At 71.6% G+C, this 448,231-nt stretch carries 426 protein-coding genes, 4 tRNA genes, 8 pseudogenes and 2 riboswitches (2 of these 440 cut by a window edge); of the genes and pseudogenes, 159 read left to right on the top strand and 279 right to left on the bottom strand.

Annotated features, from left to right (window positions below):
• Positions 1-497 (top strand): annotated as a pseudogene (locus ACGH52_RS24765) (hydroxylacyl-CoA dehydrogenase); its annotated part reaches 397 nt to the left of the window's first position; the annotation flags it as partial.
• A 35-nt stretch (positions 498-532) separates the two neighbouring features.
• On the opposite strand, the gene ACGH52_RS24760 reads toward ACGH52_RS24765, so the two are convergent.
• Positions 533-1,489 (bottom strand): NAD(P)-dependent alcohol dehydrogenase, encoded by a 957-nt coding sequence (locus ACGH52_RS24760; protein ID WP_121701886.1) that lies wholly within the window; start codon positions 1,487-1,489, stop codon positions 533-535.
• A gap of 154 nt (positions 1,490-1,643) precedes the next feature.
• Between ACGH52_RS24760 and ACGH52_RS24755 the strand changes: the two genes are divergently transcribed.
• On the top strand, positions 1,644-2,243 hold the full coding sequence (locus ACGH52_RS24755) for a TetR/AcrR family transcriptional regulator (RefSeq protein WP_076976085.1): 600 nt from the start codon (positions 1,644-1,646) through the stop codon (positions 2,241-2,243).
• Positions 2,244-2,326: 83 nt separating this feature from the next.
• Here the strand turns inward: ACGH52_RS24755 and ACGH52_RS24750 are convergent, their stop codons facing one another.
• Both ACGH52_RS24750 and ACGH52_RS24745 read right to left on the bottom strand, forming a co-directional pair.
• On the bottom strand, positions 2,327-3,820 hold the full coding sequence (locus ACGH52_RS24750; protein WP_399942421.1) for a carboxylesterase/lipase family protein: 1,494 nt from the start codon (positions 3,818-3,820) through the stop codon (positions 2,327-2,329).
• A gap of 22 nt (positions 3,821-3,842) precedes the next feature.
• On the bottom strand, positions 3,843-4,757 hold the full coding sequence (locus tag ACGH52_RS24745; protein ID WP_076976083.1) for an MBL fold metallo-hydrolase: 915 nt from the start codon (positions 4,755-4,757) through the stop codon (positions 3,843-3,845).
• 356 nt (positions 4,758-5,113) lie between these two features.
• Here ACGH52_RS24745 and ACGH52_RS24740 point away from each other — a divergent pair, with 356 nt between their 5' ends.
• The 4 genes from ACGH52_RS24740 (at position 5,114) to ACGH52_RS24725 (ending at position 10,476) form a co-directional block, all read left to right on the top strand.
• A complete protein-coding gene (locus ACGH52_RS24740) occupies positions 5,114-7,909 on the top strand; it encodes an AAA family ATPase (RefSeq protein ID WP_399942418.1) in 2,796 nt (931 codons plus the stop codon).
• Positions 7,910-7,918: 9 nt separating this feature from the next.
• Positions 7,919-9,106 carry a phosphatidylserine/phosphatidylglycerophosphate/cardiolipin synthase family protein gene (locus tag ACGH52_RS24735; RefSeq protein ID WP_121701883.1) on the top strand — a complete coding sequence of 396 codons (1,188 nt, stop codon included), beginning with the start codon at positions 7,919-7,921 and terminating at the stop codon, positions 9,104-9,106.
• 132 nt (positions 9,107-9,238) lie between these two features.
• Positions 9,239-9,481, top strand: a complete 243-nt coding sequence (locus ACGH52_RS24730) for a DUF6411 family protein (protein ID WP_076976080.1) — start codon at positions 9,239-9,241, stop codon at positions 9,479-9,481.
• 116 nt (positions 9,482-9,597) lie between these two features.
• The gene (locus ACGH52_RS24725; protein ID WP_399942413.1) at positions 9,598-10,476 is read left to right on the top strand and encodes a hypothetical protein; all 879 of its coding nucleotides are present in this window, start codon (positions 9,598-9,600) and stop codon (positions 10,474-10,476) included.
• A gap of 92 nt (positions 10,477-10,568) precedes the next feature.
• On the opposite strand, the gene ychF is transcribed toward ACGH52_RS24725, so the two are convergent.
• Positions 10,569-11,657, bottom strand: a complete 1,089-nt coding sequence (gene ychF, locus ACGH52_RS24720; protein WP_076976078.1) for a redox-regulated ATPase YchF — start codon at positions 11,655-11,657, stop codon at positions 10,569-10,571.
• A gap of 184 nt (positions 11,658-11,841) precedes the next feature.
• On the opposite strand from ychF, the gene ACGH52_RS24715 reads away from it, so the two are divergent.
• Positions 11,842-12,441: a DUF6542 domain-containing protein gene (locus ACGH52_RS24715; RefSeq protein WP_121701882.1), complete on the top strand. Its 600-nt coding sequence runs from the start codon at positions 11,842-11,844 to the stop codon at positions 12,439-12,441.
• 43 nt (positions 12,442-12,484) lie between these two features.
• Here ACGH52_RS24715 and ppgK read toward each other — a convergent pair whose 3' ends face one another.
• Together ppgK and ACGH52_RS24705 are read right to left on the bottom strand one after the other, a co-directional pair.
• Complete coding sequence (gene ppgK, locus ACGH52_RS24710) at positions 12,485-13,225, bottom strand: polyphosphate--glucose phosphotransferase (RefSeq protein ID WP_399942408.1); 741 nt, start codon at positions 13,223-13,225, stop codon at positions 12,485-12,487.
• A gap of 29 nt (positions 13,226-13,254) precedes the next feature.
• Positions 13,255-14,316 (bottom strand): 4-hydroxy-3-methylbut-2-enyl diphosphate reductase, encoded by a 1,062-nt coding sequence (locus ACGH52_RS24705; protein ID WP_210977843.1) that lies wholly within the window; start codon positions 14,314-14,316, stop codon positions 13,255-13,257.
• Positions 14,317-14,442: 126 nt separating this feature from the next.
• On the opposite strand from ACGH52_RS24705, the gene ACGH52_RS24700 reads away from it, so the two are divergent.
• The 3 genes from ACGH52_RS24700 to ACGH52_RS24690 are packed head-to-tail and all read left to right on the top strand — an operon-like array spanning position 14,443 to position 17,364.
• Positions 14,443-15,825, top strand: coding sequence for an APC family permease (locus ACGH52_RS24700; RefSeq protein WP_210977842.1), 1,383 nt, complete (start codon positions 14,443-14,445; stop codon positions 15,823-15,825).
• Positions 15,826-15,879: 54 nt separating this feature from the next.
• Positions 15,880-17,088 (top strand): exodeoxyribonuclease VII large subunit, encoded by a 1,209-nt coding sequence (xseA, locus tag ACGH52_RS24695; protein WP_210977841.1) that lies wholly within the window; start codon positions 15,880-15,882, stop codon positions 17,086-17,088.
• Positions 17,089-17,097: 9 nt separating this feature from the next.
• Complete coding sequence (locus ACGH52_RS24690; RefSeq protein ID WP_076976072.1) at positions 17,098-17,364, top strand: exodeoxyribonuclease VII small subunit; 267 nt, start codon at positions 17,098-17,100, stop codon at positions 17,362-17,364.
• A 91-nt stretch (positions 17,365-17,455) separates the two neighbouring features.
• Here the strand turns inward: ACGH52_RS24690 and ACGH52_RS24685 are convergent.
• From ACGH52_RS24685 to ACGH52_RS24670, 4 genes and pseudogenes are all read right to left on the bottom strand, one after another.
• Positions 17,456-17,743, bottom strand: a pseudogene (locus ACGH52_RS24685) (TetR/AcrR family transcriptional regulator); the annotation flags it as partial.
• 302 nt (positions 17,744-18,045) lie between these two features.
• Positions 18,046-18,264, bottom strand: coding sequence for a DUF4287 domain-containing protein (locus ACGH52_RS24680; protein WP_076976071.1), 219 nt, complete (start codon positions 18,262-18,264; stop codon positions 18,046-18,048).
• Positions 18,265-18,359: 95 nt separating this feature from the next.
• A complete protein-coding gene (locus ACGH52_RS24675) occupies positions 18,360-18,647 on the bottom strand; it encodes a hypothetical protein (RefSeq protein WP_399947063.1) in 288 nt (95 codons plus the stop codon).
• 214 nt (positions 18,648-18,861) lie between these two features.
• A pseudogene (locus ACGH52_RS24670) lies at positions 18,862-19,317 on the bottom strand (NAD(P)-binding domain-containing protein); the annotation flags it as partial.
• A gap of 291 nt (positions 19,318-19,608) precedes the next feature.
• On the opposite strand from ACGH52_RS24670, the gene ACGH52_RS24665 reads away from it, so the two are divergent.
• Positions 19,609-20,199, top strand: coding sequence for a malonic semialdehyde reductase (locus ACGH52_RS24665; protein ID WP_399942402.1), 591 nt, complete (start codon positions 19,609-19,611; stop codon positions 20,197-20,199).
• 116 nt (positions 20,200-20,315) lie between these two features.
• On the opposite strand, the gene ACGH52_RS24660 is transcribed toward ACGH52_RS24665, so the two are convergent.
• Positions 20,316-20,840 (bottom strand): DUF4245 domain-containing protein, encoded by a 525-nt coding sequence (locus ACGH52_RS24660; RefSeq protein WP_076976065.1) that lies wholly within the window; start codon positions 20,838-20,840, stop codon positions 20,316-20,318.
• Positions 20,841-20,975: 135 nt separating this feature from the next.
• On the opposite strand from ACGH52_RS24660, the gene glpX reads away from it, so the two are divergent.
• Positions 20,976-22,007, top strand: a complete 1,032-nt coding sequence (gene glpX, locus ACGH52_RS24655) for a class II fructose-bisphosphatase (protein WP_076976064.1) — start codon at positions 20,976-20,978, stop codon at positions 22,005-22,007.
• Positions 22,008-22,177: 170 nt separating this feature from the next.
• Here the strand turns inward: glpX and ACGH52_RS24650 are convergent, their stop codons facing one another.
• Together ACGH52_RS24650 and ACGH52_RS24645 are read right to left on the bottom strand one after the other, a co-directional pair.
• The gene (locus tag ACGH52_RS24650; protein WP_052840899.1) at positions 22,178-22,555 is read right to left on the bottom strand and encodes a WhiB family transcriptional regulator; all 378 of its coding nucleotides are present in this window, start codon (positions 22,553-22,555) and stop codon (positions 22,178-22,180) included.
• Between the two features lie 106 nt (positions 22,556-22,661).
• Positions 22,662-23,342: a DUF1707 domain-containing protein gene (locus tag ACGH52_RS24645; RefSeq protein ID WP_076976063.1), complete on the bottom strand. Its 681-nt coding sequence runs from the start codon at positions 23,340-23,342 to the stop codon at positions 22,662-22,664.
• A 189-nt stretch (positions 23,343-23,531) separates the two neighbouring features.
• Here ACGH52_RS24645 and ACGH52_RS24640 point away from each other — a divergent pair, with 189 nt between their 5' ends.
• From ACGH52_RS24640 to ACGH52_RS24625, 4 genes are all read left to right on the top strand, one after another.
• The gene (locus tag ACGH52_RS24640; protein ID WP_171987371.1) at positions 23,532-25,199 is read left to right on the top strand and encodes a fumarate hydratase; all 1,668 of its coding nucleotides are present in this window, start codon (positions 23,532-23,534) and stop codon (positions 25,197-25,199) included.
• Between the two features lie 91 nt (positions 25,200-25,290).
• Complete coding sequence (locus ACGH52_RS24635) at positions 25,291-26,676, top strand: aspartate ammonia-lyase (protein ID WP_076976061.1); 1,386 nt, start codon at positions 25,291-25,293, stop codon at positions 26,674-26,676.
• Positions 26,677-26,779: 103 nt separating this feature from the next.
• Positions 26,780-27,490, top strand: a complete 711-nt coding sequence (locus ACGH52_RS24630; RefSeq protein ID WP_076976060.1) for a DUF402 domain-containing protein — start codon at positions 26,780-26,782, stop codon at positions 27,488-27,490.
• Between the two features lie 297 nt (positions 27,491-27,787).
• Positions 27,788-29,998 (top strand): SpoIIE family protein phosphatase, encoded by a 2,211-nt coding sequence (locus ACGH52_RS24625; protein ID WP_399942396.1) that lies wholly within the window; start codon positions 27,788-27,790, stop codon positions 29,996-29,998.
• A 74-nt stretch (positions 29,999-30,072) separates the two neighbouring features.
• On the opposite strand, the gene ACGH52_RS24620 is transcribed toward ACGH52_RS24625, so the two are convergent.
• Complete coding sequence (locus ACGH52_RS24620) at positions 30,073-32,397, bottom strand: transglycosylase domain-containing protein (protein WP_399942393.1); 2,325 nt, start codon at positions 32,395-32,397, stop codon at positions 30,073-30,075.
• A 248-nt stretch (positions 32,398-32,645) separates the two neighbouring features.
• On the opposite strand from ACGH52_RS24620, the gene ACGH52_RS24615 reads away from it, so the two are divergent.
• The 5 genes from ACGH52_RS24615 to ACGH52_RS24595 all read left to right on the top strand — a co-directional run bounded on the left by ACGH52_RS24615 (position 32,646) and on the right by ACGH52_RS24595 (position 37,580).
• Positions 32,646-33,584 (top strand): SPFH domain-containing protein, encoded by a 939-nt coding sequence (locus ACGH52_RS24615; protein ID WP_059300889.1) that lies wholly within the window; start codon positions 32,646-32,648, stop codon positions 33,582-33,584.
• Positions 33,581-33,859: a hypothetical protein gene (locus tag ACGH52_RS24610; RefSeq protein WP_121701616.1), complete on the top strand. Its 279-nt coding sequence runs from the start codon at positions 33,581-33,583 to the stop codon at positions 33,857-33,859. Before ACGH52_RS24615 ends, ACGH52_RS24610 begins: the two co-directional genes overlap by 4 nt.
• Positions 33,860-34,030: 171 nt before the next feature.
• A complete protein-coding gene (locus ACGH52_RS24605) occupies positions 34,031-34,555 on the top strand; it encodes a PadR family transcriptional regulator (RefSeq protein ID WP_003973941.1) in 525 nt (174 codons plus the stop codon).
• On the top strand, positions 34,552-35,241 hold the full coding sequence (locus tag ACGH52_RS24600) for an ABC transporter ATP-binding protein (RefSeq protein WP_399942389.1): 690 nt from the start codon (positions 34,552-34,554) through the stop codon (positions 35,239-35,241). Before ACGH52_RS24605 ends, ACGH52_RS24600 begins: the two co-directional genes overlap by 4 nt.
• A complete protein-coding gene (locus tag ACGH52_RS24595; RefSeq protein WP_399942386.1) occupies positions 35,238-37,580 on the top strand; it encodes an ABC transporter permease in 2,343 nt (780 codons plus the stop codon). Before ACGH52_RS24600 ends, ACGH52_RS24595 begins: the two co-directional genes overlap by 4 nt.
• A 62-nt stretch (positions 37,581-37,642) precedes the next feature.
• Here the strand turns inward: ACGH52_RS24595 and ACGH52_RS24590 are convergent, their stop codons facing one another.
• Positions 37,643-38,581: a LysR substrate-binding domain-containing protein gene (locus ACGH52_RS24590; protein ID WP_121701615.1), complete on the bottom strand. Its 939-nt coding sequence runs from the start codon at positions 38,579-38,581 to the stop codon at positions 37,643-37,645.
• A 137-nt stretch (positions 38,582-38,718) separates the two neighbouring features.
• Between ACGH52_RS24590 and ACGH52_RS24585 the strand changes: the two genes are divergently transcribed.
• Both ACGH52_RS24585 and ACGH52_RS24580 read left to right on the top strand, forming a co-directional pair.
• Positions 38,719-39,273 carry a peroxiredoxin gene (locus tag ACGH52_RS24585; RefSeq protein WP_030145756.1) on the top strand — a complete coding sequence of 185 codons (555 nt, stop codon included), beginning with the start codon at positions 38,719-38,721 and terminating at the stop codon, positions 39,271-39,273.
• A 6-nt stretch (positions 39,274-39,279) separates the two neighbouring features.
• Positions 39,280-39,816 carry an alkyl hydroperoxide reductase gene (locus ACGH52_RS24580; protein WP_059300894.1) on the top strand — a complete coding sequence of 179 codons (537 nt, stop codon included), beginning with the start codon at positions 39,280-39,282 and terminating at the stop codon, positions 39,814-39,816.
• Between the two features lie 81 nt (positions 39,817-39,897).
• On the opposite strand, the gene ACGH52_RS24575 is transcribed toward ACGH52_RS24580, so the two are convergent.
• The 3 genes from ACGH52_RS24575 to ACGH52_RS24565 all read right to left on the bottom strand — a co-directional run bounded on the left by ACGH52_RS24575 (position 39,898) and on the right by ACGH52_RS24565 (position 43,963).
• Complete coding sequence (locus ACGH52_RS24575) at positions 39,898-41,331, bottom strand: AI-2E family transporter (RefSeq protein WP_399942382.1); 1,434 nt, start codon at positions 41,329-41,331, stop codon at positions 39,898-39,900.
• A gap of 161 nt (positions 41,332-41,492) precedes the next feature.
• Positions 41,493-42,191 (bottom strand): transglycosylase SLT domain-containing protein, encoded by a 699-nt coding sequence (locus ACGH52_RS24570; protein ID WP_238696693.1) that lies wholly within the window; start codon positions 42,189-42,191, stop codon positions 41,493-41,495.
• Positions 42,192-42,637: 446 nt separating this feature from the next.
• Positions 42,638-43,963, bottom strand: a complete 1,326-nt coding sequence (locus ACGH52_RS24565) for a PhoH family protein (RefSeq protein WP_059300897.1) — start codon at positions 43,961-43,963, stop codon at positions 42,638-42,640.
• Positions 43,964-44,998: 1,035 nt separating this feature from the next.
• On the opposite strand from ACGH52_RS24565, the gene ACGH52_RS24560 reads away from it, so the two are divergent.
• Positions 44,999-46,222, top strand: coding sequence for a winged helix DNA-binding domain-containing protein (locus ACGH52_RS24560; protein ID WP_399942378.1), 1,224 nt, complete (start codon positions 44,999-45,001; stop codon positions 46,220-46,222).
• A 38-nt stretch (positions 46,223-46,260) separates the two neighbouring features.
• Here the strand turns inward: ACGH52_RS24560 and ACGH52_RS24555 are convergent, their stop codons facing one another.
• The 10 genes and pseudogenes from ACGH52_RS24555 to ACGH52_RS24510 form a co-directional block, all read right to left on the bottom strand.
• The gene (locus ACGH52_RS24555) at positions 46,261-47,064 is read right to left on the bottom strand and encodes a class I SAM-dependent methyltransferase (RefSeq protein ID WP_399942375.1); all 804 of its coding nucleotides are present in this window, start codon (positions 47,062-47,064) and stop codon (positions 46,261-46,263) included.
• 2 nt (positions 47,065-47,066) lie between these two features.
• Positions 47,067-47,942: an LLM class flavin-dependent oxidoreductase gene (locus ACGH52_RS24550; RefSeq protein WP_076976050.1), complete on the bottom strand. Its 876-nt coding sequence runs from the start codon at positions 47,940-47,942 to the stop codon at positions 47,067-47,069.
• A 41-nt stretch (positions 47,943-47,983) separates the two neighbouring features.
• Positions 47,984-48,646 (bottom strand): hypothetical protein, encoded by a 663-nt coding sequence (locus ACGH52_RS24545; RefSeq protein WP_399942372.1) that lies wholly within the window; start codon positions 48,644-48,646, stop codon positions 47,984-47,986.
• Between the two features lie 18 nt (positions 48,647-48,664).
• Positions 48,665-49,258 (bottom strand): hypothetical protein, encoded by a 594-nt coding sequence (locus ACGH52_RS24540; RefSeq protein ID WP_399942369.1) that lies wholly within the window; start codon positions 49,256-49,258, stop codon positions 48,665-48,667.
• Between the two features lie 83 nt (positions 49,259-49,341).
• The gene (locus tag ACGH52_RS24535) at positions 49,342-50,706 is read right to left on the bottom strand and encodes a hypothetical protein (protein ID WP_399942366.1); all 1,365 of its coding nucleotides are present in this window, start codon (positions 50,704-50,706) and stop codon (positions 49,342-49,344) included.
• The gene (locus ACGH52_RS24530) at positions 50,703-51,020 is read right to left on the bottom strand and encodes a hypothetical protein (protein WP_121700694.1); all 318 of its coding nucleotides are present in this window, start codon (positions 51,018-51,020) and stop codon (positions 50,703-50,705) included. The genes ACGH52_RS24535 and ACGH52_RS24530 overlap by 4 nt, the downstream gene beginning before the upstream one ends.
• A gap of 107 nt (positions 51,021-51,127) precedes the next feature.
• Positions 51,128-52,150 carry a hypothetical protein gene (locus tag ACGH52_RS24525; RefSeq protein ID WP_399942363.1) on the bottom strand — a complete coding sequence of 341 codons (1,023 nt, stop codon included), beginning with the start codon at positions 52,148-52,150 and terminating at the stop codon, positions 51,128-51,130.
• Positions 52,147-52,809 carry a hypothetical protein gene (locus ACGH52_RS24520; protein ID WP_399942360.1) on the bottom strand — a complete coding sequence of 221 codons (663 nt, stop codon included), beginning with the start codon at positions 52,807-52,809 and terminating at the stop codon, positions 52,147-52,149. The genes ACGH52_RS24525 and ACGH52_RS24520 overlap by 4 nt, the downstream gene beginning before the upstream one ends.
• A 273-nt stretch (positions 52,810-53,082) precedes the next feature.
• Positions 53,083-53,328 (bottom strand): annotated as a pseudogene (locus ACGH52_RS24515) (hypothetical protein); the annotation flags it as partial.
• A 22-nt stretch (positions 53,329-53,350) separates the two neighbouring features.
• Complete coding sequence (locus tag ACGH52_RS24510; protein WP_399942357.1) at positions 53,351-54,013, bottom strand: hypothetical protein; 663 nt, start codon at positions 54,011-54,013, stop codon at positions 53,351-53,353.
• Positions 54,014-54,320: 307 nt separating this feature from the next.
• Between ACGH52_RS24510 and ACGH52_RS24505 the strand changes: the two genes are divergently transcribed.
• Positions 54,321-58,916, top strand: a complete 4,596-nt coding sequence (locus tag ACGH52_RS24505; protein WP_399942354.1) for a DUF6531 domain-containing protein — start codon at positions 54,321-54,323, stop codon at positions 58,914-58,916.
• Positions 58,917-59,843, top strand: coding sequence for an SUKH-3 domain-containing protein (locus tag ACGH52_RS24500; RefSeq protein ID WP_399942351.1), 927 nt, complete (start codon positions 58,917-58,919; stop codon positions 59,841-59,843).
• A gap of 889 nt (positions 59,844-60,732) precedes the next feature.
• Here ACGH52_RS24500 and ACGH52_RS24495 read toward each other — a convergent pair.
• From ACGH52_RS24495 to ACGH52_RS24485, 3 genes are all read right to left on the bottom strand, one after another.
• The gene (locus tag ACGH52_RS24495; RefSeq protein WP_399942348.1) at positions 60,733-61,191 is read right to left on the bottom strand and encodes a hypothetical protein; all 459 of its coding nucleotides are present in this window, start codon (positions 61,189-61,191) and stop codon (positions 60,733-60,735) included.
• A gap of 142 nt (positions 61,192-61,333) precedes the next feature.
• On the bottom strand, positions 61,334-62,359 hold the full coding sequence (locus tag ACGH52_RS24490) for a hypothetical protein (RefSeq protein WP_399942345.1): 1,026 nt from the start codon (positions 62,357-62,359) through the stop codon (positions 61,334-61,336).
• Positions 62,347-63,006, bottom strand: a complete 660-nt coding sequence (locus ACGH52_RS24485; protein ID WP_193777391.1) for a hypothetical protein — start codon at positions 63,004-63,006, stop codon at positions 62,347-62,349. Before ACGH52_RS24485 ends, ACGH52_RS24490 begins: the two co-directional genes overlap by 13 nt.
• A 243-nt stretch (positions 63,007-63,249) precedes the next feature.
• On the opposite strand from ACGH52_RS24485, the gene ACGH52_RS24480 reads away from it, so the two are divergent.
• On the top strand, positions 63,250-63,645 hold the full coding sequence (locus ACGH52_RS24480) for a DUF192 domain-containing protein (protein WP_399942342.1): 396 nt from the start codon (positions 63,250-63,252) through the stop codon (positions 63,643-63,645).
• On the opposite strand, the gene ACGH52_RS24475 is transcribed toward ACGH52_RS24480, so the two are convergent.
• The 15 genes from ACGH52_RS24475 to ACGH52_RS24405 all read right to left on the bottom strand — a co-directional run bounded on the left by ACGH52_RS24475 (position 63,632) and on the right by ACGH52_RS24405 (position 75,030).
• Positions 63,632-63,805, bottom strand: a complete 174-nt coding sequence (locus tag ACGH52_RS24475; RefSeq protein WP_121700477.1) for a hypothetical protein — start codon at positions 63,803-63,805, stop codon at positions 63,632-63,634. The two genes, ACGH52_RS24480 and ACGH52_RS24475, sit on opposite strands and share 14 nt — an antisense overlap.
• Before the next feature lie 210 nt (positions 63,806-64,015).
• The gene (locus ACGH52_RS24470) at positions 64,016-64,996 is read right to left on the bottom strand and encodes a helix-turn-helix domain-containing protein (protein ID WP_399942339.1); all 981 of its coding nucleotides are present in this window, start codon (positions 64,994-64,996) and stop codon (positions 64,016-64,018) included.
• Positions 64,997-65,166: 170 nt separating this feature from the next.
• Positions 65,167-65,697, bottom strand: coding sequence for a hypothetical protein (locus tag ACGH52_RS24465; RefSeq protein WP_399942336.1), 531 nt, complete (start codon positions 65,695-65,697; stop codon positions 65,167-65,169).
• A gap of 6 nt (positions 65,698-65,703) precedes the next feature.
• Positions 65,704-66,324, bottom strand: a complete 621-nt coding sequence (locus tag ACGH52_RS24460) for an OmpA family protein (protein ID WP_210975873.1) — start codon at positions 66,322-66,324, stop codon at positions 65,704-65,706.
• Between the two features lie 7 nt (positions 66,325-66,331).
• Positions 66,332-66,904, bottom strand: a complete 573-nt coding sequence (locus tag ACGH52_RS24455) for a hypothetical protein (protein ID WP_399942333.1) — start codon at positions 66,902-66,904, stop codon at positions 66,332-66,334.
• 16 nt (positions 66,905-66,920) lie between these two features.
• Positions 66,921-67,532 carry a pilus assembly protein TadG-related protein gene (locus ACGH52_RS24450; protein WP_399942330.1) on the bottom strand — a complete coding sequence of 204 codons (612 nt, stop codon included), beginning with the start codon at positions 67,530-67,532 and terminating at the stop codon, positions 66,921-66,923.
• Positions 67,529-67,729 carry a Flp family type IVb pilin gene (locus ACGH52_RS24445; RefSeq protein WP_399942327.1) on the bottom strand — a complete coding sequence of 67 codons (201 nt, stop codon included), beginning with the start codon at positions 67,727-67,729 and terminating at the stop codon, positions 67,529-67,531. The genes ACGH52_RS24450 and ACGH52_RS24445 overlap by 4 nt, the downstream gene beginning before the upstream one ends.
• Before the next feature lie 276 nt (positions 67,730-68,005).
• Positions 68,006-68,908, bottom strand: a complete 903-nt coding sequence (locus ACGH52_RS24440) for a DUF5936 domain-containing protein (protein ID WP_076976035.1) — start codon at positions 68,906-68,908, stop codon at positions 68,006-68,008.
• 19 nt (positions 68,909-68,927) lie between these two features.
• A complete protein-coding gene (locus ACGH52_RS24435; RefSeq protein WP_399942323.1) occupies positions 68,928-69,872 on the bottom strand; it encodes a type II secretion system F family protein in 945 nt (314 codons plus the stop codon).
• 9 nt (positions 69,873-69,881) lie between these two features.
• The gene (locus tag ACGH52_RS24430) at positions 69,882-71,219 is read right to left on the bottom strand and encodes a CpaF family protein (protein WP_059300914.1); all 1,338 of its coding nucleotides are present in this window, start codon (positions 71,217-71,219) and stop codon (positions 69,882-69,884) included.
• A gap of 18 nt (positions 71,220-71,237) precedes the next feature.
• Entirely contained in the window at positions 71,238-71,600 is a 363-nt protein-coding gene (locus ACGH52_RS24425) for a TadE/TadG family type IV pilus assembly protein (RefSeq protein ID WP_399942320.1), read from the bottom strand.
• Between the two features lies 1 nt (position 71,601).
• Complete coding sequence (locus ACGH52_RS24420) at positions 71,602-71,931, bottom strand: pilus assembly protein (RefSeq protein WP_238696987.1); 330 nt, start codon at positions 71,929-71,931, stop codon at positions 71,602-71,604.
• A gap of 86 nt (positions 71,932-72,017) precedes the next feature.
• Positions 72,018-73,274 (bottom strand): AAA family ATPase, encoded by a 1,257-nt coding sequence (locus tag ACGH52_RS24415; RefSeq protein WP_059300917.1) that lies wholly within the window; start codon positions 73,272-73,274, stop codon positions 72,018-72,020.
• A gap of 7 nt (positions 73,275-73,281) precedes the next feature.
• Positions 73,282-73,989, bottom strand: coding sequence for a Flp pilus assembly protein CpaB (gene cpaB / locus ACGH52_RS24410; protein WP_210975876.1), 708 nt, complete (start codon positions 73,987-73,989; stop codon positions 73,282-73,284).
• A gap of 93 nt (positions 73,990-74,082) precedes the next feature.
• The gene (locus ACGH52_RS24405) at positions 74,083-75,030 is read right to left on the bottom strand and encodes a hypothetical protein (protein ID WP_210975877.1); all 948 of its coding nucleotides are present in this window, start codon (positions 75,028-75,030) and stop codon (positions 74,083-74,085) included.
• 305 nt (positions 75,031-75,335) lie between these two features.
• Here ACGH52_RS24405 and ACGH52_RS24400 point away from each other — a divergent pair, with 305 nt between their 5' ends.
• From ACGH52_RS24400 to ACGH52_RS24390, 3 genes are all read left to right on the top strand, one after another.
• On the top strand, positions 75,336-77,045 hold the full coding sequence (locus ACGH52_RS24400; protein ID WP_210975878.1) for a glycoside hydrolase family 18 protein: 1,710 nt from the start codon (positions 75,336-75,338) through the stop codon (positions 77,043-77,045).
• A gap of 174 nt (positions 77,046-77,219) precedes the next feature.
• Positions 77,220-77,738, top strand: a complete 519-nt coding sequence (locus ACGH52_RS24395; protein ID WP_121704376.1) for a SigE family RNA polymerase sigma factor — start codon at positions 77,220-77,222, stop codon at positions 77,736-77,738.
• An 80-nt stretch (positions 77,739-77,818) separates the two neighbouring features.
• Positions 77,819-79,096, top strand: a complete 1,278-nt coding sequence (locus ACGH52_RS24390) for a hypothetical protein (protein ID WP_399942315.1) — start codon at positions 77,819-77,821, stop codon at positions 79,094-79,096.
• A gap of 54 nt (positions 79,097-79,150) precedes the next feature.
• Here ACGH52_RS24390 and ACGH52_RS24385 read toward each other — a convergent pair whose 3' ends face one another.
• From ACGH52_RS24385 to ACGH52_RS24355, 7 genes are all read right to left on the bottom strand, one after another.
• The gene (locus ACGH52_RS24385) at positions 79,151-79,867 is read right to left on the bottom strand and encodes a hypothetical protein (protein ID WP_399942312.1); all 717 of its coding nucleotides are present in this window, start codon (positions 79,865-79,867) and stop codon (positions 79,151-79,153) included.
• Between the two features lie 380 nt (positions 79,868-80,247).
• A complete protein-coding gene (locus tag ACGH52_RS24380; protein ID WP_171987366.1) occupies positions 80,248-81,570 on the bottom strand; it encodes an Nramp family divalent metal transporter in 1,323 nt (440 codons plus the stop codon).
• 67 nt (positions 81,571-81,637) lie between these two features.
• Complete coding sequence (locus tag ACGH52_RS24375) at positions 81,638-82,255, bottom strand: hypothetical protein (protein ID WP_121704373.1); 618 nt, start codon at positions 82,253-82,255, stop codon at positions 81,638-81,640.
• 103 nt (positions 82,256-82,358) lie between these two features.
• A complete protein-coding gene (locus ACGH52_RS24370; RefSeq protein ID WP_076976023.1) occupies positions 82,359-83,846 on the bottom strand; it encodes a GntP family permease in 1,488 nt (495 codons plus the stop codon).
• Positions 83,847-83,972: 126 nt separating this feature from the next.
• Entirely contained in the window at positions 83,973-84,383 is a 411-nt protein-coding gene (locus tag ACGH52_RS24365; protein ID WP_059300927.1) for a RidA family protein, read from the bottom strand.
• The gene (locus tag ACGH52_RS24360) at positions 84,380-85,144 is read right to left on the bottom strand and encodes an IclR family transcriptional regulator (protein WP_076976022.1); all 765 of its coding nucleotides are present in this window, start codon (positions 85,142-85,144) and stop codon (positions 84,380-84,382) included. The genes ACGH52_RS24365 and ACGH52_RS24360 overlap by 4 nt, the downstream gene beginning before the upstream one ends.
• Complete coding sequence (locus tag ACGH52_RS24355; RefSeq protein ID WP_121704372.1) at positions 85,141-86,199, bottom strand: sugar kinase; 1,059 nt, start codon at positions 86,197-86,199, stop codon at positions 85,141-85,143. The genes ACGH52_RS24360 and ACGH52_RS24355 overlap by 4 nt, the downstream gene beginning before the upstream one ends.
• A 169-nt stretch (positions 86,200-86,368) precedes the next feature.
• On the opposite strand from ACGH52_RS24355, the gene ACGH52_RS24350 reads away from it, so the two are divergent.
• The 8 genes from ACGH52_RS24350 (at position 86,369) to ACGH52_RS24315 (ending at position 95,816) form a co-directional block, all read left to right on the top strand.
• Positions 86,369-87,652 carry an amino acid deaminase gene (locus tag ACGH52_RS24350; RefSeq protein ID WP_399942305.1) on the top strand — a complete coding sequence of 428 codons (1,284 nt, stop codon included), beginning with the start codon at positions 86,369-86,371 and terminating at the stop codon, positions 87,650-87,652.
• A gap of 11 nt (positions 87,653-87,663) precedes the next feature.
• Positions 87,664-89,286: an amidohydrolase family protein gene (locus tag ACGH52_RS24345; RefSeq protein ID WP_399942302.1), complete on the top strand. Its 1,623-nt coding sequence runs from the start codon at positions 87,664-87,666 to the stop codon at positions 89,284-89,286.
• Positions 89,287-89,384: 98 nt separating this feature from the next.
• On the top strand, positions 89,385-90,596 hold the full coding sequence (locus ACGH52_RS24340) for a pyridoxal phosphate-dependent aminotransferase (RefSeq protein ID WP_399942299.1): 1,212 nt from the start codon (positions 89,385-89,387) through the stop codon (positions 90,594-90,596).
• A gap of 92 nt (positions 90,597-90,688) precedes the next feature.
• Positions 90,689-91,111 (top strand): hypothetical protein, encoded by a 423-nt coding sequence (locus ACGH52_RS24335; RefSeq protein ID WP_059300933.1) that lies wholly within the window; start codon positions 90,689-90,691, stop codon positions 91,109-91,111.
• A gap of 192 nt (positions 91,112-91,303) precedes the next feature.
• Positions 91,304-92,383, top strand: coding sequence for a hypothetical protein (locus ACGH52_RS24330; protein ID WP_399942296.1), 1,080 nt, complete (start codon positions 91,304-91,306; stop codon positions 92,381-92,383).
• Positions 92,384-92,456: 73 nt separating this feature from the next.
• Positions 92,457-93,650 (top strand): toxic anion resistance protein, encoded by a 1,194-nt coding sequence (locus ACGH52_RS24325; RefSeq protein WP_210975885.1) that lies wholly within the window; start codon positions 92,457-92,459, stop codon positions 93,648-93,650.
• Positions 93,647-95,224 (top strand): substrate-binding domain-containing protein, encoded by a 1,578-nt coding sequence (locus ACGH52_RS24320; RefSeq protein ID WP_399942292.1) that lies wholly within the window; start codon positions 93,647-93,649, stop codon positions 95,222-95,224. Before ACGH52_RS24325 ends, ACGH52_RS24320 begins: the two co-directional genes overlap by 4 nt.
• Positions 95,211-95,816, top strand: coding sequence for a hypothetical protein (locus ACGH52_RS24315; RefSeq protein WP_399942290.1), 606 nt, complete (start codon positions 95,211-95,213; stop codon positions 95,814-95,816). The genes ACGH52_RS24320 and ACGH52_RS24315 overlap by 14 nt, the downstream gene beginning before the upstream one ends.
• A 232-nt stretch (positions 95,817-96,048) precedes the next feature.
• Here ACGH52_RS24315 and ACGH52_RS24310 read toward each other — a convergent pair whose 3' ends face one another.
• Positions 96,049-97,878: a phosphoenolpyruvate carboxykinase (GTP) gene (locus ACGH52_RS24310; protein ID WP_399942287.1), complete on the bottom strand. Its 1,830-nt coding sequence runs from the start codon at positions 97,876-97,878 to the stop codon at positions 96,049-96,051.
• A 286-nt stretch (positions 97,879-98,164) separates the two neighbouring features.
• Here ACGH52_RS24310 and ACGH52_RS24305 point away from each other — a divergent pair, with 286 nt between their 5' ends.
• The 4 genes from ACGH52_RS24305 to ACGH52_RS24290 are packed head-to-tail and all read left to right on the top strand — an operon-like array spanning position 98,165 to position 100,743.
• A complete protein-coding gene (locus ACGH52_RS24305) occupies positions 98,165-98,869 on the top strand; it encodes a hemolysin III family protein (protein WP_121704364.1) in 705 nt (234 codons plus the stop codon).
• A gap of 39 nt (positions 98,870-98,908) precedes the next feature.
• Entirely contained in the window at positions 98,909-99,607 is a 699-nt protein-coding gene (locus tag ACGH52_RS24300) for a TetR/AcrR family transcriptional regulator (RefSeq protein ID WP_059300939.1), read from the top strand.
• Positions 99,608-99,611: 4 nt separating this feature from the next.
• Positions 99,612-100,343, top strand: coding sequence for a Mut7-C RNAse domain-containing protein (locus tag ACGH52_RS24295; RefSeq protein ID WP_059300940.1), 732 nt, complete (start codon positions 99,612-99,614; stop codon positions 100,341-100,343).
• A 49-nt stretch (positions 100,344-100,392) separates the two neighbouring features.
• Positions 100,393-100,743 (top strand): hypothetical protein, encoded by a 351-nt coding sequence (locus ACGH52_RS24290; RefSeq protein ID WP_399942283.1) that lies wholly within the window; start codon positions 100,393-100,395, stop codon positions 100,741-100,743.
• Positions 100,744-100,777: 34 nt separating this feature from the next.
• Here ACGH52_RS24290 and ACGH52_RS24285 read toward each other — a convergent pair whose 3' ends face one another.
• The 5 genes from ACGH52_RS24285 to ACGH52_RS24265 all read right to left on the bottom strand — a co-directional run bounded on the left by ACGH52_RS24285 (position 100,778) and on the right by ACGH52_RS24265 (position 108,358).
• Positions 100,778-102,820, bottom strand: coding sequence for a thioredoxin domain-containing protein (locus ACGH52_RS24285; RefSeq protein ID WP_399942280.1), 2,043 nt, complete (start codon positions 102,818-102,820; stop codon positions 100,778-100,780).
• 95 nt (positions 102,821-102,915) lie between these two features.
• Positions 102,916-103,422 (bottom strand): nucleoside deaminase, encoded by a 507-nt coding sequence (locus tag ACGH52_RS24280; protein WP_399942277.1) that lies wholly within the window; start codon positions 103,420-103,422, stop codon positions 102,916-102,918.
• A 193-nt stretch (positions 103,423-103,615) separates the two neighbouring features.
• Positions 103,616-104,425, bottom strand: a complete 810-nt coding sequence (gene xdhC / locus ACGH52_RS24275) for a xanthine dehydrogenase accessory protein XdhC (RefSeq protein WP_079033087.1) — start codon at positions 104,423-104,425, stop codon at positions 103,616-103,618.
• A 1-nt stretch (position 104,426) separates the two neighbouring features.
• Positions 104,427-106,850, bottom strand: coding sequence for a xanthine dehydrogenase molybdopterin binding subunit (gene xdhB, locus ACGH52_RS24270; RefSeq protein ID WP_399942273.1), 2,424 nt, complete (start codon positions 106,848-106,850; stop codon positions 104,427-104,429).
• Positions 106,847-108,358 carry a xanthine dehydrogenase small subunit gene (locus ACGH52_RS24265; protein ID WP_399942270.1) on the bottom strand — a complete coding sequence of 504 codons (1,512 nt, stop codon included), beginning with the start codon at positions 108,356-108,358 and terminating at the stop codon, positions 106,847-106,849. The genes xdhB and ACGH52_RS24265 overlap by 4 nt, the downstream gene beginning before the upstream one ends.
• A gap of 567 nt (positions 108,359-108,925) precedes the next feature.
• Here ACGH52_RS24265 and ACGH52_RS24260 point away from each other — a divergent pair.
• On the top strand, positions 108,926-112,204 hold the full coding sequence (locus ACGH52_RS24260; protein WP_399942267.1) for a tetratricopeptide repeat protein: 3,279 nt from the start codon (positions 108,926-108,928) through the stop codon (positions 112,202-112,204).
• Between the two features lie 38 nt (positions 112,205-112,242).
• Here the strand turns inward: ACGH52_RS24260 and ACGH52_RS24255 are convergent, their stop codons facing one another.
• Positions 112,243-112,479 (bottom strand): hypothetical protein, encoded by a 237-nt coding sequence (locus tag ACGH52_RS24255; protein ID WP_171987364.1) that lies wholly within the window; start codon positions 112,477-112,479, stop codon positions 112,243-112,245.
• Positions 112,472-113,353 (bottom strand): mycothiol conjugate amidase Mca, encoded by an 882-nt coding sequence (mca, locus tag ACGH52_RS24250; protein WP_076976004.1) that lies wholly within the window; start codon positions 113,351-113,353, stop codon positions 112,472-112,474. The genes ACGH52_RS24255 and mca overlap by 8 nt, the downstream gene beginning before the upstream one ends.
• A 129-nt stretch (positions 113,354-113,482) precedes the next feature.
• Here mca and ACGH52_RS24245 point away from each other — a divergent pair, with 129 nt between their 5' ends.
• Both ACGH52_RS24245 and greA read left to right on the top strand, forming a co-directional pair.
• Positions 113,483-113,881 carry a DUF4307 domain-containing protein gene (locus ACGH52_RS24245; RefSeq protein ID WP_076976003.1) on the top strand — a complete coding sequence of 133 codons (399 nt, stop codon included), beginning with the start codon at positions 113,483-113,485 and terminating at the stop codon, positions 113,879-113,881.
• 180 nt (positions 113,882-114,061) lie between these two features.
• Entirely contained in the window at positions 114,062-114,559 is a 498-nt protein-coding gene (gene greA, locus ACGH52_RS24240; protein ID WP_059301015.1) for a transcription elongation factor GreA, read from the top strand.
• A 227-nt stretch (positions 114,560-114,786) separates the two neighbouring features.
• Here greA and ACGH52_RS24235 read toward each other — a convergent pair whose 3' ends face one another.
• From ACGH52_RS24235 to ilvA, 4 genes are all read right to left on the bottom strand, one after another.
• Complete coding sequence (locus ACGH52_RS24235) at positions 114,787-114,951, bottom strand: hypothetical protein (protein ID WP_160314860.1); 165 nt, start codon at positions 114,949-114,951, stop codon at positions 114,787-114,789.
• 291 nt (positions 114,952-115,242) lie between these two features.
• Positions 115,243-116,100: an ABC transporter permease gene (locus ACGH52_RS24230; RefSeq protein ID WP_076976002.1), complete on the bottom strand. Its 858-nt coding sequence runs from the start codon at positions 116,098-116,100 to the stop codon at positions 115,243-115,245.
• A complete protein-coding gene (locus tag ACGH52_RS24225; protein WP_076976001.1) occupies positions 116,097-117,104 on the bottom strand; it encodes an ATP-binding cassette domain-containing protein in 1,008 nt (335 codons plus the stop codon). Before ACGH52_RS24225 ends, ACGH52_RS24230 begins: the two co-directional genes overlap by 4 nt.
• A 171-nt stretch (positions 117,105-117,275) precedes the next feature.
• Positions 117,276-118,505: a threonine ammonia-lyase gene (ilvA, locus tag ACGH52_RS24220; protein WP_076976281.1), complete on the bottom strand. Its 1,230-nt coding sequence runs from the start codon at positions 118,503-118,505 to the stop codon at positions 117,276-117,278.
• Between the two features lie 163 nt (positions 118,506-118,668).
• On the opposite strand from ilvA, the gene ACGH52_RS24215 reads away from it, so the two are divergent.
• The 3 genes from ACGH52_RS24215 (at position 118,669) to ACGH52_RS24205 (ending at position 120,167) form a co-directional block, all read left to right on the top strand.
• Entirely contained in the window at positions 118,669-119,175 is a 507-nt protein-coding gene (locus ACGH52_RS24215; RefSeq protein WP_171987398.1) for a MarR family winged helix-turn-helix transcriptional regulator, read from the top strand.
• A gap of 133 nt (positions 119,176-119,308) precedes the next feature.
• On the top strand, positions 119,309-119,815 hold the full coding sequence (locus tag ACGH52_RS24210) for a sigma factor-like helix-turn-helix DNA-binding protein (protein WP_121704355.1): 507 nt from the start codon (positions 119,309-119,311) through the stop codon (positions 119,813-119,815).
• A gap of 94 nt (positions 119,816-119,909) precedes the next feature.
• Positions 119,910-120,167: a hypothetical protein gene (locus tag ACGH52_RS24205; RefSeq protein ID WP_121704387.1), complete on the top strand. Its 258-nt coding sequence runs from the start codon at positions 119,910-119,912 to the stop codon at positions 120,165-120,167.
• 20 nt (positions 120,168-120,187) lie between these two features.
• On the opposite strand, the gene ACGH52_RS24200 is transcribed toward ACGH52_RS24205, so the two are convergent.
• Positions 120,188-121,342, bottom strand: coding sequence for a cystathionine gamma-synthase (locus ACGH52_RS24200; RefSeq protein ID WP_121704354.1), 1,155 nt, complete (start codon positions 121,340-121,342; stop codon positions 120,188-120,190).
• A 96-nt stretch (positions 121,343-121,438) separates the two neighbouring features.
• Between ACGH52_RS24200 and ACGH52_RS24195 the strand changes: the two genes are divergently transcribed.
• A complete protein-coding gene (locus tag ACGH52_RS24195) occupies positions 121,439-122,557 on the top strand; it encodes a hypothetical protein (protein ID WP_399942257.1) in 1,119 nt (372 codons plus the stop codon).
• Positions 122,558-122,618: 61 nt separating this feature from the next.
• Here ACGH52_RS24195 and msrA read toward each other — a convergent pair whose 3' ends face one another.
• On the bottom strand, positions 122,619-123,131 hold the full coding sequence (gene msrA, locus ACGH52_RS24190; RefSeq protein WP_059301021.1) for a peptide-methionine (S)-S-oxide reductase MsrA: 513 nt from the start codon (positions 123,129-123,131) through the stop codon (positions 122,619-122,621).
• A 199-nt stretch (positions 123,132-123,330) separates the two neighbouring features.
• On the opposite strand from msrA, the gene ACGH52_RS24185 reads away from it, so the two are divergent.
• Both ACGH52_RS24185 and ACGH52_RS24180 read left to right on the top strand, forming a co-directional pair.
• Positions 123,331-123,924: a DUF4291 domain-containing protein gene (locus ACGH52_RS24185; protein WP_399942254.1), complete on the top strand. Its 594-nt coding sequence runs from the start codon at positions 123,331-123,333 to the stop codon at positions 123,922-123,924.
• Positions 123,924-124,526, top strand: a complete 603-nt coding sequence (locus ACGH52_RS24180) for a hypothetical protein (RefSeq protein ID WP_399946870.1) — start codon at positions 123,924-123,926, stop codon at positions 124,524-124,526. The genes ACGH52_RS24185 and ACGH52_RS24180 overlap by 1 nt, the downstream gene beginning before the upstream one ends.
• 97 nt (positions 124,527-124,623) lie before the next feature.
• Here ACGH52_RS24180 and ACGH52_RS24175 read toward each other — a convergent pair whose 3' ends face one another.
• Positions 124,624-125,220: a TetR/AcrR family transcriptional regulator gene (locus ACGH52_RS24175; protein ID WP_121704353.1), complete on the bottom strand. Its 597-nt coding sequence runs from the start codon at positions 125,218-125,220 to the stop codon at positions 124,624-124,626.
• 182 nt (positions 125,221-125,402) lie between these two features.
• Between ACGH52_RS24175 and ACGH52_RS24170 the strand changes: the two genes are divergently transcribed.
• Entirely contained in the window at positions 125,403-126,440 is a 1,038-nt protein-coding gene (locus tag ACGH52_RS24170; RefSeq protein ID WP_059301023.1) for an aldo/keto reductase, read from the top strand.
• Between the two features lie 55 nt (positions 126,441-126,495).
• On the opposite strand, the gene ACGH52_RS24165 is transcribed toward ACGH52_RS24170, so the two are convergent.
• A complete protein-coding gene (locus tag ACGH52_RS24165) occupies positions 126,496-127,284 on the bottom strand; it encodes an SDR family oxidoreductase (protein WP_399942250.1) in 789 nt (262 codons plus the stop codon).
• Between the two features lie 160 nt (positions 127,285-127,444).
• Entirely contained in the window at positions 127,445-128,485 is a 1,041-nt protein-coding gene (locus tag ACGH52_RS24160; RefSeq protein WP_059301025.1) for an NAD(P)-dependent alcohol dehydrogenase, read from the bottom strand.
• A gap of 168 nt (positions 128,486-128,653) precedes the next feature.
• On the opposite strand from ACGH52_RS24160, the gene ACGH52_RS24155 reads away from it, so the two are divergent.
• Positions 128,654-129,529, top strand: coding sequence for a helix-turn-helix domain-containing protein (locus ACGH52_RS24155; protein ID WP_210975898.1), 876 nt, complete (start codon positions 128,654-128,656; stop codon positions 129,527-129,529).
• Between the two features lie 54 nt (positions 129,530-129,583).
• On the opposite strand, the pseudogene ACGH52_RS24150 reads toward ACGH52_RS24155, so the two are convergent.
• The 5 genes and pseudogenes from ACGH52_RS24150 to ACGH52_RS24130 form a co-directional block, all read right to left on the bottom strand.
• Positions 129,584-129,928, bottom strand: a pseudogene (locus ACGH52_RS24150) (TetR family transcriptional regulator C-terminal domain-containing protein); the annotation flags it as partial.
• 78 nt (positions 129,929-130,006) lie between these two features.
• Positions 130,007-130,690: an ABC transporter ATP-binding protein gene (locus tag ACGH52_RS24145; RefSeq protein WP_399942246.1), complete on the bottom strand. Its 684-nt coding sequence runs from the start codon at positions 130,688-130,690 to the stop codon at positions 130,007-130,009.
• 34 nt (positions 130,691-130,724) lie between these two features.
• Positions 130,725-132,209 (bottom strand): ABC transporter permease, encoded by a 1,485-nt coding sequence (locus ACGH52_RS24140; RefSeq protein ID WP_399942243.1) that lies wholly within the window; start codon positions 132,207-132,209, stop codon positions 130,725-130,727.
• A gap of 150 nt (positions 132,210-132,359) precedes the next feature.
• Positions 132,360-133,604, bottom strand: a complete 1,245-nt coding sequence (locus tag ACGH52_RS24135; protein WP_121700966.1) for an Ig-like domain-containing protein — start codon at positions 133,602-133,604, stop codon at positions 132,360-132,362.
• Positions 133,605-133,834: 230 nt separating this feature from the next.
• Positions 133,835-134,188: a hypothetical protein gene (locus ACGH52_RS24130; RefSeq protein ID WP_059301029.1), complete on the bottom strand. Its 354-nt coding sequence runs from the start codon at positions 134,186-134,188 to the stop codon at positions 133,835-133,837.
• 109 nt (positions 134,189-134,297) lie between these two features.
• Between ACGH52_RS24130 and ACGH52_RS24125 the strand changes: the two genes are divergently transcribed.
• Positions 134,298-134,627, top strand: a complete 330-nt coding sequence (locus tag ACGH52_RS24125) for a hypothetical protein (protein ID WP_171987363.1) — start codon at positions 134,298-134,300, stop codon at positions 134,625-134,627.
• 84 nt (positions 134,628-134,711) lie between these two features.
• On the opposite strand, the gene hutH is transcribed toward ACGH52_RS24125, so the two are convergent.
• The 3 genes from hutH to ACGH52_RS24110 form a co-directional block, all read right to left on the bottom strand.
• Positions 134,712-136,250: a histidine ammonia-lyase gene (gene hutH / locus ACGH52_RS24120; protein WP_076975989.1), complete on the bottom strand. Its 1,539-nt coding sequence runs from the start codon at positions 136,248-136,250 to the stop codon at positions 134,712-134,714.
• A 93-nt stretch (positions 136,251-136,343) separates the two neighbouring features.
• Positions 136,344-137,492, bottom strand: a complete 1,149-nt coding sequence (locus ACGH52_RS24115; protein WP_193777437.1) for a diguanylate cyclase domain-containing protein — start codon at positions 137,490-137,492, stop codon at positions 136,344-136,346.
• Between the two features lie 369 nt (positions 137,493-137,861).
• Positions 137,862-138,662 (bottom strand): enoyl-CoA hydratase/isomerase family protein, encoded by an 801-nt coding sequence (locus ACGH52_RS24110; RefSeq protein WP_399942238.1) that lies wholly within the window; start codon positions 138,660-138,662, stop codon positions 137,862-137,864.
• A gap of 211 nt (positions 138,663-138,873) precedes the next feature.
• Between ACGH52_RS24110 and ACGH52_RS24105 the strand changes: the two genes are divergently transcribed.
• On the top strand, positions 138,874-139,545 hold the full coding sequence (locus tag ACGH52_RS24105) for a hypothetical protein (RefSeq protein WP_399942235.1): 672 nt from the start codon (positions 138,874-138,876) through the stop codon (positions 139,543-139,545).
• A 51-nt stretch (positions 139,546-139,596) separates the two neighbouring features.
• Here ACGH52_RS24105 and ACGH52_RS24100 read toward each other — a convergent pair whose 3' ends face one another.
• Both ACGH52_RS24100 and ACGH52_RS24095 read right to left on the bottom strand, forming a co-directional pair.
• Positions 139,597-140,739 (bottom strand): adenylate/guanylate cyclase domain-containing protein, encoded by a 1,143-nt coding sequence (locus ACGH52_RS24100; protein WP_121701136.1) that lies wholly within the window; start codon positions 140,737-140,739, stop codon positions 139,597-139,599.
• A gap of 115 nt (positions 140,740-140,854) precedes the next feature.
• A complete protein-coding gene (locus tag ACGH52_RS24095) occupies positions 140,855-141,730 on the bottom strand; it encodes a biotin--[acetyl-CoA-carboxylase] ligase (RefSeq protein WP_059301036.1) in 876 nt (291 codons plus the stop codon).
• A gap of 110 nt (positions 141,731-141,840) precedes the next feature.
• Between ACGH52_RS24095 and ACGH52_RS24090 the strand changes: the two genes are divergently transcribed.
• The 4 genes from ACGH52_RS24090 to ACGH52_RS24075 all read left to right on the top strand — a co-directional run bounded on the left by ACGH52_RS24090 (position 141,841) and on the right by ACGH52_RS24075 (position 144,572).
• Positions 141,841-143,433 carry an acyl-CoA carboxylase subunit beta gene (locus tag ACGH52_RS24090; RefSeq protein WP_399942232.1) on the top strand — a complete coding sequence of 531 codons (1,593 nt, stop codon included), beginning with the start codon at positions 141,841-141,843 and terminating at the stop codon, positions 143,431-143,433.
• A 9-nt stretch (positions 143,434-143,442) separates the two neighbouring features.
• Positions 143,443-143,652: an acyl-CoA carboxylase subunit epsilon gene (locus ACGH52_RS24085; RefSeq protein ID WP_399942229.1), complete on the top strand. Its 210-nt coding sequence runs from the start codon at positions 143,443-143,445 to the stop codon at positions 143,650-143,652.
• 135 nt (positions 143,653-143,787) lie between these two features.
• Complete coding sequence (mmpB, locus tag ACGH52_RS24080; RefSeq protein WP_076975983.1) at positions 143,788-143,916, top strand: morphogenic membrane protein MmpB; 129 nt, start codon at positions 143,788-143,790, stop codon at positions 143,914-143,916.
• Positions 143,917-143,948: 32 nt separating this feature from the next.
• The gene (locus tag ACGH52_RS24075; protein ID WP_076975982.1) at positions 143,949-144,572 is read left to right on the top strand and encodes a nucleoside triphosphate pyrophosphatase; all 624 of its coding nucleotides are present in this window, start codon (positions 143,949-143,951) and stop codon (positions 144,570-144,572) included.
• On the opposite strand, the gene ACGH52_RS24070 is transcribed toward ACGH52_RS24075, so the two are convergent.
• Positions 144,541-145,026, bottom strand: coding sequence for a hypothetical protein (locus tag ACGH52_RS24070; protein ID WP_399942224.1), 486 nt, complete (start codon positions 145,024-145,026; stop codon positions 144,541-144,543). The genes ACGH52_RS24075 and ACGH52_RS24070 overlap by 32 nt on opposite strands.
• A 374-nt stretch (positions 145,027-145,400) precedes the next feature.
• Between ACGH52_RS24070 and ACGH52_RS24065 the strand changes: the two genes are divergently transcribed.
• Positions 145,401-147,173 carry a biotin carboxylase N-terminal domain-containing protein gene (locus ACGH52_RS24065; protein ID WP_076975980.1) on the top strand — a complete coding sequence of 591 codons (1,773 nt, stop codon included), beginning with the start codon at positions 145,401-145,403 and terminating at the stop codon, positions 147,171-147,173.
• Between the two features lie 93 nt (positions 147,174-147,266).
• Here the strand turns inward: ACGH52_RS24065 and ACGH52_RS24060 are convergent, their stop codons facing one another.
• Complete coding sequence (locus ACGH52_RS24060) at positions 147,267-148,247, bottom strand: DeoR/GlpR family DNA-binding transcription regulator (protein WP_076975979.1); 981 nt, start codon at positions 148,245-148,247, stop codon at positions 147,267-147,269.
• A 178-nt stretch (positions 148,248-148,425) separates the two neighbouring features.
• Positions 148,426-149,874: an NAD(P)H-quinone dehydrogenase gene (locus tag ACGH52_RS24055; protein ID WP_059301043.1), complete on the bottom strand. Its 1,449-nt coding sequence runs from the start codon at positions 149,872-149,874 to the stop codon at positions 148,426-148,428.
• An 86-nt stretch (positions 149,875-149,960) separates the two neighbouring features.
• Here ACGH52_RS24055 and ACGH52_RS24050 point away from each other — a divergent pair, with 86 nt between their 5' ends.
• The 3 genes from ACGH52_RS24050 (at position 149,961) to ACGH52_RS24040 (ending at position 153,526) form a co-directional block, all read left to right on the top strand.
• On the top strand, positions 149,961-150,398 hold the full coding sequence (locus tag ACGH52_RS24050; RefSeq protein WP_059301044.1) for a gamma-glutamylcyclotransferase: 438 nt from the start codon (positions 149,961-149,963) through the stop codon (positions 150,396-150,398).
• A 94-nt stretch (positions 150,399-150,492) separates the two neighbouring features.
• On the top strand, positions 150,493-151,329 hold the full coding sequence (locus ACGH52_RS24045) for a purine-nucleoside phosphorylase (RefSeq protein ID WP_059301045.1): 837 nt from the start codon (positions 150,493-150,495) through the stop codon (positions 151,327-151,329).
• Positions 151,330-151,870: 541 nt separating this feature from the next.
• On the top strand, positions 151,871-153,526 hold the full coding sequence (locus ACGH52_RS24040; RefSeq protein WP_399946867.1) for a phospho-sugar mutase: 1,656 nt from the start codon (positions 151,871-151,873) through the stop codon (positions 153,524-153,526).
• Positions 153,527-153,593: 67 nt separating this feature from the next.
• Here the strand turns inward: ACGH52_RS24040 and ACGH52_RS24035 are convergent, their stop codons facing one another.
• A complete protein-coding gene (locus ACGH52_RS24035; RefSeq protein ID WP_210975905.1) occupies positions 153,594-154,292 on the bottom strand; it encodes a PH domain-containing protein in 699 nt (232 codons plus the stop codon).
• A gap of 114 nt (positions 154,293-154,406) precedes the next feature.
• On the opposite strand from ACGH52_RS24035, the gene deoC reads away from it, so the two are divergent.
• From deoC to ACGH52_RS24020, 3 genes are read left to right on the top strand one after another with little or no spacing between them, the layout of a single operon-like run.
• Entirely contained in the window at positions 154,407-155,402 is a 996-nt protein-coding gene (gene deoC, locus ACGH52_RS24030) for a deoxyribose-phosphate aldolase (RefSeq protein WP_059302237.1), read from the top strand.
• Positions 155,403-155,407: 5 nt separating this feature from the next.
• The gene (locus ACGH52_RS24025; protein ID WP_123625922.1) at positions 155,408-156,844 is read left to right on the top strand and encodes an aldehyde dehydrogenase family protein; all 1,437 of its coding nucleotides are present in this window, start codon (positions 155,408-155,410) and stop codon (positions 156,842-156,844) included.
• A complete protein-coding gene (locus ACGH52_RS24020; protein WP_399942218.1) occupies positions 156,837-157,754 on the top strand; it encodes an aldehyde dehydrogenase family protein in 918 nt (305 codons plus the stop codon). The genes ACGH52_RS24025 and ACGH52_RS24020 overlap by 8 nt, the downstream gene beginning before the upstream one ends.
• Before the next feature lie 71 nt (positions 157,755-157,825).
• On the opposite strand, the gene ACGH52_RS24015 is transcribed toward ACGH52_RS24020, so the two are convergent.
• Together ACGH52_RS24015 and ACGH52_RS24010 are read right to left on the bottom strand one after the other, a co-directional pair.
• On the bottom strand, positions 157,826-159,871 hold the full coding sequence (locus tag ACGH52_RS24015; RefSeq protein WP_399942215.1) for a bifunctional serine/threonine-protein kinase/glutamate ABC transporter substrate-binding protein: 2,046 nt from the start codon (positions 159,869-159,871) through the stop codon (positions 157,826-157,828).
• Between the two features lie 151 nt (positions 159,872-160,022).
• Positions 160,023-160,427: a hypothetical protein gene (locus ACGH52_RS24010; protein ID WP_059302194.1), complete on the bottom strand. Its 405-nt coding sequence runs from the start codon at positions 160,425-160,427 to the stop codon at positions 160,023-160,025.
• Positions 160,428-160,619: 192 nt separating this feature from the next.
• On the opposite strand from ACGH52_RS24010, the gene ACGH52_RS24005 reads away from it, so the two are divergent.
• On the top strand, positions 160,620-161,222 hold the full coding sequence (locus ACGH52_RS24005; protein ID WP_059302195.1) for a hypothetical protein: 603 nt from the start codon (positions 160,620-160,622) through the stop codon (positions 161,220-161,222).
• A gap of 248 nt (positions 161,223-161,470) precedes the next feature.
• On the opposite strand, the gene ACGH52_RS24000 is transcribed toward ACGH52_RS24005, so the two are convergent.
• Positions 161,471-162,202 (bottom strand): SigE family RNA polymerase sigma factor, encoded by a 732-nt coding sequence (locus tag ACGH52_RS24000; protein WP_059302196.1) that lies wholly within the window; start codon positions 162,200-162,202, stop codon positions 161,471-161,473.
• 208 nt (positions 162,203-162,410) lie between these two features.
• On the opposite strand from ACGH52_RS24000, the gene afsQ1 reads away from it, so the two are divergent.
• From afsQ1 to ACGH52_RS23975, 5 genes are all read left to right on the top strand, one after another.
• Positions 162,411-163,088, top strand: coding sequence for a two-component system response regulator AfsQ1 (gene afsQ1 / locus ACGH52_RS23995; protein ID WP_055418182.1), 678 nt, complete (start codon positions 162,411-162,413; stop codon positions 163,086-163,088).
• Positions 163,085-164,695: an ATP-binding protein gene (locus ACGH52_RS23990; protein WP_399942211.1), complete on the top strand. Its 1,611-nt coding sequence runs from the start codon at positions 163,085-163,087 to the stop codon at positions 164,693-164,695. Before afsQ1 ends, ACGH52_RS23990 begins: the two co-directional genes overlap by 4 nt.
• Positions 164,695-165,306 carry a hypothetical protein gene (locus ACGH52_RS23985; RefSeq protein ID WP_399942208.1) on the top strand — a complete coding sequence of 204 codons (612 nt, stop codon included), beginning with the start codon at positions 164,695-164,697 and terminating at the stop codon, positions 165,304-165,306. Before ACGH52_RS23990 ends, ACGH52_RS23985 begins: the two co-directional genes overlap by 1 nt.
• A gap of 102 nt (positions 165,307-165,408) precedes the next feature.
• Positions 165,409-165,960 carry a VanZ family protein gene (locus ACGH52_RS23980; protein WP_059302199.1) on the top strand — a complete coding sequence of 184 codons (552 nt, stop codon included), beginning with the start codon at positions 165,409-165,411 and terminating at the stop codon, positions 165,958-165,960.
• 95 nt (positions 165,961-166,055) lie between these two features.
• The gene (locus tag ACGH52_RS23975) at positions 166,056-166,259 is read left to right on the top strand and encodes a PspC domain-containing protein (protein WP_059302200.1); all 204 of its coding nucleotides are present in this window, start codon (positions 166,056-166,058) and stop codon (positions 166,257-166,259) included.
• Positions 166,260-166,343: 84 nt separating this feature from the next.
• On the opposite strand, the gene ACGH52_RS23970 is transcribed toward ACGH52_RS23975, so the two are convergent.
• Entirely contained in the window at positions 166,344-166,712 is a 369-nt protein-coding gene (locus tag ACGH52_RS23970) for a hypothetical protein (RefSeq protein ID WP_059302201.1), read from the bottom strand.
• Positions 166,713-166,852: 140 nt separating this feature from the next.
• On the bottom strand, positions 166,853-168,043 hold the full coding sequence (locus ACGH52_RS23965) for an adenosine deaminase (RefSeq protein ID WP_399942204.1): 1,191 nt from the start codon (positions 168,041-168,043) through the stop codon (positions 166,853-166,855).
• A gap of 135 nt (positions 168,044-168,178) precedes the next feature.
• Here ACGH52_RS23965 and ACGH52_RS23960 point away from each other — a divergent pair, with 135 nt between their 5' ends.
• Positions 168,179-168,940 carry an alpha/beta hydrolase gene (locus ACGH52_RS23960; protein WP_076975967.1) on the top strand — a complete coding sequence of 254 codons (762 nt, stop codon included), beginning with the start codon at positions 168,179-168,181 and terminating at the stop codon, positions 168,938-168,940.
• A 22-nt stretch (positions 168,941-168,962) separates the two neighbouring features.
• Here the strand turns inward: ACGH52_RS23960 and ACGH52_RS23955 are convergent, their stop codons facing one another.
• Positions 168,963-169,916: a LysR family transcriptional regulator gene (locus ACGH52_RS23955; RefSeq protein ID WP_059302203.1), complete on the bottom strand. Its 954-nt coding sequence runs from the start codon at positions 169,914-169,916 to the stop codon at positions 168,963-168,965.
• A 63-nt stretch (positions 169,917-169,979) separates the two neighbouring features.
• Here ACGH52_RS23955 and ACGH52_RS23950 point away from each other — a divergent pair, with 63 nt between their 5' ends.
• Both ACGH52_RS23950 and ACGH52_RS23945 read left to right on the top strand, forming a co-directional pair.
• Complete coding sequence (locus tag ACGH52_RS23950; protein ID WP_121703838.1) at positions 169,980-171,281, top strand: MFS transporter; 1,302 nt, start codon at positions 169,980-169,982, stop codon at positions 171,279-171,281.
• Between the two features lie 127 nt (positions 171,282-171,408).
• Positions 171,409-172,413: a sigma-70 family RNA polymerase sigma factor gene (locus ACGH52_RS23945; RefSeq protein WP_059302205.1), complete on the top strand. Its 1,005-nt coding sequence runs from the start codon at positions 171,409-171,411 to the stop codon at positions 172,411-172,413.
• On the opposite strand, the gene ACGH52_RS23940 is transcribed toward ACGH52_RS23945, so the two are convergent.
• On the bottom strand, positions 172,306-172,692 hold the full coding sequence (locus tag ACGH52_RS23940; RefSeq protein ID WP_076975964.1) for an STAS domain-containing protein: 387 nt from the start codon (positions 172,690-172,692) through the stop codon (positions 172,306-172,308). The two genes, ACGH52_RS23945 and ACGH52_RS23940, sit on opposite strands and share 108 nt — an antisense overlap.
• 134 nt (positions 172,693-172,826) lie before the next feature.
• Here ACGH52_RS23940 and ACGH52_RS23935 point away from each other — a divergent pair, with 134 nt between their 5' ends.
• Entirely contained in the window at positions 172,827-173,747 is a 921-nt protein-coding gene (locus ACGH52_RS23935) for an AEC family transporter (protein WP_361460000.1), read from the top strand.
• Between the two features lie 6 nt (positions 173,748-173,753).
• Here the strand turns inward: ACGH52_RS23935 and ACGH52_RS23930 are convergent, their stop codons facing one another.
• From ACGH52_RS23930 to ACGH52_RS23870, 13 genes are all read right to left on the bottom strand, one after another.
• Positions 173,754-174,338 (bottom strand): Uma2 family endonuclease, encoded by a 585-nt coding sequence (locus ACGH52_RS23930; protein ID WP_076975962.1) that lies wholly within the window; start codon positions 174,336-174,338, stop codon positions 173,754-173,756.
• Positions 174,339-174,459: 121 nt separating this feature from the next.
• The gene (locus ACGH52_RS23925) at positions 174,460-175,737 is read right to left on the bottom strand and encodes a thymidine phosphorylase (RefSeq protein WP_399942197.1); all 1,278 of its coding nucleotides are present in this window, start codon (positions 175,735-175,737) and stop codon (positions 174,460-174,462) included.
• Positions 175,738-175,772: 35 nt separating this feature from the next.
• A complete protein-coding gene (locus ACGH52_RS23920) occupies positions 175,773-176,165 on the bottom strand; it encodes a cytidine deaminase (RefSeq protein ID WP_121703835.1) in 393 nt (130 codons plus the stop codon).
• Positions 176,162-177,436 carry an ABC transporter permease gene (locus ACGH52_RS23915; RefSeq protein WP_121703834.1) on the bottom strand — a complete coding sequence of 425 codons (1,275 nt, stop codon included), beginning with the start codon at positions 177,434-177,436 and terminating at the stop codon, positions 176,162-176,164. The genes ACGH52_RS23920 and ACGH52_RS23915 overlap by 4 nt, the downstream gene beginning before the upstream one ends.
• Positions 177,433-178,557 (bottom strand): ABC transporter permease, encoded by a 1,125-nt coding sequence (locus ACGH52_RS23910; RefSeq protein ID WP_059302212.1) that lies wholly within the window; start codon positions 178,555-178,557, stop codon positions 177,433-177,435. The genes ACGH52_RS23915 and ACGH52_RS23910 overlap by 4 nt, the downstream gene beginning before the upstream one ends.
• Positions 178,557-180,176 (bottom strand): ABC transporter ATP-binding protein, encoded by a 1,620-nt coding sequence (locus ACGH52_RS23905; protein WP_210975911.1) that lies wholly within the window; start codon positions 180,174-180,176, stop codon positions 178,557-178,559. The genes ACGH52_RS23910 and ACGH52_RS23905 overlap by 1 nt, the downstream gene beginning before the upstream one ends.
• Positions 180,177-180,415: 239 nt before the next feature.
• On the bottom strand, positions 180,416-181,462 hold the full coding sequence (locus ACGH52_RS23900; protein ID WP_399942191.1) for a BMP family protein: 1,047 nt from the start codon (positions 181,460-181,462) through the stop codon (positions 180,416-180,418).
• Positions 181,463-181,744: 282 nt separating this feature from the next.
• Positions 181,745-182,788, bottom strand: a complete 1,044-nt coding sequence (locus ACGH52_RS23895; RefSeq protein ID WP_399942188.1) for a BMP family protein — start codon at positions 182,786-182,788, stop codon at positions 181,745-181,747.
• A 183-nt stretch (positions 182,789-182,971) separates the two neighbouring features.
• Positions 182,972-184,204: a M20 family metallopeptidase gene (locus ACGH52_RS23890; protein ID WP_059302216.1), complete on the bottom strand. Its 1,233-nt coding sequence runs from the start codon at positions 184,202-184,204 to the stop codon at positions 182,972-182,974.
• A gap of 240 nt (positions 184,205-184,444) precedes the next feature.
• On the bottom strand, positions 184,445-185,512 hold the full coding sequence (locus ACGH52_RS23885; RefSeq protein WP_059302217.1) for a hypothetical protein: 1,068 nt from the start codon (positions 185,510-185,512) through the stop codon (positions 184,445-184,447).
• 43 nt (positions 185,513-185,555) lie between these two features.
• Positions 185,556-186,494, bottom strand: a complete 939-nt coding sequence (locus tag ACGH52_RS23880) for an N-acetylneuraminate synthase family protein (RefSeq protein ID WP_076975956.1) — start codon at positions 186,492-186,494, stop codon at positions 185,556-185,558.
• A gap of 13 nt (positions 186,495-186,507) precedes the next feature.
• The gene (locus ACGH52_RS23875) at positions 186,508-187,776 is read right to left on the bottom strand and encodes a cytidylyltransferase domain-containing protein (RefSeq protein WP_399942183.1); all 1,269 of its coding nucleotides are present in this window, start codon (positions 187,774-187,776) and stop codon (positions 186,508-186,510) included.
• Positions 187,777-187,808: 32 nt separating this feature from the next.
• Entirely contained in the window at positions 187,809-189,143 is a 1,335-nt protein-coding gene (locus ACGH52_RS23870; protein ID WP_076975954.1) for a DUF6716 putative glycosyltransferase, read from the bottom strand.
• A 198-nt stretch (positions 189,144-189,341) separates the two neighbouring features.
• Here ACGH52_RS23870 and ACGH52_RS23865 point away from each other — a divergent pair, with 198 nt between their 5' ends.
• The 6 genes from ACGH52_RS23865 (at position 189,342) to ACGH52_RS23840 (ending at position 197,797) form a co-directional block, all read left to right on the top strand.
• Positions 189,342-190,331: a glycosyltransferase family 2 protein gene (locus tag ACGH52_RS23865; RefSeq protein ID WP_121703830.1), complete on the top strand. Its 990-nt coding sequence runs from the start codon at positions 189,342-189,344 to the stop codon at positions 190,329-190,331.
• On the top strand, positions 190,328-191,662 hold the full coding sequence (locus tag ACGH52_RS23860; protein WP_121703829.1) for a polysialyltransferase family glycosyltransferase: 1,335 nt from the start codon (positions 190,328-190,330) through the stop codon (positions 191,660-191,662). The genes ACGH52_RS23865 and ACGH52_RS23860 overlap by 4 nt, the downstream gene beginning before the upstream one ends.
• 115 nt (positions 191,663-191,777) lie before the next feature.
• Positions 191,778-193,052: a hypothetical protein gene (locus tag ACGH52_RS23855; RefSeq protein ID WP_399942178.1), complete on the top strand. Its 1,275-nt coding sequence runs from the start codon at positions 191,778-191,780 to the stop codon at positions 193,050-193,052.
• Complete coding sequence (locus tag ACGH52_RS23850; protein WP_399942176.1) at positions 193,049-195,337, top strand: polysaccharide pyruvyl transferase family protein; 2,289 nt, start codon at positions 193,049-193,051, stop codon at positions 195,335-195,337. Before ACGH52_RS23855 ends, ACGH52_RS23850 begins: the two co-directional genes overlap by 4 nt.
• 135 nt (positions 195,338-195,472) lie before the next feature.
• Entirely contained in the window at positions 195,473-196,438 is a 966-nt protein-coding gene (locus ACGH52_RS23845) for a glycosyltransferase family 2 protein (protein ID WP_076975951.1), read from the top strand.
• A gap of 3 nt (positions 196,439-196,441) precedes the next feature.
• Positions 196,442-197,797, top strand: a complete 1,356-nt coding sequence (locus ACGH52_RS23840) for a polysialyltransferase family glycosyltransferase (protein WP_121703827.1) — start codon at positions 196,442-196,444, stop codon at positions 197,795-197,797.
• 62 nt (positions 197,798-197,859) lie between these two features.
• On the opposite strand, the gene ACGH52_RS23835 is transcribed toward ACGH52_RS23840, so the two are convergent.
• Complete coding sequence (locus ACGH52_RS23835) at positions 197,860-198,933, bottom strand: acyltransferase (RefSeq protein ID WP_210975919.1); 1,074 nt, start codon at positions 198,931-198,933, stop codon at positions 197,860-197,862.
• 393 nt (positions 198,934-199,326) lie between these two features.
• Between ACGH52_RS23835 and ACGH52_RS23830 the strand changes: the two genes are divergently transcribed.
• From ACGH52_RS23830 to ACGH52_RS23820, 3 genes are all read left to right on the top strand, one after another.
• Positions 199,327-200,235, top strand: a complete 909-nt coding sequence (locus ACGH52_RS23830) for a class I SAM-dependent methyltransferase (RefSeq protein WP_059302227.1) — start codon at positions 199,327-199,329, stop codon at positions 200,233-200,235.
• Positions 200,236-200,275: 40 nt separating this feature from the next.
• On the top strand, positions 200,276-201,436 hold the full coding sequence (locus ACGH52_RS23825) for an acyltransferase (RefSeq protein ID WP_121703825.1): 1,161 nt from the start codon (positions 200,276-200,278) through the stop codon (positions 201,434-201,436).
• Between the two features lie 77 nt (positions 201,437-201,513).
• A complete protein-coding gene (locus ACGH52_RS23820; protein WP_059302228.1) occupies positions 201,514-202,536 on the top strand; it encodes a class I SAM-dependent methyltransferase in 1,023 nt (340 codons plus the stop codon).
• Here the strand turns inward: ACGH52_RS23820 and ACGH52_RS23815 are convergent.
• A complete protein-coding gene (locus ACGH52_RS23815) occupies positions 202,521-203,171 on the bottom strand; it encodes a TetR/AcrR family transcriptional regulator (RefSeq protein ID WP_210975923.1) in 651 nt (216 codons plus the stop codon). The two genes, ACGH52_RS23820 and ACGH52_RS23815, sit on opposite strands and share 16 nt — an antisense overlap.
• Before the next feature lie 72 nt (positions 203,172-203,243).
• Here ACGH52_RS23815 and ACGH52_RS23810 point away from each other — a divergent pair, with 72 nt between their 5' ends.
• Positions 203,244-204,695: an FAD-dependent oxidoreductase gene (locus ACGH52_RS23810; protein ID WP_399942168.1), complete on the top strand. Its 1,452-nt coding sequence runs from the start codon at positions 203,244-203,246 to the stop codon at positions 204,693-204,695.
• 19 nt (positions 204,696-204,714) lie between these two features.
• Here the strand turns inward: ACGH52_RS23810 and ACGH52_RS23805 are convergent, their stop codons facing one another.
• Positions 204,715-206,295 carry a methylmalonyl-CoA mutase gene (locus ACGH52_RS23805; RefSeq protein WP_399942165.1) on the bottom strand — a complete coding sequence of 527 codons (1,581 nt, stop codon included), beginning with the start codon at positions 206,293-206,295 and terminating at the stop codon, positions 204,715-204,717.
• Positions 206,296-206,560: 265 nt separating this feature from the next.
• Here ACGH52_RS23805 and ACGH52_RS23800 point away from each other — a divergent pair, with 265 nt between their 5' ends.
• Entirely contained in the window at positions 206,561-207,391 is an 831-nt protein-coding gene (locus ACGH52_RS23800; protein ID WP_210978003.1) for a L,D-transpeptidase family protein, read from the top strand.
• A gap of 186 nt (positions 207,392-207,577) precedes the next feature.
• On the opposite strand, the gene ACGH52_RS23795 is transcribed toward ACGH52_RS23800, so the two are convergent.
• The 8 genes from ACGH52_RS23795 to ACGH52_RS23760 form a co-directional block, all read right to left on the bottom strand.
• Complete coding sequence (locus tag ACGH52_RS23795; RefSeq protein ID WP_399942162.1) at positions 207,578-208,735, bottom strand: hypothetical protein; 1,158 nt, start codon at positions 208,733-208,735, stop codon at positions 207,578-207,580.
• Positions 208,735-209,397 carry an RNA polymerase sigma factor gene (locus ACGH52_RS23790; protein WP_059302477.1) on the bottom strand — a complete coding sequence of 221 codons (663 nt, stop codon included), beginning with the start codon at positions 209,395-209,397 and terminating at the stop codon, positions 208,735-208,737. Before ACGH52_RS23790 ends, ACGH52_RS23795 begins: the two co-directional genes overlap by 1 nt.
• A gap of 306 nt (positions 209,398-209,703) precedes the next feature.
• Positions 209,704-210,549, bottom strand: coding sequence for a hypothetical protein (locus tag ACGH52_RS23785; protein WP_399942159.1), 846 nt, complete (start codon positions 210,547-210,549; stop codon positions 209,704-209,706).
• Positions 210,546-211,163 (bottom strand): RNA polymerase sigma factor, encoded by a 618-nt coding sequence (locus ACGH52_RS23780; RefSeq protein ID WP_059302475.1) that lies wholly within the window; start codon positions 211,161-211,163, stop codon positions 210,546-210,548. The genes ACGH52_RS23785 and ACGH52_RS23780 overlap by 4 nt, the downstream gene beginning before the upstream one ends.
• Positions 211,164-211,265: 102 nt before the next feature.
• Positions 211,266-211,688, bottom strand: coding sequence for a hypothetical protein (locus ACGH52_RS23775; protein ID WP_076975943.1), 423 nt, complete (start codon positions 211,686-211,688; stop codon positions 211,266-211,268).
• Positions 211,689-211,888: 200 nt separating this feature from the next.
• Positions 211,889-212,446, bottom strand: coding sequence for a hypothetical protein (locus ACGH52_RS23770; protein WP_399942156.1), 558 nt, complete (start codon positions 212,444-212,446; stop codon positions 211,889-211,891).
• An 87-nt stretch (positions 212,447-212,533) separates the two neighbouring features.
• The gene (locus ACGH52_RS23765; protein WP_399942153.1) at positions 212,534-213,103 is read right to left on the bottom strand and encodes a hypothetical protein; all 570 of its coding nucleotides are present in this window, start codon (positions 213,101-213,103) and stop codon (positions 212,534-212,536) included.
• A 132-nt stretch (positions 213,104-213,235) separates the two neighbouring features.
• Positions 213,236-214,846 (bottom strand): glycoside hydrolase family 20 protein, encoded by a 1,611-nt coding sequence (locus ACGH52_RS23760; RefSeq protein ID WP_399942150.1) that lies wholly within the window; start codon positions 214,844-214,846, stop codon positions 213,236-213,238.
• Positions 214,847-215,076: 230 nt separating this feature from the next.
• Here ACGH52_RS23760 and ACGH52_RS23755 point away from each other — a divergent pair, with 230 nt between their 5' ends.
• From ACGH52_RS23755 to ACGH52_RS23735, 5 genes are all read left to right on the top strand, one after another.
• Positions 215,077-215,628, top strand: coding sequence for a 2-oxo-4-hydroxy-4-carboxy-5-ureidoimidazoline decarboxylase (locus ACGH52_RS23755; RefSeq protein ID WP_399942147.1), 552 nt, complete (start codon positions 215,077-215,079; stop codon positions 215,626-215,628).
• A gap of 181 nt (positions 215,629-215,809) precedes the next feature.
• Positions 215,810-216,190 carry a succinate dehydrogenase, cytochrome b556 subunit gene (gene sdhC, locus ACGH52_RS23750; protein ID WP_003974113.1) on the top strand — a complete coding sequence of 127 codons (381 nt, stop codon included), beginning with the start codon at positions 215,810-215,812 and terminating at the stop codon, positions 216,188-216,190.
• Positions 216,191-216,195: 5 nt separating this feature from the next.
• A complete protein-coding gene (locus ACGH52_RS23745; RefSeq protein WP_030145603.1) occupies positions 216,196-216,678 on the top strand; it encodes a succinate dehydrogenase hydrophobic membrane anchor subunit in 483 nt (160 codons plus the stop codon).
• A 19-nt stretch (positions 216,679-216,697) separates the two neighbouring features.
• Positions 216,698-218,452, top strand: coding sequence for a succinate dehydrogenase flavoprotein subunit (gene sdhA / locus ACGH52_RS23740; protein WP_076975938.1), 1,755 nt, complete (start codon positions 216,698-216,700; stop codon positions 218,450-218,452).
• The gene (locus ACGH52_RS23735; RefSeq protein ID WP_059302467.1) at positions 218,452-219,225 is read left to right on the top strand and encodes a succinate dehydrogenase iron-sulfur subunit; all 774 of its coding nucleotides are present in this window, start codon (positions 218,452-218,454) and stop codon (positions 219,223-219,225) included. The genes sdhA and ACGH52_RS23735 overlap by 1 nt, the downstream gene beginning before the upstream one ends.
• 61 nt (positions 219,226-219,286) lie before the next feature.
• Here the strand turns inward: ACGH52_RS23735 and ACGH52_RS23730 are convergent, their stop codons facing one another.
• Positions 219,287-219,559 (bottom strand): hypothetical protein, encoded by a 273-nt coding sequence (locus ACGH52_RS23730; protein ID WP_399947061.1) that lies wholly within the window; start codon positions 219,557-219,559, stop codon positions 219,287-219,289.
• Here ACGH52_RS23730 and ACGH52_RS23725 point away from each other — a divergent pair.
• The 5 genes and pseudogenes from ACGH52_RS23725 (at position 219,440) to ACGH52_RS23705 (ending at position 222,167) form a co-directional block, all read left to right on the top strand.
• Positions 219,440-219,947, top strand: a pseudogene (locus ACGH52_RS23725) (Uma2 family endonuclease). The gene ACGH52_RS23730 and the pseudogene ACGH52_RS23725 overlap by 120 nt on opposite strands.
• A 41-nt stretch (positions 219,948-219,988) precedes the next feature.
• A complete protein-coding gene (locus ACGH52_RS23720; protein WP_003974118.1) occupies positions 219,989-220,399 on the top strand; it encodes a VOC family protein in 411 nt (136 codons plus the stop codon).
• Between the two features lie 85 nt (positions 220,400-220,484).
• Positions 220,485-220,892 (top strand): hypothetical protein, encoded by a 408-nt coding sequence (locus ACGH52_RS23715; protein WP_003974119.1) that lies wholly within the window; start codon positions 220,485-220,487, stop codon positions 220,890-220,892.
• Between the two features lie 4 nt (positions 220,893-220,896).
• Positions 220,897-221,385, top strand: coding sequence for a thiol-disulfide oxidoreductase DCC family protein (locus ACGH52_RS23710; RefSeq protein ID WP_059302465.1), 489 nt, complete (start codon positions 220,897-220,899; stop codon positions 221,383-221,385).
• A gap of 11 nt (positions 221,386-221,396) precedes the next feature.
• The gene (locus ACGH52_RS23705) at positions 221,397-222,167 is read left to right on the top strand and encodes a TetR/AcrR family transcriptional regulator (protein WP_059302464.1); all 771 of its coding nucleotides are present in this window, start codon (positions 221,397-221,399) and stop codon (positions 222,165-222,167) included.
• Here ACGH52_RS23705 and ACGH52_RS23700 read toward each other — a convergent pair.
• Both ACGH52_RS23700 and ACGH52_RS23695 read right to left on the bottom strand, forming a co-directional pair.
• Positions 222,158-223,468 (bottom strand): metallophosphoesterase, encoded by a 1,311-nt coding sequence (locus ACGH52_RS23700; protein WP_210978010.1) that lies wholly within the window; start codon positions 223,466-223,468, stop codon positions 222,158-222,160. The two genes, ACGH52_RS23705 and ACGH52_RS23700, sit on opposite strands and share 10 nt — an antisense overlap.
• Before the next feature lie 54 nt (positions 223,469-223,522).
• Positions 223,523-223,762: an SCO4848 family membrane protein gene (locus tag ACGH52_RS23695; RefSeq protein ID WP_052839750.1), complete on the bottom strand. Its 240-nt coding sequence runs from the start codon at positions 223,760-223,762 to the stop codon at positions 223,523-223,525.
• Between the two features lie 91 nt (positions 223,763-223,853).
• Between ACGH52_RS23695 and ACGH52_RS23690 the strand changes: the two genes are divergently transcribed.
• Complete coding sequence (locus ACGH52_RS23690; protein WP_399942139.1) at positions 223,854-225,128, top strand: D-alanyl-D-alanine carboxypeptidase family protein; 1,275 nt, start codon at positions 223,854-223,856, stop codon at positions 225,126-225,128.
• On the opposite strand, the gene ACGH52_RS23685 is transcribed toward ACGH52_RS23690, so the two are convergent.
• The 4 genes from ACGH52_RS23685 to ACGH52_RS23670 are packed head-to-tail and all read right to left on the bottom strand — an operon-like array spanning position 225,076 to position 227,915.
• A complete protein-coding gene (locus ACGH52_RS23685) occupies positions 225,076-226,008 on the bottom strand; it encodes a YihY/virulence factor BrkB family protein (protein ID WP_399942137.1) in 933 nt (310 codons plus the stop codon). The two genes, ACGH52_RS23690 and ACGH52_RS23685, sit on opposite strands and share 53 nt — an antisense overlap.
• A complete protein-coding gene (locus tag ACGH52_RS23680; RefSeq protein WP_076975934.1) occupies positions 225,996-226,466 on the bottom strand; it encodes a GtrA family protein in 471 nt (156 codons plus the stop codon). Before ACGH52_RS23680 ends, ACGH52_RS23685 begins: the two co-directional genes overlap by 13 nt.
• Positions 226,460-227,413 carry a decaprenyl-phosphate phosphoribosyltransferase gene (locus ACGH52_RS23675; protein ID WP_076975933.1) on the bottom strand — a complete coding sequence of 318 codons (954 nt, stop codon included), beginning with the start codon at positions 227,411-227,413 and terminating at the stop codon, positions 226,460-226,462. The genes ACGH52_RS23680 and ACGH52_RS23675 overlap by 7 nt, the downstream gene beginning before the upstream one ends.
• Positions 227,406-227,915 (bottom strand): phosphatase PAP2 family protein, encoded by a 510-nt coding sequence (locus ACGH52_RS23670; RefSeq protein WP_059302458.1) that lies wholly within the window; start codon positions 227,913-227,915, stop codon positions 227,406-227,408. The genes ACGH52_RS23675 and ACGH52_RS23670 overlap by 8 nt, the downstream gene beginning before the upstream one ends.
• A 133-nt stretch (positions 227,916-228,048) precedes the next feature.
• Here ACGH52_RS23670 and ACGH52_RS23665 point away from each other — a divergent pair, with 133 nt between their 5' ends.
• Both ACGH52_RS23665 and ACGH52_RS23660 read left to right on the top strand, forming a co-directional pair.
• Positions 228,049-229,455 (top strand): FAD-binding oxidoreductase, encoded by a 1,407-nt coding sequence (locus ACGH52_RS23665; RefSeq protein ID WP_076975931.1) that lies wholly within the window; start codon positions 228,049-228,051, stop codon positions 229,453-229,455.
• Positions 229,456-229,489: 34 nt separating this feature from the next.
• Positions 229,490-230,245, top strand: coding sequence for a decaprenylphospho-beta-D-erythro-pentofuranosid-2-ulose 2-reductase (locus ACGH52_RS23660; RefSeq protein ID WP_121701318.1), 756 nt, complete (start codon positions 229,490-229,492; stop codon positions 230,243-230,245).
• 7 nt (positions 230,246-230,252) lie between these two features.
• Here the strand turns inward: ACGH52_RS23660 and ACGH52_RS23655 are convergent, their stop codons facing one another.
• From ACGH52_RS23655 to ACGH52_RS23630, 6 genes are all read right to left on the bottom strand, one after another.
• Positions 230,253-230,831, bottom strand: a complete 579-nt coding sequence (locus tag ACGH52_RS23655) for a 2'-5' RNA ligase family protein (RefSeq protein ID WP_076975929.1) — start codon at positions 230,829-230,831, stop codon at positions 230,253-230,255.
• Between the two features lie 188 nt (positions 230,832-231,019).
• On the bottom strand, positions 231,020-232,042 hold the full coding sequence (gene trpS / locus ACGH52_RS23650; protein WP_193777501.1) for a tryptophan--tRNA ligase: 1,023 nt from the start codon (positions 232,040-232,042) through the stop codon (positions 231,020-231,022).
• 44 nt (positions 232,043-232,086) lie between these two features.
• On the bottom strand, positions 232,087-233,538 hold the full coding sequence (locus ACGH52_RS23645; RefSeq protein WP_399942130.1) for a glycine hydroxymethyltransferase: 1,452 nt from the start codon (positions 233,536-233,538) through the stop codon (positions 232,087-232,089).
• 29 nt (positions 233,539-233,567) lie between these two features.
• A riboswitch (ZMP/ZTP riboswitch) is annotated at positions 233,568-233,654 on the bottom strand.
• Between the two features lie 152 nt (positions 233,655-233,806).
• Positions 233,807-234,991: a glutathionylspermidine synthase family protein gene (locus tag ACGH52_RS23640; protein ID WP_399942127.1), complete on the bottom strand. Its 1,185-nt coding sequence runs from the start codon at positions 234,989-234,991 to the stop codon at positions 233,807-233,809.
• Positions 234,992-235,001: 10 nt separating this feature from the next.
• Positions 235,002-235,379 (bottom strand): hypothetical protein, encoded by a 378-nt coding sequence (locus tag ACGH52_RS23635; protein ID WP_059302451.1) that lies wholly within the window; start codon positions 235,377-235,379, stop codon positions 235,002-235,004.
• A gap of 87 nt (positions 235,380-235,466) precedes the next feature.
• Entirely contained in the window at positions 235,467-236,852 is a 1,386-nt protein-coding gene (locus ACGH52_RS23630) for a PLP-dependent aminotransferase family protein (protein ID WP_399942124.1), read from the bottom strand.
• Between the two features lie 46 nt (positions 236,853-236,898).
• Here ACGH52_RS23630 and ACGH52_RS23625 point away from each other — a divergent pair, with 46 nt between their 5' ends.
• From ACGH52_RS23625 to ACGH52_RS23615, 3 genes are read left to right on the top strand one after another with little or no spacing between them, the layout of a single operon-like run.
• Positions 236,899-237,408 (top strand): carboxymuconolactone decarboxylase family protein, encoded by a 510-nt coding sequence (locus ACGH52_RS23625; protein ID WP_076975925.1) that lies wholly within the window; start codon positions 236,899-236,901, stop codon positions 237,406-237,408.
• Positions 237,405-237,854, top strand: a complete 450-nt coding sequence (locus ACGH52_RS23620; RefSeq protein ID WP_399942121.1) for a carboxymuconolactone decarboxylase family protein — start codon at positions 237,405-237,407, stop codon at positions 237,852-237,854. Before ACGH52_RS23625 ends, ACGH52_RS23620 begins: the two co-directional genes overlap by 4 nt.
• Entirely contained in the window at positions 237,851-238,585 is a 735-nt protein-coding gene (locus ACGH52_RS23615; protein WP_210974082.1) for an isocitrate lyase/phosphoenolpyruvate mutase family protein, read from the top strand. Before ACGH52_RS23620 ends, ACGH52_RS23615 begins: the two co-directional genes overlap by 4 nt.
• A 3-nt stretch (positions 238,586-238,588) precedes the next feature.
• Here the strand turns inward: ACGH52_RS23615 and ACGH52_RS23610 are convergent, their stop codons facing one another.
• The 5 genes from ACGH52_RS23610 to ACGH52_RS23590 are packed head-to-tail and all read right to left on the bottom strand — an operon-like array spanning position 238,589 to position 245,855.
• Complete coding sequence (locus ACGH52_RS23610; protein WP_059302446.1) at positions 238,589-239,539, bottom strand: ABC transporter substrate-binding protein; 951 nt, start codon at positions 239,537-239,539, stop codon at positions 238,589-238,591.
• 1 nt (position 239,540) lies between these two features.
• Positions 239,541-241,487 carry a proline/glycine betaine ABC transporter permease gene (locus ACGH52_RS23605; protein ID WP_121701826.1) on the bottom strand — a complete coding sequence of 649 codons (1,947 nt, stop codon included), beginning with the start codon at positions 241,485-241,487 and terminating at the stop codon, positions 239,541-239,543.
• Positions 241,487-242,740, bottom strand: coding sequence for a glycine betaine/L-proline ABC transporter ATP-binding protein (locus ACGH52_RS23600; RefSeq protein WP_399942116.1), 1,254 nt, complete (start codon positions 242,738-242,740; stop codon positions 241,487-241,489). Before ACGH52_RS23600 ends, ACGH52_RS23605 begins: the two co-directional genes overlap by 1 nt.
• A complete protein-coding gene (locus tag ACGH52_RS23595; RefSeq protein WP_076975921.1) occupies positions 242,737-244,269 on the bottom strand; it encodes a GMC family oxidoreductase in 1,533 nt (510 codons plus the stop codon). The genes ACGH52_RS23600 and ACGH52_RS23595 overlap by 4 nt, the downstream gene beginning before the upstream one ends.
• Before the next feature lie 56 nt (positions 244,270-244,325).
• Positions 244,326-245,855 (bottom strand): aldehyde dehydrogenase family protein, encoded by a 1,530-nt coding sequence (locus ACGH52_RS23590; RefSeq protein ID WP_399942113.1) that lies wholly within the window; start codon positions 245,853-245,855, stop codon positions 244,326-244,328.
• Between the two features lie 183 nt (positions 245,856-246,038).
• Between ACGH52_RS23590 and ACGH52_RS23585 the strand changes: the two genes are divergently transcribed.
• Entirely contained in the window at positions 246,039-246,872 is an 834-nt protein-coding gene (locus ACGH52_RS23585; RefSeq protein ID WP_399946862.1) for a GNAT family N-acetyltransferase, read from the top strand.
• An 88-nt stretch (positions 246,873-246,960) separates the two neighbouring features.
• Here ACGH52_RS23585 and ACGH52_RS23580 read toward each other — a convergent pair whose 3' ends face one another.
• From ACGH52_RS23580 to ACGH52_RS23565, 4 genes are all read right to left on the bottom strand, one after another.
• A complete protein-coding gene (locus ACGH52_RS23580; protein WP_059302441.1) occupies positions 246,961-247,950 on the bottom strand; it encodes a malate dehydrogenase in 990 nt (329 codons plus the stop codon).
• A gap of 387 nt (positions 247,951-248,337) precedes the next feature.
• Positions 248,338-249,651 (bottom strand): DUF2690 domain-containing protein, encoded by a 1,314-nt coding sequence (locus tag ACGH52_RS23575; protein WP_399942110.1) that lies wholly within the window; start codon positions 249,649-249,651, stop codon positions 248,338-248,340.
• Between the two features lie 406 nt (positions 249,652-250,057).
• Positions 250,058-250,708: a DUF3017 domain-containing protein gene (locus ACGH52_RS23570; protein ID WP_399942107.1), complete on the bottom strand. Its 651-nt coding sequence runs from the start codon at positions 250,706-250,708 to the stop codon at positions 250,058-250,060.
• Entirely contained in the window at positions 250,698-251,552 is an 855-nt protein-coding gene (locus tag ACGH52_RS23565) for a bifunctional methylenetetrahydrofolate dehydrogenase/methenyltetrahydrofolate cyclohydrolase (protein ID WP_003974148.1), read from the bottom strand. The genes ACGH52_RS23570 and ACGH52_RS23565 overlap by 11 nt, the downstream gene beginning before the upstream one ends.
• A 296-nt stretch (positions 251,553-251,848) precedes the next feature.
• Between ACGH52_RS23565 and ACGH52_RS23560 the strand changes: the two genes are divergently transcribed.
• The 4 genes from ACGH52_RS23560 (at position 251,849) to ACGH52_RS23545 (ending at position 255,476) form a co-directional block, all read left to right on the top strand.
• A complete protein-coding gene (locus ACGH52_RS23560) occupies positions 251,849-252,406 on the top strand; it encodes a hypothetical protein (RefSeq protein ID WP_076975917.1) in 558 nt (185 codons plus the stop codon).
• Between the two features lie 123 nt (positions 252,407-252,529).
• Positions 252,530-253,276, top strand: a complete 747-nt coding sequence (locus ACGH52_RS23555; protein WP_171987356.1) for an FHA domain-containing protein — start codon at positions 252,530-252,532, stop codon at positions 253,274-253,276.
• Positions 253,273-254,856: a serine/threonine protein kinase gene (locus tag ACGH52_RS23550; RefSeq protein ID WP_399942103.1), complete on the top strand. Its 1,584-nt coding sequence runs from the start codon at positions 253,273-253,275 to the stop codon at positions 254,854-254,856. The genes ACGH52_RS23555 and ACGH52_RS23550 overlap by 4 nt, the downstream gene beginning before the upstream one ends.
• 149 nt (positions 254,857-255,005) lie before the next feature.
• Positions 255,006-255,476 carry a hypothetical protein gene (locus ACGH52_RS23545; protein WP_210974087.1) on the top strand — a complete coding sequence of 157 codons (471 nt, stop codon included), beginning with the start codon at positions 255,006-255,008 and terminating at the stop codon, positions 255,474-255,476.
• 118 nt (positions 255,477-255,594) lie between these two features.
• On the opposite strand, the gene purH is transcribed toward ACGH52_RS23545, so the two are convergent.
• Together purH and purN are read right to left on the bottom strand one after the other, a co-directional pair.
• Positions 255,595-257,172 (bottom strand): bifunctional phosphoribosylaminoimidazolecarboxamide formyltransferase/IMP cyclohydrolase, encoded by a 1,578-nt coding sequence (purH, locus tag ACGH52_RS23540; protein ID WP_059302435.1) that lies wholly within the window; start codon positions 257,170-257,172, stop codon positions 255,595-255,597.
• Positions 257,169-257,816, bottom strand: a complete 648-nt coding sequence (purN, locus tag ACGH52_RS23535) for a phosphoribosylglycinamide formyltransferase (protein WP_121700682.1) — start codon at positions 257,814-257,816, stop codon at positions 257,169-257,171. The genes purH and purN overlap by 4 nt, the downstream gene beginning before the upstream one ends.
• Before the next feature lie 292 nt (positions 257,817-258,108).
• Between purN and ACGH52_RS23530 the strand changes: the two genes are divergently transcribed.
• Positions 258,109-258,906, top strand: coding sequence for a hypothetical protein (locus ACGH52_RS23530; protein ID WP_399942098.1), 798 nt, complete (start codon positions 258,109-258,111; stop codon positions 258,904-258,906).
• Between the two features lie 143 nt (positions 258,907-259,049).
• Here ACGH52_RS23530 and ACGH52_RS23525 read toward each other — a convergent pair whose 3' ends face one another.
• Positions 259,050-260,765 (bottom strand): DUF6350 family protein, encoded by a 1,716-nt coding sequence (locus ACGH52_RS23525; RefSeq protein ID WP_399942096.1) that lies wholly within the window; start codon positions 260,763-260,765, stop codon positions 259,050-259,052.
• A 96-nt stretch (positions 260,766-260,861) separates the two neighbouring features.
• On the opposite strand from ACGH52_RS23525, the gene ACGH52_RS23520 reads away from it, so the two are divergent.
• Positions 260,862-261,998, top strand: coding sequence for a helix-turn-helix domain-containing protein (locus tag ACGH52_RS23520; RefSeq protein WP_399942093.1), 1,137 nt, complete (start codon positions 260,862-260,864; stop codon positions 261,996-261,998).
• Between the two features lie 100 nt (positions 261,999-262,098).
• On the opposite strand, the gene sucD is transcribed toward ACGH52_RS23520, so the two are convergent.
• The 6 genes from sucD to ACGH52_RS23490 form a co-directional block, all read right to left on the bottom strand.
• Complete coding sequence (gene sucD / locus ACGH52_RS23515) at positions 262,099-262,983, bottom strand: succinate--CoA ligase subunit alpha (RefSeq protein ID WP_059302430.1); 885 nt, start codon at positions 262,981-262,983, stop codon at positions 262,099-262,101.
• Positions 262,984-263,011: 28 nt separating this feature from the next.
• Complete coding sequence (sucC, locus tag ACGH52_RS23510) at positions 263,012-264,196, bottom strand: ADP-forming succinate--CoA ligase subunit beta (protein ID WP_059302429.1); 1,185 nt, start codon at positions 264,194-264,196, stop codon at positions 263,012-263,014.
• A gap of 748 nt (positions 264,197-264,944) precedes the next feature.
• Positions 264,945-265,901 (bottom strand): hypothetical protein, encoded by a 957-nt coding sequence (locus ACGH52_RS23505; RefSeq protein WP_399942089.1) that lies wholly within the window; start codon positions 265,899-265,901, stop codon positions 264,945-264,947.
• Positions 265,902-266,071: 170 nt separating this feature from the next.
• The gene (locus ACGH52_RS23500; RefSeq protein ID WP_399946860.1) at positions 266,072-267,292 is read right to left on the bottom strand and encodes a VWA domain-containing protein; all 1,221 of its coding nucleotides are present in this window, start codon (positions 267,290-267,292) and stop codon (positions 266,072-266,074) included.
• Positions 267,293-267,312: 20 nt separating this feature from the next.
• Positions 267,313-269,778, bottom strand: coding sequence for a DUF5682 family protein (locus ACGH52_RS23495; protein WP_399942086.1), 2,466 nt, complete (start codon positions 269,776-269,778; stop codon positions 267,313-267,315).
• Positions 269,779-269,883: 105 nt separating this feature from the next.
• Positions 269,884-270,993, bottom strand: a complete 1,110-nt coding sequence (locus ACGH52_RS23490; protein WP_210974092.1) for an AAA family ATPase — start codon at positions 270,991-270,993, stop codon at positions 269,884-269,886.
• 186 nt (positions 270,994-271,179) lie between these two features.
• Here ACGH52_RS23490 and ACGH52_RS23485 point away from each other — a divergent pair, with 186 nt between their 5' ends.
• Positions 271,180-272,262, top strand: a complete 1,083-nt coding sequence (locus tag ACGH52_RS23485) for a hypothetical protein (protein ID WP_308293435.1) — start codon at positions 271,180-271,182, stop codon at positions 272,260-272,262.
• A 35-nt stretch (positions 272,263-272,297) separates the two neighbouring features.
• Positions 272,298-274,061: a DUF5691 domain-containing protein gene (locus ACGH52_RS23480; protein WP_399942083.1), complete on the top strand. Its 1,764-nt coding sequence runs from the start codon at positions 272,298-272,300 to the stop codon at positions 274,059-274,061.
• 191 nt (positions 274,062-274,252) lie between these two features.
• On the opposite strand, the gene ACGH52_RS23475 is transcribed toward ACGH52_RS23480, so the two are convergent.
• Positions 274,253-274,669, bottom strand: coding sequence for a cobalamin B12-binding domain-containing protein (locus ACGH52_RS23475; protein ID WP_003974171.1), 417 nt, complete (start codon positions 274,667-274,669; stop codon positions 274,253-274,255).
• Positions 274,670-275,109: 440 nt separating this feature from the next.
• Here ACGH52_RS23475 and ACGH52_RS23470 point away from each other — a divergent pair, with 440 nt between their 5' ends.
• Positions 275,110-276,087: a triacylglycerol lipase gene (locus tag ACGH52_RS23470; RefSeq protein WP_210974093.1), complete on the top strand. Its 978-nt coding sequence runs from the start codon at positions 275,110-275,112 to the stop codon at positions 276,085-276,087.
• A gap of 196 nt (positions 276,088-276,283) precedes the next feature.
• Positions 276,284-277,915: a M23 family metallopeptidase gene (locus tag ACGH52_RS23465; protein ID WP_121702727.1), complete on the top strand. Its 1,632-nt coding sequence runs from the start codon at positions 276,284-276,286 to the stop codon at positions 277,913-277,915.
• 89 nt (positions 277,916-278,004) lie between these two features.
• On the opposite strand, the gene pcrA is transcribed toward ACGH52_RS23465, so the two are convergent.
• Complete coding sequence (pcrA, locus tag ACGH52_RS23460; protein ID WP_399942079.1) at positions 278,005-280,494, bottom strand: DNA helicase PcrA; 2,490 nt, start codon at positions 280,492-280,494, stop codon at positions 278,005-278,007.
• 253 nt (positions 280,495-280,747) lie between these two features.
• A riboswitch (cyclic di-AMP (ydaO/yuaA leader) is annotated at positions 280,748-280,930 on the top strand.
• Positions 280,931-280,937: 7 nt separating this feature from the next.
• Here pcrA and ACGH52_RS23455 point away from each other — a divergent pair.
• Together ACGH52_RS23455 and ACGH52_RS23450 are read left to right on the top strand one after the other, a co-directional pair.
• Positions 280,938-282,125 carry an NlpC/P60 family protein gene (locus tag ACGH52_RS23455; RefSeq protein WP_121702725.1) on the top strand — a complete coding sequence of 396 codons (1,188 nt, stop codon included), beginning with the start codon at positions 280,938-280,940 and terminating at the stop codon, positions 282,123-282,125.
• A gap of 27 nt (positions 282,126-282,152) precedes the next feature.
• Positions 282,153-283,169, top strand: a complete 1,017-nt coding sequence (locus tag ACGH52_RS23450) for a tellurite resistance/C4-dicarboxylate transporter family protein (protein WP_399942075.1) — start codon at positions 282,153-282,155, stop codon at positions 283,167-283,169.
• Here ACGH52_RS23450 and ACGH52_RS23445 read toward each other — a convergent pair.
• On the bottom strand, positions 283,147-283,500 hold the full coding sequence (locus ACGH52_RS23445; RefSeq protein WP_076975902.1) for a hypothetical protein: 354 nt from the start codon (positions 283,498-283,500) through the stop codon (positions 283,147-283,149). The genes ACGH52_RS23450 and ACGH52_RS23445 overlap by 23 nt on opposite strands.
• Positions 283,501-283,808: 308 nt before the next feature.
• Here ACGH52_RS23445 and ACGH52_RS23440 point away from each other — a divergent pair, with 308 nt between their 5' ends.
• Complete coding sequence (locus tag ACGH52_RS23440; protein WP_399942072.1) at positions 283,809-284,864, top strand: NlpC/P60 family protein; 1,056 nt, start codon at positions 283,809-283,811, stop codon at positions 284,862-284,864.
• Between the two features lie 22 nt (positions 284,865-284,886).
• Here ACGH52_RS23440 and ACGH52_RS23435 read toward each other — a convergent pair whose 3' ends face one another.
• Entirely contained in the window at positions 284,887-285,633 is a 747-nt protein-coding gene (locus tag ACGH52_RS23435) for a response regulator transcription factor (protein WP_076975900.1), read from the bottom strand.
• Entirely contained in the window at positions 285,630-286,922 is a 1,293-nt protein-coding gene (locus ACGH52_RS23430; RefSeq protein WP_076976262.1) for an ATP-binding protein, read from the bottom strand. The genes ACGH52_RS23435 and ACGH52_RS23430 overlap by 4 nt, the downstream gene beginning before the upstream one ends.
• Before the next feature lie 180 nt (positions 286,923-287,102).
• Between ACGH52_RS23430 and ACGH52_RS23425 the strand changes: the two genes are divergently transcribed.
• On the top strand, positions 287,103-288,515 hold the full coding sequence (locus ACGH52_RS23425) for a PspC domain-containing protein (protein ID WP_121702721.1): 1,413 nt from the start codon (positions 287,103-287,105) through the stop codon (positions 288,513-288,515).
• Positions 288,502-288,732, top strand: coding sequence for a hypothetical protein (locus ACGH52_RS23420; protein ID WP_399942067.1), 231 nt, complete (start codon positions 288,502-288,504; stop codon positions 288,730-288,732). The genes ACGH52_RS23425 and ACGH52_RS23420 overlap by 14 nt, the downstream gene beginning before the upstream one ends.
• 17 nt (positions 288,733-288,749) lie before the next feature.
• Here ACGH52_RS23420 and ACGH52_RS23415 read toward each other — a convergent pair whose 3' ends face one another.
• The 3 genes from ACGH52_RS23415 to ACGH52_RS23405 all read right to left on the bottom strand — a co-directional run bounded on the left by ACGH52_RS23415 (position 288,750) and on the right by ACGH52_RS23405 (position 291,739).
• Entirely contained in the window at positions 288,750-289,265 is a 516-nt protein-coding gene (locus ACGH52_RS23415; protein WP_076975897.1) for a DoxX family membrane protein, read from the bottom strand.
• Positions 289,266-289,437: 172 nt separating this feature from the next.
• The gene (locus ACGH52_RS23410) at positions 289,438-290,733 is read right to left on the bottom strand and encodes a hypothetical protein (protein ID WP_399942064.1); all 1,296 of its coding nucleotides are present in this window, start codon (positions 290,731-290,733) and stop codon (positions 289,438-289,440) included.
• A 202-nt stretch (positions 290,734-290,935) separates the two neighbouring features.
• Positions 290,936-291,739 carry a class II aldolase/adducin family protein gene (locus ACGH52_RS23405; protein WP_121702719.1) on the bottom strand — a complete coding sequence of 268 codons (804 nt, stop codon included), beginning with the start codon at positions 291,737-291,739 and terminating at the stop codon, positions 290,936-290,938.
• Between the two features lie 127 nt (positions 291,740-291,866).
• Between ACGH52_RS23405 and ACGH52_RS23400 the strand changes: the two genes are divergently transcribed.
• On the top strand, positions 291,867-292,352 hold the full coding sequence (locus ACGH52_RS23400) for a pyridoxamine 5'-phosphate oxidase family protein (RefSeq protein WP_193777699.1): 486 nt from the start codon (positions 291,867-291,869) through the stop codon (positions 292,350-292,352).
• A 15-nt stretch (positions 292,353-292,367) separates the two neighbouring features.
• Here ACGH52_RS23400 and guaA read toward each other — a convergent pair whose 3' ends face one another.
• Positions 292,368-293,948, bottom strand: coding sequence for a glutamine-hydrolyzing GMP synthase (guaA, locus tag ACGH52_RS23395; protein WP_399942060.1), 1,581 nt, complete (start codon positions 293,946-293,948; stop codon positions 292,368-292,370).
• A gap of 356 nt (positions 293,949-294,304) precedes the next feature.
• On the opposite strand from guaA, the gene ACGH52_RS23390 reads away from it, so the two are divergent.
• Positions 294,305-294,592 carry a chorismate mutase gene (locus ACGH52_RS23390; protein WP_399942057.1) on the top strand — a complete coding sequence of 96 codons (288 nt, stop codon included), beginning with the start codon at positions 294,305-294,307 and terminating at the stop codon, positions 294,590-294,592.
• Positions 294,593-295,234: 642 nt separating this feature from the next.
• Here the strand turns inward: ACGH52_RS23390 and ACGH52_RS23385 are convergent.
• The 8 genes from ACGH52_RS23385 to ACGH52_RS23350 form a co-directional block, all read right to left on the bottom strand.
• A complete protein-coding gene (locus tag ACGH52_RS23385; RefSeq protein ID WP_399942054.1) occupies positions 295,235-297,079 on the bottom strand; it encodes a GMC oxidoreductase in 1,845 nt (614 codons plus the stop codon).
• 47 nt (positions 297,080-297,126) lie between these two features.
• Complete coding sequence (locus ACGH52_RS23380; RefSeq protein WP_121702715.1) at positions 297,127-298,740, bottom strand: succinic semialdehyde dehydrogenase; 1,614 nt, start codon at positions 298,738-298,740, stop codon at positions 297,127-297,129.
• Between the two features lie 161 nt (positions 298,741-298,901).
• Entirely contained in the window at positions 298,902-300,602 is a 1,701-nt protein-coding gene (locus tag ACGH52_RS23375; RefSeq protein WP_399942050.1) for a serine/threonine-protein kinase, read from the bottom strand.
• Positions 300,603-300,693: 91 nt separating this feature from the next.
• The gene (locus ACGH52_RS23370) at positions 300,694-301,803 is read right to left on the bottom strand and encodes a serine/threonine-protein kinase (RefSeq protein ID WP_247699521.1); all 1,110 of its coding nucleotides are present in this window, start codon (positions 301,801-301,803) and stop codon (positions 300,694-300,696) included.
• A 93-nt stretch (positions 301,804-301,896) separates the two neighbouring features.
• On the bottom strand, positions 301,897-303,645 hold the full coding sequence (locus tag ACGH52_RS23365) for a serine/threonine-protein kinase (RefSeq protein WP_210974239.1): 1,749 nt from the start codon (positions 303,643-303,645) through the stop codon (positions 301,897-301,899).
• Positions 303,646-303,790: 145 nt separating this feature from the next.
• Positions 303,791-306,505 (bottom strand): protein kinase, encoded by a 2,715-nt coding sequence (locus ACGH52_RS23360; protein WP_399942047.1) that lies wholly within the window; start codon positions 306,503-306,505, stop codon positions 303,791-303,793.
• A gap of 210 nt (positions 306,506-306,715) precedes the next feature.
• Positions 306,716-308,806, bottom strand: coding sequence for a protein kinase (locus ACGH52_RS23355; protein ID WP_399946856.1), 2,091 nt, complete (start codon positions 308,804-308,806; stop codon positions 306,716-306,718).
• Positions 308,807-308,906: 100 nt separating this feature from the next.
• Positions 308,907-310,613 carry a glycerol-3-phosphate dehydrogenase/oxidase gene (locus tag ACGH52_RS23350; protein WP_121700826.1) on the bottom strand — a complete coding sequence of 569 codons (1,707 nt, stop codon included), beginning with the start codon at positions 310,611-310,613 and terminating at the stop codon, positions 308,907-308,909.
• Positions 310,614-310,915: 302 nt separating this feature from the next.
• Between ACGH52_RS23350 and ACGH52_RS23345 the strand changes: the two genes are divergently transcribed.
• Positions 310,916-312,124 (top strand): nucleotide sugar dehydrogenase, encoded by a 1,209-nt coding sequence (locus ACGH52_RS23345; RefSeq protein ID WP_399942044.1) that lies wholly within the window; start codon positions 310,916-310,918, stop codon positions 312,122-312,124.
• Positions 312,125-312,669: 545 nt separating this feature from the next.
• On the opposite strand, the gene ACGH52_RS23340 is transcribed toward ACGH52_RS23345, so the two are convergent.
• The 4 genes from ACGH52_RS23340 to ACGH52_RS23325 form a co-directional block, all read right to left on the bottom strand.
• A complete protein-coding gene (locus tag ACGH52_RS23340; RefSeq protein ID WP_052839813.1) occupies positions 312,670-313,794 on the bottom strand; it encodes a GuaB3 family IMP dehydrogenase-related protein in 1,125 nt (374 codons plus the stop codon).
• A gap of 123 nt (positions 313,795-313,917) precedes the next feature.
• Complete coding sequence (guaB, locus tag ACGH52_RS23335) at positions 313,918-315,423, bottom strand: IMP dehydrogenase (RefSeq protein WP_076975886.1); 1,506 nt, start codon at positions 315,421-315,423, stop codon at positions 313,918-313,920.
• Positions 315,424-315,571: 148 nt separating this feature from the next.
• The gene (locus ACGH52_RS23330; RefSeq protein ID WP_019329587.1) at positions 315,572-316,159 is read right to left on the bottom strand and encodes a sigma-70 family RNA polymerase sigma factor; all 588 of its coding nucleotides are present in this window, start codon (positions 316,157-316,159) and stop codon (positions 315,572-315,574) included.
• Between the two features lie 280 nt (positions 316,160-316,439).
• Positions 316,440-317,051: a response regulator transcription factor gene (locus ACGH52_RS23325; RefSeq protein WP_003948568.1), complete on the bottom strand. Its 612-nt coding sequence runs from the start codon at positions 317,049-317,051 to the stop codon at positions 316,440-316,442.
• 381 nt (positions 317,052-317,432) lie between these two features.
• Here ACGH52_RS23325 and ACGH52_RS23320 point away from each other — a divergent pair, with 381 nt between their 5' ends.
• Entirely contained in the window at positions 317,433-317,771 is a 339-nt protein-coding gene (locus ACGH52_RS23320; protein WP_121700967.1) for a WhiB family transcriptional regulator, read from the top strand.
• Positions 317,772-317,838: 67 nt separating this feature from the next.
• Here ACGH52_RS23320 and ACGH52_RS23315 read toward each other — a convergent pair whose 3' ends face one another.
• Complete coding sequence (locus ACGH52_RS23315; protein ID WP_059300060.1) at positions 317,839-318,759, bottom strand: LysR family transcriptional regulator; 921 nt, start codon at positions 318,757-318,759, stop codon at positions 317,839-317,841.
• A 96-nt stretch (positions 318,760-318,855) separates the two neighbouring features.
• On the opposite strand from ACGH52_RS23315, the gene ACGH52_RS23310 reads away from it, so the two are divergent.
• The 3 genes from ACGH52_RS23310 (at position 318,856) to ACGH52_RS23300 (ending at position 321,794) form a co-directional block, all read left to right on the top strand.
• A complete protein-coding gene (locus ACGH52_RS23310) occupies positions 318,856-319,524 on the top strand; it encodes an MOSC domain-containing protein (RefSeq protein WP_399942039.1) in 669 nt (222 codons plus the stop codon).
• Between the two features lie 54 nt (positions 319,525-319,578).
• Positions 319,579-320,352, top strand: a complete 774-nt coding sequence (locus ACGH52_RS23305; RefSeq protein WP_399942036.1) for an SDR family NAD(P)-dependent oxidoreductase — start codon at positions 319,579-319,581, stop codon at positions 320,350-320,352.
• 215 nt (positions 320,353-320,567) lie between these two features.
• Complete coding sequence (locus tag ACGH52_RS23300) at positions 320,568-321,794, top strand: hypothetical protein (protein WP_399942034.1); 1,227 nt, start codon at positions 320,568-320,570, stop codon at positions 321,792-321,794.
• Between the two features lie 194 nt (positions 321,795-321,988).
• Here the strand turns inward: ACGH52_RS23300 and groL are convergent, their stop codons facing one another.
• From groL to ACGH52_RS23280, 4 genes are all read right to left on the bottom strand, one after another.
• The gene (gene groL / locus ACGH52_RS23295) at positions 321,989-323,614 is read right to left on the bottom strand and encodes a chaperonin GroEL (protein ID WP_059300056.1); all 1,626 of its coding nucleotides are present in this window, start codon (positions 323,612-323,614) and stop codon (positions 321,989-321,991) included.
• 133 nt (positions 323,615-323,747) lie between these two features.
• Positions 323,748-324,056, bottom strand: a complete 309-nt coding sequence (groES, locus tag ACGH52_RS23290; RefSeq protein ID WP_003974211.1) for a co-chaperone GroES — start codon at positions 324,054-324,056, stop codon at positions 323,748-323,750.
• Positions 324,057-324,399: 343 nt separating this feature from the next.
• The gene (locus ACGH52_RS23285; protein ID WP_076975882.1) at positions 324,400-325,125 is read right to left on the bottom strand and encodes a polysaccharide deacetylase family protein; all 726 of its coding nucleotides are present in this window, start codon (positions 325,123-325,125) and stop codon (positions 324,400-324,402) included.
• Entirely contained in the window at positions 325,122-326,069 is a 948-nt protein-coding gene (locus ACGH52_RS23280) for a polysaccharide deacetylase family protein (RefSeq protein ID WP_399942030.1), read from the bottom strand. The genes ACGH52_RS23285 and ACGH52_RS23280 overlap by 4 nt, the downstream gene beginning before the upstream one ends.
• A 90-nt stretch (positions 326,070-326,159) precedes the next feature.
• On the opposite strand from ACGH52_RS23280, the gene ACGH52_RS23275 reads away from it, so the two are divergent.
• Positions 326,160-327,350 (top strand): methyltransferase domain-containing protein, encoded by a 1,191-nt coding sequence (locus ACGH52_RS23275; RefSeq protein ID WP_399942028.1) that lies wholly within the window; start codon positions 326,160-326,162, stop codon positions 327,348-327,350.
• A 7-nt stretch (positions 327,351-327,357) separates the two neighbouring features.
• Here ACGH52_RS23275 and ACGH52_RS23270 read toward each other — a convergent pair whose 3' ends face one another.
• The 8 genes from ACGH52_RS23270 to tsaB all read right to left on the bottom strand — a co-directional run bounded on the left by ACGH52_RS23270 (position 327,358) and on the right by tsaB (position 334,076).
• Positions 327,358-328,614, bottom strand: coding sequence for an RNA polymerase sigma factor (locus ACGH52_RS23270; protein WP_399942025.1), 1,257 nt, complete (start codon positions 328,612-328,614; stop codon positions 327,358-327,360).
• Between the two features lie 44 nt (positions 328,615-328,658).
• Positions 328,659-329,015: a YciI family protein gene (locus ACGH52_RS23265; RefSeq protein ID WP_059300051.1), complete on the bottom strand. Its 357-nt coding sequence runs from the start codon at positions 329,013-329,015 to the stop codon at positions 328,659-328,661.
• A gap of 165 nt (positions 329,016-329,180) precedes the next feature.
• Positions 329,181-330,218 (bottom strand): LCP family protein, encoded by a 1,038-nt coding sequence (locus ACGH52_RS23260; protein ID WP_399942022.1) that lies wholly within the window; start codon positions 330,216-330,218, stop codon positions 329,181-329,183.
• Between the two features lie 130 nt (positions 330,219-330,348).
• On the bottom strand, positions 330,349-331,401 hold the full coding sequence (locus tag ACGH52_RS23255) for a LacI family DNA-binding transcriptional regulator (RefSeq protein WP_121701109.1): 1,053 nt from the start codon (positions 331,399-331,401) through the stop codon (positions 330,349-330,351).
• An 84-nt stretch (positions 331,402-331,485) separates the two neighbouring features.
• On the bottom strand, positions 331,486-331,782 hold the full coding sequence (locus tag ACGH52_RS23250) for a hypothetical protein (protein WP_399942019.1): 297 nt from the start codon (positions 331,780-331,782) through the stop codon (positions 331,486-331,488).
• Entirely contained in the window at positions 331,779-332,900 is a 1,122-nt protein-coding gene (gene tsaD, locus ACGH52_RS23245; RefSeq protein ID WP_399942016.1) for a tRNA (adenosine(37)-N6)-threonylcarbamoyltransferase complex transferase subunit TsaD, read from the bottom strand. Before tsaD ends, ACGH52_RS23250 begins: the two co-directional genes overlap by 4 nt.
• A complete protein-coding gene (gene rimI, locus ACGH52_RS23240) occupies positions 332,893-333,426 on the bottom strand; it encodes a ribosomal protein S18-alanine N-acetyltransferase (protein ID WP_121701111.1) in 534 nt (177 codons plus the stop codon). Before rimI ends, tsaD begins: the two co-directional genes overlap by 8 nt.
• A complete protein-coding gene (tsaB, locus tag ACGH52_RS23235; protein ID WP_059300046.1) occupies positions 333,423-334,076 on the bottom strand; it encodes a tRNA (adenosine(37)-N6)-threonylcarbamoyltransferase complex dimerization subunit type 1 TsaB in 654 nt (217 codons plus the stop codon). The genes rimI and tsaB overlap by 4 nt, the downstream gene beginning before the upstream one ends.
• Positions 334,077-334,258: 182 nt before the next feature.
• Between tsaB and ACGH52_RS23230 the strand changes: the two genes are divergently transcribed.
• Positions 334,259-334,813, top strand: coding sequence for a hypothetical protein (locus ACGH52_RS23230; RefSeq protein WP_076975873.1), 555 nt, complete (start codon positions 334,259-334,261; stop codon positions 334,811-334,813).
• A 31-nt stretch (positions 334,814-334,844) separates the two neighbouring features.
• Here the strand turns inward: ACGH52_RS23230 and ACGH52_RS23225 are convergent, their stop codons facing one another.
• From ACGH52_RS23225 to alr, 4 genes are all read right to left on the bottom strand, one after another.
• Positions 334,845-335,063, bottom strand: a complete 219-nt coding sequence (locus ACGH52_RS23225; RefSeq protein WP_059300044.1) for a hypothetical protein — start codon at positions 335,061-335,063, stop codon at positions 334,845-334,847.
• 146 nt (positions 335,064-335,209) lie between these two features.
• Positions 335,210-335,770: a tRNA (adenosine(37)-N6)-threonylcarbamoyltransferase complex ATPase subunit type 1 TsaE gene (gene tsaE, locus ACGH52_RS23220; protein ID WP_399942011.1), complete on the bottom strand. Its 561-nt coding sequence runs from the start codon at positions 335,768-335,770 to the stop codon at positions 335,210-335,212.
• Positions 335,736-336,995 (bottom strand): alpha/beta fold hydrolase, encoded by a 1,260-nt coding sequence (locus ACGH52_RS23215; RefSeq protein WP_171987349.1) that lies wholly within the window; start codon positions 336,993-336,995, stop codon positions 335,736-335,738. The genes tsaE and ACGH52_RS23215 overlap by 35 nt, the downstream gene beginning before the upstream one ends.
• A gap of 103 nt (positions 336,996-337,098) precedes the next feature.
• Complete coding sequence (gene alr / locus ACGH52_RS23210; protein WP_059300043.1) at positions 337,099-338,268, bottom strand: alanine racemase; 1,170 nt, start codon at positions 338,266-338,268, stop codon at positions 337,099-337,101.
• A gap of 62 nt (positions 338,269-338,330) precedes the next feature.
• On the opposite strand from alr, the gene ACGH52_RS23205 reads away from it, so the two are divergent.
• Positions 338,331-338,702, top strand: coding sequence for a holo-ACP synthase (locus ACGH52_RS23205; protein WP_059300042.1), 372 nt, complete (start codon positions 338,331-338,333; stop codon positions 338,700-338,702).
• 44 nt (positions 338,703-338,746) lie between these two features.
• Here ACGH52_RS23205 and ACGH52_RS23200 read toward each other — a convergent pair whose 3' ends face one another.
• Positions 338,747-339,424 (bottom strand): helix-turn-helix domain-containing protein, encoded by a 678-nt coding sequence (locus tag ACGH52_RS23200; protein WP_399942007.1) that lies wholly within the window; start codon positions 339,422-339,424, stop codon positions 338,747-338,749.
• A 79-nt stretch (positions 339,425-339,503) separates the two neighbouring features.
• Here ACGH52_RS23200 and ACGH52_RS23195 point away from each other — a divergent pair, with 79 nt between their 5' ends.
• Together ACGH52_RS23195 and ACGH52_RS23190 are read left to right on the top strand one after the other, a co-directional pair.
• On the top strand, positions 339,504-340,970 hold the full coding sequence (locus ACGH52_RS23195; protein ID WP_399942005.1) for an NAD(P)H-hydrate dehydratase: 1,467 nt from the start codon (positions 339,504-339,506) through the stop codon (positions 340,968-340,970).
• A gap of 40 nt (positions 340,971-341,010) precedes the next feature.
• Positions 341,011-341,478, top strand: coding sequence for an ASCH domain-containing protein (locus ACGH52_RS23190; protein ID WP_399942003.1), 468 nt, complete (start codon positions 341,011-341,013; stop codon positions 341,476-341,478).
• Positions 341,479-341,493: 15 nt separating this feature from the next.
• Here the strand turns inward: ACGH52_RS23190 and glmS are convergent, their stop codons facing one another.
• Positions 341,494-343,344, bottom strand: a complete 1,851-nt coding sequence (gene glmS / locus ACGH52_RS23185) for a glutamine--fructose-6-phosphate transaminase (isomerizing) (protein WP_399942000.1) — start codon at positions 343,342-343,344, stop codon at positions 341,494-341,496.
• 113 nt (positions 343,345-343,457) lie between these two features.
• Complete coding sequence (locus ACGH52_RS23180) at positions 343,458-344,264, bottom strand: hypothetical protein (protein WP_076975868.1); 807 nt, start codon at positions 344,262-344,264, stop codon at positions 343,458-343,460.
• Between the two features lie 237 nt (positions 344,265-344,501).
• On the opposite strand from ACGH52_RS23180, the gene coaA reads away from it, so the two are divergent.
• Both coaA and ACGH52_RS23170 read left to right on the top strand, forming a co-directional pair.
• The gene (gene coaA / locus ACGH52_RS23175; RefSeq protein ID WP_399941996.1) at positions 344,502-345,491 is read left to right on the top strand and encodes a type I pantothenate kinase; all 990 of its coding nucleotides are present in this window, start codon (positions 344,502-344,504) and stop codon (positions 345,489-345,491) included.
• A gap of 44 nt (positions 345,492-345,535) precedes the next feature.
• A complete protein-coding gene (locus tag ACGH52_RS23170) occupies positions 345,536-346,486 on the top strand; it encodes a DUF389 domain-containing protein (protein WP_121701285.1) in 951 nt (316 codons plus the stop codon).
• A gap of 125 nt (positions 346,487-346,611) precedes the next feature.
• Here the strand turns inward: ACGH52_RS23170 and glmM are convergent, their stop codons facing one another.
• The 4 genes from glmM to ACGH52_RS23150 form a co-directional block, all read right to left on the bottom strand.
• Positions 346,612-347,970 (bottom strand): phosphoglucosamine mutase, encoded by a 1,359-nt coding sequence (glmM, locus tag ACGH52_RS23165; protein ID WP_076975866.1) that lies wholly within the window; start codon positions 347,968-347,970, stop codon positions 346,612-346,614.
• 224 nt (positions 347,971-348,194) lie between these two features.
• Positions 348,195-348,707, bottom strand: a complete 513-nt coding sequence (rpsI, locus tag ACGH52_RS23160) for a 30S ribosomal protein S9 (RefSeq protein ID WP_052839842.1) — start codon at positions 348,705-348,707, stop codon at positions 348,195-348,197.
• Between the two features lie 42 nt (positions 348,708-348,749).
• Positions 348,750-349,193 (bottom strand): 50S ribosomal protein L13, encoded by a 444-nt coding sequence (gene rplM, locus ACGH52_RS23155; RefSeq protein ID WP_031041507.1) that lies wholly within the window; start codon positions 349,191-349,193, stop codon positions 348,750-348,752.
• A 208-nt stretch (positions 349,194-349,401) separates the two neighbouring features.
• Positions 349,402-350,607: a glycosyltransferase 87 family protein gene (locus tag ACGH52_RS23150; protein WP_399941991.1), complete on the bottom strand. Its 1,206-nt coding sequence runs from the start codon at positions 350,605-350,607 to the stop codon at positions 349,402-349,404.
• A gap of 74 nt (positions 350,608-350,681) precedes the next feature.
• On the opposite strand from ACGH52_RS23150, the gene ACGH52_RS23145 reads away from it, so the two are divergent.
• On the top strand, positions 350,682-351,602 hold the full coding sequence (locus tag ACGH52_RS23145) for a hypothetical protein (RefSeq protein WP_399941988.1): 921 nt from the start codon (positions 350,682-350,684) through the stop codon (positions 351,600-351,602).
• A gap of 18 nt (positions 351,603-351,620) precedes the next feature.
• Here the strand turns inward: ACGH52_RS23145 and truA are convergent, their stop codons facing one another.
• From truA to ACGH52_RS22965, 36 genes are all read right to left on the bottom strand, one after another.
• Positions 351,621-352,475 carry a tRNA pseudouridine(38-40) synthase TruA gene (truA, locus tag ACGH52_RS23140; RefSeq protein WP_399941985.1) on the bottom strand — a complete coding sequence of 285 codons (855 nt, stop codon included), beginning with the start codon at positions 352,473-352,475 and terminating at the stop codon, positions 351,621-351,623.
• A 140-nt stretch (positions 352,476-352,615) separates the two neighbouring features.
• On the bottom strand, positions 352,616-353,119 hold the full coding sequence (gene rplQ / locus ACGH52_RS23135; protein ID WP_059300031.1) for a 50S ribosomal protein L17: 504 nt from the start codon (positions 353,117-353,119) through the stop codon (positions 352,616-352,618).
• A 169-nt stretch (positions 353,120-353,288) separates the two neighbouring features.
• Positions 353,289-354,311 (bottom strand): DNA-directed RNA polymerase subunit alpha, encoded by a 1,023-nt coding sequence (locus ACGH52_RS23130; RefSeq protein WP_003966937.1) that lies wholly within the window; start codon positions 354,309-354,311, stop codon positions 353,289-353,291.
• A gap of 132 nt (positions 354,312-354,443) precedes the next feature.
• Positions 354,444-354,848: a 30S ribosomal protein S11 gene (rpsK, locus tag ACGH52_RS23125; RefSeq protein WP_003948617.1), complete on the bottom strand. Its 405-nt coding sequence runs from the start codon at positions 354,846-354,848 to the stop codon at positions 354,444-354,446.
• A 64-nt stretch (positions 354,849-354,912) separates the two neighbouring features.
• Positions 354,913-355,293, bottom strand: a complete 381-nt coding sequence (gene rpsM, locus ACGH52_RS23120) for a 30S ribosomal protein S13 (protein WP_003974244.1) — start codon at positions 355,291-355,293, stop codon at positions 354,913-354,915.
• 221 nt (positions 355,294-355,514) lie between these two features.
• Positions 355,515-355,628 carry a 50S ribosomal protein L36 gene (rpmJ, locus tag ACGH52_RS23115; RefSeq protein WP_003974245.1) on the bottom strand — a complete coding sequence of 38 codons (114 nt, stop codon included), beginning with the start codon at positions 355,626-355,628 and terminating at the stop codon, positions 355,515-355,517.
• A gap of 68 nt (positions 355,629-355,696) precedes the next feature.
• Positions 355,697-355,918 carry a translation initiation factor IF-1 gene (gene infA / locus ACGH52_RS23110; protein ID WP_003948620.1) on the bottom strand — a complete coding sequence of 74 codons (222 nt, stop codon included), beginning with the start codon at positions 355,916-355,918 and terminating at the stop codon, positions 355,697-355,699.
• Between the two features lie 160 nt (positions 355,919-356,078).
• Entirely contained in the window at positions 356,079-356,915 is an 837-nt protein-coding gene (map, locus tag ACGH52_RS23105) for a type I methionyl aminopeptidase (protein WP_399941982.1), read from the bottom strand.
• 154 nt (positions 356,916-357,069) lie between these two features.
• Positions 357,070-357,723, bottom strand: coding sequence for an adenylate kinase (locus ACGH52_RS23100; RefSeq protein ID WP_121716335.1), 654 nt, complete (start codon positions 357,721-357,723; stop codon positions 357,070-357,072).
• Complete coding sequence (gene secY / locus ACGH52_RS23095; RefSeq protein WP_052839848.1) at positions 357,723-359,036, bottom strand: preprotein translocase subunit SecY; 1,314 nt, start codon at positions 359,034-359,036, stop codon at positions 357,723-357,725. Before secY ends, ACGH52_RS23100 begins: the two co-directional genes overlap by 1 nt.
• Before the next feature lie 256 nt (positions 359,037-359,292).
• The gene (rplO, locus tag ACGH52_RS23090; protein WP_003974249.1) at positions 359,293-359,748 is read right to left on the bottom strand and encodes a 50S ribosomal protein L15; all 456 of its coding nucleotides are present in this window, start codon (positions 359,746-359,748) and stop codon (positions 359,293-359,295) included.
• A gap of 2 nt (positions 359,749-359,750) precedes the next feature.
• Complete coding sequence (gene rpmD, locus ACGH52_RS23085; protein ID WP_003974250.1) at positions 359,751-359,933, bottom strand: 50S ribosomal protein L30; 183 nt, start codon at positions 359,931-359,933, stop codon at positions 359,751-359,753.
• Positions 359,934-359,935: 2 nt separating this feature from the next.
• Complete coding sequence (gene rpsE / locus ACGH52_RS23080) at positions 359,936-360,541, bottom strand: 30S ribosomal protein S5 (RefSeq protein WP_003974251.1); 606 nt, start codon at positions 360,539-360,541, stop codon at positions 359,936-359,938.
• Positions 360,542-360,584: 43 nt separating this feature from the next.
• Complete coding sequence (rplR, locus tag ACGH52_RS23075; RefSeq protein ID WP_003974252.1) at positions 360,585-360,968, bottom strand: 50S ribosomal protein L18; 384 nt, start codon at positions 360,966-360,968, stop codon at positions 360,585-360,587.
• 3 nt (positions 360,969-360,971) lie between these two features.
• Positions 360,972-361,511, bottom strand: coding sequence for a 50S ribosomal protein L6 (gene rplF / locus ACGH52_RS23070; RefSeq protein ID WP_030145478.1), 540 nt, complete (start codon positions 361,509-361,511; stop codon positions 360,972-360,974).
• A gap of 24 nt (positions 361,512-361,535) precedes the next feature.
• Positions 361,536-361,934, bottom strand: coding sequence for a 30S ribosomal protein S8 (rpsH, locus tag ACGH52_RS23065; RefSeq protein ID WP_026248232.1), 399 nt, complete (start codon positions 361,932-361,934; stop codon positions 361,536-361,538).
• 209 nt (positions 361,935-362,143) lie between these two features.
• A complete protein-coding gene (locus tag ACGH52_RS23060) occupies positions 362,144-362,329 on the bottom strand; it encodes a type Z 30S ribosomal protein S14 (RefSeq protein ID WP_003948630.1) in 186 nt (61 codons plus the stop codon).
• A 5-nt stretch (positions 362,330-362,334) separates the two neighbouring features.
• Positions 362,335-362,892: a 50S ribosomal protein L5 gene (gene rplE / locus ACGH52_RS23055; RefSeq protein ID WP_003974255.1), complete on the bottom strand. Its 558-nt coding sequence runs from the start codon at positions 362,890-362,892 to the stop codon at positions 362,335-362,337.
• Positions 362,892-363,215 (bottom strand): 50S ribosomal protein L24, encoded by a 324-nt coding sequence (gene rplX / locus ACGH52_RS23050; RefSeq protein WP_003992365.1) that lies wholly within the window; start codon positions 363,213-363,215, stop codon positions 362,892-362,894. Before rplX ends, rplE begins: the two co-directional genes overlap by 1 nt.
• A gap of 2 nt (positions 363,216-363,217) precedes the next feature.
• The gene (gene rplN, locus ACGH52_RS23045; RefSeq protein WP_003974257.1) at positions 363,218-363,586 is read right to left on the bottom strand and encodes a 50S ribosomal protein L14; all 369 of its coding nucleotides are present in this window, start codon (positions 363,584-363,586) and stop codon (positions 363,218-363,220) included.
• Between the two features lie 106 nt (positions 363,587-363,692).
• Positions 363,693-363,980, bottom strand: a complete 288-nt coding sequence (gene rpsQ / locus ACGH52_RS23040) for a 30S ribosomal protein S17 (protein WP_210974119.1) — start codon at positions 363,978-363,980, stop codon at positions 363,693-363,695.
• Positions 363,980-364,204 (bottom strand): 50S ribosomal protein L29, encoded by a 225-nt coding sequence (gene rpmC / locus ACGH52_RS23035; RefSeq protein WP_003974259.1) that lies wholly within the window; start codon positions 364,202-364,204, stop codon positions 363,980-363,982. The genes rpsQ and rpmC overlap by 1 nt, the downstream gene beginning before the upstream one ends.
• Positions 364,204-364,623, bottom strand: coding sequence for a 50S ribosomal protein L16 (gene rplP, locus ACGH52_RS23030; protein WP_003974260.1), 420 nt, complete (start codon positions 364,621-364,623; stop codon positions 364,204-364,206). Before rplP ends, rpmC begins: the two co-directional genes overlap by 1 nt.
• A gap of 5 nt (positions 364,624-364,628) precedes the next feature.
• Entirely contained in the window at positions 364,629-365,462 is an 834-nt protein-coding gene (gene rpsC / locus ACGH52_RS23025; protein ID WP_003974261.1) for a 30S ribosomal protein S3, read from the bottom strand.
• Complete coding sequence (rplV, locus tag ACGH52_RS23020) at positions 365,462-365,809, bottom strand: 50S ribosomal protein L22 (RefSeq protein ID WP_003974262.1); 348 nt, start codon at positions 365,807-365,809, stop codon at positions 365,462-365,464. Before rplV ends, rpsC begins: the two co-directional genes overlap by 1 nt.
• A 41-nt stretch (positions 365,810-365,850) precedes the next feature.
• Entirely contained in the window at positions 365,851-366,132 is a 282-nt protein-coding gene (rpsS, locus tag ACGH52_RS23015) for a 30S ribosomal protein S19 (protein WP_003974263.1), read from the bottom strand.
• A 12-nt stretch (positions 366,133-366,144) separates the two neighbouring features.
• Positions 366,145-366,981, bottom strand: a complete 837-nt coding sequence (rplB, locus tag ACGH52_RS23010) for a 50S ribosomal protein L2 (RefSeq protein WP_030400225.1) — start codon at positions 366,979-366,981, stop codon at positions 366,145-366,147.
• Between the two features lie 40 nt (positions 366,982-367,021).
• Positions 367,022-367,441, bottom strand: coding sequence for a 50S ribosomal protein L23 (gene rplW, locus ACGH52_RS23005; protein ID WP_007443985.1), 420 nt, complete (start codon positions 367,439-367,441; stop codon positions 367,022-367,024).
• A complete protein-coding gene (rplD, locus tag ACGH52_RS23000) occupies positions 367,441-368,100 on the bottom strand; it encodes a 50S ribosomal protein L4 (RefSeq protein ID WP_052839853.1) in 660 nt (219 codons plus the stop codon). The genes rplW and rplD overlap by 1 nt, the downstream gene beginning before the upstream one ends.
• Before the next feature lie 8 nt (positions 368,101-368,108).
• The gene (gene rplC, locus ACGH52_RS22995; protein ID WP_059300027.1) at positions 368,109-368,753 is read right to left on the bottom strand and encodes a 50S ribosomal protein L3; all 645 of its coding nucleotides are present in this window, start codon (positions 368,751-368,753) and stop codon (positions 368,109-368,111) included.
• A gap of 16 nt (positions 368,754-368,769) precedes the next feature.
• Positions 368,770-369,078, bottom strand: coding sequence for a 30S ribosomal protein S10 (gene rpsJ / locus ACGH52_RS22990; RefSeq protein WP_003948644.1), 309 nt, complete (start codon positions 369,076-369,078; stop codon positions 368,770-368,772).
• 436 nt (positions 369,079-369,514) lie between these two features.
• Entirely contained in the window at positions 369,515-369,964 is a 450-nt protein-coding gene (locus ACGH52_RS22985; protein ID WP_076975860.1) for a hypothetical protein, read from the bottom strand.
• Positions 369,965-369,984: 20 nt separating this feature from the next.
• Positions 369,985-372,192: an RHS repeat-associated core domain-containing protein gene (locus tag ACGH52_RS22980; protein WP_399941976.1), complete on the bottom strand. Its 2,208-nt coding sequence runs from the start codon at positions 372,190-372,192 to the stop codon at positions 369,985-369,987.
• Positions 372,193-372,343: 151 nt separating this feature from the next.
• Positions 372,344-372,811: a hypothetical protein gene (locus ACGH52_RS22975; protein WP_399941973.1), complete on the bottom strand. Its 468-nt coding sequence runs from the start codon at positions 372,809-372,811 to the stop codon at positions 372,344-372,346.
• Between the two features lie 61 nt (positions 372,812-372,872).
• The gene (locus tag ACGH52_RS22970; protein ID WP_399941970.1) at positions 372,873-373,205 is read right to left on the bottom strand and encodes a hypothetical protein; all 333 of its coding nucleotides are present in this window, start codon (positions 373,203-373,205) and stop codon (positions 372,873-372,875) included.
• Positions 373,206-373,220: 15 nt separating this feature from the next.
• On the bottom strand, positions 373,221-373,868 hold the full coding sequence (locus ACGH52_RS22965; protein WP_121700799.1) for a hypothetical protein: 648 nt from the start codon (positions 373,866-373,868) through the stop codon (positions 373,221-373,223).
• A gap of 405 nt (positions 373,869-374,273) precedes the next feature.
• Between ACGH52_RS22965 and ACGH52_RS22960 the strand changes: the two genes are divergently transcribed.
• Positions 374,274-374,630: a MerR family transcriptional regulator gene (locus ACGH52_RS22960; protein WP_059300023.1), complete on the top strand. Its 357-nt coding sequence runs from the start codon at positions 374,274-374,276 to the stop codon at positions 374,628-374,630.
• Between the two features lie 49 nt (positions 374,631-374,679).
• Positions 374,680-375,039, top strand: a complete 360-nt coding sequence (locus tag ACGH52_RS22955) for a hypothetical protein (RefSeq protein WP_059300022.1) — start codon at positions 374,680-374,682, stop codon at positions 375,037-375,039.
• Here ACGH52_RS22955 and ACGH52_RS22950 read toward each other — a convergent pair.
• The 5 genes from ACGH52_RS22950 to ACGH52_RS22930 form a co-directional block, all read right to left on the bottom strand.
• Entirely contained in the window at positions 375,020-375,349 is a 330-nt protein-coding gene (locus ACGH52_RS22950) for a CBS domain-containing protein (RefSeq protein ID WP_076975856.1), read from the bottom strand. The two genes, ACGH52_RS22955 and ACGH52_RS22950, sit on opposite strands and share 20 nt — an antisense overlap.
• A 149-nt stretch (positions 375,350-375,498) precedes the next feature.
• Positions 375,499-375,702 carry a cold-shock protein gene (locus ACGH52_RS22945; RefSeq protein WP_030039020.1) on the bottom strand — a complete coding sequence of 68 codons (204 nt, stop codon included), beginning with the start codon at positions 375,700-375,702 and terminating at the stop codon, positions 375,499-375,501.
• 260 nt (positions 375,703-375,962) lie between these two features.
• Positions 375,963-377,321 (bottom strand): NADP-specific glutamate dehydrogenase, encoded by a 1,359-nt coding sequence (gene gdhA, locus ACGH52_RS22940; RefSeq protein ID WP_059300020.1) that lies wholly within the window; start codon positions 377,319-377,321, stop codon positions 375,963-375,965.
• 157 nt (positions 377,322-377,478) lie between these two features.
• On the bottom strand, positions 377,479-377,685 hold the full coding sequence (locus tag ACGH52_RS22935) for a 4-oxalocrotonate tautomerase family protein (RefSeq protein WP_059300019.1): 207 nt from the start codon (positions 377,683-377,685) through the stop codon (positions 377,479-377,481).
• Between the two features lies 1 nt (position 377,686).
• Entirely contained in the window at positions 377,687-378,445 is a 759-nt protein-coding gene (locus tag ACGH52_RS22930) for an SDR family oxidoreductase (protein WP_121700797.1), read from the bottom strand.
• A gap of 77 nt (positions 378,446-378,522) precedes the next feature.
• On the opposite strand from ACGH52_RS22930, the gene ACGH52_RS22925 reads away from it, so the two are divergent.
• On the top strand, positions 378,523-379,422 hold the full coding sequence (locus ACGH52_RS22925) for a helix-turn-helix transcriptional regulator (RefSeq protein ID WP_399941962.1): 900 nt from the start codon (positions 378,523-378,525) through the stop codon (positions 379,420-379,422).
• Here ACGH52_RS22925 and ACGH52_RS22920 read toward each other — a convergent pair.
• Positions 379,373-379,564 carry a DUF397 domain-containing protein gene (locus ACGH52_RS22920; RefSeq protein WP_399941960.1) on the bottom strand — a complete coding sequence of 64 codons (192 nt, stop codon included), beginning with the start codon at positions 379,562-379,564 and terminating at the stop codon, positions 379,373-379,375. The two genes, ACGH52_RS22925 and ACGH52_RS22920, sit on opposite strands and share 50 nt — an antisense overlap.
• Positions 379,561-380,409 carry a helix-turn-helix domain-containing protein gene (locus ACGH52_RS22915; RefSeq protein ID WP_399946852.1) on the bottom strand — a complete coding sequence of 283 codons (849 nt, stop codon included), beginning with the start codon at positions 380,407-380,409 and terminating at the stop codon, positions 379,561-379,563. Before ACGH52_RS22915 ends, ACGH52_RS22920 begins: the two co-directional genes overlap by 4 nt.
• Positions 380,410-380,521: 112 nt before the next feature.
• On the opposite strand from ACGH52_RS22915, the gene ACGH52_RS22910 reads away from it, so the two are divergent.
• The 3 genes and pseudogenes from ACGH52_RS22910 (at position 380,522) to ACGH52_RS22900 (ending at position 382,969) form a co-directional block, all read left to right on the top strand.
• Entirely contained in the window at positions 380,522-380,956 is a 435-nt protein-coding gene (locus tag ACGH52_RS22910; protein WP_399941957.1) for an ATP-binding protein, read from the top strand.
• Positions 380,957-381,205: 249 nt separating this feature from the next.
• Positions 381,206-382,081, top strand: a complete 876-nt coding sequence (locus ACGH52_RS22905) for a helix-turn-helix domain-containing protein (protein WP_121700651.1) — start codon at positions 381,206-381,208, stop codon at positions 382,079-382,081.
• A gap of 16 nt (positions 382,082-382,097) precedes the next feature.
• A pseudogene (locus ACGH52_RS22900) lies at positions 382,098-382,969 on the top strand (hypothetical protein).
• 10 nt (positions 382,970-382,979) lie between these two features.
• Here the strand turns inward: ACGH52_RS22900 and ACGH52_RS22895 are convergent.
• Positions 382,980-383,372, bottom strand: coding sequence for a VOC family protein (locus ACGH52_RS22895; protein WP_399941953.1), 393 nt, complete (start codon positions 383,370-383,372; stop codon positions 382,980-382,982).
• Between the two features lie 56 nt (positions 383,373-383,428).
• Here ACGH52_RS22895 and ACGH52_RS22890 point away from each other — a divergent pair, with 56 nt between their 5' ends.
• The 3 genes from ACGH52_RS22890 to ACGH52_RS22880 all read left to right on the top strand — a co-directional run bounded on the left by ACGH52_RS22890 (position 383,429) and on the right by ACGH52_RS22880 (position 386,926).
• Positions 383,429-384,412 (top strand): YafY family protein, encoded by a 984-nt coding sequence (locus ACGH52_RS22890; RefSeq protein WP_121700654.1) that lies wholly within the window; start codon positions 383,429-383,431, stop codon positions 384,410-384,412.
• Between the two features lie 64 nt (positions 384,413-384,476).
• Complete coding sequence (locus tag ACGH52_RS22885) at positions 384,477-385,424, top strand: LysR substrate-binding domain-containing protein (protein ID WP_399941950.1); 948 nt, start codon at positions 384,477-384,479, stop codon at positions 385,422-385,424.
• Positions 385,425-385,558: 134 nt separating this feature from the next.
• Positions 385,559-386,926, top strand: coding sequence for an alpha-lytic protease prodomain-containing protein (locus tag ACGH52_RS22880; RefSeq protein WP_210974131.1), 1,368 nt, complete (start codon positions 385,559-385,561; stop codon positions 386,924-386,926).
• 103 nt (positions 386,927-387,029) lie between these two features.
• Here ACGH52_RS22880 and ACGH52_RS22875 read toward each other — a convergent pair whose 3' ends face one another.
• From ACGH52_RS22875 to ACGH52_RS22865, 3 genes are all read right to left on the bottom strand, one after another.
• Positions 387,030-388,166, bottom strand: coding sequence for a hypothetical protein (locus ACGH52_RS22875; protein ID WP_399941947.1), 1,137 nt, complete (start codon positions 388,164-388,166; stop codon positions 387,030-387,032).
• A gap of 154 nt (positions 388,167-388,320) precedes the next feature.
• Complete coding sequence (locus ACGH52_RS22870) at positions 388,321-388,953, bottom strand: response regulator transcription factor (protein WP_121700615.1); 633 nt, start codon at positions 388,951-388,953, stop codon at positions 388,321-388,323.
• Positions 388,953-390,299, bottom strand: a complete 1,347-nt coding sequence (locus ACGH52_RS22865; RefSeq protein ID WP_399941944.1) for a sensor domain-containing protein — start codon at positions 390,297-390,299, stop codon at positions 388,953-388,955. The genes ACGH52_RS22870 and ACGH52_RS22865 overlap by 1 nt, the downstream gene beginning before the upstream one ends.
• 182 nt (positions 390,300-390,481) lie before the next feature.
• Here ACGH52_RS22865 and ACGH52_RS22860 point away from each other — a divergent pair, with 182 nt between their 5' ends.
• Together ACGH52_RS22860 and ACGH52_RS22855 are read left to right on the top strand one after the other, a co-directional pair.
• On the top strand, positions 390,482-391,279 hold the full coding sequence (locus tag ACGH52_RS22860) for an ABC transporter ATP-binding protein (protein ID WP_210974133.1): 798 nt from the start codon (positions 390,482-390,484) through the stop codon (positions 391,277-391,279).
• Positions 391,273-393,762: an ABC transporter permease gene (locus ACGH52_RS22855; protein ID WP_399941941.1), complete on the top strand. Its 2,490-nt coding sequence runs from the start codon at positions 391,273-391,275 to the stop codon at positions 393,760-393,762. Before ACGH52_RS22860 ends, ACGH52_RS22855 begins: the two co-directional genes overlap by 7 nt.
• A 101-nt stretch (positions 393,763-393,863) precedes the next feature.
• Here ACGH52_RS22855 and tuf read toward each other — a convergent pair whose 3' ends face one another.
• The 5 genes from tuf to ACGH52_RS22830 form a co-directional block, all read right to left on the bottom strand.
• Positions 393,864-395,057, bottom strand: a complete 1,194-nt coding sequence (tuf, locus tag ACGH52_RS22850; RefSeq protein ID WP_011029795.1) for an elongation factor Tu — start codon at positions 395,055-395,057, stop codon at positions 393,864-393,866.
• Positions 395,058-395,230: 173 nt separating this feature from the next.
• Complete coding sequence (gene fusA / locus ACGH52_RS22845; protein ID WP_076975839.1) at positions 395,231-397,357, bottom strand: elongation factor G; 2,127 nt, start codon at positions 397,355-397,357, stop codon at positions 395,231-395,233.
• 39 nt (positions 397,358-397,396) lie between these two features.
• Positions 397,397-397,867 (bottom strand): 30S ribosomal protein S7, encoded by a 471-nt coding sequence (rpsG, locus tag ACGH52_RS22840; RefSeq protein WP_003974303.1) that lies wholly within the window; start codon positions 397,865-397,867, stop codon positions 397,397-397,399.
• A gap of 2 nt (positions 397,868-397,869) precedes the next feature.
• Positions 397,870-398,241 carry a 30S ribosomal protein S12 gene (gene rpsL / locus ACGH52_RS22835; RefSeq protein ID WP_003948652.1) on the bottom strand — a complete coding sequence of 124 codons (372 nt, stop codon included), beginning with the start codon at positions 398,239-398,241 and terminating at the stop codon, positions 397,870-397,872.
• 288 nt (positions 398,242-398,529) lie between these two features.
• On the bottom strand, positions 398,530-399,585 hold the full coding sequence (locus ACGH52_RS22830) for a glycosyltransferase family 2 protein (protein ID WP_399941937.1): 1,056 nt from the start codon (positions 399,583-399,585) through the stop codon (positions 398,530-398,532).
• Between the two features lie 91 nt (positions 399,586-399,676).
• Here ACGH52_RS22830 and ACGH52_RS22825 point away from each other — a divergent pair, with 91 nt between their 5' ends.
• The 7 genes from ACGH52_RS22825 (at position 399,677) to ACGH52_RS22795 (ending at position 407,418) form a co-directional block, all read left to right on the top strand.
• Positions 399,677-400,978, top strand: a complete 1,302-nt coding sequence (locus ACGH52_RS22825; RefSeq protein ID WP_399941934.1) for a hypothetical protein — start codon at positions 399,677-399,679, stop codon at positions 400,976-400,978.
• Positions 400,979-401,100: 122 nt separating this feature from the next.
• Complete coding sequence (locus ACGH52_RS22820) at positions 401,101-401,817, top strand: Crp/Fnr family transcriptional regulator (RefSeq protein WP_030145449.1); 717 nt, start codon at positions 401,101-401,103, stop codon at positions 401,815-401,817.
• A gap of 123 nt (positions 401,818-401,940) precedes the next feature.
• Complete coding sequence (locus ACGH52_RS22815) at positions 401,941-402,684, top strand: hypothetical protein (RefSeq protein WP_399941931.1); 744 nt, start codon at positions 401,941-401,943, stop codon at positions 402,682-402,684.
• Positions 402,681-404,807, top strand: a complete 2,127-nt coding sequence (locus ACGH52_RS22810) for a hypothetical protein (RefSeq protein WP_399941928.1) — start codon at positions 402,681-402,683, stop codon at positions 404,805-404,807. The genes ACGH52_RS22815 and ACGH52_RS22810 overlap by 4 nt, the downstream gene beginning before the upstream one ends.
• Positions 404,808-404,827: 20 nt before the next feature.
• Complete coding sequence (locus ACGH52_RS22805; RefSeq protein ID WP_399941926.1) at positions 404,828-405,856, top strand: hypothetical protein; 1,029 nt, start codon at positions 404,828-404,830, stop codon at positions 405,854-405,856.
• Positions 405,853-406,371: a Pycsar system effector family protein gene (locus ACGH52_RS22800; protein WP_399941923.1), complete on the top strand. Its 519-nt coding sequence runs from the start codon at positions 405,853-405,855 to the stop codon at positions 406,369-406,371. The genes ACGH52_RS22805 and ACGH52_RS22800 overlap by 4 nt, the downstream gene beginning before the upstream one ends.
• 45 nt (positions 406,372-406,416) lie before the next feature.
• On the top strand, positions 406,417-407,418 hold the full coding sequence (locus ACGH52_RS22795) for a M48 family metalloprotease (protein ID WP_399941920.1): 1,002 nt from the start codon (positions 406,417-406,419) through the stop codon (positions 407,416-407,418).
• 61 nt (positions 407,419-407,479) lie between these two features.
• Here ACGH52_RS22795 and ACGH52_RS22790 read toward each other — a convergent pair whose 3' ends face one another.
• From ACGH52_RS22790 to ACGH52_RS22740, 11 genes are all read right to left on the bottom strand, one after another.
• Entirely contained in the window at positions 407,480-411,379 is a 3,900-nt protein-coding gene (locus ACGH52_RS22790) for a DNA-directed RNA polymerase subunit beta' (RefSeq protein WP_052839550.1), read from the bottom strand.
• 97 nt (positions 411,380-411,476) lie between these two features.
• Positions 411,477-414,962: a DNA-directed RNA polymerase subunit beta gene (gene rpoB / locus ACGH52_RS22785; RefSeq protein ID WP_059300004.1), complete on the bottom strand. Its 3,486-nt coding sequence runs from the start codon at positions 414,960-414,962 to the stop codon at positions 411,477-411,479.
• Positions 414,963-415,551: 589 nt separating this feature from the next.
• Positions 415,552-415,941: a 50S ribosomal protein L7/L12 gene (gene rplL, locus ACGH52_RS22780; protein WP_052839548.1), complete on the bottom strand. Its 390-nt coding sequence runs from the start codon at positions 415,939-415,941 to the stop codon at positions 415,552-415,554.
• A 118-nt stretch (positions 415,942-416,059) separates the two neighbouring features.
• Positions 416,060-416,590 carry a 50S ribosomal protein L10 gene (gene rplJ / locus ACGH52_RS22775; protein ID WP_059300003.1) on the bottom strand — a complete coding sequence of 177 codons (531 nt, stop codon included), beginning with the start codon at positions 416,588-416,590 and terminating at the stop codon, positions 416,060-416,062.
• A gap of 314 nt (positions 416,591-416,904) precedes the next feature.
• On the bottom strand, positions 416,905-417,753 hold the full coding sequence (locus ACGH52_RS22770) for a hypothetical protein (RefSeq protein ID WP_059300002.1): 849 nt from the start codon (positions 417,751-417,753) through the stop codon (positions 416,905-416,907).
• A gap of 180 nt (positions 417,754-417,933) precedes the next feature.
• A complete protein-coding gene (locus ACGH52_RS22765; RefSeq protein WP_399941914.1) occupies positions 417,934-418,797 on the bottom strand; it encodes a hypothetical protein in 864 nt (287 codons plus the stop codon).
• Positions 418,798-418,954: 157 nt separating this feature from the next.
• Complete coding sequence (gene rplA, locus ACGH52_RS22760) at positions 418,955-419,680, bottom strand: 50S ribosomal protein L1 (RefSeq protein ID WP_076975834.1); 726 nt, start codon at positions 419,678-419,680, stop codon at positions 418,955-418,957.
• Positions 419,681-419,791: 111 nt separating this feature from the next.
• Complete coding sequence (gene rplK / locus ACGH52_RS22755; RefSeq protein WP_003974315.1) at positions 419,792-420,226, bottom strand: 50S ribosomal protein L11; 435 nt, start codon at positions 420,224-420,226, stop codon at positions 419,792-419,794.
• A gap of 190 nt (positions 420,227-420,416) precedes the next feature.
• A complete protein-coding gene (nusG, locus tag ACGH52_RS22750; RefSeq protein WP_399941910.1) occupies positions 420,417-421,277 on the bottom strand; it encodes a transcription termination/antitermination protein NusG in 861 nt (286 codons plus the stop codon).
• An 80-nt stretch (positions 421,278-421,357) separates the two neighbouring features.
• The gene (gene secE / locus ACGH52_RS22745) at positions 421,358-421,642 is read right to left on the bottom strand and encodes a preprotein translocase subunit SecE (RefSeq protein WP_003974317.1); all 285 of its coding nucleotides are present in this window, start codon (positions 421,640-421,642) and stop codon (positions 421,358-421,360) included.
• A gap of 108 nt (positions 421,643-421,750) precedes the next feature.
• A tRNA-Trp gene (locus tag ACGH52_RS22740) sits at positions 421,751-421,823 on the bottom strand.
• A gap of 251 nt (positions 421,824-422,074) precedes the next feature.
• On the opposite strand from ACGH52_RS22740, the gene ACGH52_RS22735 reads away from it, so the two are divergent.
• Positions 422,075-423,301, top strand: coding sequence for a pyridoxal phosphate-dependent aminotransferase (locus ACGH52_RS22735; protein WP_059299998.1), 1,227 nt, complete (start codon positions 422,075-422,077; stop codon positions 423,299-423,301).
• A gap of 124 nt (positions 423,302-423,425) precedes the next feature.
• A complete protein-coding gene (locus ACGH52_RS22730) occupies positions 423,426-424,457 on the top strand; it encodes an adenosine deaminase (protein WP_059299997.1) in 1,032 nt (343 codons plus the stop codon).
• A 335-nt stretch (positions 424,458-424,792) separates the two neighbouring features.
• Here the strand turns inward: ACGH52_RS22730 and ACGH52_RS22725 are convergent, their stop codons facing one another.
• The 5 genes from ACGH52_RS22725 to ACGH52_RS22705 all read right to left on the bottom strand — a co-directional run bounded on the left by ACGH52_RS22725 (position 424,793) and on the right by ACGH52_RS22705 (position 429,266).
• Positions 424,793-425,848, bottom strand: coding sequence for a UDP-N-acetylmuramate dehydrogenase (locus ACGH52_RS22725; protein ID WP_210974138.1), 1,056 nt, complete (start codon positions 425,846-425,848; stop codon positions 424,793-424,795).
• A gap of 103 nt (positions 425,849-425,951) precedes the next feature.
• Positions 425,952-426,332, bottom strand: a complete 381-nt coding sequence (locus tag ACGH52_RS22720) for a DUF3291 domain-containing protein (RefSeq protein ID WP_076975832.1) — start codon at positions 426,330-426,332, stop codon at positions 425,952-425,954.
• A gap of 57 nt (positions 426,333-426,389) precedes the next feature.
• Positions 426,390-427,880, bottom strand: a complete 1,491-nt coding sequence (locus ACGH52_RS22715; RefSeq protein ID WP_399941905.1) for an MFS transporter — start codon at positions 427,878-427,880, stop codon at positions 426,390-426,392.
• Positions 427,881-428,002: 122 nt separating this feature from the next.
• Positions 428,003-428,575, bottom strand: a complete 573-nt coding sequence (locus tag ACGH52_RS22710; RefSeq protein WP_076975830.1) for a TetR/AcrR family transcriptional regulator — start codon at positions 428,573-428,575, stop codon at positions 428,003-428,005.
• Between the two features lie 88 nt (positions 428,576-428,663).
• Positions 428,664-429,266 (bottom strand): TetR/AcrR family transcriptional regulator, encoded by a 603-nt coding sequence (locus tag ACGH52_RS22705; protein ID WP_399941901.1) that lies wholly within the window; start codon positions 429,264-429,266, stop codon positions 428,664-428,666.
• Between the two features lie 128 nt (positions 429,267-429,394).
• Between ACGH52_RS22705 and ACGH52_RS22700 the strand changes: the two are divergent.
• Positions 429,395-429,667, top strand: a pseudogene (locus tag ACGH52_RS22700) (class I SAM-dependent methyltransferase); the annotation flags it as partial.
• Between the two features lie 49 nt (positions 429,668-429,716).
• Here ACGH52_RS22700 and ACGH52_RS22695 read toward each other — a convergent pair.
• The 5 genes from ACGH52_RS22695 to ACGH52_RS22675 all read right to left on the bottom strand — a co-directional run bounded on the left by ACGH52_RS22695 (position 429,717) and on the right by ACGH52_RS22675 (position 431,176).
• The gene (locus tag ACGH52_RS22695; protein WP_059299990.1) at positions 429,717-430,145 is read right to left on the bottom strand and encodes a MaoC family dehydratase; all 429 of its coding nucleotides are present in this window, start codon (positions 430,143-430,145) and stop codon (positions 429,717-429,719) included.
• Between the two features lie 7 nt (positions 430,146-430,152).
• Positions 430,153-430,605, bottom strand: coding sequence for a MaoC family dehydratase N-terminal domain-containing protein (locus ACGH52_RS22690; RefSeq protein ID WP_059299989.1), 453 nt, complete (start codon positions 430,603-430,605; stop codon positions 430,153-430,155).
• 125 nt (positions 430,606-430,730) lie between these two features.
• Positions 430,731-430,895, bottom strand: coding sequence for a 50S ribosomal protein L33 (gene rpmG, locus ACGH52_RS22685; RefSeq protein WP_003948671.1), 165 nt, complete (start codon positions 430,893-430,895; stop codon positions 430,731-430,733).
• Positions 430,896-430,984: 89 nt separating this feature from the next.
• Positions 430,985-431,057, bottom strand: a tRNA-Met gene (locus ACGH52_RS22680).
• A gap of 46 nt (positions 431,058-431,103) precedes the next feature.
• Positions 431,104-431,176: transfer RNA gene (locus ACGH52_RS22675), tRNA-Thr, on the bottom strand.
• A 234-nt stretch (positions 431,177-431,410) separates the two neighbouring features.
• On the opposite strand from ACGH52_RS22675, the gene ACGH52_RS22670 reads away from it, so the two are divergent.
• Together ACGH52_RS22670 and ACGH52_RS22665 are read left to right on the top strand one after the other, a co-directional pair.
• Positions 431,411-432,745 carry an amidohydrolase family protein gene (locus tag ACGH52_RS22670; RefSeq protein ID WP_399941897.1) on the top strand — a complete coding sequence of 445 codons (1,335 nt, stop codon included), beginning with the start codon at positions 431,411-431,413 and terminating at the stop codon, positions 432,743-432,745.
• Between the two features lie 149 nt (positions 432,746-432,894).
• Positions 432,895-433,551: an SDR family oxidoreductase gene (locus ACGH52_RS22665; RefSeq protein ID WP_399941894.1), complete on the top strand. Its 657-nt coding sequence runs from the start codon at positions 432,895-432,897 to the stop codon at positions 433,549-433,551.
• A gap of 48 nt (positions 433,552-433,599) precedes the next feature.
• Here ACGH52_RS22665 and ACGH52_RS22660 read toward each other — a convergent pair whose 3' ends face one another.
• Positions 433,600-433,818, bottom strand: coding sequence for a hypothetical protein (locus ACGH52_RS22660; protein WP_076975826.1), 219 nt, complete (start codon positions 433,816-433,818; stop codon positions 433,600-433,602).
• A 127-nt stretch (positions 433,819-433,945) separates the two neighbouring features.
• A tRNA-Tyr gene (locus ACGH52_RS22655) sits at positions 433,946-434,027 on the bottom strand.
• 235 nt (positions 434,028-434,262) lie between these two features.
• On the opposite strand from ACGH52_RS22655, the gene ACGH52_RS22650 reads away from it, so the two are divergent.
• Positions 434,263-434,751, top strand: coding sequence for a YajQ family cyclic di-GMP-binding protein (locus ACGH52_RS22650; protein ID WP_059299986.1), 489 nt, complete (start codon positions 434,263-434,265; stop codon positions 434,749-434,751).
• A 72-nt stretch (positions 434,752-434,823) separates the two neighbouring features.
• Here ACGH52_RS22650 and ACGH52_RS22645 read toward each other — a convergent pair whose 3' ends face one another.
• Positions 434,824-435,090 (bottom strand): GlsB/YeaQ/YmgE family stress response membrane protein, encoded by a 267-nt coding sequence (locus tag ACGH52_RS22645; protein WP_059299985.1) that lies wholly within the window; start codon positions 435,088-435,090, stop codon positions 434,824-434,826.
• 140 nt (positions 435,091-435,230) lie between these two features.
• On the opposite strand from ACGH52_RS22645, the gene ACGH52_RS22640 reads away from it, so the two are divergent.
• Positions 435,231-436,475 (top strand): APC family permease, encoded by a 1,245-nt coding sequence (locus tag ACGH52_RS22640; protein WP_399941890.1) that lies wholly within the window; start codon positions 435,231-435,233, stop codon positions 436,473-436,475.
• Positions 436,476-436,504: 29 nt separating this feature from the next.
• On the opposite strand, the gene ACGH52_RS22635 is transcribed toward ACGH52_RS22640, so the two are convergent.
• The 12 genes from ACGH52_RS22635 to ACGH52_RS22580 form a co-directional block, all read right to left on the bottom strand.
• The gene (locus tag ACGH52_RS22635) at positions 436,505-437,098 is read right to left on the bottom strand and encodes an SMI1/KNR4 family protein (protein ID WP_121701790.1); all 594 of its coding nucleotides are present in this window, start codon (positions 437,096-437,098) and stop codon (positions 436,505-436,507) included.
• Between the two features lie 97 nt (positions 437,099-437,195).
• Positions 437,196-437,612: a YccF domain-containing protein gene (locus ACGH52_RS22630; protein ID WP_059299982.1), complete on the bottom strand. Its 417-nt coding sequence runs from the start codon at positions 437,610-437,612 to the stop codon at positions 437,196-437,198.
• On the bottom strand, positions 437,609-438,472 hold the full coding sequence (htpX, locus tag ACGH52_RS22625) for a zinc metalloprotease HtpX (RefSeq protein WP_399941886.1): 864 nt from the start codon (positions 438,470-438,472) through the stop codon (positions 437,609-437,611). Before htpX ends, ACGH52_RS22630 begins: the two co-directional genes overlap by 4 nt.
• A gap of 261 nt (positions 438,473-438,733) precedes the next feature.
• Positions 438,734-440,284, bottom strand: a complete 1,551-nt coding sequence (locus tag ACGH52_RS22620; protein ID WP_399941883.1) for an NADH-quinone oxidoreductase subunit N — start codon at positions 440,282-440,284, stop codon at positions 438,734-438,736.
• A complete protein-coding gene (locus ACGH52_RS22615) occupies positions 440,281-441,861 on the bottom strand; it encodes an NADH-quinone oxidoreductase subunit M (protein WP_399941880.1) in 1,581 nt (526 codons plus the stop codon). The genes ACGH52_RS22620 and ACGH52_RS22615 overlap by 4 nt, the downstream gene beginning before the upstream one ends.
• 6 nt (positions 441,862-441,867) lie before the next feature.
• Positions 441,868-443,862, bottom strand: a complete 1,995-nt coding sequence (locus tag ACGH52_RS22610) for an NADH-quinone oxidoreductase subunit L (protein ID WP_399941877.1) — start codon at positions 443,860-443,862, stop codon at positions 441,868-441,870.
• Positions 443,859-444,245, bottom strand: a complete 387-nt coding sequence (gene nuoK, locus ACGH52_RS22605; RefSeq protein ID WP_059299977.1) for an NADH-quinone oxidoreductase subunit NuoK — start codon at positions 444,243-444,245, stop codon at positions 443,859-443,861. The genes ACGH52_RS22610 and nuoK overlap by 4 nt, the downstream gene beginning before the upstream one ends.
• Positions 444,245-444,868 carry an NADH-quinone oxidoreductase subunit J gene (locus ACGH52_RS22600; RefSeq protein ID WP_308293437.1) on the bottom strand — a complete coding sequence of 208 codons (624 nt, stop codon included), beginning with the start codon at positions 444,866-444,868 and terminating at the stop codon, positions 444,245-444,247. Before ACGH52_RS22600 ends, nuoK begins: the two co-directional genes overlap by 1 nt.
• A complete protein-coding gene (locus tag ACGH52_RS22595; protein ID WP_121701794.1) occupies positions 444,865-445,425 on the bottom strand; it encodes an NADH-quinone oxidoreductase subunit I in 561 nt (186 codons plus the stop codon). Before ACGH52_RS22595 ends, ACGH52_RS22600 begins: the two co-directional genes overlap by 4 nt.
• Complete coding sequence (locus ACGH52_RS22590) at positions 445,425-446,393, bottom strand: complex I subunit 1 family protein (RefSeq protein ID WP_003974345.1); 969 nt, start codon at positions 446,391-446,393, stop codon at positions 445,425-445,427. The genes ACGH52_RS22595 and ACGH52_RS22590 overlap by 1 nt, the downstream gene beginning before the upstream one ends.
• A complete protein-coding gene (locus ACGH52_RS22585) occupies positions 446,390-447,730 on the bottom strand; it encodes an NADH-quinone oxidoreductase subunit C (RefSeq protein WP_399941873.1) in 1,341 nt (446 codons plus the stop codon). The genes ACGH52_RS22590 and ACGH52_RS22585 overlap by 4 nt, the downstream gene beginning before the upstream one ends.
• On the bottom strand, positions 447,727-448,231 hold the 3' portion of the coding sequence (locus ACGH52_RS22580; RefSeq protein ID WP_059299972.1) for an NADH-quinone oxidoreductase subunit B. The gene runs 119 nt beyond the window's last position; only the last 505 of its 624 coding nucleotides appear in the window; its start codon lies beyond the right edge, outside the window — the gene reads right to left on this strand; the stop codon is at positions 447,727-447,729. Before ACGH52_RS22580 ends, ACGH52_RS22585 begins: the two co-directional genes overlap by 4 nt.

Below are 448,231 nucleotides of genomic sequence, written 5' to 3'. Positions count from 1 at the left end.
CGCACCCGGACCCGGCCGGTGCTCTGCGCGAGCTGTCCGGGCTGGTGCGGGAGGGCGGCCGGCAGGTGACCGCCGTCTTCGACAAGGCCCGGGGCTTCCTGCCGCCGGTCGAGGACAGCGCGCCCAGACGCGTGCTGGAGTGGATGGCCGACGACCTGTACGACCTGGTGGCCGACTCCTGGGCACCCCTGCTCCGGCAGGCGGACGACGGGCCCGGCACCGGGACCTCACCCCGGCTGACGACGGCCGGGATCAGCGCCCTGGAGGTCGTCGCACGCCGCCAGCCCCTGCGCGCGGCGGGTCTCCTGCTGCGGCTCCTCCGCGCCGCCGACGACCCGGCGGCTCCCGGGCTCCGCCATGAGCTGGACGAGCTGTTCACCGCCTGGTGCACGGAGTTCGAGTCGTCCCTGCGGCTGCGCTGGGTGCCCGTGCCCGACCAGGTGGAACTCCAGACCCGCACGGTGCTGGCGACGGCGGAGTGCGCGCTGGAGCGCTGACCCGCCGGCCGCGGGGAGCCCCGGTTCGACCCTGTTCAGGGGAGCCGCATGTCGATGACGTACTTGCCGCGGACACCGCCGGATTCAAGCCGCTCGTGGACCGCCGCGATGTCGTGCACGGGGAAGACCGTGTCGATCACCGGCCGGATCGTTCCCGCCTCCACGGTCCGGGTGAGGTCGGCGATCCGGTCGGCCGACGGGTTGTTGCTGAACATCTTGACGCGCCGGGGAGTGGCGGCGGCTCGCAGCGCCATGCCGAGCATGGAGGAGACGACGCGGTCCGAGTCGAAGGCGAGTGCGACCAGGCGCCCCTTGCGGGCCAGCCGCGCCTGGTAGGCCCCCAGGTCGGTGCCGACGAGATCGACGATCACGTCGAAGCGGTCGAGGTCCTCGGGCCGGGTCGTGCGGTAGTCCACGGCCTCGTCCGCCCCGAGCCCGGTGATCCAGTCCAGATTGCGGGCGCCCGCCAGGGCGGTCACGTGCGCGCCGAGCGCCTTGCCCAGTTGCACGGCGACGCTGCCGACACCGCCGGTGGCGCCGCGGACCAGGAGTTTTTCCCCGGGCTGGAGTCGCGCCTTGCCGATCAGGGCCGTCATCGCGGTGGTGCCCGCCGCCGGCAGGGCGGCGGCCTCGACGAGGCTCAGGTTCTCCGGAGCGCGGGCCAGCCTGCGCTCGGGCACGGCGACGTGGTCGGCGAGGGCGCCGAAGGTGAGGTGCGGCATGAGTCCCCACACCGCGTCCCCGACGCCCCAGCCGCGTACGCCGTCGCCGACGGCCGCGACCCGGCCGGCGAAGTCGCTGCCCAGGCGGCGCGGGAAGCGGGCGCGGGTCACCCGGCGCATCTTGCCCGCTCTGAAAGCGGTCTCACCGGCGTCCACGCTCGCGGCGTGCACGTCGACGAGGACTTCTCCGGGCCCCGGCCGGGGCGCGGGGACGTCGTCGACACGCAGAACGTCGGGCGGGCCAAAACGGTCGAACTGTACGGCACGCATGCCTTGGTCTCCTCGTCGTGGAGCAGAAACGGGGTACCCCTCCGCTTTTCCGAATATGGGGGCACCCCCCACTTCTTGTCAAACGGCGCGGCCCGGCGACGGTGCGAGAATTGGGGTGGCACCCCGCTTTGCGGCGAGGAAGGAGATCACGAGCGTGACCAGGGAGAACCCGGGCCCACCCAAACGCGCGGACGCGCGCCGCAACTACGACCGGATCCTCGATGCCGCCGCGGCCGAAGTCGCCCGGCGCGGAGCCGATGCCTCCCTGGAGGAGATCGCACGGCGGGCCGGCGTCGGCTCCGCCACGCTGCACCGCCACTTCCCGTCCCGGTGGGTCCTGCTCCAGGCCGTCTTCCAGGAGCGGGTGGAGCGGCTGTGCGACGAGGCCCGGACCCTGGCGAGCGAGTACCCGTCCGCGACCGCCCTGACGAAATGGCTGATCTCCCTGGCGGTCTTCGGTGCCGCGACGCGCGGCGCCGCCCGCGCCCTGCTGCAGGCAACGGGCACGAACGGGTCGTCCGCACCGGATTCGGGCTGCGAGCGACTGCTGACGGAGGCGGGCGGCGACCTCCTGGCCCGCGCCCAGCAGGACGGCACCGTCCGCGACGACGTGACCGTCGTCGAACTGGTCTCCCTCGCCAACGCGGTGTCCCTCGCGGCCGAGCACACCCCCGACGCCGTGCGGCACGCCACTCGGCTCATGGGGATCGCCGTCGAGGGCCTGGGCGTGTCAGGACACCGTCCCCCGGGCTGATCCGCGTCCGGCTCCGGCGGGCCGGCGGGGCCGGTGGTCGTGGCGGGGACGGTGGTCGTGGCGGGGACGGTGGTCGTGGCGGGTCAGCTCCAGAGCCGCCGTTCCCGGCCGCGGGGGTCGTCGACCTGGGTCCACTCGGTGTCGATGCGCATGGTGGCCCGGCGGTCGGTGTCGTACCGGTCCCAGCCGGGGTCGCCGGTCCGGGCGAACCGGATCCAGGTCTCGTGGACGCGGGCGGCGAGGTCCGCGGGGGCCCGGTCGGGACCGAGCAGGGCGGCGGGGCCGTTGAGTTCGGGCCGGTCGGCGAGGTCGAAGACGAAGGGCAGTTCGACCCCGTGGGTGGCGCCGAGTTCTCCGTCCAGGGCGTGCGAGCGCCAGGCGAACTCGTAGGCGTAGGTGGCGGACCGCGGGTGGTGGGCCGCGTGGGCGTCCGCCAGGGCGCGGCTGCCCGCGCCGAACAGGGCGTCGGTCATGACGGCGGAGCGCAGTTCCGCGGCGGACGCCCCGGGGCGGGACGCGCGGTAGGTCGCGACGAGCCGCGCCGGATCGGGGTGCGAGCGTGCGGCGGCCTCGTCGACGTCGGCGGCGGTCGAGGTGGCGTACCTGCCCACGGGGACCAGATAGAGGTTCCCCTCCTCGGTGTTGGTGCCGACGAGCAGGTCGACGTCGGCGGCGCGGCCGGCGGCGACGGATGCGGCGGGCTGGGTGTCCAGGACCAGGCTGAAGGGGCTCAGACCGATCAGCGGGTCACCGTGGGTCTCGGTCCGCAGGTCGATGCCCGCGAGCCCGGACGCCGCCTCGACGAGCCGCTCGTCGGGGATGCCGGCGAAGGTGTCGGCGGAGGGCTCGACACCCAGGGCCTCGCCCGCGGCCCTGGTGACGCGGGCGGCCTGCTCGGGCGTGAACGCGCCCAGGCCGCTGCCGCTCTGCACGATCGCGCGGCGGAACAGGCCGGCGGCCCCGGGGGTGGCGAGGACGCCGCCGACGGTGGTCGCCCCGGCCGACTGGCCGAAGAGGGTGACGTTGTGCGGGTCGCCGCCGAACGCGGAGACGTTCTCCCGCACCCAGCGCAGCGCGGCGACGACGTCGAGCAGGCCGCGGTTGGCGGGCGCCCCGGGGATGTCGAGGAACCCGGCTATCCCGAGCCGGTAGTTGAGGGTGACCAGGACGACACCGTCACGGGCGAAGGCGGAGCCGTCGTACAGGGCGGCCCGCGTCGACCCGGCGACGAAACCTCCGCCGTGGACGAACACCATGACCGGCAGACCGCCCCCTCCTGCGGCGGGCGCGAAGACGTTGACGGTGAGGTAGTCCTCGCCGCGGCTCCAGCCGGTGCCGAAGTAGGGGGTCATGTCGATGTCGCCGAGCCTGCGTTCGGCCTGCGGGGCGGTGGGCCCCGGCACGGTGGCGTCCCGTACGCCGTCCCACGGCTCGTGCGGCCGCGGCGGGGCGAACCGGCCGGCGCCGCGGGGCGGGGCGGCGTACGGGATGTTCAGGAAGGTGAGGGCGCCGCCCCGGCGCAGGCCGCGAACGGTGCCCTGCGCGGTGGTCACGACGGGGTCGGGGTGGTGGTTCATGTCGCGTGTCCTTCCGCGGTCCTCAGGCCTGCTCGGTGTACTTGGCGAAGGGCGCCCAGCCCTTGACGGCGAACTTGCCGCCCTCCCGGACGACTTCGGCGGCGCCGTGGCCGCCGAGGTGCGCGGGGAAGACGAGGGCGTTGCTGTCGGCCGCCGAGCCCAGGAGCTTGTGGCGGGTGGCGCGGGCTTCGGCGGGGTCCTCGCAGAAGCAGCTGTTGGCGTCGGGCTCGTGGATCTGGACCGGGCTGTGCATGAGGTCGCCGACGAACAGGGCGCGGTCGGAGCCGGACTCCAGCCGCAGCACCGACGAGCCGGGGGTGTGGCCGGGGGCGAGGTCGAGGCGCAGGTTGGCGTCGATGCGGTGGCTGCCCTCCCACAGCCGGGTGAGCCCGGCCGCGTGCACGGGGGCGACGCTGTCCTCGAAGACGTTCTGGTTGCCCCGGCCGAGCAGGGTCGGGATCTCGTTGGCGGGGTTCCAGTAGTCGAAGTCGGCCTTCGCCATGAGGTAGGTGGCGTTGGGGAACGTCGGTACCCAGGTCCGGCCGTCGAGGTAGGTGTTCCAGCCGACGTGGTCGACGTGCAGGTGGGTGTTGATCACGATGTCGACGTCCTCGGGGCGGACCCCGGCGCGGGCGAGATTGCCCAGGAAGTCGGTGTCCAGACGGCTCCACACCGGCGCGTACGGCCGGTCCTTGTGATTGCCGACGCCGGTGTCGACCAGGATGGTCTTGCCCTCGCTGCGCAGGACCCAGGTCTGGATCGCGGTGTTGACGATCCGGGTCTCGGCGTCCAGGAAGTCCGGAACCAGCCAGGAACGGTGCGTGTCCCACGCCTGGGCCGGGGTGTCGGGGACGAACGCCTCGGGCGTCATGCCGACGGGGCCGTAGTACTCCCGGACTCGGGTCACGGTGACATCGCCCAGGGCGATGGTGTCCATGGTCGTCTCCAGTTCGATAGTGCGATGGTTCGATGGTTCGGACGGTGCGATCGATTCCGCGCGCTCGGCGTCCCCCGTGAAGGCGCCTGTTTCGCCTGTTGCGCCTGTTCCGCAAGAGTGCGTCGCGCTGCCGGGGTCGCGGTATGCGTCACGTGACTGCACCTGGCCTGCACGATCAGGAATGCCACCGGTGGAATAGGCGTTGAACCGGACTTCGGGATACGGCTCACGGAGCACGGCACACGACTTACGGCCTATGGCGAGCCGTGCGAGATCTCAGTTCTGGAGCGACGGTGGAGAATGCTGGAAGCCCTCGGGCGGGCCGCCGAGGCCCGGCCGGAGGTCCCGCTCCGACGGTGCTGGGCCGGGAAGCCGAGACCGCGGACATCATGCGGCGCGTCGCCGCCGGCCGGTCCCACAGCGCGGTGCTGGTCGTCGAGGGCGAACCCGGTGTCGGCAAGAGCCTCCTGCTCGACCTCGCCGTACGGCGAACGCGCGACGCCGGTCATCTGGTGCTGCGAGCGGTCGGCAGCGAGTCCGAGGCCCACCTCGCCTTCGCCGGTCTGCACCAGCTGCTCCGCCCGGTACTCGCCGACCTGGACGGTCTTCCGCCCCGGCAGCGTTCCTCGCTCCGGATCGCGCTGGGACTGACCGATCCCGCCGACCACGCCGAGCCCCCCGACGCCCTGCTCGTCGGCCTGGCGGTGCTGACCCTGGTGTCGGACCTGGCGGAACCGGCACCGCTGCTCGTGGTGGTCGACGACGCCCAGTGGATCGACCGCGCCTCGCTGGACGTCCTGTCCTTCGTGGCCCGGCGCATGGACGGCGAGCCCGTGACGCTGCTGATGGGCGCGCGTGCCGCGGCCTCGCTGCCCGGCTTCGACAAGGGCTACGAGCGTCTGGAGATCGGCCCCCTGAGTGGTGCCGCCGCGAACCGGCTGCTGGACGAGCAGCCGCAGCCGCCCACCGGCCGCACCCGGGTCCGGATTCTCCAGGAGGCGGCCGGCAATCCGCTGGCCCTGGTCGAACTCACCCGCGCCTTCGCCGCCGCGGGCGGACAGCCGGAGGGCAGCCGAGTGGAGGGCCCGCTGCCCGTCACCGACCGGCTGGAAGCGATCTTCGCGCGGCACCTGCGGCACCTGCCGGATGCCACCCGCCACGCCCTGCTGCTGCTCGCCGCCGCGGACGCGCCGGACGCGCCGGTGGCCGCGCGGGGCCTGCCCGAGGCGGCCGACACGAGGTGGCTGCCCGCCGAACGGGCCGGTCTCGTACGACGGCACAGCACCGGGATCACCTTCCGCCACCCGCTCGTCCGCTCGGCGGTCTACCACGCCGCGCCCTTCGAGGAGCGCAGGCAGGCCCATCTCACTCTCGCCCGACTGCTGGACGAGGAGCCCGACCGCCGCGCCTGGCACCTCGCCGCCGCGACCGAGCGCCCCGACGAGCAGGTGTCGAAGCTCCTCCTGGAAACAGCCGGCCGGGCCCGGCGCCGGGGCGGCCACGCGGCCGCTGCCGCCGCCCTGGAACGCGCCGCGGAACTCAGCCCGCGCCGCGCGGACCAGGCGCGGCTGCTGGCCGACGCCGCGGACCTGGCCGTCTACACCGGTCAGCTCGGCTGGGTGGAACACCTGGCCGACGAGGTCCGCAGGCGCGGTGACGACCCGGCGCTGACCAGCCGGGCCACGCTGGCGGCGGGCCGGCTCATGACCATGGGCCCGCACCACACGGCCGCCTTCGCGCTGCTCTCGCGCATCGCCGAGGAGGCGGCGGACGCCCGCTCGCCCCGCCTGCTGGACGCGCTCGCCGCGGCAGCGGTGGTCCGCTACTACTCGGGCGAGGAGTCCCAGCGGCAGCGCATCGAGGACCTGTTCTCCCAGGTGCCGGACTCCCCCGCGGGCGGTGCGCTGCGCGCCTGGACCCTGGCCGTCTCCGATCCCACCGGCGCGGGGGCCTCCCTCGCCCCGGCGCTGCCCCGGCTGATCGCCGAGGCCGGGGACGACGCCGGAGCCCTGACCGCGCTCGCCATCGTGGCCTGGCTCCTCGACCAGACGCCGCTCGCCGCCAGGACCTTCGACGAGGCCTTCGACCGCTGGCAGGCCCACGGCCCGCTGCCGGCCGGACTGGCCTGCGCCGCCGGGTGGACCTTTCTGGAACAGGGCCGCTGGGCCGAGGCCCGCTCGGTGGCCGCCGAGATCGCGGAGGTGGCCGCGCGGGCCGGACTGGACCACGCCGAGGCGTGCGCGCGAGCCCTCGACGCGACCGTGCTGGCGCTGCTCGGCGAACCGGCCGAGGCGCGCGCGAACGCCGAGCGGGCACTGGCCCTCGTCGATCCCCTGGAGAGCCGCTCCGTAGCGGTCTGCGCCCGCCGTGCCCTGGGGCTGGCGGCGGTGGCCGAGGGCGACTACGACACCGCGTACGCGCAGTTCCGCGCCGCCTTCACCGAGGACGGCGACCCGGTCCACTACCACGTCTCCCCCACCGTCCTGGCCGACCTCGCTGCCGCGGCCGTCCGCCGGGGACACCACGAACTCGCCGCGGAACCGCTGGAGCGGTCGGTACGGCGCCTGGGCACCGGCACGTCGGCACGCGTCTCCTCCCTGACCGAACGGGCCCGCGCGCTGCTCGCCGCACCGGAGCACGCCGAACGGCACTACCGGGCGGCGCTGGCGGACGAAGCGGGCGAGCACTGGCCCTTCGAGCGGGCACAGACCCGGCTGGACTACGGCGAGTGGCTGCGCCGCCGGCGCCGTATCGCGGAGGCCCGCCCGCTGCTGACCGCCGCACTCGACACGTTCCGGCGGCTCGGCGCCCGACCGTGGATCGAACGCGCCCAGGCAGAACTGCGCGCCGCGGGCATCGAGCCGAACGGCGTCACTCCCCGCGCGCTCACCGAACTCACCCCCCAACAGCAACAGATCGTCCAGCTGGCGGCCCACGGCCTGACGAACCGCGAGATCGGGGAGAAGCTGTACCTCTCCCCCCGCACGGTCGGCTCCCACCTCTATCGCGTCTTCCCCAAACTGGGCATCACCGCCCGCGCCCAACTACGTGACGTGACCGGAGGCGGGCCGGTGCGGTCGGATGCCGGGATAGACTCCCGGCGCCCGACGGTGCCCGAGAGGACGCTTCGGGGCAGCCCGCTCTCCCCGTAAGGACCAGGCATGACCGTCGCTGAACAGCACCCCGGCGCCGACCGGGTCAGCATCCAACGGCTGCGCCGCCGCCTGGAACGGCTGATCGGCGTCGCGGCCACCGAAGGGAACGAACTCGTCGCGCTGCGCAACGGCGACGAGATCTTCCCCGCCATGCTGGGGGCGATCCGGGCGGCCGAGCACACGATCGACATGATGACGTTCGTGTACTGGCGCGGGCAGATAGCCCGCGACTTCGCCGCCGCTCTCGCCGACCGGGCCCGGGCCGGAGTACGGGTCCGGCTGCTGCTGGACGGCTTCGGCGCCAAGGAGATCGAGCAGGACCTGCTGGACGCCATGGAGGCCGCGGGGGTACTGATCGCCTGGTTCCGCAAACCGCTGTGGCTGTCGCCGTTCAAGCAGAACCACCGCTGCCACCGCAAGGCCCTCGTCATCGACGAGCACACCGCCTTCACCGGAGGCGTCGGCATCGCCGAGGAGTGGTGCGGCGACGCCCGCGGCCCCGGTGAGTGGCGCGACACCCACGTCCAGGTGCGCGGCCCGGCCGTGGACGGCGTCGCCGCCGCCTTCGCCCAGAACTGGGCCGAGTGCCACGACGAGCTGTACGACGACCGGGACCGGTTCTCCGAACACACCCAGCCCGGCACATCCATCGTCCAGGTGGTGCGCGGTTCGGCCAGCTTCGGCTGGCAGGACATGCAGACCCTCATCCGCGTCATGCTCACCTCCGCCGAGCACCGCTTCCGCCTGGCGACCGCCTACTTCGCCCCGGACACCTACTTCGTCGACCTGCTCTGCGCCACCGCCCGGCGCGGCGTCACGGTGGAGATCCTGCTCCCCGGCCCGCACACCGACCAGCGGGCCTGCCAACTGGCCGGCCAGTACCACTACGCCCGTCTGCTGGACGCCGGGGTGTCGATTCGCCAGTACCAGCCGACCATGATGCACGCCAAGATCATCACGGTGGACGGGCTGGCCGCCCTGATCGGGTCCACCAACTTCAACCGGCGCTCCATGGACCACGACGAGGAAGTGATGCTCGCCGTCCTGGACCAGGAGTTCACCAGCGGCCTGGACCGGGACTTCGACGCCGACCTGGAACGCAGCACCGCCATCGAGCCGACCCGCTGGAAGCGCCGCGATGCCCTGCAACGCCTCCGGGAGACGGCCGTCCTGCCCCTGCGCCGATTCCTGTGAACTGACGGAGCGGGACCACGCGGAGCCGAACCGCGAGTGAGGCGCGCGGCCTCGGGGGCGGGCGCGGCTTGGCGCATGGCCCCCCGTATCGAGGGCAATCGACAGGCACGTCTCACAGTCTGGAGCCCCGCCATGATGATCGTAGGAATCGTCGCCGTGTGTGTCGTTCTCGCCGTTCTCGCCTTCCTCGTACCGCGCCTCTCCCACCACCCGCAACGCGGAACCCAGCGCACGCTCGGCCTCGGGTCACGAGCCGGAGGAAAGGCTCCCGGCATCCTCGGCCGCGCCTTCAGCAAGCCCTTCCGCAGCAGCTCCAAGGCTGTCGGCCGCAGCGGTTCGGCCGGTCGGCGGGCCCGCGGCCACATGCCGTTCTGAGCCCCAAAGTCCCAAATCCGTAGGTGCGTTGGGGATATTCCGGGGCATTCGGTACGGCGGGTGGGCGTGATCGGACGCCGGCCACTACTCGTCGAAAAGGTGCTGGGGAGATGGGGATGCACATGCGTGTCAACGGGACGAGGACCGGTGCGATCGTGGTCGCCGCGATCGTGGGAAGCGTCGCCCTGTCGGGATGCGGTGGGGGCGACGAGTCCGAGGGGAAGGGGAGCGACGCGTCGCCGAGTGCGAGCGGGAGCAAGGGCGCCCAGGAGCAGGGCACGACGGAAGTGCGAGCGGCCTACGACAAGACGGCCGAAGCCGAGTCGGCGCGCATGACCATCCGGATGAAGCTTACGGCGGAGGGTCAGACGATCACGTCCGACGGCAAGGGTGTCCTCGACCTCGCCGAGGGGGACAGCGTGATGACCGTCACCGCGCAGGACCAGAGCATCGAGCAGCGCGTGGTCGACCAGGTCCTCTACCAGAAGTCCCCCGACCAGAAGGCCCCCGGCGGCAAGCCCTGGATCAAGATCGACCTGAAGAAGGTGGCCGCGCAGCAGAGGATGGGCAACCAGCAGATCGGCGACCCCGCGCAGACCGCCGCCTACGCCAAGGCGATCACCGACAAGGACGTCAAGAAGGTCGGCACCGAGAAGGTCGACGGAGCCGACACCACGCACTACAAGGTCTCCGTGGACGTCTCCAAACTGCCGGGCGGCGACCAGATGAGCAAGCAGCTCGGCCCGACCCTGCCCATGCAGGTCTGGCTCGACGACGAGGGCCGACTCCGGAAGCAACAGATCGACATGACCGTCAAGGCCCCCGCTTCCGCATCCGCGAAGCCGGACGCCGGCGCGTCCCCGCAGCAGCTCAAAATGACCACGGTGATGCACTTCTCCGACTTCGGCACCGAGGTCAACGCCGAGCCCCCGCCGACCGGACAGGTAACCGACATGACCGACCAGGCCCTACAGGGCGGACCCAAGCAGGGCTGACCACCACCGAGTTGCCCTCCGGTGAGGCCCCCGCACCGCACGACGGCGCGGGGGCCTCACCGCATTGAGCACGAAAAGGCGCAAGCCACCCGCTACACGTTGAAGCGGAACTCCACCACATCCCCGTCCTGCATCACATAGTCCTTGCCCTCCATGCGCGCCTTGCCCTTGGCGCGGGCCTCGGTCACCGAGCCGGTGGTGATCAGGTCGTCGAAGGAGATGACCTCCGCCTTGATGAAGCCCTTCTGGAAGTCGGTGTGGATGACACCGGCGGCCTCCGGGGCGGTGGCGCCCTTCTTGATGGTCCAGGCGCGGGATTCCTTGGGGCCGGCCGTCAGGTAGGTCTGCAGGCCGAGGGTGCGGAAGCCGACGTGGGCGAGGGTGGCGAGGCCGGGCTCCTCCTGGCCGACGGACTGGAGGAGTTCGAGGGCCTCGTCCTCGTCCAGCTCGGCGAGGTCCGCCTCCAGCTTGGCGTTGAGGAAGATCGCCTCGGCGGGGGCGACCAGGGCGCGCTGCTCGTTCTTGAAGGCTTCGTCGGTCAGCTCGTCCTCGTCGACGTTGAAGACGTAGAGGAAGGGCTTCGTCGTGAGGAGGTGCAGGTCGTGGAGGAGTTCCGCGCGCTCGGTGCCCTGGAGGATGCCCTGGGAGAACAGCGTGTCGCCCCTCTCCAGGATCTCCTTGGCCTCCTCGACGGCCTTGACCTTGGGCGCGATGTCCTTCTTGATGCGCGACTCCTTCTGGAGGCGCGGGAGGACCTTCTCGATGGTCTGGAGGTCGGCGAGGATCAGCTCGGTGTTGATCGTCTCGATGTCGTCCTTCGGCGAGACCTTGCCGTCGACGTGCACGACGTTCTCGTCCTTGAAGGCGCGGATGACCTGGCAGATCGCGTCGGACTCGCGGATGTTGGCCAGGAACTTGTTGCCCAGGCCCTCGCCCTCGCTCGCGCCGCGCACGATGCCCGCGATGTCGACGAAGTCGACCGTGGCCGGGAGGATCTTCTCGGAGGAGAAGATCTCGGCCAGCTTCGCCAGGCGGGGGTCGGGGACGCCGACCACACCGACGTTGGGCTCGATCGTGGCGAACGGGTAGTTGGCCGCGAGCACGTCGTTCTTGGTCAGGGCGTTGAACAGGGTCGACTTGCCGACATTCGGCAGACCGACGATTCCGATCGTGAGCGACACGTTGCGACTTCCCGTACGTGAGATGCGGAGGGCGGGTGGGATGGGGCAGGCCAGGCAGGGGCCGATCCACCAGTCTACGGGGTGTGCCGTGCCGCACCCGCTCGGAGTCGAACGCTTGGCCAAGGCGCGCCCGACGGCGTGTCTGTCGGGCTATTCGGCACATAAACCGACCTAAGTTGGTCCAGTGGAGCAACACAGGACGCGACCTGCGCAGTACGGACCGCGACGAAGCCGGGCGCCGCTGCCCGCACAGGGCCGGGGCGGCGCCGCTGCCGCGCGGCCCCCGGTGGGGCGGGGCGGGCGACCGGTGGCACGGCGCGTGGACCCGGCACGCCCGGCTCCGGGGGCCGGTTCACCCGTGGCCAGGGCCGTGCGGGCCCTGCGCGGGATGCCCAATCCGCGCCTGACGGGGCTCGGCAGCGGTCTGTTCTGCGCGGCCGTGATGACCCTGCTCGGTTTCCTGGACGAGCTGCTGTTCGGCGCGTCCCTGACCGTGTACGGGGTGCTGTTCGTGCCGGTGAGTCTGCTCACCGCGCTCTGGGTGCGCCGGGGCGACCTGCTGACCGCCCCCGTCGTGGTGCCGATCGCCTTCGCCGTGGGCCTGGTGCCCGTGGCGGAGAGCGGGGACGGTCCCGCCGGACGGCTGATGGGGCTCGTCACCGCCCTGGCCACCGAGGCCGGGTGGCTGTACGGCGGGACGCTGGTCGCCGGGTCGGCCGTGATCGTCCGCCGGATCCGGCTGGTGCGGCGCCGGGCCGCCGCCCGGAACCGGCCCCCGGCCTGACCGCACCCGCGCTCAGCCGGGCCCTGCTCAGCCCGTGCCCCGCTCAGCCCGCCGCCCGCATCGCCGCCCCCACGATCCCCGCGTTGTTCTGGAGCTGGGCGGGGACGATCTCCGTGCGGATGCCCTCGATGTGGGGCAGGAACTTGTGGGACTTGCGGCTGACACCGCCGCCGATGATGAACAGCTCCGGCGAGAACAGCATCTCGACGTGCGCGAGGTACTTCTGGACCCGGTGGGCCCAGTGCTCCCACGACATGTCGTGGTCGTCCTTGACCTTGCTGGAGGCCCGCTTCTCCGCGTCGTGACCGTCCAGCTCCAGATGGCCCAGCTCGGTGTTGGGGACCAGGACCCCGTCGGTGAACACCGCGCTGCCGATGCCGGTGCCGAAGGTGAGCAGGATGACCGTGCCCTTGCGGCCGCGACCGGCGCCGAAGTGCATCTCGGCGACGCCCGCCGCGTCCGCGTCGTTGACCACCGTCACGTCCAGCCCGCCCAGCCGCTCGCTGAACAGGGCGCGCGCGTCGGTGTCGACCCAGCCCTTGTCGACGTTGGCCGCGGTGCGCACCGTGGCGCCGCCGGTCACCACGCCCGGGAAGGTGAGCCCGACCGGGCCGGTCCAGTCGAAGTGCTGGACGACCTGCCTGACCCCGTCGGCCACGCCGTCGGGGGTCGCCGGATGCGGGGTCAGCACCTTGCAGCGCTCCTGGGCCAGGTCGCCCCTGTCGAGGTCCACAGGGGCGCCCTTGATCCCGGATCCGCCGATGTCCACGCCGAAGATCTGCATGGCCCTACGTTACGACGGACGACTGACGGTCACGCCTCGGGCGTACCCGCGGTACCCGCAGTACCCGCAGTACCCGTGGTGCCTGCCGCACCCGAGCCGCCCCGCTCCGCCACCAGGGACGCCGCCTCCTCGCGCAGGTCGCGGCGCAGCTCCTTGGGCAGCGAGAAGGTGATCGACTCCTCGGCGGCCTTGACGATCTCCACGTCCTCGAAACCGCGGCGCGAGAGCCACTCCAGGACCTGCTCGACCAGGACGTCGGGGACGGAGGCGCCGGAGGTGACGCCGACCGTGGTGACGCCGTCCAGCCAGGACTCCTCGATCTCGTCGGCGAAGTCCACCAGGTACGCCTCGCGGGAGCCGGCCTGCTTGGCGACCTCGACCAGGCGCTTGGAGTTGGAGGAGTTGCGGGAGCCGACGACGATCACCAGCTCGGCCTCGGCGCCCATCTGCTTCACCGCGAGCTGGCGGTTCTGCGTGGCGTAGCAGATGTCGTCGCTCGGCGGGGAGATGAGCTGCGGGAACTTGTCCTTGAGCGCGTCGACGGTCTCCATCGTCTCGTCGACGGAGAGAGTCGTCTGGGAGAGCCAGACGACCCTGGAGGGGTCGCGGACCTCGACCTTCGCGACGTCCTCGGGGCCGTCGACGAGCTGGATGTGGTCGGGGGCCTCGCCGGAGGTGCCGATGACCTCCTCGTGGCCCTCGTGGCCGATCAGCAGGATGTCGTAGTCGTCGTCGGCGAAGCGGACGGCTTCCTTGTGGACCTTGGTGACGAGGGGGCAGGTGGCGTCGATGGTGGCGAGGCGACCGCGCTCGGCCTCCTCGTGGACGACGGGGGCCACGCCGTGCGCGGAGAACATCACGATGTTCCCCGGGGGGACCTCCTCCGTCCGCTCGACGAAGATCGCGCCCTTCTTCTCCAGGGTCTGGACGACGTACTTGTTGTGGACGATCTCGTGCCGGACGTACACCGGAGCCCCGTACTGCTCCAGGGCTTTCTCGACGGCGATCACGGCGCGGTCCACACCCGCGCAGTAGCCACGGGGGGCGGCGAGCAGGACACGGCGGCCAGGCGAAGCAGTCATGGCACCCATCGTAAGGCCGCGTTCGGCGGGTCAAAGATCGCGTGGGTGCGGCGTTGCCCGGAAGACTGGCGGGAACGTTCCGAGGCGGAGCCCTGAGCAGAACCGGGGCGGAACCGAAACACAGGCGGAGGCACGATGGCGCAGAGCGGTACGACGGCCCCGGGGGCCGGTGAGGAACACCAGCTGAGGCGCAGTCTGGGCTTCAGGGACCTGGTGGTCTACGGCCTGCTGTTCATCGCGCCGATGGCGCCGGTCGGCGTGTTCGGCACGCTGGACGCCAAGTCGCACGGCGCGGTGGCCCTCGTCTACATCGTCGCCACGATCGCGATGGCGTTCACCGCATTCAGCTACGCGCAGATGGTGCGGGTGGTCCCCCAGGCGGGCTCGGTGTTCGCATACGCGCGCGCGGGGCTCGGCAACGGGGCCGGGTTCATCGCCGGGTGGATGGCGATGCTGGACTACGTCCTCATCCCGGCGGTGGCGTACCTCTTCTCCGGCATCGCGATGGAGGCGCTGGTCCCGGAGGTGTCGCGGTGGGTGTGGACGGCGATCGCGGTCGTCGTCACGACGCTGCTGAACCTGTGGGGGGTGCGGGCGGCGGCCCGGGTGGGCTTCCTGGTGCTCGCCATGGAGATCGTCGTACTGATCGTCTTCGTGGCCACGGCGATCGTGGTCCTGGCGCAGGACGGGGCCGAGCGCGACTGGCTGTCGCCGCTGTCGGGGGACGGCACGCAGGGGGCGTTCGCGCTGTCGGCGGTGGTCGGCGCGGTGTCGGTGGCGGTGCTGTCGTACCTGGGCTTCGACGCGATCGCCACCTTCGCCGAGGAGGTCACCGGGGGTTCGGCGAAGGTCGCGCGGGCGCTGCTCTTCTGTCTGGCGCTGGCGGGCGTGCTGTTCGTGGCGCAGACGTACCTGGTGGCACTCCTGGAGCCGGTGTCGTCGGCTCAGCTGGCGGCGGAGCCGGAGCGGCAGGGGTCGGCGTTCTACGACGCCGTGGACGCGTCGGTGGGCACGTGGCTGCACGATCTGGTGGCGGTGAGCAAGGCGATCGGCGCGGCGTTCGCGGCGCTGGCCGGACAGGCGGCGGCCGGGCGGCTGCTGTTCGCGATGGGCCGCGACCGGCGGCTGCCGCGGGTGCTGTCGCGGACGGACGCCGGGGTGCCGCGCGTGGCCCTGCTGGTGTCGGCGGTGATCACGATGGCGGCCGCGGTGTGGGCGGCGCGCCGGGACGACGGTCTCGACCACCTGGTCTCGGTGGTCGACGTCGGCGCGCTGACCGCGTTCACGCTGCTCCACGCGAGCGTGGTGGGCTGGTTCGTGGTGCGGCGCGGCGGGGAAGCGGTGAGCTGGTGGCGGCATCTGCTGATGCCGGTGCTCGGCGCGGCGATCACGGTCGCGGTGATCGTGGAGGCGTCACGGACCGCGCAGGTGGTCGGGGCGATCTGGCTTGCGGTGGGGCTGGTGGTGCTGGCGGTGCAGTGGAGGGGGCGGAGGGATGCGGACCGGGCGGGCGTGTGAGAGGGGCGGACGCGGAGGGCCGGATTGTCGGACCCGGCCGTTACGCTCGGGCGCATGGCTGCCAACTCGTCCCCCGAAAGTCCGCTGCCCGTGGGCGAGGTCTCACGGCTGATCGGGGGCTGGATCGACCGGCTCGGCGCGGTCTGGGTCGAGGGGCAGATCACCCAGTTGTCGCGGCGGCCGGGCGCCGGCGTGGTGTTCCTGACGCTGCGCGACCCGTCGTACGACATCTCCGTGAGCGTGACCTGTTACCGGCAGGTGTTCGACGCCGTGGCGGACGTGGTGGGCGAGGGCGCCCGGGTGGTCGTGCACGCCAAGCCGGAGTGGTACGCGCCGCGGGGGCAGCTGTCGCTGCGGGCCGCCGAGATCAAGCCGGTGGGCGTCGGTGAGCTGCTCGCGCGGCTGGAGCAGCTGAAGAAGTCCCTCGCGCGCGAGGGCCTGTTCGCGGCCGAGCGCAAGAAGCCGCTGCCGTTCCTGCCGCAGCTGGTGGGCCTGGTGTGCGGGCGGGCCTCGGCGGCCGAGCGGGACGTCCTGGAGAACGCCCGGCACCGCTGGCCCGCCGTCCGCTTCGAGGTGCGCAACGTCCCGGTGCAGGGTGTACACGCGGTGCCGCAGGTGGTGCAGGCGGTGAAGGAGCTGGACGCGCTGGACGACGTGGACGTGATCGTCGTCGCGCGGGGCGGCGGCAGCGTGGAGGACCTGCTGCCGTTCTCCGACGAGCAGCTGGTGCGGGCGGTGGCCGCCTGTCGTACGCCGGTCGTCTCGGCGATCGGCCACGAGCCGGACAGCCCGCTGCTCGACCTGGTCGCCGACCTGCGCGCCTCCACGCCGACCGATGCCGCGAAGAAGGTCGTGCCGGACGTCGGCGAGGAGTACGAGCGGGTACGGCTGCTGCGGGACCGCGCCCGGCGGTGCGTGGCGGCGTTCGTCGACCGCGAGGAGCGGGGGCTGGCCCACGCGCTGGCCCGGCCGTCGATACAGGATCCGCACCGGATGATCGAGGAGCGGGCCGAGCAGGTGGCGGCGCTGCTGGACCGGAGCCGCCGTTCGCTGCGGCACCACCTCGACCGGGCCGACTCCGAGCTGACGCACACGCACGCGCGCGTGGTGGCCCTCTCCCCCGCCGCGACCCTCAAGCGCGGGTACGCGGTGCTCCAGCGGGCCGACGGCCACGCGGTCCGCGACCCCGGCGAGGTGGAGCCCGGCGAGACGCTGCGCGCCCGGGTCTCCGAGGGCGATTTCTCCGTACGAGTCGACGCATAGGGTGGGTGGATGACCAGCGAGGTGGAGCAGCCGACGGCGATGTCCGAGGCGCTCGGGTACGAGCAGGCGCGGGACGAGCTGATCGAGGTCGTCCGGCGGCTGGAGGCCGGCGGTACGACGCTGGAGGAGTCGCTCGCCCTGTGGGAGCGGGGCGAGGAGCTGGCGAAGGTCTGCCGCCGCCGCCTGGACGGCGCCCGGGCCCGCCTGGACGCGGCGCTGGCCGAGGAGGAGACGGGCCCGGAGGACACGGCCGCCGGGAGCGACGACGCCCTCTAGGGGCCCCTAGAGGGGGCGTGGCGTGTGGATCAGACCCGCCCCAGCCCCCTTGGCGCAGGCCGGGCGGGCGGGCGGTGGACCTGAGGCCGCCCATCAGGAGGTTCAGCAGGCTGCCGGCCTTGGCCTCGTGCTCGGGCCGGGGGGCCACGGCGAAGATGCCGATGAGCGAGGCGGCGATGTCTGCGGCGGAGGCGTCGGAGCGGAGGTCGCCCGCCGCGCGGCCGGCGTCGAGGATCGTGGTGATGGCCGTCAGCAGCTCGGTCCGGGTCCGCGCATGGGCGATCTCGCCCGACTCGATCATCGTGAGCAGCGTGTCGAGCATGCCGTTCCTGGTCGCGATCCAGTCCCCGAACAGGTCCATCCAGCGCCGCAGCGCCACCGCCGGGGGCAGCTCGCCGAGCAGCTCACGGGCGCCGGCGGCGTCCCGGACGGCCGCGTCTGCACCATCGCGGGGCAGGTCGACGGCGTGCCCGCCGGTCAACGGCGCGAACGCGGCCCGCGGCGCCCTGGAGGAGATCGCCCGCCTGGTCGCGGCGGGGCCGGCCGCGAGTGCCCGTCGCGGCGAGCTTCCCGGTCGAGCGGATTCGCGGCGCGGGCGAGCTTCAGGCCGGTCGGCACGTGCGGGGCAAGGTCGTCATCGACCTCTGGCCGTCATCGCCCACTGGACGCACCGCAGCGCGTCTACCCCTCCTTACCGGCTCCCTCGGCCAGGGTGTGCGCGACGAGCGCGTTGGCGTGCCCGTGGCCCAGGCCGTGCTCGGTCTTGAGCCAGGCGACCAGCTCCATGTGCTTCGTGAGCGGAGAGGAGCGGATGAGGTCCTTCCACTCCGCGACCGGGCGGCCGTACTTCTTCTCGATGGACGGGAAGTACGAGGCCGGGCCCTTCACGGCGGCGGTCATGTCGATGCGCTCCCTGCGTATGAGGTACGAGTGGTGATGCGCCCTGTAGACCACGGCCGGTGCCGGAAGTGATCGTCGGCCAGCTGTGACGCGTGTCACTCCACCTTCAGTGAGGTGAACCGGGGCCACTGCCGCTCCGGCCCTTCGTCGCGCACGCTGAGCGAGAAGCCGCCGTACCCCTCCGCCGCCCGCCACCGGCCCGCGCGGACCGTCGTACAGGGGTCGCCGTCGACGCTCACCCGCACCTGCCGGGGGGTCACGGAGACGGTGATCCGGTGCGTGGCGGCGGAGTCGAGCCGGCAGGTCCGCCGCTCGTCGGCGCCGTTCGTCCCCGGGCCGCTCGTGGTGAGGCTCGCCGTGTTGCGGCCGACGGAGAGCGCCACCGGGTGCTCGCTGCCCGCCCGTACGGTGATGCCGACGCTGTTCGAGGTACCGCGCAGGCCCTCGACGGTGGCGCGCAGGCGGTAGTCGGCCCAGTCGGCCGTGGCGAGGGGCGGTAGTCGGCCGACACGTAGTTGGTGCCGCCCGCGGGAGGGCTGTCGCGGCGGCGCGGCTGCTGCGCGGTCCGGCGCCGCCGACCAGGCGCGGGGTGCGTTCGGGGGTGTGGCGTTCGTTGCCGGGGTCGATCCGTTCGGGGGCGAAGGCGACGTACACGTCCTCGTCGACGGTGAGCCCGCGGGCCCGCAGCGGTTCGACCAGCAGGTCGCGGGTGGTGCCGACATAGCTGGTGGAGGTGAGCACGATCAGCTGGCCGGACACGGCGTGCTCCACCACCGAGGCGCAGGCGGAGGAGAGCGCGGTGAGGTCGGGCTCGCGCCGGGCGTCGACGGGGGTGGGCACACAGATGACGACGGCGTCGGCGTCGCGCACCGCCGTGGCGTCCGGGGTGAGCCGGAAGCGTTCGCCGGCCGTCGCGCAGGCGAGCTGCGCGTGGTGCAGCGGGAGCAGGTCCACGGCTCCGCGCGCGATGTCCCGCAGCCGGTCCGGGCTGCTGTCGATGCCGACAACGGTGGCGCCCGCGTCGGAGAGGGCGAGTGCGGTGGGGAGTCCCACATAGCCGAGTCCGACGACCGCGACGATCGGTCCGGATGCATCAAGGTGTGAGTGGTCTGGCTTGAATTTCACATCGTCATATAGGAGCACCGCCCGGAAACCTCGTTTTCTCGACACACAGGCCGCCGGAAACGCCAGGGCTCCTTCACCCAGGCGGGCGTGTGAAGCGGATCACCACGGTCCCCTTTTTGTTGAAGCTTGAACTTCTTTGGCGTAGTGTCGCCCGCGTCAAAAGGGCTCCCCGGTCCCCACGCCGCGCGGAGCCGACGCACCCCCGGAGAAAGATCACGCATGCCTCTCGTTCTTGACCCCGCCGCCCAGGACCTGCTGTTCCGCGAGGCCCGCACCGCGAACACCTTCACCGACGAGCCGGTGACCGACGAGCAGGTGCAGGCGATCTACGACCTGGTCAAGTACGGCCCGACCGCCTTCAACCAGTCGCCGCTGCGCGTCACGCTGGTCCGCTCCCCCGAGGCCCGCGAGCGCCTGGTCGCGCACATGGCGGAGGGCAACCGGCCCAAGACGGCCGCCGCCCCGCTGGTCGCGATCCTGTCCGCGGACAACGAGTTCCACGAGGAGCTGCCGGCGCTCTTCCCGCACTTCCCGCAGGCCAAGGACGCCTTCTTCAGCGAGCGTCCGGTCCGCGAGGGCGCGGCCACCCTGAACGCCGCCCTCCAGGCCGCCTACTTCATCGTCGGCGTCCGCGCCGCCGGGCTGGCCGCCGGACCGATGACCGGGTTCGACTTCGAGGGCGTGCGCAAGGAGTTCCTGGACGACGACCACACCCCGCTGATGGTCGTCAACATCGGCCGTCCGGGCCCGGACGCCTGGTTCCCGCGCTCCCCGCGCCTGGCCTACGACCAGGTCGTCACCACGGTCTGAGCCACGCGGCACGGCACGCGCGACGAAGCCCCCGGCACCTCGCCGGGGGCTTCGTCATGTCTCGTGGGCCGAGCCGAGCCGGGCCGCGCTGCCCGGTCAGGTCAGGTCAGGTCAGGTCAGGTCAGCTTCAGTGCCGCCGCCATCTTGCCGAGCTGCTCGAACGACCCGGTGCCGGCCACCACCGTCGTCGCGCCCTTCATGTCGTCGGCGCCGTGCAGGACCAGCGCGTCGTACCGGCCGCCCGTGTACCGCGTCCAGGTCCGGCCGCCGATCTCCTCGGTTCGCTCGGTCGCCTGCGCGCCCTGACTGGCGTCGTGGATGAAGGTGGACGCCTTCTTCGTGGACTGCTCGATCGCCACGTACTCGCCGTCGGGGGCGCTGAAGCCCAGGTGCCAGGCGTCGGAGTCGTCACCGCGGAAGCGGACGGAGGTCGGCTTCCACTCCTCGGACAGTCCCTCGGGCGCGGCCACCGGGTAGGACGCGGCGCGCTGCGCGGTCAGCAGCTCGACCCGGTAGTCGACCCGCTTGACGTCCGGTTCGCTGTCGTCGTGCGGAATGAACATCCAGATCACGCCCGCGGCCAACACGATGACCCCGAGGGAGAGGATCATGTCCCGGGCCGACTTCTGCTTGCCTTTCATACCTGCCACGCCCCCTATCGTCGCAGGTGCCTGATCCGCTCATACGTGGGGTCCCCTGCTCATTTTGTCGGACTGACGATAGAGTCTTGGCCACACCCTCATCCGGCCGTCGTCGTATCAGAAAGGTGCGTTCCGATGACCGAGCATCATCTCCCGTCCGAGCTGGACGTCCCCTCAGAGGCCCCCGACCGCAACCTCGCCATGGAGCTGGTGCGGGTCACCGAAGCCGCGGCGATGGCCGCCGGCCGCTGGGTCGGGCGCGGTGACAAGAACGGCGCCGACGGTGCCGCGGTGCGCGCCATGCGGACCCTCGTCCACACCGTCTCGATGAACGGCGTCGTCGTCATCGGCGAGGGCGAGAAGGACGAGGCCCCGATGCTCTTCAACGGGGAGCGGGTCGGCGACGGGACCGGGGCCGAGGTCGACATCGCCGTCGACCCGATCGACGGCACGACGCTGACCGCCAACGGCATGACCAACGCGATCGCGGTGCTGGCCGCCGCCGAGCGCGGTTCCATGTTCGACCCGTCCGCGGTCTTCTACATGGACAAGCTGGTCACGGGGCCCGAGGCCGCCGACTTCGTCGACATCAACGCGCCCGTCGCCGTGAACATCCGCCGGATCGCCAAGGCCAAGCGGCGCACTCCGGAGGACGTGACCGTCGTCATCCTCGACCGGCCGCGGCACCAGGGCCTCATCAAGGAGGTCCGGGAGACCGGCGCCCGGATCAAGCTGATCTCCGACGGCGATGTGGCCGGCTCCATCCTGGCGCTGCGCGAGGGCACGGGCATCGACCTGCTGCTCGGCATCGGCGGCACGCCGGAGGGCATCATCTCGGCCTGCGCCGTGAAGTGCCTGGGTGGCACCATCCAGGGCAAGCTGTGGCCCAAGGACGACGAGGAGCGGCAGCGGGCCGTCGACGCGGGGCACGACCTGGACCGGGTGCTGACCACGGACGACCTGGTCTCCGGGGACAACGTCTTCTTCGTGGCGACCGGCATCACCGACGGGGAGCTGCTGCGGGGGGTGCGGTACCGGTCGGAGACGGCGACGACCGACTCGATCGTGATGCGGTCGAAGTCGGGGACGGTGCGGCGGATCGACTCCGAGCATCGGCTGAGCAAGCTGCGGGCGTACAGCGCGGTGAATTTCGACCGGGCGAAGTAGACTCCGTCGGTTTCGCGGGGGCCCACTGGGGTGGGGATGCCTGTCGTGTGGCGGCTGCGGCGCCGTCGTGGCTGGTCGCGCAGTTCCCCGCGCCCCTGGGTGGCTGCGGTGCCCGGCGTTGAAAGGGCACCCTCTGTGTGGAGAGGGTGCCCTTTGGGGTTTCTGGGGTTTTAGCCGGCCGCGGCTATGCGGCCCGTGGTGCGGGCGGCCTTCTTGAGTTCTACGTCGCGGCGGCGGCGCCGGGCCAGGACCACGCGGCGTTCGGCGGCGGTGAGGCCGCCCCAGACGCCGTAGGGCTCGGGTTGCAGGAGGGCGTGCTCGCGGCACTCCACCATGACCGGGCAGCGCGCGCAGACGCGCTTGGCGGCCTCTTCGCGGGAGAGGCGGGCGGCGGTCGGTTCCTTGGAGGGGGCGAAGAACAGTCCGGCCTCGTCGCGCCGGCACACCGCCTCGGTGTGCCAGGGAGCGTCTTGGTCCCTGTCCCGCACGGGCACCCGCTGGGCCGGAACGGCAGCTACCTGCAGGGACGAATGCGGCGGTTGCAGCACGGGTCTACTCCTGACGACGGCTTCGCGAGCGAGAGACGATGGGTCAAGGCTTACCCGCTGTACGCGCGCCTATGCACTGGGTACCCCACCGCTGCCGGTGCCGCCGCTACAGGTGCTTGCGCACACCCTTCTCCACCCGCCGGTGCACCCGGTCGAGGATGTCCGCGACGACCTTGCCGCGCTTGGGGCGGGCCTCGACGCTGCCCAGCACGGCCCAGCCGTCCACGTAGATGACGGGGGCCTCGGCCTCGCTGGAGTCGAGGGTGTGGACCTCGAAACTGCCGAGCACGCTGCCGCCCGCGCCCCGCACCGACACGTTCTCCGGGACGCGCACCTCGACGCTGCCGAAGACGGAGAACGCCTTGATGACGACCTGCTGGTACTCGAAGACCGCCTCGCTGAGGTCGATCTCGACGCTGCCGAACACGGCGTAGGCGTGGATGCGGCGGTTCGCCCGCCAGCGGCCCTTGCGGACGGCGCTGCTGAAGACCGCCACCACGTTCTCGTCGGGCTCGGCCGGGATGGCGCCGACGGTGGGGCGGTTGGGGGCCGGGGCGGAGGTGTCCCGGGTGCGGTGGGCGGCGGGCAGGTCCCGGACGAAGACGTCCAGCTCGCCGACGGTCTTGGCGGCCAGCACGCCTTCGACGCGCTCGGCGTGCTCGTCGGCGGTGAGCCGTCCCTCGGCGAGGGCTTCGCGCAGCATGTCGGCGACGCGGTCGCGGTCGGCGTCCGAGGCGCGCAGCTCGGAGGTGCGCGGTGCGGCTGGGGCGTGCTTCTGAAGGTCCACGGCAGTAGCGTACCGAAACGCGATAGATCGCGACTAGCCCTGTGGACAACCTTGTCGCGGCCGACTGAGCCTTACCTCACCCGCTCGCGCCACGGGACAGGTTTTACGCTGGTTGGCGCTGCCAATGGAGGCCAGCCGTCGTTGCTGAGGAATCCAGCCGCGCGTGATGTCGAGTGAGGAATGGGCGAGATGCCTGAGTTCGCGTACACCGATCTGCTCCCCCAGGGCGAGGACACCACTCCGTACCGGCTGGTGACCGCCGAGGGCGTCTCCACCTTCGAGGCCGACGGGCGGACCTTCCTCAAGGTGGAGCCCGAGGCGCTGCGCAAGCTGGCGGAAGAGGCCATCCACGACATCCAGCACTACCTGCGCCCGGCCCACCTCGCGCAGCTGCGCCGCATCATCGACGACCCCGAGGCGTCGGGCAACGACAAGTTCGTGGCGCTGGACCTGCTGAAGAACGCGAACATCGCGGCGGCGGGTGTCCTGCCCATGTGCCAGGACACCGGCACGGCGATCGTCATGGGCAAGCGCGGGCAGAACGTGCTCACGGCGGGCGGCGACGAGGAGGCCCTGAGCCGCGGCATCTACGACGCGTACAAGAACCTCAACCTGCGCTACTCGCAGATGGCTCCGCTCACCATGTGGGAGGAGAAGAACACCGGCTCCAACCTCCCGGCGCAGATCGAGCTGTACGCGACCGACGGCGGCGCCTACAAGTTCCTCTTCATGGCGAAGGGCGGCGGTTCGGCCAACAAGTCGTTCCTCTACCAGGAGACGAAGGCCGTCCTGAACGAGTCCTCCATGATGAAGTTCCTGGAGGAGAAGATCCGCTCGCTCGGCACGGCCGCCTGCCCGCCGTACCACCTGGCGATCGTCGTCGGCGGCACCTCGGCCGAGTACGCGCTGAAGACCGCGAAGTACGCCTCCGCGCACTACCTGGACGAGATCCCGGCCGAGGGCTCGGAGCTGGGGCACGGCTTCCGGGACAAGGAGCTGGAGGAGAAGGTCTTCGAGCTGACCCAGAAGATCGGCATCGGCGCGCAGTTCGGCGGCAAGTACTTCTGCCACGACGTGCGCGTGGTGCGGCTGCCCCGGCACGGGGCGTCCTGCCCGGTCGCCATCGCGGTGTCCTGCTCGGCCGACCGGCAGGCCGTCGCGAAGATCACCGCCGAGGGCGTCTTCCTGGAGCAGCTGGAGACCGACCCGGCGCGGTTCCTGCCGGAGACCACGGACGAGCACCTGGACGAGGCCGGAGACGTCGTCGAGGTCGACCTCAACCGGCCCATGGACGACATCCTCGCCGAGCTGACCAAGCACCCGGTCAAGACCCGGCTGTCGCTGACCGGCCCGCTGGTGGTGGCCCGCGACATCGCGCACGCCAAGATCAAGGAGCGGCTGGACGCGGGCGAGGAGATGCCGCAGTACCTCAAGGACCACCCGGTGTACTACGCCGGTCCGGCGAAGACGCCCGAGGGGTACGCGTCGGGGTCCTTCGGGCCGACGACCGCCGGGCGCATGGACTCCTACGTGGAGCAGTTCCAGGCGGCGGGCGGCTCCAAGGTGATGCTGGCCAAGGGCAACCGGAGCAAGCAGGTCACCGACGCGTGCGACACGCACGGCGGCTTCTACCTGGGCTCCATCGGCGGCCCCGCGGCCCGGCTCGCGCAGGACTGCATCAAGAAGGTGGAGGTCGTCGAGTACGAGGAGCTGGGCATGGAGGCGGTCTGGAAGATCGAGGTCGAGGACTTCCCGGCGTTCATCGTGGTGGACGACAAGGGCAACGACTTCTTCCAGGACCCGGCGCCCGCGCCGACGTTCACGACGATTCCGGTGCGGGGGCCGGGGCTGGCGTAGCCCGTCCCTCCGGCGTTCGGGAGCGGGGTCCGGGGGAGCGAATCCAGCCCTCCTCCGGAACATCCGCACCGCCCCGCACGCTGTACCGGGTATGAGTGACTACCGCATCGAGCACGACTCCATGGGCGAGGTCCGCGTGCCCGCCCACGCCAAGTGGCGGGCCCAGACCCAGCGGGCGGTGGAGAACTTCCCCGTCTCCGGGCAGCGCATCGAGCGCGCGCACATCGAGGCGCTCGCGCGGATCAAGGGCGCGGCGGCCAAGGTCAACGCCGACCTGGGGGTGCTCGACGCGGACGTCGCCGCCGCGATCCGGGAGGCGGCCGGCGAGGTCGCCGAGGGGAAGTGGGACGAGCACTTCCCCGTCGACGTGTTCCAGACCGGGTCCGGGACCTCGTCCAACATGAACACCAACGAGGTCCTCGCGACCCTGGCCACCGAGCGCCTCGGCCGCGACGTGCACCCCAACGACCACGTCAACGCCTCCCAGTCGTCCAACGACGTCTTCCCGTCCTCGATCCACATCGCCGCGACCGCCGCCGTCACCCGCGACCTGATCCCGGCCCTCGACCACCTCGCCGCCGCCCTGGAGCGCAAGGCGGCGGAGTTCGCCGACGTGGTGAAGTCCGGGCGTACGCACCTCATGGACGCCACGCCCGTCACCCTGGGCCAGGAGTTCGGCGGGTACGCGGCGCAGGTGCGGTACGGCATCGAGCGGCTGAACGCGTCCCTCCCCCGCCTCGCCGAGCTGCCGCTGGGCGGCACCGCCGTCGGCACCGGCATCAACACCCCGCCCGGCTTCTCCGCCGCCGTCATCGAGGAGGTGGCCCGCGCGACCGGGCTGCCGCTGACCGAGGCGCGGGACCACTTCGAGGCGCAGGGCGCCCGGGACGGCATCGTCGAGACGAGCGGGCAGCTGCGGACCATCGGCGTCGGGCTGACGAAGATCGCCAACGACCTGCGGTGGATGGCGTCCGGGCCGCGCACCGGGCTCGCGGAGATCTCCCTGCCCGACCTCCAGCCCGGCTCGTCCATCATGCCCGGCAAGGTCAACCCGGTGATCCCGGAGGCGGTCCTGATGGTCGCCGCCCAGGTCACCGGCAACGACGCGACGGTCGCCGCGGCCGGGGCGGCCGGCAACTTCGAGCTGAACGTGATGCTGCCGGTCATCGCCAAGAACGTACTGGAGTCGGTGCGGCTGCTCGCCAACGTCTCCCGGCTGCTCGCCGACCGGACCGTGGACGGGATCGTCGCCCACGCCGAGCGGGCCCGCGAGTACGCCGAGTCGTCGCCGTCCGTGGTCACGCCGCTCAACAAGTACATCGGGTACGAGGAGGCCGCCAAGGTGGCCAAGAAGGCGCTGGCCGAGCGCAAGACGATCCGTCAGGTCGTGCTGGAGGGCGGCTACGTCGAACGCGGCGACCTGACGCACGAACAGCTGGACGAGGCGCTGGACGTGCTGCGGATGACCCGTCCGTGAGGAAGCCCCCGGCGCGGGCCGGCGGCGGTCCGGGGGGCGTGCGCCGGCGCACGCTCGCGCGATCTTCGGGGCGTCGCTTGGCCAGGGCACCTAATATCTCTCCATGGCAGACGGAGAAGCGGTGAGCGCGGCGGCGGGGCCGGGAGCTGACGGTCCGGCGGGCCCGGCGGCCCCCTGGGCTCCCGGCAGTCAGATCCTGTGGCGGTACCGGGAGAACGGCGGACCGCACCCGCACATCGCGCGCCCCGTCACCGTCGTACGGGACGACGCCGAACTGCTCGCCGTGTGGCTGGCGCCCGGCACCGAGTGCGTGAAGCCGGTCCTCGCCGACGGCACGCCCGTGCACCTGGAACCGCTGGCCACGCGCTACACCAAGCCGCGCACCGTACAGCGCGACCGGTGGTTCGGCACGGGGGTGCTGAAGCTGGCGAGACCCGGCGCGGCCTGGTCGGTGTGGCTGTTCTGGGACCCGGGCTGGCGGTTCAAGAACTGGTACGTGAACCTGGAGGAGCCGCTCACCCGCTGGGAGGGCGGGGTCGACTCGGAGGACCACTTCCTGGACATCTCCGTCCACCCGGACCGCACCTGGTACTGGCGGGACGAGGACGAGTTCGCGCAGGCCCAGCGGGACCGGCTGGTGGACCCGGCGCTGGCCGGGCGGGTGCGCCGGGCGGGGCGGGCCGCGGTCGCGGAGATCCGGGCCTGGGGGTCGCCGTTCGCCGACGGCTGGGAGCACTGGCGGCCCGATCCGGCGTGGCCGGTACCGTCCCTGCCGGGCGACTGGGATCGCACGCCCGCGCACGTCTCCTCATGAGACCCTTGATGTGCCCCCCGGCAACAAACGTAGGATCGTCCTCCGCAATGAGCGCGGCAGCGGCAACCGGCGGAGCGTGCGCTGTGCTTGACCGATCGTCACCGAGGGGCGGCAGGACGTGAGCGAGGGGTACGAGGGCAACACGCAGACGGACCGCGGAAGGTCCGCCGGTGACACAGGAACAGCCTCTGACCACGCGGGAACCCCGTTCCTTGGGCACGGATTGCGGGTATCGGGATTTCTGCGGGACGAACTGCACGCGCCGCGCGCAGTCCCGGACGGATGGATTCGACACGCGTGACGGAGCACCCGACCTCCTTCGACCGCCCCTCGACGGGCGCCGACCCCACGGATCCCCGCGGGGCGCTCCTGCCTGACCCCGTGCCGCCGCGCGCCTCCGGGCCCGCGTTACCGGCCCAGGGGCGCGCCGGTCAGACGCCGCCCGCCGCGGGCGAGGACGCCGCGGGGGCCTTCGAACACTCCCAGCCGGGCGCCGAGCAGGCCGCCGAGCCCGACGCACACCGCCCGCGGCCCGCGTCCGAGGGCGTCCCGGCCCAGCCGGACGGCGGGCAGCCGGGCGGTGCGCCGACGGGTGACACGCCCTCCGCGGGCGTCACCCCGGGCGGCGTCTCCACGGACGGGATGCCCGCCGACGGCAGATCCGCGGACGGCGGGGAGACCGGTCTGGTGCAGCCGGGCCCGGGGACGGCGGCCGGCGCCGCGGGCCCGGGCCGCCGTGGCGCACCACCGGAGCCCGACCGGCGTATCGGACAGCCCACCGCGCCCGGCCGGCCCACGCCGATGCGGCGGGACGGGGACCGGCTGCGGTTCGTGGGTGCCGCGACCCGGCGGATCGCCCGGGGCATGGACCTCGACGAGATCGTGATGGGGCTGTGCCGGGCCACCGTGCCCACGTTCGCGGACGCCATCCTGGTCTATCTGCGCGAGCCGCTGCCGGTCGGCGACGAGCGGCCCACCGGCCCCCTGGTCCTGCGGCTGCGGCGCACCGACCGCATACCGGCCGAGCGGGACACCGAGGGCGGCTTCACCCCCGCGGCCCCGCCGGAGCCCTCCGAGCTGGAGACGGTCGGCGCCGAGCTGTGCGAGGTGCGGCCGGGCAGCGCGCTGGCCGAGGTGCTGCGCGGGGTGCGCCCGGTGTTCACGGACACGCCCGCGGCCCGCGCCGCGCTGCCGGAACTGCTGGGCGAGGAGCGCGACTTCGCCCTGCCCGACGGCCGCAGGGCGATCCTCGCGCCGCTGCGCGGCCGACGCCGGGTGATCGGCGCCGCGCTGTTCCTGCGCGGCCCCGAGCGCGTCTCCTTCGAGGCCGACGACCTGCTGGTGGCCGCCCAACTCGCCACGCACAGCGCCCTCGGCATCGACAAGGCGGTGCTGTACGGGCGCGAGGCGTACATCGCCGACGAGTTGCAGCGCACGATGCTCCCGGAGAACCTGCCCCGCTGCACCGGCGTGCGGCTGGCCTCCCGCTACCTCCCGGCCGCCGAGACCGCGCGGGTCGGTGGCGACTGGTACGACGCCATCCCGCTGCCCGGCAGCCGGGTCGCGCTGGTCGTCGGGGACGTCATGGGCCACTCCATGACGTCGGCGGCCATCATGGGCCAGCTGCGGACCACGGCGCAGACCCTGGCCGGGCTCGACCTGCCGCCGCAGGAGGTGCTGCACCACCTGGACGAGCAGGCCCAGCGCCTGGGCACCGACCGCATGGCGACCTGCCTGTACGCGGTGTACGACCCGGTCTCGCACCGCATCACCGTCGCCAACGCCGGCCATCCGCCGCCGGTGCTGCTGCACCTGGGCGGCCACGCCGAGGTGCTGCGGGTGCCGGCCGGCGCCCCGATCGGGGTGGGCGGCGTTGACTTCGAGGCCGTGGAGCTGGACGCCCCGGCCGGTGCGACGCTGCTCCTGTACACGGACGGGCTGGTCGAGTCCCGGCTGCGGGACGTGTGGACCGGCATAGAGCAGCTGCGGGAGCGGCTGGCGGCGACCGCGCAGCTCACCGGTCCCGACCATCCGCCGCCCCTGGAAGCCCTGTGCGACGAGGTGCTCGACATGCTCGGCCCGGGCGACCGTGACGACGACATCGCGCTGCTCGCCGCCCGCTTCGACGGCATCGCGCCCAGCGACGTGGCGTACTGGTTCCTGGAGCCGGAGGACGCGGCGCCCGGAAAGGCCCGCCGACTGGCCCGGCGCGCGCTCGCCCGCTGGGGCATGGAGGACCTCACGGACTCCGTGGAGCTGCTCGTCAGCGAGGTCGTGACCAACGCGGTGCGGTACGCGTCGAAACCGGTCACCCTGCGGCTGCTGCGCACGGACGTGCTGCGCTGCGAGGTCGGCGACGACGTGCCGCAGCTGCCCCGGCTGCGGCAGGCACGCGCCACCGACGAGGGCGGGCGCGGGCTGTACCTGGTGAACCGGCTGGCCCGGCGCTGGGGCGCGACGCGGCTGAGCACGGGCAAGGTGGTGTGGTTCGAGCTGAACCGCGGCTGAGGAGTGTGAACGTGTGAAGGGGCGCCCGGTGAGCACCGGGCGCCCCTTCACACGTTTCCGCGACTCCTGACCGTCTACGGCACCCAGTCCCCGCCGGGGAACTCGGGCTCCCCCGACTCGGTGGAGCCGCCGCCGTCCGGTGGTGGTTCGGTGGACGGGCTGTTCGACGGCGAGTTCGTCGGCGACTCGGGCGGCTGCTCGGTCGTCGGGTCGGTCGACGGGGGTGCCTCGGTCGTCGGGTCCTTGGACGGGGGCGGTGCCTCGGTCGTCTCCTCGTGGGTCGGCGAGTTGCTCGGCGACGGGGAGGTGGACGGCGACTTGCTGGGCTTGACGGCGGCGCCCTGCTTGGTGTCCAGCTGGAACTTGGTGACCTCGTCCATGACGCCGAAGGTGTACGCGGCCCAGATCTCCGCCGGGGGGCCACCACCGTTGACGCGGTAGTCGACACCGGCGGCCTTGTACATCGGGACCTGCGGGTGCGGTGCCTTGTCGTCCTCGCCGAACAGGCCGACCGAGGTGACCAGACCCGGGGTGAAACCGGTGAACCAGGCCGACTTGTTGTTGTCCGACGTACCGGTCTTGCCCGCCACCTGCTGACCGTCGCGCAGCGGGTTCTCCCGCACCGACGTCCTGGCCGTACCGTCGTCGACCACGCCGGTGAGTACGGAGGTCACCGTGTCGGCGGCCTCCCGGCTGATGACCTCCTCACCGATCGGGTCGGGCATCTCGATGGTGCGGTCCTTGTGCTCGACCGACTTCACGATCTGCGGGGTGACCTTCTTGCCGTGGTTGTCGAGGGTGGCGTAGACGCCGGCCATCTCCAGCGGGCTGGCGCCCATACTGCCCAGGGTCTGCGCGGGCACGGCCTGCTCGCCCTCGGTGTCCATGCCGAGGTCGGCCGCGACCTTCATGACCTCGCTCATGCCGACGTCGATGCCCATCTGCGCGAAGACGGAGTTGACGGACTTGTTCATCGCCTCCTGGACGTCGATCTCGCCGTAGTCCCGGTCGTCCTCGTTGGGCGGTGCGAAGCCGACCTTCTGGTCGCCGTCCATCACGGGGCGCTCGCTGTCACCGTCGTAGAGGGTGCTGGCCGTGATCGGCACGCCGTCCTGGGTCTCGGCGTCGTGGTCGACGGCGGCGGCGAGGATCACCGGCTTGAAGGTGGAGGCGGGCTGGTAGTCGTCGCGGGTGGCGTTGTTGGTGTAGTGCTTCAGGTAGTTGACGCCGCCGTACATCGCCACGACGGAGCCCGTCTTGGGGTCGACGGAGACGGCACCGGCCTGGACGTCCGCGTCGACCTTGCGCTTGTCGGGGTCCAGCTTGCTGGTGAGTTTCTCCTTGACCGCCTTCTCCAGCGCGGCCTGCTTCTTCTGGTCGATGTTGAGGGTGACGGTGTAGCCGCCGAGGTCCACCAGGGCCTTGGCCTGCTCCATGTCCTCGGCGGCGCCCTGCGCGACGAGCTGCTTCCTGAGCGCGGCATTGGCCGCGTCCACCAGGTACCCGGTCTGGCCGTCCATCCCCGCGGCGGCCTTGGGCTCCTTCGGTGTCGGGAACGTCATGCCCTGCCGGTCGCCCGCGCTCAGCCACTTCTGCTCGACCATGTTGTCCAGGACGTAGTTCCAGCGCTCCTGGACCAGCTTCTTGCCGGTCTCGCTGGCGATCGCCCAGTCGTACTGGTTGGGCGCCTGGAGCAGCGCGGAGAGGTAGGCGCCCTGTTCGACCGTCAGGTCCTCGGCGTCGACGCGGTAGTAGGCCTGGGCGGCGGCCTGGATGCCGTAGGCGCCGCGGCCGTAGTAGCTGGTGTTGATGTAGCCGGCGAGGATGTAGTCCTTGGACTTCTCCCGGTCCAGCTTCAGCGAGATGACCAGTTCCTTCAGCTTGCGCGAGACCGTCTGTTCCTGGGTCAGGTAGTAGTTCTTGACGTACTGCTGGGTGATCGTCGAACCGCCCTGCGCGCCCTTGCCGGAGAGAGTGTTGAGCACACCGCGCGCGGTGCCCTTCAGATCGACGCCCGCGTCCTTGTAGAACGTCTTGTTCTCGGCGGCGACGAAGGTCCGCTGGACGTCCTTGGGAATCTTCGCGAGGTCGACGATCTCACGGTTGCGCTCGCCGGTGCGGGCCATGATGCTGCCGTCGCTGTACTTGTAGACATTGCTCTGCAGCTCGGCCTCGGGGTTGCCCTCGGGGATGTCGATCATCATGTACAGCACGATGAAGGCGCCCATGCCGAGCAGGCACAGGCCGAAGAACGTGCCGACGATCTTCTTCCACGTGAACAGCCGCCGTATCCGGCCCTTCCCGCCCGCGCCCGCGGCCGCACCCGCAGAACGGCGGCGTTTCGGCGCCGCGCGGCGTCCACCGCGCTGTCGCGCTTTTCTCTCTTCCGCTCGTCCCATGTGTCCGATCCGCTCCGCTTCGGTCTTCTGTGGGCACGTCTCGCTCACGCGTCACACAGGTTCGTCGCTCAGGTCAGCTCAGAAAGCTAACACCGGGAGATGTGACAAACGGCAACCGATCCGGCCTTGTACGGACGTGAGAATCAGCACCCGTTCCACAGGAACCGACGTACGAGAGGGGTTCAGGGTTGTGATCCGAGGGTAAAGTGATATCACTTAGTGAGCAAAGAGAGAACGGGGGACCACCCATGTCCACGCACGATGCCCCGCAGGTCACCGCCGATGTGCCCGAGATGCCGACGCCCCGGGTCCGCGAGAACCAGGCCCACAGCATCGGCGGCGGCTTCGCGCTGCTGCTGGGGCTGGTCGGGCTGCTGGTCGGCGCCGGCCTGATCGTCACCGCGACCGCGGTCGCCTCCACCGGCGGGAAGGCGGTGCTGATCATCGCGGGCGTCGTGATCGGCCTGGCCGCCTTCCTCGCGATGTGCGGGCTGAACATGGTGGCGCCGGGCGAGGCCCGCGTGGTGCAGCTCTTCGGGCGGTACCGGGGGACGATCCGGCAGGACGGCCTGCGGTGGGTCAACCCCCTCACCTCCCGCACCAAGATCTCGACGCGGGTGCGCAACCACGAGACGGCCGTCCTGAAGGTCAACGACGCCTACGGCAACCCCATCGAGCTGGCGGCGGTCGTGGTGTGGCGGGTGGAGGACACCGCGCAGGCCACCTTCGAGGTGGACGACTACGTCGAGTTCGTCTCCACCCAGACCGAGGCGGCCGTGCGGCACATCGCCATCGAGTACCCCTACGACGCCCACGACGAGGACGGCCTCTCGCTGCGCGGCAACGCCGAGGAGATCACCGAGAAGCTCGCCGTCGAGCTGCACGCGCGCGTGGAGGCGGCCGGGGTGCAGATCATCGAGTCCCGCTTCACGCACCTCGCGTACGCGCCGGAGATCGCCTCGGCGATGCTCCAGCGCCAGCAGGCCGGTGCGGTGGTCGCGGCGCGGCGGCAGATCGTGGACGGCGCGGTCGGCATGGTCGAGGCGGCGCTCGCCCGGATCAGCGAGCAGGACATCGTGGAGCTGGACGACGAGCGGAAGGCGGCGATGGTGTCCAACCTGATGGTCGTGCTCTGCGGGGACCGTGCCGCCCAGCCGGTCCTGAACACGGGGACGCTCTACCAGTGACGACCCCGTCCGAGGGCTCCGCGCCGTCCGAGGAGCCGGCACCGAAGCGTCGGCCCCGGCAGCGCAAGCAGGTGCTGCTGCGGCTCGACCCGCAGGTGTACGAGGCACTGGCCCGCTGGGCGGGCGACGAACTGCGGTCGGCCAACGCCCAGATCGAGTTCCTGCTCCGCAGGGCGCTGGCGGAGGCCGGCCGGCTGCCCGGCGACACCGGGCCGCTGCCGCGCCGCGGCCGCCCGCCGGGGGGCGGCGGCCCGGGGGCCGCGCCACCACCCTGACCCCCTTCGTCGGCCGCACCCCCGCAGCGATGCGGAGGTGCGGCCTCCGTCGTAGCGGAACCGTGACAATCGCCTCCGACCTGCGGTTCGGCCACCGACGTGAACCCGGGGCCACGACCTCTGCACCGTGCGTATACATGGGGCGTATACACCGTGTGTAGAGTGCTCGGCATGTCCATCGGTCACACCCTCCTGGGACTCCTGGAGTCCGGGCCGCGCCACGGTTACGACCTCAAGCGCGCCTTCGACGAGAAGTTCGGTCACGACCGGCCGCTGCACTACGGCCAGGTCTACTCGACGATGTCCCGCCTGCTGAAGAACGGCCTCGTCGTGGTCGACGGCATCGAGGCGGGCGGCGGTCCCGAACGCAAGCGGTACGCGATCACCGACGAGGGGATCACCGACGTACAGCGGTGGCTCGCCACGCCGGAGAAGCCCGAGCCGTACCTCCAGTCGACGCTGTACACCAAGGTCGTCCTCGCGCTGCTCACCCACCGCGACGCCGCCGACATCCTCGACACCCAGCGTTCGGAACACCTGCGCAGCATGCGCATCCTCACCGACCGCAAGCGCAAGGGCGACCTCGCGGACCAGCTCATCTGCGACCACGCCCTCTTCCATCTCGAGGCCGACCTGCGCTGGCTGGAACTGACCGCCGCGCGCCTCGACAAGCTCCGTGAGGCGGTAACCCGATGACTCCCCCCGCAGGTTCCCTGCTCTCCGCCGAGGCGCTCCGCAAGGCCTACGGTCCCACCCTCGCCCTCGACGGCGCCGAGTTCTCCATCCACCCCGGCGAGGTCGTCGCCGTGATGGGCCCCTCCGGGTCCGGCAAGTCGACGCTGCTGCACTGCCTCGCCGGCATCGTGCCGCCCGACTCCGGGACGATCACGTACAACGGGCGCGAGCTGTCGGCGATGTCCGACGCCCAGCGCAGCGCGCTGCGCCGCTCGGACTTCGGGTTCGTGTTCCAGTTCGGCCAGTTGGTGCCGGAGCTGACCTGCGTCGAGAACGTCGCCCTCCCGCTGCGTCTGAACGGCACCTCGCGCAAGGAGGCCGAGCGGGCCGCGCTGACCTGGATGGAGCGGCTGGAGGTCGACGACCTCCGGAAGAAGCGGCCCGGCGAGGTCTCCGGCGGCCAGGGCCAGCGGGTCGCGGTGGCCCGCTCGCTGGTCACCAACCCGCGCGTGCTCTTCGCGGACGAACCGACCGGCGCCCTGGACTCCCTCAACGGGGAGCGCGTGATGGAACTCCTCACGGACGCCGCCCGCTCCACCAACGCCGCGGTCGTGCTGGTCACGCACGAGGCACGGGTGGCCGCCTACTCCGACCGCGAGATCGTCGTACGGGACGGCAAGTCCAGGGACATGGAGCGGGTCGTATGAACGTGCGCCAGTGGGCGGCCGACCTGACGCTGGGTGTCCGCTTCGCCTTCACCGGGGGGCGCGAGGGCTGGACCCGGGCCGTGCTGACGGCGATCGGCGTCGGGCTCGGCGTGGCGCTGCTGCTGCTGACGACGGCGATCCCGAACGCGCTGAACGTCCGGCACGAGCGGGAGGCGGCGCGCTCCGACATCACCTTCGCCTCCGACCCGATGCCGAAGGCGAACGACACGCTCGTGATCGCCCGGGTCGACGACTACTTCCGCGAGGACGACCTCCGGGGCCGGGCCCTGGAGCCCGAGGGACCGCGGGCACCGCTGCCGCCGGGCGTGGAGAAGTTCCCGGCGGTGGGCGAGATGGTGGTCTCCCCCGCCCTGAAGGAACTGCTGGACTCGGACTCCGGCGCGCTGCTGCGCGAGCGGCTGCCGGACCGGATCGTCGGCACGATCGCGGAGGACGGGCTGATCGGCTCGGCCGAACTCGCCTACTACCGGGGCGCGGAGGGGCTCGCCGAGCAGATCTCCCAGGGCCGGGTCGAGCGCATCGACCGGTTCGGCGACCCGGAGCCCGGGGAGGAGGACTCCGACCCGGTGCTGCTCCTGCTGGTCCTGGTCGTCTTCGTGGTGCTGCTGATGCCGGTCGCGGTGTTCATCGCCGCCGCCGTGCGGTTCGGCGGCGAGCGGCGGGACCGGCGGCTCGCGGCGCTGCGCCTGGTGGGCTCCGACAGCCGCATGACCCGGCGCATCGCGGCCGGTGAGGCCCTGGCAGGCGCGGTCCTCGGACTGGTGTTCGGCGCCGCGTTCTTCATGGTCGGGCGGCAACTCGCGGGCAGCGCCGAGGTGTTCCGCATCAGCGTGTTCCCCAGCTATCTGAACCCCTCGCCGCTGCTGGCCCTGCTGGTCGCGGTGGCGGTCCCGGCGGCGGCGGTGCTGGTGACGCTGTTCGCGCTGCGCGGGGTGGTCATCGAGCCGCTCGGCGTGGTGCGCGCGGGCCGGCCGGCCCGGCGCCGGTTGTGGTGGCGGCTGGTCCTGCCGCTGGCCGGACTGGCGATGCTCTACCCGATGATCGGCAACGGCCGCGAGAACGGCGACTTCAACCAGTACCTGGTGACCGGTGGTGTCGTCCTGCTCCTGGTGGGCGTGACCGCGCTGCTGCCGTGGATCGTGGAGAGTGTCGTCGCCCGCCTCGGATCCGGCGGCGTGGCCTGGCAGCTGGCCGTGCGCAGGCTCCAGCTGAGCAGCGGTACGGCGGCCCGCATGGTCAACGGCATCGCGGTGGCCGTGGCCGGGGCGATCGCCCTGCAGATGCTGTTCGCCGGTGTGGACGACGACTACACCAAGTCCACCGGGCAGGACGTGTCGCGGGCCCAGATGGAGGTGACCCTGTCGAGCGGGGTCGAGAGGGAGCCGGCGGCCGAGAAGTTCCGCGACACCCAGGGGGTGCGGGCGGTCTACGCCTTCTCCGAGGGCTACCTGGGCGACCGCGCCCACGACCCGGAGCACGGCACGATGATCACCGTGGGCGACTGCGCGTCGCTGCGGGAGATCTCCCGGCTGACCTCGTGCGCGGACGGGGACGTGTTCGCCGTCCACGGTGCCGAGTGGGACACCGGGGAGGACATGACGAAGCTGGCCGCACCCGGCCGGAAGCTGTACGCCGACCCGTCCTACGAGGGCGGCCCGAAGCACCCGGCGGTCCCCTGGACGGTGCCGCAGGGCATCAAGGCGGCGAAGGCGCGTCCGGGGCTGGTGGCCGGGACCGACCGGGGCGGCTTCCTGATCACGCCGGGGGCGCTGCCGGACGCGCTCGCCACGACGCTGGACGGGCACGCCTACCTCAAGCTGGACGAGTCGGTGCCGGACGTGCAGGACCGGGTCCGCAACGCCGCGTCGGGCATCGACCGGCTGGCGGACACCGTGACGTGGGCGGAGACGGAGCGGACCGACCGGTTCGACACCATCCGCACCGGTCTCTTCGTCGGCGCGGCGTGTGTGCTGGCGCTGATCGGCGCCAGTCTGCTGGTCTCGCAGCTGGAGCAGTTGCGCGAGCGGAAGAAGCTGCTGTCGGCCCTGGTCGCCTTCGGCACCCGGCGCCGCACGCTGAGCCTTTCGGTGCTGTGGCAGACGGCGATTCCCATCGTGCTCGGCCTGCTGCTCTCCATGGTCGTGGGCCTGACCCTGGGCACGGTGCTGCTGAAGATGACGAGCACTCCGGTGCGCGTCGACTGGACCGGCGTCCTGTCCATGACCGGCATCGGCGCCGCGGTCGTCCTCGCGGTGACGCTGTGCAGCCTGCCGCCGCTGCTGCGGCTGATGCGGCCGGAGGGGCTGCGCACGGAGTAGCACCGCCGGTGTCCGCGGCCGAGGGACCGAGCGACCGCCCTGCCGGGTGGTGGCCCGGTCCCTCAGTCGTGCACCGTCCGGACCGGCAGGTCCGCCATCGCCTCCCTGAGGGCCACCGCCAGTTCCCCGTACTCCGCCGAGCGGGCCGCGCCCGTGCGCATGGCGAGGGCGATGCGGCGGGTGGGGGCCGGGTCGGTGAAGGACGCGGTGAGGAGCTGGCTGGAGCGGGAGGTCTCCACGCGGACGGCGGTGCGCGGCAGCAGCGTCACCCCGAGGCCGCCCGCCACCAGCTGCACCAGCGTGGACAGTCCGGCGGCCGAGGTCGTCGCCGGGACGCCCGCGCGGCCCGCCTCGCGGCAGATGTCGAGGGCCTGGTCGCGCAGGCAGTGCCCCTCGTCGAGCAGCAGCAGCTTCAGCTCGCGCAGCACCGAGCGTTCGAGGCCCTCCCGGCCGCCGAGCCGGTGGTCGAGCGGTGTGACCAGGACGAAGTCCTCGTCGAAGAGCGGGAGTTCGCTGACGCCGGGCACGCCCAGGGGGACCGCGAGCAGCAGCAGGTCGAGGCGGCCGGTGGTGAGTCCGTCCAGCAGGCTCGCGGTCTGCTCCTCGTGGACCTGGAGGTCGAGGTCGGGGTAGCGGTCGTGCACCAGCCGCAGCACCGTCGGCAGCAGATACGGCGCCACGGTCGGGATGACGCCGAGCCGCAGCGCGCCGGTGAAGGGCGCCCGGACCGCCTCCGCCTCCTCCAGGAGCGCGCCGACCTCCGCCAGGACCGCCTTGGCCCGCACCGCGAGCCGTTCCCCGGCCGGCGAGAGCAGCACCTTGCGCGTCGTACGCTCCAGGAGCGTGACACCCAGTGCCTCCTCCAGGGCGGAGACGGCGCCCGAGAGCGCCGGCTGGCTCATGCCGATCGCGGCGGCGGCATCGCGGAAATGCAGGTGCTCGGCGACCGCGTCGAAAGCCCGCAGCTGGGCGAGGCTGGGCTGCCTCTTCTTACTGGACACTAATAGCCACCTCCGATCAACTCGACCGATTGTAGCTATTTCACTAATCAATGCACCCTGTGCCAACATCAACAGCGTCCAACCCATGGAAACGCTCGCAAAGCGGGTGTTTCTTCGCTGCACTTTTTGGAGAGCGCGTGCTCACTGTCGGTGACAAGTTCCCCGAGTTCGACCTGACCGCCTGCGTCTCGCTGGAGAAGGGCAAGGAGTTCCAGCAGATCAACCACAAGACCTACGAGGGTCAGTGGAAGGTCGTCTTCGCGTGGCCCAAGGACTTCACCTTCGTGTGCCCGACCGAGATCGCCGCCTTCGGCAAGCTGAACGACGAGTTCGCCGACCGTGACGCCCAGATCCTCGGCTTCTCCGGCGACTCCGAGTTCGTGCACCACGCCTGGCGCAAGGACCACCCGGACCTGACCGACCTGCCCTTCCCGATGATGGCCGACTCGAAGCACGAGCTGATGCGCGACCTCGGCATCGAGGGCGAGGACGGCTTCGCGCAGCGCGCGGTCTTCATCGTGGACCAGAACAACGAGATCCAGTTCACGATGGTCACCGCCGGCTCCGTCGGCCGTAACCCCAAGGAGGTCCTGCGGGTCCTCGACGCCCTGCAGACCGACGAGCTCTGCCCGTGCAACTGGAGCAAGGGCGACGAGACCCTGGACCCGGTCGCGCTGCTGTCGGGGGAGTGAACTGACATGTCCCTCGACTCCCTGAAGTCCGCCGTACCGGACTACGCCAAGGACCTGAAGCTGAACCTGGGTTCGGTCATCGGCAACTCCGACCTCCCGGCGCAGCAGCTGTGGGGCACCGTGCTGGCGACCGCCATCGCCTCGCGCTCCCCCCACGTGCTGCGCGAGCTGGAGCCGGAGGCGAAGGCGAACCTCTCGCCGGAGGCGTACTCGGCCGCGAAGTCGGCCGCCGCCGTCATGGCGATGAACAACGTCTTCTACCGCACCCGGCACCTGCTGTCGGACCACGAGTACGGCACCCTGCGCGCCGGTCTGCGGATGAACGTCATCGGCAACCCGGGCGTCGACAAGGTCGACTTCGAGCTGTGGTCCTTCGCGGTGTCCGCCATCAACGGCTGCGGCATGTGCCTGGACTCGCACGAGCAGGTGCTCCGCAAGGCCGGTGTGGACCGCGAGACGATCCAGGAGGCGTTCAAGATCGCCGCCGTGGTCGAGGCCGTCGGCGTCACGCTGGACGCCGAGGCGGTCCTCGCCGCCGAGTAGTCCCGCCCCGGGTCCGTCCCGACGCGGCACACACGGCACGGGCCCCGCTCACCGAGAGGTGGGCGGGGCCCGTTCGCGTCGCTACGCCGGGGAGGGGTCCGACGGCGTGCCGTCCGCCGGGGGCTCCTGGGGCTCCTGGGGCTCCTGGGTCTTCGGCGGCCCCGGGGGCCGGTCGGCCGCGGGGGCGGCGTCGGAGGAGGTGGCACCGTGCGGCCTGGGCGTCTGCCGCAGGGCGGCCTCCCGCGAGTACGCCCGCAGATAGCCCACGACGGTGTTGGTCACCGCCACCAGCGGCACGGCGACCACGGCGCCGCCGATGCCGGCCACCATGCCGCCGGCGGCCACCGACAGCACCACCGCCAGCGGATGGACCCGCACCGCCCGCCCGAGGATGAACGGCTGGAGGATGTGCCCCTCGATCTGCTGCACCGCCAGCACCACGACGAGGGTCATGACGGCCGCGAACACGCCCTGCGTCACCAGCGCCACGACGACCGCGAGCGCGCCCGACACCACCGCGCCGACCAGCGGGATGAAGGCGAACAGGAAGATGAACACGGCCAGCGGGACGGCCATCGGCACGTCCAGGAAGTAGATGCCGAGGCCGATGAAGATGGCGTCGATGAGCGCGACGATCACCGTGCCGCGCACATAGGCGGTCAGCGTCCGCCACGCGCGGGGACCGGCCCCGGCCACGCCCGGCCGGGCGGCCGCGGGCACCAGCTTCAGCGACCACTGCCAGATGCGCTTGCCGTCGTAGAGCAGGAAGAGCGTCGAGAAGGCGGCCAGCAGGATGCCGGTGAGCGCCTCGACGACGACCGTGACGCCCTCGAGTCCGGCGGACGTTATCTGGTCGGTGTTGGCGCCGACCGCTTCCCGCAGGTTCTTGGCGATCTCGTTGATCTGCTTGTCGGTGACGTGGAACGGGCTGTTCAGCAGCCAGTTGCGCAGCTCGTCGATGCCGTCCTGGACCTGGTCGGAGAGGTTGTCGATGTTCTCCATCACCTGCCAGGTGACGAACCAGCCGATCAGCCCCATGATCACGAATCCGAGGATCGCGGTCAGCGCGGTGGCCGGCCCCCGTGGCACCCCGCGCCGGCGCAGCCAGGCCACGGCCGGCTGGAGCAGCGCGGTGATCAGCAGCGCGGCCACGAACGCCAGCACCACCAGCTGCACGGCGCTGATGACCCGCATCAGCACCCACACGGTGCCCGCGAGCACCAGCAGCCGCCAGCCGGCCTCCGCGGCCACCCGTACTCCCCAGGGCACGGCCTGCGCCGGGTCGGGACGGTCGCCGACCGCGACCGGACGGTGTGCCCCGGTGTGCTCCGCCTCCGTGTCGTCGGCGGCGCCCTCGGTCGTGTCGTCCAGGGTCCGCCGCACACGGTCGGAGGCCGGCACCGGGCCGTCGTCGGCATCGTCCCGCCGAGCCTCTTCGCGGCGCTGCTCCAACCGCTCGCTCATCTGCGTCAGTCCGGCGCCGAGCCGACCGAGCCACCCTGGCACTCGTGACATGATCCGTCCTCTTCCCCCGTCTTTCCCCACCACTCCCCCCGGAGTCATTCCGGTCCGACCGTACATGGCGGGAGCGCGAAAGCCCCTCACCGTAGGACGGTGAGGGGCTGCGCGAGGTTGAGCGGGGCCGCGCCGTCGGGGGCGACGGGCGGACGGCGGGCTCAGTACCAGTGGTTGGCCTGCCAGAAGGTCCAGGCCTCGCACGGGCTGCCGTAGCGGTTGTCCATGTAGCTGAGGCCCCACTTGATCTGGGTGGCCGGGTTGGTCCGCCAGTCGGCGCCCGCGGAGGCGTACTTGCCCGCGGGGAGGGCCTGGAAGAGGCCGTAGGCGCCGGAGGAGGGGTTGACGGCCTGGTAGTTCCAGCTGGACTCGTGGTTCACGATGTTGCTGAAGCACTGGAACTGGCCGCTGGGCACCATCTGACGGGCCATCGCCTGGATCTGGCCGGTGCTGTAGGAGCTCTGGACGGCGAAGCTGGTGGACTCCCGCTTGGCGTCGCGGCTGGCCGCTTCCTGCGCCGCCTCGCGCTGCTTCGCCGCTTGGGCCGCCTTCTTGGCCTTCTCCTGCTTGGCCACGGCGGTCTTGGCGGCTGCCTTGCGGGCCGCCTCCTCGGCGCCCTTCTTGGCGCTCGCGTCCGCCGCGATGGCCTGCACGTCGGCCTGCTGCGTCAGGGACGCGGTCTGCACCTGCGCCTGCTCACCCATGGGGATGTCGGCAAGCAGGGTCGTGCCTGCTGCCGTCGCCTCCGCGTCGTCGTTGCTCTGCGCGACGCTGCCCGAGGCAACTCCGACGACGCTTCCGACGGCGGTGACCGCCGTGGCCGAGGCCACTGCGAATCCCCGGACCGAGATCCGGCTCACACGGTTTCCTTCCAGCATCGCCCGCTTCGGTGACCCTCGCGGACGCAATCGTGCCCCTGGCGCTGGCCTCCCCAACTACGGGTCACGGGAGGCACGGGCCCGGTGGACAACTCCCTCGACGGGAGCGCCGCGTGGTGCTCGGGCGGCATACGACGCTGCTATGGAGTTGGCTCTGGTGCTTCTGGGGCGCCATACCGCTGGGGGTACAGCTGTGTCGTATGCGGGGCCTGACAGGAATGAGACTCTGCCGTAACCCGGCGGGTGAGGCAATTCTGTGTTGCGTGTGAAAGCTCACATCCCGTTTGGCCCACGGGATTCTCGGAAATCCGCACACACCGAGGCGCCGCCCGGCTAGGCTCTGGGCCTTTCCGGACGGCGCCGAACTGACAGGTAACCGTCTCTCCTACGGGCAATCGACCCTTCACGGGTCGGACTTCACGGAAGCGTCAGATGTGACCGTCCTCCAGCATTTCGGTCACGAGCGCCGCGATCTGGGACCTCTCGGAGCGCGTCAGGGTGACGTGCGCGAAGAGCGGATGCCCCTTCAGCTTCTCGACGACGGCGACGACCCCGTCGTACCGGCCCACCCGCAGGTTGTCCCGCTGTGCCACGTCGTGGGTGAGGACGACCCGTGAGTTGGCCCCGACCCGGGACAGCACGGTCAGCAGGACGTTGCGCTCCAGCGACTGGGCCTCGTCGACGATGACGAACGCGTCGTGCAGCGAACGTCCCCGGATGTGGGTGAGCGGCAGCACCTCCAGCATCCCGCGCGCGGTCACCTCCTCGATGACCTCCCGGCTGGTGACGGCCGACAGCGTGTCGAAGACCGCCTGCGCCCAGGGGCTCATCTTCTCGGCCTCGGAGCCGGGCAGGTAGCCGAGCTCCTGCCCGCCCACCGCGTACAGCGGACGGAAGACCATCACCTTCTGGTGCTGCCGGCGTTCGAGCACGGCCTCCAGTCCGGCGCACAGCGCGAGCGCCGACTTGCCGGTGCCGGCCCGGCCGCCCATCGACACGATCCCGATGTCCGGGTCGAGGAGCAGGTCGAGCGCGATCCGCTGCTCGGCGCTGCGGCCCTTGATGCCGAACGCCTCCCGGTCGCCGCGCACCAGCCGGACGTTCCCGTCGGGCGTGACCCGCCCGAGCGCCTTGCCGCGCTCCGACTGGATGGTCAGCCCTGTGTGCACGGGCAGGTCGGCGGCCTCGGGGACGTAGACCCGGCCTTCCTCGAAGAGCACGTCCACCTGCTCGCCCGGCAGGGTGAGCTCGGACATCCCGGTCCAGCCGGAGGCGTCCGTGATGGCCAGCTCGGCGCGGTACTCCTCGGCGAGGAGGCCGACGGAGGACGCCTTGATCCTGAGCGGGAGGTCCTTCGAGACGACGGTGACGTCGAATCCCTCCGCCTGCAGGTTGCGGGCGACCGCGAGGATGCGGGAGTCGTTGTCCCCCAGGCGGTAGCCGGTGGGCAGCACGCTGGGGTCCGAGTGGTTGAGCTCGACACGGACGGTGCCGCCGAGGTCCCCGATCGGGATGGGGGCGTCGAGGCGACCGTGCCGCACCCGGAACTCGTCGAGCAGGCGCAGGGCCTGCCGGGCGAAGTACCCGAGTTCGGGATGGTGCCGTTTGGCCTCCAATTCCGTCACCACGACGATGGGGAGCACGACCTCGTGCTCGTCGAAGCGGTTCAGGGCGTTCGGGTCGGCCAGCAGGACGCTGGTGTCGAGAACGTAGGTGCGCCTGTCGGGCTTGTGGCGCTTTGTGCTGGTCACCACGGAAGGACGTACCCCCTCGGAAGAGGTCGGGGAGCGACGGAGTGGACGCTGGGCCGGGAGGGCCGTGATCCGGCCGGTCGAGGGCCGCCCTGCACTGGCGCGGGCCGTGGACCGGCCCTCCGCCGCGTCTTCCGTGCCGTGACCGCACGGTGGGGCTGGTGCAAAGGGCCTCCCGGGCGGACGGCTCCGTGCCGTCCGCTGAGATACGACACCCGTGGTTCGGGCGTCGACCTGCTTGGCTTATGCCCTCGAACGAGCGCCGCCATGCCACGACACAGGACGGCGCACCGGTGAACTCCTCGTTACGGGCGCACCACTCGCGGGGACGCCCGGGAGGGCACAAAAAAACGGGCCGGTCCGTGGGGGGGGAGACGGACCGGCCCGAGGGGGGGTTTCCACCATAACCCTTCGTAAGTGATGCTGCGTGCATCGGCGTGCCACAACTACTCTCCGAAGTCACCCGGCGACGCCAGGATGACCACGGAAGCCCCTATTCCGCCCCGAACGGTGGCCAAATCACCCTGTGTCTCCAGGTGGCAGCCGGTACACGTGCGACCGGAGTGGCCCGGCCGGGCCGACGGCGAGTGCCGCGGCGCGGAATTCCGCTTCGCCCGTCCGGGTGACGCCACCGGCGCACCCGGGCTTGACCCGGGGCTCGGCCGGGCGCCCGACCGTCGCGCGGCCGGCCCTTGCTCCGGCACCGCGCAGCCCCCTCCACTGCGCGGTGCCACGCGCGTGACTTTGCTCACGCGAATTACCTGGACTCGAACTTACGCGATCAGAAGGGCCGAGTTCGACCCGAGAAGGACAACGGTGAATAACGATGTGGAAACCCTGTGAGGATCGACGGGTGATTCCGTACCCTCCCTCCGGGCGCGCGGATATTTGCGAAGGTGCGCCACTTACGCCCCGAAAGATCCCTCTCTCCTCCCTTCCCCCTCTCCCCCGGACGGCCGAATCTCCTCCGGACGGCCGAAACACCCCCCTCGGGGATAGCGGACAAGTTCCGTCCTACCCCTCCCCTAACGTCACCTCATGACGAGGACGACGGGGATCACTTGGGCCGCGGCGAGCGCGCGGCGCTTCGAACGGCAGTTCCTGGCCATGTCCGCCCGAACGGGCACCCCCGTGGCCGACGTGGCCGACGCGATGCTCGGTGTCCACGCCCAGGTACTGTCGGCGGCCGAGCTGTCGGTCGGCCTGCGGGCCGACGGCGTGACCCGCGCGGACGTACGCGAGGCCTTGTGGCCGACGGTTTCGCCCACCGCTCCTCCCCCGCCGTCCTCGCCCTCGCCCTCGCCCTCGCTGGTGAAGACGCACGGCCCGCGCGGGACGGTGCACCTGCTCCCCGCCCGCGACCTGCCGATGTGGTGCGCCGCGCTGCCCGCGGTCCCGGACGGCACGGCCGCCCCCGCCGCCGACGTACGCCTCACCGAGGAGCAGGCCCGTCAGGTCGTGGAGGCGATCGCCGACGCGCTCGACGGCGCCTTCCTGACCGTCGACGAACTCGGCGAGGAGGTCGTCGCCCGCACCGGCCCGTGGGCGGGCGACCTGGTGATGCCGGCCTTCCAGACCATGTGGCCCCGCTGGCGCCAGGTCCTGCACCGGGCCGGGCAGTGCGGCGCCCTGTCCTTCGGCCCGAACCGCGGCCGCAGGGTGACGTACACCCGCCCGCCCCACTTCGCCCCGTTGCCGCCCGAGGAGGCGACGCGGCTCCTCGTACGCCGATACCTGTACGCGTACGGTCCCGCGACCCCGCAGCACTTCGCGCGCTGGCTGGCCGCACCGCCCGGCTGGGCGAAGGCCCGCTACGCCGAACTCGCCGCCGCGGGCGAGATCGAGGAGGTCCCTTTCGAGGGCGCGCCGGCGTGGGTGGTGGCCGGTGACACCGGCTTCCCGGACGCCGCGGCGCGGGACGAACCGACCCGCGGGGTGCGGCTGCTGCCGTACTTCGACGCGTACGTCGTCGCCGCCCAGCCGCGGGAGCTGCTCTTCCCGGGGGCCGCGTACCGGCGGGCGCTGGCGGGCGGGCAGGCGGGCAACTTCCCCGTGCTGCTGGTGGACGGGGTCGTGGCGGGCGTCTGGCACCAGCGCCGCCGGGGCCGCCGTACGACGGTCACGGTCGAGCCGCTGGTGTCCCTGACGGCACGGCAGGAACGCGAGCTGGCGGACCGCGTGGCACGGGTTGGGGCCGTGCTGGGGGCGGAGGCGGAGGCGGAGCTGGTGATCGGGGAGGTGACGGTGGGGGCGCACGCGTGAGGACGCGGGCAGGTCAGGTCACGGCATGTCAGGGGGTGTCAGGGCTTGGCCTGCGGCTTGCGCAGGTCGAAGAGATGACGGGAGCTGTGGGCGACGAAGGGCCCCTCGTCCTCGATGCGCTCGTGCAGGTCGCGCAGCCGGTCCCGGTACGCGTCGACGGTGAACCCGGGGACCATCCACACCACCTTGCGCAGGAAGTGGACCACGGCGCCGATGTCGAAGAACTCCATCCGCAGCCGCTCCGCCCGCACCTCCACGACCTCCAGCCCGGCAGCCTCCGCGTCGGCACGCTCACGCTCGGGATGCCGGTCCCGGTGGCTCGCCTCCGGCAGCGGTCCGAGGAAGTACTCGATGAGTTCGAAGACGCTGGCGGGACCGACGTGCTGGGCGAAGTACGTGCCGCCCGGCGCGAGCACGCGGGCGAGTTCGTCCCAGTGCGGCTGGACCGGATGCCGGCTGACGACCAGGTCGAAGGCGCCGTCCGCGAAGGGCAGGGGCGCGTCGTCCGCCGAGGCGACCACCGGGACACCGCGCGGGCGCAGCAGCCGGGTGGCCTCGACGACGTTGGGCTGCCAGCCCTCGGTGGCGACGACGAGCGGGGCGCGCTGCGGGCCGGCGGTTTCGAGGGCGAAGTCCAGCACCTCCCCTCCCCCGGTCTGCACGTCCAGTACGGCGGTGGCCCCGGTCAGCCGCTGCGCCATGGACCGCGCGTATCCCCAGGACGGCCGGGCCTCGGTGGCCCGCCCCTCGAACCAGGAGAAGTCCCACCCTTCGGTGGGTACGGCGGCGCCCTCGGCCACGAGGTCGTCGAAGTCACGGCGGTCGGAACGGTGAGCGGACATGATCACGCCCCCACCAAGGGCCGGACCCGCTCGGCGGCGAATCGTACGAACCCCTCCGGATCGGGCTCGTCGCCGGTCGGCTGGAGGATCACGGTGTCGGCCCCGGCCTCGGCCAGCCGCCGCACGGCGTCGGCGACGGCCTGCGCGTCCCCGGCGGCCCCGAGGTCCGGGACGTCCCCGACACCTTCGGCGACCAGCTCGGTCCGCAGCCGTTCCCGGGCGCCGGGGCCGGTGGCGGCGAGGAGATACACGACGACCTTGTGCGCGTCCGTCCGCCCGGCCGCCGCCCGCCCTTCGTCGATGAGGCGCCGGGCGCGGCGCACGCCGTCCGGCGGGGTGTTCGCGGTGAGCACGGTCCCGTCGGCGGCCTCACCGGCCAGCCGCAGCGAACGGGGCCCGGTGGCACCGGCGAGCACCTCGACGGCCTGCTCCGGCGGCCAGTCGAGCGCGACGTCGTCCAGTCGGACGTAGCGCCCCTCCGTCGTCACCCGCTCGCCGCCCAGCAGTGCCCGCAGCGCCACGAGATACTCCCGCAGCAGCGTCAGCGGCGACTCGGCCCGCGCCCCGACCTGCCCCATCCAGTCCTGCACCCCGTGCCCCACGCCGAGGACGGCACGGCCGGGGAACATCCGGTGCAGCGTGGCGGCCTCCATCGCGGTGAGGGCCACGTTCCGCAGCGGGACGGGCAGCAGCCCCACCCCGACCCGCACCCGCTCGGTCCACGCGAGGGCGGCGGCGGCCGTGGAGATCCCGCCCTCCCGGAAGCAGTCCTCCCACAGCCACAGCTCCTCGAGCCCCACCTCGTCGGCGACGCGAGCCACGGCACGCAGCCGCTCGGGGGCCAGCTGTGGGCGGAATACGGCACCGAGTCCAGTCATGACGCCTTCCTACCGTCGGCCGAGGCCCCTGCTCAACACCATTACGCCGCCACCCGCAACGGGTCCTCGAAACGAACGGTCTCCACGATCCCCCTCAGCAACGCCCGATACTCCTCCCGCCGCGAGACCGCGACAGCACTGACCGTGAACACGGCCAGCCGCTTGCAGTCGGGGTGGGGGAGGTGGGCGTGGATCTGGAGGAGGGGGAGGCTGGGGAGCCCGGTTTCGGCGGTGTAGCGCAATGTGGTCTCGCTGAGGACTGCGGGGCCGCAGGGAAGCTCCTCAAAGGCGATGTGCGTATGTCCCGCGGCCGACGTGGCGGTACGGGCCGCGGTTACGCCGCGGGGAGCGACGTTCGTGTCGCGCCAGGAGATGGTGAAGAGGGAGAGCACGTGTCCACCCGTGGGATCGATGTCGTCGCGGTGCAGACCGACCGAGCAGTGGACCGTGCCGTAACCGCACAGCGCCCCGAGCATCCGCTGCCCCAGCGCGACCTGCGCGATGAACCGCTGACGCGCCAATTCACTCGGCGCGGCTTCGAGTAACGGGGCGACAGCCTCGCGCATCGCTTCGGCGTCCGAGGAGCCGGGCTCGGCCAGTAGGGAGTTGAGCGGCATCGGCATGAACCCAACGGGCTCGGCGAACCACAATTCCGCCTGTGCGTCTGTGACGGATTCATGCACGAGGATCCGAGGAGTGGTCATGGGTCCTTCCTCTCTGGATCAGGACCGAATGGAAGGACCAGCCGCCCGACGCCCACGCGCAATGTCGTCGGGCCCGGCGGCTCGGCCGTTGAGGCACGCATCGTCCGGAAGATCGGCGCGCTGTTCCATGACGTGCATGCGCCGAGGGGCCCTCCTTCTCCGTCCGGGTGCGGCGATGACTCCTGCGAAGCGGACATCGCCCGCGAACCAGATTTCCTCGATCTGAGCCTTCAGATGTGGCTTGGCACGAGGAGCCATGCGTCGACACCACCATTCCAAGCGCAGATGCTGAGTAAAAACCATGGGCAGCCACTGGCCCGGACGATCTGGGTCAGGGAACTCAAACCAGCCATAGTGCCTACTGGATACCTCCGGACGATCCGTCAGCCCGTACGGAACATCTCGCAGGAGCTGCCAAGCATGGGTACGCAAGATGCGGAGCATCGACAGCGCTGCCGGGAAATATCGCAGTTGTGTCAGGGCACGGTAGGGCCCGTAAACGAAGTACGGAAGAAACACCCACACGAGCCAGTCGGCCGAGTACACCGAGATTCCGAGCAACAAGACCCAGCCACTTACCCAACCGAAGAAGCCGAGGACGTTCATCGCCATGTGACTGAGCCAAGCGCGACGGGTGGGTGGGTGATCCCAAGCAGTCGCACAGACGGCAGGATCCACGATTCCTTCCCTCCTACTCAATGACAGAAGACGTATCGTGCAATATCCGCAAGGCCTCCACCATCAAGAAGAAGACGCGAGCCGTCGACACCGGCGACAGCACCGTCCTTGATTCCGTCGTCCTCTGCGTCCACCGCCTTGTTGTACAAGCCGAACCCTCCCGTACCTACGCCGACTGCGCCCGAAGTACCGGCAACGGCATTGGCGGCTCTGCCGGGGTCGCTGAAGCCGCGCACCGCTCGTGCGACCATGGAGTTCTCCAGGTTCGTGATGGCTCCGGCCTCGTCGACAACCTTGGAACCGTAGGCGCCGGCCCGCTGCCAGAAATCCAGCACTTGCCCGCCCCTGCGAACTGCTCGCGTGGCTTCGAAGGAACCCTTGGCCACTGCCGCGATACCTGGTAGCGCGCCTACGGCGTCCGCTCCCACGGAGACAGCGTTGCTCCAGAAGTCGGCGTCGAGCTCCCCCTTCGTCAACCCGTCCCACAAAGACGCCCGCACTTCCGGGTCCGCAAGCCGCAGGCCGAGCGCCACCGTGCTCAGCCCTGAAGCCGTGAGCATCAAGGCAGCCACCGTCGCGATTCCCCAGCCCAACGGCCCCGCGAGCAGAAGCGCCACGACCCCGATCACCCCCGCCACGAAACTGAGGATGTCCGGGAGGTTGTCGCCCAGCCAGTCGAGTGCCTCGTCGAACCACCCCGGCTCATGCGGCACCAGCTTCTTCGTGGCGTCGCGGATCTTCCGCGCCCGGTACCCGGCCTTCTCCTCATGCTCCTCGGCCAGCCTCTTCGCCCTGCCGATGATCTTCTTCAGCTCGGCCCGGGCATCGTCGAGGTCACCGTTCGCGCGCGTGAGTGCCTTCTGCGCGGCGTCGCCATCGGCCCCCTCCCTCTTCAGGCCGGGGTCGTGACCCGCCGAGTCCGCGCGCCCCTGTGCACGGTCGACCGCCGCCGCCGCGTCCCTCGCGTCGTCCTCCAGCTTCCTGGCCCGCCGCTGGAAGTCGTCGAGCTCGCCCTCCCAGCGGTCCAGCTGCCTGGCCGCCTTGCGGATCGAGTGCGCCGCGTTCTTCAGGTTCAGCGGCAACGGCCCGCCGTCCAACTGCTCGCGAAAGGCGACCGCCGCGTCACCTTCCCAGCAGCTGCCGTCCAGGAGCTTGGTGACGAGGTCGTACGCCTCCTGGAGCACCTTCGCGCAGCCGCTGAGCTTCTTCTCCAGCCCCCGCACGGTCTCCGTGTCCCCCGGCACCGGATTGAAGCCGAGGTGCGGATACGCCGGGTTGGGGATGGGCGGAGCGGACTTGAGCCCTTGCGGCTTGCCCAGGTCCGCCCGGGACCGGGGGTCGAGCGCGGCACCGTACGGGTCGTGGCCGGCCGTGACGGTCACTTCCCGCCGCCACCCTTGGCCTCGCGCGACTTCCGCACCGCCGCCTCGAGCGCCTTGTCGACCTCGAGGTAACTGTCCTTGCTCTTGCCGATGATCTCGGCAAGGTCCTCGGTCTGTTTGCCGATCTCCTCGGAGCCGTACTTCCAGTCCTCCTGGAAGGCCTCGCACGCCGAGTCGAGCTCATCCGTGCCCAGTCCGGCGATCGTCGCGTCCGACAGCGCCTTCCGAACGCCCCGGAGCGAAGTCGACGACTCCTTGAGCGACTTCATGAACCGCCCGAGCTCGTCCCCGTCCACGGCAAGCCGCTCCGCCACCCGCCCGTCCCCTCTCACCGATCCACCGCACCGATGAGAGGAACGACGCCATCCGGTTTCCGTGACGCCCCGGCGACTGCCGCCGCCCTGAGGACTGGCGAGTCCGTTCAGCGGTTGACGGCCTGGATCTCCTGGACGACGACGTCCTGGGTGGCGCCGAACGTACCGTCCGGGAGGTCTCCGCCCGCGCCGCCGCTGCCGGTCCAGTGGATCTCCCACGTGACCGTCGCCTGCAGCGGGAACGTCCCGTCACCCGAGGACCGCAGGTACTTCACCCCGCACGGCGGCGCCTCGTCCGCCCTGCCCTTCTCGTACGGCGCACCAATGCGACCGCCCTTGATCTCGCAGACCCCCGACGCCGGATAGATCTCGGCATCCGGGGTGCCCGGCTCGATCCGCAACGAGACCGGCTCCGCCGTGGCCGTCGCCTCGATACCGATAGCCTCCACCGAAGCGGTGACCGAAACCGGCTTGAACTCGGCACCGTCCAGCCACGCCCACGTCGGAAGATTCACCTTGGTCGCCCCCGCGGGCGCCAGCGTCACCTCCGTACCGGGGACGCGGATCTCCGCGTAGGCGAGCTCGGCGAGGACTTCCGGAGTGACGGCGTTCTCCTTGTCCGCGGGCGGCGGATCACCCTGGTCCACCCAGAAATACTCGGTATCACACTTGTCCCAGCCCGGCGGGTAACTCTCGTTCACATATGATCCCCACCAATAGCCCTTGCCCGTCTTGTCCTTGTTGAAGCCCTTCTTCTCGTCCAGCGCGTTGTACTTCTCCCGCTGCTTGGCATCCCACTCGTACCCCGTGGACTCGGCCTCCCAGATCGGCTCCAGGTACTTCTGCAGCTGCTCCGGGGTGTACTTCGGGGCATACCAGCACGCCGGCGGCGACCACGACGTGGACGACGTCACCGCACCGACCGAATCACCACTCCCATTCTTCGAACGGTCGAACACAACGCCACCCACGGTCACCGAGACGTTCCCCTTGCCGTCGGTGTTGGCGCTCTGCTCCGTCTGTCCGTCCGTTCCGCCACCGAACCCCTTCTGCGCGTGGGCAGGGCCAACAGCAGAAAGAAGCAGGGCGGCGAGCCCTACAGGCAGTATCAGTACCTTGCGGCGCTTCATGGCTGGCACTTCGCGCTCCCCCGTTCCGAAACCAGTCGCTCCGTCACCCAGACGCCCTTGCTGTTCTTGCGCAGCGTGCTCGCATAGAGGACGTAACTGTCCTTCGTCACCGACGTGACATCAGTCTTCCCCGACTCGAGGAACTTGTTGAACGCCTTACTCTGGTCCTCGCAGTACACGAGTGCGGCGGTACCGTCCTCCTTGGCGGTCACGCTCTCTTTGTAGTAGCGAGTCACACCCGTCGTACGAGCCTTGTGATCCACAAAGTCCCGAATGTACTTCTCGCTCCCGGCGGCCGCCTCGCCTTCGGAATAGAAGCGGTACGCCTTGTGCAGCGGGTCCTGCTCCGCGATGGCCATGTCCACGGCCCTGATGCGCTGTTCGGCATCGTGCAGCACTGCGTCCTTTACCGCATCACCGGTTTTGCCCCACTCGAACTTGTATGTCACGTCGGTCGGCAACGCGATCTCCGGACGCTCCGGCTGGGCGGGAGCCGTCTCGCTCGGTGACGTCGACGGATCGCCACTCGTGTCAGCGCCCGCGATCTTGTCGCTGCCTTTGGCAGGACTGTCGTCGTCGCTGCCGCACGCGGACAGCGTCAACGCCGCTGTGGCGGTCAGCGTGAGCGCTGCGAGGAGGGTGGGGCGGCGGCGATTCACTGTCGGCTCCTGGGTGGGACGAGGCTTCTCTTCAGCGAAGCAACGCTATCCACCGGGGCCGGACGACACCAGAGCGAACCTACGTGGCCACACTTCGCGAGTCGCGGGACACTCCCCTGCACCGCGGACACTGGGCATCTTCAGCTCGACGACGGTTCGAGGAGAACACCGAATTGGGACTGCGGCGCTGACGGGACGGGCGGGCACCCTAGTGGTGCAGGGCGGGGCCGTGGGTGGTGCACTCTCCGACTGCCACCACTGACAACTGGTGGATCAGCGGTTGACGGCCTGGATCTCCTGGACGACGACGTCCTGGGTGGCGCCGAACGTACCGTCCGGGAGGTCTCCGCCCGCGCCGCCGCTGCCGGTCCAGTGGATCTCCCACGTGACCGTCGCCTGCAGCGGGAACGTCCCGTCACCCGAGGACCGCAGGTACTTCACCCCGCACGGCGGCGCCTCGTCCGCCCTGCCCTTCTCGTACGGCGCACCAATGCGACCGCCCTTGATCCCATCGCGACCGGCAGCGTATTCGACCCATGAGTCAGGGCTGGCACTTGGCGCTACCACTCTGCGACGCGATGCTCTGGATCTCCCAGACACCTTCGCCGTTCTTCTTCAGCGACGTGTGGTAAATGACGTAGCTCTTTTCAGTCACCTCAGTTTTCCTGACCTTCTTGGCCTTGAGGTACTTCACGTACGCCTTGCCTTGATCTTCACAGTACGTGAAGGAAGCCGTGCCGTCTTTGTCGACTACCACTTCGGGGGCGTAGAAGCGGTAACTTCCCGTGACTGCCGCCTTTTGATCCACGTAGTTCTGGATGAACTTCTGGGTGCCGACGGCAGCCTCACCCTCGTAGTAGTAGAGGTAGGCCCTGTCGAGTGCGTCCTGGTTGACGATTGCCAAGTCGACGGCTTTGACGGACTGCTCACTGTCGGAAAGGACCGCATCCTTGTCCTTGTCACCCGTCTTGGGCCACTCGAAGGTGTACGAGAGATCATCGGGCAGTTCGATCTTCGGTCGGCCGAGGCCCGACGACTTGGACGCAGTCGGTGAGACCGAGGGGGTGGAGCTGCCGGTGTCCGCACCGGCGAGCTTGTCCTCCCCCTTGTCGGAACTGTCGTCGCTGCCGCACGCGGACAGCGTGAACGCCGTTGTAGCGGTCAGCGCGGCCGCTGCGAGGAGGGTAAGGCGGCGGCGATTCACTGTCGGCTCCTGGGTGAGACGAGGCTTCTCTTCAGCAACGCAACGCTATCCACCGAAGCCGAGGCACACCAGAGTGAGACCTGTCCCAGTGCGCCCCCAGAGGGGCTGAACAGCAGTTCCATCCCGCAAGCCGACGACACACGCCCATACGGCGTCCTGCCATCACCCGGCACAAGGCCGAGGACGCATCTATTCTTCTAACTGCCACGCCTTGTAAGTTCACGTGTGCGTACGGGTGGTTACTGGTGCGACGCGTGAGTTGACGGGGGTAGCGGGGATGGTGGGCCACAGGCCGAGTGACTGGCATGTGCTGGACCTGGACAAGGACCCGACCCCGGGGGATCCGCAGCGGGTGCGGACGCTCGCGAAGACGTTGCACGATTTCGCCGACGACGTGTCCGAGGCGTTGCGTCTGGTGAAGGGGATGGCGGGGGAGTCCACCCTGGCCGAGTGGGCGGGGAAGTCGGCGACCGTCTTCAAGGAGGAGTTCTCCGGCGTTCCCAAAAACTTGAAGAAGCTGGAGAAGTCGTACGGGATGTGCGGCGACGCGCTCGCGGACTTCTGGCCGAAGCTGGAGCGGGCGCAGGCACTGGCGGACAGGGCGCTGGTCAAGGCGCGGGAGGCCCGCCAGGACCTGACCTCGGCGCAGTCGAAGCTGTCCTCGGCGGACTCGTGGGTGACGCGGGCGTCGAAGGAGGCGGACAAGTACAAGGACGACCCGACGGGCAGCAAGTCGGACGCGGACAAGCCGGACGAGGCGAAGGTCCGGGCCGCCACCCGTGACGTTCAGCACGCCAAGACCGCGCACGCCAACGCGCAGTCGGCCGTGGACTCGGCGCAGAGCGCCCTGGACGCGGCGAAGAAGATGGCCGAGGACGCGCGCAAGATCCGTGACGACGCGGCACGGGAGGCCAAGAACAAGATCGACGAGGCCTCCGACGCCGGCATCCAGAACCGGTCCTGGTGGGAGGACGTCGGCGACTGGTTCTCCGACAACTGGGACACCATCGTCGCCGTCTGCAAGGTCGTCGTCGCCGTCGTCGGCATCATCGCGATGATCATCGGCGGCCCGATCCTGGGCGCGATCGTCCTCGTGGCCGCCCTCGTTGTCCTCGCCGACACCCTCTACAAATACAGTAAGGGGCAGGCGTCCCTGTGGGACGTGGGATTGGCGGCCCTGGACTGCATACCCGGCATGAAGGGCCTCACCACCCTCGGCGGACTCGCCAAGGGCGCGAAGGCACTGGGCAAGGGCGGCCTCAAGGCCATGGCAAAGGGCCTGGGCAAGAAGGGCCTGCGCAGGGAGGCAGACGACGCCCTGGCAGCGAGTAAGCCGGGCAAAGGCCGCTGCCTGAACGGTGATCCTGTCGACATGGTGTCCGGCGAGATGTACTTGACCGAGACCGATGTCGAACTCCCGGGCCTGCTACCCCTGACTCTGAGACGTACCCACCTGTCGACCTACCGCTCGGGGCGGTCCTTCGGGCCGTCCTGGGCTTCCACGCTCGACGAACGCCTCGTTCTGGACGACGAGGGCGTCACCTTCGCCGCCGAAGACGGCATGATCCTTCTGTACCCGGTCCCGTCCCAGGGGACATCCGTTATGCCGGCAGAGGGGCCACGCTTCCCCCTCGACTGGGACGGCGTACCCGGAACACCGCTCCACATCACCGACCCGCTCACCGGGAGCACCCGACACTTCGCACCGCCACGGCAGCCAACCCCGGGCGACGAGGCGTTCACTCTCCTCCTCGTAGCTCTGACAGACCGCAACGGCTATCGCGTCGACATCGACCGCGAAGCCGACGGAACTCCGATTGCGGTCCGCGACACTGGTGGCCGGTACGTCCACGTTGATACAGAGGACGGACGTGTCACCGCCCTGCGCCTGCGCGATGGTGCCGGGGACACTCTCGGCACCATCGTCAGAGGGTTCGACTACAGCCCGGACGGCGACCTCGTAGCCGTCCGCGACTCCAGTGGTCTGCCGCTGCGATTCGAGTACGACGACCGCAGGCGCATCACCTCTTGGACTGACCGCAACGGCTACGGGTACCGCTTCAGCTACGACGATCAGGACCGCTGCATCGCCGGAGAGGGCGACGACGGCCTGCTGCGCTGCAGCATTGCGTACGACGCCGATGGTCGCGAGACGCATTACACGGACGCTCTCGGCAACACCACGACCTACCAGTGGAACGAGCTGTATCAGCTCGTCGCCGTCACCGACCCGCTCGGTCACACCACCCGCTCTACCTGGGACCGGTACGACCGCCTACTCAGTCGTACCGACGCAAGGGGCCGGACAACCCGCTACTCCTACGACACCCTGGGTGCCCCCACTTGCATCGTCCGGCCCGACGGCCTGCGGGAGACGGCTGAGAACAACGCGTGGGGACTGCCCGTCACGGTTGTCCAGGCCGATGGCCACGCATGGCACACGGAGTACGACAGTCGCGGCAACCTGACCGCCGAGACCGACCCCTCTGGAGCCCGAGTCGAGTACCGGTACCGGGACGACGGCGCACTCATCGCCGTCACCGACGCACTCGGACGCACCGCCTTGTTGGAGCCCGACGCGGCAGGCCTCCCCCTAGCGGCCACAGACGCCGAAGGTGGAGTCACCCGCTACGCGCGAGACGTTTTCGGCAGAATCGTCGCGCACACGAGCCCCGAAGGACAGGTCACCCGGCTCAGCTGGAGTCCGGAAGGTCGTCGGCTCGGGCTCGATCTGCCGGACGGCACCAGTGAGCGGCGGCGGTACGACCCCGAGGGCAACCTCGTCGAGTACACGGACCCAGAAGGTCGAGTGACTCGCTTCGAGTACGGTGGCTTCGATCTGCTCGTGTCACGCACCGACCCCGATGGCTCACGCCTCCGGTTCGCCTACGACGGCCAATTGCGCGTTACCTCGGTGACCAACCAGCGAGGCGCCGCCTGGGAGTACGTCTACGACACGGCCGGTCGTATGGTCCAGGAGCGGGACTTCTCCGGACGCGTACAGAGTTACCGCTTCGACGCGGTCGGCCGCCTCGTCGGCCAGACCAACGGTGCGAACGAGAGTATCGAGTACGTTCGCGACGACTTCGGGAGGATCACGGAGCAACGTACCCCCGAGGGCGTCACCCGCTACGCGTACGACCCCCTCGGCCAAGTCCGGCAAGTGACCGGTCCTGGTGTGAAGTTGGCCTACGAACGTGACGCTCGCGGCCGTATCCTCGCCGAGACCTGCAACGGGGCCACTGTCCGATCGACCTACGACATCCTGGGCAGGCGCATCGGCCGTGTGACGCCGTCCGCGGCGGAAAGCGTCTGGGAGTACAACGGACACGATCGCCCCGTGCTGCTGCGAACGGCTGGCAGGACGCTGACTTTCGCCTACGACCAGGCGGGACGCGAGACCGAACGGCGCATGGGTGGTGTGGCTCTCACCCAGACGTGGGACACAGCCGGTCGGCTCGGCACACAGACCCTGACCGCGACCGACCCGGACTCCGGGCCAAACCGCGAGGGCGCACCGCAACTTCTCCAGCACCGCATCTACAACTACCGACCGAACGGCACGGTCGCCTCGATCAACGACCTCTTGCGGGGCGACCGCGTCATCGACGTCGACCGCCAGGGACGGGTCGCCGGGGTGCAAGCGTCCACCTGGTCCGAGCGGTACGTGTACGACGCGGCGGGCAACGTCACCGAGGGCGAGTTGCATTCCGCGACGTCCATTGGTCGTGCACCGAAAGACGGACATTTGCCGGTGCGTCGCGCAGGAGAGATCACCTACGAGTACGACGACCAGGGCCGCGTCACGGTGCGGCGCAAGAAGCGACTGTCCCGGAAACCCGACGCATGGCGCTACACCTGGGACAGCCAGGACCGGCTGGTCGGAGTTACCACCCCGGACGGCACGACGTGGACGTACACCTACGACCCGTTCGGACGTCGGATCGCCAAACGGCGACTCGGACCGGACGGGACAACCGTGGTGGAGGAAACCACGTTCATCTGGGACGGATTCGTCCTGGCCGAGCAGATGACCCGTGTTGTCGGTGAGACGCCCAGGTGCACGGTGTGGGAGTGGGAGCGGGATCGCTTCAGCCCGCTCACACAGACCGAACGGGTGGCCTCGCCGGACGCGCCCCAGGAATGGGTCGACGACCAGTTCTACTCCATCGTCACGGACCTGGTCGGGACACCGACAGAGCTCGTCACCGAGCCAGGGGTCGTGGCGTGGCAAGCCCGAACCACGGTGTGGGGCGCCCCTCTGCCTGCTGCTGGCCAGGATGACGCGTACTGCCCGCTACGCTTCCCGGGGCAGTACGCGGACCCGGAGACGGCTCTCCACTACAACTACCAGCGACACTACGACCCGGAGACCGGTCAATACGCCTCCCTGGACCCACTGGGCCTCTCTCCTGGGCCGAACCCACGCACGTACGTGTCCAACCCCTTCACGGCTGTCGATCCCTTCGGGCTCGCACCCTCGTGCGAGGAGGCGGCCCGCGCCGCTGCAGCCAAGCGGGCCGACGCGGAACAGGCGACGCCGGGAGCAAACAAGAACACCAGACCGACCAGTGCGGCCGGATTGTCGGTACCAGGGCACCAACAACCCTTTGACGGCGCCAGCATCAAAGGCGGAGGCAACCATGATCTCCATCCCGATGTGCAGGCTGCCTATGATCGGGTTCCGGACCACATCAAGGAGGAGGTCCGTGGAGCTCACTCGAAGTGCGGTGAGGCCGAGGCTCTGTCGAAGGCCATGAGAGCCGGGGTGGATCCCAGGGGCGGTGTGATGGCGGCGGTGAACGTACGTGCGGCGGGCAACCCCGTCCACGGCACACCGAAGGCGGCCTGCTCCTCCTGTCAGCATGTTCTTGACCAACTGGGTGTGACGTGGGTGATGTGAGTGAGTGAGGACCGGAACCGCGAATGGTCACCGGGGACCGAGGAAGTACTGCGCCGGGCCGGCTGGCAACCGGGTCGCACGGTGCCCACGGAGACCTGGGAGGCAATCCTGCGTGAGCGTGGGCCCTACGAGGCACACGACGCGGCACGTGGGTTCCTTGCCGAGTTCGGGGGGCTGACGACCTACGGCTGGCCTGCCGACTCCGTCACCACCTCCTCGGCCATCTGCTTTGACCCCCTGCGGGCCGCCTGGCAGGACGAACGGTTCGCGAGAGCGGGCCTGCAGACGGGAGTGCCCCTGTGTCCCGTGGGCATGGCGGACGAGGGGGCCAGCCTGCTGGGTCTCAGCGAGGATGGGGCCCTGTACCTGATCAGGGACGGTGCCGAGCGGCTGGGTGGATTGGACGGCCTGGTGCAGGCGCAGCGTACTCGGTCCGACCTGTGGACACCGACGGAAGCGACGCACGAGAACGGCTTCTGGCAGCGACTGCGCGGTCTGGAGGGAGGCTCTGACAAAGACCGGGTCCTGCGTGCGGGTGGTTGGTTCCCCGGCCGATCGGTACCCACCGGGACTTGGGAGGCGGTACTGATGCAGACCGGCGAGTTCGAGATGCACGAGGCGGCCCGACGCTTCCTGGCCGAGTTCGGCGCATTGGGAGTGCCCGGAGTGCCCCACGCCGAGCCGAGTGGCTCGGCGCCGTGGATGGAGTTCTCCCTGGACCCACTGCTCGCGATCTGGGACGCCGAGATCATCGACGCCTTGGCCGAGCGTGCAGGCGTCGACCTCTACCCACTCGGGATGCGCGACCGGGGTAACCAGTACCTAGCCATGGCGGATGACGGAGCCGTGTACGCCGGTATGGACGACGCCTGGCTACTGGCCCCCACCCCGGCAGAGGCTCTGGCCCGTCTCACCACCCAGCTCTGAACGACAGGTCCATGCGGATGAGGGCCGTCCCGCCCATCCCGGTGAGAAGCGAAGGAGCACTGCCAGTGAGGCGCAAGCGTCCTTGGTCCCGAGGCTTCCGCTTCGCCTCTTCGGGACGCCACCCTCACCATCATGGCTGTTCGGCACCACCCGATACTCGGCGTCGAGCAGATGTCCAAGGTCCTCGCGGACCAGGACGGCTTCTGTCAACCCACGGTCCAGGGCATGCACAGTACTGGCGAATCACAGACCAACGATCTCGCCGTTGGCCGTACGCACCCTCACGAAGTTTCCGCTGCCGCTCTGCGGGATACCGGCCCGGGACGCTGCCCGGCGACCAGGCTGTGCTCGTCGAGCGGCGCCGAGATGAGCACAGCCGTCATTGCCGGCACTGGCGACCCGAGTCTCACCGCCTGGGGCAGGTGATACTGGTGACCGCGTTGATCGTCGCGCTGCCGAAGGCCCGGATTGCCGAATGCGGGCCCATACCGGTAGAGAACCGGGCTGTGCGCAGTCGGCTTCTGTGGGTCCCACAGTTGCACCCCCGCACACGTGGTGTTCTCGAAGCCCCTCAGCGATCGCTGCCCGCTGCCGTCAGTACGCCACGGGCGGGGGACGAGCGGAAAATGCCGTCGGCGCCAGGTGTCCTCGGTCGGCTCCCATACCTCAAGCGTGCCACCCACCGGGCAGCGACCAAGCCCGCTCTCTCGTCGTCGATGCGGACGCCGTTCAGGCAATCGACTTGGTCGCCGACATACGCCTCCAGGTGCGGCGGCTGACGGAAGGCGAACTTCTACTGCCGCTCGCCGGATCAATCACCCTGACCGCGAACCGCCGTGGTGCGTGGCTCGGTCGGCCGATGCCGTGCGGGTCCCCCAGCGTGACGCCGTCAGAGCCACAGCATGGCCAGCGTCCAGCTGTCTGCACCCAGGAGCGACCGCCCGTTGTCGGCCCAAGCTGTCTGTCTCGAGACCGGCGTCGTGATACCCGCGACGGCATCGGCATTCTTGTCGAGCCTGGTGTTGTACTGGACGTAGCTGTTCTTCGTGACCGGCGTCTTCGCGACCTTGCCGGTCTTCTTGTCCTTGCTGAAGCCCTTGCTCTCGTCCGCGCAGAACGTGAGGGCGGCTGAGGTCTTGTCCCTGAGTTCCACCTCGCGATCGAAGTAGCGGACCTGCCCGGTCACCGTGGCATTGGCCCTTTCGAACTGCCCGACCCACGACACCGCTGCCTCCAGGGCCTTGCCCGTGTTGTAGAAGCCGAGCGCCTTGCCCTCACGGTCCGTTCCGGCGATAGCGGCGTCCTTCATCGGGTCTGCGGTCTCAGCGCACTCGAAGGTCAGCTTCAAGTCCGACGGAAGGACGGCTCCTGCGTGGGACGAGGCTTCTCTTCAGCGAAGCAACGCTATTCACCGGAACCGAGGAACGCCAGAGCGAAGCCTCGTGGCCATCCAAGTGCCTACGTGATACGGCGACGGCGTCGTCACCGCATCAGCGGTTGACGGCCTGGATCTCCTGGACGACGACGTCCTGGGTGGCGCCGAACGTACCGTCCGGGAGGTCTCCGCCCGCGCCGCCGCTGCCGGTCCAGTGAATCTCCCACGTGACCGTCGCCTGCAGCGGGAACGTCCCGTCACCCGAGGACCGCAGGTACTTCACCCCGCACGGCGGCGCCTCGTCCGCCCTGCCCTTCTCGTACGGCGCACCAATGCGACCGCCCTTGATCTCGCAGACCCCCGACGCCGGATAGATCTCGGCATCCGGGGTGCCCGGCTCGATCCGCAACGAGACCGGCTCCGCCGTGGCCGTCGCCTCGATACCGATAGCCTCCACCGAAGCGGTGACCGAAACCGGCTTGAACTCGGCACCGTCCAGCCACGCCCACGTCGGAAGATTCACCTTCGTCGCCCCCGCGGGCGCCAGCGTCACCTCCGTACCGGGGACGCGGATCTCCGCGTAGGCGAGCTCAGCGAGGACTTCCGGTGTGACGGCGTTCTCGATGTCCGCGGGCGGGGGGTCGCCCTCGTCCACCCAGAAATAATCCTTGTCGCACTTGTCCCAGCCCGGCGGGAAGCTCTCATTCACATATGATCCCCACCAATAGCCCTTGCCCGTCTTGTCCTTGTTGAAGCCCTTCTTATCATCCAGCGCGTTGTACTTCTCCCGCTGCTTGGCATCCCACTCGTATCCGGTGGACTCCGCCTCCCAGATCGGCTCCAGGTACTTCTGCAGCTGCTCAGGGGTGTACTTCGGGGCATACCAGCACGCCGGCGGCGACCACGACGTGGACGACGTCACCGCACCGACCGAATCGCCTCTACCGTTCTTCGAGCGATCGAAGACAACGCCACCCACAGTGACCGAAAGGTTGTCACCGCGAGTGTCGGCGCGCTGCTCCGTCTGACCATTGCTTCCGTGCTTGCCACGCTCGGCGAAAGCCGACTGTGCAGCAAGGACAGGAACGCAGACAAAGGCCAGAACGGTCACCGTTCTGGCCAGGCTCCTTACGGCTGGCACGCCTTGGCCCCCCTGTTCGAAACGATGTCGGTGGTTTGCCAGACACCAGCGGCGTTCTTGGCGAGCTTGGTGTTGTAGAGGACGTAACTGTCAGCTGTCGCCGCCGACCTGTCGACCTTCCCCGACTTCTTGTTCTTGATGTACGACTTGCTCTCGTCCGAGCAGTAAGTGACGTACGCCTGCTCCTCGCCGGAGAAGGTGACCTTGCGATTGAAGTATCGGGTTACACCGACCCACGTGTCGTTGTCGTCGATGTAGCCCTGTACGTAGGTAATCGACGAGCTCAAGGCCTTCTCCGTGTTGTAGTAGCCGAGCGCCTTCGTACCGGTGTCGCCCTTGAAGATGGCTTCATCGACCGCGTTGACCGCCAGCGAGCTGTCCGCGAGGACGGCGTCCTTCTTGGCATCGCCCGTCTTGCCGCCCTCGAAAACGTTCTTCGCATCGGAAGGGAAGGTGATCTCCGGCCGGCCGGGCTCGGACGTTTCACTCGGGCTCGGCGAGACGGACGGCTTGTCGCCCGTGTCCGCTCCCGCGATCTTGTCCTCCCCCTTGTCGGGGCTGTCGTCGCTGCCGCACGCGGACAGCGTCAACGCCGCTGTGGCGGTCAGCGTGAGCGCTGCGAGGAGGGTGGGGCGGCGGCGATTCACTGTCGGCTCCTGGGTGGGACGAGGCTTCTCTTCAGCGAAGCAACGCTATCCACCGGGGTCGGACGACACCAGGGTGACGCCTGTCTCCCCGCCGCCTTCCGGGAGTTCAAATGCGTTGTACGTGTGGCTTCTTGGGCCATAACGGTTCCGTAACACACCGGAAGCAGCAAAGGGGCCCGGTCGTCACCTGCTCCGGGGCGGATACCTTCGGCTGGGCCAGGGGACCGGGTGGAGGGCAGCGGCGTGGGACGGCGGCGGTGGCGGGACGGGGCGGGGGCTCTGGTCGTGGTGGGGCCGGACGGTGCGGGCGTTCGGGTTCCGCTGGAGATCGCGGGTTCGTATCGCGCGCGCACCAAGGGGCTGTTGGGGCGGGACTCGGTGGACGGGGCGGTGTTGCTGAGTCCCGCCAACAGCGTGCACACCTTCCGGATGCGGATGGCCATCGACGTGGCCTATCTCGACCGGCGACTCGCCGTGATCGCCGTGCGCACGATGCGGCCGGGCAGGCTGGGGCTGCCCCGGTTGCGGGCGCGGCATGTGCTGGAGGCGGAGGCCGGGGCGATGAGTGAGTGGGGGGTGCGGGTGGGGGCCCGGGTGGAGGTCGTGGAGGGTACGGCCGAGCGGGCTACTCGTCCGTGACGTCGACGGCGTAGTCGCCGCATCCCTCGAAGACGCTCGGGGTGCCGTGCGTGATCACGAGCATGTACGCGGTCGGCACCAAGGCGCAGTCCTTCTCCTTCCACTGCACGGCGAAGACCGTCCAGATGACGACGAGGACGACGACCACGATGGACGGCACGCTCCGCGTCGTGTGCCACGGGCCGTCGCCGCCACTCCCCGCGCCGGGGGCGTCGGGTCCCCCTGGCGGCCGTCCGCTTCGGGCCGTCGAACGCTCCCAGGGACGTCTCCCCTCGGGCTCCCCCGTGTCGTTCGGTCTCATCTTCTGGGTCTCTCCTCCACTCGGTGCCGTTGCGCCGCTCCACTGTGCCGGGGATTGGCACCCCGGTCCTCAGCGCGGAGTGCAGGGCTGTTTGTCGTGGAGTGCAGATCGCGCTTCGGTCGGGGAGATGCCGTACGCCTCGCGGAAGGTGCGGCTGAAGGCGGCGGGGTGGCGGAAGCCCCAGCGGTCGGCGATCTCGCCGATCGTGCGGTGTCGTAGGCGCGGGTCGACGAGGTCGGCCCGGCTGCGTTCGAGTCTGCGGCGGCGGATCGTGGCGCTGACCGTCTCCGGCTCCTCCTCGAAGAGGGCGTGCAGGAGGCGTATCGATATGTGGTGGTGTGCGGCTATCGTCGCTGGGCCCAGGTCCGGCTCATGCAGGTTGTGGTCGATGAAGGCGTTGATACGGGCGAGGAGCACCCGCTGACGGCTCTCGACCGGGAGCGTCGGAGACGTGTCCAGCCGGGCGGCGAGGAAGGTGATCGCGAGTTCGAGGGCCATGGCACCCAGGCGGTGCAGTTCCGTCGGGCCGCAGTGTGCGGCGTTCTCACGCAGACCGGCCAGGTAGGAAGTGAGCAGGGCGCCGGAACCGGTGCGGGTGGTCAGGGGCGTGGCCACCAGGCGGTCCGTTTTGTCGCTGGGCAACGGCACGGCCGCTCGGGGCAGCCGCAGGATGCTCACCCGCGGGTTGCGGCCATGGCCCTGGAAATCGCAGACCAAGGGTTGTGACGTGTCGAAGAGCGCCACGTCGCCCGCGCGGAGCAACACGTTGTTGCGGCGCTGCTCCAGGCCGATGGGGCTGCCGTGGACGAGGAAGAGGAAGTAGTTCTCCGGGTCGGACGTGCGGATGTGGCTCGGTGTCCGGCGCGCCGACATCGGTGAGAAGGAGAAGGCCGAGAACGCGGTGTCCGCGAGTTCCAGCGCGATGACCTCGCCTTTGAAGTGGGCGGCGTGTTCGCTGGCCATCGAGACCGGCATCACCGCCCTGCTGACCATGTCCCCCCACCAGCCGAACCCCTCGGGGCCGCTGACGCTGTCCGTGGAGAGGTACACCGAGGCTCCTCCCCCGGTCTTCCCCGTCGCTGTGCCTTGCTCCACGCCCCTTCACCCCCGCAGCAGTAGCACCTGGGTCGCACCACTGGGGGCATTCTCCGCCGCTGTTCCGCGCTGCGGGAGGAGTCGACCGGTCAGTTCGGCAGGGATCAGTTCGGCGGGAAACGTCCTCAGGGCGAGACGATGTGGAGGAGTGCCGTGCCGTTCTTGCCCGTCGTCGCCTGGATCACCACGGCGCCGGGCTGGGGGCTCGGGCGGGCGGGGGCGAGGGTGCCGCAGGAGTTGCCGCTGCCGCGTTCGCGGAGGTACGTGAGACAGCCCTGGCCGGGGCCTTTCGCGCCGCCGGAGGAGCGGTTGTTGCCGGACTTCACCTCGTACTCGATCTCGTTCGGGCCGACCTTCGTCACCGACAACGTTGCCCGGCCGGCGTCGCCCGGTGCCCGGAAGCGGATGGTCACGGGCTCGGTCACCGCCATCTCGCAGTTGCCGTCGGTGCAGGCGCGGGTGTCGGTACCGTCCGCCGGTGACGGGGAGGGGGGCTCCGGTGCGGGGCGGGATGTCGTGGGGCGGTTGCGGGGCGTGGGGGGTGCCTCGTCGTCCGTTCGGTGCGTCGTGCTGCACGCCGCTGTCGTTGCCAGGGCGGTCAGGGCCGTCAGCGCTGCCAGGGCGGGCTTCGAGCGGAGGTGTGTTCGCCTGCTCATGGTTCGTCAGGGCTCCGAGCGGGGGAAGGAGACTTCGACTCTGCGGTTCTTCTTGCGGCCGGCTTCCGAGGAGTTGTCGGCGATGGGGTATTGCTCGCCGTAGCCGCGGACCTCGTAGGTGATGCCTGCGTCGTTGAGGGACTGGGAGAGGACGTCGTGCACGGCGTTGGCGCGCCGCTTGGATAGGACGTCGCCGTGGGCGGAGGAGCCGAGGTCGTCGGTGAAGCCGAAGACGCGGACTCTGGTGGCGTTCTGGGTTCTGATCTCCTCGGCGATGCCCCTGATGCGGGACTTGGCCTCGGCGCCGAGCTTGGAGCTGTCCTTGCCGAACAGCACCTCGGCCTGGAGCGCGAGCGTCACGCTCGTGTTGGTGTCCTCCCGGCGTTCGTCGCCGCTCTGCTCTTCCACCACCGACTTGATGTCCAGCACCTTCGCCTGGGCGAGCGTGGCGCCGTCCGGGAGCTTCAGGTCGGGGTCGTTGGGGTCCACGTCCACGGGGGCGGAGGCGGAGGGTTCCGTGCCCGGGGGGTCGTTGGGGTCGTCGTCGGCGTGCGCGGTGGTGGTGCCGTACATGGTTGTGGCGAGGATGAGGGTTACTGCGGCCAGCAGGCGCGGGGTCGAGGTCATGATGCCCTCACCCGGAAATGGAAATGGTCGCGCTGGCGAAGGTCGGCAGTTGGAAAGTGACCTCGGTCGTGGCCCCTGGAGGTGATGGAAACTGCATGAACACAGCTAGTCGATCGCCAGGCTTGATCGTCGAGAGGCCGGTGGTCGTCAGCGGGCGCCCTTCTGTGTCACGCAGAACGTAATACCGCTTCTTACTCTTGGAGTCGACCAAGGTGGCCCCGCCGAGTGACCGGCCGTTTTTGATGATCTCCGTCTCGTTACCGCTCAGCCCCGATGGGATCGCCACGCTCTTGTCACCGTCGTTCTTCAGCTCCCCGTTCACCGTGACGAAACCACCGGAATCGCGCTCGGCGGAGGTGATCCGCAGCAGCAACCCATTGCTTCCCTGCAGCTCAGCCAAGGGTTCTTCTGCGCTGCCTTCTTGAGCGCTCGGTCCGGACCCCTCTGCAGTCGACTCCGACGCCGTTGTTTCGGGCTTCGCGTCATCGCCACCGCTACTGCAGCCGACAGCACCGAGGGTCAGACTGAGGAGAACGGCCACTGAGAGCGTCGCTCTGCGGCTTGAGATCCGAATGCTCATGTCCTTAATTCCTTCGTCACTCGTCACTCGTTGGTGACTCGGCCAGGTGGACGTCGAACAGATCCTCGGGCTGCGGTAGATCCGTGAGGTCATCCGGTCTCAGGTCCCATTGCTCGCCCTTGCACGAGAGACTGGGCAACTCGGCTCCGCCAGTGTCCTCGGAGGGAAGTTGGAACGAGCAACGGCTCTCGATGACGGCAGTGGCGGACTCCGTGGCCTTCTGGGTTTCCGTTCCCGGAACGATGGTGTCACCTACTGGATCATTGGTCTCGGCGAGAACGGTGTAACCCAGCAGGCCGTCCGGACGGCAGGTTACGCTCGCGTCATTGCGCGCACCGAGCTGTTGAGCGCGCCAACAGGTGTCGGAAATAGGCACCTTGCCATCGAAGATGGCCTGCCACGAATCCGGGTCGAGTATGTGCGTGACCCACTGATCGACGAGTTGATCTCGCGTTTCGAGAGCCGCAGCAAGCGCGGCAGCATCCGCAGCCGTCTGAGCCTTGCTGCGAGTCGCTCCGGCCTGGCCGACCGCGAGGTACGCGAGAGCCAGAAGAAGCAGGCCTCCCACCACCGTGATGTAGATGGGGAAGGCCTGCCCTACGTCGCCGCACTTCTTGGGCCGGCTCAACCACCGGTGACTTCGGCGATCTTCGACGTGATCGCATCGAAGATCGTCTGCCCGATATCCGTCCCCGTGATCGCCAGCACGATCGCCACCACCACCGCGATGATGCCCAGGTACTCGACCGCCGTCTGGCCCTTGTCGTTGTGGTTGATGGTGCGGGAGTGCAGGTGGGCGGCGACGGTGTGAAGCCAGTTGGTCATGGTGTTCCCCTCCAGGGTGGGCGGAGCCGGGCGGCTGGGCGGCGGCGGGGATCTGCTGGCTGGTCATGCCGGACGTCACGGCGTCCACGATCTCCACCTCCCTTGCGCTCGGTCGGGACCTCGGCCTGTCGGGAGAACCAGGCAACGACTGTCCCACAGTTGATTGCAGGTGCGAAAGGTCTTGCACGAAATGGGCCCTAGTGGACCCGGGTTCATCGGTTGTTGACCATGTCGGTACGTATGCAATCGCACTCTTCTTGTTTACGTGTACCTCCCCTACTCGCCCGTGATGGTGCCGAAGTCCGTCCCCGAGCCCAGGATCAGGCCGGCGCCGAGGAGGATCATCGTGGCCGGGACCATGAAGGTCGTGATCATCAGCGTGGCCTTGGGGACCGCGCGGGCCGCCTTGCGGCGGGCGTTCTGGGCGTCCGTGCGGCGCATGTCCTTGGCCAGGGAGACCAGGGTGTCGACGATCGGGGCGCCCAGTTCCTCGCCCTGCTGGAGTGCCGTCACGAACATCGCCACCTGTTCGGAGTCGTTGCGCCGGCGCAGCTCGGTGAAGGCCTCCCGGCGGCTCATGCCCAGGTCCATCTGGCGGAGCGTGATGCGCAGTTCGTCCGCCCAGGGGCCTTCGTAGCGCGTGGACACACGGTCCAGGGCCTGGCGGAAGCCGAGGCCCGCGCTGACCACGACGGCGAGGACGTCCAGGAAGTCGGGGAGCGTGCGCTCGATGACGTCCTTGCGGATGCGGATCGCCGACCAGATGCCCACCTCCGTCCAGAACGCGCCGAAGGCGAGGAGCAGGAGGGCAACCAGGTACTGGCCGCGCAGGAGGAAGACCAGGCAGCCGAGGGCGCCCAGGAAGCCGTAGACCGCGCGGCGGGCGGCGTAGCGGTCGATGGTGAGGCCGCCGGGGTTGCCGGCCAGGTCGATCCGGCGGCGGTACCTGGCGACCAGGGCCGGACCCATCAGGCGCAGTACGGCGGGGGCGTAGCGCATGCCCATGCGGTCGATGAGGGAGTGCGCCGCGCCGGTGCGGGTGGCGCCGACCTCCAGGGCGAGGGCGAGGTCGTCGGGGAGTTTGGCCTCCGCCCGGTACATGCGGATGCCGGCGAAGACGCCCCAGACGGCCAGGGCCATGAGGAGGGCGAGGAGTATGCCGGGCAGTTCCAGACCCATGTCCTTGTCTCCCCTCCCTTCAGACGTCGATGCGGGACATGCGGCGGATGAGGACGAAGCCGACGGCGTAGAGCCCGAAGGCCGTGATCACCGCGACCTGGCCGGCCGGGGAGCCGGTCATGCGTTCCAGGGCGCCGTCCTTCACCCCGTTCATCAGGAGCAACGAGCCGATGCCCAGGACGGGGACGGCGTACGACGTCATCGTGACCTGGGAGAGCTGGGTGCGGACCTCGCGCCGGGTCTCCTTGCGTTCCTCCAGGGTCTCCGTCAGGTTGCGCAGCGCGCCGACCACCTGGCCGCCCGCGCGGTTGGACAGCACGAGGGTGGTGACGAGGACGACCAGTTCGCGGGAGGGGAGGCGGTCGGCGAGTTCGCCGAGGGCGTCGTCCATGGAGGCGCCGATGGCGAGTTGGTCGGCCACCTTGCCCAGTTCCTCGCCGGCCGGGGCCTCCAGTTCCTCCGCCGCCATGCCGATGGCGGTGCGCAGGGCGAGGCCGGCCTGGGTGGCGTTGGCGAGGATGCGGGCGAGTTCGGGAAGCTGGTTGATGAACTTCTCGATGCGTTTCTGGCGTTGCCAGTTGAGGAACTGGATGGCCACTCCCGCACCGAGCAGGCCGGCCAGGGGGCCGAAGAAGGGCGCCAGGGCCGCCTGGCCGATCAGCCACAGGCCCGCGACCGTCGCCAGCACGTACACGAAGAACTCGCCGGGGGTCACGTCCAGGCCGGTGGCCGACAGGCGGCGTTCCAGGTTCCGGCCGAGCCTGGTGCGGCGCAGGCGGCGGTCCAGGCCCGGGAAGCGGCGCCGGCGTCCGGCCACCGGGGCCTGGCCGACCGCGGTGAGGCGGTCGACCAGGGCCGCGCGCTGGGCCTTCCCGGCGGCGTACGAGTGCAGTCCGACGACCGCCAGGACGCAGGTCAGCAGGGTGATGCCGGTGGTGAGCGTGACGAGCGTGTCCAGTTCCATCGGGCGGTCCTACCTGGCTTCTCGGGTGGTGAGCTGGTCCGGTGTGTGGGCCACGCCGAAGGCCTGCGGGATGGGCTGGCCCGCCATGTAGAGGCGCTCGGCGGTGCGGGGCGGCAGGGGGTGGTACTCGTACGCGCCGACGACGCGGCCGTCGGCGGACATCGGGCGGGCGTTGAAGCGGGCGACGGTGGCCAGGCGGTACGGCTCGCCGCCGTGGCTGGCCAGCAGGGCGATCTCGGTGATGCGGCGGGCGCCGTCGGCGAAGCGGGTGAGCTGGATCAGGACGTCGACGGAGCTGTTGATCTGGTCGTGCAGGGCGACGAAGGGGATCTCCACGTCCGACATCGAGGCCAGGGTCTGCAGGCGCATCAGGGCGTCCTCGGCGCTGTTGGCGTGGACGGTGGCCAGCGAGCCGTCGTGGCCCGTGGACATGGCCTGGAGCATGTCCAGGGACTCTCCGCCGCGCACCTCGCCGACGACGATGCGGTCGGGGCGCATGCGCAGCGAGTTGCGCACCAGGTCGCGGATCGTGATCCGGCCCTGGCCCTCGACGTTCGGCGGGCGGGACTCCAGGCGGATGACGTGCGCCTGCTGGAGCTGGAGTTCGGCCGAGTCCTCGATGGTGATGATGCGGTCGGATTCGGGGATCAGGCCGGAGAGGGCGTTGAGGAGGGTGGTCTTCCCGGTGCCCGTCGCGCCCGAGACGATGATGTTGAAGCGGGCCTGCACAAGACCGGCCAGCAGGTAGAGCATGTTCTCGTCGAGCGAGCCGAGGCCGATCAGCTCGTGGAGGGTGAAGGAGCGCGGGAAGCGGCGGATGGTGAGGGTGGCGCCGGTGAGGGAGAGCGGGGGGATGATGACGTTGACGCGCTCGCCGGAGGGGAGGCGGGCGTCGACCATCGGGTTCGACTCGTCCACGCGGCGGTTGACCGTCGAGACGATGCGCTCGATGGTCTGCATCAGCTGGTCGTGGGAGGCGAAGCGGAGGGGGAGCTGCTCGACGCGGCCGGCCCGTTCGACGAAGATCGCGTCGGGGCCGTTGACCATGATCTCCGTGATCGACGCGTCTTCGAGGAGCGGTTCCAGGATGCCGAGGCCGAGGGCCTCGTCGACGACCCGGCGGATCAGCTGGGAGCGTTCGACCGTCGACAGGACCGGGCCCTCGCGGCTGATGATGTGCCCGAGCACCCGTTCCAGGCGGGCCCGGCGCTCGGCCGTCGCGAGCGCGCTCATCTCGGCGAGGTCGATCTCCTCCAGGAGTTTGGCCCGGTAGGAGGCGACCAGGTGTCCGTCCTCGCCCCGGCTGCCGTGCTCCTCGGGGGAGTGGATGCGCGCGCGCAGGCTCATGCGTCCTCGGCTCCTCGGTCAGTGGTCCAACGGCATGGTGGCGGTCTTGCGGGCCGGGTCGAAGTTCCAGCCCGGCACGATCGACGGGATCTCGACGGTGGCGGTGACCGTCACCTCGTCCCCGCCGTACGACGGGGTGCAGTGGGTGCCGCCCGCCAGCCGGCCGCTGACGGCCGCCGCGCACGCCGCCTGCGCGCTCTCCTGGAGAGAGGCGCTGCGTGCCCCCGCGCGGGCCGCGGTGCCGGCCTGCTGGGCGGTGTAGGCGATCAGACCGAGCTGGACGACGGCCATGCCGACGAGGACCAGGATCGGGAGGAAGCCGAGGTACTCGATGGCCACCTGGCCCCGGTCCCCGGCCCGTCCCCTGCGGGAGTACGGCATCTCAGTCGTCCTCCTCTTCCACGGCCCCCGCGTGCCCGTGCACGGTGAAGGGGACGCTGAGGGTGCCCGGGAAGAGGAGGGGGACCTCGATGCGGACGTCGGCGGTGACGTAACCGCCCGCGGTACCGCAGGTCACCTCGGCACCCCCTTCCCACGAGCCCGGCAGCTTGTCCAGGCCCGCCTGTCGGCAGGCGCCCGCCCGCGCGCCGCGATCGGCCGCCGTCGCCGCCCGTACCGCCTCGTCCGCAGCATTCCCCGCGAGCGTGTACGTGTATCCCACGAGCACGAGCTGCCACAGCACCACCAGCGTCGCGATGATCACCGGTGTCATGCCGAGGAACTCGATGGTGACCTGGCCGCTCTCCCGGCCCCGGTCCCGGACCCGGCCGCGTAACCCGCTCCCCCCGCACCGTCCGCTCACCCCGCACCGTCCTTCCGGCGCCGGAGGCCGGCCGCGCCCCGGTCCGACCGGAGGCGGCCGTGTCCCTTCCGGCCCGCGTCGGGCACACCGGCCAGGCCCAGTTCGCCCGCGAGGGTCCACAGGGCCTGCTTCACGCTGCTCCGGCCGTCCAGTTCGTGCACGCGGCCCGCGTCCACGGCGCTCTGGAGTTCCTTGAAGTTCGCCGGGACGGTGGTGGCGGCGATCGCCGTGCCGGTGATCCGCTGGATCAGCGGGGGCTGGATCTCCGTACCCCGCGTGTGCCGGTTGACGACCACGGTCGTGTCCTCCGCCTTGCGGATCTGCAGCCGCTCCCACATCCGCACCGCCCGCTTGGCGCCCCGTACGGCGACCACGTCCGGGGTGGTGACCAGCAACGCCGTGTCGGCACTCTCCACGGCGGCCGCGCCGGCCCCGCCGAGCTGGGCGCCGCAGTCGATGACGACGACCTCGTAGCGGGAGCGCAGGGCGGCGACGAGCTGGCGGGCGGCGCGGTCGGTGACCTCCTCGCCGCGTTCGCCCTCGCCGGGGGCGAGCAGCAGGGCCAGCCCGCTGTCGTGGCGGAAGACGGCGTCGGCCAGGACGCGCGGGGAGAGGTCCGTGATGGCGGCCAGGTCGGCCACGGAGCGGCGGAACTGGACGTCCAGGTAGGAGGCGACGTCGCCGGTCTGCAGGTCCATGTCGAGCAGGGCCGTGGACCGGCCGGACGCCTGGGCCGCCAGGGCGAGTTGGACGGCGGTCAGGGTGGCGCCCACGCCGCCCTTCGCGCCGCTGACGGTGACGACGGTGCCGCCCGCTCCGGTGAACACGTCGACGGCGCCGCCGAGGTGCCGGCGTACGCCCACCGACCACTGGGCGACCGCCTGGACGCGGCTGGAGAGTTCCTCGTAGCCGAGCGGGAGGGCGACCAGGCCGCGGGCGCCGTAGTCCATGGCGGCCTGGAAGAGGCCGGGGCCGGGGTCGGAGGTGACGAGGATGACGCCGACGGCCGGGAAGCGGAGGGCGACCTCGCGGATCAGCTCCAGGGCCGGGACCGGTCCGATGCGCTCGTGGACGATCACGACCTCGGGCAGTTCGTCGACCGACTCGGCGGCGAGCCGGGCGAGGGTGTCGACGAGCTGGGTGGAGTCGGCGACCGGGGCGACCGGTTCGGCGTCCGGGAGCTGGCTCAGCAGCGTCGTGAGGGACCGTACGGCGTCCGGGTCGCCGACTGCCGGGAGGATCCTCGTGGCCATACGGCTCTCACTTGTCCTTCGCGAGTTCGTACGTCCGGTCCTTGTCGGGGACCGTGGTGTCGCCGCCGGGGGCCACCAGCGCGAGCCGGACGCGCCGGGCGAACGACTCGGCGTAGGTGACGCGCTGGGCGTCGATGGTGGACAGCGCGAAGGTGATGGGGACCGCGTCGGTGGGTTCGCGGTCGCGGCTGTCCTCGTCGGGCTCCAGCGAGGTGAGTTCGCCGACGTCGATGACCTTGGCGTTGGTCACGATGATCTTCGACTGGTCGGGGTCGCCCTCGCGCGGGCCCTCGAAGGTGGCGTAGACGTTGACGGAGGAGCCCGGGGTGATCTTCCCGGCGACGCCGGTCGCCGCGTCGATCATGATGGCGACCTCCTGCTGTCCGGGGCGCAGGGCGGGCGTGTCGACGATCATGTCGGTCTGGAGCAGCGAGCCGGCCTCCAGCCTGGTCACGGCTATCTTTCCGCGGACCTGGGACAGGTCGGTGACGGCGTTCTCGGAGAGCCAGCGCTCGGGCATCTCGACCTTCTCGAACTGGGTCCCGCCGAGTTCCGTGTAGGGCTCGATGTCGCTCTTCACCCGGTACGCGGCCACCTCCGGGCCGACCTTGGACTTCACGTCGTTGATGACGGACAGCACGCCGGCGAAGGCGCCGAGGGCGCAGAGGACCGAGAGGACGAGCAGGATGATGCCGCGGCGCTGACGGGAGTTCATGGGCCGTGCAACCTCATTGGGGGGGTCGGATGTCCGGGGCGGACGGGCTGACTGGGCGGGCGGGGCGTGGCGTGCGGACGGGGCGCTACGGGCCTACCCAGTCAGGGCCCGTCTCTCACGGCGGCGGCCGAGGGCGGGTTCGCGGCGGTGGTCCAGCGCCCGGTCCCGGCCGCCGCGGCTCGCGCTCCCGCCGCTGTCGTCGTAGTCCGGTGGGGTCGCGGAGCAGAACACGCAGCGGTCGCCGATGACGTCGATGCCGCACCAGTGGCAGGCGCTGCGCCGTACGGACGTGACCAGTTGGTAGAGGACCGAGAGGTCGGGGAGGTACGCGCAGAACTCGGTCAGCCGTCCCGTGCCCCACCAGTCGGGGGACTCCGCGGGCAGCGCCGTCTCGCGCAGCCCCTGCACCCGCCAGGACGGGGCGAGGGTGCCGGTGACCCAGTCGGAGGCGAGCTGCCCCTTGGCGACCAGCAGCCAGGTACCGAACTCCGGTCCGCTCAGGGCGGCTTCGGGGCCGACCTTCACCAGCTGCGGCTCGGGGTGGGCGACGACCCCGAACTGGCTGCCGGGCACCCAGGACCTGGCGTGTGTCTTCAGGCTCACGGGGACGTGGTCCAGCCGGGCGACGGAGCCGAGCAGGGCGCCGGCGTGGATGTAGTGGGTGAGCAGCCGGCCGGCGGAGGCGAGGACGCCGGGGCTGAGGTCGCAGGAGGCCAGCTGGCGCAACTGGCGGGCCAGTACGGCGATTCCGAGCGGCGGCAGGGGCGGCCGGAACAGGGCGATGCGGTCGGTCTCCAGGAGGGCGCGGACGGTGTGCAGGCGTCGCTCCACGCTCGCCGGGACGGCGTGGGAGCACACCACGATCACGTGTCCGTGCTGGTCGACCAGCGTCTGCAGCTCGGTCAGCACCTGGTCCAGGGGGCGCCGGTCGACGTCCTGGAGCACGGCCGCGGGCAGCGTCCGTTCGTCCTGTGGCGGCAGTGCCATGTCGGCACTGGTCACGGCAATGGCAGTTGGCACGCGCGGCTCCCCGTCTCCCATGCCCGTCGGTCCGCCGGTGTTACTCCGGCACACCCGGATGACTTCACTGCGTGACTACCTGAGCACTGTATCCACGCGTCTGTGACCGGAGAACAGCGTTTCTGTAGCTGTGGAACAACTTGTGGGGCACAAGATGCGCCAAACCGGGGCAGGTTGAGCATTTTCGAGAGCGAGTCGGCCGCGCCCTCCGGGCGGCGAACTTGGTCCGTACCTACCTCTTGACACCTTCAATTGGTCTGGACCACCTTGTACGTCAACGGTGGCCACCGTCCCCATTCCGCCCCACCTCACCCCCGGAGGCAGCAGTGGACCCCGTACGCAGACGGCGCGGAAGACGTCTCGGCTCCTTGACGGGCGCCGTCACCGCCGCCCTGGCTCTCGCGTTCACGGCCGTCGGCCCGGCATCGGCCGCCGACGTCAACAACGCCAAGAATGCCGGTTTCGAGTCCGGGCTGAGCAACTGGACCTGCTCGGCCAACAGCGGCACCACCGTCGCCTCCCCGGCGCACGCGGGCTCCGCCGCACTGAAGGCCACCCCGGCGGGGCAGGACAACGCCCGCTGTTCGCAGAGCGTCGCGGTGAAGCCCAACTCGACGTACACGCTGAGCGCGTGGGTGCAGGGCGGGTACTCCTACCTGGGCGTGACGGGCACGGGCACGACGGACGTGTCGACCTGGACCCCCGACGCGGCCTCCTGGAAGCAGCTGAGGACCACCTTCAGCACCGGCTCCTCGACGACCTCCGTGACGGTGTACACGCACGGCTGGTACGGGCAGTCGGCGTACTACGTCGACGACCTGTCCGTCTTCGGCCCCGACGGCGGTGGCGGCGACGGCGACCCGGACCCCACGGTCCCCTCGGCCCCGGCGGGTCTGAGCGTCTCCGGCACGACCCCGAACTCCGCCTCCCTCACCTGGAACACGGTCTCGGGTGCCACCGGCTACCACGTCTACCGCGACGGCACGAAGGTGGCCGCGGTGACCGGCACCTCGGCGACGGTGACCGGCCTGGCGGCCTCGACCTCGTACTCCTTCCAGGTCACGGCGACGAACGCGGCCGGTGAGTCGGTGAAGTCGGCGGCGGTCACGGCCCGCACCACGGCGCCGGACGGCGGCGGGAACGAGGGCGACCTGCCCAAGCACGCGGTGACCGGCTACTGGCAGAACTTCAACAACGGGGCGACGGTCCAGAAGATCTCCGACGTGCCGTCCGCCTACGACATCATCGCGGTGGCCTTCGCCGACGCGACCACGACGCCGGGCGCGGTGACCTTCAACCTGGACTCGGCCGGGCTCGGCGGCTACACGGTCGACCAGTTCAAGGCGGACGTGCGGGCCAAGCAGGCCGCGGGCAAGAAGGTCATCATCTCGGTGGGCGGCGAGAAGGGCACCGTCTCGGTGAACAGCTCCGCCTCCGCGACGAACTTCGCCAACTCCGTCCACTCCCTCATGCAGGAGTACGGCTTCGACGGCGTCGACATCGACCTGGAGAACGGGATCAACCCGACCTACATGACCCAGGCCCTGCGCGCCTTGTCGGCGAAGGCGGGCCCGGACATGATCCTCACGATGGCCCCGCAGACGATCGACATGCAGTCGACGCAGGGCGGCTACTTCCAGACGGCGCTGAACGTGAAGGACATCCTCACGGTCGTCAACATGCAGTACTACAACAGCGGCACGATGCTGGGCTGCGACGGCAAGGTGTACGCCCAGGGCACGGTCGACTTCCTCACCGCCCTGGCCTGCATCCAGCTGGAGGGCGGCCTCGCCCCGTCCCAGGTGGGCCTGGGCCTGCCGGCCTCCACCCGCGCGGCGGGCGGTGGCTACGTCTCCCCGTCGGTGGTCAACGCCGCCCTGGACTGCCTCACCAAGGGGACCAACTGCGGCTCCTTCAAGCCGTCGAGGACGTACCCCGACCTGCGGGGCGCGATGACCTGGTCCACCAACTGGGACGCCACGGCGGGCAACGCCTGGTCGAACGCGGTGGGGGCGCACGTGGACGCGATGCCGTAACTCCGGCCACCCGGCTGATCCTGCCGACCCCGACCCCGGCCCCTGCCCGCTGCCACGCGGGCGGGGGCCTGTCGCTGCGCCCCGGCGACCGGCTGTGAAGTCCGCATGAAACATTTCCCGGGGCCCAACGCATCAATGAGGTGAAGGCGGCGGACATCGGGGGGCGCGGGGCACATGGGGACAGCGCGGCAGAGACGGGCGGACGAGTACGCCGAGTTCGCGGTGGCGCGGGCCGGGCACCTGTACCGGTCCGCGTGCCTGCTCACCGCCGGGGACACGCATCTGGCGGAGGATCTCGTGCAGGAGACCTTCGGGCGGCTCTACGTGCGGTGGGGGCGGGTGTCGCGGGCGGAGAACCCGGCCGCCTACGCGCAGACCGTGCTCACCCGCGCCTTCCTCGCCCATCAGCGGCGGCGCAGCAGCGGGGAGCGGGCGACCGACGTGTTCCCCGATCTGCCCGGCGCCGGTGACGGGGACGCGTCCCTGCGGCTGACGCTGCTGGACGCGCTCGCGCGGCTGCCCGCCAAGGACCGGGCCGTCGTCGTGCTGCGGTACTGGGACGACCGCTCGGTCGAGCAGACCGCCGAGGTGCTCGGCGTCAGTTCGGCGGCGGTGCGGACCCGGTGCTCGCGGGCGCTCGGCAAGCTGCGGGAGCTGCTGGGCAGGGACCTCTCGGAGTACGCCAGACCCTAGGCACCCGCTGCCCGGGCCGCCGCCTGTTCGAAGCTCTCAGCAGCTCGTTACGACTTCACTTGTGGAAAGGGTGGTTCGCCATGCTCGAAACCGATCGTCCCGACCCCTTCGAGGACCGTCTGTCCGCCGCGCTGCGCGACGCCGGTGACGGCTTCCAGGCCGATCGCGCGGCCCTCGTCACCGCCGGGCGGGTCCGGGGGCGGCGGGCCCTGCTGCGGCGCCGGACGGCCGTGGTGGGCGGCGTGGCCGGGGTCGCCCTGGCCGGGGTGGGCGGGGCGCTGGTCCTCCCGGCGGACGACCCGGCCACCCCCGCCCGGTCCAACGCCGCCTCCGCGGGCACCCCGAACAGCACCGCGGACGGCACCGCGACCGCCGCCGCGGCCGCCTTCACCGGTGGGGACCTGCTGCGCGAACTCAAGGGCCTGCTTCCCCAGGGGACGTACGGCGAGGAGTCGGCCCGGGGTTCGGACCACCAACTGGGCCCGAGCGCGCACCTCGTGTACGACGACGGGGCCGGGGCCGCCGCCATCGGCATGGGCTTCGCGCGGGTGGAGCTGGGGAGTGCCCAGGTACGGGAGCTGACGGCGTGCCCCGACGACAACCTCACGCCGTACGACGACTGCACCTCCGACCGGCTCCCCGACGGCTCGACGCTCAGGCTGTACCAGGGCTACGAGTACCCGGACCTGCGCGTGGACACCAAGCTCTGGACCGCCGACCTCGTCACCGCCGAGGGGCAGCACGTCAGCGTCTCCGAGTGGAACTCCCCCGCCGAGAAGGACGCACCGGTCAGCCGTGACGAGCCTCCCCTGTCCACGGAACGGCTGCGGACGCTCGTCACCGCCGGGGTGTGGCGCGAGGTGGTCGACGCCATTCCCAAGAGCGCGAAGCCGTCGCGGTCGACCGCGCCCCGCACCGAGCGCCCGCAGGTCTCCGGGAAGTCGGTCGGCGACACGCTCGCCGGGCTGCTCCCCGGGACGCTGGACGTCGTCACGCGCGGCGGGCAGGAGTCCGAGTACGCCTACGTGGTCGTGGACGACGGGCGGGGCCGCAGCCTCGTCCAGATCAACGTCCAGCACGGCATGGCCGACGCCGCCGGGCAGTTGTACGCCGGCGGGGAGATCCTGCCCGACGGCACACGCCTGGTCACCCGGCAGGCGCCCGGCGAGAAAGCCGGTGCCGGTGTGGTGATGTGGAGCGTGGACACGCTAAGCCCCGGACCGGAGGGCTTCCGCGTGGTGATCAGCGCCTTCAACACCGGCGACCAGAACAAGGACGCCACCCGGGACGCCCCCGCGCTGACCATGGAGCAGCTGCGGAAGATCGCACTCAGTGGGGAGTGGGACCGGTTGCGGTGACGGCTGCCGCAGCATCACGCGCCCGCTGCCCCGCAGGCCGGCGGGGCCGTCGACTCAGGGCAGCATGCCGTGCTCCTTCTCGAACTCCTTCTTCTGCTCCTCGTTCGGCGTGTTGGGGCGGTTCTCGCTGATCGGTTCCCGCGGGTTCCCCGGGGTTCCGGTCAGAGCCTCCTGCACATCGGTACTCATCCGGATGTGATCCGTCTCGAAGCCGTGCACCGGACCCCGGATCTGTACCTCGCCTCCGTTGAAGAAGCCGACGTCGAGGTTGGGGCCGGCCACGACCGTCGCGACCAGGCCGACGAAGAAGTTCTCGTTGCTCCGCGTGTACCCCTGCACGTACTCGGCGCGGTTGCGTTCGGCCATCCCCCTCGTGGCGACCGCGGACCCGCGCGCGACTCTCTCGCTCGGGCTGAACGGGATGAACGACGTGTTGTTGGTGGCATAGTCGGGAAGCTCCCCACTGCCGAGCGGGGGGATCACTCCGCCACCGTTGACGTCGTGCCAGGTCTCGTGATGGCGGGGGATCCCGCGGTACAGGGCGAGTCCACCCATCCGGTACTTCATCACATGCGGTGTGAGGTCGTCGTTGAGTACACCGTTTACGACGGCGACATCGTGGATGTACGCCCTGCCGCCCTGTGGCGTCCGGAAGACGTAGAACGCGCCCTGTCGCGTCATGGGTATGTCATCCTCACCCACGCGCACGTTCACCTCCTGCTGCGCCGCCGAGCGGTTTCCGCTCACCGCGTTCTTCATCTTCTGGAACATGCGCTGCACGGGCGGCTGCGACCCGTGCTGCTGCCGCTGCCCCGCCAAGGACGCCGCGACGGCCGCGTTCCCGGCCGAGTTCTGGAGATCCGACACCGCATGGGGCGAGAGGTCGCCCGCCGACCACGCCTGGCCCGCCGTCGACGCGGCCCGGTCCGTCCGTACGACCGGACCACGGTCCCCAGCACTGCGCCGGCCTGTGAGCTCGTGGTCGGACTGCCGGTCGTGTCCTCGCATGCTGTTCCCTCCGAGGGACGCCAGTGCCTGGCCCGGGTGGCCAGAGTTCTCCAGCTTCAGACCTATACGACTCGTCGACACCCGGGAAGGACGGGAAGAGCACCCTTCGGGTCATGGCCGCGTGCCCGAAAGGACAGCCGGGCTCAGAAGAACTCCGACCACGGCTGGTCCCAGATCTGCTTCACGCACAGGACGAGGAACAGCAGCCCGGCGACGGTGAGCATGCCGTTGCTGAGGTTGCCGTTGCGCCACTCGCGCGGGGTGCGGGAGGAGTTGAGGAGCCACATCAGGGTGAGGGCGAGGAAGGGCATGAAGGCGGCGCCCAGGACGCCGTAGATGATGATCAGGCGGAAGGGCTCGTCCTGGAAGAGCAGGATGATGGGCGGGAAGGTGAGCCACAGCAGGTAGGCGCGGAAGGCCCAGGAGCGTTCGCGGCGGCCGGAGGCCAACTCGTCGCCCCGTGCCTCCCGTTCACCGCGCCGGCGGGCCAGGAAGTCGGCGAACATCAGGCTCACGCCGTGCCAGACGCCGATCAGCGAGGTGAAGCTGGTGGCGAAGAAGCCGATCAGGAAGAGCTTGCCGGTCGCCGTGCCGTACTGCTGCTCCAGGATGTCACCGAGCTGGATCAGGCCCTTGTCGCCGCTCGCGATCGCGACGTTCGCCGAGTGGAGCAGCTCGGCGCCGACGAAGAGCATCGCGACGACGAAGATGCCGGTGGTGGCGTAGGCGACCCGGTTGTCCAGGCGCATGACCTTCATCCAGCCGGTGTTGGTCCAGCCCTTGGCGTTGACCCAGTAGCCGTACGCGGCCAGCGTGATGGTGCCGCCCACGCCGCCGATCAGGCCCAGGGTGTTGAGGACCGAGTCCTTCTCGTCCGGGAGGACCGGGAGGAGTCCGGCGAAGGCGTCGCCCAGGTTGGGGGTGACGCGGATCGCCAGGTAGACGGTCACGACGAACATGACGCCCACCAGGACCGTCATGACCTTCTCGAAGACGCTGTACTTGTTGAACCAGACGAAGACGAGGCCCACCAGGCCGCAGGCGATGCCCCACCATTCGAGGCCCATCACGTCGGGGAAGAGCGCCTGGAGGGGGAGGGCGCTCGACGACATCGCCGCGGCGCCGTAGACGAAGCCCCAGATCACGGCGTAGATCGCGAAGAACCACGTGGTCCAGGAACCGATGCTCGCCCAGCCGTCGAAGAGGGTGCGGCCGGTGGCCAGGTGCCAGCGGCCGCACGCCTCGGCGAGGGAGATCTTCACCAGGCAGCCGATGACCGCCGCCCACAGCAGGGTGTAGCCGAAGTTGCTGCCCGCGATGAGGGTGGCCACGAGGTCGCCGGCGCCCACCCCCGTCGCCGCCACGACGATGCCGGGGCCGATGTAGCGCCAACTGGACTTCCGGGGAGCCGCGTCGGCACCGCCCGATACGCCTGCGTCTGAGGTGTTGCCCGTGGTGTCCGCCATGGGGGTCAAGAAAGCCCATGGTCGCCGGTGCGACAAGAGGGCGTGCACGGATCTTCACCCGATACGCCTACTCCGCGCGGGCCGTGGTCTCCTCGTCGCCCGCCTTCTCCGACACGTCCGCGGACTCGGCCTCTGCTGCCGACTCCGCCGCGCCGTCCTCGAAGTACGCGTCCAGGACCTCGTCCAGAGCCGATTCCCACTCCGCGAAGCGGCTCCGGGACGTGGCCTCGATCTCGATCGGGTACCAGCGGCGGTCCGGCGTGTGCACCGTGACCGTGAACCGCTTGCCGAAGCGGCCGGTCTCCGTCTCCACGGCCCCGACCTCGTCCCAGCGGAAGTCACAGCTCTGGTCGTCGAGGGAGAGGCGTACGCCCCGGTGGTCGGCGACGATCTTGGCGCGGCGGTCGGACGCCTCGAAGACGGGGCCGTCCGCGGGGGCCTCGTCGCCCGGCTCGGCGGCGTCCTCGGCGGCGTCCTCGGCGGGAGGTTCGCCGACGGCCGAGGGCTCCGAGGAGTCCGTGGACTCCGAGGACTCCTCGGTCTCCGCTGCGGCGTCCGCCTTCGTCTCGGCTGGTCTCACGTCCTCCGGCCCGCCGGACACGGGTGCGGTGAGCCCGGGGATGAATGCCGGGTCGAATCCGGCGCCTTCCAGGGGCTGGCTCGTCGATCCTCTGCGCTGCTCCACGCGGGCAGTATGGTCGACGATCCTGTGCCGGGCACAGCCAGCCCCAACTTCGTTATCAGACGCCTACCCGAGACGCCCGCACGAGTCGCACGGGCGGACCCGCCTACACGAACAGGCTCACCACCGCGGCCACCACGAACCCGGCGACCGACAGGACGCTCTCCAGCACGGTCCACGTCTTGAGCGTGTCCCGCTCGCTGATGCCGAAGTACTTGGCGACCATCCAGAAACCGCCGTCGTTGACGTGCGAGGCGAAGATGGAGCCGGCCGAGATGGCCATGATGACCAGGGCGACGAACGCCTGCGAGTGGTCGCCCTCGGCGAGCAGCGGCGCCACGATGCCCGCCGTCGTCACGATGGCCACCGTCGCCGAGCCCTGGGCGACCCGCAGCACCACGGAGATCAGGTACGACAGGACGATCACCGGCAGGCCGACGTCGTTGAAGGTGTCGGAGAGGGCCTGGGCGACGCCGCTGGCCTTGAGGACGGCGCCGAAGACACCGCCCGCGCCGACCACCAGCAGGATGTTGCCGACCGGCTTCAGCGAGGCCGTCGAGACGGTCTCCAGCGACTTGCGGGACCAGCCGCGCCGGATGCCGAGCAGGTAGTAGGCGAGGAGCAGGGCGATGGTCAGCGCGACGAACGGGTTGCCGAAGAACTCGATCACCGAGCGGAGGGTGGACGGGTCCAGGGCGATGGAGGAGAAGGTCGCGGCAAGGATCAGGACCAGCGGGGTGCCGATGATGCCGAGGACCGTGCCGAGCGCGACCGGGGTCTCGCGCGGCTCGACGCCGGACGCCCGCTGCTCGTCGATGACGGCCTGCTTGGCCTCCTCGGCCGCCTCGACCATGTCCTGCGGGACGGGGACGAAGATGCGGCGGCCGATCCAGGCGGAGAACACCCAGGCGGCGAGCACGGCGGGGATGCCGCAGACGATGCCCATGAGGATCACCCAGCCGAGGTCCACCTTCAGCAGTCCGGCGGCGGCCACCGGGCCGGGGTGCGGCGGCAGGAAGGCGTGGGTCATCGACAGGCCGGCCAGCAGGGGCAGGCAGTAGAGCAGGACCGACTTGCCGGAGCGCTTGGCGGCGGCGTAGACGATGGGCGCGAGGACGAAGATGCCCACGTCGAAGAAGACCGGGATGCCGAAGATCAGGCCCGTGAGCCCCATGGCGAGCGGGGCGCGCTTCTCCCCGAAGAGGCCGAGGAGCCGTGAGGCCAGCACCTGTGCGCCGCCGCTGACTTCGAGGATCGCGCCGAGCATGGTGCCCAGGCCGATGATGATGGCGACGTGGCCGAGGATGCCGCCCATGCCGGACTCGATGGTCGAGACGGCGTCCGACTTCTGGACGGTGCCGAAGAGTTCGGTGACGGACAGGCCGGCGAGCAGGCCGACGGCTATGGAGACGGCGAGCAGCGCGACGAAGGGCTGGAGCCGGACCTTGATGATCAGGTAGAGCAGGAGCGCGATGCCGATGGCGGCGACGGTCAGCAGCCCGGCGGTGCCGTCGATCAGGGTGAGCAGGCCACCGGTGTGGGGTGGGGTCTCCGGCGCGGAGGCGGCGGCGAACTGGAGGGACGGACAGGACATGCGGGGGTCCTCTGGATAAGTACATGGAGCTTTCGGGCAGGGTGGAGCGCGGCACGGCGCCCCCGGGGGTGGGGGACGCCGTGCCGTTCACAGACAGACGGTCAGGCAGGCGGGGTGGAGGGACGGTCAGCCGAGGACGGCGAGCGCGTCGATCTCGATGAGGAGGCCGGCGGGCAGACCGACGTACACGGTCGTGCGCGCGGCGGGCGGCTGGGTGAGGCCCTGCTCCTCGAAGTAGGCGTTGTAGATCTCGTTCATCTCGGCGAAGTGGTCCACGTCCGTGAGGTAGACGCGGATCATCATCACGTCGTCCCAGGAGGCGTCGCCCTCTTCCAGGATCGCCTTGACGTTGGCGAGGGTCTGGAGGGTCTGCTCGCGCAGGGTCGGACCGGCCGGGGTGGGGGCCTTGCCCTCCTCGTGGGGGAGGAAGCCGACCTGGCCGGCGACCTGGAGGATGTTGCCCTTCTTCACGCCGTGGGAGAACTTCGCCGGGGGGACGGTGTGGGTCGCGGGGACGAGAGCGATCTTGTCGGTCATGCGGTGACTTCCTTGACTGGGGTCCTGCCGGAGTACTCGCCGCTGATGGCGTCCGCCGTACGGCGGACCAGCGGGAGCAGGGTGAGGAGTTCCTCGGCGGTGACGACGACGTTCGGCGCGGAGACCGACATGGCGGCGACCACCCGGCCGTCGGCGCCCCGGATGGGCGCGGCGACGCAGTTGATGGACTCCTCGTGGCCACCGAGGTCGGTGGCCCAGCCCTGTTCGCGCACCTTGGCGAGTTCCTTGAGGAACCCGTCGGCGTTCGGTGTCGAACGGGCCGTGTACATGGGGTAGTCGAGCTGCTCGGCCACGGCCCGGCGCTCGTTCTCGGGGAGGTCGGCGAGGAGCAGCTTGGCGACGGCCGCGACGGTGATGGCGACGGGCTTGCCGATCCGGGAGTACATGCGGACCGGGTAGCGGCTCTCGACCTTGTCGATGTAGAGGACCTCGTCCTCCTCGTGGACGGCGAGGTGGACGGTGTGCCCGACCTGCTCGTTGAGGCGTACGAGGTGGGGGTGGGCGATCTCGCGGACGTCGAGGTTCTCCATCGCCTCCTGGGCGAGGGAGATGAGCCGGGCGCCCAGGCGGTAGCGCTGGTCGGACTGGCGGTAGACGAAGCCGTGGTCGTGGAGGGTGCGCAGCAGGCGCAGGGCCGTGGACTTGTGCACGTCCAGGCGTTCGGCGACCCGGCCCAGGTCGGCGGGGCCCTCGGCGAGCAGCGGCAGGATGCTGAGCGCGCGGTCGACGGTCTGGCTCATGGCGTACGTACCTCCTCGTCGGCCCCTCGGACGTCCTGTGTCCAGCCGGGGCCGAGTCGCAGTCTCCCCCACGCGGTGTCGTCGAGGGCGGCCAGGCGGTCGGCGTGGTCGCGGGCGGGGGGCGTGGCGAGGTCGCCGGGGACGGTGAGGGCGGCGGCGGCCATGAGGTGCCCGTGGCGCAGGCGCTCGCGCACGGGCAGTCCGCGCAGGGTGGCGGAGAGGAACCCGGCGGCGAAGGCGTCGCCCGCGCCGACGGCGGCGACGACGTCGACGGTGAGCGCGGGGACGGAGGTGACCTCGTCGGTGCCGCCGGTGCGGTGGAAGGCGGTGGCGCCGCTCGCGCCCTGCTTGACGACGAGCAGCTCCGGTTCGGGCAGCGCGGCGCGTACGGCCTCGGGGCCGCCCAGGCCCCAGGCCTCGTCCTCGCCGACGAAGACCAGGTCGGCGCCGCGGGCCAGGTCGAGGAGCACCTCGGGGCCGTGTCCGTGACCGGCGTCGCGCCACAGCCCGGGGCGGTGGTTGACGTCGAAGGAGACGAGGGGGCGGCCGGGGCGGCGGGCGGTCAGCTCGCGCATCAGGCCGAGGCAGTCGGCGGAGAGCGCGGGCGTGATGCCCGACAGGTGCAGGACGCGGCCGGAGCGGATGGCGTCGAGGTCCATGGTGTCGACGGACATCGCGGAGGCGGCCGAGCCCGCCCGGTAGTACGCCACCTCGTGGGCGTCGGTGGCGCGGTCCCCGGCGGTGCGGAAGTAGATGCCGGTGGGGCGGGCGGGGTCGCGGCGCACGGCGGAGACGTCGACGCCGTAGGCGCCGATCGCCTCGACGAGGTGGTCGCCGAAGCCGTCGGCGCCGACCCGGCCGACCCAGCGCGCGGAGTGTCCGGCGGCGGCGAGCACACAGGCAAGGTTGGACTCGGCGCCGCCGATGGCCCGGTCGAAGGAGGGGACGTCGGCGAGGCGGCCGGGCCGGGAGGGCAGGAAGGTGACCATGGACTCGCCGAGCGCGACGACGTCCACGACGTCGGGGGCGGTGCTGGTTCGTCCGGTGGCGGTCACGATGGTGGGGGCTCCTCGTCTGCGGGGTCTGCGCTGTCTGCGGCTCGTTCTTCGCGTCTCGCGGGCGGCTGCTCCGTTGACCCCGCGTTCGCCGAGATGTTAGACAGCAGTAAGCGATATACGCAATGGTCGTTGCAGATATTGCAACGCATCAGACCAGGGAGGCTCCATGGCCCTCGATACCGGCACCGAAGCCCTTGCCAAGCTGGCCGAGGAGCACGTCGACCACCGTTTCAAGGGCCTCCCTCCGGACGCGTACGGCCTGACCGTCGCCGAGCTGGCCGGACAGCGCCGCAACCTCTTCACCGGCGGTTTCACCACCCCCGTGCTCGCGCTGTCCGCCGAGCGCCTGGAGCACAACCTGAAGCTCATGGAGACGTACGCCGCCCGGCACGGCCTCGCCTTCGCGCCGCACGGCAAGACCTCCATGGCCCCGCAGCTCTTCCACCGCCAGATCGAGCACGGCGCCTGGGGCATCACCCTCGCCGTGCCGCACCAGGTCCGGGTGGCGCGGGCCTTCGGCATCGGGCGGGTCTTCCTGGCCAACGAACTGGTCGACGCCGCCGCCCTCGGCTGGATCTCCGCCGAGCTGGACGCCGACCCGGACTTCCGCCTCGTCTGCTACGTCGACTCCGTGCGCGGCGTCGAGCTGATGGACGCGGCCCTGACGGCCGCGGGCGCCGCCCGCCCGCTGGACGTCGTGGTGGAGCTGGCCGCCGGTGAGGGTGCCCGGACCGGTGTGCGCACCGAGGCCGAGTGCGCGGCGGTCGCCGACGCGGTGGCCGGGGCGCGGACGCTGCGGCTGGCCGGGGTCGCCGGGTACGAGGGCGAGGTGCCGGACGCCGACCCGGAGCGCGTGCACGCCTGGCTGCGGCGGCTGGTCGCGCTCGCCGTCGACTTCGACAAGGCGGGGCGCTTCGACGGCCTGGACGAGATCGTGCTGAGCGCGGGCGGCAGCGCCTGGTTCGACGCGGTGGCCGACGTGTTCGCCGAGGTTCCCGCGCTGTCCCGGCCCGTGCTGAAGCTGCTGCGCTCGGGCGCGTACGTCTCCCACGACGACGGGCACTACCGCGAGCTGACCCCCTTCAACCGGGTCCCCGAGGAGGGCGCCCTGGAGCCCGCCTTCCGGCTGTGGAGCCAGGTCGTCTCCCGCCCCTCCCCCGAGCAGGCGTTCACCAACGCGGGCAAGCGGGACGCGGCGTACGACCTCCACCTGCCCTTCGCCCAGGTGGTGCGCCGCGACGGCGCGGAGCGCCCCGCCACCGGCATCGAGGTGACCGGCCTGTCCGACCAGCACGCCTGGGTGCGCACGACCGGGGAGGCGGACCTGGAGGTCGGCGACTGGCTCGGGACTGGCCTGTCCCACCCGTGCACCTCCTTCGACAAGTGGCAGCTCATCCCGGTCGCCGAGGCGGACGGGACGGTCGTCGACTACATCCGTACGTTCTTCTGAGGGAGCGGGACATGGAAGAGCTGGTCATCAGGGACGCCGACGTCGTGGACGGCTCCGGCGCCGACTCCTACCGCGCCGACGTCGTGGTCGACGGCGGCCGGATCGTCTCGATCGTCAAGGAGGCGGCGGCCGCCGGCTGCCAGCGCCCCGAGGCACGCCGCGAGCTGGACGCCGAGGGTCTGGTCCTCTCCCCCGGCTTCATCGACATGCACGCCCACAGCGACCTGGCGCTGCTGCGGGACCCCGACCACAGCGCCAAGGCCGCGCAGGGCGTCACCCTGGAGGTCATCGGCCAGGACGGGCTGTCGTACGCGCCGGTCGACGACCGCACCCTCGGCGAGGTGCGCCGCGCGATCGCCGGGTGGAACGGCGCGGGCGACGACGTCGACTTCGACTGGCGGACGGTCGGCGAGTACCTGGACCGGCTGGACGGGGGCATCGCGGTCAACGCGGCCTACCTGATCCCGCAGGGCACGGTGCGCGCCCTCGCCGTCGGCTGGGACGACCGGGAGGCGACCGAGGCGGAGCTGGAGCACATGCGGCGCCTGGTCGCCGAGGGCATGGAGCAGGGCGCGGTCGGCATGTCGTCGGGGCTGACGTACACGCCCGGCATGTACGCCAAGGACGCCGAGCTGACCGAGCTGTGCCGGGTGGTGGCCTCGTACGGCGGCTACTACTGCCCGCACCACCGCTCGTACGGGGCCGGGGCGCTCCAGGCGTACGAGGAGATGGTGGAGCTGACCCGGGAGGCGGACTGCCCGCTGCACCTGGCGCACGCCACCATGAACTTCGGCGTGAACAAGGGCAAGGCGCCCGAGCTGCTGACCCTGCTCGACGACGCGCTGGCCGGCGGGGCCGACATCACCCTCGACACGTACCCCTACACCCCCGGCTGCACCACCCTGGTGGCCATGCTGCCGAGCTGGGCGAGCGAGGGCGGCCCGGAGCAGATCATGAAGCGGCTGTCGGACGACGACACCGCCGAACGCATCCGCCACCACATCGAGGAGATCGGCTCCGACGGCTGCCACGGCGTGCCCATGGAGTGGGACACGATCGAGATCTCCGGCACGGGCGACCCGGCACTCGGCGAGTACGTCGGCCGTACGGTCATGGAGTCGGCGCGGCTGCGCGGCGAGACCCCGTGGACGACCGCCCGCCGCCTCCTGCTGACCGACCGGCTGGCCCCGACCATCCTCCAGCACGTCGGCCACGAGGAGAACGTGCGCGCGATCATGCGGCACCGGGTCCACACCGGCGGCTCGGACGGCATCCTCCAGGGCGCCAAGCCGCACCCGCGCGCCTACGGCACCTTCCCGCACTACCTGGGGCACTACGTGCGCGAGCTGGGCGTGCTCTCGCTCCAGGAGTGCGTCGCGCACCTCACCTCCCGCGCCGCGGCCCGGCTGCGGCTGCCGGACCGGGGACTGGTGCGCGAGGGGTACCGGGCCGACCTGGTGCTGTTCGACCCGGCGACGGTCGCGGCGGGCAGCACCTTCGAGGACCCGCGGGTGCTGCCGACGGGCATCCCGTACGTGCTGGTCGACGGGCAGTTCGTGATGGAGGACGGGCGGCGCACGGACGTGCTGGCGGGGCGCTCGGTGCGGCGCACCCCGCACGGGGCCGCGCGGTGACCCGAGCCTGCGCGCGTGACGAAACCCACCCAAACCGCACGTCTCAAGTGGCGGATAACACGACCCATGGAACGTAACCGGGTCGTAAGCTCACGGACATGCAGGTGATCCAGTCGACCAAGCTCGCCAACGTCTGTTACGAGATCCGGGGCCCGGTGCTCGAGGAGGCGATGCGGCTGGAGGCGGCCGGGCACCGCATCCTGAAGCTGAACACCGGCAACCCGGCCGCCTTCGGCTTCGAGTGCCCGCCGGAGATCCTGGAGGACATCCTCCGCAACGTCTCCGCGGCGCACGGCTACGGCGACGCGAAGGGGCTGCTGGCGGCGCGCCGGGCGGTCGTCATGCACAACCAGACCCTCGGCATCGAGACGGACGTCGAGCACGTCTTCATCGGCAACGGCGTCTCCGAGCTGATCGTGATGGCGATGCAGGGCCTGCTGGACGACGGTGACGAGGTGCTCGTCCCGGCCCCGGACTACCCGCTGTGGACGGCCGCCGTCTCGCTGTCCGGGGGCACGGCGGTGCACTACCGCTGCGACGAGCAGTCCGACTGGATGCCCGACCTCGCGGACGTCGAGCGGAAGATCACCGACCGCACCAAGGCGCTCGTGATCATCAACCCGAACAACCCGACGGGCGCGGTCTACGACGAGGCGATGGTGCGCGCGCTGACCGACATCGCCCGCCGCCACAACCTCCTGGTCTGCTCCGACGAGATCTACGACAAGATCCTGTACGACGAGGCCACGCACACCCCGACCGCCGCGGTCGCCCCGGACCTGCTCACCCTCACCTTCAACGGCATGTCGAAGGCGTACCGGGTGGCCGGCTACCGGGTCGGCTGGATGTCGATCTCCGGGCCGCGCGCGCACGCCGAGTCCTACATCGAGGGTCTGACGGTCCTGGCGAACATGCGGCTGTGCGCCAACATGCCGGGGCAGCACGGCGTGGTCGCGGCGCTCAGCGGGCGGCAGACCATCAACGAGCTGGTGCTGCCGGGCGGGCGGCTGCGCGAGCAGCGGGACGCCGCCCACGAGGCGCTGACCAGCATTCCCGGTGTGACCTGCGTGAAGCCGAAGGGCGCGCTGTATCTCTTCCCGCGGCTCGACCCCAAGGCCTTCAAGATCAAGGACGACCGGCGGATGGTCCTGGACCTGCTGCGCCAGGAGAAGATCATGGTCGTCCAGGGCACCGGCTTCAACTGGCCCGAGCCCGATCACTTCCGGGTGGTGACCCTGCCGACGGCCGCGGACCTGCGCGAGGCGGTGGGCCGGATCGGGAACTTCCTGGACGGGTACGGCCAGCCCTGAGCCGGGGACGTCCCGGGCTTCTCCCGAACCCCGTCAACTTTAGATTGAATCCAATGTAGGATGGTTTCCTGAACCATTCAGGAGGCCATCCCATGTACGAGCCGATCCGCAGCAAGTCGGTCCACAGCACGATGGCCGGCAGTACCACGGACTTCCCCCACCGGTCCCGGGACGAGGAGCTGGACATCCAGCTCGCGGGCCATCTCGCGGCCCTGCTCGCCGTCACGGACGAGCTGCGCGCGCTGGCGCCCGACACCGGCCTGGACGCCGCCGCCGACCGGCTCACCGAGCAGGTGACCCGGCTGCGGGGAGGTCAGGCGCCGGCCCGCCTCCAGGTGGCCGCCACCCGCCCCCAGCCGCGTCCGGCGGCCCTGCACCGGCGGGCGCACACCCTGGCGGCCCGTGCCCTGGTGGTCGCGGCCTCCCGCGCCGACACGGCGGCCGCCATCCTGGCCGCCGAGCGCATGGACGCGCACTCCGCGGCCCTGGAGCCGCGCGAACTCGCGGCCGGCTGAGCCCTTCCGGGCCCCCGTACGGCCCCGGTCCGCGTGCACCCGCAGCGACGCGCGGACCGGGCGCCACACACCCCCGCCCTCGGGCGGTCGTCGCCGGAGCGGCCGGTTCCCGTTGCATACCGGTATGACGCGGTCACCTCCCGTTCACCGGGACCCGCCAGGAACGTCTGATTCCGGGAGCAGGCTCGCCGTGTGAGACGAATCGCTGGCATCGTCCTCGCGGTCCTGCTGATCGGTGGCGTGGTGGCCGCCGTCGTCGCGGGCCGGGACAACGAGGAGACAAGCGCGGCAACGAAGACCGTGCGCATGGTCATCGGGTCGGAGAAGGCGCAGTTCTTCGCCGACCCCGAAGTGGTGAAAACCCTCGCCGCCAAGGGCTACACCGTGCGGGCCGAGACCTCCGGGTCCTGGGCCATGGAGGAACTGGACCTCAAGGGCTACGACCTCGCCTTTCCGTCCAGTCAGGCCCCGGCCGACGAACTGGCCGACAAGTACGGCGTACGCCAGCCGCTGCCCCGGCCCTTCTACTCGCCGCTCGTCGTGGTGACCCACCGCTCCACCGCGGCGGTCCTCGCGGCGAACGGGCTCGTGACGCTGGAGCGCAGCCGGGGCGGCACCCTCAGGATGGACGCCTACCTCGACGCGGCCCGCGCGGGCCGCACCTGGCAGCAGCTCAAGGGCGCCGAGAAGCACACCGAGCTGACCGGGACCCTGTACGTGGCGACCACCGACCCGCGGACCTCGAACTCCGGCGCGCTCTACCTGGCCGCCGCCTCCTACGTCGCCAACGGCGGCCGTGTGGTGACGAACGACGCCGACCTGGACCGCACGGCGCCCCTGCTGCGCAAGCTGGTCCAGGTGCAGGGCGCCCAGAAGTCCAGCTCGGACGCCACGTTCCGGGACTTCACCAGCGGCGTCGGCGAACCGCTGGTGCTGGCGTACGAGTCACAGGTCGCGGCGCTGCTCGGGGAGGGCGGGGACGCCGTCTCGGACCTGGTCGTCCTGTACCCGGACACCACCGCCACCAGCGACCACACCGTCGTACCGCTCACCGACACCGGCCGGGAACTCGGCGAACTCCTCTCGGCCGATCCGGGGCTGCGGCAGCTGGCCGTCCGGCACGGGTTCCGGCCGCAGGGCGCGTCCGCCGAGTTCACCCGGGCCACCGAGGCGCACACCGCCTACCTCAACCAGCGGCTGACCGGCGTCCGGCAGGCGCCGGTGCCCACGTCCGAGGTCCTGCGCAAGATGGCCGTCGGGGCACGCGGATGACGGCGGACGACCACCGGCGGACACGACCGGACCGGCAGCGGAACACCAGCGGACCACAGGGGGATTCGGCCACGTGACCGGCACCGACCACGACTTCACGCTCACCCTCACCCCGCCCGAGCCCGTCGCCCCCGTACCGCGGGAGCGGGCCGGCGGCCTCGTGCCCCTCGACGAGGCGACCCGCGCCGACATGGCCCGCAAGGCCGCCGCCTACGTGGACGGACTCGCCGCGCTCGACGCCCGCTCGCCCGAGTTCGCCGGCAAGGTCGGCGAGATCACCGGCCTCGGCGCCGCCGAGATGCGCACCGCCGCGGCGCAGTCCAACCGCATGCTGGAACGCACGGTGCGCAGCCTGCCCGACAAGGGCGGCGACGCCCAGGCCCGGGTGGCGGGCTCCCTGGTGGAGCTGCGGCGCGTGGTGGAGGACCTGGACCCGCGCGACCTGCCCGCCTCCAGGGGCCGCAAGCTCCTGTCGCGGCTGCCCGGCGGCAACCGGCTGCGCGACCACGTCGCCAAGTACGCCTCCGTCCAGGGCACCCTGAACCGGATCGTCGGCGCGCTGCGCGGCGGGCAGGACGAACTGCGGCGCGACAACGCGGCGTTGCAGACCGAACGGGTCCGCCTGTGGGAGACCATGGGCAAACTCCAGGAGTACGTCGTGCTCACCGAGGCGCTCGACACGGCCGTGCAGGAGCACGTCGCGGGTGTCGAACCGGGCGACCCGCAGGCCGCCGACGCCCTGCGCGCGGACGTCCTCTTCCCGGTCCGGCAGAAACACCAGGACCTGCTCACCCAGCTCGCGGTGTGCGCCCAGGGCTACCTCGCGATGGACGTCGTACGCCGCAACAACGAGGAGCTGGTCAAGGGCGTCGACCGGGCCGCCACGACCACCGTGTCGGCGCTGCGGATCTCCGTGATGCTGGCCACCGCGCTGGACCACCAGAAGAAGGTCGTCGAGCAGGTGGACGCGTTGCGCGGGACGACGGAGGACCTGATCCGGGGCAACGCGGAGATGCTCGCCACCCAGACCGGCGACATCCAGCGCATCGCCGCCGACCCCGCGGTGGGCGCTCAGACCCTGCGCGCCGCCTTCCAGCAGATCTACCGCACCCTCGACACCATCGACACCTACAAGGCCGAGGCCACCGAGGCGATGGCGGCGACCGTGGAGTCCCTGACCGGTGAACTCCGGCACGCGAACGCGTACCTGGAGCGCAGCCGTTCGCGGGGCGCCCTGGACACCTCCCGGGACGGGGGCCCCGTATGAGACGCGGCCGTCGCACGAGGGGCGCCCTCGCCGGCTGCCTCACCGCGCTCGCCCTCCTCACCGCCTGCACCACGCACGGGGACGGGGACGGGACGGACGGGGCGCCGACCCCCGGGGTGCCGGGCACCGCCGAGCCGGGCACCCTGCGCGTGCTCGCCTCCAGCGAACTGAGCGACATGAAGCCGGTGCTCGACCGGGTCCGCGAGGACACCGGCCTCACCGTCCGGCTCACCCCGATCGGCACCCTCGACGCCGTGGACATGCTGGCGAAGGGCACCGCGGACGGGCGGTACGACGCCGTGTGGCTGTCCTCCAACGACTCGCTGCGGCTGCGTCCCGAGGCGGCCGGGCGGATCGTCTCCGAGACACCGGTGATGGCCAGCCCCGTCGCCGTCGGCGTCAAGGACGCCACCGTCCGGCGGCTGGGCTGGAAGCCCGGGTCGGTCACCTGGTCCCAGGTCGAGCAGGCCGTCGCGGACGGGAAGCTCACCTACGGCATGACCGACCCGGCTCGCTCCAACTCCGGCTTCGCCACCCTCGTCTCGGTCGCCTCCGCGCTCTCCGGCGCCCAGTCCGCGCTCACCGACGCGGACGTGGCGAAGGCGACGCCCAGGCTGCGGGAGTTCTTCACCGGGCAGCAGCTGACCTCGGGCTCCTCGGGCTGGCTGGCGGCGGCGTACGAGCGGCGCGGGAACGTGGACGCGCTGCTGAACTACGAGTCCGTCCTCATGGGCATCCCGGGCCTCACCGTGATCCGTCCCACCGACGGCGTCCTCACCGCCGACTACCCGCTCTCCACCCTCGCCTCGACCGACGACGCGACCCGGGGCGACGTCCGCCGCCTCGCCGAGGCGCTGCGCACACCGGAGGTCCAGCGGGAGATCACCCGCACCACGCACCGCCGCCCGGTGCTCACCTCCGTGCCGCCCGCGGCGGGGCTGGACACGAGCCGGCGGCGCGAGCTGCCCTCCCCGGGCTCGCGCTCCGTCGCCGACGGCCTGCTCGACGCGTACGAGAACGAGCTGCGCCGCCCGTCCCGGACGGTGTACGTGCTCGACACCTCCGGCTCCATGGCGGGCGAGCGGCTGACCCGGCTGAAGACCGCGCTCACCGCCCTCACCGGCGACTTCCGCGAGCGCGAGGAGGTGACGCTGATGCCGTTCGGATCGGACGTGAAGCAGGTGGCGACCCACGTGGTGGACCCCGCCGACCCCGGCTCGGGTCTGGAGGGCATCCGCCGGGACACCGCGCGCCTGACCGCCGAGGGCGACACCGCGGTCTACACCTCGCTGGAGAAGGCGTACGACCATCTCGGCGGCGGACGGGACGCGTTCACGTCGATCGTGCTGATGACGGACGGCGAGAACACCACCGGCACCGACGCGGCCGGCTTCGACCGCTTCTACGGCTCGCTGGGCGAGGAGCGGCGGGAGATCCCGGTCTTCCCCATCCTGTTCGGCGACTCCGACCGCGCGGAGCTGACGCACATCGCCGAACTCACCGGCGGCCGGCTCTTCGACGCGCGAAAGGGGTCGCTGGACGGCGCCTTCGAGGAGATCCGTGGCTACCAATAGGCTCGTCGGCTACCTGGAGTCCCGCAAGAACCTGACCGGCAGCGCCTGCGGGCTGGCGGGCGTGGTGCTGACCTTCACGGGCGCGGCGGGACCGTACTGGCCGGTGGTCGTCGCGGGACTGTACGGCGCCGGGGCGCTGCTCGCCCCGCCGGAGCGGCCCGCACCGCCCGACTTCCCGGACCCGTCGGCCCAGCTGGAGGAGGTGCGCGGCGACTTCGGGCGGCTGCGCGACTACCTGGCGGACGTGGAACTGCCGCCGGCCGCCGAGGAGCGGCTGGCCGAGCTGACCGGGCTGCTGGCCGCGCTGCTGGAACCCGGCTGGGTCGCCGAGGTGCTGGCGGCCGACCCGGACGGGCTGCACGCGGTGTCGCGGGCGGTGCGGCAGGACGTGCCGGAGGCGGTCGACGCGTATGTGCGCACCCGCTGGTGGACGCGGCTGACGCCGGGGCAGGAACCGCCGGAGCGGCATCTGGAGCGGCAGGTGGCGCTGCTGCGGGAGGAGGCGGAGCGGCTGACGGACCGGCTGCGGGACGCCGAGGCCCGGCGTCAGGAGTCGCACACGCGGTACCTGGAGGACCGCTCGGAGCGCTGAGCGCCGTACCGGCCGCGAGGCCGGGGGTGGGACGTCCGGAGCGGGCCAGGACGTGCCGAAGGGCCGGGTCCGTCGCACGCCGTTGTGCGGGGACCCGGCCCGAGCGGGGCTTCTCCGCGCTCCGGGATGCGAGCTACTGGAGCGCGGGGAGACCCCCTCGTGACCGGCCTTCGTGACGACTTCGCGGGTCAGGGCTAGTCGGACCGGCCACGGAGCTGGGTGGGGACGGTGCTCAGCCCAGGCGCTCCACCAGCGCCCGGTACTGGTCCCACAGCTCGGCGGGCGTGTGGTCGCCGAAGGTGTTCAGGTGCTCGGGGACGAGCGCCGCCTCCTCGCGCCAGACCTCCTTGTCGACGCTGAGCAGGAACTCCAGGTCGGAGTCGGCGAGGTCGAGGCCGTCGGTGTCGAGGGACTCCTTGGTCGGCAGCACGCCGATCGGGGTCTCCACGCCGTCGGCCCTGCCCTCCAGGCGCTCCACGATCCACTTCAGGACGCGGCCGTTCTCACCGAAGCCCGGCCAGACGAACCTGCCCTCGTCGTCCTTGCGGAACCAGTTGACGTAGTAGATCTTCGGCAGCTTGGACTGGTCCTTGTCCTTGGCCACGTCGACCCAGTGCCCCATGTAGTCGCCCATGTTGTAGCCGCAGAACGGCAGCATGGCGAAGGGGTCGCGGCGCAGCTCGCCGACCTTGCCCTCGGCGGCGGCGGTCTTCTCGGAGGCCACGTTGGCGCCGAGGAAGACACCGTGGTTCCAGTCGAAGGACTCGGTGACCAGCGGTACGGCGGTGGCGCGGCGCCCGCCGAAGAGGATCGCCGAGATCGGCACGCCCCTGGGGTCCTCCCACTCCGGCGCGATGATCGGGCACTGCGCGGCGGGGGTGGTGAAGCGGGCGTTGGGGTGCGCGGCGGGCGTGCCGGACTCGGGCGTCCAGTCGTTGCCCTTCCAGTCCGTCAGGTGGGCGGGCGTCTCCTCGGTCATGCCCTCCCACCACACGTCGTTGTCGTCGGTGAGGGCGACGTTGGTGAAGACGGAGTTGCCCCACAGGGTCTTCATGGCGTTGGCGTTGGTGTGCTCGCCGGTGCCGGGCGCGACGCCGAAGAAGCCGGCCTCGGGGTTGATGGCGTACAGGCGGCCGTCCTCGCCGAAGCGCATCCAGGCGATGTCGTCGCCGATGGTCTCCACGGTCCAGCCGGAGATCGTGGGCTCCAGCATGGCGAGGTTGGTCTTGCCGCAGGCCGACGGGAAGGCGGCGGCGACGTACTTGGGCGCACCGGTGGGCGGGGTCAGCTTCAGCACCAGCATGTGCTCGGCGAGCCAGCCCTCGTCGCGGGCCATGACGGAGGCGATGCGCAGGGCGTAGCACTTCTTGCCGAGCAGGGCGTTGCCGCCGTAGCCGGAGCCGTAGGACCAGATCTCGCGGTCCTCGGGGAAGTGCGAGATGTACTTGGTGCTGTTGCACGGCCACGGGACGTCCGCCTCGCCCTCGGCGAGGGGGGCGCCGAGGGTGTGCACGGCCTTCACGAAGAAGCCGTCGTCGCCCAGTTCGTCCAGGACCGGCTGTCCCATGCGGGTCATGGTGCGCATGGAGACGGCCACGTACGCGGAGTCGGTGATCTCGACGCCGAGCGCGGAGAGCGGGGAGCCGAGGGGGCCCATGCAGAAGGGCACGACGTACATGGTCCGGCCGCGCATGGAGCCGCGGAACAGGCCGCCCTCGCCGCCCGTGCCCCGGAAGATCTCCCGCATCTCGGCGGGGTCCTTCCAGTGGTTGGTCGGGCCGGCGTCCTCCTCCTTGGCGGAGCAGATGAAGGTCCGGTCCTCGACGCGGGCGACGTCGGAGGGGTCGGAGGCCGCGTAGTACGAGTTGGGGCGCTTGATCGGGTCCAGTTTGCGGAAGGTGCCCTTCTCGACGAGCTCCCCGCACAGTCGCTCGTACTCGGCCTCGGATCCGTCACACCAGACCACTGCGTCCGGCTGGGTCAGTTCGGCGATCTCGTTCACCCACGAGATCAGTTCCTGGTGGTGGGTGGGGACGGAGGGAGCCGCGATGTCGCGCGCCACGATTGCTCCTAAATGAGGGGTTTTTTGTTGGAGGCCCCGTGGGGGCTGCGACCCGGATGCGTGACGTTGACCTCGTGGGCGCTCATCCGGTGTCGACCGCACTCATTTGATCATCCGACGCGAGCGCCCATCTGTCCAGAGGGCGTCACACTTGAGCGGCGTGAGGATCGCCACGTGTCCGAACCGCGGGTGCGGCGCCCACTTCCCCGTGAGACGATGGCCACTTGCATCGCGGCATACGCCCGTACTGATGCGTAACTTACGGGACCGTAGGTACGATGCGGCCATGACTGCGTCCGTCCCCGACGCGCCCAGGGACCTGCCGGCCGACGGCCACGGGCCCGTGGCGCTCTCCCTCCCGCATCCGGTCAAGCCGAAGTTGCGCGGTTGGCTGCACCTCGGCATGTTCCCCGCCGTCCTGGTCGCCGGTCTGGTGCTCACCGCCCTCGCCGAGTCGTCCGAGGCCCGCATAGCCTGCGGTGTCTACGTCCTCACGGCCTGCCTGCTGTTCGGCGTCAGCGCGCTCTACCACCGGGGCAACTGGAGCCCGCGCATGGACGGCGTACTGCGCCGCCTCGACCACGCCAACATCTTCCTGATCATCGCGGGCACCTACACGCCGCTCACCATGCTGCTGCTGCCCGGCGCCAAGGGCGAGTGGCTGCTGTGGGGCATCTGGGCGGCCGCCGCGGCCGGGATCCTCTTCCGCGTCTTCTGGGTCGGCGCCCCGCGCTGGCTCTACACCCCCTGCTACCTCGCCATGGGCTGGGCGGCCGTCTTCTACCTGCCCGAGTTCATGCGGGCCGGCGGCGTCGCCGTCCTCGTGCTGGTGATCGTCGGCGGTCTGCTCTACAGCGCGGGCGGCGTGATCTACGGCCTCAAGCGCCCCAACCCGTCACCCCGCTGGTTCGGCTTCCACGAGGTCTTCCACTCCTTCACGCTGGCCGCCTTCATCGCGCACTACGTGGGGATCTCGCTGGTCGCGTACTAGCGGCCGCGAAGTCGCCGCGCCCGCGCCGCGTGGCCGACAATGAGCTGTATGACCGCCGCACGTTCCGCCCACTCCCCCGCCGCGGTGCCGCGGCCGGGTCTGCGGGAGCGGAAGAAGACCAAGACCCGTGAGGCGATCCGCGCCGCGACCTACGCGCTGGTCCGGCAGCAGGGTTACGAGGCCACGACGGTCGAGCGGATCGCCGAGCGCGCCGAGGTGTCGCCGTCGACCGTGCTGCGCTACTTCCCGACCAAGGAGGACATCGTCCTCACGGACGAGTACGACCCGGTCATGGCCGCGGAACTCGCCGCCCGGCCCGCGGACGAGCCGTGGTCGGCCTCCCTGCGGCACGTCCTGCGCAAGGCGCTCGACCTCGGCGCCGGTGAGGAGGCCGAGCTGACCCGGCTGCGGACGCGGCTGCTGGCCGAGGTGCCCGCGGTGCGCTCGCGCATGCTGGAGAACATGTCGGCCACCGGCCGGGTGCTCGCCCGCGCCATCGCCGGGCGCACCGGCCTCGACCCGGACGGCCTCGAGGTCAGGATCGTGTCGATGTCCCTGGTCGGCGGCCTGATGGAGGTCTCGCGGTACTGGGCCGAACACGACCACGAGGAGAACCTGGCCGAGCTGGTCGACCGCGCCCTCGACGCCCTGGAGAACGGGCTGCCCGCCCTCCGCGAAGACCGCCGGGAAGGGCGCCGAAAAGACGGCGGCCCGGACCCGGACCCCGTGGCATTCTGACCGGGTGAACGGTCCCGAGATCCGCGTCGAGTTCGCCCCCGAACTGCACCTGTTCGTCCCGCGCGCCCGTCCCACCGGCGCCGCCCGCGCGGCCACCGACGGCGTCTCCACCCTCGGCCACCTCGTCGAGTCCCTCGGCGTGCCGCTGACCGAGGTCGGCACCCTGCTCGTCGACGGCCGCGAGGTGGCGCCCGGACACATCCCGGCGGGCGGCGAGTCGGTGCGCGTAGGGCCCGTCCAGCACCCCCAGCGGGTCCCCGGCGCTCCCCTGCGGTTCCTGCTCGACGTGCACCTCGGCACCCTCGCCCGCAGGCTGCGGCTGCTCGGCGTGGACACGGCGTACGAGTCGACCGACCTCGGCGACCCGGCGCTCGCCGCGCTGTCCGCGGCCGAGAAGCGGGTCCTGCTCAGCCGCGACCGCGGACTGCTGCGCCGCCGCGAGCTGTGGGCCGGCGCCTACGTCTACAGCACCCGCCCCGACGAGCAGCTCCAGGAGGTCCTGGACCGCTTCCGGCCCGCTCTGCACCCCTGGACGCGGTGCACCGCCTGCAACGGGCGGCTGCGGACGGCCACCAAGGAAGAGGTGGCGGAGCAGCTCAAGGGCGGCACCCAGCGCTCCTACGACGTCTTCGCCCAGTGCACCGCGTGCGGCCGCGCGTACTGGCGGGGCGCACACCACGAGCAGCTGGAGGCGATCGTGGAACGCGCCGTGAGCAGGAGTACTCAGGGCGGTTGAGCAGTTCGGCCGATCACCGGCGGCCGGGCCGCACGGTGTGATGGTCGGCATGACCACCGCGCCCCGATCCCCCTCCGCGCAGCCCACCCACGCGCAGCTCACCGCCCGCGCCCTGACCACCGGCGCCGTGGCCGGACTCGTCCTGCTCCTGCCGACCGTCGTCCTCGCGTGGATCGTCGTGCTCGCCTCCGAGCGCGGCGGCCGCTGCCTGACGTACGGCGAGCAGTGCTCGGGCGTTCCCGGCGGGGCCCTGTGGGCGTGCTTCTGGGCCTCGGCCGCCCTGGGTGCCGTGGCGCTGGCCCGGCCCCGCACCCGGTGGGTGCCCGCCAGGTGCGGGGCCGTGGTCCTGCAGTGGGGCACGCAGCTCACGCTGGGCGTGCTGGTCCTCGCCGGCGCCTGACGCCCCCCTGCGGGCCGGACCGGTCCGCGCCGTCTCAGCCGGTCGGGGCGGCGCCCAGTGCGGCGCGCAGCCGCTCCGGGTCGGTGGTCGGGGCGTCGCAGGTGAAGTTGCGGCAGACGTACGCGGCCGGGGCGCCGCCCACCAGTGGCCGGTCGGCGAGCAGCGGGAACTCGTCGCTGCCCTCGGTGCCGAAGGCGACGACCGCTCCCGGCGCCGTACCGAGCAGCGCCGTGCGGTGCAGCCCGCGCGCCGCGGCGTCGGCCGGGCCCGCCGCGACGACGGCGACCTCGCGCGGGCCGTCGAGCAGCGCCTCGGCGGCCGCCAGACCCCAGCCGATGAAGCGCGGGACGCGCGGGCCGAGCGCCTTCACCACGCCGAGGGCGCGCTCGGCGGCGGTGCGGTGGGGTGCGGAGCCGGTGTGGGCGGCGTACGACAGCAGGGCGCCCGCGGCGGCGCTCCAGCCGGACGGGGTGGCGTTGTCGGTGGGGTCCTGCGGGCGGCGGATCAGCTGCTCGGCGTCGGCCGCGGTGTCGTACAGCGAGCCGGACTCGTCCGTGAAGCGGGTGAGGACGTGGTCGAGCAGGAACCCGGCGAAGTCCAGCCAGACGCCCTCCCCGGTGACCGACGCCAGCGCGAGGAAGCCCTCGGCGACGTCGGCGTAGTCCTCCAGCACCCCGGCGTTGGCACCGGCCCGGCCGTCCTTGCTGGTGCGGGTGAGCCGGACCTGCTCGTCGAGGTGCAGGCGCACCAGGAGGTCGGCGGCGGCGACGGCGGCCTCGACCAGGTCGGGGCGCTCGAAGTAGGCGCCGGTCTCGGCGAGTGCGGCGATCGCCAGGCCGTTCCAGGCGGCGACCACCTTGTCGTCCCGGCCCGGTGCGGGACGCCCGTCCCGGGCGGCGAGCAGCCGCTCCCGGATCGACGCGATCCGCGCGGCGTCGAAGACGCCCTCCTGCTGCGGAAGTTGGAGCACGGAGGCGCCGTGCTCGAAGGTGCCCTCCTGGGTCACGCCGAAGTACTGCGCGGCCAGTTCCGCGTCCTCGGCACCGAGGATCTCGGCGAGCTGGGCGGGCGTCCACACGTAGTAGGCGCCCTCGACGTGCTTCCCGGTGCTGTCGTCGCTGTCCGCGTCCAGCGCGGAGGCGAACCCGCCCTCGGCGGTGCGCAGTTCCCGCACCATGAAGTCGGCGGTCTCCAGCGCGACCCGGCGGGCCAGGTCCGAGCCGGTGGACCGCCACAGGTGGGCGTACACGCGGCACAGCAGGGCGTTGTCGTACAGCATCTTCTCGAAGTGCGGCACGACCCACTCGCGGTCCACGGAGTAGCGGGCGAAGCCGCCGCCCAGCTGGTCGTAGATCCCGCCGCGGGCCATCCGCTCACAGGTGTCCCGCGCCATCTGGAGCGCGCCCTCGGCGCCGGTGCGGGCGTGGTGGCGCAGCAGGAACTCGATCACCATGGACGGCGGGAACTTCGGCGCCCCGCCGAACCCGCCGCGCTGCGCGTCGTACTCCCGGGTGAGTCCGAGCAGCGCCTGCCCGAGCTGCTCCTCACCGGGTGCCTGCGCGTCGCCGTAGGAGATCTCCCGCCCGGCGAGGTCCCGGACGATCTTCCCGGCGACCTCGTCGACCTCGTCGCGCCGTTCGGCCCACGCCTGCTGGACGCCCTGGAGCACCTGGCGGAAGGAGGGCATGCCGTGCCGGGGCTCGGGCGGGAAGTAGGTGCCGAAGTAGAACGGCTCCGCGTCCGGCGTGAGGAACACGGTCATGGGCCAGCCGCCCTGCCCGGTCGCCGCCTGCACGGCCTCCATGTAGACGGCGTCGATGTCGGGGCGCTCCTCGCGGTCGACCTTGACGCTCACGAAGTGCGAGTTGAGGTACTCGGCGGTGGGCCCGTCCTCGAACGACTCGTGCGCCATGACGTGGCACCAGTGGCACGCGCTGTAGCCGACGCTCAACAGGACGGGGACGCCGCGCCGCCGGGCTTCTTCGAACGCCTCGGCCTCCCACGGCCACCAGTCGACCGGGTTCTCCGCGTGCTGGAGGAGGTAGGGGGACGTCGCCTGCGCAAGTCGGTTGGGCATGCCCCCCATCCTGACGCACGCGCCGCCGCCCCGCTCGGACGCCACGGGTGAGGGGCGTTCGGGCGGGGCGGCCGGAGCCTCGTGGGGGCTGCCGTTCAGTAGTCGACGCGGTCGGACTTGGCGAGCCAGGCGTCGAACGGCTGGGTGCGGTGGGGCAGGTCGAGGTACGCCACGGTCATGGGCCAGTTCGCCTGCGGCCGCTTCTCGAACAGGTCGTAGAACTTGCGGTCGTCGAAGCCGGCCACGGCGGCGTCGTGGCGGTCGGCGGAGTAGACGAGGCGGTCGACGCGGGCCCACAGCGCCGAGGAGAGGCACATCGGGCAGGGCTCGCAGGACGTGACGAGCGTGCACCCCTCCAGGCTGAAGGTGTCGAGCGCCTTGCAGGCGGCGCGGATGGCGCTGACCTCGGCGTGCGCGGTGGGGTCGAGACCGGCGGTGACCTGGTTGTTGCCGAGGGCGACGATCTCACCGCCCTTGGCGATCAGGGCACCGAAGGGGCCGCCGCCGTTGCGGACGCTGGTGGTCGCCAGCTCGATGGCCTTCTCCATCCAGGCGCGCTCGGACTCGCGGATGCCGGTCTCGATGGTGTCGGTGGTCGTCATGCGTGCTCCTTCTGGGGCGGGCAGGTGCGGGAGTACGGCGTGCGGGCCGGTGCGCTTCACGGGGGAGGAGGCGTAGGAGCAGTACACCGCCCGTCGGCGAGACCCGGCCAGGGGCCGAAAACATGAACTACGGACCGGCCGCGACCGACGCTTCGTAGATTCCCACAAGGGCGGGCGACCGCCCGAGAGGGGGTCAGTCCCCCTCGGCCTCGAAGGTGCGCAGCAGGTCGGCCGCGACGCTCACGGCGATGGTCGCGGGCTCCTTGCCGGTGATGTCGGCCAGCCCGATCGGGGTCTTGATCCGGTCGATGACGGCGTCGTCGTGGCCGCCCTCGGTGGCCAGGCGCTTACGGAACCGCGCCCACTTGGCCGCCGATCCGATCAGCCCGATGGAACCGAGGTGCCCGGTGCGCAGGGCGGCGTCGCACAGGGCGGCGTCCTCGGCGTGGTCGTGGGTCATGATCAGGACGTGGGTGCCGGGCGGCAGCTCGGCCAGCACCTCCTCCGGCAGCAGCGGCGTGTGGTGCGTGTGCACCTGCGCCACGGCGTCCGCCAGCACGTCGAGGCGCTCCTCGGCCAGGAGGTCGGCGCGGCTGTCGATCAGGTGGAGGTCGAGGTCCTGACGGGCCAGGATGCGCGCCAGTTCCAGTCCGACGTGCCCGACGCCGAAGACCGCCACCGCCCGGACCACCGGCAGGGGTTCGAGCAGCACCGCGACGGTGCCGCCGCAGCACTGCACGCCGTGCCGGTTGGTCACCTTGTCGTTCAGGGCGAAGTCGAGCATCTCCGGTGCCGGCTCGGCCGCGGCGATCATCTCCCGCGCCCGGTCCACGGCGACGGCCTCGACGTTGCCGCCGCCGATCGAGCCCCAGGTTCCGGTCCGCCCCACGACGAGTTTGGCTCCGGCGTCGCGCGGGGCGTGGCCGCGCACGGTCGCGACGGTCACCAGCACGCCGGGCTCCCGGCGTGCCCGCAACCGCGCGACCGCGGCGACCCAGGTCATGTCAGGCACCGCTCAGCGCTTCCACGCCGGTGCGGACCGCGCCGCCGTCGACGACCGCCGCCGCGTCGCGGACGCGGTCGTCCCCGGCGAGGCCGCTCCGCCGCGCCGACTCGACCGCCCAGTACACCGCCTCCGGCGTGGCGGGCGAGGCCAGTTCTACGGCGGTCCCCCGCGGCCCGAACGCGGCGGCCGCCTGCCGCAGCGCCTCGCGCACCGAGAACGCCAGCATCAGCGGGGGCTCGCCCACCGCCTTGGACCCGAAGACCGCGCCCTCCTCGGTGGCGTTCTCCAGCAGGGTGACGTTGAACTCCTCGGGCATCTCCGAGAAGCTCGGCAGCTTGTACGTGCTCGCCGCCTGGGTCAGCAGTCGGCCGCGGTTGGGGCCGTCACCGGTGTCCCAGCGCAGGTCCTCCAGCGTCAGCCAGCCCGCGCCCTGCACGAACCCGCCCTCGACCTGGCCGATGTCGATCATCGGGGACAGGCTGTCGCCGACGTCGTGCACGATGTCCACCCGCCGGATGCGGTAGGCGCCGGTGAAGCCGTCCACCTCCACCTCGGTCGCCGCGGCGCCGATCGCGAAGTACTTGAACGGGGAGCCTCGGAAACTCTTGGCGTCCCAGTGCAGCCCCTCGGTCCGGTAGTAACCGGCCGCCGAGAGCTGGACCCGCTGGAAGTACGCGGTGCGCACCAGGTCGTCCCAGGCCAGCTCCTGGTCGCTGCCCAGGGAACGCGCGACGCCCTCCACGATGCGCACGTCCGAGGCGTTCGACCCCAGCCGACTCGCCGCCACCTGGAGCAGCCGCTCGCGCAGCTGCTCACAGGCGTTCTTGACGGCCCCGCCGTTGAGGTCCGCGCCGGAACTGGCCGCGGTGGCAGAGGTGTTGGGCACCTTGTCGGTCCGGGTCGGAGCGAGGCGCACCTTGTGCAGGGGGATGCCCAGCGTGGTCGCGGCCACCTGGAGCATCTTGGTGTGCAGGCCCTGGCCCATCTCGGTGCCGCCGTGGTTGATCAGGACGGAGCCGTCCTTGTAGATCAGCACCAGCGCGCCGCCCTGGTTGAAGGCGGTGAGGTTGAACGAGATGCCGAACTTGACGCCGGTGATCGCGATGGCCCGCTTGGTGTGCGGGTGCGCGGCGTTGAAGGCGGCGATCTCGCGCTCGCGGTCGGCGATGTGGCCGTTGTCCAGTACCTGCCGCCAGACGGCGACGATCCGCTCGGGCTGCGTGACCGGCTGCCCGTACGGTGTCGTCTGGCCCTGGCCCGGGGTGTAGAAGTTGCGTTCCCGCAGCTCCCTGGGGTCCAGGCCGAGCCGCGGCGCGCAGCGGCCCAGGATGTCCTCGATGACCAGCATGCCCTGCGGTCCGCCGAAGCCCCGGAAGGCGGTGTTGGAGACCGTGTTGGTCTTGGCGATGCGCCCGGCGACACGGGCGTTGGGGATCCAGTAGGTGTTGTCGATGTGGCAGAGCGCCCGGGCGAGCACCGGCTCGGACAGGTCCAGACTCCAGCCGCCGTCCGCGGTCAGCGTGGCGTCGAGGGCCTGGATGCGGCCCTCGGCGTCGAAGCCGATCTTCCAGGTGGCGTGGAACCCGTGCCGCTTGCCGGACATGGTCAGGTCCTGGGTCCGGTTGAGCCGGAACCGCACCGGGCGGCCGGTCAGCTTGGCACCGAGCGCGGCGACGGCCGCGAACCCGTGCGGCTGCATCTCCTTGCCGCCGAAGCCGCCGCCCATCCGCAGGCACTGCACGGTGACCTCGTGGGAAGGCACACCGAGCACGTGGGAGACGATCTCCTGGGTCTCGGACGGGTGCTGGGTACTGCTCTGGATGAACACCTGCCCGTTCTCGTCGACCTGGGCCAGCGCCGCGTGCGTCTCCAGGTAGAAGTGCTCCTGGCCGGAGAACTGGAACTCGCCGGTGAACACGTGCGCGGAGTCGGCGAAGCCCGCGTCGACGTCGCCGTGCGTCATGACGGGCCGGGCGCCGTGGTAGCTGTCCGCCGCGATGGCGTCCTGGAGCGTGATGACCGAGGGCAGTTCGTCCAGCTCCACCTCCACGGCCGCCGCGCCGATCCTGGCCGCCTCCAGCGTCTCGCCGAGCACCCAGGCGACCGCGTGGCCGTGGAACATGACCTCGTCGGGGAAGAGCGGTTCGTCGTGCTTCATGCCGGCGTCGTTGACGCCGGGCACGTCGGCACCGGTGAGCACCCGCACCACGCCGGGCACCGCGAGGGCGGGGTCGGTGCGCAGGGCGGTGACCTTCCCGCGGGCCTTCATGACCTGGACGGGGTAGGCGTGCAGCACGTCCTTGGTGCGCTGGACCAGGTCGTCGGTGTACAGCGCGGTGCCGGTGACGTGCTGGACGGCACTCTCGTGCGGCATCGAGACGCCGACGACGGACTTCTCGGGACGCTCGGACAGATGGCTCATGACGGCACCGCCTCGGTGGTCTGTGCGTACAGCTTCAGCAGGCTCTGGCCGAGCATCGCGGAGCGGTAGTCGGCGCTGGCGCGGTGGTCGCTCATCGGCGTGCCCTCGCCCCGCAGCACCTCGGCCGCGGCCTCGGCGGTCTCGCTGGTCCACGGCCTGCCCTCCAGGGCGGCCTCGGTGGCGAGCGCGCGGACCGGGGTGGCGGCCACGCCGCCGAGTCCGATGCGCGCCTTGCGGACGGTGCCGCCCTCGACGTCGAGGGCGAAGGCGACCGCCACGCTGGAGATGTCGTCGAAGCGGCGCTTGGCGATCTTGTGGAAGGCCGTGACCGGAGACAGCGGCAGCGGGAGGCGCACCGCGCGGATCAGCTCGCCGGGGCGGCGCACGCTCTGCCGGTACCCGGTGAAGTAGTCGGCCAGCGGAACCTCGCGCTCCCCGTCGGCGTCGGCGAGCACCAGCGACGCCTCCAGCGCGAGCAGCACCGGCGGACTGTCGCCGATGGGCGAGCCGGTGCCCAGGTTGCCGCCGAGGGTGGCGCCGTTGCGGATCAGCCGGGAGGCGAACTGCGGGAACAGCTGCGCCAGCAGCGGAACGGTGCCGTCCAGGCGGCGTTCGATCTCGGTGAGCGTCAGCGCTGCCCCGATCTCGACGTGGTCGGACTCGACCCGCATTTCCCGCAGTTCGGGCAGCCGGTCGACGGCGACCACGCAGTCGGCCCGGCGGGAGCGGATGTTGACCTCGACGCCCCAGTCGGTGCTTCCGGCGACCACCACCGCGTCGGGGCGCTCGCGCAGCAGCCGCAGGGTCTCGGCCAGGGTGCTCCTGCGCAGGAAGGCGCTGTCGTCCTGGCGGTACTCGGTGGCGACCGGCGCGGGCGGGTCCTGCTCGCGGCGCCGGGCCAGCGGGTCCTCGTCGGTGGGCGCGCCGACGGCGAACGCGGCGTCGCGGATGGGCCGGTAGCCGGTGCAGCGGCACAGGTTGCCGCTGAGCGCGTGCAGGTCGAAGCCGTTCGGACCGTGCTCGGCGTCGGTACCGGCGGCGCCGTCGACGCCCTCGGCCGGGCCGGAGCCCTCGGCCGCGTCATCGCCCCGGCCCGGGTGCGCGCAGCGGTCGGGCCGGTAGTACTCGGCCGCCATGCTGCACACGAATCCCGGCGTGCAGTACCCGCACTGGGAACCGCCGCGGACCGCCATCTCCTCCTGCACCGGGTGCAGCACGGGCGGCGTGCCGGGTGCCTCGACGGTGGCGAGGCCCTCGGAGGTGACGACCTCCTGTCCGTCGAGCGCCGCGACCGGGACCAGGCAGGCGTTGACCGGCACCCAGTCGGTGGGCTTGTGCACGCCGGGGCGGGCCACCAGGACCGAGCAGGCGCCGCACTCACCCTCCGCGCAGCCCTCCTTGGTGCCGGTGAGGCCGCGCTCGCGCAGGAAGTCGAGCACCGTGGTGTGCGGAGCGGCCGGTGCGATCGGTGCTTCTTTTCCGTTGACCGTGATCCGTGCCGTCACCATGACAGACCTTCATTTCGACTCGGGACAGGTCGATTCGGGGCAGGTCGATTCATCATGTTCGCCAATTCCAGGCAGCTTTCTGATTCCGGACGCGCCGCGGGAGATGAGCGGCGCACATCGGCACGCGACAACGGCATGCCGTGAAGGGGGGAAAATGAGGGAAAACCCGAAAAGTGCCGCGCGGGGGCACAGGGGAACGGCGCGTCAGCAGCCGTGCGCGACCCGACCCGAAACCCACACCGTGCGGCGGGCGAGGCGGCTCAGGTCAGAGTTGGTGTACATCTGCCGGTCGCCTCCTGTCGGTAGTCATGGGTCTGCTTCCTTCGAAAATTAGTGGCTGCGGTCACAGGGGTCAAGAGGGGAATGCGTCGACTTTCCCCGCCGGGTCGAAATCCCCGGCCGGTGCGTACCACCTCTCCCCAGGGTCTCCTCGCAGCAGGACACTTGACTCACGCATAACCGGGGAAGGACCCGGGGATGGGCCGGGAGGGCCCCTGGGACGCCTGGGGCCACCGGGACGCCTGGGGCGACCCGGCAGGACACCGATGCCGCCGGAGGGGGCGCGACATGCGGGACAGTCATCGGGCGGAGGCCGAAGGGCTGCTCAGGCGGGCCGTGGAGGAGGAGGTACGGCGCTCGGGCGGACGCACGGACGGGAACGTACTGCTCTCCCGGGCCCGCGCGGCGCTCGACGCGATGGCGGGGACGGCGGGCGAGGAGTACGCGGCCTACACCCACGCCCTCGACGAGGCCGCGGCCGGACAGCTCACCTTCCGCCAGCGCTACGCCCGTGAGGGCGCCGGCACTCCCCTGCTGGTGGCCGCCGTGGCGGCGGTCGCCGCGGTGGTGGCCGACGTGGCGCTCGGCACCGGCACCGGCACCGCGGTGGGCGCGGGGGTGACGGTCGGGGTCGTCGGCGCGGCGGCGACCGTGGTCAAGGTGGTCGGGGTCCATGTGCCGGCCGCCCACCACCGCGCCGGGGCGGTCAGCCAGCCCGGCGGGCCCGAGCAGCTGCGGCTGCAGTGGCTCACCACGCTGGAGGTGCGCGGCATCCGGCCCTTCCTCGACCAGCAGCGGATGCTCGCCGCGTCCACCGGACCGGCCAAGACCGGGCCGAAGCTGCGGGGCGCGGACAAGAGCGCGGCCGCCCGGGGCCGCAGCGCCCTGGAGCAGTCGTTCGGCCAACTGCCCGAACCGGGGGGCGTGTTCGCGGGCAGACGGCAGGAGATGGCGCGGCTGCGGCAGTGGGTCCAGGCGGCCCGCGCGAGCACGGAGACCAAGCCGACGGTGGTGGTGCTGCACGGGGCGCCCGGCAGCGGCCGTACGACACTGGCGGTCCGGGCCGTCCACGAGCTGCGGGACTACTTCCGCGGGGCCTGCCTGGTCGACCTGCGCGGGGACGGGTCCGCGACGGGCGGCTCGGGGTCGGGCGGTGCCGGGTCGGGCGGCTCCGGATCGGGCGGTGCCGGATCGGGCGGTTCCGTGGAGGGCGGTGAGTCGCCGCTGAGCACCCGGGACGCCCTGCTGCACCTGCTGAACCGGCTCGGGGCGCCGCGCGAGCAGCTGCTGTTCCGGGAGCGCTCCTCCGCGGACCAGCAGGTCAAGCGGCTCAGCGAGCTGTACCACCAGCATCTGACGGGCGTCCCGGTCACCGTCGTCCTCGACGACGCCTCGGACCCGGAGCAGGTGCGCACGCTGGTGCCGGAGCGCTCGGACAGCCTGGTGCTGGTCACCGCGCGCCGACCGCTGCGGCTCCCGCCCGACCTGCCCGCGCGGGTGTACGACCTGCCCGTCGAGGAGCTGGACGCGGCGGGCGCGGAGGAGCTGCTGGGCGCCACGGCCGAGGACGCCTCGGGACCCTACGACGCCGAGTCGAGCGAGCTGATCCGGCAGCTGTGCGGCGGGCTGCCGCTGGCGCTGCGGGTCGCCGGGTCGTCGCTGGGCCCGCGCTCGCCGCGCGCGCTGGCGACCGACCTGGGCGCCTACGGGCCGGTGGAGCCGGTCGAGCGGGCGCTGTGGCTGCGCTACACCGACCAGCCGGAGCCCGCCCGGCGGCTGCTGCGCAGGCTGGCGCTCGCGGGGCGCACCTCGCTGGGCGCCGCGGCCGCCGCCGCGCTGCTGGCCACGGACGACGCGGAGGCGACCCGGCAGCTGACGGCGCTCTCACGGGCGGGCCTGATCGACCACGTCCGGGGCAGCCGCTACCGCCTGCACGACGTGGTGCGCGCCTTCGCCCGCGCCCGGCTCGCCGACGAGGAGGAGCCCGGCGAGCGGACGGCCGCGCAGGAACGGCTCATCGCCAACTACGCCGAGCTGGCCGACTCCGTACTGCGCCTGGTCGACGGCAACATGTCGACCCGCTCCAACCAGTTCGGGCAGTACGGCTTCACGTCCCTGGACGAGGCGCTGCGCTGGCTGGACGACGAGTCGAGCTTCATCACGGCGACGCTCCGGCACGCGGAGGGCGTCGACCAGGGCGCGGTACTGAACCTGCTGGGCGCGCTGTGCGACTACTGCCTGCTGCGGGGCGACCTGTACCGGCTGGGTGAGATCAGCGAGCTGGCGCAGTCCGTGGACCAGGGGCTGCTGGTGCGCTCGGTGCAGTGGCGCACCGGTATCGCGGCCCGGCAGCTGGGCGAGCTGGACAAGGCGCGCACGACGCTGGCCTCGGTGGTCGACCTGTACCGGGACGCCCACCACGACGCCGGTGCGGCGCGGGCCCTGTGCTCGCTGGGGATCACGCTGCACCACCAGGGCAACCTGACCGAAGCGGCGGCCAAGCTCCGGGAGGCCCTGGACCTGCAGGCCGCGCCGGAGCTGGCCACGGACCGGGCGTGGACGCTGCACGCGCTGGCGGCGGTGCAGCGCGACCGGGCCCGGCTGGCCGAGGCCCTGGAGCTGCTCACCGAGTCGCTGGTGCTGCACCGGGCGGGCGAGTCGGTGCACGGCCAGGCGTGGGCCCACTTCCAGCTCGGCCAGCTGCACCTGCGCATGGGTGACGTGCCGGGGGCGGAGTCGGACCTGCGCGCGGCCCTGGAGCTGTACGGCCGCACCCAGGACGCCCGCGGCGAGGCCTGGGCGCTGACCCAGCTGGCGCGGGCCCGCCTGGTGGACGGCGACGCCTCACCGGCGGTGGAGGAACTGCGGCGGGCGGCGGCCCGGCACCGCGACAACGAGGACGCCCGCGGCGAGGCCTGGACGGTGTACTACCTGGGCCAGGCGCTGGAGGAGACCGGCGACCTGGACCAGTCCGTGCGCGAGCTGGAACGCTCCCGCACGATGTTCTCCCGGATGCGGGACGTGTACGGCCTGGCCTGCGCCCGGCACCACTCGGCGCGGGTCACCCGGGACCAGCGGGCCGCCCAGACCGGTTCCCTGCGCAACTCGGGCTTCGCCCGGCAGCTCCTGGTCGACGCGCGCGCCGACTTCCAGCGCATCGGCGTCGGGCACGGGGAGGCGTGGACGTGCCTGGAGCTGGCGGTCGTGGACGCGGGCAACGCGCGCACGCCGCAGGCACTGGCCCTGTGCGACGAGGCGGCCGCCCTGTTCGCCGGGTACGGCGACCGGCGGGGCGAGGACTGGGCCCGCTTCCTGCGCTGCACGCTGCTGCCGTACGCCGCGCCCGGCGGTGTGGAGATCGGTACGGCGGTGGCGCAGGAGGAGCTGGCCCAGCTGTCCCGCGCCCGCCATCCCGCCCGCGACACCAAACTGGACGACTACGTGGACGCCTACCAGCTCCTGCTGGAGCGCGGCGTCCAGCTGGAGGCGGGCTGGCAGGCCTGGCGCCTGGGCATGGTCCCGGGCCGCCAGGCGAGGGAGGTGATGGGCGTGGCGGTCACGGCCTGAGGCCACGGCCACCCCGCCCTCGATGCGGCTGCCCGGGGTCAGCCCTGCTGTGGCTTCGCCTCAGGGCCGCCAGAGGCGTCCTGCTCGGCCGTCTCCTTGAAGTCCACCTTGCCCATGTGCCGGTTCATGGACTTCATCAGTCCCCACACCGCCAGAGCCATCACCGCGAACACGACGAAGCCGAGGACACCGGGGGTGACCTTGTCCTCGTCCAGCTCGGCGAGAGTGACGAGGTGCGTCATTGCCAGGCTTGCGCTTGCACTCATGTCAGGCATTGTCCCGGATGCCCGCGAAGAGGTCGTCCTCGGGGAGGGAGGTTTCCACGAGGGACTTCGCCAGCTCGTACTCCTCGGTGGGCCAGACCTCCTTCTGGATCTCCATCGGCACCCGGAACCAGCCCCCGTCGGGGTCGATCTGCGTGGCGTGCGCGATCAGCGCCTTGTCCCGGGTCTCGAAGAAGTCCGCGCAGGGCACGTGGGTGGTGAGGGTGCGCTCCTTGCGCTCGAACTCCGACCAGCGCTTGAGCCAGTCCTCGTAGGGCGACTCCAGGCCGCGCTCCAGCAGCGCGTTGTGCAGCGCCTCGGTGCGGGGCCGGTTGAAGCCCTGGTTGTAGTAGACCTTCAGCGGCTGGTACGCCGGTCCGTACTCGCCCTCCGGGTACTTCTCGGTGTCGGCCGCGCCCTCGAAGGCCACCATCGTGATCTTGTGGGTCATGATGTGGTCGGGGTGCGGGTAGCCGCCGTTCTCGTCGTAGGTGGTGATCACCTGGGGGCGGAAGGAACGGATCTTCCGCACCAGCTCACCGGCCGCCTTGTCGACGTCCTCCAGGGCGAAGCAGCCCTCCGGCAGCGGCGGCAGCGGGTCGCCCTCGGGCAGGCCGGAGTCGACGAAGCCGAGCCACTCCTGCCCGACGCCCAGGATCTCCCGGGCCTCGTCCATCTCCTTCTTGCGCACCTCGTGGATGTTCTCCTCGATGTACGCGTCACCCTGGAGCTTCGGGTTGAGGATGGAGCCGCGTTCCCCGCCCGTGCAGGTCACCACCAGCACGTCCACCCCCTCGGACACGTACTTCGCCATGGTGGCCGCGCCCTTGCTCGACTCGTCGTCGGGGTGGGCGTGAACGGCCATCAGTCGCAGCTGGTCAGTCAAGACTCAATCCTTGGGTCAGTCGGCGCCCGTGTGCGTCGGCGCAATCGGCGGCTTCTATAGTGACCGAATCGGGGGCGGAATAATTCCGGGGCCCGGAACCCGGACCCAGCTCCCGCGGAGAGGACGATCATGAGTACGGCGAGCACGCGTACGCCCCAGGGGCGCTACGGCCGCTCCTCGGACGAGCAGGCCGACCGCACGCTCAAGGTCGTCGGCGCCGTGCTCGGCGCCCTCCTGCTCGCCCTGATCGGCTGGTTCGGCTACCACTACGTCGGCCAGAACAAGATCAGCGGGGAGCTGATCGGCTTCGAGCTGGCCGAGGACTCGGTGCAGGTGCACCTGGAGGTCCGCAAGGACGCCGGCGTCACCGGCTACTGCACGGTGCGCTCCCAGGCCGAGGACGGCGACGAGGTGGGCCGGGCCGACTTCCGCTTCGACGGGGACGACACCCGCATCGACAAGGTCGTCACCCTGCGCACCAAGGCCGCGGGGACGACGGCGGAGCTGCTCGGCTGTCATCCGGAGTGATCCGGCGGGGCCCAATGGCCCCAATACCTGCCGTCTGACCTGCGGTGACATGGATCTGGCGGCTTATGTCCTCCCCCTTTGGCCACTGAATTGTTAGGCTCGTGGTTTCGCCCTTCCGTGAAGGAACATCCTTCTGGGTAGGGCGTTGATTTGTATTCCCAGTACCAACGAGGAGCACCCGTGACCCAGACCAGCGAGAACGTCACCTGGCTGACCCAGGAGGCGTACAACAAGCTCAAGGAGGAGCTTGAATACCTTACTGGTCCTGCGCGCACCGAGATCTCTGCCAAGATCGCCGCGGCTCGCGAGGAGGGGGACCTGCGTGAGAACGGCGGGTACCACGCGGCGAAGGAGGAGCAGGGCAAGCAGGAGCTCCGCGTGCGCCAGCTGACCCAGCTGCTCGAGAGCGCCAAGGTGGGTGAGGCCCCGGCCGCCGACGGCGTGGTGGCGCCCGGCATGGTCGTCACGATCGCCTTCGACGGTGACGAGGACGACACGCTGACCTTCCTGCTCGCCTCGCGCGAGTACGCCAGCTCGGACATCGAGACGTACTCTCCGCAGTCCCCGCTGGGATCGGGCGTCACCGGCCACAAGGTCGGCGAGGACGCGCAGTACGAGCTGCCCAACGGCAAGCCGGCCTCGGTGAAGATCCTCAAGGCCGAGCCGTACAACGGCTGACCCGCTCCGCCGACCGGCCGCAGCCGGCCGTCCGACGCAGCCGAGCCCCCGGTGTCCCCGTGACGCCGGGGGCTCGTCGTCGTCCTGCCACCTTGCCGACTGGTCGTCCTCGTCGTCGGTCGGCCACCGGGGACCCTTGGGCAGCGTCGGCGTCCGGAAGACAAGTGAGGGCTGGGCTGTAAATCCGGCCCCACCCCGGGAAGGGGAATCCGCGATGGGGCCGGTGATCAGTCGCGCCCGGACCTCAGTTCTTCGCGCACGGCGCGAACGGCCCGGATCGCAGTGATCATCTTTTGGGTAAGAGTCGGGATCTGGTCGAAGATGCGCCCCACCAAGGTGGAACCCACCACAACACCCATCACCCCGGCCGCCACCCAGCCCGACAGCTCCATGTAGCTCCTTCCGATCGAGTCCCGGAGAAGGCCCCCGGCGGGTCCGCTCCCCTTTCACGGATCTGCCGGGCGTCGCCTTCTCAGGCCGGGTCTCTCTTTGGAACTACGTGTCGTTTCAGGCGGGTTGGAGTCTACCGCCGCGCCCGTGCCGTGTCCCCGCATCGCCTCGGCCGACCGCCCCGCTCTCCTCGCGCACCGCCGGCGTCCGGAAGACCGCGATGATCAGGACGGACCAGACGTCCGGGGTGGTGACGACCTTGGTCGTCGCCGTCGGCTCCTGCCGTCTCGTCGTCAGATGGACGCCGAGCGGTACTTGCGCACCGCCAGCGTCCGGAAGACCGCGATGATCAGGACGGACCAGATCACCGAGGCCCAGACCGGATGCTGCATGGGCCAGGCGTCCGACTGCACCACGCCGGGGTTGCCGAACAGCTCGCGGCAGGCCTGCACCGTGGCGCTGAACGGGTTCCACTCGGCGATGTGCCGGAGCCAGGGCGTCATCTGGCTGGAGTCCACGAAGGCGTTGGAGACGAAGGTCACCGGGAAGAGCCAGATGATCCCTCCCGAGGTCGCCGCCTCCGGGGTGCGCACGGACAGACCGATCAGTGCCCCGATCCAGGTGAAGGCGTATCCCAGGAGCAGCAGCAGCGCGAATCCGGCCAGGACCTCGCCGGCGCTGGTGGGGTCGGCGGACCCGGTGCGCCAGCCCACGATCAGCGCGACGATCGCGAGGACGAGCAGGGTGATGGCCGTCTGCACGAGGTCGGCGACGGTGCGGCCGGTGAGGACCGCGCCCCGGGCCATCGGCAGTGAGCGGAAGCGGTCGACGAGCCCCTTCTGCATGTCGTCGGCGATGCCGGCCGCCGATCCCGCGGTGGCGAAGGTGACGGTCTGGGCGAAGATGCCCGCCATCAGGAAGTCCTTGTAGACGCCCGCGTCGGTGGTGTTGCCGATCTTCATCGAGCCACCGAAGACGTACGTGAAGAGGACCACGAACATCACCGGCTGGATGATCCCGAACAGGACCATCTCCGGAATCCGGGTCATCCGGATGAGGTTTCTGCGGGCGATGACCAGCGAGTCGCGGATGGACTGGCCGACGGGGTTGCCGGGCGCCGTGACCGGCGCGGCATCGGTGGCGGCGCTCACTTGGCGGCCTCCTTCTCCTGCTCGTGGCCGGCGTCGTCCGCCGGGCCGTTCGCCTCGTCCTTCGCCTCGGCCACATGGCCGGTGAGGGAGAGGAAGACGTCGTCGAGGGTCGGGCGGCGCAGGCCGATGTCGTCGATCTCGATGCCGCGCACGTCGAGCTCGCGGATGACCTCGGCGAGCAGCTTCGCGCCGCCGGTGACGGGGACGGTCAGCTTGCGGGTGTGCTCCTCGACGGTGGTCGATCCCTTGCCGAATCCGGCGAGCACCTCGGAGGCTTCCCCTATGCGGTCGCGCTCGTGGACGACGACCTCGACGCGCTCTCCCCCGGTGCGGGCCTTGAGCTGGTCGGAGGTGCCGCGGGCGATGACGCGGCCGTGGTCGACGACCGCGATGTCGTGCGCGAGGTGGTCGGCCTCCTCCAGGTACTGCGTGGTCAGCAGCAGGGTCGTACCACCGGCGACCAGCTGTTTGATGACCTCCCACAGCTCCTGGCGGTTGCGGGGGTCGAGGCCGGTCGTGGGTTCGTCCATGAACATGACGGGCGGGGAGACCACCAGGGCCGCCGCCAGGTCGAGCCGTCGGCGCATGCCTCCGGAGTAGGTCTTGGTGGGGCGGTCGGCGGCGTCCGAGAGGTGGAACTGCTCGAGCAGCTCGGTGGCGCGGGCCTTCGCGGCCTTGCCCCGCATCTGGTAGAGCTGCCCGACCATCTGCAGGTTCTCCCGGCCGGTCAGGTATTCGTCGACCGCGGCGAACTGGCCGGAGAGGCCGATGGAACGGCGTACCTCGTTGGGCTGCCTGAGGACGTCGATGCCCGCGACGACCGCCTTGCCGCTGTCGGGGCGGAGCAGGGTCGTGAGACAGCGGACGGCGGTGGTCTTGCCCGCGCCGTTCGGCCCGAGCAGGCCCAGGACCGTGCCCTCGGGAACGTCGAGGTCGACGCCGTCCAGAGCCCTTACGTCACCGAAGGTCTTCACCAGACCTTCGGCATAGATGGCGCCTGGCATATGAGTCTCCACGTCGTCGGGGATTCTTCGGGAAGCCTAGGTTTGTACGTTTCGCCGCGCTCAGCGAGCGATTTACGACACACCATAACGCGATGTATCGCGTCTCACAATGCAGTTTCTCGAACGAGTGACGAAGTGGCTGCGCGCTCCTGCTCAGGGGCCCCCGGCGGCTCAGGCGATGACGGTGTATCCCGCTTCCCGCAGCGCGCGGCCGACCTCGGTGCAGTGCTCCGGGCCCTTCGTCTCCAGGTGCAGTTCGACCTCCGCCTCCGTGAGCCCGAGCCGCGGATGGGTTCGGACGTGGCTCACATCGAGGACGTTAGCGTCGACCACTGACAACACCCCGAGAAGCGTGGCCAGCGCCCCGGGCCGGTCCGTCAGCCGCAGCCGGACCGCCAGGTAGCGGCCCTGCGCGGCCATGCCGTGCCGCAGCACGCCCTGCATCAGCACCGGGTCCACGTTGCCGCCGGACAGGACCGCCACGACCGGCCCCTCGAAGGCGTCCGGCGCGCTCAGCAGCGCCGCCACCGGGCTCGCCCCGGCCGGTTCCACGACCAGCTTGGCCCGCTCCAGACACAGCAGCAGCGCGGTCGACAGCTCGTCCTCGGAGACCGTGCGGACCTCGTCCACCAGCTCGCCGACGATCCCGAACGGCACGTCGCCGGGCCGCCCCACCTTGATCCCGTCGGCCATCGTCGTCGGGTTCTCTACGGCGACCGGGCGCCCCGCGGCCAGCGAGGGCGGGTAGGCGGCCGCGCCCTGCGCCTGCACGCCGACGATCCGCACGTCCGGCCGCAGCGCCTTCACCGCCACCGCGATCCCGGCCGCCAGCCCGCCCCCGCCGATACCGACGACGACGGTGCGCACCTCGGGGCACTGCTCCAGGATCTCCAGCCCGACCGTGCCCTGGCCCGCGATGACGTCGGGATGGTCGAAGGGGTGGATGAAGACCGCGCCGGTCCGCTCCGCGTACTCCTGCGCGGCGGCCAGCGTCTCGTCCACCACCTGGCCGTGCAGCCGCACCTCGGCGCCGTAGTCCCGGGTCGCGCTGATCTTCGGCAGCGGCGCGCCCTGCGGCATGAACACCGTCGAGCGCACACCGAGCAGCGACGACGCCAGCGCGACGCCCTGCGCGTGGTTGCCCGCGCTCGCCGCGACCACACCCGCGGCCCGCTGCTCGGGCAGCAGCCCGGAGATCCGCACGTAGGCCCCGCGCAGCTTGAACGAGCCCGTCCGCTGGAGGTTCTCGCACTTGAAGTGCACCGGAGAGCCGACCAGCTGGGACAGGTGCCTGCTGCCCTCCATCGCCGTCACCCGCGCCACGCCCGAGAGCATCTTCTGGGCTCCGCGCACGTCGTCGAGGGTGACGGGAGCGACCAGGCGCGTTGTGCTGTAGCTCATACCCTCCAGCATCGCAGTTCCCGGACGTCCCGCACCGTTGTGACCAACCTCCGAGACCCGCTTTGCCCAGCGCCGGTACGCCTTGGCGCCCGGCCGCGTACCCTGTCCCCCAATTAGCAGCCCTCCACGAAGTGAGCCCCCGGCCATGCCCACAACACCTGAAATGTCGATGGACATGACGACCGCCGGTGACACCGGTCTTCTCGAGACGCTCCAGCACGAGGTCGCGCTCTTCGCCCGACGCGCCGAACAGACCCGGCTCGGCGGGGTCGGACAGGTGCGCAACTCCATGGACCGCGCCGCGTACCTGCTGCTCAACCGCCTCGACAAAGAGGGCCCGATGGGCGTGAAGGCGCTCGCCGCGAGCATGGGGATCGACTCCTCGACGGTCACCCGGCAGGTGGCCCCGCTCGTCGACACCGGACTCGTCAAGCGGACCTCGCACCCCGACGACGGACGCGCGGTGGTCCTGCAGCTGTCGCCGCGCGGCGCGGCGCGGCTGGAGGAGGTCCGCTCCTCCCGGCGTCAGCTCATGGCCGAACTGACCCACGACTGGGCGCCGCAGGAGCGTGAGACGTTCTGCGCGCTCCTCGCGCGCTTCAACGGCGCCCTGTCCGCCCGTATGGCCCCGTCCGGCGTGGCGTCCACCGACACGCCGTCGGGCTCCTGAGCTAGGTCTCACCCGCCGTTCGACGGCTTTCCACAGCTTTCGGAGCGAGGTTCGCACCGAACCCTTGACCGGCGGGCCGCCCCTGGCCTGATATGAGACCTCAGGGGTCGTCGCCGGCTGGGCGGGAGGCGCGATGCGAGAACGGCATGCGTCCCGGAACGCCCGCCGGGCCCGCGAGTTCGAGGCGTTCGTCGCGGGCGCGGCAGGGCGGCTCCTGCACGCCGCGACCCTGCTCACCGCCGAGGCCCCGGACGCCAACCCGCGCGCGCGGCGCCTGCTGGCCCTGAGCCTGGCCCACACGTACGCGTCCTGGGACCGGCTGCACGGGGAGGACCCGTACGATCGCGCCCGCCAGTACCTGGCCACGCGTTTCGCCCGCGAGGCCTGGCACCGGTACGGCGCTCTCGGCCGGGCCCGCCGGCGGCCCGTGGGCCCCTTGGGCCCGCTCGCCCCGCAGGAACGCCTGGTCCTGGTGCTCAGGCTGTACGAGGGCGTCGCCGAGGAACAGACGGCCGCGCTGCTGGGCCTGCCCGTGGAACGGGTACGGACGGTTTGCGACCGCGCGACGGCCGCCCTGCTGCGTCCGCCGCCCGCACCGGCCCGGCCGGTGGCGTCGAAGGCGAAGGCGGCGACGCCGTGACCGGCCCGGCCCGCGCCCGGAGCCGCCGTACGGCGGCCCGCGCGGCGACCGGCAGGACGACGGACACGCGCGCGTGGAGGACCGGGAGATGCCGGTGAACCGTCCTCGCCGCGAGGCCGCCGCGCGGCAGATCATGGAGCAGTCGCCACCGCGCGTACCGCCCGACCTCTGTGCGGAGGCCGTCCGCCGGGGCGGCCGCATGCTGCGCCGCAGGACCGCCGTCCGCCGCCTGCTGTGGCTGCTGCTGGGCGCCGCGGCCGTGGCGTTCACGGTGTGGGCGCTGACCGTCCAGCCGTGGGTGGAGCCGCCCTCGGAGACGACCCCACCCGTGACCGGCTGGGAGGGCTGGTGAGCCCGCGCCGCTAGTCGCCGCTAGCCCAGCGCCTGCTGGAGGTCGGCCAGCAGGTCGTCGGCGTTCTCGATGCCGACCGACAGCCGCACCAGGTCGGCGGGCACCTCCAGGGCGGAGCCCGCCGCGGAGGCGTGGGTCATCCGGCCCGGGTGCTCGATCAGCGACTCGACGCCGCCCAGGGACTCGCCGAGCGTGAACACCTTCGCGCGGTCGCACACCTCGACGGCGGCCTGCTCGCCGCCCTCGACGCGGAAGGACACCATGCCGCCGAACGCCTTCATCTGCTTGGCGGCGACCTCGTGCCCCGGGTGCTCGGGCAGCCCCGGGTACAGCACGCTCGTCACGCGCGCGTGCCGGGAGAGCATGTCGGCGACCTTGACCGCGTTCTCGCTGTGCCGGTCCATGCGCACCGCGAGGGTCTTGGTGCCGCGCAGCACCAACCAGGAGTCGAAGGGCCCGGCGACCGCGCCCATCGCGTTCTGGTGGAACGCCAGCTCCTCGCCCAGCTCCTGGTCGCCCACGATCAGCGCGCCGCCGACCACGTCGGAGTGCCCGCCCATGTACTTGGTCAGCGAGTGCACGACGACGTCGGCGCCGAGCGCCAGCGGCTGCTGGAGGTACGGGGTGGCGAAGGTGTTGTCGACGACGAGCCGGGCGCCGGCGTCCCGGGCGACCTGGGCGACGGCGGCGATGTCGGTGATGCCGAGCAGCGGGTTGGAGGGCGTCTCCACCCATACCGCCTTGGTCTTCGGGGTGAGGGCGGCCCGCACCGCGGCGGGGTCGCTCGTGTCGGCCACGGACCACTCGACGCCCCACCGGGTGGCGACCTTGGCGAAGAGGCGGAAGGTGCCGCCGTACGCGTCGTTCGGGATCACCACGTGGTCGCCGGGACGCAGCAGCGTACGCAACAGGCAGTCCTCGGCCGCCAGTCCGGACGCGAACGCGAGACCTCGCCTGCCGCCCTCCAGGGCGGCGAGGTTCTCCTCCAGGGCCGTGCGGGTCGGGTTGGCGCTGCGGCTGTACTCGTAGCCGCCGCGCAGCCCGCCGACGCCGTCCTGCTTGTAGGTCGACACCTGATAGATCGGCGGGACGACCGCGCCCGTCAGGGGATCGGCGGTGTTGCCCGCGTGGATCGCGAGCGTCTCGAAGTGCTGACTGATGTGCCTGTCGCTCATGGGCACCGAGGGTAGCCGTGCGGAACGCTTCGCGGGTTTTCCACAGGGCGGTGGGCAGGTTGGCCAATTGTCGGCGGCGTCTGGTTCGCTTGAGACATGGAGATTCTCTGGGTCCTGATGGCACTGGTCATGCTCGGCTTCGTGCTGCTCCAACTCACGCGGCGCCGGCGCGGCGCGGTCGGTCTGGTCGAGCCCGGCCACCCGGACGCCGCCGACCCCGCGAACTACGGCTTCGCCCGCGAGGAGGAGCTGGACATCCGCATGCCGGGTCCGGACGAGGACCTGCTGGACGTCCTGGACCTGGTGCAGCGCACCCAGGACTACCGGGGGGCGCAGCAGCTCCTCGCCGGTACGGAGGCGAAGGGCGAGCGGCGCTGGCAGCGGGTGCAGGCCTTCGCGGGCGCCGCGTCGCTGGAGCTGCGGCAGCGGCCCGGCGGTGTCGGGGAGACGCCGGGCGGGCAGTGGCTGCGGGTGTGGCGGGCGGAGGCGCCCAAGGACGCGGGGGGCGCGGCGGTGCACGCCGAGTTCCTGGTGCAGCAGGCGTGGCGCACGGCGACGCCGGGCTCGAACGACTTCCGGATCATCATGGAGGAGGCGAAGGCGGCCTGCGGCGAGGCGGCCCTCCTGGCGCCCGGGGACCCGGTCCCCTACATCATCGAGCTGTCGGTGGCCCGTGGCCTCGGGTACTCGCGCGAGGAGTTCGAGCAGCTCTGGCTGAAGATCCTGGACCGCGCTCCGAACCACATGGGCGCGCACCTGTCCGCCCTGCAGTACTGGTGCGAGAAGTGGCACGGCTCGCGCGAGCTGGCCTACTCCTTCGCGGAGGCCGCGGCCGCCCGCGCCCCGCGGGGCTCGTTGCTGGCGGCGATGCCGCTCTTCGCGGTCTTCGAGCACCTGCCCGAGGTCAACCTGGTCAGCGGCTTCTACCAGAGCGAGGTCGTCACCAAGGCCGTCCACGGCGCGCTGCACGCGGTCCACTCGGCCCACCGGGACGACCCGACGCAGGCGCACGTCCGGCACCTGCTGGTCTTCTTCCTGGTCCGTGGCGAACGCTGGGCCGAGGCGATGAACCAGCTGATGGTCATAGACGGCCACGTCGGCGCGCTGCCCTGGACCCTGTCGAGCGACCCGGCGGCGGAGTTCGCGGTCTACCGCGCGCTCGCGGTGGCGGGGTACGAGGCCAACGGCGGCAGCCCGGCGACGCTGCCGCACTGAGCGCCGCCCCACGACGAACGGTCCGGCCGCACATCCGGCCGGACCGCTTCTCGGTAAACCCTCAGCCCTCGCTGCGGGCGGGCAGCCGCCATCCCGGGCGCGGGAAGTGGCACGTGTACCCGTCCGGGTAACGCTGCAGGTAGTCCTGGTGCTCGGGCTCGGCCTCCCAGAAGGGACCGACCGGCTCCACCTCGGTGACGACCTTGCCGGGCCACAGTCCGGAGGCGTCCACGTCCGCGATCGTGTCCTCGGCGATCCGCTTCTGCTCGTCGTCCACGTAGTAGATCGCCGAGCGGTAGCTGAGTCCGATGTCGTTGCCCTGGCGGTTCTTGGTGCTCGGGTCGTGGATCTGGAAGAAGAACTCCAGGATCGCGCGGTAGTCGGTCACCTCGGGGTCGAAGAGGATCTCGATGGCCTCCGCGTGCGTGCCGTGGTCGCGGTACGTCGCGTTCGGCACGTCACCCCCGGTGTATCCGACCCGGGTCGCGGTCACGCCCGGGAGCCGACGGATCAGCTCCTCCATCCCCCAGAAGCATCCGCCCGCCAGCACGGCCCTCTGTGTCTGCGCAGCCATCGCGGCCCTCCAAAAAATCTCTCGGCTCGATCGTCCGGGCCACTCGGCCCGCACGTCACCGGCCGTCATGCCCACCTTGCGTCCAACACACGAGGCTCTCCAACGATTCCACGGCCAGGCACCACGCCGACAGGGGCGTCCGGCGTTCCCGGCGAAAACCGGTGGCCGGCCCGTGGCGCCCGGCGCCACGCTGTACGCCATGCAGCAGCCCCGGCACGAGATCAGAGCGGCCCACACGGAGTCCACTGTCACCGTCTACCAGGCCTACTCCCCGCGGATCGGTGTCCCCGCCGCCCGTGAGGGGCGTTTTCCGGCCGCCTGGAAGCGGGACAGGATGACGTGGATCAAGCCGTCGTTCCTGTGGATGATGTACCGCTGCGGATGGGCCGCCAAGGAGGGCCAGGAGACCGTCCTGGCGGTCGAGATCAGCCGCGAGGGCTTCGAGTGGGCCCTGCGCAACGCGTGCCTGTCCAGCTACCAACCCGGCGTGCACCCCGACCGGGCCGCCTGGCAGCGTCAGCTGAAGCGCTCGCCCACCCGCGTCCAGTGGGACCCCGAACGCGACCTGCGCCTCCAGCCCCTGCCCCACCGCTCCCTGCAACTCGGCCTCTCCGGCGAGGCCGCACGCCGGTACGCCGACGAGTGGACGGTCGCCATCCGCGACCTGACCCCTCTCGCCCACGAGATCCACACCCTCGTACGGGAGGGCACCCTCGACGCGGCCCGAGCCCTGCTGCCCCGGGAACAGCCGTATCCCACCGCGGGAGAACTACTGAGCAGCCTGCGCCCGTGATGGACCACTCCCCCGGCGCTCTCGCCGCCCTGTGGCGGGCCCGGCGCCCGGCGGGACCGCCCGTCTCGCACACGTTCCGCGACACGTACGCCGACCGTTGGATCCGCTTCCACAGCCTCCCCGGCTCGAAGCGGTATCCGGAGTCCGAAGCCGAGTACTCGGTCGCGCTGCACCGGTACAACACGGTGCTCGACGAGTTGTTCGCGAACCGCGACGTGTACGTCGTGACCTCGGACTGGTCCGGTACGCCCGACGGACCGGCCGCTTTCCCGACGCCACGGCGGGAGCTCCACCCCACCGGCGTCCACTGGTGGACCGAGTCGGACGAGGACGACCCCGACCCCGCCTTTCACACCCACACACGCTTCTACGCGGACCGGCGGCCCTGGCGGCACGGCTGCGTCGATGCCCTGCTGCGCGCGGTGGCCGACGAGGCGCTCGTCGAGGTGTTCGTCGAGGTGTTCGTCACGGACACGGAACTCCGCCGCATCCACTCCCCTTACGACGGCGGTGCGGACGTCCTTCTCGCCACGCCCGGCGAGCGCGACCGGCTTCGCGACCGTCACGTGGACTGGCTGTCCGGCCGGCCTTCCGGGCTGTGAAGGAAGCACTGCTCGCGGCACCCCTGGTGCCTGCCCCCGAGCCCGGTGCGCCCGCCCCCTTCGGCCAAGACCTGGTCATGGTCGTCTGCGGGCAGGCTCAGTCCAGCACCCGCAACCCCGCGACCAGCACCCCCGCCAGCTGACGGGCGTCGTAGCGCGGGTCGGGGGTCTCGGCGCCGATGCAGAGGTTGCCGACGCCGCGCATGAGGGCGATGGCCGGTACGTCGGTGCGGATCTCGCCGGAGGCGGTCGCGGCGGCGAGGAGGTCGGTGCACACGGGGACGAGGCGGTCGAGGAAGTACGCGTGGAGGGCCTCGAAGCCCGCCTGGTCGGACTGGAGGACCGCGGCGAGGCCGTGCTTGGTGACCAGGAAGTCGACGAACCGGTCGATCCAGGTCGCGAGCGCGGCGTACGGGGTGGGGCTGCTCGCCAGCAGGGCGGGGCCGGCCTCGGCGCAGGCCTCCACCTGGTGCCGGTAGACGCCGATGATGAGGTCCGCCCGGGTCGGGAAGTGGCGGTAGATCGTGGCCGTCCCGACGCCGGCCTCGGCCGCGATGTCGCGTACGGGGGCTTCCACGCCCGACCTGACGAACACCGCGGCCGCGGCGTCGAGCAGGGTCTTCTCGTTGCGCCGGGCGTCCGCGCGCTTGGGCCGGGAGGCTGTCCGCCCCGTCTCCGCTTCGCCGTCCTTCACCGTTTCCGTTCCCTTCGCCGGTCCCGCCGCCGTCCACGCTTGATAAACGGGACAGCGTTCCGTATCGTTGGGCAAGTAAACGGGACGGTGTTCCGCTTGGTCTCTCCATGATGCCAGAGCGTCGAGCCCGCCACCAAGTCATGCCTCGCCCCTACGCAGGCCACCCCCGTGGAGGAACCGTCATGCAGTACCGCACCTTGGGCCGCACCGGTGTGCAGGTCAGCTCGCTCGCGCTCGGCGCCATGAACTTCGGCAGCATCGGGCGCACCACCCAGGAGGAGGCCACCGCCCTCGTCGACGCCGCCCTGGAGGCGGGGATCAACCTGATCGACACCGCCGACATGTACGGCGGCGGCGAGTCGGAGGAGATGGTCGGCAAGGCGATCGCCGGGCGCCGGGACGACATCGTGCTGGCCACGAAGGCGTACATGCCGATGAGCGACGAGCCCAACCACCAGGGCGCCTCGCGTCGCTGGCTGGTCACCGAGCTGGACAACAGCCTGCGCCGGCTCGGCGTCGACCACGTGGACCTCTACCAGATCCACCGCTGGGACCCGAACACGAGTGACGAGGAGACCCTGTCCGCGCTCACCGATCTGCAGCGCGCCGGGAAGATCCGGTACTTCGGCTCCTCGACCTACCCCGCCTACCGCATCGTCGAGGCCCAGTGGGCCGCCCGCGAGCACCGGCTCGGCCGGTACGTCACCGAGCAGCCCAGCTACTCCGTGCTCCAGCGCGGGATCGAGAGCCACGTCCTGCCCGTGACCGAGCAGTACGGGCTCGGCGTGCTGGTGTGGAGCCCGTTGGCCTCGGGCTGGCTGTCGGGGGCGGTGCGCGCCGGGCGGGAGATCGCCACGCACCGGTCGGCGGTCCTGCCCGAGCGTTTCGACACCGCGCTGCCCGCCAACCGGGCCAGGCTCGACGCCGTCGAGAAGCTGGCCGCGGTCGCCGACGAGGCCGGCCTCACCCTGATCCAGCTCGCGCTCGGCTTCGTCACCGCGCACCCGGCCGTCACCGCCGCGCTCGTCGGACCCCGCACCCTGGACCACCTGCGCTCCCAGCTCGCCGCCGCCGACACCGTCCTCTCCGACGACGTCCTCGACGCGATCGACGCGATCGTCCCGCCGGGCACCGATCTGGCGGCGCACGAGAAGTTCGATGCCACACCCGCGCTGCTCGACCCGGCGCTGCGCCGTCGGCGCCGCCCGGCGGCCCACTGAGCGGCCGGGCGGCGCGGGCCGTCGACGCGCCGGACCCGCTGCGTGCCGGGAGAACTCACCCGGCGTCCCTCTCCGCCAGGAATTCCGCCCACGTCACCTTGCCGACCTGGGCGTCCGCCAGGGTGAGGTTCTCGCCGGAGCGGTACGCGCGGCCCGCCTTCCCGGGAATGCGCACCGGCAGCTTCGGGCGCCGCCGCCCACCGCGCAGCTCGAGGTAGGAACGGGCCAGCGTGGCCAGGTCGTGGACCTCGGGGCCGGTCATGTCGGGGACCCGGCCGGACGGCTCGGCCAGGGCCAGTTCGGCCAGGCGCGCGGCGACCTCGCGGGCGGCGACCGGTTGCAGGCGCAGTCCGCCCGGGACCGGGAGGACCGGCAGCCGGGTCATCTTCTCGATCATCGTCAGGGTCAGCTCGTGGAACTGGGCCGCCCGCAGCACCGTCCAGCCGAGGCCCGAGCCGGTGATCGCCCGCTCCGACTCCAGCTTGGTGCGCAACCAGGCCAGCGGGACGCGGTCGGCGCCCACGACCGAGATGTACGCGAGGTGCCGTACGTCCGCACCGGCTGCGGCGCGCACCAGGGTGCGGGTCGCCTCGTCGTCGCCCTTGGGGCCGCCCGCCAGGTGCAGCACGGTGTGCACGCCGTCGACGGCGGCCTCGACGCCCGCGCCGGTGCGCAGGTCGCCGGTGACGTACGTGACGCCGTCCGCGTCGGGGCGGGGGCGCCGGGTGAGGACGCGCACCTCCTGTCCGGCCGCCCGCAGCAGCGGGACGACGTGCCCGCCGAGGGTGCCGGTGCCGCCGGTGACGAGGAGGGGCGTCGTGGGGGTCGAGGGGTGGTGGGTCATGGCCGCTGCTCCCGGTGTCCGTGGCGTCCGGGAGGCGGGGTGGGTGCCGATGTGGAACCGCCCCGCCCGGACGTCCGCCGTCAGTGGTGGCGGTATGACCCGGGGCGGGGCGGCTGTGTGACAGGTCGGGGAGAGAATCCGAAGATCTTTCCCCGGGGGATCAGATCGTCGCGGTGTCGATCACGAAGCGGTAGCGCACGTCGCTGGCCAGGACCCGCTCGTAGGCCTCGTTGACCTCGGACGCGGCGATCAGCTCGATCTCGGCGCCGATGCCGTGCTCCGCGCAGAAGTCCAGCATCTCCTGGGTCTCGGCGATTCCGCCGATCATGGAGCCGGAGAGGGACTTGCCGCCGCCGAGCAGCGCGAACAGGTTGAGCGAGACGGGCTCCTCGGGGGCGCCGACGTTGGCCAGGGCACCTTCCGTCTTCAGCAGCCCCAGGTAGGCGCCGAAGTCGAGCGGGGCGGAGACCGTGGAGACGATCAGGTCGAAGGTGCCGGCCAGCTCCTCGAAGGTGGCCGGGTCGCTCGTGGCGTAGTAGTGGTCGGCGCCGAGCTTCAGGCCGTCGTCCTTCTTGCGCAGGGACTGCGACAGCACGGTCACCTCGGCACCGAGGGCGTGCGCGAGCTTGACGGCCATGTGGCCGAGGCCGCCCAGGCCGACGACGGCGACCTTCTTGCCGGGACCGGCGTTCCAGCGCTTGAGCGGGGAGTACGTGGTGATGCCGGCGCACAGCAGGGGGGCGGCCTCGTCCAGGGAGATGCCCTCGGGGATGCCGAGGACGAAGTTCTCGTCGACGACGACCTTCTCGGAGTAGCCGCCGTAGGTGGGCTCGCCGTCCTTGCCGATGCCGTTGTACGTCATCACGTTGCCGCCCGTGCAGTACTGCTCCCGGCCGGCCTTGCAGTTCTCGCACTCGCGGCAGGAGTCGACCATGCAGCCGACGCCCACCCGGTCGCCGACGGCGAACTTGGTGACGCCGGGGCCGACCTCGGAGACGACGCCCGCGATCTCGTGGCCGGGGACCATCGGGAAGATGGCCTCGCCCCAGCCCTCACGGACCTGGTGGATGTCGGAGTGGCAGATGCCGGCGAACTTGATGTCGATCAGGACGTCATGCTCACGCACCTCGCGCCGCTCGATGGTGGTGCGCTCCAGCGGCGCCTTGGCGGCGGGTGCTGCGTACGCGGCGACAGTGGTCATGCCGGGTTCTCCGGGATTCTCTCGACGTGACTGGGTGATGTTTCCACCCTGCCTGCGCCCTGCCGATCCACCCAGACCACGGCTTTGCGTACGTCCAGCGTGCGTACCACCGACGGGGACAGGCTCGTGTGCGTACGACCGGGAATACGTCCGGCCATACTGGAGGGTATGGATGGACAGCTTGACCGGCGGGCCGAACTGAGCGAGTTCCTGCGCACCCGGCGGGCGCGGCTGAAGCCGGAGGACGTGGGTCTGGAGTCGTTCGGGCGGCAGCGCAGGGTGCCGGGGCTGCGGCGCGAGGAGCTGGCGCAGCTGGCCGGGGTGTCGGTGGCGTACTACACCCGTCTCGAGCAGGGCAACGGGCAGAACGTGTCGGCGGAGGTCCTGGACGCCATCGCCCGCGCGCTGCGGCTGACCGACGCGGAGCAGGCACACCTGACGCACCTGGCGAAGCCGAAGCAGCAGCGCAGGCGGGCCGGGGCCCCACGGGGCAAGCAGCCGGTGCGGGTGGCGCTGCTCCAGCTGCTGGAGTCGATCGACACGGTGCCGGCCTACGTGACGGGCCGCCGCTCCGAGATCCTCGCCTGGAACCGGATGGCCGCGGCCCTCTTCGGCGACTGGGGCAAGCTGCCGGCCGCCGAGCGGAACTGGGCGCGGCTGGTCTTCCTGAACCCGGACTACCGCGAGCTGTTCGTCGACTGGGACCAGAAGGCGTACGACATGGTCAGCTTCCTGCGCATGGACGCGGGCCGCCATCCGGACGACCCGCGGCTGTCCGCGCTGGTCGGCGAGCTGTCGGTGAAGAGCGAGGAGTTCCGGCGGCTGTGGGCCACGCACGACGTCAAGGAGAAGAGCTACGGCGGCAAGCGGATGCGGCACCCGCTGGTCGGTGACCTGACCCTGTCCTTCGAGACGTTCCGCATGGTCGACGACGACGAGCAGGCCTTCGTCACGTACCACGCGGAGCCCGGCTCCCCGTCGGCGGACGCGCTGCGGCTGCTGGCGAGCTGGGGGACGGAGGCGGCGGCTTCGCTGCCGACGTGAGGGTGCCCGGCCGCGGCGGCCGGTGCCGGCGACCCGACGGTTCGGCCGATCCCGTCAGGACTGGTCCGGGGCCCGTTCGATCGCGCGGCGGGCCCGGTCCGCGGCCGTCCGGTCGTGCTGGAGCCGCATGGCCGCGTTGAGCGCCGGCCCGGCCGCGACGATCTCGAACAGTGCCTGGTCGACGTCGAACCCGGCGGGCAGTTCGCCGTTGTCCACCGCCGCGGTCAGGTCCGCCCGCAGCCGTTCCCGCCGACGCGACCACACCTCGGCCACCACGTCGCGGACCCGGCCGGGGCGGCCGTCGTACTCGCTGAGTGCCGCGGTCATCAGACAGCCGCCCGGCAGCAGGGGTTCTTCCAGATGGCCCACGGAGTTGGCGCAGACCGCGCGCCCTGGCCGTCGGGGACTGGCTGGACCCGGCCTCATGACCGGCGGTCCGCCCGCACCACGCACGGGCGGGCCGCCGGGCGCGCGGCGTCAGACCGGCGCGTTCTCCTTCACGGTGATGCGGCCCTTGCGGATGGTCGCCACGCGGGGGGCCTTCTTCGCGATCGCCGAGTCGTGGGTGACCATGACGAAGGTGAGGCCCAGCTCCTTCCACATGCGGTCGAGTACGTCCATGATCTCGTCGCGCATCGACTCGTCGAGGTTTCCGGTGGGTTCGTCGGCGAGGAGCACCTTCGGCTGCTTCACCAGGGCGCGGGCGATGGCGACGCGCTGCTGCTGGCCGCCGGACATCTCGCCGGGGAGGTGGCCGAGGCGTTCGCCGAGGCCGACGGAGGCCAGGGCCTCGGCGGCCTTCTCGCGCCGCTCCTTCGCCTTGACGCCGAGCGGGACCAGGGCGGTCTCGACGTTCTCCTGGGCGGTCAGGGTCGGGATCAGGTTGAAGGACTGGAAGACGAAGCCGATGCTCTCGCTGCGTACCCGGGTCAGCCTGGCCTCGGGGAGGGTGGCGAGGTCGGTGCCGTCGAGGACGACCTGGCCCGAGCTGGGCCGGTCGAGGGCGCCCAGCATCTGGAGCAGGGTGGACTTGCCGCCGCCGGTGGGGCCCTGGATGACGAGCCGGTCGCCGTCGGCGATGGTCAGGTCGACGCCGTCGAGGGCGTGCACGGTGGCCTTGCCGCGGGTGTAGTGCTTGCTGACGCCGCTGAGTTCGTACATGGTGCAACTCCTGGAGTACGGGGGGTGGGTGGCGCTACTCGACGCGGCGCAGGGCGTCCGCCGGGCGCAGCCGCGAGGCACGCCAGCCGCCGAAGCCGCCGGCGACGAGTCCGCCCGCCACGGCGAGGGCGACCGCGAGGACGATGGTGGTGACGCTGACGGGTGCGCTCAGCGCGATGTCCAGGGTCTTGGCGGCGGTCTGCCGGCCGGGACCGCCCGTGCCGCCACCGCCGAAACCGCCGGGGCCGCCCGCACCCCCGCCACCGCTCGTGCCGCCGCCGAGTTGGGCCTGGAGCGTCGGGCTGACGGCGGTGACGGCATAGGCGCCCGCGAGGCCCAGGGCGATGCCGAGGGCGCCACCGACCAGGCCGTTGACGACGGCCTCGCCGATCACCTGCCGGGTGACCCGGCCCGAGCGCCAGCCCAGCGCCTTGAGCGTGCCGAACTCGCGCACCCGGCGGGAGACGGCGGAGGAGGTGAGCAGGCCGGCGACCAGGAAGGCGGCCGCCAGGACCACGACGGACAGCCACTTGCCGACGCCAGTGGCGAGCGAGGAGGCGGTGGACAGGGAGCCGGAGACGGTGTCGGCCAGGTCGGCGGAGGTGGTGACCGTCGTACCCGGGATGTTCTTCTGGATCGCGGACTTGACGCCGTCGATCCGCTGCGAGTCGGTCGCCTTGACGTAGACGGTGGTGACCTTGTCCTTCGCGTCGCCCAGCGTCTGGGCCTGCTTCAGCGGCACGTAGAGGTTGGCCGCCGCGTCGCCGCTGTCGGCCGTGGCGATGCCCACGATCTCGAACTTCGTGTCCTTGACGGTGACCGTGCTGCCGGTCTCGAGCTTCTTCTCCTTGGCGTACGCCGAGTCGGCGACGGCCACCTTGGCGTCGGTCTCCGTCTCCTTGAAGATGCGGCCGCTGGTGATGGCGGACGTGGTCAGCGGGCCGAGGTCGGGCTCGGTGACGTCGGTGCCGTAGACCGAGTAGCTGTTGACGTCGAAGTCGGCGCCGCCGCCCTGGACGCGACCCTGCGGGGACTGGCCGCCGCCCGGTCCGCCGCCCTGGCCCGCGCCGGCGTCACCGCCGGAGGCATCCTGCTTGAACTGGCCGCGGGAGAACTCGCCGCTGACCTTGACGACCTGGAGGCTGAGGCCGCCCACCGCGTCGGCGACCCCGCTCTGCCCGGCGACCTCGCCGACGGTGGAGCCGGCCAGCGTCTGGAAGCCCTGCACCATGACGCGGTCGGTGCTCTGCTCCTCCTCGGAGCCGTCGTCCTGCGCGTCGAAACGGAAGCGCGGCCGTTCGGCGGTGCCGCCGGAGGAGGCTTCCGCGGCCTTGGTGACCGTCATGTCCGTGCCGAGCCCGTACAGGGACTGCAGGACCTTGTCCTGGGCCCGGCTCATGCCCGAGGAGACGGAGTCGACGACGATGACCAGCGCGATGCCCAGGGCCAGTCCGGAGGCGACGACGAGGGCCGCCTTTCTGCGGCGGCGCAGCTCGCGCCTCAGGTAGGTGAAGAACATGGGCGCAACGTAGGCACGGGCCGTGATGGCGGGATAAGGGCCGCGTAAGAGGAGGATGAGAAGCCGGGAACGGCGCGGGCGCCCGCCGCTCCCGTGCGGGGAGTGGCGGGCGCCCGTGCGAAGTGCTGTCGGCCCTCGGGGAGTTCGGCGTCAGACCGCCGAACCCGCCTTCCACTGGGCCCAGTCCATGTTCCAGCCGTTGAGGCCGTTGTCCGGGGCGATGGTCTTGTCGCCGGTGTTCTGGACGACGACCACGTCACCGATGATGGAGTTGTTGTAGAACCAGGCACCCGGCGTGTTCGGGTCGTTGGCACCCTTGGCGTCCTGCAGACCGACGCAGCCGTGGCTGGTGTTGGCCTGGCCGAAGATGCCCTTGCCCCAGTAGTTGCCGTGGATGAAGGTGCCGGAGGTGCTCAGGCGCATGGCGTGCGGCACGTCCTTGATGTCGTACTCGCCCTTGCCGTCGTCGTCGGTGAAGCCGACGGTCGAGCCGTCCATCCGGGTCTCCTTGAACTTCTCGGAGATCACCATCTCGCCCTCGTAGGTCTTGTTGTCGGGCGAACCGGCGGAGATCGGGATGGTCTTGACGGTCTTGCCGTCCTGCGTGACCTTCATCTGCTTGGTCTTCGCGTCGACGTACGAGACCTGGTTGCGGCCGATCTTGAAGGTGACCGTCTTCTGCTGCACGCCGTAGACGCCGTCGGCGCCCTCGACCCCGTCGAGCGCCAGCTTGAGGGTGACGGTCGAGTTCTCCGTCCAGTACTTCTCCGGGCGGCAGTCCATGCGCTGGGTGGAGAACCAGTGGCAGGCGACCTCCTGGCCGCTGCTGGTGTTGACCGTGATGCCCTTCTGGACGGCGGCCTTGTCGGTGATCTGCTTGTCGAAGCTGATCGACACGGGCATTCCGACGCCGACGGTCTTGCCGTCGTCCGGGGTGAAGGTCCCGATGAAGCTGTTCTCGGGGGAGACCGTGGTGAACGACGCGTTCTCGTGGGCGGCGCGGCCCTCGGAGTCCTGCGCGGTCGCCGTGATCGAGTACTTGGTGGCGCGCTCCAGCTGGCCGGCGGGCTTCCAGCTGGTCTTGTCGGCGGATATCTCGCCCTTGACCTCGGTGCCGTCCGCGGCGGTCATCTTCACCTCGGTGAGTGTGCCCTTGCTCACGGTGACACCTGCGGCGTTGTTGATGGAGGCGTTGTCCGAGCCGCCCTTGGGTGTGATCTTGATCTGGGCCTCGGACGTCTTCTTGGCCGCCGCTTCGTCGACCTCGGCCTGCGAGGTCTTGTCCCCACCCCCGGAGGTGTCGGCGTCGCTACTGGAACATGCCGAGAGCACCAGCACACCGCCGAGCAGTGCGGACGCGGCCATCAGACCCTTGCGCCGCTTACCGTCCGTCATCACACGCTTCTCCATCGTTGCCGATTCCCGAAACCCCGAGATACCCCGTCAATAACTTTCAACGCTACGACCGGTTCGTCCCGTTCCACATCGCTCACGGGTGTGGGGCATGCCACGTTTGCCACCGGAAGCCGGGGCGGTGCGGGCAGGTGTCGGTCAGTGCGCACCGTGAGACGACGAAACCCCGGGCGGCGGTTGCCGCCCGGGGCCGGGAATTTCCCCACACCGCGTCAGCCGACCGTCATTTCCTCGTCTTCCGGGTCGTTCTCGCCGCCATCATCCTCGCCGAGGTCCCACTCGGGCGAATCGGGGTCGTAGTCGATCTGCTCACTGCTCCAGGAGGCCTGCCGCAGCTCGACCCCGGGTACCACGCTGACCAGGTCGAACGGGTCCACCAGATGCGCCAGGGCCTCGGCGGTGTCCTCCGTCACAGCGCGCTCGGAGTCGGTGCGTTCCGCGTCGGACAGCTCGGTGTCGTCGGCGAGGGCCTGCAGCGCGGCGCCGGTGACGGCCTCCTCGTCGTCGACCTCGAGAACCAGCTCGACGCGAATACGTACAAACCGTGATGTCTCAGGAGTGCTCATGCCCGGAGCGTAAGGCCGACCGCTCCCGTGACTTTCCCGTGACCCGCGCCTTTCACTAACATCTGCCCACACGGCCAATTCGCCAGCGCCACAAGGGGATCGATATTCCGTGTCATCCGCTCGCCGTTCCTTGCTGACCGCCGCCTCCGCGGGCGGCCTGCTGTGTGCCCTGTGGTTCGTCCCGTCGGCGAACGCGACACCCGAGACACCGGTGCTCGAGTCCGCGGCCGCGACCCCGTCTCCGCAGGTCACGGCCCAGGCGAGAGCCGCCTCCGCGGACACGTCCACGGATACGGCGGCGGCCGGCGAGGGCACCACCAGGCTGGCCGACACCGGCAGCTTCGACAGCACGCCGTACGTCGTCGGCGGCGCCCTCTGCCTCGGCCTCGGCGCCGGCTTCGTGGGCTACTCGGTCCGACGGGAACGCCTCGGCTTTTGAAAGAACTTGACGTTCTTTTGGCTTCCTTGACCGAGAAGGGCCCCGGCGTCACCCGCCGGGGCCCCTCGGTCGCGTCACGAACCGCTAGCGCAGCGGCCCCGTGACCGTCTCCGCCGCCGCGACCAGGTGCCCGGCGCGCACGAACGCGTCCGCCGCGGCGAGGTCGGGCGCCAGGTAGCGGTCCGGTCCCGGCCCCGCCACACCGGCCGCCCGTGCGGCGTCGATGACGGCCTGCGACGCGGGCGCCGGGGTCAGTCCCTCGCGGAGCTGGATCGCGCGCGTCGCGGCGTACAGCTCGACGGCGATCACGCGCGCCAGGTTGTCGACGGCCGTGCGCAGCTTGCGCGCCGCCGACCAGCCCATCGACACGTGGTCCTCCTGCATCGCGGAGGACGGGATGGAGTCCGCCGAGGCCGGTACGGCGAGCCGCTTCAACTCGCTGACCAGGGCCGCCTGCGTGTACTGCGCGATCATCAGACCGGAGTCGACGCCCGCGTCGTCGGCGAGGAACGGCGGCAGGCCGTGGCTGCGGTTCTTGTCCAGGAGCCGGTCGGTGCGCCGCTCGGCGATGGAGCCGAGGTCGGCGACGGCGACGGCGAGGAAGTCCAGGACGTAGGCGACCGGGGCGCCGTGGAAGTTGCCGTTGGACTCCACCCGGCCGTCGGGCAGGACCACCGGGTTGTCCACGGCTGCGGCCAGCTCGCGCTCGGCGACGAGAGCGGCGTGGGCCATCGTGTCGCGTCCGGCGCCCGCGACCTGCGGGGCGCAGCGCACCGAGTAGGCGTCCTGGACGCGGGGGGCGTCGTCCTGGTGGTGCCCGGTCAGCCCGGAGCCCTTGAGCACGGCGGCCATGTTGGCGGCGCTGGCGGCCTGCCCCGGGTGCGGGCGGATGGCGTGCAGCTCGGGGGCGAGCACCTTGTCGGTGCCGAGCAGGGCCTCCATGGTGAGGGCGGCGGTGATGTCGGCCGACTTGTAGAGGGTGTCGAGGTCGGCGAGGGCCATGATCAGCATGCCGAGCATGCCGTCGGTGCCGTTGAGAAGGGCGAGGCCCTCCTTCTCGCGCAGCTCGACCGGGGTGATCCCGTGCGCGGCGAGCAGCTCACCGGCCGGCCGTACGGTGCCGTCGGGGCCCTCGGCGTCGCCCTCGCCCATGAGGGTCAGCGCGCAGTGCGACAGCGGGGCGAGGTCGCCGGAGCAGCCCAGGGAGCCGTACTCGTGCACGACCGGGGTGATCCCGGCGTTGAGCACGTCGGCCATGGTCTGCGCGACCTCCGGCCGGACCCCGGTGTGGCCGGAGCAGACGGTCTTCAGCCGCAGGAACATCAGCGCGCGGACCACTTCGCGCTCGACGCGCGGACCCATCCCGGCCGCGTGCGAGCGGACGATGTTGCGCTGCAGCTGGGCCCGCAGCTCGGGGCTGATGTGCCGGGTCGCCAGGGCGCCGAAACCGGTGCTCACGCCGTAGACGGGGTCCGGCTTGGCGGCCAGCGCGTCCACGACGGAGCGGGCCGCGGCCAGGGCGGCGACCGCGTCGTCGGAGAGTTCGATCCGGGCGCCGCCGCGCGCCACGGCGAGGACGTCGGACGCGGTGACCCCGGCCGTCCCCACCACCACAGTGTGCATATCCATATTCAGGAGCGTACGCAGTGAATTCGATGATGTCACGAGGGGATGCGTCACGGATGCCTGCCCCGTGCGCCCCTTACCCGAGCGCGGTCACGGCGAGTGCCGCCCGCGGAACCGCCTGCGCTCCCCGTCCTCCTCCCGGGAGGGCTGGTCCGCGAGCCGCACGACGGGGTCGTCGGGCCCCTCGCGCCCGGCGACGACCGGCCCGGCCGCGCGCTCGGCCTTGGCCCGGTACTGGGCGGCGTCGGCGAGCCGGAACAGTCGGCGGGCGGAGCGGACGGGCCCGACCGGGTCCTCCGTGGACGCGACCCCGCAGGCCACGCCGTCCCCCAGCTCCAGCTCGGCCGCCCGGCGGCACAGCTCCTCGGCCGCCTTGACCACCGCGTCGGCGGGCGGTCCGACCGCGAGCAGACAGAACTCGTCCCCGCCGAGCCGGGCCGCGAGCGCCCCCGGCAGCATCGCCCCGCACAGCGACAGCACCGACCCGAACCGCTCCAGGAGCCGGTCCCCGACCGCGTGGCCGTGCGTGTCGTTGACCCGCTTGAGGCCGTTCAGATCGCAGACGACGAGGCTGACGACGACGCCCTCCTCGCGGTGCCGCTCGACGGCCTCGTCCAGCGCGGAGTCCACGGCACGGCGGTTGGCCAGCCCGGTGAGCGCGTCGGTGTACGCGAGCCGCCTGGCCTCCTCCAGGCGTTCGGTCTGCGCTATCCCGGCGGCGACGACGGAGGCCAGCACGGTGGCGAAGTCGGCGTCGGCCCGCTCGAAGACCCGCTCCCCCACCGGCCGGGCCACGTACAGCTCGCCCCAGGCCCGCCCGTGCAGCACGATCGGCGCGACCACGCAGCAGCCGCGGCCCCGGCGGCGCAGGGCGGCGACGCGCTGGTGGACGTACCCGGGACGCCCGGCGGCGGGCCCCGCGGCCGTCTCGACCCAGGCGTCGGGCTCACCGCCCCCCGCCCAGCGCTCGTGCAGGAACTCGGTGATCTCCGCGAACTGGTGCACCGGGTAGGACTCGTCCTCCGGGAACTCCTCCTCGCCCTCGGCCCGCCGGCCGACGTTCACGAGCACCCGGAGCCGCCCCAGCTCCCGCTCCCACACCGACAGCGCGGCAAAGCTGCCGCCCAGCGCCAGGCACCCGCCGACGGCCGCCGCGCGCCACGCCTCACGCGCGCTGTGCGCGGCGGCCATCCCCTGCGCAAGCGCCACCACGGCCGCGAGCCGCCTGTCGTCACCCATCACTCCAGGCTAGGGAGATTCAAGAAGAAACGTTACGTAAACTGGGCGAACCGGGCGATTATTCGCGATCCGCGTCGATCCGCGTGGAGACACCCCTCGCCGGGTGCGGCCGACGAGGGCGGATGCGGGGTGGCGGCAGATCGCGGGCGCACGACGAACGACGGCCGGCGGCCGACGACCTCGGGGGAACGGCCGGGATGCCCGGCGGCCCCCGGTCCCGGGCCGACAGCCCGGACGCCCAACAACCACAGGCGGACGGCCCGGACGCCCGACACCCCCTGGCGAACCACCCAGACGCCCGACACCATAGGCGAACCACCCGGACGCCCGGGCGGTGCCGTCGGCCGTCAGCGCGTCGGCGCGATCGGCTCACTCACCCGGCCACCGCGGCGCCCGCTTCTCGTTGAACGCCGCCACGCCCTCCGCGCGGTCCCCGGAGAACGCCACCGACCGCCACGCCGCGTCCTCGACCTCCAGCCCCGCCCGCAGGTCGAGGCCGTGCCCGAGGCGCAGCGCGCGCTTGGCCGCACGCAGTCCCACGGGCGAGTTCGCGGCCATCCGGGAGGCCAGCTCCAGTGCCTCCTCCCGGTCCCGCCCCTCCTCCACCAGCTGGTCCACGAGTCCCAGCTCGCGCGCCTCCTCGGCCGCCACCCGCCGCGCCGTGAACACCAGCTCGGCCGCGCGCGCGGCCCCCACCCGGCGCGGCAGCAGCTGGGTGCCGCCGCCGCCCGGGATCACCCCGACGGACACCTCAGGCAGCCCCACCACGGCCGTGGGGTCGGCCACGATCACGTCGCAGGACAGCGCCATTTCGAACCCGCCGCCCAGCGCGAACCCGTGCACGGCCGCGACCGTCGGCACCGGCAGTTCGAGGACCGCGGTGTACGCCCCCCGCGTCACCGGCCGCTGCCGCAGCAGGTCGGCGTCGGAGAAGGAGTTGCGCTCCTTCAGGTCCGCCCCGACGCAGAACGCCCGCTCGTGCGTGGAGGTCAGCACCACCACCCGCACGTCCCGGTCCTCGCCCAGCACCGCGCAGGCCGCGCTCACGGACCGGGCCATCGCGGTCGAGACGGCGTTCATGGCCTTCGGCCGGTCGAGCGCGAGCTCCGCGACATGCCCGTCCGCGTGCCGCCGCACCAGGACGAACTCTCCGAACCGCTCCTCGCTCATGACACCCTCCGGTTAACGCGTGTTAACAGTCGACCACCCGATCATCGCAGGCGGACCCGCGCGGGGAAAGGCCGGACCCGCCCGCTCCGCACCTGGGCTCCGCCCACCCGTTCGAGTGACATGCGGGCGACCGCCGTACCCCGGCCCGTGGCGGACCGTAGCCTCGCTCCGCCAGGGCGCAGCGGGGGCGCGTGCGCACCGGGGAGGGAACATGACGACGACCGGCACACCGACAGGGCCGCGGTACGTGTGGGGCCGCCGCGGCCGGCACCGCCGTCCCCGCCCCCGCAAGGTGCTGCTGGCCGCCGGGGGCCTCGCCCTGGCGGCGGGCGCCCTGAGCGTCGTACGCCTGCTGCCCGAGCCCGGCGGCGGCTTCGGCGCCGAGGCGGGGCCGCGCGTGGAGGGCGGCGGCCGGGAGACGGCCTCGGACCGGGCGTCGGCGCCCGCCGCCGCGGCCACCGACGGAGGACCGTCCGGGGCGAGCCCTTCGGCGACATCCGCCATGGGCGGCCTGAACGGCTCTCCCGGACCGGGCCTCATACCCCCCGGTCTCGGGCCCGACCCGTCGCCGAGCGGTCCCGCGGTCCCCCTCCCCACCGCCACGACCGGCCCGGACACACCCGACGACGGTGGCCCCGGAGACGGGGGACGGGAGCGGGAGAGGCGAGGAGGGGAACAGCCGGAGGACACAGGCGACCGGGCCCCGGCCCCGGCCCCGGGGACACCGCGGCCGTCGCGGTCCGACCGCCCCGCACCGTCCCCCGCGCCGACCCCGCCACCGGACCGCGGCACACCACCGACGTCCGGTCCGGAGCCGGAACCCGACGATCCCGGCCTGTGTGTGCCGGTCATCGGCCTCTGCGTGGACCTGCTCGGCGACTGAGCGGCTGACGGACGGACGACGAACGACGGCCTCGGCCGCGACGCCCGCTGCCTACGGCTCCCCGCCGCCGTCCCGGCGTGTGAGCAGCCACGGCTCGACCACGCCGAGGCCGCGCACCGGACGCTGCCACATCGGCTGGAGCGCGAAGCGGTACACCGGCGGCTCCTCGCCCTCCTTCTCCGCGGTGGCGGCCTCCTCGGCCGCCGCGGCCTCCGAGGCGGGGGCGTCCCGGGTGCGGATCAGCTCCTCCGCGAATGCGGTGTCGACGAGGACGGCGTCCTTGGGGGCTATCGAGGTGAGCCGGGAGGCCAGGTTGACGGTCGTACCGAAGACGTCGCCCATCCGGGTGGTGACCGTGCCGAAGGCGATGCCGACGCGCAGTTCCGGCATGGTCTCGTCGTTGGCCATCGTCTCGATGAGCCGCAGGGCGATCTCGGCCGCCGTACCGGCGTCGTCGGCGGCGTAGAGCACCTCGTCGCCGAGGGTCTTGACCAGCCGTCCGCCGCGCGCGGCCACCAGGTCGGCGGAGGTGGTCTCGAAGGCCTCGACCAGCTCGCCGAGCTCCTCCTCCTCCATCCGCCGGGTCAGCCGCGTGAACCCGACCAGGTCCGCGAAGCCCACCGCGAGCCGCCGGTCCACCATCTCCTCGTCGTCCCCGGCCTGGATGACCCGGCCGGCCGAGGCGGCGAGCTGGCGCCGCCAGACGTAGACGAGGAACTCCTGCAGCTCGGGAAGGAGCAGCTCGACGATCGGGTACGTCACCTCGGTGCGCGTCATCCCGGGCTCGGGGGGCTCGGTCAGGCCCTCCAGGAAGGAGTCGATCTGCCACTCGGCCAACCGGGCGGTGGTCTGCCCCGTGGACCGGGCGACCTGCACGGCCATGGCCTCGCTGAGCAGCCCCGCCTCCACCAGGCCGGCCAGGCGCCGCAGGGCCAGGACGTCGGCCTCGGTGAGCGCCTTGGCCTGGCCGATGTCGGCGAAGCCCATGGCCCGCCAGAACCGGGAGGCCAGTTCCATGGAGACGCCCGCGCTGCGGGCGGCCTGGAAGGGGGTGTAGCGGCGCTCGGCGCCCAGGATGAGCCCTTCGAGGCGCAGCGCGAGCGGGTCATCCCCGGGGTCGGCGGAGTCCGGGGCGGGCTCGGGGTCCACCCGGCCGTCCCCGTCCGCGCCGGAGCCGGTGTCGTCGACGGTCACGCCTGCTGCCTTTCCGATCTGCCGCGGTCAGGTTCGACCGGCCCCAACTTTACGTCAGGTGTGCCCCAGCTCACTCCCGTGCGTCCCGTACTCCGAGGGTGCCCCGGGGCCGCGCTCACGCCAACCGCAGGTGCACGATGTCCCCGGCCCCCACCGGCTCCTGCACGCCCGCCTCCGTCGCCAGCACCAGCCGCCCGTCGCCGTCCACGGCCACCGCCTCCCCCACGAGCGACCGGTCCCCCGGAAGCTCCGCCCGCACCATGCGCCCGAGCGTCGCGCAGCCCGCCGCGTACGTCTCCTGCAGCCCGCTGGCCGCCGGGTCGCCCCCGGCCTCGCGCCAGCGCCCGTACCAGTCCTCCAGCGACCGCAGCACCCCGCGCAGCAGCGGGTCCCGGTCGGTGTTCACGGCACCGGCCAGCGCCAGCGACCCGGCCCGCGCGACCGGCAGTTCGTCGGCGCGGAGCGAGACGTTGATGCCGACGCCGACGACGACGCCGTCGTCCCCGGCCCGCTCGACGAGGATGCCGCCGGCCTTGCGCTCCTCGTCGCCGACGGTCACCAGCAGGTCGTTGGGCCACTTCAGGGCGGTGTCGACGCCCGCGACACGGGACAGCCCGGTCGCCACGGCGACGCCGGTGAGCAGCGGCAGCCAGCCCCAGCGGGTCACGGGGATCTCGGCGGGCCGCAGCAGTACGGAGAAGAACAGCCCGGAGCGGGCGGGTGCCGTCCACTGCCGGTCGAGCCGCCCCCGTGCGGCGCTCTGCTCCTCGGCGACGAGGACGACACCCTCCGCCAGGTCCTCCTCCGCGGCCCGGGCCACGAGGTCGGAGTTGGTGGACCCGGTGCGCTGCACGACGTCGACCCGCCGCCACAGGCCGCCGTCGCGCACCAGTCCCCGGCGCAGGGCGGTGCTGCTGAGGGGCGGCCGGTCCAGGTCGGACCACCTGCCGCGCGGGGAGTCCGGGGAGTCGGAGGAATCTCGGGGCGTCATGCAACCCACCCTAGGTGTGGGAAACACCGCACTGCCGAACGGAAGGCCCCCTACTACTCTACGAACGAGTAACCGTCCCCCCTTTTGAGCAGGCAGGGAGCCGCATCCCGATGTCCGAGCCGGAAGAGCAGCAGCCCGACATCCACACGACCGCGGGCAAGCTCGCGGATCTCAGGCGCCGTATCGAGGAAGCGACGCACGCCGGTTCCGCACGCGCCGTCGAGAAACAGCACGCCAAGGGCAAGCTGACGGCTCGTGAACGCATCGACCTCCTGCTCGACGAGGGCTCCTTCGTCGAGCTGGACGAGTTCGCCCGGCACCGCTCCACCAACTTCGGCCTCGACGCCAACCGCCCCTACGGCGACGGCGTCGTCACCGGCTACGGCACCGTCGACGGCCGCCCGGTCGCCGTCTTCTCCCAGGACTTCACCGTCTTCGGCGGCGCGCTGGGCGAGGTCTACGGCCAGAAGATCGTCAAGGTGATGGACTTCGCGCTGAAGACCGGCTGCCCGGTCATCGGCATCAACGACTCCGGCGGCGCCCGCATCCAGGAGGGCGTGGCCTCGCTGGGCGCGTACGGCGAGATCTTCCGCCGCAACACCCACGCCTCCGGCGTCATCCCGCAGATCAGCCTGGTCGTCGGCCCGTGCGCGGGCGGCGCGGTGTACTCCCCCGCGATCACCGACTTCACGGTGATGGTCGACCAGACCAGCCACATGTTCATCACCGGACCCGACGTCATCAAGACCGTCACCGGCGAGGACGTCGGCTTCGAGGAGCTGGGCGGCGCCCGCACCCACAACTCCACCTCGGGCGTGGCCCACCACATGGCGGGCGACGAGAAGGACGCGGTCGAGTACGTCAAGCAGCTCCTGTCGTACCTGCCGTCCAACAACCTCTCCGAGCCCCCCGCCTTCCCGGAGGAGGCGGACCTCGCGGTCACGGACGAGGACGCCGAGCTGGACACGATCGTCCCGGACTCGGCGAACCAGCCCTACGACATGCACGCGGTCATCGAACACGTCCTGGACGACGCCGAGTTCTTCGAGACCCAGCCGCTGTACGCGCCGAACATCCTCACCGGCTTCGGCCGCGTCGAGGGCCGCCCGGTGGGCATCGTCGCCAACCAGCCGATGCAGTTCGCCGGGTGCCTGGACATCACCGCCTCCGAGAAGGCGGCCCGGTTCGTGCGCACCTGCGACGCCTTCAACGTCCCCGTCCTCACCTTCGTGGACGTCCCCGGCTTCCTGCCGGGCGTGGACCAGGAGCACGACGGCATCATCCGGCGCGGCGCCAAGCTGATCTTCGCCTACGCCGAGGCCACCGTCCCGCTGATCACGGTCATCACCCGCAAGGCCTTCGGCGGCGCCTACGACGTCATGGGCTCCAAGCACCTGGGTGCCGACCTCAACCTGGCCTGGCCCACCGCCCAGATCGCCGTCATGGGCGCCCAGGGCGCGGTCAACATCCTGCACCGCCGCACCATCGCCGAGGCCGGTGACGACGCCGAGGCCACCCGCGCCCGCCTGATCCAGGAGTACGAGGACGCCCTCCTCAACCCCTACACGGCGGCCGAACGCGGCTACGTCGACGCGGTGATCATGCCGTCCGACACCCGCCGCCACATCGTCCGCGGCCTGCGCCAGCTGCGCACCAAGCGGGAGAGCCTCCCCCCGAAGAAGCACGGCAACATCCCCCTGTAAGGAGCCGCTGTGACCATCAAGGTCGTACGGGGCAACCCCACCCCGGAAGAACTGGCCGCCGCCCTGACGGTGGTCAGGGCCCGCGCCGCGGCGACGGAGGCGGAGCCGCCCGCCACCGCGCTCCCGCGCGACGCCTGGTCCGACCCGTCCCGCATCGCGACCCACCACATGCCCCACCCGGGCCCGACGGCATGGGGCCGCACCTACTGGCCAAGCTGAGGACGGATGCCCAGGGGCGCGGGGCTGCGTCGATTTGCGGCTCCGCCGCGTGGGCGCACAGAAGAGGAACGCCGCGCCCCGATTTAAGTACCCGTACTCAAGTCACCCCCCACCGCCAAGCCGCACGCTAGTGACATGCTGTGGTCCGACCCCGACAACGAGCCGCCCGAGGAACTGCGCGACACGCAGGACATGCTGCGGCGGCTGAGCGTCTTCCTGGCCCTGGCCATGGTCCTCGCGATGATCGTGCTCGGTCTGGGGTGAACCGCCCCGCCCCGGGTGGCTAATGTGAGCCCATGACTGCTGCTCAGCCCCGCCGCCGACTCGTTCTCGCCTCCCAGTCCCCGGCCCGGCTCGGCCTGCTGCGCCAGGCCGGACTGGCCCCGGAGGTGCTGGTGAGCGGCGTCGACGAGGAGGCCGTCACCGCCCCCACCCCTGCCGAGCTGGCGCTCGCCCTGGCCGAGGCCAAGGCGTCCGTGGTGGCCGCGAAGCCGGAGGTGCACGGCGCCCTGGTGATCGGCTGCGACTCGGTGCTCGACCTGGACGGCCGGGCGCTCGGCAAGCCCGCGGACGCCGAGGAGGCCACCGCCCGCTGGAAGGCGATGCGCGGCCGGGCGGGCACGCTGCAGACCGGCCACTGCGTCTGGGACACCGCCTCCGGCCGCCACGTCTCGGCGACCGCGTCCACGGTCGTCCGCTTCGGCGAGCCGACCGACGCCGAGATCGCCGCCTACGTGGCCTCCGGGGAGCCCCTGTACGTCGCCGGGGCGTTCACCCTGGACGGCCGCTCGGCCCCGTTCATCGACGGCATCGAGGGCGACCACGGGAACGTCATCGGCCTCAGCCTGCCCCTGCTGCGGCGGCTCCTCGCCGACCTCGGCACCGGAATCACGGAGTTGTGGGCGCCGGCGGAGGGCTGACCGGCGAGCCGTCGCCGCCCTGACCGTCCTCGGGCCGCTGCCCGGCGGCCACGGGCGCCTCCCGGGCGTCGTACGTCATCAGCAGCAGCACGATCAGAGCCAGTACGACGATCATGAAGGCGAAGGCGCCGGGCCCCACCAGCCCCCAGGTGAAGGCGCCGAGCAGCCCGTGCACCACCGCGGCGCTGATCAGCAGGACCCGCCCGAGCCCCGCGGGCGCGCGGTCGCGCAGCGCCACGAGCAGGGCGACCAGGGCGCACAGCGCGAAGTACAGCCCGAAGACGACCCCGCCGATCTTCGAGGAGAGGGACATCAGGTCCGGGTCGAGACCGGCCAGGGACATGTCCTGCCGGTCGACGACGATCGCCAGGAACCAGTTCAGCGCCGCGACGCCGACCGCCTCCACGAACAGCACGACCGCCACGGCCCACGCCACCGGCCTGCGCACTGACACCGGTCCCCACCCACCTTCGACCGCTGTCGCACAGGACAGCTGTTACCCCAAGTACGTTCGAGACCAGAGGAACGCTACTAACGGGTAAACCTCGCCACAAGGGTTCCGGCACGAGCAAAGAATCATTGGGCCATTAGTAGGGACTCCACAAAGAAACCGAGTGGCCCGCAGCACGCCCTTACAGAGACCTTGACCACATCGGGGGGCTAGGGTTTCCCCCAGGAGTCCTGCGTAGCGCGGTACTACAAGGGCTTTCGCGGGTCGAGCGGGCCTCGAATCACGCTCCGTGTGGGCAAGCTCACCATTGGGGACGGGTCGAAGTGCCGTGTCGGCAGTCCCTAAACTCGGCTTGTTTCAAGGAGGGAGCCTCAATCGTGCGCAAGGTGCTCATCGCCAATCGTGGCGAAATCGCTGTCCGCGTGGCCCGGGCCTGCCGGGACGCCGGGATCGCGAGCGTGGCCGTCTACGCGGACCCGGACCGGGACGCATTGCATGTCCGCGCCGCTGATGAGGCGTTCGCCCTGGGTGGTGACACCCCCGCGACCAGCTATCTGGACATCGAGAAGGTCCTGAAAGCCGCGCGCGAGTCGGGCGCGGACGCGATTCACCCCGGCTACGGATTCCTCTCCGAGAACGCGGAGTTCGCGCAGGCGGTCCTGGACGCCGGTCTGACCTGGATCGGCCCGCCGCCGCACGCCATCCGCGACCTGGGCGACAAGGTCGCCGCCCGGCACATCGCCCAGCGGGCCGGTGCCCCCCTGGTCGCCGGGACCCCCGACCCGGTCTCCGGTGCGGACGAGGTCGTCGCCTTCGCCAAGGAGCACGGCCTGCCGATCGCGATCAAGGCCGCCTTCGGCGGCGGCGGCCGCGGACTCAAGGTCGCCCGCACCCTGGAGGAGGTCCCCGAGCTGTACGACTCCGCCGTCCGCGAGGCGGTGGCCGCCTTCGGGCGCGGCGAGTGCTTCGTCGAGCGCTACCTCGACAAGCCCCGCCACGTGGAGACCCAGTGCCTGGCCGACACCCACGGCAACGTGGTCGTCGTCTCCACCCGCGACTGCTCGCTCCAGCGCCGCCACCAGAAGCTGGTCGAGGAGGCCCCGGCGCCCTTCCTCTCCGAAGCCCAGCTGGCGGAGCTGTACTCGTCCTCCAAGGCGATCCTGAAGGAAGCCGGTTACGTCGGCGCGGGCACCGTGGAGTTCCTCGTCGGCATGGACGGCACGATCTCCTTCCTGGAGGTCAACACCCGCCTCCAGGTCGAGCACCCGGTCACCGAGGAAGTCGCCGGCATCGACCTGGTCCGCGAGATGTTCCGCATCGCCGACGGCGAGGAACTCGGCTACGACGATCCCGCCCTGCGGGGCCACTCCTTCGAGTTCCGCATCAACGGCGAGGACCCCGGCCGCGGTTTCCTGCCCGCCCCCGGCACCGTCACCCGCTTCGAAGGCCCCGCCGGTCCGGGCGTGCGTCTGGACGCGGGCGTCGAGTCCGGCTCCGTGATCGGCCCGGCCTGGGACTCGCTCCTGGCGAAGCTGATCGTCACCGGCCGCACCCGCAAGGAAGCCCTGGAGCGCGCCGCCCGCGCCCTGGACGAGTTCACGGTCGAGGGCATGGCCACCGCCATCCCGTTCCACCGCACGGTGGTCCGCGACCCGGCCTTCGCTCCCGAACTCACCGGCTCCACCGACCCGTTCACGGTCCACACCCGCTGGATCGAGACGGAGTTCGTCAACGAGATCAAGCCCTTCACCGCCCCCGCGGACGCCGAGGCGGACGAGGAGAGCGGCCGTGAGACGGTCGTCGTCGAGGTCGGCGGCAAGCGCCTGGAGGTCTCCCTCCCCTCCTCGCTCGGCATGTCGCTGGCCCGCACCGGCCTGGCGGCGGGCGCCCGTCCCAAGCGCCGCGCGGCGAAGAAGTCCGGCCCCGCGGCCTCCGGCGACACCCTCGCCTCTCCCATGCAGGGCACGATCGTGAAGATCGCCGTCGAGGAGGGCCAGGAGGTCCAGGAGGGCGACCTCATCGTCGTCCTGGAGGCGATGAAGATGGAACAGCCCCTCAACGCCCACAAGTCCGGCACCATCAAGGGCCTGGGCGCCGAGATCGGCGCGTCCATCACGTCGGGCGCCGCGATCTGCGAGATCAAGGACTGAGGGCACCCGCACCACACGACAGGGGCGCCCGGCGGACCATTTCACACGGTCCGCCGGGCGCCCCTGTCACTGCCCGACGGGACCGCGCGACGCCTACCGGCGACGCAGGTCGGCGACGCGCGCCCGCTCCGCCCCGCCGCTCTGCTCGCCCAGGGCGGCGGCCGAACGCAGCCCCGCACCCGGAACCTGCCGGCGCGGCCCCGGAAGCGGCACGTCCCGGCGCTGCTGACGCGCTACGGATTCACCGCCCGAGGCCCCCGGTGCCCCGGTGTCGGTCGCCGTACCACCCCCCGACGCCCCGGCCACGGCGATCTGCACGCCCTGGTCGGCCAGGGCCTGCAGCTCGGTGGCGGCGCGGTCGTCGTGGCCCGGCGACTCGTCGGTGACCAGACGGGTGATGACGTCGGTGGGCACGGTCTGGAACATGGTGTCCGTACCCAGCTTGGTGTGGTCGGCGAGGACGACGACCTCGGCGGCGGCCTGGACCAGCGCCCGGTCGACGGAGGCCGACAGCATGTTGGAGGTGGACAGCCCCCGCTCGGCGGTCAGCCCGCTCCCGGACAGGAAGGCCTTGGAGACCCGCAGCCCCTGGAGGGACTGCTCGGCCCCCGAGCCCACCAGGGCGTAGTTGGACCCCCTGAGCGTGCCTCCGGTCATCACCACCTCGACCCGGTTGGCGTGGGCGAGGGCCTGGGCGACCAGCAGCGAATTGGTGACGACGGTCAGCCCGGGCACCCGCGCGAGCCGGCGGGCCAGCTCCTGCGTCGTCGTACCCGCCCCCACCACGATGGCTTCGCCCTCTTCGACGAGGCCCGCGGCGAGATCGGCGATGGCCGTCTTCTCGGCGGTCGCGAGATGGGATTTCTGCGGAAAGCCGGACTCTCGCGTGAACCCGCCCGGCAGTACCGCACCGCCGTGCCGGCGGTCGAGGAGTCCTTCTGCCTCCAGTGCGCGCACGTCCCGCCGTACGGTCACTTCGGAGGTCTGGACGACGCGGGCGAGCTCACGGAGCGACACGGCCCCGTTCGCTCGCACCATTTCGAGGATCAATTGGCGACGTTCTGCAGCGAACACGAAACTGACAGTAACCCCAACGACCGTCTGCTTTCAGCAGTATGCGCCGAATAACAGAAGTTGTTCGCATGCCACCACCGGAAGTGGTATACGGGCCTACCCCGGCCGCCTATGCCGCGCGCAAGCGCCGCAACTCCCCGTGACCAGCGGGGAGTCGTTTCCAGCCGCGCCCGCCCGGCTACTGCTCTCCGCCGGCCTTCCGGGTGTGCAACTGCCGCGCCACCTCCGCGATCGACCCCGAGAGCGAGGGATACACGGTGAAGGCGTTGGCGATCTGTTCGACCGTCAGGTTGTTGTCGACGGCGATCGAGATGGGGTGAATCAGCTCCGAAGCACGCGGCGCCACGACAACGCCACCCACCACGATCTCGGTACCCGGCCGGCAGAAGATCTTGACGAAGCCGTCCCGGATGCCCTGCATCTTGGCGCGCGGGTTGCGCAGCAGCGGCAGCTTCACCACGCGGGCATCGATCTTGCCCGCGTCCACGTCGGCCTGCGAGTACCCGACGGTGGCGATCTCGGGGTCGGTGAAGACGTTGGCGGACACGGTCTTCAAGTTCAGCGGGGTCACGGCGTCCCCGAGGAAGTGGTACATGGCGATCCGCCCCTGCATCGCCGCCACCGAGGCCAGCGCGAAGACACCGGTGACGTCACCGGCGGCGTACACACCGGGCGCCGAGGTCCGCGAGACCCGGTCGGTCTTGATGTGCCCGGAGTCCTTGAGCCGGACTCCCGCCTCCTCCAGCCCCATCCCCTCCGTGTTGGGAATGGCACCGACGGCCATCAGACAGTGCGACCCGCCGATGACCCGCCCGTCCGACAGCGTCACCTCGACCCGGTCCCCCACCCGCTTGACGGACTGGGCCCGCGACCGCGACATGACGTTCATCCCACGCCGCCGGAAGACGTCCTCCAGCACGGCCGCCGCGTCCGGGTCCTCACCCGGCAGCACCCGGTCCCGCGACGACACGAGCGTGACCCGCGACCCCAGCGCCTGATAGGCCCCGGCGAACTCGGCACCGGTGACACCGGACCCGACCACGATCAGCTCTTCGGGCAGCTCCTCCAGGTCGTACACCTGGGTCCAGTTCAGGATGCGCTCGCCGTCGGGCCGCGCGTCCGGCAGCTCCCGCGGATGCCCACCCGTGGCGATGAGCACCGCATCGGCGGTCAGCGTCTCCTCGCTCCCGTCGGCGGCCCGCACCACGACCTTCCGCGAGCCGTCGAGCCCCTGCATGCCCTCCAGCCGCCCGCGCCCGCGCATGACCCGCGCACCGGCGCGCGTCACGGAGGCGGTGATGTCGTGCGACTGCGCCAGCGCGAGCCGCTTCACGCGCCGGTTGACCTTGCCCAGATCGACGCCCACCACCCGGGCGGCCTGCTCCATGGGCGGGGTGTCGTCGGCGACGATGATCCCCAGCTCCTCATAGGAGGAATCGAAGGTGGTCATCACCTCAGCCGTGGCGATGAGGGTCTTGGACGGCACGCAGTCGGTCAGCACCGACGCCCCGCCCAGACCGTCGCAGTCGACGACGGTCACCTCCGCGCCGAGCTGAGCGGCCACCAGCGCCGCTTCGTATCCGCCGGGTCCGCCACCAATGATCACGATCCGAGTCACGTACCCCATTGTCCCGCACCCTTCAACGAGAGGCCGCCCGGGGCCGCCACCGTTACGACAGCGATGCCCGACACCCCTGCCGTACCCTTCCCCTCATGTCGCTCTACGCCGCTTACGCCGGCAACCTCGACGCGCGGCTGATGACCCGCCGCGCCCCGCACTCGCCGCTGCGCGCCACCGGCTGGCTGAACGGGTGGCGACTGACCTTCGGGGGCGAGCACATGGGCTGGGAGGGTGCACTGGCGACGCTCGTGGAGGACCCGATCTCCCAGGTCTTCGTGGCCCTCTACGACATCGCCCCCATGGACGAGGACTCCATGGACCGCTGGGAGGGCGTGGGCCTGGACATCTACCGCCGCACCCGGGTCCGCGCGCACACCCTGGAGGGCGAGGAGGGCGCCTGGACCTACGTCCTGAACGGCTACGAGGGCGGCCTGCCCTCCGCCCGCTACCTGGGCGAGGTGGCGGACGCCGCCGAATCGGCCGGCGCCCCCCACGACTACGTGATGGAACTCCGCAAGCGCCCCTGCTGAGGACCGCCCTCGTCAAAACCTCCAACCCAAAAACCACCATCCCGTGACCTCCGCCATCTACGCGCGTAGCCACAAACCGGCTACCCTCTTCGGCGTGAACGCTTCTCTTCTTCCGGACGACATCCAGGGCGCCACCCCAGTTGACCCGAGGGCCGCCGCCGACGCCGCCGCGGCCCGCCTGCGCGAACTCACCGGCGCCGAGACCCACGACGTCGCCCTCGTGATGGGCTCCGGCTGGGCACCGGCCGTGGACGCCCTGGGCGCCCCCGACGCCGATCTCCAGGTCACCGACCTGCCGGGCTTCCCCAAGCCCGCGGTGGAGGGCCACGGCGGCAGGGTCCGCTCGTACTCCATCGGCGACAAGCGAGCGCTGGTCTTCCTGGGCCGCACCCACTACTACGAGGGCCACGGCGTGGCCGCCGTCTCCCACGGCGTCCGCACCGCCGTCGCGGCCGGCGCCAAGACGATCATCCTGACCAACGGCTGCGGCGGCCTGCGCGAGGGCATGCGCCCCGGCCAGCCGGTCCTGATCAGCGACCACATCAACCTCACCGCCACCTCCCCCATCGTCGGCGCCAACTTCGTCGACCTCACCGACCTCTACTCCCCCCGCCTGCGCGCCCTGTGCAAGGAGGTCGACGCCACGCTGGAGGAGGGCGTCTACGCCCAGTTCCCCGGCCCGCACTACGAGACCCCGGCCGAGATCCGCATGGCCCGCGTCATCGGTGCGGACCTGGTGGGCATGTCGACGGTCCTGGAGGCGATCGCGGCCCGCGAGGCCGGGGCGGAGGTGCTGGGCATCTCCCTGGTCACCAACCTCGCCGCCGGCATGACGGGCGAGCCCCTCAACCACGAGGAGGTCCTCCAGGCAGGCCGCGACTCCGCCGCCCGCATGGGCAAGCTCCTGACGCAGGTACTGGGCCGGCTGTAACAGCGCTCACTGTCCCGGCGTCGTCCGGTTCCCCCGCGGGGGGGGCGCCATGGCCCGGCGTTCCCTTCGCACCCGGCGCGGGTGTGGGCGCAGGGGGGTGGGGACGCGGCCCGGCGTAGCGGGGTGCCTCCCCCACTCTCGGCTTCGCTCGAGCGGGAGGTGCCCCCACCGCCCACCCGTGCCGCCTGGGGGTACCTCCCAGGCCGTTCAGGCACTGGGGGAGGCACGACTGCCCGCAGCTAGGGCGGGGGCGACGGCCCGCAGCGGGGACGGGAAGCGACGGGCCGCAGTTAGGTAGGTACGGCGAGAAGGGGACGTGTCGGGGGGTGTCCGCCCGCAGCGGTTGGCGCGTCAACGCCCCGAGCCTCTGTAAGTGACCGATTCCGCGCCGTTCCGAGGACGGACACCCCCCGGCGCGGCCCCGACCCACAGACAACGCACCGCGCAACGCGCACCCCCACCCACCCCGCACAGGCGCCGCAGGCACCCGCACCCGCACCACACACCACCCGACACCGAGAGGCTGACCGACGTGCAAGACGTGCAAGACGACCTCCTCGCACGAGCCAAGGCATGGCTGGCCGAGGACCCCGACGCGGACACCCGCGCGGAACTCGCCCGCCTCATCGAGGCCGAGGACCACGCCGAGCTCACCGCACCCTTCTCCGGCACCCTCCAGTTCGGCACCGCGGGCCTGCGCGGCGAACTCGGCGCCGGCCCGATGCGCATGAACCGCTCGGTCGTCATCCGCGCCGCCGCCGGCCTCGCCGCGTACCTCAAGAAGCAGGGAACCCCCCACGGGGACGACACGGCCGGCCTGGTCGTCATCGGCTACGACGCCCGCCACAAGTCCGCGGACTTCGCCCGCGACACCGCCGCCGTGATGACCGGCGCGGGCCTCCGGGCAGCCGTACTCCCCCGCCCCCTCCCCACCCCCGTCCTCGCCTTCGCGATCCGCCACCTCGGCGCCGTCGCCGGAGTGGAGGTCACCGCCAGCCACAACCCGCCCCGCGACAACGGCTACAAGGTCTACCTCGGCGACGGCTCCCAGATCGTGCCCCCCGCCGACGCCGACATCGCCGCCGAGATCGACGCCGTACGCACCCTCCACGACGTCCCCCGCCCCGAGACCGGCTGGCAGACCCTCGGCGACGACGTCCTGGACGCCTACCTCACCCGCACGGACGCCGTCCTCGCCCCCCACTCCCCCCGCACCGCCCGCACCGTCTACACCGCGATGCACGGCGTCGGCAAGGACACCCTCCTCGCCGCCTTCGCCCGCGCAGGCTTCCCGCGGCCCACCCTCGTCACCGAGCAGGCCGACCCCGATCCGGACTTCCCCACCGTCGCCTTCCCCAACCCGGAAGAGCCCGGCGCGATGGACCTCGCCTACGCGAAGGCGAGGGAGACGACCCCCGACCTGATCATCGCCAACGACCCGGACGCGGACCGCCTGGCAGTGGCCGTACCCGACCCCACCGCCACCACCGGCTGGCGCATGCTCCGGGGCGACGAGGTCGGCACCCTCCTCGCCGCCCACCTGGTCACCCGCGGAGCGCACGGCACGTTCGCGGAGTCGATCGTCTCGTCGTCCCTCCTCGGCCGCATCGCCGCGAAGGCGAACCTCCCCCACGTCGAGACCCTGACCGGCTTCAAGTGGATCGCCCGGGCCGAGAACATCCGCTACGGCTACGAGGAGGCCCTCGGCTACTGCGTCGACCCGGACGGCGTCCGCGACAAGGACGGCATCACCGCGGCCCTCCTCATCACGGAGCTGGCGTCCACCCTGAAGGAAGCCGGCCGCACCCTCCTCGACCTCCTCGACGACATCGCCGTGGAGCACGGTCTGCACGCCACCGACCAGCTCTCGGTCCGCGTGCAGGACCTCTCCCTCATCGCCGCCGCGATGCGCCGCCTGCGCGAACAGCCCCCGACGACCCTCGCGGGCCTCCCCGTCACCAAGGCGGAGGACCTCGCCCGGGGCACGGACACCCTCCCGCCCACCGACGGCCTGCGCTACACGCTGGACGGCGCCCGGGTGATCGTCCGCCCGAGCGGTACGGAGCCCAAGCTGAAGTGCTACCTGGAGGTGGTCGTCCCGGTGGCCACGCACGCCGGTCTCCCGGCCGCCCGGGCGAAGGCGACGGACCTGCTGACGGAACTCAAGCGCGACTTCGCGACGGCGGCAGGCATCTAGCGAAAAGCCGGGGGCGCCCGAAGGCACCCCCGGCCACCAAAGGCCCCCCAGGCCACGGGCGGACCCCTCACCCCACCGCGAACAGCACCCCCAGCGCCACCGCCCCCACCACTACCGGCACGACGATCTCGTACGCCCACCGCACCGTCACGTCCCCCTGGGACTCCGCGGCCTCGCGCCGCGCCTCCCACAGCTCACGCAACTCGTCCATGACCTTGTCGGCCTCGGCCCGCACCGGCCCGTCGGCCCCCACGGCGTCGGCCCGGGACCCGAACTGCCCCACACCACCGAGCACACCCCGCCTGCGCCCACCACCGAGACCACCGGCGCCACCGGCCACCCGCCGGTCCTCCTGCCGCGCGGCCTTCTTGCGTCCGCGCAGCGAGACGGGGATGGACCAGAGCTGGTACTTGGCGCCGCCCTCGGCGAAGACCTCGTTGGTGTACGCGGACCGGAACGACTCGACCCGCGCCCAGGGGAGCACGATCACGCGGAACGGATTGCGCACCCGCATCCGGTCGTCGTTCGCGAAGACCGCGGGCCGCACGGTGTAGGCGGCGACGAGCGGCACCAGGAAGACCAGCGCCGCCAGCGCCTTCCAGCGGGTGTCCCCCTCGCCCGAGACCAGGGCGTCGATGCCCAGCCACAGCGCGAGGGCGAGTACCAGCACGCCGCCGGAGATACCCGCGGGCGAGCGGTAGGCCCGGTCCTTGGACACGGGTCCCGGCGGCTGCGGCGAGGATGACTGGGGCTCCGGCGTGCTCATGCTGCCGATTGTGCCCGACGGCCCGCCCGACGCTCACATGCGGTGCCGGTACATCGGACGAGCCCGGGGGACTGTACAGACCGCTACGCGCGTAGATATGCTCACCTGGTGACCATGCCCACCACTGCACCCGCCGCGAACGGATCCGCACAGGGCCCCGTGAACGGACCCGCTCAAGGATTCGCCGACGTCACCGCGTCCGACAGCACCCTGCGCCGCTTCCTCCACGGACTGCCCGGCGTAGACACGGTCGGCCTGGAGGCGCGCGCCGCCTCCCTCGGCACCCGTTCCATCAAGACCACCGCGAAGGCGTACGCCCTCGACCTCGCCATCTCGATGGTCGACCTGACGACGCTGGAAGGCGCGGACACCCCGGGCAAGGTCCGGGCGCTCGGCGCGAAGGCGGTCCGCCCCGACCCGACCGACCGCACGGCCCCCGCCACCGCTGCCGTCTGCGTGTACCCCGACATGGTGCCCACGGCCAGGGAAGCCGTCGCCGGTTCCGGCGTGAAGGTCGCCTCGGTGGCCACGGCGTTCCCGGCCGGCCGCGCCTCGCTGGCCGTCAAGCTGGCCGACGTGCGCGAGGCCGTGACGGCGGGCGCGGACGAGGTCGACATGGTCATCGACCGGGGCGCGTTCCTCGCCGGGCACTACATGAAGGTGTACGACGAGATCACCGCCGTACGCGAGGCCTGCGGAACGGCCGCGCGCCTGAAGGTCATCTTCGAGACCGGCGAGCTGTCGACGTACGACAACATCCGCCGCGCCAGCTGGCTCGGCATGCTGGCCGGGGCGGACTTCATCAAGACGTCCACCGGCAAGGTCGCGGTCAACGCCACGCCCGCCAACACCCTCCTGATGCTGGAGGCGGTCCGCGACTTCCGCGCCCAGACCGGCGTCCAGGTGGGCGTGAAGCCGGCCGGCGGCATCCGCACCGCGAAGGACGCGATCAAGTTCCTGGTCCTGGTCAACGAGACGGCGGGCGCGGACTGGCTGGACAACCACTGGTTCCGCTTCGGCGCCTCCTCGCTCCTGAACGACCTGTTGATGCAGCGCCAGAAGCTGGCCACCGGCCGTTACAGCGGCCCCGACTACGTGACGGTGGACTGATCACCATGGCACCCGCATTCGAGTACGCACCGGCGCCGGAGTCGCGCACGGTCGTCGACATCGCCCCCTCCTACGGCCTGTTCATCGACGGCGAGTTCACCGAGGCGGCCGACGGCAAGGTCTTCAAGACGGTCTCCCCCGCCACCGAGGAGGTCCTCTCCGAGGTCGCCGAGGCAGGCGAGGCGGACGTCGACCGCGCCGTGAAGGCCGCCCGCAAGGCCTTCGAGAAGTGGTCGGCGCTGCCCGGCGCGGAGCGCGCGAAGTACCTCTTCCGCATCGCCCGCCTCATCCAGGAGCGCAGCCGCGAGCTGGCCGTCCTGGAGACCCTGGACAACGGCAAGCCGATCAGGGAGACCCGCGACGCGGACCTCCCCCTGGTGGCGGCGCACTTCTTCTACTACGCGGGCTGGGCCGACAAGCTCGACCACGCCGGTTACGGCGCCAACCCCCGCCCCCTGGGCGTGGCGGGCCAGGTCATCCCCTGGAACTTCCCGCTCCTGATGCTGGCGTGGAAGATCGCCCCGGCCCTGGCCACCGGCAACACGGTGGTCCTGAAGCCCGCCGAGACGACCCCTCTCTCCGCCCTGTTCTTCGCGGACATCTGCCGCCAGGCCGGGCTCCCCAGGGGCGTCGTCAACATCATCACCGGTGACGGCCGCGCCGGAGCGGCGCTGACCGCCCACCCCGACGTGAACAAGGTCGCCTTCACCGGCTCCACGGCCGTCGGCAAGCAGATCGCGCGCACGGTGGCGGGCACCCGCAAGAAGCTCACCCTGGAGCTGGGCGGCAAGGGCGCCAACATCGTCTTCGACGACGCCCCGATCGACCAGGCCGTCGAGGGCATCGTCAACGGCATCTTCTTCAACCAGGGCCAGGTCTGCTGCGCGGGCTCCCGCCTCCTGGTGCAGGAGTCGATCCACGACGAGCTGCTCGACTCCCTCAAGCGGCGGCTCACCACCCTGCGCCTGGGCGACCCCCTGGACAAGAACACGGACATCGGCGCGATCAACTCCGCCGAGCAGCTGGCCCGTATCACCGCCCTCGCGGACCAGGGCGAGGCGGAGGGCGCCGAACGCTGGTCCCCGGCCTGTGAACTTCCCTCCTCCGGCTACTGGTTCGCCCCGACGCTCTTCACGAACGTCACCCAGGCGCACACGGTCGCCCGCGACGAGATCTTCGGCCCGGTCCTGTCCGTCCTCACCTTCCGCACGCCGGACGAGGCGGTCGCCAAGGCCAACAACACCCCGTACGGCCTGTCGGCGGGCATCTGGACGGAGAAGGGCTCGCGCATCCTGGCGGTCGCGAACAAGCTCCGCGCGGGTGTGATCTGGTCCAACACGTTCAACAAGTTCGACCCGACGTCGCCGTTCGGCGGCTACAAGGAGTCGGGCTTCGGCCGCGAGGGCGGCCGCCACGGCCTGGAGGCGTACCTCGATGTCTGAGCGACTCAGCGTGCTGAAGACCTACAAGCTGTACGTCGGCGGGAAGTTCCCGCGTTCCGAGAGCGGCCGGGTGTACGAGGTGACGACGCAGACATCAGCCGCTGACGCGGCGGGGAAGCAGAACTGGCTGGCGAACGCCCCCCTCTCCTCCCGCAAGGACGCCCGGGACGCGGTGGTCGCCGCGCGCAAGGCGTTCGGCGGCTGGTCGGGCGCCACGGCGTACAACCGCGGCCAGATCCTCTACCGGATCGCCGAGATGCTGGAGGGCCGCCGCGACCAGTACGTGGCGGAGGTCGCCGACGCCGAGGGCCTGTCGAAGTCGAAGGCGGCGGCGCAGGTGGACGCCGCGATCGACCGCTGGGTCTGGTACGCGGGCTGGACCGACAAGATCGCCCAGGTGGTCGGCGGCGGCAACCCGGTCGCGGGCCCCTTCTTCAACCTCTCCTCCCCGGAACCGACGGGCGTCGTGGCCGTCCTGGCCCCGCAGAAGTCGTCCTTCCTCGGCCTGGTCTCGGTCGTCGCCCCCGTCATCGCCACCGGCAACACGGCGGTCGTGATCGCGAGCGAGAAGTCCCCGCTGCCGGCCCTCTCCCTCGGCGAGGTCCTGGCCACCTCCGACCTCCCCGGCGGCGTGGTCAACATCCTCTCCGGCCGTACGGCCGAGATCGCCACCCCGCTCGCCGCCCACCAGGACGTCAACGCCATCGACCTCGCGGGCGCCGACGAGACGCTGGCGAAGGAGCTGGAGATCGCGGCGGCGGACAACCTCAAGCGCGTCCTGCGTCCACAGCCTGTGGACGACGCCGACTGGTCGGCGTCCCCGGGCACCGACCGCATGACGGCGTTCCTGGAGACCAAGACGGTCTGGCATCCGACGGGCGCGCTGGGCGCGTCGGGTTCGTCGTACTGACCGACTCCACCGTCACTCGGCGCCGACGCCGACGGGCCGCGGCTCCTCTCCGTCCGGAGGAGCCGCGGCTCTCACGCGTCCGAGCACGGCCTCAGCTCCGGCCTGCTCGGCGCGGTCTTCCGTCCCGTCAGCGGGGACAGGTCCTTCATGTACATCTCCGACCACTCCTTGCCCGCCAGGATCTCCTGGAGCCCCGAGCACACCTTGCTCTTCAGGAGAGGGTCGTCCTTCCGCATCGCCACCCCGTAGGGCTCCGTGCCCGCGCCGCTGGGCAGCAGTTTCAGATGCGCCGGATCGTTCTGGGCGTACCCGGCGAGCAGAACGTCGTCCGAGGCGACCGCGTACACGCTCGAGCGCTTGTCCAGCAGTCTTTCCACGCACTCCTTGTAGGTGTCGGGCTGCCACTTCCCCGTGGTGTAGCCGTCCTCCTGCAACTTGTCCGCGTACGTGGAGTCCCGCGCCGTGCACACCTCGACCTGGTTCCGCTTCACGTCGACGGCTTCGTCCAGGTCGTATTTCTCGGAGTTCTTGCGCACCAGGAGGCTGCTGCCCGCCTTGTAGTAGGGGCCGACGAAGTTGATGCCGTCCCGCTTCTCGCGGGCGGGCGTCATGCTGTACGAGGCGATGACCAGGTCCACTTCGCCGTTCTTCAGCTTGCTGGCCCGGTTGGCCGTGGTCACCCCGTAGAAGTCCACCGCTTCCTTGCCGTAGCCCAGTTTTTGGGCGAGGGCGTAGGCGATGTCGATGTCGAACCCGCTCCACACCCCGGTGTCCTTGTCGTAGAAGCTCAGCCCGGGCTGATCCTCCTTGGCACCGATCGTCAGCCTTTTCCTGGCGCTCTGCCACTGCTCCCACGCCTGCTCCGCGTCACCCCCGGCGGACCCTCCTGCCTGCTGCCCGGAGGCGTCGTCCCGCTCGCCTCCGGAGTCGCCCCGCGAGACGAGCCAGCCTCCACCGGCCAGCAGTACGACACATGCCGCGGCCGCCGCCACCTTCCAGCCCCGGAACCGGCCGCGCCGCTCACGCGACGCCGACGACGCCCCCGAAGGCGCCGTTCCGGAAGGCACGGCTCCGGAAGCCGCAGTTCCGGAAAGGACGGCTTCGGAAGGGACGGGTTCGGGGGAGGACGCGGCGGGCGGCGTGGGCCGGGTCGTGGGCGGTTGGGCGGGTGTGGCGGCCCGCGCGGCGGTCGGCGTGCCCGAGCCCGCGAGGACTTCCTGGAGCATCGCCTCCGCCGAGGCCGCGTCCAGGCGCCTGTCCGGGTCCACGGCCAACAGCCCCTGGATGACGGGGCCCAGGGGCCCCGCGTACCGGAGCACGGGGTCGGGCGACTGCTGGATGTTCGCCTGCACCTCCCAGACCTCGTTGCCCCCGAAGGGCAGGTGGCCCTCGACCATCTCGTACAGAGTGACGCCCAGCGCCCACAGGTCGGAGGCGGGTGTGGGGCCGGGGGTGGCGGGGGCGAAGAGTTCTGGCGCCAGGTAGGGGGGTGTGCCGATGACTCCGCCGTACCGGGTGACCCGGTCCGCGCCCTCGAAGGTCGCGATGCCGAAGTCCACCAGCACCACCTGGCCGCTGTCCCGCACCAGCACGTTGCCCGGCTTGACGTCGCGGTGCAGGACCGACGCCTCGTGGACCGCCCGCAGGCCCTGGGCCATCCCCAGGGCGACGGCCGCCGCCCTGGGCACGCCGAGCACCCCGTCACGGCTCAACACGTCGGCCAGCGAACGCCCTTCCAGCAGCTTCATCACGATCCAGACCTGGTCGGCGGTCTCGATCTGGTCGTGGACCGTCACCACGTTCTGGTGCTCGATCTTGGCGAGCGCCTCCGCCTCGCGACGGGCCCGCTGCATCGCCGCCTTCTGCGTGTCCGGGGTCATGGCCCTGCGGTCGAGGAGCCCCTTCACGGCGACGAACCGGCGCAGCCGCCGGTCGTGGGCCTTCCAGACCTCGCCCATGCCGCCGCTGCCGATGGGCTCCAGCAGCTCGTAACGGCCCTCGATCACGGTGTGCGGGACGGAAGGACCGTCGTGGGAGGGACTCCTCGTGACCCGTCGGTCCTCGGGCTGCCCGTCGGTGCCGCCGTCAGCCCCGTTGAATCCGTCGTCGTTGTGCACCCGGCCCCCTTGCACGTCGTGCGCGAAACGTGGATCACCCCAGATTAGACGGCCGCACCGGGGAATCCGCGTGACAAAGGTCCGGGCAGAGCGCGCGCAGCCGGGCCGCGACCTCCTTCTCGGAGGATCGCGGCCCGGCGCGCGGACCGCGTCAGCGCAGCAGTTCCGTCGCCTGCCCCACCACCGGCACGCTGCCCAGCGACTGGGCCTGGGCGACCGGCCCGGTGAGCGCCGTCGAGGTCAGCGGCTGGAAGTCGGCGACTTTCGTGCCGACGCCGTTGTCCAGCGGGTCGACTCCGGTGCCGGCCAGCGGGTTCGGCTTGAGGTCGGCGACCGGGCCGGTGACGTAGCCGACGATGCCGGTCACCGCCTGGACGCCCGCCTGCGGGTCGATGTTTCCCAGCGAGGTGGGGCGGGTGTGGGCCAGGCCGGCGATCGTCTCGCCGCTGTCCGCGGAAGCCGTCGCCGCTCCTGCCGCCAGGGCGGCCCCGGCAGTCGCGAGGGCGACCAGGGCGCGCTGGGCGTGCGGGGTGCGGGGGGACGCGTGTCGGGCCATCGGTGCTGCCACCTCTTGGTGTGGATTGCTACGGACTGCCCTGATAACAGTGCGGACCGTGATCAGGTCACCGCGCAGCGCAGCCGAGATGTGACGCGTGCTGCAAAGTCCACCCGCGGGGTCGTACGGCGGCCGTTCGATGCCTCAGACTGGTGTCCCGTGAGCTCCCATCCGCCCATACCGACGCGAGTCGTGCTGCTCTGCGGCCCCTCCGGCTCCGGCAAGTCCCTCCTCGCCGCGCACTCCGGTCTCCCGGTGCTGCGCCTCGACGACTTCTACAAGGAGGGCACCGACCCGACGCTGCCGACGGTCCCGCTCAGTTCCGACATCGACTGGGACCACGCGGCGTCGTGGGACGCGGACGCGGCGGTCGCCGCCATCGGGGAGCTGTGCCGCACGGGGCGTACCGGCGTGCCCGTCTACGACATCTCGCTCAGTGCCCGCACCGGCGAGACGACGGTCGACATCGGCCGGACGCCGCTGTTCCTCGCGGAGGGCATCTTCGCCGCGGAACTGGTGGACCGCTGCCGGGAGCTGGGCGTGCTGGCCGACGCACTGTGTCTGAGCCGGGGTCCGCTGACGACCTTCCGCCGCCGGTTCCTGCGGGATCTGCGCGAGGGCCGCAAGTCCGTGCCGTTCCTGCTGCGCAGGGGCTGGCGACTGATGCGGCAGGAGCGGTCGGTCATCGCCCGGCAGACGGCCCTGGGCGCCCACGCCTGCGACCGGGACGAGGCGATGGGCCGACTGGCGGCCGCGGCGGCGGGCCGGTGCGTCACCAGCCGTACGGCCGCATAACGCCCCCTCGCCCCTCGCCCCTTCGAACACGCAGAAGCGGGACTGGACAGACCCCCCGGCCCTCCAGTCCCGCTCCCTTTCCGCTCCCCCGTGGATCCCCCGTGATCCCCGTCCCCCGTGTCCCCCGTTGTTCCCCCGTGGTGCTTCCCCGTGAGTAAGAGCCCGGTCCCCTCCCCCTGATACACCCCGGCTCGAAACTTTTTTCACGGGGCCCCGCCCCCTCGGGCCGGTCGACCCGGCCCGTACCTTCAGGCGACCAGTTCGCCGAAGGCGTCCTCCTGGTCACGGCCGAAGCTGAGGACCTCGTCCTCGCGCAGCCGACGCAGCGAGCGCCAGATGCTGGACTTCACCGTGCCGACACTGATGTCGAGGATGTCCGCGATCTCCGGGTCCGTACGGCCCTCGTAGTAGCGCAGGACCAGCATGGTGCGCTGGAGCTCGGGCAGCCGGGCCAGCGCCTGCCACAGGACCGTGCGCAGCTCGGTGCCGCGCATCGCGTCCATGTCGCCGGGCGTCTCCGGCAGTTCCTCGGTCGGGTACTCGTTGAGCTTGCGGCGCCGCCAGGCGCTGATGTGCAGGTTGGTCATGGTGCGGCGGAGGTATCCGCCGACCGCCGCCTTGTCGCTGATCCGGTCCCACGCCCGGTAGGTCGAGAACAGCGCGCTCTGCAGCAGGTCCTCGGCCTCGAAGCGGTCGCCGGTGAGGTGGTAGGCCGTTGCGTACAGGGAGGAGCGGCGTTCCTGGACGTAGGCGGTGAACTCCGCCTCCGACAGGGAACGACGCTCCCCCCGGTCCCCCGTGTTCCCCGTTTCCCCCTGGTTCGCGTCAACCACCGTCATGTACGCGGTGTGCTGACGCCCGGTGCCGCGAGCGCACCCCCGCCCGCTCACAGCACCGGACTTCTCGGAACCCCGGTGTGCGTGCACGTCGTGCAGACGCGTGACCACTGCGCTGGTGTTGGTGCCCTTCAGCGTGTTCATCTCGCGCCCCCCGTCGTGGACTGCCGGTTGCTTGTGTCGAAAAGCTTGCCGCGGTGACTTCATGGCCGTGTCCGCCGACTGTCACAGAGCTGTCACAGGGGTCCGTCACGTCTGCGGCACCCTTCCTTCACAGGGTCCGGCGGCGTCTTGGGGCCCCAACCTCACCCACAGGTCGAACACCCACCCCCTCATGGGCCAGAATGAGCGCGTGCCTTCCCTGTTGCTGATCGAGGACGACGACGCCATCCGTACGGCCCTGGAGCTCTCCCTGACCCGCCAGGGCCACCGGGTGGCCACCGCTGCCAGTGGTGAGGACGGTCTGAAGCTGTTGCGCGAGCAGCGGCCGGACCTGATCGTGCTGGACGTGATGCTGCCCGGCATCGACGGTTTCGAGGTGTGCCGCCGCATCCGGCGCACCGACCAGCTGCCGATCATCCTGCTGACCGCGCGCAACGACGACATCGACGTGGTCGTCGGTCTCGAGTCGGGCGCCGACGACTACGTCGTCAAACCCGTCCAGGGCCGGGTGCTCGACGCCCGGATCCGGGCCGTGCTGCGGCGCGGGGAGCGGGAGTCCACCGACTCGGCGAGCTTCGGCGGCCTGGTCATCGACCGTTCCGCGATGACCGTGACGAAGAACGGCGAGGACCTCCAGCTGACGCCGACCGAGCTGCGGCTGCTCCTCGAACTGAGCCGGCGGCCGGGACAGGCGCTGTCGAGGCAGCAGTTGCTGCGGCTGGTGTGGGAGCACGACTACCTCGGTGACTCCCGGCTGGTGGACGCGTGCGTGCAGCGGCTGCGCGCCAAGGTCGAGGACGTGCCGTCGTCCCCGACCCTGATCCGTACCGTGCGCGGTGTCGGCTACCGGCTGGATCCGCCTCAGTGACACGGGAACACCAGGGGGGTACTCGCGGCCTGGCCGCGGCGCGCAAGGGTTTCTGGTCCGGGCTGCGCTTCACCAGCCTGCGCCTGAGGCTGGTCCTCGTCTTCGGCCTGGTCGCGCTCACCGCCGCCGTGTCCGCGTCCGGCATCGCGTATTGGCTGAACCGGGAGGCGGTGCTGACCCGCACCCAGGACGCCGTGCTGCGCGACTTCGAGCAGGAGATGCAGAACCGGGCGGGCGCGCTGCCCGAGCACCCCACGCAGGACGAGTTGCAGCACACCGCGGGGCAGATGGCCAACAGCAGCCAGCGGTTCGGCGTGCTGCTGGTCGCCGAGGACGCCGACGGCGGCGCCGTGTACGGCAGTTCGGGCGGCCTGGGCGGCTTCGCGCTGTCCGACGTGCCCGAGTCGCTGCGCACGGCGGTGAACAAGGAGCAGAAGGTCACCTCGGCCAACAAGCACCCGTACCACCTGTACTGGCAGCGGATCACCGACGACGACACCCCGTACCTGGTGGCCGGCACGAGGGTGATCGGCGGCGGTCCGACCGGCTACATGTTCAAGTCGCTGGAACCGGAGGCCAAGGACCTGAACTCGCTCGCCTGGTCGCTGGGGATCGCCACCGCGCTCGCCCTGCTCGGTTCCGCGCTGCTGGCGCAGGCCCTGGCGACGACCGTGCTGAAGCCCGTGCAACGGCTCGGGGTCGCGGCGCGCCGCTTGGGCGAGGGGAAGCTGGACACCCGGCTGCGCGTGTCCGGCACCGACGAACTGGCCGATCTGTCCCGGACGTTCAACAGCGCCGCCGAGAACCTGGAGAAGCGGGTCGCGGACATGGCCGGCCGCGAGCAGGCCTCCCGGCGCTTCGTCGCGGACATGAGCCATGAGCTGCGTACGCCGCTGACGGCGCTCACCGCGGTGACGGAGGTGCTGGAGGAGGAGCTGGAGTTCGCCGGCGAGGGCGAGGGCGGGAGTTTCGACCCGATGGTCGAGCCCGCCGTACGGCTGGTGGTGAGCGAGACGCGGCGGCTGAACGACCTGGTGGAGAACCTGATGGAGGTCACCCGCTTCGACGCGGGCACCGCCCGCCTGGTCCTGGACGACGTGGACGTCGCCGACCAGATCACCGCCTGCATCGACGCCCGGGCCTGGCTGGACGCCGTCGAGCTGGAGGCCGAGCGCGGCATCCACGCCCGGCTCGACCCGCGCCGCCTGGACGTCATCCTGGCCAACCTGATCGGCAACGCGCTCAAGCACGGCGGGTCGCCGGTGCGGGTGTCCGTGGCGCGGGCGGACGACGAGGTCGTCATCCGGGTGCGGGACAACGGCCCCGGCATCCCCGAGGACGTCCTGCCGCACGTCTTCGACCGTTTCTACAAGGCGAGTGCCTCCCGGCCGCGCTCCGAGGGCAGCGGCCTCGGCCTGTCCATCGCCCTGGAGAACGCGCACATCCACGGCGGCGGGATCACCGCCGAGAACGCCCCTGAGGGCGGCGCGGTGTTCACGCTGCGGCTGCCGCAGGACCCGTCCCCGCCCGCCGACGAGGAGGCCGAGGACACGGCGGGGGCCGCGGGCGACGGGAGCAAGGGCAAGGACGCGAAGGGACAGGTCTGATGACCGTACGCCGGCTGCCGGCCCTCTCCGGGCTCCTGGTACTGGCCGTGCTGCTGACCGGGTGCGGCATCCGCGCCACCGAGGTGCCCACGGACTACGGCCCGGCGCCCTCGCGGGTGCGCTGCTCACTCGCCGAGCCGGACGCGTCGGCGCGGACCACGCCCGGTCTGCCCGCGCAGGTGTTCCTGCTGTGCGGTTCGTCGCTGGTGGCGGTGGACCGCACGGTGCGGGTGCCGGACGACGCCGCGGACTCCGGGCGGCGCGTGCTGGTGGCCCAGGGGCTGCTGGACGAGCTGGCGGCACAGCCGTCGGCCGCGGAGAAGGAGGCCGGGTACACCTCGGACGTGCACCGCGGGATCACCGTGACGGGACCGCGCTCCGGCGATCCCGAGGACACGCTGCGGCTGAGCACCGGCCCCGACGACCTCACCTCGTACGCCCTCGCGCAGGTCGTGTGCACCTTCTCCGACTCGGCCGCGGCCGAGGGCGACGGCTCGGTGATCCTGGCCGGCCCCGCCGACCGGTCCGCCCGCCGCTACTCCTGCACGGACGAGGTCCGGGCCCGTCCCGGCAGCAACGAACCGCCGGCCGACGAGGTCACGGACGGCTGACGGAGGGCCTCGCGCCCTGCCCCAAGGGCCATGTGGCGCAAGCCTCACCCTTGCGTGTAGGAGCCCGGAACCGCGCACGGCGCAGGGCGCGTCTAGGGGGACGTGCAGCGTCATGGGTTCCTCGGCGGCAGCGCCGCGCTCCGCATCCGTGTGACAGGAAGCGTTCTCCTGGTCGCACATCTCGCGTTCGTCGCCTGGTACGCGCTGCGGCCGCTGGACGTGCCCTGGGTGCTGCCCCCGAACGTGCGGCCCTTCGCCGGGATCCGCGCCGACCTGGCGCTGGGCGGGCCCGCGGCGGCTCGTTCGCTGGGCGGGGCGCTGATCCTGCTGGCACCGCTCGGCGTGCTGCTGCCGATGGCCGGCGGGCGGCTGCACGTCTCGCCGCTGGCGTCCCTGCTGCGCACCACGGCCGCGGCCGCCCTGCTGTCGGTGGGCATCGAGCTGTTGCAGACCGGGGTGCCCGGTCAGGTCGTCGACATCGACTCGGTGCTGCTGAACACGGTGGGTGTGGCCCTGGCGCACCTCGCCGTGGTCCCGGTGGGCCGGGCCCGGATCCGTCGCTGGTACCGGCGGGCCGGGCGGGAGGACGTCCCCCAGGAGGAGACCGCTCAGGGTCGGACCCCGACGATTCCCAGGGTCGGTATCGCCCCGTAGAGCGACGCTTTGTACCGTTCGTCTCCGTAGCGTGGAGGGCAGATGAAGGGGAAGCCGAAGGGCGGCCCCACCCACACGCTCACGAAGGAGCCGCGATGTCCCGCCTCGCCCGCCCCACCCACGGCCGCATGATCGGCGGAGTGTGCGCCGCGCTGGCCCGGCGCTTCGGCACCTCCAACGGCACGATGCGGGTGATCTTCGTGGTCTCCTGCCTGCTGCCCGGCCCGCAGTTCCTGCTCTACCTGGCCCTGTGGATCCTGCTCCCGTCCGAGGAGAAGGCCGCCCGCACGGCCTGGTGAGGCGCCTACCTCCCCTCTGGTACGCCGACGGGGCGCACCCGGTGAGACCGGGTGCGCCCCGTCGGCGCGTGGGCGGGAGGCGGGTCAGCCGCCCAGCGGAAGGCCGTTGACCGGCAGGCCCTGGGTGGGCAGCCCCTTCAGCGGCACTCCGCCGAGCAGCTTGGCGACCGGCTCGGTGGGGCCCTCGGCGAGCTGCTCGGCGACCACCTGCTCGACGACCGGCTGCGCGGCGGTCAGGCCGGTGTGGGAGACCTTGCGGCCCTGCTCCAGCGCGTTGCCCGCGCCGGGCGCCACCTGGGAGACGGTCTCCGCGGGGAGGGTGCGGACGACGGAGTCCACCGTCTGCGCGGTGTCGGGCAGCTCCGGGGCCGCGGTGGCCGCACCCGCGCCGGCGGCGGCGAAGGCGGCACCGAGGGCGGCGACGCCGAGGGTCTTGGCAGCAGACTGCTTCATGGAAATGCGTCCTCGTGATGGGGTGACGGGGATGTGAGCGGTGCTCGACCGTAAACACGCTTCACCCCCGGCGGCAAACATCGAAATGCGGACGGATGGTGAATGCCCGCCCGCGTTTCCGTATTACCGTATCCCCGCACTCACTCCTCGGATTCCGAAGAACCGCTGGTCGAAGCCGTCTGCTGGAACAGCCATTCGGACTTCAGCTCCGCATATCCGGGCTTGATGACGTCATTGATCATGGCCAGTCGTTCATCGAAAGGAATGAACGCTGATTTCATCGCATTGACGGAGAACCACTGCATGTCGTCGAGCGTGTAACCGAACGCCTCGACCAGGTGCTCGAATTCCCGGCTCATGCTGGTGTGGGACATCAGCCGGTTGTCGGTGTTGACGGTGGCCCGGAAGTGCAGTCGGCGCAGCAGCCCGATGGGGTGCTCGGCGTAGGAGTCGGCGGCACCGGTCTGGAGGTTGGAGCTGGGGCACAGCTCCAGCGGGATCCGCTTGTCCCGGACGTAGGAGGCGAGCTGTCCGAGCTTGACCGAGCCGTCCTCGTGGACCTGGATGTCGTCGATGATGCGCACCCCGTGCCCGAGCCGGTCGGCGCCGCACCACTGCAGGGCCTGCCAGATGGACGGCAGCCCGAACGCCTCACCGGCGTGGATGGTGAAGTGGTTGTTCTCCCGCTTCAGGTACTCGAAGGCGTCCAGGTGCCGGGTGGGCGGGTAGCCGGCCTCGGCGCCGGCGATGTCGAAGCCGACGACGCCGAGATCGCGGTAGCGGTTGGCGAGTTCGGCGATCTCCAGGGAGCGGGCGGCGTGCCGCATGGCGGTGAGCAGGGCGCCGACCCGGATGCGGTGGCCGTTCTCCCGGGCGCGCTGCTCGCCCTCCCGGAAGCCCTCGTTGACGGCCTCGACGACCTCTTCGAGGGTCAGCCCCTTCTCCAGGTGCTGCTCGGGCGCGTACCGCACCTCGGCGTAGACGACGCCGTCCTCGGCGAGGTCCTGCGCGCACTCGGCGGCGACCCGGACCAGGGCGTCGCGGGTCTGCATGACGCCGACGGTGTGGGAGAAGGTCTCCAGGTACCGCTCCAGGGACCCGGAGTCGGCGGCCTGCCGGAACCAGGTGCCGAGCTGGTCGGCGTCGGTCTCGGGGAGGTCCGGATAGCCGGTCTCACGGGCGAGTTCGACGACCGTGCCGGGACGCAGCCCGCCGTCGAGGTGGTCGTGCAGCAGGACCTTGGGCGCCCGGCGGATGTGGTCCGGCGACGGTGTCCTGGAGACCTTCGCGGTGCTCGCCGCGGCGCTCTTCTCGGTGCTTCGGCTCGTCATTTCCGCACTCTAACTCCTACGCGCGTAGAACGCTGGGCGAACGCCCGGACCCGATGCGGTGTACGGACTCCCCGATATGTAACGGTGACTGCGCGGACGGGTTCCGTACACCCGGACTTCTGAGAATCTTCTGCCATGGCACAGCAAGCGACGCCGGTCCGTCGGGCCCGGCTGGGGCGGACGCTCGGTCCGGAGGGGGCGGCGGTGAGCGGTGTGGTGCTGCTGCTCCCCGAGGGCGACGAGGTGTCCGACCGCAGGCCCTCCGCGCTGCTCGCGGCCGCTTCCGTACGCGCGTTGGGGCGCAGGCTGGCACGGGCGGGCCGGGAGGAGGGGCTGGCCACGCATGTCGTGCACTACCGCTACCGCGGCTGGAACGGCGCCGAGGCGCACCTCGCCCGGGACGCCGAATGGGCCGCCGCCGAGGCCGTACGGCGCTACGGGGACGTGCCCGTCTGCCTGGTCGGCGTCGGCATGGGCGCACGGGCGGCGCTGCGGGCGGCCGGGCACGAGGCCGTCAACTCGGCGCTGGCGATCGCCCCGTGGCTGCCGGAGGACGACGTGGCCGCGCCACCCGAACCGGTGAAGCAGCTCGCCGGACGCCAGGTGCTGATCGTGCACGGCACCAACGACGGGCGCAGCGACCCGGAGTTGTCGTTCCGGCTCGCCTCCCGGGCGAAGAAGGCGAACCGCGCGGTGTGCCGGTTCGAGGTGCACTCCGACGGTCACGGGCTGCGCCAGTACCGGGACGAAGTCGCGGCGCTGGCCGAGGACTTCGTGCTGGGTGTGCTGTTCGGGCAGTCCTTCTCGCGTCCGGTGGAGGACGCCCTGGCCGCTCCCCCGCCCCTGGGGCTGCGGATGCCGCTGGCGGCGGGGTTCGGGAAGTCGCTGCGGCGTTAGCGCACGCTTCCCGTCGCGAGGTTCAGGAGGGCAGCAGGCCGCCTCGCCTCGACAGCAGGAACTTCTTGAACGCCGCCACGGGTGGTGTGTCGGTGCGGCCCGCCAGCCAGGCCACGCCGATCTCGCGGGCGGCGCGCGGGGCGGTGACCGTCAGTTCGACCACGCCGGGGCGGGGCACGGCGGGCGGTGGCAGCAGGGCGACGCCGAGCCCGGCCGCGACCAGGCCGCGCAGCGTCTCCGCCTCCTCTCCCTCGAAGGCCACCTTGGGCCGGAAACCGGCCTCCTTGCACAGGGCGTCGGTGATGCGGCGCAGTCCGTAGCCGGGCTCCAGGGTCACGAAGTTCTCGTCGGCCGCCTCGGCGAGGCGGATCCGCCTGCGGCCGGCCAGGGCATGGTCGGCCGGAACGACCAGGCGCAGCTTCTGCTCGTCGAGGCGGCGGGCGACCAGGTCGGGCGCGTCGGGCACCGGGGAGGTCAGGCACAGGTCCAGCTCCCCCGCGCGCAGCCGCTCCAGCATGGCCTCGCCGTAGTTCTGCACGAGGCTGAAGCGGACGCGGGGGTGGTCGGCGCGGAAGGCGTGCAGCAGGCCGGGGACGGTCTCGGCGCCCATGGTGTGCAGGAAGCCGAAGGCGACCTTGCCGGTGGCCGGGTCGGCGTCGGCGCGGACCTCGTCGGCGGCGCGCTCGACCTCGGCGAGGGCGCGTTCGACGGAGCCGAGGAAGGTGCGCCCGGCGACGGTCAGCGCGAGGGTGCGGCCGCGGCGTACGAACAGGTCGACGCCGAGGTCCTGCTCCAGGCGGACGAGGGCGCGGGAGAGGGTCGACTGGGGGACGTTCATCTCCTGGGCGGCCCGGGTGACGTGCTCGGTGCGGGCGACGCCGGCGAAGTGCGCGAGGCGGGGCGCGAGCAGCGCGACGATGTCTTCTGTGTCACTGGACGGTGACAGGCGGGGCCGTGAGCTTTGCTGATGCACCATGGGAACGATTATGGCCATTCCATGCATTGGACGGATGAGTAAGGGGCTTCGTACCTTCGTGGCATGACTCCCGCCGATACCGGGGCGTCCACGGTCGTGGACGCCGCATCCGCCGCCTCCGCGGTCCCCGACGCCTCCGACTCGCGCATGACGCCGGGCGGCCCCGGTTACCGCCGGATGAGTCTCGCCCTCTTCCTCGCGGGCGTCGCGACCTTCGCGCTCCTCTACTCCACCCAGGCCCTGCTGCCGCTGATCTCGGACGGCTTCGGCGTCACGGCGAGCGACGCGAGCTGGACGGTGGCCGCCGCGACCGGTGGCCTCGCGGTGTTCGTGCTGCCGATGAGCGCGCTGTCGGAGCGGTTCGGGCGGCGCACGGTCATGACGGCGTCGCTGGCGGTCGCGGTGACCGTCGGGCTGCTGGTGCCCTTCGCCCCGTCGCTGCCTGCGCTGGTCGCGCTGCGGGCGGTGCAGGGCGCGGCGCTGGCCGGGCTGCCGGCCTCGGCGACGGCGTACCTCGCGGAGGAGGTGCGGCCGCGGGCGCTGGTCACCGCGATCGGCCTGTTCGTGGCGGGCAACAGCGTCGGCGGAATGAGCGGCCGGGTCATCACCGGCTGGGTCGCCCAGGAGTGGGGCTGGCGGGTCGCCGTCGGGGTGATCGGCCTCGTCGCGGTGGCGTGCGCGGTGGCCTTCCGGCTGCTGCTCCCGGCGCCGAAGCACTTCACACCGGGCTCGCTGCGACCCCGCGTCCTGGTCCGCACGGTCCGCGATCACCTCGCCAACCCGCTGCTGCGGCGCCTGTACGCGATCGGCGCCCTCTTCATGACGGTGTTCGGCGGCGTCTACACGGTGATCGGCTACCGCCTGGCCCAGGCGCCCTTCTCCCTCCCCCAGGGCCTGATCGGCTCGATCTTCCTGGTCTACCTGGTCGGTACGGTCTCGGCCTCGACGGCGGGCCGTCTGGTGGGCCGCCTCGGCCGCCGCGGGGCGCTCTACCTGGGCGCGGGGACGACGGCGGCGGGCCTGCTGCTGTCCCTGGCGCCGTCGCTGCCGCTGGTCCTACTGGGTCTGGTGCTGATCACGGCGGGCTTCTTCGCGGGGCACGCGGTGGCCTCCTCGGCGGTCGGCAAGACCGCCCAGCACGGCCGCGCCCAGGCCTCGGCGCTCTACCAGTCCGCCTACTACGTGGGCTCCAGCGCGGGCAGCACGGTCGGCGCGGTGGCCTTCCACTCCGGCGGCTGGGCCGGAACGGTCGGGGTGGGGGTGCTCGCGGTACTGGGCGTCGTGGTGATCACGGTCTCCGGGTCGCTGGCCGCCCGCCGCCGGGCCGGCGACGCCCCGGTGCGGACGCCGAGCCTGTCCCGCTGAGGATTCCGCCCCCTCTCCGACCTGCGCTTTCATTGACTGCACAGGCCATTGTCAGTCCCCTGCGGTAGCTTCCGAAGTGCGAGGCGCGAAGACGCGCACGACGGGACGCCACAGGGGTGGGTGGACGATGACCAACGGCACCGTGACGACGGAGCTGGACTCCGCGTTGGAGAAGCACCGGCCCGAGCTGACGGGGTACTGCTACCGGATGCTCGGTTCCTCCTTCGAGGCCGAGGACGCGGTGCAGGACACGCTGGTCCGCGCCTGGCGGAGCTACGACAAGTTCGAGGGCCGCTCCAGCCTGCGCTCCTGGCTGTACCGGATCGCGACCAACGTCTGCCTGGACATGCTGACCGCGGGCAACAAGCGGGCGCGACCGATGGACCTGACGGAGGCGACGCCGCTCGCCCAGGCCGCCCTGTCTCCCCGCCCGGACCACACCTGGCTGGAGCCGATGCCGGACGCCCGCGTACTGCCGCAGACCGCGGACCCGGCCGAGGCCGCGGTCGCCAAGGAGTCCGTGCGGCTCGCCTTCATGGCGGCCCTCCAGCAGCTGCCGCCCAAGCAGCGGGCGGTGCTGATCCTGCGCGAGGTGCTGGCGTGGCGGGCGAGCGAGGTCGCCGAGCTGCTCGGCACCTCGGTCGCCTCGGTCAACAGCGCCTTGCAGCGCGCCCGCGCGACGCTCGCCGAGCGGGCGGACCGGGGGGCCGACGCCGCGGTGTCGGACCCGCTGGACGAGGAACAGCAGAAGCTCCTGGAGCGCTATGTCGCGGCCTTCGAGGGGTACGACATGACGGCGCTGACGGCGCTGCTGCACGAGGACGCGGTGATGACGATGCCGCCGTTCGACCTGTGGCTGGCCGGTCCCTCGGACATCACCGGGTTCATGACCACGCTCGGCGCCGCGTGCGCCGGTTCCCGGCTGCTGCCGGTCCAGGCCAACGGGCTGCCGGCCTTCGCGCACTACAAGCCGGACCCGGAGGCGGGCGGCTTCGCGCCGTGGGCGGTCCAGGTGCTGGAGATCTCAGACGGCCGCATCACCGGGTTCCACTGCTTCCTCGACACGAAGCGGTGGTTCCCGCTGTTCGACCTGCCGCTCCGTCTCGAAGCGGAGGCCGACGAGGTCCAGTAGGGCGTGCAGGGCCGGATCGGGGTCGCGCAGTCTGATCCGGCCCCCGGCCCGCCGGGCGGTGAGTTCCAGCCGGGCCAGCAGGTCGACGACGGCGAGCCCCGGCGGTCCCAGACCGCCGACGTCGCAGACGACCACCCCGGCCCGGGTGGCTTCCAGCAGCGCGCGCACCTCGTCGCAGAACCGGGGCGTCTCCCCTCGGGAGACGGGCCCCGGCAGCACGAGTACGGCGGGTGTCACGGCGTCCACGTGCGGTAGACCCGGCGGCCCGGCGGAACTCATCGGTGCCGGGCCCGTCGGGGATCACATTGACCTGAGTGTGCCCTCCGGCAGAGGGTTCGCTGTATGCCCCACATACCCTGCCCCGCCTCCGCCGCGCCGCCCGGAGACCGCTGCTCCGTCCGCGAGGGGGCGCCGTGCAGGGGGTGCTGACCGGGTTCGCGGTCATCGCGGTGGTGATCGGGGTCGGCTATGTGCTCGGCCTGCGCGGACACCTCGGCCCGCAGGGCCGCGAGGTGCTGACCAAGCTCGCCTTCCACGTGGCCTCCCCCGCCCTGCTGTTCACCACGCTGGCGACGGCCGACCTGTCGGTGGTCTTCTCCGCCCGGCTCCTGGTGACGGCCCTGTCCACGGTGGCGGTGGCCGGGGTGTTCGTCGCGGTGGGCGTCGCACGCGGCTGGGGCGTGGGCCGTACGACGATCGGCGCGCTCTGCTCCGGCTACGTCAACTCCGGGAACCTCGGCATCCCGATCGCCGTGTACGTCCTCGGCGACGCCTCGCTGGTGGCGCCGGTGCTGCTGTTCCAGCTGGTGCTGGTGACGCCGGTCGCGGTGACGATCCTGGACCTGTCGCGCGGGGGCGCCGAGGGCCCGCTGTGGCGGCGGCTGCTGACGCCGCTGCGCAATCCGATCGCGCTGGGTTCGCTCGCCGGGGTCGCGGTGGCCGCGAGCGGCCTTCGGGTGCCGGACGCGGTGATGGACCCGGTGACGCTGATCGGCAACATGTCGGTCCCGGCGGTGCTGCTGGCCTTCGGCATCGGCCTGTGCGGCTCCACGATGCCGCTGCGGGGCGTGGAACGGCGGCCGGTCCTGCTCGCCGTCGCGCTGAAGGCGGTGGGGCAGCCCGCGGTGGCCTGGGCACTGGCGTCGGGGGTCTTCGGTCTGCGGGGCCCCCAACTCCTCGACGTGGTGGTGACGTCGGCGCTGCCGGCCGCGCAGAACCTGTACACGTACGCGTCGACCTACGGGGTGGGCGAGCGCCTGGCCCGGGACGCGATCCTGGTGTCGACGGTGGTGTCCGTGCCGGTGCTGGTGGGGGTGGCGGCGGTGTTGGGGTGAGGAGCCTCAGCTCGTGGGGAAGACGCCCGTGTCGATTTCCAGGTCGAAGGGGCTCGGCAGGGTCAACTTCTCGCCGTACTCCACAGACGCCAGGACGCGATAGGTGCCGTCCTCAGGGACCCCGTAAAGCGTGACCGTCGGGCATCCGCTGTGCCAGGGGTCCAGAAGAAGGTAGAGGGGAACACCGGCCCGGGCATATCCCCTGACCTTCTTGATCCGGTCGTGATTGGCATTGCTGCGCGAGGTGACTTCGACGACCAACTCCGCCTCACTCGCATGCACCCTCCTGCCCTGCCGCAACGCCACTCTGGGCACCACGCACAGATCAGGCTGGAAAACGCCCGCAGTCTCCGGGACCCCCAGTCCCAGAGTCTGATAGATGCCACATCCCTCGGGGACAGCGGTGTAGAGACTCAGCTGGAGCAGTTCGGCGGTGTCGTTGTGCGCTTCTGACGGCGGAGGCGCCACGGTGACGATCCCTTCAATGATCTCCACCTTGCTGCCCTCCGGAGCGTCCGTCTCCTCCAGGACACGGACGATCTCGTCCCAGCCCGCCCCTCCGGGGGTCGGCTCGGCACTGAGTGCGCTCATGGCGGTGTCTCCAATCGATGCGTCACCGATCCCAGCATGCCGAACGGGACCGGCACTGGTCTACCGGTCCCGTTCACCCGAATGGGCTGTGACATCAGCGGCCTCCGGCCGCGGGCGCAGGTCAGGCGATACGTTCCCGCACCACCGGCGAGGCGGTGAAGGCCGTGCCGGCCGGGGCCACGTCGTACGCGCCCTCCACCGCCGCGAGCGCGTACTCGAAGCGGTCCGGGGTGTCCGTGTGGAGGGTGAGGAGGGGCTGGCCCGCGGTGACCGTGTCGCCGGGCTTGGCGTGGAGTTCGACGCCCGCGGCGGCCTGCACCGGGTCCTCCTTGCGGGCGCGGCCCGCGCCCAGGCGCCAGGCGGCGACGCCGATGTCGTAGGCGTCGAGGCGGGTCAGGACGCCGGAGGCGCCCGCCTTGATCACGTGCTGCTCCTTCGACATGGGCAGGGCCGCGTCCGGGTCGCCGCCCTGGGCCGCGATCATGCGGCGCCAGACGTCCATCGCGGAGCCGTCGGCCAGCGCCTTCGCCGGGTCGGCGTCCTTCAGGCCCGCCGCGTCGAGCATCTCGCGGGCCAGGGCCAACGTCAGCTCGACCACGTCCGCCGGGCCGCCGCCCGCCAGGACCTCGACCGACTCGCGGACCTCCAGGGCGTTGCCCGCGGTGAGGCCGAGGGGGGTGGCCATGTCCGTGAGGAGCGCGACCGTCTTCACGCCGTGGTCGGTGCCGAGGCCGACCATCGTGGACGCCAGCTCCCGGGCGTCCTCGATGGTCTTCATGAAGGCTCCGGAGCCCACCTTCACGTCCAGGACCAGCGAGCCGGTGCCCTCCGCGATCTTCTTCGACATGATGGAGGAGGCGATCAGCGGGATCGCCTCGACCGTGCCGGTGACGTCGCGCAGCGCGTACAGCTTCTTGTCGGCGGGCGCCAGGCCGTCGCCCGCCGCGCAGATCACCGCGCCGGTGGTGTCCAGGACGTCCAGCATCTCCTCGTTGGAGAGCAGGGCGCGCCAGCCCGGGATCGACTCCAGCTTGTCCAGCGTGCCGCCGGTGTGGCCGAGGCCGCGGCCGGAGAGCTGCGGCACGGCCGCGCCGCACGCCGCCACCAGGGGCGCCAGCGGCAGGGTGATCTTGTCGCCGACGCCGCCCGTGGAGTGCTTGTCGGCGGTCGGGCGGGACAGGGACGAGAAGTCCATGCGCTCGCCCGAGGCGATCATCGCGGCCGTCCAGCGGGCGATCTCGCCGCGGTTCATGCCGTTGAGCAGGATGGCCATCGCGAGCGCGGACATCTGCTCGTCGGCCACCTCGCCGCGGGTGTAGGCGTCGATGACCCAGTCGATCTGCTCGCCGCTCAGCTCACCGCGGTCCCGCTTGGTGCGGATGACGGAGATGACGTCCATGGCCATACCTGGCTCTTCCTAACGGTGGTGCGGGATTACTTCGTGAGGTGGTCGGGGCCGAAGGCCTGCGGGAGCATCCGGGACAGCGGGAGGACACCCTCCGGGGTCTCGAGCAGCAGCTCCGGGCCGCCGAACTCGTAGAGCAGCTGTCGGCAGCGGCCGCAGGGGACGAGTACCTCGCCCGCGCCGTCGACGCAGACGAAGTGCGTCAGCCGGCCCCCGCCCGTCACCTGGAGCTGGGAGACCAGACCGCACTCGGCGCACAGGCCGATGCCGTAGCTGGCGTTCTCCACGTTGCACCCGGTGACGGTGCGGCCGTCGTCGACCAGGGCGGCGGCGCCCACGGCGTACCCGGAGTAGGGGGCGTACGCCCGGGACATGGCGTCCCGGGCCGCCGTGCGCAGCCCCTCCCAGTCGGCCCCGGTCACTTGCCCTGGCCCTTGCGGTACTGCATGCCGTCCGCCTTGGGCATCCGCAGCCGTTGCGCGGACAGGGCGAGGACGACGAGGGTGACGACGTACGGCGTGGCGGAGACGACCTGGTTGGGGACCTCGTTGGTACCGGCGTACCAGGCGAAGACCAGGGCGCCGACGACGAAGGTGATCGCGGCCTTGACGTACTTCTTGCGGATCACCAGCCAGATGGCACCGGCGACCAGCAGCAGCGCGCCGAGCAGCAGCAGGGCGTGCACGTTGGCCGAGCCGCCGCGCAGGTTGAGGCTGTCGGTGTAGCCGAAGAGCCCGGCGCCGATGGCGAGGCCGCCCGGCATCCAGTTGCCGAAGATCATCGCGGCGAGGCCGATGTAGCCGCGGCCGCTGGTCTGGCCCTCCAGGTAGAAGGGGTTGGCCACGATGGAGAGGAAGACACCGCCGAGGCCGGCCAGTCCGCCGGAGATGATCACGGCGAGGTACTTGTACTTGTAGACGTTGACGCCGAGGGACTCCGCGGCGATCGGGTTCTCGCCGCAGGAGCGCAGGCGCAGGCCGAACGGGGTGCGCCACAGGATCCACCAGGTGGCGGGGACCAGGGCGACCGCGAGCAGCGTGAGCCAGGAGACGTTCGTGACCAGGCCCCCCAGCAGGCCCGCGATGTCCGAGACGAAGAACCAGTGCTGGTCGTTGAGGCTGTCCAGCCAGCCGGACAGGCCCGGGATCGAGAAGTGGCCGAGGGAGTCCACCGGCGGGGACTGCTTGGCCGAGCCGCCCTGGTGGCCCTCGAAGGCGAGCGGGGCGAGGTAGCGGGTGGCGCCGAGGGCGAGGATGTTGATGGCCACACCGGAGACGATGTGGTTGACGTTGAAGGTGATCGTCACGATGGCGTGCAGCAGGCCGCCGAGGCAGCCGCCGATGATGCCGACGAGGACGCCGGTCCACGGGCCCCACTGGAAACCGGCCCAGGCACCGAACCAGGTGCCGAGGATCATCATGCCTTCGAGGCCGATGTTGACGACGCCCGCGCGCTCGGCCCACAGGCCGCCGAGACCGGCGAGGCCGATCGGCACGGCGAGCTGGAGCGCGGTGGACATCTGGCTGACGTTGGTGATGCCGTTGGCGCCGGTGATCAGGCGGACGATCGAGGTCAGCGCCAGGGCACCGGCGATGACCAGGAGCAGCACGGGCCACGACATGCGGCGGCCGGTCGGTGGTGCGTGCTCCAGCGACGGCTGGTTGACGTCGGTCGCTGTGGTCGGAGCGGTCATCGGCCGGCCACCTCCTTCTTCGAGTTGTCGGTGGCGCCGAGGACGTGTCCGGCGGCCAGCTCCGCGCCGACGCGGCGCTGCTGGCGGCGCAGGCCCCACTCGCGGACGGCCTCGTAGGAGACGACGACGGAGAGGACGATCAGGCCCTGCATGATGACCGCGATCTCCTTGTCGTACCCGTGGAAGTCCAGCTCGGGGCTGGCCTTGTCGAGCCAGGCCCACAGCAGGGCGGCGAAGGCGATGCCGACCGGGCTGTTGCGGCCGAGCAGGGCGATGCCGATGCCGAGGAAGCCGATGCCGGTGGGGAAGTTGAGGCTGTAGGTGTGGGTGTCACCGAGCAGGATGGGCAGGCCCGCGAGTCCGGCGAGGCCGCCGGAGATGAGCATCGCGGTGAGCACCATGCGCTTGGGGTTGACGCCGCTGGCCGCGGCGGCGGACTCGGAGGCGCCTGAGGCACGCAGGTCGAAGCCGAAGCGGGTGCGGTTGAGGACGATCCAGTAGCCGATGCCGAGGAGGACGGCGAGGACGACCAGGCCGTAGACCTCACCGGCGGCGCCCATGTCGATGCCGGGGATCCAGCCGGACTCGTGCATCTCGCCGGTGGTGTTGTTGTTGCCGATCTTGACGCCGAAGACGTCCGGCAGCCACAGGTAGCCGATGACGGAGGTGGCGATGGCGTTCAGCATGATCGTCGCGACGACCTCGCTGACGCCCCGGGTCACCTTGAGGACACCGGCGATGCCGGACCAGAAGGCGCCGGTGAGGACGGCGGTGAGGAGGAGCAGCGGGATCTGGAGGCCGGCCGGCAGGTTGGCGTGGGCGCCCACGATCGCGGCCATCATGGCGGCGAGCTGGTACTGGCCGTCGACGCCGATGTTGAACAGGTTCATCCGGAAGCCGATGGCCACCGCGAGGGCCGCGATGTAGTACATCGACGCCTGGTTGATGATCAGGACCTGGATGTCGGAGAATCCGGCCTGCTCGAACATGAGGGCGAACGGTTCGACCGGGTTCTTGCCCGAGGCGATCAGGACGATCGCGCTGAGCACGAAGGCCACGGCGAGCGCGATGACCGGACCGGCCACCGCGAGGAGCACGCGCTCCTTGTCGAACTTCTTCATCAGCGGGCCTCGTCTTCCGGAGACTCGGGGGACTCAGGGGCCTCGGGGGACTTGAGCGACTTGGACGGCTGGGACGGCTGGGACGCCTTGGACGGCTTCGGGGTCTCCTCGTCCTCCAGGTGTCCGGAGGCGGCGCCGGTCATCGCCGAGCCGAGCGCCTCGGGGGTGATGGTGGCCGGGTCGGCGTCCGCGACCAGCTTGCCGTCGTAGATCACCCGGAGGGTGTCGGACAGGCCGATCAGCTCGTCGAGGTCGGCGGAGATCAGCAGCACGGCCAGGCCCTCGCGGCGGGCCTCGCGGATGTGGTCCCAGATCGCGGCCTGCGCGCCGACGTCCACGCCGCGCGTGGGGTGGGCGGCGATCAGGAAGCGCGGCTTGTGGCTCATCTCCCGGCCGACGATCAGCTTCTGCTGGTTGCCGCCGGACAGCGAGGCCGCGGTGACGTCGATGCCGGGGGTGCGGACGTCGTACGTCTCGACGATGCGGCGGGTGTCCTGCTGGGCGCTCTTCAGGTCCAGCCAGACGCCCTTGCTGTTGGGCTTCTCGGTGACGTGGCCGAGGATGCGGTTCTCCCAGAGCGGCGCTTCCAGGAGCAGCCCGTGGCGGTGGCGGTCCTCGGGGATGTAGCCGACGCCCTGCTCGCGGCGCTTGCGGGTGGGCAGCGCGGTGATGTCCTGGTCGAGGAAGCGGATGGTGCCGGAGTCGGCGTGGCGCAGGCCGATGAGGGCGTCGACCAGCTCGGTCTGGCCGTTGCCCTCGACGCCGGCGATGCCCAGCACCTCACCGGCGTGGATGGTGAAGGAGATGTCGTCGAGCAGGGCCTTGCCGCCGGGGGCCGCGAGGCGCAGCGTGTCGACGGTGAGGACCGGGCGGTCGGTGACCGTGGACTCGGCGGTCTCCGGCGTGGGCAGCTCGCTGCCGACCATCAGCTCGGCGAGCTGGCGCGGGGTGGTCTCGGCGGGGACGGCCGTGCCGACCGTCGTGCCGCGCCGGATGACGGTGATCTCGTCGGCGACCGAGAGGACCTCGCCCAGCTTGTGGGAGATGAAGATGACGGACAGGCCCTCGGCCTTCAGCTCGCGCAGGTTGTCGAAGAGGGCGTCCACCTCCTGCGGCACCAGGACGGCCGTGGGCTCGTCGAGGATCAGCGTGCGGGCGCCGCGGTAGAGGACCTTGAGGATCTCCACGCGCTGGCGGGCGGCGACGCCCAGCTCCTCGACGAGGACGTCGGGGCGCACCCCGAGGCCGTACCGCTCGGAGATCTCCTTGATCCTCCGGCGGGCCCTGGCGCCGATGCCGTGGAGCTTCTCGCTGCCGAGGACCACGTTCTCCAGGACCGTGAGGTTGTCGGCGAGCATGAAGTGCTGGTGGACCATGCCGATGCCGCGCACGATGGCGTCGGCGGGCGAGGAGAAGGTCACCTTCTCGCCGTCGACCGCGATGGTGCCCTCGTCCGGCTTCTGCATGCCGTAGAGGATCTTCATCAGGGTCGACTTGCCGGCGCCGTTCTCGCCGACGAGGGCGTGGACGGTGCCCTTGCGGACGGTGAGGTGGATGTCGTGGTTGGCCACGACTCCGGGGAAACGCTTGGTGATCCCGGCGAGTTCGACGGCGGTCACCGGTTCGTTGACCGCCGCTTTCGCCGGAGGGCTGCTGGACGCGTCGATGGCGCACTCTCCTGGGGACGGGGGCCGTCTACGCGCGTAGCGCCCCTACGGCATCTAAAAGCGGCGGCGGCACATCGACGCGACGGGGTACGGGGAGGGCGACTTCGAGGACGCTCTCCCCGTACCCCGCCGCACGGCCGGGCCGGCGCGGTTACACGCTGTTCGAGGTGTTGCTGGTGCTACTCAGCCGTTCAGCTGCTCTTGACCTTGATCTCGCCGTCGATGATCTTCTCCTTGGCCGTCTCGATGGCTGCCTGGAGCTCGGCGTCGTCCGCGAACTTCGGGTTGGAGTCCGAGAGACCGACCTCGCCGGACTTCAGATCGCCCCGAACGATACCGGTCTCCGGCTTGCCGTCCTCGACCGACTTCGCAAGGTTGTGGACCGCCTTGGCGACGTCCTTGGTGGCCGACGTCAGGATGAAGTCCTTGTACTTCGCGAGGGCTTCCTGCTTGTACTGGTCGGAGTCGACGCCGATCGCCCAGACCTTGTTGGCGGCGGCGGCCTCGATCACGCCCTGACCGGAGAGACCGGCCGCCGCGTACACGACGTCGGCCTTCTTCTCGATCTGGCCCTCGGCGGCGGTCTTGCCCTTGTCGGGGCTGGAGAAGCCGCCCTCCTCCGCGGTCTGCGTCAGGTACTGGGAGACGACCTTGATCTTCGGGTCGGTGTCCTTGACGCCCTGCTCGTAGCCGGCCTGGAACTTGTGGATCAGCGGGACGTCCACACCGCCCACGAAGCCGACCGTGTTGGTCTTGGTGCTCTTGGCGGCGGCGACACCGGCGAGGTAGGACGCCTCCTGCTCGTTGAAGACCAGGTCCGCGACGTTCTTCGCCTCGATCGTGGCGTCGTCGACGATGCCGAAGGTGGTGTCCGGGTACTTGGCGGCGACGTTCTTCATCGCGGAGGCGTAGGCGTAGCCGATGCCGACGACCGGGTTGTAACCCTGCTTCGCCAGCGAGGACAGCCGCTGCTCCTTGTCGGCGTCGGTCTCGCCGTCGGTGGGCTCGACGTCGGCCGTCTCGTAGCCGAACTCCTTCTTGGCCTGCTCCAGACCGGCGTACGCGGCGTCGTTGAAGGACTGGTCGCCCTTGCCGCCGATGTCGTACGCGATGGCGAGGCCCTTGTCCCCCTTGGACTCCGAACCGGAGTCGGTCGAGGTACCACCGCAGGCGGCGAGGGCGAGGGCCAGGGAGGCGGTCGCTGCGCCTGCGACCGTGATCCGGGAAATCCGGCGCATGTCTGGTGCTCCTGTCGTACAAGCGCCGGGGACGGTTCGGCTGCGGCGCTGGCTTTGCCGCAGATTAACGCGCGTAGACCTGCCTGAAAACCCCTTCTGTCCACCTTGTTATCCGCCCGTGAGCAAGGTGACGCGCAGGGAGGCGGCGGCTTGCCGGACGCGAACGGGAGGTGGCGGAGTGTGACGCCTGGGGCGCCGGTCTCGGAACGCGGAAGCGGACGGGCACCCGGGGTGTCCGTCCGCTTCGTCGGGTCGCGTGCCGTACCGGCGCGGCTGCCGCGGTTACTCCGTGGCGACCTTGATGGAGCCGTCGACGATGCCGGCCTTGGCCTTCTCCACGGCTTCCTTCGCCCCGGGGACCTCGGCGAACTTCGGGTTGCTGTCGGACAGGCCCACGCCGTCGGACTTCAGGTCGAAGGTGCGGGTGCCGGTCAGCGGCTTGTCGCCCTCGACGGACTCGGCCAGGGCGAAGACCGCGCCGTTGATGTCCTTGAGGGCGGAGGTCAGGATGGAGTCCTTGTAGGCCGCGAGGGCCTCCTGCTTGTACTGGTCCGAGTCGACGCCGATCGCCCAGATCTGCGCCTTCGCGGCCGCCTCGATCACGCCCTGACCGGAGAGACCGGCCGCCGCGTACACCACATCGGCCTTCTTCTCGATCTGGCCCTCGGCGGCGGCCTTGCCCTTGTCGGGGCTGGAGAAGCCGCCCTCCTCCGCGGTCTGCGTCAGGTACTGCGAGAGCACCTTGACCTTGGGGTCGGTGTCCTTGACGCCCTGCTCGAACCCGGCCTCGAACTTGTGGATCAGCGGGACGTCCACACCGCCCACGAAGCCGACGGTCTTGGACTTGGTGGCCTTGGCCGCGGCGACGCCGGCCAGGTAGGAGGCCTCGTTCTCGGCGAAGACGAGGGAGGCGACGTTCTTGCCCTCGACCACGGAGTCGACGATGCCGAAGGTGGTGTCCGGGTACTTGGCGGCGACGGCCTTCATCGCCGGGCCGTAGGCGAAGCCGACACCGATCACGGGGTTGTAGCCCTGCTTGGCCAGGGAGGTCAGGCGCTGTTCCTTGTCGGCGTCCGTCTCGCCGTCGGTGGGCTCGACGTCGGCGGTCTTGTAGCCGAACTCCTTCTGGGCCCGCTGCAGACCGGCGTACGCGGCGTCGTTGAAGGACTGGTCGCCCTTGCCGCCGATGTCGTACGCGATGGCGAGGCCCTTGTCGTCACCGCCGTCGTCGCCGCTCTCGCCGCTGGTGCCGCCGCAGGCCGTGGCCGCGAGGGCGAGCGACGCGGCCCCCACCGCGACGCGGGTCAGTCTCGATATCCGACGCATCTGAGGTTCCCCATTCTCCAAAGCCCCGCAGCGGGCGCTCGGTTCGGCGCACATTAACGCGCGTAGAACCTCCTGGGAACGGGATTGCCCGGCGCCGTTATCCATTCGTGCCGCTGGCCGGTTACCGCCCTGTTAACGACCGGTTCGAAGGGGGACTTACCACCGCAGTGCCCGCCGCGCCGCCTACTGCACGGCGTCGATGAGGGCGGCGGCGGTGAACATCTCGACGCCGACCGTGATGGCGTGCTCGTCCACGTCGAAGTCGCCCTGGTGGAGGTCGCGGACCGTGCGCTCGCCGGGCGGGCGGACGCCGAGGCGGGCCATGGCGCCGGGCACGTGCTCCAGGTACCAGGAGAAGTCCTCGCCGCCCAGGCTCTGTTCGGTGGTCTCGACGGCGTCGGTGCCGCGCCGGGCGACCATGGCGGCCTGGAGCAGCTCGGTGCTGGTGACCTCGTTGACGACCGGGGGGACGCCGCGGACGTAGGTGATCTCGGACTTGGCCCGGTACAGGTCGGCGATCTCGTCGATGGCGCCCATCACCAGGTCGGGCGCCTGCCGCCAGGCGTCGAGGTCGAGGCAGCGCACGGTCCCGGCGAGTTCGGCGTGCTGCGGGATGACGTTCGGGGCGTGGCCGGATTCGATCCGTCCCCAGGTCAGCGCGAGCCCGCTGCGGCTGTCCACGCGCCGGGCGACGAGCGGGGGCACGTCGGTGACCACGCGGGCGGCGGCGGTGACCAGGTCGGTGGTCAGGTGCGGGCGGGCGGTGTGGCCGCCGGGGCCGTTGAGGGCGATCTCGAGGCGGTCGCAGGCGGAGGTGATGGGGCCGACCCTGAGGCCGATCCTCCCGGCGTCCACCCGGGGGTCGCAGTGCACGGCCAGGATGCGGCGCACCCCGTCGAGCGCACCGCCCTCGATGGCGTCGGCGGCGCCGCCGGGCAGCACCTCCTCGGCGGGCTGGAAGACCAGCCGCACGGGCCGGGGCAGCAGGCCCTGTTCGTGCAGGGCGGCGAGCACGAGCCCGGTGCCGAGGACGACGGTGGTGTGCACGTCGTGCCCGCAGGCGTGGGCGCGGTCCGGCACCTGGGAGCGGTAGGCGCACTCGGTCTTGGTGTCGGGGATGGGCAGGGCGTCGATGTCGGCCCGCAGGGCGAGCATGCGGGGGCCGCCGGACCACTGCCCGGAGTCGGTGCCGATGTCGCAGACGAGTCCGGTGCCGATGGGCAGCACGCGGGGCTTGAGCCCGGCCCGCTCCAGCCGTTCCTTGATCGCGGCGGTGGTGCGGAACTCCTGGTTGCCCAGCTCGGGGTGCATGTGGAGGTCGCGGCGGAAGGCCACGAGCTCGGCGCGCAGCGCGTCCGGCAAGGTGCCGGGCAGCGCGGATTCACCGGGAGTGTCGGCCTCGGACTCTGGGGACATCAACACGTTCACCCTTTGCAGCGTAGGGCTCCCGGGCGATCGATGGACCCACGATCAACAAAATTCAGCCCGTTAGGGGAAGAAAACTCGGCCGCCCCACGCATAGCCTTCGTCTCGCTTGGGTAAACTCGGCCGCCTTTCCGGCCGAGTCGATCATGAGATCACCGGGAGCGGCCCGACCGCTCCACGGCACCCGTCCTCTTCCCCACGGTTACCACGCGTGGCCCGCTCCACGCGCCCTTACCCCGCGCTCACCACCGCCGACAGCCGGTGCACGTCCCGGGCCGAGCCGGTGACGCCGCTCAGGAATCCGCGGGCCCGCGGTGAGGCCGACTCGGTGAGCCAGGCGGGGTCGATGTCGCAGACGGCGACGCGGACCTCGGTGCCGGCCAGGGCCAGCGGGAGGGTGTGGACGACGGTGGAGGGGAAGCTGAGGACGGTGCGGCCGATCGGGCCGCGCCGGGCGATCAGCTCCAGGGGGAGGTCGGGGCGGACGATCTGCAGGCCCGTCTCAACGGCCAGCCGGTGCAGCTTCTCGGCGCTCTCGCGGCGGTGGGCGAAGTAGCGGGCGGCCCCGTGGGTCTTCGCCAGGGCGCGTACGGCGTCCACGTAGCGGTCGGCGTCGACGACACCAGTCTCCACCAGGGAGGTGCCGACCATGTCGGCGCCCTTGGTGATCCGGGGCGGGCCGAAGCGGGAGCGGGTCCAGCCGAAGTCGTTCGCGGTGACGGTGACGCCTTCGGGGACCTCCTCGATGGGCATGGAGGAGAAGACCGAGACCTGCCGGTCCGGGGTCGGGGTGAGGCGGTGGCGGGCGGAGCGGGAGACCGGGGCGAAGAGCAGGTCGCGCGGGCCGGGGCGGCTGCCCTTGCGGTGCCAGCGCACCAGGCGTTCGCCGTGGGCCAGCTGGGTGACGAACTCCATCGTCGCGGTGCCGTCGTCGACGACGACGAGGTCGTGGGCGCGGGTGATGGTGAGCAGGAGCTGCACGTAGCGGGAGAAGGGGTCGCCCATGACGACCCGGTCCGCCTGGCGCAGCGCGGTGGTCAGGCCGCCGACCGTGCGGAAGGGGGCGGTGGCGCCGCCGCGCGCCTCCTCCCAGCGGATCTCGTGGCCCTCCTTGCGGGCCAGTTCCGCCATGCGGCGCAGCTGGCCGCGGGTCATCGGGTCGACGGGCGAGAGGACCACGAGGGTGAGCTCCGCGCCGGGGGCGCGGGTGTGCGCCCACTCCAGCACGTTCAGCAGTTGTACCGGGCTCTCGACGAAGGCGAGAGTGCGGGGGCCGGCGTTCCCGGCGCGGGGGCTCATCGGTGGGGGACCGTCCCGTGGTGAGTGACTCGGTGGCCGGTGGTCAGACGGTGACGGGCTCGCCCGCGGCGGCGGCGATCTCCGCCTCGGCGACGACGCCGGTGACGCGGCGCAGCTTCTTCATCGGGCCCAGCTCCGAGTCGTAGACCTTCTTGACGCCGTCGCCGAGGGAGGCCTCGATGGTGCGGATGTCGCGCACCAGGCGGGTCAGGCCCTGCGGCTCGACGGAGGCGGCCTGGTCGGAGCCCCACATGGCGCGGTCGAGGGTGATGTGGCGCTCGACGAAGGTGGCGCCGAGGGCGACGGCGGCCAGCGTGGTCTGCAGGCCGGTCTCGTGGCCGGAGTAGCCGATCGGAACGTTCGGGAACTCCTGCTGGAGGGTGTTGATGACGCGGAGGTTCAGCTCCTCGGCCTGCGCCGGGTAGGTCGAGGTGGCGTGGCACATGAGGATGTTGTCGCTGCCCAGCACCTCGACCGCGTGGCGGATCTGCTTCGGGGTGGACATGCCGGTGGAGAGGATGATCGTGCGGCCGGTGGCGCGCAGGGCGCGCAGCAGCTCGTCGTCGGTCAGCGAGGCGGAGGCGACCTTGTGGGCGGGGACGTCGAACTTCTCCAGGAAGGCGACGGCCTCGGTGTCCCACGGGGAGGCGAACCAGTCGATGTTCTTGGTCCTGCAGTACTCGTCGATCTGGCGGTACTCGTCCTCGCCGAACTCCACGCGGTGGCGGTAGTCGATGTACGTCATGCGGCCCCAGGGGGTGTCCCGCTCGATGTCCCACTGGTCGCGCGGGGTGCAGATCTCCGGGGTGCGCTTCTGGAACTTGACGGCGTCGCAGCCGGCCTCGGCGGCGGCGTCGATGAGCTTGAAGGCGTTCTCCAGCTCACCGTTGTGGTTGATGCCGATCTCGCCGGTGATGTAGACGGGGCGGCCGGGGCCGGCCTCGCGGGTGCCGAAGGTGCGGATGCGGGAGTTGGTGCTCATGGCAGGGGGTTCCTTACTTGGACTGGGTGAGCGTGGGGGTTTCGAGCGGGTCGGGGGTGTTCAGCGCGGGGCCCAGGAGCCAGGCCGCGATCTCCCGTACGGCGCCTTCGCCGCCGGGGACGGTGGTGACCGCGCGGGCCGCGCCGCGTACGGCGTCGTGGGCGCTCGCGACCGCCACGGGCCAGCCGACGAGGGCGAAGCACGGGAGGTCGTTGACGTCGTTGCCGACGTAGAGCACGCGTTCGGGCGCGATGCCCTGTTCCTCGCACCACTGCTTGAGGGCGAGGTCCTTGCGGTCGATGCCGTGCAGCACGGGCAGCTTGAGCTTGCGCGCGCGGGCGGCGACGACCGGGTTCACCTCCGTGGACAGGATCAGCATCGTCAGGCCGCTGCGGCGCAGGGCGGCGATGCCGAGTCCGTCGCCGCGGTGCACGGAGACGAACTCCCGTCCGTCGGAGTCGATCAGCACCCGGTCGTCGGTCTGGGTGCCGTCGAAGTCGAGGACCACGGCGTCGATGTCGGCCGCGGTCGGCAGGGCGCCGGGCCGGGCGGCGTCGAAGAAGGGCGCCAGGGCCCGGGCGCGGGCCAGGTCGTGCGGGTCGTCGATCTCCAGGACGCGGGCCGGGTCGGTGCGGACCAGTTCGGTGCGGCCGAAGAAGCGGTGCTGGTGCTTGCGGAAGCCGGGGGCGGCCATGGCGTAGGCGGCGCCGGTCTCCAGCAGGTCCTGGGGGCGGTCCTGGCGGCGGGGGCGGAACGCCTTGTCGTGGTTGACGCCGTGGCCGCCCTCGGCGCCGCCCGTCTCGTCGGTGCCGTCCCGCCAGACGAAGCCGTGGAAGGGGGCGACGGTGACGGCCGTGTCCGCGCCGTCCTCGACGACCGCGCCGGCCACCCCGTCGACATCCTCGCGGACCAGGAAGGGGCTGGTGCACTGCACGAGCAGGACCACGTCGACGGCGGCGCCGTGCAGGGCCTCGTGGGTGTCCATCGCGTGCAGCACGGCGGCCTCGGAGGTGGCCGTGTCCCCGGCGATGGCGGCGGGCCGCAGCACGACCTCGGCACCGGCCGCGCGGGCCGCCTCGGCGATGGCCCGGTCGTCGGTGGAGACCACGACGTCCGTCACGAGGCGGGCGGCCAGGCACTCGCGCACCGCGCGGACCACCAGCGGGACGCCGCCGACGGCGGCGAGGTTCTTCGCGGGCACTCCCTTGGAGCCGCCGCGCGCGGGGATCACGGCGAGCACCCGGCGCACGTCGGCGCCCCGGCCCGCTTCCGGTTGGGACATGGGCTGTACTCCTTGGAGACGGTTCGGGCCGGTCACAGCTCCCCCATCCGCCGGATCACCGGGGCGACGCGCTGGACGCCGTGCCGGTAGGCGCCGCGGGCCGCGCGGCGCACGACCTGCCGCACCGGGCCGGGCGCCCGGTCGGCGGCCGGCGCGCCGGGCAGCGGGGTGCCGTCGGGGGCGAGGTGGTGGCGGGCGAGGATGCCGGGGAGGTAACCGGGCGCGGTGACGGGGGTGTAGTAGGGGGCGAGCGGCGGCAGTCCGCCGGGCCGGGCCAGCAGGGCGGCGATGCGCGCGCGGGCCTCGTCGAAGGCGGTCTCGTAGCCGCCGTCCGCCGCCACGCCCTGCCGGGCGACCCACTCGGGGTCGGGGTCCGGGCGGTGGCCCGCGTCGAGCTGGTCCCAGGAGGCGAGGCAGCCGGAGCCCACGAAGTGGTGGTTGCCGAGCGCCTCGCGCACCCCGAGGTCGCTGAGGACGACCGTGGGGATGCGGCGGTGCAGGGATTCCAGGGCGGCCGTGGAGCTGACGGTGACCAGCAGGTCGGTGCGGTCGAGGACCTCGCCCATGTGCCCGTAGACCAGGCGGAAGTTGGGCGGCGGATCGGCCCGCTGCACCAGCTTCTGGTAGGGCAGTTCCTCGATGTGCGTGGTGTGTTCGCCGGGCTTTGAGCGCAGCTTGAGCAGCACCTCGCGCTCGGGGTGGAGGCGGGCGTGCCGGATCAGCCGTTCGAGGAGGTAGGTACGGTCCTTGCGGCTGTCCGGCACGGAGGGCTGGGCGGCGAAGACGACCGTGTAGGGGCGGTCGCCGCCGGGCTCACCGGCGTAGGCGGCTCCGCCCAGGAAGGGCAGGGCCACCTCGGTCACCGCGGCGGCGTCGGCGCCGACCCCCTCGTACACGGCGCGGAAACGCTCCGCGTCCTGACGGGAGTTGGCGAGGACGAGGTCGGCGCCGTGGCGCAGCAGCAGGCCGTCGGCGAGCTTCTCGTAGACCACGCCGACGTAGCCGGTGACGACCACGGGCCGCTCGGCGCCGTCCTGCCAGACGCGGCCGAGCCCGTGCAGCATCGCCTGGACACCGCCGCCGACCAGGGCGAGCACGAGGACGTCGTAGGAGTCCTCGCCCCGCGCCCCGGCCATGGCGCGCAGGAACTCGACGGCGGTCACCTCGCGGAGCGAGTCCGCGCTGACGCCGACCTCCTGGAGCTGGCGGGCGGTGGGGGTGGCTCGGCCGCGCAGGAGGTAGCCGTCGAGGTGGATCTCCGTGTCGCCGGGGCAGACGCGGGTCGCGGTGAGCGCGCCCCATTTCCACCGGGTGTCGGAGTCCGCCAGGACGGCGACTCTGAGGGCCTTCGTTGCACTTGCTGGCACGTCGTAGACGCTAGGAAGCCATTTCTAGTAACCGCCCAACCGGAATCCAACAAAGGGTGAACAGCACATCGCCGAATGGCTAATCGGCCCGCGCGGGCCCCGGAAAAGCATCCGCTTCACCGCTTCGCCAATCCGCGTTCACCGGGAATCAAGAAACCGGTAAAGCCGAATGCCGGACCGTCGCATAACGTCGCTCACGTGCCCAAGCTCTCCGTCATCGTGCCGTTCTACAACGTGCGGCAATACGCCCCAGACACCCTGCGGAGTCTGCGCGCCAACGCGCGGGACGACTTCGAGTTCATTCTCGTCGACGACTGCTCCACCGACGGGACCGTGGACCTCCTCGCGCGCGCGGAGCGCGAGCTGCCGGGGGCGGTACTGGTCATACACGAGAGGAACGGCGGCCTGGCGACGGCCCGCAACACCGGCATCGACCGGGCGCGCGGCGAGTACCTCGCCTTCCTCGACGGCGACGACTGGCTGGCGCCGGGCCACTGCGCCGACCTGGTGGCCGCGATCGAGCGGCTGGACGTGGACTTCGTGCGCACCGACCACGTGCAGTGCACGGGACGCAACCGCACCCTGCACCGGGTCCCGCACGGCCGCCGCAACACGGCCCTGCGCCCGCGCGACGCGATCCTGCCCGCGCACCGCACCACCTCCGTGGACTACGCCTACGCGTGGGCGGGCGTCTACCACCGCCGGCTGGCCGAGCGCGGCCTGCTGCACTTCACCGACGGCCTGCGCACGGCCGAGGACCGGCCGTGGATCTGGAAGCTGCACCGGGAGGCGGAGTCCTTCGCGGTGACCGGGCTGCTCGGCGTGTTCTACCGCCGCGGGGTGGCGTCCTCGCTCACCCAGATCGGTGATGTGCGCCAGCTCGACTTCATCCGCGCCTTCGACGAGGTGCTCGCGGGGGCGGCCGGCGACCCGGACGCCGCGCGGCTGGTGCCGAAGGCGGTCCGCACGTACTGCGCGATCATCTCCCACCACCTCGGTGCCGTCGAGCGGTTCGAGCCCGCCGTGGCCCGGATACTGAAGGAGCGGAGCGCGGCGGCGCTGCGGCGGATGCCGCAGGAGGCGCTCGACGAGGTGCTGGACACGATGGACGCCGAGCGCGCCACGCGGTTGCGGCGGCTGCGCCGTCGCGCGGCGGCGGGCCGGTCGGCCGAGGGGGCGGCGGCATGACCACACAGATCTTCCAGGCGTCGACGCTGTACGGCACGGCCACGCTCGCCGCGGCCCTGGACTCCGGCTGCTTCGACGCGGCCGACCGGCGGATCCTGCTGGTCACCAACAACGCGGCGACGCCCGAGACGACGCCGTCCCTGGACGCCGCGCCGGGGTTCGAGCGGCTGCGGGGCCGGTTCGACGAGGTGGTGTCGTGGAACGAGGCGATCTACCCCTTCCATCCCGGCGACTGGTCGCCGCGGGCCGGGGACGTCCCGCTGTGGGAGCGGCACCTGCGGCTGGCCTGGGGGCTGGGCGACGACGACGTGGCGCTGGCCGTGGAGTCGGTCCACGTGCCCCCGGCGCTGGGCGTGGCCCAGATCTTCACCGACGCGCCCCTGACCGTCTACGCGGACGGTCTGATGAGCTACGGGCCCACCCGCACCAAGCTGGCCCCGCTTCTCGGCACGCGCGTGGAGCGGCTGCTCCACCTCGACCTGGTGCCGGGGCTCGCGCCGCTGCTGCTGACGGAGTTCGGCGTCGAGCCCGAGGTCGTGCCGTCCGCGGCGTTCACCAAGGTGCTGGCCGGTCTGGCGGACACCGGCGCGGAGCTGCCGGACGTGGAACGGCCCGCGGTGCTGCTCGGCCAGTACCTGTCGGCGCTGGGCATCCTCTCCGCCGAGGAGGAGGAAGACCTGCACGTGCGGATGCTGACCGGCGTCGCCGGGCTCGGGCACACGCGCGTGGTGTTCAAGACGCACCCCACGGCCCCGGCCCGCTTCACCCGGGTCCTGGAGGAGGAGGCCGGGCGGCTGGGGGTCGACCTCACCGTCGTGGAGACGCCGGTGCTGGCCGAGGTGCTGTTCCAGCGGATGCGTCCGGCGCTGGTCGTCGGCTGCTTCTCCACGGCGCTGCTCACCGCGTCCGCGCTGTACGGCCTGCCGGTGGCCCGGGTCGGCACCGAGACGCTGCTCGACCGGCTGACGCCGTACGAGAACAGCAACCGTGTGCCCGCCACGCTCGTGGACGCGCTCCTGCCGGATCTGTCGGACCCGGCCGCGGTCGCCGGCGGGCCGCGGGACGTGGACGCCGAGGAGCTGGCCGCGCTGGTGCGGACCGTCGGGTTCGCGATGCAGCCGAAGGTCCTGCCGGAGCTGCGCCCGACGGCGGAGGCGTACCTGCGCACGCACCTGGACGCCCGCACCTGGCGGTACTTCAAGAAGCGCAGGCTCACCTCCCTGGGCCTGCCGGGCGGCATCCCGGCCCGGCTGGCCTTCCTGCCGCACAACTCCACGGCACGCAGGGTGGTGCGCCGGGCCCGGTCGATCCGGCGCTCGATCGGGCGGTGACGGCGGGCCGGACGTGCGCCGGGGGGCGAGTGTTCACCCGCCGTCCGTCCGGAAGCCACCCGCGGACCGTCGCCCTGGGGCACATTCGGCGTCCGGTCGGAGAACGGTGGAACGCGTGACGAAGCCCCTGACGGGATTGTTCAAGGCACGGCAGCGGGAGGCACCCGGGCCGGGCCCGTACGCCCGGAGCATGCGCCTGTGCGGCGAACACCTCGCCGCGCAGCAGCCCGGGGCCGCCGGGGCCACCGGCCCGCAGGTCCGTCTGACCCGGGCGATCGGCGCCTTCGCGGCCTCCCTCGACGACCCGGCGGCGGACCCCTTCGACGCCCTGCTCCAGGTCGGCGAGCGCGCGCTGGAGCTGGGCGGGGAGCGGGGCCTGGGCCTCGCGCTGGGGATCGCCGAGTCGGCGTCCGGGGTCCGGCTGCGGTCCAAGGGGGCGTGGCGGCTGCGTGGCCTGGCGCTGGACGGGCTGGGCCGCGGCGCCGAGGCGCTGGAGTGCTACGAGCGCTATGCCGCGCTGCTGCCCGACGGCCGCCCGGCGCCCGAGGTCGCCCGCCGGACGCACACCCTGCGCCGCCGCCGGGAGTGCCTGGAGGCGGCCGTCGCGCTCTTCCCCGAGGAGGGCTCCGAGCTGCGGGAACTGCTCGGCGAGCCCACCGCGACCACCGCGGTCCTCGCGCCCCGCTTCGACGCCTACGTGCGGGCGCGGGTGGCCGGGCACGGCGTGGGCGATCCCGCCGTACGGCGCCTGCTCGCGCTGTACGGCGGCTACCGGCGGCTCGTCGAGCGGGCCGGGACGCCCGACCCGCCGCACGACGGCGTCACCCCGGTCGACGTGGCCGGTCTGCGGGGACTGGTCGTGGGGCGGAGCGTGTGCGTCGTCTCGAACGCCGCCGACGTCGCCGGGAGCGCGCTGGGCGCCGAGATCGACGGCTACGACCTGGTGGTGCGCTGCGACTCGTTCCGCATCCGCGCCGAGGGCACCGGGGAGCGCACCGGCCTGCACGCCGTCTCCCTGCGCGGCGCCGCCCCGTGGGAGGGGCCCGCCTGGACCCGGCGGGCCGGGATCCGGCTCGTGTTCGGCGACCCGGCCGCCGACTGGCGCCGGGCCACCCGGGAGCGGCTCGTGCCCGGCGCGCAGGACCACGTGGCGGACGCCTCCCTGCGCCGCCCCCTCAGCGACCCGGCGCTGCTCGGCGAGGACGGCTGGGGTCCGGCCCCGACCACCGCGTTCACCGTCCTCAGGCTGCTGGACTTCCTGGACGCGAGCCCCCGTCTGGACCTCGTCGGCTTCACCCTGCCCGGCCGGCTGAAGCCGCGGGAGGCCGAGTGGGTGCTGGAGCGCGCTGCGCACGTAGACGACAGCAAGATGAGGATCGCCCTGCGATGACCCACTCCTCCCCCGGCTCCGTGTCCCCCGCCGCCGCCTCCTCCGCTCCCACTGCCGCTCCCTCCTCCGCTCCCTCCTCCGCGGACGACCGGAGCACCGTCACCGGCAGGCGCCGGATCGCGTTCGCCGCCCACACCGACCGGGACGGCCTGCCCGGCCTGCGCGCGCTCGTCAGGAGCCTGGCGCTGACCAACCCGAACGTGTGCGAGGACTTCGTCGTCCTGCATCCGGGGCTGCCGGACGCCTCGTTCGACGCGCTCAGGAGACTGCACCCGCGCGTCGTCACGCGCCCCGCGGACGACCGCCGCGCCGTCTTCGCGCTGGAGGGCTACGACACCGTCATAGCCCTGGGCCCCGGCATGGTCGTCCTCGGCGACCTCGGTGAGCTGCTGCGCATGCGCCACGGGATCGGCGCCGTACCGCAGTTGGTGCACGCCGGAGAGGCCGGGGAGCGCCGGGCCGTGCCGCCGGACGGGCTCCTCGTGATCCAGCGCGCCGACGTGGCGGGCGCACCGGCGGCCGCATCGCCCGCCGCCGACGACGAGGGCCTCGCGCTCGGCGACCGCCTGGTCCCGCTCGCCGCGCGGTACGACTTCCCCGCCCGGCGCCTCCACGACGACCTGCCGGTGCCCGCCGACGTGGCCGTGCTGCGCTTCTCCGGGTCGTTCGACGCACCCGGGTACGGTCCGGCCACCGAGGCGCGGCGCCGGTTCGAGATGGGCGACGAGGAGTTCCGGGCCGCCTACCGGGCCCTGCCCGGCGGCAAGCACCCCGATCTGCTGGCCCACCTCGCCCCGCCGCTGCTGAAGGCCCGCCCCTCCCTCGACCTCGCCCGCACGGTCGCCGACGTCCACCGCAGGCAGGGGCGCTACGACGAGGCGGTGGAGGTGCTCGCCCCGGTCGTGGCGGACCGGCTGGACGCGCCGCGCTGCCAGGAGACGCTCGGCCTGTGCCTGATGGCGCTGTCGCGCTACGACGAGGCGGAGGGGCACCTGCTGCTCGCGGCCGCCTCCCCCGACCTCGCTCCCCGCGCCTTCGCCCAGCTCGCCCGGCTGGCCTGGGTGTGCGGCCGGGACGCGGACGCGCACGCCTACGCCCGCCAGGGCCTGGACGCCGATCCCACGGACGCCGGCTGCCACGCCTGGTACGTCCGCACCCGTCCGGACAGCGCGGCCCCGCCCCGGCGGGCCGCGCCCGCGGCCGAGCAGCTCGCGCACGTGGCGCTGTTCGCCGAGGGCAGGGAGAACGCCGGGGACAAGGTCCTGCCGGAGGCCGTGCGCCGGTGCTTCGACACGGACACCGGCCCGCGCCGCTGGTACGAGCAGCCGGTGCACCGGCTGGTCGACGAGGCGGCCCTGGAGCAGCTGAACGAACGGCGCGGAGTGATCGTGGGCGGCGGCGGGCTCTTCCTGCCGGACACCTCCCCCAACGGCAACAGCCACTGGCAGTGGAACGTGCCGGACGCTCTCCTGGCCCGCCTCACCGCGCCGCTGGCGGTGTTCGCCGTCGGCTACAACGTCTTCGACGGGCAGCAGTACCGCAGGGGACGGTTCGCCGAGAGCCTGCGGGTCCTGGTCGAGCGGTCGGCCTTCTTCGGCCTGCGCAACCACGGCTCCATCGACCGGGTCCGCGAGCTGCTGCCCGCCTCCCTGCGCGACCGGGTGCGCTACCAGCCCTGCCCGACCACGGTGGCCCGGCACCTCGTCCCGGAGCTGTCCGGCCCGACGGAGCGCTCCGACACGGTGCTGGTCAACTGCGCCTACGACCGCGCGGGGCTGCGCTTCGGGCACGACTACGGCCACTTCCTCGCCCAGATGGCCCTGGCTCTGAGCTCCCTGCGGGAGGGGGCGGACGTGCGGTACGCGGCGCACATGCCGGCCGACGAGAGGTTCGTGCACGACCTGCGCCGGGAGCACGGCATCGCCCTGCCCGTGGAGCAGCTCTACGACAGGTCCAACGACGAGATCCGCGAACTCTTCCGCCGTGCGCGGCTGGTGATCGGGATGCGCGGGCACGCGGGGATGATCCCGTTCGGCTGCGGGACCCCGATCCTCAGTCTCGTCTCGCACCCCAAGCTCGCCTACTTCCTGTCGGACATCGACCGTCCCGAGTGGGGGCTCTCCGTGCACGACCGGGACCTGGGCGCCCGGCTGGCGGAGCGGGCGTCCGGGCTGCTCGACGACCACGCGGCGGCGGTGGCGGACGTGCACGCCGCGCAGGAACTCCTGTGGAAGACCACGCGGTCGAACATCGAGGAACTCCGCGGCACCTTCGGCCTGTCCTGAGAATCCACCCGGAACACCAAGAGTTCACTTCCCCTGCGAACGGAGTTCGCTTTCTCGCGCCTTCACCGACACCGCCGAATCCGGGAGCGTGGATAGCCTGTTCCAATCCCCGACCCACGATCGTGAGAGGCCCGCGTGCCGAAACTGTCCGTCGTCGTCCCCATGCACAATGTGGAAGCCTTCGCCGAGAGCACTCTGAGAAGTCTCGCCAACAACGCGGACCCCGACTTCGAATTCCTGCTCGTCGACGACTGCTCCACGGATTCCACGCCATGGGCGATCGACCGCTGGGCGAAGGGGCGGAGCGACACCCGGGTGATCCGGCACGAGACCAACCGGGGCATAGCGCAGGCGCGCAACAGCGGGATCGACGCGGCCCGGGGCGACTTCCTCACGTTCCTCGACGGCGACGACTGGTACGGGCCCGGCTATCTCACCGAACTGGTGTCCGTCACCGAGGAGTTGGGCTGCGACTTCGTCCGCACCGACCACGTGCAGGCCACCGGCACCGAACGGGTGATCCGGCGGCCCCCGGCCCGGCTGCGCAACACCGTGATGGACCCGCGCGACGGGATCGCACCGCCCCACATGGAGACGATGGTCGACTACCCCTTCGTCTGGGCGGGTCTCTACCGCCGCCACCTCTTCGACGACGGCGCGATGCGCTTCGCGACCGAACTGCGTACGGCCGAGGACCGGCTGTGGATCTGGCGCCTGCACCTCAGGGCGGCCTCGTACGCGTCCGTGGGCCTGCACGGGGTGTTCTACCGGCGGGGCGTCGCCACCTCGCTCACCCAGATCAAGGACTCCCGCCAACTGGACTTCATCCCGGCCTACGACATGCTGCTGCGGGACCTGTCGCAGGACCGGGAGGCCGAGCGCTTCCTGCCCAAGGCCGTGCGGACGTACTGCGCGATGATCGCCTTCCACCTCGGCAAGGTGGACGAGTACGAGTCCTCGGCCGCCCAGCGGCTGCGGCGGGAGGCGCGGGACGCGCTGCACCGCATGCCCCAGCACGTCCTGGAGGAGACCCTCCGCACCATCGACAGCACTCGCAGCAGGTTGCTCAGCCGCCTGCGTGACGGGCGGAAGGCTGCCTGACCCATGCCGCACAAGACCCAGATCTTCCAGGTCTCCACCCTGTACGGAGCCGCCACCCTCGCCGCGGCGCTCGACGCAGGCCTGTTCGGCCCGCGCGACGGCGCCCGGCGCATCCTGCTGGTCTCCAACAACGCCGCGATACCCGAGACCGCGCTGCGCCTGGACGAGATGCACGGGTACGGGCGAATATCCGGGCGGTTCGACACCGTCGTCAGCTGGAACGAGGCGATCCGCCCGCACCACCCCAGCGCCTGGGGCCCGCGGGGCAACGACGTGTCCCTGTGGCAGAAGGCGTTCCGTCTCGCCTGGGGCATCGGCGAACGGGACCTGGTCGAGCTGGCCGTCGAGTCGATCCAGGTCAACCCGGCCCGCGCGCTGGCGGCGATCTTCTCCGAGGCCGCCCTCCACGTGTACGCCGACGGTCTGATGAGCTACGGCCCGACGCGCGAGAAGCTGCCGCTGACCCTCGCGCGGCGCGTCCAGCGGCTGCTCCACCTCGACCTGATACCGGGCCTGCGGCCGATGCTGCTGTCGGAGTTCGACGTCGAGCCCGTGACCGTCCCCGACGAGGCGTTCCGCGCGGTGCTCGACGAGGTCTCCCGGGACGCGGCGGACGATCCCGAACTGGCGCCCGTGCTGCGGGAGAAGCCGACGGCCGTCCTGCTCGGCCAGTACCTGGCGGCGATCAACATCCTGACCGCCCAGGAGGAGGAGGACCTCCACGTCCGCATGCTGACCGGCGCCGCGCGGGCGGGGCACCGCTCCGTGGTCTTCAAGCCCCATCCGACGGCCCCGGCCGGCTACACGGCCGCGCTGAGCAAGGCCGCGGCGGACGCCGGCGTACGCCTGACCGTGCTGGACGCGCCGCTGCTGGCCGAGACGCTGTACCACCACTGCGCGCCGGAACTCGTTGTCGGCTGCTTCTCCACGGCGATGGTGACCGCGTCGGCCTACTACGACGTGCCGGTCGCCCGGGTGGGGACGGCGCTGGTGACGGAGCGGCTCAAGCCGTACCCGAACAGCAACCGGGTGCCGCTCACCGTCGTCGACCACCTGGTGCCGGACCTGGAGCACGGCGCGACCCCGGCGCTGGTCGGGGCGGCCCCCGAGTCGCTGGCACCGCTGGTGCGGGCGGTCGGCTTCTGCATGCAGCCCAAGACCTACGCCGGGCTGCGCGAGCCGACGGAGACCTGGCTGCGGGCCAACCTGGCGACCGTTCCCGGCCATTACTTCCCCGAGCTGCGGCTGACCGAGCTGGGCCTGCCCGGCAGCCGCCCGCAGCTGCGCGCCAAGCTCCAGGTGCGGCGGGCGCGGCGCGTGGTGCGCAGGGCCGTGCGGCGGGGCACCGGGAGGAAGTGACCCCGCGACGAGCCGGGGCCCTCGCCGGCCGGCGGGGGCCCCGGTCGTCGCGGTGCCCGGCCTCAGCCCAGCCAGCGGGCCAGCCGCAGCCGCGTCCACAGCAGGGCGGCGGCGAAGGACAGCAGGACCGTGGCCGCGGTGAGCCCCAGGAGAGCCGCCACGGCGGCCGGCCAGCCCGCGCCCGCCGAGACCACGCGCGGGGCGAGCGCCTCCAGGAACAGCAGGTGGACCAGGTAGGCGCCGAACGAGGCACCGGCGAGCCTGCCGAGGAGCGGCCGGAACCGTTCGGGCACCCGGATCCGGTTGAGGGCCGTCAGCAGCGTGCCCGCCAGCAGCGCCACCGCGACGGAGGCGTACGGGCTCGGGAAGTGCACCCGGTGTTCGTAGACGGCGACCGCGGCCCACGCGCACAGCCCGCCGGCCAGCCACAGCAGGCGCCGCCGCCGGCCCGCGACCGAGGACCCCGGCAGCGACAGCAGCACGGCCCCGGCGACGGCGTACGCGATCTGGTAGACGCCGAACTGCCAGGCGAAGGGCGGGACGCGGACGTCGAAGAGGCGGCCCAGGTCGCCGAGGAGGGTCGGGGCGAGCGCCAGGCCGAGCAGCGCAGCGCCCGCGCCCCAGGGCCGCTTGCCGTTCCTGACCAGGACGGCCACCGACAGCAGCAGGATCACGGGGACGTAGGCGTACAGGTACCAGAGGTGGAAGGCGGGCCGCACGGAGCCGAACACCGCGTCCCACGCGAGGTCGCGGGTGGGGTCGGTGTTGGCGTCCCGGGCCCGGTCCCACAGCAGGTAGGCGGCGGTCCACACGGCCAGCGGCACGACGATGCGGGTGAGCCGCTTGCGGACCTGCGCACCGTCGCGGGGCGGCGCACCGCTGAGCACGACCCAGCCGGCGATCGCGAAGAACAGGGGTACGGCGCACCGGCTCAGCGCGTCCCCGGCGAGCGCGGTCCAGTAGACGGGCCCGCCCCCCGAGGGAGTGCGGTCCACGGCCTTCATGAGTTCGCCCGCGGCGTGGCAGACGATGACGCCCACGGAGGCCAGGACCCGGACGAGGTCGATGTCGTACCGGTGCTCCCCGCGGGGACGCGCCGCCTTCGCCCCGGCGACGACGGGGGCGGAGGGGCGCACGGACTCGGTGGCGGTCAGGGGCTCGGCGGCGATGGGTGGTCACTCCCGGGTTGGACGCGCGGGCCGGGCGCTGGGGCCGGGCCTCGGGATCGGGGTGCCCGCGTCGTGCGCCCCCGCGACCGCGGGTGCGCGCCGGGCACGTCGACGCAGGCTATGAGAACGCCGTGGGCGCCAAAAGCGGCGCCGGATGAACATCGGCCACCTGTGGGTGACCTTCCGGTGAACGCCGGGATCCTCCATCGTCCGGCCATCCCGCGTTCCGCAGAAGTTCCTTTCCTGGTCCGTTCGAGAGCTCCTCTTCCGGTGCGGGACATCCCTAATCTGGCCCCACCCACCCCACTGGCGTTCCACGTACCCACGTTCACCTCTGTGACGGATTGAGGTCGTTGACCCATGAACAGCCGCACCCTGCTCCGCAGTTCGGCCTCCCGGCGCCTGCTGCGTCCCGTCGCCGATCTCATCGATCAGCGCATCGAGCGACGGATCCGCGCGGCCGACGCCCGGCGGCCGGTGCAGGACACCGACGCCATCGAGAAGCAGCGGCTCACCTTCGAACTGCTCGTCGGCGCGTCCGGGCGGGGCCTGTCCCGGACGGTGGCCAAGGGTTCCCTGGACCGTCTCTACCGCGAGGTCGCGGCCCTGGCCGGGGACCGCGGCGCGGCGGAGCGCAACGTCGCCACCGCCTACCGCCTCCTGATCGCGCTGGAGTCGCTGGGCGTGGGCCGGGTGGCGGGCGGCACCATGAACATCTGCGGCAAGCTCGGCACCATCCCGCTGCTCGATCCGCCGAACGACGAGATCCTGGAGATAGGCACGCTGTACGGCATGTTCTCCACCGGGCTGATCCGGATGATGGAGCGCGACGGCCGCAGCCCGAGCCTGACCATCGTGGACCCGTTCGCCGGCGTCCAGCTCCAGCCCGGCACCACGGTGCGCCCCGACCCGACGGGCACCCCGGTGGCGGAGGACGCCGTACGCACCAACCTCGCCCTGGCCGGTCCTGCGGGTGTCGCGGCCCGCGTCCAGCAGGGCTTCTCCGAGGACGCCGACACCCGCGCGGCCGTCTCGGACCGCTCCTACGGCGTCATCGTCGTCGACGGCGACCACTCGGCGAACGGCGTCCGCCAGGACCTCCAGTGGGCCGAGGAGATCGCCGCGCCCGGAGCGGTCGTCGTCCTGGACGACTTCGGCGACCCCGCCTGGCCCGGCATCAAGGAGGCCCTGGACGAGCACCTGAAGGACGACACGCGCTTCACCTACCTGGGCAAGGCAGCGCACTCCGCCTTCCTGCGGGCGGCCTGAGCGGCGAGGGACGAGCGGCACGGCCGAAGGAGCGGAGCAAGTGACCGAGGCGGTCGTGAGCGCGCCGGTGACACCTCCCGTCGCGGACGCCTCCCGCGTGTCCGAGCGGGCGCCGCGTGCGCCGCGGGCGAAGGGGGCGAAGGGCGGCCCCGGGCGGCTGCGAGCCCTGGACGGGCTGCGGCTGGTGGCCGCGCTGATGGTGGCGGCGTACCACTACGGCGGACGCGGCGGGGCGGTGGCCGACGCCTGGGGCAGTTCACCGGCCCGCCAGTTCCCGACGCTGCACCACCTGTTCGCCTACGGCTGCCTCGGGGTGCAGATCTTCTTCGTGATCAGCGGGTTCGTGATCTGCATGAGCGGCTGGGGGCGTTCGCTGACGTCGTTCTTCGCCTCCCGCGCGTCCCGGCTGCTGCCCGCCTACTGGGTGGCGGTGGCCCTGGTCACGGCGGTGTTCGCGCTGCCGGTGGTGGCCTACGACGCGGTGTCGCCGAGCGACGCGCTGGTCAACCTGACCATGCTGCAGCAGCCGCTGGGCGCGGACCGGGTGCTGGGCGTGTGCTGGACGCTGTGGGTGGAGATCCGCTTCTACGCGCTGTTCGCGCTGTGTGTGGTCCTGCCCGGCGCGAACCGCGGGCGGGTCGTCCTGTTCTGCGCCGGATGGCTGCTGACGTCGGCTCTCGCGCAGGCCGCGCACGAGCCGCTGCTGGACCTGGTGCTGATGCCGGAGTACGCGCCGTTCTTCGTCGGCGGCATCGGCCTGTACCTCGTCCACCGCGACCGGCGGGACGCCCACGCCTGGGGCATCGTGGCGGCCGGCTTCCTGGTCGGACAGCACCACACGGTGCGCGGGCTGTGGAACGCCGCCGACCCGCACGCCTTCGCCCACCGCACCACCCTCGGCATCGTCCTGGTCGTCGCGCTCGGCTTCGCGGCGGTCGGGGCGGTGGCGCTGGGCCTGCTGGACCGGGTGAACTGGCGGGGGCTGACGGTGGCCGGGGCGCTGACGTACCCGTTCTACCTGGTCCACGAGCATCTCGGCTGGGTGGTGATCCACGTCCTGCACCGTGACCTGCGGGTGCCGGCGGCGGCGACCTTCGCGCTGACCGTCACCGCGATGCTGGCCCTGGCGTGGGTGCTGCACCGGTGCGTCGAACGGCCGCTGACGCCGTGGCTCCGCAGGGTGCTGTCCCGGACACATTGAGCGATTCGTGCGATTTTCTGACCGTCGGATCGCGCGTGCCGACTCCATTTCGGGTGTCGAGGATGCATCCTCGCCTCATGGCCACTGCGCAAGAGACGCACGAGTACCCCGGTGAGCTGAACGACGTCCCCGGCTGGTTCTGGCCGCTCGACCAGGTGCTGTTCTCCTGGTTCCTGGAGCGGCAGGAGCGGCTGGACACCCGCGGCGACCTGCTGGAGCTGGGCGCCTACCTGGGCAAGAGCGCGATCCTGCTCGGGCACCGGCTGCGGGACGGCGAGACGCTCACCGTCTGCGACCTGTTCGGGGCCGAGCCCCCGGACGCGGCCAACCGGGCGGAGGCGGCGAAGTCGTACTCCTCGCTCACCCGCCAGGCCTTCGAACGCAACTACCTCTCCTTCCACGACACCCTGCCGACGATCATCCAGGCGCCCAGTTCCGCGGTCGTCGACGAGGTCGCGCCGGGCACCTGCCGCTTCGTCCACATCGACGCCTCGCACCTGTACGAGCACGTCGAGGGCGACATCGGCGCGGCCAGGGAGCTGCTGGGGCCCGACGGCATCGTCGTCCTGGACGACTTCCGCAGCGAGCACACCCCGGGCGTCGCCGTCGCGGCCTGGGAGGCGGTGCTCAACCGCGGGCTGCGCCCGGTCTGCCTGAGCAGCCAGAAGCTGTACGGCACCTGGGGCGACCCGGAGCCCGTGCGGGAGGAGCTGCTGGCGGCGCTGCGCGGGCGCGACGACATCGCCGTGACCGTGGAGCGGGCCGCGGGGCACCGGCTGGTGCGGACCCGGGCCAAGGGCAAGCGGCTGCGGCCGCCCTCGCTGCCGTCCTCGCGGCACCCGGCGACCGCTCCGGCAACCGTTCCGGCGTCCGCCCCGGTACCGGGCGCGGGCCGGCCGGGGGCCGCCCCGGTGCCTGGGCAGCCCGCGCAGGCCCGTCCGGCGGCCCGTGCGGCTCGGGTTTCGGCCCCGCGGGAGCGCACCCGGCGGCTCGCCCTGGACCTGCTGCCGCCGCTCGTCACGCGTGCGGTGCGCCGGTACCGGGCGGCACAGCGGGCGAAGGCGGGCAGGGCGTCAGGGGCGGCTCAGTCGAGGCCGTAGGTCGCCGCGATGCCCTCGATCACCAGGGCCAGCGACTCCTCGAAGTGCTGGTCGTAGTCCGTGAAGATCTCCGCGCCCGCCGCGGCCGTCAGAGGGTAGTCGGCCAGCAGGCGGGCGCGTTCCGCCACGTCGAAGCCCTCCCGGCGCTCGCCGGGCAGGGGCTCGACGCCCTGTTCCTCGGTGACGAAGCCGAGCGTGAACATGTTCGTCGTCGTGGTCGCCCGCACCGCCTGAGCGAGGGTGAACCCGGTGGCGGTGAACAGCCGCAGGGTGCCCTCCATGTACTCGGCGTGCACCGCGCCGGTGAAGCGTGAGCCGCTGAACACCTTGGCGCCGTCGCGATAGGCGAGCAGGGCGGCGCGCAGGCCGCGGTTGGCCTTGAGCAGCCGCTCGCGCCAGGTGTCGGCCGGGTCGAGGGGGGTCCCGGCGACCATCCGCCGGTACATCTCGGTGGCCATCTCGTCGAGCAGGGCCTGCTTGTCCTTGAAGTGCCAGTACAGGGCGGGCGCCTTGACGTCCAGCTCCCTGGCGATGGTGCGCAGGGACAGGCCGTCGAGGCCCACCTCGTTCAGCAGTTTCAGCGCCGTGTCCGCGACCCGTCGGCGGTCGAGGGGGGCGCGTCGTTCCGTACTCACGCTTGACAGCTTAACGGCGTTAAGTCCATCCTCGAACCCACACGGGACTTAACGTCGTTAAGGAGAGTTGCCATGAATGTCATGGATACGCACGCCCTGGACCCGGATGTCCTGGACACGGAGGTACTGATCGTCGGCGCGGGCCCCACCGGTCTCACCCTCGGCGTCGACCTGGCCCGCCGCGGCGTGGACGCGCTGGTCCTGGAGGGCGCCGCGGAACTCTTCCCGGGCTCACGGGGCAAGGGCTTCCAGCCCCGCACCATGGAGGTCTTCGACGACCTCGGCATCGTCGACACGATCCACGCGGTGGGCGGCCCCTACCCGGTCGGCATGATCTGGCGGGACGGCGAGCGGGTCGGCGAGCACGACATGTTCGACCCGGCCGAGCCGAGCGAGGACTCGCCGTACAACAGGGCGTGGATGGTGCCGCAGTGGCGCACGCAGGAGATCCTGGCCGCGCGGCTGGCGGAACTGGGCGGCAAGGTCGCCTTCCGCCACGAGGTCGCCGGTGTCACGCAGGACGAGGACGGCGTCACCGCGCACCTCTCCTCGGGCGGCACGGTGCGCGCCCGCTACCTGGTCGCGGCGGACGGCGGCCGGTCGGCGGTGCGCCGCGCGCTGGGCATCGGCATGACCGGCGAGACCGTCGACCCGAGCCCGACGCTGGTGGCGGACGTCCGGATCACCGGCCTGGACCGCGACAACTGGCACGTCTTCCCGCCGGGCGACGGCGTCGACCTGCTCGCCGTCTGCCCGCTGGCCGGCACCGAGGACTTCCAGGTGATGGCGCGGTTCCCGGAGGGCTCGGACGTGGACACCTCCGCGGACGGCGTCCGCAAGGTCGTCGCGGAGCGCTCGCACATCGCCGCCGAGGACGTGACCGAGGTCCGCTGGGTCTCCGACTTCCGGCCGCGGGCGGCCCTGGCCGACCGTTTCCGCGCGGGCCGGGTCTTCATCGCCGGCGACGCGGCGCACGTGCACTCGCCCGCGGGCGGCCAGGGGCTGAACACCAGCGTCCAGGACGCCTACAACCTGGGCTGGAAGCTGGGCGCGGTGCTCAGGGGCGACGCCCCGGCCGCGCTCCTGGACAGCTACGAGGAGGAGCGGCGCCCGATCGCCGCGCGGATGCTCGACCTGTCGACCGCCGTCCACCGCGGCGAGGTGCGGCGCGGCGGGGCGACCCGGCAGCTGGGGATCGGCTACCGGGACTCGTCGCTGACGGCGGAGACGCGGGACGCCGTCGGCGAGGACGCGATACGGGCCGGGGACCGCGCGCCCGACGGCCGGGTGGACGGCGTACGGCTCTTCGACGCCTTCCGGGGGCCGCACTGGACGCTGCTGGCCCTGGGCACCGACGCGCCCGGCGGTGGCGTGGGCCCCGCGGTGAGGGTGGTGCGCGGGGGCGCGCACGGGGCGTACGGGACGGGGCTGTTCCTCGTGCGGCCGGACGGGTACGTCGGGTGGGCCGGGGAGACGCCGGAGGGCCTCGACGCCTACCTGGGCCGGTTCGGCCTGGGCGCCTGATCCTCCGGCCCGGCCGTCGTCAGAAGGCGTCCGAGGGGACGTACGTCCCCCAGACCTCCCGCAGCGCGTTGCAGACCTCGCCGACGGTGGCGCGGGCCCGGAGGGCGTCCTTCATGGGGTAGAGGACGTTGTCCTCGCCCTCGGCGGCCTTCTTCAGGGCCGTCAGTGCGGAGTCCACGGCCGTCTGGTCGCGTTCCGCGCGGAGCCTGGCCAGCCGCTCGGCCTGCTGGGCCTCGATGGCCGGGTCGACGCGGAGGGGTTCGTAGGGCTCCTCCTCGTCGAGCTGGAAGCGGTTGACGCCGACCACGACCCGCTCGCCGGAGTCGGTCTCCTGGGCGATGCGGTAGGCGGAGCGCTCGATCTCGCTCTTCTGGAAGCCGTGCTCGATGGCGTTGACCGCGCCGCCCAGGTCCTCGACCTTGCCCATCAGCTCCAGGGCGGCCGCCTCGACGTCGTCGGTCATCTTCTCCACGACGTAGGACCCGGCGAACGGGTCCACCGTGGCCGTCACGTCCGTCTCGTAGGCCAGGACCTGCTGGGTGCGCAGGGCCAGGCGGGCCGACTTGTCGGTGGGCAGCGCGATGGCCTCGTCGAAGGAGTTGGTGTGCAGCGACTGCGTGCCGCCCAGGACCGCGCCCAGACCCTGCACGGCGACGCGCACCAGGTTCACCTCGGGCTGCTGGGCGGTCAGCTGCACACCCGCGGTCTGGGTGTGGAAGCGCAGCATCAGCGACTTGGGGTTTTGCGCGCCGAACTCCTCCTTCATCACCCGCGCCCAGATCCGGCGGGCCGCGCGGAACTTGGCGACCTCCTCCAGGATCGTCGTGCGGGACACGAAGAAGAAGGACAGGCGGGGCGCGAAGTCGTCCACGTCCATGCCGGCCGCGACCGCGGTGCGCACGTACTCGATGCCGTCCGCGAGGGTGAACGCGATCTCCTGCGCGGGCGAGGCACCCGCCTCGGCCATGTGGTAGCCGGAGATCGAGATGGTGTTCCACTTCGGGATCTCGGCCTTGCAGTACTTGAAGATGTCCGCGATCAGGCGGAGGGAGGGCTTGGGCGGGAAGATGTACGTCCCGCGCGCGATGTACTCCTTCAGCACGTCGTTCTGGATCGTGCCGGTGAGCCGGTCGGCGCTCACGCCCTGCTCCTCGGCGACGAGTTGGTAGAGCAGGAGCAGCAGGGAGGCCGGGGCGTTGATCGTCATCGACGTGGAGACCTTGTCCAGCGGGATCCCGCCGAACAGCACCCGCATGTCGTCGATGGAGTCGATGGCCACGCCGACCTTGCCGACCTCGCCGCTCGCGATCGGCGCGTCGGAGTCGTGGCCCATCTGGGTGGGCAGGTCGAAGGCGACCGACAGACCCATCGTGCCGTTCGCGATCAGCTGCTTGTAGCGGGCGTTGGACTCCGTCGCCGTGCCGAAACCGGCGTACTGGCGCATCGTCCACGGCCGACCCGTGTACATCGACGGGTACACGCCCCGCGTGAAGGGATACTTCCCGGGCTCGCCCAGCTTCTCGCCCGCGTCCCAGCCCTCCAGGGCGTCGGGCCCGTAGACCGGTTCGATGGGCAGCCCGGACTCGGACTCGCGCGTCATGGTGTGATGCCTCCCGCTGAGCACATGTTCGAACTGGTCAAACTACCCGTCATTTACCCGCCAGTGCAGGCCGATTCCTCGACGGACTGTATCCGCGCGCGTGCAGCCCGTGGAGAGGCGCACGCTGGGACCTTCCTCACAACCTCGATGCGGTCCCGGTCACAACGATGCCGTGCCGTTCGCGGCGCGTCATCCGCGGGAACAACTCAGGGGACGTCGGTGCGGGACCGTGAGACGACGGGGGGCCGTGGTGCGTATGACGGGCATGGGGAGCACGGGACGGGTGGTCGCCGTCGCGCTGGGGGCGGCACTGGCGGCGGGCGGCTGCACCGTGCAGGGCACGGGGCCGGACGGCAAGGGGCACGCGCCGGTGCGCATAGACGTCACCACCGGGGCCCCGCCGAAGGGCACGCCGCCCGGGGACCGCCGGTCACCCGGTGCGCCGTCGGCCGGGGCGAGGGCCGCCAGGGTGCTGTGGCAGCGGGGCGACACCGGCCGGGACGTCCGTGAGCTGCAGTCCAGGCTGCGCCAGGTCGAGTGGCTCGTGGACGGGCCGACCGGCACGTACGACGACCTGACCGAGCGCGCCGTCAGCGGCTTCCAGGGCAAGCGCGGGCTGCCGCGGACCGGCCGCACGGACACCGTCACCTGGCAGCGGCTGCTCGGGATGTCGCGCGAGCCGGGCAAGTGGGACCTCTACCTGATGGGCGGCCAGCCCGCCGCCGCGCCCGATCCGCGCTGCACGACCGGCCGGGTGCTGTGCATCAGCAAGTCGAGCCGGACGCTGCGCTGGATGGTCGACGGGCGGACCGTGTCGACGATGTCCGTGCGCTTCGGCTCGCGGTACACGCCGACCCGGGAGGGCGTCTTCCAGGTCTACTGGAAGTCCCGCCACCACGTCTCGACGCTCTACGACTCGGCCATGCCGTACGCCCTGTTCTTCAGCGGCGGCCAGGCCGTGCACTACTCCTACGACTTCGCGGCCCGCGGTTACGCGGGTGCCTCGCACGGCTGCGTCAACGTGCGGGACGAGGCGGCGATCGCGGAGCTGTACGCGCAGGTGAGGAACGGCGACAAGGTCGTCGTGTACTGGTGAAGGGGCGCGGGCGGGACCGGGGGAACGTGTCCCGCCCGCGCCGAGGTGCACGAGCCGCAGGTACGGGGGGAACCCCGGCTCGGTGCGAAAGCCGATGACCAGTCGGCTCACTCATTACTGCGCCACGGCGGCCGAAAGTGTCACACCCCCCGGCGAGGGAATCCGCGACGTGCGCGAAAGCGCAGGTCAGGCGGTACTCGTGAGGGTCGGGGTGGGGGGCGCGTAGGCCGAGCGGGCGTGCGGGCCGTGGGAGCGGTGCGGACGATCGGGGCGGTCGGGGTGCTGGGGATCGCGGGCGGGCGGGGCTATGTCGGCGTCCGCGTCGTCCCCGTCGCCATTGCCGCCGTCGTCACCGTCGTCGCCCTGGTCTCCGTGGCCGCCCTTCTTCCCGTCGCTGCCCTTGCCGCCTTTGCTCTTGTCGCCTTTGTCGCTCTTGCCGTTCTTGCTGTCCTTGTCGTTCCTGTCGCCTTTGTCGCCCTTACCGCTCTTGTCGTCCCGGCCGTCGCCGTCACCGCGCAGCTCGCCCTCGCGGGTCGGCTCTGCCGCGTCGCCGCCGTGCCGGCCGCCGCCCTCGTTTCCGGCGAGGAGGCTGCCGCAGTACTTCACGACCCGCGACGCTCCCCCGGCCGCCTCCTTCAGCGCGCGCCGGTGGGCGGTGTCGAGTTCCTTGCCGGCCCGCAGCTTGCGGCACGACGCGGTGAGGCCCTTCCGCCGTCCGTCCGAGCCGCCCGCGTCCCGGTCGTCGGTGTCGCGGTCCCCGGCCCGGCCGCCGTCCCGCGCGGTGCCGCCGGCGGGCGTGCCCGGGGTGGTGCCGGGCACCGCCCCGCCCTGCACACCCTCCAGCGGCGAGGGCGGTGCGGACGGGCGGCCGGGGGAGACCGCGGCCGAGACGGTGGCGGCGGGTTCCGGTTCGGTGCCGTCGAACGGCGTCGGCAGCACTCCGGTTCCGGCCGCCGCCGCCACGCCGCCGATCATGCCGACGGTCAGCGCGGCGGCCAGCCCGAGGCGCAGGGGGCGGCTCCGGCGCGGCCGCCGGTCGCCCCCGCCGATGCGGACGAGACCGGCGTCGGCGGGCCGGGGAGCGGTACCGTGCCCGAGGGCGGCCGACGCAGTCGTCGCCGCGTCGGCGCGTTCGGCGCGCACCTTGCGGAAGGCGGCCAACGCGGCGGCCTCGCCGGGGAGTTCCTCGCCGGTCGGCGGCGGTGGGGCGGACAGCGCGCCCAGGGCCAGCACGAGTCGTCCGGCCCGGTCGCGGGACGCGGGGTCGACACCCTCCAGTGGCTCTCCGCGCAGCAGGAGCTCCGCCGTTTCGCGGTCCAGCCACTTGTCCTGCTCGTCGGCCATCACATGTCCTTCTGCGTCCGCGCACGCGTATGCGTCACACTCGCGGACGTCACCGCACGACCGCGCGGTTCTCGCTGCGGCGGCAGGGCGTCGAGCCCGCCGCCCGATTCCGGATCGCCGCCGAGCAGTTCGGCCAGGCGCTTCAGGCCGCGGTGCGCCGCCGTGCGGACGGCGCCGGGCCGCTTGCCCAGGGTCTCGGCGGCGCTCTTGGCGTCGAGGCCCATCACCACGCGCAGGACGACCGCTTCGGCCTGGTCCTGGGGGAGCCGGGCGATGAGGGAGAGGGTGCTGCCGGTGGCCAGCGCCTCCATGGCCTCACCCGCGGTGTCGGACTCGGCGGGCTTGCCCGTCAGCTCCGTCTCGTCGCCGCCGATCGCCGGCCGGCGGCCGCGCATGCGGATGTGGTCCAGCGCGCGGTTGCGGGCGATGCGGGCGGCCCAGCCGCGGAAGCGGTCGGCGTCGCCGTCGAACCGTTCCAGGTCACGGGCTATCTGGAGCCAGGCCTCGGAGGCCACGTCCTCGGCGTCGTGATCGCCGACGAGGGTGCGTACGTATCCCAGCAGCCGTGGATGCACGGCGCGGTACACGGTCCGGAACGCGGCCTCGTCCCCGTCCTGTGCCGCACGCACCGCGGCGGTCAGCTCCGCGTCGTCCCCCAGCACCGAGAAGCCTTTCTGCGCAGCCCTTCTGCGCCTACCGGCGCCGCTGTCGCGGGCGTGGTCCTCGCCGTCATCGGCGCGAATGGCACGTTACGTCTTGAAACCGCCACTCGTCCATGTCCCTCTCGCCTTGCCGTACAAGATGCAACTAACCCGTGACGCGGTGAGGTGTGACAGAAAACGCAGTCGCGGCGCTGAAGGGAGTACGGGCCGCCGCGCGGCCCGTGCCGCGCGACGGCCGGGGCCTCTCCTGTGGGGGGTGGCGGCCCCGGCCGTTGCCTTGGCCGCCGCGGCCGTCCCGGACTGGCGTCACCGGTCCCGGCCGGGGACCTGCCCCTCGGCGTTGCCACCGCCGCTGCCGCCGTTCTCCTGGTTGCCGTTTCCTTCGTCGCCGTTCCCGGCGGCGCCGTTGCCTCCGTCGGCGTTCTCGTCGGCGTTCTCGTCGGCGTTCGACGGTCCCCGTCCGGTCCCGGTGGCCGGCCGGGCCGCGCAGTGGGCCTCGACGTGCTCCGCGCCGCCCGCCGCCGTGACCAGTCGCTGCCAGGCCGTGGCGTCCAGTGCCCGGCCGCGGCCCTTCAGTCGTTCGTAGGCACGGCAGTCGGCCTCGGTGCCCCCGGCGGCGGCCGGGCGGTCCGGCGGCGCGGAGGCACCGGGGGGCGTGGAGGCGGTGGTGGCGGGGGCGGGAGTGGCGGCGGGCGGGGTGGCGACCGGCTGGACCGAGGCGCTGTCGGTGGGGGCGGCCGGGCGCTCGTGGTGCGGCCCCCGGTCGTCCGCGTCGGTGCCGCCCCCGCCCATGGCCGCGTAGGCGACCCCGCCCAGGGCGAGGCTCGCCAGCAGGAGGGAGAGGGCGGTCTTCAGCGCGCGCCCCGGGTGCCGTCCGTCGCGTGGCCGCCAGTCGTCCCGCCGCCGGGTGCGCGCGGCCCGGGCCGGTTCCGCCTCCCGGGCCGCCCGGAACGCGGCCACGGCCCGCCGTTCGCCCTCGGCGTCGGCCCGCTCCCCGCGCAGCGCCGCGGCGAGCAGCGCCTCCGTGCCCGGGACGCCGCCCGGGGCGGGCCGGGGACCGGCGTCGCGGCCGTCGCCCTCCCCGTGCCGTGCCCGCATGCCCGTCTCCGCTCCCGCTCGGTCCGCGGGGCCGCCGTCCTCGGCGCCCCTCATGTCGACTCCCCCAGCGTCCTGGGACCGTCATCCGTCACACCGTCGGTCCCCAGCTGCCGTGCCAGCCGTTTCAGTCCCCGGTACGTCGCGGTACGCACCGCGCCCGGCCGCTTGCCGAGCACCCGTGCGGCGGAGGGCCCGTCGAGACCGACGACCACCCGCAGCAGGACGGCCTCGGCCTGGTCGCGCGGCAGCGCCGAGACCAGGGCGAGCGCGGCCCGGGTGGAGAGGGTCTCCAGTACCTGGTCGTGCGTGAGGTGCGGCCCGGGCAGGTCCAGGACGTCCTGCTCCAGCCCCGTGGGCCGGGGCCGTACCTTCTGGCGGCGCAGGTGGTCCAGGGCCCGGTGCCGGGCGATCGTCGCCGTCCAGCCCCGGAAGCCGGCCCCGTCGCCCTTGAAGCGCCGCAGGTCACGGGCTATCTCCAGCCAGGCGTCCGCCGCGACGTCCTCGGCGTCCTCCCCGACCAGAGCGCGCACGTAGCCCAGCAGTCCCGGCTGCACGAGCCGGTAGGCGACCGCGAAGGCGGCCTCGTCACCTTCCTGGGCCCGCGCGACGGCCGCGCCCAGTTCCCCGTCGTACGCCTGTACGCGGCGGGGTTCCCCTCGCTGGCCCAAGAACCGTCCTCGTCCGTACCGAGTGCTGCGCGGCGCGCTCGCCGGTGAGCCCGCTCCCCAAGGTCATCAGCGTCGGGGCGCACAGAAGTGTCACAGGGAAGGTCAGGGTGCCGCGGTCGCGTCCCGGCACAGCAGGCGGAGCGACCCGTCCCCGGCGAAGCAGCGGCGGGCCTCGTCGATCGGGTCCCACAGGCGGCCGTCCGGGGTGCGCACCCAGTGGTCGCCACCGGTCGCCCACCACTCGCCGCCGGACTCACGCACGATCACCTCCCCGGCGTACGCGCCGAGTCCGCGCAGCGCCGTCTCCACGGCGGCGTACGGCGCCTGCTCGCGCCGGATGCCGTCGATCACCCGGTCCACGCGCCACAGACTCTGCGCCGAGTGGTCCAGGCGCAGCCCCGCGCCCTCGCGCAGCGTGGCCACCGCGTCCGCCGCCCACCGCACGGGCTTGGCGGCGGCCGAGGGCCGGGTCTGCTGCGGGCTCGTCGTCCCGCTCGTCCATCCGCTCGTCAATCCGCTGGTCACAGTCGTCACATGGGCTATAGCGCCGTGGGGCGGGGCCGCGTCACACGTGAGAGCCGGTCGTTCCGCAACCGGCGCAGGACCGCCCCACCTCCCCCACGTCCACCGCACCGCCGCCGCGCGTTCCCCGCACGACGGTCACAGGGACCCGCGCGGGGCCCGGGGTGCTTCATGGGTGGGTTCGGGGGGGTCGGGGGGGCGGTTCAGCCCCGTCCTCTGGCCCGCCGGGAGACCACCGCGCGCAGCACCCGGCGACCCTCCGTGGAGACCTCCAGCGCCGGACGCAGCCCGGCCGCGCCGTGAGCGGCGAGCAGTTCCAGGACGCCGACCTGGCGGCGCAGTTCGGCGGCGACGAGCGGTGGCAGTCCCTGAGCGCCGCCCTCGCGCGGGACGTCGGCCCCCTCGGTCGCGTCCGCCGCCGGGTCGAGCAGCCGGTGAACGCGGAGCGAGGCGACGGAGCAGGCGTCGGCCCAGGTCCGCAGCGCCGGTCCCGAACCCTCGGCCGGCGCGGCCGCGAGCATGCGGCGGGCCAGGACCACGGCCTCGTCCTCGCCGGTGGCGTCCGGGCCGGCGAGCTTGTCCCGCACTTGGGCCAGCCCCCGCGCCCAGCCCTGTCCCGGCTCGTCGGCGAGGGTCGCCCACAGGGGTCTGAGTGCCTCGTCGTCGCCGTCCAACAGCGGCACGCAGCGATCCAAACAAGCCAGTCCGCTCGTGGCGAGTCCGCGGGCGTCGGCCCGCGCGATCAGTTCCACCAGGCTCATCGGGTCCCTCCCCGTTCCTGCCGCTTCGCCCCGCTCACCCCCACGGAGCCCGCACTGACCCTTACTGCGTGCGACGGCCCGGGAGTGTCACAGCGGCACGACGCCCAGCCGGTCGAGGAACCGGAAGAAGAGGGTTTCGGCCACCGGCCCGTCGGCGGGGCCCGCGTCCCGGTCCGTGTCGCGGTCCGTCTCGGGAGCGCCGTCCGCAGCCGCCGCCGGGTCCTCCGACAGCACCTCGGCCAGGTCGCCCGCGCTCGCCACCCGCCCCGCCTCGGCGGCCCAGGCGACGGCGCGCTCGGCGGCGTCCCGGGGCTCCAGGAAGTAGTCCTCCAGGGTGAGCCCGTCCCGCTCGGCGCCCAGGTATCCGGCCATGGCGGTGCGCGCCAGGCAGGTCGTCCATGCCCCGCTCTCGGGCGCCGCCGCCTCCACGACCACGCAGTCGCTGTCCATCACGTACCCGAACAGCGCGGGTGCGCCGGTCTGCCCGGCCAGGTCGTTCATGTTGCCGACGTCCCCGTCGCCGCCCGCGAACTCCCACACCTGCCAGCCGTCCGGCGCCGACCGGCACAGGGTCATGTCCGCGGCGCCGGGCAGCGCCTCCAGCTCCGCGAGCGGCCGCTCGGCGCGGCCGACGACGAAGTACCCCCAGTAGCCCATGTCCCGGTTCCCCCCGGCGTTTCGGTTCGGCTCGGACAAAAGACCACCACAGCCGTACGGGAGTTCGCAGCAGGATCGGACAATCGGCGCGCCCCGCCCGGGACATGCCGGGCGGGACCGGGAGGTCCGGACTCAGTCCAGCCGGTTCGCCAGCGCCCTGAAGTCCGCCCAGGACAGTTCGGGCTTGCCCGGGTCCCACAGCTTCTGGACCGTCGCGGCCAGCGGCAGCCGGATGCCCTCGGCGACCTGGGCCTGGGTCTGGGCGTTCGGGAAGTCGCCCCAGACGGCGAAGCTGCCGCCGAGTATCTGGTCGTCGTACTTGGCGTCGACGGCCGTGGTGCCGCGCAGGACGCGCGGGGTCCACTGCTCGTAGATGCGCTCGCCGGTCGGGTAGACGAAGGTCTGCGGCTCGCCGAGCACGTAGTAGAGGAACTCGTCGTTGTAGTTGAGGACCTGGCGGCCCGCGCTCAGGTACTCCGTCGGCGGGCGGGCGCCGATCTCCTTGCCGGTCCAGTAGGCGACCTTGATGTCCTTCAGCGGCTCGACGGAGGTGCCCTTGAAGAAGCCGTCGTTCCAGGCGCGCGGGATCCGGTCGTGGGCCATGACCGTCTTGGCGCGGCCGTTGAGCCAGCCGGTGGTGAGGTCGGCGACGGTGCCGCCGGAGCCGTAGGCCTTGCGGGCGGCGGCGGCCAGCGTCGGGTAGGACGCCTCGGGGTCGGACACCACGAGCGCCTGGTACTCGTCGGCGCCGAGGTGGAACTGGGAGCCGGGGAAGAGGTCGGCGTACTCGTCGAGCAGGTCGTCGACGATCTTCGCGGCCTCCGGCTTGGAGATGTCGATGGCGCCGCGGGTGGCCGTGCCCTGAGCGTTGCGCAGCTGGAGGTCGGGGTGGGCGGCGATCACGGCGCCGAGGTGGCCGGGCGAGTCGATCTCGGGGACGACCGTGATGTGGCGCGAGGCGGCGAGATCGATGATCTCCTTCGTCTCGGCCTTGGTCAGGTGCTCGTCCGAGACGATCTCGGGGTGCGAGTCGGACTCGATGCGGAAGGCCTGGTCGTCGGAGAAGTGCAGACCCAGTTCGTTGAACTTCAGGTCGCCCAGCTCCCGGATCCGGTCCTTGATCCAGTCGGCGCTGTAGTGCTTGCGGGCGATGTCGAGGGAGAAGCCGCGCTTCGGTTTGGCCGGCTCGTCCTTCACCACGCCCTCCGGCGCGGTGCCGCCGCCGTCCACTGCCTGCTTCAGGGTGCGGGTGCCGTAGTAGACGCCGGCTTCGGCGGGCCCGGTGACGGTGACCCGGTCGTCGCGCACGGTCATGGTGTACGACTCCGGGTTCGCGCCCTTGTCGGCCCTGACGTCGAGCAGCAGGTCCCCGGCGCGCTCGTCGTCCTTCTCCCCGGCGTACGTCATGCCCAGCTCGCCCGCGATCTGCTTGCCCTCGTCGGCGAGCCCCGCGTCGGCGACGACGACCCGGTGCCCCTTCTCCGGCTGCCAGCCGGGACCGCGGGCCGCGGTGTGCTCGCGCACGGCGGGTATGGTGCGCGGCTCCTTGGACAGCGGGTAGGACCTGCTGGGGCTGGGGGCGGCCGCCTCACCGGTGGACGACCCCGGTGGGCCGCCGCCGTCCCCGTCGCCGTCGGTGGCCCAGAGGCCGACTCCCACACCGAGCGCGGCGACCACCGCGCCGGCGATCACGGCCCGCTGTCTCACCTTGTGCGCCGGTATCCGGCCTCCGTGCTGGCTCACAGCGCCAACCTAAGGCCGCCGTTGCCGTCATGCGTCCACCACATGTTCTGAAACTCTCCCGTTCGGGTGAAATTCGGGCATCGGACGGACACGCGTTGCCGTCACTCGATAACGTGACGCCACATCTTTCGCACAATCCCCTGCCGACACACACGTGAAGCCCACAAGGACCCACGCTGCCTGCGCACCGTCTCCCCGACCTCCCCCGCCGAGTGGCCATACCGGTACCGGTGCAAACACGCGCCACACCGGCAACGGCCGCCCCGCTGGAGCGCTTCAACGCGGCGTCCGCCGAAGAGGCCGCCGAGACCCTCCTCACCTGCCTGAACAGCCGCGCCTGGGCGCACCGCCTCACCGCCCACCGCCCCTACCCGGACCTCCCCGCCCTCCTGGCGGCGGCGGACGAGGCGGCCTACGACCTCTCCCCGGACGACCTGACCGAGGCCCTGGCGGCGGAGACGCTGCCCGCCCTCCCCGAGGACACGTACGCGGCAGCCCACACCGCCCTGAACGCGGCCCACGCGGCCTACGAGTCCCGCTTCGGACACGTGTTCGTCATCTCCTTGGACGACTTGAGTGCCGACGAGGCCCTGGACCACGTACTGGCGGCCATCCGGTCACGCTTGGCCAACGATCAGGACGAGGAACGCCTGGTGGCGTCCGAGGAACTGCGCCGCTTGGCACGGGGGCGAGTACGCCGACTTCTAGGGGCGCGGGGAACTGCGCGACCGGCCACGGACGGCCCGCACCCGGCAAACCACCCCAAACCCCCACCCCAGTAGCTGCCCCCGCAGCACCCCCACTGCTCCTTTGAGTGCAAGTTTGATCACAACGGCAGGCCCCCCGTAAGCGCCGCAGGCAACCGTCGCTACCATGCTGGGGGCCGGTGGACCGTACCCGGCCGGGCCCGACCGACAAGGAAAGCCGGCGCGGCCCCAATCCCCGCTCCCGGAGGAAATTTCCGTGCCGGCTGGAACGCTGTACCGCGGCCGGGAAGGAATGTGGTCCTGGGTGGCTCATCGAGTCACCGGCGTCCTCATCTTCTTCTTCCTGTTCGTTCACGTGCTGGACACCGCTCTCGTGCGGGTGTCCCCCGAGGCCTACGACACCGTCGTGGCCACGTACAAGACGCCGATCGTCGCGCTGCTGGAGTACGGCCTCGTCGCCGCCATCCTCTTCCACGCGCTCAACGGCCTGCGTGTCATCGCCGTCGACTTCTGGGTCAAGGGCGCCCGCTACCAGAAGCAGATGCTCTGGACCGTCGTCGCCCTGTGGGTCGTGCTGATGCTCGGGGCGATCTACCCCGTCCTCGGCCACGCCGCTCGTGAACTGTTCGGGAGCTGACGCCAATGTCCACGACTGAATCCCCCGCTTCCGGGATCGGCCCCGTCGAGGGCGCCTCCCTCTACACGGTCGACAACCCGGCGCCGCTCATCGAGGCGCCCCGCGCCCGTACGAAGAAGACCCCGAAGTCCACCCGGGGCAACTTCGAGATGGCCGCCTGGCTCTTCATGCGCCTGTCCGGCGTGGTGCTGGTCGTCCTGGTCCTCGGCCACCTGCTGATCCAGCTGGTGCTCGACGGCGGCGTCTCCAAGATCGGCTTCGCCTTCGTGGCGGGCCGCTGGGCCTCGCCGTTCTGGCAGGTCTGGGACCTCCTGATGCTCTGGCTCGCGATGCTGCACGGCGCGAACGGCCTGCGCACGGTCATCAACGACTACGCGGAGCGCCCCAACACCCGCCTGTGGCTCAAGGGCCTGCTCTACACCGCCACGGTGTTCACCATCCTGCTGGGCACGCTGGTGATCTTCACCTTCGACCCGAACATCCGCTAGGCACGGGGCTGCGAAAATCATGAAGGTACACAAGTACGACACCGTCATCGTCGGCGCCGGTGGCGCCGGCATGCGCGCGGCCATCGAGTCGACCAAGCGCAGCCGCACCGCCGTGCTGACGAAGCTCTACCCGACCCGCTCCCACACGGGCGCCGCGCAGGGCGGCATGGCCGCCGCGCTGGCCAACGTGGAGGAGGACAACTGGGAGTGGCACACCTTCGACACGGTCAAGGGCGGTGACTACCTGGTCGACCAGGACGCCGCCGAGATCCTGGCGAAGGAGGCCATCGACTCGGTCCTCGACCTGGAGAAGATGGGCCTGCCGTTCAACCGGACGCCCGACGGGACGATCGACCAGCGCCGCTTCGGCGGCCACAGCCGCAACCACGGCGAGGCCCCGGTCCGCCGCTCGTGCTACGCGGCCGACCGCACCGGTCACATGATCCTCCAGACGCTCTATCAGAACTGCGTGAAGGAGGGCGTGGAGTTCTTCAACGAGTTCTACGTCCTGGACCAGCTGATCACCGAGGTCGACGGCGTCAAGAAGTCGGCCGGTGTGGTGGCCTACGAGCTGGCGACCGGCGAGATCCACGTCTTCCAGGCGAAGTCCGTGATCTACGCCTCCGGCGGCACCGGCAAGTTCTTCAAGGTGACCTCCAACGCGCACACGCTCACCGGCGACGGCCAGGCGGCCGTGTACCGGCGCGGGCTGCCGCTGGAGGACATGGAGTTCTTCCAGTTCCACCCGACCGGCATCTGGCGCATGGGCATCCTGCTGACGGAGGGCGCCCGCGGTGAGGGCGGCATCCTCCGCAACAAGGACGGCGAGCGCTTCATGGAGAAGTACGCGCCGGTCATGAAGGACCTGGCGTCCCGTGACGTCGTGTCCCGGTCCATCTACACGGAGATCCGCGAGGGCCGCGGCTGCGGTCCCGAGGGCGACCACGTCTACCTGGACCTCACCCACCTCCCGCCGGAGCAGCTGGACGCCAAGCTGCCCGACATCACGGAGTTCGCGCGGACCTACCTCGGCATCGAGCCCTACACGGACCCGATCCCGATCCAGCCGACCGCGCACTACGCCATGGGCGGCATCCCGACCAACGTCGAGGGTGAGGTCCTCGCGGACAACACCACCGTCGTCCCGGGCCTGTACGCGGCCGGCGAGGTGGCCTGCGTGTCGGTGCACGGCGCCAACCGCCTGGGCACCAACTCGCTGCTCGACATCAACGTTTTCGGCCGCCGCGCGGGCATCGCCGCCGCGGAGTACGCGCAGAAGGCCGACTTCGTCGAGCTGCCGGAGGCCCCCGAGTCCCAGGTCGTCGAGCAGATCGAGCGGCTGCGCTCGTCCACCGGCACCGAGCGGGTGGCGGTCATCCGCCGCGAGCTGCAGGAGTGCATGGACGCCAACGTCATGGTGTTCCGCACCGAGCAGACGATCAAGACGGCCGTCGAGAAGATCGCCGAGCTGCGCGCCCGCTACAAGAACGTGGCGATCCAGGACAAGGGCCGGCGCTTCAACACCGACCTGCTGGAGGCCGTCGAGCTGGGCAACCTGCTCGACCTGGCCGAGGTGATGGCCGTGTCCGCGCTCGCCCGCAAGGAGTCGCGCGGCGGTCACTACCGCGAGGACTTCCCCAACCGCGACGACGTCAACTTCATGCGCCACACCATGGCGTACCGCGAGGTGGGCGACGACGGCGCCGAGTCCATCCGGCTCGACTACAAGCCGGTCGTCCAGACCCGCTACCAGCCGATGGAGCGTAAGTACTGATGGCTACCCCTGTCATGGAGAAGAGCGACAAGGCCCCCGAGCCCGGCTTCGCCGACTCCCCGTACATCACGGTCACCTTCCGCGTCCGGCGGTTCAACCCGGAGGTCGCGGCCGAGGCGACCTGGGAAGACTTCCAGCTGGAGATCGACCCGAAGGAGCGCGTCCTCGACGCGCTGCACAAGATCAAGTGGGACCTGGACGGAAGCCTGACCTTCCGCCGCTCCTGCGCGCACGGCATCTGCGGCTCGGACGCCATGCGGATCAACGGCAAGAACCGCCTCGCCTGCAAGACGCTGATCAAGGACCTGAGCCCCGAGAAGCCGATCACGGTCGAGGCCATCAAGGGCCTGACGGTCCTCAAGGACCTGGTCGTCGACATGGAGCCGTTCTTCCAGGCGTACCGGGACGTGATGCCCTTCCTGATCACGAAGGACACCAACGAGCCGACGCGTGAGCGCCTGCAGTCCGCCGAGGACCGCGAGCGCTTCGACGACACGACCAAGTGCATCCTGTGCGCCGCCTGCACGTCCTCGTGCCCGGTGTTCTGGAACGACGGCCAGTACTTCGGCCCGGCCGCGATCGTCAACGCCCACCGCTTCATCTTCGACTCGCGCGACGAGGCCGGCGAGCAGCGGCTGGAGATCCTGAACGACCGCGACGGCGTGTGGCGCTGCCGTACGACCTTCAACTGCACGGACGCCTGCCCGCGCGGTATCGAGGTCACCAAGGCCATCGCGGAGGTGAAGCGAGCGCTGATCACGCGCCGCTTCTGACTCCGTCGGTGTGCGCCGGTTGACGGCTGTGAGGGCCCCGTTTCCTGTGGAGACGGGGCCCTCACACGATGGAGTGCGAGCGTCCTCTCAAGGGGCTGCGGTGCGGACCCCACGGCACGATGGACCGAAGTCCACGTGTCAGGAAGGGTTGATGGTGCTCACCGCGATCGCCGACGAAATCATGGAACGCCATCCGGGTTATCGGGTCGAGATCATTCGCGGCCAGCTTCTCATCAGCCCCTTGCGGGACGCTCACCACGGCTGCACCTTGACCACACTCACGATCAAGCTCGCGAAGGCCGGGCTGCACGACGACATCGTCAACGTCCTGCAAGGCGTCGGTCTGTGGCTCCCCCTCGAAGCCGAGGACTCTGTCCGTCGTGGACGCCGACATCGAGCAGCACCACGTCCGAAACCACACCTACGCTCCATCCAGTTTCAGGCTGGTCCTGGAAGTGACCTCCGAGAACTGGAAGTACGACCTCGAGACCAAGGTCGCCGCCTACGCCGAGGCCAAGGTGCCGATCTACCTGATCGTCAACCGCAGGCACAACCGCCTCCACGTGCTCACCGACCCGACCGGCGCCGACTACTCCACCCACCGCGTCCACTCCCCCGGTGAGACCGTCACCCTGCCCGACTCGCTCGGCGCCGAGGTCACCCTGGACGTCGCCGAGGTTCTTGCCGCCGGACGGACGAAGAGCGCGCCCGACGAGGGCTGACAATCAGCCGATCCGGGCGATGACCGTCCTAGCCTGACGCCATGTCAGATGACGAGTCGTACGAACTGCTCGGGTTCGACAACGTGCTGCTGCCCGTCGGGGACCTCGCCGAGGCCGTCGGGTTCTACGAGCGGGCCGGTTTCCCGGTCGCCTACCGGCTCGACGAGGCCGGGATCGCGCTGCTGAAGGTGGGCGTCGAGACGCCCGGGCTGCTGCTGCGCGCGGAGGAGGAGTTCGGGCGCCAGCCTCCGATGTGGCCCTCCGCGCGGGTGTGGCTGGAGGTCACCGACGCCCGCGCGGCCGCCCGGGAGCTGCGCGAGGCCGGGGTGCCGCCGCTCGACGAGCCGTTCCCCGTGGCCACCGGCTGGACCGTCGAGTTCGCCGACCCGTGGGGCAACGTCATCGGCCTCACGGACTACTCCAAGCGCCCGGAGCTGGGCCGCCGCCCCTGAGCGGAACTCTCGCTTGAACGTGTTCAAAAACAGGTCTACAGTCAGTCCTGTCAGCGTTTTGAACGCGTTCAAGAAGGGGTGGGGCATGGACCGCACCGTCATCGCCTACGTCATCTACCTGGCCGTCAGCATCGGTCTGACCGTCTGGGTGGCCCGCACGCTCAGCCGCAACGGACGGGTCTTCCTCTCCGACGTCCTGCACGGCAACGAGAAGCTCGCGGACGCCGTCAACCACCTCCTCGTGGTCGGCTTCTACCTCGTCAACCTCGGCTTCGTCGCCCTCTACCTGAGCGACGACGAGACCATCACCAACGCCCGGGGCATCTTCGAGGCGCTGTCGACCAAGCTCGGCGTGGTGCTGCTGGTGCTCGGCGTGATGCACCTGGGCAACGTGTACGTGCTCAACAAGATCCGGCGGCGCGGCCTGATGGAGCGCGAGCAGGTGCCCCCGGTCCCGCCGCAGGGCTGGGTGGCCCCGACGGCCGGGGCCTGAGCCGATGGCTCCCGCTCCCGGGACGACGGCCGGCGCCCCCGTGCGCCGGCTCACCGTCCTCTACGACGCCGAGTGCTCCCTGTGCACCCACGTACGGGACTGGCTGCTGCGTCAGCCCCGGCTGGTGCCGCTGGAACTGGTCCCGGCCGCCTCGGACGAGGCGCGCAGCCGCTTCCCCGGGCTCGACCACGGGGCCACCCTCGACGAGGTCACCGTCGTGGGCGACGCCGGACAGGTCTACCGCGGCGCCGCCGCCTGGGTGGTCGTCCTGTGGGCGCTGCGCGGGTACCGCAGGCTCGCCCACCGGCTCAGCACGCCCAAGGGCGCCGTGCTGGCCCGCGGGGCCGTCCTGGCCGCCGCCAAGTGGCGCGCCGGGCAGCGGCAGTGGGGCGGCAACGGGTACCGCCGCGCCGACGGCTGGGTGTACGAACCGGGCCTCGGGTGGATCTACGCCGGGCCGGGCTGTGCCGACGGCGCCTGCGCCACTGGATAGGCTCTGGACCCGTGCCTGCGACCAACGACGGCCCCGACGACGGCGCCCACCTCAGCAAGTCCGAGCAGACCCGCGCGCTGATCCTGGAGACGGCCATGCGGCTGTTCCAGGAACGCGGTTACGACCGGACCACGATGCGGGCCATCGCCCAGGAGGCCGGGGTCTCCGTCGGCAACGCGTACTACTACTTCGCCGGCAAGGAACATCTGATCCAGGGCTTCTACGACCGGATCGCCGCCGAGCACCAGGCGGCGGTCCGCGAGGTCCTGGCCAGGGAGACCGACCTGGAGGCCCGGCTGGCGGGTGTGCTGAAGGTCTGGCTGGACATCGCCACGCCGTACCACGAGTTCGCCGTGCAGTTCTTCAAGAACGCCGCCGACCCGGACAGCCCGCTCAGCCCCTTCTCCCCGGAGTCGGAACACGCGCGCGTGGAGGCCATCAGCATCCACCGCGCGGTGCTCGCCGGCGCGAAGACCAAGGTGCCCGAGGAGCTGCGGGACATCCTGCCGGAGCTGATGTGGCTCTCGCAGATGGGCCTCGTCCTGTACTGGATCTTCGACCGCACCGAGGGCCGCGAGCGCAGCTACCGCCTCGCCGAGCGTGGCGCCCGGCTCACCGCGCGCGGCGTCGTGCTGGCCCGCTTCCGGGTGCTGCGTCCGCTGGTGCGCGAGGTGCACGAGCTGTTCACGGACTTCCTGCCGGGGATGACGAAGGTCATGCCCGACCCGGCCGCCCGCAGGGCCGCCCGCGAGACCGACGAACGGCCTGACGGTCAGGCCTGACGGGACGCCAGCTCGATCACCGTGATGTCCGAGGGCGCCCCCACCCGCGTGGGCGGGCCCCAGGCGCCCGCGCCGCGGCTGACGTACAGCTGGGTGTCGCCGTAGCGGTCCAGGCCCGCCAGCGTCGGGTTGGCGGCGCCCGCGATGAGGTTGCCGGGCCAGAGCTGGCCGCCGTGGGTGTGGCCGGAGAGCTGGAGGTCGACGCCGTGGTCGACGGCGTCGTGGATCTGCACCGGCTGGTGGGCGAGGAGCACGCAGGCGCGGGAGCGGTCCCGGTCGCCGAGGGCCTTGGCGTAGTCGGGGCCCTGGCCCTCGTCCTCGCCCGCCACGTCGTTGACGCCGGCCAGGTCGAAGTGGGGCAGCTCGGTGCGGGCGTTCTCCAGCGGGAGCAGCCCGAGCCTCCGTACCTCGGCGACCCACTGCTCGGCGCCGGAGAAGTACTCGTGGTTGCCGGTGACGAAGTACGCGCCGTGCCGGGCCCTGAGCTGCGAGAGCGGGGCGGCGGCCGGGCCGAGGTCCTTCACGCTGCCGTCCACCAGGTCGCCGACGACGGCGATCAGGTCGGGCTGCGTGGAGTTGATCGTGTCGACGACCGTCTGCGCGAAGCCCCGGCCGAGGACCGGGCCCAGGTGGATGTCGCTGACCACGGCGATGCGGAACCCGTGCGCCGCGCGCGGGAGCTTGGCCAGCGGCACGGTGACCCGCTTCACCTTCGGGCCGCTCAGCACGCCGTACGTGCCGTATCCGACCGTCCCGACGGCCGCCGCGGCGGCGGCACCGGCGACGACGCGGGAGACGAACAGGCGGCGGGAGGGGAGGGCGAGGGGGCTCGTGGACGCGCCCCCGGGGGCGGGGACCGGCGGCTCGGGTGCCTCGGGCGTGCCGGGCGCCTGAGGCGGGGCCGTTCCGGCCGGTATGCGCGCGGTGTCCGCGGCCGGGGAGACGGACGGCTCGGCGCCTTCCGTGGGCCGCGCGGCCGCCCGGCGCTCCAGGAACATCCGCAGCAGCGGCCGGACGACCTCGCCCGCGAGCACCGCGAGCAGCAGGTAGATCGACAGGGCCAGCCACAGGAAGCCCGGCCAGGCGAGGACCCGCTGGAGCCAGAACGGGGCGCCCGCGCGTTCGGCGACCAGCGCCCCGACCGCCAGCAGCCAGCCCCCGGCGATCACCGCCGCGCCGATCCGGCGCACCGGGCCCGCGGCGCGGGTGGTGTCGCGGAACAGGCGTCGCCACAGGTACCAGTTGGCCGTCACCAGGACGCCCACCATCACCAACGCGACCAGCACGAAGACGACCGCCATGCCGTCGTATCCCCTCGGTTGGGACGCCCAGGGCGTCCGTGACGTCCTCGTCGCCTATGACGTTCGGCGCAGTGCGCGCACCCCGCGCAACCCGATGGCCCCGACGACCGTCCCCAATACGAAGGACACGATCGCGAGCAGCAGGTGCACCCAGAAGTACGCCGTGGGCTCGCCGTCCTCGAAGGCGAGCCCGCTGCCGTCCTTGACCAGGTTTTTGACGAAAGTGATCCAGATGATCCAGCTCCACACCCCGAAAGCGAGCAGGAACCAGGAGACGGGGCGGCTGAGCTTCATGGTTTCAGTATCGCCGCACGCTGTCCGGAACCGTGCGCGGGGTGGGGAAGGGGGTGGGAGCGGCGCGGTCGCGAAGGGTACGTTTTCGCTCGTGCCCGCTCCCAAGAAGGCCCTCAGGCGATCCCTGACGGTCACCTCCGCCGCCCTGACCGCTCTCGCCCTCCTCTCCCCCGCCGCGCTCGCCGCACCGAGCCCGTCGGCGAGTCCGTCGGCCACGCCCCCCGCGTCGATGTCGACGGTGGGCGGCGCGCGGCTCGGGAAGCCCGGGACGCAGGTGGACCTGGCGGGCGGGGCGCCGGTGCTGCCGAAGGACGTCACCGCCCGGTCGTGGATCGTCGCGGACGCCGAGTCGGGCGACGTGCTGGCCGCGCACAACGCGCACTGGCGGCTGGCCCCGGCGAGCACCCTGAAGATGCTGTTCGCGGACACGCTGCTGCCGAAGTGGCCGAAGACGACGAAGCGCACGGTCGAGGTCTCCGACCTCGCGGGCGTCGGCGCCGGGTCCAGCCTGGTCGGCATCAAGGAAAAGGAGACCTACACCGTCCACGACCTGTGGCTCGGGGTCTTCCTGCGCTCCGGCAACGACGCGGTGCACGTGCTGTCGGCGATGAACGACGGCGTCGACAAGACCGTCGCGGACATGAACGCGCACGCCGACGAACTCCAGGCCCTCGACACCACCGTGGTCAGCCCCGACGGCTACGACATGCCCGGGCAGGTCTCCTCCGCGTACGACCTGACGCTCTTCGCCCGTTCGGGGCTCCAGAAGAAGGACTTCCGCGAGTACGCCTCGACGGTCCGCGCGAAGTTCCCCGGCGAGACCACGAAGAACAAGAAGGGCAAGACCTCCCGCGGGACCTTCGAGATCCAGAACACCAACCGGCTGCTGGCGGGCGACTCCGACTTGGGCGTCTACCCGGGCATCGCGGGCGTGAAGAACGGCAACACCACCAACGCCGGCGCCACCTTCACGGGCGTCGCCGAGCGCGGCGGCCGGGTGCTGCTCGTCACCGTGATGAACCCGGCGAAGGACGAGCACAACGAGGTCTACAAGGAGACCGCCCGCCTGTTCGACTGGGGCTTCCAGGCGGCCGGCAAGGTGCGGCCGGTGGGCGAGCTGGTGGGTCCGCGGAGCGCCGCGCAGGCGAGCCCCTCGGCCGGGGCCTCCGGCGAGGCCGGCGGCACCGGGAAGGGCGCCGCGGGCACCAAGCCGGTGGCGGGCGCCCAGACCGGGGGCGGCGCCGGCGGGGTCGGGATCGCGGCCGGCATCACCGCGGGGGTGCTGGTGCTGCTCGCGGGCGGCGCGTTCCTGGTCAACCGGAGGTGGCCGCTGCCGGACCTGGTGCGTCGCCGGACCCGTCCGTGACGTCCGCGTCGCCCGACTCCCCCAGCTCCTGCGCCTTGCTGCCCGTCGCCGTCCAGGCGGCGCAGAACAGCACCAGTTTCGTGGTGAAGTTGATCCACAGCAGCAGGGCGACGGGGACGCCGAAGGCGCCGTACATGCTCTTCGCCGCGACGCCCTGGATGTAGCCGCTGAGCAGCAGCTTCAGCAGCTCGAAGCCGACGGCGCCGATCAGCGCGGCCACCACCAGGCGGCGGCGCTCGGGCTGGACGCCGGGCAGCAGGGTCAGCACGTACAGCAGCAGGAGGAAGTCGGCGAGCACGGCGACGGCGAAGGCGGCGACGTAGAGCAGGACGCCGCCGACACCGCCCTCGGCGAGGCCGATCGTGCGGATGATCCAGCCGACCAGCGCCGAGGCGACGGTGGAGATGCCGACGGTGATCAGCAGCGCGCCGCCGAGGCCGACCAGGACGCCCGCGTCCTTGGCCCGGTGCAGGACCGGGTTCTCCTCCTCGTCGGGCAGCTCCCAGACGGCGCGCAGACAGCCCCGGGTGGCCTCGATCCAGCCCATGCCGGTGAACAGCAGCAGGAGGGCGGAGATCACACCGACGGTGCCGGCGTTGTCGACGAGGCCCTGGATGTTCAGCTGGTCGGAGATGCCGGGGATCTGCTCGGCGAGCTTGTCCTGGAGCTTGTCCTGCTGCTCCTTGTTCAGCGTGGCGGCGGCGACGGCGGCGGCCAGGCTCAGCAGCGGGAAGAGCGCGACGAAGCTGGTGAAGGTCATGGCGGCGGCCAGCCGGTACCACTTCACCCGGTCGAGACGCTCGTAGGAGCGCCAGGCGTGCGTGGTCATCAGGCGCGCGATCCACGGTCCCACGACGGGGAGCTTCTTCAGCCAGTCCATGATCCGACCCTGCCCCCGCTCGTCCCGTTCCATGATCCCGTCCGGTCGGCCGATCCGCTGCCGGACCGGAAGACCAGCGTTCTTGTGCCCCAGAACCGCAGGATCGTGCCCAGGAACATGCCGATTCCCGCGCCGGAGACGGTGTCGGCGCGCTGCGAGGTGAGGCCGAGGCCGTAGTGGCTGACGGCCAGGCAGAGCAGTTGTACGGCGGCGCCGGCGGCGTTCACGGCGAGGAACACGGCGCAGGGGCGCAGCCCGCGGGTGCGGGTGTGCCGGTAGGTGCCCAGCGCGTTGCCCGCGTAGGCGACCGCGCATCCGGCGACGAAGGAGAGGGTCTTGGCGGTGAGCGGACCGAGGCCGGCCGGGCCGCGCAGGCAGGTGAAGAGGCCGAGGTCGACGGCGTAGGCGAGCAGTCCGACACAGGCGAAGCCCAGCAGTTCGCGCCGGTCGGCTACCAATTGGCCACCGCCAGGCCGTACATCGCGAGCCAGACCACGCCGATCAGCGCGAGGGGGCGGTCGCGCAGGACGACGTCCTCGGGTTCGCCCGCGGTGCCGCGGTCGGCGAAGACGGCGTAGCGCAGCACGGCGAGGACGAAGGCGACCATGGAGAGCTGGCGCCAGGGCAGCACGCTGGTGTGCGGGACGCCGCCCTCCTCCATGGCCCACAGGCAGTAGCCGAGGACGGCGACACCGGCGGCGAGCTGCCAGACGAAGCGGAGGTAGCCGGTGGTGTACTCGGTGAGCAGCGCGCGCGTGGCGCCCTCCTTGCCCGCCATCTGGACGGCTTCGGAGTAGCGCTTGGCGGCGACCATGAACAGGGCGCCGAATCCGGTCGTGATGAGGAACCAGCGGGACAGGGGGATGCCGAGCGCGAGTCCGCCGATCATCGCGCGCATCAGGAAGCCGGTGGTGACGACGGCGAGGTCGACGACCAGGACGTGCTTGAGGCTGACGCAGTACGCCAGTTGCATGGCGAGGTAGGCGGTCAGCAGGGCCGCGACGGCCGGGGGGCACAGCCAGGCGGCGAGGACGGGCGCGAGGACGCCCAGGACGCCGCCGACGGCGTAGGCGAGCGGCACCGGGACCTGTCCGGCGGCGACCGGGCGGTGCCGTTTGACGGGGTGGGCGCGGTCGGCCTCGGCGTCCCGGGCGTCGTTGACCAGGTAGACGGCGGCGGCGCAGGCGGTGAACAGGACGAAGACCAGGGCGAGCCGGCCCAGCGCGTGCGCGGAGAACAGCTCGCCCGCGGCGGCCGGGGCGGCGACGACCAGGACGTTCTTGACCCACTGGCGGGGGCGCGCGGTGCGCAGCAGCCCGGCCGGGACGTGTCTCGCCCGGCGCGGCGGGGCGGGCTCCGGCGGCTGCTCGGGGGCGCGTTGGCGCAGGACGGCCGTGTCAGTCACGGGTGCCTCCGCGCATCCAGCCGGTGCCGAGCCGGGCCGTGAGCGCGCCCAGGGCGGCGCCCGCCGCGACGTCGGAGGGGTAGTGGACGCCGACGACCAGCCGGGAGGCGCACACGGCGGCGGCGAGCGGCCAGGCGGCCCGCACCCCGAGCGCCCCGAAGACGACGGCGGCCGCGGTGGCCGAGGTGGCGTGGGAGCTGGGGAAGGAGTGCCGGCCCGCGGTGCGGACCAGGGGGACGACGTGCGCGGGGCGGGGGCGGCGCACGACCCGCTTCACCCCCATGCTGACGACGTGGGCGCCCGCGGTGAGCGCGGTGCCGCGCAGCCAGGCCGTGCGCCGGGGCGCGTCCACGGCCGCCGCGGTGAGGCCCGCCGCGAGCCACAGTGCCCCGTGCTCCCCCGCCCAGGACAGGGCGCGCGCGGCGCCGGCCACGCGCGGGTCGGTTCCGCAGGCCCTGAGCGCGCTGACGATCCGGTGGTCCATGTCGTCGAGGTCGTCCATGTGGACTCACTGTCCACGCCCGCGGCGCGCGAAGGCGGGCACACCGGAGCGACATACCATTAATCACCCGTTTCAGGGATGGCTTGAATGTTTTGGAACTAATCATTCGCATAGGGGCGATACGGTCACCGCCATGTCTGCCGACACCGTTCCCGACACCGACCGGGACCCCGGCGCCCACCGCCCCGCCGCCGACTGGGGCACCGTCACCGGCTGGGGCCGTACGGCGCCCACCGGGGCGCTCGTCGTCCGTCCGCGGACGTACGAGGAGGCGGCCGTCGCGGTCCGGGACTGCGGGGTCCGCGGCGCCGTGGCGCGGGGCCTGGGGCGGGCCTACGGGGACGCGGCGCAGAACGCGGGGGGTGCCGTGCTCGACATGACGGCCCTGGACCGCGTGCACGCCGTCGACGCCGCCGGGGGCACCGTGCTGTGCGACGCGGGTGTCTCCCTGCACCGGCTGATGGAGGTGCTGCTGCCGCTGGGCTGGTTCGTGCCGGTGACGCCCGGCACCCGGTACGTGACGGTCGGCGGGGCGATCGGCGCGGACATCCACGGCAAGAACCACCACGTGTCGGGGTCCTTCACGCGGCACGTGCTCTCCCTGGAGCTGCTCACCGCCGACGGCCGGGTGCGCACCGTCACCCCGGGCACGCCCCTGTTCGAGGCGACCGCGGGCGGCATGGGTCTGACCGGGGTGATCCTCACCGCGACGCTGCGGCTCCAGCCGGTCGAGACGGCGCTGATGTCGGTCGACACCGAGCGGGCCGGCGACCTGGACGACCTGATGGCCCGGCTGACCGCCACCGACCACCGCTACCGCTACTCGGTCGCCTGGATCGACCTCCTCGCGCGCGGCCGGGCGACCGGCCGCGCGGTGCTCACCCGCGGCGACCACGCCCCGCTGGACGCGCTGCCCGCCCGCTCCCGCGCGCGGCGCGCGCCGCTGGCCTTCCGCACCTCCCGCCTGCCGGCCGCCCCCGACCTGGTGCCGGACGGGCTGCTCGGCCGGACGGCGGTGGGCCTGTTCAACGAGGTCTGGTACCGCAAGGCCCCCCGGTGCAGCCGGGGCCGCCTCCAGCGGATCTCCACCTTCTTCCACCCGCTGGACGGCGTCCCGCACTGGAACCGGGTCTACGGCCGGGGCGGCTTCGTGCAGTACCAGTTCGTCGTCGGGCACGGCCGGGAGGAGGCCCTGCGCCGGATCGTGCACCGCATCTCCGCCCGCCGCTGCCCGTCCTTCCTGGCGGTCCTCAAGCGCTTCGGCGAGGCCGACCCGGGCTGGCTGTCCTTCCCCGTCCCGGGCTGGACCCTCGCCCTGGACATCCCGGCGGGCCTGCCGGGGCTCGGCGCGTTCCTGGACGAGCTGGACGCGGAGGTCGCGGACGCGGGCGGCCGGGTCTACCTCGCCAAGGACTCCCGGCTGCGCCCGGAACTGCTCGCCGCGATGTACCCCCGTCTGGACGACTTCCGCGCCCTGCGCGCGGAGCTGGACCCGCGCGGGGTGTTCGTGTCCGACCTGGCCCGCCGCCTCGCCCTGTGATGCCCCTGCCCCCACAACCTGTCTGGAGCCAGCCGTGAAGGACGCCTTCGGCCTCCCCCAGTCCCTCCTCGTCCTCGGCGGTACGTCCGAGATCGCGCTGGCCACCGCGCGCCGTCTGGTGGCCCGCCGCACCCGCACGGTGTGGCTGGCCGGACGTCCCTCGCCCGCCCTGGACACGGCCGCCGAGCAGCTGCGCGGCCTCGGCGCCGAGGTGCGCACGGTCGCCTTCGACGCGCTGGACCCCGAGTCCCACGAGGCGGCGCTCGGCAAGGTGTTCGCCGAGGGCGACATCGACCTGGTGCTGCTGGCCTTCGGCATCCTGGGTGACCAGGCGCACGACGAGCGCGAGCCGCTGAACGCCGTACGGGTCGCGCAGACCAACTACACCGGCGCGGTCTCGGCCGGGCTGGTCGCCGCCCGTTCGCTCCAGGCGCAGGGGCACGGCTCGCTGGTGGTGCTCTCCTCCGTGGCCGGTGAGCGGGCCCGCCGCGCCAACTTCATCTACGGCTCCAGCAAGGCGGGCCTGGACGCCTTCGCGCAGGGCCTGGGCGACGCGCTGCACGGCACGGGCGTGCACGTCATGGTGGTGCGCCCCGGGTTCGTGCGGTCGCGGATGACCGAGGGGATGGAGGAGGCGCCGTTCGCCACGACGCCTGAGGCGGTCGCCGCGGCGATCGAGCTGGGGCTGCGGCGGCGCTCGGAGACGGTGTGGGTGCCGGGCGCGCTGCGGGTGGTGATGTCGGCGCTGCGGCACCTGCCGCGGACGGTGTTCCGGCGGCTGCCGGTGTGAGGCGCGGCTACCGGGTGGGCAGCGAGCCGGTCTCCACGCGGCCGGCCTGCGGGGGCACGGTGGCGCTGCCGAAGGGGAACTCGCGCAGCTTGCGCCAGACCGCGTCGGCGCCCTGCTCGTACAGCGCGAAGCCGGTGCAGGGCCACTGGGCCTCGTAGTCGGACAGCTCCTCGTAGGCGCGGTCCATCGCCGCCTCCTCGATGCCGTGCGCCACGGTGACGTGCGGGTGGTACGGGAACTGCAGTTCGCGCGGGACCGGGCCGGACGCGTCGCGCACCCGCTTCTGCAGCCAGGAGCAGGCCGCCGCGCCCTCGACCACCTGGACGTAGACGACGGGCGAGAGCGGGCGGAAGGTCCCGGTGCCGGACAGCCGCATCGGGAAGGGCCGGCCGCGCGAGGCCACCTCCGCCAGGTGCGCCTCGATCGCGGGCAGGGCGCCGCCGTCGACCTCGGTCGGCGGCAGCAGGGTGACGTGCGTGGGGATGCCGTGAGCGGCGGCGTCGCCGAAGCCCGCGCGCAGCTGCTGGAGCTTGCTGCCGTGAGGCTCCGGGACCGCGATCGACACGCCGATCGTTACGGTCCCCACTTCGTCTCCTGTCGTCACGTGTCGCTCTTGTGTGCCGTGGTGCCGGACACCCGGATATCGACTGTACGGCCACCGCCGTGCCCTGGGCAGGCGCAACCGGAGTGATGTGCAGCGCTACGGCGGCGTGCCGGGGCGCACGGACGGTCCCGGGGTACCGCGGGCGGCGGTCCCCCGGGCCGTGGGGCGGGTCAGTGCTTGGCGGGGAGGAAGCCCACCCTGTCGTACGCCCGGGCGAGGGTCTCGGCGGCGACGCTCCTGGCCTTCTCCGCACCCTTGGCGAGGATCGCGTCGAGCGTCTCCGGGTCGTCCAGGTACTGCCGGGTGCGCTCCCGGAAGGGGGTGACGAACTCCACGACGACGTCGGCGAGGTCCGTCTTCAGCGCGCCGTAGCCCTTGCCCTCGTACTTCCGCTCCAGCTCGGCGATCTCGGCGCCGGTGAGGGTGGAGTAGATCGTCAGCAGGTTGCTGACGCCGGGCTTGTGCTCGCGGTCGAAGCGGATCACGGTGTCGGTGTCCGTGACCGCGCTCTTCACCTTCTTCGCCGTGGCCTTCGGCTCGTCCAGGAGGTTGATCAGGCCCTTCGGGTTGGCCGCCGACTTGCTCATCTTGGCGGTCGGGTCCTGCAGGTCGTAGATCTTCGCCGTCTCCTTGAGGATGTACGCGGCGGGAACGGTGAAGGCCTCGCCGAAGCGGCCGTTGAAGCGCTCGGCCAGGTCGCGGGTGAGCTCGATGTGCTGGCGCTGGTCCTCGCCGACGGGGACCTCGTCGGCCTGGTAGAGCAGGATGTCGGCGACCTGGAGGACCGGGTAGGTGAACAGGCCGACGGAGGCGCGGTCGGCACCCTGCTTGGCGGACTTGTCCTTGAACTGGGTCATGCGGCTCGCCTCGCCGAAGCCGGTGAGGCAGTTCATGACCCAGGCGAGCTGGGCGTGCTCGGGGACGTGGCTCTGGACGAAGAGCGTGCAGCGGTCCGGGTCGAGTCCGGCGGCCAGCAGCTGGGCTACGGCGAGCCGGGTGTTGGCGCGCAGCTCCTTCGGGTCCTGCGGGACCGTGATCGCGTGCAGGTCGACGACCATGTAGAACGCGTCGTGGGACTCCTGGAGGGCCACCCACTGGCGGACGGCGCCCAGGTAGTTGCCGAGGTGGAACGAGCCTGCGGTGGGCTGGATCCCGGAGAGCACACGAGGTCGGTCATTCGCCATGCCCACCATTCTCTCAGGTCCCACCGGCGGCTCGTTCCCCCGGGCGGCGACCGTCAGCCCAGGTCGATCTCCGGGTACAGCGGGAAGCCGGCCACCAGGTCGGTCGCGCGGTGGGCGATCTCCTCGGCGACCTTCGCGTCGAGGACGTGGGCGGCCTTGGAGGGGGCGCCGGACTTGGTGGTGCCGGGCTCCGTCGTGGTCAGGACGCGGTCGATCAGGCCCGCGACCTCGTCCATCTCGGCGGTGCCGAGACCGCGCGTGGTCAGCGCCGGGGTGCCGATGCGGATGCCGGAGGTGTACCAGGCGCCGTTCGGGTCGGCCGGGATGGCGTTGCGGTTGGTGACGATGCCGGAGTCGAGGAGGGCGGCCTCGGCCTGGCGGCCGGTGAGGCCGTAGGAGGACGCCACGTCGATCAGGTTCAGGTGGTTGTCCGTGCCGCCGGTGACCAGGGTGGCGCCGCGCTTCGTCAGGCCCTCGGCGAGCGCGCGGGCGTTGTCGACGATGCGCCGGGCGTAGTCCTGGAAGGCGGGCTGCCGGGCCTCGGCGAGGGCGACGGCCTTGGCGGCCATGACGTGCGGGAGCGGGCCGCCGAGGACCATCGGGCAGCCGCGGTCGACCTGGTCCTTGAGGGAGTCGTCGCACAGGACCATGCCGCCGCGCGGGCCGCGCAGGGACTTGTGCGTGGTCGTCGTCACGATCTGGGCGTGCGGGACCGGGTCGAAGTCGCCGGTGAGCACCTTGCCCGCGACGAGGCCCGCGAAGTGCGCCATGTCGACCATGAGGGTCGCCCCGACCTCGTCGGCGATCTCGCGCATGATCCGGAAGTTCACCAGCCGGGGGTACGCGGAGTAGCCCGCGACGATGATCAGCGGCTTGAACTCGCGGGCGGAGGCGCGCAGGGCCTCGTAGTCGATCAGGCCGGTGGCCGGGTCGGTGCCGTAGGAGCGCTGGTCGAACATCTTTCCTGAGATGTTCGGGCGGAAGCCGTGGGTGAGGTGGCCACCCGCGTCCAGGGACATGCCGAGCATCCGCTGGTTGCCGAAGGCGGCTCGCAGCTCGGCCCAGTCGGCGTCGGTCAGGTCGTTGACCTGGCGGGCGCCGGTCTTCTCCAGGAAGGGCACCTCGACGCGGGCGCCGAGGACGGCCCAGAAGGCGACCAGGTTGGCGTCGATGCCGGAGTGCGGCTGGACGTAGGCGTGGCGGGCGCCGAACAGCTCGCGGGCGTGCTCGGCGGCGAGGGACTCGACGGTGTCGACGTTGCGGCAGCCGGCGTAGAAGCGGCGGCCGACGGTGCCCTCGGCGTACTTGTCGCTGAACCAGTTGCCCATCGCCAGGAGTGTGGCCGGGGAGGCGTAGTTCTCCGAGGCGATCAGCTTGAGCATCTCGCGCTGGTCGGCGACCTCCTGGCCGATGGCGTCCGCTACGCGGGGCTCGACGGTACGGATGACGTCGAGCGCGGCTCGGTAGGCGGTGGACTCGGGGGTGAGCGGCTGCTCGGCGGGCATGGGGACCTCCGGACGTTGGAATCAGCGTTCAGGTCGGCCCAGGCGCTCGGCACTTGTCGCTCGGACCGCTTCCCGATGGTTCATCCCATCCTTGCGCGCCAGTCACGGTCCGGGGTCAGGGTACCGGGTGTGTTCTGCCGGTGCCTTGCCTGTCCGCGATGCGGGAGCGTCTGCGTGGTTGGTGTGCCGTCGCGGACTGCGGGCGCGTTGTGGCTGGTCGCGCAGTTCCCCGCGCCCCTGAAGGGCCCTGCGGGGCCCTTCAGGGGCGTTACAGGATCACGTGGGGCAGGAAGCGGGCGTATTCGTCGGTCACCAGGCCCGACGACTCCCGGATGCCCAGGCCCGCCGACTCGTTCTCCACCACCCAGGCGCCCAGGACGACGCGGTTGCCGTCGAAGTCGGGCAGCGGGGCCAGTTCCTGGTAGCAGCACGGTTCGGGGCGGGGGGCGGGGTCGGTGCCGGGCTGGTGGATCGTGACGCCGGCGCCCTCGCGGCCCAGGAGGGGCTTGGCGACCCAGCCGGTGCCGGTGGCCAGGTCGCGCGGGCCGTCCAGGTAGGCGGGGAGCAGGTTCGGGTGGCCGGGGTACAGCTCCCAGAGGATCGCAAGCAGGGCCTTGTTGCTGAGCAGCATCTTCCAGGCCGGTTCGATCCACAGGGTGGTGCCGGTGCCGCCGCCGTTGTCGAGGGTGTCCAGGACGTGGCCGGCGAAGCGGTCGGTGGTGAGCCACTCCCAGGGGTAGAGCTTGAAGAGGCTGCGGATGAAGCGCAGCCTGTTGTCGACGAAGCGGCCGGAGAGGCGGTCCCAGCCGATCTCCTCCATGGAGATCCAGTCGGTCTCCAGGCCCGCCTGCTCGGCGGTCTCCTTGAGGTAGGCGACCGTCATGAGGTCCTCGCCGAGTTCGTCGTCCGAGGAGTGCGCGAAGTACAGCGGGTTGCCGGGCGGCAGGAGCGCGGCCTGCTTCTTCCAGGCGTCGACGAGGCGCTCGTGGAGGCTGTTCCACTGGTCGGCGCCGGGGAAGCGCTCCTCCATCCAGAACCACTGCGGGGACGCGGCCTCGACGAGGGAGGTCGGGGTGTCCGCGTTGTACTCCAGGAGCTTGGCGGGTCCGGTGCCGTCGTAGCGCAGGTCGAAGCGGGCGTAGACGGAGGGGAGTTCGGCGCGGCGGTGCCAGGCCTCGGTGACCGCGCGGACGACGCGCGGGTCGGTGATGCCGAGGTCGGCGAAGCGGTCCTCGGCGACGATGTGCCCGGCGGCCGCCAGGCACATGCAGTGCAGTTCCTCGACGACCTCTTCCAGGGCCTCGACCTCGGGCAGGGAGAAGACGTAGTAGGCGCTCTCGTCCCAGTAGGGGCGCAGGGAGCCGTCGGGGTAGCGGGTCAGGGGGTAGATCAGCCCCTGTTCCTCGACGGTCTGCTGCCAGCCGGGGCGGGGATCGGCGCTGCGGCGTTCCACGGTCCCGTCCTCAGCCGCCGCCGCTGCCGGAGCCCGAGCAGCCGAAGCCGCCCCGGTCGACGGCCTCGGACCGGCTGAAGGTGCCGGAGTCGGCCCAGCCGTTGCTGACGTCGGCGTCGTAGTACCAGTCGGCGTCGTCCACGGACCTCGACGAGCCGGTCTTCTTCTTGCCGCCCTTGCCCTTGCTCTTGCCGGACGAGCTGCCGGACGAGCCGGACTTGCAGTTCTTGTCGGCGACGACCTTGTAGCCGTTGAGGTAGTCGTAGCTGTCGCGGTCCACGCAGCGGCGGTCGGGGTCCGAACCGCATGCGCTCAGGGCCGCCGCGAGCATTCCCATGCCGCCGAGCACCACGGTGCTCGACCGCAGCCGTCGCCGGGTTGTGGCCATGTCCCTGTCCCCCGTTGTCCGTGCCTTGTCCGTGTGGTTGTACGACAGTTGGGCCGGTCGAGTGTACGACCCTGCCGCGGGTGGACTTTACGGCAGCGCCCGGCACAGCGCGTCCAGTGCCCCCGCCCAGGCGTGGTCGGGCGGGGTGCCGTAGCCGACGACGAGGGCGTCCAGCGGGGGGAGGGAGGCGGCCGGGTGCCGGAACATGGACAGGCCGTGGACCGCGAGTCCGTGCCAGGCGGCGGACCGCAGGACCTGCTGCTCGGTGCCGGACGGCAGCGGGAGGACGGCGTGCAGTCCGGCGGCGATGCCGGTGACGCGGACCGCGGGGGCGCGCTCGGCGAGGGCGGCGACCAGGGCGTCGCGGCGGCGCCGGTAGCGCAGGCGGGCGGACCGCACGTGCCGGTCGTAGTCCCCGGAGTCGAGGAACTGCGCGAGGGTCAGCTGGTCGAGCACGCCCGGGGTGCGGCTCACCGGGTCTTCCATGACGTCCCCGACGAGGGACGGGGGCAGCGCCATCCAGCCCAGGCGCAGTCCGGGGGCCAGGGACTTGCTGGCGGTGCCCAGGTACACGACGCGGTCGGGGTCCAGTCCCTGGAGGGCGCCGACGGACTGGCGGTCGTAGCGGAACTCGCCGTCGTAGTCGTCCTCCAGGATCAGCCCGCCGGTGCGGTGCGCCCAGGCCACCGCCGCGGCTCTGCGGTCGGGGTGCAGGGGGACGCCCGTCGGGAACTGGTGGGCGGGGGTGAGCAGTACGGCGCCCTCGTCCGTGAGCGCCCCGGTGTCCGCTCCGCGGTCGTCCACGGGCAGCGGAACGGTCCGCAGGCCGGCCCTGGTGAGCAGGTCGCGGTGGACGTGGAGGCCGTACGACTCGACGGCCACGGTGTGCACGCCGCGCGCCCGCAGCACACCGGCCAGCACCACGAGGCCGTGCGCGACGCCGCCGCACACCACCAGCGTCCCGGGGTCGGCGCGCACGCCCCGGACCCGGGCGAGGTAACCGGCCAGCGCGGCGCGCAGCTCGCTCCGCCCGCGGCCGTCGCCGTAGCCGAGGGCGTCGTGGGGAGCGGCGGTGACGGCGCGACGGGCGGCCCGGAGCCAGGCGGTGCGCGGGAAGGAGGCGAGGTCGGGGGTGCCGGGGCGCAGGTCGTAGGCGGGCCGGGCGTGGCCCCCGGGGCGCCGGGCCGAGGTGCGGGACGGCGCGGCGGCGACGCGTTCGGCGACCCTGGTGCCCGAGCCCTGGCGGGCGGTGAGCCAGCCCTCGGCGACGAGGTCGGCGTAGGCGTCGGCGACGGTGTTGCGGGCGATGCCGAGGTCGGCGGCGAGGACGCGGGAGGAGGGCAGCCGGGTGCCGGGGCCCAGCCGGCCGGTGCGGACGGCCTCGCGCAGGGCGTCGGTGAGGCCGCGGCGCAGACCGGGACCGGTGGGTTCGAGGTGCAGGTCGACGCCGAGAGTGGCCCATGATCTCGCCATGGAAATGGACCATACCGCTGGGCTGCCTTCTTCCTAGGGTCGAGGCATGACGACACACACCGTTGACACGAAGACCACGGGCTACGCCGCCGAGGTGCCCGTCCGGCTGAACTGGTCCCAGCACGCTCCCGAGGTCTACAAGGCGATGCTCCGGCTGGATGCCGCAGCCAAGCGGGGGGTGGACCCGACGCTGTACGAACTGGTGAAGATCCGCGCCTCGCAGATCAACCACTGCGCCCTCTGCCTCGACATGCACACCAAGGACGCCCTCGCCGCCGGGGAGAGCGTGGAGCGGATCGTGCAGCTGGCCGCCTGGGAGGAGTCGCGGCACTTCTACACGGAGAAGGAGCTGGCGGCGATCGAGCTGACCGAGGCGGTCACGGTGCTGACCGACGGCTTCGTGCCCGACGCGGTGTACGAGAAGGCCGCCGAGCACTTCGACGAGCCGGAGCTGGCGCAGCTGATCGCCGCGATCACGACGATCAACGCCTGGAACCGGTTCGGCGTGACCTGCCGGATGACGCCGGGCCACTACACGCCCGGACAACACGCGTGAGCGCGGCACGCACCCAGCTCCTGGACCGGGGGGTCGGGCAGGCGCTGTCCGCGCTGAGCGCGGCGGCCAAGAAGGGGCTCGGCGACCCCGTGCTCGCCGAGCTGGTGATGATCCGGGCCTCGCAGCTCAACCACTGCGCCTTCTGCCTGGACATGCACCTCACCCTGGCCCGCAAGAACGGGGTGGATGAGGAGCGGCTCGGTCTGCTCGCCGCCTGGGAGGAGGCGGAGGACCTGTACGACGGGCGGCAGCGGGCCGCGCTCGCGCTGACCGAGGCGATGACGGTCCTGACCGAGGGCTTGGTGCCCGACGCGGTGTACGAGGAGGCCGCCGTACACTTCGGCGACGGCGAACTGGCCCATCTGATCGGGCTGATCACCGCCATCAACAGCTGGAACCGGCTGATGGTCAGCCGCAGGGTCGCACCCGGGGGTTACACACCGTGAGTCACGTCGCCGCGTTCCGCGCCCTGCACCACGGCCGGGTCCCGGACGACCCCCTCGTCCTGCCGGGTCCCTGGGACGCGGCGAGCGCCCGGGTGTTCGCGGAGGCCGGGTTCCCGGCACTCGCGACGCCCAGCGCCGGAGTGGCGGCCTCGCTGGGGTACGAGGACGGGCGGACCCCGGCCGACGAGATGTTCGCGGCCGTCGCGCGGATCGTGCGCGCCGTGGACGTGCCCGTGTCGGCGGACGTCGAGGGCGGCTACGGCCTGGCGCCGAAGGAGCTGGTGGAGCGGCTCCTGGAGGCGGGCGTCGTCGGCTGCAACCTGGAGGACTCCACCCGCGAGGGGGGTCTCAAGGACCCGGCGGAGCACGCCGAGTGGCTGGCCGGGGTGCGGGAGGAGGCCGGTGACCGGCTGTTCCTGAACGCCCGGATCGACACGTTCGTCCGGGGTGTCGACGACCCGGGGGCGGCGATCGGGCGGGCCGCCGCGTACGTCGCCGCGGGCGCCGACTGCGTGTATCCCATCGCCGCCCCCGTCGCCGTACTGCCGCTGCTGCGGGCCGGAATCCAGGGGCCGGTGAACGTCGTGGCGCATCCCGGCCAGGGCCCCTCGCCCGCCGAACTCGGCGGACTCGGGGCCACCCGGGTCACCTTCGGGCCGGGGCTCCAGCGGCAGGCCGAGCAGGCGGTGCGGGAGCACGCGCTGCGGCTGGCGGCCCGGCCGACGCGATGAGGGTCAGGGCAGCCACTTCTGCCAGACGGACTCGTGGCTGTCCACCCACTTCTTCGCCGCCACCTCCGGCCGCATCTTCTGCTCGGCGATCATCAGGGAGACCTGGTTCTGGTCCTCGGTCGTCCACGTGAAGTTCTTCAGGAACTCGGCCGCCTTGCCGCCGTCCTTCGCGAAGTCGGCGTTGAGGTACTTCTGCAGCGGGGTGACGGGGTAGGCGCAGTCGACCTTCTCCGGGTCGGCGTCGCAGCCCTCCTCGTACGGCGGCAGCTTCACCTCGGTCATCGGGACCTTCTCCATCAGCCACTGGGGGGTGTACCAGTAGCTCAGGAAGGGCTTCTTCTCCTTGGCGAACTGCTGCATCTGGGTGATCTGGGCAGCCTCGGAACCGGCGAAGACGACCTGGTAGTCCAGGTCCAGGTTCTTCACCAGGGCCTTGTCGTTGGTGACGTAGGACGGGGAGCCGTCCAGGAGCTGGCCCTTGCCGCCGCTCTCCGCGGTGCGCAGCAGGTCGGCGTACTTGTCGAGGTTCTTCCAGTTGGTGACGTCCGGGTGCTTCTTCGCGAAGTACGTCGGGACGAACCAGCCGATGTGTCCGGTGACGCCGAGGTCGCCGCCCGCGGCGATGGTCTTCTTGTCCCGGACGTAGCGCTGCTCCTGCTCGGGGTGGCCCCAGTCCTCCAGGATGGCGTCCACACGGCCCTGGCTGAGCGCGTCCCAGGCGGGGACCTCGTCGACCTGGACGGTGTCGACGCGGTAGCCCAGTTCGTGCTCCAGCAGGTACTGGGCGACGGCCACGTTGGCCTGGGCGCCGACCCAGGACTGCACGGACAGGGTGACGGTCTTGGCGCCCTGGGCGTTGGCGAACGGGGACGCCTGCTTGGTCATGTCGGCGGCGCCGCAGCCGGTGGCCAGCACCAGCACGGCGGCGGCCGCCGTGATCCGCTTGCGGGACATCTCAGGCCCCCTTCTTCGCCGTACGGCGTTCGGTGGGCTGGGTGACGCGGTCGAGCATCAGGCCGAGGCAGACGATCGCGGCGCCCGCCACCAGGCCGGTCGCCAGGTCGCCCTGCGCGAGGCCGAAGACGACCTGGTAGCCGAGCGCGCCACCGCCGACCAGGCCGCCGATGATGACGACGGCGAGGACCAGGACGACGCCCTGGTTGACGGCGAGCAGCAGGGCCGGGCGGGCCAGCGGGAGCTGGACCTGGCGCAACTGCTGGCCGCTGGTGGCGCCGAGCGAGCGGGCCGACTCCAGCGCGGCCGGGTCGACCTGGCGCAGACCCTGGGTGGTGATGCGGACGACGGCCGGGAGGGCGTAGACGACCGCCGCGGCCACGGCGGGCGCGCGGCCGACGCCGAACAGGGCGACGACCGGGATCAGGTACACGAACTGCGGCATGGTCTGGAAGACGTCGAGGACGGGCCGCAGCAGGCGTTCGAAGCGGTCGCTGCGGGCGGCGGCGATGCCGGTGGCGAAGCCGAGGACCAGGGTCACGGCGACGGCGGCGAGCACCTGCGAGAGCGTGTCCAGGGACGGGTTCCACACGCCGAGCACGCCGATCGCGGCCATGGCGAGGACGGCGGTGAGCGCGGTGCGCCAGGTGCCGATCAGCCAGGCCAGGGCGGCGACGATCAGGAGTACGGACCACCAGGGCAGCCACTGGAGGCCGTCGCGCAGCGGGTTGAGGACCCAGCTGGTGAAGTGCGCGGCCCAGTCGGCGGTGCCGCCGACGACGGGGACGCCGGAGTAGAGGTGGGCGGTCATCCAGTCGACGGCCCGGTTGACGGGCTCGGCGATGTCCACCTCCCACCCGTCGGGCCAGTCGAGGAGACCGGCGAGTCGTCCGGCGAGTGCGACGGCCGCGGCGACGACGAGCGCGTACAGCCAGGTCACCGGGGACTTCCCGGCCTCGCCGAGCCGCTCCCCCGCCGCGCCGGTGACGCGGTCCAGGACGACGGCCAGCAGCACGATCGGGATGCCGGCCGCGAGAGCCGCGCCGACGTCGACGGAGGCGAGCGCCTGGTAGACGCGGTCGCCGAGGCCGCCGGCGCCGATGACGGAGGCGATGACGGCCATGGACAGCGCCATCATGATCGTCTGGTTGACGCCGAGGAGGAGTTCCTTGCGGGCAAGCGGGATGCGGGCGGTCAGCAGCCGCTGGCGGGCGGTGGTGCCGAGGGACTCGACGGCCTCCAGGACCTCCTTGTCCGCGCCGCGCAGGCCCAGCGAGGTGAGCCGGGCCATGGGCGGGGCGGCGTAGACGACGGTGGCCAGGACGGCGGCGGGGACGCCGATGCCGAAGACCAGGACGACGGGCAGGAGGTAGGCGAAGGCGGGCAGCACCTGCATGGTGTCGAGCACCGGGCGCAGGACGCGGTCCATCCGGTCGGAGAGGCCCGCGGCGAGGCCCAGCAGGGCGCCGACGACGACCGACGCGAGGACGGCGACGACCATCAGGGCGAGGGTCTGCATCGTCGGCACCCACATGCCGAGCAGGCCGCAGGCCAGGAACGCGGCGGCGGTGCCTGCCGCGAGCTTCACTCCGGCCACCCGCCAGGCGACCAGGGCGCCGATCGCGGTGACCCCGGCCCAGCCGACGGCGAGGAGGGCGAGGTACACGGCGCGTACGGCGATGACGACGAGGTTGCTGACGTGGCCGAGGAAGTGGAGGAACAGGGGGTGGCTGTCCCGGTTGTCGATGATCCAGTCGCTGGTCTTGCCGAGGGGTTCGGAGACGTCGACGGTGAGGGGGGTGGGCCAGGTGGTGCCGCCCCACTGGGTGACGGCCAGGGGGACGAGGACGGCGGCCAGTGCAGCCAGGGCGAGGAGCTTGCGGACGGCTCTGTGGGTGAGGATGCCCGGCGGGATGGCCTTTCGGGGCGCTGCGGTGATCGTTGCCATCAGACCGGCTCCTCGGTCGTTGGCTCGGCGGCAGTGGTCGGCTTGCGGCGCGTGGCCGGTGCCTCCCCCACGCTCGGCTTCGCTCGCGCGGGGGGACCCCCATCGCCCACCCGTGCCGCCCCAGCGGCACGACTGCCCGCAGCTGGGTCAGAGCTGCCCGCAGCGGGGGCGGGTTCGCCTGCTGTGCCTGCCACCACCGACAGGAGGTCGGTCGCGTCGACCATGCCCAGGCAGCGGCCCTCGTGCATGACGCGGGCCGGGGTGCCTGCTCGGGCGACGGCCTCGATGGCCTCCGCGACCGTGGCCTCGGGGCGGATCGCCGGGCCCGTGCCCGCCTCGTCGGAGGAGGTCGCGGGGCGCATCGCCGTGCGGACGGTGAGGACCTGCTCGCGCGGGACGTCGCGGACGAACGCGCGGACGTAGTCGTCGGCGGGCGAGCCGACGATCTCCTCCGGGGTGCCGAGCTGCACCACCCGGCCGTCGCGCATCAGGGCGATGCGGTCGCCGAGCTTGAGGGCTTCCTGGAGGTCGTGGGTGATGAAGACCATCGTGCGGCCCTCCTCGCGGTGCAGCCGCACGACCTCCTCCTGCATGTCCCGCCGGATCAGCGGGTCCAGCGCGCTGAACGGCTCGTCGAAGAGCAGCACCTCGGGGTCGACGGCGAGGGCGCGGGCGAGGCCGACGCGCTGGCGCTGGCCGCCGGAGAGCTGGCCGGGGCGGCGCTGCTCCAGGCCCTCCAGGCCGACCTTGGCGACGATCTCCGCGGCGCGCTCGCGGCGCTCGGCGCGGCCCATGCCCTGGACCTCCAGGCCGTAGGCCACGTTGTCCAGGACCGTGCGGTGCGGGAGGAGGCCGAAGTGCTGGAAGACCATGGCGGCACGGTGGCGCCGCAGTGCGCGCAGCCGGGACCTGTCCATCGCGCGGACGTCCTCGCCGTCGATGACGATGGACCCGGCGGTCGGTTCGATGAGGCGGGTCAGGCAGCGTACGAGGGTGGACTTGCCGGAGCCGGACAGGCCCATGACGACGAAGACCTCGCCCTTGCGCACGTCGAAGGAGACGTCCGCGACGGCGGCGGTGCAGCCGGTGCGCGAGCGCAGCTCGGCCGGGCTCAGGGCGGCGAGGTCCGGGTCGGCGGGGACGCGGGCGGCCTTGGGTCCGAAGACCTTCCACAGGCCGTCCACGGAGAAGACCGGCGGGCGCTCGGCCACGGTGTCGGTGGCGGCGGCGGTGGTGTTGGAGGTCGTGCTCATCGGGCGTCACCGCCGATCAGCTCGACGGCGCGCTCGCCGACCATGAGGACGCCGATCATCGGGTTGACGGCGGGCATGGTCGGGAAGACGGAGGCGTCGGCGATGCGCAGGCCCTCAAGGCCGCGCACGCGCAGTTCGGGGTCGACGACGGCCTGTTCGTCGGTGGCGGCACCCATGCGGCAGGTGCCGGCCGGGTGGTAGACGGTGTGGGCGACCTTGCGGGCGTACTCGCTCAGCTCCTCGTCGCCGGTGACGTCCGGGCCGGGGCAGACCTCGCGCTTGAGCCAGCCCGCCAGCGGCTGGGACTTGGCGATCTCACGGGCGATGCGGATGCCGTCGACGAGGGTGCGGCCGTCGTAGTCGTCCTCGTCGGTGAAGTAGCGGAAGTCCAGGGCGGGCTTCACGGACGGGTCGGCGCTGGTGAGGTAGAGGCGGCCGCGGGACTTCGGCTTGGGGATGTTCGGGGTCATGGAGACGCCGAACTCGGGGCGCTCGTAGCCGAGGCGCTCCGGATTGTCCGTGAACGGGATCTGGTAGAAGTGGAACATCAGGTCGGGGCCGGCGTGTTCGGGGTCGCGGCGCACGAACAGACCGGCGTCGGAGTCCATCGCGGAGTTGTCCGGGAGGGGACCGTCGGTCTCCCACACGATCACCGACTCGGGGTGGTCGAGCAGGTTCTCGCCGACGCCGGGCAGGTCGAGCGCCACGGGTATGCCGAGTGCCTCCAGCTGGTCCTTCGGGCCGATGCCGGAGTGCAGCAGCAGGCGCGGGGAGTCGACGGCGCCGGCGGACAGGACGACCTCGTTGCGGGCCTTGACGAGGATCTCCTCGCCGTCCTTCGTGCGCACGTGGACGCCCTCGGCGCGGGTGCCGTCGAGCTGGAGCTTGTACGCCCAGGTCTCCAGCATCAGCGTGAGGTTGGCGCGCTCGTCCATCACGGGATGCAGGTACGCCACCGAGGCCGACGAGCGCTTGTTGTTCTCGGGGTGGTAGGCGAGGTCGAAGAAGCCGACGCCGTCGTTGAACGGCTTCTTGTTGAAGCCCTCGATCCGGGGGACCCCCAGCGTCTGCTGCGCGGAGTCGACGAAGTCGCGGGCGATGGCGTTCCGGTCCTTCTCGTCGACGGCGACGATGTTGTTCTTCAGCCGGGCGAAGTACGCCTCCATCTGGACCGCGCCCCAGCCCTTGGCGCCGGCCGCCTCCCACTCGTCCCAGTCGGACGGCAGCGGCTTGAAGGCGATGAGGGTGTTGTGCGAGGAGCAGCCGCCGAGGACGCGGGCCCGGCTGTGCCGGATGTGCGAGTTGCCGCGCGGCTGCTCGGTGGTGGGGTAGTCGTAGTCCAGCTCGCCGCCGAGCAGGCCCATCCAGCGGCGCAGGGTCAGCACGTCGTCGCGGCCGACGTCACTGGGGCCTCCCTCGATGACGGCGACGGTGACGTCCGCGTTCTCGGTGAGGCGGGAGGCGATCACCGATCCCGCGGTGCCGCCGCCGATGACGACGTAGTCGTAGACCTGGGTGGTTTCTGGCATGGGGGTACTCCAGTGGGGCGAGCGGATGGTGCGGGGACGTACGGGGGCGGGAGTGGTCAGCCGGCGAACCAGCGGACGGGCTTCGGCGCGAGGTTCTGGTAGACGTGCTTGCTCTCGCGGTACTCGGCCAGGCCCGCGGGGCCGAGTTCGCGGCCGACCCCGCTCTTGCCGAAGCCGCCCCACTCCGCCTGCGGCAGGTAGGGGTGGAAGTCGTTGATCCACACGGTGCCGTGCCGCAGCCGGCCCGCGACCCGGCGGGCCCGTCCCGCGTCGGCGGTCCAGACGGCACCGGCCAGACCGTACTCGGTGTCGTTGGCGAGGGCTACGGCCTCGTCCTCGGAACGGAAGGTCTCGACGGTGAGGACCGGTCCGAAGACCTCCTCCCGCACCACCCGCATCTCGCGGTGGCAGTGGTCGAGGACGGTCGGCTCGTAGAAGTAGCCGCCCTCGGGCCGCTGGGGCGACGGCTCGGGGCGCTTGCCGCCGCAGCGCAGTACGGCGCCCTCGGCGAGCGCGGAGGCGACGTAGTCCTCGGTCTTGGCGCGCTGCTGCTCGGAGACGAGCGGGCCGCACTCGACGCCGTCCTCGGTGCCGCGGCCGAGGCGGATCTTCTCGGCGCGGCGGGCGAGTTCGGCGACGAAGCGTTCGCGGACGGACTCCTCGACGATGAGGCGGCCGCCCGCGGAGCAGACCTGGCCGCTGTGGATGAAGGCGGCGTTGAGGGCCTGGTCGACGGCGGTGTCGAAGCCCTCCTCGGTCTCGCAGGCGTCGGCGAAGACGACGTTGGGGTTCTTGCCGCCGAGTTCGAGGGCGACCTTCTTGACGGTGACGGCGGCCGCCTGGGCGACCTTGGTGCCGCTGATCAGGCCGCCGGTGAAGGAGACCAGGTCGACGTCGGGGTGCTCGGCGAGCCGGGCGCCGACGGTGTGTCCCGGGCCGGTGACGATGTTCGCGACGCCGGTGGGGAGTCCGGCCTCGACGAGCAGGTCGATCAGGGCGATCGTGGTGAGCGGCGTGATCTCGCTGGGCTTGACCACGAAGGTGTTGCCGGCGGCGAGGGCCGGCGCGATCTTCCAACTGGCCTGGAGCAGCGGGTAGTTCCAGGGAGTGATCAGCGCGCAGACGCCGACCGGTTCGTGCACGACGACGCTGTGGACGTCGGGCGAGCCCGCGTCGACGACCCGGCCGGGGGCCTCTGAGGCGACCAGGTCCGCGAAGTAGCGGAAGGCGTCGGCGACGCAGTCGATGTCGACGCGCCCCTCCTCGACGGTCTTGCCCGCGTCGCGGCTCTCCAGCAGGCCGAGTTCTTCGCGGTCGCGCACGAGGAGGTCGGCGACACGGCGCAGCAGGGCGGCGCGTTCGGCGACCGGGGTGTGCGGCCACTCGCCCGTGTCGAAGGCGCGCCGGGCGGCGGCCACCGCGAGGTCGGTGTCCTTCTCGTCGCCCTCCGCGACCACGGTGAACGGCAGGGCGTCCGCGGGATCGAGGATCTCGCGGGTGGCCCCGGAGGACGCCGCGAGCCAGTCGCCGCCCGCGTGGATGGTCCGGTGGGCCCGCTCGGTCCGGGTTTCCGTTCTGTTCGCCATGGTGGGATGTGCCTTCCGTTCCTGGTCAACGCCCCTGCGTCACACGCGTGTCACTCTCGGGGACCGTGAGCCCCTGCCCCGCCGCCCCCCATGCATGCCGATTCGGTCGTCGAAAGTGCGGCGCATCACTGAGAAAAGGGATGAGAGCGGCGAAACCGCTACTTCACGCGCCGCGTCGGCGCCCTGGACGACCGCTGCCTCGGCCAGGACCGGCCGCTCGGCGAGGCCCGGCTGCTCTTCGAGATCGCCGAGACCGCCGAGCGCGGCCCCGGGGTGCCCCTGCGGGACCTGCGGACCCGCCTCGGGCTGGACGCCGGATACCTGAGCCGGATGGTGCGGTCCCTCCAGGCGCAGGGCATGGTCCGGCTGGGCACGCACCCGGACGACAGCCGGATGCGCACGGTCGGGCCGACCGGCGCCGGACGGGCCGAGGTCGCGGAGCAGAACCGCCGGGCCGACGTGCTGGTCTCCGGGCTGCTCGAGGGGCTCGCCCCGGACCAGCGCCGACGCCTGAGCGACGCCACGGCCACCGCCCAGCGCCTGCTGCGGCTGGCCGCCGTCACGGTCGTACCGGTCGACGCCCGCACCCCGGTCGCCCGCGCCTGCCTGGACGCCTACGCCGCCGACCTGGACGCGCGCTTCCCCGAGGGCTTCGACCCGGCCGACCTCGTGGGGCCCGCGGAGGTGTCGGGGGACGCCGGGGCGTTCTTCCTCGCGTACGAGGAGGGTCGGCCGGTGGGCTGCGGTGCGCTGCGGCGTACGGAGCCCGGGGTGGGCGAGATCAAGCACGTGTGGGTGCACTCCGGCGCCCGGCGGCTGGGGCTGGCCCGGCGGCTGCTCGACGCGCTGGAGACCGAGGCCGCCGCCCGGGGCCTGGCCGTCGTACGGCTCGACACCCATCCCGCGCTCACCGAGGCGCGGGCGATGTACGAACGGACCGGGTACACCGAGATCCCGGCGTACTCCGACCACGTCTACGCCGGGCACTGGTTCGAGAAGCGGCTGCCGGGAGCCTGACGCCGATGCGGACGCCGGGCCCGGCAACGGACACGGGCCCCGTCCCGGCGGGTGCCGGAACGGGGCCCGTGCGGGCGTCGGGGCGGGCTCAGATGAGGCCGAGACCGCGGACCGCCTCGCGCTCCTCCGACAGCTCCTTGACGGAGGCGTCGATGCGGGCGCGGGAGAACTCGTTGATGTCCAGGCCCTGGACGATCTCGTACGAGCCGTCCTTCGTGGTGACCGGGAAGGAGGAGATGATGCCCTCCGGGACGCCGTAGGAGCCGTCCGACGGGATGCCCATGGAGGTCCAGTCGCCCTCGGCGGTGCCGTTGACCCAGGTGTGCACGTGGTCGATGGCGGCGTTGGCGGCGGAGGCGGCCGAGGAGGCGCCGCGGGCCTCGATGATGGCGGCGCCGCGCTTGGCGACGGTCGGGATGAACTCGTCGGCCAGCCACTTCTCGTCGTTGACCGTCTCGGCGGCGTTCTTGCCGGCGATCGTGGCGTGGAAGATGTCCGGGTACTGGGTGGCGGAGTGGTTGCCCCAGATGGTCAGGCGCTTGATGTCGGCGACCGTCGAGCCCGTCTTCTTCGCGAGCTGGGTCAGCGCGCGGTTGTGGTCCAGGCGGGTCATCGCGGTGAAGCGCTCGGCCGGTACGTCCGGGGCGGCGGCCTGGGCGATCAGGGCGTTGGTGTTGGCCGGGTTGCCGACGACGAGGACCTTGATGTCGTCCGCCGCGTGGTCGTTGATGGCCTTGCCCTGCGGCTTGAAGATGCCGCCGTTGGCCTCCAGGAGGTCGCCGCGCTCCATGCCCTTGGTGCGGGGGCGGGCGCCGACGAGGAGGGCGACGTTGGCGCCGTCGAAGGCGACGTTCGGGTCGTCGGTGATCTCGATGCCCTGGAGGAGCGGGAACGCGCAGTCGTCCAGCTCCATCGCGGTGCCCTCGGCGGCCTTGAGCGCCGGGGTGATCTCCAGGAGGCGCAGCTTGACCGGCACGTCCGCGCCGAGCAGCTGGCCGGAGGCGATGCGGAAGAGCAGGGCGTAACCGATCTGGCCGGCCGCGCCGGTGACGGTGACGTTCACGGGAGTGCGAGTCATGGCGTTCTCCGTATGACAGCTGGCGGTGGGGCGTCCCGGCCCCGGGCGTTTGATCGATCTCTTGGTATCAAGAGATCGATCCAGCCGTCAGGCTATCGCGCCCGTGGTGCCCGGCACGTCCGGGTCGGTGTGGCCCGGCCCACAGGGCCGCCGCCGGATCACCCGTGCGCGCGGGAGCGGGGTACGGAAGCGGGCACGACCGGCCACGAGAAAGAGGCGGCCGCCTGTCCGGGAGAGGGGGGACGAAGGCGACCGCCGTTCGGGGATACCGTTGCCGGACTCCCGTGGGGGTACTTCTCGCGTGCCCGGGACGCCGCGGAGCATTCCTGTCGCGGGCGAACTTTTCTCCGCCGCCCCGCCGACCGCCGCCCGCCCCGCCTCGCGCGCCTACTTCGTGCAGCCCTGCTGCCCCGCGGCCAGCGTCGCGCACGCCTCGGCGTCGGCCGCGGAGTCGACGGCGACCATCATGGTGTACGCGGCGGTGTCCCCGGCGTTGCCGACCGTCGCCCGCTGCTCGTTCGCACCGCCGGCGCTCACCTGGACCTCGTCGCCCTGCGCGGCCTGGGTGACCCGGGCCCACGCGGCACCGCAGACCTTGCTGTACCGGACCTCGACGGCGGCCGTGCCGACGACGGCGGTCGCGCCGGTGGTCACCAGGTCGCCGCCGCAGCCCATCACCTCGGGGTCCTTGCCGGTGCAGGCGTCGCCGCTGCACTTCACGCCCGGCGGCAGCTTGGGTTTGCTGCTCACGGTGGGCGACGGGGAGGGTTTGGCGCCCTCGTTCTCCTTGTCGCCGCCGCCGTCGAGGAGGAAGAAGGCGCCCGCGATCACGACGAGGACGCCGACGACGCCCGCGACCAAGGTGACCATCCGCTTGTTCCCGCCGCCCCGAGGGCGGCCGGACGGACGGGGGCCGCCGTGCGGGGGTTCGCCGTACGGGGGTTCGCCGTACGTGCCCGAAGGGCCGGGGCCGGTGGCGGGTACGACGCCGGGGCCGTACGGCGCGGCGGGTGCGGTGGGCGGCGTCGCCTCCCCGGTGCCGGTGCGGGGCCCGGGGCGGGACGCGCGGTCGCCGGTCGGGGCGGGGCCCCGGTATCCGGCGAGGCCCCAGGAGTTGCCGTCCCTCGCTCCGCCGGAGGACGGGACGGGGGCGGTACCGGGTCCACCGCCGTCCCGGACCGCGCCGAGCGCCGAGTCGGGGCTGTCGGCGGCCGTCGGCTGGGCCGGGACCGTCGGCGGCAGCGTGGGGGACACACCCGCCGGCCCGGCGACCCCGGTGGCGGCGCCGCCGCCGTGACGGCCGGTCCGGCTCCCCTTGCCGTTCCTGCCGCCGTGGCCCGGCTTGGAACCGGCGTTGCCCGACTTGGCCGCGGGCGTGCCCAGTTCGCCGAGCGCGGCGCGGGCCTGGGAGATCCGGATGGCCTCCATGGTCATGTCGTGGCGCATCTCCGAGCGGCTCCACGCGCGTTCGGCCAGCTCCCACATGGTGGTCAGGTGCATGGGGTTGGTCCCGGTCACCTCGGCCAGGGCCACGATGGCGCCCTTCGGGGCCAGCAGCCGGCCGTTCAGATAGCGCTCCCAGGACGTCTTGCTGTAGCCCGTGGCGTCGGCCACCGAGGCGACGCTCAGGTCGCTGCGGTCCACGAGCCGGCGCAGCTGACTGGTGAACTCCCTGATCTGCGGATCGAGTTCATCCGGCAAGGCCTTCCAACGAGGCACTGCTTCCCCCTCTTCCCCCGGTGGCGTGCTGGTCGTTCCCCCGCTGGTCCCCGCGCGCGGCGTCCCCCCGCGCGGTACCTGGTTCTGGCTACCCACAGGGATGCGCCCGGTCAGGATCCCAGTTCCCGGGGTGGGGGCGCACAGGAGCACAGAGGCCGCGAACGTGCACCGTCGCACGCCCACCGACCCGTGGTCCAGTGTCCCATCGGCGTTCCCGTGACCGGAACGGAACCCCCGGGATCGAGTCGCGTAGCCGAGTAGCGGAACGGTCACTTCCGTGCCACAGCGCCCTGACAGGCGTTGAACAGGGCGTTCGACGTGCAGGAAGGTTGGTGCCGACGGCGGCCCGTCCTTCCACGGGGGTGAGGACGGGCCGTCGTACGGACCGCTAGCTGACCGTGAAGTGGAGTGTGTCCTTGAGGAACGGGATCTCCAGCACCGGGTCCGGCTGGGCCATCAGCGACAGCAGGGCGATGGAGAGTCCGAAGACTCCGTAGGTCGCGATGTCCGTGAAGCGCGAGCGCACGGCGAGCATGCCGACGTCGGGCAGCACCCAGCGCAGTGCGGCGCCCGCGAGCAGCGCGGCGCCGATCAGCAGCGTCCCCCAGCGGAAGACGCCCAGGGCGGTCAGCAGCAGGCCGAGCCCGACCACCAGCACCACCGTGAGCACCGGCCACTGCCGGGCGGGCGCCGGGGCGTCGCCGCCCGCGGCCCGGCCACCGCCCTCGGGGCGGGCGGTGTCACGGGTGAAGAGCGGGAACCGTCGGGTCGTCCGGCGCGGCCTGCCTTCCGCGTCCGGCGCGCTGACCGGGTCGCGGACGGTGATGTCGTCGGCGGCGCCGGACGAGTCGGGCCGCTCGTCGGGAGCGGGGGTCGTGCGGGCGTCCGGTCCCGCCTCTGGTCCTCCCGGGCGCCGCCCGGGCTCCGCGTTCTCCGGACGTGCGGTGTTCTCCGGACGCTCGGCGTTCTTCGTGCGCGCGGTGTTCTCCGTGCGCTCGGCGTTCTCCGGACGCTCGGCGTCGGTGTCCTCAGCCGGCACTGCGCTCCGCCGCCTCCACCACGTTGACCAGCAGCTGGGCCCGGGTCATGGGGCCGACGCCGCCCGGGTTCGGGGAGATCCAGGCGGCCACCTCGGCCACGCCGGGGTGCACGTCGCCCATGATCTTGCCCTCGGCGTTGCGTGAGACGCCGACGTCGAGGACGGCCGCGCCCGGCTTGACGTCCTCGGGGCGGACCAGGTGCGGGGAACCGGCCGCGGCGATGACGATGTCCGCCCGCTTGAGGTGGGCGGCCAGGTCACGGGTGCCGGTGTGGCACTGGGTGACGGTGGCGTTCTCGCTGCGCCGGGTGAGCAGCAGCGGCATCGGGCGGCCGATGGTGACACCGCGGCCGACGACCACGACCTCGGCGCCCTTGATCTCCACGCCGTAGCGGCGCAGGAGGGTGAGGATGCCGTTGGGGGTGCAGGGCAGCGGCGCCGGCTCGTTCAGGACGAGGCGGCCCAGGTTCATCGGGTGCAGGCCGTCCGCGTCCTTGTCCGGATCCATCAGTTCGAGGATGCGGTTCTCGTCGATGCCCCGGGGCAGCGGCAGCTGGACGATGTAGCCGGTGCAGGCCGGGTCCTCGTTCAGCTCGCGGACGACCGCCTCGATCTCCTCCTGCGTGGCCGTGGCCGGAAGTTCGCGCTGGATGGAGGCGATGCCGACCTGGGCGCAGTCGCGGTGCTTGCCGGCGACGTACTTCTGGCTGCCTGGATCGTCACCGACCAGGACGGTGCCGAGGCCGGGTGTGACACCCCTCTCCTTCAGCGCCGCCACGCGGGCGGTCAGTTCGGACTTGATCGCGGCTGCGGTGGCCTTGCCATCGAGAATCTGGGCGGTCATACCCCCCATCCTCGCGGATGACCGGCCCCCGGTTCCAATCAGGTCGGCGTGCGGGCACCGCGCGGGAACCTTCGGGACGCCACGGGACACGTCCCGCCGTATCCGCTCATGATCGATGTTGTTGCACTTGCACAACGCCTTGCGAACGGGCTGGACAAGTAAGAGTTCGGTCAAGAACGATTGGGCTGCACAGTGCCGCGGGGCCGTACCGGGGGGACGAACCGCTCTCGAAGAATCTCCTCCGAGTCGAGCCGCGCGTCGTCCCCGCACTTGACCGCGACGGAGGAAGACCCGCCATGAGTTTCGGCGATCCGAACAACCCCTACGGCCCCCCGCAGGGCGGCCAGCAGCCGAACTACGGCTACCCGCAGCAGCAGCCGCAGGGCCAGCAGCCCGGTTACGGCTATCCGCAGGCACCACCGGTGCAGCAGCCGTACGGTGCCGCTCCCACGACCATGCCCGGTACGGTCAACACCGCCCGGGTGCTGCTTTGGATCATGGTGGGCTTCCAGGTCATCGGCACGGCGCTGTTCGGCATCTCGGCCGCGGCCGTCGACCAGGCCAAGGACGACGCCGCGTTCGAGGAGTTCGCCGACTACCCGACCGGTGTCCTGTGGGGCTTCATGGTGCTGGCGCTGGTCTGGGGCGTCTGGGCGGCGTTCCTGGCCGCGAAGTTCAATTCGGGCGGCAACGGCCTGCGGGTGACCACCCTGGTCTTCGGCATCCTCACCGCGATCCTCGCCCTCTACCCGTTCACCATCGCGGGCATCGTCCACCTCGTGTTCGGCATCCTGATAGCCGTGTTCGTCGGCAATGCGAAGGGCGCGGCCTGGTTCAAGCGCCCCCGCTACTGACCGGCGGAGCGCTTTCTCGCCAATCACCGTCCAGGGCCGTGTCTCACCCGTACGAGGGGGGCACGGCCCTGGTGCGTCGCCCTAGTCTGGCGTGGGTAGCCGTCAGGCACGGGGAGACGCACCTTGTACAGCATCATCGTGGTACCTCCGCCGACCACGGAGGACGAACCCACCCGCACCCAGTACCGGCTCGCGCCCGGCGAACGGCTCGTCTTCGGGCGGTCCGTGCCCGAGGGCGGGCTGCGGATCGGGCACGACGGGGTGTCCCGCAGAGCCGGTGAGATCGCGGCGCACGGCACCTTCTGGACCCTGAGCAACCTCTGCGCCCACCAGACCTACGTGGTGGAGAACCCGGAGGGCGCGGGCGAGCACATCAAGGTGGCGCCGGGCCGCCTCGACGCACCGGTGCCGTTCGAGTTCTCGCGGATCGTGCTGCCCGCCGCCGGTGACCTGCTCCCGGTCGAGGTGTGGGCGCCGCGCCACGACTACCTGCGCGGCGAGGACGGCGCCGACGGCGAGCCGACCGCCCCGGCCTTCTCCGTGGACCGCACCAAGCGGTACTTCGCGGTGCTGGCCGCACTGTGCGAGCCGAGGCTGCGCGGGGCGCCGCACGCGCCGCTGCCGACCATGGACCAGGTCGTCGAGCGGCTCCGCCCGTCCTGGCCGGCCGCCTCGCGTACGTCGGTGCAGTGGAACATCGACTACCTCGCCGTGAAGCTGCGGCTGAAGCCGGGCCCGGAGACCGCCGAGCCGGGACCGCGGCTGAACGGCAAGAAGGAGTCGCTGGTCTCGCTGGCGCTCCGCTTCGACCTGGTCCGCGAGGACGACCTGGTGGTCCTCGCGGCGCCGTCCGGACGGGCGCTGCGGTGAGCGAGCCGTACGCCGTCCCGGTGCCCAGGGGGTACCGGGTGGGCGCCTGGGAGGTGCGCGAGCCCCTCGCGACCGGCGCCTTCGGCAGCGTGTACGCGGCGCGGCGCACGGGCGGCACGGCCGGCACCGCGGGTGGGGGCGGGGGTCTGCCGGACACCGTCGCGCTGAAGTTCCTGCCCACCGGCACCGGCACCCCGCGGCAGCTGTCCCACCTGCGGGATCTGGTCGAGCGCGAGGTCGAGTTGCTGCGCCGACTGCGGCGGCCCCGGCTGATCCGGATGTACGAGACCCTCACCGTCGACGACCCCGCCCACCCCCGGCTCGACGGCGCCACCGTCCTCGTCCTGGAGCGGGCCGAGGGCTCGCTGTCCGCGCTGCTCGCCGCCACGCCCCGACCGCAGGCCGGGCCCGCGCTGCTCGCGCAGGTCTGCGAGGGCCTGCAGCAACTGCACCGCGCGGGCTGGGTGCACGGCGACCTGAAACCGGCCAACGTGCTGCTGATGGCGGACGGTTCGGTGCGGCTCGCCGACTTCAACATGGCCGCCGAGCTGGAGGGCACCCACGCGTACACGCCCGCCTTCTCCACCCCGGACTACACCCCGCCCGAGCTGCTGTGGTCCGAGATCGGCGAACGGGGCCGCCGGATCCGCCCGTCCGCCGACGTGTGGGCCTTCGGCGTCCTGGCCCACCTGGTGCTCACGGGTTCCTTCCCGCTGCCCGGCGGCACCCCGACGGCCCGCCGCGACGCCGCCGTCGCCTACGCCCGCGGCACCCACGAGCTGCGCCTGTCCCCCGAACTGCCAGCGGTGTGGCGGGAGATCGTGCGGGCGTGCCTGACCCGTACGCACGCCGACCGGATCGGCACCGACGCCCTGCTGCGCCGGGTGACGGGCGCGGCGGGGGGTGCGATCGGCACGGCGAGGTTCCCGCTCCGGCCGCGCACCCGTCCCCGGCGCGGGGCCCTGGCCGCCACGGCCGCGGTGCTCCTCGCCCTCGCCGCGCTCGGCTACGGCGTCGCCCGCTGGACCGACGACGGCCCAGGCCCCGTCGCGGTCCCGCGCCCCGGCGGCACCGCGAGTGTCGCCGCCGCCTCCTACGGCGCGGCCGAACTGCGCACCGACCGGGACGTGCCGCCCGCCTACCGCCTGCTGATCGTGGAGACGGCGCACGACTGCGGGCACAAGGAGGTCAGCCCGGCCCTGATCGCGGCCGTCCTGAAGGTCGAGAGCGACTTCGACCCGGACCTCGCCGACCCGGCCAAGGACGAGTACGGCATCGCCCGCTGGACCCCGAGCGTGCTGCGCTGGTGGATGAACGAGGACGGCACCCCGGGCGAGACCGTGCCCCAGCCGCCGTTCCCGCCCGCCGAGTCCATTCCGGCGATGGGCCGTTACCTGTGCTGGATCACTCCCCGGCTCGACGCCGGTCTGCCGGGCGACCGCAGCGTGCTGGTCGCCGCCGCGTACCGGACGTCGTACCGGAAGGTGAACGACGCGGGCGGTGTTCCCCCGAAGTACCGCGACTACGCCGACCGCGTCGCTCACCACCTCAAGGAGTACACGCCCCGGGGCGGGACGTGACCCTGGGAGTTCCGAGGTTCCGCACGGCGGGCGTCCCCGGCACGGTGTGAGCACACCGCCTCGGCGGCAGACCGGTACGACCACCACGGCCTATACGGCCAGTACGACCGGTAAACCGGTACGACAACGACGTTCACGGGGGAACGAGAATGAAGATCGTCAAGTCCGCAGTGCTCCTCCTCGCGGCCACCGCCCTGGCCGCCGGGTCCACGGTCGCGGCCACGGCCGCCGACGGCCCGGACGGCACCCGGGTGACCGGCCTCCAGCAGAAGGCCGGCCAGGTGCTGGCCGACGCCCCGAAGCCCCTGCGCGTGACCGCCGACGCGGTCGAGTACGAGGGCCTGACCGTGACCGACGCGCCCGTGACCAAGGGCGCCCAGGACCTGGCCTGCGACTACGGCCACCTGTGCATGGTGGTCAAGGGCACGAAGTTCGACTTCTACAGGTGCCAGACGTGGAACCTGACCAACTGGACCGGCGACGGCCCCTTCACCAACAACCAGACCCGGGGCACGGTCGCCAAGTTCTTCAACCAGGACGGCAGCGTCCGCTGGACGTCCACGGCCTACCAGGCCGGCACCGCGACCTGGGACCCGATCTGGTCGCTGCGCCCCTGCTGATCCGCCCACCCGGGTCCGGCGGCCCCCGTCCCCCTCATCGCCTCACCGCGGAGGGACGGGGGCCGTCCCGCCGTCGGCGTCCCGATGCCTGCGCACGGGGACGCCCACTCATGCCGCGTCAGTGGAAGAAGTGCCGCGTCCCCGTGAAGTACATCGTCACGCCGGCCTTCTTCGCCGCCTCGACGACCAGTTCGTCGCGGACCGAGCCGCCGGGCTGGACCACGGCCTTCACCCCGGCGCCCGTGAGGATCTCCAGGCCGTCCGGGAAGGGGAAGAAGGCGTCGGAGGCGGCGTACGCCCCCTGCGCGCGCTCGGCGCCGGCCCGCTCCACCGCGAGCTTCGCGGAGTCGACGCGGTTGACCTGGCCCATGCCGACGCCGACGGAGGCGCCGTCCTTGGCGAGGAGGATCGCGTTGGACTTGACCGCCCGGCACGCCTTCCAGGCGAAGGCCAGCTCGGCCAGCTCCGCCTCGGACAGGGCCTCGCCGGTCGCGAGGGTCCAGGCGGCGGGGTCGTCGCCCTCGGCCTGGAGGCGGTCGGTGACCTGGAGGAGGGCGCCGCCGTCGACGGGCTTGACCTCGACCGGGGCGGCGGGCGCCTCGGGGGCGCGCAGCACGCGGATGTTCTTCTTCTTGGTGAGGGCTTCGAGGGCGCCGTCCTCGTAGTCCGGCGCGACGATGACCTCGGTGAAGATCTCGGCCACCTGCTCGGCCATCTCCTTGGAGACCGGGCGGTTGACCGCGATCACGCCGCCGAACGCGGACAGCGGGTCGCAGGCGTGCGCCTTGCGGTGCGCCTCGGCGACGTCCGCGCCGACCGCGATGCCGCAGGGGTTGGCGTGCTTGATGATCGCGACGCAGGGCTCGGCGTGGTCGTACGCGGCACGGCGGGCGGCGTCCGTGTCCGTGTAGTTGTTGTACGACATCTCCTTGCCGTGCAGCTGCTCCGCCTGCGCGAGGCCACCGCCCTCGGGGGAGGTGTAGAGCGCGGCGGGCTGGTGCGGGTTCTCGCCGTAGCGCAGGGTGTGGGCGCGCTCGTAGGTGGCGCCGAGGAAGTCGGGGAACCCGGACTCGTCGACGGGGGCGTACTCGGCGGCGAACCAGGAGGCGACGGCCACGTCGTACGCGGCGGTGTGCTGGAAGGCCTCGGCGGCCAGGCGCTTGCGGGCGGCGAGGTCGAAGCCGCCGTCCTTGACCGCGGAGAGCACGTCGGCGTACCGGGCCGGGCTGGTGACGACCGCGACGGAGGGGTGGTTCTTGGCGGCGGCGCGCACCATGGAGGGGCCGCCGATGTCGATCTGCTCGACGCACTCGTCGGCCGTGGCGCCCGAGGCGACGGTCTCGCGGAACGGGTAGAGGTTGACCACGACCAGGTCGAACGGCGCCACGCCCAGCTCGTCGAGCTGCTGACGGTGGCTCTCCAGGCGCAGGTCGGCGAGGATGCCGGCGTGCACCTTGGGGTGCAGGGTCTTGACCCGCCCGTCCAGGCACTCGGGGAAGCCGGTCAGCTCCTCGACCTTGGTGACGGGGACCCCGGCGGCGGCGATCCGCCCGGCGGTCGACCCGGTGGAGACCAGCTCGACGCCGGCCTCGTGCAGCCCGCGCGCGAGCTCTTCGAGCCCGGTCTTGTCGTAGACGCTGACGAGCGCGCGACGGATGGCCCGCTTGTTGCTCCCGGCGGTGGCGGTGGCGGTCACTGGATAACTACCTTTCGTCCCTCAATGCGATAGCCGTTGCGGGCGAGCCGCCCCACGACATCGACGAGCAGCCTTCGCTCGACTTCCTTGATGCGCTCGTGCAGAGCGGCACCTTCGTCTTCGTAGTCCTCGTCCCGGACCTCCACCACGCCCTGCGCGATGATCGGCCCGGTGTCGACGCCGTCGTCGACGAAGTGGACGGTGCAGCCGGTGACCCTGGCGCCGTACGCGAGCGCGTCCCGCACACCGTGGGCCCCCGGGAAACTGGGGAGGAGGGCGGGGTGGGTGTTGACGAACCGCCCGCCGAACCGCGCGAGGAACTCCTTCCCCACGATCTTCATGAACCCGGCCGAGACGACGAGGTCCGGCTCGTGGGCCGCGACGGCCTCGGCGAGCGCGGCGTCCCACTCCTCGCGGGTCCCGTAGTCCTTGACCCTGCGTACGAAGGTCGCCACCCCGGCACGCTCGGCGCGGGCGAGCCCCTCGATGCCGTCGCGGTCGGCGCCGACGGCCACGATCTCGGCCCCGTAGGCCTCGGCGCCGGTGGCGGCGATCTCGTCGAGGAGTGCCTGGAGGTTGGTGCCGGATCCGGAGACCAGCACGACGAGGCGCTTGGCTCGCCGGTCCACGGGCTTGGCGGCCACGGTGGGGGCCTTTCTCGGGAAGGCGGATCTGTTTGTACGGTCGTACGAATGCTTCGCGCCCCGGGATACGGGGAAGTCTACGAAGCGGCCGACCGTCAGCAACGATACCGGCACACCGGACGGCCCCCTCGGGACGGGGGCGTGGCCGGAAGGTAGCGTCTGCGTGGAGCCGGGGCGGGAACGCGGCCTGGGCGTCAGGCGTTCACCAGACGTACCGACCAGTTCGCCGCTCCACCAGCTCACCGTTCCACCGCCGCCCGTTCACCGTCGCCAAGGGGAAGACGCTCAGTTGATGCCGGACCGCAGCCTGCGACTGCTCACGCTCCCCCAGCAGTCGGCGCAGCCAGGGGGGCGCAGCACCGTGTTGCTGCGGGAGCGTCCCTCGTCACCGCCCGACACGCCCGCGGACCGGAGGAACGGCGGCGAGCAGGACGGCTCCACCGACCAGGACAATCCGTTCGCACCGCCCCCGGAGGGCACGCCGGACCGCCCCTGGCAGCCGCGGCACCCGTCGGGCGACGGCGGTTCCGAAGGCTCGTCCGGCTCCCCGGGCGAGGGCGGGCGTTCCCCGTGGGGCGGCCAGTGGAGCGACCGGCAGCCCGGCCGGTCCCCCGGCGGCTTCGGCGAGCGGCCCGGCGGTTCGGGCGGCTCCGAGGGCCAGAGCGGCGGCCCGGGCCCGCGCTGGGACCCGACGGACCCCGCCCAGCGGCGTGCCCGCTACGCCCTGCTGAGCGGCATGTGGGCCCTCTTCTTCGCCCTCTTCACCTGGCCGTACGTGGCCCTGCTGCTCGGCGCCCTGGCCCTGTACTGGGGCATCAGCGCGCTGCGCGCCAAGCCCCGCGCCGCCTCCGACCCGGACACCCCGGCCCCGCCCGCCGAGCAGACCGGCCGCCCGCAGCGCACCGCCGCGATCAGCGGCCTGGTCACGTCGTCCCTGGCCATCGTCCTGGTCGCCGCGTCCTTCGGCGCCCAGCTGATCTACAGCGACTACTACACCTGCCGCGAGGACGCCCTCACCAACGCGGCGGAACAGTCCTGCGAACGCCACCTGCCGGAGCAACTGCGCCCCCTGCTGGGCACGGAGGACTGACCCCCTCAACCAACCAGCCCGTCCGGCGCTTGAGGACGAGGCCGTCCAGGCCGAAGGGGGGTCTGGGGGCACAGCCCCCAGGGACGGGAATGGGAAGGGGCGGCGGGGGCGAAGAAAGTCCCTCGCGACCGCCGCGCCCCTGTTCACCCCCCGCCGCGAGGCGACTCCCCGGGACCGTCGACCGGCAGCAGGTCATACCCGACCCCGCCAACGCCAACGCCATCGCCGTCGTCGTCGTACAACCCCAACGGCACCGCGCCCTCATCACCCCCCTGCTCCCCGCCCCCGGGCGGCGCCGCGGCCCCTTTCTCCCCCCGCTTCCACCACCGCCCCACGAGGGGCACCGAAACCCACGCCCACGCCACCCGGCGCCCACGTCCGCCGCCCTCCTCGCCGGCCCCGGACACCTCCCCCACCGCCTCCCGCGCGGCAGCGCCCCGGCACCGCCACGCCCGCGCCACCACGGCCACCGGCACCGCCACCACCCCGATCCACACCAGCGTCGCTCCCCCGGCCTGCCACCACACCGGCCCGAACCGGGCGAGCGCGGCGCTCCCGAGCGGCCCCCCGGCGAACGCGGCCAGCAGGGCGACGAGCAGCGCGCACAGAACGGCGGCCACGAGGGCGGCGCCCGCGGTCCGCCGCCACGACCACGCCCCGGCGACCGAGCCCGCCCCCGACTCACCCGGCTTACCTCGCTTGCCCGGCTCACGCGACTCACCCCGGTCACCCGACGTGGCCGTCCGCGCCGTGAACCACCCCACCACCGCCCCCGCCGCCAACGGCACCGCCCCGGCCGCCCAGTGCAGCGGGGTACCCGGCCCCGCGTCCGGCACCGCCGCCAGCAGCGGGAACGGCGGCAGCAGCGCCGCGGGAGCGGAGGCGGTGGGCGCCACGACATGCCCGGTCCCGAGCACGAAGCCGGGTCCGAGGGCGTACACCGCCGCCCACACCGCCGCGTTCGGCACCAGCGTCAGACAGAGCAGCAGTACGGCGAGCCTCCCCGACCACCCCTCCGTCAGCCGCAGGAACGCCTCCCCCACCGCGGCCGAGTGCCATACGAGTGACACCGCGAGCAGCAGCGCGCCACCTCCGACGAGCACCGCCGCACCGGCGCCCGCGGCGCGCGTCGCGGCGCCCAGGCGCGCGTCCGGCTCCACCATCAGCTCCCGCAGCTTCCGCGGCAGCACGCGCAGCGCCCGCCCCACGGGCCCGCCGGGCCGGCCGAACGCCGTCCACACCCCGGCGCCCGCCGCTCCCATGGCGACCAGCGGCAGGCAGACCGCCGCCCACCAGGACGAGGGCCGCAGCGCCCCGCCCTGCGCGTACAGGACGACGGGCCCGGCGACGGCGAGGTAGCCGAGGACGACCCCCGTCCAGGCCACGCGCGCGGAGACGGGCGGCGGCCCGGCGTCCGGGGCGGCCGCCATCCACGCCGGGCGCGCCCCGGACCCCGCCTTGGGAGCCGCGCCCACGGCCACGCCCACACCGTCCCCGGGGTCCGTGGCGTCCCGGGCGGCGCGGTGCAGCAGCCACACCGGCAGGAGGAGGAACAGCAACGGGGTGACGCCGACGGGCGCGGGGGTGCCGGAGAGGGTGTCGGCACGCACCAGTTCGGCCCCGTGCGCCAGCACCCACAGCGCGGCGGCGATGTGGAGGGCGCCCCCGGGCCCGCTGTCGGGGTACGGCGAACTGATCCACAGCAGCGTCACGAGTGCGGCGCACGCCGCGAGACCCAGCACCGCCGCGACCACGCCGCCCAGGAGTCCGGCGGCCAGCCCGGGCGACCGGTCCCGCCACCGGGCACGCAGCAGGGAGAGCGGGGCTGGACGAGCGGTCGTCTGGATCACGCCCGCCATGCTCCCAACGACACGCGCTTTCCCGGCGTAACGGGCGAAGCTCCGTTGTGTCGCTCAATATATGTTTATGTACTTTTTCGTACGAAGGGGTGCCTCGTGACACGCAGCCCCGCAACCCCACTCCCAGCCCCGAAGGCACGCCGACGCCTGCGTGAGTCCGCCGCACTGACACAGCCTCAACTCGCGACCCGGGTGGGTGTCACCCCCGCCACGGTCCGTGCGTGGGAGAGCGGCCGTACGACTCCACGAGGCCGGAAGCGGGAGGCGTACGCGAAGTTGCTGAAGACGCTGGCCGAGGAAGAGGCAGCACGGCAGGCGAAGCGGGAACGGGAACGGGAAGACAAAGAAGAACCCGCACCGGAACCAGCCCCAGAACCCCAACCCGAACCCGAATCGGCATCGCAACCGAAACCGAAACAGGAGCCGGAGCCCGTCGCGCTGACGCCCGCTCAGGCCTTCGACGCGCTGTACGCGTTCAGCGCCCCCGCCCTCGTACGGCAGACCTTCCTGCTGACCGGCCGGCGCGAGCAGGCGCGCGAGTCGGTGGAACGGGCCTTCCAGGCCGCCTGGGAACGCTGGCCGGAGGTGGCCCGCGACCGGGACCCGGTGGGCTGGGTACGGGCGACGGCGTACGAGTACGCGCTCTCGCCCTGGCAGCGGTTCCGCCCCCGCCACCGGCACCCCGAGCCGCCGCCCGCCGACCCCGGCGACCGCACGCTGCTGAACACGCTGCTCAGGCTCCCCCCGCGGCACCGCCGCACGCTCGTGCTGTACGACGGCGTGGGCCTGGACCTGCCCGAGACGGCGGCGGAGACGGAGGCGAGCACCCCGGCGGCGGCGAACCGGCTGCTGCACGCCCGCGAGGCCGTAGCCGGCCGGCTGCCCGCGCTGGCCGACCCGCAGGTGCTGCACCGCAGGCTGGCCGAGCTGGCGTCGAACGAGCGGCTGCGGGCGGCCGAGCCGCCGGTCGTGCGCGGGGGCGGCGAACGCCGGGCGCGGTTCTGGACCCGGGCCGCGATCGCGTTCACGGTCGCCCTCATCGGGACCACGGCCCTGACCGTGCGTACGGCGCCCACGCACTACGAACCGCCCGTGTCCCCCGGTCAGGCGGTGCGCGGTGTGCCGCCCAAGGTGGCCCCGGGGTCGCTGTCGGACGAGGAGCTGGAGCTGCGGCAGAAGCTGCGGGACCAGGTGCAGGACGGTCCGGAGCGGCTGAGCCCGAGGCTCGAATGACGTGGCCCGGCGCACGGAAACACCGAGTGGCCCGCCCCCTGTGGACAGGGGGCGGGCCACTCGGTGTGGCACAGACGCTCGGCCTGCGCGCGAGGCGTTGTCAGCCGGCCAGGATGGCGCGGGCGAGCTTCGCCGTCTCGGTCGGCGTCTTGCCGACCTTGACGCCGGCGGCCTCCAGGGCCTCCTTCTTCGCCTGGGCGGTGCCGGACGAACCGGAGACGATGGCGCCGGCGTGGCCCATGGTCTTGCCCTCGGGCGCGGTGAAGCCCGCGACGTAGCCGACGACCGGCTTGGTCACGTTCTTCGAGATGTACTCCGCCGCACGCTCCTCGGCGTCGCCGCCGATCTCGCCGATCATGACGATCAGGTCGGTCTCGGGGTCGGCCTCGAACGCGGCGAGCGCGTCGATGTGCGTGGTGCCGATGATCGGGTCGCCACCGATGCCGACGGCGGTCGAGAAGCCGATGTCACGCAGCTCGTACATCATCTGGTACGTCAGCGTGCCGGACTTCGAGACCAGGCCGATGCGGCCCGGCTTGGTGATGTCGCCCGGGATGATGCCGACGTTGGACTGGCCCGGCGTGATGATGCCGGGGCAGTTCGGGCCGATGATCCGGGTCTTGTTGCCCTTCTTGCCGGCGTACGACCAGAAGGCGGCCGAGTCGTGCACGGCGATGCCCTCGGTGATCACGACGGCCAGCGGGATCTCGGCGTCGATGGCCTCGACGACGGCGTCCTTGGTGAACTTCTCCGGCACGAAGATGACGGAGACGTTGGCGCCGGTCTTCTCGATGGCCTCCTTGACGGTGCCGAAGACCGGTACCTCGTTGCCGTCGAAGTCCACGGTGGTGCCCGCCTTGCGCGGGTTCACGCCGCCCACGACCTCGGTGCCGTCACCGAGCATGAGCTTGGTGTGCTTCATGCCGGTGGCGCCGGTCATGCCCTGGACGATGACCTTGCTGTCCTTGTTGAGCCAGATAGCCATGGTGTGTTGGTGTCCTCGTCCTGAGTGCTTACTTGGCGGCGGCGTGAGCCAGCTCGGCGGCCTTGTCGGCCGCGCCGTCCATGGTGTCGACGCGCTGGACCAGCGGGTGGTTGGCGTCGGTGAGGATCTTGCGGCCCAGCTCGGCGTTGTTGCCGTCGAGACGGACGACGAGCGGCTTCTCGACCTTCTCGCCGCGGTCCTCCAGGAGCTTCAGCGCCTGGACGATGCCGTTGGCGACCTCGTCGCAGGCGGTGATGCCGCCGAAGACGTTGACGAACACGGAGCGGACGTCCGGGTCGCCGAGGATGATCTCCAGGCCGTTCGCCATGACCTGGGCGGAGGCACCGCCACCGATGTCCAGGAAGTTGGCGGGCTTGACGTTGCCGTGCTTCTCACCGGCGTACGCGACGACGTCGAGGGTGCTCATGACGAGACCCGCGCCGTTGCCGATGATGCCGACCTCGCCGTCGAGCTTGACGTAGTTGAGGTTCTTCTCCTTGGCAGCCGCCTCGAGCGGGTTGGCGGCGGCCTTGTCGTGGAGCTCCTCGAAGTCCGGGTGACGGAACTCGGCGTTGTCGTCGAGCGACACCTTGCCGTCGAGGGCGATGACGTCGCCGGAGACGACCTTGGCCAGCGGGTTGACCTCGACCAGGAGGGCGTCCTCCTTGATGAAGGTGTCCCACAGCTTGACCAGGATGTCGGCGACCTTGTCGGCGACCTCGGCCGGGAACTTCGCGGCCTCGACGATCTCGCGCGCCTTCTCGGGCGTCACGCCGTCGATCGCGTCGATCGGGGTCTTGGCGACGGCCTCCGGACGGGTGGCCGCCACCTCCTCGATCTCCATGCCGCCCTCGACGGAGGCGATGGAGAGGAAGGTGCGGTTGGCACGGTCGAGGAGGAAGGAGACGTAGTACTCCTCGACGATCTCGGGGGCGGTCTCGGCGATCATCACCTTGTGGACCGTGTGGCCCTTGATGTCCATGCCGAGGATGTCCGTCGCGCGGGCGACGGCCTCGTCCGCGGAGGCGGCCAGCTTCACGCCACCGGCCTTGCCACGACCACCGACCTTCACCTGCGCCTTGACGACGGACTTGCCGCCCAGACGCTCGGTGATCTCGCGCGCCGCCTCAGGCGTGTCGATGACTTCACCGGCCAGCACCGGTACATCGTGCTTGGCGAAGAGGTCCCTCGCCTGGTACTCGAACAGGTCCACGCGCTTCCGTCCCTATCAGTGATCTCGCGGTTCGTTGGATGCGTGGGCGTGCCGCGAGGGCAACGTGACGTCCGCTGTGAGTCACAAGGGGGGCGCACACGGTGTCCGAGCGCGCGGCATGTCCGTCTCGCAGGTTATCGCCGCATGCGGAGGGTCTCTAAATCGTGGGTCACACCTGAGCGGTGATGCCTGTCACATGATGCCGCGCTCACTGGCACCCGGTGCCGGGTGTGAGCCGGGCTTGGCGCGCATCGCGCGGCGGTGAAGGGCCTCACCGGGCTGGGGTTGACCCGGTGAGGCCCGTGGGCTCCCCGGCGGCCGCACGGGTGCGGTGCGCCGGGGTGCGGGCGGGCCGGTCCCCACCCCAATGGGGACCGGCCCGCCCGGACCGCGGGGTTTCGGCCGGACGGAGGCCGACGGCTTTCGGCCGTTCCGGGGCCTGTCGCCCGCGGGGTCCATGGCTGTGCCGCGGAACCGGGGCCACGAGACGCCGTTGCCCGGCACCGTGCGCCGGACACCGGCTGGAGGGCGCCGACTAGGAGCCGGGCTGGGGGCCGCCTGGGGTGTCCGGTGGGCCGGGACGGGGCGCCCGGGCCGTAGGAGCCGGACGCAGGGGGGCGTCGGGACCGACGGCGAGCAGGCCCCACGGCCCGGTCCGGCGCATACGGCGGCTACGGCGGCCGTGACAGTTGGGCAGCTGGGACGGCTCTGTGGCGGCTGCTGGCGGCGCGCGGCAGGGGCGCCCGCTCTAGGCAGGCGAGACGGGGATGTCCCGGTACGGCTCGCGGACCCCGGCCGCGTCGGCCCGCTCGGAGGCGCCGGGGACGAGCCGGAAGGTGAGCAGGAGCTGCGGGGTGACCGCGCGGGTGTCGCCGTGGCGCGGAGTGCCCTGGTCGGCGCCGGAGGCGGTGCCGAGCGCCCCGTCGGGGTCGCCGGTGGGCGCGGGGCGGGCGGGGGCGTACTCGGTGTGCGCGGTTCCGGTCCGGTGAGTGCGGGTGTGCGCGTCGGGCGCCGGTCCGGCGCCGGGCTGCGGGCCGTATCCGACGAGGGGTGCGCGGCTTCCGGCGCCCTCGACGACGCGGGCGTCGGCGGCATCGGCCGGGTCCGCGGCACCGGAGGCGTCCGCCGCCACCGGCGCGGGCTCGGCCCGCGGGTCCGGAACGGCCGACGGTGAACGGCCGGAAAGGCCACTCAGGTCGGTCAGGCCCGGCAGATCGGTCAGTGCCGGTATGTCGGTGAGGTCCGGCACGTCGGCCGGGTCCGAGGAGTCCGACGGGTCTGCCGGACGGGACGGGCCGGGCGGACCGGGGCGTACGACCGCCTCGGTCACCGTCTCCACCGCGTCACCGACCGGTCGCGCCACCCGGTCCCGCACGACCCGGACGACGCCCTCGGTGACGGGACGGAGGTCCGGAACCAACGCGCCGGAGTCCGGCACCGGCACCGGCCGCCCCGGCACCGCTTCGGCGTCCTGGACGGGCCCGGCGTCCAGCGGGCTCCGGGGCTGCGCGGAGACGTCGAGGACCCGGCCGACCGCGTCCGTCAGGGTCCCCGGCCCTTCGTCGGCCGCCTGTGCCCGCCCTCCGCAGAGCAGCCCGATGACGAACAACCCGCCCACCAGCAGACCCACGTGCAGCGCACGCCGCCCGGCCGCCGTGCGCAGGACGCGCAGGGCGGCACCGGGCAGGACTGCTGACCAGATCAAGAGGGGGAGGTTCCTCCCGTGCGGCGGAACGGGCCGCGCGTCGAACAACGCATCGACGCGCCGCGCGATACTCGCACGTAGGTCCACAGGTTGCGCAAGCCCGGTCGCGCCGATGGGCCGTCATATCCGTTTTGCCCGCGGGAAACAGGTCACCTCGGATCGCCCCATCGTCACCCGGCATCCGGTATCGGCAGGGGTCGTCGCTCGATCGCGGCCGCCATCACCTCCGGGAAGAGGTCGGGCGTGCAGGCGAAGGCCGGTGCGCCGAGCGCCGCGAGGGCCGCCGCGTGGTCCCGGTCGTACGAGGGCGTCCCCTCGTCGGACAGGGCCAGCAGCGTCACGAACCGCACCCCGGCCGCCTGCATCGCCGCGACCCGCTTGAGCATCTCGTCGCGTATGCCGCCCTCGTACAGGTCGCTGATCAGCACGACCACCGTCTCCGCGGGCCGGGTGATCCGCGACTGGCAGTACGCCAGCGCGCGGTTGATGTCCGTACCGCCGCCCAGTCGCGTCCCGAAGAGCACGTCGACCGGGTCGTCGAGCTGGTCGGTGAGGTCGACGACCGCCGTGTCGAAGACGACGAGCCGGGTGTCGATCGAGCGCATGGACGCCAGCACCGCGCCGAACACGGACGCGTACACGACGGACGCCGCCATCGACCCGGACTGGTCGACGCAGAGGACGACCTCCTTCTTCACCGAACGGGAGGCCCGCCCGTAGCCGACGAGCCGCTCGGGGACGATCGTGCGGTGCTCCGGCAGATAGTGCTTGAGGTTGGCCGCGACGGTGCGGTTCCAGTCGATGTCGTGGTGGCGGGGCCGGCCGGTGCGGGCGCTGCGGTCCAGCGCGCCGGTCAGAGCGGCACGGGTGCGGGTGGCGAGTCGCTTCTCCAGGTCGTCGACGACCTTGCGCACGACGGCCCGTGCCGTCTCCTTCGTCGTTTCCGGCATCGCCTTGTTCAGGGACAGCAGGGTGCCGACGAGGTGCACGTCGGCCTCCACGGCCTCGAGCATCTCCGGTTCCAGCAGGAGGGTGGCGAGCCCGAGCCGGTCGATGGCGTCCCGCTGCATGACCTGGACGACGGAGGAGGGGAAGTAGGTCCGGATGTCGCCCAGCCAGCGGGCCACGGCCGGTGCGGACGCCCCGAGTCCCGCCGCACGGTCCCGCCCCGCCCGTGGGGTGTCCCCCTTTCCGTAGAGCGAGGTGAGTGCTCCGTCCATCGCGGCGTCCCGTCCGGACAGCGCGTGGCCGGTGCCGTCGGCCGGGTCGCCGCCGAGGACGAGCCGCCACCGCCGCAGCCGCTCCTGTGCCGCGTCGGCGCCTTCCGGCTCGGTCCCCGGCACGCGTCCCGGCACGCGTTGCGTCAGGTGCTCAGTCACGTGCCCGGTCATCTGTCCGGTCATCTGTCCGGTCATGTGTCCGCCCCCACCAGGTCGTTGTCTTCCGGCGCCGGGCTCTCCGGGCCGCCCAGCAGCAGTCGGACCACCGGCAGCACCGCGTCGGCCCGCTCGGTGTCGAGGCCCGTCGCGAAGCCCGGTATGCCGGATCCGGCCGTTGTCAGACTCCCCCGTGCCTCCGGTCCGCGCCTGACCAGCTCGCCGAGGCTGCGGCGCACTCCCGGCTCGAAGGCGGAGAAGGTGCGGCGCAGCAGGGGCAGTACGTCCGTGAACGCGTCCGCCGGTACACCGGTCAGCCAGGCGTCGACCAGGGCCAGCAGCCGGTCGTCGTGCAGCAGGAGCATGCCGCCGCCCGAGCCGCCGCCGACGAAGCCCTCGATCCAGGCCGCCGCGTCCGCCGGTGGCGTCCCCGGGGACAGCACCAGGCCCATGAGCCGCGCCGCCTCGTCCGGTGCCAGCTCGCCGTCGTCCAGCAGCAGCCGTACGGCGCGCCCGCGGACGATGCCGGGCACGGCGTCCCGCGCGGAGAGGGTCCGCAGCACCGCCCGCCAGCGGAGCCCCAGGTCGCCGCGGCCCGGCGCGGGGGCGTCGCCGAGCAGGCCCACGGCCGTGTGCACGGCGTCCACGTGCCCGCGCATCTCCTCGGCCGCGTCGGCGTCCAGTGCGGCGCAGGCCGCGGGCAGGCCGACGAAGACGCGCTCGGCGAGCCCCGCGGCGACCTCGGCCAGGGCGCCGGTGTCCGTGCCGCGCACATCGCCGTAGCGCAACGAGCGGACGAGTGCGGGCAGCGCCTGGGCGAGGTGGCCGACGTCCGTGTCGAGCGCCGCCCGGTCGGCGAGTATCCGCATCACCGGCGAGAGCGCGTCCGGCAGTTCGGCCAGCAGGCAGCGTTCGGCGAGCGCGGTCACCTCGGCGAGGCCCTGGGCGGTGAGGGCGTCCGCTTCGGCCCTGGCGGTCGCGGCGGACAGCACGGTCGTCCCCCACACCCCGGCCTCGGCGACCCGCACCGACAGCTCCGGCTCCCACCGCAGCCGCCACGTCTCCCGGAACGTGCCTGTACTGCGTGAGGCGGCCGGCTCGCCCCAGCGGACGCCGAGCAGACGCAGGCGGTGCAGCAGTCTGCTGCGCCCGGCGTCGGTCTCCTTGCGCAGGTCCAGTTCCAGCTCCCGCTCCGCCGGCTCGGGTTTGAGCCGCAGCCGCCGCTGGATCCGGGTCAGGTCACGTTGCAAGGGCACCGCGGGCGCCCCGGCCGGCACCTCCCCGAGTACGTCCCCGACCACCAGACGGTCGTGTACCAGCGCCAGCGGCACGTCCGAGCCGTCGCACATCACCGCCCGCACGGCCTCCGTCGTCTCGCTCAGCCCGGGCAGCGGGCGCCCGCGGATCACCGCGAGGGCTTCCGCCAGCCGCGTCGCCTCGATGACGTGCGCCGGGGAGACGACCCTGTCCTCCTCCCGCAACAGTCCGGCCACCTTGGTCAGCCATCGCTCGACGGGACGGTCGACCGCGGCGAACAGGTGCCCGTACCAGCCCGGCGACTCGATGCCCGCCCCGTAGCCACCCGCCCGGGAGAGTCTGCGGTGGGTCCAGGGCACCCAGGTCATCTCCACCTTGGTCCTGGGCAGCCCCTTCACCAGGGCCCGGTCGGCGGCGACGGTCGTCCCGCGCCGCAGCGCGGGCACGTGCCACGCCCCGCAGACCACGGCCACCCCCTGGGCGAACTCCCGCTGCGCCGCCCGGACCTGGAGCCGCATGTGGGCCTCCCGCACGAGGTCCCGCACGTCAGCGGCGCCCCACTCGCCGCCCACCTCGCCGCCCTCCTTACCGTCCTCCTCCTCGCCGTCGTCGGTCTCGCGCAGCGCCGTCATCGCCTCCTCCAGCGCCGTGAACGGTGCGAGCACGTCCCCCTCCCCCGGGCCCCGGTGCTCGATCACGTCCTCCCACCAGCGCTCGGGGTCGTCATGTCCGGCCGCCGCGGCGAGGGCGGCGAGCGGGTCGCCCCGCACGTCGGGGGGCGCGGTGCCGGGCCGGTCACCCGGGTCCCGGCCGCCCGTTTGACCGTCCGGCTGACCGTCAGCGTGGTCGTCCGCCGCCCGCCACGCCAGCGTGTGCGTGGCCGGGAGGTCGATGAAGCGGGCCGGGACGTCGTGTTCCAGGGCCCAGCGGACGGCCACCCACTCCGGGGAGAACTCGGCCAGCGGCCAGAACGCCGAGCGGCCGGGCTCGTCCGCGGCGTGGGCGAGGAGCGCGACCGGCGGCCGCATGTCCTCGTCGGCGGCCAGCGGGATCAGGGCGTCGGCCTCCGGCGGCCCCTCGATCAGCACCACCCCCGGCCGCACCGCGTCCAGCGCGGCCCGCACCGCCCGGGCCGACCCCGGCCCGTGGTGGCGTACGCCGAGCAGCAACGGGCGGCCACCGGGCTCCCCGGCACCGGGCGGCCCGCCGGATCCGCCGCTCCCGTCCCGGTCAGTGCCCCTCACGCCGTCCCCCTCCCCTGCGGGTCCAGCTCGAGTCCCCGTCGTCCCCCGTCGCCCCCGTCACCGCCGTACCCGCCCCTCCTCGACTCGTCCGCATCCGCGTGGCGTTCACGCCGTCACCTCCCGGCAGGCCCGGTAGAAGTCCTGCCAGCCGTCCCGCTCGCGCACGACCGTCTCGAGGTACTCCTGCCAGACGACGCGGTCCGTGGCCGGGTCGCGGACGACCGCTCCGAGGACGCCCGCGGCGACGTCGCCGGGCCGCAGCACGCCGTCGCCGAAGTGGGCGGACAGCGCGAGGCCACCGGTGACGACGGAGATGGCCTCGGCCGTGGACAGCGTGCCGCTGGGCGACTTGACCTTCGTACGGCCGTCGCTCGTCAGCCCGTCCCGCAGCTCGCGGAAGACGGTGACGACCCGTCGGATCTCGTCGGTGCCGTCGGGCGCCGACGGCAGGTCGAGGGAGCGGCCGATCTGGTCGACGCGGCGCGTGACGATGTCGACTTCGGCCTCGGCGCTCGCCGGCAGCGGCAGCACGACCGTGTTGAAGCGGCGGCGCAGGGCGCTGGACAGGTCGTTGACCCCGCGGTCGCGGTCGTTGGCGGTGGCGACCAGGTTGAAACCGCGCACCGCCTGCACCTCCTGGCCCAACTCCGGTATCGGCAGGGTCTTCTCCGACAGGATCGTGATCAGGCTGTCCTGCACGTCGGCCGGGATGCGGGTCAGCTCCTCGACCCGGACGGTCATCCCCTCCGTCATCCCCCGCATGACCGGGCTGGGCACCAGGGCGTCCCGGCTGGGGCCGTGGGCAAGGAGCCGTGCGTAGTTCCAGCCGTAGCGGATCGCCTCCTCGGGGGTGCCGGCCGTCCCCTGCACGAGCAGGGTCGAGTCGCCGCTGACGGCCGCGGCGAGGTGCTCGGAAACCCAGGTCTTGGCGGTGCCCGGCACGCCGAGCAGGAGCAGGGCGCGGTCGGTGGCGAGCGTGCTGACGGCGACCTCGACGATGCGGCGCGGGCCCACGTACTTCGGGGTGATCACCGTGCCGTCGGGCAGAGTGCCGCCGAGCAGGTAGGTGGCGACGGCCCACGGCGACAGCTTCCAGCGGGCCGGACGCGGACGGTCGTCCAACGCGGCCAGCGCGGCCAGTTCGACCGCGAACGCGTGCTCGGCGTGCGGCCGCAACACCTCTGCCTCGGACGTCCGTTCCACGAATGCGGGCATGGCCGTTTCCCCCTCCAGCTAGGCCGGTCCGATCTGTCATCCACGGTGCACCACGCCACTGACAATCGCTCTGACCTGCGGAAATGCTGCGGTTCGGGCCATTGTCAGTGGGGGGACCTACCTTCGATGGCATGGCTCGGCAGGGGGTCCGGGATGGGGAGTCGCGACGAGGGGACGGTGTGAGCTGTGCGAGAGCCGGGCGCGGAAGGCGCGGTGCCGGAGGGGGAGGCGCCGGAGGGGGTGCGGCGGGCGGTCGCCGGACGGCGCGAGTCCTCGGACGCGGGGGTCGCGGGCCCAACCGCCCCCGAGGTCCCGTCCGGTGACCCCGAGGCGGCACGGCGCCGGGCGGAGCGGCGGGCCGAGCGGATCACCGCGGGCGCGACGGAGCTGGAGCAGCGGCTCGCGGACCTCCTGCGCGCCGGTCTGGCCGGCGCCGAGCGGACGGGGCACGGGCCGTGGGAGGAAACGGCGGCCCGCATGGTCGACGCCCAGGCGCCGGGACTGGCCTCGCGCGTGCGGGAGCTGGGCGCCATACCGTCGTCGGGTCCCGGCTGGCCGGTGCGGCTGCTCGAAGAGTGTGCTCTGCTCCATCTGCTCTACCGAGGCTGGTCGCACCGCGAGCGGCTGCCGGACGGCCTGGCGGCGACGGTCCGTTCACGCGTGGGGCTGCCCGCCTCCGCGGACGGCCCACCGGTGCGGGACCACTGGCTGGTCCTCGCCCAGTACGACACCGCGGACGCCCGGCTGACGACCCGTCGCGTCTGGTTGTACGGCGCGAAGACGCACCGCACGGTGCTGCTCCTCTCCTACGGCGCCGCGGGCCGTTCGCCCGAGCTGGCGCTGCCGGTGGGGCTGGCCTTGGAGGCGGAGGTCTCCGCGTATCCGGACGCGGGGCGGCAGCGGGTGGCCCTCGGCCGGAGGTTCGCACCGCCAGGACCCACGCCGACCCGCCCGAGGGGGGTGACGACCTCGGGAGCGGCCGTCCGGTACGGCGAGGCGCTCCGCGGCGACCCGTGGCTGGACGCGGTGCCGGTGGTCCTGGAGCGGGTCGTCCCCGTACCGGACGGCAACGGCTGGCAACTGGCGGACGCCGACGGGGACTCGGCGCTGCCGCTCGCCCGGACCACCGGGAACCAACCGGGCCTGTGGCGGCTGGTCGCGCTGTCGGGCGGTGCGCCCGTCACGGTCTTCGGCGAGTGCGGCCACCGCGGCTTCACACCGCTGACGGCCTGGCCGACCGGACCGGGTACGGCGGTGCCGCTGTGCTGATCCGCCCCATGGGACCGGAACCGGAGGGGAACGACATGACCAGAACACCCGCTCCCACGACTACGGCCACGACCACACCGACCACGACCACGATCACGACCACACCTACGGCGACCACCGCGCCGTGGCCGCCCGTCGGCCCCGCGGCTTCCGCCAGCACCGAGGCCGCCGTCCCGGAGGCGGGGTCCGTGCCCGCGTCGGCTTCCGGGCCCGGTGTCTGGGAGGAGTTGGTCACCGCGGCGCTGCTGGGCACGGACCGGCGTACGCCACCGGGCCTCGAGCGGGGACCCGGGGCCGCGGCGGCGTTGCTGGACGCGGCGGCGGCGGAGACCGTGCGCCGCCGCGCGGGTCTGCGACCGGCCCGCGCGGCCCGGCGCCCCGACCCCGCGCCCGAGGACCCCCGCCCGCCGCTGCCGGACGCGGCCGCCCGTCGGCTCACGATGCTGCTCACCGACCGCCCCGGCACGGCGGGCGGCGGTCGCAGAGGCAGCGCGCCCGACCTGAGGGAGTTGCTGCCCCAGTGGCTGGCGACGGCGAACGCCCGCGGTTTCGCGGCGCCGCCCCAGGCGCTACCGGCGCTGCTGGACGCGGCGCGGGGGCGTACGGACCTGCGGCCGGCGGCGCTGAAGTTCGCGGGGCCCCGCGCCCTGTGGCTGGCCCGGCTGAATCCGGACTGGCGGTTCGCCCTGCGCGCGACGCCCGGCGCAGAGAGCGCACCGCCGGGTGCCGATGCCACGGAGCGGGCGCGCAGGCTCTGGGACGAGGGCCTGTTCGCCGAGCGTGTCGCTCTCCTGGCGTCCCTGCGCGCCCGTGACCCGGCCGGCGCACGCGATCTGCTGGCGTCGACCTGGGCGACGGAACGGGCCGAGGACCGGCTGATGTTCCTCGACTCGCTGCGGACGGGACTGGAGGCGGCGGACGAACCCTTCCTGGAGCAGGCGCTGGCCGACCGCAGCCGCAACGTACGAGCCACGGCGGCCGAGTTGCTGTCGGCGCTGCCGTACTCGGCGCTGGCCACGCGGATGGCGGCGCGGGCCGCGACGTGCGTGTCCCTCGACCGCACCCTCACCCCACCGGCGATCACCGTCGAGGCGCCCCACGAGTGCGACACGGGCATGGAGCGGGACGGCGTGGTGGCCAAGCCGCCGGCCGGACGCGGGGAACGGTCGTGGTGGTTCGGCCAGTTGGCGGAGGCGGCCCCGCTGGCCACCTGGCCGGCCCGGCTCGGGGGTCGTACGGCCGAGGAGATCGTCGCCCTGCCGGTGGCGGACGGCTGGCAGAGCGAGCTGCACGCCGCGTGGTGCCGCGCGGCGGTACGACAGCGCGACGGCCTATGGGCGAGGGCACTGCTGGGCGCACCCACGGCGCCCGAGGCCGGAGGGCCGGGCGCGGTGTCCCTGGCCGAGCGGGCCAAGCTGCTCGGCACTCTGAGTCCCGGTGAACGCGCCGAGTGGGTCGCCGGGTTCATCGCGACGCACGGACTGTCCGAGGCGTTCCAGCTGCTCGGCATGTGCGGGGTGCCGTGGGCCACGCCGCTCGGCCGTGCGGTGGTCGACGCCCTCAACATCGCCCGGGACGCCGGGAGCTACCCGTGGAGCTTCAGCGGCGTCATGGGCCTGGCCGAGCGCTGCCTCGACCCCTCGGAGGCGGGCCGCCTCGACGGCCTGCTGGCGATACCGGACGAGCCGGAGGACGCGTCGCCGGGGGCCGGGTGGTACTGGGCGGAGGCGTTCCAACGGCTCGTCACGACCTTGCGCCTGCGGGCGGCGATGGCCGAGGAACTCCGGGCGGGGCCGTGAGGCACCACCCCGCGGCCCGTCGCCCGCGCACAACACGGCCCGAGGCGTGCCCGGGTGGACACGGGGCGAACCCGCGCCCTCGGAACAGCCGCCTGACGCCTGCCCAGGCCGGACGACCAAGGCCGGACCAACCAAAGCTGCGGGCCAAAGCCGGACAACCAAAGCTCCAGGCCAAGGCCGGACGGCCAGTCCTACGCCCCCGCGGGCTCCCGCACGTTCGCCCGCACCCAGTCCACGATGGACGCCGTGGTCGCGCCGGGCGTGAAGATCTCCGCGACGCCCTTCTCCTTCAGCGGGGCGATGTCCGCCTCGGGGATGATCCCGCCGCCGAAGACCAGGATGTCCGCGGCGTCCCGCTCCCGCAGCAGCTCGATCACCGCGGCGAAGAGCGTGTTGTGCGCACCGGAGAGGATGGACAGCCCGATCGCGTCGGCGTCCTCCTGGATCGCGGTGTCGACGATCTGCTCGGGCGTCTGGTGGAGCCCGGTGTAGATGACTTCCATACCGGCGTCGCGCAGCGCCCGCGCGATCACCTTGGCCCCGCGATCGTGGCCGTCGAGCCCCGGCTTGGCCACCACCACGCGGATCGGACCGGCTGCCACACCCATCACTGCCTCCATGAAGCGACTACATCCATCCGTAACGACAAGTACCGCACACTTCTCGTCCTCACGGCGCGGATCCCCGCACCACAGTGTCCGGGGGAAGTGAACGCACGTTATCGCCAGCATCCCGCACCCGGCAGTTTCGCGGTGGATACAGAGGGGGAAATCACACGGTGGGACAGGTTCGCCACGCACCGCTCAGGGGCGCGGCGGCAACACGCGCACGGAGAGCCGCAGCGAGGGCAGCGCAGGTCGCCCGCCCGCCTCGTCGCCGTTTCACCGACACCACAGGCCACACAAGGCCCACAGGGCTCTGATACGGCATGCCACAACACGGGTAGGCATAAACCTCGCAACCAGCACCAGTCACTGGTGTCACGGCGCTCCACGAGGGCACACGGGGGACAGAGGCGTCCCTGCGCGTGCCGACAGGAGGTCGGCCCATGAAGGTCACCACGGCAGCACTGCCCCTTCTCCCGCTCTTCCAGCGTCTCCTGCCCGGGCTTCCGGGGCTCCCCGGCCTTCCGGGACTCCCCGCGGTCCCGGGACTGCCGGACCTGGCAGGCCTACCGGGCCGACTGACCGGACTCTCGCTGACCCTCCTGAAGGCAAGCGCCCTGGAGGCCGCGATCCTCGCCGGGCACCTCCTCCTCTACCCCTCGGGGATCATCCAGGAGCGGCGCCCGGCGCAGGTCGTCCGGCCGCCGGACGACCTGGATCCGCAGCCGTCCCCGCCGCCCCCCAGGCTCCCGGCCCCGGTCAGCCCCCCGGTCGTGCTGGTGCACGGTTTCATCGACAACCGCTCGGTCTTCCTGCTGCTGCGCCGCAGTCTGGCCCAGCACGGCAGGCACGAGATCGAGTCGCTGAACTACTCCCCCCTGACCTGCGACATCCGCACCGCGGCCGAGCTGCTCGGCCGGCACATCGAGGAGATCTGCGAGCGGACGGGCAGCGAGCGGGTCGACGTCGTCGGGCACAGCCTCGGTGGGCTGATCGCGCGCTACTACGTACAGCGCCTCGGCGGAGACCTCCGCGTCCGCACCCTGGTGACGCTCGGGACCCCACACGCCGGCACCAAGGTGGTACCGCTGGCGAACGCGCACCCGATCGTGCGCCAGATGCGCCCCGGATCGGCGGTGATCGAGGAGCTGACCCGGCCGGCCCCCGGCTGCCGTACCCGGTTCGTCAGCTTCTGGAGCGACCTGGACCGCGTGATGGACCCGCTGGAGACGGCCTGTCTCGACCACCCCGACCTGAGCGTGGAGAACGTGCGGGTGAGCGGCATCGGCCACCTCGCGCTGCCCGTGCACCCCACCGTGGCCACGGGGATACGGCAGGCACTCGACACCGCCGAACCGGAAGCAGAAGGGGAAACGGGCACGGAACCGGGCAAACGCTCCGGCGGGCTGACCGTGGCCTGAGACCGAAGCAACCCGTTCGGACTCGAACAATTCTCGAACACAAAGCCAAACTCGTGCCCGCCGTCCCCCAAAACACGGCCGATTGCCCGTTTCCTTCGCTCGCGAAACCTGGGGAAGATTGTCGTGCCCGTATACCGCCGGGTACAGTCGCCGCACTGCTCTGGCAGCCCCTGTTGTCGAGGCGAAAGAGAAGTTGGTGAACGACCGTCACCCGTCGGGGACAAGTACCACCCCGGCCCAGGCTTCCGACGCCACGTCGGCGCAGTACGCGTCGTACGGCACGGGGGAGGCCCAGTACGGCGACCTCACCACGTTCGGCGGCTACGCCTCCACCGGTTTTTCCACCGGCACCGCCGACACCTCGGCCTTCGACGCGGACCCCCTCTTCGGCAGCATGCCGGGCCACTACACCGGCACCCACGAGGCGACGGGTTCCTACGACACCGCCCAGTGGTCCCCCGGCGGCGAGCAGGCCCCGCACTACGACGCGTACGCGGCCCAGCACCACGCCGCCTACGACACCGGCGCCTACGACACGACGACGTGGACGGCCGGCTACCAGCAGCACGGCGCCGTACCGCCGCAGGCCACGGGCGCCGAGGCCACCGGGCAGTGGGACACCGGCGACTGGAGCCTTCCGGACCAGTCGGGGGCTCCGGCCGACGCGACCCAGCAGTGGGACTGGGGCACGCAGACCTTCGACACCGGCACCTTCGACACGGGCGCCTACGAGACGAGCGCCTTCGCGACCGGCACCTTCTACACCGGTGCGTTCCCCGGCGGCCCCGCGGACACCGGCTCCTACGACGCCACGCAGTGGAACGCGGACCCGGCAGCCACCGCCGCCGCCGAGGACCCTGCCCGAACGGCCGAGCACCCCGCCCCGGACGACGCCGCGCCGGACGCCACGCCCGTCCCCGAGGGCACCGAACCGGCCCCGTACGACGGCGAGTCGGCCGCCACCGGCGAACTCCCCACCGTGACCGCCCTGCTGGACGACCAGGAAGAGGTCACGCCCGCCACTCGGATCCCGGCCGCCCGCACCGGCTCGCGTACCGGCTCCCGCGCCGGGGCGCGTTCCCGTCGCCGCCAGCCCGCCAAGCGCTCCGCGCTGCTGACCATCGCCGTGCCGTCGGCCTGCGTGATGAGCGTCGCCGGTATCGCGGCCGCCTCCGTCGGCAGCCTGACCGGCGACGAGAGTGCGGACGCCGCGGCATCCGCACCGGACCCGGGCAACGCGAAGGCCGCGCCGGTGCAACCGGCCGCCGCCAACAACAAGTTGGACACCCAGCTCACCAGCCTGGCCGCCGGAGCCGACGACTTCGCGGACCGGGCCAGCCGGACGCAGGAGCGCATCGACCTCAAGGCCGAGCAGGCCCTGGAGAAGAGGCGTGCGGCGCAGGAGGCGGCCCGCAAGGAGCGGCTGCGCCCCAAGTTCGCGCTCCCGGTGGAACAGCACGGCCTCAGCGCCTACTACGGACAGGCCGGCATCAACTGGATGTCCGTCCACACCGGCATCGACTTCCCCGTGTCGTACGGGACGAAGGTGATGGCGGCGACCGACGGCACCGTGCGGACGCAGTACAACAGCGCGTACGGCAACATGATGATCGTGACCGCGAAGGACGGCACGGAGACGTGGTACTGCCACCTCTCCAGCTACCAGGTCCCCTCCGGTGCGACCGTGAAGGCGGGCGACGCGATCGCATTCTCCGGCAACTCGGGCAACTCGACCGGTCCGCATCTGCACTTCGAGGTGCGCCCCGCGGGCGGTTCGGCGATCGACCCACTGCCGTGGCTGCGCAGCCACGGCATCAGCCCGACGTGACGCCGTAACGTCTCGGCACACCGGCCGGGCGGCCACGGTCGGCCCGGGCAGGCGCCCGGGCCCTCACCGCGCCGCCCCGCAGCACACCCTCAGAGCTTCTCCACCGGCGCGTACCGCAGCAGCAGCCGCTTCGGCTTGGTGTCCCCGAAGTCGATCGTCGCTTCGGCGTTGGACCCGGTGCCCTTGACCCCGACCACCGTGCCGAGCCCGAACTGGTCGTGCGTGACGCGGTCGCCGACCGCCAGCGAGACCGTCGGCTGCTCGGCACCGGCCGACCTGCGGGTGGCGAAGCCGGACGCGCCCGACGCCGACGAGCGGGAACGCGACGAGGACAGCGAGGCCGCCACGCCCGAGACCGGCGCGGAGGGCGCGGGGCCGTTCGCCCCGGTGCGCTTCCACTCCAGGTGGGGGGCCGGGATCTCCTCCAGGAACCGGGAGGGCGGGTTGTACGACGGCTGGCCCCAGGCGCTGCGCAGCGTCGACCGGGTCAGGTAGAGGCGCTCGCGGGCGCGCGTGATGCCGACGTAGGCGAGGCGCCGTTCCTCCTCCAGCTCCTTGGCCTGGCCGAGGGCGCGCATGTGCGGGAAGACGCCGTCCTCCATGCCGGTGAGGAAGACGACCGGGAACTCCAGGCCCTTGGCGGTGTGCAGGGTCATCAGGGTGACGACGCCGTCGCCGTCCTCCTCGTCCGGGATCTGGTCGGAGTCGGCGACGAGGGCCACCTTCTCCAGGAAGTCGGCCAGGGTCCCCGACTCCTCGCCCTCGGCCTGCTCCTGCTCGAACTCCAGGGCGACGGCCGCGAGTTCCTGGAGGTTCTCGATGCGGGTCTCGTCCTGCGGGTCGGTGGAGGCCTGCAACTCGGCCAGGTACCCGGTGCGTTCGAGGATCGCCTCCAGGACGGTCGCCGGTCCGGCGCCGGACTCGACGACGGTGCGCAGGTCCTCCATGAGCGTGTTGAACCGCTTGACGGCGTTCGCGGAGCGCGCGGCCATGCCGTACGCCTCGTCGACGCGCCTGAGCGCCTGCGGGAAGCTGATCTTCTCGCGCTGGGCGAGGGCGTCGATCATCGCCTCCGCGCGGTCGCCGATGCCGCGCTTGGGGACGTTGAGGATGCGGCGCAGCGGCACCGAGTCCTCCGGGTTGGCCAGCACCCGCAGGTAGGCCAGGACGTCCCGGACCTCCTTGCGCTCGTAGAAGCGGACGCCGCCGACGACCTTGTAGGGCAGGCCGGTGCGGATGAAGACCTCTTCGAAGACACGGGACTGGGCGTTGGTCCGGTAGAAGACGGCGACGTCGCCGGCCTTCGCCTCGCCCGCGTCGGTGAGGCGGTCTATCTCGTCGGCGACGAACTGCGCCTCGTCGTGCTCGGTGTCGGCGACGTACCCGGTGATCTGGGCGCCGCTGCCCTGGTTGGTCCACAGGTTCTTGGGGCGGCGGGACTCGTTGCGCTCGATGACCGCGTTGGCGGCGCTGAGGATGGTCTGGGTGGAGCGGTAGTTCTGCTCCAGGAGGATCGTCGTCGCGTCCGGGTAGTCCTCCTCGAACTGGAGGATGTTGCGGATGGTGGCGCCGCGGAAGGCGTAGATCGACTGGTCGGCGTCGCCCACCACGCACAGCTCGGCGGGCGGCACCTCGGCCTCCGGCGGCACGTCGACGGGGTGCTCCGAGGGCACGCCGACCAGCTCGCGCACCAGGGCGTACTGGGCGTGGTTGGTGTCCTGGTACTCGTCGACCAGGACGTGCCGGAAGCGGCGGCGGTAGTGCTCGGCGACGTCCGGGAAGGCGCGCAGCAGATTGACCGTGGTCATGATCAGGTCGTCGAAGTCGAGGGCGTTGGCCTCGCGCAGCCGCGACTGGTACATGGCGTAGGCCTGGGCGAGGGTCTTCTCGAAGCCGTCGGCGGCCTGGGCGGCGAAGTCCTCCTCGTCGATCAGCTCGTTCTTCAGATTCGAGATCTTGGCGCTGAAGGACTTCGGCGGGAACTTCTTCGGGTCCAGGTCGAGGTCGCGGCAGACCAGCGCCATGAGCCGCTTGGAGTCGGCGGCGTCGTAGATCGAGAACGACGAGGTGAAGCCGAGCTTCTTCGACTCGCGGCGCAGGATGCGGACGCACGCGCTGTGGAAGGTCATCACCCACATCGCGTTGGCGCGCGGCCCGACGAGCTGCTCCACGCGCTCCTTCATCTCGCCCGCGGCCTTGTTGGTGAAGGTGATCGCGAGGATCTGGCCCGGATGGACGTTCCGCTCGGCCAGCAGGTGGGCGATGCGGTGGGTGAGCACACGGGTCTTGCCGGAGCCGGCACCGGCCACGATGAGCAGCGGCGAGCCGGAGTGGACGACGGCGGCCCTCTGGTTCTCGTTCAGCCCCTCCAGGAGCGCGGCGGCGTCCAGGGCGGGGCGCGGGGCGCCGTCCCGGTAGTGGGTGTCCCGGTCCGGAGGCGCGTCGAACTTCCCGCCGAACAGATCGTGCGGGACCGGCTCCGGTCCGTGATCGTCCTCGGGCGGCGGCGGAGGTTCCTCCTCGTGACCCCGGGGGGTCTGGAGGCTCGCCAGGAAGCTGTCGTCAAAGAGGCTGCTCATCGCTCTCCGAGTCTAGGGCGCCCCACCGACAACCCGGCGCCACCCCGGAAAATGCCCGGCGTTCCCGGACCGGGCACACCCCGCGACCGGCCGGGACACGAAGAGTGACGCCCGCCACCTGCCCAAAGGCGCCCGCACGGAAGGTCACGAAAATGTATCGGGCATATCACCCACCAACCTTCACAGCGGCCACACCAGTTGGCTACGGTGCGGGGCAGGCCGCTCGACCCCCTCCGGCGAACCTCGCCGGGCCGCGCGGCCTCCGCCGAGTCCGGTACGCCGCACGGCAGCCGGAGCCGGGGACCCAACCGAGAACTTTGGGGTGAATCGGCGACACCGCCCTCCATGAGGGACGGACTCGCCGTAGGGCAACCCTTCCGTGCCACACCGCCCGAACCCGACAGCTAACCCGGTAGGCGGAGCACTGGAAGGAGTCGCCTCCCTTGGCGTCGCACCGCAAGTCGCGTCCCACCGGTACCCGCGTCGCGGGCATACGGACCCCGGCCCTCGCCACCGCGGCCCTCACCTCCGTCGCCCTGCTGTCCCAGACGGCGAACGCCACGCCGTCGGACGACCGGCCGACCCTCGAAGAGGTCGAGAAGAAGGTCGACGACCTCTACCGCCAGGCCGGGTCGGCGACCGAGAAGTACAACGCGGCCAAGGAGAAGACCTCCAAGCAGCGCAAGAAGGTCGACACCCTCCTCGACGACGTCGCCCAGCGCACCCAGAAGCTCAACGACGCGCGCGAGGAGCTGGGTTCCTTCGCCTCCGCCCAGTACCGCACGGGCGCCTCGGTCCCGGAGACCGCGACGCTGCTGCTCGCGGACTCGCCGCAGGACTACTTCGACCAGAACCAGCTGATGAACCGGCTCACCGGCCGGCAGAAGACCGCCGTCGACGACTACGTCACCCAGCAGTCCGAGACGATGAAGAAGCGCCGGGAGGCCACCGAGAGCCTCCAGACGCTCACCGACTCGCAGACCGACCTCAAGACGGCCAAGTCGACCGTCCAGAAGAAGCTCGCCACCGCGCGGGAGCTGCTCTCGGAGCTGACCGCCGAGGAGAAGGCCCGGCTCGCGGCGATCGAGAAGAAGAAGCAGCAGGAGGCCGCCCGCAAGGCCGCCGAGCTGGCGAAGCAGCAGGAGGCGCAGGAGGCCGAGCGCAAGCGGCAGGAGGAGGCCGCCCAGCAGGAGAGCGGCGCCGGATCCGGCTCCTCGGGGACCTCCGGCGGCACCGGCTCCTCGGACTCGTCGACGCCGGACACCTCGAACGGCACCAAGGCCGAGAAGGCGATCGCCTTCGCCCGCGCCCAGATCGGCAAGCCGTACGTCTGGGGCGCCACGGGCCCCGGCTCCTACGACTGCTCGGGCCTCACCCAGGCCGCCTGGAAGGCCGCGGGCGTGACGCTGCCCCGCGTCACCTACGACCAGGTCAACGCCGGAACGACCGTCTCCGTCTCCCAGGCGCAACCCGGTGACCTGGTCTTCTTCTACGACGACATCAGCCACGTCGGCCTGTACATCGGCGACGGCATGATGATCCACGCCCCGAAGCCGGGCGCGTACGTCCGCGAGGAGTCGATCTTCTACGACGGAGAGTCGTCGATCCACAGCGTGGTGCGCCCGGGCTGATCGTCGCGGGTCTCTAGCATCGGGCCCATGTCATCGGCCACCCATCCCTCCGCGCTGCGCGCCTGGTGGGCGCAGCGTCCGCCGGCGGCCGGGGCCGCGGTGATGGCGACCGGCATCGTGTCGGTCGCCCTGCATCTGACGGGCCGCGAGATCCTGTCCCGGACCGCCCTGGTCCTGGCCTGCGCCGCCTGGCTGATACTGGCCGCGAACTTCGTCTATCTGCTGCTGGCCGACCGGGCCCAGTGGGTGAAGCGGGCCGGGACGCCGGGGGCGCTCACCGCCGTCGCCGCGACGACCGTGCTCGGCACCCGTTTCTCGCTGCTCGGCTGGTCGCTCCTGGCGGCGGTGCTGCTCGCGCTGGCCGCGCTGCTGTGGCCGTGGCTGCTGTACCTGGTGGTGCAGCACTGGGGGCGGAGGATGCCCGGCGCGGTGTTCCTGAGCTGTGTGGCCACGGAGGGACTCGCCGTGCTCGCCGCCACGCTGGCCGCGGCCACCTCGACGCCCTGGCTGGCGCACGCGGCGCTGGTGCCGTTCTGGCTGGGCATCGTGCTCTACCTGATCGCGCTGTTCCGCTTCGATCTGCGGCAGGTGACCCGGGGTTCGGGGGACCACTGGGTGGCGGGCGGCGCGCTCGCCATCTCCGCCCTCGCCGGTGCCAAGCTGCTCGCGGCGGCCGGGACCGGCATGTACCTGTGGAACGCCGACGACCAGGCCGTCCTGCACGACGTGACCGTCTTCCTGCTCACGCTCGACCTGGCCTGGTACGCCGTACTGCTGGCCGCCGAGATCGCCTGGCCCCGCCTCCGCTACGACGTGCGCCGCTGGTCGACCGTCTTCCCGCTCGGCATGACGGCGGCGGCGACGCTGTCCGTGGCCGTGGTCGTCGACGTCCCGTGGCTGGACGTGCCCGGCCGGGCCCTGCTGTGGATCGCGGTGGCCGGGTGGCTGGCGGTCGCGGCGGGGGCGGTCGTCCGGGCCCGGGCCACGCTGCGGTCCGCGGCGGCGGACTCCGGGACGACGGTCAGGTCCACAGCACCGCGATGAAGACGTTGACCAGGGTCAGCGCGCCCACCAGGCCGAACAGCGGCTTGTCCACCTTCTCGTCGTCGCGCTTCACGTAGACCAGGCCGAGGATCACGATCAGCACGGCCAGCTTCACGCCGATCTTGACGTTGTCGACGGAGTAGTCCTGGGCCTGGTTGAGGCCGACCAGGACGGCGCCGGTGACCAGCATCGTCAGCGCGCCGTGCAGCATCGCGGGGGTGAACCGGGCCGCGCCCTGGCCCATCGCCTTCATCTGGGTCAGGAAGCCGCCCAGGAGCGCGGCGATACCGACGATGTGCAGGCCGACGAAGAGGTGGATGAGTACGTCCATGGGGCCGGAGCCTAATGAGGGCCCGGGCGCGCCCGGACACCGGCCCGCCTTGGTGCTCCCATAACAGCTCACGGCCCCCATCCGCCCCCGATCCGGCATATCGGTCATCACCCTGCGTGGAGGTGACGAGCCCCGGCGCGGACGACGGTCACATACGGTCGCCGCACGATCCGCTGCCGCCACTTCCGCGCATCCCGTCACCGGACCGTTACCGACCCGCCTAGCGTCCTGGCCCAGGCAGCCGGAGCGGACCGGCGCCGACCCGGCGCGGGCCGGAGTCGAGTCGTACGGAAGGACGTGGATCGCAGGTGGGAACGCACCGCAGGCCGCGGCAGCGCGCGACGGGCGGCGGCAGAGTCCGTACGGCGGGCACGATCGCCCTCGCGGGCGCGGCCACCGCGACGGGCCTGGGCGGGACCGGACACGCCGACCCGCAGCCGACGGCGGCGCAGGTCAGGGCCAAGGTGGACAAGCTCTACCAGGAGGCCGAGGTGGCCACCGAGAAGTACAACGGCGCGAAGGAGAAGGCGGACGCCGCCGAACGGCGCCTGGAGGAACTGCGGGACGAGGCCGCCCGCAAGGAGGACCGGCTGAACTCGGCGCGGGAGGCCCTGGGTTCGGTCGCGGCGGCGCAGTACCGCAGCGGCGGTCTGGACCCGGCGCTGCAACTCGCGCTCTCCTCCGACCCGGACCGGTATCTCGACGGCGCCGCGTTCGTCGAGCGCGCGGGCCGTCGGCAGACGGCCGAGGTGGGCCGCGTACGCAAGGAGCTGCGGGAGGTCGAGCGCCTGCGCGGCGCCGCCCGCGTCGAGGTCGCCTCGCTGAAGTCGCGCCGGGCCGAGTTGAAACGTCACCGCGAGACCGTCACCGGCAAGCTGGAGTCGGCCCGCCGCCTGCTGTCCCGGCTGACCGCCGAGGAACGCGCCCGCGTCGGCGGCGGAACGGGCGATCGCGCCTCCCGCGCCGCTTCCCCCGGCTCCCGCGAGGGCCTGTCCGCGGGCGCCCAGGCCCCCGACTCCCGCGCCGCGGCGGCCGTGGCGTACGCCTACCAGAAGCTCGGCAGCCCGTATGTGTGGGGCGCGACCGGCCCGAACGCCTTCGACTGCTCGGGCCTCACCCAGGCCGCCTACCGCGCGGCCGGGGTCTCCCTGCCCCGCACTACCTACGCCCAGATCGACGCGGGCCGCCGCGTAGCACGGTCCGAACTCCGCCCGGGCGACCTGGTCTTCTTCTACTCGGGCATCAGTCACGTCGGCATCTACGTCGGCAACGGGCGGATGATCCACGCCCCGAACCCGTCGGCGCCGGTGCGCGTCGCCCCGGTCGACGAGATGCCGTTCGCGGGGGCGACGCGAGTGGTGTGAGACGCCGCCCCGTTCGGCGCCGTCAGACCAGCCGCCGTGCCGTCGCCCACCGGGTCAGCTCGTGCCGGTTGGACAGCTGGAGCTTGCGCAGGACCGCCGAGACATGGGACTCGACGGTCTTGACCGAGATGTACAGCTGCTTGGCGATCTCCTTGTACGCGTAGCCGCGGGCGATCAGGCGCAGCACCTCGCGCTCGCGCTGGGTGAGCCGGTCCAGGTCCTCGTCGACCGGCGGCGCGTCCGTGGAGGCGAACGCGTCGAGGACGAAGCCCGCCAGACGCGGGGAGAAGACGGCGTCGCCCTCCTGGACCCGGAAGACGGAGTTGACCAGGTCGGTGCCGGTGATGGTCTTGGTGACGTAGCCCCGGGCGCCGCCGCGGATCACGCCGATCACGTCCTCCGCCGCGTCCGAGACGGACAGGGCGAGGAAGCGGACGGGCCGCTCGGCGTCGCTCATCAGGGGCGCGCAGCGGCGCAGCACCTCGACCCCGCCGCCGCCGGGGAGGTGGACGTCGAGGAGCACGACCTCCGGGCGGGTCGCGGTGATGACCGTGACGGCCTGGTCGACGTCGGCGGCCTCGCCGACGACCTCGACCCCGGTCTCGGCGGTCTGGCCGATCTCGGCCTGGACGCCGGTGCGGAACATGCGGTGGTCGTCGACGAGCACCACGCGCACGCGGCGCTCCCCCGCGCCACCACTCGCCGGCTGTGCGGGCCCGGCCGCCTCGCCCGCTCCCGCCGTTCCGTTCGCCTCGGTCGGGTCGCTCATGACGTCTTCTCCGCCCTCTCCATTTCCAGTTCGACCTCCGTGCCGCCGTCCGGCACCGCGCGCAGCCGCGCCGTGCCGCCGTTGCGCTCCATGCGGCCGATGATCGATTCTCTGACGCCCATGCGGTCGGCGGGTATCGAGTCGAGGTCGAAGCCGGGGCCGCGGTCCCGGACGGACACGAAGACCGTCCTGCCCTCGACTTCGGCGTAGACCTGTACGGCGCCGCCCTCGCCACCGTACTTGGCCGCGTTCACCATCGCTTCGCGCGCGGCCTGCATCTGTGCGCTGACGCGCTCGTCGAGAGGGCAGTCGCCGACGACGACCACCTCGAGGGGGACGCCGTGCTTGTCCTCGACCTCCGCCGCGTTGCGCTTCACGGCCTCGGCGAGGGTGGTGGGTTCGTCGTCCTCGTCCTTGCCGTTGCCCTCCGGTTTGTAGAGCCAGGAGCGCAGATCCCGCTCCTGGGCCCGGGCCAGGCGGCGCACCTCGCCCGCGTTCTCCGCGTTGCGCTGGATCAGGGTCAGGGTGTGCAGCACCGAGTCGTGGACGTGGGCGGCGACCTCGGCGCGCTCCTGCGCGCGGATGCGCATCAGCCGTTCCTCGGACAGGTCCTGCGTCATCCGCACCAGATAGGGGCCGGCGAGGAGCGTGATGCCGACCAGGACGGCGAGGGCGGCCTGGAGGACGGAGCCGAGGTGGGCCGCGGAGCCCTGGAGGACGAAGATGCCGGTGACCCCGGCCGTCACCAGCAGGACACCGGCCACCGAGCGCAGCAGGGTGACCGTGCGGCGGTGGCGTCCCACCTCGGCCCAGCGGGCCCGGCGCGCGTTGTCCGCCTGGCGCCAGACGAGGGCGACGCCGGCGCCGACGAGCACGGTCGGCCACAGGTAGGCCTTGGCGCCGCCGCCGAGGTCGACGTTGCCCACGAAGACCAGGGCCACGACGACCATGAGGAGCAGGGCGACCATCTGCCCCTTGTCGGGCTTGCGGGCCACGAGTCTGCGGCGGCCGTCCGGCCCGGCCTCGGAGGTGACGAGGGACGGCGGCTTCTGGGCCTCCACTCCCCCGACGCCCAGCGGCACGAAGAACCAGAAGGCCGCGTACAGCAGCGCGCCCAGGCCGTCGGCCATGAACAGGCCGACGAAGGCGAACCGCACCCAGATGACGGGCAGCCCGAGATGCCCGGCGAGCCCCCGCGCCACCCCGCCGAGCCAGCGTCCGTCGCTGCTTCGGTAGAGCTTGCGCGGCGGCCGCGGTTCGACGACGGGTGCTGCTGCGGCTTCCGGCATGCCACCGATGGTCACACGGGTGCGGGAGCCGGAGCATCAGGGTCGTTCCCCCAATCACCCCTGATCTTCGGGCCGCCCCCGCCTCGAACACTGCCCGGGCGCGGAGTCAGGGCCGATATCAGGGTCCGACCAGGGTCGAACCGGCTGCCGTCACGGCGTCTCGCCCGTCACCATGGACTCATGACAGATCACGAGCGCGCCGCGACGGGCCCAAGGCCCGGCTCCGGCCCGCGCCCACCGCTGGGCGCCGGGCCGCGGGACGCCGCGCCCGCCGCGGACGCCGGGGCGGCCGATCCGGGCCCCCCGGGTGCCGCCGGGCCGCCGCAGCGGTTCCGGCGCGACCGGCGGCACAAGACGCTCGCCGGGGTGTGCGCCGGCCTCGGCCGGCAGTGCGACCTGGACCCGGTGATCTTCCGGATCACGCTCGCGGTGCTCTCCGCGACCGGCGGCATCGGTCTCCTCTTCTACGGCTTCGCCTGGCTCTTCGTCCCCTACGACGACGAGGAGGAGAACGAGGTGCGCAAGCTGCTGACCGGCCGGGTCGACGGCCAGGCGCTGGCGGCCGTGCTCTTCGCCCTGGTCGGCTGCGGGGTCTTCCTCACCATGCTGCGCAACGGCGGCGTGCTGACCTTCGCCGTCGTCCTCTCCCTGCTCCTCGCGGGCGCCGGGTACTGGTCGCGGCACCGCAGAGCCCCCGAACCGGACCCGCTCTCGGCCCACGCCGTCGCCGACGCCCCGCCGGAGGCCCAGGCGCCGCCGATCATGTACACCTGGCCCTCCTGGTGGCGCGAACCCATCGTCAAGGACGGCACCCACGACGGCGGGACGGGCTACATGTGGGGGCCGCCGGACTCCGCGGAACGGGACATCGCGGCGGCCGTCAACATCGGCCGCGGGATCCCGGGGCGTCGCGACCGCGGTCCGGCGGGCGACCGGGGCCCCTGGTCCCCGCAGCCGCGCGGCCCCCGCGGCATCGGCGGCTGGGTGTTCCTGCTCGCCCTGCTGGCCGGTTTCCTCGGGACCCGGCTGACCTGGGACGACCACCCGCTGGGCACCAGCCTGCAGACCGGTCTGGCGTGCGCGCTCGCCGTCTTCGGCCTCGGTATCGCGGTCAGCGCCTTCCTCGGGCGCACGGGAGCCGGTTCGATCTTCCTGGCCGTGGTCACGGCGGGCCTGCTGGCCGGATCGGCCGCCGTGCCGGAGAACGTCGGGACCGAATGGGTCCGCACCACCTGGAAGCCGGTGGTGGCGGCCGACGTGCGCGAGCAGTACGACATCGGCGCGGGCAGCGGCACCCTCGACCTGTCCCGCCTCGACCTGGCCGAGGGGCAGACGGTGACCACGCGGGCCGACGTGGGCATGGGCCGCATACGGGTCGTCGTGCCGCAGGACATGACCGTGCGGCTGAACGTCGAGGTGGGCGTGGGCGACATCCAGCTGCCCGGCGACGACGAGAAGGACGTGGACGTGGCGCCCGGCAAGCACAAGGAGATCACCCTGTCCCCCGCCGGGGGCGGCCAGGACGGCGGCACGCTCGACCTCGACCTCCAGGTCGGCGTCGGTCAGGCGGAGGTGTCCCGTGCTGCTTCATAGGTTCCAGCCGGGGCGGCTGGTGGCCGGCCTCTTCCTGATACTGGCCGGCGTCATCTACGCCGGTGACGCGGGCGGTCTCTGGGAGACGCCGTGGTTCGTGGTGATCCCCGTCGTCGCGGGCGGGCTCGGCATCGCGGGCGCGGTCGGGGTCGTGGCCCGGGCCGCGCACCGACGCCGAGCGGCGACGGACGAGCCCCGGGCGGACCACCCCCGCTGACGGCGCTGCCGGGCAGCCTACCGGTAACCGCCCGTGCGCCGCCTGCGCCGGGTACGCAGTACGGCGTCCAGCGACAGCAGCGGGGCGCCGGCGAGGACGAGGGGGAGCCAGGCCATGAGGTAGGCGAGGTCGTTTCCGTAGTAGTAGGGGTCGGAGGCCCAGCTGACGGTCAGCCAGAGGCTGAGGGAGATCAGCGCGCCGCCCAGCGCCGCCAGGCGGGTGAGCAGCCCGAGCAGGGTGCCGATGCCGACGGCCAGCTCGCCCAGGGCGATGGCGTAGCCGAATCCGGGCGGGTTCTTCAGGGCGAGGTCGACCAGGGCGGGGACGGCCGAGGAGTCGCGGACTGTCCGCATCATGTCGCCGATGGAACCGGCGCCCGCGTCCTTCATGAAGGCGCTGTCGGTGAGCTTGTCCAGACCGGCGTAGATGAAGGTGACACCGAGGAAGATCCGTAGCGGAAGGAGGGCGTGGCGGGCGGCGTTGTCCCGCCAGTCCCTCCCGCCTCCGGGTGAGATGGGGACATCCGTCCGCATACCGTGCGTCATCACTGCCAGCCGCCTCTCGCCGCCCATGCCCGGACCCCCCACAGACCATACGTACGACACCCGGGTCCGGCTCAACCCTCGGCAACCGGTTTCTCGCCGCCGGTTTCGACGGGCCGCCGAGCGGGGGCGGGCGCGGTGCGGGGCGGGTGCGGGTGCGGGGTCAGTCCGTCACGTCGATGGCGTACCGGTTGGTCTCCACGCCCGCGCCCGTGACGACCTGGACGTCCACCCGGCCCGGTTCCACGTCGGCCGGGACGGGGACCGTCAGCACGTCGTCCGTGGGATTGCTGAAGCCACCCGTCACCGGGACCAGGGGCACGTGGACGTTGACCGCGCCGATGCGCACGACCATCCGGGACAGCCGGTCCGCCCGCTGGGCACCCGGGGGCACGAAGCCCGCGCCCCGGATCTCGATGTCGTCGCCGGTGCGGATGGGGCCGTCCAGGTCACCGGCCTCCCGCGCCCGGACCACGGAGAGGATGACCGGCCGCCCGCCCTCGGCGTACTTCCCGGCCACATAGGTCGCCGCGGAGACCAGCACCACCACCGCCAGCCCCCAGGGCAGGTCGGGCAGTTGCTCCGGGCGCCGGGCCAGCCGTACCGCCGCGAACACCAGGGCCACGGTGCTGATCACGACGTACTGGATGTCGGCGAAGGTCCCGCGGCCCGCGTCGTCCGTCAGCAGGTCGCCGGCGCGCGGCCGGTCGGCCCGTACCTTCTGCAGCCGCTGCCCCAGCACGCGCAGTCCCACCACCCGCCGCACCAGGACCGCGATGCCGCAGACCACCGCGAGCACGGTCACCGCGCCGATGCCGCGCCCGAGTTCGAGACCGGAGATCAGCGCCTCCCGCCGGTCGTGCCCCGAGGCGACGGCCAGTTGCCCGGCGAGCACCAGCACGGCGTAGGCGACGAAGAGGACCCAGGCCGCCGCCACCGCGCGCGAGGTGGACAGGCGGTTGTCCTCGCCGATGACCGGCGCCAGCGCCCCGCCCCGGGCCCGGTGGAACCACGACGCGGCCGTCAGCGCACCGGCCACCACCAGCGCCGCCGCGAGTGAGGCGGTGCGCGCCGCCGACCAGCCCGCACCGATCGCGGTGAGCGCCTGTCCGAGCAGCAGCAGGACGACCGCCGCCCACACGACGGCCGTCGTGCGGCGGCCCAGTGCCGCGAGCCATGCGTCGCCCTCGGCGCGGCCGCGTTCGGCGACGGCTTCCGCCGACTGGGTCAGCTCCTCCGAGACCCACTGGCGGGAGGCGGAGGCGGAGTGGGCCACCGCGGCCGGCAGCCCCTGCCCGGCCGCGAACTCGTCCCGTCGCAGCAGGAACGCGGCGACCGCCCTGCGGTGCCCCTCCCGGGCACCGTGCGGACAGTCCCCGCAGGTGCAGCCACCGCCGTGGGCGGCCTCGTACGCGTCCCTGTCCGAGCCGCTCCCGCGTCTCGCCTCCTGCACCGCCACGCCCGACGCCCGCCTTCCCGCACCCGGTAAGTCCCTTGGAACGACAGCGAATTGTGCCGTACCGCGGCCCGCGTCCGCGCGCCGCCCCGTCTTACGTCTGCTCAGCGCGGGTGAGGCGCGGACCGCCGTGTTGACGCGGCCCCGCGCGACCCCGCGTCGCCCCGCGCCCGCCCCGAGCCACGCCGCGCCGCCCCGGGCACGGTCACTCGAACAGGTCCGGTTCGCGGCGGGTGACCTCCTGCCACAAGGGCTGGTAGTTGATCCACGCCACCAGGTCGCCGCCGAGCTGTTCCCGGGTCGCCACGGCCTGCCGGTGGTCGATCAGCACCGGCCGCCCCGCCGCCTTCGCCAGCAGCTGCACCTGGCAGGACCGCTCCAGCGACAGGAACCACCAGGCCGCCGCGTCCACCGAGTCGCCGACCGTCAGCAGCCCGTGGTTGCGCAGCACCAGCGCCTTGCCGGAGCCGAGCACCCGCGCGATGCGCCGCCCCTCCTCGGCGTCGACCGCGACACCCGAGTAGGAGTCGTACAGGGCGTGGTCCTCGTAGAAGGCGCAGCTCTCCTGGGTGATCGGTTCGAGCAGCTCGCCGAGGGCCGACAGCGCGCGCCCGTGCACCGAGTGGCAGTGGGCGACCGCGACGACGTCCGGGCGGGCCGCGTGTACCTGGGAGTGCACGGTGAAGGCGGCCTGGTTCACATGGTGGCCGCCCTGCACCACCTGGCCCTCGGAGTTGGCCAGCACCAGGTCGCTCGCCCTGATGTGGGCGAAGGGCACGCCGAACGGGTTGACCCAGAAGCAGTCGCTGTACTCGGGGTCGCGGGCGGTGATGTGCCCGGAGACCCCGTCCTCGAACCCGTACCGCCCGAAGAGGCGCAGCGCGGAGGCGAGCCGTTCCTTGCGGTGGCGGCGCTCGTCCTCGACCGAGTCGTGCCTGGGCGGCATGGCGAACCGCAGCCGGTCGGTGGGCAGCGGCGGGGGCTCGGCGGCCCCGGACGTCCCGTGCATGTGTTCTCTGTCCTTCGGCGCCAGATGTGCCTTACGGGCCGGAAGTTACCGGCGGTGCGGCCGGGAGGACAGTTTCGGGGGCCAATACGCGACAGAGGGTGTCGGTTTTCGCGTTCACACTCGGCGTATGACTTCAGGCACTCCTGTGAACTGGGCCGGTTTCGCCGCCGCCGAGCCCGCCCTGGCCGACACCGTCGAGGCGCGGTTCGGCGCGTACACGCACCACGTCCTCGCCACCCTCCGCAAGGACGGCTCGCCCCGCACCACCGGCCTGGAGGTGCGCATCCTGGGCGGCGAGCTGTGGCTCGGCATGATGCCGGACTCGCTGAAGGCGCTCGACCTGCGCCGCGATCCGCGCTTCGCGCTGCAGGCGAACCCGGGGGACGGCACCGGCATGGGCGGCGGAGACGTGCGCGTCGCCGGGCGGGCGGTCGAGGTCGAGGACCCGCGGACCAGGGCCGGATACGTGGAAGAGGTGGAACCGCCGGAGCCGTTCCACCTCTTCCGTACCGAGCTGACGGAGGTCGTGCGGACCCGCGTCGAGGACGACAAGTACCTCGTCGTCGAGATCTGGCAGCCCGGTCAGCCCGTGCGCACGATCAGGCGCACGTAGGGAGCACCCTCGGGATCACTCCCACTCGATCGTGCCCGGCGGCTTCGAGGTCACGTCGAGGACGACGCGGTTGACGTCCTTGACCTCGTTGGTGATCCGGGTCGAGATCTTGGCGAGCACGTCGTACGGCAGCCGGGACCAGTCGGCGGTCATGGCGTCCTCGGACGAGACCGGCCGCAGGACGATCGGGTGGCCGTAGGTGCGGCCGTCGCCCTGGACGCCGACGGAGCGGACGTCCGCGAGCAGCACCACGGGGCACTGCCAGATGTCGCGGTCGAGGCCGGCCGCGGTCAGCTCCTCGCGGGCGATGGCGTCGGCCTCGCGCAGCAGGTCGAGCCGCGCCTTGGTGACCTCGCCGACGATCCGGATGCCGAGGCCGGGGCCCGGGAAGGGCTGGCGCTGGACGATCTCGTCCGGCAGGCCCAGCTCCTGGCCGACCATCCGGACCTCGTCCTTGAACAGCTGGCGCAGCGGCTCGACCAGCTCGAACTCGATGTCGTCGGGCAGGCCGCCCACGTTGTGGTGGGACTTGATGTTGGCGGTGCCGGTGCCGCCGCCGGACTCGACGACGTCCGGGTAGAGCGTGCCCTGCACGAGGAAGGCGACCTCGGGGCCGTCCTCCCGCATGATCTCCAGCTGCGCCTGCTCGAAGACCCGGATGAACTCGCGGCCGATGATCTTCCGCTTCTCCTCGGGGTCGGAGACCCCGGCGAGCGCCTTGAGGAACCGCTCCTCGGCGTCCACGACCTTCAGCTGGACGCCGGTCGCGGCGACGAAGTCCTTCTCGACCTGCTCGGTCTCGCCCTTGCGCATCAGGCCGTGGTCGACGTAGACGCAGGTCAGCTGGGAGCCGATGGCCTTCTGGACGAGGGCGGCGGCGACCGCGGAGTCCACGCCGCCGGACAGGCCGCAGATGGCCCGCTTGTCGCCGACCTGCTCGCGGATGGCGGCGACCTGCTCCTCGATCACGTTGCCCGTGGTCCAGTCGGGGCTCAGGCCCGCGCCCCGGTACAGGAAGTGCTCCAGCACCTGCTGCCCGTGCGTGGAGTGCATCACCTCGGGGTGGTACTGGACGCCGTAGAGCTTCTTCTCGTCGTTCTCGAAGGCGGCGACCGGGACGACGTCCGTGGAGCCGGTGACGGTGAAGCCCTCGGGGGCGGCGGAGCAGGCGTCGCCGTGCGACATCCACACCGACTGCTCGGCCGGGGTGCCCTCGAAGAGGGTGGAGGAGGGCTTGGAGACGGCCAGCTCGGTGCGGCCGTACTCACGGGCGCCGGAGTTGTCGACGGTGCCGCCGAGGGTCTGCGCCATCAGCTGGAAGCCGTAGCACATGCCGAAGACGGGGACGCCCGCCTCGAACAGGGAGCGGTCGAGGGTCGGGGCGCCCGGCTCGTACACCGACGAGGGGCCGCCCGAGAGGATGATGGCCGCCGGGTTCTTGGCGAGGATCTCCTCGACCGGCATGGAGCTCGGCACGATCTCGCTGTAGACCCGCGCCTCGCGGACACGACGGGCGATGAGCTGGGCGTACTGCGCGCCGAAGTCGACGACCAGGACGGTGTCGGGGGCGGCGGCAGCGGGAGTCGCTGATGACACGGGGTGCCTTCCGGCGGTCGGGCGGGGGGCTTGTGCTCCCGATTCTACCGAGCGGGGCAGGTGACCCGGCCCCGCCGTCGGCCGCCACCGTCGCCGCTCCCCCGTCCCGCCCCGGGTCTCACCATGCGAACCGGCTTGGACACCGGCCGTCGCCGGGGCATACTGGGGCCCATGCTCAAGCACCAGGCGTTCCTGTTTACCTATGGCAACCGGCCCACCGGCTGCCATGGTCGTGCTGCTTGAGCAACTGACAAGCGACTTCCCAGGCGCCCCGGGCCGACAAGGTCCGGGGCGCCTGGCGTTTGCGGACCGTGCCGGTCCCGGGTGCCGCCACCCTTCGGCGAGGAGCCACCGAGATGACCGTCACCACAGCAGACAAGACCGGCGCCCACACCCCCGAGGCCGCCGACGTGATCACCGGCGCCCGGGAGCGCATCGACGCCCTGGACGACCGGATCATCGGGCTGATCCAGGAACGGATGGCCGTCTCCGCCGTCATCCAGGAGGCGCGGATCACCTCCGGCGGCCGGCGGGTGAACCTCTCCCGCGAGATGGAGGTGCTCGACCACTACCGCCAGGCGCTGGGCAAGCCGGGTACGGCGCTGGCGATGACGATGCTGGAGCTGTGCCGCGGGCGCGTCTGAGGACCGCGGCACGATCGGGGATCGTCGTATCTGAGTTCGGGCCCCTTCTCACCCGTACGGCGCGTGACCGCCGCGCGAGCGGCTTCGTTGGTCCCGGTGTCCGTGTCAGCCAGGGGCGGGCCCGATAGAACCACGCGTGGCTCGCTGGAGCGATGAGACGTACGGATCGTGCCGTGCGTCGTGGGACCTCGCTCCAGGAAGTGACCGGACGGCAGGGGACAGCAGCCCGGTCACCCAAGAGAACGGCCGGCTCCGGGGACGCCCGGGGCCGGCCGACGGAACGGGTCCCTCGTTCGACACAGGCTTCCGAGGCCGGCGGCGCGACCCCCCGGCGCCGCTTCCGAGGCACCGGCACTGCCCTGACGCCGGTGCCGGCCGAGAGGGAGGGCCCTGCGGCCGCAGCGCCGCGGGGCCCTTCGCCGTGTCACCGCCACCGCTGGTGCCGACTCCCGCCATCGCAGTGACACAGGCCACATAAGGATTCTGTGAATGTGAGGACAACCATTCACAGGCTTCACCGATCAGACCGGACATGCGGCTTCGTCGCGCCCTGCCCGGGGGCGACGCGGCACAGGCAGGAGAAGAGGGACCCGCGCTCGGAGGGGGGTGCGGGTCCCTCTCGCCTCCCGCTCCCCGGGGCCGTCACTTCTTCGGCGGCACCGTCGGCAGGCCCAGGAACGGCAGCCGCAGCGCGCCGAAGGCCTTCTCCGGGACGGCCGGTGACCGGGGCTCGACGGCGGTCACGCGCGCGTACCCGGTGCCCTGCGCGGGGCGCGGGTCGCTCTCGCCCTTGTTCGGCCAGTACGACATCGCGCGCTCGGCCTGCGCCGTGATGGTCAGGGACGGATTGACACCGAGGTTGGCCGATACGGCGGCGCCGTCGACGACCGAGATGCCGGGGTGGCCGTAGAGCCGGTGGTACGGGTCGATGACGCCGGTCTCGCGGGAGGCGCCGATCGGGCAGCCGCCGAGGAAGTGGGCGGTGAGCGGGGTGCCCATCAGCTCGCCGACGTTGGACCCGGCGAAGCCGTTGATCTCGGCGGCGAGTGCGGAGGCCCCCTCGGTCGCGGCCTTGATCTGCTTCGGGTTGGGCGAGCCGTGGCCCTGGCGCGCGGTGAGCAGGCCCTTGCCGACACCCGCCGGTTTCAGGTGCGTGGACAGGGAGTTGTCCAGGGACTGCATGACCAGGCCGATGATGGTCCGCTCGGACCACTTGCGGTTGGACAGGGAACGCAGGACGAGGAGCGGGTGCTTGGCCGCGTGGCCCAGGAAGCCCAGGACGCGGGAGGTGCCCGAGGCGGTCTGCCCGGCGTAGGGGACCTGGAGGATGGACAGGCCGCCCATCGAGTTGGAGCCCTTGCCGTACCGCACCGGCTCGATGTGGGTGTTGGCGTCCGGGTGGATCGAGGACGTGATGGCGACGCCGCGCGTGAAGTCGGCGCGTGCCTCGCCGGTGGCGCCGCGGTAGCGCCGGTCGTCGGTCTGGGCGCCGACCAGTGCCTCGGAGTTGGTGCGGGTCAGCTCGCCGAGCCGGTCGGATATGTGGGGGAGCTGGCCGCCCGCCTTCATGCGGTGCAGCAGGGTCTGGGTGCCGTAGGTGCCGGCGGCTAGGACGACGCGGCGGGCGGTGAAGGTGCGGCCCGCGTCCTTCTTCCCGCGACTCCCGCGATTCCCGCGCTTCCTGCGGTCGGTGGGGAGCGTGGCTATCGCGAAGCCGCCGCGCGAGTCGTCGGTGACGGACACGGCCGTCGTCATCGGGTGCACGACCGCGCCGGCCTTCTCGGCGAGGTACAGGTAGTTCTCGTTGAGGGTGTTCTTCGCGCCGTGCCGGCAGCCGGTCATGCACTCGCCGCACTCGTTGCAGGCCCTGCGCTCGGGCCCCGCGCCGCCGAAGTACGGGTCGGGCACCCGCTGGCCCGGCCGGGCCTTCGCCGTGCCGTCGGCGTCCTCGCCGTCGCCGAAGAAGACGCCGACCGGGGCCATGTGGAAGGTGTCGCCGCAGCCCATCCGCTCGGCGGCCGCCTTCAGGTGCACGTCGGAGGGGGTCATCGTCGGGTTGAGTCGGACTCCGAGCATGCGCCTGGCCTGGTCGTAGTACGGGGCGAGTTCCTCGTGCCAGTCGGTGATGTCGCTCCACTGGGGGTCGTCGAAGAAGGGCTTCGGCGGCACGTAGAGGGTGTTGGCGTAGTTGAGGGAGCCGCCGCCGACCCCGGCTCCCGCCAGGACCATGACATTCCCGAGCAGGTGGATCCGCTGGATGCCGAACATGCCGAGCCTGGGCGCCCACAGGTAGTTCTTCAGGTCCCAGGAGTTCTTCGGCAGCGACTCGCGGGTGAAGCGGCGGCCCGCTTCCAGGACGCCGACGCGGTAGCCCTTCTCGGTGAGGCGGAGGGCGGAGACGGAGCCGCCGAAGCCGGATCCCACGACGAGGACGTCGTAGTCGTACCCGTTCTCGTCCCGGGTCTGGACAGAGTTCTCCTGCGACACGTGCTCTCCTCGTTGAGAACGGCGGTGGTGGGCGGTGGCCGGGCGGATCAGCGGAAGCGGAACGCCTTCATCAGGCGCAGGCTGCGGCTCATGAACGCCGCGTACTTCTCGTCGTCCATCCCCAGCGAGGGCGCCATCGGCAGCAGGCGCTGGTGGGCGACGGTCTGGGCCTCGGTGTACTTGAGGATGCCCTCGGAGCCGTGCCGGCGGCCGAGGCCGGAGTCCTTCATGCCGCCCATCGGGGACTGGGCGCTGCCGTAGGCGGGGGCGTACCCCTCGTTGATGTTGACGGTCCCGGTGCGCATCCGCGCGGCGACCTCGTGGCCGCGCCGGGCGTCCTTCGTCCAGACCGAGGAGTTCAGGCCGTACGGCGTGGAGTTGGCCTGTTCGACCGCCTCCTCCTCGGTCTTGAAGCGGTAGACGGAGACGACCGGGCCGAAGGTCTCCTCGGTGCACACGGTCATGGGGGCCACGACGCCGTCGAGGATCGTCGGCTCGTAGAAGTACGGGCCGATGTCCGGGCGGGCGACGCCGCCCGCGACGAGCTTCGCGCCCCGCTCCACGGCGTCCGCCACGTGCGCCTTCACGGTCTCCAGCTGCCGCTCCCCCACCAGCGAGCCCATGTCGGCGCCGTAGGAGAGGGAGGTGCCGAGCCGCATGGCCCTGGTGCGGGCGGCGAACCGCTCCAGGAAGGCGTCGGCGACGGACTCGTGGACGTAGAGCCGCTCGATGGAGATGCAGAGCTGACCGGCCGAGGAGAAGCAGGCGCGTACGGCGCCCGCCGCGGCCTTCTCTATGTCGGCGTCCGCGAGGACCAGCATGGCGTTCTTGCCGCCGAGTTCCAGGGAGACGCCGACCAGGCGGGCGGCGGCACCCTGGGCGACCTCGCGGCCGGTGCGGGTGGAGCCGGTGAAGGAGACGTAGTCGGCGTGCCGGACGACCTCGGGGCCGACGACCGGGCCCTCGCCGAGGACGACCTGGAAGACCTCGGCGGGCAGCCCGGCCTCGATGAGCAGGTCACGGGCCCACAGGGCGGTCAGGCAGGTCTCGGTGTCGGGCTTCATGACGACCGCGTTGCCCGCGACGAAGGCGGGGAGCGCGTCGCCGACGGACAGCTCCAGCGGGTAGTTCCACGGGGCGATCTGACCGACGACGCCGCGCGGGTGGCGCAGCTCGGTGACCTTGGTGAGGGTCGGTACGGCGCCGGTGTGCCGCTTGGGGCGCAGGTACGCCGGGGCCTTGCGGCCGTAGTGCCGGGCGGCGACGGCGACGGCCTGGACCTCCTCGTGGGCGTGCAGGCGGGCCTTGCCGGTCTCCAGCTGGATGAGGTCGAGGACCTCGGCCTGGCGCTCCAGGACCAGGTCGTGGAAGCGCAGCAGCACCGCGGCCCGCTGCCGTACCGGCACCTGCGCCCACACGGCCTGGGCGGCGCGGGCCCGCTCGAAGGCGGCGGCCACGTCCTCGGGGGTCGACTCGGGCAGGTCGGCCAGCTTCTCGCCGGTGAACGGGGTGTGGTTGGCGGTGCGGCCGGACCCGGCCACGCCCTTGGTGAGCTGGGCGACCAGCTCGGGCGTGACCACGTCGGCAGCGGTGCGGGTGCCCTCCGGGGTGGGGGCGAGGGGGTTCGTGCCGGTGAGTTCCGGGGCCTGCGCGTCCGTCATGAGCCGCAGGGTATGACGCCGCGCGGGCTTTGTGTACCCGTCGGTAATGGGGATTCACGGTGATTCACCGAGTGCTCACATGCCGCCAGTGATCGCTGGCAACAAACCCGCTGATCAGGGCGTTACACGGGAGGGCGGCACGCGAGCACTTCTTTCCCGGCTCAGAGGCCGGCCACCTCCCAGTTGGCGACCACCGTCCGGGCGATCTCCCGGCCCTCGTCGGCGAAGTAGCCCTCGCGCGGGTAGTCGATCGACACCTTGTACATGTCGCCGTTGTCGGCCCGGTAGTACAGGATGTGGAACTCGCGCGCGCGGGGGTTCTGGGTATCCGAGGTCGTGTACGCGATGGTGTTCTCGGCGGCCTTCTCGCCCTTGTACTCGGTCTCGCTCGGCTCGCCCTCGGGCGCGGGATCGGCGGCGAAGTTCCAGGAGTACTCGCCGTCCTTGAGCATCTCCCAGTCCGCCCAGGCGTTGGCACCGGCGGTGTCCGGGATCTCGTTCGTCTTGTCGTCGGCCTTGATGTCCCGGTCCACGGAGACGGTGACCGCGCCGCTCGGGTCGGCGAAGGTCTCGTTGGTGCCGTCCCAGTCGTCCGGGTGCTTCGCCTTCACGAACTCGGCGGGCACGCCGACGCTCATACGGACCTTGCCGTCGAGCTTGTGCTGCTTCCAGCCCTCCGGCAGGGGGCCCGCGAAGGGCTCCGCGACGACCAGGTACGACGCCACCGCCGCCGCGACGACCGCCGTGCCGAGGGTGATCCACGCGTTGCGGCCCAGCCGGACGCTCCAGCGGGACGGGGGCGCCGCGCCCGGTCCCTCGGGCCCGTCGAGCCGGACCACCTGTGTGGGCGGCGGCGCGGGCGGGTTCGCGGCGGCGTCCAGCAGGGCGCGCACCCGGGCGGCGTCCGGGCGGCGCGCCGGGTCCTTGTCCAGCAGCCCCGTGATCACCTCGGCCAGCGGGCCCTGTGCGGAGGCGGGCGGCGCGGGCATGGCGTTGAGCACCGACTGGAGCGTGGCGGGGGTGTTGCTGCGGCGGAACGGCGAGACGCCCTCCGTCGCCGCGTACAGCACCACGCCCAGCGACCACAGGTCGCTCGCCGGGCCGGGGCGCTGGCCCAGCACCCGCTCCGGGGCGATGTACTCGGGCGAGCCGACGAAGCCGCCGGTGTCGGTCAGGCTGGTCTCGCCCTCGATCTGGGCGATGCCGAAGTCGGTGAGGACGACGCGGTCGTACCGGCCGAGCAGGACGTTGTCCGGCTTCACGTCCCGGTGCAGGACGCCGGCGGCGTGCGCGGCCTCCAGCGCGCCGAGCACCTCCAGGCCGATCCGGGCCGCCTCGCGCGCGCTCAGTGTGCCCTCCTGGAGGGCGTCGCCGAGCGAGCGCCCGTGCACGAGTTCCATCACGATCCACGGCTGCTCGTCCACGACCGCCACGTCGTGCACGTCGACCACGGCGGGGTGGTCGAGCCGGGCGGCGGCGCGCGCCTCGCGGCGCATCCGCTCGAAGGCGTTGGCCCGTTCGCGTTCGGGAAGGTGGTCGGGGACGCGGGGCTCCTTGACGGCGACCTCGCGGTCGACGGTCTCGTCCTTGGCCCGCCACACCGTGCCCATGCCGCCGTGCCCGAGCTTGGCGAGCAGGCGGTAGCGGCCGGCGATGAGCCGCCCGGCGCCCGGGTCCGGTGCGGCGGGCGCGGACGCGGGTCCGGGTGCAGACGCGGGCGAGGGCGCGGGCGCCGGCACGACCTGCGTGGGTGCCGCGTACGGATTGCCGGGATGCGGCACGCCGACGGGCGGGTTCGGTGGTCGCAGGTCAAAACTGGTCGGCTCGTCCGCCCCGCTGCGGGGCCCCCCGTTGCTGCTCATGGGTCATCCATACCGTGCCGGGTGCTCCTGTTTCCACCGCCGGTGCGCGGCGGTCACAGACCCGTGACGCGGGCTGCCGCTTATCTCCCGTTTAGGTACCGGTGCCGGAACCGGACGCGGTCGGCGACGCGGGCTCCGTCGTCGGCGGGGTGGGCGTGGGGGTGGGCGTCGGCGTGGCGGGCACCGAACTCGTCGGCGCACCGCCCCCGTCGTCGCCTCCGTCCGCGAGCAGCACGGCCGCCGAGACGCCCGCGCCCGCCGCCGCGACGACCAGCAGCACCGCCATGAGCACGCTCCGCCGCATGCTCCGCCGCGCGCGCAGCGGCCCGCCGGTCACGGCCTGCGCCGGTGTGGCGGGCGTACGACCGGTGCTGAGGAAGGCCCGCAGCATCCGCTGTGCCGACGCCGCGTCCAGCCGCCGTCGCGGGTCGCGCTCCAGCAGGCCCCGTACGACCGGGAGGAGCGGTGCGGCCTGCGCGGGCGGGCGGATCTCCTCGGTGACGACGGCGTGCAGCACACCGCCCAGCGAGTCGCGGTGGAAGGGGGACGCGCCGCTGAGGACCGCGCACAGCAGCACACCCAGCGACCACAGGTCCGACTCCGGCCCGGTCCCGGCCCCGGACATCCGCTCCGGCGCGGTGTACTCGGGGGAACCGACGAAGGAACCGCTCTCGGTGAGCGTGGTGGCGCCCGCCACCTGGGCCACCCCGAAGTCGGTGAGGACGACCCGGCCGTCCTCGGCGATCAGCACGTTCGACGGCTTCACGTCCCGGTGCAGGATCCCTGCCGCGTGGGCCGTGCCCAGGGCGTCGAGCAGGGCGACGCCGATGCGGGCGGCCTCGGCGGCGTCGACGGGGCCGCGGCTGAGGACACGGTCGGCGAGGGAACCGCCGTCGACCAGTTCCATGACCATGTACGCGCGTGCGTCGTCCTCGACCACGTCGTGCACGACGATGACGTGCGGGTGCCGCAACTGCGCGACCGCGCGGGCCTCGCGCAGGGTGCGCTCACGGCGCCGTCGGGCCTCGGCCGCGGAGAGGGACTCGTCGAGGGGCAGCGCCTTCACGGCCACTTCGCGGGCGAGCAGTTGGTCGGTGGCCCGCCACACGATGCCCATACCGCCGTGACCGAGCCGCTCGTGGAGCCGGTAACGGCCCGCGACGAGACGCCCGCCCGCCCCCTCGGTCACCATGCGTCCCATCATGCCCCACCGGACGGGCACCCTCCGGGCCGCCGTCACACGGGTGGCCGACAACCGACGGGCGCGCGAGCGGCGTCGCGGCGACGGCGCGGATCAGCCGGTCTTCTCCTGCCAGCTCTGCAGCACCGCCTTGAACCGCCGCTGGGTGGTCGGCCAGTCGCTCGCCGGTCCCGACATGTTGAGGGCGTACTCGACGCCGTCGCGCGACATGTACGTCTGCGACACGGCACGGCGCGGGCCGGGGAACTCGGTGTCCTTCGCCAGCGCGGTGAAGGTGTACTCCCACCGGGCGCTGTCGCGGTCGCGGTAGCCGACGCGTTCCAGGCTGACGCGCCGGTAGTCGACCAACCGCTGGCGGAGTTGCGCGTCCAGGTCCTGCAGGTGGACGTACGGGTCGTTGTAGTCGGGCGCGGTGTCGACTGATATGCGGAGGAAGTGTTCGCCGCCGTCGGGGGTGTAGTCGATCTGCCGGAGTTCGCCGCTGTCGCCGTCGAAGTCCGTCCGCTGCCAGTTCTCGGGCAGGTAGAGGCTGAAACCCAGCGGGTCGTCGCGGCGTGTCCAGTCGGCCGGGACGGAGCCGCCGGGGCCCTTGCCGGTCGTGGCGGAGGCCGAGGGGGAAGGGGAGGCGGTGGCGGACGATCCCTGGGTGGGGTCGCCACCAGCCGACGAGCCGCCCTCGTCGCGCTGTTGGAGCACCACGGCGGTGCCCGCGCCGATGAGCGCGGCGGCGGCGACGACCAGGGCGAGGGTGCGCATGCGGACCCGGCGGGCGCGTCCGGGAGCGGCGCCGCCCGCCGCCGGCGCCATCGGGTGACCGGGTGCGGTGTACCCGGTCGGGGCGGGGCCGACCGTCGTGGGGCCGGTCGCCGTGGGGCCGGGCGTCGGCGGGTAGGGCGTGGCGGGGGTCCCGCCGGTCCCTCCCGGCATCCCGGGTGCCCCCGGTATCCCCTGGTGGGTCGTGTCGCCCGCCTGCGGTGGGGGCCCCGGGTACTGGGTGGTCGGCACGTACGCCTGGGCGCCGTTCGGGCGCCTGCCCTCGGCCGCCTGGGCGAGCAGGTGCTCGGCCTCGGTCGCGTCGGGCCGGTCGGCCGGGTCCTTGCGCAGCAGGGCGCTGATGACCGGCGCGAGCGCACCGGCGTACCGGGGCTCGGTGGCCTCCTCCTCGACGACCGCCTGCATGGTGGTGAGGGGGGAGGTGCGGCGGAACGGCGACCTGCCCTCCACCGCCGTGTACAGCGTCGCGCCGAGTGCCCACAGGTCGGAGGACGGTCCGGGGTCGTGGCCGCGGACGCGCTCGGGCGCGAGGTAGTCGACGGAGCCGACGACCTCTCCGGTCCGGGTGATGGTGGAGTCGCCCTCGATCTGCGCGATGCCGAAGTCGGTGAGCAGCACCCGGCCGTCGTCGGCGAGCAGGACGTTGCCCGGTTTGACGTCGCGGTGCAGGACGCCTGCGGTGTGCGCGGCGCGCAGGGCACGCAGCACCCACAGGCCGATCCGGGCCGCCTCGCGCGGGTCGACCCGCTCCTCGTCCTTGACGGCGTCGGCCAGCGAGCGGCCTTCCACCAGCTCCATGACGATCCACGGCCGGCCGTCGTGTTCGAGTACGTCGTGCACGGTGACGACGGCCGAGTGGTTGATCCGCGCCGCCGCGCGCGCCTCGCCCCGGGTGCGCGCCAGGAGGATGGCCTGGTCGCTCTCGGAGACGTAGAGCGCCGCGGTCAACTCCTTGATGGCGACGGTCCGGTGCAGCACCTCGTCGTGTGCGCGCCACACCCGGCCCATGCCGCCGCTGCCGATGGCTTCCCCGAGCCGGTAGCGTCCCGCGACGAGCCGGCCCTGCATCTGATTCACGTTGCCCCGCAATGGTCTTGTCAGGGCCAGACTAGGGACCGGCTCCCGTCCGGGGAACGGGTGGGGTGGGATGGAAACCGCTCTGTGACGGTTGTCGCTTTCCGTGACGTGAGGCAACCATCGGGCCGAACTGCGGTCAGCGGGTGTACTGGTAGGTGGCCGAGGCCTGTTCGAACAGCTTGCTCACCTCGTCACGCTCCGCCTCCGGACCGCGGACCTGCACCACGTGGTAGCGACCGTCGATCAGGACGGCGACATTGCGCACGTACAGCTCGCCGCCACCGGCGGCGGTCCAGGTGAACTGCCCCTCCGCCATGGTCCGTCCACCGACCTCGATGGTCTTCAGGCCGCTGGAGGTGGCCCAGCTGGAGGCGCGGTACGAGGCCAACTCGGGTTCGCTGTCGCGCTGGTAGGTCATCGGGTCGTCGCCGAACTCGGAGGCGCGGTCGCGGCCCGGTACGACGATCAGCTCGAAGTCGCCCTTGGCGTAGACGACCTGGCCGCTGCCGTTGCGGGGCGTGCGGTTCCAGCCGTCGGCGACGGCGACGCGGAAGCCCTCCGGGTCCTTGCGCAGGGTGAAGCCGTCGGCGACGCCGGACTGGGTCTCGGTGCCGCCCGTCGACCGCGAGGAGCCGGGGTCGGGCTTCGGGGAGGTCTGGTCCGGCCGGGGCTCGCTCCCGGCGTCCGGCGACTTGGCGGACGGCGCCTGGCTCGCCTCGCCCGCGGCACCGGTCCGGTCGGCGGTGCCCGTGCCGTTGGTGTCGCTCTTCGGCATGAAGAACATGGCGTACGCGACGGCGCCCGCCATCGCGAGCAGGATCAGCAGGAGCAGGGTCCGGCCGAGGCTGCGCGGGGAGCGGCCGGGCTCCGGCCGCTTGTGCCGTCCGTGGTGCGCGGGCAGCCCGGCACGCCGCCTGCGCACCAGCTCGCCGCGGCGGCGCACGATCGGCAGCCGGCCGGTCTCGACGGGCGGCGCCGCGATGACGTGCAGGCCCGCCTCCGGCTCGGGCGCGGACCGCACGAGGGAACGCAGCCAGCCGCTCAGCTCCTCGAACTCGATGCGCTCGGTGGGGTCCTGACGCAGCAGCGACTCCACGACCGGCCGCAGCGGCCCGCACTCCTCGGCGAACGCCGGCGGCTCCGCGCACACGATCTGCACCAGCTCGGCGGTCGACTCCTCCGGGTAGGGCGCGTGTCCCTGTACGGCGCGGAAGAGCAGCGCGCCCAGGGCCCACAGGTCGGTGGCGGGGCCGATGGGCGCGGCCAGCTGCCAGTTCTCGTGCACCGGACCGGCCTGTTCCGGCGCCCAGCGCTCGGTCACGGGTCCGACCACGGCCATCCGCGTCTGCCGGGCCCGCTCGGCGGCGAGCGCGGTGGCCGGACCGCGCGGTACGGGCGTCCGGGCGGCCAGGTCGTCCCAGCCCGCACGGGGCCCTGCCCCGCCCTCCGCCGCGGCCGGGTCACCGGGGGCGGGCTCGGGGGTGTCCTCCCGCGGCGCGGCGGGGGGCTCGGAATTGGCCTCCCACCATGCGGCGGCAGACCCCTCGGTGCCCTCCTGCCGCCCGGCGGGCAGAGCCCGCCCGGCCGCTCCCCGTTCACCGGCCTGGCGGGGGGCGGGAAACGCCGGGTCGCCGGTGCGAGGGGCGATGGAGGACGCCGGGCCGCCGGGGGGACGGGGCGGGGCACCGTGCCAGGAGGTGGTGCGTACGCCGTAGGGGTCGGCGATCTGCCCCGGCGGGCCGGCGGCGGCATCACCGGAAGCGGCGGGGTCACCGGGGCCCGGGTCGTCGGCGTCGTTGTGCGGGGAGCCGGGACCGGTGGCGAAACCCGGGTGTCCGGCCCGCGTGCCGGGGTCACCGGCTCGTGAGGTGTCGTCGGGGGCGGGGCGGGCGCCCGGCAGGGCCGCGTGGCCGTTCTGGGCCTCCTGGACGCGGGCGGCGGCCCTGGCTCCCGCCCGGTAGGCGGCGATGGCACCGGCGCGCGCGGCACGGGCGTCCCCGGCGGCGTCGAGCGACGCGGGCGCGAGTCCGGCGGGCGCCCTGCCCGGCCCCGGAGTCCCGGGCACCGGGAGCCCGCCGACGCCGCGCGCCTCGATGGCGGCCCGCCGGGCGGCCTCGGGGTCGGCGCCACCGGGGCCGTAGACGCCGGTCCGCGGGGCGTCGCCACCGGGGCCGAAGGTTCCGTTCGGGTCGACGGCGGTGCCCGGCTCCTCGTCCGGCGGCGGGGGCACCGGGTCGTACCCGCACAGCGCCTCCTCCGCCGCCCCGACCGCCAGGCCGGTCAGCATGACCCGCCCGTCGTCGCAGACGAGCACGGTGCGCGCGGTGATGTTGCGGTGCACCCAGCCGTACGAGTGCAGCACCCGCAGCGCCAGCAGGACGTCGGAGGCCACCTCGGCCGCCCGGTACGGCGTCAGGGTCTGTTCGGCGAGCAGCGCGGCCAGCGGCCTCGCGGCCACCAGCTCGCTGACGATCCACAGCGAGCCGCCCTCGGCGAAGACGTCGAAGACCTGGTCCAGGCGCGGATGGTCGGGCACGGCCGCCGCGGCCTGCGCGGCCTCGACGGCACGCCGTACCACCGGATCGGCCGGCCGCCTGGGGCCGCCGCCCGCGGCCGGGGTCCGCCTGCCGGGGTACCGGGCGCCGCCGTCCCGGGCCGTGAAGCCGTCGGGCAGGCCGTCCGCGTCGAGCACCTCGGCCTCGACGACCTCCGGCAACGGGATCTGGCGGACCAGGACTTCCTGGCCGCTGTAGGTGTCGAAGGCCCGGGTCTCGGTGAGTTCGTACTCGTCGGACGGCGGCAGGGGCAGGCGGTAGCGGTCGGCGAGCACCCGTCCCGCGTAGTCGTCCACGTCGCCACCCCCGGCAGCCGTCGGTCAATTCCGTTCGTCCGGCGGGCCGTTCCGGCTGCGTACGGTCCGCAACCACTCACGATACGTGCCGGAGGCAACCCGCAATGAGCTGATGCCAGATATCGCGCGGCTCAAACCCGGGCCCCGTGGGGCCCGGGCCGCAGAGCCCGCCCCGGGCTGGCCGGAGAGTCCGCCTCCGGACCCGTCCGCTCAGGACTTGGGTTCGAAGGTCTTCGACAGGGTCCGCCAGGTGTCCCGGCGCAGATCGTCGCCCCAGTCGGCGGCCTTCGCGGTGTACATGAGCGCGTAACCCTGGTGGTCGTTGACGACGAATCCGCGGTCCACGGTGCGGTACTTGGTGCCGCCGTCGGTGTAGGTGAACTCCCAGTCGGCCGCGTTCCAGCCCCGGTAGCCCACCTTCTCTATGCGGATCTTCTGGTAGTTCGAGCGGACCATGTACCGCTCCTGGTTCTTCCAGTCCGCGACGGGGTCGCCCTTGGGCGTGGAGGTCCAGGCGACCAGCAGCTTCTGCCCGCGGGGGCCGGTGAACCGGTCGCCCGAGGAGCCCGTGGTGGTGAACTTCCAGCCCTCGGGCAGTCCGATGCGGTAGCCCTGGCCGCCCTTGTGGGTGGCGGCGACGTCCTCGTCGTCCTCGGACTTCCCGGCGTCGTCCGACTCGCCGTCCGACTCCCCGCCGGTCTCGCCGGACGCGCTCGCCCCGGCGTCCGGGGCGCCGGACGCCTCCCCGCTCGCCGCCGGGTCGGAGGCGGAACCGTCGGTGCCGGTACCGCTCTCCTCGTCCCGCTTGGTGTCGTCGCTCGCACCGGCGGAGGCCGCGGGCTTGCCGCCGCTGCCGCCCTCGGCGCCCTTGTCGTCGCCCCCGCCGAGCGTGAGCGCCAGCACGGTGCCGAGCACGGCCAGCGCCACGACCACCGCGATGATGATCAGCGTCCGGCGCGGCACCACGTCGGTGAGCGGGGCCCGCGGCACGGGCCGGGCGGGCAGGTCCGGCGGCGGCACGACCGGCCAGCCGGAACTCCGCGCTCCGCCGGCCGCGTTCGCCGCACCGGTACCCGGACCGGCCGTCCCGGCGGCGCCACCACCGCCGGGACGCGTACCCGCGCCCGGTCCCGAGGCCGATCCCGCCCTCGGCGCCGGCGGGGCGGGGGTCGTACCGGCGGACCCGTGGGCGGCGGTCGCCCCCGCGGCTCCCGACGCCGTCCGGCCGCCGTCGTCCGGCTTGGTCCGCGAGGCGGCGGCACCGGCCGCACCGGCCCCGGCAGCCGCCTTGCGCACGGAACGCAGCGCTCCGCGCAGCTTCTCCCCGGCCTCCTCGCCCAGCCTGCCGCCGGACCCCTGGGCACCGCCGCGGCGCCTGCGCCCGTCCGGCTGCGGCGGCAGCGGCACCACCTTGGTGGCGTCGACCGGTTCGGCCCCGGCCGCCTGCTCCGGGGCGTGGATGACCTTGTTGAGCATCGCGCGGGCGCGCGCGTCGTCGAGCCGCTGGTCGGGGTCCTTGTTGAGGAGCCCGTAGATGACGTCCCGGAGCGGGCCCGCGTTCTTCGGCTCCTCCAGGTTCTCCGTCATCACCGCGGTGAGCGTCGCGATCGCCGAGCCCCGGTCGTAGGGCGGGGTGCCCTCGACGGCGGCGTACAGCAGTCCGCCCAGCGACCACAGGTCGGCGGCCGGGCCGGGCTTATGGCCGCGGGCGCGCTCGGGGGAGATGTAGGAGGGGGCGCCGACGAGCATGCCGGTGGAGGTGATGGAGGGGTCGCCCTCGACCTGGGCGATGCCGAAGTCGGTGAGCACGACCCGGCCGTCCTCGGCGATCAGTACGTTCGACGGCTTCACGTCGCGGTGCAGGATGCCCTCGCGGTGCGCGGAGCGCAGCACGTCCAGGACGGCGAGGCCGACCTCGGCGGCGCGCCTGGGCTCCAGCAGACCGTCCTCACGGATGGCCTCGGCGAGCGACTTGCCCTCGACGAGTTCCATCACGATCCACGGCCGGTCGTCCTCCTCGACCACGTCGTACACCGTGACGGCGCTGTTGTTGCGGATCCGCGCGATCGCCTTGGCCTCGCGCAGCGTGCGCGTGATCAGGCGCCGCTTCTCCTCCTCGTCGATGTTCCCCGGGAACCGCAGCTCCTTGACGGCGACCGTGCGTCCGAGGGTCTCGTCCTCGGCGCGCCACACCGTCCCCATGCCGCCGCGGCCGAGCACGTCTCCCAGCCGGTACCGCCCGGCGAGGAGACGTGCGCTCTTGTCCGTACGGGATGTCCCCGCCCGCTCCGCCTCCGACATGCGTCCCCTCATGCAACCCGCCCTGACAGAGCCTTCATTGTCCCTCACCCGACAAGTGCTCTACGCCCAGGGTGCCAGGAGGGTTCCGTTCCCGCCCTCCTCACCGCGCCACGATGTCCGGCGCCCCCAGCCGGGCCGCGTCGGCCGTCAGGTCGTCCGGCTGGCGCTGGGACTCCCGCTCGGCCTCGACCCGCTTCTCGTAGTGCTCGATCTCCCGCTCGACCTGGCCCTTGTCCCAGCCCAGCACCGGCGCCATCAGCTCGGCGGCCTCGCGGGCGCAGCGCGTCCCCCGGTCGAAGGTCTCGATGGAGATGCGGGTGCGCCTGGTCAGGACGTCGTCCAGGTGCCGCGCGCCCTCGTGCGAGGCGGCGTAGACGACTTCGGCGCGCAGGTAGTCGTCGGCGCCGGTGAGCGGCTCGCCCAGGGAGGGGTCGGCGGCGACGAGTTCGAGCAGTTCCTCCGTCAGCGAGCCGTAGCGGTTGAGCAGATGCTCGACGCGTACGACGTGCAGTCCGGTGCGGGCGGCGGTCCGGGCCCGCGCGTTCCACTGCGCGTGGTAGCCCTCGGCGCCGAGCAGCGGGGTCTCCTCGGTGACGCAGTCGGCGACCCGCAGGTCGAGCCCGTGCACGGCCTCGTCCACGGCGTCCTTGGCCATCACCCGGTACGTCGTGTACTTCCCGCCCGCCACGACCACCAGGCCGGGCACCGGGTGGGCGACGGTGTGCTCGCGCGACAGCTTGCTGGTGGCGTCCGACTCACCGGCCAGCAGCGGGCGCAGACCGGCGTACACGCCCTCGACGTCGTCGCGCGTGAGGGGCACCGACAGCACCGAGTTGACGTGTTCCAGCAGGTAGTCGATGTCGGCGCTGGACGCGGCCGGGTGGGCCTTGTCCAGGTCCCAGTCGGTGTCCGTGGTGCCGATGATCCAGTGCCGGCCCCAGGGGATGACGAACAGCACGGACTTCTCGGTGCGCAGGATCAGGCCGGTGCTGGAGTGGATGCGGTCCTTGGGCACGACCAGGTGGATGCCCTTGGAGGCCCGGACGTGGAACTGGCCGCGCTCGCCCACCATCGCCTGGGTGTCGTCGGTCCACACCCCGGTCGCGTTCACCACCTGTTTGGCGCGGACCTCGTACTCGCCGCCCGCCTCGACGTCCTGCACCCGCGCGCCGACGACCCGCTCGCCCTCGCGCAGGAAGGAGGTGACCCGGGCGCGGTTGGCGACCTTGGCGCCGTACGCCGCCGCGGTGCGCACCAGCGTGGCCACGAAGCGGGCGTCGTCCATCTGGGCGTCGTAGTACTGCAGGGCGCCGACCAGTGCGTCCTTCTTGAGGGCGGGCGCCACGCGCAGGGCGTGACGGCGGCTCAGGTGCCGGTGCAGCGGCAGGCCCCGGCCGTGGCCGCGGGCCATGGACATGGCGTCGTAGAGCGCGACGCCGGAGCCCGCGTACAGCCGCTCCCACCCCTTGTGCTGGAGCGGGTACAGGAAGGGCACCGGCTTCACCAGGTGCGGCGCGAGCCGTTCGAGCAGCAGACCGCGCTCCTTCAGCGCCTCCCGCACGAGCACGAAGTCGAGCATCTCCAGATAGCGCAGGCCGCCGTGGATCAGCTTGCTGGACCTGCTGGAGGTGCCCGAGGCCCAGTCCCTGGCCTCGACCAGGCCGACGGACAGGCCGCGCGTCACGGCGTCGAGCGCGGTGCCCGCACCGACCACGCCCGCGCCCACCACCAGTACGTCGAGTTCGCGCTCGGCCATCGCCGCGAGCGACTCGGCGCGCTGCTCCGGCCCAAGGGTCGCTGTCCTCACTGCTGCCTCCCGCTGTCGGTCGCGCCGGCCGCACCCGTCGGGTGAGCCCGGTTCCTGGTACCCACCATGCCCAGATTCTGACCGGCCTGCCCGACATCGGCAGCCGCGGGCCCCAACCTGTGGACAACTTCCCCACGAGCCCGCACCGGCCCGCACCGGCCCGTCGACACTCGCCGAAACTCCGCAGATCAATACCGCAAATCGGTCATATTTACTCCTAGTCTGACGTTGTGCTCGCCCGTCCTGTCCACCGGGCTTGCGCACCTGTCCCGCTTCGGCTACTGGGAAGGACGGCCCACGCCATGCCCGCAGATCTCGCCGTCATCGGACTCGGCCCGTACGGCCTGCCGCTGGCCCAGGCCGCCGTCGCCGCCGGCATCCCCACCCTCGGCTACCGCACCGGCCCCGAGGCCGACCCGCTCACCCCCGCCGAGGTGCGCCGGATGCTCGCCACGGGCTTCCGCACCCCGACCGGACCGGCCGAGCTGGGCCGGGTCCGCACCGCCGTCATCTGCGCGCCGACCCCGCCGGGCGCGGACGGCGGCCTGGACCTCACCCAGGTGGAGGCCGCGGCCCGAACCCTCGCCGCCCACATGCGCCCGCACACCACCGTCATCCTGGAGTCACCGGTGCGCCCCGGCACGACGGAGGAGTTCCTGCGCCCCCTCCTGGAGCAGGGCTCCGGGCTGCGCGCCGGCCGCGACTTCCACGTCGCCTACTCCCCCAGCCGCGTGGACCCCGGCAACCGCGACTTCACCCCGGCCAACACGCCGAAGGTCATCGGCGGCCTCACCCCCGCCTGCACCGAGTCGGCCGCCGCCTTCTACAGCCGCCTCACCGACAAGGTGGTCCGCGCGCGCGGGCCGCGGGAGGCGGAGACGGTCCAGCTCCTGGAGACCAACTTCCGGCATGTGAACATCGCCCTGGTCAACGAGATGGCCGTGCTCTGCGACGACCTCGGCGTCGACCTGTGGGACGTCCTGCGCTGCGCGGAGACCAAGCCCTTCGGCTTCCAGGCCTTCCGCCCGGGCCCCGGCGTCGGCGGCCACTCCGTCGCCCAGGACCTGACCGGCCGGGCGCCGCACAGCCTGCGCATGGTCGAGCTGGCCCAGCGGGTCAACGCCCAGATGCCCCGCTACGTCGTCCAGCGCGCCGCCGCCCTCCTCAACGAGCACGGCAAGTCCGCGCGCGGCGCCCGCATCCTCCTGCTCGGCGTCACCTACAAGGCCGACCTCGCCGACCAGCAGGCCACCCCGGCCGAGGAGATCGCGACCCGCCTGATGTCCATGGGCGCCGCCGTGAGCTACCACGACCCGCACATCCCGTCCTGGAACGTCGCCGGCCGCCCCGTCCCGCGCGCCGACTCCCTCTACGAGGCCGCCGCCGACGCCGACCTCACCATCCTGCTCCAGCAGCACCGCACGTACGACCTCCAGGGCCTGTCGGTCAAGGCCCAGCTCCTCCTGGACACGCGGGGCGCCACACCCACGGGGGCGGCGCACCGGTTGTGAGGCGGGGGCGCACGGGGGTGACCGTGCCACGGAGCTGGTGGTGAGAGGGTGGCTGCGCCGGTACGGTGGGGGAGCAGGTGGAGCCCACCGCAGTGGGCCTGCGGCAGGCTCCAGAGAAGTGAACGGAGTGTCCACCCCTACTTCTCTTAGGGGTGGCCGCTCACTTCCCGTGAATCCGCAGGATCCACCTCCTCCGGAACTTCACCATCCGCAGACGGATCCGGTCCCAGCGGGTGGGCTTGCGGTGACGGCCCATGGCGCGCCCCCTTCCACGATGCCGCCCATATCCCGGTGAGGCGGTCCGTCTGGAATTCGGGCCGGGCCCTGAGGAGCGGGGTCCGGAACGGTTCCTTGGATGGGGGCGCCCCAGAGAACTGGGTCGCCGAGCAGGGACATTACCGATCCGGCACGGCCCTCCCCTGCGTATTCGCCCCGAACCCCACCGCACGCCCCCGCGCCGCGTCTCGCGCCCCCTCAAGAGCCCCGAGCACGCGAAAGGGGCCGGTCACCCATCAGGTGACCGGCCCCTTCACATGCCGTGGGGACTACCGCCGGTGCTGCGAGTCCGCGACCGTCACCTCGACGCGCTGGAACTCCTTCAGCTCGCTGTAGCCGGTGGTGGCCATGGCGCGGCGCAGGGCGCCGAAGAAGTTCATCGAGCCGTCGGGGTTGCGGGACGGGCCGGTGAGGATCTCCTCGATGGTGCCGACCGTGCCGAGGTCGACCTTCTTGCCGCGCGGCAGTTCCTCGTTGACGGCCTCCATGCCCCAGTGGTTGCCCTTGCCCGGCGCGTCGGTCGCGCGGGCCAGTGGGGAGCCCATCATCACGGAGTCCGCGCCGCAGGCGATCGCCTTGGGCAGGTCGCCGGACCAGCCGACGCCGCCGTCGGCGATGACGTGCACGTACCGGCCGCCGGACTCGTCCATGTAGTCCCGGCGGGCCGCCGCCACGTCCGCGACCGCAGTGGCCATGGGCACCTGGATGCCCAGCACGTTGCGCGTGGTGTGGGCCGCGCCGCCGCCGAAGCCGACGAGGACGCCCGCGGCGCCGGTGCGCATCAGGTGCAGGGCGGCGGTGTAGGTGGCGCAGCCGCCGACGATCACCGGGACGTCCAGCTCGTAGATGAACTGCTTCAGGTTCAGCGGCTCGTGCGAGCCGGAGACGTGCTCCGCGGAGACGGTGGTGCCGCGGATGACGAAGATGTCGACGCCCGCGTCCACGACGGCCTTGGAGAACTGGGCGGTGCGCTGCGGGGAGAGCGCGGCTGCGGTGACCACGCCCGAGTCGCGCACCTCCTTGATGCGCTGCCCGATCAGCTCCTCCTTGATGGGGGCGGCGTAGATCTCCTGGAGGCGGCGGGTCGCGTTGTCGGTGTCCAGCTCCGCGATCTCGTCGAGCAGCGGCTGCGGGTCCTCGTGCCGGGTCCAGAGCCCTTCCAGGTTGAGGACGCCGAGGCCGCCCAGCTCACCGATGCGGATCGCGGTGGCCGGGGAGACGACCGAGTCCATGGGAGCGGCCAGGAACGGCAGCTCGAAGCGGTAGGCGTCGATCTGCCAGGCGATCGAGACCTCCTTCGGGTCCCGCGTACGGCGGCTGGGGACGACGGCGATGTCGTCGAAGGCGTACGCCCGGCGGCCGCGCTTGCCGCGCCCGATCTCGATCTCAGTCACGTCTGTGGCCTTTCCCTGATGCGTTGCAGCGCCTTCCAGTATCCCCGACGGACCCGCCGGGGCACCGCTGAGGGCGGCCCCGGATGCTCCGGAGCCGCCCTCGGGAGGCTGCTGCCTGGGTGCTTACTTGCTGCGGCTGTAGTTCGGCGCCTCGACCGTCATCTGGATGTCGTGCGGGTGGCTCTCCTTGAGGCCCGCCGAGGTGATCCGGACGAAGCGGCCCTTGGACTCCATCTCCTCGATGGTGGCGGCGCCCACGTAGCCCATGGTCTGGCGCAGACCGCCGACGAGCTGGTGCAGGACGTTGGCGAGCGGGCCCCGGTAGGGGACCTGGCCCTCGATGCCCTCGGGCACGAGCTTGTCGTCGGAGGCGACCTCGGCCTGGAAGTACCGGTCCTTCGAGTACGACCGGCCCTGGCCGCGGGACTGCATGGCGCCCAGCGAGCCCATGCCGCGGTACGACTTGAACTGCTTGCCGTTGATGAACTGCAGCTCGCCCGGCGACTCCTCGCAGCCCGCCAGCAGGCTGCCCAGCATCACGGTGTCGGCGCCGGCGGCCAGCGCTTTGCCGATGTCGCCGGAGTACTGGAGGCCGCCGTCGCCGATCAGGGGCACCCCGGCGGCGCGGGCGGCGAGGGAGGCCTCGTAGATCGCGGTGACCTGCGGGACGCCGATGCCGGCGACCACGCGGGTGGTGCAGATGGAACCGGGGCCGACGCCGACCTTGATGCCGTCCACACCCGCGTCGATCAGGGCCTGGGCCCCGTCACGGGTGGCGACGTTGCCGCCGACGACGTCGACGCCGACGCTCGACTTGATCTTCGACATCCAGCTCAGCGCGTTGCTGTTGTGGCCGTGCGAGGTGTCGACGACGAGGAAGTCCACCCCGGCCTCGGCGAGGGCCTGGGCGCGGTCGAGCGCCTCGGGGCTGGCACCCACGGCGGCGCCGACCAGCAGGCGGCCCTTCCCGTCCTTCGCGGCGTGCGGGTACTGCTCGGCTTTCACGAAGTCCTTGACCGTGATCAGGCCCTTGAGGACGCCGTCGCCGTCGACCAGCGGAAGCTTCTCGATCTTGTGGCGGCGCAGCAGCTCCATGGCGTCCACGCCGGAGATGCCGACCTGGCCGGTGACCAGCGGCATCGGCGTCATGACCTCGCGCACCTGCCGGGTGCGGTCGGTCTCGAAGGCCATGTCGCGGTTGGTGACGATGCCGAGCAGCTTGCCCGCGCCGTCGGTGACCGGGACACCGCTGATGCGGAACTTGGCGCACAGGGCGTCGGCCTCGCCAAGGGTGGCGTCCGGGTGGATGGTGATGGGGTTGGCCACCATGCCCGACTCGGAGCGCTTCACCAGGTCGACCTGGTTGGCCTGGTCCTCGATGGACAGGTTGCGGTGCAGGACGCCGACGCCGCCCTGGCGGGCCATGGAGATGGCCATCCGGGACTCGGTCACCTTGTCCATGGCCGCGGAGAGCAGCGGGATGTTGACCCGCACGTTGCGGGAGATGCGGGACGAGGTGTCGACCGCGTTCGGAAGCACCGCGGAGGCGCCCGGCAGCAGCAGCACGTCGTCGTAGGTCAGCCCGAGTGTCGCGAATTTCTCGGGCACTCCGTCGACGTTGGCAGTCATGACACCTTCCCCAAATGGCCTTGATCGGTGCGGATGTCCATGCTAACGGGAAGTGGACGTGGGTCATTCCACGATCAAGGAAGCGTGCGACCTTCGTGCTTTTGTACGAGCCGGTCCGGCGCACGGCACGCTGCGCGAACCGCCCGAACTACTGCTCCGCCAGCGCCCGCAGCCGGCTCAGCGCCCGGTGCTGGGCGACCCGGACCGCCCCTGGTGACATTCCCAACATCTGTCCGGTCTCCTCGGCCGTGAGTCCGACCGCGATGCGCAGCAGGAGCAGCTCGCGCTGGTTCTCCGGCAGGTTGGCCAGCAGTTTCTTGGCCCAGGCGGCGTCGCTGTTGAGCAGCGCCCGCTCCTCGGGGCCCAGCGAGTCGTCCGGCCGCTCGGGCATCTCGTCGGACGGGACGGCCGTCGAGCCGGGGTGGCGCATCGCGGCGCGCTGGAGGTCGGCGACCTTGTGGGCGGCGATGGCGAAGACGAACGCCTCGAAGGGGCGTCCTGTGTCCTTGTAGCGGGGCAGCGCGAGCAGGACCGCGACGCAGACCTCCTGGGCGAGGTCCTCGACGAAGTGCCGGGCGTCGCCGGGCAGCCGGGACAGCCGCGTACGGCAGTAGCGCAGCGCCAAGGGGTGGACATGGGCGAGCAGGTCGTGCGTGGCCTGCTCGTCCCCGTCTACGGCGCGGTGGACGAGTCCACCGACCGTCCCCTGATCAGGGGCCGCCTCGTCGTCACGCATCGGTCCATGGTGCCTTGCGGCCGTCCGATCCGTGGCTCCGTGCCCGTTGTTGTGCACCGAAGCGTTATGAGCAGGTGCGCCGGAACTCATCCCCTGCGCCCTCCCCTTCCGCTCGAACGACTCGTCCCCGAGGAACTCCACACCTCAAGGATGCGTCATCCGCGGCGAAACGAGCAGCGCGCATCCGGCGGGTCGCCTTGTCACCCCCGCTCACCTCGCGATAAGCGGGGATCGTCACCTCCCCGACCGGCCTCGTCGGCCTCCACCGCACGGGGTGCTCCTAGCGGACCAGGCCCCACCGGAACCCAAGCGCCACCGCGTGCGCCCGGTCCGAGGCGCCGAGCTTCTTGAAGAGCCGACGGGCGTGGGTCTTGACGGTGTCCTCGGAGAGGAACAGCTCACGTCCGATCTCGGCGTTGGAACGGCCGTGGCTCATGCCCTCGAGCACCTGGATCTCCCGCGCGGTGAGCGTGGGCGCGGCACCCATCTCGGCCGAGCGCAGCCGGCGCGGGGCGAGCCGCCAGGTCGGGTCGGCGAGGGCCTGGGTGACGGTGGCGCGCAGCTCGGCGCGCGAGGCGTCCTTGTGCAGGTAGCCACGGGCACCGGCGGCGACCGCGAGGGCCACGCCGTCCAGGTCCTCGGCGACGGTGAGCATGATGATGCGCGCGCCGGGGTCGGCGGACAGCAGCCGCCGGACGGTCTCGACACCGCCCAGACCGGGCATGCGCACGTCCATCAGAATCAGGTCCGAGCGGTCGGCTCCCCAGCGGCGGAGGACTTCCTCGCCGTTGGCGGCCGTCGTCACGCGCTCGACGCCGGGCACGGTCGCGACCGCGCGGCGGAGCGCCTCTCGGGCAAGCGGGGAGTCGTCGCAGACGAGGACGGAAGTCATGGCCGTCCTCCGCAGCTGATGCGCGTCACGTTGAGCCTCCAGGCTGGTACGAAATCGTCACCTGTGCGGTCGACCGTCCCGGACGCCCGCCCGAGCACTTGTTCCTTCAACCGCCTCCGCACTCTCAACGATGGTCACTCGAAAGAGTTACGGGGCTGTGTGTCGTCTTCGGCACTCTACGTGAGGGGGCGGGCACGCAGCAGACACGCGCGGGGGACCCGCGCCGTTTCCTCACATGCGGTGCCCCATTTAGCCGCTTTTCTTCCGCTTCGGCGGTGTCTGCGACTAGATTCGCAATGAGTCATATTTTCATCTCCTTAGATCGTAGTTGTACGGTCGTGGACACCGTATCCACCCAGAACGGCTACAAGGGGTCACGCAATGGCAGATTTCTCCCGCCTTCCCGGACCGAACGCGGATCTGTGGGACTGGCAGCTCCTGGCTGCGTGCCGCGGGGTGGACAGCTCGCTCTTCTTCCATCCGGAAGGCGAGCGCGGTGCGGCACGGAGTGCTCGCGAGAACTCGGCCAAGGAGGTCTGCATGAGGTGCCCGGTCCGCGCCGAGTGCGCGGCGCACGCGCTGGCTGTGCGCGAACCGTACGGCGTGTGGGGCGGACTGACCGAGGACGAGCGCGAAGAACTGATGGGACGGGCCCGCAACCGCCTGGTGGCGGCCACGGCATCGGCGTCGGCCGACGGGGAGGCGGCCGCACCTCACTGAAGGAACGTTTCTCTGGACGTACGCGACGACGGGCCCCTCAAGGACCCCGCAGGGCCCCCCGACGCGGTCAGCGCGCCGCCGGCTGGCGCGCGCCCGCCCGGGCCAGCTCGTCCAGCGTGGCCGCCACGGCCGGCACCTGCGCCAGGTCGGGCAGCGTGAGCGCGACGATCTCCCGCCGCACGGCCGGCTCCAGCGCGACCGTGCGCACTCCCCGGGGCCGTACGGACTCGACGGCGAGCTGGGGCAGGACGGCCACGCCCAGGCCCGCGCCGACCAGGCCGACCACCGCCGGGTAGTCGTCGGTCGCGAAGTCGATGCGGGGGGTGAATCCGGCCCCCTCGCACACCTCGACCAGTTGGCCGCGACAGCGCGGGCAGCCCGCGATCCAGGACTCCCGGGCCAGCTCGCCGATGGCCACGGACCCGACCCCTTCCGTACGGGCGAGCCGGTGCTCCTCGGGAACCAGCGCCACCAGCCGGTCGCTCAGCAGCGGCCGTACGGCCAGGTCGTCCCACTCCTCGGCGCCGGCCGCGCCCTCGTAGCGGAAGGCGAGCGCCACGTCGCAGTCCCCCTCGCGCAGCAGCTCGACGGACTTCGGCGGCTCGGCCTCCTCCAGGGAGACCCGGGTGCCGGGGTGCGCGGCGCGCAGCGCGGCCAGCGCGGTCGGTACGAGGGTGGAGCTGCCGCTGGGGAAGGAGACCAGCCGGACCCGCCCGGCGCGCAGCCCGGCGATCGCGGCGACCTCCTCCTCGGCCGCCGTCAGCCCGGCGATGATCCCGGCGGCGTGCCGCACCAGCGCCTCTCCGGCCTGGGTCAGCCGCATCTCGCGCCCGGTGCGCACCAGCAGCGGAGTGCCGACGGACGACTCCAGGGCCTTCATCTGCTGGCTGACGGCGGGCTGGGTGCAGCCCAGCTCGCGCGCCGCGGCGGAGAAGGAACCGGTGGATGCCACGGCGCGCAGCACGCGGAGATGACGAGCCTCGATCACACCCCCGAGGATAAGCGACCCTTTGACCGGACGCCGAATAATGCGTCGCCGCTTTGACCGCGCATGCCCTACCGTTCTCGCATGCACCTTCCCGCCATGAGGCTTCTGTCCGTCAACCTGGGACGCGCGAAGGCGGTGCCGTACACGGACCAGCCCGAGGGCGTCACCGGCATCGACAAGCGGCCGGCCGACGGCCCCGTGCGGGTCGCGGCGCCCGGAACGGAGTGGGCCGGGGCGAGCGGCCTGGCCGGTGACACCGTCTGCGACGCGCGGCACCACGGCGGGGACGACCAGGCGGTGTACGCGATGACGCGCGAGGACCTGGACGCCTGGGAGCGGGAGCTGGGCCGCGAGCTGCCGAACGGCTCGTTCGGCGAGAACCTCACCACCACCGGCCTGGACCTCGCCGGCGCCCTGATCGGCGAGCGCTGGCGGGTCGGCCCCGAGCTGCTCCTGGAGGTGACGTCCGGCCGCATCCCCTGCCGCACCTTCCAGGGCCACCTGGGTGAACCGCGCTGGGTGAAGCGCTTCACGGAGAAGGGCGCGCCGGGTGCCTACTTCCGGGTCATCGAACCCGGTGAGATCCGTGCGGGCGACCCGGTGCGGATCGTGCACCGGCCCGCCCACGAGGTGACGGTCGCGCTGCAGTTCCGCGCGGTGACCACCCAGCGGGAGCTGCTTCCCCGGCTGCTCGCGGCGGGCGACGCGCTGCACGCGGAGGCGCTGGCGTCGGCGCGGAAGTACGTGGCGCAGTACGGCGGCTGAGCGGGGCGGACGCGCTCGGTCCGCACCCGTGATCGCGCGCCCTAACCTTGCGCCATGACAACGGCATTGATTACGGGATCGACGGCGGGCCTCGGCGCCGCGTTCGCGCGTCGGCTGGCGGCCGACGGGCACGACCTGGTGCTGGTGGCCCGGGACACCAAGCGCCTGCGCGAACAGGCCACCGAACTGCACGACCGGCACGGCATCGAGGCCGAGGTGCTGACGGCGGACCTGTCGACGGACGCCGGCATCGACGCGGTGGCCGCCCGGCTGGGGGACCGCCGGAGCCCCGTCGATCTGCTGGTCAACAACGCCGGTTTCGGCAACAAGGGCCGTTTCCTCGACGTGCCCATGGCCGACGAGCTGACCATGCTCAAGGTGCACTGCGAGGCGGTGCTCCGGCTGACCTCGGCGGCGGTGGAGCCGATGCGGGAGCGGGGCCGCGGCGGCGTCGTCAACGTGGCCTCCGTCGCCGCCTTCGTCCCGCGCGGCACCTACGGCGCCTCCAAGGCGTGGGTCGTGCAGTTCACCCAGGGCGTGGCGAAGGACCTGGCCGGCAGCGGCGTACGTCTGATGGCCCTGGCCCCCGGCTTCGTGCGCACCGAGTTCCACGAGCGCGCCGGCATGGGCACGGACAACATCCCGAACTGGATGTGGCTCGACGCGGACAACGTCGTCGCCGCCGCCCTCGCGGACCTCTCCCGCGGAAAGACCCTGTCGATCCCCGACCCCCGCTACAAGACCCTGATGGGCGCGGCGAAGCTGGTACCGCGGGGGCTGCTCGGCGGACTCACGTCGCGCACGGGGCGGAAGTACGGGCCGCAGTAGGGGTGGGAGCCGCCGTCGCCGCTCGTCCCCTCGGCGCGAGTCCCGCTCGGCACGGGGCTCCCTTCGGCATCGGCGGCGTGATCGGCGGTGGCGTCACCCGACCGTGTGATCCAGCCCGGTCCGCCCCGAACCGTGTGCCGGTGCGGCGTAGCGTCGGGTGGCTGCGGCCGTGGTGTGCGGGAGGCCGCGGGTCGGCGAGGGAAAGGGCGGAGCGGGTGAGCGCGGGCACGGGTGACCGGGGCGAGCTGTTCGTCGACGGCACCGGCGGAGGGCGTCGAACGGACGGGGGGACGGCGGGGGGCACGCGGCGGGCGGCTGCCGCCGGGGCGGACGGGAGGCCGGTGGACGGCGGAGCGGCGGTGCTGTTCTCCGACGGCGCGCCCGCGCCCTCGCACTCCCCGGGCGCCACGGCGCTGCCACGGGCCCGTACCGCCCCGTCGCGCGGAGGACCCCGGCGGGAGCGGAAGTCGTGGCAGCGGGTCGCGCAGCGGATCGTGCCGGACGACCTGCAGCCGGACGTCCTGCGGCTCGAACTCGTCGACCTCGGGGACGCGTTCCGCGCCTACCAGCGGCGTCGCGAACCCGACCTGGCCGTCCTGGCCGAACTGCACGACCGCAAGGCCCGTGCCTTCGCCGCGTGGGCCGCCGTCACCGGCGACGCCTCCCTGCGCGAGGAGGCACAGCGGGCGGAGGCGGCCGCGCGCACCACCCGCGAGATGGACGCGAACCGCCACGGGGTCGCCGTGGACGGGAGCGGGGCGGTGGTCGAACGGCTGCTGACCCGGGGGCAGGGCGCCCACGCCCGTGTCGTGCTGGAGCACGTCGGGGCCCACGCCCCGCTCCCCGGGGCCGACGCCCGGCTCGCGGTGCTCATGCTCACCCTGCGGGCCGCGCGCGCCGGTACCGGGAACGTCACCGGGCAGGACTTCGGCGGCTGGCTGCAGGACGACTCCGAGCGGGTGCTCCAGCAGCTGGTCGACGTCGGCTGGCTGCGGCTGCCGGAGACGGTCACCGTCGCCGAGGCGCTGGACGCGCGGCCCGAGCAGCCCGCCCAGGTCACGGTTCCCACGCTGCTGCCCGGCGGGGCCCGCCCGTTCCTCTTCGGCAAGGTCACCCGGGCGCGGCTCTCGGGGTGGGCGCAGAAGGTGGTGGGCGACCGGAAGCTCCGGAAGAAGAAGGCCGGTGCCGCCGCGAGGCTCCTCGCCGTGTACACCGCGGCGCACAGCCGTCCCGACGGGCTCCTCGCAGACGCCGGCGAGGACGGCGACGGCCTCGCGCTGGACAGGGTCGCCGCGTTCTGCGCCGTGCGGCCCGAGGACGTCACCGAGCACGTCGGACTGCTGGTCGCCGCCGGCTGGCTCGCGGAGGAGGCCGACACCGCCGGGGGGCGGCTGCGGGGGCGGCTCACCGAACGGGTACTGCCGCTGAGCGGACTGCTGTGACGGCTCCTCGCTGAGGGCGTCAACGGAATCGCCCCCAAGGGGCGCGGGGAACTGCGCGAGCAACTCCCACGGCGCCGCACCCGGCACGGAACCCGCCGGGGCAGACGCGAAGCCGCCACCCCGGAAAAGCGAACGGTGCCCGGCCCCCCGCAGGGGACCGGGCACCGTTCGCTCAGCTCAGCTCAGCGCAGCGCTCAGTGGGAGTGGCCGTGGCCGTGGCCCGCGGCCGCCGGCTCTTCCTCTTCCTTCTTCTCGACGACCAGGGTCTCGGTCGTCAGCAGGAGGGAGGCGATGGAGGCGGCGTTCTCCAGGGCGGAGCGGGTGACCTTCACCGGGTCGATGACGCCGGCCTTGACCAGGTCGCCGTACTCGCCGGTGGCGGCGTTGAAGCCCTGGCCCTTGTCCAGCTCGGCGACCTTGGAAGTGATGACGTAGCCCTCCAGGCCGGCGTTCTCGGCGATCCAGCGCAGCGGCTCGACGGCGGCGCGGCGGACGACCGCGACACCGGTGGCCTCGTCGCCGGTCTTGCCGAGGTTGCCCTCCAGCACCTTGACGGCGTGGACCAGCGCGGAGCCACCACCGGAGACGATGCCCTCCTCGACCGCGGCGCGGGTCGCGGAGATGGCGTCCTCCAGACGGTGCTTGCGCTCCTTCAGCTCCACCTCGGTGGCGGCGCCGACCTTGATCACGCACACGCCGCCGGCCAGCTTCGCGAGGCGCTCCTGGAGCTTCTCGCGGTCCCAGTCGGAGTCCGTGGACTCGATCTCGGCCTTGATCTGGTTGATGCGGCCCTCGACCTCGTCGCGCTTGCCGGCACCGTCGACGATGGTGGTGTCGTCCTTGGTGACGGTGATGCGGCGGGCGGTGCCGAGCACGTCCAGGCCGACCTGGTCGAGCTTGAGGCCGACCTCCTCGGAGATGACCGTGGCGCCGGTGAGGACGGCCATGTCCTGCAGCATCGCCTTGCGGCGGTCGCCGAAGCCCGGGGCCTTCACCGCGACGGCGTTGAAGGTGCCGCGGATCTTGTTGACGACGAGGGTGGAGAGCGCCTCGCCCTCCAGGTCCTCGGCGATGATCAGCAGCGGCTTGGAGGCGTTGGCCTGGATGACCTTCTCCAGCAGCGGCAGCAGGTCCGCGATGGAGGAGATCTTGCCCTGGTTGATCAGGATGTACGGGTCGTCGAGGACGGCCTCCATGCGCTCCTGGTCCGTCACGAAGTACGGCGACAGGTAGCCCTTGTCGAAGGCCATGCCCTCGGTGAAGTCCAGCTCCAGACCGAAGGTGTTGGACTCCTCGACGGTGATGACACCGTCCTTGCCGACCTTGTCCATCGCCTCGGCGATCAGCTCGCCGACCTGCTGGTCCTGGGCGGACAGCGCGGCCACGGCGGCGATGTCGGACTTCTCGTCGATCGGGCGGGCGGTGGCGAGAAGGTCTTCCGACACGGCGGCGACGGCCGCGTCGATGCCCTTCTTCAGCAGCGCCGGGGAGGCACCCGCGGCGACGTTCTTCAGGCCCTCGCGCACGAGCGCCTGGGCCAGCACGGTGGCGGTGGTGGTGCCGTCACCCGCGATGTCGTTGGTCTTGGTCGCCACCTCCTTCACCAGCTGGGCGCCGAGGTTCTCGTACGGGTCCTCGATCTCGACCTCGCGGGCGATGGTGACGCCGTCGTTGGTGATGGTGGGGGCGCCGAACTTCTTGTCGATGACGACGTTGCGGCCCTTGGGGCCGATCGTCACCTTCACGGTGTCGGCGAGCTTGTTGACGCCGCGCTCGAGGGCGCGACGGGCGTCCTCGTCGAACTTCAGGATCTTCGCCATGGGAGCGTGAGCCCTCTTCCGGAAATCTTGGGGTTATACGGCAACTGCGCCCCCGACGCCCGGCTTTTTATGGTCGCGGGAGCCAGGGGCGCAGCTGGAAAGCAGGGTGCTTCGGTGAAGTGAAGCGCTACTTCTACTTCTCGACGATCGCGAGCACGTCGCGGGCCGAGAGGACGAGGTACTCCTCGCCGTTGTACTTCACCTCGGTGCCGCCGTACTTGCTGTAGAGCACGACGTCGCCGACGCTGACGTCGAGCGGAAGACGGTTGCCGTCCTCGAAGCGGCCCGGGCCCACGGCCAGGACGACGCCCTCCTGGGGCTTCTCCTTGGCGGTGTCCGGAATGACCAGGCCCGAAGCCGTGGTCTGCTCGGCGTCGAGCGGCTGGACCACGATGCGGTCCTCGAGCGGCTTGATGGCAACCTTGGAGCTGGTGGTCGTCACGATCCGACCTCCCCCTTCGGAGATCTCACGGGGTTAACTGTCTGAGGTGGCGACCAGGTGGATCCGTCGTCGCGGGTGCCGGACCTGCCCGTCGCGTAGTTGGCACTCTCCAGTGGGGAGTGCCAGTGCCGAGACTATGACTGCGATTAGCACTCGGTCAAGCGGAGTGCCAATGCCGGCGGCGCGTCGGCGGGGTTTTGGTGTGAACGCCGGTTTGTGAAGGCACCCTGCGTGGGTGTGGGCGTCGCCGGGGGCGGCCGCCCCCAGGCCCCCGCTTCGGCCCTGAACGGGCCTTGTCCTCAAACGCGGGACGGGCTGAGTGATGCCGGTCGGCGTCAAGAGGTCAGGCGTAGTCCTCCAGGTTGCCCACCCTCAGCCCCTGCTCCTCGATCGTCCTCAGCAGACGTTCCGTGCGGGCCGTCAGGTGCGTGGCCGTCGGGTGGTCCGGGTCGACGGCGATGATGTCGCCGGGGTGGAGGCGGTGGTCGCCGCGCGTGTAGGTGAGGGCGCCCTCGGCGTCGAGGGTGGCGCGCCACAGGACGAGGGCCGTGATGCCGCAGTCGGCGGCGGCGCGCAGGGTCGTGGTGTCGTACGTGCCGTGCGGCGGGCGGAAGAGGTGGGCGCGGACGCCGAAGCGGGACCTGAGCTTGGTCTGCTGGCCGCAGATCTCGGCGCGCTGCCCGGCGTAGGGCAGGCCGCGCAGGGAGCGGTGGTCGAGGGTGTGGTTCTGCAGGCTCGCGCCGAACGGGCGCAGCCGGGCGAGGTCGCCGTAGGCCGGACCGGCGACCGTGTCGGTGAGGAACAGGGTGACCGGAAGGCGCCGTTCGCGGACCAGGCCGGTGAAGGCGGGGTCGCGTTCGGCGCTGTCGTCGTAGGTGAGGAAGACGACCGGGTCGTCGGTGCGGACGTGGTCCACGACCGGCGGCAGCCGCCCCTGGTCGGCGCCCTGGGCGGGGTCCCCGGCCACCGCCGCGTGTTCGGCCGGAGAGGCGAGCCGGTCGCAGGCGGCGAGCGGGAGCAGCAGGGCGGCCAGGGCGGCGCAAGCCGGGCGGAACCGCCCTCGCCTCACAGGTAGTCCTCCAGGCGGGCCACCGCGTATCCCTCGGCGGTGATCCGGTCCAGGAAGCGGCGGGCCATGTCGGTCATCGTGCCGTCCCAGTCGTCGGTGCCCCGGAAGTGGGTGAGGACGATGTCGCCGGGGTGCAGGTCCTGGTCCCACTCGCGGTACTCCCAGTGGTCGACGAACACCTCCTCGCTCCAGATCGGGGCGTACTCGATGCCGCAGGACTTGGCGGCGCGCAGGGTGTCGCGGTCGTAGTTGCCGAAGGGCGGGCGGAAGAGGACGGGGCGCTTGCCGTAGCGCTTCTCCATCACGTCCTGCATGCCGCAGATCTCGTGCTTCTGCTCCTCGTAGGAGAGCGCGGGGAGGTAGGGGTGGCTCAGGGTGTGGTTGTTGAGGGTGACGCCGCGGGCCTGCATCTTCTTGAAGTAGCCGTAGTCGTCCTTGATCTCCTCGTCGGTGAGGAAGACGGTGTACGGGATCTTCAACTCGCTCATCATCCTCAGGAACGCCGGGTCCTTCTCGGCGCCGTCGTCGATGGTGAGGAAGACGATCTTCTCCTTGGTGGGGACGGTGGTGAAGACCGGCGGGAGGTCGTCCGACTCCTGGCCGTCGACCTCGAAGCCCTCGCGGGCCTTGATCTCCGGCTTCTTCGCGGGGGGCGCGGGCGCCGTCAGCGGGACCCTCCTGAGGTCCCAGCGCTTGGCCGCGGCGACCAGGGCGGCCCGGGCCTCGCGCGCCTTGGCCGCGCCGTCCACCGCGCGGGCCGGGGGCGCCTGGCCGCCGGGGGCGCCCCGCACCCCCTGGTCGTCGCCCTGCGCGCAGCCGGCGGCGAGGGCGGCGACGGCGAGGACGGCGGTGGCGGTCGCCGCGCGCCCGCGGAGTGCGGCACGAGAGACCCGGGACACGCGACGCGACGCCCGACTTTTGTCATTTTGTACGACTACTCGCATAGTGCCGGATCCTCGCAGTCCCCGGCCGCCGGACCCGGCCCGACACCGCGCCGGAGGCACACCATCCACCGACTGGCCCACAATGAGTCGGTGAACGACCTGGACTCCCTCCTCGCCCTGCTGGCCCCCGAAGGCCGCGCGCTCCTCGACGAGGTGCGCGACACCGACCCCGCACGGGAGTTGGCGGTCGCGACCCGGCTGCGGCGCACGCACCCCGCCGAGCTGGTGTCGGCGGCGCTCGGGCAGGCGCGGCTGCGGCAGCGCGCGGTGGCGAAGTTCGGGGCCGAGGACGCCGGACGGATGCTCTTCACGCCCAACGGGGTCGAGCAGTCGACGCGGGCGAGTGTGGCGGCGTACCGGGCGGAGTGCCTGCGGGCGCTCGGGGTGCGGTCCGTCGCCGACCTGTGCTGCGGGATCGGCGGCGACGCGATCGCGTTCGCCCGGGCCGGGATCCGGGTGCTCGCCGTCGACCGTGACCCGGTCACCGCCGCGGCGGCCCGCGCCAACGCCGACGCGCTGGGGCTCGGCGACCTGGTCGAGGTGCGCGAGGCCGATGTGACGGAGGTGGATACGGCCGGATACGACGCCGTGTTCGTCGACCCCGCCCGGCGCTCCTCCAAACGCGGCCGCATCTTCGATCCGGAGGCCTACTCCCCGCCCCTGTCCTGGGCCGTGTCCGCCGCGCTCGGGGCACCGCTCGGCCTGCTGAAGATCGCGCCCGGCATTCCGCACGAGGCGATCCCGCCGGAGGCGACGGCCGAGTGGGTCTCGGACAGCGGGGACGTCAAGGAGGCGATGCTGTGGTTCGGCCCGGACGTGACGCCGGGGGCGCGGCGGGCGACGCTGCTGCCCGCCGGAGCGGGGATCTACGTGACGCCCGCGACCATGCTCCCGGACCCCGAGGTCCGGCCGGTCGGGAGGTACCTGTACGAGCCGGACGGTGCCGTCATCCGCGCCCACCTGGTCGCCGAGGTGGCCGACGACCTGGACGGCGGGCTGATCGACCCGACCATCGCCTACGTCACCGCCGACGAACGGCACAGCACGCCGTACGCCACCGCCTACGAGATCACCGACCGGATGCCGTTCAACGTCAAGAAGCTGAAGGCGCTGCTGCGGGAGCGCGGGGTCGGCACGCTGACCGTGAAGAAGCGGGGCTCGGCGGTCGAGCCGGAGGAGCTGCGGAGGAAGGTCAAACCGCAGGGACCGAACGCCGCGACCGTGTTCCTGACCCGGGTCGCGGGGGCGCCGACGATGCTGATCGGGCATCCGGCGGGTTAGCCGGGCGTCAGTCGGCCGCCTCGCGGGCCCGGCGCAGCAGGAGGGCGCGTTCGCGTGCGTTGCGGGTCAGGGACGCGGCGCGTTCGAACTCCGTGCGGGCCTCGGCCGAGCGGTCCAGGCGGAGCAGCAGGTCGCCGCGGACGCTGGGGAGCAGGTGGTAGTCGCGCAGGGCGGGTTCGGCGGCGAGGGCGTCGACCAGGGCCAGGGCGGGGGCGGGGCCCTCGGCCATGGAAACGGCGACCGCGCGGTTGAGTTCGACGACCGGGGACGGCGCGCGGACCGCGAGCAGGCCGTAAAGGGTGGCGATGCGGGACCAGTCGGTCTCCTCGTACGTGTAGGCCGTCGCGTGACAGGCGGCGATCGCGGCCTGGAGGACGTACGGGCCCGGGGCGCCGGATGCGCCGGTGGCGCGGGCGTGGTCGAGGGCGGTGATGCCGCGGGTGATGAGCAGGCGGTGCCAGCGGTGGCGGTTCTGGTCCTTCAGCAGCACCGGCTCGCCGTCGGGGCCGGTGCGGGCGGCGGTGCGCGAGGACTGGAACTCCAGCAGCGCCGTCAGACCGTGGACCTCGGGTTCCTTCGGCATCAGGGCGGACAGCACGCGGGCCAGGCGCAGGGCGTCCTCGCACAGGGCGGGGCGCAGCCAGTCGTCGCCCGCGGTGGCCGCGTAGCCCTCGTTGAAGATCAGGTAGATGACCTCCAGGACCGAGCCGAGGCGGGCCGCGCGGTCGGGGCCGTACGGCACCTCGAAGGCGATGTTCTTCCTGGCCAGGGTGCGTTTGGCGCGCACGATGCGCTGGGCGACCGTCGGTTCGGGGACGAGGCGGGCGCGGGCGATCTCCGAGGCGGTCAGGCCGCCGAGCAGACGGAGGGTGAGGGCGATGCGGGCCTCGGCGGAGAGCACCGGGTGGCAGGCGGTGAAGACCAGCCGCAGCAGGTCGTCGTCGATGTCCTCGGGATCGGCGGGCTCCTCGGGCGGGGGCGCCGAGGCGGGCAGGTCCCGGCCGATCTCCGCGAGCTTGCGGGCGTAGGTCTCCCGGCGCCGGATCAGGTCGACGGCGCGGCGGCGGGCAGTGGTCATGAGCCAGGCGCCCGGGTTGTCGGGCACGCCGTCCCGGGGCCACTGCTCCAGGGCAGCCACCAGGGCGTCCTGGGTGAGTTCCTCGGCGATGCCGACGTCCCGGACGAGCCGGGCCACGCCGGCGATGACGCGGGGCGACTCCAGCCGGAAGACGGTTTCGAGGGCGGCGGTGGGCTGCGGTTCCACAGCCCACCATGCAACACCCTCGGGACCGCGGAGCAAAGCGGAACTCAGCCCTCCATCAGCTCCCGCACCTCACAGGTCACCGTCCAGTACTCCTCGTGCACCTTCAGGAAGCGCTTGGTCCACTCGATCGCCTCGGCCCGGTCCTTGGCCTGGAGGAGGGAGTAGCCGCCGATGACCTCCTTGGTCTCGGTGAAGGGCCCGTCCGTCACGGTGACCTGTCCGCCCTCGTAGTGGACGCGGGTGCCCTGGGACGTGGGCGTCAGCCCGGCCGTGTCGAGCAGGACGCCCGCCTTGGTCATCTCCTCCATCAGCTTCTCCATCCGCTGGATCAGCTCGGGGCTGGGGCCGCCGGACAGGGCGTCGGACTCCTCGATGCGGATCAGCGACAGGTAGCGGGGCATGGTGGCTCCTCGGGTTCGGGGTGATCCGGCGGCCGGGGTCTCTCCCCGGCCTCTCACCCCTTGCGTCGAGCGGGAGAGCCGCGGATCGACACCCGCGGCGAGATTCCCCCGGAATTTCCCCGAAATTCCCCCGGAAGGTTTCCCGGGAACTTCCCCGGCAACTTCTCAGCGCAGCGATTCCCACAGGTCAGCGGCGTCCGGCTGGTCGGCCACCACCCGGTTGGGGTCGGAGGGCGCGGGCAGCACCGGCATCGTCAGCGTGCGTACGTCGTCCGCGTCGAGGTCCCCGAGGCTGCGGCCCAGGCTCGTCAGCTCGCCCAGCGAGTCCAGGCCGGTGTCGGTGGTGAGGCTGCCGGTGAGGGCGTCGGCGACCTGGTAGAGGCGTGCGGGGTCGGTGAGCAGGTCGGTGGCGGAGATCTGCTCGAGCAGCGCCTTGACGAGCTTGTGCTGGAGCTCTATCCGGGCGAGGTCGCTGCCGCCCGCCAGCCCGTACCGGGTGCGGGCCAGGCCGAGCGCCTCGGTGCCGTCGAGGTGGTGGGTGCCGGCCTCCAGGTGCAGGTGGCTCTTGTCGTCGTCGATGTCCTCGTCCGTGGTGACGGTGACCCCGCCGAGCGCGTCGACCAGGTCGGCGAAGCCGGAGAAGTCCACCTCGACGTAGTGGTCCATGCGCACGCCGGTGAGCGCCTCGACGGTCTTGACGGCGCAGACCGGGCCGCCCAGTTCGTAGGCGGTGTTGAACATCGCGCTGCTCGCCGCCCTGGTCGTACCGCCGGACGGCAGCGGGCAGGAGGGCCGCTCGACGAGCGTGTCGCGCGGGATGCTGACGACGGTGGCGGCGGTGCGGCCCGCGTCCAGGTGGACGACCATCGCCGTGTCCGAGCGGGCGCCCCCGCTGTCGCCGCCGCCGAGTTCCCGGTTCTCCTCGCCGCTGCGCGAGTCGGAGCCGAGGACGAGGAGGTTCAGGGCGCCGGTGGGCACCGGGGCCCCGGAGGGCGAGGCGGAGGGGGCGGTGACCGGCCGCGCGGGACGGTCGTCCCCGAGCGCGCTGTTGATGTCGACGCTTTTGATGTTGCCGTTGAGGTGCCAGTAGGCCCAGCCCGCCGCTCCGGCGCCCAGCAGCAGGGAGCCGGTCAGGGCCAGGCCGGCCACCTTCAGCCCTTTGCGGCGGCCGCTCCGGCCGTCCTGTCCGCCCCGTGCCGCCATGCGCCAGCCCCCGCCCCGCCCGTCCCGTTCGCGTCCCCACCCGGATGCCCCGCCGGAAGGAACATAAGTCCGAATTATTGAAACTGGAACAGGTGGGCCGGGCTTCTGCGGAAATTCTCAGACTGGCGGCTTATCCCTCCCGGGGCGGTGCCGTACTGCTGCGCACCTCCAGGCTGGTGGCCAGCTCCACGCGGGTCGCCGTCGAGGAGCCGTCGTCCCGCCCGAGGTCCAGGACGAGCCGGGCCGCCGCCTCGGCCATCTCCATCAGCGGCTGCCGTACGGTCGTCAGCGGCGGCCCCACCCAGCGGGCCACCGGCAGGTCGTCGAACCCGACCACGCTCAGGTCGTGCGGGATGCGCAGCCCCAGTTCGCGCGCGGCCTCGTACAGTCCGAGCGCCTGGAGGTCGTTGCCGGCGAAGACGGCGGTCGGCCGGTCCGGGCGGCGCAGCAGTTCCAGGCCCTGCCGGTACCCGGCCTCGTGGTGGAAGTCGCCGGTCACGATCAGACCGGGGTCGACCGGCAGCCCCGCCGTCTCCAGGGCCGCCCGGTAGCCGTCGACGCGGGCGCGGCTGCACATCATGCGGGTGGGTCCGCTGATGGCGCCGATGCGGGTGTGGCCGAGGTCGACCAGGTGCCGGGTGGCCGCGAGACCGCCCTGCCAGTTGGTGGCGCCGATGGACGGCACGTCGGCGCCCGGGTCGCCGGCCGGGTCCATCACCACGAACGGGATGGAGCGGCTGGTGAGCAGCGCCCGCTGGGACTCGTCGAGGCCGGACAGGACGAGGATCACGCCGTGCGGTCGGCGGGCGGCGACCTGGTCGGCCCAGGTCCGGCCGGGGGTGAGGCGGCCCGCGCTCTCGGAGAGCACGACGCTGAGCCCGGCGTCCCTGGCCACGTTCTCCACGCCGCGGATGACCTCCATCGCCCAGGCGCTCTCCAGCTCGTGGAAGACCAGGTCGATCAGGGGCGAGCGGGTCGACTCGGCCCGCCTGCGCCGGTAGCCGTGGACGCGGAGCAGTTCCTCGACGCGGGCCCTGGTCGAGGGGGCGACGTCGGCGCGGCCGTTGAGCACCTTCGAAACAGTCGGCGCCGACACACCGGCCTCACGCGCGATCTCGGCGAGGGTCGCGGTCTGGGCGGACCGCTTTCGCGTCCGGGTTTCAGCGGGCTGCGGGGATGTCATGGCGGCGATCGTAACCCCATGAGGCCACCGGACGAAGAGGTCGGCGGACCGGCTCTCATCGGAACATTCGACGACGACGCCGAATCATTCGCCCCGTTCGTCGTCCCGGTCGTCGCCCCGGTCTTCGTCGCCCTCGGCCGACTCGAACCGCCAACGGTGCACCGCCCGCGCCACCAGACCGTCCTCCGGTTCGGGCAGCTCCGGGAGTTCGGCGTCGTACGCGGCGTCCCACCAGGTGATGACGAGGACGCGGTCCTGCGGGGCGCGCAGGGTCTCCCGGCGCAGCGGCCGCAGCGGCAGCTCCTGGTGCCGCGCCCAGGCCAGCAGCTCTCCGCCCCGGCCGGGCACGGCCCGCGCCTCCCACATCAGCGCGACGGTCACGAGTACAGGTTCTCCTTGCTCACTTCGTGGACGTGATCGTGGCCGTGGTGGCCGTGCGTGTGGCCCTGTCCCGGCACGTGCGGGTCGGTGACCGGTAGGGAGGAGTCGGCCGAGAGGTCCCAGTCGGAGGCTGCCCGGTTGCGGGCGACCATCTCGGCGCCGAGCGCGGCGACCATCGCGCCGTTGTCCGTGCACAGCTTGGGACGCGGCACCCGCAGCCGGATGCCGGCCGCCTCGCAGCGCTCCTGGGCCAGCGCCCGCAGCCGGGAGTTGGCGGCCACACCGCCGCCGATCATCAGGTGGTCGACGCCCTCGTCCTTGCAGGCCCGCACGGCCTTGCGGGTCAGCACGTCCACGACCGCCTCCTGGAAGGAGGCCGACACGTCGCGCACCGGCACCTCTTCCCCCGCCGCCCGCTTCGCCTCGATCCAGCGGGCCACGGCCGTCTTGAGACCGGAGAAGGAGAAGTCGTACGCCGGGTCGCGCGGGCCGGTCAGACCGCGCGGGAAGGCGATGGCGTCCGGGTTGCCCTCGCGCGCGTACCGGTCGATGACCGGGCCGCCGGGGAAGCCCAGGTTCAGCACGCGGGCGATCTTGTCGAAGGCCTCGCCGGCCGCGTCGTCGATGGTGGCGCCCAGCGGGCGGACGTCGGAGGTGATGTCCGTGGACAGGAGCAGGGAGGAGTGTCCGCCGGAGACCAGCAGGGCCATCGTCGGCTCGGGCAGCGCGCCGTGTTCGAGCTGGTCGACGCAGATGTGCGAGGCGAGGTGGTTGACGCCGTACAGCGGCTTGCCCAGCGCGTAGGCGTACGCCTTCGCCGCCGAGACGCCGACCAGCAGGGCGCCCGCGAGGCCGGGCCCGGCGGTGACGGCGATGCCGTCGAGGTCGCGGGCGCTCACCCCCGCCTCCTTGAGGGCGCGGTCGATGGTGGGGACCATCGCCTCCAGGTGGGCGCGGCTCGCCACCTCCGGCACGACGCCGCCGAAGCGGGCGTGCTCGTCGACGCTGGAGGCGACGGCGTCGGCCAGCAGGGTGGTGCCGCGCACGACACCGACGCCGGTCTCGTCGCAGGAGGTCTCGATCCCCAGCACGAGAGGCTCGTCGCGTGAGTCAGCCATGGTTCTCGGTTCCTCGTTCGGTTCCCGGTACGGAGGTGGACGGGTCGGTCAGGCGCATCACCAGGGCGTCCACGTTCCCCGGCTGGTAGTAGCCGCGTCTGAAGCCGATGGCCTCGAAGCCGAAGCGCTCGTACAGCCGCTGGGCGCGGGTGTTGTCCACCCGGCACTCGAGGAGCACCTCGGTGCACTCGAAGTCGGTCGCCGCGCGGAGCAGTTCGGTCAGCAGCCGCGCCCCGAGGCCGGTGCCCCAGTGGTCGCGGGCGACGGCGATGGTCTGCACGTCGGCCTGCTCCCCGGAGGTGACCAGGCCCGCGTAGCCGACGACGTGGCCGTCCTCCTCGGCGACGAGGTAGCGCCGGGTCGCCCCGGGCCCGCGCGCGTGCGCCAGCTCGGACCAGAACATCCCGCGCGACCAGGCGTCCTCCGGGAACAGCTCCCGCTCCATGCGCAGTACGGGGTCGATGTCCCACCAGCGCATCTCGCGCAGTGCGGCGGAGGCGGACTCGGCAGTGGCTGGCTCGGTCACTTCGGGGTGACCACCTTGTAGTTCTTGGGGACCTGGGCGTCGGGCCGGCGCAGGTACAGCGGCCGGGGCGCGGGCAGCTCCTGGCCCGCCGCCAGCTTCTCGGCGGCCAGCCGGGCCAGGGCGGCGGCGGACACGTGCTCCGGCTCGTGCGCCCGGGGAAAGGTGTCCGGGTACAGCAGCGCGCCCGCGCCGACGGCCGGGAGCCCGGCCACCTGGTCCGCGATGTCGGCGGGCCGGTCGACGGCCGGGTCGGTGAGCCGGGTGCGGGAGTCGGCGTACCGCGCCCAGTAGACCTCTTTGCGGCGGGCGTCGGTGGCCACCACGAAGGGGCCCTCCAGGTCGGCGGCGAAGGCTAGGCCGTCCAGCGTGCACACACCGTGCACGGGCACGCCGAGCGCGAGCCCGAACGCGTCCGCGGTCATCAGGCCGACGCGCAGCCCCGTGTACGGGCCGGGGCCGGTGCCGGCGACGATGCCGGTGACGGCGTCGAGCCGCAGGCCGGCCTCGGCGAGCACCCGGTCGACGGCGGGCAGCAGCAGCTCACCGTGCCGACGGGCGTCGACCTGGCTCGACGAGGCGATGACGTCCGTACCGTCGTGCAGCGCGACGGTGACGGCGGGCGTGGCGGTATCCAGAGCGAGCAAGAGCACGCAAACAGCCTACGGCGCCGCGGGCCCGGCGTCGGACGCCCTGTGGACAACCCCGGGGGCGCTCGACCGGCACCCCCCGGTCACTCCGTGTCGCGCACCGCGTTCACCCGCTCACGTACTGCTACCGTCGCCCGGAACGGGACGACGCGGGACGCACGAGTACGACGACGAGGTGGTCGCCAGTGGCAAGCAGCAGCGCCGGTATCGTCACCGGCCTCACGGCGGCGGCCCTCGTGGCCCTCGGCGTCCTCGCCCACCAGGCGTCCGTCAGCGCCCCGGACGACCTCGGCCGGACCGGCGCGACCGTCAGCCCCGCCCCGGGCGCCGCCAAGGCGCCGCGCGACAAGCGGCATCCCGACGCCCTGCCCGCGGGCTCCGGGACGGGTGAACGGGTGGTGTACTCGGTGGACGACGACCGCGTCTGGCTGGTCGGCCCGGGGAACAAGGTGCGGCGCACCTTCGAGGTCACGCCCAGCACGGTCGACCCGGCGCCGGGCGCCTACACGGTCACCTCCCGGTCCAACCGGATCACCGGGTCCGACGGCATCCCGGTCGAGCACGTGGTGCGCTTCGCCGGTGCCCAGGGCGTGGCCATCGGGTTCAGCGCGGCGGTCGACGGCTCGACGGCCGCGCCCGACCCGGACCGGCCCACCGGCGGCATCCGCGAGTCACGCGCGGACGGCGACGCGATGTGGAAGTTCGCGACGATCGGGCGGCCGGTCGTCGTCGTCCCCTGACGGCCCGCGGACCCGCGGCTCCCGCCGGGCGTCAGGCGGCCTCGCGGTGGTCGCGGTGGCCCCGGTCGTCGTGGTGGCCCCGCCGGTCGCCGCCCGGTCGGTGCGCCTCGGGTTCGGGGGCGCGGGGCGGCGTCGAGACCGCCGTCGCGGCGGCGCAGGAGGCGAGCAGGTCACGCATCGACACCCCGGTGGGCGCGGACGGCCGGGGCCTCGGGCGGCCCTGCGGCTGGGCCTGGGACGTGGACGACATGGGCGCCTCCTGAAGCTCGGGGGCGGGCGCAGTAAGGCATGCCTAACTACGGACTGAGTACCATGTGACCACGTGCGAGTCCCCCGGCGCAATCTTTTGCCGACGTCCTGTCGGAAAATCCCGCGGGACGGGCCTGGCCGGGCGGCTCAGCCGGCGAGGACGCCCACGTCCGCCGTGGCCCAGCGCTCGCCGAGGCCGGTCACGGTCACGTGCCGCACCTCGTCGGTGGTGTCGCCGACGGCCCGGTCGATCCGGACCCGCAGCCGGTCCTCGGTCAGCTCCTCGACCTTGCCCTCGCCCCACTCGACCACGATCACCGAGTCGGACAGGGAGACGTCGAGGTCGAGGTCCTCCATCTCGTCCAGGCCGCCGGACAGCCGGTAGGCGTCCACGTGGACGAGCGGCGGACCGTCGCCGAGCGGCGGGTGCACGCGGGCGATCACGAAGGTCGGGGAGGTCACGGCACCCCGCACGTCGAGGCCCTCGCCGAGCCCTCGGGTCAGCGTCGTCTTGCCCGCGCCCAGCTCCCCGCTGAGCATCACCAGGTCACCGGCGCGCAGCAGCCCCGCGAGCCTGCGGCCCAGTTCCCGCATCTGCTCGGGCGAGGTGACGGTGATCTCGACGCCGGGGGACGCGACGCCGGGGGACGGGGCGGAGGAGGGACCGGAGGGCTCAGCCGGGCCCTGCGCTGCTGCTGGTGCTTCCATAGCCGTCAACGGTAGCCGCTGTCGGCACGGCGCCCGCGCGGGCGAGCAGGTCGGCGAGGCGGTCGGTGACCAGCTCGGGGTGTTCCAGCATCACCAGGTGCCCCGCGTCGGGGACGAGCACCAGCTCGGCGTCCGGCAGCAGCCCGGCGATCGCCTCGCTGTGCTCGCTCGGCGTCACCAGGTCCCGCACCCCGGCCAGGACCAGGACCGGGAGGTCGGCGAAGTGGGCCAGCGCCTCGGTCTTGTCGTGGTCGTTGAAGGCCGGGTAGTACTCGGCGACGACGTCGATCGGCGTCGACTCGATCATCCGCTCGGCGAACCGAGCCACGGCCGGGTCCACGTCCCGGGACGCGAACGAGTACCGCTTGATGATCCCGGCGAACAGGTCCGCCGTCGCCCGCCGTCCTCGCTCCACCAGCTCGGCCCGCTGCCCCAGCGCCTTGAGCACGCCCGGCAGCACCCGCCGCACCGCGTTGACACCGGCCACCGGAAGCCCGAAGTTGACCTCGCCGAGCTGCCCGGACGACGTACCGACGAGGGCGACGGCGACGACGCGCTCCCGTATCAGCTCGGGGAAGGCGTCGGCCAGCGCCATCACGGTCATGCCGCCCATGGAGTGCCCGACCAGCACGATCGGGCCCTCGGGTGCGGCGGCGTCGATCACGGCCTTCAGGTCGCGGCCCAGCTCGTCGATGCTGACCGGCCGGTCGTCGCGCGTCTGGGACACGCCCCGCCCGGACCGGCCGTGGCTGCGCTGGTCCCAGTAGACGGTGCGGACGACGCCCCTGAGAGCCTCCCGCTGGAAGTGCCAGGAGTCCTGGTTGAGGCAGTAGCCGTGGCTGAAGACGACCGTGACGGGCGCGGGCGCCTTGCGGCCGAACAGCCGCCTGCGGCGCGGTGCGCGGTCGGCCCCGGCCTCCGGGTCGAGGTCGTCGACCTCGTAGTACAGCTCGGTGCCGTCCTCGGCGTACGCCCTGCCGGGGGTGCCACGCAGTCCGCCGTACGGGCCCGCCGAGTCGAGGGCGAGGCGGGCCTTGCGGCGCATCCCGCGGCCGACGGTGAGCCGTTCTATCGCCACGCCGGCCGCGGCGCCCGCCGCGACCACGCCTATCGCGACCCCGGCGACGCCGGTCGCCCGGCGCCAGCCGCCGACGGCGGCCTCGGTGGCGGCCTCCGTGGCGGAGGCGACGGCCGCCGCGACGGCCTCCCCGCTGCGCTCGCTCACGTACACCGCTCCTCTTCGCCTGGTTCGCCCGCCGCACCGGGCCGTTGTGCGCCTACCCGCCGCCGATCGCAGTTTCACCTGGACGCGCGTCGGTACGGACCGGTCACTCGTTGACGTAGACGCGCGGAACGCGGCTTCCGATCCGGGTGACGATCTCGTACGCGATGGTGCCCGCCGCCTGGGCCCAGTCCTCGGCGGTGGGCTCGCCGCGGTCGCCGGGCCCGAACAGCACCGCCTCGGCGCCCGGCTCGGGCCGGTCCCCGCCCAGGTCGACGACGAACTGGTCCATCGCGATCCGCCCCGCGACCGTGCGCCACTTGCCGTCGACCAGGACAGGGCCGGTGGAGGAGGCGTGCCGCGGGACGCCGTCCCCGTAGCCGAGCGGGACGAGGCCGAGGGTGGTCTCGCCGGGGGTGGTGTAGTGGTGCCCGTAGCTGACGCCGTGGCCGCCGGGGACCTGCTTGACCAGGGCCAGCGAGGCGGCCAGCGTCATCACGGGGCGCAGTCCGAAGTCGGCCGGGGTGCCGATCTCGGGGCTGGGCGAGACGCCGTACATCGCGATGCCGGGCCGTACGAGGTCGAAGTGGGCGTCGGGGAGGGTGAGGGTGGCCGGCGAGTTGGCGATGTGCCGCACCTCGGGGCGCAGGCCCTGACCTTCGGCGTACGCCGTCATCTCCCGGAAGCGGGTGAGCTGCGCGGCGATGGAGGGGTGACCGGGCTCGTCGGCGCAGGCGAAGTGGGACCAGAGCCCGGTGACCCGCAGCAGCCCCTCTCCCTCGGCGCGCAGGGCGGCCGCGACCAGTTCCTCCCAGTCCGCGCCGGGCTGGCAGCCGCCCCGGCCGAGCCCGGTGTCGGCCTTGAGCTGCACGCGCGCGGGTACCCCGGCCGCCCGGGCCGCCCCGACGACCTCCTCCATGGCCCACATGGCGCCGACGGAGACGTCGAGGCGGGCCTCGACGGCCTCCCGCCAGGGCCCGCCGGGGGTCCACAGCCAGCACATGACGCGTATGCCGTCCGGCAGTCCGGCCTCCGCCGCGCGCAGGGCGAGGGCCTCCTGCGGGGTGGCGGTGCCGAGCCAGGTCGCGCCGGCCTCGACGGCGGCGCGGGCGCAGGGGACGGCGCCGTGGCCGTAGGCGTCCGCCTTGACGACGGCCATGAGGGCCGCGCCGGGGGCCCGTTCGCGCAGGGCGCGGACGTTGGCCCGCAGGGCGGCCAGGTCGATCTCGGCCCGGGCGCGCAGTACCGCGTCCCGCCGAGCAGCTGTCTCACTCATCGTGCCCCCAGTCTCTCAGAGCACCCGGCCGCCCCCGTCCCGCAGTGGTTAGGGTGCCGGTCATGAGCATCATCGGGGTCGGGATCGACGTGGCCGAGGTCGAGCGGTTCGGGGCGTCGCTGGAGCGCACACCGGCCATGGCGGGGCGGCTCTTCCGGGAGAGCGAGTTGCTGCTGCCCAGCGGTGAACGCCGGGGCATCGCCTCGCTCGCCGCCCGCTTCGCGGCGAAGGAGGCGCTGGCCAAGGCGCTGGGCGCACCGGCGGGACTGCTGTGGACGGACGCCGAGGTGTACGTGGAGGACAGCGGGCAGCCACGGCTGCGGGTCACCGGGACGGTGGCGGCGCGGGCGGCGGAACTGGGCGTGGCGTCATGGCACGTCTCCCTGAGCCACGACGCGGGAATCGCGTCGGCGGTGGTGATCGCGGAGGGCTAGGACCTGCCCGGCGGACCAGAACGCGGGAGGGCCGAAAAGGGCGGCTACGGCCGGTCGGGGGCTTCCTGACCTGCGCCCGGGGTGTGATCCGCCCTACGGTCCCCGGGAACCGGCTGGTCGGGGGACGGGCGGACCCGGATGTGCATGCGTTCGCCCTGGGCGCCGTACAGGGCGATCCACTCGACGGGCTGGTCCCCGGCGTTGGCGATGCCGTGCGGGACGCGGGTGTCGAACTCCGCCGTCTCCCCCGCCGTCAGGATCAGGTCGTGGTCCCCGAGGGCGAGGAGCAGGCGGCCGGAGAGGACGTAGAGCCACTCGTGGCCCTCGTGCGACCCCTGTTCGGGGCGGGGCGTCCACGCGGTCCGTGGGGTGGCGGGGGCGGGGAGGATCTGCTTGTAGGCGTGCAGGCCGTCGTTCGGGTTCCGGGTGAGCGGGACCCACGTCTGCCCGTGCCGGGTGAAGGGCCGGGGATGCACGCGGGGGTCGCCGGTGCGCGAGCCGACGAGTTCGTCCAGGGGCAGCCGGTGCGCCCGGGCCAGCGGCAGCAGGTGCCGCAGCCCCGGCTCGCGCTGCCCCGACTCCAGCCGGGACAGGGTGCTCACGGAGATGCCGGTGACCGCGGCGAGCTGGGCCAGCGTCAGCCCGCGGGCCTGCCGGATGGCGCGCAGCCGTGCCCCGAGCGAGGTCATCACCTGTGCCGTCTCCTCGTCACCGCCGCTCATGGGACAACTGTCCCCCATCGTGGATTCCGGAGACCGGCGGGCCGTGCGTGTTCCCGGCGCAGGGGGAAGACTCGACGGCATGCGGACTGCGTACAGCGTGGAAACGGTCAGGAACGCCGAACGGGAGCTGATGGCCCGGCTGCCGGAGGGGGCGCTGATGCAACGGGCCGCGGCCGGGCTGGCCGCCGCCTGCGCCCAGGTGCTGGCCCGGGTGGCCGGGCGGGTCTACGGCAGCCGGGTGGTGCTGCTGGTCGGCAGCGGTGACAACGGCGGCGACGCCCTGTACGCGGGCGCGCGGCTGGCCCGGCGGGGCGCGGGCGTGACGGCGGTGCTGCTCGCGCCGGACCGGGCGCACGGCGGCGGCCTGGCGGCGCTGCGGCGGGCCGGTGGGCGGATCGCGGCGGGCGGGGCCTCCGGTGCCGCCGGGGAGTCGATCGCGCGGGCCGACCTGGTCCTGGACGGCATCGTCGGGATCGGCGGCAAGGGCGGGCTGCGGGAGGCGGCGGTGCCGCTGGCGGACGCGGCCGCGCGGTCCCGGGCCGCCGTCGTCGCCGTCGACCTGCCGAGCGGCGTCGACGCGGACACGGGCCAGGTGCGGGGGGACGCGGTCCGCGCCGACCTGACGGTGACGTTCGGGACGCACAAGCCGGGGCTGCTGATCGATCCGGCGCGGGAGTACGCGGGTGCGGTGCGGCTGGTGGACATCGGTCTGCCGCTGCCCGCCGAGGCGGCCGAACTGGAGGCGTTGCAGCACGCGGACGCGGCACGCCTGCTGCCGGTTCCGGCGGCGGAGAGCGACAAGTACCGGCGCGGAGTCGTGGGCATCGCCGCCGGGTCGGCCCGCTACCCGGGCGCGGCCGTGCTCGCCGTCGCGGGCGCGCTGCGGGGCGGGGCCGGGGCGGTGCGGTACGTCGGCCCGGCCGGGGACGCGGTGATCGCCCGCTTCCCGGAGACGCTCGTGTCCGACGAGGGGCCGAAGCGGGCGGGGCGGGTGCAGGCGTGGGTGGTCGGACCGGGCGCCGGTGACGACGCGGCGACGGTGGCGGAGGTGTTGGCTGCCGAGGTGCCGGTGCTGATCGACGCGGACGGGCTGCGGCTGGCCGACGCGGACGCGGTACGGGCGCGCACGGCACCGACGCTGATGACCCCGCACGCCGGGGAGGCGGCGGCGCTGCTCGGGGTGGGCCGGGAGGAGGTCGAGGGGTCCCGGCTGGCCTCGGTGCGCGAACTGGCGGCGCGGTACGGGGCGACGGTGCTGCTGAAGGGCTCGACGACCCTGGTGGCCAGTGCGAAGGGCGGCCCCGTCCGGGTCAACGCGACGGGGACCTCGTGGCTCGCCACGGCCGGCAGCGGGGACGTGCTGTCCGGCCTGGCGGGGTCGCTGCTCGCGGCGGGCCTGTCGGCGCTGGACGCGGGGAGCGTGGGCGCGTACCTGCACGGCCTGGCGGGACGGTTCGCGACGGAGGGCGCGCCGGCGGGGGCGCACGACGTGGCCGAGGCGATCCCGCGGGCCTGGCGGGACGTGCGGGGGACGCGGGAGGACTGAACCGGGGGGTCCGGGCACGGGCCCCGAGTACGGTGATCACATGACCTCCGCACCGGACCCGACCCCGGCCCTCTCGGGCCTCGACTCGTTCCCCAAGGCCGAGTTCGGCTTCCCCGGCCCGCTGCGCGACCGGCTCGTCGCGGCGGTCCTCGACGGTTCGAAGACCACCACGACCGGGCTGGTCGCCGACTACGCGCACGAGGGCGAGCCGCTGCCGCGGGCCGGGCGCCGCGAGGCCGTCGTCGACTCGCGCGGACTGCCCGTCGCCGTGATCGAGGTGACGGAGGTGCGCGTCGTCCCGCTCGCCGACGTGGACCTCGCCCACGCGGTCGACGAGGGCGAGGGGTACACGAGCGTGGCCGCGTGGCGTGCGGAGCACGAGCGGTTCTGGCACGGCGAGGAGATGCGCGCGGCGCTGGACGACCCGGAGTTCACGGTGGACGACACGACACCGGCGGTCCTGGAACGCTTCCGGGTCGTCACCGTGCTGCCCGCCACGGGCCGCTGAGGAACCGTCGCGGACCTATTCCACCGTCACCGACTTCGCCAGGTTCCGCGGCTGGTCCACCTCGTTGCCGCGGGCCGTCGCCAGTTCGCAGGCGAAGACCTGCAACGGCACCGTGGCCACCAGGGGTTGCAGCAGCGTCGGCGTGGCCGGGATCCGGACGAGGTGGTCGGCGTAGGGGACGACCGCCTCGTCGCCCTCCTCGGCGATGACGATCGTGCGGGCGCCGCGGGCGCGGATCTCCTGGATGTTGGACACGATCTTGTCGTGCAGGATCGACCGGCCGCGCGGGGACGGCACCACGACCACGACCGGCAGATCCTCCTCGATCAGCGCGATCGGCCCGTGCTTCAGCTCGCCCGCCGCGAAGCCCTCGGCGTGCATGTACGCCAACTCCTTGAGCTTGAGGGCGCCTTCGAGGGCGACGGGGTGGCCGACGTGCCGGCCCAGGAAGAGCACCGTGTTCTTGTGGGCGAGGGAGCGCGCCAGTTCCCGCACGGGGTCCATGGTCCCCAGCACCCGTTCGACCGCGTCGGAGATGCCGGACAGGTCGCGAACGACGTCGCCGATCTCGTCGCCGTACTTCGTGCCGCGCACCTGGCCCAGGTACAGGGCGACCAGGTAGCAGGCGACGAGCTGGGTGAGGAAGGCCTTGGTGGAGGCGACGGCGACCTCGGGGCCCGCGTGGGTGTAGAGCACGGCGTCGGACTCGCGGGGGATCGTCGAGCCGTTGGTGTTGCAGATGGCGAGGACCCGGGCGCCCTGTTCGCGGGCGTGGCGCAGGGCCATGAGGGTGTCCATGGTCTCGCCGGACTGGGAGATCGCGACGACCAGGGTCTGCTGGTCGAGGATCGGGTCGCGGTAGCGGAACTCGCTGGCCAGCTCCACCTCGCAGGGGATCCGCGTCCAGTGCTCGATGGCGTACTTGGCGATCAGTCCGGCGTGGAAGGCCGTACCGCAGGCGACGACGACGACCTTGTCGACCTCCCGGAGCACCCCGGCGGGGATGCGCACCTCGTCCAGGCTCAGCGTGCCGGAGCCGTCGATACGGCCGAGGAGGGTGTCGGCGACGGCCTTCGGCTGCTCGGCGATCTCCTTGAGCATGAAGGAGGCGTAGCCGGACTTCTCGGCGGCCGAGGCGTCCCAGTCGACGTGGTAGGAGCGGACCTCGGCCGGGGTGCCGTCGAAGGCGGTGACGCTGACGCCCTCGTCCCGGCGCAGTTCGACGACCTGGTCCTGGCCCAGCTCGACGGCGTCCCGGGTGTGGGCGATGAAGGCCGCGACGTCCGAGGCGAGGAAGTACTCGCCCTCCCCCACGCCCACCACGAGCGGCGAGTTGCGGCGCGCGCCCACCACCACGTCCGGCACGTCCGCGTGCACCGCGACCAGGGTGAACGCCCCCTCCAGCCGCCGGCACACCAGCCGCATCGCCTCGGCGAGGTCGGCGCAGGCCGAGTACTCCTCGGCGAGCAGGTGGGCGACGACCTCGGTGTCGGTCTCCGAGCCCAGCGCGTGGCCGCGCTCCGCCAGCTCGGCCCGCAGCGGCGCGAAGTTCTCGATGATGCCGTTGTGGACCACGGCCACCCGGCCCGCGTTGTCGAGGTGCGGGTGGGCGTTGGCGTCGGTGGGTCCGCCGTGGGTGGCCCAGCGGGTGTGGCCGATGCCGGTGGCGGCGGACGGCAGCGGGTGTTCGGACAGTTCCTTGTCGAGGTTGACGAGCTTGCCGGCCCGCTTGGCGGTGGCGAGGCCGCCGTCGGCGAGCACGGCGACGCCCGCCGAGTCGTACCCCCGGTATTCGAGCCGCTTGAGTCCGGCCATCACGACATCGAGTGCCGACTGAGGCCCTACGTATCCCACGATTCCGCACATAAGCGGCAGCCTACGAGCAGGATCGGCGCGGCGGCGGCCGCACAGCGGGCTCGTTGTGCCCGAAATCGGAAATTCCCACCCGGGTGGCGAACGCCGTCCGCACACCCCGGGCGTCAGCCGAGCTTGGCGACCTGCGCGTCGACGACCTCGGACGGAACCTTGAATTCCGCTCCGGTCATCATCGAGGAGAGGTTGACGGCGCTGAAGGTGGCGAGGGTGGCGCCCTTGCGGACCACGACGAGCTTCATGAGCCCGTCGGTCTCCCCGCCGGTGGCCACCCCGATGTTGACGGTCAGCCCTTCGTCACCGGACTTGAGGCGATCCAAGCCGCTCACCTCGGTGACCCGCATCTTGTCGCTGCCCACGGTGGCCTCGAAGCCGCCCGCGCACTTCTCGACGGCCGCCTTCAGACCCGCCATCGCCTGCTCGGCGCCGCCGTCCGCGTAGGAGGCGACGTTCAGCATGATCTTGTTCACGTCGATGTCGGTCATGTCCTGGCCGTCCGGGCCCTTGCTCTTGGAGGGCGACTCCGACTGGCCCTGCCAGGAGCGTTGCACGTCCGCCGCCGGCTCGCCCTGGGCCACCGCGCCCTGGACGTGGACGAGCGGCACGCAGGCCTCGTTGTCCGCCGAGATCTGGTCCTTGGCCACCTGGTCGTCCGCCGACAGTTCGGTGGCGACCTCGCCGTTCTTGACGTCGGCCTGGGCCAGGGCGACCTTCTCCAGTTCGGCGGCGGTCAGCGCCTTGCCCGCGGGTGCGGACGCTCCGGCGCCCTCCGCCGAAGCGGACTGCTCCGTCTTCGCCGTCTCCTCCCCGGCCGCGCCGTCGTCGTCGGACGACCCGCCGCAGGCGGTGACGAGCAGGGCCAGGGCGGCGGCGGAGGCGGCGAGGGCGGTACGGCGGACAGCGGTCGAACTCACGTCTGCACTCTTTCGTCGGGAGGCGAAGGGGACCGAAGGGTCAGGTGATGTCGGATTGCGCCGGATTCTGTCGAGTCGTGTCGCGACTGAGGTGCGAATCCGGTCGACTTTGCCCGCACCTTACCTACGGCAATCGCACGTACGATCGAAATCGGCCAGCCGAGACCCGACCGTGATCTCGCCGGGGCGTGACGCACCCCACCTGCCGCCCCGTTCGTACTCCGTTAACAATGGACTGTGATCTCTCCGGTCCCCTCGATCCCCCGGAGCCCCCACCGGCATCGGCCGGAGGCGACTCCCTACGTCGACCTCACCCGCCCCGAGTGGAGCGCGCTGCGCGACAAGACGCCGCAGCCGCTGACCGCCGAGGAGGTCGAGAAGCTGCGCGGCCTCGGCGACGTCATCGACCTCGACGAGGTGCGGGACATCTACCTCCCGCTCTCCCGGCTGCTCAACCTCTACGTCGGCGCCACCGACGGCCTGCGCGGCGCGCTGAACACCTTCCTCGGCGAGCAGGGCTCCCAGTCCGGCACCCCCTTCGTCATAGGGGTCGCCGGTTCGGTCGCGGTCGGCAAGTCCACCGTCGCCCGCCTGCTCCAGGCGCTGCTGTCCCGCTGGCCCGAGCATCCGCGCGTAGAACTGGTGACGACCGACGGCTTCCTGCTGCCGACGCGGGAGCTGGAGGCGCGGGGCCTGATGTCGCGGAAAGGTTTCCCCGAGTCGTACGACCGCCGGGCGCTGACCCGGTTCGTCGCCGACATCAAGGCGGGCAAGGCGGAGGTGACCGCTCCGGTCTACTCCCACCTGATCTACGACATCGTCCCGGACCAGCGGCTCGTGGTCCGCCGCCCCGACATCCTGATCGTCGAGGGCCTGAACGTGCTCCAGCCCGCGCTGCCCGGCAAGGACGGCCGCACCAGGGTCGGACTCGCCGACTACTTCGACTTCAGCGTGTACGTCGACGCGCGCACCGAGGACATCGAGCGCTGGTACCTCAACCGCTTCCGCAAGCTGCGCGCGACCGCCTTCCAGAACCCGTCCTCGTACTTCCGCAAGTACACGCAGGTCTCCGAGGAGGAGGCCCTCGACTACGCCCGGACCACCTGGCGCACCATCAACAAGCCCAACCTGGTGGAGAACGTGGCCCCCACCCGGGGCCGGGCCACCCTGGTGCTGCGCAAGGGCCCCGACCACAAGGTGCAGCGCCTGAGCCTGCGCAAGCTGTGAGGCGGGCGGTGCGTGCGGGGCGGGCGGCGCGATAGAAATACCGGATGCTGCATCTGCGCCTGATCACACCGGCCGACCGCACCGACGAGGTGGTCCGCCTGATCGACCGTACGGTCGGCACCACCCATCTCGTCGTCCTGCCGGGTGCCGCCCGGGAACCCGAGGGCGACGTGGTCATGTGCGACGTGGCCCGCGAGGCCGGTGACGAACTCATCAACGGCCTGCGGGCGTTGGGCATCGACAACTGCGGCGCCATCACCGCCGAGAACATCGACCTGTCGCTGTCCGAGCGCGCCGACCAGGCGGAACGGGACGCGCCCGGCGAGGCCGCCGACGCGGTGCTGTGGGAGCAGCTGGAGGAGGCGACGCACGAGGAGTCGACGCTCTCCATCACCTACGTCGCCTTCATCACGATCGCCACGATGATCGCCGCCTGCGGTGTCGTCCTCGACAACGCGATCCTGATCGTGGGCGCGATGGCGGTCGGCCCGGAGTTCGGCCCGCTGGCCGGCATCTGCACGGCGATCGTCCAGCGGGCCCCCCGCCTCGCCCTGCGCTCGGCGATCGCCCTACTGGTGGGCTTCGCCGTGGCCATGGCGGTGACGGTGGGCTTCAGCTGGCTCATGGCCGCCCTCGACCTGTTCAGCGAGAGCAAACTGGAGGGCGACCGCCCCAACACCGGCTTCGTCTACGCCCCCGACGCCTTCTCCTTCGTGGTGGCGGTCCTGGCCGGCATCGCGGGCACGCTGTCCCTCACCTCGGCGAAGTCGGGCGCGCTGGTGGGCGTCGCCATCTCCGTCACCACGGTCCCGGCGGCCGCGAACGCCGCCGTCGCCCTGAGCTTCGGCGACACCGGCCAGACGGTGGGCTCCACCGAACAACTCCTGCTCAACCTGGCAGGCATCGTGGTAGCCGGAACGCTCACGCTCCTGACCCAGAAGGCACTCTGGTCAACCCAACGAGGCCGACTGACCAAACCTGACAACGCCGGGTGAGGAAACCCGCCCTAGGGGCGCGGGGCTCTGCTGATTTGCGGCTCCACCGCGCGGACGCGACAAGCCACGACGAACCGGCAGCCCGCGACACACAGCACCCCCTCCCCCGAACCCAGCACCAAGAACTACCCCAGCGCCGACTTCACCGAATCGGCCAACCGCCCCGCCACAGCCCGAGCCTGCTCAATATCGGCAGCCTCCACCATCACCCGCACAAGCGGCTCCGTCCCGGAGGAACGCAACAGCACCCGCCCGGTGCTCCCCAGCTCCCGCTCCGCCTCGGACACCGCCGCGGCCAGCTCGGCAGAGGTGCCCACCCGCGACTTGTCCACGTCCGGCACATTCACCAGCACCTGCGGCAGCCGCTCCATCACGGACGCGAGGTCCCGCAGCGTACGGCCGGTCTGCGCGACCCGCGCCGCCAGCATCAGGCCGGTCAGCGTGCCGTCCCCCGTCGTGGCGTGGTCCAGGATGATGACGTGCCCGGACTGCTCGCCGCCGAGCGCGTAGCCGTGCTCCTTCATCTCCTCCAGCACGTACCGGTCGCCGACCCCGGTCTGCACGAACCGGATGCCCTCGCGCTCCATGGCCAGCTTGAAGCCCAGGTTGGACATGACGGTCGCGACGACGGTGTCCGAGCGCAGCGCCTCCCGCTCCCGCATCGCGAGCGCGAGCACGGCGAGGATCTGGTCGCCGTCGACCTCCGCACCGGTGTGGTCCACGGCCAGGCAGCGGTCGGCGTCGCCGTCGTGGGCGATGCCGAGGTCGGCGCCGTGCTCGACGACGGCGGCCTTGAGCAGGTCGAGGTGGGTGGAGCCGCAGCCGTCGTTGATGTTGAGGCCGTCGGGCACCGCGCCGATGGTGACCAGTTCGGCACCGGCCCGCGCGAAGGCCTCCGGGGAGACCCGGGAGGCCGCGCCGTGCGCCTCGTCGAGGACGATCTTCAGTCCGTCGAGGCGGTTGGGGAGCACGCCGACGAGGTGGGCGACGTACTGGTCGAGCCCCTCGTCGTAGTCCCGGACGCGGCCGACCCCGGCGCCGGTCGGGCGGTCCCAGGGGGCGCCGGTGCGGTGCTCGGCGTAGACGGACTCGATACGGTCCTCCAGCTCGTCGGCGAGCTTGTGGCCGCCGCGGGCGAAGAACTTGATGCCGTTGTCGGGCATGGCGTTGTGGCTGGCGGACAGCATCACGCCGAGGTCGGCGCCGAGCGCGCCGGTGAGGTGGGCCACCGCGGGCGTCGGCAGCACGCCGACCCGCAGCACGTCCACGCCGGCGCTGGCCAGGCCCGCGACCACCGCGGCCTCCAGGAACTCCCCCGAGGCGCGTGGGTCCCGGCCGACCACCGCGGTCGCCCGGTGCCCGGCGAAGGTGCCCGCCTCCGCCAGTACGTGCGCCGCCGCAACGGAGAGACCGAGCGCCAGCTCGGCCGTCAGATCCGCGTTGGCGACACCGCGCACGCCGTCCGTGCCGAAGAGTCGTCCCACTTGTCCTCCTGAGGAAACGTCAATTCCGGAAGCGGCTGCCGATGAGTGCGGCCCACGCAGTCGGCTCCCGAAGACCCGGGCACGCATCGCCCGACGAACGATCACATAAGCCTTAGAACGTCTTGTGCCGTTATACGCCCAACGGCAGGGATAAACGAATGCCCCGGCAGCACAGTGGCGTGCCGCCGGGGCGTTCGGAGTACAGCCGGACCAGCCGGTACGACTTAGCGCTTGCTGTACTGCGGAGCCTTGCGGGCCTTCTTCAGACCGGCCTTCTTCCGCTCGACCGCACGGTCGTCGCGGCGCAGGAAGCCGGCCTTCTTGAGGGCGCCGCGGTTGTTGTCCACGTCGGCCTCGTTCAGGGCGCGGGCGACACCGAGACGGAGCGCACCGGCCTGGCCGGAGACGCCGCCACCCGCGATGCGGGCGATGATGTCGTAACGGCCCTCGAGCTCGAGCACCTTGAAGGGCTCGTTGACTTCCTGCTGGTGCACCTTGTTCGGGAAGTAGTCCTCGAGGGTGCGGCCGTTGATCTTCCACTTGCCGGTGCCCGGGACGATCCGGACACGGGCGATGGCGTTCTTGCGACGGCCCAGGCCGGCGGCCGGCTGGGGCTCGCCGAAGGCGGAGGCCATGGACTCCGAGGTGTACTCGCCCTCGACGGGCACCTCGGACTCGGTGGTGTAGCTGTCGATGTCGATCTCTTCGAGCGGCTGCTCGGCAGTGGTCTCGGCCACGATTCTCCTCAGATTCTCTTCAGTCTTAGGGGGTGGCCGGAACTACTGCGCGACCTGGGTGATCTCGAACGGCTGCGGCTGCTGCGCGCCGTGCGGGTGCTGGTCACCCTTGTAGACCTTCAGCTTCGAGAGCATCTGACGGCCCAGGGAGTTCTTCGGGAGCATGCCCTTGACGGCCTTCTCGATGGCCTTCTCCGGGTTCTTGTCGAGCAGCTCGTCGTAGCGCACGGAGCGCAGGCCGCCCGGGTAGCCGGAGTGGCGGTACGCCATCTTCTGGGTCCGCTTGTTGCCGGAGAGGTGCACCTTGTCGGCGTTGATGATGATGACGAAGTCACCGGTGTCGACGTGGGGCGCGTAGATCGGCTTGTGCTTGCCGCGCAGGATGGAGGCCGTGGTGGAGGCCAGACGCCCCAGGACGACGTCCTGAGCGTCGATGACGTGCCACTGGCGCGTCACATCGCCGGGCTTGGGGCTGTACGTACGCACGGTTCGTAGCCTTCGCTTCTTCAGTGAGTGGTCCTGACATTGGTCACCGAAGACGATCACGACAGCCCTGACCGCACCGCGGTGACGCATACCGCGTGCAGGTCGCTGGTCATCGGTCCCGGTGGACCGGTGTAAGGGCCCCTCACGTGAGAATGAGCAAGCCAATACACATACGACTGTGCAGAATACCCGGGCCCCGGCGGCCGGGTCAAAACGGGGCCGCGGGAGCCCGCTCCGGCTCCGGCGCCCGCCCCTGGGGAAGGCGGTCGCCCGCGCCCGTCGGACCGGTCCCGGCCTGCCGGGCGACCGCCACCGCCAGCACGCACAGGGTGAACGCGTCCCGGAAGGCCCGCCGCCGCTCCCCCTCCAGCCAGGGCCAGGTCAGGCCGGGTGCCTGGGGCACCAGGGCGATCCAGAACCACACCCCGCGGGCCACCGAACCGGCGTACGGCAGCCCGGCGAGCAGCAGCGGCAGGGCGACCAGGAGGTAGTGGTCGTAGGACGGCCGGGAGACGAGGAAGGCCGAGAGCATCAGCCCCGCGCCGGTCTCCGCGAGCCGCAGCGGGCCGGGGTCGGCGCGCCGCCAGCGCCGGTACGCGCAGAGCACCCCGGCCCCGGCGGCCGCCACCGCGAGCCCCTGCGCGAGCGCCGGTGGCACCCCGAGCCGGGGCAGTACGGCCGCCGGGGAGGCCTCGTAGAGCCGGACGAAGCCGTCGTCGCCGTGCAGCAGGAAGGGCAGGGTGCGGGTGAAGAAGCCCGCCGGGTCGGGCATCGCCAGGGCCGCCGCGGCGGAGGCCAGCGCGGGCACCAGGACGGCCGCCGCCAGCGCCCGCCACCGCCCGGCGAAGAGGAAGAGCAGCACGACCGGCGCCAGCAGCGGCTTGAGCGCCACGGCCGCCCCGATGACGGCCCCCGCCCCCGTCCAGCGCCCCCGGCTCGCCAGCAGCAGGGCCAGCGGCAGCGCCACCGTCGCCGTCACCGTCCAGTTGCCGAGCCGCACCAGGTGCCCGAACGGCGCGAAACCCAGCGCGATCCCGGTCAGCCCGAGGACCGCGAGCCGGCTGCCCAGCGGCACCCGGTGCAGCCGCAGCGCGCAGGCCCAGGCCAGGGCCAGCAGGACCGTCACCGCGCACGGCACCAGCACCCGCAGCACGGCCCCGGGCAGCAGTGCCTGCGGGACGGCGGCCAGGACGGCGCTCGGCAGATAGAGGAAGTGCGGATCGTCGTACGGGGAACCGCCCGCCAGCCAGGTGCGGGCGGCCCGCACGACGATCGCGTTGTCCATCCCGCCGTCCGAGGTCACCTGCGCCGCGTGTGCCGCGCAGGCCGCCAGCACGGTCACCAGCACCGCCCAGAGGTGCCCGCCCGCCGGTCGCACCAACCACCCGGAGATGTCGCTTTTGCCCGTCCGCATGAACGGAACGCTAGGCCCTGCGCCGCCCAAGTCCCCGCACCAGCACGCCCCTCGGCCCGTCTAAGATGCGCCCCATGAGCTTTGGGCAGGGGGGACCTCAGTCGCAGTGGGATCCCTGGACACCGCAATCGCAGCAGCCGCAGTCTCAGCAGTCACAGCAACAGCCGTCGCAGCAGCCCTGGAACAGCGGGAACAGTGACAACACTCCGGACTGGGCCGCGCTCGCCGAGGCATCCGAGGCCCGTGCCAAGCGGCGCCGGCTGTTCCTGATCGGCGGCGGCGCGCTGGCCACCGTGGCGATAGCCGGTGCCGTCGCGGTCGCCGTGGTCTCGGCGAACGGCTCCGACCAGGCGTCCGACGGCCCCTCCTCGCAGCTCCCGACGACGGCGGACATACCCAGCGCGACGGCCACCGAGCCGTCCTTCGCCCCGACCAGCGCCCCGCCCCCGCTGGACCCGAAGGACTTCGTCTCCAGCGTCAAGAAGGACAAGGCCCCGCTCAGCCCGGACCTGCTCTTCCCCGGGACCCAGCTGACCATGGGCGAGACGGTCTACAAGAAGGGCCCGACGGCCGACACCCGCACCTGCGGCTCCGCCGCCCAGGGCACCCTGCCGAAGGTCCTCGACACCAACAAGTGCACGCGCCTGATCCGGGTCACCTACACCCAGGGCGACACCGCCGTGACGGTCGGCGTGGCCGTCTTCGACAGCGAGGCACAGGCCGTGAAGGCGAAGAAGGACGCCGACAAGAAGAGCATCGTGCGCTCCCTGTCCGGCGGCGGCGTGAAGTCCTTCTGCACCGGCGCCGTCTGCCGCTCCACCACCAACTCCTACGGCCGCTACGCCTACTTCACCGTCGCCGGGTTCACCAACGGCAAGGACGTCACGGAGAAGTCCACCGGTGTGTTCCGGGCCGGCGACGACCTGGCCGAGTTCGCCTTCCGGCAGATCCGCCGGCGCGGTGAGGCCCAGGCGTCCGCGGCGGCGGAGGGCTGACGGCCCACCGCCCCCCGTTCAGCAGCAGCCGGCTCCCGGCAGCGACCGCTTGTTGCGCGCCTCCTTGTTCCGGGCGGCCAGCAGCTCGTCGGCCGGGTAGCCGACCTCCTCGAGCGTCAGCCCGTGCGGCCGTACGACGTGCACGGCCGAGTCCCGTACGCCCGCGGCCAGCACCTTCGCCGGCCAGTCGGACCCGCGGTGCCCGTCACCGACGAACAGCAGCGCCCCGATCAGCGAGCGCACCATGTTGTGGCAGAAGGCGTCGGCCCGCACGGTGGCGGTGATGATCCCGTCCTCGCCCCGCACGAGACTCAGCTCCTGCAGCGTCCGGATGGTGGTGGCCCCCTCCCGCTTCTTGCAGTAGGCGGCGAAGTCGTGCTCGCCCAGCAGCCCCCGGGCGGCCTCGTTCATGGCGTCCACGTCGAGCGGCCAGTCGTGCCACAGGACGTGTCCGCGCAGCAGCGGGTCGACGCCGCCGGGGTTGTCGGTGACCCGGTACGCGTAGCGCCGCCAGACCGCCGAGAAACGCGCGTTGAAGCCGCTCGGCGCCTCCCGGAGCGCCCACACCCGTACGTCCCTGGGCAGCCGTCCCGCGAGCCGCTTGAGCAGCTTCACGTGGTGCTCGGCCCACACCTCGCGCGGCAGGTCGACGTGCGCCACCTGCCCCCGCGCGTGCACCCCGGAGTCGGTCCGCCCCGCCACGGTCAGCTCGTACGTCTCCCGCGACCGCGTCACGGTCCGCAACGCGTCCTCGATCTCCCCCTGCACGGTCCGCCGCCCCCCGGCCTGCTTGGCCCACCCGGAGAACTCACTCCCGTCATACGAGAGATCCAGCCGCACCCGCACAAACCCGGCCTCAACTTCGTCACTCACCCAGAGATCCTCTCACCCACACGAAAGCGGGCCCGCCCCTCGAAAGGAACGGGCCCGCAAACACCCTCAAGGGGCGCGGGGAACTGCGCGAACAACCACGACGAAGCCGCAGCCGCAATCACACAGCCCCCGGCAGACGCTTACGCGTCCTTGGACTCCTCGGCGGGAGCCTCGTCGGCCTTGGCCGTGTCGACCTTGGCCTCGGAAACCTCGGCGGAGCCCTCCGCGTCCTTGGCGGCACGCTTGGTGGCCGCCTCGGCCTCACCCGTGGCCTGCTGCGCCACGGTCAGCGCCTCGACCAGCTCGATGACGGCCATGGGCGCGTTGTCGCCACGACGGTTACCGATCTTGGTGATCCGGGTGTAGCCACCGGGACGGTTCTCGTAGCGCGGGCCGATCTCGGTGAAGAGCGTGTGGACGACGCTCTTGTCCGTGATCACCTGGAGCACCTGACGGCGGTTGTGAAGGTCGCCCTTCTTCGCCTTGGTGACCAGACGCTCGGCGTACGGACGCAGCCTGCGCGCCTTCGCCTCGGTGGTCGTGATCTTGCCGTGCTCGAAGAGCGACTTCGCGAGGTTCGCGAGGAGCAGCTTCTCGTGCGCGGCGCTGCCGCCCAGACGGGCACCCTTGGCGGGCTTCGGCATGATGTCTCTCCTAGGTGTCTGCCCCGGCCGTATCAGGTACCGAGGTCAGTATCCGAGCAGGCGGTCGCCTGTCGGAGATCCGGGGCACCTTTTCAAGCGCCCCGGAGGACCCGCGCCCCAAAGGGGCGCGGGGAACTGCGCGACCAGCCACAGCCGACCGGCAGCCGAATCAGTACTGCTCGGTCTCCACGAAACCGGCGTCCGCGTCGTCGTCCGCACCGAACGCGTCGGCCGCGGCGGTCGGGTCGAACCCGGGAGGCGAGTCCTTGAGCGCGAGGCCCATGCCGGCCAGCTTCGCCTTGACCTCGTCGATCGACTTCGCACCGAAGTTGCGGATGTCGAGCAGATCGGCCTCGGACCGAGCCACCAGCTCACCCACGGAGTGGATGCCCTCGCGCTTGAGGCAGTTGTACGACCGAACGGTGAGCTCCAGCTCCTCGATCGGCAGCGCCAGATCGGCGGCGAGCGCGGCGTCCGTCGGGGACGGACCCATGTCGATGCCCTCGGCGTCGATGTTCAGCTCGCGGGCGAGACCGAACAGCTCGACCAGCGTCTTGCCGGCCGACGCCATGGCGTCACGCGGACGCATGGCCTGCTTGGTCTCGACGTCGACGATCAGCTTGTCGAAGTCGGTGCGCTGCTCGACACGCGTGGCCTCGACCTTGTAGGTGACCTTGAGGACCGGCGAGTAGATCGAGTCGACCGGGATGCGCCCGATCTCCTGACCGACCTGCTTGTTCTGCACGGCGGAGACGTAGCCGCGACCGCGCTCGACGGTCAGCTCCATCTCCAGCTTGCCCTTGCCGTTGAGCGTGGCGAGGACGAGGTCGGGGTTGTGCACCTCGACACCGGCCGGGGGCGCGATGTCGGCGGCGGTGACCAGACCCGGGCCCTGCTTGCGCAGGTACATCACGACCGGCTCGTCGTGCTCCGAGGAGACGACCAGCTGCTTGATGTTGAGGATCAGGTCGGTCACGTCCTCCTTGACGCCCGGCACGGTGGTGAACTCGTGCAGGACACCGTCGATGCGGATGCTGGTGACAGCAGCGCCGGGGATCGACGAGAGGAGGGTGCGGCGGAGGGAGTTGCCGAGGGTGTAGCCGAAGCCCGGCTCCAGCGGCTCGATGACGAACCGGGAGCGGAACTCGTCGACGACCTCTTCGGTCAACGAGGGACGCTGAGCGATCAGCATGTGGTGATCCTTCAGTCAGGGGCGCCCGCTATTTGACGCCCGACTAGTACTGCAAGGGTACGGGCGATACGACCCGAAAGAGCCGTACCGCCCGGAAACCCTGGTGAAGCGATGCCTGGTCGACCGCGAGGGTCAGACGCGACGACGCTTCGGCGGACGGCAGCCGTTGTGCGGGGTCGGCGTAACGTCCTGGATGGAGCCGACCTCGAGGCCGGTCGCCTGCAGGGAGCGGATGGCGGTCTCACGACCGGAACCCGGGCCCTTGACGAACACGTCGACCTTGCGCATGCCGTGCTCCTGCGCGCGACGGGCAGCCGACTCGGCGGCCATCTGCGCGGCGAACGGCGTGGACTTCCGGGAGCCCTTGAAGCCGACGTGGCCGGCGGAGGCCCAGGAGATCACGTTGCCGGTCGGGTCCGTGATGGACACGATCGTGTTGTTGAACGTGCTCTTGATGTGCGCGTGGCCGTGAGCGACGTTCTTCTTTTCCTTGCGGCGCACCTTCTTGGCAGCGCCCTGACGTCCCTTGGGGGGCATGTCGTTCTCCTACGGGAGGTGGTCGGTCCTACAGCGAAGACCGCTGAAAAGCGTCCGCTGAGGACTACTTCTTGCCCGGCTTCTTCTTACCGGCGATGGCGCGACGCGGACCCTTGCGGGTACGAGCGTTGGTGCTGGTGCGCTGACCGCGAACGGGCAGACCGCGACGGTGACGGAGACCCTGGTAGGTACCGATCTCGACCTTGCGGCGGATGTCGGCCTGGACCTCGCGACGGAGGTCACCCTCGGTCTTGATGTTGTTGTCGACGTACTCGCGGATCGCGACGAGCTGCTCCTCGGAGAGGTCCCGAACACGGGTGTTCGGGTCCACGCCGGTGGCGGCGAGCGTCTGCTGCGAGAGGGTCCGGCCGATGCCGAACACGTAGGTGAGGGCGATCTCCACGCGCTTTTCGCGCGGGATGTCAACACCGGAAACGCGTGCCATTCAATGGCTCCAGTTGGTTGTCGGAGGTCTTCCACAGGACCGTCCCCCGGCCGCCGGCACCTTCACGCTGTTCAAAAGACACAGCCAAAGGCTTGGTACGGCTCGGGTCCCCGGCCTCCGAACCGGGGGTGTCGGACGATCGCTCGTCCGGGTCCTGCGTATGAACATGTTCAGCTCGCGTCGCGCGAAGTCATGCGAATCGCGGAGGGAACGGTCGTGCGTCAGCCCTGGCGCTGCTTGTGGCGCGGGTTGTCGCAGATGACCATGACCCGACCGTGACGGCGGATCACCCTGCACTTGTCGCAGATCTTCTTGACGCTCGGCTTGACCTTCATGGGTGTGAGGTTCTCCGGGTCAGTTGCCGGCGGACCCGCGCGCGGAACGCACGGGACGTGGGCAAGATCTACTTGTACCGGTAGACGATCCGGCCACGCGTCAGGTCGTACGGAGACAGCTCCACCACGACCCGGTCGTCAGGGAGGATGCGGATGTAGTGCATGCGCATCTTGCCGCTGATGTGTGCCAGGACCTGGTGGCCGTTCTGGAGCTCCACCTTGAACATGGCGTTCGGAAGAGACTCGACGACAGTGCCTTCGATCTCGATGGCACCTTGCTTCTTGGCCACGCTTCGCCCTTCGAATCGACTACCTTGATCGACTCCGGCGCACCCTTTATGTCGCCCTTCAACATTCAAGGGCATACGTGTGCACGAGAGCCGACGAGTCAGTCTACGTCAGCAACCCCGGAAAGGCGAAACGAGGAAGTCTGCCCCGGATACGAGATCGTTATGCAAGGGGGTCCGGCGCCGCCGTGATCCCCAGCTCCGCCAGCTTGGCCTTGCCCCCGTCGGGGGCCGTCAGGACCAGGGGGCCCTGCTCGGTCAGGGCCACCGAGTGCTCCCAGTGGGAGGACCAGGTGCCGTCGGTGGTGATGACCGTCCACTCGTCCGACAGGACCTCCGTGCGGGGGGTGCCCAGGGAGACCATCGGCTCGATGGCGAGGCAGAAGCCGGGGACGAGCTTCGGGCCCTTGCCGCGGCGGCGGTCGACGTAGTTCAGCAGGTGCGGGTCCATGTGCATCTCGGTGCCGATGCCGTGGCCGCCGTATTCCTCGATGATCCCGTACTTGCCGCCGCCGGGCTTGGGCTGGCGGCGGATGTAGTTCTCGATGGCGCGGGAGACGTCCACCAGGCGGTTGCCCTGCTTCATGGCCGCGATGCCCGCCCACATCGACTCCTCGGTCACCCGGGACAGCTCGACCAGCTCCGGGGAGTGGCCCGAGCCGACGAAGGCCGTGTAGGCGGCGTCGCCGTGCCAGCCGTCGATGATCGCGCCGCAGTCGATGGAGATGACGTCGCCGTCCTTGAGGACCACGTCGTCGGACGGGATGCCGTGGACGACGACCTCGTTCACGGACGTGCAAATGGTGGCCGGGAAGCCGCCGTAACCGAGGAAGTTCGGCTTCGCGTCGTGCTCCGCGAGGACCTTGCGGGCGACCTGGTCCAGGTCCCTGGTCGTGGCGCCGGGCACGGCGGCCTCACGCGTGGCCGCGTGGATGGCGGCGACGACCAGCCCCGCTTCGCGCATCTTGGCGATCTGCTCGGGGTTCTTGATCTGCACCATGGGGGCTGCGGCCTTTCTGGACTGGACCGGAGAAGGGGAGGACGGGGAGGAAGGGACGGGAACGCAATCCCACGATACGGGGCGGAGCCGCCCCGTCCCACAGCACAGCCGCGGCCCCCTGAGCGAGGAACCGCGGCTGCAGCCGGGCGGAGTACTACTGGTCGCGCTTGAGCGCCTCCAGCGCACGGCGGGTGACCTCGTCCACGGGGCCCGTCGCCGCGATGGTGGCGACCAGGCCCTGCGACTTGTAGTAGTCGATGATCGGCTCGGTCTGCGTGTGGTAGACCTCCAGCCGCTTGCGGACCGTCTCCTCGGAGTCGTCGTCCCGCTGGTACAGCTCGCCGCCGCAGACGTCGCAGACGCCTTCCTTCTTCGGCGGCGTGTACGTCACGTGGAAGACGTGCTTCGGCTCGTTGCGGCAGACGCGCCGGCCGGCGATCCGCTTGACAACCTCGTCCTCCGGGGCCTCCAGGTCCAACACCGCGTCGAGCTGCATGCCCTCGGTCTCGAGCAGCTCGTCCAGCGCCTCGGCCTGGGAGACGTTCCGCGGAAAGCCGTCCAGCAGGAAGCCGCCCTCGGCGTCGGGCTGCTCCATGCGGTCCTTCGCCATGGCGATCGTGACCTCGTCCGGCACGAGGTTGCCCGCGTTCATGTAGGACTTCGCGAGCTTGCCCAGTTCGGTCTGCTGGCTGATGTTCGCGCGGAACAGGTCGCCCGTGGAGATGTGCGGAATGTGCAGCGTCTCGGCAAGGCGGGTGGCCTGCGTTCCCTTTCCGGCACCCGGAGGCCCGACGAGGACGATTCGCATCAGCGGAGGAACCCTTCGTAATTGCGCTGCTGGAGCTGGCTCTCGATCTGCTTCACCGTCTCGAGACCGACACCCACGATGATCAGGATGCTGGTGCCACCGAACGGGAAGTTCTGGTTTGCCCCGAAACCAGCCAACGCCATTGTCGGGACGAGAGCGATCAGACCCAAGTACAGCGAACCCGGCCAGGTGATCCGGTTGAGTACGTAGCTCAGATACTCAGCGGTCGGTCGGCCAGCCCGGATGCCCGGGATGAAGCCACCATACTTCTTCATGTTGTCCGCGACTTCCTCGGGGTTGAACGAGATGGCCACGTAGAAGAAGGCGAAGAAGACGATCAGGAAGAAGTACAGGATGATGTGCGGCGTCGCCGCGGTGTCCGCGAGGTTCTTCGTGATCCAGGTGGCCCAGCCCGCCGTCGAGTTCGAGAACTGGACGATCAGTGCCGGGATGTAGAGCAGCGACGAGGCGAAGATGACGGGGATGACACCCGCCTGGTTCACCTTGAGCGGGATGTACGTCGAGGTACCGCCGTAGGAGCGGCGGCCGATCATGCGCTTCGCGTACTGCACGGGGATCCGGCGCTGGGCCTGCTCCACGAAGACCACGAGGCCGACCATGACCAGGCCGACGAGGATCACCGTGCCGAACTCGATCCAGCCGTCGGCCAGCTCGCCCTGCTTCTTGATGGCCCACAGGGCGGACGGGAAGGTCGCGGCGATCGAGATGAACATCAGGATCGACATGCCGTTGCCGATGCCGCGGTCGGTGATCAGCTCACCGAGCCACATGACGACGCAGGTACCGGCGGTCATGCAGATGACCATGACGATGGTGGTGAAGATCGCCTGGTCGGGCACGATCTGACCGGCGACGGTGCAGCCGGAGAAGAGGGCGCCGCTGCGGGCGGTGGCCACCAGGCCGGTGCCCTGGAGGATGGCGAGCGCCACGGTCAGGTAGCGGGTGTACTGAGTGATCTTCGCCGTACCGGCCTGGCCCTCCTTCTTGAGGGCTTCCAGGCGCGGGATCACGACGGTCAGCAGCTGCAGAATGATGCTCGCCGTGATGTACGGCATGATGCCGAGCGCGAAGACCGTGATCTGCAGCAGGGCGCCACCGCTGAACATGTTGACCAGGCCGAAGAGGCCCTGGTTGCCGGACGCCTGGTCCACGCACTCCTGGACGTTCTTGTAGTCGACGCCTGGAATGGGGATGTGGGTACCGAGGCGGTACACCACGATGATGCCGAGCGTGAAGAGCAGCTTCTTGCGCAGGTCGGGCGTCTTGAACGCCCGGGCGAACGCGGTGAGCACGGTGCCTCCTGCGACCCCCGCGCTACTGCGTCAAGGGTGACGGTCTTGAGGTTCGACTGACGACTGATAAGTGGACGGCTAAGGGAGTAACGCTGAACCGCCGCCAAGAGTGCCTCATGTGACGCACCCGTGAAAGAGGGCAGCGCAGGCCACCTTACCGGCGGGAGCACTCCCCTTGGAACGACCAACCGGGGATACCCCTTTTGTGGGGCATCCCCGGTCGGGATCGCTCATGTCATCGACACGTCCGAGTAGTTCAGACGAGCTCGGTGACGGTACCGCCGGCGGCGGTGATCTTCTCCTTGGCGGAGCCGGAGACGGCGTCGACCGTCACCTGCAGCGCCACGGAGATCTCGCCCTGGCCGAGGACCTTGACGAGGCTGTTCTTGCGAACGGCACCCTTGGCCACGAGGCCCTCGACGGTGACCTCGCCACCCTCGGGGTACAGCGCGGCCAGCTTGTCGAGGTTCACGACCTGGAACTCGGTCTTGAACGGGTTCTTGAAGCCCTTCAGCTTCGGAAGACGCATGTGGAGGGGCATCTGGCCACCCTCGAAGCGCTCCGGAACCTGGTAACGGGCCTTCGTACCCTTCGTACCACGACCGGCCGTCTTACCCTTCGACGCCTCACCACGACCCACACGGGTCTTGGCGGTCTTGGCGCCCGGGGCGGGACGGAGGTTGTGGATCTTGAGCGGGTTGTTCTCCGCCATGATCAGTCGACCTCCTCGACCGTCACGAGGTGGCGGACGGTGTGCACCATGCCGCGGAACTCGGGGCGGTCCTCCTTGACGACCTGCGTGTTGATCCCCTTGAGACCAAGGGAGCGCAGGGTGTCACGGTGGTTCTGCTTGCTGCCGATGTAGGACTTGACCTGCGTAATCTTGAGCTGCGCCATGATTACGCACCCGCCCCGGCACGCGCACGGAGAAGGGCCGCGGGGGCGACGTCCTCGAGCGGCAGACCACGGCGGGCCGCGATCTCCTCGGGACGCTGCAGCCCCTTGAGGGCCTCCACGGTCGCGTGCACGATGTTGATCTGGTTGTCGGAGCCGAGCGACTTCGACAGCACGTCGTGGATACCGGCGCACTCGAGCACGGCGCGCACCGGACCACCGGCGATCACGCCGGTACCGGGGGACGCGGGCTTGAGCAGCACGACGCCGGCAGCCTTCTCACCCTGGATGGGGTGCGGGATGGTGCCCTGGATGCGGGGGACCTTGAAGAAGTGCTTCTTGGCCTCCTCAACGCCCTTGGCGATGGCGGCCGGCACCTCCTTGGCCTTGCCGTATCCGACACCCACGGTGCCGTCACCGTCGCCCACCACGACCAGCGCGGTGAAGCTGAAGCGACGACCACCCTTCACAACCTTGGCGACGCGGTTGATCGCGACGACGCGCTCAACGTAAGCGGTCTTCTCGGCGGCACCTGCGCCACCGTCACGGCCCTTCCGGTCCCGCCGCTCGCCGCCACCGGCACCGCTCCCGCGGCGCTGGGGTCCAGCCATTGGAATTACCTCTCTCTGTTTCCGCTAGCGATACGGAACCGGCTCAGAACTTCAGTCCGGCTTCGCGGGCGGCGTCCGCCAGGGCTGCGATGCGCCCGGCGTACTGGTTGCCACCACGGTCGAACACGACGGCCTCGACACCGGCGGCCTTGGCGCGCTCGGCGACCAGGGCGCCGACCTGCTTGGCCTGCGCGGACTTGTCGGCCTCGCCACCACGGATCGAGGTGTCCAGGGTGGACGCCGACGCCAGGGTGTGACCCTTGATGTCGTCGATCACCTGGGCCACGATGTGGCGGTTCGAACGGGTAACGACCAGACGGGGACGCTCCGCCGTACCCGAGAGATTCTTGCGAATCCGGATGTGGCGGCGCTTGATCGCGGCGCGCTTGTAGGCGTCGCCCTTGAGGATCTTCTGTCCGTATGCCATGGCTTACTTACCCGCCTTTCCGACCTTGCGGCGGATGACTTCGCCCTCGTACTTGACGCCCTTGGCCTTGTACGGGTCGGGCTTGCGCAGCTTGCGGATGTTGGCCGCAACCTCGCCGACCTTCTGCTTGTCGATGCCCTCCACCGAGAAGTGGGTCGGGTTCTCCACCTTGAAGGTGATTCCCTCGGGGGCCTCGACGAGGATCGGGTGGCTGTAGCCGAGGGAGAACTCCAGGTTCGAACCCTTGGCGAGCACGCGGTAACCGACACCGCTGATCTCGAGCTTCTTCACGTAACCCTGGGTCACGCCGGTGATCATGTTCGCCACCAGCGTGCGGGACAGGCCGTGCAGGGCCTTGCTCTGACGCTCGTCGTTGGGGCGGGTGACGTTCAGCACGCCGTCCTCACCCTTGGCGATGTCGATCGGCGCCACGACGGTGTGGGTCAGCGTGCCCTTGGGGCCCTTGACCGAGACCGTACGGCCGTCGATGGTGACGTCCACGCCGGCGGGAACCGCGATGGGGAGCTTGCCGATGCGCGACATAGCTGTTTCCTCCGTTCCCTTCCGTTACCAGACGTAGGCGAGGACTTCTCCGCCTACGCCCTTCTTGCCGGCCTGCTTGTCGGTGAGGAGCCCGTGGGACGTGGAGATGATCGCCACGCCGAGGCCACCCAGCACCTTGGGCAGGTTGGTGGACTTCGCGTACACCCGGAGACCGGGCTTGGAGATCCGCTTGATGCCCGCGATGGAGCGCTCACGGTTCGGGCCGAACTTCAGCTCGAGGACGAGGTTCTTGCCGACCTCGGCGTCCTCGGTCTTCCAGCCCGTGATGAAGCCCTCCTGCTGGAGGATCTCCGCGATGTGAGACTTGATCTTGGACGCCGGCATCGTCACAGAGTCGTGGTACGCCGAGTTCGCGTTCCGCAGACGCGTAAGCATGTCTGCGATCGGATCAGTCATGGTCATGAATTGGCCTTCGGCCTCTCTCGCCGGGGTTTCCTGGTGCGCCATCCCTCTCCCCGATCCGAGACGGGACGGGTGCGGCGCGGTGGACCTACGGCGTAGTAAGTCGTACGGGCGGCAGACGCCCAACCCCGCAAGCCTACGGCATGCGAGGGCGGGCTTCTGCCGACCCAGTTGCTTACCGAGAGTCTGAATAACCCGGGATTACCGGATTACCAGGAGCTCTTGGTCACGCCCGGCAGCTCGCCACGGTGAGCCATCTCACGAAGGCACACGCGGCACAGGCCGAACTTGCGGTAGACGGAGTGCGGACGGCCGCAGCGCTGGCAGCGCGTGTAGCCGCGGACACCGAACTTGGGCTTGCGAGCAGCCTTGGCAATCAGAGCCTTCTTCGCCATCTCGCTCACGCCTCCTTGAAGGGGAAGCCGAGGTGACGGAGGAGCGCGCGGCCCTCAGCGTCGTTGGTCGCCGTGGTCACCACGGTGATGTCCATACCCCGGGTGCGGTCGATCTTGTCCTGGTCGATCTCGTGGAACATGACCTGCTCGGTGAGACCGAAGGTGTAGTTGCCACGGCCGTCGAACTGCTTGGGGGACAGACCACGGAAGTCGCGGATGCGCGGCAGCGCGAGCGACAGGGTGCGGTCCAGGAACTCCCACATGCGGTCGCCACGGAGCGTGACGTGGGCACCGATCGGCTGGCCCTCACGCAGCTTGAACTGCGCGATGGACTTGCGGGCCTTGGTGACGGCCGGCTTCTGACCGGTGATGGTGGTCAGGTCGCGGATCGCGCCCTCGATCAGCTTCGAGTCACGGGCGGCGTCGCCGACACCCATGTTGACCACGATCTTGACGAGGCCGGGGATCTGCATGACGTTCTCGTAGGAGAACTCCTCACGCAGCTTGCCCGCGATCTCCTCGCGGTACTTCGTCTTGAGACGCGGAGTGGTGGTGGTCGCCATCAGATGTCCTCACCCGTCCGCTTGGCAACGCGGATCTTGTTGCCCTCGTCGTCGAAGCGGTAACCGACGCGCGTGACGACCTTGTTGCCGTCCTTCTCCACGACCAGCTGGACGTTGGAGACGTGGATCGGCGCCTCGGTGGTCACGATGCCGCCGGCCTGCGAACCGCGAGCGGTCGGACCGGCCTTGGTGTGCTTCTTGACCCGGTTGACACCCTCGACCAGGACGCGGTCCTCGCGGGGGAAGGCCGCGATGACCTTGCCCTGCTTGCCCTTGTCCTTACCGGTGATGACCTGGACCAGGTCGCCCTTCTTGATCTTCATGCTCACAGCACCTCCGGCGCGAGGGAGATGATCTTCATGAACTTCTTCTCGCGCAGCTCACGGCCGACCGGGCCGAAGATACGGGTGCCGCGAGGGTCGCCGTCGTTCTTCAGAATGACGGCGGCGTTCTCGTCGAAGCGGATGTACGAGCCGTCCGGACGGCGGCGCTCCTTGACGGTGCGAACGATGACCGCCTTGACGACGTCACCCTTCTTCACGTTGCCACCGGGGATCGCGTCCTTGACGGTGGCGACGATGACGTCACCGATACCCGCGTAGCGGCGACCGGAGCCACCGAGCACACGGATGGTGAGGATTTCCTTCGCACCCGTGTTGTCGGCGACGCGCAGTCGCGACTCCTGCTGGATCACGTCTATCTCCTGATTGTCTGCCGGTTCCCCGGGAGCCGATCACTGGGTGACCGGCTCCCGGAGCCTGGCGGAACTGTCCTGTGGGGGATGCCCCGCAGGAGATTTCTTACTTGGCCTTCTCGAGGACCTCGACGACGCGCCAGCGCTTCGTCGCGGACAGCGGCCGGGTCTCCATGAGGAGGACGCGGTCGCCGACACCCGCGGCGTTCTGCTCGTCGTGAGCCTTGAGCTTGTTGGTACGGCGGATGACCTTGCCGTACAGCGCGTGGGTCACGCGGTCCTCGACGGCGACGACGACGGTCTTGTCCATCTTGTCGCTGACGACCAGACCCTGACGGGTCTTGCGGAAGCCGCGGCCGGCCTTCGTCTCTTCAGTCACGTTGTTCTCGCTCATCAGGCGCTCTCCACCGTCTCGATGCCCAGCTCGCGCTCACGCATCAGGGTGTAGATCCGCGCGATGTCCTTGCGGACGGCCTTCAGCCGACCGTGGTTCTCGAGCTGACCCGTCGCCGCCTGGAAGCGGAGGTTGAACAGCTCTTCCTTGGCCTCGCGGAGCTTCGCGAGAAGCTCCTCGTTGCCCAGCTCGCGCAGCTCGGACGCCTTGGTACCGGCCGACATCACGCTTCACCTGCCTCGCGCTTGACGATCCGGCACTTCATCGGCAGCTTGTGGGCCGCACGAGTCAGCGCCTCACGGGCGATCTTCTCGTTGGGGTAGGACAGCTCGAACATGACCCGACCCGGGTGCACGTTCGCGATCCACCACTCCGGAGAACCCTTACCGGAACCCATGCGGGTCTCGGCCGGCTTCTTCGTGAGCGGGCGGTCCGGGTAGATGTTGATCCAGACCTTGCCGCCACGCTTGATGTGGCGGGTCATCGCGATACGGGCCGCCTCGATCTGGCGGTTGGTCACGTACGCCGGCGTGAGGGCCTGGATGCCGTACTCGCCGAACGCAACCTGCGTACCGCCCTTGGCCATGCCGCGGCGCTTGGGGTGGTGCTGCTTGCGGTGCTTGACCCTACGGGGGATCAGCATGACGGTCAGGCCTCCGTTCCGGTGCTCTCAGCCGGAGCGGCAGCGGCGGGCGCCTCGGCCTTGGGGGCCTCGGCGGCCGGAGCCGACTGCTGCTGCGGCTTGCGCCCGCGACGCTCGCCACCGCGGCCACCACGGGCCGGGCGGTCGTTGCCGCCACCGCGGGCCGGGCGGTTGCCCGCACGCGCGGCGGCGTTCTCGGCGCGGACCTCGGCGATGTTCTTGACGTCGCCCTTGTAGATCCAGACCTTCACACCGATGCGGCCGAAGGTCGTCTTGGCCTCGAAGAAGCCGTAGTCCACGTTCGCGCGGAGCGTGTGCAGGGGCACACGGCCCTCGCGGTAGAACTCCGAGCGGGACATCTCGGCGCCACCGAGGCGGCCACCGCACTGGATCTTGATGCCCTTGGCGCCGGCCTTCATCGTGCCCTGCATGCTCTTGCGCATGGCGCGACGGAAGGAGACGCGGGAGGAGAGCTGCTCGGCGACGGCCTGGGCAACCAGCTGAGCGTCGGTCTCGGGGCTCTTGACCTCGAGGATGTTCAGCTGGACCTGCTTGCCGGTGAGCTTCTCGAGCTGACCGCGGATCTTGTCGGCCTCCGCACCGCGGCGGCCGATGACGATGCCCGGACGAGCCGTGTGGATGTCCACGCGGACGCGGTCACGGGTGCGCTCGATCTCGACCTTGGAGATGCCGGCGCGCTCCATGCCGGACGTCAGCATCCGACGGATGGCGACGTCTTCCTTGACGTAGTCCTTGTACAGCTTGTCGGCGTACCAACGCGACTTGAAGTCGGTGGTGATGCCGAGCCGGAACCCGTGCGGGTTTACCTTCTGGCCCATTACCGGGTTCCTTCCTTGCTGCTGACGACCACGGTGATGTGGCTGGTCCGCTTGCGGATCCGGTAGGCGCGGCCCTGGGCACGCGGCCGGAACCGCTTCAGGGTCGGGCCCTCGTCGACGTAGGCCTCGGAAATGAAGAGGCTGTCGGCGTCGGTGTGGTCGTAGTTGTGCGCGGCATTGGCGATGGCGCTGTCCAGCACCTTGCCGACCGGCACGCTCGCGGCCTGCGGGGCGAAACGCAGGACCGCCTGAGCCTCCGTGGCATCCATGCCACGGATGAGGTCCACCACGCGGCGGGCCTTCATGGGCGTGACGCGGATGTACCGCGCCTGGGCCCTGGCTTCCATGGTTGTCCCTTCAGTGTTTGTCATGGTCATTCCACCCCGCGTTAGCGGCGCTTCGACTTCCGGTCGTCCTTGACGTGACCCCGGAAGGTGCGCGTCGGCGAGAACTCGCCGAGCTTGTGGCCGACCATGGACTCGGTGACAAACACCGGGATGTGGGTCTTGCCGTTGTGCACCGCGATCGTGTGGCCGAGCATCGCCGGGACGATCATCGAGCGACGGGACCAGGTCTTGATGACGTTCTTGGTACCGGCTTCGTTCTGCGTGTCCACCTTCTTGATCAGGTGGTCGTCGACGAAGGGTCCCTTCTTCAAGCTACGAGGCATCTCAACCCGTCCTTAGCGCTTCTTGTTCGTCTTGCGGCGGCGGACGATGTACTTGTTCGACGCCTTCTTGGGCGAACGAGTACGGCCTTCCTTCTTGCCCCAGGGGGACACCGGGTGGCGACCACCCGAGGTACGGCCTTCGCCACCACCGTGCGGGTGGTCCACCGGGTTCATGACCACACCACGCACGGTCGGGCGAACGCCCAGCCAGCGCTTACGGCCCGCCTTGCCCCAGTTGATGTTGCTCTGCTCGGCGTTGCCGACCTCGCCGACCGTGGCGCGGCAGCGCTGGTCGACCAGGCGGATCTCTCCGGACGGCATGCGCAGGTGGGCCATCGAGCCCTCCTTCGCGAGCAGCTGCACGGAGGCACCGGCGGAGCGGGCGAACTTGGCGCCGCCACCGGGACGGAGCTCGATCGCGTGGATCGTGGTACCGACCGGGATGTTGCGGAGCGCCAGGTTGTTGCCCGGCTTGATGTCGGCCCCGGGACCGTTCTCGACGCGGTCACCCTGCTGCAGGTTGCGCGGGGCGAGGATGTAGCGCTTCTCGCCGTCGGCGTAGTGCAGCAGCGCGATGCGCGCGGTGCGGTTGGGGTCGTACTCGATGTGCGCGACCTTCGCCGGCACGCCGTCCTTGTCGTGCCGACGGAAGTCGATGACACGGTAGGCGCGCTTGTGTCCGCCACCCTGGTGGCGAACGGTCACACGACCGGCGTTGTTACGGCCGCCCTTGCTGTGCAGCGGGCGGACCAGCGACTTCTCCGGCGTGGACCGCGTGACCTCGACGAAGTCGGCGACGGAGGAGCCACGGCGGCCCGGCGTCGTCGGCTTGTACTTGCGGATTCCCATTTCTCAGTCCTCGTCCGATTCCGGACGATCCGGACCTCCGTCAGGAGGTCGGACCGCCGAAGATGTCGATACGGTCGCCCTCGGCGAGGGTCACGATCGCGCGCTTGCTGTCGGCACGCTTGCCGAAGCCCGTGCGGGTCCGCTTCCGCTTGCCCTGGCGGTTGATCGTGTTGACCCCGGTGACCTTGACCGAGAAGACCGCCTGGACGGCCTCCTTGATCTGGGTCTTGTTGGAGCCCGGCGCGACGATGAACGTGTACTTGTTCTCGTCGAGGAGCGCGTAGCTCTTCTCGGACACGACCGGCTTCAGCAGCACGTCACGGGGGTCCGTGAACGCCTTGCTGGCCGGGGTGACGACGGTGTTCTTGCCCTCGGCCTCGTGGCGGCGCGCCTTGGCGACGCGCGCGGCCTTGGCGGCCTTGGCCGCCTTGGAGGCGATGCTCGGGTGACGCGTAGCCATCAGGCTTCGCTCCCTTCGGTGTCAGCGGCCTTGTTGGGGCCAGACACGAAGGACTCGAAAGCGGCCTGGGTGAAGACCACGTCGTCCGAGACGAGAACGTCGTACGTGTTCAGCTGGCCCGGCTCCAGGATGTGGATCTGGGGCAGGTTGCGGGCGGACAGCCACGCGGCCTCGTCGGCGCGGTCGACGACCAGGAGCAGGTTCTTGCGCTCCGAGATCTTGCCGAACAGCGTCCGGGCGGCCTTCGTGGACGGGTTCTCGCCCTCGATGACGCCGGTCACGACGTGGATGCGGTTGTGGCGGGCCCGGTCGGTGAGGGCGTGGCGCAGGGCCGCGGCCTTCATCTTCTTCGGGGTCCGCTGCGAGTAGTCACGCGGCTGCGGGCCGTGGACGACGCCACCGCCGGCGAACTGCGGCGCACGGGTCGAACCCTGGCGGGCGCGGCCGGTGCCCTTCTGGCGGTACGGCTTCTTGCCGCCACCACGGACCTCGCCGCGACGCTTGGTCTTGTGCGTGCCCTGGCGGGCAGCGGCGTTCTGCGCGACGACGACCTGGTGGATCAGCGGGATGCTGATCTTCTCCACGCCGAAGATCTCCGCGGGGAGCTCGACGCTTCCGGTCTTCTCGCCGGCAGGCGAAAGGATGTCAACAGTGCTCATCGGTTACCTCAGGCCCCCTTGGCCGCAGTGCGGACCAGGACGAGGCCGCCGTTCGGACCAGGAACCGCGCCCTTGATGAGGAGCAGGCCCTTCTCCGCGTCAACGGCGTGAACGGTCAGGTTCTGGGTGGTGACCCGCTCGTTGCCCATGCGACCCGCCATGCGCATGCCCTTGAAGACACGGCCGGGGGTGGCACAGCCACCGATGGATCCGGGCATGCGGTGCACACGGTGGGCACCGTGGGACGCCTTGCCACCCTTGAAGTTGTGGCGCTTCATGACGCCGGCGAAGCCCTTGCCCTTGCTCTTCGCGGTGACGTCGACCTTCACGCCGGACTCGAAGGTCTCAGCGGTGATCTCCTGGCCGAGGGTGTACTCGCTGGCGACAGCGGTACGGATCTCGACGAGGTGACGGCGGGGGGTGACGTCGGCCTTGGCGAAGTGGCCCTTGAGGGGCTTGTTCACCTTGCGCGGGTCGATCTCGCCGAAGGCGATCTGGACCGACTCGTAGCCGTCGACGTCGTTCGTGCGGACCTGGGTGACGACGTTGGGGCCGGCCTTGACGACGGTGACCGGAACAACGCGGTTGTTCTCGTCCCACACCTGCGTCATGCCGAGCTTCTCGCCCAGGATGCCCTTGATCTGCTTGGTCATCTTCAGATCACCGCCCTCAGAGCTTGATCTCGATGTCGACACCGGCCGGGAGGTCGAGTCGCATCAGAGAGTCAACGGTCTTGGGGGTCGGGTCGAGGATGTCGATCAGGCGCTTGTGCGTGCGCATCTCGAAGTGCTCGCGCGAGTCCTTGTACTTGTGCGGCGACTTGATGACGCAGTACACGTTCTTCTCAGTGGGCAGCGGCACCGGGCCCGCGACCGACGCACCAGTGCGAGTCACCGTCTCGACGATCTTCTTCGCCGAAGAGTCGATGACCTCGTGGTCGTAGGCCTTGAGCCGGATGCGGATCTTCTGTCCCGCCATGGCTACTCAGTAGTCCTGTCTCTCGAAACGCTCTGGACCCGGTGGTCCCTTTTCTTCCGCTCCCCCTCCGACCCACGCGGTCGGGCGTGTCGCGCTCTCGCTGACATGAATGTCCCTTTTCGGGACTTCCCTGCAGTGGGAGTCGCGGGCCCTTCCGGAACCGCAGACCGGGGGCGAGAGGCCCACCGGGTGCCTGGCCTGCACCCCGCTGACGCTTCCCGGAAGATTCCCGTACGTCCGCCCCTGATCAGGAGCGACGAGTACTGTGGGACTCGCTTCCGGTCCCCCCGGCGGGAGGCGCGCAGCATCGGCACTCGACCGAGCAACCCCGCTAGTCTGCCATACGGGGCGGGGGGCTGGCCAATCGAAGCGGATGACTGTACCCCGGGGGTGGCGGAGATCAAACCCGGGGCGCGGGGTGACTGCCGCGACGGCGTCATCGCAGCCGGTTCATGAACCGGCTGAACTCTGCCAACGAGTGTTCCAGGTCCTCACGCCCGGCATCGTCCGACGGGAGCTGCTCGAGGTGCGTGTCAGCAAAACGCTTGGCGGCTGCGTGGACGGCGGCGGCGACCCCCGCGGCCGATGAGCGGTCGACGAGCGATCCCCGGCAACTTGTCGCGATCACCCCGTCCCGGCTCCGGGTGAACGTGAGAGAGAACGACGAATCCACCGCGGTCGACTCGTACGACCGCGCCTTCCCTGCCAGGAACGTCCGCAGGCCGTCCAGGAGCAGGGTTACCGTCAGGTAGATCATCACCGCCCCGCCCGGACCGCGGTCCCGCGAACTCACGGACCCGTCACTGCCCCGGACATCGATATGACCGAGGTCGAAACCGGACGGCGGGGGCGTTTCGTTCTCGTCCACGGAGAACTCGAACTCCATCGAGCAGAGTCCTTTCTAAGTCAAACAGCGCTCTTGTCAACGGGGAAGAACGTGATGATGTTGTTCCCATCGTGCGAGTCGACCGTCACTTGGAAGCGCGCATACATTCCGTTGACCTTCATTCTCTTCTGGAAGTTCTGGATTCGCCTGCCAGGATCAGAGATTCTCGTGCCATTACGCACAGCTTTCTTCGCCGCCGCATGAACCTGCTCACGGGTCGTTCCGGGTGGCAGCATGTCTGCATGTTTCGTCGAGGGGTTCGTGCCGGTAATGTGCCGGCCCTCGATGTGCAGCCAGCCCTTCTTGAGGTCGCCGGTCTCCAGGCGGGGCCTCTTGCGGCACAGCGCCAGACCGAACGGATCGATCCACACAGTCGGATTGGGGGTGTACCAGCCGGGGTTCGGTCCACCTGCCAGACCCAGGGGGTCCAGGCTGCAATAGCGCCCCAGTCCGGGATCGTAGTACCGGAAATAGTTGTAGTGGAGTCCTGTCTCGGGGTCGTGGTACTGGCCGGGAAAACGAAGAGGGCAGTCGGTCGACCCCCCGGAGCCGTCCACGGGAAGGCCCCACAGCGTGGTGCGGAGCCGCCACCCGATGTCTCCATCCGGACTCACGAGTTCAGTGGGCGCACCCACGAGGTCCGTGATGATGGCGTAGAAGCGGGTGTCGACCTCTTGCTGAGACAGTTCCGGACCGTATGGTCTCTCGCTCTGTGCCAGGGGGTCACCCGTATAGGGCGACCAGTCCCAGCTCACCACACGGTCTTCAGTGGCCGACGCCTGCTCCGCCAGTTCGGTGCCGTCCCAGGTGAAGTCGACCCGTTCCGTCCAAACGCCGTCGTCCCCCATGAGCTGCTTGGCGATCCGCCTGCCCAGCCCGTCGTACAGATACTGCCAGCGAGATCCGTCCGGAGTTACCACCTCGCGCAGCTGGTCCTGGTCGTTCCAGGCGTATTCCCAGACGCGGAGACCACCCGAGAGTCCACGAGTGACGCGTCTGGTTGTCCGCCCCTGGGCGTCGTGCTCGTATGTTGTCCGGCCTGCTCTCCGCACCCCCAGCAGCCCGTGGTCCCGGTTACCGACCGCGGCCCGGGCGTCGCCTTGCCCGGCTGACAAAGGCCAATCGCCGTGGCTGAGGTCTCCGGCAGCGTCATAGGCATACTGCTCGGACCAATCGTCAGCACGGACAGCGGTGACATGCGTCCCTGCGTCGAGCTCGAATCGCCGGCGTCCCGCGAAGCTGTCGACGACTTCGACGGGGTGGTCGTCCGAGCGGTAGCTGTACTGTCGTTGCAGAGAAGACCGCTCTTTCTGGACGCCGAAGAGCCGCTGCTCCACCAGCCGGTCGTGCCCGTCCCAGCTCTGCGCCAGGACCACGGGCCCCATACGGCGCTCAGTCTCTCGGCTGGCCGCGTCGTACCGAACCGTGAGCGACTGGCCGCCCGTATGCAGAGCGGCCGGTCGGTCGGCGGCGTCGTACTCCCACACGCTGAATGCTCCGCCAGGAGTGCGCCGATGAATACGCCTTCCCAACGCGTCGTACCGGTTGCGTAGAGTGCGCCCATTGCATGTTTCGGCCACGATACGGCCGACCGAGTCCCGCTGCAGTGTCACGACTGCGTCAGCGTTCTCCGCCCGTGCCATCCGTCCGAGGGCATCGTACGCATACCTGACGACTCCATCCACGGCACGCTGCTCGATTACATTGCCCATCAAGTCGTGGCGATAGTGGATTGACTTTCCAAGCGCATTGGTACGGGCTACAAGCTGATTAGCCGCATCGTACGCATACACGAGGGCGCGACCGAAGAAGTCTCTTTCTTCCACGAGGTTGCCCACCGCATCGTACTCATAGGTCCACTCACGACCCCGCGCATCAGTCACGGACGTCAGCCTGAGTTCCGTGTCATGACGGAACGAGAACCGGGCGCCATTCGGCTGTGCGCGAGAGACGAGTAGACCGAAGTGCGTGTACTGAGAGGTCGTAACGCCTCCCACCGCATCGCAATGTTCTGTCTCGTTTCCTTCACCGTCGTAGGCCCAGTGCTCGCGCGCACCGCTCGAAGAGGTACGCCACGCCATCAGTCCTTCGGGGGTCCAACCATAGCGAGTCACGTGGCCCAGCGAATCGGTCGTGGACTCCATGCGGCCGAAGGAGTCGTAGGTGAATTTCGTTTCCGCCCCGAGGGCATCGACATGTGAGACGACCCGCCCGAAGGAGTCGTACATATAAGCCTCAAGGAACGGTGAATGCCCTGCTCGGTCGTCGGCTCGCGGGAGTCGAAGTGGTGGACGCGTCCTCCGGCGGCTTCCAGGGCCGCGGCCCTTGCTCGGAATCCGGGTGCGCCTGTGGGGCCGAAGACCACGAAGGGGTCCGGGCTCATCGTCTGCGCACCGCCTTCCAGGCGTCGGTCATCGCGTAGGCGAGGCTCAGCCGCCACGCGTCCAACTTGTTCCGCACCGTTGATACGACGCTCCAGCACTTCAGCCACGTCGGCAGTCGTCGGAACGGTACGAAGGTCAGGGTGTCGTCGATGGCGTTGACCGCGGTGCTCCTGCGCCCCACGCCTTCCGCCCGCAGTGCGGCGTACAGCTCCGGCGTCAGCGCGCTATTCAGGCGAGCCGCCGTCCCTGCCGCGGTGAAGGCGAACCCTCGCTGGGCGACGTCCGGGAGTTGCATCGCCCGGACGATCCGGGGCGACGCCTCCTCCAGCGAGCAGTTGAAGGCCAGTCCGATCGCCGCCGTGCCGAGGCTTCTCTCCCCGCGCTCGAACGCGGCGTCCCACTCCGCCGGGTCGTTCAGGGACAAGAGTCGTTCGCCGGTCCGCCAGTCCCACTGGGTCGTCAAGGCCGACTCTCTCCTCACAGCGCTGACGGGAACGCCTCGATCAGCTCGCGCCATGCCGGTGTCATCGCGGGAGGGTCCAGAAGCGGGAGTCCCGGGGTGGGGGCGGGTGGATCGGGAGGCGGGAGAAGTCGATGGGGGCGTCGGCGTCCGGGTCGCCGGTCGGAGGGAGCGCGTGGTCGCCGCGGTCGTAGTAGGCGGGCAGGACCCAGAAGTCCGGGGGCTCGTGGCACAGGAGGTCCGGGTACGGGCCGACCTTCAGGTCCGCGTACTGGTGGTTGATCCTCGCCACCGCCTCGGGGCGGGAGACGCCGCAGCGGTACACGAGTACGTCGGCCATGGCGCGGAAGTACTCCAGCATTCCCTCGTCCAGTTCGAGGACGAACTCCTCGGTCACCGGGGTCCCGCGCCCTCAGTCCACGAACCGGAACGTGGACGTGATCGCGTCGAAGATGTCGAAGAAGGAGTCCGCGAGGTCGAGGACCTGGCTGCTGCCCGCGACCAGGGCGACCTTGCCCTCCTGGCCGGGGACCGGGATGTACGTCTGCATGAGCACCGCGCGGACGGTGCGGTTCAGGGCGTCGTCCGGGACCGGGATGTCCTCGACGCCCTGGGTACGGGCCGCGGGGCCCACGCCGGGGATGTCGACCGTGGTGACCTTGCGCCAGGAGTCGCCGGGCTTCCGGGCCTCCTTGACGGCGAGTTGGGCGGCTATGGCGCCCGGGTCGGTGGGGAGGGGGTCGCCCGAGGAGGTGCGGCCACCGATCAGGGAGACCGTGACCGAGCCCGTGATCGGGGTGTCGCCGCCGAAGCTCTCCGCCATGCAACCGCAGTACAGCGCGCCCGACTTCCACGCGTCGGCCGCCGCCTTCTGGAGGAAGGTGACGTACGCGGACCGGGAGGGCTTCAGCTCCGGGTACCGGCGGACGCGGTCGTCGACCATGCGGCGGATCGAGTCGTCCCGGGACTCCGGGCGTATGTCGAACTCCCACCAGGACTCCGGCACCTTGATGCGGAACCCGCCCCGTTCGACGGTCAGAGCCTCCGTGTAGCGGGCCATGGCGTGCCCGGCCTCCCCCGTCAGTCGCTCGAACAGTTGCCCGTTCATCGTCCCACACGGCCTGCGCACCCCGGGCACAGAAAGCCGATCACCTGTTTGGGTGAAAACCTGTCGTGGCCGCTGTAGACATTCAGCTGCTGCTGTGGTTAGTCTTCTGTCGTAGCCAAGAAGTCAGTGAAGCGAGGCAAGAAGGAGGAGGACGCCATCAGGATCGCCCGGGCGAGAACGTTCTCACCGGGTACCGCAGGCCCCGGAACGGAAGGTGGTCCCACGGTCACGCATCCGCGATCCCTCAACAGAACGCCGGCAGTGCAGTAGGCCGGCAGATGGTGTTACAAATCCCTCGGGGCCTTGGTGCCGTACGGCACCAAGGCCCCTCGACGCGTTCCGCAAACAGAGGTGCAGATGACCGCAGACACACCGCTCAACCGCATCGACGACGACGACTACCCCGCGTACACCATGGGGCGGGCGGCCGAGATGCTGGGCACCACGCCCGCCTTCCTACGAGCCCTCGGCGAGGCGCGGCTGATCACGCCGCTGCGCTCGGAGGGGGGCCATCGCCGCTACTCCCGCTACCAGCTGCGGATCGCCGCTCGCGCTCGCGAGATGGTCGACCAGGGAACGTCCATCGAGGCGGCCTGCCGCATCATCATCCTGGAAGACCAGCTCGAAGAGGCTCAGCGCATCAACGCGGAGCTGCGGCGCGAGGGTGCCGGGGCGTCCGGAGACAGGCCAGGGAGTGCCAGTACTGCCCGGTAGTGCCACCGACCCGCCCGCCCGCGCGGGCCTGCGGATAAAATCTGTTCTCATGTCGAAGCCTGACGAGCTGCTCGTTGACATTGCCGCCCGTGTGGAGTCCGCGCAGAGCAGTCGAATGTCCTTGACCGTGGTCACCCACGGTGCTGTTATCACTGGCCGTCTGGCCCCCGAGTCCGTATGGCGGAAGCGGGTGTCGGAAGTGCTGACCGACTCCGCGGACCTGGGCGTCTTCTCCGCCGCCTTCGACGCTCCGGCGGAGAAGGAGGAGGCACCCACGCACCTGCACTTCCATGTCGCCCGGATCCTCCAGGGCACGATGGGCATCCCGGAAACCGGCGGGATGTACCGCGTGGCGATCGGTGACGTGAGCGCCTGGACCGTGGGGGACTTCAGCTACTCCGACCACTGACCGTCGCGGTCGTCGGCGAGGCGGCGGAGGGTCCGTCGCCGTCGTCGATGTCGCGCAGACGGAGCCGGTCCGTGTACGCGGAGCCGTTCCGTACGGCGGTCAGCCGAGCACGGGTGACCAGGGCGGTGTACTGGCCGTCCTCGTCGCAGACGACGAGGTGACTCGTGCGGGCGGCGGCCATGACGGACAGCGCCACCTCGACGGTCATGTCGCCCCAGACCTGCGGTCCCGCCGCGTCCATGGCGTGGGCGACCGTCCGGTGCGCGGGGATGGTGCTCGTCGGACGGGGATGCGTCTGGAGCAGCGTCAAGAAGTGCCTCCTACTGGGACGGGTGAATTTCACAGATTCCGATCAGATTCCAAGGATCCGGAGATTCCCAGAACTCCTAGAATTTCTAGAATTCTGAAATGCAGCTGGGGCCCGCACCCCGAAGGATGCGGGCCCCAGCTGCAAGTGCGTCAGGCGAGGACGATGTTCTCGGCCGTCGGCCCCTTCTGGCCCTGCGCGATGTCGAAGCTCACCTTCTGGCCTTCGAGCAGCTCGCGGAAGCCCTGGGCGGCGATGTTCGAGTAGTGGGCGAACACGTCAGCGCCGCCACCGTCCTGCTCGATGAAGCCGAAGCCCTTTTCCGCGTTGAACCACTTCACGGTGCCAGTAGCCATGTCATTTCTCCTTCGGGGCAGTGCACCGGCGCCCGCACTGTACGGACGCCGTGTCGCCGCGTTGATCACCCCGACCGGAAAAAGACCGGTGTCAAAAAATTCGGGAACCACAACTGCAACTGATAACGACAGTAGCACGCCGGGGCACCCCATGCGCTCCGAGCAATTTCCCCGACTTCGAATTCTCTTCCCGCGGGTACAGATTTAAGGGTGCGCATTTCACAGGAATGACGTGGCGGACGGAAGTTCCGTGAGTTCCGTCAGATGACGCCCTGCGCCAGCATCGCGTCGGCCACCCGCTCGAACCCCGCGATGTTGGCGCCGGTGACGTAGTCGCCCGGGGCGCCGTAGCGCTCGGCGGTCTCGTGGCACGTGGTGTGGATGCTGGTCATGATGTCCGCCAGCTCCTCCTCGACCCGCGCCGCCGTCCACGACGTACGGGCGTGGTTCTGCGCCATCTCCAGGGCGCTGACCGCGACGCCGCCCGCGTTGGCCGCCTTGCCCGGGCCGAAGGCGACGCCGGCCTGCTGGAGCAGGTGCACGGCCTCGGGGGTCGTCGGCATGTTGGCGCCCTCGGAGACCGCCTTGACGCCGTTGCGGATCAGGGTGGCCGCGTCGTTCTCGTCCAGTTCGTTCTGCGTGGCCGACGGGAGGGCGAGGTCCGCCGGGACCTCCCAGACACGGCCGCCGGGGACGAAGCGGGCCGAGGCGCCCCGGCGCTCGGCGTACGCGTCGACGCGGCCGCGCTCGACCTCCTTGATCTGCTTGAGCAGGTCGAGGTCGATGCCCTTCTCGTCGACGACGTAGCCGGAGGAGTCCGAGCAGGTGACGGCGTTGGCGCCGAGGGCGGTCAGCTTCTCGATGGTGTAGATCGCCACGTTTCCGGAGCCCGAGACGACCGCGGTCTGGCCCTCCAGGTCCTCGCCGCGCTCGCGCAGCATCGCCGCCGCGAAGAGCACGTTGCCGTAGCCCGTCGCCTCCGGGCGGATCAGCGAGCCGCCCCAGCCCTGGCCCTTGCCGGTGAGGACGCCGGCCTCCCAGCGGTTGGTGATCCGGCGGTACTGGCCGAAGAGGTAGCCGATCTCCCGGCCGCCGACGCCGATGTCACCGGCCGGGACGTCCGTGTGCTCGCCGATGTGCCGGTACAGCTCCGTCATGAAGGACTGGCAGAACCGCATGACCTCGGCGTCGCTGCGCCCGTGCGGGTCGAAGTCGCTGCCGCCCTTGCCACCGCCGATACCGAGGCCGGTCAGCGCGTTCTTGAAGATCTGCTCGAACCCCAGGAACTTGATGACGCCCAGGTTGACGGACGGGTGGAAGCGCAGACCGCCCTTGTACGGGCCCAGCGCGCTGTTGAACTCGACGCGGAAGCCCCGGTTGACGCGGACGCGCCCCTGGTCGTCCTGCCACGGCACCCGGAACATCACCTGGCGCTCCGGCTCGACCAGCCGCTCGATGAGGCCCGGCTCGGCGTATTCGGGACGGGCCGCGACGACCGGCGCGAGCGTTTCCAGGACCTCGTGCGCGGCCTGGTGGAACTCCGGCTGGGCCGGATTGCGGTGCTCGATCTCGGTGAGGAGGTGGTCGAGCGTGGTCTGCGTCTCGCTTCGCGTCGTCACAGGGGCCCTTTCTGGCACGGCGGTCACCGGTCGCGTGCAGCGACCGGTGGGAGGCGCTCGGCGCCGTTGCCGCGCGCGGGACACTTAAGTGTTACGCGCATGTAAACCTCGTGGCCAGCACCCGATCACTGGATGAGACGAAGGCCTCCCGGTGACGCTACTCCCCGTTCAGCATCGCGGCGGTGAGGACGTTGCCCGCGACGCCCCAGCCGCCGTCCGGGACCTCGTCGACGAGGACGACGGTGGTGGGCCGGGCGCGCTCCCCGTAGATCTCCGCGTAGAGGTCGGTGGTGCGTTCTACGATTTTCCTCTTGTCCTCCGGCGAGAGAGTGCCCGCGGGGACCTTGAAGTGGGCGAAAGGCATGTCAGATCATTCCTCCGTTGGCGCGCAGAATCTGGCCGTTCACCCAATGCCCGGCGGGGCTGCCCAGGAAGGCGACCACGGCGGCGATGTCCTCCGGGGTGCCCAGCCGCTCCAGGGGCGGCGTCTTCGCGAGCCGGTCGATCTGCTCGGGCGTCTTGCCGTCGAGGAACAGGTCCGTGGCCGTCGGGCCGGGGGCGACCGTGTTCACGGTGATGTCCCGGCCGCGCAGCTCCCGCGCCAGGATCATCGTCATCGCCTCCACGGCGCCCTTGCTCGCCGCGTAGCCGCCGTACGTGGGGAACTGCGTCCCCATCACGGAGGTCGAGAAGCCGATGAACGAGCCCCCGGCGCGCAGTCGCCGCGCCGCCTGCTGGGCGACGACGAAGGTGCCGCGGATGTTGGTGCGGTGCATGGCGTCGAGCGCCGCCAGGTCCAGGTCGGCGATCGGCGACAGGGTCATCCGCCCGGCCGCGTTCACGACCACGTCGACGCCGCCGAACTCCGCCTCCGCCCGGTCGAACAGCGCGGCGACCTCCTTCTCCTCCGCCACGTCGGCCTGTACGGCGAGGGCGCGTCCGCCGGCCCCGGTGATCGCCGACACGGTCTCGTCGGCGGCCTCGGCGTCGCGGGCGTAGTTCACGACGACGGCCAGGCCGTCCTCGGCGAGCTTCTGGGAGACCGCCCGGCCGATGCCGCGGGAGCCGCCGGTGACGACGGCGACCCGTTCTGGGGCGGTCCGTTGATTCGTGTGCGTGGTCATGGCTCCACGATGCGCCCGGTCGGCCGCCGCAACCAGGGGATGCCATCCCCTGGGTCAGCGGCCCGGCCCGGCGCAGAATGGACCGCATGAGCGCTGTGAAGTACGCCGAGCTGGGAGCGTTCCTGCGGTCGCGGCGCGAACGCATCCGCCCCGCCGACGTCGGACTCCCGGCCGGACCGCGCCGCCGGGTGCCGGGGCTGCGCCGCGAGGAAGTGGCCCACCTCGCCGGGGCGTCCGTGGACTACTACAACGAGCTGGAACGCGGGGCCGGGTCCCAGCCGTCCGAGCAGATGATCGCCGCGCTGGCGCGGGCGCTGCGGCTGTCCGCCGACGAGCGGGACTATCTCTACCGGCTCGCCGACCGCCCGGTGCCCGTGCAGGGCGGGCCCGCCTCGCACGTGCACCCCGGCATGCTGGACCTGCTGGGGCGGATGCCCTCGACCCCGGCGCAGGTGATCACCGACCTGCACGTCACCCTCGTACAGAATCCGCTGGCCGTGGCGCTGCTCGGGGACCAGTCCGGATACCGGGGGCCCCGCGCGAGCTTCGTGCACCGGTGGTTCACCGAGCCGGAGGCCCGGCTGCTCTATCCCCAGGCCGACCACGGGGCCCAGTCCCGCGCCTTCGTCGCCGACCTGCGGGCGGCCGCCGCCCGGCGGGACGCGAAGGACGCGGAGGTCGGCTCGATGATCCGTACGCTGCTCGGCGTGTCTCCCGAGTTCGCCGCGCTGTGGGCCGACCACGAGGTGGCCTTCCGACGCGACGACCGGAAACGGCTCGTCCACCCGGTGATCGGTCTGATCGAGGTCAACTGCCTCAACCTGTTCAGCGAGGACGGCCGCCAGCGGCTCCTGTGGTTCACCCCGGCCGTCGGGACCGACAGCGCGGGGTTGCTGGAGCTGTTGTCGGTCGTCGGAACGCAGGAGGTCAGCGCCGCGACGCGTACGGCAGGAAGCTCGCCCAGGCGGCAGGGGTGAGGGTGAGGCGGGGGCCGTCGGTGTGCTTGGAATCCCGGATGTGGATGGTGGCGCGGGTCAACGCCAGTTCTACGCAGGAGTTGCCGTCGGTACCGCTGCTGTAGCTGCTCTTGAACCAGACCAGTTCGGTCTCGCGGATCATGTTTCTCCCAGCAGTTTTTCGATGAAGGCACGTGACTCTCTCGGTGGGAGAGCCTGCGCCCGGATGGTGCCATACCGCAGCTCAAGGATGCGCAGCTCCCTGGGCTCAGCAGTCGGCCGGCCGTTGAACGCACCATCGCTACGTCCCACTGCCGTGCCATCCGGGAACTTCAGCAGCTCGATCTTGCCGTCCACACCCGGGTGGGCTTCCGTGTTCGTCGGCATCACCTGAAGCGAGACGTGGTTCAACGATCCCACCTCCAACAGGCGTTCGAGCTGCTGCTGCCTCACCATTGTGCCGCCAACCGGCCGTCGCAACGGCGCCTCTTCCAGGACGAAGTGGATCGACGGCGCCGGATCGCGTTCGAAGACCGACTGCCGGGCCATGCGGGCAGCCACCATGCGCTGTACGTCGTCTGCGGAGTACGGCGGCTGGGCCGCCTCCATCAGCGCGCGGGCATGCTCCGGTGTCTGCAACAGCCCATGGACGCTGTTGCACTCGTAGATGCCGATCTCAACCGCATTCGCCTCCAGCTTCCCCAGCTCCCGCACCTTCTTCGGGTACCGGACCTTCTTCACGTCCTCCCAGGCCGCCGAGAGGAGCCCACCGGCCCCCAGCACCTCGTCGGCCCTGTCCAGATACTCCTGCCGGGGAATCCGCTTGCCGCCCTCGACCTTGTAGACGAGGTCCTCCCCGTACCCGACCGCCACTCCGAACTCGCCGGCGCGCATCCCCGCCGCCTCGCGACGAAGCTTCAACTGCCGTCCCACCGTGGTGATGACCGCGACGCCCCACTCGTCGTCGGGGTCGACCTCCCACCCCGACTCGTCCGTCTCGACCGTCATCTTCTGTCCCTTCCCCGACAGCACCGACACCACTGGACAAGCGTCGGACAGTCACCGTACGTACCCACTGAGTCACTTCTCACGGTACGCACACACCGCCACGCTGAGTGACGTGAACCAGAAATCCACCACCGAACTCACCGCGTCCGTCCGCAATTTCAGCGTGCAGCCCTCTTCCACACCACGCGGCGCCCGCCTCGCCCGCCTGCTCGCGACCGAGCAACTCCGCTCCTGGGGTCTGCCCCTGGACCCGGCACGTCTCCTCGTCGCCGAGCTGGCCAACAACGCGAGCGCCCACGGACGCGTCCCGGGTCGCGATTTCCGGCTCACCCTCTACGTCGTCGGCGACACCCTCCGCATCGAGGTGACCGACACCAGGGGCCAGGAACTCCCCCACCCCCAGCCGCCCTCCCCCGAGGCCGAATCCGGCCGGGGTCTGCTGCTGGTGGAGGCGCTGGCGAGCCGCTGGGGGGTGACGGAGGGACGCTTTCCGCGCAAGACGGTCTGGGCCGAACTGCGCTGTACGCCACCGGAACCCACGTTCTGAGGTTCCGGTGCCGTCGGTGCCCTACCAAAAGAAAGAAACCGGGGAGAAAGAACCCCACCAAGCCCCACCCCTCCCGCCCGAGGCGCATCGTCACTCGGGCGGGTGAACATCACCAGCTCAGCTGGATTTCCGGGCCCCCAACTCCCCTACTCTCAGCGCAAACAACCGAAAAGACATCGGCCCCCGCTGGGACTGGCATCCCGGTGCGAGGGCCTACCACCAAGGAAGCGAAGCAAAGGACCTTCCCCAATGGGTATCCGAAACCCTAGCGCGCCCCCGCGCGCCCAGTCAGCCCTCGACGCCAATCCGACCCGTACGCGTCGTCACGGCGGCGGCATCACCCACGACAACACCCGCCACACCACCCGCTTCGTGGTGATCGGCAACCACCTGGTCCAGCACAAGGAGCTGTCACTCCTCGCGATCGGCCTCGGCTGCCACCTCCAGTCGCTGCCGACCGGCGCGGGCGCCGACATCAAGTCGCTCGCCGCCCGCTTCCCGGAGGGACCCACCCGTATCGCCGCCGCCCTGCGCGAGCTGGAGGCCCACGGCTACCTGCGTCGCGAGCGCCACCGCACGGAGAGCGGCCGGATCGTCACCCGCACGGTCTCCTGCAACCAGCCGCACGCGAGCCGCCGCGAACCGGCCGACACGGGGTGCCCGCCCGCGAAGCGAACGCCTCCGCCGCCGCGCCGTACAGGACACAAGGCGCTCCCCGCCGTACCGCAGCCCGGCAGCAAGGCCCCGGCCCTCCTCCAGACGGCCCTCGACCTCCTGGCCGACCTGCGACGACACGACGCCCGCCTGCTGCTCTCCGCGACGGACACGGCTCACCTGGTCCCGGGGGTCGCGGCCTGGCTGGAGCGCGACGTCGCCCCCAGCGCCGTACGGCACGCCCTGACCGCCGGCCTCCCGGACGAGCCCCTGCACCGCCCGGCCGCCCTCCTGGCCCACCGCCTCACCGACCGGCTGCCACCGCCGCCCCCGTTCCGCACGCCGTCGGCCGCCGTACCGCCGCCGCGCCATCCCCTCCAGAACTGCGAGGGCTGCGACCGCGGCTTCCGGGCCCCCGAGACCGAATCCCACTGCCGCGACTGCCGTACGGCAGTCGCCTCCCCTCCCTGAACCAGCAAGGAACTCCATGGTCAGCCCGCCCCACGAGGCGATGCACCGCATCTTCCAGCACGACCCCGGACTGTTCAGTCGCGTCTCACGCTTCCTCGGCCTCGACATCCCGAAGCCCATCGGGGCAACCGCCCTGCCGACCGATCTCACCGAGGCCAGCCCGGTCGAGCGTCGCGTGGACACGCTCCTGCGCTTCGAGACCGCAGAACAGGGCCCCTTCCTGCTGGCCGTCGAGGCTCAGGGGAAGAAGGACGCGGACAAGCCCGCGAGCTGGGCGTACTACGTCTCGTACCTGTGGACCAAATACCGGCTGCCCACAGCGCTCCTGGTCGTCTGCCAGGACTACGCCACGGCCAAGTGGGCTCAGCAACCGGTGACCAGCGGACCGGCCCAGCTGCCCACCCTCACCCTGCGTCCTCTAGTCGTCGGCCCACACAACATGCCGGTGATCACCGAACCGGACGAAGCCCGTGCCGACCTGATCCTGGCCAGCCTGGCGGCCATCACACACGCCGCAGAGCCGGTCGTCAATGCGATACTGAAGGCCCTGTCCACCCCCTGCGGGACGCGCCGGAAGACATCGCCGACCCCATCGTCGAATTCACCGCACACGGTCTGGGCGACCGCCCGGCCAAGCACCTCTGGAGGAACCTGGTGGCCATGGACCTCTCCTTCTACAAGTCGTACATCTCCGAAGAGATCCGGGATGAGGGCCGTGCTCAGGCCAGCGCCGAGGCTCTGCTGATCGTCCTGGAGCAGCGCGGCCTCACTGTCTCCGACGACGTACGAGGACGTATCACGGCGTGCGACGACCCCGAAGTCCTCCGTCACTGGCTCGCACGAGCCGTCACCGCGCCCACCGCCGAGGCCGTCTTCGAGGCCGAGTAGTCCCCCGTCCTCACGCCACCGTCGATACGCAGAACGGATGCCCCGCCGGGTCCAGCAGTACCCGCCAGCGGTCCGGGGACGGCTGGAAGTCGGGCTTCGTGGCGCCCAGGGCGAGCAGGCGGGCCTCCCCCGTGTCCAGGTCGTCGACGCCGACGTCGATGTGGGCCTGCTTCTCCTGGTCGGTGCCCGGCCAGGTCGGCGGGCGGTAGTCGGACAGGCGGCAGAAGCCGAGACCGGGTGCGCCGTCCTTGCCGCCGAGGAAGTAGAAGTCGTCGGTGTGGAAGGAGACGGTGAGGCCGAGGGCCTCGCCCCAGAAGCGGGCCAGTGCGGCGGGGTCGGAGCAGTCGAAGGTGACGGCGGAGTAGCGGAACGTCGGTGCCGAGGTGTGCTGGGTTGTCGTCATGGGAGGGACCGTAGGACGTGACCAGGACAGGTTCGGTCCTGGTCGGCGACGGGTGCGTGGAAGACTTCGGGACCGTGCTCAGTACTTCCGCCCGGCTGCTGCGGCTGGTCTCCCTGCTCGCCGTCCGTCCCGCCTGGACCTCAGGTGAGCTGGCCGAGCGGATGGAGGTCACGGAGCGGACGGTGCGGCGGGACGTGGCCCGGCTGCGGGAGCTGGGGTACGCCGTCGACTCCGATCCGGGGCCGTGGGGCGGGTACCGGCTGCGGCCGGGGACGCGTACGCCGCCGTTGATCCTGGACGACGAGGAGGCCCTCGCCGTGGCCGTCGGGCTGCGGGAGGCCGCGCTGAGCGGGGCGCTCGGCGGGGACCAGGCGGCGTTGTCGGCGCTGCTGAAGCTGCGGCAGGTGCTGCCCAAGCGGCTGGGCGACCGGCTCGGGGACATGGACGCCGCGTTCGTGCAGACGCCGAGGGCCGGGGAACCGCAGGTCGCGGCGGGGATGCTGCTGGAGCTGGCGGCCGCGTGCCGACGGGGCGAGCGGGCCCGGATGGCGTACCGGGACTGGGGAGGGCGGGCCAGTGTGCGGGACGTGGACCCGTACCGGCTCGTGCACACCGGGCGGCGTTGGTACTTCGTGGCACGGGATGTCGAGCGGGGCGAGTGGCGGACCTTCCGCGCCGACCGGGTCGAGCGGCTGCAACCGACCGGGCGAGCCGTCGAGTTCACCGAGCCCCCGCCCGATCCGGCGCTCCTCGTGTCCCGCGCGAGCGCGACCGGGCCGTACGCGGTGCTGGCCACCGTCCGCCTGCCGGTGCCCATGGAGCAGGCGCTGCGGTCCATTCCCGCCACGGTCGGGGTGCACCGGGCCGACGGGCCGGACGCCACGGTCGTCGAGATCGGCGGGTCGAGCACGGAGGGACTGGCCAGGTATCTCTTCAGCCTCGCCACTCCGTTGCGCGTCCTGGCGCCGGACTCCGTACGGGAGGCGCTGCTGCGCCGGACCCGGGAGCTGCTCGACGCGAACGCCGACGCAAGTACTTGAAGTTTCCTCCACAGGTCCGTACCAACCCCTTGCCCCCGTCCTCCCCGCGTCGCAAGCTCCCCTCATGGAGCTGGAGTTGCGGCATCTCAAGACGGTCCGGGCCATCGCCGACGCCGGCAGCCTCACCAGGGCGGCGACGGCTCTCGGTCTCGCGCAGCCCGCGTTGAGCGCACAGCTCAAGCGGATCGAACGGGCCCTGGGCGGCGCGCTGTTCGTACGCGGCCGACACGGGGTGCGGGCCACCGCGCTGGGCGAACTGGTGCTGGAGCGGAGCCGGATCGTGCTGCCCGCGGTGACCGAGTTGCAGCAGGAGGCGGCCCGGTTCGCCCGCGCCCCGCGCACGGCGGAGCGGCTGCGGATCGGCGGCACCCACGGGCCGCTCCTGGGCGCCCTCCTCGACCGGCTGGCCGGTGTGGCGCCCGACGCCCGGATGACGACCTGCACCTCCTGGTCCGAACGGGAGCTGGCCGGGCAGCTCGCTGAGGGGCGGCTGGACTTCGCGCTGGCCGGTACCTGCGGTACCGCTTCGCCGCCCTCCGGTGAGGGGCTGGTGTGGCGGGAGGTCGCCGTCGACCCGGTGTTCGTCATGGTGTCCGAGGGCCACCCGCTCGCCCACCGCGCGGAGGTGGACCTGACCGAGCTGGCCGACGAGGAGTGGGCCTGCGTACCCGGCGACGGCTGTTTCGGCGACTGCTTCACCACATCCTGCGCCCGCGCGGGCTTCACCCCGCGCCGCATGTACGAGACGGACACCGCGTCCCTCGTGCACCTGGTGCAGGTGGGGCGGGCGGTCGGGCTGTGCCGGGCGACCTTTCCGACCACGCCCCAGATCGTGACCCGGCCGCTGGCCGGTACCCCGCTGACCTGGCGGCACCTGCTGGGCTGGCACGCGGCGACGCAGCGGCAGGACACCGCCGCCGCCGTGCTCTCGCAGGCGCGCATGGCGCACGCGAGCGTGGCGGCGAACAGCGACAGCTACACGGAGTGGATGTCGGCCCACCGGGTTCCGTAACACCGGGTTCGACATCCGGTTCCGTAACGCCGGGTTCCATAACGCCGGGGAGAGGGACGGCTGACCTCTTATGGCGGCCGGTCGACCCTCCCTACGGTTTCGGCACCTCCCCACCGAGACCGAGGAGATCCCCCATGCCCCACCGACAACGACACCACAGAGCCGTGGGTGCCGCCGTCGCCGCGACCGCGGCCCTGCTCGTGGCCGGGCTCAGCGGCTCCGCGAGCGCCGGGACGGCACCCGCCGACCCCGCCCCCACCGCAGCCGAGACCCTGCGCACCGACGCCGCGCCCCCGGCTCTCCTCAAGGCCATGCAGCGGGACCTCGGCCTCGACCGTCGGCAGGCGGAGCACCGCCTGGTCAACGAGGCCGAGGCCGGAGCCACGGCGGGCCGGCTGCGGGCCGCGCTCGGCGGCGACTTCGCGGGCGCGTGGGTGCGCGGTGCCGAGTCCGCCACCCTGACCGTGGCGACGACCGACGCGGACGACGTCGCCGCGATCGAGGCGCGCGGCGCCGAGGCGAAGGTCGTACGCCACTCGCTCGCCGACCTGGACGCGGCCAAGGCCCGCCTGGACAAGGCGGCGGCCGGCCTGAACACCGCCGACGCGCCCGTCTGGTACGTCGACACCCGCACCAACACCGTCGTCGTCGAGGCGATCCGTCCGGCCGCGGCCCGTTCGCTGCTGGCGGCGGCCGGTGTCGACCGGTCCCTCGCCCGCGTCGAGTCCCGCACCGAGCGGCCCCGCACCTTCTACGACCTGCGCGGCGGCGAGGCGTACTACATCAACAACAGCGGCCGCTGCTCGGTCGGCTTCCCCGTCACCAAGGGCACCCAGCAGGGCTTCGCCACCGCGGGCCACTGCGGCCGGACCGGCGCCAGTACGACGGGCGCCAACCGGGTGGCCCAGGGCACCTTCCAGGGGTCGATCTTCCCGGGCCGCGACATGGCGTGGGTGGCCACCAACTCCAGCTGGACGGCGACCCCGTACGTCCTCGGTGCCGGTGGGCAGAACGTCCAGGTCACCGGCTCCACGGCAGCGACGGTCGGCGCCTCCGTGTGCCGTTCCGGCTCGACGACCGGCTGGCACTGCGGCACCATCAGGCAGCTGAACACCAGCGTCACCTACCCGGAAGGCACCATCTCCCCGGTCACCAGGACCACGGTGTGCGCCGAGCCCGGTGACTCCGGCGGCTCCTACATCTCCGGCAGCCAGGCGCAGGGCGTCACCTCGGGCGGGTCCGGCGACTGCCGCTCCGGCGGCGAGACCTTCTTCCAGCCGATCAACGCGCTGCTCCAGAACTACGGGCTCACGCTCAAGACGACCGGCGGCGACGGCGGCGAGGAGCCCGGCGAGCCCGGCGGCACCTGGGCGGCCGGCACGGTCTACCAGGCCGGAAACACCGTGACGTACGGCGGCGCCACCTACCGCTGCCTGCAGGGCCACCAGGCCTACGCGGGCTGGGAGCCGCCGAACGTTCCCGCGCTCTGGCAGCGGGTGTGACACCCCACTGACCCCCACAGGGGACAACGGGGGACGGGTCCCGGGCGTGCGTGAGGGAGAGCGCCCGGGCCCGGTCACGTCTGTCTCGGGTACGGGTGACGCCTCAGGTACGGGTGACCTGGCCGCAGCCTCCCGATCCGGAGCCGGTGAGGGGGCGGCTCCGGTCGTAGGGGTCGGTGAGGGGGCCGGTGGGCCGCGCGCCGCTGGGACCGTCGTCGTCGGGGAAGCCGGGGTGCAGGAAGCCGTCGTGGACGTCGCAGTCGGTGTTGCCGTACTCGGAGAAGTACTTCTCCACCAGGAGCTTGCCCTCGGTCACGTTCCACCTGGCCGGGTCGTTCAGGGTCAGGGTGAGCACGCGGCGGATGATGGTGCGCGCGACCGGTCCGTCGGCGTCGTGGGCCCGCACCAGCGGGTAGACGAAGGTGTAGTCCGCGTTGACCTTGACCACGCCCGGCTCACCGGCGGCGAGCGTCATACGGCCGCGGACCTTGACGACGTCACCGGCCAGGCGGGTCTCGGCCGGGTCGAAGCGGGTGAAGAGGCGGAGCGGGTCGTGGTCCACGTCGGGGCTGCTCAGGGAGCGGCGCAGCTTCGGCAGCAGCTCCGGCTGCTTGGGGTCGAGGACGTCCAGCGCCTCGTCCGGGTGTCCGCCGCGCAGTACGGCGGGGTCCAGGTTGGCGGCGACCAGGAGTTCCTTGGTGCGGCGCAGCGCGAACGCCACGTCGTCCTCGCTCATGCCGGACAGCGCCTTCGCCCGCGGCACCTCGATGACGTCGGCGCCCTCGGCCCACCGCTCGGCGGGCGAGCCGCGGAACGGGTGCTCGCGGGTGGCCCGCTCCGACCCGGCGGGCTCGCCGGGGGCGCCGGTCGGCCTCCCCGTCTCGGCCGCCAGGGTCGGCGGCGCGGAGGCGTCGTCCCCGCCGGGCAGCCGGTCCGTGAGCAGCGAAGGCCGTACGGCGACCACCGCGAGCGCCGCCAGCACCAGGACCCCGACGACCGCACCGACCAGGCGCCGACGCGGGCGGCCGCCCTCCGGGGTGCGCCGGGGGGCACGCCACGGCGTCGGCGCCTCCTCCTCGCGCAGCCGCCGGGCCACCATCCGCGCACGCGCCGACGGCTCCTTGGGCGCGGCGGCGGCACCGCCTTCGGCGGCCTCGCGCAGGAACGCCTCCAACTGCTCGTCGGAGATCGAGGGGGCCGGCTCGTCGTCGGAACGGCCGGAAGGCGGGACGGAACTCACGGGCTCACTTTCCTGGTGACGGTGCCCAGCGGGTACGGGCCGGGGCGGGCTTTCGGCGATCAATCGTGCCGCCCTGTGGAAGGAAAGTGCCGCCAGGTGAGGGATTCGTGACCGAACCCGTACACCTTCGTTCGCCGCGCGAGGCCGGACCGCGTCAGGCCCGCAGATACGTCAGCACCGCCAGCACCCTGCGGTGGGTCTCGGCCGCCGGGGGCAGGTCGAGCTTGGTGAGGATGCTGCCGATGTGCTTGCCCACGGCCGCCTCGGAGACGACGAGTTCGCGGGCGATGGCCGCGTTGGACCTGCCCTCCGCGATCAGCGCGAGCACCTCGCGCTCGCGCGGGCTGAGCCGCTCCAGCGGGTCCCGGCGGCGGCGCAGCAACTGGCGTACCACCTCCGGGTCGACGACCGTGCCGCCGTCCGCGACCTCGGCCAGCGCGTCGACGAACTCCTCGACCTGGCCGACGCGGTCCTTGAGCAGATAGCCGACGCCGGTGCCGTCGCCGGAGTCCAGCAGCCCGGCCGCGTAGGCCCGTTGGACATACTGGCTGAGGACCAGGACGGGCAGGGCGGTCCGCTCCTCGCGCAGCCGCACGGCCGCGTGCAGGCCCTCGTCCTGGAAGCCGGGCGGCATGCGGACGTCGGTGACGACGACGTCCGGGACGTGCTCCCGCACGGCCGCGACGAGGGCCTCCGCGTCGCCGACGGCCGCCACGACCTCGTGACCGAAGCGGGTGAGCAGGCCGGTGAGGCCGTCCCGCAGCAGCACGCTGTCCTCGGCCAGCACTACGCGCAGGGGTCGAGGGGGCCGCACGGATCGCAAGGAATCTCCACGCTCAGCAGGGTCGGTCCGCCCGGCGGACTGGACAGGGAGAGTCTGCCATCCAGGACCGACACCCGGTCGGCGAGCCCGGTCAGCCCGCTGCCCGCCGCGGCGTCGGCCCCGCCCCGGCCGTCGTCGCGGACGCGCAGCACGAGCCGTCCGTCGCGGTGGCCGCCGGTCACCTCCGCGCGGGCGGCGCCGCTGTGCCTGCCGACGTTGGCCAGGGCCTCGCGGACCACGAAGTAGGCGGCGGCCTCGACCGCCTGGGGCAGCCGTCCGGGCAGTTCCAGGGCGACGTCGACGGGGACGGCGGAGCGGTCGGCGGCGTCGGCGACGGCCGCAGGCAGGCCGTAGTCGGCGAGGACCTTGGGGTGGATGCCGTGGATGAGTTCGCGCAGTTCCTCCAGGGCGTGGCCCGCCTCGCCGTGCGCCTTGGCGAGCTGGTCGGCCAGCGGTCCCGGCGGGGCGTCCAGGCGGGCCAGGCCGAGGGCCATCGTCAGGGCGACCAGGCGCTGCTGGGCGCCGTCGTGCAGGTCGCGTTCGATCCGGCGCCGCTCGGCCTCGAAGGCGTCCACCAACCGCACCCGGGAGCGGGTGAGTTCGACGACCCTGGTCTCCGGATCGCCCTCGCGCGGGGCGGCGACGAGGACGCGGGCCAGCTCGGCCCGCGCGCCCGCCGCGAGACCCAGCGCGTAGCCGCCGAGGGCGAGGAGCAGCAGCCCGAGCACCGCGACGCCGAATGCGGCCGGCCAGGTGGTGACCGTCCACTGCTTGAGGACCTTGGCCTCCTCGCCGCCGCCGAACGTGGCCATCAGCAGCGGGGTGGCGGCGAGGTGGAGGGGTGCCGCCAGGGCGAGCGCGAGGACCAGGGCGTCCAGCGGCCAGAGCAGCAGGGCGAACAGCAGCGCGTGGCCCAGCTCCCGCCAGGTCGCCCGCTCGCGCAGCCGGGTGACCAGCCAGGGCCAGGGGCCGGTGGCGGGCGGCTGCCGTACAGGCCGGGCGGGGACCGGGATGCGGTCGACCAGACGCAGCCGGTCCCGTTCCAGGCGGGCCACGGGGATGCCGGCCAGGGCGGTGAGCACCAGCAGCGGCAGGCCCACCAGGACCACGGTGAGTACGCCTGCGAGGGCGAGGGCGGCCACGAGCACCACCAGGACCACGGCCCCGGCCACCGCCCCCGTCACCAGATAGGCGACGGCGCGCCAGGGCCAGGCCGAGCGCAGGTAGCCGCGGGCGGACAGGGCCTGCCACACGGTGCCGGGACCGGGACCGGGACGGGGACGGGAGCGGGGGTCGGGGCCGGGGTGCATGCGGATCACCGTAGGACCCGTGCGTGCGGCGCGGCCATCGGCCCAGTGGGCGTCTGGGGGGTATGGCCCGCCCTACCCCCGTTCTCACCCCTGCCGCACTGCGCCGGGGCGGTCGCGGGCGGTTTCGTGGTGCCGGTCAGCGAGCCGGGCACCGAGGACCGGCTCCGAACGAGGGGAACAGGATGAACGACGATGCGGTACGGCTGCGCTCCGTCAGCCGGCGGTACGGGACGGGCGACGGCGCGGTGACGGCCCTCGACGCCGTCTCCGCCGCCTTCGCCCGGGGCACGTTCACCGCGGTGATGGGCCCCTCCGGCTCGGGCAAGTCGACCCTCCTGCAGTGCGCCGCCGGTCTCGACCGGCCCACCTCGGGGTCGGTCCTCCTCGGCGGCACCGAGCTGACCGGGCTGAGCGAGCGGCGGCTGACGCTGCTGCGCCGGGAACGCGTCGGCTTCGTCTTCCAGGCGTTCAACCTGCTGCCGTCCCTGACCGCCGAGCAGAACGTGGCGCTCCCCCTGCGGCTGTCCGGCCGCCGCCCGCCCCGCGGCCGGGTGCGCGAGGTACTGGGCCGGGTCGGTCTCGCCGACCGCGCCGGGCACCGGCCCACCGAGCTGTCCGGCGGCCAGCAGCAACGCGTGGCCCTGGCCCGCGCGTTGATCACCCGCCCTGAGGTGCTGTTCGCCGACGAGCCGACGGGGGCGCTGGACTCCCACACCGGCCGCGAGGTGCTGACCCTGCTGCGGGGCATGGTCGACGCCGACGGCCAGACGGTCGTCATGGTCACCCACGACCCGGTGGCCGCCGCCCGCGCCGACCGCGTCATGTTCCTCGTCGACGGCCGCGTCCACGACGAACTGACCGGCGCCGGGGCCGACGCCATCGCCGCCCGCATGACCGGCCTGGAGGCCGCCCCGCCACCGGCACCGACGCACGCCGGCCCCACCGCTCACCCGTCCCGGCCGGAGGCCGCCCCGTGCTGACCCTCACCCTGTGCACCCTGCGCGCCCGTTGGGTCTCTTTCGTCGGGAGCTTCGTCGCCTTGGCCCTGGGGGTCGCGCTGCTGACCCTCACGGGCCTTGCTCTGGCCGCCTCGCTGGACGCGCCCGACCGGGTGCCGGAACGGTTCGCCGCCGCGCCGGTGGTGGTGCGGGGGCAGGACACCCTGCGGGTGCCGACCCCGTCCGGGGAGCGTACGGAGGAGCTGGCGCGACCGCGTGCGGTGCCAGACGCGGTCGTGGCCCGGCTGGAGCGGCTCGGCACCGTCGTCGAGGACCGGTCCTTCCCGGTGCGCGTCCGGGGCGGGCACGGCCCCGGTGAGCTGGTGGGCCACCCCTGGTCCACCGCCGCGTTCGCCCCGTACCGGATCGACGCGGGCCGCGCGCCCCGCACCGCCGACGAGGTCGTCGTCACCGGCGGCTGGGCCGCGCCGGGCGAGCGGGTCCGCACGGACCGGGGCACCCTGCGGGTGGCGGGGACCGTGCAAGGCCTCGGGTTCGAGGACGCCGTCTTCTTCACCGACGCGCGGGCCGCCGAACTCGCCCCGCTCAGCGTCCAGTCGGCCATCGACGCGGAGGCGTCCGCCGTACGGGAGGCGGTACGGGACGCCGTACGGGACGCGGTGCCGGGCAGCGCGGGTGTCCGGGTGCTCACCGGGGACGAGCGGCGGTACGCGGACGCCGATCCCGGCCGGGACGCCGAGGCGCTGACCGCGCTGAACGCCCTGTTCGGCACGGCCGGCGGCGTCACGGCGTTCGTCTCGGTGTTCGTCGTGGCGTCCACGTTCGCCTTCGCGGTCGCCCAGCGGCGCCGGGAGTTCGGGCTGCTGCGCACGGCGGGGGCGACGCCGGGACAGCTGCGCCGGGCGGTGGTCGCCGAGGCCGCGCTGGTCGGCGTACTCGCCTCCGGCACGGGCTGTGTGCTCGGCGCGTACGGTGCGCCGCCGCTGGTGAGCTGGGTGGTCGGCGAGGGCCTGGCCCCGGCCTGGTTCCGCGTCGGCGGCCACACCTGGCCCTTTCACCTGGCCTTCTGGGCCGGGCTGCTGGTCGCCCTGTGCGGCGTGGTCGCGGCGTCCTGGCGGGCGGGCCGCACCGCCCCGGTCGAGGCGCTGCGGGAGGCGTCGGTGGACACCGGGGCGATGACCCGGGGGCGGTGGCTGTTCGGAGCGGCGCTGCTGCTGACCGCCCTGGTGACCCTCGTCCTCGCCCTCGCGGACGACCCCGGCGACCTGCTGCACCGCAAGACCTATGTGACGCGCCCGATGTTGCTGATCGCCGCGGCCGCGCTGCTCGCCCCGGTCGCGGTGCGCCCGCTGACCCGGCTGCTGACCTGGCTGCCGGCCCGCCTGCCGGGCGCCACGGGCCTGCTGGTCCGGGAGAACGCGGCGGCCGGGGTCCGCCGTACCGCGGCCCTCGCGGCGCCCGTGCTGGTCACGGTCGCGCTCACGGGCTCCCTGCTGGGCGCCGTCGCGACCCTGGACGGGGCGAAGGCCGCCGAGGCCCGGGAGCGGACCACCGCCGCCTTCGTGGCCACGGCCCCGTCCGGGGCAGGCTTCGACGCGGCGGCCGTGGAACGCCTGCGCGCGGTGCCCGGGGCGCGGATCTCGCCGAGCGCGTCGAGCGCGGTGTCCGTCCTGGAGGACGGCGTGGCCCTGATCCGGTCCGACGCGCGAGCCGTCGCCGACCCGGGTGCCCTCGCGGCGACCACCCGCCTCCCGCTCGCGCAGGGGCGGGTCACGGCCCTGGACGACCACTCGATCATCGTGAACGAGGAGTGGGAGGAGCACACGGTCGGCCGGAGCGTGCGGGTCCGGCTCGGGGACGGCACGGCGAGGACGCTGCGCATCGCCGCGGTGATGCGCACCGGCACCGGCGACAACGGCGTCTACGTCACCGCGGCCAACGCCGCCGGAGCCCCCGTCGACCGGGTGGACGTCGCCCTCGCCGACGGAGCCGACGCCGACACGGTGGCCGCCGGGCTGCGCGAGGCGGTGGCGGCGTCCGGCGGACGGGTGGCGAGCGGGGACGAGTGGGCCGCGGCGGCCTCGTCCGGGCCCGGGGGCGCGACGCGGGCGGGCCTGCTCCTGGTCCTCGGCATCGCCCTGCTCTACACGGGGATCTCCGTGGTCAACACCCTGCTGATGGCGACGTCCGACCGGGTCCGCGACCTGGCGGTCCTGCGGCTCGCCGGGGCCACCGACGGGCAGGTGCTGCGCCTGGTCGCCGTCGAGTCGCTGACGGTCGCCGCGGCCGGTGCCCTCCTGGGGCTGGTCGTCGCCGGGCTCGACCTGGCCGGGACGGGGGCGGCGCTGGGCCTGCTCTCCGTCCCCGCCGCGCCGGTGATGCCGTGGGCGGCGGTCGGCACGGCCGCGGGCGCCTGCGCGGTGCTCGCGGTGGTCGCCTCGGTGGTCCCCGCATCCCTGGCCCTGCGCCGCCGGGCGGCGGCGGCCGCCGGACTCCGGGGGTGAAGACCGGCGGAACGGCGAAAGGGCCCGTACGACCGAAGTCGTACGGGCCCTCTCAGGCATCAGCCCATGTCAGGTCGGGTCGACCGACAAGCAAGCGGAGCTTACTTGTTGATCTTGGTGACCTGGCCGGCGCCCACGGTCCGGCCACCCTCGCGGATGGCGAACTTCAGGCCCTCTTCCATGGCGACGGGCTGGATGAGCTCCACCTTCATCTCGGTGTTGTCACCCGGCATGACCATCTCGGTGCCCTCGGGGAGGGTCACGACGCCGGTCACGTCCGTCGTACGGAAGTAGAACTGCGGACGGTAGTTGTTGAAGAAGGGGGTGTGACGGCCACCCTCGTCCTTCGACAGGATGTAGGCCTGGGCCTCGAACTCGGTGTGCGGCGTGACCGAACCGGGCTTGATGATGACCTGGCCGCGCTCGACGTCCTCGCGCTTGATGCCACGAAGCAGCAGACCGACGTTCTCACCGGCCTGGCCCTCGTCGAGGAGCTTGCGGAACATCTCGATGCCGGTGACCGTGGTGGTGGTCTTCTCGGTCTTGATGCCGATGATGTCGACGGTCTCGTTGACCTTGAGGACACCACGCTCGATACGGCCGGTGACGACCGTACCGCGACCGGTGATGGTGAAGACGTCCTCGATCGGCATCAGGAACGGCTTGTCGACGTCGCGCTCGGGCTCCGGGATGGCCTCGTCCACGGCCTTCATGAGCTCGAGGACCGAGTTGCCCCACTCCTTGTCGCCCTCGAGGGCCTTCAGAGCGGAGACCTTGACGACGGGAACGTCGTCGCCCGGGAACTCGTACTCGGAGAGGAGCTCACGCACCTCGAGCTCGACGAGCTCCAGGATCTCCTCGTCGTCCACCATGTCGGCCTTGTTCAGGGCGACCACGATGTACGGAACGCCGACCTGGCGGGCCAGGAGCACGTGCTCCTTGGTCTGCGGCATCGGGCCGTCGGTGGCGGCGACCACGAGGATGGCGCCGTCCATCTGCGCCGCACCGGTGATCATGTTCTTGATGTAGTCGGCGTGACCGGGGCAGTCGACGTGGGCGTAGTGACGCGCCTCGGTCTGGTACTCGACGTGCGCGATCGAGATGGTGATACCGCGCTGGCGCTCTTCGGGAGCCTTGTCGATCTGGTCGAACGCCGACGCCTCGTTGATGTCCGGGTACGCGTCGTGCAGCACCTTGGTAATGGCGGCCGTGAGGGTCGTCTTACCGTGGTCGATGTGACCGATGGTGCCGATGTTGACGTGCGGCTTAGTCCGCTCGAACTTCGCCTTCGCCACTGGGGTCCTCCTGTGGAGTGGTTCTGTACGCCTTACTCATCGGCGCCAGGTGATCTTTGCTGGAAAGCCCGGGTGCCGGGGGCATTCCGCCGGGTTCACGGCGGAATGCCCCATGCAGGCTCCGGGGTCAAGCCTAAAGCGTGAGAACGGGGTCCGTTAAACGGAGTAGCCCGTTACTCGCCCTTGGCCTTCGCGATGATCTCCTCGGCGACGTTCCGGGGAACCTCGGCGTAGGAGTCGAACTGCATCGAGTAGCTTGCGCGACCCGACGTCTTGCTGCGGAGGTCTCCGACGTAGCCGAACATCTCCGACAGCGGCACGAGGCCCTTCACGACGCGGGCACCCATCCGCTCCTCCATGGCCTGGATCTGGCCACGGCGGGAGTTGATGTCGCCGATGACGTCGCCCATGTAGTCCTCGGGCGTGGTGACCTCGACGGCCATCATCGGCTCCAGGAGCACGGGCGAAGCCTTGCGCGCGGCCTCCTTGAAGGCCTGCGAACCGGCGATCTTGAAGGCGAGCTCGGAGGAGTCGACCTCGTGGTAGCCACCGTCGATGAGCGTGACGCGGACGCCCGTCATCTCGTAGCCGGCCAGGATGCCGAACTGCATGGCCTCCTGCGCACCGGCGTCCACCGAAGGGATGTACTCCTTCGGGATGCGGCCACCGGTCACCTTGTTCACGAACTCGTACGAGGCGTCGCCGCCCTCGATCGGCTCGATCGCGATCTGCACCTTGGCGAACTGACCGGTACCACCGGTCTGCTTCTTGTGGGTGTAGTCCACGCGCTCGACGGTCTTGCGGATCGTCTCACGGTAGGCGACCTGCGGCTTACCGACGTTGGCCTCGACCTTGAACTCACGGCGCATGCGGTCGACCAGCACCTCGAGGTGCAGCTCGCCCATACCACCGATGATGGTCTGGCCGGTCTCCTCGTTGGTGTGGACCTGGAAGGACGGGTCCTCCTCGGCCAGGCGCTGGATCGCGACGCCGAGCTTCTCCTGGTCGCCCTTCGACTTGGGCTCGATGGCGACCTGAATGACCGGCGCCGGGAAGTCCATGGACTCCAGGATGACCGGGCTCTTGTCGTCGGACAGCGTCTCACCGGTGGTGGTCTGCTTCAGGCCCATGACGGCGACGATGTCACCGGCGCCCACCGACTCGATCTCCTCACGCTTGTTGGCGTGCATGCGGTAGATCTTGCCGATGCGCTCCTTGCGGCCCTTGACCGAGTTCAGCACCGCGGTGCCGGACTCCAGGCGGCCGGAGTACACCCGGACGAAGGTGAGCTTGCCGAGGTGCGGGTCGCTCATGATCTTGAAGGCGAGCGCGGCGAGCGGCTCGTCCTCCGACGGCTTGCGCTTGACGACGACCTCGGGGTCCTTGACGTCGTGGCCCTCGATGGCCTCGACGTCGAGCGGGGTCGGCAGGTAGCGCACGACCGCGTCGAGCAGGGGCTGGACGCCCTTGTTCTTGAACGCGGTGCCGCAGAACACCGGGGTGACCGTGGTGTCGCTGGACTTGCCGGAGGCGATGGTGATGCGACGGATCGCGGCGTACAGCTGCTCCTCGGTGGGCTCCTGGCCCTCCAGGAACAGCTCCATGACCTCTTCGTCGTTCTCCGCGACGGCCTCGACCAGCTTGCCGCGCCACTCCTCGGCGGCCTCGGTGTGCGTGGCCGGGATGTCGACGGTGTCGTACATCTCGCCCTTGGCGGCCTCGGCGGACCACACGAGCGCCTTCATGCGGACCAGGTCCACGACGCCCTTGAAGTCGGCCTCGGCGCCGATCGGGAGCTGCATGACGAGCGGCTGGGCGCCCAGGCGGTCCGAGATCATCTCCACGCAGCGGTGGAACTCGGCGCCGGTACGGTCCAGCTTGTTCACGAAGCAGATACGCGGCACGCCGTAACGGTCGGCCTGACGCCACACCGTCTCGGACTGCGGCTCGACACCGGCGACACCGTCGAACACGGTCACGGCACCGTCGAGCACACGCAGGGAGCGCTCCACCTCGACGGTGAAGTCGACGTGCCCCGGGGTGTCGATGATGTTGATCGTGTAGTCGTTGTCCTCGAGCGGCCAGTGACAGGTGGTCGCAGCAGACGTGATCGTGATGCCACGCTCCTGCTCCTGCTCCATCCAGTCCATCGTGGCGGCGCCGTCGTGGACCTCACCGATCTTGTACGACACACCGGTGTAGAACAGGATCCGCTCGGTGGTGGTCGTCTTGCCCGCGTCGATGTGGGCCATGATCCCGATGTTGCGGACCTTGGCCAGGTCAAGTGAAGTGGTAGCCATAAGGCTTCAGTCTTCTCTCGGTCTCGATGTGGGTAGCGACTACCAGCGGTAGTGCGCGAAGGCCTTGTTGGACTCGGCCATCTTGTGCGTGTCCTCGCGCTTCTTCACAGCGGCACCCAGGCCGTTGGAGGCGTCGAGGAGCTCGTTGAGCAGACGCTCGGTCATGGTCTTCTCGCGACGGGCGCGGGAGTAACCGACCAGCCAGCGCAGGGCGAGCGTGTTCGCACGGCCCGGCTTGACCTCGATCGGGACCTGGTAGGTCGCACCACCGACACGGCGGGACTTGACCTCGAGGGTCGGCTTGATGTTCTCGAGAGCGCGCTTGAGCGTGATGACCGGGTCGTTGCCGGTCTTCTCGCGCAGACCCTCCATGGCGCCGTAGACGATGCGCTCGGCGGTGGAGCGCTTGCCGTTCAGCAGCACCTTGTTGATCAGGGAGGTCACCAGAGGAGAACCGTAGACCGGGTCGATGATGACCGGGCGCTTCGGGGCGGGGCCCTTACGAGGCATTCTTACTTCTCCTTCTTGGCGCCGTAGCGGCTGCGGGCCTGCTTGCGGTTCTTGACACCCTGGGTGTCGAGGGAGCCGCGGATGATCTTGTAACGAACACCCGGCAGGTCCTTCACACGGCCGCCGCGCACGAGCACGATGGAGTGCTCCTGCAGGTTGTGCCCCTCACCCGGAATGTAAGCGGTGACCTCGATCCCACTGGTCAGACGCACACGCGCGACCTTACGCAGGGCCGAGTTCGGCTTCTTCGGGGTGGTCGTGAACACACGCGTGCAGACGCCGCGACGCTGGGGCGAACCCTCGAGTGCGGGCGTCTTGTTCTTCTCGACCTTGTCCTGCCGGCCCTTGCGGACCAGCTGCTGGATCGTAGGCACTACTTCTCCGGTTTCTGTGTGCCGAATGGTGAAGCTAACCTGGAACGTCACCGACCCACGCGGTCGGGTGTGTCGAAGTCGCGAACTCCGCCCGCGAGGCGGAAGGAGACGCGAAATGCGGTGGCCACACACGGCCCCGGTGCGGCTGTAGACACGCACGAGGGCCAGGGCACACCCCAGGCACAAGGTCTGAGCGTACCTAGCGCATTCGCTGCGGTCAAAACAAATGGGCGTCACCGGCATACCCGCCCGGTTCACCCCTCTTTGTCCTGATCGCCAGGAGCCGCCTCAGGCCCGCGGCAGCGGGACGCTCGGCGCGTCGGCGTCCGCGTCGGCGGGCGCGGGGGCGGGTCCGGTCGCGGGCGCGGGTCCGGGTGCGGGTGCGGGTGCCGCCGTGTCGTGGCGGACGAAATAGGTCGGCCGGTTCTGTACAGCCGTGTAGATGCGCCCGACGTACTCGCCGAGCAGGCCGACGCAGACCAGCTGCACGGCGCCGATGAAGACGATGCCGGTGAACAGCGAGGTCCAGCCCGGGACCGTGCGGCCGAGGGCGAACGCGGTCAGCGTGTAGACCAGCAGCCCCAGGCAGACCACGAACGCGCCGCCGCCCAGCCAGGTGGCGATGCGCAGCGGGGCCGCCGAGAAGCCGGTGACGCTGTCGACCGCCAGGCGGATCATCCGCCCCAGCGGGTACTTCGTGCGGCCCGCCGTACGCGGCGCGCGCTCGTACGTCACCTGCCCGCTCGGGAAGCCCAGCCAGGGCACCAGCAGGCGGTACACCCGCTGCTGGTCCGGGAGGGCCTTGAGCGCCTCCACGGCGGCCCGGCTCAGCAGCCGGAAGTCGCCCGCCTCGGCGGGGACCGACGGGCCCGCCAGACGCCGCATGAGCCGGTAGTAGACGCTCGCCGTCCACCGCTTGAACCCGGAGTCGCTGCTGCGGTCCGCGCGGATCCCGTACACGATGTCGAGGCCCTCCGCGCGGGCCAGCGCCAGCATGTCGGGGATCTTCTCCGGCGGATCCTGGAGGTCTGCGTCCAGGCTCACCACATACGCGCCGCGGGCCCGGTCGAGCCCCGCCGTGAGGGCCGCCTGGTGGCCGGAGTTGCGCCGCAGGGCGATCACGCGCAGCTCCGGCCAGCCCAGCCGGAAGGCGTCGAGCAGCTCCGCCGTGCGGTCGCCGCTGCCGTCGTCGACGGCGACGACCTCGTGGGGGACGCCCAGCTCCGTCAGGACCGGACGCAGCCGGGTGACCAGCGCGGGCAGGACGTCTTCCTCGTTGAACATCGGAATGACGACCGACAGCACGACCGGTTCGTGCCGCTCCGCGTCCCGTCCCTCGGGCACCGCGCCTCCCTCCGCATGACCTTGAGTACAGATGTGCGACTCTTGTGCGATCTTATGGCAGCAATGGACGGTTGAGGGTGGCCCGAGGGGGATGACAGCCATGGACACGGCTGCCGACGACACGGTGACCGACGGGCCGGCCGGCACCGGCGAACGACCGGCCGGCGAGACCACGGCACGCTCCTGGCGGAGCTGGCCCCCCGCCCTCCCGGCCGGCGCCCGGCCCTACCTGGCCCCGCTGGCGCTGTACGGCGTCACCAAACTCGTCGGCCTGGGGGTCTTCGCCTCCCTGCTCACCTACGCCGGGGACTTCCGCGGGAAGAACCCGCGTTTCGGCGGCGGCGCCCACTGGTGGGACGTGCTGGGCACCTGGGACGGCTGGTGGTACCTCCAGGTCGCCGAGCACGGGTACAGCCCCGCCCTGGTCCGGCTCGGCGGCGACGGCCTCTTCACGGTCCAGCAGAACTCGGTCGCCTTCTTCCCGCTCTACCCGGCGCTCATCCGCATGGTCTCGGAGTCCACCGGCCTCGGCCTGTACGGCTCCGCAATCCTGGTCTCCGTCGTCTCCTCCTTCATCGCGGCGGCCGGGATCTACGCCGTGATCTCGCTGATCGCCGGAGCGCGGGCGGGCACCGTCGCGGCCGGGCTGTGGGCGGTGGCGCCCGGCGCGGGCGTCGAGTGGGCGGTGTACTCCGAGTCCCTGTTCGTCGCCCTCGCCGCCTGGACCTGCTACGCCGTGATGAAGGGGCGCTGGGTGGCGGCGGGCCTGCTGGCCTTCACCGCGGGCCTGAACCGGCCCACCTCCGCCGTCCTCATAGGCGCCGTGGGCCTCGCCGCGCTGGTGACGCTGGCCCGCCCCGCGTCCCGGCGCGAGCACGGCATACGCGGCCCCGTGTACGCGATGCTCGTCGCGCCGCTCGGCCTGCTCTCCTACATCGCCTGGGTCGGCTGGAGCACCGGCGAGGCCACGGCCTACTTCACCCTCCAGCGCGAGGGCTGGGCGCACTTCTTCGACTACGGCGCCTACACCTGGGACGTGCTGCGCAACCTCGCGGTGGGCCGCGGCGACTACCCCTTCGCCTTCTCCACCCCGGACCTGCTCTCCCTCCAGCTGGTCCTGGCGCTGCCCTTCCTCATCGCCCTGATGCTGCGCAAGAAGCCCCCGCTGGTGCTCGTCGCCTACACCCTGGCGACGATCATCACGGTCCTGGGCACCCAGCAGATGTTCGGCAACACCATGCGCTACCTGCTCCCCGCCTTCCCTCTCCTGCTGGCCCCGGCCGCGGCCCTGAGCCGCCTGAAGCTGCCGACCCTGGCCGTCTTCTTCACCACGGCATCGATCGCCTCGGGCTGGTACGCCCACTACGTCATCTTCGAACTGGGCGTGCCGTAGGCGCCCGAAGGGCCGTCTCAGCCACGGCGGCCGATTGTCGCCCGTTGCCCGTATGCCCTGGTCAAGTACGTTGTCTGGTTATCAGGGTGCGGCATCGGCACAGCGAACGCGGGGGCGGCGGGATGACCGGCGGACGTACACACGCTTGGGACGACGACGGGTTCGACGACGGCGTGCCCTTCCTCGCGCGGCTGGAGAAGGAGGACCGCACAGCCCTGCTCCGGGCCGGACGGCCACTGCGCTACCGGGCCCGCAGCGTCATCCTCCACCAGGACGAACCCTCCTCCCACGTACTCCTGCTGCTGCACGGCTGGACCAAGGTGACGGCGATCGCGGCGAACGGCTACGAAGCCCTCCTGGCCCTTCGAGGGCCAGGAGACATCGTGGGCGAGGGCGCAGCGCTCAGCGGGCGTCATCGTTCGGCGACCGTCACCGCGCTCGACGCCGTCGAAGCGGTCGTCATCGACGAGCCCCGCTTCACCGCCTTCCTCACGGCACACCCCGGAGCCGCCCTGCGGCTGCTGAGCCTGACCACCGACCGGCAGCGTTCGACCGACCGTCGGCGGCTGGAGTGGGCGGCCCTCACGGTACGTGAGCGTCTGGCAGTGCTCCTGCTGGAGCTAGTCCGCACGCACGGAACCCGCACCGACGAGGGGGTCGAGCTGACCATCGGACTCAGCCAGCAGGAGTTCGCCGGGTCGGTCGGCTCCTCGCGCGAGGCGGTTGCCCGACTCCTCAGGGAACTGCGGGACCGGCATGTCGTGGTCACCCGACGCCGACGCATCGTCGTCCTGCGCCCGGACATCCTGCGTCGCATCATCGGGGGACAGCCCGCCTGACAGCCCACCGGGCAGGCTGTCGTCTGTGCACACGGTCACACTTGGTCCGTGTCATCGGCCCTCTGACACCTGTCGTCCGTCCGCCATCGTGCTGCTCAATCAGCGAGCACGAGAGGCAGAACCATGACGGACCCCCTGTACCGCACCATCCTCCTCTTCGACATCGAGCAGTTCGGCTCCCGCGACGACGTGGAGCAGGCGTTCCTGCGCCGACTCCTGTACGAGGTCGTCGACGCCACGCTCCTCGCCGCTGGCATCGACGAATCGGCGCGGCTGCGCGCGGACCGCGGTGACTCGGTGATGGAGCTCATTGACGTCCAGGCCTCGGTCCCGGCGCTCGTCAAGACCCTGCTCACCGAGGCTCCCGCCCTGCTGCACAGCAAGAACCGACTGATCGCCAGCAGCGCCCAAATGCGGTTGCGCATGGTGCTGTCCTCCGGGTACGTCGCGATCGACGAACTCGACGGCTGGGTAGGTTCGGACCTCAATCACGCCGTGCGCCTCCTCAACTCCGACCCGCTGCGGAACGCCCTCAAGCAGCGCGACGACCACAGTGTGCTGTGCGTGTCCGACGGCATCTACACGGGAGTCGTGCGGCACGGCCCGCTCGGCGTACGTCCAGACGACTTCCGCCGCGTCACCGTGGAGACGAAGGAGGGACCGACGGTGGCCTGGGTGCACGGCGTGTCCGACGCAGACGCCTCCCGGGCCGCCACTGAGGACTCTGCGCCGGTCCCGGACCCGGCCATCTCCAGGCCCGCGACCACCACCTACGTGCACGGCGACCAGTACGGCGTGAGCGGAGGCACGGTCCACGGCGACCAGCGGTTCGAATTCACCCGCCGTGAACGGGACGAGCACCGATGAGTCAGGCGGAGGCGGCGGCCCCGGCCAAGCCGGTCGACGAGACCGCGCAGGACGGCGAGCGCAAAGAGCAAGGGGAGTCTGCCGAAGGCCAGGAACAACCCCGCCAGAAGGCATGGGCAGCACGCCGGGACCTAATCGCGCACGGCCCCGAGTTCATCTCCACCCTGGTCGGCGGAGACCAGTTCGGGCAGTCGGGTGGCTCGCACTACGGCGACACGATCTTTCACATCGGCGGCGGCCGAGCCGAAGCGTCCGTCGCCACCCCTGGGCCCGTCCCCGAGGCAGAGGTGGAGAGACTGGCCGGCGCCTTCCAGGAGGCTGAGGACTTCGACGAGGTGCTCACCCGACTCAAGGCGGAGCGGTTCCTCATCCTGTCCGGCGGACGGGAGACGGGCCGCAGAACCGCCGCGTTGATGCTGCTGCACCGGCTCGGCCTCGACCGATTCTTCGAGCTGGAGCCGCCCACGGCCTTCCCCGCGCTCTCCGACCAGTTGGACACCGGCGCGGGTCACGTCCTGTGCGATCTGACCGTCAGCCGCAACCGCCCGCTGCGACAACCGCACCTCCTGGCGCTGCGCCGGGAACTGGAACGCCGTGGGGCCTACCTGGTGATCACCGTGGAGCCGTCGGCGGCGCTGGGCGACATCTCCTCCGTACGGTGGGACCCCCCGCCCGCCGAGGACATCCTGCACGCTCACGTAACCCCGGTAACCGGCGAGAGCGCTTGGCCGCATCTGCTTGAACGCGCGGCGGTCAAGGAGTTCCTCGCCCAGCAGCACCCGCCGCGCCAGATCGAGCGCTTCGCGAAGGAAGTCGTCGCCCTGCACCTCGGGCAGACCGACGAACGGCGACTGGCCGCATACGGGGCAGCCGCCGTGCGCGGCCAGGTCTCCCGCTGGCTCGTGGAGGCCGAGCCCATCCTGCGGGAGAAGGCTTTCCTCATCTCGCTCGCGGTCTTCGACAAGGCCCCGTACGCGGTGGCCGCGGAGGTCGGCGACGGCCTGTTCGTGCGGTTGCAGAAGATCGAGGACCCCGTCCTCCCTCCCCGTATCCCCGTCTTCGGCACCTCGCGCGAGGAACGACTGCGACTCGCCCGCGCCACGGGCTACGTGGCTACGGAGGTCACGGAACACGGCCCCGTCATCGGCACCTTCTTCGCCGGGTTCCGCGACGAGCGGACCTCCCGTCTACTGCTGGAGGAGGTGTGGAACCGTCATCCCTCGTCTCGGCCCGCAATCGCCGAGTGGCTCCGCAAACTCGCCGAGGACCGCCGCCCTCTCGTGCGGACCAGGGCAGCCTCAGCCGCCGCCCAGCTCGCCCACTTCGACCTTTCGTCCGCGCTGGCGCATCTCATCGAACCGTGGGCTGACGCCCGAGACTCCCACTCCTGGCTGGTGGCGGCCAACGCGCTCACCATGGCCCAGCTGCTGGAGGTGCCCACTGTTCTGCGCATCCTCCACGAATGGTGCACCGGCGAGGTGGAGAGCCGCCGCTGGACCGCCATCCGCGCCTTCGGCCTGCTGGGTCCGGTGCACTACGAGGAAGCCCTGGAAGCGCTCCTGGACGCGGCTCGCCGGCAGCCGCCCGACGACAACGACGCCGATACCGAGGACGACAAGCCGTCGGAGGCGACCAAGCAGTTCGCGGACGCCCTGGAACTGCTGCTTCTCGCCGTGAAGAACCCCGTGCTGGCCCAACTCGCCAAGCAGCTCGACCCGGACCACACCGACCGTACGGCCCGCCCATACGCGCTGCTCGCCTTCTTCCAGGCCTGCACCCAGTCGAAGGAGGAAGACAGCGGACGCCCCATCGTCCTCGACTGGTACGGGGAGGCTCTGGCAGCCGGAAACAGGACGGCCACGCGGCACCTCGTCCAGTTCTGGGACGCGCTCCTGGCCGACCGGACGCACACCGCGCAGGCCCTTGCCGTACTGCGCGGCTGGGTACGCGCGGCCGACACCGACCCCGAGTCGGAACGGGCCCTCGTCCCGTTGCTGTACGAACTCGCCGAAACCGCCGTCAACCATCGGCGCATCACCCACCTGCTGCGTACGGTCCGCGACTCCGGTGGCGTCCCTTCCCCGGCTGCCGACCGCCTGCTTAAGCGCCTCTCCCCCGCCTGACCGCTCACGGAAGGCAGACCATGGAACACCCCCAGCAACCTGACGAGCTCGACTGGTTCCGGCAACCACCGCCGCCCCCGGCCCCGGCCCCGGCCCGCACCATCGAGGACCCGGTCCGCACCGTCTGGCAACTCCCCCGCTTCCACATCGGCCGCCGCCGCTTCATGGGACGCATCGACTACGCACTGGTCTGCGTCACACGAACCGGGTTGTACGAGACCTTCCCGCCACCGGCCCGCCCCGCCTCCACAAGGCGCTTTGTCGCCCTGTACGAGGTGGACACCGACCCCCACGTCTTCCAGCTGAACGTGCTTCTGCCGAGCAAGGTCGACAGTTTCGAGTTCGAGGCCACCGCGGACATCACCTGGCGCGTCGTGGATGCGGAGCGGTTCGTCCGCAGCCAGGAGCGGGACGTGCCGGGGCTCGTCACCCGCAGAGTGCTTCCCGTGCTTCGTGCGGCCAGTCGTGGTTACGCCATCGACGAGAGCGCGGCCGCCGAGCGGGCCGTGCAGCAGGCGGTGAACGACACCTCGTGGCTCGGTGAGGATCTGGGTCTGCGTACGGCTTGCTCGGTCCGGCTGCGCCGCGACGCGTCCGAACGGAACCACCAAGCGCGGCTGCGGGCCGCCCGGCACGATGCGGAGGCCGTGGCACCCGAGCACAAGGCGGCGGTTCTTCAGCAGACGTACGAGGCGAGTCGCACCGCGGAAAAGATCAGGTTCTACGAGCATCACCTGGAACGAGGTGGTGTCGCCGCACTCGCGCTGCACCTGGCGGTACACCCCGACGACACCCAGCTGGTCCTCGGTCACCTGCATGACGAGCAGGCCAAACTGGTCGAGACCCAGCTCCATCTGATCGACCGGGCCCTGGACAGCAAGCGGCTGGAGGACCACCACCTGGACGAGCCGCACCAGCTCATCGCGGATCGTATGACCACCATCCTGGGAGCCACCGCACCAGCGGTGAAGTCACCGCCCTACCCCGTTACGCAACCACCGGCGAGCGAGTCGGCACCTCCCGTGGCGACGCCGGAGTCGGGCACGTGAGCACGACCGGCCCGTCGTCGGACGCCGTCCTGCTGGAAACCGGCGCACACCTGCTCACCGACCTCCGAGCGGAGATAGCCCGGGCCGACGCCAAAGCAGCCGTCCTGGTGGCGGCGCTCGGTCTGTCGGCCGGCGTTCCCACCGCATTGCTGGCCAACTCCCGTTGGCGTCCGGCCCCGCTCCCGGCACCGGCTGCTGTGCTGTGGTGGGGCGGCACGGCCCTGCTGCTGACGGCCCTGCTGGCCGCCCTGCTCGCGGTCGTCCCCCGCTACCGCCCCAGCCGTTGGGCTCCCGGCCGGCCTCTCACCTACTTCGGCGACGTACGAAGGGCATCCAGGTCCGGACGCCTTTCCGCCGCCCTGGCGGACACCGGACGCGACCCTGCTCACGGCATGCTCATCGCCCTTGCCGAGACGAGCGGCATCGCCGCCCGCAAGCACTTCTGGATCCGTGCGGGGCTGATCGCCTTCGGCTGCGCTGCGCTTCTGCTGCCCGCGTCCCTGCTTCTCACGTGAGCCAGCCTTCTGCCGCGCCGCCCACTCGTACCGGAAGGAAGCGTCATGCCCATCAGCTCCGAGCACGGCAACCCGGCTGAACCGGAACCACCGCCCCCACACGACGAGGGCCTACCGCCGCGTCCCGGCAGAATCGTCATCGCGGCACATCAGCGTGGTGTCGACGCCACCGCCCTCGGCCATCTGGCCCTGCATCTCCCGCACGCCTGCGCGAGTCTGACCGTCGTCTGCGGGGCGGCCTACCTCATCGACAAGCTAGGTGGACCATCCTGGTGGATCATCTGCGGCACATGGGTGCTGAGTGGCGGGCTTGTCTTCCACCGCCCCTGCGAGCGAATACTCGCCCGCCGCCTGTTCGGCCTGCGCCATCCGACCCCCGACGAGGACCGCGTACTGCGCCACGTATGGCGCGAGGTCACCGCACGTGCCGGGGTGAACTCGGCCGCATACCATCTTTGGGTCGAGGACAGTGATGGGGTCAACGCCATGGCCGCCGCCGGCCACATCATCGGAGTCACCCGACACTCACTCAGGCACCTGCCGGCCGCGCAGCTCGCAGGCGTCCTCGCCCACGAACTCGGCCACCACAGCCGAGGGCACTCCTGGACCTCACTGCTCACCTTCTGGTACGTGCTGCCCGGCCGACTCACCTGGCGTCTGCTCCGGGTGCTCGCCTCCCGCGTCGACCGGCTTCCCGTGGGCACCGCGGCCGTGTTGATCGGACTCGTGGGCGCCGTGACGGTCGCCCTCGCGACGGCCACGTACGGACTGGTCCTTCTGCCCTTCATCACGCCCTACCTGGCGGCCGCCGTGTCCCGACGCGCCGAGCTGCGCGCCGACGAGCACGCTGCGAATCTCGGCTTCGCATCGCAGCTGATCACAGTGCTGTGCAAGGAACACGAGCGCGAAGAGGCCGCACGCGCCCACGCCGCGGCTCTGGACCTACCGGCCAAGGACGAGGGAGTCGTCGCACGACTGCTGGACTCGCACCCCGACCTTCACACCCGGCTGCATCACCTGCAGGCCCACTTGGAGAGCGGGCGCTGACACGCCGAAGGGCGGCCACCCACTCGGGGTGACCGCCCTTCGGTCGTATCAACCTGCCCGCCTACTGGTTGTACGGACCGTAGTCGTAGTCCTCCAGCGGAACGGCCTGGCCGGAGCCCGTGCCGAACGGCGAGTAGTCGATGTCGTCGTAGCCGACGGCCGAGTACATCGCGGCCTTGGCCTCCTCGGTCGGCTCGACCCGGATGTTGCGGTAGCGGGACAGGCCCGTACCGGCCGGGATGAGCTTACCGATGATGACGTTCTCCTTGAGGCCGATGAGGCTGTCGGACTTGGCGTTGATCGCCGCGTCCGTCAGGACTCGGGTCGTCTCCTGGAAGGAGGCGGCCGACAGCCAGGATTCCGTCGCCAGCGAGGCCTTGGTGATACCCATCAGCTGCGGACGACCGGAGGCCGGGTGACCGCCCTCCTGGACCACACGACGGTTCTCGGTCTCGAACTTGGTCCGCTCGACCAGCTCGCCGGGCAGCAGCTCGGCGTCGCCGGACTCGATGATCGTCACGCGGCGCAGCATCTGCCGGATGATGATCTCGATGTGCTTGTCGTGGATCGACACGCCCTGCGAGTTGTAGACCTTCTGGACCTCGCCGACCAGGTGGACCTGGACGGCACGCTGACCCAGGATGCGCAGCACGTCGTGCGGGTTGGTGGCACCCACGGTGAGCTTCTGGCCCACCTCGACGTGGTCGCCCTCGCCCACCAGCAGACGGGCACGCTTGGAGATCGGGAACGCCGTCTCGTCGCTGCCGTCGTCGGGGGTGACGACGATCTTCTTGGTCTTCTCGGTCTCCTCGATCCGCACGCGGCCGGAGGCCTCGGAGATCGGGGCGACACCCTTCGGGGTACGGGCCTCGAAGAGCTCGACGACACGCGGCAGACCCTGCGTGATGTCGTCACCGGCCACACCACCGGTGTGGAAGGTACGCATCGTCAGCTGGGTGCCGGGCTCACCGATGGACTGGGCGGCGATGATGCCGACCGCCTCACCGATGTCGACCAGCTTGCCGGTGGCCAGCGAGCGGCCGTAGCACATGGCGCACGTGCCGACCTGCGACTCACAGGTCAGGATCGAGCGGGTCTTGACCTCCTCGACGCCGTGGGCGACCAGGGCGTCGATCAGGACGTCACCGAGGTCGACGTTGGCCGGCGCGATCACCTTGCCGTCGATGACGACGTCCTCGGCGAGCATGCGGGCGTAGACGCTGGTCTCGACGTCGTCCGCCTTGCGCAGCGTGCCGTCCGCGTCGCGCACGGCGATCGGCAGCTTGAGGCCGCGCTCGGTGCCGCAGTCCTCCTCGCGGATGATGACGTCCTGGGAGACGTCGACCAGACGACGCGTGAGGTAACCCGAGTCGGCGGTACGCAGAGCGGTGTCCGCCAGACCCTTACGGGCACCGTGCGTGGAGATGAAGTACTCCAGCACGGACAGGCCCTCACGGAAGGACGCCTTGATCGGACGCGGGATCGTCTCGTTCTTCGCGTTCGACACCAGACCACGCATACCGGCGATCTGACGCATCTGCATCATGTTGCCTCGTGCACCCGAGTTCACCATCATGAAGATCGGGTTGGTCTTCGGGAAGTTGTCGTTCATCGCCTCGGCGACCTCGTTGGTCGCCTTGGTCCAGATCGCGATGAGCTCCTGCGTGCGCTCGTCCTTGGTGATCAGACCGCGCTCGTACTGCTTCTGGACCTTCTCGTCCTGCGCCTCGTAGCCCTTGACGATCTCCTTCTTCGCCTCGGGAACGACGACGTCGGAGATGGCCACGGTGACGCCGGAACGGGTCGCCCAGAAGAAGCCGGCCGCCTTCAGGTTGTCGAGCGTCGCCGCCACGATGACCTTCGGGTAGCGCTCGGCGAGGTCGTTGACGATCTCGGAGAGCTGCTTCTTGCCGACCTCGTAGTCGACGAACGGGTAGTCCTCGGGCAGCAGCTCGTTGAAGAGCGCGCGGCCCAGCGTGGTCTTCAGGGTGAAGGTGTCACCCTGCTGCCACTCCGGCTCACCCTCCTCGCGGGCCGGGGGCTCCCAGCCGCGGGGCGGGATGGTGCCCACCGGGAAGCGGATGTCGACCTTCGACTGGAGCGACAGGTCGCCCGCGTCGAACGCCATGATCGCCTCGGCGGCGGAACCGAAGGCACGGCCCTCGCCCTTGAGGTCCCGGCCCTCGCCGTCGGTGGTGAGGAAGAACAGACCGAGGACCATGTCCTGGGTCGGCATCGTCACCGGACGGCCGTCGGCCGGCTTGAGGATGTTGTTCGAGGACAGCATCAGGATGCGGGCCTCGGCCTGCGCCTCCGCGGACAGCGGCAGGTGCACGGCCATCTGGTCACCGTCGAAGTCCGCGTTGAACGCGGTGCACACGAGCGGGTGGATCTGGATGGCCTTGCCCTCGACCAGCTGCGGCTCGAAGGCCTGGATGCCGAGGCGGTGCAGGGTGGGCGCACGGTTCAGCAGAACCGGGTGCTCCGCGATGACCTCTTCCAGCACGTCGTACACGACCGTGCGGCCGCGCTCGACCATGCGCTTGGCGCTCTTGATGTTCTGCGCGTGGTTCAGGTCGACCAGGCGCTTCATCACGAACGGCTTGAAGAGCTCCAGCGCCATGGCCTTGGGCAGACCGCACTGGTGCAGCTTCAGCTGCGGGCCGACGACGATGACGGAACGCGCCGAGTAGTCGACTCGCTTGCCGAGCAGGTTCTGACGGAAGCGGCCCTGCTTGCCCTTGAGCATGTCGGACAGCGACTTCAGCGGGCGGTTGCCGGGGCCCGTGACCGGGCGGCCGCGGCGGCCGTTGTCGAAGAGCGCGTCCACGGCCTCCTGGAGCATGCGCTTCTCGTTGTTCACGATGATCTCGGGCGCGCCGAGGTCGAGAAGCCGCTTCAGGCGGTTGTTGCGGTTGATGACACGGCGGTACAGGTCGTTCAGGTCGGAGGTCGCGAAGCGGCCACCGTCCAGCTGCACCATCGGACGCAGGTCCGGCGGGATGACCGGCACGCAGTCAAGGACCATGCCCTTGGGGCTGTTGCTGGTCTGCAGGAACGCGGAGACGACCTTGAGGCGCTTGAGCGCACGGGTCTTCTTCTGGCCCTTGCCGGTGCGGATGATCTCGCGGAGGCGCTCGGCCTCCTCGTCGAGGTCGAAGGACTCCAGGCGCTTCTGGAGCGCGGCGGCGCCCATCGAGCCGTCGAAGTAGGTGCCGAAGCGGTCGCGCAGCTCGCGGTAGAGCAGCTCGTCGCCCTCCAGGTCCTGGACCTTGAGGTTCTTGAACCGGTTCCACACCTCGTCGAGGCGGTCGATCTCGCGCTGCGCACGGTCGCGCAGCTGCTTCATCTCACGCTCGGCACCCTCGCGCACCTTGCGGCGCACGTCGGCCTTGGCGCCCTCGGCCTCCAGCTCGGCCAGGTCGGTCTCGAGCTTCTTGGCGCGGGCCTCCAGGTCGGAGTCGCGGCGCTGCTCGATCTGCTGACGCTCGACGGAGACGTGGGCCTCCAGCGAGGGCAGGTCGCGCGTACGGCGCTCCTCGTCCACGAAGGTGATCATGTACGCGGCGAAGTAGATGACCTTCTCGAGGTCCTTCGGCGCCAGGTCGAGGAGGTAGCCCAGGCGCGACGGGACGCCCTTGAAGTACCAGATGTGGGTGACGGGAGCGGCCAGCTCGATGTGGCCCATCCGCTCACGGCGCACCTTGGCGCGAGTGACCTCGACGCCGCAGCGCTCACAGATGATGCCCTTGAAGCGGACGCGCTTGTACTTGCCGCAGTAGCACTCCCAGTCCCGGGTCGGACCGAAGATCTTCTCGCAGAAGAGTCCGTCCTTCTCGGGCTTGAGCGTGCGGTAGTTGATCGTCTCGGGCTTCTTGACCTCGCCGTGGCTCCACTGACGGATGTCGTCAGCGGTGGCCAGGCCGATCCGGAGCTCGTCGAAGAAGTTGACGTCGAGCACTATGCGTCAATCCCTCTCAGGGTTGTAAGTCTGTGGTCTGAAACGGGGGTCGCGGGATCGGCGGGGCCTCTGCGTGAGAGGCCCCGCCTGACTCCCGTCAGACCTCTTCGACGCTGCTCGGCTCGCGCCGTGACAGGTCGATGCCGAGCTCCTCCGCTGCGCGGAAGACGTCCTCGTCGGTGTCACGCATCTCGATGGACATGCCGTCCGAGGACAGCACCTCCACGTTGAGGCACAGGGACTGCATCTCCTTGATGAGCACCTTGAAGGACTCGGGGATGCCGGGCTCAGGGATGTTCTCGCCCTTGACGATGGCCTCGTAGACCTTCACGCGGCCGGTCACGTCGTCGGACTTGATGGTCAGCAGCTCCTGGAGGGCGTACGCGGCGCCGTAAGCCTCCAGCGCCCACACCTCCATCTCACCGAAGCGCTGGCCACCGAACTGGGCCTTACCACCCAGCGGCTGCTGGGTGATCATCGAGTACGGGCCGGTCGACCGGGCGTGCAGCTTGTCGTCGACCAGGTGGTGGAGCTTGAGGATGTACATGTAGCCGACCGAGATCGGCTCCGGGAACGGCTCGCCGGAGCGGCCGTCGAACAGCCTCGCCTTGCCGGACGGGAGCACCATGCGCTCGCCGTCCCGGTTCGGGATGGTGTGCTGGAGCAGGCCGGCCAGCTCGTCCTCGCGCGCACCGTCGAAGACCGGGGTGGCGACGTTGGTGCCGGGCTCGACCTTGTCGGCGCCGATGGCCTGGAGCCGCTGCGCCCACTCCTCCGCGAGGCCGGAGACGTCCCAGCCGCGGCTGGCGAGCCAGCCGAGGTGGATCTCCAGGACCTGCCCCGGGTTCATTCGGGACGGGACACCCAGCGGGTTGAGGATGATGTCGACGGGCGTGCCGTCCTCCAGGAACGGCATGTCCTCGATCGGGTTGATCTTGGAGATGACGCCCTTGTTGCCGTGACGGCCGGCCAGCTTGTCGCCGTCCGTGATCTTGCGCTTCTGCGCCACGTAGACACGAACCAGCTGGTTCACGCCCGGCGGCAGCTCGTCGCCCTCTTCACGGTCGAAGACGCGGACGCCGATGACCTTGCCGATCTCGCCGTGCGGCACCTTCAGCGAGGTGTCGCGGACCTCGCGCGCCTTCTCGCCGAAGATCGCGCGGAGCAGGCGCTCCTCCGGGGTCAGCTCGGTCTCACCCTTGGGCGTGACCTTGCCGACGAGGATGTCACCGGCGACGACCTCGGCACCGATGCGGATGATGCCGCGCTCGTCGAGGTCGGCGAGGACCTCCTCGGAGACGTTCGGGATGTCCCGGGTGATCTCCTCGGGGCCGAGCTTGGTGTCACGGGCGTCGACCTCGTGCTCCTCGATGTGGATCGAGGAGAGGACGTCGTCCTGCACGAGGCGCTGCGACAGGATGATCGCGTCCTCGTAGTTGTGACCCTCCCACGGCATGAACGCGACCAGCAGGTTCTTGCCGAGCGCCATCTCGCCGTTCTCGGTGGCCGGACCGTCGGCGAGGACCTGGCCCTCGATGACGCGGTCGCCCTCGGAGACGATGACCTTCTGGTTGACCGAGGTTCCCTGGTTGGACCGGGAGAACTTGGCCAGGCGGTACGTGATGTACGTGCCGTCGTCGTTGGTCGTGGTGATGTAGTCCGCGGAGACCTCCTGGACCACACCCGCCTTCTCGGCCTTGACCACGTCGCCGGCGTCGGCGGCGGAGCGGTACTCCATGCCGGTGCCGACCAGCGGGGACTCGCTCTTGATGAGCGGCACCGCCTGACGCATCATGTTCGCGCCCATGAGGGCACGGTTGGCGTCGTCGTGCTCCAGGAACGGGATCATCGCGGTCGCGACCGACACCATCTGGCGCGGCGAGACGTCCATGTAGTCGACGTCGTCACCGGGGACGTAGTCGACCTCGCCGCCACGACGGCGGACCAGGACGCGGGCCTCGGCGAACCGCATGTCGTCGTTGAGCGTGGCGTTGGCCTGCGCGATGACGAAGCGGTCCTCCTCGTCGGCGGTCAGGTAGTCGACGTCGTCGGTGACCTGGCCCTCGACGACCTTGCGGTAAGGCGTCTCGATGAAACCGAAGGGGTTGATGCGGCCGTACGAGGCGAGCGAGCCGATCAGACCGATGTTCGGGCCTTCGGGCGTCTCGATCGGGCACATGCGGCCGTAGTGCGACGGGTGCACGTCGCGGACCTCGAAGCCGGCCCGCTCACGGGAGAGACCGCCCGGGCCGAGGGCGTTCAGACGACGCTTGTGCGTCAGCCCCGACAGCGGGTTGTTCTGGTCCATGAACTGGGACAGCTGGCTGGTGCCGAAGAACTCCTTGATGGAGGCGACGACCGGCCGGATGTTGATCAGGGTCTGCGGCGTGATCGCCTCGACGTCCTGGGTGGTCATGCGCTCGCGCACGACGCGCTCCATACGGGCGAGACCCGTACGGACCTGGTTCTGGATCAGCTCGCCGACGTTGCGGATGCGGCGGTTGCCGAAGTGGTCGATGTCGTCGGTCTCGACGACGATCTCCCGGCCCGACTCGCCGACCGTCTCGGTCTCACCGGCGTGCAGCTTCACCAGGTACTTGATGGTGGCGATGACGTCGTCGGTGGTGAGCACGCCGGCGTCCAGCGGCTCGTCCGCGCCGAGCTTCTTGTTCACCTTGTAGCGGCCGACCTTGGCGAGGTCGTAGCGCTTCGGGTTGAAGTAGAGGTTCTCGAGCAGCGTCTGCGCGGCCTCACGCGTGGGGGGCTCGCCCGGACGCAGCTTGCGGTAGATGTCGAGCAGCGCGTCGTCCTGGCCCTGGGTGTGGTCCTTCTCCAGGGTGGCGCGCATGGACTCGTACTCGCCGAACTCCTCGAGGATCTGCTCGGTGGTCCAACCGAGGGCCTTGAGGAGGACGGTCACGGACTGCTTGCGCTTGCGGTCGATGCGCACACCGACCATGTCGCGCTTGTCGATCTCCATCTCCAGCCAGGCACCCCGGGACGGGATGATCTTGGCGGAGAAGATGTCCTTGTCGGACGTCTTGTCGATGGAGGAGTCGAAGTAGACACCCGGCGAACGGACCAGCTGCGACACGACGACACGCTCAGTGCCGTTGATGACGAAGGTGCCCTTGTTGGTCATGAGCGGGAAGTCGCCCATGAAGACCGTCTGGGACTTGATCTCGCCGGTCTCGTTGTTGGTGAACTCGGCGGTGACGAAGAGCGGGGCCGCGTACGTGAAGTCGCGGTCCTTGCACTCGTCGATGCTGTTCTTGGGGGGCTCGAAGCGGTGGTCGCGGAACGTCAGCGACATCGACCCGGAGAAGTCCTCGATCGGCGAGATCTCCTCGAAGATCTCTTCCAGACCGGACTTGGTGGGGACGTCCTGACCGGACTCCAGAGCCGACTCGACGCGAGCCTTCCAGGCGTCGTTGCCGAGGAGCCAGTCGAAGCTCTCGGTTTGCAGCGCGAGAAGGTTCGGAACCTCGAGGGGCTCCTTGATCTTTGCAAAGGAGATGCGCAGCGGGGCAGTGCTGGCAGCGTTGTTCGTATTCGCGGTCGAGGCATTGCGCGAGGCGGCCAAGAGGGGGTCCTTCCGAGGGCTCGGACTCACTACGCGCGTACCGGCCCCTCTTCCGTGCACGGAGACAGGGGGTGTCTGATGTGGCTAAAGGGCCAGGTCAGACATGCTCTGGTCGTCAGTGCTCGGGCGAGGGTAGACCCCTGGTGACGGGCAGGGGGCAGCTAACAGGCAGCGCAAAGGGTCAGTGTAGCCACTTGGCACACTGATGTCCAGTGCGGTTCTCGGGGACCGTGTTCGCTCCTCGTTGTTCTCACCACCTGTGCGGCAAGGCCTCGCCCTCAACGCACCCAGATACTGCCCTCTTCGCCGTCGATCCATGCCTCGGATTCGGATCCTTGTGACGACGCCCTGAGAATTGCGCGCTGCGTGCGGTTCGTCAAGGCCCCCCTTGCCCAAACCGGTTGTCGCCAGGGGGCTCTCAGGGCCCCGGCGACGGCACGACGAAGATCACCCTACTCTTCACCGTCGCACGTGCAAGGCGACCGCCGCCGGACCCCGGATACGCCGAAGAGCGACCACCCGGATGGATGATCGCTCTTCGGTGCTACGGCGTTACAGACCCTGCCGGATCCGTGGTGCCGGTGCGGTCTTACTTGACCTCGACGGAGGCGCCGGCGCCCTCGAGGGACTCCTTGGCCTTGTCCGCGGCGTCCTTGGCGACCTTCTCGAGGACGGGCTTCGGGGCGCCGTCCACGAGGTCCTTGGCCTCCTTCAGACCCAGGGAGGTCAGCTCGCGCACGACCTTGATGACCTGGATCTTCTTGTCGCCGGCGCCGGTGAGGATGACGTCGAACTCGTCCTTCTCCTCGGCGGCCTCGGCGGCGGCGCCACCAGCGGCACCACCCGCGACGACGACCGGCGCGGCGGCGGCGGCGGTGACGTCGAACTTCTCCTCGAAGGCCTTCACGAACTCGGAGAGCTCGATGAGGGTCATCTCCTCGAACTGGGCGAGCAGGTCGTCCTGGCTGAGCTTCGCCATGATGGCGGTCCTTCCACTAATTCGGCAGGTGCCGGATGTACGGGGTGTGGCGGGCGTACGTCGGGCCCGCTGCGACCCGTGCCGCGCTCAGGCGGCCCGGATCAGAAAGCGAGCCGAGTTACTCGGCACCGCCCTGCTCGTCCTGCTTGGCGCGGAGCGCGTCCAGGGTGCGGACGAGCTTCGACGGCAGCGCCTGGAAGACAGAGGCAGCCTGGGACTGCTTGCCCTTCATGGCACCGGCCAGCTTGGAGAGCAGAACCTCGCGGGACTCGAGGTCCGCAAGCTTCTTGATCTCGTCGGCGGACATCGCCTTGCCGTCAAGGACACCGCCCTTGATGACGAGATTCGGGTTGTCCTTGGCGAAGTCGCGCAGACCCTTCGCCGACTCCACCGGGTCACCGGTGACGAAGGCGACGGCCGTCGGACCAGCGAAGAGCTGGTCGTCGAGCGTGATCCCGGCCTCGTTGGCCGCAATCTTGGTCAGCGTGTTCTTCACCACGGCGTACTGGGCGTTCTCACCGAGCGACCGGCGCAGCGTCTTGAGCTGCGCCACGGTGAGACCGCGGTACTCGGTCAGCACGGCGGCGTTGGAGCTGCGGAACTTGTCCGTCAGCTCGGCAACCGCGGCAGCCTTCTCGGGCGTCGCCATAGAGCCTCGGCCTCCTTCCGGGTGATTCGGACCGCGCGGACCCGAAGGAGGACTGGGGAAAACGAAACGCCCCGGCGCAGGCGCACGGGGCGTGACTCGACCGGTCGGTATCCGCACGAGGCGGGCACTCCGGGAGTTCATCCACAGTCACCTGCGCGGGTCGTCCGCAGTTCAGCGGATCCTTCGGCCACCGTGTCCTCTTTCGAACACACGGCAACGACCAGCGGTCTTTGGCTTCTGTGGAAGCGTACGTGAACGGGGCAGTGTCAAGCAAATCCGCCCCCGCGGCGACCCGACGGGCCGGGCGCGCGGGCTCAGCCCTGCTGGGCGCCCTTCATCATCTCGGCCAGGTCGGCGGTCTCCGCGGCCGGCGGGGCGGTGACCTTCACGGGCTCGTTGAACCCGAGGAAGGTGATGGTCATGTCCAGCGGACCCTTGTCGGCGTCGCCGCGCATGCGGAACTGCTTGGTCTGGTCGTCGCCGTCGACCCACATGTCCATCGTGAGCTTGTCGACGCCCATCTTCTCGTACTGCTCGAGGCTCTTCTGGCGCTTGTCCCGGGTGGCCTTGTCCTCGTCGCCGAGGGACTTCTCCAGGTCGGCGAGGGTGACCGTGCCCTTGTAGTGGGTGGTCTTCACGCCGTCGACGGTCTCGGTGCCGACCTTCTCGACGTCCTTGGCCCCGGTGAGGAACGTGGACTCGGTCGCCGGGTTCTTGTCGGCCTGGGAGGCGCTGCCGAGCTGGTTCAGCTCCTCGTCGGCGCCCATCGCGGACATGTCGAACTTGATCCAGCTCTTGCCGTCCATCTCCTTGGCCGCCTCGGGGCCGCCGCCGATGTACAGGGCCTTGTCGACGAGCCGGATCTCCGCGGTGCCGTCGGCGCCCTGGTCGAGCGCCGTCATCTTCATGCTCATCGCGAGCGTCGGCTTGATCTGCATCTCGGCCTCGGCCTTGATCCGGCCCTCCTCGGGAGCCTTGCCGGTCATGCGGTAGCGGAGGGAGTTGATCTCCTCCGTGTTCTTCGCCGCCTTGGCGACCGCGGCCGCGGGGGTCATCTTCGGGGACTCGGAGGCGTTGTCCTCCTTGGAACAGCCCACCGCCCCGGCGGCGAGCAGCAGCGCGGCGAGTCCGGCGCCGACGGGCACACGTACGGAAGTCTTCATCGATATCCCCCCACGGGATTCAAGGAGCACAGGAGCGTGAAGGGGCACAGGAGACGCACCGCCGCTCCACAGCAGTTCTTTACGGTTCTTTGAGACAAGGACGCGAGCTTAGCCGAATCGGTTCGAACGATCTTGTGATTTCTCCACCGGTCAGGTCCCCGCGGTTCGCCTGGTCCGGTCCTAGCGCGCCTGTGAGGCCAGCAGTTCCTTGAAGTCCGCGGTGTCCGCGGCCGGTGGGCGTTCGGCGGAGACCGTGACGCCGTAGTCGCTGTAGTACGCGGTCTGGGTCAGCTTCCCGGTCTTGGTGCGTCCCCGCTCGACCTTCTTGACCAGCAGGTCCCGGTCGTCGACCCAGATGTCGACGGTCTGCTCGGTGGCCCCTCCCACCGTGCCGGACCAGTGCGTGGTGCGCCGGCCGCGCGTCGTCTCCTCGCCCACCCTGCGCACGTCCCCGGCCGTCAGCAGCAGCTTCACCGCCTGGTGGGGCGTGGTGTTGCGCATCTGGTCGGCGAATCCGGCGCCCGCGCCGCCGTCGAGGTCCTCCAGGTCCTCGTACACGTACTTGATCCAGTGCCGGCCGCCCACCCGCTCGGCGAACTCGTCGCCCATCCTGGCGTAGTAGGCGTCGGGCAGGTACCGGGCCTCCATCGCGGTGGTGCCGAGGCGGCGCATGGTCTCGGCGGTCGTACCGCCCGTGTAGGTGATCGTCAGGGTGCCGGCGAGGCCGTCGTCCCAGCCCAGGGCGCCCGTGGCCGCCAGGGACAGCTCCCGGCCCATCACGGTCGTGGACTCCACCCGCGCCGAACCCGCCCGCCCGGTGGCCCGCTCGACGGCCCGCAGGGCGTCCGCCGAAGGACCGGTCGGGGCCGGAGCGCGGGAGGACGGCGGAGCGGAGGCGGAGGACGCGGCCGAGCCGGTGGGGCCGGTGGACTCGCCGGAGCCGGAGCCGCCGGGTCCCCCGGCGCCGGTGCACGCGGTGGAGCACGCCAGCGCGGCCGCCACCGCGATCGAGGCGACCGTACGGCGTGCCGTCGTGCCCGTCATCCGCCCACCCCTTGCGCCCCGTACGGCTCCTGCGCCCCGTGCGCGGCCGTTGCCCGCACGCTAACCCAGGGCGCCGGAAAAGGGGACGGGCCAAAAGGGACGGGCCCCGCACCTCGGAAGGTGCGGGGCCCGTGAACCGGTGGGGCGAGCCGTTGGCTCAGACCGCGGCCGGGTCCTCCTCGACGAGGAGGTTGCGGGTGCGGTTGGAGTCGAGCGGAATGCCGGGGCCCATCGTGGTGCTGATGGCGGCCTTCTTGATGTAGCGGCCCTTGGCGGCGGACGGCTTCAGACGGAGGATCTCCTCCAGCGCCGCGCCGTAGTTCTCCACCAGCTGGGTGTCGTCGAACGACGTCTTGCCGATGATGAAGTGCAGGTTCGAGTGCTTGTCGACGCGGAACTCGATCTTGCCGCCCTTGATCTCGGTGACGGCCTTGGTCACGTCCGGGGTCACGGTGCCGGTCTTCGGGTTCGGCATCAGACCACGGGGACCGAGCACGCGGCCGAGGCGGCCGACCTTGCCCATGAGGTCCGGGGTGGCGACGACGGCGTCGAAGTCCAGACGCCCCTTCGACACCTCGTCGATCAGCTCGTCGGCGCCGACGATGTCGGCGCCCGCGGCACGCGCGGCCTCGGCACGGTCACCGGTCGCGAAGACCAGGACCCGGGCGGTCTTACCGGTGCCGTGCGGGAGGTTCACGGTGCCACGGACCATCTGGTCCGCCTTGCGCGGGTCGACACCCAGACGGAAGGCGACCTCGACGGTGCCGTCGAACTTGGAGGTGGAGGTCTCCTTGGCGAGACGGACGGCCTCGAGCGGGGCGTACAGCTTCTCCCGGTCGATCTTGGCGTCCGCAGCGCGGAGAGACTTGCTGCGCTTGCTCACTACTGCTCCTGTTGGCTTCTGAGGAGTCGTGGTGCGGGCCGAGCAGGCCCTGCCACACTGTCCTGGCCTTGCGGCTACCGCCGCGTGGCTGCTTGCTTACGGGGCGGAGGGTCAGCCCTCGACCGTGACGCCCATGGAACGCGCGGTACCGGCGATGATCTTCTCCGCCTGGTCCAGGTCGTTGGCGTTGAGGTCGGGCATCTTGGTGGTGGCGATCTCACGGACCTGGTCACGCGTGATCTTCGCGACCTTGGTCTTGTGCGGCTCGCCGGAGCCCTTCTCCACGCCCGCGGCCTTGAGGATCATCTTGGCGGCCGGCGGCGTCTTGGTGATGAAGGTGAAGGAGCGGTCCTCGTAGACCGTGATCTCCACCGGGATGACCCAACCGCGCTGCGACTCGGTCGCGGCGTTGTAGGCCTTGCAGAACTCCATGATGTTGACGCCGTGCTGACCCAGCGCGGGGCCGACCGGCGGAGCCGGGTTCGCGGCACCGGCCTGGATCTGGAGCTTGATGAGCCCCGTGACCTTCTTCTTCTTGGGAGGCATAGCTCTCCGGGTCCTTTCGATTCGGGTCCTGCCCACGTCCGGGAGCTACCCGGACACAGGCATACCGCACAACGATAACGGGTATAGATGCGCGGCCAAAAACCGAGCAGGTCAGACGCCGCGTGAGCGGCCGCCTGACCTGGTCGGAAGCAGTACGTCCAGAGGACTACCGGCGGAGCCGGTGGGGCTGCTAGTTCTTCTGGATCTGGTCGAAGCTCAGCTCGACCGGGGTCTCGCGGCCGAAGATCTCGACGAGGCCCTTGACCTTCTTCGAGTCGGCGTTGATCTCGTTGATGGTGGCCTGCAGCGTCGCGAACGGGCCGTCGGTGACGGTGACCGAGTCGCCGACCTCGAAGTCCAGGACCTGGACCTCGACCTTGCGCTGCGGAGCCGGCTTGCCCTCGGCCTCGGCGGCCTCGCGGGCGGCCTTCTCCTCGGCCTCCGGGGCGAGCATCTTGACGATCTCGTCCAGCGTCAGCGGGTACGGGTCATAGGCGTTGCCGACGAAGCCGGTGACGCCGGGGGTGTTGCGGACGACGCCCCAGGACTCGTTGGTCAGGTCCATGCGGACCAGGACGTAGCCCGGCAGCTTGTTCTGACGGATCGTCTTGCGGTCGCCGTTCTTGATCTGGACGACCTCTTCCTGCGGCACCTCGGCCTGGAAGATGTAGTCCTCGACGTTGAGCGAGACGGCGCGCTGCTCGAGGTTGGTCTTCACGCGGTTCTCGTAACCGGCGTAGGTGTGGATGACGTACCACTCGCCGGGGAGGACGCGCAGCTCCTGGCGGAGCTTCTCGATCGGGTCGAGGTCGGGCTCCTCCGCCTCGACCTCGGCCTCGGTCTCGGCGGTCTCCGCGTCGTCCGCCTCGGCGGTCTCGTCCGCCTCCGCGTCCGACTCGTCCTCGTCCGTCTCCGCGACGACCGTGTCGTCGGCAGCCTCGGCCTCGACGGAGGCCTCGGTGTCCTCGTTGTCGGCGCCCTCGACGGTGCCGAGCTCGTCCTCGACGGACTCGACCGGCTCGATGGCGTCGTTCACGTTCGGGTCAGACACTGTGGCTGCTTCTTCCTGGATACATAGGGGTGGAACACGCGAAAGGGGCGCCGGGTACCTCGGCGCCCTTCGCTCTCGACTCAGCCGAAGACGTACTTGGCGGCGTGAGAGAAGCCATAGTCAATCAGAGTCACCAGGCCGATCATGATGACCACGAAGATGATCACCACGGTGGTGTACGTCGTCAGCTGGTTGCGGCTGGGCCAGACGACCTTGCGCAGTTCCGCGACGATCTGGCGGTAGAAGAGGGCGAGCCGCTTCAGCGGACCCTTCTTGCCTCGCTTGCCGCCCTTGCGGGACTTCTTGGAGTCCGGCGCCTCGTCCTGGGCATCAGGCATGTCGATGGAGCCCACGGCGTCCGTCACTCGTCCTCACCTGATTCCGGGTCGTGGCCGTGCCGCGCCCGGTTTGAGCCGCACGGCGGTGCATTGCTGTACGTACCTGCGCACACATCCTGGCGATGGTGTGTGTAGCAGGGCCGGAGGGACTTGAACCCCCAACCGCTGGTTTTGGAGACCAGTGCTCTACCAATTGAGCTACGACCCTTTGTTCGTCCCCCAACGTACCGCATCCGCCCGGATGCTCGGTGTGCACCGGGTGATCGCGGGCCGCTGAAGGCCAACGAGGTGAGAGTGTACGTGCTCACGGGCCGGGCGTCGAACAGAAAGCACGTCCGGACTGATGTTCAGGCCGTGGCCCGGACCGGCGTCCGGACTGGCGTTCAGGTCCTGGACCGGTCCGGTTCAGTCCGTGAAACCCCTGTGCCCCGGAAGTTTCCGGTCTGGAACGATGGGGTCATGAGCGCTGCAACCCCTCCCACCGAGCGCCGGGTCTCCGCCCGAGTCGGCGCGATCTCCGAGTCCGCGACCCTCGCCGTGGACGCCAAGGCCAAGGCCCTCAAGGCCGCTGGACGTCCCGTGATCGGCTTCGGCGCGGGTGAGCCCGACTTCCCGACGCCGGACTACATCGTCGAGGCCGCCGTCGAGGCGTGCAAGAACCCGAAGTTCCACCGCTACACGCCGGCCGGCGGGCTGCCCGAGCTGAAGGCCGCCATCGCCGCGAAGACGCTGCGCGACTCCGGCTACGAGGTCGACCCGTCGCAGATCCTCGTCACCAACGGAGGCAAGCAGGCCATCTACGAGGCGTTCGCCGCGATCCTCGACCCGGGCGACGAGGTCATCGTCCCGGCGCCGTACTGGACGACGTACCCCGAGTCGATCCGGCTGGCCGGCGGCGTCCCGGTCGAGGTGGTCGCCGACGAGACGACCGGCTACCGGGTGACGGTGGAGCAGCTGGAGGCCGCGCGCACCAAGAAGACCAAGGTCGTCCTCTTCGTGTCGCCGTCGAACCCGACGGGCGCGGTGTACAGCGAGGCCGAGACCGAGGCGATCGGCAAGTGGGCCGTCGAGCACGGCCTGTGGGTGCTGACCGACGAGATCTACGAGCACCTCGTCTACGGCGACGCCTTCTCCGTGTCGCTGCCGGCGCTGCTGCCCGAGCTGCGCGACAAGTGCATCGTGGTCAACGGTGTGGCGAAGACCTACGCGATGACCGGCTGGCGGGTCGGGTGGATCATCGGCCCGAAGGACGTCGTCAAGGCCGCGACCAACCTCCAGTCGCACGCCACGTCCAACGTGTCCAACGTGTCCCAGGCGGCGGCGCTGGCCGCGGTCTCCGGCGACCTGGATGCCGTGGCGAAGATGCGGGAGGCCTTCGACCGGCGCCGCCAGACCATCGTGCGGATGCTCAACGAGATCGACGGCGTGCTCTGCCCGGAGCCCGAGGGCGCGTTCTACGCCTACCCGTCGGTGAAGGCCCTGCTCGGCAAGGAGATCCGCGGCAAGCGTCCGCAGGACTCGGTCGAGCTGGCCGCGCTCATCCTGGAGGAGGCCGAGGTCGCCGTGGTGCCGGGTGAGGCTTTCGGCACGCCGGGGTACCTGCGGCTGTCGTACGCGCTGGGGGACGAGGACCTCGTCGAGGGCGTGAGCCGGATCCAGAAGCTGCTGGCGGAGGCGCGGGACTGACCGCCGCGTTTACCCCGCAGGGCCACCCCTCAACGTTGAGGGGTGGCCCTGGTTGTTTGTGCGAGCAAGACCACGTACGGGAAAGTGCTGTCGGGCCGGGCGTGTCGTACGGCAGGATCACGGAATGGAGCGTGTACGTGATGTCTCTGAACTGCCCAAGGCCCATCTCCACCTGCACTTCACCGGGTCGATGCGGCCCACCACCCTGCTGGAACTGGCCGACAAGCACGGCGTGCGGCTGCCCGATTCGCTGACCGAGGCGCTGGAGCGCGGGGAGTCGCCGAAGCTGCGGGCGACGGACGAGCGGGGCTGGTTCCGCTTCCAGCGGCTGTACGACGCGGCGCGGTCGTGCCTGCAGACGCCGGAGGACATCCAGCGGCTGGTCCGGGAGGCCGCGGAGGAGGACGTGCGGGACGGGTCGGGGTGGCTGGAGATCCAGGTCGATCCGACGTCGTACGCGCCGCGGCTGGGCGGGCTGATCCCGGCGCTGGAGATCATCCTGGACGCGGTGGAGACGACCGTGCGGGACACCGGGATCGGGATGCGGGTGCTGGTCGCCGCGAACCGGATGAAGCATCCGCTGGACGCGCGGACGCTGGCGCGGCTCGCGGTGCGGTACGCGGAGCGGGGCGTGGTCGGCTTCGGGCTGTCGAACGACGAGCGGCGCGGGATGGCCCGGGACTTCGACCGGGCGTTCGCGATCGCGCGGGAGGGGGGGCTGTTGAGCGCGCCGCACGGCGGTGAGCTGACCGGTCCGGCGTCGGTGCGGGACTGCCTGGACGACCTGGACGCGGACCGGATCGGGCACGGCGTGCGGGCGGCGGAGGACCCCCGGCTGCTGAAGCGGCTGGCGGACCGGCAGGTGACGTGCGAGGTGTGCCCGGCGTCGAACGTCGCCCTGGGCGTGTACGAGAAGCCCGAGGACGTTCCGCTGCGGACGCTGTTCGAGGCGGGGGTGCCGATGGCGCTGGGCGCGGACGATCCGCTGCTGTTCGGGGCCCGGCTCGCCGCCCAGTACGAGATCGCGCGCGAGCACCACGGGTTCACGGACGCGGAACTGGCGGAACTGGCGCGTCAGTCGGTACGGGGGTCGGCGGCACCCGGGGACGTGAAGGCGCGGCTGCTGGCGGGGGTGGACGACTGGCTCGCGGCGTAGGGGTGCGGGGTGCCTGCGGCGCCTGTGCGGGATGGGTGGGGGTGCGCGTAGCGCGGTGCGTCCGGTGGGTGGGTCGGGGCCGCGTCGGGGGGTGTCCGTCCTCGGAACGGCGCGGAATCGGTCACTTGAAGAGGCTCGGGACGTTGACGCGCCAACCGCTGCGGGCGGACACCCCCCGACACGACCCCTTCTCGCCGTACGCGGCTACCCCCTAGCTGCGGGCAGTCGTGCCGCTGGGGCGGCACGGGTGGGCGCAGCGGCACCCCGCTACGCCGGGTCGCGCTCCCCACCCCGCGCCCACACGAACGCCGGGTGCCAAGGGAACGCCCGACGAGCTACAGGGCGACGCCCACCGTCACCGGTTCGTTGACCAGCGTGACCCCGAAGGCTTCGTGGACCCCGGCGACGACCTCGCGGGCCAGCGCGAGCAGGTCCTCGGTGGTCGCCTCGCCGCGGTTGGTGAGGGCGAGGGTGTGCTTGGTGGAGATGCGGGCGGGTCCGGTGCCGTACCCCTTGGTGAAGCCCGCCCGGTCGATCAGCCAGGCCGCGGAGGTCTTGACGCGGCCCTCCCCGGCCGGGAACGCGGGCGGTTCCACGGCGTCTCCCAGGCGCTCGGCGACGCGCGAGCGGAACGCGGTGAACTCCTCGTCCGTGAGGATCGGGTTGGTGAAGAACGACCCGGCCGACCAGGTGTCGTGGTCCTCGGGGTCCAGCACCATGCCCTTCCCGGCCCGCAGCTTCAGCACCGTCTCCCGGGCGTCCGTCAGCGGCACCCGGTCACCCGCCTCGACGCCGAGGGCGCGGGCCGTCTCGGCGTAGCGCAGCGGCGCGGAGAGACCGCCGGCGTCCTCCAGCTCGAAGCGGACCCGCAGGACGACGTACCGCTCGGGCTCGGCCTTGAAGCGGCTGTGGCGGTAGGAGAAGGCGCAGTCGGCGTTGGACAGGGCGACCGTCTCACGGCTCCGGCGGTCGTAGGCGGTGACCTCGGTGATCGTGGCGGAGACCTCCTGGCCGTACGCCCCGACGTTCTGGATCGGGGTCGCGCCCGCCGAGCCGGGGATGCCGGCCAGGCACTCGACGCCCGCCAGGCCCGCTTCGACGGTGCGGGCGACGGCGTCGGTCCAGATCTCACCGGCCGCCAGCTCCAGCGTCGTGCCGTCGAGGGTCAGGCCGCGGGTGGCGATGTGCAGGGCCGTGCCGTCGAAGCCCTTGTCGCCGATGACCAGGTTGGATCCGCCGCCGATGAGCAGCAGCGGGGTCCCGGTGTCGTCGGCCTCGCGGACGGCGGCGATCACCTCGGCGTCGGTGGTGGCCGTGACCAGCCGGGTCGCGGGTCCGCCCAGGCGGAAGGTGGTCAGCGGGGCGAGGGGAGCGTCGTGGAGTTCCTGCACGCGCTCAAGACTACGAGACGGCAACGACAGTCCTGGGCGGCGGGAAACCCGGCGACGCCCCGACCGGTCGGCCGGGGCGTCGCCGGGTGGGTGCGGGCGCGCCTCACGTCAGGCGTCTGCGCACCTCCGCCCAGCTCACCGGGAGGTCGTCGCTCGACGCGGGCCAGGAGGCGAACTTCGCGTCCCGCATCTGCTCCGACAGCCCCCGGGAGGTCGGCGCGTGGGTGCCGGAGCGGGCGAAGGTCTTGAGTGCCTCGGGCGACTCCCAGGCGGAGAGCGTCCAGAAGGTCCGCTTGAAGGGTTCCGCCTTCAGGGAGGCGCCGTACGCTCCGGGCGCGCTCCCGACCTGCCGCCACACGCCCGGGGTGCGCGCCAGGAACTTCAGCGCTCCCCACAGGGTCCGGGTCTCGAAGCGGGAGGCGAAGACGTGGACCTCGGTGGCCCGAGGAGGCCGGTTCGGCACGGTCCAGGGAAGGGTGGGCATGTCGTACTCCTCGCGTGTCCGTGAGTCATGCGTTGGGTGCGTGCCGCGCGGTTCGGTTCAGTGCGGGGTCGTCGGTGCCGGTGCGGCGAGGGCCGGTTCGGAGGCCGGGACCTGCTCCTTCGCCGGTGCCGCCGAGGGGCCCCCTCCTCCGTCGCCGGTCCGGCGGCGCGCCGGGATCACCAGGGCCGCGACGCCGCCGAGGGCCACCACCGCCGCACCCACGGCGACCGCGGGCCGCAGTCCGTCCACGAAGGTCTGCGCGGACTCGTAGCCGCCCTGGGCCGCGAAGATCGAGCCCATGACCGCGATGCCGAGCGCGCCGCCCACCTCGCGCAGTGCGTTGTTGGCGCCGGAGGCGATGCCCTGCTCCTTCGCGGCGACGCTGGACATCACCAGCGCGGAGGCGGGGGCGAAGTAGAGGGCCATGCCGATTCCGCTGACGATCAGACCGGGCAGCTGGACCGCGTAGGAGGCGTCGGCCGTGATCACGGAGGCGAGGTAGCCGAGTCCGGCCGCCTGGAGGAAGAGCCCGGCCGCGACGACCGGGCGGCCTCCGATCCGGTCGGAGAGGATCCCGGCGATCGGCGCGACGAGCATCGGCATGCCGGTCCAGGGCAGCATGCGCAGGCCCGCCTCGGTGGGCGAGTAGCCGAGCACGCCCTGCATGTACTGGCTGAGCAGGAAGATCGAGCCGAACATCCCCAGGAACATCAGCAGGCTCGCCGCGTTGACACCGGCGAAGGCACGGGAGCGGAACAGCCGCATCGGCAGCATGGGGTTCTTGGCGCGGGTGCTGTAGAGGACGAAGCCAGCAAGCAGCGCGGCCCCGGCGAACAGGGCGGTCAGCACCACCGCGCCGGTCCAGCCGTCGACGGGGCCGCGGACCAGGCCGTAGACGATGCCGAAGAGTCCGCCGCTGGCGAGCAGGGTGCCGGGTATGTCGAGCGGGGCACCGGTACCGTGCGACTCGGCGAGGCGCAGACGGGCGAGGGGCAGCAGGGCCACGCCCAGCGGAACGTTCAGCCAGAAGATCCACTGCCACGAGATGTGCTCGGTGAGGCTGCCGCCGACCAGCGGCCCGGAGGCCACGGCGAGCCCGTTGACGGCACCCCAGATGCCGTACGCCATCCCGCGGCGTTCGGCGGGTACCGCGGCCGTGAGCAGGGTCAACGTCAGCGGCATCATGATCGCGGCGCCGACGCCCTGCACCGCGCGGGCAGCGATGAGCGAGTCGATGCCGGGCGCCAGGGCCGCGGCGGCGGAGGCCCCGGTGAAGACGGTGAGGCCGACGAGGAAGAGCCGGCGGCGGCCGAAGCGGTCGCCGAGGGCCGCGCCGAACATCAGGAGGACGGCGAAGGTGAGCGTGTAGGCGCTGACGGTCCATTCCAGGTCGTGCAGCGCCCCGCCCAGGTCCTCACGGATGGAGGGCAGGGCGGTGGTGACGACGAGGTTGTCCAGGGCCGCCATGAAACCGGCGACGCTGGTGATGACGAGGGCCCAGGCCACTCCCCCGCCCCGTACGTTCTGTCGTGCTCCGAGTTGTGACATCTCTCCCCCAGAGGGTGTGCACTTGCCGTGAGTTGTTTGGTTAGTAATTGATGACTAACTTTCCTGGGCATACGGAGGCAGAAGGCGGCCGCTCCCGTTTCTTGGTGCTCCCCTACGCGTAGCTACGCGTCTTCCTGGCCCGGCTCGGACTGGCCCGATTCCTGGATGGCGCCGTAGACGCGGTGCCCCGGCTGGAATCCCATGCCGACCAGGGTGTTGATCAGCATGCCGTACGCCAGGAAGTTCGTCGTCTGCTCGACGTCGCCCCCCAGCGCCAGGTGCACGTCGTCCCAGATCTCGAGCCAGCCCTTGCGCACCATCTCGCCGAACTCGTGATCCCCGGCCGCCTCGGCGGCGGCGACGGTGACGTACACCTGCAACTGCATCTGGAGCTTCTCGGGCTGATCGGCGATCAGTCGCGAGTAGGCCTCGGCCATGGCGTGCTTGGCCTCCAGGCCGTGCAGGCCCTCGGACGACTTCTCGAAGACCTCGCGCGTCTCCCTCAGACAGCGCTCCGCCACCGCGAGGAAGATCGCCTTCTTGCCCGGGAAGAGGCGGAAGAGGTACGGCTGGGAGACCCCCACCCGCTTGGCGATGGTCTCCGTGGAGGTGCCGTGGTAGCCACCCCTGGCGAACTCGCTCGTCGCCGCACGGATGACGCTCTCGCGCCGTTCCTCTGCGCTCATCCTGACCATGAAAGTAAGTTAGTACTCAATCACTAACTTGGTCAAGAGGCACGGCTCGTTCAGGTCGTGCCGCGAGTTCGGGGAGGTCGGGGCGGGGTCAGCGCGGCCGCCGTTGCAGGACATCGGCGAGCACCGTGTTCACCAGCTTGCCGACGGCCGCCGTGGCCGGTGGGCCGGGGTCGCGGTCCGCGAACAGGAGATGACCGCCACCGACCAGGGAGAGGGTGAGCGAGTCGATGTCGGCGTCGGCCGCGATCCGCCCCCCGGCGCGCTCGTCGGCCAGGTAGGCGGAGACCGCCGACGCGACCTGGGCGAGGATCGCGATGCCGCCCCCGGGCACGGCCTGCCGCAGCCGCGCCCGCAACTCGTCCCGGAAGGTGATGAGCGGAATGATCGCCACCGGAACCGGCCCGAACAGGGCGGTCAGCGCCCCGGTGAGGTTGTCGGCCACGGTGCCGGTGCCGACGGCCTCGCGCAGCGCCAGCGCCTGTGTCTCGAGCTGGGCGGCCCGGTCGAGCACCAGCTCGGCGAGGAAGGCGTCGAAGTCGGCGAAGTGCCGGTGCAGGACGCCTTTGGCGCAGCCCGCCTCGTCGGTGACGGCCCGGCTGGTCAGCCCGTTCGGACCGTCCCGCAGCAGCACGCGTTCCGCGGCGTCGAACAGCTGCCGACGCGCGTCACGAAGGTGCACTCCGGTCGGCATGTGCGGCCCCTCCCGCGCGCCAGGCACTCCTGGCGTCCGTTGACTGGTGGGCACCTTACCCACCACTGACGTATGGGCACTTGCCCACCGTTGCGCATGGACATTTGCCCACTGTTGCGTGTGGGCGCATGCCCACTCTACCGTCACCGGAGCAACCGGAACCGATGCCACCGCACCAGGCCCGAGAGACGGCCGAGTCCTTCGGCGTGGACGCGCGACGCTACGACCGGGCCCGGCCGAGCTACCCCGACGACCTGGTGGCGCGTGTCGTCGCGGGAAGCCCGGGACCCGACGTACTCGACGTGGGCTGCGGCACCGGCATCGCCGCCCGGCAGTTCCAGGCGGCCGGTTGCGCCGTGCTCGGTGTCGAGCCGGACGCGCGGATGGCCGACTTCACGCGGGCCACTGACCCCCTCGCTCCACAGAGGGGCCGGCGGTTCGGGCGACCGGTCAGCCCAGTCGTACGACCGCCCGGGACATGCCGAGGACCTTCTGGCCGCCGCTGGTGGCCAGAAGGTCGACGCGGACGGTGTTGTCGTCGAGCTTGGCCGCGACCTTGCCGCTGACCTCGATCACGGCACCCTGGTCGTCGTTGGGGACGACCACGGGCCTGGTGAAGCGGACGCCGTACTCCACGACCGCGCCCGGGTCGCCGGTCCAGTCGGTGACCACGCGGATCGCCTCGGCCATGGTGAACATGCCGTGCGCGATGACGTCCGGCAGGCCCACCTCCTTGGCGAACTTCTCGTTCCAGTGGATCGGGTTGAAGTCACCGGAGGCACCCGCGTACCGCACGAGCGTGGCGCGGTCCACGGGGAAGCTCTGCGCGGGCAGTTCGGTGCCGACCTCGACGTCGCTGTAAGCGACCTTCGCCGTCATGGGATGCTCACGCCTCCTCGGCCGCACGGGCCACGAGCTTGGTCCAGGCGGTCACGACGTGCTCGCCGGCCTCGTCGTGGACCTCGCCGCGGATGTCCAGGATGTCGTTGCCGGCCAGCGACTTGATCGCCTCGATGGTCGAGGTGACGGTGAGCCGGTCACCGGCCCGCACCGGGCGGGCGTAGGCGAACTTCTGGTCGCCGTGCACCACCCGGCTGTAGTCCAGGCCGAGCTGCGGGTCCTCGACGACCTGACCGGCCGCCTTGAACGTGATCGAGAACACGAAGGTCGGCGGAGCGATCACGTCCGGATGACCGAGCGCCTTCGCGGCCTCTGTGTCGGTGTACGCCGGGTTGGCGTCCCCCACCGCTTCCGCGAACTCCCGGATCTTCTCCCGGCCCACCTCGTAGGGCGCGGTGGGCGGATAGGTCCGCCCCACGAACGACTGGTCGAGCGCCATGGGCTCGCAACCTCCTGCTGCTCTTCGTATCCGTGGTATCCGTGGCATCCGTGTCGACGAGCGACGGTGGCAACGACACGAGGCCGCCCCCAAGCTTCGGGGACGGCCTCGTGTACGAGCCTTTTTTATCGCGTCTCGCGGTGCGCGGTGTGCGCGTTGCAACGCGGGCAGTGCTTCTTCATCTCCAGTCGGTCCGGGTTGTTACGCCGGTTCTTCTTGGTGATGTAGTTCCGCTCCTTGCACTCCACGCAGGCCAGCGTGATCTTCGGGCGGACGTCGGTGGCAGCCACGTGAGTGCACTCCTTGACGAACGGATTGATGGTATTAACGCAAAAGAGTAGCCGATTGAAGGACCGACCCCGCAATCGGCTACTGAGAGTAGCGGTGACCGGACTTGAACCGGTGACACAGCGATTATGAGCCGCTTGCTCTACCGACTGAGCTACACCGCTGTGATGCGATCGGGCCCCGCCTTGCGGCGGGAACCTCTCACACCAGAGCCCCAATACGGAATCGAACCGTAGACCTTCTCCTTACCATGGAGACGCTCTACCGACTGAGCTATTGGGGCGAGCGATGAAGACATTACACGGTCGCCCGCCGTTCGCCCAAATCCGTTTCGCCGACCCTGCCCCGTCCCGTCCCGACCACCGCGGAACAGGACGGAACGGGCCCGGACCACACGGACCGCACCGGTACGACTATTGCGCTCCTCCGCGCCAGGGGGTGATCACCGTCCTAGGCTCGACTCACTCTGCGTGATCTTGCGTCCCCCACTGCGCAGCCCCGAGCCCAGAGGAGCGAGATGCCCGACAGCCAGCCGCAGCCGCCCCACTCGCCCTCCCCCTCGGACCCCGCCGACCGCGGCTCGCTCCTGCTCTCCGGGGCGCGGCTCACCGACGGCCGGACCGTGGACGTACGGCTCCACGCCGGCCGCATCGAGGCGGTCGGCACGGCCGGCAGCCTGACCCCGCGCCGCACCCTCGGCAGCCTGCCCCCGGGACGCCCGCCCGGCCCCCACCCCGGCTCCGGCGGCCACCTCGACCTGAGCGGCTACCTGCTGCTCCCGGCCCCGGCCGACCCCCACGTGCACGCCGACACGGCACTCACCGCCGACGTCCCCGGCCCCGTCTCCTACCAGCCCGAGGACGTCCAGCGCCGGGCCACCGAGGCCGCCCTGCTCCAGTTGGGACACGGCGCCACCGCGCTGCGGGCGCACGTGCGGGTGGGCGACGTGACGGGCCTCGGCGCGCTGACCGCCGTACTGCGGACCCGGCGTTCCCTGCGCGGGCTCGCCGCGCTGACGGCGGTGGCGATGCCGAGGGTGCTGACCGGGGTGGCGGGCGCCGACGGGCTGGCGATGCTGCGGGACGCGGTCAAGATGGGCGCCGACGTGGTGGGCGGGTGTCCGGACCTGGACCCCGATCCGGCGGGGTACGTGGAGACGGTCTTGGAGGTCGCCGCCGAGCACGGCTGCCCGGTCGACCTGCACACGGACGCCGCCGATCCGGCGCGGCTGGCCCGGCTGGCGGCCATGGCGGGCGGGCTGCGCCCCGGCGTCGCCATCGGCCCCTGCGACGGCCTGGGCCGGCTGCCCGCCGACGCCGTCTCCCGGGCCGCGGACCAGCTCGCGGCGGCGGGAGTGACGGTGGTCTGCCTCCCGCAGGGCGCCTGCGGGACGGTGGACCGCCCCGACGGCACGGCTCCGGTACGGCTGCTGCGGGCGGCCGGGGTACGGGTCGCCGCCGGGAGCGGGGCGCTGCGGGACGTGTCCAACCCGGTCGGGCGCGGCGACCCTTTGGAGGCGGCCTACCTGCTGGCCTCGCGTCACGGGCTGCGCCCCGAGGAGGCGTACGACGCGGTGAGCGCGGCGGCACGGTCGGCGCTCGGTCTGCCCGAGGTACGGGTGGAGGCGGGCTTCCCGGCCGAACTCCTCGCCGTGCGCGGGGACCGGCTGGCGGGCGCGCTGTCGCTGGCGTACAGCCGGATCGTGGTGCACCGGGGGCGCGTGGTGGCGCGGACCAGCGCGGTACGGGAGTACGGCGACTCGACCGCGGCGCCGGACCTGGGGCTGCCCCGGCAGGGCGGTGGCGGACGGGAACGGCGTGACGGGCGTGACGGGCGTGGGGGCAGGGCCTGAGGGAGGGCCGGGGCGGAGCGGGTGGCGCACGGCATCCGGTCCGGCGCGGCCACCGAAGCCGCGCGGCGCGAGGTGGTCTGGGTCGTGTGCGGCGCGAGGTGGTCGAAGTCGTGCGGCGCGGGTGGTCGTCGAGGCGTACGGTCGAAGACATGCGCATTGTCATCGCTGGTGGTCATGGTCAGATCGCGCTGCGGCTGGAGCGGTTGCTCACCGCGCGCGGTGATGAGGTGGCGGGCATCGTCCGCAAGGCGGAGCAGGCCGACGATCTGCGCGCCGCGGGCGCCGAACCGGTCGTGCTGGACCTGGAGTCGGCCTCGGTCGAGGAGGTCGCGGAGCGGCTGCGGGGCGCGGACGCGGCGGTCTTCGCGGCGGGCGCGGGGCCCGGCAGCGGGGCGGCCCGCAAGGACACGGTGGACAAGGCGGCGGCGGTCCTCTTCGCGGACGCGACGGTCCGGGCGGGCGTACGGCGCTTCCTGATCGTCTCGTCCATGGGTGCCGACCCCCGGCACCAGGGGGACGAGATCTTCGACGTCTACCTGCGCGCCAAGGGCGAGGCGGACGCGTACGTCAGCTCGCTGGACGCCTTGGACTGGACGATCCTGCGGCCCGGTGCCCTGACGGACGACGCGGGCACGGGCCTGGTGCGGCTGGAGGCGCACACCGGCCGCGGCCCCGTTCCGCGCGACGACGTCGCGGCCGTCCTGGCGGAACTGGTCGACACTCCGGCCACCAACGGCCTGACCCTGGAGCTGATCAGCGGTTCGGCGCCGGTGTCGGTGGCGGTGAAGTCGGTGGCCGGGAACTGAGGACGGGGGGCGGCTCGGGGTGCGGGCGCTCACGCGGGCCGGAAGGGGCTAGAAGAGGGGCAGCTGCCCGGGGAATTCGGGGACGACGTACCCGTCCAAGGACGGCTGCGCCGCACCGAGTTGCGCCGACCGACGCGAACCGGGACAGGACACGAGCTCACCGCTCTCCCGGGCGCCGGGCGGGTCGTGGCGCGCGTACCGCCCCGCGACGACGGCGATCTCGCGACGGCACTCGGGGCAGGTTCTGCGGCGGGAGGACGAGGCCATGCCACCAGTCTGCCCGCACCCCGCGGACTCTGGGCCGACCCCACGTCCCGCTCGTGCGGCCCGGCTCATGACGAAGGGCCCCGTGACCTGCTGTTCAAGCAGATCACGGGGCCCTTTCGTTCCCGTGTGGCGGCGCCAGGATTCGAACCTGGGAAGGCTGAGCCGGCAGATTTACAGTCTGCTCCCTTTGGCCGCTCGGGCACACCGCCGGGGGTCGCTGCCCGTCCTACCGCTGGTGGGCGGTGCTCCGTGGCAACGACGTAAACAATACCCGATGTGGAGGGGTGCTTCGCCACCCGATTGATCGCCGCCCCGACCGCGACGGGTGGCTAGGCTTGTCCGGATGCGGCCGAGGACCCTGGCGGGCCCGGCGGCCGCCGACGTATGCCGGTACGGACCCGACACGCGGCCCGACACGCACCCAGATACAAGGAGCCACAGGACATGGCCGACTCCAGTTTCGACATCGTCTCGAAGGTCGAGCGGCAGGAGGTCGACAACGCCCTCAACCAGGCCGCCAAGGAGATCTCGCAGCGTTACGACTTCAAGGGCGTGGGCGCCTCGATCTCGTGGTCCGGGGAGAAGATCCTCATGGAGGCCAACTCCGAGGACCGGGTGACCGCGGTCCTCGATGTCTTCCAGTCCAAGCTGATCAAGCGCGGTATCTCGCTCAAGGCTCTGGACGCGGGCGAGCCGCAGCTCTCCGGCAAGGAGTACAAGATCTTCGCGTCGATCGAGGAGGGCATCTCCCAGGAGAACGCGAAGAAGGTGGCCAAGCTCATCCGCGACGAGGGCCCCAAGGGTGTGAAGGCCCAGGTGCAGGGCGAGGAGCTGCGGGTCTCCTCGAAGAGCCGGGACGACCTGCAGACCGTGATCGCTCTGCTGAAGGGCCAGGACTTCGACTTCGCGCTGCAGTTCGTCAACTACCGGTGACCTGCTGAACCGGGACGACAAAGGGTGGGCACCACGACGGTGCCCACCCTTCGTCGTTCGGTCCGCGCGCGTTCAGTCGCGCGAGTTGCCGAACAGGAGCCGGTAGGCGACCAGGAGCACCAGCGAACCGCCGATCGCCGCCGCCCAGGTGGTGCCGTCGTAGAAGTCCTTGCTGATCGGGTGGTCGAGCCAGCGGGCCGATATCCAGCCGCCGATGAAAGCGCCCGCGATGCCGATGAGGGTGGTGCCGATGAGCCCTCCGGGGTCGCGGCCCGGCAGCAGGAACTTGGCTATGGCTCCGGCCAGCAGTCCGAGGATGATCCAGCTGATGACGGTCATGCCGTGACCCTGCCCTTTCTCTCTGTGCCCACACCGTGCCAGTGCTGCGGGCCGTTCCTCCGCGCGGTGTTCATGTCCTCTTGAGGAAGGGGACGTTCCGATCGCATCGGGTGGTTGCGCCGATCAGTAGGGTGCGACGCATGACACCTGCGGGTTCGGGGCTGCGTCGCACCCTTGGTCTGGGCGACGCCGTCGTCGTGGGGCTCGGCTCCATGATCGGTGCCGGGGTCTTCGTCGCCCTGGCACCGGCGGCGCGCGCCGCCGGCTCGGGGCTGCTCCTCGCCCTCGCCGTGGCAGCCGTCGTCGCCTACTGCAATGCCCTGTCGTCGGCCCGGCTGGCCGCCCGGTATCCGGCCTCGGGTGGCACCTACGTCTACGGGCGTGAGCGGCTCGGGGAGTTCTGGGGCTATCTCGCGGGCTGGGCGTTCGTCGTCGGGAAGACGGCTTCCTGTGCCGCCATGGCGCTCACCGTGGGCGCGTACGTCTGGCCGGAGCAGGCGCATGCGGTGGCGGTCGCCGCCGTGGTGGCGCTGACCGCGGTGAACTACGGCGGGGTCCAGAAGTCCGCCTGGCTGACGCGGGTCGTCGTGGCACTGGTCCTCGCTGTCCTCGCTTCCGTGGTGGTGGTCTCTCTCGGGTCGGGGCGGGCCGACGCCGGGCGGCTGGACATCGGCCTGTCGGGCGGCGTCGGCGGAGTCCTGCAGGCGGCCGGCCTGCTGTTCTTCGCGTTCGCGGGGTACGCGCGCGTCGCGACCCTCGGTGAGGAGGTGCGGGATCCGCGGCGCACCATTCCGCGCGCGATCCCGCTGGCGCTGGGGCTCACCCTGGCGGTGTACGGGTGTGTGGCGGTGGCTGTCCTTTCCGTGCTGGGCCCGGCCGGTCTGGGGCAGGCGACGGCGCCCCTGGCCGACGCGGTACGGGCGGCCGGTGTGCCGGCGCTGGCGCCGGTCGTGCGGGTGGGTGCCGCCGTGGCCGCGCTGGGCTCCCTGCTGGCGCTGATCCTTGGCGTTTCCCGGACGACGCTGGCCATGGCCCGGGACCGTCATCTGCCCCGGGCGCTGGCCGCGGTGCATCCGCGTTTCCAGGTGCCGCACCGGGCGGAGCTGGCCGTGGGCGCGGTGGTCGCGGTCCTGGCGGCGACGGTGGACGTGCGTGGGGCGATCGGCTTCTCCTCCTTCGGTGTGCTGGTGTACTACGCCGTGGCCAACTCGTCGGCCTGGACGCTCGACCCTTCGCGGGTGTCGCGGGTCGTACCGGCGCTGGGACTGGTCGGCTGTGTGCTGCTCGCGTTCTCGCTCCCGGCGCTGTCGGTCGTCGTGGGGGTGGGCGTGCTGGCAGTGGGAGTGGTGGCGTACGGGGTGCGGGGGCAGCAAGTCCCGCGGTAGACGGCGGGAGGGGCTCGGCCGGTCTCCCCTCAGGACGCCGGTGCGGGCGGCGTGTCCGACGTCACGGGGCCTCTGCCCGTACGTATGGGGAAGTCGCCCCAGGGGGGCGGTTCCGGGCCTTCGTGGGTCTCCTCGTACCAGCCCGTGCCCTCGACCCAGGCGTGCAGCCAGTCGGCGAGGCTCGGGGCGTCGACGTACCAGGCATGGTCGGCGTCACCGGCGTTGGGCTCGAAGAGGAGGACGGTGGCCTGCGGGGAGCGGCAGTCGACGCACGCGTACATCGCGCAACCCCAGTGGGATATGGGCAGGACTCCCTCGGGCCAGGGCCAGTCGGGGTCCTTCGCACCGCTGTCGCGGTTGGCGAGGTACTGGGCGACGGCGGCGGGCTCGCTCGACGGCGGGCTGTCGAGCAGGGGCAACAAGCCGTACTCGGGCCCGAATCCGCCGTCTCCTATGCGCAGGTACAGCTCGCCGAGCAGTGTGGGGAGAGGAAAGCCCAGGGCGGCCTCGGCACGGGCCGACGTCGCACCGTCCACGGGCGCCGGCAGGGAAGCCCAGCCCCACGGGCGGGTGTTCCGCGCTTTGGCGGCCACCCGTTCCAGCAACTGCTCGTTCTCGGTCATGGATTCATCATGCAGGCCGCCACTGACATCCGGGCGGGCCTGTGGACAACCCGGAAGCTGTGGACAACGGGGGCCGAGATGGCCTGCGAATATCCGTTTACCATCCGGTCCGCTGCGACGTTGCCGCAGCCGTGAACGGCTGGTCCGTGCGTACGATCTCGCGCCCCAGCGGGAGCAGCGAGACGGGGATCAGCTTGAAGTTGGCGATGCCGAGCGGAATGCCGATGATCGTGACGCACAGCGCGATACCGGTGACGATGTGGCCGAGCGCCAGCCACCACCCGGCGAGGACGAGCCACAGCACGTTCCCGACGCAGGAGGGTGCTCCGGCGTCGCGGCGTTCTACCGCTGTGTACCCGAAGGGCCACAGGGCGTAGACGCCGATGCGGAAGGCCGCGATGCCGAAGGGGATACCGATGATCGTGATGCAGAGCAGCGCGCCCGCCAGCAGGTAGCCGAGGAACAGCCAGAAGCCGCTGAGCACGAGCCAAATGACGTTCAGGATGGTCTTCACTGCTGACGACCTGCCATCTTTTCGAGCCGGGCGATTCGCTCCGCCATCGGCGGGTGGGTGGAGAAGATCTTCGAGAGTCCCTGCCCCGGCCGGAAGGGATTGGCGATCATCATGTGGCTGGCGGTCTCGAGCCGGGGCTCCGGCGGCAGCGGAAGCTGCTTGGTGCCGAGTTCCAGTTTGCGCAGGGCACTGGCCAGGGCCAGCGGGTCGCCGGTCAGCTGGGCTCCGGAGGCGTCGGCCTCGTACTCCCGGGATCGGCTGATCGCCAGTTGGATGACGGTGGCGGCGAGCGGTCCGAGCAGCATGATGAGGAGCATGCCCAGCAGACCGGGGCCGTCGTCGTCGTTGGACCGTCCCACGGGGATCAGCCAGGCGAAGTTGACCAGGAACATGATCACCGAGGCGAGGGCGCCCGCGACGGAGGAGATGAGGATGTCGCGGTTGTAGACGTGGCTGAGTTCGTGCCCGATGACGCCGCGCAGTTCGCGCTCGTCGAGCAGGCGCATGATGCCCTCGGTGCAGCACACGGCCGCGTTGCGCGGGTTGCGGCCGGTCGCGAAGGCGTTCGGTGCCTCCGTCGGGGAGATGTAGAGGCGGGGCATCGGCTGGCGGGCCTGGGTGGAGAGGTCGCGGACCATGCGGTACAGCGCCGGCGCCTCGAACTCGCTGACCGGGCGGGCGCGCATGGCGCGGAGTGCGAGTTTGTCGCTGTTCCAGTACGCGTACGCGTTGGTGCCCAGGGCGACGAGGACGGCGACGACGAGCCCCGCTCGGCCGAAGAAGCTGCCGATGACGATGATGAGCGCGGACAGTCCCCCGAGGAGTACTGCGGTCCTGAGCCCGTTGTGCCGGCGGTGCACGGTACGCCCTCCAAGTGGTGCAGCAGGGGAACCCTTTGCTTGCTGGTCTCGCTCGCTGTGGTTGCTTCCTGGTCTCCGGTGCCACCGGTGCCGTGGGTGACACGTCCAGTGGACCCTTCCGTACTGGTCAACGCCAGGCGAGGGCCACCAGTTCCCCGGCGCCCGGCGCGGCACGTGTGGTCCGTACGGGTGACGCCCGCGACGAGCGGCACGCGCGCGTGGAGCCGGGTGCCGCACGCGCGCGTGTCCGGGCGGGTGCGTTCAGAAGAGCCCGGTGTCGGCGAAGCGCAGGATCAGCTGGGGTGCTCCGGAGAGGGCGACGGCGAGGACCGCGGTCGCGGTGATCGCGGCCGTGAGGGGGCCGGGGACACGGTGGCCGGCGGGCGCCTCATCGGGCGCCCGGAACAGCAGAGCCGTCCATTGGAGGTAGTAGAAGAGCGCGATCGCGACGTTGACGGCCATGACGACGGCCAGCCAGCCGAGCCCGGCGTCGACGGCTGCCGTGAACACCGTGACCTTGGCGAAGAGGCCGATGACGCCGGGCGGCAGCCCGGCCAGGCAGAGCAGGAAGAACGCGAGGAGCAGGGCGGTGAGGGGGTTGGACGCGTACAGGCCGCGGTAGTCCGCGACGCGGTTGAGGGCCCTCGTGCGGCCCACCAGCGCGGCCACCGCGAAGGCGCCGAGGTTCACCGCGGCGTACATGAGGGCGTAGGCGACGGTGGAGCCGATCGAGCGTTCGGGGTCGTCGGAGTACGCGGCGGCGGCGATCGGCACCAGGAGGTACCCCGCCTGGCCGACGGACGACCAGGCGAGCAGGCGTACCGCGCTGTACGCGCGCGTGGCCTGCTGCCGCAGGGCGCCGACGTTGCCGACGGTCATGGTGAGCGCGGCCAGTGCGGCGAGCGCGGGGCCCCAGACGTCCGCGTAGGAAGGCAGGGCGACGACCGTGACCAGGATGAGGCCGGTGAAGCCGACCGCCTTGCCGATCACGGACAGGTAGGCCGCGATCGGCAGCGGGGCGCCCACGTAGGTGTCGGGCACCCAGAAGTGGAAGGGGACGGCCGCCGTCTTGAAGGCGAAGCCGACGAGGGTGAGGACGACGCCGGTCTGGGCGAGGGTCGTGAACTGTCCGTCGACGTGCTGGATGCGGTCGGCCACCTGGGTGAGGTAGAGGGTGCCGGTGGTGGCGTACACGAAGCTGATGCCCATGAGGCTGACCGCGGTCGCGGTGACCGAGGAGAGGAAGAACTTCAGGGCCGCTTCGGAGGACCTGCGGTCGCCCTGCCGGAGGCCGACGAGGGCGAAGGCGGGCAGGGAGGCGACCTCCAGGGCGACGATCAGGGTGGCGAGGTCGCGGGAGGCGGGCAGGAGGGCGGCGCCGGCCGCTGAGGAGAGCAGCAGGAACCAGAACTCGCCCTCGGGCAGTCCCCGGTCGGCGTCCTTGACCGCGGTGACGGACAGAAGGGCGGTGAGCAGGGCACCGCCGAGGACCAGGAACTGGATGGCGAGGGTGAAGGTGTCCGCGGTGTAGCTGCACACGCCGGGCTCGCCCGCCAGGCAGAACGTCGAGCGGTCGTCGTTCACCAGGGGCAGCAGCATGAGGGCGGAGGCGGCGAGTCCGGCGACCGAGATCCAGCCGAGCAGGGACTTGCGGGCGTCCTTGACGAACAGGTCGGTGACGAGGACGACGAGTCCCACCACCGCCGTGATGGTGGGCGGCGCGATGGCGAGCCAGTCGACGGACTGGACGAGGTTCTGGGCGAGCGGCTGCGCCAGGGCCGCCTCGGCGAAGGGCTGGGCCGGGGAGCTCATCGGGTGCCTCCTGAGAGGAGCTGCTGCACGGCCGGGTCGGTCAGCCCGAGGAGGGTCCTGGGCCACAGACCGGCGACGACGGTGAGGGCGACGAGCGGCGTCCAGGCGGCGAACTCGTAGGTGCGCACGTCGGCGAGCCTCGGCTGCGGGGCGTCCTGGGGTACGGCGCCCATGCAGACGCGGCGGACCACGATCAGCATGTACGCGGCGGTCAGCAGGGTCCCGAAGGCGGCGATGGCCATGAAGGTGAGGAAGGCGGGGCGGCTGAGGTCGTCGTGCGGGTCGAAGGCGCCGAACAGGGCGAGCATCTCGCCCCAGAACCCGGCCAGGCCCGGCAGGCCGAGCGAGGCGACCGCGGCGAAGGCGAGCAGTCCGCCCAGGCGCGGCGCCTTGCCGTACAGGGCGTGACCGGACTCCTCGGCGAGGGCGTCGAGGTCGGTGGTCCCGGTGCGGTCCTTGAGCGCGCCGACCACGAAGAAGAGCAGGCCGGTGATGAGGCCGTGGGCGATGTTGGCGAAGAGGGCGCCGTTCACGCCGGTCGGGGTCATGGTCGCGACGCCGAGCAGGACGAAGCCCATGTGGCCGACGGAGGAGTAGGCGATGAGGCGCTTGAGATCGCCCTGCGCGCCTCTTCTGGCGAGTGCCAGGCAGGCCAGGGAGCCGTAGATGATGCCGACGACGGCGAAGGCGGCGAGGTAGGGCGCGAAGGTGCGGAAGCCCTCCGGCGCGACCGGGAGCAGAATCCGCACGAAACCGTACGTGCCCATCTTCAGCAGGACACCGGCCAGCAGGACCGAGCCGACGGTCGGCGCGGCGGTGTGGGCGTCGGGCAGCCAGCTGTGCAGCGGCCACATCGGGGTCTTGACCGCGAGCCCGATACCGATCGACAGAACGGCGATGACCTGCACGGATGTGGTCAGCGAGCGGCCGTTGTCAGTGGCGAGTGCCACCATGTCGAATGTGCCCGCCGTGATTCCGATCAGGAGCAGGCCGAGCAGCATGACGACGGAGCCGAGGAGCGTGAAGAGGATGAATTTCCAGGCGGCTCCGGCCCGTCCCTCGCCGCCCCAGCGGGCGATGAGGAAGTACATCGGGATGAGGACCGTCTCGAAGGCGAGGAAGAACAGGACCAGGTCGAGGACGGCGAAGGTCGCGAGGGTGCCGGACTCCAGGACGAGCAGCAGCGCGACGAACGCCTTCGGGCTCGGGCCGGAAGGTGTCTTGAAGTACGAGTAGAGCGCGCAGAGGAAGATCAGCAGCGCGGTCAGGACCAGCAGGGGGAGGGAGATGCCGTCGATGCCGAGGTGGATGCGCACGTCGAGTGCGGGGATCCAGCTGATGTCCGTGCTGGCCTGCATCTTCGACGGATGGTCGTGGTCGAAGCCGAGCACGAGGACGACCGCGGCGAGGAGGACCGCGCCGGTGACGGTGACGCCGTGCCGGAGTACGGCCTGCTCGGGTGACTTCCCCTTCAGCCCGGGCGGGGCCGGCAGGAGGGCGGCGGCGGCACCCAGGAGCGGGCCGACGACGATGAACGCGAGAAGGACCTGCATCACGGACTCGTTGATATCGATCACGCCTGCTCACGCTCCCGTGGCGACGAGGACGGCGGCGACCGCGAGGACGACGGTGCCGGCGAGCAGCGCGCTCACATAGGTCTGCACATTGCCGGTCTGGGCACGCCGTACGGCGGTCCCGAGCAGGCGGGGCAGCCCGCCCGCCGCACGTACGTAGGTGTCGACGACCTCGCGGTCCAGGAACCGGACGAGGCTCGCGCCTGCCCGGACCGGGCGGACGAAGAGGGTGGTGTACACCGCGTCCAGGTGGAAGCCGACGGCCGCGTGCCGGTGCACCGGGCCCAGCAGGAGTCGTCCCGGATCCGAGGGGTCGGGTGCGGAGGCGAGGTCTCCGTAGGCGGGCCGGTGGGCGGCGATGGCCTCGGACTCCACCAGGGCGGCGTCGCCCTCGGGGTGGGCCGCGACGGCGCCCAGCGGAGTGCGGGCCGCGAGCGCCGAGGTGTGCCGCCAGGCGGCGTAGGTGACGATGCCGCCCACCAGTGCCACTCCCGTGCCGAGCACGGAGGTGGTGAGAGTCGGGGTGAGGTCGTGGCCGTCGAACCAGTCGGGCAGGAGTCGGAAGGCGAGTCCGCCCAGGGCGAGTGAGGGGAGGGCGAGCACCCAGAGCACGGCGTTCATGACCACCGGCTGCCTGCCGTGGTCGGGGGCCTCGGCGCCTCGGCCGCGGAAGGCCAGCAGCCACAGGCGGGTCGCGTAGGCGGCGGTGAGCAGGGCCGTGATCAGTCCGGCGACGAGCACGGTCCAGCCCGCAGCGCCGGGTGCGTGCTCGGTGTGGCCGGTGGCCACGTGCTCCGCGGCGCCGAGGACGGACTCCTTGGAGAAGAAGCCGCTGAAGGGCGGGATCGCGGCGAGGGCGAGCAGGGCCACGGTCATCGTCCAGTAGGCGTCCGGGACGCGGTCGCGCAGGCCCCGCATGCGGGACATGGCGGCCAGCGAGTTGGTGCCGGCGGCGTGGATGATCACACCGGCGGCGAGGAACAGGAGCGCCTTGAAGGCGCCGTGCGTGAGGAGGTGGAAGACGGCGGCACCCCGGTCGCCGGTGGCGAGGGCGCCGGTCATGTAGCCGAGCTGTCCGATCGTCGAGTAGGCCAGGACGCGTTTGATGTCGTCCTGGGCGAGGGCGGCGAGCGCGGAGCCGACCATCGTGACGGCGGCCATGACGGCGAGGACGACCATCGCGGCCCGCGAGGCCTCGAAGAGCGGGAGGAGCCGGGCGACGAAGTACACACCGGCAGCGACCATCGTCGCGGCGTGGATCAGCGCGGAGACGGGCGTCGGGCCCGCCATCGCGTCGGGGAGCCAGGTGTGCAGGGGGAACTGCGCCGACTTGCCCGCCACTCCGGCCAGGAGCAGCAGGGCGATCAGCGTCGGGTGGTCGAGCGAGCCGCTCGCGAGTGCGCCGAGGATCTTGGTGATGCGGAAGGAGCCGGCCTCGGTGGCCAGCGCCAGCAGACCGATCAGGAAGGGGACGTCGCCGAGCTTGGTCACCAGGAAGGCCTTGAGGGAGGCGGACCGCGCCTCCGGCGTCTCCCAATAGTGGCCGACCAGGAAGTAGGAGCAGATGCCCATGACCTCCCAGCCGACCAGCAGCACCATCAGGTCGCCCGAGTACACGACGAGGAACATCGCGGAGGTGAACAGGGAGACGAGAGCGGCGTACGAGGGGTAGCGCGGGTCGTCGCGCAGATAGCCCGTCGAGTAGATCTGCACGCAGGTGGCGACGGTGCCGACCAGGATGGCGACGAGGGCGGCGAAGCCGTCGATGTGCAGGGCGAGTTCGACCGGGACCGAACCGGTGGGTGTCAGCTCCGTGACGGCGTCGACGGCCCGGCCGCCGCCCTGACCGGCCGCCACGAGTACGGCGAGGACGAGGGCGGCCAGTGTCGGCAGGACGGCGAGGGGGCGGACGAACCCGGGCGCCGACCGGCCCAGCAGGAGACCGGCGGCCGCCCCGAGGAAGGGCAGGAGGGGGACGAGTACGGCGAGGGTGGTCGTGGTCACGCGGTGGCCTCAGCCTTCTCGGCGGCCGTCCCGGTCGCGGGGGTGTCGGTGCCGTCGGGCTCGTGGCCCTCGGCGGTGTCGCGGAGCTTGTCGATGTCCGAGGTGCCGCGGTTGCGGTGGACGGCGAGGACGATCGCCAGGCCGATGCCGATTTCGGCGGCCGCGATGGCGATGGTGAACAGGGTCAGGGCCTGGCCGGAGTGCAGGGTCTCCTCCGCGGCCCTGCTCAGCCAGACGTCGAAGGCGACCAGGTTGAGGTTGACGGCGTTGAGCATCAGCTCGACCGACATCAGGACCAGGATCGCGTTGCGGCGCGCGAGGACGCCGTAGAGGCCCGTGCAGAAGAGGAGGGCGGAGAGGACGGCGGGATAGGCGAGGTGCATCAGCGGGCACCGTCCGTCCGGGAGGTGCCGGGCTGGGGGTTTTCTGGCTGAGCGGTGCCGGGCCGGGACGCTTCGCCCGCTTGGGCCGCCTTGGCCTTGCGGGACAGGACGATGGCGCCGACCAGGGCGGCGAGGAGGAGGACCGAGAGTGCCTCGAAGGGGAGCACCCAGTTCTGGAACAGGCTCGCTCCGGTGACGGCGGTGGAGCCGGCGGCCGGGCCGTCCAGGTCGATCCAGGTGGTGCGGAAGGCGTCGACGACGACCCACACCAGGGCCGCCGCGGAGGCCGCGGCCACGGTGAGCGCGGCCCATCGGTTGCCGGAGTCGGCGTCCGGGGACCGGCCGATGGGCGCCCTGGTGAGCATCAGCCCGAACAGGATGAGGACGACGACGGCACCGACGTAGATGAGGACCTGGACCCAGGCGATGAACTCGGCGGTGAGCAGCAGGTATTCGACGGCGAGGCCGCCCAGGGCCACCACGAGCCACAGGGCGGCGTGGACGAGCTGGCGGGTGGTGACGGTGATGACGGCGGCCCCGAGGGTGACCAGGCCGACGAGGAGGAAGGCGATCTCCACGCCGGTCGGGGACAGGAAGCCGTGGGATGCGGCGGCGAGGGTCACTTCTGGTCCTCCTGCCCGGGCCGGTCCGTCCGCGGCTGCGCGGCCAGCTTGTCGGCGGCCTTGCGGGCGGCGGCGAGTTCTTTGGGCTCCTCCGCACCGGGGTCGAGGGCGGGCGGGGCCGGCACGGTCCACATCCACTCGCGGAGCTTGTCCCGCTCGTGGGTGAGGTCGCGGATGTCGGTCTCGGCGTACTCGAACTCCGGGGACCAGAACAGGGCGTCGAAAGGACAGACCTCGATGCAGATACCGCAGTACATGCACAGGGAGAAGTCGATGGCGAAACGGTCGAGGACGTTGCGGCTGCGGTCGCGTCCGCCGGGGGTGGCCGCCGGGACCGTCTCCTTGTGGGAGTCGATGTAGATGCACCAGTCGGGGCACTCGCGGGCGCACAGCATGCAGACCGTGCAGTTCTCCTCGAACAGGCCGATCACACCGCGGGTACGGGGCGGCAGTTCGGGCTGGGCCTCCGGGTACTGCTCGGTGACGGTCTTCCTCGTCATCGTGCGCAGGGTGACGGCCAGGCCCTTGGCCAGGCCGCTGCCGGGGACGGGGGCCATTACGCGATCACCACCTTGACGATGCCGGTGAGGGCGATCTGGGCGAGGGAGAGGGGGACGAGGAGCGTCCAGGACAGTTTCTGGAGCTGGTCCTCGCGCAGCCGCGGGTAGGTGACGCGCAGCCAGATCACGACGAAGGCGAGGACGGCCGCCTTGAGCAGGGTCCACACCCAGCCCAGGCCGTCGGCGCCCCACGGGCCGTGCCAGCCGCCCAGGAAGAGGACGGTGGTCAGACCGCACAGGACGACGATTCCGGCGTACTCGGCGAGGAGAAACAGGGCGAAGCGCAGGCCGGTGTACTCGGTGTAGGCGCCGAAGATGATCTCCGAGTCGGCGACCGGCATGTCGAACGGGGGCCGCTGCAGTTCGGCCAGCCCGGCGACGAAGAAGACGATCGCGCCGACGATCTGCCAGGGCAGCCACCACCACTCGAAGGCGTCGAGGATGCCGACGAGGGAGACCGTGCCGGCCGCCATGGCCACGGAGGCCGCGGTCAGCAGCATCGGGAGTTCGTACGCGAGGAGCTGGGCGGCGGTACGCAGGCCGCCGAGGAGGGAGAACTTGTTCGCGGAGGACCAGCCGGCCATGAGCGAGCCGAGGACGCCCACGCCCATGACGGCGAGGACGAAGAAGACGCCCGCGTCGACGACCTGGCCGACCGCGCCCTCTCCGGGCCCGACCGGGATGGCCAGGAGGACCAGAAGGTACGGCAGCAGGGCCACGGCCGGGGCGAGCTGGAAGATGCGGCGGTCCGCGTCGGCGGGGACCACGTCCTCCTTCTGCGCGAACTTCACACCGTCCGCGACGAGCTGGGCCCAGCCGTGGAAGCCACCCGCGTACATCGGGCCCAGGCGGCCCTGCATGTGGGCCATCACCTTGTGCTCGGTCTGGCCGACGATCAGGGGGAACGCGAGAAAGACAACGAAGACGACCAGCAGGCGCAGGGTGACGTCGAGCGCGTCGTTCACTGCGGGCCTCCTGGGGAGTTCGGCGGGTCGGGCGGGGTGTCGGTGTCATCGGGGGCGGGGGCGTCGGGCTCCTGGGGAGCTTCCGGCTCGCGGGAGGCTTCCGGTTCGTGCGGAGCCGCTGACTCGTGCGGAGCCGCTGACTCGTCATCGGGAGCGTTCGGTGACTCTTCGGAGGCCCTCGGCTCCTCGGCGGTGGCAGGCTCGTCGAAGGCCGGTCGGGCGTGATGCCACGGGGCGTCCGAGCTGCGCGGTGCCGAGGGCGTCGGCTTCGGAGCCGGTTCCTCGGTGGGCGAGGCGGCGGTGCCGGTGGCGCCGCCGTCCCGGGTGCCGCTGCCGGGACCCGCGGCGTCCGGCTGCCCGGCGTCGGAAGCCTCTCGCTGACTCGCCGAGCCCTGCGACGCGCTCCGGGTGCGCCGGGGGCTCACCGCGCCCGCGTCGTCCTGCTGCCCGGCAGCCGTGTCGGCGGTGGGGCCGTCCGTCGGACCGGCCGCTCGCTGGGAGGCGGAACCCTGGCTCGCGCTGCGCGACCGCCGCGGTGCCGGTGCGGCCGCCGGTTCACCGGCCGGGGAAGTCTGGCCGACCGAGCCCTCGGCCGCCGTACGGGAACGACGCGGCGCGGCCGGGGCCTCGGTGTCGGGAGCCGCCTGGCCGACCGAGCCCTCGGCGGCCGTACGGGTGCGGCGGGCGGGGCGTTCGCCCGCCCCGCGGACCGGGCGCTCCCCGGCCGCGCGCCCCGCGCCCCGTGCCGGGCGCGCCGGAGCGGGAGGCAGCTGGCCCTTCAGCGGACCCCACTCGTTGGGATCGGGGACGCCCGGCGGCAGCATCTGGCGGCGACGGGGACCGCCGTGATCGGACTCGCCGGGCTCCTTGGCCCCGGGCCAGGCCTTGGCGACGCGGGCGGCTAGGACGAAGTCCTTGCGCAGCGGGTGGCCCTCGAAGCCCTCCGGCAGGAGCAGGTGGTCCAGCCCGGGGTGGTCCTCGAAGACGACACCGAACATCTCGTGAGTCTCGCGCTCGTGCCAGGCCGCACCCGCGTACACCGCGACGGCGGTGGGCAGCGCCGGGGCGTCGTGCGGGACGGTCGTACGCAGCAGCAGTCTGCGGACCGGTCCCAGCGCCACGACATGCGCCGCGACGCGAAACCCGGTGCCTGGCTCGTCGACCGCGCTCAGCCAGTCGAAGTACGTGCAGCCGAGCCGGTCACGCGCCGTCTCCAGGGCGGTGATCCAGGACGTGGGCGGCACGTCGACGGTCAGGAGGTCGTACGACTCCGCCGCCGTGGCGTCCGGACCGAAGAGTTCCTCGGCGTCGGCGGGAAGCCAGCCGACCGTGGTCATCGGCCCTCCCCGGCGTCGGAGGCCGGAGCCGGCGCCGAGGCCGGCGGGCGTACCAGTCCGCTCCGCAGCGCGGCCGTCGACGGCCGGGGCGAGGTGCCGTACCGCTCCCCCAGCGACTCCCGCGCGATCTTCTCCTGGAGCTTGAGGATCCCCTGGAGCAGCGCCTCGGGGCGCGGCGGGCAGCCGGGGACGTAGACGTCGACGGGGATGATCTGGTCGACGCCCTTCGTCACGGAGTAGGAGTCCCAGTAGGGGCCGCCGCAGTTGGAGCAGGCGCCGAAGGAGATGACGTACTTCGGCTCGGGCATCTGCTCGTACAGGCGCTTGACGGCCGGCGCCATCTTGTCGGTCACCGTGCCCGAGACGACCATCAGGTCGGCCTGGCGGGGGCCGGGCGCGAACGGGATCACGCCGAGCCGGATGAAGTCGTGGCGGGCCATCGACGCGGCGATGAACTCGATCGCGCAGCAGGCGAGGCCGAAGTTGAAGACCCAGAGCGAG

The organism is Streptomyces sp. BBFR25 (assembly GCF_044590125.1).
In the GTDB taxonomy this organism is placed as follows: domain Bacteria; phylum Actinomycetota; class Actinomycetes; order Streptomycetales; family Streptomycetaceae; genus Streptomyces; species Streptomyces canus_D.
Note: the sequence above shows the minus strand (reverse complement) of the source record. Positions and strands in the feature narration are given on the sequence as shown.

Excerpts from the sequence above, each read along its gene's own strand:
- ACGH52_RS23600 (WP_399942116.1), bottom strand. The coding sequence starts at position 242,740 with ATGAGCACGACCTCCAACACCACCGCCGCCGCCACCGACACCGTGGCC.
- rpsH (WP_026248232.1), bottom strand. The coding sequence starts at position 361,934 with ATGACCATGACTGATCCGATCGCAGACATGCTTACGCGTCTGCGGAAC.
- ACGH52_RS23190 (WP_399942003.1), top strand. The coding sequence starts at position 341,011 with ATGACCTCCGCACCGGACCCGACCCCGGCCCTCTCGGGCCTCGACTCG.
- ACGH52_RS24640 (WP_171987371.1), top strand. The coding sequence starts at position 23,532 with ATGCCTGAGTTCGCGTACACCGATCTGCTCCCCCAGGGCGAGGACACC.
- ACGH52_RS23310 (WP_399942039.1), top strand. The coding sequence starts at position 318,856 with ATGAGGCTTCTGTCCGTCAACCTGGGACGCGCGAAGGCGGTGCCGTAC.
- ACGH52_RS23480 (WP_399942083.1), top strand. The coding sequence starts at position 272,298 with ATGACCAGAACACCCGCTCCCACGACTACGGCCACGACCACACCGACC.
- ACGH52_RS23205 (WP_059300042.1), top strand. The coding sequence starts at position 338,331 with ATGAGCATCATCGGGGTCGGGATCGACGTGGCCGAGGTCGAGCGGTTC.
- ACGH52_RS23710 (WP_059302465.1), top strand. The coding sequence starts at position 220,897 with ATGGCTCCCGCTCCCGGGACGACGGCCGGCGCCCCCGTGCGCCGGCTC.
- ACGH52_RS23605 (WP_121701826.1), bottom strand. The coding sequence starts at position 241,487 with ATGGCAACGATCACCGCAGCGCCCCGAAAGGCCATCCCGCCGGGCATC.
- ACGH52_RS22620 (WP_399941883.1), bottom strand. The coding sequence starts at position 440,284 with ATGAGCTCCCCGGCCCAGCCCTTCGCCGAGGCGGCCCTGGCGCAGCCG.
- ACGH52_RS23840 (WP_121703827.1), top strand. The coding sequence starts at position 196,442 with ATGCCGCACAAGACCCAGATCTTCCAGGTCTCCACCCTGTACGGAGCC.
- ACGH52_RS22795 (WP_399941920.1), top strand. The coding sequence starts at position 406,417 with ATGCCCATCAGCTCCGAGCACGGCAACCCGGCTGAACCGGAACCACCG.
- ACGH52_RS22595 (WP_121701794.1), bottom strand. The coding sequence starts at position 445,425 with ATGGCCCCCGTCCCCGGCAGCGGCCTGGCCAAGGGCCTGGCCGTCACC.
- ACGH52_RS24020 (WP_399942218.1), top strand. The coding sequence starts at position 156,837 with ATGTCTGAGCGACTCAGCGTGCTGAAGACCTACAAGCTGTACGTCGGC.
- ACGH52_RS23820 (WP_059302228.1), top strand. The coding sequence starts at position 201,514 with ATGGCCACTGCGCAAGAGACGCACGAGTACCCCGGTGAGCTGAACGAC.
- ACGH52_RS24415 (WP_059300917.1), bottom strand. The coding sequence starts at position 73,274 with ATGGCCACGAGGATCCTCCCGGCAGTCGGCGACCCGGACGCCGTACGG.
- ACGH52_RS22585 (WP_399941873.1), bottom strand. The coding sequence starts at position 447,730 with ATGACCACGGTCGGCTGGCTTCCCGCCGACGCCGAGGAACTCTTCGGT.
- ACGH52_RS24210 (WP_121704355.1), top strand. The coding sequence starts at position 119,309 with ATGCGAGAACGGCATGCGTCCCGGAACGCCCGCCGGGCCCGCGAGTTC.
- ACGH52_RS24145 (WP_399942246.1), bottom strand. The coding sequence starts at position 130,690 with ATGTACGAACTCAGCGGCGTCAGCAAGCACTACACCCGCGGCAAGGCC.
- nuoK (WP_059299977.1), bottom strand. The coding sequence starts at position 444,245 with ATGCACCTCGCCTATCCCGCCGTCCTCTCCGCCCTCCTCTTCTGCACG.
- ACGH52_RS24390 (WP_399942315.1), top strand. The coding sequence starts at position 77,819 with ATGCTCGAAACCGATCGTCCCGACCCCTTCGAGGACCGTCTGTCCGCC.
- rplD (WP_052839853.1), bottom strand. The coding sequence starts at position 368,100 with ATGAGCACTGTTGACATCCTTTCGCCTGCCGGCGAGAAGACCGGAAGC.
- rpmD (WP_003974250.1), bottom strand. The coding sequence starts at position 359,933 with ATGGCGCAGCTCAAGATTACGCAGGTCAAGTCCTACATCGGCAGCAAG.
- ACGH52_RS22915 (WP_399946852.1), bottom strand. The coding sequence starts at position 380,409 with ATGACGGTCGAGACGGACGAGTCGGGGTGGGAGGTCGACCCCGACGAC.
- ACGH52_RS23470 (WP_210974093.1), top strand. The coding sequence starts at position 275,110 with ATGAAGGTCACCACGGCAGCACTGCCCCTTCTCCCGCTCTTCCAGCGT.
- ilvA (WP_076976281.1), bottom strand. The coding sequence starts at position 118,505 with ATGAGCTACAGCACAACGCGCCTGGTCGCTCCCGTCACCCTCGACGAC.
- ACGH52_RS24630 (WP_076976060.1), top strand. The coding sequence starts at position 26,780 with ATGGCAGACGGAGAAGCGGTGAGCGCGGCGGCGGGGCCGGGAGCTGAC.
- tsaD (WP_399942016.1), bottom strand. The coding sequence starts at position 332,900 with ATGGCTGACTCACGCGACGAGCCTCTCGTGCTGGGGATCGAGACCTCC.
- ACGH52_RS22810 (WP_399941928.1), top strand. The coding sequence starts at position 402,681 with ATGAGTCAGGCGGAGGCGGCGGCCCCGGCCAAGCCGGTCGACGAGACC.
- ACGH52_RS24465 (WP_399942336.1), bottom strand. The coding sequence starts at position 65,697 with ATGAGCAGGCGAACACACCTCCGCTCGAAGCCCGCCCTGGCAGCGCTG.
- xdhC (WP_079033087.1), bottom strand. The coding sequence starts at position 104,425 with ATGACCTGGGTCGCCGCGGTCGCGCGGTTGCGGGCACGCCGGGAGCCC.
- ACGH52_RS24605 (WP_003973941.1), top strand. The coding sequence starts at position 34,031 with ATGTCCATCGGTCACACCCTCCTGGGACTCCTGGAGTCCGGGCCGCGC.
- ACGH52_RS22980 (WP_399941976.1), bottom strand. The coding sequence starts at position 372,192 with ATGTACGACTCCTTCGGGCGGGTCGTCTCACATGTCGATGCCCTCGGG.
- ACGH52_RS24750 (WP_399942421.1), bottom strand. The coding sequence starts at position 3,820 with ATGAACCACCACCCCGACCCCGTCGTGACCACCGCGCAGGGCACCGTT.
- ACGH52_RS23565 (WP_003974148.1), bottom strand. The coding sequence starts at position 251,552 with ATGACCGCCCAGATTCTCGATGGCAAGGCCACCGCAGCCGCGATCAAG.
- ACGH52_RS23405 (WP_121702719.1), bottom strand. The coding sequence starts at position 291,739 with ATGCACGGGACGTCCGGGGCCGCCGAGCCCCCGCCGCTGCCCACCGAC.
- rpsK (WP_003948617.1), bottom strand. The coding sequence starts at position 354,848 with ATGCCCCCCAAGGGACGTCAGGGCGCTGCCAAGAAGGTGCGCCGCAAG.
- ACGH52_RS23500 (WP_399946860.1), bottom strand. The coding sequence starts at position 267,292 with ATGACCGGGCACGTGACTGAGCACCTGACGCAACGCGTGCCGGGACGC.
- ACGH52_RS24090 (WP_399942232.1), top strand. The coding sequence starts at position 141,841 with ATGTCCGAGCCGGAAGAGCAGCAGCCCGACATCCACACGACCGCGGGC.
- ACGH52_RS22860 (WP_210974133.1), top strand. The coding sequence starts at position 390,482 with ATGAACGACGATGCGGTACGGCTGCGCTCCGTCAGCCGGCGGTACGGG.
- pcrA (WP_399942079.1), bottom strand. The coding sequence starts at position 280,494 with ATGAGCAGCCTCTTTGACGACAGCTTCCTGGCGAGCCTCCAGACCCCC.
- ACGH52_RS24700 (WP_210977842.1), top strand. The coding sequence starts at position 14,443 with ATGGCGCAGAGCGGTACGACGGCCCCGGGGGCCGGTGAGGAACACCAG.
- ACGH52_RS23955 (WP_059302203.1), bottom strand. The coding sequence starts at position 169,916 with ATGGTGCATCAGCAAAGCTCACGGCCCCGCCTGTCACCGTCCAGTGAC.
- ACGH52_RS24135 (WP_121700966.1), bottom strand. The coding sequence starts at position 133,604 with ATGACGGACGGTAAGCGGCGCAAGGGTCTGATGGCCGCGTCCGCACTG.
- glmS (WP_399942000.1), bottom strand. The coding sequence starts at position 343,344 with ATGTGCGGAATCGTGGGATACGTAGGGCCTCAGTCGGCACTCGATGTC.
- ACGH52_RS24435 (WP_399942323.1), bottom strand. The coding sequence starts at position 69,872 with ATGGAACTGGACACGCTCGTCACGCTCACCACCGGCATCACCCTGCTG.
- fusA (WP_076975839.1), bottom strand. The coding sequence starts at position 397,357 with ATGGCTACCACTTCACTTGACCTGGCCAAGGTCCGCAACATCGGGATC.
- ACGH52_RS24360 (WP_076976022.1), bottom strand. The coding sequence starts at position 85,144 with ATGAGCCAGACCGTCGACCGCGCGCTCAGCATCCTGCCGCTGCTCGCC.
- ACGH52_RS24545 (WP_399942372.1), bottom strand. The coding sequence starts at position 48,646 with ATGACCACTCCTCGGATCCTCGTGCATGAATCCGTCACAGACGCACAG.
- ACGH52_RS23960 (WP_076975967.1), top strand. The coding sequence starts at position 168,179 with ATGGCACAGCAAGCGACGCCGGTCCGTCGGGCCCGGCTGGGGCGGACG.
- ACGH52_RS24110 (WP_399942238.1), bottom strand. The coding sequence starts at position 138,662 with ATGAGCGAGGAGCGGTTCGGAGAGTTCGTCCTGGTGCGGCGGCACGCG.
- ACGH52_RS24440 (WP_076976035.1), bottom strand. The coding sequence starts at position 68,908 with ATGGGTCTGGAACTGCCCGGCATACTCCTCGCCCTCCTCATGGCCCTG.
- ACGH52_RS24035 (WP_210975905.1), bottom strand. The coding sequence starts at position 154,292 with ATGAGCACGCCGGAGCCCCAGTCATCCTCGCCGCAGCCGCCGGGACCC.
- ACGH52_RS24285 (WP_399942280.1), bottom strand. The coding sequence starts at position 102,820 with ATGCCCAACCGACTTGCGCAGGCGACGTCCCCCTACCTCCTCCAGCAC.
- ACGH52_RS22985 (WP_076975860.1), bottom strand. The coding sequence starts at position 369,964 with ATGGAGTTCGAGTTCTCCGTGGACGAGAACGAAACGCCCCCGCCGTCC.
- ACGH52_RS24735 (WP_121701883.1), top strand. The coding sequence starts at position 7,919 with ATGACCGTCGCTGAACAGCACCCCGGCGCCGACCGGGTCAGCATCCAA.
- ACGH52_RS24265 (WP_399942270.1), bottom strand. The coding sequence starts at position 108,358 with ATGGTGACGGCACGGATCACGGTCAACGGAAAAGAAGCACCGATCGCA.
- ACGH52_RS23580 (WP_059302441.1), bottom strand. The coding sequence starts at position 247,950 with ATGACTCGCACTCCCGTGAACGTCACCGTCACCGGCGCGGCCGGCCAG.
- ACGH52_RS23885 (WP_059302217.1), bottom strand. The coding sequence starts at position 185,512 with ATGAGCCCCCGCGCCGGGAACGCCGGCCCCCGCACTCTCGCCTTCGTC.
- ACGH52_RS22920 (WP_399941960.1), bottom strand. The coding sequence starts at position 379,564 with ATGATCCGCGAGACCGAACTGGTCTGGTTCAAGAGCAGCTACAGCAGC.
- ACGH52_RS23445 (WP_076975902.1), bottom strand. The coding sequence starts at position 283,500 with ATGGACGTACTCATCCACCTCTTCGTCGGCCTGCACATCGTCGGTATC.
- ACGH52_RS22885 (WP_399941950.1), top strand. The coding sequence starts at position 384,477 with ATGGAGCTGGAGTTGCGGCATCTCAAGACGGTCCGGGCCATCGCCGAC.
- ACGH52_RS23950 (WP_121703838.1), top strand. The coding sequence starts at position 169,980 with ATGACTCCCGCCGATACCGGGGCGTCCACGGTCGTGGACGCCGCATCC.
- ACGH52_RS22695 (WP_059299990.1), bottom strand. The coding sequence starts at position 430,145 with ATGACGGCGAAGGTCGCTTACAGCGACGTCGAGGTCGGCACCGAACTG.
- rplR (WP_003974252.1), bottom strand. The coding sequence starts at position 360,968 with ATGGCATACGGACAGAAGATCCTCAAGGGCGACGCCTACAAGCGCGCC.
- rpsM (WP_003974244.1), bottom strand. The coding sequence starts at position 355,293 with ATGGCACGCGTTTCCGGTGTTGACATCCCGCGCGAAAAGCGCGTGGAG.
- rplO (WP_003974249.1), bottom strand. The coding sequence starts at position 359,748 with ATGGCGGAGAACAACCCGCTCAAGATCCACAACCTCCGTCCCGCCCCG.
- ACGH52_RS22720 (WP_076975832.1), bottom strand. The coding sequence starts at position 426,332 with ATGCCCACCCTTCCCTGGACCGTGCCGAACCGGCCTCCTCGGGCCACC.
- rplE (WP_003974255.1), bottom strand. The coding sequence starts at position 362,892 with ATGGCGACCACCACCACTCCGCGTCTCAAGACGAAGTACCGCGAGGAG.
- ACGH52_RS24345 (WP_399942302.1), top strand. The coding sequence starts at position 87,664 with ATGGAAGAGCTGGTCATCAGGGACGCCGACGTCGTGGACGGCTCCGGC.
- ACGH52_RS23435 (WP_076975900.1), bottom strand. The coding sequence starts at position 285,633 with ATGAGCGACCCGACCGAGGCGAACGGAACGGCGGGAGCGGGCGAGGCG.
- groL (WP_059300056.1), bottom strand. The coding sequence starts at position 323,614 with ATGGCGAAGATCCTGAAGTTCGACGAGGACGCCCGTCGCGCCCTCGAG.
- rplF (WP_030145478.1), bottom strand. The coding sequence starts at position 361,511 with ATGTCGCGCATCGGCAAGCTCCCCATCGCGGTTCCCGCCGGCGTGGAC.
- ACGH52_RS23890 (WP_059302216.1), bottom strand. The coding sequence starts at position 184,204 with ATGTCCCCAGAGTCCGAGGCCGACACTCCCGGTGAATCCGCGCTGCCC.
- ACGH52_RS22660 (WP_076975826.1), bottom strand. The coding sequence starts at position 433,818 with ATGGCCTCGTCCTCCCGCCGCAGAACCTGCCCCGAGTGCCGTCGCGAG.
- ACGH52_RS23475 (WP_003974171.1), bottom strand. The coding sequence starts at position 274,669 with ATGGGTGTGGCAGCCGGTCCGATCCGCGTGGTGGTGGCCAAGCCGGGG.
- ACGH52_RS24130 (WP_059301029.1), bottom strand. The coding sequence starts at position 134,188 with ATGAGCACTCCTGAGACATCACGGTTTGTACGTATTCGCGTCGAGCTG.
- ACGH52_RS22945 (WP_030039020.1), bottom strand. The coding sequence starts at position 375,702 with ATGGCTACTGGCACCGTGAAGTGGTTCAACGCGGAAAAGGGCTTCGGC.
- ACGH52_RS23400 (WP_193777699.1), top strand. The coding sequence starts at position 291,867 with ATGACTTCAGGCACTCCTGTGAACTGGGCCGGTTTCGCCGCCGCCGAG.
- rpsE (WP_003974251.1), bottom strand. The coding sequence starts at position 360,541 with ATGGCTGGACCCCAGCGCCGCGGGAGCGGTGCCGGTGGCGGCGAGCGG.
- ACGH52_RS22815 (WP_399941931.1), top strand. The coding sequence starts at position 401,941 with ATGACGGACCCCCTGTACCGCACCATCCTCCTCTTCGACATCGAGCAG.
- ACGH52_RS23875 (WP_399942183.1), bottom strand. The coding sequence starts at position 187,776 with ATGTCCCAACCGGAAGCGGGCCGGGGCGCCGACGTGCGCCGGGTGCTC.
- ACGH52_RS23390 (WP_399942057.1), top strand. The coding sequence starts at position 294,305 with ATGACCGTCACCACAGCAGACAAGACCGGCGCCCACACCCCCGAGGCC.
- ACGH52_RS23375 (WP_399942050.1), bottom strand. The coding sequence starts at position 300,602 with ATGAGCAGCAACGGGGGGCCCCGCAGCGGGGCGGACGAGCCGACCAGT.
- ACGH52_RS24115 (WP_193777437.1), bottom strand. The coding sequence starts at position 137,492 with ATGGGTGACGACAGGCGGCTCGCGGCCGTGGTGGCGCTTGCGCAGGGG.
- ACGH52_RS22865 (WP_399941944.1), bottom strand. The coding sequence starts at position 390,299 with ATGCACCCCGGCCCCGACCCCCGCTCCCGTCCCCGTCCCGGTCCCGGT.
- ACGH52_RS23670 (WP_059302458.1), bottom strand. The coding sequence starts at position 227,915 with ATGGACGACCTCGACGACATGGACCACCGGATCGTCAGCGCGCTCAGG.
- ACGH52_RS23900 (WP_399942191.1), bottom strand. The coding sequence starts at position 181,462 with ATGCGCCGGATTTCCCGGATCACGGTCGCAGGCGCAGCGACCGCCTCC.
- ACGH52_RS22955 (WP_059300022.1), top strand. The coding sequence starts at position 374,680 with ATGTCGAAGCCTGACGAGCTGCTCGTTGACATTGCCGCCCGTGTGGAG.
- ACGH52_RS24260 (WP_399942267.1), top strand. The coding sequence starts at position 108,926 with ATGCGGGACAGTCATCGGGCGGAGGCCGAAGGGCTGCTCAGGCGGGCC.
- ACGH52_RS22735 (WP_059299998.1), top strand. The coding sequence starts at position 422,075 with ATGAGCGCTGCAACCCCTCCCACCGAGCGCCGGGTCTCCGCCCGAGTC.
- ACGH52_RS22705 (WP_399941901.1), bottom strand. The coding sequence starts at position 429,266 with ATGCCGACCGGAGTGCACCTTCGTGACGCGCGTCGGCAGCTGTTCGAC.
- ACGH52_RS22715 (WP_399941905.1), bottom strand. The coding sequence starts at position 427,880 with ATGTCACAACTCGGAGCACGACAGAACGTACGGGGCGGGGGAGTGGCC.
- ACGH52_RS24215 (WP_171987398.1), top strand. The coding sequence starts at position 118,669 with ATGTCGATGGACATGACGACCGCCGGTGACACCGGTCTTCTCGAGACG.
- rplQ (WP_059300031.1), bottom strand. The coding sequence starts at position 353,119 with ATGCCGAAGCCCGCCAAGGGTGCCCGTCTGGGCGGCAGCGCCGCGCAC.
- ACGH52_RS24420 (WP_238696987.1), bottom strand. The coding sequence starts at position 71,931 with ATGACACCGGTGATCATCGCGACGCTGGTGGTGCTGTGGCAGCTCGTG.
- ACGH52_RS24140 (WP_399942243.1), bottom strand. The coding sequence starts at position 132,209 with ATGTTCTTCACCTACCTGAGGCGCGAGCTGCGCCGCCGCAGAAAGGCG.
- ACGH52_RS24300 (WP_059300939.1), top strand. The coding sequence starts at position 98,909 with ATGAGCTGTATGACCGCCGCACGTTCCGCCCACTCCCCCGCCGCGGTG.
- rplK (WP_003974315.1), bottom strand. The coding sequence starts at position 420,226 with ATGCCTCCCAAGAAGAAGAAGGTCACGGGGCTCATCAAGCTCCAGATC.
- ACGH52_RS23695 (WP_052839750.1), bottom strand. The coding sequence starts at position 223,762 with ATGAAGCTCAGCCGCCCCGTCTCCTGGTTCCTGCTCGCTTTCGGGGTG.
- ACGH52_RS23380 (WP_121702715.1), bottom strand. The coding sequence starts at position 298,740 with ATGACGGACGCGCAGGCCCCGGAACTCACCGGCACGAACCCCCTCGCC.
- ACGH52_RS23170 (WP_121701285.1), top strand. The coding sequence starts at position 345,536 with ATGCTGCATCTGCGCCTGATCACACCGGCCGACCGCACCGACGAGGTG.
- ACGH52_RS24000 (WP_059302196.1), bottom strand. The coding sequence starts at position 162,202 with ATGAACACGCTGAAGGGCACCAACACCAGCGCAGTGGTCACGCGTCTG.
- ACGH52_RS23450 (WP_399942075.1), top strand. The coding sequence starts at position 282,153 with ATGTCATCGGCCACCCATCCCTCCGCGCTGCGCGCCTGGTGGGCGCAG.
- ACGH52_RS23425 (WP_121702721.1), top strand. The coding sequence starts at position 287,103 with ATGACAGATCACGAGCGCGCCGCGACGGGCCCAAGGCCCGGCTCCGGC.
- ACGH52_RS24665 (WP_399942402.1), top strand. The coding sequence starts at position 19,609 with ATGCCTCTCGTTCTTGACCCCGCCGCCCAGGACCTGCTGTTCCGCGAG.
- rpsC (WP_003974261.1), bottom strand. The coding sequence starts at position 365,462 with ATGGGCCAGAAGGTAAACCCGCACGGGTTCCGGCTCGGCATCACCACC.
- xdhB (WP_399942273.1), bottom strand. The coding sequence starts at position 106,850 with ATGAGCCATCTGTCCGAGCGTCCCGAGAAGTCCGTCGTCGGCGTCTCG.
- rplX (WP_003992365.1), bottom strand. The coding sequence starts at position 363,215 with ATGAAGATCAAGAAGGGCGACCTGGTCCAGGTCATCACCGGTAAGGAC.
- ACGH52_RS23325 (WP_003948568.1), bottom strand. The coding sequence starts at position 317,051 with ATGACTTCCGTCCTCGTCTGCGACGACTCCCCGCTTGCCCGAGAGGCG.
- rplB (WP_030400225.1), bottom strand. The coding sequence starts at position 366,981 with ATGGGAATCCGCAAGTACAAGCCGACGACGCCGGGCCGCCGTGGCTCC.
- ACGH52_RS22820 (WP_030145449.1), top strand. The coding sequence starts at position 401,101 with ATGACCGGCGGACGTACACACGCTTGGGACGACGACGGGTTCGACGAC.
- guaB (WP_076975886.1), bottom strand. The coding sequence starts at position 315,423 with ATGACTGCCAACGTCGACGGAGTGCCCGAGAAATTCGCGACACTCGGG.
- ACGH52_RS23720 (WP_003974118.1), top strand. The coding sequence starts at position 219,989 with ATGTCAGATGACGAGTCGTACGAACTGCTCGGGTTCGACAACGTGCTG.
- ACGH52_RS23490 (WP_210974092.1), bottom strand. The coding sequence starts at position 270,993 with ATGCCCGCATTCGTGGAACGGACGTCCGAGGCAGAGGTGTTGCGGCCG.
- ACGH52_RS24280 (WP_399942277.1), bottom strand. The coding sequence starts at position 103,422 with ATGACGACCACCGACACCATCGAGACCGGCATCCGCGAGTCCGAGCGC.
- ACGH52_RS24680 (WP_076976071.1), bottom strand. The coding sequence starts at position 18,264 with ATGACCGCCGCCGTGAAGGGCCCGGCCTCGTACTTCCCGTCCATCGAG.
- ACGH52_RS23745 (WP_030145603.1), top strand. The coding sequence starts at position 216,196 with ATGTCCACGACTGAATCCCCCGCTTCCGGGATCGGCCCCGTCGAGGGC.
- ACGH52_RS22960 (WP_059300023.1), top strand. The coding sequence starts at position 374,274 with ATGACCGCAGACACACCGCTCAACCGCATCGACGACGACGACTACCCC.
- ACGH52_RS23795 (WP_399942162.1), bottom strand. The coding sequence starts at position 208,735 with ATGGCCGACGAGCAGGACAAGTGGCTGGACCGCGAAACGGCGGAGCTC.
- ACGH52_RS23200 (WP_399942007.1), bottom strand. The coding sequence starts at position 339,424 with ATGAGCGGCGGTGACGAGGAGACGGCACAGGTGATGACCTCGCTCGGG.
- ACGH52_RS24690 (WP_076976072.1), top strand. The coding sequence starts at position 17,098 with ATGACCAGCGAGGTGGAGCAGCCGACGGCGATGTCCGAGGCGCTCGGG.
- rplV (WP_003974262.1), bottom strand. The coding sequence starts at position 365,809 with ATGGAAGCCAGGGCCCAGGCGCGGTACATCCGCGTCACGCCCATGAAG.
- ACGH52_RS23225 (WP_059300044.1), bottom strand. The coding sequence starts at position 335,063 with ATGTCGTCCACGTCCCAGGCCCAGCCGCAGGGCCGCCCGAGGCCCCGG.
- ACGH52_RS24160 (WP_059301025.1), bottom strand. The coding sequence starts at position 128,485 with ATGACCACTGTCGCCGCGTACGCAGCACCCGCCGCCAAGGCGCCGCTG.
- glpX (WP_076976064.1), top strand. The coding sequence starts at position 20,976 with ATGACCGAGCATCATCTCCCGTCCGAGCTGGACGTCCCCTCAGAGGCC.
- ACGH52_RS24185 (WP_399942254.1), top strand. The coding sequence starts at position 123,331 with ATGCAGCAGCCCCGGCACGAGATCAGAGCGGCCCACACGGAGTCCACT.
- ACGH52_RS24460 (WP_210975873.1), bottom strand. The coding sequence starts at position 66,324 with ATGACCTCGACCCCGCGCCTGCTGGCCGCAGTAACCCTCATCCTCGCC.
- ACGH52_RS23925 (WP_399942197.1), bottom strand. The coding sequence starts at position 175,737 with ATGGACGTCATCTCCGTCATCCGCACCAAGCGGGACCGCGGTGAGCTG.
- ACGH52_RS24095 (WP_059301036.1), bottom strand. The coding sequence starts at position 141,730 with ATGACGCCCCGAGATTCCTCCGACTCCCCGGACTCCCCGCGCGGCAGG.
- ACGH52_RS23560 (WP_076975917.1), top strand. The coding sequence starts at position 251,849 with ATGAGTTTCGGCGATCCGAACAACCCCTACGGCCCCCCGCAGGGCGGC.
- ACGH52_RS23280 (WP_399942030.1), bottom strand. The coding sequence starts at position 326,069 with ATGCGAGTAGTCGTACAAAATGACAAAAGTCGGGCGTCGCGTCGCGTG.
- ACGH52_RS24760 (WP_121701886.1), bottom strand. The coding sequence starts at position 1,489 with ATGCGTGCCGTACAGTTCGACCGTTTTGGCCCGCCCGACGTTCTGCGT.
- rpsJ (WP_003948644.1), bottom strand. The coding sequence starts at position 369,078 with ATGGCGGGACAGAAGATCCGCATCCGGCTCAAGGCCTACGACCACGAG.
- ACGH52_RS23715 (WP_003974119.1), top strand. The coding sequence starts at position 220,485 with ATGGACCGCACCGTCATCGCCTACGTCATCTACCTGGCCGTCAGCATC.
- ACGH52_RS24600 (WP_399942389.1), top strand. The coding sequence starts at position 34,552 with ATGACTCCCCCCGCAGGTTCCCTGCTCTCCGCCGAGGCGCTCCGCAAG.
- ACGH52_RS23880 (WP_076975956.1), bottom strand. The coding sequence starts at position 186,494 with ATGAGCACCAACTCCCGCATCCGCACCTTCGGCACCCGCGAGGCCGGC.
- ACGH52_RS24555 (WP_399942375.1), bottom strand. The coding sequence starts at position 47,064 with ATGTCCGCTCACCGTTCCGACCGCCGTGACTTCGACGACCTCGTGGCC.
- ACGH52_RS22925 (WP_399941962.1), top strand. The coding sequence starts at position 378,523 with ATGGACCGCATGAGCGCTGTGAAGTACGCCGAGCTGGGAGCGTTCCTG.
- ACGH52_RS24540 (WP_399942369.1), bottom strand. The coding sequence starts at position 49,258 with ATGGCGATGAACGTCCTCGGCTTCTTCGGTTGGGTAAGTGGCTGGGTC.
- ACGH52_RS24560 (WP_399942378.1), top strand. The coding sequence starts at position 44,999 with ATGACGAGGACGACGGGGATCACTTGGGCCGCGGCGAGCGCGCGGCGC.
- ACGH52_RS24430 (WP_059300914.1), bottom strand. The coding sequence starts at position 71,219 with ATGAGCCTGCGCGCGCGCATCCACTCCCCCGAGGAGCACGGCAGCCGG.
- ACGH52_RS24075 (WP_076975982.1), top strand. The coding sequence starts at position 143,949 with ATGACTGCTGCTCAGCCCCGCCGCCGACTCGTTCTCGCCTCCCAGTCC.
- deoC (WP_059302237.1), top strand. The coding sequence starts at position 154,407 with ATGCCCACCACTGCACCCGCCGCGAACGGATCCGCACAGGGCCCCGTG.
- ACGH52_RS23255 (WP_121701109.1), bottom strand. The coding sequence starts at position 331,401 with ATGACATCCCCGCAGCCCGCTGAAACCCGGACGCGAAAGCGGTCCGCC.
- ACGH52_RS24705 (WP_210977843.1), bottom strand. The coding sequence starts at position 14,316 with ATGGGTGCCATGACTGCTTCGCCTGGCCGCCGTGTCCTGCTCGCCGCC.
- ACGH52_RS23945 (WP_059302205.1), top strand. The coding sequence starts at position 171,409 with ATGACCAACGGCACCGTGACGACGGAGCTGGACTCCGCGTTGGAGAAG.
- ACGH52_RS24155 (WP_210975898.1), top strand. The coding sequence starts at position 128,654 with ATGGATGGACAGCTTGACCGGCGGGCCGAACTGAGCGAGTTCCTGCGC.
- ACGH52_RS24385 (WP_399942312.1), bottom strand. The coding sequence starts at position 79,867 with ATGTTCCAGAAGATGAAGAACGCGGTGAGCGGAAACCGCTCGGCGGCG.
- ACGH52_RS23345 (WP_399942044.1), top strand. The coding sequence starts at position 310,916 with ATGCCCGCAGATCTCGCCGTCATCGGACTCGGCCCGTACGGCCTGCCG.
- ACGH52_RS24350 (WP_399942305.1), top strand. The coding sequence starts at position 86,369 with ATGGCCCTCGATACCGGCACCGAAGCCCTTGCCAAGCTGGCCGAGGAG.
- rpsG (WP_003974303.1), bottom strand. The coding sequence starts at position 397,867 with ATGCCTCGTAAGGGCCCCGCCCCGAAGCGCCCGGTCATCATCGACCCG.
- ACGH52_RS23370 (WP_247699521.1), bottom strand. The coding sequence starts at position 301,803 with ATGGGACGCATGGTGACCGAGGGGGCGGGCGGGCGTCTCGTCGCGGGC.
- ACGH52_RS23260 (WP_399942022.1), bottom strand. The coding sequence starts at position 330,218 with ATGGCGGCACGGGGCGGACAGGACGGCCGGAGCGGCCGCCGCAAAGGG.
- tsaE (WP_399942011.1), bottom strand. The coding sequence starts at position 335,770 with ATGGAAGCACCAGCAGCAGCGCAGGGCCCGGCTGAGCCCTCCGGTCCC.
- ACGH52_RS23265 (WP_059300051.1), bottom strand. The coding sequence starts at position 329,015 with ATGCCCCGCTACCTGTCGCTGATCCGCATCGAGGAGTCCGACGCCCTG.
- ACGH52_RS23830 (WP_059302227.1), top strand. The coding sequence starts at position 199,327 with ATGAACAGCCGCACCCTGCTCCGCAGTTCGGCCTCCCGGCGCCTGCTG.
- rplJ (WP_059300003.1), bottom strand. The coding sequence starts at position 416,590 with ATGGCGACGCCCGAGAAGGCTGCCGCGGTTGCCGAGCTGACGGACAAG.
- ACGH52_RS23965 (WP_399942204.1), bottom strand. The coding sequence starts at position 168,043 with ATGACGAGCCGAAGCACCGAGAAGAGCGCCGCGGCGAGCACCGCGAAG.
- rpmJ (WP_003974245.1), bottom strand. The coding sequence starts at position 355,628 with ATGAAGGTCAAGCCGAGCGTCAAGAAGATCTGCGACAAGTGCAGGGTG.
- sucD (WP_059302430.1), bottom strand. The coding sequence starts at position 262,983 with ATGGCTATCTGGCTCAACAAGGACAGCAAGGTCATCGTCCAGGGCATG.
- rpsQ (WP_210974119.1), bottom strand. The coding sequence starts at position 363,980 with ATGAGCGAGAACAACGTGACTGAAGAGACGAAGGCCGGCCGCGGCTTC.
- ACGH52_RS22880 (WP_210974131.1), top strand. The coding sequence starts at position 385,559 with ATGCCCCACCGACAACGACACCACAGAGCCGTGGGTGCCGCCGTCGCC.
- ACGH52_RS23645 (WP_399942130.1), bottom strand. The coding sequence starts at position 233,538 with ATGCCCGCCGAGCAGCCGCTCACCCCCGAGTCCACCGCCTACCGAGCC.
- sdhA (WP_076975938.1), top strand. The coding sequence starts at position 216,698 with ATGAAGGTACACAAGTACGACACCGTCATCGTCGGCGCCGGTGGCGCC.
- ACGH52_RS23610 (WP_059302446.1), bottom strand. The coding sequence starts at position 239,539 with ATGTCCCGCAAGCGGATCACGGCGGCCGCCGCCGTGCTGGTGCTGGCC.
- ACGH52_RS22670 (WP_399941897.1), top strand. The coding sequence starts at position 431,411 with ATGCCCGACAGCCAGCCGCAGCCGCCCCACTCGCCCTCCCCCTCGGAC.
- rpmC (WP_003974259.1), bottom strand. The coding sequence starts at position 364,204 with ATGTCGGCCGGTACCAAGGCGTCCGAGCTGCGCGAGCTGGGCAACGAG.
- ACGH52_RS24745 (WP_076976083.1), bottom strand. The coding sequence starts at position 4,757 with ATGGACACCATCGCCCTGGGCGATGTCACCGTGACCCGAGTCCGGGAG.
- ACGH52_RS22935 (WP_059300019.1), bottom strand. The coding sequence starts at position 377,685 with ATGCCTTTCGCCCACTTCAAGGTCCCCGCGGGCACTCTCTCGCCGGAG.
- ACGH52_RS23930 (WP_076975962.1), bottom strand. The coding sequence starts at position 174,338 with ATGAGCGCACTCAGTGCCGAGCCGACCCCCGGAGGGGCGGGCTGGGAC.
- ACGH52_RS23915 (WP_121703834.1), bottom strand. The coding sequence starts at position 177,436 with ATGACCGCTCCGACCACAGCGACCGACGTCAACCAGCCGTCGCTGGAG.
- ACGH52_RS24340 (WP_399942299.1), top strand. The coding sequence starts at position 89,385 with ATGCAGGTGATCCAGTCGACCAAGCTCGCCAACGTCTGTTACGAGATC.
- ACGH52_RS23910 (WP_059302212.1), bottom strand. The coding sequence starts at position 178,557 with ATGAAGAAGTTCGACAAGGAGCGCGTGCTCCTCGCGGTGGCCGGTCCG.
- ACGH52_RS23305 (WP_399942036.1), top strand. The coding sequence starts at position 319,579 with ATGACAACGGCATTGATTACGGGATCGACGGCGGGCCTCGGCGCCGCG.
- ACGH52_RS22805 (WP_399941926.1), top strand. The coding sequence starts at position 404,828 with ATGGAACACCCCCAGCAACCTGACGAGCTCGACTGGTTCCGGCAACCA.
- ACGH52_RS23765 (WP_399942153.1), bottom strand. The coding sequence starts at position 213,103 with ATGGGCTACTGGGGGTACTTCGTCGTCGGCCGCGCCGAGCGGCCGCTC.
- ACGH52_RS24445 (WP_399942327.1), bottom strand. The coding sequence starts at position 67,729 with ATGACCAACTGGCTTCACACCGTCGCCGCCCACCTGCACTCCCGCACC.
- ACGH52_RS23365 (WP_210974239.1), bottom strand. The coding sequence starts at position 303,645 with ATGCAGGGCCGGCTCGTCGCGGGACGCTACCGGCTCGGGGAAGCCATC.
- ACGH52_RS24405 (WP_210975877.1), bottom strand. The coding sequence starts at position 75,030 with ATGGGAGACGGGGAGCCGCGCGTGCCAACTGCCATTGCCGTGACCAGT.
- ACGH52_RS23940 (WP_076975964.1), bottom strand. The coding sequence starts at position 172,692 with ATGAGTTCCGCCGGGCCGCCGGGTCTACCGCACGTGGACGCCGTGACA.
- ACGH52_RS24730 (WP_076976080.1), top strand. The coding sequence starts at position 9,239 with ATGATGATCGTAGGAATCGTCGCCGTGTGTGTCGTTCTCGCCGTTCTC.
- ACGH52_RS24235 (WP_160314860.1), bottom strand. The coding sequence starts at position 114,951 with ATGGAGCTGTCGGGCTGGGTGGCGGCCGGGGTGATGGGTGTTGTGGTG.
- rpsS (WP_003974263.1), bottom strand. The coding sequence starts at position 366,132 with ATGCCTCGTAGCTTGAAGAAGGGACCCTTCGTCGACGACCACCTGATC.
- ACGH52_RS23545 (WP_210974087.1), top strand. The coding sequence starts at position 255,006 with ATGAAGATCGTCAAGTCCGCAGTGCTCCTCCTCGCGGCCACCGCCCTG.
- ACGH52_RS22825 (WP_399941934.1), top strand. The coding sequence starts at position 399,677 with ATGACAGCCATGGACACGGCTGCCGACGACACGGTGACCGACGGGCCG.
- ACGH52_RS23145 (WP_399941988.1), top strand. The coding sequence starts at position 350,682 with ATGAGCTTTGGGCAGGGGGGACCTCAGTCGCAGTGGGATCCCTGGACA.
- ACGH52_RS24050 (WP_059301044.1), top strand. The coding sequence starts at position 149,961 with ATGTCGCTCTACGCCGCTTACGCCGGCAACCTCGACGCGCGGCTGATG.
- mmpB (WP_076975983.1), top strand. The coding sequence starts at position 143,788 with ATGCTGTGGTCCGACCCCGACAACGAGCCGCCCGAGGAACTGCGCGAC.
- ACGH52_RS22765 (WP_399941914.1), bottom strand. The coding sequence starts at position 418,797 with ATGACGGGCACGACGGCACGCCGTACGGTCGCCTCGATCGCGGTGGCG.
- ACGH52_RS23700 (WP_210978010.1), bottom strand. The coding sequence starts at position 223,468 with ATGGCGGTCGTCTTCGTGCTGGTCGCGTTGGTGATGGTGGGCGTCCTG.
- ACGH52_RS22650 (WP_059299986.1), top strand. The coding sequence starts at position 434,263 with ATGGCCGACTCCAGTTTCGACATCGTCTCGAAGGTCGAGCGGCAGGAG.
- ACGH52_RS24010 (WP_059302194.1), bottom strand. The coding sequence starts at position 160,427 with ATGGCCCGACACGCGTCCCCCCGCACCCCGCACGCCCAGCGCGCCCTG.
- ACGH52_RS24580 (WP_059300894.1), top strand. The coding sequence starts at position 39,280 with ATGTCCCTCGACTCCCTGAAGTCCGCCGTACCGGACTACGCCAAGGAC.
- rplW (WP_007443985.1), bottom strand. The coding sequence starts at position 367,441 with ATGGCTACGCGTCACCCGAGCATCGCCTCCAAGGCGGCCAAGGCCGCC.
- ACGH52_RS24170 (WP_059301023.1), top strand. The coding sequence starts at position 125,403 with ATGCAGTACCGCACCTTGGGCCGCACCGGTGTGCAGGTCAGCTCGCTC.
- msrA (WP_059301021.1), bottom strand. The coding sequence starts at position 123,131 with ATGGCTGCGCAGACACAGAGGGCCGTGCTGGCGGGCGGATGCTTCTGG.
- ACGH52_RS24305 (WP_121704364.1), top strand. The coding sequence starts at position 98,165 with ATGACTGCGTCCGTCCCCGACGCGCCCAGGGACCTGCCGGCCGACGGC.
- ACGH52_RS23595 (WP_076975921.1), bottom strand. The coding sequence starts at position 244,269 with ATGCCAGAAACCACCCAGGTCTACGACTACGTCGTCATCGGCGGCGGC.
- ACGH52_RS22635 (WP_121701790.1), bottom strand. The coding sequence starts at position 437,098 with ATGACCGAGAACGAGCAGTTGCTGGAACGGGTGGCCGCCAAAGCGCGG.
- ACGH52_RS22730 (WP_059299997.1), top strand. The coding sequence starts at position 423,426 with ATGGAGCGTGTACGTGATGTCTCTGAACTGCCCAAGGCCCATCTCCAC.
- ACGH52_RS24165 (WP_399942250.1), bottom strand. The coding sequence starts at position 127,284 with ATGACCCACCACCCCTCGACCCCCACGACGCCCCTCCTCGTCACCGGC.
- ACGH52_RS24365 (WP_059300927.1), bottom strand. The coding sequence starts at position 84,383 with ATGACCGACAAGATCGCTCTCGTCCCCGCGACCCACACCGTCCCCCCG.
- ACGH52_RS23330 (WP_019329587.1), bottom strand. The coding sequence starts at position 316,159 with ATGCGTGACGACGAGGCGGCCCCTGATCAGGGGACGGTCGGTGGACTC.
- ACGH52_RS23150 (WP_399941991.1), bottom strand. The coding sequence starts at position 350,607 with ATGCGGACGGGCAAAAGCGACATCTCCGGGTGGTTGGTGCGACCGGCG.
- ACGH52_RS23530 (WP_399942098.1), top strand. The coding sequence starts at position 258,109 with ATGCCGGACCGCAGCCTGCGACTGCTCACGCTCCCCCAGCAGTCGGCG.
- ACGH52_RS23685 (WP_399942137.1), bottom strand. The coding sequence starts at position 226,008 with ATGGACTGGCTGAAGAAGCTCCCCGTCGTGGGACCGTGGATCGCGCGC.
- ACGH52_RS23970 (WP_059302201.1), bottom strand. The coding sequence starts at position 166,712 with ATGAAGCAGTCTGCTGCCAAGACCCTCGGCGTCGCCGCCCTCGGTGCC.
- ACGH52_RS24595 (WP_399942386.1), top strand. The coding sequence starts at position 35,238 with ATGAACGTGCGCCAGTGGGCGGCCGACCTGACGCTGGGTGTCCGCTTC.
- trpS (WP_193777501.1), bottom strand. The coding sequence starts at position 232,042 with ATGGTGGGCATGGCGAATGACCGACCTCGTGTGCTCTCCGGGATCCAG.
- ACGH52_RS24575 (WP_399942382.1), bottom strand. The coding sequence starts at position 41,331 with ATGTCACGAGTGCCAGGGTGGCTCGGTCGGCTCGGCGCCGGACTGACG.
- ACGH52_RS22665 (WP_399941894.1), top strand. The coding sequence starts at position 432,895 with ATGCGCATTGTCATCGCTGGTGGTCATGGTCAGATCGCGCTGCGGCTG.
- ACGH52_RS22965 (WP_121700799.1), bottom strand. The coding sequence starts at position 373,868 with ATGGCCCGCTACACGGAGGCTCTGACCGTCGAACGGGGCGGGTTCCGC.
- ACGH52_RS24635 (WP_076976061.1), top strand. The coding sequence starts at position 25,291 with ATGAGTGACTACCGCATCGAGCACGACTCCATGGGCGAGGTCCGCGTG.
- ACGH52_RS24105 (WP_399942235.1), top strand. The coding sequence starts at position 138,874 with ATGACGACGACCGGCACACCGACAGGGCCGCGGTACGTGTGGGGCCGC.
- ACGH52_RS23985 (WP_399942208.1), top strand. The coding sequence starts at position 164,695 with ATGACCGTACGCCGGCTGCCGGCCCTCTCCGGGCTCCTGGTACTGGCC.
- xseA (WP_210977841.1), top strand. The coding sequence starts at position 15,880 with ATGGCTGCCAACTCGTCCCCCGAAAGTCCGCTGCCCGTGGGCGAGGTC.
- ACGH52_RS24025 (WP_123625922.1), top strand. The coding sequence starts at position 155,408 with ATGGCACCCGCATTCGAGTACGCACCGGCGCCGGAGTCGCGCACGGTC.
- ACGH52_RS23785 (WP_399942159.1), bottom strand. The coding sequence starts at position 210,549 with ATGAGGGGCGCCGAGGACGGCGGCCCCGCGGACCGAGCGGGAGCGGAG.
- ACGH52_RS23355 (WP_399946856.1), bottom strand. The coding sequence starts at position 308,806 with ATGTCGGAGGCGGAGCGGGCGGGGACATCCCGTACGGACAAGAGCGCA.
- ACGH52_RS24225 (WP_076976001.1), bottom strand. The coding sequence starts at position 117,104 with ATGCCAGGCGCCATCTATGCCGAAGGTCTGGTGAAGACCTTCGGTGAC.
- ACGH52_RS24320 (WP_399942292.1), top strand. The coding sequence starts at position 93,647 with ATGAGACGCGGCCGTCGCACGAGGGGCGCCCTCGCCGGCTGCCTCACC.
- ACGH52_RS23665 (WP_076975931.1), top strand. The coding sequence starts at position 228,049 with ATGTCTGCCGACACCGTTCCCGACACCGACCGGGACCCCGGCGCCCAC.
- ACGH52_RS22645 (WP_059299985.1), bottom strand. The coding sequence starts at position 435,090 with ATGACCGTCATCAGCTGGATCATCCTCGGACTGCTGGCCGGAGCCATA.
- ACGH52_RS23805 (WP_399942165.1), bottom strand. The coding sequence starts at position 206,295 with ATGACGCGCGAGTCCGAGTCCGGGCTGCCCATCGAACCGGTCTACGGG.
- ACGH52_RS22770 (WP_059300002.1), bottom strand. The coding sequence starts at position 417,753 with ATGAAGACTTCCGTACGTGTGCCCGTCGGCGCCGGACTCGCCGCGCTG.
- ACGH52_RS23810 (WP_399942168.1), top strand. The coding sequence starts at position 203,244 with ATGAATGTCATGGATACGCACGCCCTGGACCCGGATGTCCTGGACACG.
- rplP (WP_003974260.1), bottom strand. The coding sequence starts at position 364,623 with ATGCTGATCCCCCGTAGGGTCAAGCACCGCAAGCAGCACCACCCCAAG.
- ACGH52_RS22640 (WP_399941890.1), top strand. The coding sequence starts at position 435,231 with ATGACACCTGCGGGTTCGGGGCTGCGTCGCACCCTTGGTCTGGGCGAC.
- ACGH52_RS24255 (WP_171987364.1), bottom strand. The coding sequence starts at position 112,479 with ATGCCTGACATGAGTGCAAGCGCAAGCCTGGCAATGACGCACCTCGTC.
- hutH (WP_076975989.1), bottom strand. The coding sequence starts at position 136,250 with ATGCACACTGTGGTGGTGGGGACGGCCGGGGTCACCGCGTCCGACGTC.
- ACGH52_RS22895 (WP_399941953.1), bottom strand. The coding sequence starts at position 383,372 with ATGACGACAACCCAGCACACCTCGGCACCGACGTTCCGCTACTCCGCC.
- ACGH52_RS24455 (WP_399942333.1), bottom strand. The coding sequence starts at position 66,904 with ATGAGCATTCGGATCTCAAGCCGCAGAGCGACGCTCTCAGTGGCCGTT.
- ACGH52_RS23195 (WP_399942005.1), top strand. The coding sequence starts at position 339,504 with ATGCGGACTGCGTACAGCGTGGAAACGGTCAGGAACGCCGAACGGGAG.
- ACGH52_RS23320 (WP_121700967.1), top strand. The coding sequence starts at position 317,433 with ATGGCAGATTTCTCCCGCCTTCCCGGACCGAACGCGGATCTGTGGGAC.
- ACGH52_RS23525 (WP_399942096.1), bottom strand. The coding sequence starts at position 260,765 with ATGGCGGGCGTGATCCAGACGACCGCTCGTCCAGCCCCGCTCTCCCTG.
- ACGH52_RS24195 (WP_399942257.1), top strand. The coding sequence starts at position 121,439 with ATGGAGATTCTCTGGGTCCTGATGGCACTGGTCATGCTCGGCTTCGTG.
- ACGH52_RS23850 (WP_399942176.1), top strand. The coding sequence starts at position 193,049 with ATGACCCACTCCTCCCCCGGCTCCGTGTCCCCCGCCGCCGCCTCCTCC.
- ACGH52_RS23860 (WP_121703829.1), top strand. The coding sequence starts at position 190,328 with ATGACCACACAGATCTTCCAGGCGTCGACGCTGTACGGCACGGCCACG.
- ACGH52_RS22905 (WP_121700651.1), top strand. The coding sequence starts at position 381,206 with ATGGGTATCCGAAACCCTAGCGCGCCCCCGCGCGCCCAGTCAGCCCTC.
- ACGH52_RS24725 (WP_399942413.1), top strand. The coding sequence starts at position 9,598 with ATGCACATGCGTGTCAACGGGACGAGGACCGGTGCGATCGTGGTCGCC.
- ACGH52_RS23430 (WP_076976262.1), bottom strand. The coding sequence starts at position 286,922 with ATGCCGGAAGCCGCAGCAGCACCCGTCGTCGAACCGCGGCCGCCGCGC.
- ACGH52_RS23625 (WP_076975925.1), top strand. The coding sequence starts at position 236,899 with ATGACGACACACACCGTTGACACGAAGACCACGGGCTACGCCGCCGAG.
- ACGH52_RS23130 (WP_003966937.1), bottom strand. The coding sequence starts at position 354,311 with ATGCTGATCGCTCAGCGTCCCTCGTTGACCGAAGAGGTCGTCGACGAG.
- ACGH52_RS24200 (WP_121704354.1), bottom strand. The coding sequence starts at position 121,342 with ATGAGCGACAGGCACATCAGTCAGCACTTCGAGACGCTCGCGATCCAC.
- ACGH52_RS22710 (WP_076975830.1), bottom strand. The coding sequence starts at position 428,575 with ATGGTCAGGATGAGCGCAGAGGAACGGCGCGAGAGCGTCATCCGTGCG.
- ACGH52_RS23415 (WP_076975897.1), bottom strand. The coding sequence starts at position 289,265 with ATGCGGACGGATGTCCCCATCTCACCCGGAGGCGGGAGGGACTGGCGG.
- ppgK (WP_399942408.1), bottom strand. The coding sequence starts at position 13,225 with ATGCAGATCTTCGGCGTGGACATCGGCGGATCCGGGATCAAGGGCGCC.
- rplC (WP_059300027.1), bottom strand. The coding sequence starts at position 368,753 with ATGACCAAGCAGATCAAGGGCATCCTGGGCGAGAAGCTCGGCATGACG.
- ACGH52_RS24660 (WP_076976065.1), bottom strand. The coding sequence starts at position 20,840 with ATGAAAGGCAAGCAGAAGTCGGCCCGGGACATGATCCTCTCCCTCGGG.
- ACGH52_RS24615 (WP_059300889.1), top strand. The coding sequence starts at position 32,646 with ATGTCCACGCACGATGCCCCGCAGGTCACCGCCGATGTGCCCGAGATG.
- ACGH52_RS23100 (WP_121716335.1), bottom strand. The coding sequence starts at position 357,723 with ATGCGAATCGTCCTCGTCGGGCCTCCGGGTGCCGGAAAGGGAACGCAG.
- ACGH52_RS23635 (WP_059302451.1), bottom strand. The coding sequence starts at position 235,379 with ATGGCCACAACCCGGCGACGGCTGCGGTCGAGCACCGTGGTGCTCGGC.
- ACGH52_RS24525 (WP_399942363.1), bottom strand. The coding sequence starts at position 52,150 with ATGAAGCGCCGCAAGGTACTGATACTGCCTGTAGGGCTCGCCGCCCTG.
- ACGH52_RS23800 (WP_210978003.1), top strand. The coding sequence starts at position 206,561 with ATGGGGAGCACGGGACGGGTGGTCGCCGTCGCGCTGGGGGCGGCACTG.
- cpaB (WP_210975876.1), bottom strand. The coding sequence starts at position 73,989 with ATGAACTCCCGTCAGCGCCGCGGCATCATCCTGCTCGTCCTCTCGGTC.
- ACGH52_RS24180 (WP_399946870.1), top strand. The coding sequence starts at position 123,924 with ATGGACCACTCCCCCGGCGCTCTCGCCGCCCTGTGGCGGGCCCGGCGC.
- ACGH52_RS24370 (WP_076976023.1), bottom strand. The coding sequence starts at position 83,846 with ATGTCCTGTCCGTCCCTCCAGTTCGCCGCCGCCTCCGCGCCGGAGACC.
- ACGH52_RS24425 (WP_399942320.1), bottom strand. The coding sequence starts at position 71,600 with ATGCCGTACTCCCGCAGGGGACGGGCCGGGGACCGGGGCCAGGTGGCC.
- ACGH52_RS24290 (WP_399942283.1), top strand. The coding sequence starts at position 100,393 with ATGACCACCGCGCCCCGATCCCCCTCCGCGCAGCCCACCCACGCGCAG.
- ACGH52_RS24380 (WP_171987366.1), bottom strand. The coding sequence starts at position 81,570 with ATGGCGGACACCACGGGCAACACCTCAGACGCAGGCGTATCGGGCGGT.
- ACGH52_RS23735 (WP_059302467.1), top strand. The coding sequence starts at position 218,452 with ATGGCTACCCCTGTCATGGAGAAGAGCGACAAGGCCCCCGAGCCCGGC.
- ACGH52_RS23590 (WP_399942113.1), bottom strand. The coding sequence starts at position 245,855 with ATGGCGAACAGAACGGAAACCCGGACCGAGCGGGCCCACCGGACCATC.
- ACGH52_RS23060 (WP_003948630.1), bottom strand. The coding sequence starts at position 362,329 with ATGGCGAAGAAGGCTCTGATTGCCAAGGCTGCTCGCAAGCCCAAGTTC.
- ACGH52_RS24395 (WP_121704376.1), top strand. The coding sequence starts at position 77,220 with ATGGGGACAGCGCGGCAGAGACGGGCGGACGAGTACGCCGAGTTCGCG.
- ACGH52_RS24335 (WP_059300933.1), top strand. The coding sequence starts at position 90,689 with ATGTACGAGCCGATCCGCAGCAAGTCGGTCCACAGCACGATGGCCGGC.
- ACGH52_RS24245 (WP_076976003.1), top strand. The coding sequence starts at position 113,483 with ATGAGTACGGCGAGCACGCGTACGCCCCAGGGGCGCTACGGCCGCTCC.
- ACGH52_RS24620 (WP_399942393.1), bottom strand. The coding sequence starts at position 32,397 with ATGGGACGAGCGGAAGAGAGAAAAGCGCGACAGCGCGGTGGACGCCGC.
- ACGH52_RS24550 (WP_076976050.1), bottom strand. The coding sequence starts at position 47,942 with ATGACTGGACTCGGTGCCGTATTCCGCCCACAGCTGGCCCCCGAGCGG.
- map (WP_399941982.1), bottom strand. The coding sequence starts at position 356,915 with ATGGTGCAGATCAAGAACCCCGAGCAGATCGCCAAGATGCGCGAAGCG.
- rplL (WP_052839548.1), bottom strand. The coding sequence starts at position 415,941 with ATGGCGAAGCTCAGCCAGGACGACCTGCTCGCCCAGTTCGAGGAGATG.
- ACGH52_RS22690 (WP_059299989.1), bottom strand. The coding sequence starts at position 430,605 with ATGGCGCTCGACCAGTCGTTCGTGGGGCGGACCTATCCGCCCACCGCG.
- ACGH52_RS23770 (WP_399942156.1), bottom strand. The coding sequence starts at position 212,446 with ATGAGCCTGGTGGAACTGATCGCGCGGGCCGACGCCCGCGGACTCGCC.
- ACGH52_RS23895 (WP_399942188.1), bottom strand. The coding sequence starts at position 182,788 with ATGCGTCGGATATCGAGACTGACCCGCGTCGCGGTGGGGGCCGCGTCG.
- ACGH52_RS23630 (WP_399942124.1), bottom strand. The coding sequence starts at position 236,852 with ATGGCGAGATCATGGGCCACTCTCGGCGTCGACCTGCACCTCGAACCC.
- ACGH52_RS22930 (WP_121700797.1), bottom strand. The coding sequence starts at position 378,445 with ATGACCACGCACACGAATCAACGGACCGCCCCAGAACGGGTCGCCGTC.
- alr (WP_059300043.1), bottom strand. The coding sequence starts at position 338,268 with ATGAGTGAGACAGCTGCTCGGCGGGACGCGGTACTGCGCGCCCGGGCC.
- ACGH52_RS23975 (WP_059302200.1), top strand. The coding sequence starts at position 166,056 with ATGTCCCGCCTCGCCCGCCCCACCCACGGCCGCATGATCGGCGGAGTG.
- ACGH52_RS24055 (WP_059301043.1), bottom strand. The coding sequence starts at position 149,874 with ATGGGGTACGTGACTCGGATCGTGATCATTGGTGGCGGACCCGGCGGA.